The sequence below is a fragment of the Cellvibrio sp. BR genome (assembly GCF_000263355.1).
Lineage (GTDB): Bacteria > Pseudomonadota > Gammaproteobacteria > Pseudomonadales > Cellvibrionaceae > Cellvibrio.
In genome coordinates, this window is sequence record NZ_JH668201.1 from 57,672 (window position 1) to 414,141 (window position 356,470).

The following is a 356,470-nucleotide window of genomic DNA, read 5'->3' on the forward strand; positions in this document are numbered from 1 at the left end:
GATAATTGTGCGAGTCTGATTTGCGGGTGATGCGCTTGCTGGCGTAGTCGTAGTTGTATCAGCTGGTTTTTGTAGTTCGCCAGTAGCTTATGGATGTGATTTTTGAGGCGCAACTCCAGGTTGTCCAGCCGCTGCGCCTGCTGTTCCAAGCGTTCACGCGGGTGGCGCAAACGCTGACGCAGGTTGTGCAAATGCTTTTGCCATTGCTGCAAGCGGCGCAGCATCGCCTCCTCGAGCAGCACTTCAAAACCGATAAATTTATCCAGCCAATCATCGCCATCGGGCACTAACAGTTCTGCCGCTGCGGATGGTGTGGGTGCACGCAGGTCGGCGACAAAATCGGCGATAGTGAAATCCACTTCGTGGCCGACGCCGCAAACAATAGGCAGTTTGCTGTTGAAAATCGCACGCGCGACACTCTCTTCGTTAAATGACCAAAGATCCTCCATCGAGCCACCACCACGGGTTAGCAGTAGTACATCAAACAAGCCGCAGCGATTGGCTAGATCTATGGCTTTTACGATTTGCGGTGCGGATTCTTTGCCCTGTACCGCAACGGGAATCACGGTGACGGGAATGCCGGGAAAGCGGCGTTCAAGTACGCTGAGAACATCGCGAATTGCGGCGCCTGTCGGCGAAGTGATAACCCCAATGTGTTTGGGCAGCGGAGGCAGGGCTTTTTTGTGTGCCTCGTTAAACAGTCCCTCTTGCGACAGCTTGTGTTTTAGTTCATCAAACGCGCGTTGAAGGGCGCCGCTACCGGCTTCTTCCATGTGTTCGGCAATGATTTGGTAGTCGCCGCGGCCTTCATAAAGGCTGACGCGGGCGCGCAGTAGTACATGTTGCCCCTGCTGTGGTTTAAAGCGCACCAGCATATTGCGGTTGCGGAACATGCAGCAGCGCACTTGGGCTTGCTCGTCTTTCAGGGTGAAATACCAGTGGCCCGAGGAGGGGGTAGATACATTGGAGAGCTCGCCCTCCACCCAGAGCAGCGGTAAGTGGGTTTCCAGCAGTTGACGTGCCTGTCGGTTAAGCTGGCTAACGCTGAAAATCTCGCGTTCAGTGGTTGTTGGGTGCAGGGTATTAGTCATAGGGCGTCATTCTAGGGGAAGGCTTGCGGCGGGTATAGTCTCGATCGTCGCCTTTAAGCTGCCTTACAACACTAGATATTGTGGTTTTTGGTTTACCGGCGGCGCCCAAGTCGCTATACTTCCGCGCTTATTTTTTATCTGCTTGAGGTTGGTTGCTATGTTGCGAATTGCTGAAGAAGCCCTCACCTTTGATGACGTATTATTGGTGCCAGGTTATTCGGATGTCACTCCGAAAGATGTCTCCCTGAAGACTCAGTTGACTCGCAAGATTCAATTAAATATTCCCCTCATCTCCGCCGCCATGGATACCGTGACTGAATCCCGCTTGGCGATTGCCATGGCGCAGGAAGGTGGCATTGGTATTATCCACAAGAACATGTCCATTGAAGCTCAAGCGGCTGAAGTGCGCGCGGTGAAGAAATTCGAAGCCGGTGTGGTGAAAGATCCTATCACTATCGATTCCGCTGCCACTATCCGCGACTTGATCGCGCTGACTCGCAAAAACAATATTTCCGGTGTTCCCGTGCTGCATAACGGCGATTTGGTGGGCATAGTCACCGGTCGCGACGTGCGTTTTGAAACCAATTTGGATGCCAGCGTATCCAGCATCATGACGCCCAAAGAGCAATTGGTTACCGTTAAAGAAGGCTTTACCGCCGAAGAAGTGCGCAACCTGTTGCACAAACATCGCATCGAAAAAGTATTGGTCGTTAACGATAACTTTGAGCTGACTGGCTTGATTACCGTTAAAGACATGAACAAAGCCGAAAAATACCCTACCGCTTGCAAAGACCCTGAAGGTCGTTTGCGTGTTGGTGCGAGTGTAGGCACCAGCCGCGATACCGACGAGCGTGTTGCAGCGCTCGTAGAAGCAGGTGTGGACGTACTGGTGGTAGATACCGCCCACGGCCATTCCAAAAATGTATTGGATCGCGTGCGTTCAATCAAAAGCAAATACCCGGAAGTGCAAGTGATTGGCGGTAATATCGCCACTGGCGCAGCGGCATTGGCGTTGGTTGAAGCGGGTGCGGATGCAGTGAAAGTGGGTATCGGCCCAGGTTCGATTTGTACTACCCGTATCGTAAGCGGTGTTGGTGTGCCGCAAATTTCGGCCATCGCCAATGTAGTTGCCGCACTTGAAGGGACTGGCGTACCTGCCATTGCCGATGGTGGTATTCGCTACTCCGGCGACATTGCCAAAGCCGTGGTTGCCGGTGCCCATGCAGTAATGATGGGCTCCATGTTTGCCGGTACTGAAGAGGCGCCGGGCGAAGTGGAGTTGTTCCAAGGCCGTACTTACAAAGCTTACCGTGGTATGGGCTCCTTGGGAGCTATGGCGCAAACCCAAGGCTCCAGTGACCGCTACTTCCAGGATGCCAGTGCAGGTGCAGAAAAGTTGGTTCCCGAAGGTATTGAGGGTCGTGTGGCATACAAAGGGCCTTTGGCGGCAATCGTGCACCAGTTGATGGGCGGTTTGCGCTCAGCGATGGGTTACACCGGTTGTGCTGACTTGGGTACTATGCGTACCAAGCCCGAATTTGTGCGGGTGACTGCTGCCGGTATGGGCGAGAGCCACGTACACGACGTTCAAATTACTAAAGAAGCGCCTAATTATCCGATTAGCGGTCGTTAATTTACCTCGCTTCAGTGCTATCGCAAAAACTCGGGTTATGCCCGAGTTTTTCATTTAAGCCGAATTCTTTTTTGTTGTTATTTTTCTTATTGAGCAGGAATCAATATGTCTCACGATATCCACGCACAGCGAATTCTTATCCTCGATTTTGGTTCGCAATACACCCAGTTGATTGCACGCCGTGTGCGTGAAATTGGTGTCTTCTCTGAAATTCGTGCTTGGGATATGAGCGAAGAAGAAATTCGCGCTTATAACCCCAAGGGTATTATTTTGGCGGGCAGCCCTGAATCCACCACTGAAGCCGGCTCGCCGCGCGCGCCAGAAGTGGTATTTAATTTAGGTGTACCGGTATTTGGTATTTGTTATGGCATGCAAACCATGGCCATGCAAATGGGTGGTTTGGTTGAAGGTTCCAATATCCGTGAATTTGGCTATGCGCAAATTAAAGTGAATGGTGAATCTTCACTGCTGAAGGATATCAAAGACCATGTTGATCACGACGGCAGTGCACTGCTTGATGTATGGATGAGTCACGGCGACAAAGTTACCAAGATGCCGGAAGGCTTCAGCTTGATGGCATCCACGCCATCCTGCCCGATCGCTGGTATGTACAACGAAGCGAAAAAATTCTACGGCGTGCAGTTCCATCCGGAAGTGACTCATACCTTGCAAGGCAAGCGCATATTTGAACATTTTGTATTGCAAGCTTGCGCCTGCGAACCGCTGTGGACTCCAGCCAATATCGTTGAAGATGCGCTGAAAAAAGTGCGCGAACAAGTTGGCAGCGACAAAGTATTACTTGGCCTTTCCGGCGGTGTGGATTCATCTGTCGTAGCAGCGTTATTGCACAAAGCCATTGGTTCGCAATTAACCTGCGTTTTTGTGGACAACGGTTTGCTGCGCAAAAACGAAGGCGACCAAGTGATGGATATGTTCGCCAAAAATATGGGCGTAACGGTTATCCGTGCGGATGCCCAAGATCAATTTTTAAATAAATTGAAAGGCGAAAATGACCCTGAGAAAAAACGCAAAATTATCGGTGGCACTTTTATTGATGTGTTTGATGCCGAAGCCACCAAACTAAAAGATGTGAAGTGGCTGGCGCAAGGCACGATTTATCCCGATGTGATTGAATCGGCTGCGGCTAAAACGGGTAAAGCGCACGTGATTAAATCGCACCACAATGTGGGCGGTTTACCGGACGATATGGCTTTTAAATTAGTTGAGCCCCTGCGCGAATTATTCAAAGACGAAGTGCGTGCAATTGGTTTGGAATTGGGTTTGCCCTACGACATGGTCTACCGTCATCCATTCCCCGGCCCGGGTTTGGGTGTGCGCATCCTCGGTGAAGTGAAAAAAGAATATGCCGATATCCTGCGTGAAGCGGATGCGATCTTTTTGGAAGAGTTGCACGCCTCTGGTTGGTATCACAAAACCTCACAGGCGTTTGCGGTTTTCTTGCCGGTAAAATCGGTGGGGGTGGTGGGTGATGGTCGTCGTTACGAGTGGGTAATTTCACTGCGTGCGGTGGAAACCGTCGATTTTATGACAGCGCGCTGGGCGCACTTGCCTTACGACTTGTTGGAAAAAGTTTCCGGTCGCATTATCAATGAGATCTCCGGTGTGTCACGCGTTTGTTACGATGTATCGAGCAAACCGCCCGCGACTATTGAATGGGAATAACGATTGAAGGAGTTTTAAATCGCACAGGGACGTGCCTGTTTTTTTATGAATGATGAGGCGCCCGGTTATGCCACAAACACTGAAAGTAAAGCCCCGACATTTTTCACTATTTTGTTGTTCGGTGTTGATGGTTGTTGCCGCAATTCCACTGCAACTTGGTGCGCAAACTCCCGAAACAGTTGTGGCAGAGATTAATCCAGCCATTGCCACGCAACAAACTGACACTACAGAAGCAACAGTTCAAACGACAGCAGTTGAGCCGAGTGTTGCGCCATCCGTTGAGATTTCCACTGCGGTTGCTGGGCCTGCCACTCTTGCGGTAAACGTCGCTGAAAAAAAACAATCTGCATCATCGGTTGCTGAAGTATCTTCACTAAGTGCTGTCTCTTCCGCGCAATCGTCTACTGCTCCTCAGCCGAGTTCTGCAAGTGCTGTTGTCTCGTCGGTTGCATCGGAGACTGCATCTTCAATTGCCGTTGCTACTGCAAGTGCTGCTATGGTTCCCACTTCCGATCTTGCCACTGCAAATAATGAGGGTTCAGCTGCAATTGACCCGGCTGCAGAGGTTATCAATGAAGCCACTGCAGAACCCTTGTCTCTTTCCAAATTTATTTTGGGGCGCGAAGTAAAACCCAATAGTTCGGTGCGTTTGACTTGGAATTCAGAAACCGCTGTGGGTGGTTTCAGTGAGGAAACACCGATTCTGGTAGTGAACGGCGCTACGCCCGGCAAAACACTTTGCCTAACCGGCGCTGTGCATGGCGATGAATTAAATGGAATCGAAATGATTCGCCGGGTGATTTACAGCATAGAGCCAGCTAATTTAACCGGCACGATTATTGGTGTGCCTGTAGCTAACATTATGGGCTTTCGCCGCAACTCCCGCTATTTACCAGATCGCCGCGACTGGAACCGCTATTTTCCTGGCAATACTCATGGCAGCTCCGCATCGCGTTTAGCGCATTCTTTTTTTAGCAACATTATTATGCATTGCGATGCATTGGTAGATATTCACACCGGCTCATTCCATCGTACTAATTTGCCCCAATTGCGCGCTGATCTGGGTGATGAAAATGTTGCAAAGTTGGCGCAAAGTTTTGGTGCTATTGCAGTATTAAATGGTCGCGGCAATCCGAATTCATTGCGTGCTGCTGCGGTGCGCGCTGGCATTCCTGCGGTGACGTTAGAGGCTGGCGAGCCGATGGCCATTCAAAGCCGGGTGGTCGATGAAGGTGTGGCGGCAATTAATACTCTGCTCGCTAAAATGGGGATGTATGGCAAGCAAAAACGCTGGACGCGTATTGCCCCAGTTTATTATCGCTCCGCGTGGGTGCGTGCTAATCAAAGTGGAATTTTATTCAGCAAGGCGACACTCGGTCAGCGTGTGCGTGAAGACGATGTTTTAGGCACAGTTACCGATCCAATCACCAACGCACGTACCACGATCAAATCGCCTTACAACGGTAGAATTATTGGTATGGCGCTGGATCAGGTTGTACTGCCTGGTTTTGCCGCCTATCACATTGGTATTCAAACACCTGAAGCCATTCTTATTGAAGAGAGCCAGCTGAACGATGGATTGCTTGAGGATGAAGAAGATGGCGATGATGCCGGGCCCGATCCCGTTGATGAAATGGATGAGCCGGAAACCGGTGTGAGCAAAGCTCAGGATCGTATGGCGGATGAATAAAATAATTGTGTAGGTTGGAAAAGCGCAGCGCCTTCCGACAGAATAGATTCGCAATAATGTCGGAAGTCGCTGCGCTCTTCCAACCTATGTTATTTTAATAATGTGTGAATAAATTTCCATTCGTCGGCTGTGACCGGTTGCGTCGACAGTCGGCTCTGTTTTACCAACACCATATTTTCCAATGCGGACTGCGCTTTGATTTCTGCCAGTGTGATTAAACGTGGAAATATTTTGGTAAGTTGAATATCAACCGAAACCCAGCGTGGATTTTCTGCCGTAGATTTTGGATCGTAATAATCGCTTTCGGGATTAAATTGGGTGGGATCAGGGTAGGCGGTTTTTACAACTTTTGCGGTGCCGACTATGCCGACGTTTTTACAGCTGCTGTGATAAATAAACACTTCATCATTCAGCGCCACCTGGTCGCGTAAAAAGTTACGCGCCTGGTAGTTGCGAATACCATCCCAGCGGCCGATTTTTTCGGGCGCAGCCGCAAGATGATCAATGCCGTAAATATGCGGCTCCGCTTTGAATAACCAATATTTTTTTGCCATGACCAGATCGCTCTTATCCGGTTTCCGTTCCTGTGATTTATTACAGCCAAGCGCTTAAGCGTGAGGCAGTTTCTTCGCTGATTAATTCCAGATTGATTTTACGTTTATCGATATCAACACTGTGGATTAACACGTTCACTTTGTCGTCCAAACGGTAAGTATTGCCTTCAATGGTTAGACTTAAACGACGTGAATCAAATTGCGCTTTAATCTCGCCATCTTTGGGTGCCAGTAGGGCGTAACCATCCAGGCCCCAGTCATCCAGTTTAATACCTATACCGAACGAATTTACCAGTGCAATACTTCCGCTGTGCACGCTACCGACATGTTGGTTGGCGTATTGGCAGCCGAGCCAGCTTTCTACATAGCGGCAGGCTTGGCGTCCGTTGTTTAATTGATTTTGCAATTGTTCGGCAAACTGTTTTTTATCGTTTAATTCCAACGCCGGCAAGCCGCGCAAAATACGTTTAATCGCCAGATGATTGAATAAGTCGTTGTAGCGGCGAATCGGTGAAGTAACCATCGCATAAGCGTTAAAGCCCAAACCAAAATGCCCTACCGGTTCAAAGGTGAGTGAGCCAGCTTGCAGCATGCGTTGTAATAATGAGTGCAGGCGATTATTGACGGGATTGTTGTCAGCGTTCAGGCGCAATTCGCGAAATAATGTGGTGAAATTTTCCAGTTGCGTTAAATCACCCGGTATCAGATCGGGGCGGTCTTCTTGAATTAATGAAAGTGCATCGTTGAGGCGTTCAGGGCGAAAACCCACATGGCTGGAAAAAATGCCGCAGCCAGGGTGCTGCAAAAATAATTCCCCGGCACAGATGTTGGTAACCAACATGGCCTCTTCGATCATGCGGTGCGCAATATTGCGCTCGCGTTTTTCAATGTGATCGATTTTTTTCACATCGTTCAAAATGAATGCGTAATCGGGGCGATCTTCCATCACCAACGCATTGAGTTGGCGATATTGTGCGCGTGCTTGTGCAAACGCTTTAAGTTCGACCAGCATGTCGTGAATATGTGCTGGTGCGCCAAGGGTAGATACTTCAGCGGTGAGCGCATCATAAACACCTTGATAGCTCAATTTGGATTGTGAGCGGATGAGTGCTTCAGCAAATTCAAATTGTGTAATGCTGCCATCCTGTGCAATTTGCATACGGCAAATCAATGCAGGGCGTTTTTGTTCCGGCACCAGTGAGTAGGTATCGTGTGACAGATCGACCGGCAACATAGTTACGGTTTGGCCAAGCAAATAATGGGTGCTGGCGCGCGCGCGCGCCGCTAATTCCAGTGGGCTGCCGAAATCAATGTGTTTGCTTGGGTCGGCAATTGCCGTAATCAATTCCCAACCGCTGTCCACAGTGGTGATATATATTGCATCATCCATATCGCGGGTGTTTTCAGAATCGATAGTGACAAAGGGCAGGTGGCTTAAGTCCAGCTCGCCATTGTCAAAGGTCAAGGGAGACCAATTAATGCCGCCCGCCTGACTTTGCGCGGGTGCTTGCCATTCAAACGGCATATGGAATTTTGCGATGGTATAACGGCTCTCTACCCCCGGTTCATCGAGGGTGCCAATCCGATTCAGTATATGTACCTGGGTTTTGCCTTCGCTGTTGAACGGGTGGCGCGCAATGGTGCAGTGAATTAAATCGCCAACTTTGTAGCCCTTGCGCTCTTGCGGGGGAATAAACAACCAGCGATTAAAGTTAGGCACGTCAGGTTCGACAAAATCGGTAGAACCCTTGTTGACATACTTGCCTACAAACTCACCCAGTCCCGGTTTGATCAGTTGAGTGAGTTTTGCTTCAAATTGGCCTTTGCTGTTGGTGTTGATCTCTGCTTCGACCCGATCATCGGGCAGCACGCGCATCATCTGCTCGGGGTCGATAAAAGCCTCGCGTCCATCGTCTAGAATTAAAAAACCAAAACGCTTGGTGGTAGTGCGAACAATCCCTTGGGCAACGTCTTTGGCGGCGACAATCGTGGACTTTAATTGCGAGAGTTGTTGAAGAGCATCTTTATTGAGCATGAAGGACAACTTAATCAGTGAAAGTAATGGCGCGAATTATAGCTGCATTTTGGGGGGAGGGTTGCGCAAATATGAGGCATTAATCCAGTGTAAAAAACATGGGTATATCACTGGCCAATGCGCTTTCTTTTGACAGTATCTGGCATCGTCAGGTTACAATCGGTTTCACTTAGTGCTTGTTTTTATTGAATTTCCTGGAAAAGGGCTTGTTATTTGGACGCCATATCTATCAACAACATCTTGCTTATTGGTGCACTGCTCGTTGCGGCGAGTATTCTGCTGAGTTCTATCTCGACACGGGTTGGTGTACCAATTCTGGTGATTTTTCTGGCGGTGGGTATGGTGGCCGGTGTTGATGGCCCCGGCGGTATTGTGTTCAACGATTATTCAGTCGCCTATCTCGTGAGTAACCTGGCGTTGGCCATTATTTTACTGGATGGCGGTATGCGCACTCGCGCGGCGACTTTCCGCGTTGCGCTATGGCCGGCATTGTCTTTAGCGACGGTTGGGGTGGTTATTACTGCGGGGCTGACCGGGTTGGCGGCGGCCTGGTTATTTGATTTGTCGCTGTTAGAAGGTTTGTTAATTGGAGCCATCGTTGGCTCTACCGATGCCGCTGTCGTGTTTAATTTGTTAAACGGCAAGGGTTTGAATGAGCGGGTTGGTTCAACACTGGAAATTGAATCCGGTAGCAATGACCCTATGGCGATGTTTCTAACGGTTACCTTGATTGCAATGCTGGCGGCGGGAGAAACCAGCTTTAGTTGGTCGGTTCTGGTTAATTTAGTGCAGCAATTTGGGTTGGGTATTGTGCTTGGTGTGGCTGGAGGGTGGCTGTTGTTACAGTTGATCAACCGGTTGTCGATTGCCGGTGGTTTGTATCCACTGTTAGCCGTAAGTGGCGGCATTATGCTTTATGCAATCTCCAGCGCCTTGGGTGGCAGCGGGATTCTCACTGTCTATGTCTGCGGCCTGTTGTTGGGAAATCGCCCCATTCGCAATCGCCATGGCATTTTGCATATGTTTGATGGCCTGGCCTGGCTTAGTCAAATAGGCATGTTCCTGGTGCTCGGTTTATTGCTTACCCCCAGCGATTTATTACCTATTGCAGTGCCTGCCTTGTTGTTATCGCTGTGGATGATTTTGTTTGCGCGGCCCCTGTCCATTTTGATTGGCCTCTTGCCATTTCGCGGTTTCCAGTGGCGTGAGCGCACGTTTATTTCCTGGGTTGGTTTGCGCGGTGCGGTGCCGGTTATTTTGGCGGTTTTCCCCTTGATGGCCGGTTTGCCCAACGCACAATTATTTTTTAACGTTGCCTTCTTTATCGTTTTAGTTTCACTGCTAGTACAGGGAACAACACTGGGTTTTGCTGCGCGTAAAGCAAGGGTGGTGGTGCCTTCGGTGCCGTCACCTATGTCGCGTGCGGGGCTGGAAATTCATGTAACGAGTCAGTGGGAGTTGTTCATCTATAAATTAGGTGCAGAGAAGTGGTGTATTGGTGCCGCGTTGCGCGAATTGCATATGCCGGATAACACCCGCATTGCGGCCTTATTTCGCGATCATGAATTACTTCACCCCACCGGCAGCACTCGCTTAATGGCTGGCGATGTATTGTGTGTCATTGGCCACGACTCTGATTTGCCTGCACTGGGTAAATTATTTAGCCAAGCGCCCAAGCGCAATTTGGATTTAACCTTTTTTGGCGATTTTATTATTCAGGGCGATGCGGAGTTGCGCGATTTAGCCATGCTTTATGCGTTGGACATGAAAGGTTATGAGCAGCACAAAACTTTGAGCGAGCTGATTACTTTTTTGGTGGGCGATAAATTAGTGGTTGGCGATAACGCTGAGTGGAGCGGCATGCTCTGGACAGTTGCGGAAGTGGAGGGCAATCAGGCGCGCAAGATAGGCGTAAAACCCGCCGCTAAAAAACGCCCTAAATCCCAGGACAATACGGATAACTCATGATTCCTTTAATGCATCCGGCGCTAGTGCGAACCCAGGCATTTATTAATGGTGATTGGTACTCTGCCGTATCGCAAAAAACATTTGCCGTGAATAATCCGGCAACCGGTGAGTTGATTGCGCAAGTAGCGGACTTGAGTTCATTGGATGCGCAACATGCCATCGAGTCTGCGGCAATTGCCCAGCCAGTGTGGGCGCAAAAAACGGCGAAAGAACGCAGTATTTTATTGCGCCGCTGGTTTGATCTGGTGATGGAAAATCAAGCTGATCTTGCACAGATTCTTACTGCCGAACAAGGCAAGCCCATAGCGGAGTCCATGGCGGAAATTGCGTATGGTGCAAGTTATATTGAGTGGTTTGCCGAGCAGGCCAAACGTATTAATGGCGATATCATCCCACCATCCAGAAGCAACCAACGTATTTCAGTACTCAAGCAGCCTGTTGGTGTAGTGGCAACAATTACACCGTGGAATTTCCCTCACGCGATGCTCGCACGCAAACTTGCACCGGCATTGGCGGCGGGTTGTACGGTAGTGGCAAAACCCGCTGCAGAAACGCCGCTTTCCGCTTTGGCACTCGCGCAACTCGCGCAACAAGCGGGTATTCCTGCGGGCGTTATCAATATAGTGACTAGTAGTAATGCACCCGCTATTGGAGCTGAATTTACCGGGCATCCAGCGGTACGAAAAATTTCTTTTACCGGTTCAACCGCCGTGGGAAAGTTACTCATTCAGCAGTGTGCTGCTGATGTAAAACGCATTACTCTTGAATTGGGGGGCAACGCACCGTTTATTGTATTTGATGATGCAGATCTCGACGCCGCTGTCGCTGGCGCTATGGTCGCTAAATTTCGTAACGCTGGGCAAACCTGCGTATGCGCCAATCGTTTTTATGTGCAGCGCTCTATTTATAATGTGTTTAGTGCAAAATTAAGCGCGGCTATGCAGGAACTGTGTGTCGGCAATGGTGTTAATGCACAGGTATCTGTTGGACCATTGATTTCTGCAGCCGCAATCCAAAAAGTGCAGCAGTTAGTGGATGATGCTATCGCCAAGGGCGCTGTTGTTTCCTGTCAAATTCCGGTGAATATCGAAAAGGGGTATTTTTATCCGCCCACACTGTTAACAAATGTTTCTGTGGATAGCGACTTGCTAGAGGCAGAAATTTTTGGGCCTGTCGCCGCCCTGATTCCTTTTGATACTGAAGCAGGCGTGATAGCGCAAGCTAATTGTAGCGTTTATGGTCTTGCCGCTTATTGTTACACCCGCGATTACCAGCGTATCCAACGTTTAACTGAACAATTACAGACAGGAATGCTCGGTATTAATACCGGATTGATCTCGAATGAAATGGCTCCTTTTGGTGGTATCAAGCAGTCGGGCTGGGGGCGTGAGGGGTCAATATACGGTCTGGATGATTATTTAAACATCAAATACATCAATGAGAGTTTTTGATATACATAGATTGTTTAACAATAAAAATAATAAAACGCCAAACTAAACGACAAATCGCTCAAGTGTTACTAAACTTTAATGGTCTCGCTCCAGAGAAGTTGAAAAACAAGAGAGGTTTATCATGTTTGCTTGGTATCAGGGGTTCAGTCTCCGCTGGAAGATCAGACTTCCTTTACTGCTGTTGGTGATTCTGGTGGTTTACATGGGGCTTTATTCCATGGATACCAGTAAAGCACTGGGCTCGAATGCGGCGACGATTGCCAAAGTAAATCTTCCCGAAATTGAATTGCTTATTCAGGCGGATCGCGACTTGTATCAAGCATTGGTCGCTGAGCGCGCACTCTTCCAGCTTGATACCTCGGCTGAGGAATTGATTGCAGAGCAAAGTGAAAATGCGCAACAGGCTTATGATCGTATCCACAAATCACTCGATTTATCCAATACGGCAACTTCTCAAGAGCGCGAGGAATTTACGCGGCGCTACAATCGCTGGAAACAATTAGCTGATGAAGTTATTCGTGGTGCACGGGCAAGCGATGAGGCTGGTCGACTCGCGGCGCAACAACAATCATATGGTGCAGCATCCGAAGCTTTTGAGCATGTGCGCACCTATATTGATGAGCTGCAAGAAAAGCGTTTAGCTCATGTAGATCAATTTACGCAGAAAATTGATCAGGACCAAGAAAGCTCAACTCAACATTTATTGATGTCAGTGGTGTTTGGCACCTTGGTGAGTTTAGCCGCGGCATTTTTTTTACCGATAGTTGTTGCTAATCAAGTGACTCAGATCAGTCATCGCATTCAAAATATTGCCGAGGGTGATGGCGATTTAACTATTCGTGTACCCGTGGACACTAATGACGAGCTGGGTCAATTGGCCTCTCACGTAAATCACTTTATGGAAAAACTGCAGCGCATTATTGCCAGTGTATTAGCCAATGCGAGTGAGGTTTCCAAAACCGCGGAATCGCTCCTTGAAGTGTCCAGCAATAGCCAGCGTGCGGCCGATGATCAGTGTCATGCAATTACCATGGTGGTCACGGCAGTGAATGAGTTGACCATGGCGATTCAAGAAGTTGCACGCAATACCGGCAATACTGCGCAAAATACCCGCGAGGCAACAGCCATTACTGACAGCGGTCAGAACCGAATTCGTATAGCAGTCGAACGTGTACAGCAGTTGGCTGTGCGGATCAATGAAACCGCTGATTTTATGTCGCATCTGGAAGGCGAAGCTAAAAATGTGACTTCGGTGATTGATGTTATTCGCGGCGTTGCCGAGCAGACTAACTTACTGGCATTAAACGCAGCGATTGAAGCGGCGCGTGCCGGTGAGCAAGGGCGTGGTTTTGCAGTAGTAGCGGATGAGGTGCGTACTCTGGCGAGTCGTACACAGCAATCCACTGCAGACATTCAAGGTATGTTGGGGCAATTGCAACAGGGTGTTCAACGCGCGGTAGAAGCTATGAGCAGTAGCTCTGCAATGACAGCAGAAGCGGCAACCTCCGCCAATGAGGCAGGACAATCCTTAATGGGAATTGGTACTGCAGTAAAAGAAATTGCAGATATGACACTGCAAATTGCCACTGCTGCGGAAGAGCAAAGCTCAGTAACTGCCGAGATAGATAAAAATCTGGTACAAATTAATTCGTTGGCAATGAATACGCTTGAGGGCGCATCCAAAACTGCAGAAGAGAGTCAGCGGTTAAACGAATTGTCGATTCAATTGCGTCAACTGTTGGGACAATTTCGGGTTTAACTGTTCACTGCAAAAAACTGTGTTTGTGCGCAGTTTTTTGCAGTGTGTTTTTTCCAATGCCAGCGTCAAAAGTTGCTGAATCAAATAGGCAACTGGGTGGTGAACTTCACTTGTTTCAGTGCAAAGGCAGAATTAATAGAGCCGATATTGGGCAAGTGGATCAAGGTCTCTTTCATCAGCCGCTCATAGTGCTCAACACTTTCTACTACCACACGCAACACATAATCTTTCTCGCCACTGGTCGAATAACACTCGACCACTTCCGGAATTACCTGCACCGCTTGTTCAAACGCCTCGAGCGAATTGCCATCGTGGTTTTTGATGGTGATATAAGCATGTACCGTCACGCCTAAATTCAAAAGTTTTGGGTCGAGCAAGGTCACTTTGCCGCGAATGACTCCCTCGGTTTCAAGGCGTTTCAACCGGCGCCAGCAGGGAGTATGGGACAGTCCAATCATGGCGCCTAAATCTGCCATAGAGTAGTCAGCATTTTCCTGGAGGGCGCGCAAAATTTTGCGGTCATATTCATCTAGGTCGATTGAGGGAGGCATAAGGCTATCCTGAAGGCAAGGGCAATAAGCCATCATTCTAGGATGAAAGTCCATAAATAACAATAAAATGAGGATGTTCTTAATCGTGCAATGTCGATCATGGTGGTGGATGGTTAACCCTCGTCAGTCACCTTTTTGTCTCTGTGCCACGTACACAGAGTGCATATTGTGATTGCCGTCATGGGCGTGTATCGTAACGCCTCTTTTGTCGGGCACTTTTGTGCCGCTATTCGTGCACAGCGCTAAATAGCTGTCGCGATAAAAAATAATGCTGAGGAGCAATCCGAGATGAGAGTGATATTGTTGGGCGCGCCTGGTGCGGGTAAAGGTACTCAAGCGCAACTGATTATGGAGAAGTTTGGTATTCCCCAGATCTCCACAGGCGATATGCTGCGCGCAGCAGTAAAAGCGGGTACGCCTCTTGGCTTGCAAGCGAAAGATATTATGGCATCGGGCGGTTTGGTACCGGATGACCTGATTATTGCTCTGGTAAAAGAGCGTATTACGTCCAGCGATTGTGCGAATGGTTTCTTATTTGACGGTTTCCCGCGCACTATTCCACAGGCTGAAGCCATGTTGGATGCTGGCGTAGACATTGACCACGTCATTGAAATTCATGTTCCGGACGAAGAAATTGTGGCCCGTTTGAGCGGTCGCCGCGTACACGAAGCCTCTGGTCGCGTTTATCACGTTATTCACAATGCTCCCAAAGTAGAAGGTCATGATGATTTGACTGGCGAGCCGCTAATCCAACGCCCTGATGATACCGAAGAAACGGTACGCAAGCGTTTGGGCGTTTATCACGATCAAACCGAACCTCTGGTGGGTTTTTATCAAGACCTGGCTGCTTCGGGTAATACCAAAGTGCCCAAGTACACGCGTATTAGCGGTATCGGCAGTGTTGATTCCATTCGTCAGCAGTTGTTGACCGTATTGGGTTAATCGCCGTTTAGCGATCATAATAGGCTCTGCGGAGCCTATTTTTTTGTCCTGCGTTTCTGTTTCCCGCGTGTTTTTTGTTTTTTCAGAGTTGTGTTTGTATGGCTTTAATTCTTGCCCTGGATTCTTCTACCGATGCTTGTTCCGTAGCGCTTTATGCGGATGGTGAGCTGAGTGCCAGTTTTGAGCTGGCAGCCAAAAGCCATACTCAGCGATTGCTGCCTATGGTGGATGAGTTATTAACCGGTCGCGGAATTGGTTTGGCAGACCTGGATGCCATCGCCTTTGGGCGCGGCCCCGGTTCGTTTACGGGGTTACGGATTTGCATGGGCATAGTGCAGGGCTTGGCATTTGGTGCGAATTTGCCCGTTATTCCCGTATCGACCTTGGAGGCCATGGCGCTTGGTCATTACCGCGCCAATCCCACGAGTAGTGCTCCGGTATTGGTAGCGCTTGATGCGCGGATGAATGAAGTTTACTGGTGTGCTTATGCACCGACCGCTGAAGGTGTGATTGCGCTAGTAGAAGAGGCGGTTATCAAGCCGGAATTACTCGCGGAAGACAGCAATTTGCCGGTATCACACCACGCGTTTATGGGTGTCGGCCCCGGCTGGCATTATCCCGCGATGCTGTCTTTGGCTCCGCAGTCACTGCAGTTGGATGCTCATCCACGTGCAGAGGAAATGGCGTTGATTGCAGCGCGTTTGTGGGCAGAGGGCAAGGCCATTAATGTGCTGGAGGCTGAGCCGGTTTATTTGCGCGACACAGTTTCCTGGCAAAAACGTCAACGTATCCGTGCTGTTGACTAGTTTCCCCCGATGAGTCGTTATTGGTGATTTTATGAGTTCTGCTGTCCATACCCAATCCGCGTTTAATGCTGGTCTGCTCGATTTTTTGCGTGCATCGCCAACGCCTTTTCACGCTACACGCGCACTGGCCGAGCGTTTGCTCGCCGCTGGATTTGAGTTATTAAATGAGGGCGACAGCTGGTTGCTGGAGCCGGGCAAGCGCTACCTGATCACACGTAACGATTCCTCGCTCATCGCTTTTGTATATGGTCGTTCCAGCCTATTGGATACCGGTATTCGTATGCTGGGCGCGCATACTGATAGCCCTTGCTTGAAAGTAAAACCGCGCGCTGAACTGAATCGTCGGGGTTACTTTCAGCTGGGCGTGGAAGTTTATGGTGGCGCATTATTGGCGCCTTGGTATGACCGCGATTTATCGCTTGCTGGGCGGGTAACCTATCGCGATGAGCAGCAGCAAATCGCCAGTGCATTGGTGGATTTCCAGCGTCCGGTAGCGGTAGTACCGAGTCTTGCCATTCATTTGGATCGCGACGCCAATAACAACCGCTCCATCAACGCGCAGAAAGATATAGTGCCATTACTCTTACAGTTGCCCGTGGAAGAGGGCAGTCCGCCGGATTTTCGCAGTTTGCTGCACGCTGAATTGCAAGCCAGCCAACCTGAGCTGGCGGTAAGCCAGGTATTGGATTACGAGATCAGCCTTTATGATACCCAGCCGCCAGCGTTGGTCGGTCTGGAGCAAGATTTTATCGCCAGCGCCCGTTTGGATAATTTACTCAGCTGTTATATCGGCTTACAGGCGTTATTGGAGGCGGATGATCAGGTATCAAGTCTGCTGATTTGCACAGATCACGAAGAGGTGGGCAGTGCCTCCTGTTGTGGTGCCAAGGGCCCCATGCTGGAGCAATTTTTGATGCGCTTGTTGCCCGAAACAGAAACGCGCATTCGGGTGATTGAGCGCTCCATGATGATCTCCGCCGACAACGCCCACGGTATCCATCCCAACTTCATGGAAAAACATGACGAAAACCACGGCCCACTGTTGAATCGCGGCCCGGTAATCAAGGTTAACGCCAATCAGCGCTATGCCACGACCAGTGAAACCAGTGCTTTTTTCCGTATGCTCTGTGAAGTAGCTGAGGTGCCTGTACAAAGTTTTGTGGCGCGTACCGATATGGGTTGCGGTAGTACGATTGGCCCGGTGGTGGCTTCTGAAGTCGGTGTTAAAACGATTGATGTGGGCTGCCCGACTTTTGCCATGCACTCCATTCGCGAGCTGGCAGGTGTGCAGGATGGTTGGAACCTGTACCGTGCCAGTGTTGAGTTTTTCCGTTACACCAAGGCGCCTATGGCATTGGCCAGCGCACTTTAACGCGCAGCTGCTCGCAACCTTGCTGTGATCCAGTACAAAGACTAGGGACAAGTCTGCGCCAAGCCAACCGCCTATGCTTATAATCGCGCCGCTTGTCCCGATGAAATATGCTCCATCCCATCGGGTTTATCTTTTTCATTGCCAGTGTTTAGTGGAGTTTCCCAATGGCGATTAGCCTTGATGTATTAGCGTCTTTTGCGCCTTTTAACACCCTCAACCATGAATACCTGATTCAAGTTGCGGAAAAGGCTGCACTGCGTGATGTTCCGAAAGGCACCATTATTTTCAAGCGTGGCCGCCCCTTTCCCGAAAAGGTTTATTTAGTGGGCGGCACTGTTGATTTGATTGATTCTGCATTTCAGGTCAATACCATCAACCCCGCCAGTGAATCACGCCGCTCGCCGCTCAATATCACCCAACCTACCCAAGTCTCTGCGGTAGCAAAATCCGATGTAACACTCTTGGCCGTGGACAGTGATTTTCTGGATCTGGTACTCGCCTGGAGTGAATCCAGCGATGAAGAGGCGGATCTCTCCGGTGTCAGCTTGCACGATGACAATGATTGGATGTCATCACTATTGCAGTCACCCTTATTTAGCCGTTTACCACCTGCCAATATTCGCCAGTTATTCATTCGTTTTACTGCACAAAAAGTGCAAGCCGATGAAGTGGTTATTAAACAGGGTGAGCGCGGTGATTATTTTTATGTGCTGGAGTCAGGCAGTGCGACAGTGATAGACCCCGCCGGAAAAATTCTCGCGGCACTGCGCCCAGGCAACTATTTTGGTGAAGAAGCCTTGGTGGGCGACACTACCCGCAACGCCACCGTAAAAATGCTCACCCCTGGCAAGGTGATGCGCCTAAACAAAGAAGATTTCCGCGAGCTACTGCAAGAGCCGGTATTGCGTTACCTGAGCGCAGAAGAGTTGCGCAGCCGACCTGCCGATGCCGCACCTTACCAAATCATTGATGTACGGTTACCGCTAGAGCGACGCATGCAGGCGGTACCGGGTAGTCAAAATATCCCGCTCAATCAATTGCGTAATCATTTAAAGAATCTCGATTTCAATACGGTTTATCTGGTGACAGATGATTCCGGTCGCCGCTGCGATGTAGCCACACATTTGCTCAATCAGGCTGGTTTTGATTGCTACATTCTGCGTGATGCAGAATCCTGCTACGCCGGTCTTTAATTTCCCCATTTGTTTCTCTGCAGCTGCCGCGCGCCATAACAATCCGGTGCGCTGGCTGGCAGTTTCGCTAGCCTGTATGATGGCGCCCTGAACTTACCCCACGAATTAACTATTTCCGCTAATCACTATTTTCATAAATTAAGATAGGGCAGCATGAGCAAGCAACGTGTTTTAACCGGCATTACCACTACGGGCACTCCCCACCTTGGCAATTATGTTGGCGCTATTCGCCCGGCGATTCAGGCCAGTCAACGCGCGGATGTGCAATCATTTTATTTTCTGGCCGATTTTCATGCGTTGATTAAATGCCAGGAGCCGGATTTGGTTCATCAGTCCACCCGCGAAATTGCTGCCACCTGGTTGGCTTTGGGATTGGACGTGAATAATGCGATTTTTTATCGCCAATCCGATGTGCCAGAAATTCCAGAGCTCTGCTGGGTATTGACCTGCATGGCAGCCAAAGGGTTGATGAATCGCGCGCATGCCTACAAAGCATCGGTCGATGTGAATGTTGCTAACGGTGATGACCCGGATTTTGGCATCACTATGGGGTTGTATTCCTATCCCATTTTGATGGCCGCCGATATTTTGATGTTTAACGCTAACAAGGTGCCGGTAGGGCGCGACCAGATCCAGCACATTGAAATGGCACGCGATATAGCCGGGCGATTCAACCATCACTACGGCGAACATTTTGTGTTGCCAGAAGCCTTGGTTGAGGAAAGCTCTGCAATATTGCAGGGGCTGGATGGGCGCAAAATGAGCAAGAGTTATGGCAATACCATCCCGCTTTTTTTGCCGGAAAAACAATTAAAAAAATCCATTAATAAAATCCTGACTAACCTGCTTGAACCCGGTCAAGCAAAAGACCCGGATACTTCACCGGTATTTCAAATTTGGCAGGCGTTCGCCACGCCCGCGCAAACTGCGGATATGCGCCAACAATTTGCTGATGGCATAGGTTGGGGTGAAGCTAAACGGCAACTGTTTGAATTGGTGAATGGCCAGTTGGCCGAAGCGCGCGATAAATACGAAGCCTTACTGGCTAACCCCGCACATATTGAAGAAGTGTTGCAGCAGGGCGCTGAAAAAGCCCGCGCCTATAGCAAGCCCTTGTTAGAAAAAGTGCGCGAGGCCGTGGGTATTCGCAAAATAAAATAGTCTTATTGGCTGATATAAAATTCAGTTATGCAAACAAAAACGCCCGCAAAGATATTTGCGGGCGTTTTTGTTGGTGCTGTGAACTCTGGCTTTTTAATAGGTATTTAGCCCAGTAACTTATTCTGCGAGTGTTGCTACCACTTTTAAAACGGCTGACGTAAGGCGGCTCAGTTGCTCGGGAGTAATAATAAACGGCGGCATCAAATAAATAATATTGCCGAATGGGCGCACCCACACACCTTGCTCCACAAATAGCGGAACCAGCTTTGAGCTACTCACCGCTTCAGTTAATTCCACCACCCCGATTGCGCCCAGTGTGCGCACCTCTTTTACGTAGGAGAAATCCTTGCAGGGAGCAAGTTCAGCCTGCATTTGTTGGCCAATCGCGTTTACGCGCTCCTGCCAATTTGAATTAAGCAATAATTCTATACTGGCGTTGGCCACGGCACAGGCGAGTGGGTTACCCATGTAAGTGGGGCCGTGCATAAATGCGGGATTATCGCCGCTGGCAATGCCGTTGCTGACCTTATCGTTACAGAGGGTGGCGGCAAGGGTGATGTAGCCACCGCTCAGTGCTTTGCCCAAACACATAATATCGGGGCTGATGCCCGCGTGTTCAGAGGCAAATAATTTACCCGTGCGACCAAAGCCGGTAGCGATCTCATCCACAATTAATAAAATTTCATGTTTGTCGCACAGTTCGCGCACCCGTCGTAAATATTCCGGCGAATAAAAACGCATGCCACCGGCGCCTTGCACAATGGGTTCCACAATCACGGCGGCAATTTTTTGGCGATGTTGTTGAATCAATTGTGCAAATTTGGCGATGTGCGTTTCCTGAAACGGCTCATTAAAACCGCAGGTGGGTGCTTCGGCAAACAAGTGATGGGCGAGCGTGTGGTGAAACAAATGATGCATACCCGAATGTGGGTCGCATACGGCCATAGCCCCAAAAGTGTCGCCGTGATAACCGCGTTTGAGCGTCAGAAAGGTGGTGCGCTGCGCTTGGCCCTGCGAGTGCCAATATTGCAGTGCCATTTTCAATGCAATTTCAACCGCGACCGAACCTGAGTCGGAAAAAAATACTTTGTTTAAACCGGCAGGCGTGATGCGGGCCAGAGTCGCGGCCAGTTTTACGGCTGGCTCATGGGTAATGCCCGCAAACATCACATGCGCTATTTTGCCCAGCTGATCAATAACGGCTTGGTTCAGAACGGGGTGATTATAACCGTGCACGGCAGCCCACCAGGAGGACATGCCATCAATTAACACCCGGCCATCAGCCAAATGGAGTTCTACACCTTGCGCGTGACTGACAGGGGTAATTAAACCGGGGTTGGTGAAATCGGTATAGGGGTGCCAGACGTGATCGCGGTCTAGTCGCAGTAAATCCTGAGGGGCAATTTGTTGGTTGTATATCATGAGGGAGTCCAAAAGCGGCGCACTGGTGCGCTAAAAAACGTGACTCCACTTTAACGAAAAACAGGCTAAAAATCTGAATCTATTTCGCCAAAGTGGAGTGCAGCATTAATTAAATCGGACAATCAAATCCAGCTGTTTGTGTGACAGTTTATCCATCTCACTATTGAGTCCATCGGCGATGCTCACTTCCTGTTGGGTCTGGTCTGAAATGTGCGCAATCGTTTGGGTATTGCGTTCGATCTCCAGTGCCATGGAAGATTGTTCCTCGGCAGCAGTCGCAATTTGATGCGACATTTGGTCGATGGTGTTCACCGAATGTGAAATAGAATCCAGCGCCGCGCGCACGTTGTTCATTTCAAGCACACTGCGATCCGCCAGATTCAAACAGTTTTTCATATTCACGCTGGCATCTTCAGTCGCTTTGCCAAGGTTGCCGATAATCTGCTGAATATCGCCGGTGGATTCCTGGGTGCGCTGTGCCAGCGACCGCACTTCATCGGCCACTACCGCAAAACCGCGCCCCTGTTCACCGGCACGGGCCGCTTCAATGGCCGCATTCAGGGCGAGCAGGTTGGTCTGTTCGGCGATGCCGCGAATCACATCCACTACGCTGGCAATTTTGCTGCTGTCCTCACTTAGTTTGTTTAAGACATTGCCGAGATTGCCCACTGTTTTTGATAAATCATCAATCGCCAGGCGCGCACCCTCAATCACCTTATTGCCTTTTTCCACTTCACCAATGGCGGTGCCTGTGGCGATAGAAGTTTGGTTGGCGCCGCTCGCCACTTCCTGTACCGCTTGCGCCATCTGCTGCATGGCGGTGGCAACACCTGCCGTTTCACGTTGTTGCGCGGTCATGCCTTCATAGGTTTTGCTGGCGTGATGGTGCGCTGCTCCCGCTTTGTGTTGAAGCTCTTTCGCGGATTCCGCAAAGCGGCCAAGAGCCGTGCGCAGGCGCGATTTAATGGCGTGCTGTGCCAATTCAATTTCACCCATGGCATCGCAGCGGCCGGTGTAAATATAGGCGGCAAAAGGGTCGTTAATGGTAGCGCGCGCCTCTTGCAGTGCCTGGGCAATGCGCCCCTGTTGCATCACTTGCGCGGTTCCACCCACAACAGCGGCCACAATCAAGCTGACAATAGCGTTGGTGGTTGATAAGGAGCCCAGCAGGCCGCTGGTGATGAGTAACAGAATCCAGCTGACAAGAGTGATTGCCACGCTGTTGCCATAAAGACTCCAGTATTTTTCAGCAGCAGAGTAGGGGGCCTTGCCTTGATTGATACGTGCATAAACGGCTTCAGCGCGTTTGATCAAGTGGGGTTCGGCTTTGGCCCGCACCGACTCGTAACCATAAATTTGGCCATTTTGGCGCAGCGGGGTGATGTAGGCATCCACCCAATAGTGGTCGCCATTTTTACAGCGATTTTTCACTATGCCCATCCAGGGTTTGCCGGCTTTTAGCGTTTCCCAGAGCATGGCAAACGCGGCGGGTGGCATTTGTGGATGACGCAAAATATTATGGGGCTGATTGATAAGTTCGTCGTGGCTGTAGCCAGAAATACGACAGAAGGTGTCGTTACAAAATTCGATATCGCCGCGCAGGTTGGACGAGGAAACTATTTCATCCTTATTGGAAAGGTGTACTTCTCTGCCGGTGGTGTGGCCATTGTTGCGCATGTGTAGATCCTGAGTTACGCCGATGAAAATCCCGAAATGTGATTTAATTCAAATAAATACAATCGGTCATTCAAGCCTAGTTCAAAAATAACGAATCTCTAGTGCGAATATGTTTCGCATTCGTTGCTGTAGTTTTAAATGTTGTTATCAGGCGGCGTAGGCGCGTCCGTTGGCTCTACTGGTTTGCGGGCGATGCTGTTGTAGGGCGCCGAGTTCCAGGCTGGTATTGAATTGTTGCTCGCGCAGAAATCGCCCCAGCGCCGTGCGCTTGTCCTCCTCCAGGTCGATAAACTCAATGCTGATCTGGGTGTGGCGATAAGGGCTGCGGCCCATACGGAAAGCGCAAATCCGGGCACGGCAGCGAATTTGTAACTCTTCACTCAGGTTGACTTCACACAGCGGCATCACCGCCCCATGGCGCAGGTAAGGCAAGAGGTTGCCCGCTACCATCAGGCGCATACCACCCACGGAAATGTCTTGCAGGGTGCCAAAGCTGGGTTCCTGGCCGATTGGGCGAATTTTTACCGACAAAGGTGATTGATGGCCAATGGTGTAGCGCGGAAAGCGGCGGCGCGGTTGATAGTAGGCAAAATTGGGTAATTCGATAGCGATACCCGAGGTGCCATAGCTGGAGCCTAGCGCCACAATCGGCGCGCGAATCACCAGTTCTTCCGTGTTGCGATGGTGGCGAATACACAGCTCGTCGCCCGCATCCAATATCAGTTGTTGCGGAAACAGGTCATCCAGCCAGAGCAGGCCGCGCTCCAGGTCGATGGCCATAATCATGCTTTGGTAGCTGCGGCTAGTGCCGGTAATTTTTACTTCCAGCAACTGCCGTTGTTTTTTGAGTTCCCACAATGCTTGATATTCGTCCGGCACTGGCGTGCTGGTTGCGGCTTCACTCTGAACACTGTCGGCAGCGCCTTTGAGTTGACCTTTTTTAAATAATTTATCGAGAAACGACATTCGAAACCCCTCGCGGCAACAAGTCACCCCTGGTTTTGACAGCCGAGGGTGTTTATCTGCCTAGAGCAAGCGCTGTGCCACTCGCTTGGAGGCCAGTCGTGGCGCGGGGTGCTTTTATGGTTGACGACAAAATAATCAATTGATACCGGCAAAGCTTTGCCTCCGGGCGGTCATTGATTTCAACTTGCGGGTAAAATCCGTACAATGCGCGCCGCTGCCCGGCGCGAGCCGAGCCCTGTCTTAACGCCCTGTTTTTAATGCCCCATGAGTGCTGAGTCCATGAAAGAGTTACACGAACGCAAAGATCGTCTGGAATTTAACAAGCTGCAAAAGCGCCTGCGCCGTTTGACCGGCTCGGCCATTGTTGACTACAGCATGATTGAAGACGGCGATAAGGTGATGGTGTGCCTCTCCGGCGGTAAGGACTCTTACACCATGCTCGATATCTTATTGAGCCTGCAAAAAACCGCGCCCATTTCGTTTGAAATAGTGGCGGTGAATATGGACCAAAAGCAGCCCGGTTTCCCCGAGCATATCCTGCCGCAGTATTTGGCAGAGCTGGGTGTGCCTTATCACATCATCGAGCGCGACACCTACAGCATCGTAAAAGAAGTCGTGCCCGAAGGTAAAACCACCTGCGGTCTTTGCTCCCGTTTGCGCCGCGGTACGCTGTATGGTTTTGCCGATGAAATCGGTGCGACCAAAATCGCTTTGGGCCATCATCGCGACGATATTATCGAAACCCTGTTTTTGAATATGTTCTTTGGCGGCAAGTTAAAAGCCATGCCACCCAAGCTGCTTTCGGACGATAAGCGCAACATCGTCATTCGCCCCTTGGCCTATTGTTCGGAAGAGGATATTGCGCATTTTGCGGAGTTGAAGGGCTTCCCGATTATTCCCTGCAACCTCTGCGGGTCGCAGGAAAACCTGCAGCGTCAGGTGGTTAAAGACATGCTGGTGCAGTGGGAGCGTCAATTCCCCGGCCGCACCGAAACCATTTTTACCGCCATCCGCAATGTACAGCCCTCGCAGCTGGCTGATTTGAACCTGTTTGATTTCATCAATCTGGAAACCAACAAGCACACTGCCGAGGAAGATGACGACAGCTGCGCCATTAGCGCTCCTGGTCGCATAGAAGATGCAGTGCAATACGTGGATGTGTTGGATATTCGCTAGGTCAGCAGAATAAGGTCGTCTGGATTAGGCGACCTGACGGTGTAAATAAGGTGTGATCAACTTGTTATAGGACTGGATAAACCCGTCGGTATTTCTTACGGCACCGGTGCCATTATCAAAATGCGCAGCCCAAAGTTGGGCGAGGGTCGGCAGGTCGGGGAAGTTATTGCAGTCGATATGGGCGCGGCGGTAGATCATCCATGCTATGCCAGTGCTGTAACTCAGGTTGGTAACCAATTCGCGTTCGGGGTCGAGTAAAAACTGCTGCTGGCTTGCTAAACCGCGCTGGCGCGAGGCGAGGTCGGGAAACTGGATGAGATAGCGGTCCCACAACTCGCGGTGTTTATTTCTGGTTATTCGATAGAGCCCCAGCCCTTGATATTGCTCGCTGTAACAGTGCAGCCCCAGTTGTGATTCCTGAGCTGCCGTAGCCAGCAGTAACTGCTCGGCGAAGGGGGAATAATCGCCCAAGGCTTCCAGGCAGGGTTTGATAATCCATTGCTGTAAATCACTGGCACATATGCCCATAACTACCTCGTTACGCCCTATTTTGTCATCACTACGCGCGGCAAAACTGCGCTGATCACAACTTGGCGTCAAAAAACTACTACATTCTAATTGAAGCATAAGTCGAGCCACTTTGCCTGCTGCGCCCTTAGCTATACTCCCATTTATAAATACGGAGGTAGTTATGCAAATAGGTATACCCAAAGAGATTAAATCTGGCGAAAACCGTGTTGCGCTCACCCCCGCCGGAGTTGCTGAATTGGTACGCCGTGGTCATCGGCTAGTAGTCATGACAGGGGCAGGTGCCGCTGCCGGATTTAGTGATGAGCAGTATCGCGCGGCAGGTGCACTGATTGTGGGCACTCTCGCCGAGGTTTATGCCACAGCCACTCTTGTCGTCAAAGTCAAAGAACCGCAGCCAGAAGAGTACGCACTGCTGCGACCTGCCCATATCCTATTCACTTATTTACATTTGGCGGCGAGTCGGCCGCTGACCGAGGCTTTGCTCGCCTCGGGTGCCACCTGCCTCGCCTACGAAACATTGAGTGATCAACAGGGGCGTTTGCCGCTGCTTGCCCCTATGTCTGAAATCGCCGGACGGGTTGCAGTGCAAGCGGGCGCGCATCATTTACAAATGGCGCAGGGCGGCAAGGGGGTTTTACTCGGCGGTATTCCCGGCGTAGCGCCTGCCAATGTGTTGATTCTGGGAGGCGGGGTAGTCGGTGCAAATGCTGCCGCTATGGCGGTTGGGTTAGGCGCGCAGGTGCGTATTATGGACAAATCCATCGCCCGCTTGCGCCAGCTGGATGACTTATGGCGCGGCCGGGTAGTGTGTGAGTATGCAACCCAGGAGCGTATCGATGAGTGTGCGCTCAGTGCAGATCTGGTGATTGGCAGTGTATTGAATACCGGCGCCAGTGCACCGCGCTTGCTTACCCGCATGCAGATTGCGCGAATGGAAAAGGGCAGTGTGTTGGTGGATGTTGCTATCGATCAGGGCGGCTGTTTTGAAACCTCCCGCGCTACCACCCATCAACAGCCAACCTATGTAGAAGAGGGGGTGATTCACTACTGCGTCGCCAATATTCCCAGCGCGGTGGGGCGCACCGCAACTCTGGGTTTAACCAATGCAACGCTCAGCTACATTCTGCGTTTGGCCGATGCGGGCGTGGCGGCGTTAAAAGGCGATGTCGGTTTTACCGCAGCGCTCAACACCTATCGCGGCGAGTTGACCCAGCCAGCGGTGGCAACGAGTTTTTCCATGTTATGGCGCGACCCACAAACCATTCTCTAACGCTGGAAATATGGCGATTAGCTTATGAAAAATAAATTTATTGATTCAGGCGCCAGTGATTAGTTTGTTCTATACTCTCGCGAAGACAAGGATACATCCGGGGTGATGTCGGCGATTACGCCACGAGGTTGCGCTCCCGGATATAACGTAAAAGCCCTCCAGATAAAACAATTCAAATCCCGGAAGTCCAAGGTCAATGAGAGACAAAGCGCCTTCATTTTTTAATGGCATTTCTTTTCAGCTTGCCAAAATCGGTATTATTTTGGCGTTTGTGCTGAGTTTTTTACTGAGTTCCGTGCAGCTGTATCTGGATTTCCTGAATCAGGAAAAAGAACTTAAATCCCTTATTGACCGTGTTATTCAAGTTGCCACGCCACCGGCCGTACGCTCGGTGTCCACTTTGGATGACGAACTTTCCTACGAAGTGGTTAACGGCTTACTGCGTTACGGTTTCATTTACGAAGTAGTTATTTACGACGATACCGGCAACGTACTCGCCCAGGGCAGCAGCACCCGCCCGGAAGTCCCCACTCGCTGGCTCACCAGTAAAATTACCGAAAATACCCGCGAATACACCGCCAACCTGTTGCTGCCCGGTTATAGCGATGGCACTTCCGGCAGTATCCGTTTTTCAGTGGATATGGATCTGGCGCTGGAAGGTTTTTACAACCGCTCCAAAACGGCACTCATGACCGGCTTGCTGCGCAACATGTTTTTGGTACTGTTATTGTTTGTGGTTTTTTATTACACCCTCACCAAACCGCTGGTACGTTTATCCCGCGAGATTAACAACATCAACCCCGATCACCCCGGCGTAAATCGTCTCACACAATTGCCGCCGCAGCGCAAAGACGAACTCTCGCAACTTATTGCCAGTTCTAATCAATTGCTCGACGTAGTGGAATTGTCGCTCGCCAAACGCCGTGCGGTGGAATTGGCGCTGCGCAAAAGTGAAGAGCATTTGCGCCAAATTATCGATCACCTCCCGGTAATGATTGGCGCGCGCAATATTGCTGGCTATTACTTGTTTGCCAACAAAGCCCTCGCCACTGAACTGGGTTATACCCCTGAACAAATGCGCAATTTGCACGTGCGCCAGTTACTTAAAAATTCGGTATTCGATATAGATACCATGCTGCAAAACGATTACCGCGTGATTCGCGGCAACGAAGAATTGGATGTAATTGAAGAACGTTTTGTCACCGCCACGGGTAAACAATTATTTTTACAAACCCACATTATGCCGCTCGCGTTTTACGATGAAAAAGTTGCGCTCATCGTGTCGGTCGACATTACCGAGCGCAAAAACGCCCAAGCCAAAATGGAATTTATGGCGCACCACGATGCGCTCACCGGTCTGCCGAATCGTTTGCAATTGGTGGAGCGTTTGGAACACGAACTGCGCCGTGCCGAACGTCACGGTTATTATGGTGCGGTATTGTTTATCGACCTGGATCAATTCAAAACTATCAACGATTCTCTCGGTCATCCGGTGGGTGACCGCGTGCTTGAAGTAGTTGCCGAGCGTTTGCAGCAATCGGTGCGCGAGGAAGATTTAGTCGCGCGGTTGAGTGGCGATGAATTTGTTGTCGTGCTCACGGTGCTGGATCAGGACATAGAAACCGCTGCACTGCGCGCCGGTGAAATCAGTGAAAAAATTCGCGCCATCATTTCCCAGCCTTACCTCCACGACAATATGGAATTGCGCGTGACCTGCTCCGTGGGGGTGGTGGTGTATCCGGATAAAAATAATTCGGTGCACGAATTGCTGCGTTACGCCGATACTGCTATGTATCAGGTAAAAGAAAAAGGTCGCGACTCCATCGAATTTTTCAACGAGGAAATGGCTGATAAAGTCAGCCGCCAACTCACCATGGAAGGCGATTTACATCGCGCACTGGATGAAGCGCAATTCAAACTCTATTACCAGCCCAAAATTGATATTCAAACCGGTCATGTGGTTGGCGCTGAAGCACTGCTGCGTTGGAATCACCCGATTAAGGGCATGGTATCGCCAGTGGATTTTATTCCCGTACTGGAAACCTCCGGCATGATTATCGATGTTGGTCAGTGGGTATTGGAAGATGCGTGCAAAACCCTCGTCGCCTGGAAAGAATCCGGCCTGTGGCAAACCGGGATGAAACTCAGCATTAACATCAGCCCGCGCCAGTTCCGGCGCGATGCGTTTGTGGATGACGTGTTGGCAGCACTCGATAAATATGCCATTCCGGAAAATTCGCTGGATATGGAAATTACCGAAGGTATTGTTATCCAGCGGGTGGACGATGCGATTGTCACCATGACCACACTCAGTAATCGCGGCATTAGTTTCTCGCTCGACGATTTTGGCACCGGCTACTCGTCCATCAGTTATCTCAAACGTTTACCGGTGAGTACATTAAAAATTGATCAGGGTTTTGTGCGCGATATTATCGAAGACCGCAACGACCGCGTCTTGGTAGAAACCATTATTACCATGGGCCGTTTGTTGGATATGGAATTGGTGGCCGAAGGTGTGGAAGAGCAAGAGCAGTTGGAAATTTTAAAATCGTTTGGCTGTAATTATTATCAAGGTTATTTGTCCAGCCAAGCGGTGCCTATTGATCAGTTTGAAGTAATTCTCGCGCGCGCCAAATCAGAACAGTCGACCTAATAAATACGGCACGGCTGTTTCCACGCGCATAATGCGTTCACCCAAATGCACTGCTTCAAATCCGCATTTTTCCAGCAGTGCGATTTCATATTCAATAAAACCACCTTCCGGGCCAACTGCGAGCGTGAGTGCGTAATCAATTTGGCTGGGGCAGGTGGTTGCGGTGTAAGGGTGTGCTACCAGCGCGCGGCTACCAGCAATTAACCCGGGCAATTCATCCTCCACAAAAGGTTTAAAACGCTTGTGCAAATGCACCTCGGGCAAGCGCGTATCGCACCCCTGTTCCAAACCCAGCAATAATTGCTCGTGAATACTCGCCGCTTCCAAAAACGGTGTTTGCCAATAACTTTTTTCCACGCGGTAAGAATTAATCAGGTGTAATTTTTTTACTCCCAAGGTGGAAATGGTTTGCAAAATACGCCGCAACATTTTCGGGCGCGGCAATGCCAATACCAGTGTTAAATCCAGCGCAGGTGGCGGCGTTTGTGGCAAATCCAACTCCAGCCTAATTCCCCCATCCTCCAGCGCTATAACCTTGCCGGTACCCATATTCCCGCCCAACAACCCCACCTTGAGCGCATCACCCGCTACTGCACCATGGATATTTTTAATATGCGTCACCCGGCGCGCATCGCTAATAAATGCACTGTGGCTGGAGGTTAAATCATCGGGGGAGAGCAAAATTAAATTCATGGTTTTTGGTAGTCGGCTGAGGGAGAAGCGTTAAAACGCCGCGCGATTGTAACAAAAAAGTTCTAACGCGGCTTGTTGACTATCCAGTGGTTCGCTGGACTATACTGTATGTAAATACAGTATAGTGATCGGCATGAATGAAACTCCCCTTGAAACTCCCAGCACTGCTTCTCTTGAGCAATTATTGCTCCGGGATGATATGTGGATGGGGCACTCCCAGCGCTTCACCACGCGTGCGGCGGTGGAGACGGGGTATGAGCAGCTGAATGCGAGTTTGTTGAATCGCGGCTGGCCCTTGGGCAGTTTGGTGGAGGTGTGCCAGCAGGGCATGCAGGGGGAGTGGCAATTATTCACTCCGGCACTGCTTGCACTGCCGGGCTTGGTGGTTTTAGTGAACCCGCCAGCAGCACCCTTTAGTCAGGCATTTATTCAGGCGGGGATCGATCTTGAGCGCCTGGTTGTGGTGGCCGCAGCGGGTAAAAAACATTTTATATCCTGTTTTATTGAGCTCTGCCGGGCCAGTGTCGGGGCAGTGCTTGCTTGGCAACCTCAGGAGACAATGAGCTATACGGAGCTGCGTAAATGCCAGTTAGCCGCAGCGGAAGGTACGGGGTTGTCGGTGGTGTTCCGGCCCGTGGCGATGCAACAACAAAGTTCACCAGCGACTTTACGGCTGTACGCGCGCTTGGCATCAAGCGGTTTGGAAATCACGGTATTTAAACAAAAGGGACACCTGCAAACACAGCAGGCCAAACCCATAGTGTTGCCGCTGCCTGCGCAGTGGAAAGCCGCCACACCTCACGCTGCACTCATGCAGAAAACCGCAGGTGCTCAAACGGATTCCAAACCCCAGCCGCTTGCCAGTATTATTCCTTTGCGAGGTAAAACGTGAATGAATCCAACTCACGGTTGTGGCTGGCCATCCGCTTTTTTGATCTTCCCTTAACCGCGCTTTCTTTTACAGAGCAGTTTTTTACAGATCTGTCTTTAACCTCGCGGCCTTTAACTACATCTAACCTCGATGGTGCTACCGACAAGCCGCAAGTCGTTATCCAAAAAAAGCGCGTTATTTTTGCCAACAGTCTGGCGCAGCAAGCGGGGGTGCAACCGGGTATGGATATCACCACCGCGCAGCTGCTAAGTAGTTGTGAAGTATTACCGCGCGATGAAACAAAAGAGCAATCGGTGCTGCATGCGCTGTCGGAGCAGTGTTATCAATTTAGCCCTTACATTGAGCGCTACAGCAGTGAGGCTCTGGCGCAATCCGGATTGCTGCTGGAAATTTCTACCTGCCTGAAGTTATTCGGCGGCATCCACGCGCTGTGTGAAAAAATAATTACCCAGCTGGCCCAAACACCTTACGGGTTTAATTATGGGCTGGCCCATTCCGCACCCGCGGCTTGGTATCTCTCTTTTGCGGATTACGCTATTAGCGGCGCTGAAAGCAAAGCACTGTTTATCGCGCGATTAAATAAATTATCTATTGCGCTCTTGTGTGATTACCCCCGCGCGGTAGAGGCTCTGCGTAAAACTGGATTTAACACTTTGGGCGATATTGCCACCCAGATTAATGCCAAGTCGATCAGCAGTTTTAAAAAGCGTTTGGGGCCGGAATTCACTGATTTATTGTGCGAGATTTACGCCATTGATCAGAATTTTCAGCAGGCTGCGCTGTTTGAAGCACCGCGCAATAATTATCGCCCGGTAGAGTGGTTTGCGGCGGAAATACAATTTGAATATCCCGTCACGCTGGTTGCGCAATTAGAACCGGCCATTGAAAACCTGTTGCAGCAACTCAGCACTTATCTGCGCAAACGCCAGCAGCAATGTCAGTCCATTGAATGGCGTATTGCCGATATTTATCACCATCAGGAATTAATTCAGGTGCATAGCGATGAGCCGCAAAGCCATTGGCAATTGTTGTATGACTTGTCACTAATCCAGTTCAATAATAAAGCGTTGCCATTTGAAGTGGATACCCTCAAGTTGGTGTGTGAGCAGGCGATGCCGCTCCAGCAGCGCAGTCAGGTATTGGATTTTGAACAGCGTCGCCGCAAAAGTACCCTGCAGGATTTCACCGTCACTATTGCAAAATTAAAAGCGCGTTTGGGGGATGGTGCTGTGTACAAACTGGGCTATCGCGATAGCCGTGTACCAGAAATTACCAATGCAATTCTTGCGCTCGCGGAAAAATGCAATCAGCAACTGCCAGACGTGCATTTAAAAAGTTTGCGCCCCACATGGTTGTTAACAACGCCGGAATTAATAGAGCAGCGGCACGAGCGACTCTATTGGCATGGTTACTTGGTACCACTGGTTGGCCCTGAACGGGTGATTGGCGATTGGTGGCAAAAACCGGTGGCCAGAGATTATTTTTTGGCGCAGCGTCAGGACCATTTACCGGTATGGATTTTTTTTGATCTGTATAACAAGCAGTGGTACGTGCATGGAGTATTTGCCTGATGCGCTACGCCCAACTTCACACCACTACCAATTTCACTTTTCTCACCGGCGCCTCGCACCCCGCTGAGTTTGTGCAGCGCGCTGATGAATTAGGTTATGACGCGCTGGCGATTACCGATGAGTGTTCATTGGCCGGTGTCGTAAAAGCATTTGTTGCGGCAGAGGAGCTGGGGGTTAAATTAATCATTGGCAGCCGTTTTCGTTTATCCAACGGCATGGATTTAATTGCTATTGCGCCTTCGCGAATTGCCTACGCCGAACTTTCCGGTTTTATCACTCTGGCGCGGCGGCGTGCCGACAAAGGCACTTATGAAGCGCACTTTGACGATTTACGTTTTCGTTTGCGTCATTGCCTGATTATTTGGGTCGCAAAACTCAGCGACACCATTGTGGATGCAGTGGCAACTGAATTAACGAATGCGTTTAAAGACCGCTTATGGATTGGCATTAATCATCGGCTACAGGGGGGAGAGCAGCAGGATTTTTCGCGCTGGCATTTACTTGGTCGTGAAAAAAATATTCCACTGGTCGCCTGCGGTGAAGCCTTAATGCACAGTGCCGAGCGAAAACCCCTGCAGGATATTGTGACCGCTATTCGTCACAAAACACCCATTCAGGAAATGGGCACCAGACTGGAATTAAATGGTGAGGCTTACCTTAAATCCCTGCATCAGTTAGCGCGCCTCTATCCGCCGGAATTACTTGCTGAAACCGCGGTGATTGCCGACCTGTGCCACTTTTCCATGAGTGAATTGCGCTACCAATATCCGCGTGAGTTGGTGCCCGGTAATCTAACGCCTATTGCGCACCTGCGTTGTTTGGTTGATGCCGGTAAACAGCAGCGCTGGCCACAAGGTGTGCCTGCTGAGGTTGAAAGTTTGTTGGAAAAAGAACTCGCGTTAATTGAAGAGTTGGAATACGAATATTATTTTTTAACTGTGCACGACATTGCGCGCTTTGCGCGCGAGCAGGGAATTTTGTGCCAGGGGCGTGGTTCTGCTGCCAACTCGGTGGTGTGTTATTGCCTGTTTATCACTGAAATTGCACCGGGTTTAATTGGTGTTCTGTTTGAGCGGTTTATTTCCCGTGAGCGCGACGAGCCGCCGGATATTGATGTCGATTTTGAACACCAGCGTCGCGAAGAAGTGATTCAATATATTTATCAAAAATATGGGCGTGAGCGTGCGGCTATCGCGGCGGTGGTTATTACTTATCGGGGCAAAAGTGCGGTGCGCGATGTGGGTAAAGCCCTGGGCATGGACGAATCACTGCTCGATCATCTATCAAAAAATATGGCTTGGTGGGAGCGTGGGGCAGATCTGCCAACAACGCTTAGCGGGATCGGCGTAAAAATGGGCGGCGAGCTGCTCACACATTTTTTTAACCTGTTGCAATTAATACAGGGTTTTCCCCGTCACCTGAGCCAACACACCGGCGGCTTTGTTATTTCTGAAACCAGAATCAGTGACCTTGTGCCTTTGGAAAATGCGAGCATGGCCGAGCGCACTATTATTCAATGGGATAAAGAAGACCTTGAATCCATGCGTTTATTAAAAGTGGATGTACTGGCATTGGGCATGTTGTCGGCACTGCGGCGCGCGCTCGAATTAATCCACAGCTATGACTCGCGCATTCGTTCACTGCAAGATATTCCCCGGGAAGACAAAGACACCTATGCCATGTTGTGTCGCGGTGACAGTGTGGGGGTATTCCAAATTGAATCGCGCGCGCAAATGGCCATGCTGCCGCGCCTGCAACCGCGATGTTTTTACGATCTGGTGATTGAAATTGCCATTGTCCGGCCGGGGCCAATTCAAGGCGATATGGTGCACCCTTATCTTCGTCGTCGCGCCGGGTTGGAGCCAATCAGTTTTCCCAGCGATGCGATTAAAGATGTGCTCATGCCCACGCTGGGTGTGCCTATTTTTCAAGAACAGGTGATGAAGCTCAGTATGGTTGCCGCCGGGTTTACCGGTGGTGAGGCAGATGAATTGCGCCGCGCGATTACCAACTGGGGAAAAAATTCAAAACTGTTGTTATTTGAAGATAAATTCAAAAATGGGCTGCTTGCCAACGGTTACACCCAGGAGTTTGCCAATAATTTATTTGAACAAGTAAAAGGCTTTGGCGGCTATGGTTTTCCCGAGAGCCACTCCGCCAGTTTTGCGATTCTGTGTTATGTGTCCAGCTGGATTAAACGGCATCACCCCGCTGCGTTTTATTGCGCCTTGCTCAATAGTCAGCCAATGGGTTTCTACAGTCCATCACAATTAATTCAAGACGCGCGCCGCCACGGTGTGCAGGTTCTGCCGGTGGATATCAATCACAGCGATTATGAAAACACTCTCGTGCTGAGTGAAACCGGCGTGCGCGGAATTCGTCTGGGTTTTTTATTTGTGAATAAACTCAATACTCGCGATGCACAGCAAATTCCTATCGCGCGCGGAAATTCGCCTTTTACATCGCTAAAAGATCTTGCTCGGCGCACCTCGCTCAGCGATTCCGCCTTGGAAAGCCTGGCCTCCGCCGATGTATTGCGCACGCTAGCCGGTGATCGTTTTCACGCGCGCTGGCAAGCGTCGGCGTTAATGCCGCACTCGCCACTACTGGACGAGAGTGATCCAGCGGGTGATGAGTTGCTGATGCCGGGCCCCAGCCTTGAACAAAATGTGCTGGATGACTATGCCTCGGTCGGGCTGACCTTACGCACGCACCCCATGGCGATTTTGCGACAGGAATTTCCGTTTAATAAATGCAAACGGTTTGCGGATTTGGTGAGTTTACGCCACAAGGGTTTTGTGCGGATTGCGGGAATAGTGACCGGGCGGCAGCGGCCGGGCACGGCGAGTGGGGTTCTGTTTATGTCTCTGGAGGACGAAACCGGCACCAGTAATGTAGTGATCTGGAATTCAACCCAGCAGCGATTTCGCAGCGAAATACTCACCGGTAAATTGCTCATTGTAAAAGGCACGGTTGAAATTCTCACCGAGGGCGTGAATGTTCCTATTGTTCATGTGATCGCCGGGCACATTCAAAACGTAACTGATCGCCTACACAACCTCGCGTCAAGCTCGCGCGATTTTCATTAGTTTGTAAAAATATATGCTGAAATATTTTCCCATACCCTGTGCGATAGTGGATATAGAAACCACCGGTGGCAATGTGACCTATGATCGCATTATTGAAATCGGCATAGTGGAGGTCACGGAGCAGGGCGTTACGCACTGGTCTACATTAATTAACCCACGCACGACCATTCCCGAGGGTATTCAGCGGCTAACCGGAATCACTAACGAAATGGCTGCCGCCGCGCCGTACTTTGAGCAAGTCGCCAAAGAAATAATACTGCGCCTGCAAGGTAAGTTATTTGTCGCTCACAACGTGCGTTTTGATTATGGTTTTATTCGCAATGAATTTGCCCGCCTTGCGTATCCCTACAAATCCAAACTCTTATGTACAGTCAGGCTGTCCCGCTTTTTGTATGCGGATTGCGAAGGCCACAGCCTGGAAAAACTTATCATTCGCCACAATATTCGTGTAAGCCACCGCCACCGCGCGCTGGACGACGCCATCGCGGCCTATAAATTTATGGAGATTGCAGAACAGGAAAAAGGCGAGGCGAATATCAAGGCCGCTATTCAACATCAGTACCGCAAAGAGAGTATGCCCGCCGGGTTTGATGCAAGCATTATGGATGGCCTGCCTAACTCACCCGGCATTTATTATTTTTGGGGTGAGAATCAAGAGCTGCTCTATATCGGTAAAAGCATCAGTATTCGCAAACGTGTGCTCTCGCATTTTACTGCCGACCATAAATCCGCCAAAGAGATGAAAATTTGTCAGCAAACGCGCAACGTCACGTTTGAAAAAACCGCGGGCGAATTATCTGCGCTGATTTTGGAGTCCAAAAAAGTAAAAGCACTGCAGCCGCTGTACAACCGCAAACTTCGCCGGGTAAGTAGCTTTCACACCATTCAACTGGAGGAGGGTAGCGGTGGCATACTCACGCCACAAATAGTTCCTGTGTCCCACATGCCAACCAACGGCAAGAAAATCTACGGTCTTTTCCCTTCCAAAATAAAAGCCAAACAAACCCTTCAAACCCTCTGCGACGAACATCATCTTTGCTATCAAGTCTGCGGTATAGAAAATATCAGCAATAGGGCTTGTACCAGTCATCAACTCAAAAAATGCCAAGGTTATTGCGCAGGCAAACAACACGCCTTGCAACACAACGTCAAATTACTGGAAGGCTTGGCACTCCTGGCGTTAAAAACCTGGCCCTATAAAGGCACCGTCGCATTGGTAGAAAAAAACCAAAGCGACGGCATGGAGCAGCATCTACTAATAAACAATTGGTGCATTCTGGGGGTTGCAGAAACCGCCGCAGACTACGAAGCGATACTCGCCGACAATCCCTCGCTGGAAATCGATAAAGATATTTACCGTTATCTAGTAACCGCCATCTTCAAGAAACGGCAATCGCTGACATTGGTGCCCTTGCTCTCAGGAACATAAGAGCGTTTGGATTGTGGGTTGCAGCGTGGTGATTACTTCTTGTTCCACTCTGCCAAAAATGTCTTCCGTTCGCGATCTGCTTTTTTGCGGGCAATGCAATCGTCCACATGGTCATTGATCAACCCCATGGCCTGCATAAAGGCATACACAGTAGTGGGGCCGACAAATTTCCAGCCGCGTTTTTTTAAGGTTTTGGATAGCTCTACCGATTCCGGTGAAGTGGACTGCGATTGTGGTTTTACCTGCGCATTCGCAGGCAACGCATAACGCCACACAAAATTTGCTAGCGATCCCTCGGTGGCAACTAACTCTTGCGCGCAGCGGGCGTTATTAATGACCGCCTCAATTTTCCCCCGGTGCCGCACTATGCCTTCATCTTGCAACAGGCGCTCAACATCGGTTTGGGTAAAGCGGGCGATTTTATTGAAATCAAAATTCACAAATGCTTTACGAAAATTCTCCCGCTTCGCAAGAATGGTTCGCCAGCTCAAGCCGGACTGAAACCCTTCCAAACTGATTTTCTCAAACAGCCTGAAATCATCGGCAACGGGAAAGCTCCATTCGCTATCGTGGTACGCGAGGAATTCAGGCGCCGCACTGCACCAACGGCAACGCAATTTTCCATCCTCAAATAACATGGCATCGCTCATTACTTATCTCCTTTCAGTCATACCCGCGAACGCGGGTATCCATAATATTCGTAACGTGGATTTATTGTGGAGGCTAGTAATTCCTGTGCTCGCGGGCGAAATAAGCAGCGCAGCACTTCGTTATAGATTTTGTATTGTCATATTCCCGACATTCTTGTGTGGTGCTTTGGTTTTCTTGTTTGTATCGTCAATATGGTGGCAGGTTCATGGTTTGCAGAGTGCAAAAGCCAATAACCTGTTGATTATAAAAATAATTATTCCCCAATCAGTCGCCGTTTCCGCCTACTTACATCTAATGCGGTAATAAATGTAATGTGATGTTATTCACAAAACACTTTGCATCGCTTATGCTCCAGAAAAACCAATGGGACGACTTGCCAGCAAGGCTCACCCACGGGAACTATTTCATCGGATGATGTAGTTACTCTCTCCGCTGTTTTAATTTCCTCGCTTGTGTCTTTCTGCATTCAAATATTGCAGAGTTAGTGCTTTGTAATTTTTTACTGAAGTAGATTTAAATCGTGAAGAAAATCGAGGAAGGGCAGAAAGGTGCCCAAAGCGGAAGTTGTAATCTCAGATAAGAAAGTAACAAAAAATTGCAATTCTTTAAAAAAAGCTCGTCGTTTTAAAAAACGAAAAAAAGGTGTTAAAGCAACAGCTGTTGACGGGTAAGCGTAGGATGCAAGTTAATTGAATGGGGTTATGAAATGACTAAAATTCTTACCTTTTTAGAGGCACTTGATGACTCCGATCAATATTCAAAACGACACCTATTACTGGGGAACGGCTTTAGCATTTCATGCCAGCCTGATATATTTCACTATGGATCACTTTACGAACAAGCGGATTTTTCAAATATCCCTGGTGCCGAGAAAATTTTTCAAAAATTGGGGACACAAGATTTTGAGGTGGTCATTCAGTCACTGGAAAATGCAGCAACCTTGATTCCAGTTTATATGAAAGGCTCAACTGAGATAGCAGAGCTTATGTGTAGCCATGCCACAACCCTCAAAGATATTCTGGTTGGCACCATCGCCAAGAATCACCCAGACAGACCTCAGGATATTGACGCAACTCGCACTTGGGCATGTAAGGAGTTTTTATACAACTTTATCGGAGCGGACAATAATAAAAACGGGTATGTATTTACTCTCAACTATGATCTATTACTGTACTGGACTCTGATGAATAATGAAAACCCATTCGATAATGATGATTTAAATCTAAAGAAAAACGATAGTTTTGGAAATGACGAAAACAATCCATCGGCAGACTACGTTGTTTGGCAAGGTGAAACAGCAGCGCATTCAGCTAATATATTTTTCCTACATGGAGCATTGCATCTATTTGATGCAGGGTCGGAATTACAAAAATACACTTGGGTTAGGAGTGGTGATCGCTTAGTTGATCAAGCCAGAAATGCAATAAGCCAGAATAAATTCCCACTTTTTGTTGCGGAGGGAACTAGCCAGCAAAAGAAATCGAAAATTAGGCATAATGCATATTTATATCAAGGCTTTAAAGTCTTAACCTCTAATGCGGAAACTAAAAATCATTGTTTTTTTATATTTGGTCATTCTTTGGCAGAAAATGATGATCATATTTTGATTCGAATGGCTCGCGGAAAGTTCCAAAAGCTGTATATAAGCTTGTACGGAGACCCTGCGAGCGAGACCAATAAAAAAATAATCAGTCGCGCGCAGTGGATGCAAGCACAACGTCACGCAAAGCACCCATTAGAAATATCATTTTTTGATTCCGCCTCTGCTAATGTATGGGGAGACTAATAATACATCATTTTTTCATAATCGAAATTAATTGATTGCATACAATGAAAAAACAATAAGCGTGCATCAACATAACTGATTTTTAAAGTTTAGCTTGTAGCAATAGAAGGACTCCACATGGTAGATAAAAAAATTAGTATCGGAATATCGGATTCTGCAGGCTTTAATAGAAACTTTACAAGCCTTAAAGAGCTTCTTGTATTCTGTAAAGATGAGGCTGAATTCTGGAGATCGGAAGATTCTATAAATAGCAACCAATCAAAACGCTCTCATGGCTGTTTTTCGGCAAATAATATTTTTACCTCAATCATTTCCGGAATAGATGATTCTTCTACTTTGAGTGATGATCAACTATCAAATGCAATTAATCATATTCTTTCCTCACAAAGAGCATTTTTAAGCAACCATTGGATATGGAGTGCTCACGGTTTTACCAAGAGCTTTCTCGATGTGCTGGAGAAACATGGAGAGGAATCTGCAAATGCCTTTTTTTCATTAGTTGTTCACCGGTCAGTAAGATCAATAAACAATAGTGAAATCCTCATAGGGTTAATCTCCGGATATGAGTACATTACTCAGAATTCCGAAATATTCCAGCGTCGCAACAGCGAAAAGCAATCCATTAACCAATTGCGAGATCGCCTAGAGAAAGCACAGGAAAAGCTCTTCTCCGAAATTGCAGATTCTCAAGAGGACTTTAGCGAATGGGATGCAGGAAATCGCGAGGAAGCAAAGACCGTTATCCAAAATCATAAAGAAGCTAACGAACAGCAGGCAATAACTCAAGATAAGAATTTTGAGGAAAAGTTGAGAGAGTGGAACACCTCAATTACCGCTTTGGAGAACACTTACGAAGAAAAACTTCGCTTGGATAAGCCAGCACAATACTGGAATAAAGCTGCAGTTCGCTATAACAAACAAGGTTGGACATGGGTTACTGCAATCGTATTACTAGTGTTTTTTGCGCTTATAAATTTCCAAGACTTTTTTGTACATTGGCTCAACGGTAAAGAACTCGAATTAAAACTAAATAGTTTTCAAGGAGTTATTCTTTTCGGGTCAATTGTTGCCACTTATGCATTTGTTCTCCGAATTTTCTCACGACTAGCTTTTAGCTCTTTTCACTTAATGCGTGATGCACAAGAAAGGGAGCAGCTAACGTATCTCTATTTGTCCCTATCAAACGAAGCAGCTATAGACAAAGAATCTCGGGATATTGTGTTACAGGCACTATTCAGCCGAAGTGAAACTGGCTTGCTGGCTCAGGAGCATGGCCCGACCATGCCGGGAATAGATACCTTGAAAAATACCGTAACAAAATAACATCAAGTATTTAAAACCATGGAAAATAGGAAGGTTGATTAATGTCTAACATAGCTTTTGAACGCTGCTTTCAAGGTGAAAAAGGAAGAGATGAATTCCAGCGAGAACCCGTTGCAACCAAAGTCATTTCGTTACTAGTTTCTGATGCACATGTATCACCAATGGTTATTGATGGTGATTGGGGCACAGGGAAAACAGAGTTCTGCCATAAGTTAATTAATAAATTTAAAGCGGAACACGACAGGTACCGGATTGTTTATGTGGATGCTTTCAAGGCAGATCATGCTGATAATCCGTTGATGACTATTCTGGCTGAAGTACTAAAACTTTTACCTGAGGGTGAGCAACGCAAGGGGCTTATTCAAAAAGCATTGCCAGTTATACGCTATGGATTAAAGACAGCATTGAAGGTAGGCGTAGGTCATGTGCTAAGAAAAAATGCAGATGACATAGCTGATGAACTCGAAGACGTTTTTGAGGAAACGACGGAAAAAATTATTGACGCCTCAGTTGAGGCGCTTCTTAAAGAACATGAGAAAGCAGAAGAAAGCCTAAATGCGCTTCAAAAAATCTTGACCCGAATTGCTGAGGAATCACCAATAGTTATATTCATTGATGAGCTAGATCGTTGTCGCCCCGACTTCTCTTTAGAGATGATTGAAGTAATTAAGCACACATTTGATGTTGTGGGAGTTAAATTTGTACTCATAACCAACACCAAACAATTGACTGCAGCCATCAACCATCGATATGGCAGTGAGGTTGAATCGCAACGTTACTTGGACAAATTTTTGAGATTCCGGTTTTCATTACCGAACACCTTAACCCAAAGCAGGCATGATAGGACTCTCGCAACTGCAACACATTTTTACTGCCTTGTTAATCAAAGCTCAAGTTTGCAAAATACTAATCTTGCTCGCTCCGATTACAGAGTAAAAAAATTTATTGAATTGCTCATAGATATCAATGGGCTATCGCTTAGGGAGGTAGAAACTTTTGTACGATACTTAGAGATATATCAAGCACTTACATCAAACAATGGATTGGCTCCTAATTTAATAACTGGATTTCAATTTCTTAGAGTATTTGGCGTTTTTCTATTTTGCTTTGAACCAAAAATTACAGATAGCATCTTCCGAAACACAGTAACTGCGAAAGAGATTTTAAATCTTCTGAATGTCAAAGATCTACCAAAACTAATCCCTAATGAGCACAAATATCCTGAAGATCATGAGGTGATTGCAGTAATGCTTGCAAGGGAAAGCAAGGCTGTAGCTGATAGATTTGTCAATTTGAATGAAGACTGGCAAAGGCTTTTCGTCGATTTTTTTGACCGCAGGCATCATGGTCATGGCAAGTACATAAACATTGTTATTGAAACATTTAATATTCTCTCATTCAGGTTTTAAATTCTATTGATATCAAGTAGAAAATGTTTTTGCAGGAACGGACACCTCTGATTCAAGAATTATAAGAGATTACGCATGACACAACACACCTAAATTTCAGGATGAATACAGAGCAAAACTTCCCGAATTGGCATAGCTAACTTTTTGAATCAAGCGAAATAATTAATAACTGCCTGTTCTTGGTCGAAACATACCCTTGAGCAAATAGTATTTTCAACGGAAACCCATAAAAAATTACGGCATTAGGAAATAAATTCAAGGATTACATTATGTTTAATTTGAGGATCGCGATTTTATTTTGTTTGTGTGCAATGCTGCCGCTACGGGTTTTGGCTGCCGAGTTGAATTCCACAAAAAGTTTTGAGCTACCGCATACTCACAAGGTGGCAATAACGTCGCCATCGGGTATTGCGTATGAGTTAGTTATATCGCTTCCCGCCAGCTATAAAAACTCACCCAATAAACGCTACCCCATACTGTATTACACGGATGCTCAGTGGGACGCGCCATTGTTGAGTTCCATTTACCAGGATCTGGCCTTCGACAAAGCCGTACCGGAATTGGTGATGGTTGGTATTACCTATTCCGGTGTAAAGCCCAACTATACAGCGCTACGCACCAAGGATTTAACGCCAACAAAGGACGAGAATTTTGTTAGTGATTCGGGCGGTGGCGAAGCATTTTTGACATTTATTAAAGAAACGATTATCCCAAAAGTGGAAAGTGAATACCGGATTGATACCCGTCAGCGCACTATTGCAGGCTGGTCATTTGGCGGACTATTTGCACTTTATGCCATGTACAGCGAACCAGAGTTATTTACGCGATGCATTGCAGTTAGCCCTGCAATTCCTTGGGACAATCAATACATCAGTCAACTAGATGATGAATTCTTTAAAGCAAACAGCAAGTTCAGCGCTCGGCTTTTTATCTCCTATGGGTCGAATGAAGCACCAGCCTTTGTAGCATCTGTTTCTAAATTCCAGAATAAAATTAAAAATAGGAAAAGCACGAATCTGCAGCTAATGAACTACGGCGTAGAGAATATGGCTCATGCGGGTGCAAAGGCTTCAGCCTATGCTCAAGGTCTTGTTTGGGTTTGGAAAGATATTCAGCCTTAGAATGTAGTTGGGCATACTGACCAGCCTACATAAAGCGCTGATGTCCACTTCTGGCCGTTTTGAGTCCTTCAGCTTCCGCCCCTATAAATACCCAAGGGTCCCTTGGGTATTTTTTTGCGGTGATGTTTAGTTTTGGAGGAGGCGACGGCCTTTATAGTCTGAATTTTGCTAAATGAAAGTGGCTAATTAAATTTTCAAATACCCTGCGTCCATCATTACTGCTTACATTAAATTTATGAGGTGTTTCATCGGTGACTACGGATTCTGCGCCTCCATCTTTCAGTGCTTTATGCAGTGATTCCATTGGGATTTTTGGGTTTTTAATATTGCTGAATACATGAAAGTTTAAGATGCCTTGAACACCTAATAGCTTTGCTGCTTGAACAATTGCCTTGCAAACGCCTTCATAAAGCTTTTGATTGACGTTAACTATCGCGTCACGGCCAATTTGGTGTTCATTTTCGACATTGAGATTTTTTACATAAATATCGCTAATTAAATCCGATGCCTTAACGTTGTAGCAACGCATGCCGATTTTTACGGCTGCAAAAATATCATCAGGTTTTTGGGCGTCTACGCCAAAAACCCAATAATCCTTGTCTATTTTCGCTGCCCATTTTTGTGGCGATACACTTTTATCTTTGAAACCCGATATGGAAATGCCGTGTTTAGACTTCCATACACTTATATCGTCATAGCAAGTTCTTAATACAAAATCTTTTTTGTCTTTGCCGTTGTTGAAAATAATATCTGCATCAGTCTTGTAGGCTGGGGTTCCTTCAGCAATCGTTAGAGCTCCTTTCTCTTTAGTCATTTTGATTATCTCCCTCTGCGCCTTGCGCTAATGATTCAGACGTTCTGGCAAAAACATAACAGTCGCCTCCTTGCTCGCAAATTAGCCGGTTTGCATTGGTAATTTGTTTGCTTCTATTGGAACTGTCGTTAAATTTACTTTCTTCAAAGTGGCTAACATCAAAAATTTCAATTAATTCCATTTCCTCTTGTTGTAGAAAAGAATCGAATTTCTCTTGGGCTGTTTGGGCTGAGTCAGCAGCAACTAGATAAACCCCAAGAATCCAATCAGATCCATCAATATTCATTGGGGAATAAGCAGTTAATGAGGCTTTGTGGTCAATAACCCAGATTTTATTACCATTCATGGTGTGGTGATCCTTTGTTGTGATGTTTAAGAACGGCATGAATTCTACTATCCAACCCTTTAAAAAGAGTGAGGTGCTTCAAATTTTGTTTGTGCCTTGGAAATTTATCGCGGTTGGGTGTTTTTAAAAAAAAACAATAAAACCCCGTATTCCGCTAGGTTTCATACAGGCCACGTATAACCGAATAAATTAATTTTTAAGCTGTGTTGTTTGGGGTGAAGCAGAAGGGAAATACTACGAAGGAAAAAATGGCGTCCCCGGCGGGAATCGAACCCACATCATACGCTTAGGAGGCATACGTTCTATCCGATTAAACTACAGGGACGTGCGGGCGGGATTATATAAACAACCTCGGCAAAAACCTATAGTTAATATTCGTTACCTTTTATTCGTTCAATAATTGGCCAGTTGTGCCGGTGGAATAACGGGTTGGGTCTGCATCGACTTTGCGTGTGCTCAAGGTTAGTATTTGCGCTGGTTCACACACGCAAACGGAATGTACGATAACAAATGATCATTGTCCCTACTGAAAAGTCCCTCGATTGGCGCCATGCGCCCCTTGTACTGTGCACGTTGGTGTTTATCAATGTGATGGTGTTTTTCCTGTACCAAAGCAGCGATACCCCCAAAATTGTGGAGGCCATTAGCAGCTATCACGCGCAGGGCTTTATTCAGGATGAATGGCCGATTTTTGAGCAGTACCTGGAGGAGCAGGGCGATACGCAGTTGGAGGAGTATCGCCGCCAATATGCCAAGGCCGAGTACGACTACATCATCGCCGATTTGCTGATGCGCGAGGATTTTTACCACTACTTGCAAACCAACGTGCGCAGTTACCTCACGCCGGATCGTTTTGAACAGTGGGTTACGGAGCGGGCGCGCTTGCATGGGCTGATTCAGTCGCTCAGTTATGTCGCCAATGGTTTGCAGGCCAATAAATTATCCATCCCCAGTTTTTTAACCCACCAGTTTTTGCATGGCGACATTATGCATTTGCTGGGCAATATGTTTTTCCTGATTGTGTGCGGTTTTGCGGTAGAGGCGGCGATTGGGCATTGGCGGTTTTTGCTGTTTTATTTGCTGTCGGGTGTGGGCGCAGGTTTTGCGCAGGTGGCGACGGATTGGACGAGTAGCCAGCCGTTGATCGGTGCTTCCGGTGCTATCTCCGGGGTGATGGCCATGTACCTCGCGGTGTTTCGCTTTAAGAAAATCGAGTTCTTTTATTGGTTCTTCTTTTTGGTGGGTTACTTTCGCGCGCCCGCGTTGCTGATTTTGCCGTTTTATATCGGCAAGGAAATTTACCAATACCAAACCGATACCGATTCCAACGTCGCCTTTATGGCGCACGCCGGTGGGTTTATCGCGGGTGCAGTATTAATTGGTGCGGCGTGGCTGCTGAATCGCTCGCTGTTTAATGACGATTATATTAATAACGAGCAGGGTGTAGACCCAGCGCAAAAAACCATGGCCGAGATTTATGAAGCCATCGAAAAATTCCGCTTTGAACGCGCACTGCAATTAGTGGATGGGCTTATCGCCGCGCAAGGTAATCAATTTGAGTTGGTGATGATTCGCTACAACCTGCTGAAAATTGAACGCGGTGCGGCGTTAAACCCGGCGGTGATTACGCTGCTGACCTTGCCCTTACTCACACCGGAGCAGATTAAAAAATTGGAGCGGGTGTGGGTGGATAACCCTGACGTACATGAATCCTTAACGGAAAGTGCCGCACTAAAATTAGCCATGCAATTTGCGGCGCTGGAAAATCCGCGCGCGGCGGAGCAATTGTTTATCCAACTGACGCAAAAGGGTTGCACTAATCCCGCCATGAGCGTGCTGGCGACTAAATTGGCGGCAGCGTTTTTACGGCTGCGCGATATGCATAAACGCAATCACTACGAACAACTTGCCACACAATTCTCTACAACCACCGCACAGGGAGCCGAGCGTGTATTACTGTAAATATCATCCGCTGGACGGTGCGACTTATTATTGTGAGCAGTGCAAGGTGCACCAGTGCGATCACTGCGTAGACGACGAACCAGCACTCGCGCGTTGTTTTGTGTGCGGTCACAACCTGGAAAGCCTGGGCTCCGGTAATAAAGCGGAACCATTTTGGCGGCGTTTGCCTGAGGCGTTTAAATATCCACTCAATGCCTCATCCATGAGTTTGATTGTGATTACCTCCATCGCCTCGGTATTAGCCATGCTCATGCCGTTTTTATGGATTTTGTCGCTGCTGCTGTATTTATTCGCCGCCGGTGCGCTGCTCAAATACAGTTTGACCTGCCTTGAGCACACCGCGCTGGGCGAGATGAAAGCGCCGGATGTATTGGATGCTTATCAAGGTGGCATTAGCCTGCTGTTAAAGCTGTTGGTGATCACGGTAGTGTTGGTGTTATTGGTCGGCACGGCGGCGAATTACCTTGGCCCAGCCGTTGGCGGTTTGCTGGGTTTTATTGTGGTGATTTGTTTCCCGGCAATTCTGATTCGTTTTGCGCAAACGGAAAGTATGTTGGAGGCCATTAACCCTATGGCGGCGCTGGCGTTAATCGGCGCGATTGGTTTGCCCTATGGTTTGTTGATGGTGTTTATCCTGATCATGATGACCTCGGTTGGCCTGCTGCAGGAGTGGATCGGCCAATTATTTCCGGCGGTGTCCTACGTGTTTCAATCCATGGTCTCCAGCTATTACACGCTGGTGGTATTCCACTTGATGGGCTACATGTTGTTCCAGTATCAAGACCAACTGGGTTACAGCGCACGCAGCGATGACGATGAGGAACAACCCAAACGCGAAGCGGCAGATCGTTTAGCAGCGCAAATTCAAGTGCTGTTAAAAGAGGGCGATTACGAGCGGGTGGTGACACTTTATTATCAAGCCTTTAAACAATTCCCCAACGACGCGCGTTTTTTCGATCAATTTTTTGAGCTGTTGTACACCTGCAAAAAAACCGCGCTGATGGCGGATTTCGGCTCGACCTATTTGCATTTTCTCAATCGCAAAAAACGCACCGACAAACTCACGCCGGTGTTCAAACAAATACGTTTGATTGCGCCCGATTTTTTACCCGATAACCCCGCACTGCGCGTACAACTGGCAAGCGCGTTAAAACAGCAGGGCGATGTTGCACTGGCGGTGAAATTACTTAACGGCATGCACAAGCAATTCCCGGATTACGCCGAATTGCCCCAGGCGTATTACTTGTTATCCACCATTTTGGAACAGCTGCCCAACATGCAAGCGCAAGCCGACAAGTGCCGGCAAATGGCGCAGCAGTTGGAGAAAATCGCCGAGCGCAAAAAGCTGGCAGCCGCTATGGCGCAGGCAGAGCTTGCGACGAACAAACCGCCCTCGGTAAAAACACCGGGGCGCAGCCCATCCGCCATGGTGACTAAAAGCGGGTTGCACTTGGAATTGGTTCCAATTGAACCGGTGAACACTGTGGAGCAGGCCGATTAATCTTTACCTGGATACCTGCGTGCGCGGGTATGACGATTTAATAACCAGACTCAGGAGTGGCGATTTAATAACTTGGCGCTGTTGGTCGCCTTACCCGTTTTAGCACTGTTTTTTGGGGGTTATTATGCGCAATCAAAGTCGGCTTATTTTTCGCTCCATCTTCCGCGTTAAGGTGAGTAACCCCAAAAGCGGCGCGCTTATTGGTTATGTGGGCGATGTATCGGAATTTGGTTTCAAGCTCTTGAGCGACACGGCGATAGAGCCTGGCACGCACAGGGATTTACGCCTGCGCATGCGCCTCGCGGAAAATGAATTGCTGCAAATTGATTTGCAGGCAAGTTGTCGTTGGTCCGGCGTGAATGAAAAAACCGGTTATTTTGAAGCGGGTTTTATTCTGGAACAGCCCTCCGCAGAATTCACCGCCCTGGTGGAAAAGTTACGCATCATGCGTAACGCGTTTGATGAGGAGTAATGTTTCTGCATTAAGTCTTTCATTAATGGAGAGCAATATCGGTGTGTTTATGGTTGGAATCTTTAAATTAAGAGGAGTAAAAATTGATGAAATGGTGGGAAAAAACTGTTGAGTATCTTTTTGTTATTCAAAGTGCCTTAACTGGAAAACTTAATCTTTCGCCGCTTGATGGTACTCATGAGTTGGCTGGTGACTTAATAGCCTCAGAGAATTCAAAATTTATCTTGATTGAATTCAAATGTGACTATTCTTCTATTTCCACAGAGAAAGATAAGTTTGAGGATGGTACCTATGAAACAGCCAAACTCAAATTAGAAAGATGTGATGATCATCACTTTATAGTTTATGGGAAAGAAAGTAATGAGTTACCAGGGCAACTCATTCTATTTGTTCAAACTTATTTTTCTGGAAATGAAGTCTCTCTAAAAAATATTTATTCTTCAGGTAAGGAAATTGATAGTTTTCACATATATTTAAAAGAATACTTGCGGTTTAAAAAAATACCTGCAACTGCTTCTGGGGGAGGGAGATCGCTAAGCTTTGCGATGGTTGCTGCTGTAGACTCTGAGACAGGGCAGGCAAGTTCAATAAGTTTAGATGAATATTTTTTAAGCTTGTCATTGCGGCCAACCATAAATAAGTCAATGACATTATCAATGTAAAAATTAAATTATTTTTTAAAAAATATTTTTTTATTATGATTTTTTAGTTTTTCAATAGTATAAAAGGGTTAGTAAATGATAAACATAATAAAATACCAAGAAGAGCGAGAACAGCATTTAAACTTTTTTAATACTGTTGCAGGCGGGTTTTCATTTACAATTTCATTGGCCTGTTTGCAAATGTCTAATACTGAGGTGGCAGTTATGATTTGTGCTCCTTTTGTTTTTAGTTTGGTAATTATGGGGCTTAAAAAATATCCAAAATCTATGCAAGACCTTAGAAGGAAAGCCAAAAATGATAAAAAAGCCGAAGAGCTTAACAAACATATATATTCAACTGAGTATGGAAAAAAAGCTCTTTTATTGCATTACTTTCCCTACGTATACGGATATGGATTTTTTGTCCTCACATTTGCTTTTCCTGGATACATGAAAAATTTGGTAAATGGCTAAATTATATGACTACACATTACCACTATACTTCAGTCGAAGGAATTCGAAATATACTTTTAAATGGAACCTTAAGGGCTACGGATATCAGATTCTTAAATGATTATAGAGAGTTCGATGAGGGGTTGAAGCATGTTGAAAATCGGCTTATTGAGCTATCCAATAATTTTGGGCGATTGGGTTTGAGTAATAGAGAGGTGGATGCAGTAAAAAAATTCTACGAAACATTATCTATTTTTTTACCACTAAATGCGAGAAATCGCTATTCATATGTAACTTCTTTTACCGATAAGCGGGATAGACTGAGCCAATGGATGGCGTATGGAAAAAGTAATGCATCTTATTGCATTGGGTTTAAGTCGGATTTTTTTCAGTTTTTTAAAGAAAAATTTAGAGTTGAGGGACAAAAAGAGTTAATTTCTGATTTAAGTTATAATTTTAAAGAGGTTAGTTATGAAGGTATTGAATATGTAAATAGTATTATTGAGTCGAATGATATTTTTGAGGCAGTAAACAATGCCATTATGCTGAATCATACCGCCACACAACTTCTTGCACCACTTCATAAAATTTATAATGAGCTAATGTATGCAATATGCTCAATCAAGCCAAAAGAGTTTGCGGATGAATCTGAATTTCGTCTGATATTTCAAACAAGGAAAATAGGAACGATGCCTAATATTCTTCAATTTTATGATCGTTCCGGAATTGTTGTTCCATTTATTGATTATGCGTTTGATTACAAATGGATAGAAGAGATAATCATTGGTCCAAATATCCAGAAAGATTTAGCGAGAAAAGGATTGGAAACATTGCTTAGGGCCAAAGGAATTGATCCCGATATCATAAAACACACAGAGTGTACGTTAAGGCAATATTGATTCTAGCACTACAATATTCCAGTAGTTCGTTTGTATCGACACGGTAATTACCCTAAACTCCCCAAAATATTTACACCCACTTTCTCGGGTATTTCATTTTGCGATAACACATGCAGGCCGGGGCTGAATACCCGTGCATAACGCGCTAGCAGCGGGCGCAATTGTGGCATAACGGCCAGAATGGGCGGGTGGCCTTCACTGCGCAGTTTTTCTTTGACTACCGGCATAGACGTTTGCAATTGGTTGAGTAGGTTGGGCTCTACCGGAATATTATCCAAACTCACTGGCCCCGCTTGTTTGGCAATGCTAAGCGCGCTGAGCAGGGTGTTTTCCAGGGTGTTATCCAAGACAAATACCGATAACTCACTGCGATCACCCGCAATGCTGGACACAATATTGCGGCGCAGGGCAAAGCGTACATCGGAGGCGAGCAGTACCGGGTCTTTGGTGCTTTCGCTGCCTTCTACCAGCGCGGTGGCGACGCTGACAATATCTTTTAACGACACTTCCTCTTGCAGCAATTGGCGATACACCTTGTGCTGTTGGGTAAAGCTGAGTTGGGTTTTTAAGGCATCCGCTAATTTGGGGGCGAGCTGTGCCAAACGCTGCATTAAATGTTCTACATCGTCGTGTTTAAAAATTTCCGGCAAGTGTGCGCGAATCACTTTATTTAAATGGGTGGCAATCACACTGGCGCAATCAATCACTTGATAACCCAAATTTAACGCGCGGGTTTTTTCGCTCGGTAAAATCCATACCACTGGCATGCGGTAGGCGGGGTCGATACCTAAAATACCGTCGGCTTCGCCGTAAAGTTCGGGGGAGGGAATGGCCATCAGGCGATCGGCATGTAATTCGGCGCCGTCAATTTTTTCGCCGTTAATGTAAATATTGTATTGCGCCGCCTTGAGCCGCAGGCTGTCGCGGATTTGTACTTCGGGCAATAAAAATCCTAAATTTTCCGACAGGGTTTGCCGCACACCGCGCACACGTTGAGCCAGTGGTGCGCCTGCGGCTTGGTTCACTAATCCCACCAGTTTGTAACCGAGCGAAATAGACACAGACTCCACCGCAGGAATATCGTCCCATGCCAAATGTTGCGCTTGCTCCTGACCCATAGCTGCGGTGATAGCCTCGGCTTCATCGAGGCTGGCGTCAGCGGGGTTGGGGTTGAGTGACACGCGCCAACCAATAAAGGCAATCAGTGCGGCAAAAGTCATAAACGCCAGTTTGGGCATGCCGGGAATCAGTGCCAGTAAAAATAAAATCCCTGCCACGGTGTACAGCAGCGATGGTGTCGCCAGCATTTGGCGCTGGACTTGTTGGGTAATTTCGGAGGATTCATTAATACGCGTAACAATAATTGCCGCCGCGGTAGATAGCAGCAGTGCGGGAATTTGTGCGGCCAAACCATCGCCAATGGCGAGCAGTGCATATTGCTGGAAGGCTTCGCCCGCGCTCAGGTTGTGCATAAACACACCGATGGCAAAACCACCGAATAAATTGATCAGCAGAATTAAAATACCGGCAATCGCATCGCCGCGTACAAATTTGGATGCACCGTCCATTGCGCCGTAAAAATCCGCTTCTTTGGATACTTGTTGACGACGTTGTTTGGCATCTTCCTGGCTGATTAAACCGGCGTTCAAGTCGGCATCAATCGCCATTTGTTTACCGGGCAATGCATCCAGCGTAAAGCGCGCGGTCACTTCAGAAATACGTTCGCCGCCTTTGGTGATAACGATAAAGTTCACGATCATTAAAATCATGAACACCACCATACCCACAATAAAATTTCCGCCAATCACTACCTCACCAAAGGCTTCAATCACTTTACCGGCGGCTTCGGTGCCGGTGTGACCTTCGAGTAATACCACACGGGTAGAGGCCACGTTTAAACACAAACGCATCAAGGTGGTGACCAATATCACCGTGGGAAAAAGCGAGAAATCCAGCGGGCTTTTGGTGGATACACTGGTGAGCAATACCAGAATGGATACGGCGATATTGAAGGTAAATAAAATATCCAGCAGCAGCGGTGGCAGCGGCAAAATAATCATTGCCAGTATCGATAAAATCAGCAGCGGAATACCAATGCGGCCACTGCGGAGGTTCGGCATAAGTTGCTGGAGTAAATTCATGGTTAAGTCCTGTTGGCCATGCTGGCCGGAATATTAAGGTTGTTCGCCAATTGCGGTTTATTTCTGCGCCCCTGCCGGTAAGCCCGCAGTTGCAAGATGTAACTCAGCACATGCGCCACGGCGGTATAGAGCGGGGCGGGAATTTGCTGATTAATTTGGGTGGTGAAATAAATCGCGCGCGCCAGCGGTGGCACTTCCACAATTTCCAGTTGGTGTTTGGCGGCGAGTTTTTTAATGTAGAGCGCTATGTCATCCACACCTTTGGCGAGCACATAGGGCGCCTTGGCTTTTTTAAGGTCGTACTTGAGTGCGACGGCGTAATGCTGTGGGTTCACAATCACCACATCGGCATTTTTTATCACGCGATTAATTTGGCGCTGTAGCATTTGGCGTTGCAGTTGTTTGATGCGCGCCTTCACTTCCGGGCGGCCTTCCTGATTTTTGTGTTCTTCTTTGACATCCTGTTTGGTCATGCGCAATTTTTTCAGGAAAAAGAAGCGCTGCAAGGGAATATCAATTACCGAAAAAAGTACAAATACCGCCAGCAAAATCAGCGTGGTATTAAACAGCAGGTCAAACGCCTGGGTGATGGCGCTGGTTAAATCCATGCGTTGGAATTCCAGCAGGCGCGCACTGGCATCTATCACCAGCCACCAGGCGGCGAGCAGCAATACAGTAATTTTTAATAGGGATTTAAGCAGCTCGCTCCAGTTCTGTGCCGACACAATTTTTGCTAGGCCTTTTAATGGATTGAGCCGACTAAATTGCGGCATAAAATTTTTGCTCGCAAATACCCAGCCGCCGGGCACCAGCGACAGGCATATCACCAGCAGTGGTGTAATCAGCAGTGGCAATAACAGCATGCCGAACAATAATAAATTCTGGGTGAGTAGCAGTGGCAGATCGTTTAAATCCATTTCTGCTTGCTGAAAGTTGATGTAGGAAATACGAAAACTTTCATGCAGGGTATCGGCATAAAAACCAAAACTGTATTTGAGTACAAACAGGGTCACCAACAGCGAGATGGTGGTGGCTAAATCTTTCGAGCGGGCGACCTGACCTTCGTCGCGGCTCTTTTTAAGTTTCTGCGCGCTGGCCTCTTCGGTTTTTTCCTGGGAACTGTGTTCAGACACGGCTTCCCTCCTGCAAGATGCGCCCAATGGTATCGAGCAATTCGCGGGTTAAATGCAGGTAACTCTGCGGCATATTAGGCAGGGTTAAATAAATACACAGCAGGCCGACTAAAATCGTAATCGGGAAACCGAGCGAGAAAAGGTTCATGGCCGGTGAAATGCGGTTGAGCAAACCAAAACAAAATTGCACCAGTGCCATACAAAATACAATCGGCAAGCTAATCAGTACGGCAGCAGAGAACATCCAGGCCATGCCACGCAAAAATCCTTCAATACCTAAATAATGCAAACCGCCACCGACCGGCCAATAGAGAAAACTTTGGTAAATAACGCTTACCGTGAGCAGGTGACCATCGATAGAAAAAAAGATAAACACCAGCAAAATAAAATACAGCTGGTACACAATCGACGATGAAGAAACACCGTTGGTCGGGTCGTTATAGCGCGCCATGCTCATGCCCATTTGAGTGGAGATAACTTCGCCCACCAGCATGAAAATAATAAATACCAGTTGCAGCATTAGCCCGAGCAATACGCCAAATAAAATCTGTTCAATGCTGGTGAAAATACCTTTAAGCGAGAGCGGATTAATATCCGGCGGCACTGGCAAGGCATTGGTGAGTGCGGCGGTAATGCCCAGCGCCAGCAGTACACGAATACGAATGGATACCGCTTTGTGATTAAACAGCGGCGCCATGCTGAACAGTGCCAGCAGGCGACAAAACGGCCACCAGTAAGCCTGCATGTCATGCATGAGCTGGCTGGCGTCAAGCAGGGGCGTGGCCGTGACCATGGCGCTAGCCGACCAAACTGCCCGCGAGCTGGAATATTTCCACGAACAAATCGCTCAGGGTTTGCAGAATCCAGGTGCCCGCAAATATCAACATTGCGAGGGTGATTAACAGGCGTGGCAAAAAGCTCAACATCTGTTCGTTAATTTGGGTGGCGGCCTGAAAAATACTCACCAGCAAACCGCCAATCAAACTGGGCACAATGAGTACACACACCACCAAACCGGTGATGTAAATCGCATTGGCGATCAGCGTAGTAGCCGCTTCAGGGGTCATCATAAATGGCGATTCCGGGGATAAAGGTGGCGCTGTTGAGCGTCGCTAAAAGGGTTGGATGCTGGTAGTGAGTGTGCCGACCAGCAGCGTCCAGCCATCTACCAATACAAACACCATCAATTTGAATGGCAGTGAGATCATCATGGGCGAGAGCATCATCATGCCCATGGCCATGAGCACACTGGCGACAATCAGGTCGATCACCAAAAAGGGCACAAAAATCATAAAGCCGATTTGGAAGGCGGTTTTTAATTCGCTTAATACAAAGGCGGGCAGCAGTACAAAAAAGTCCAGCTCGGCCAGATCGTTCGGGCGCTCCTCCTCGGCGAGGGCGAGCATGGTGTCCAGTGAGCTGCTGCTGGTTTGCGCCAACATAAAGCGGCTCAGGGTATGTTTGGCTTCAGTTAAACCCTGTTGCAGGGTGATTTGATCGGCCTCAAAGGGCACGTAAGCCTTGGTGTAAATTTCTTGCCCGACCGGGCGCATCACCAACAGGGTGAGGCAGAGGGCAACGCCGATTAATACCGGGTTGGGCGGGCTTTGTTGCAAGCCGATCGCCTGGCGCAAAATCGCCAGCACGATAATAAAACGGGTAAAGCAGGTCATCATCATCAGCATGGCGGGCAAAAACCCGAGCAGTGACATCAGCACCAGAATTTGCAGCTTTACGCTCATTTCCTGGCCGCCGCCTGCGGTGTCGTTGAACTGCAGCAGCGGAATATCGCCACCCGCCGCCCATGCACCCAAGGGGCTGAGCAGTAAGCCGCATAAGAGTGTTACGCCCGTAAGCAGTCGGCGCCTGGCACTCATGCTGTCAACCCGTCCAGTTTGGTACCGCTTAATTCCACGATGCGCAAACCGTAGTTGCCGTTCATTACCACCACTTCCGCTTTGGCGAACAGGGTGCCGTTGACCTTCACGTCCAACGGTTCACCGGCGAGTTTGTCGAGCATGATCACGCTGCTGATATCCACTTCCATCAAGTCCTTGAGCGGGATTTCTGTAGAGGCCACTTCCAGGGTGACATTGACCGGAATCTTGCCGAAGAAACTTAAATCCTGTTGCGCTATGGCGGGTGCTTCGGGGGCGCTGGGTTCGCTGGTGAGCGGCGGCAGGCCCAGGTCGTTGGAACCCATCAAATTGTCAAAGTCACTGTCGCTAAAAGAATTGTTCATGATGTTTTCACGCTCTCCAGTGAAGTTAAAAAGAGGGCGCCATCGTCTTCAAAGAGGGCGCCACGAAAGAGTTTTTCCTGATTGATTTCCACATCGCAGCGGTCGCGCATACGCATCATCACGATGTCGCCGGTGTTGAGCGCCAGCACCTGGGCGAGCGGCATTTGCAGGGAGGCAATCACACAGTTGAGCCTGACCGGCAAGTGTTTGATTAGCTGGATGGGGCTGACGCCGGTCGTGGGCGGCGGTGGAGGTGCCATGCGGCTGGTCAATTCATCGACCAGTTGGGTATCCAGATAAATAAAGATGGATGCCTGTTTGTTGGTGATATGGCTGTGGTACTGGAACTCGGCGATGTACTCCCATTGGATCTCCTCGTAGGCGTTATCAAACGCCTTTAGATCGCCAAAGGTTTCACCGGCCAGCAGCGCCTGGGCAAAAATTTGTGCGACATCTATACCCAGGCGGCTGCGCATACGCTGCTCGGAAATACTCACCGGCGGCGCGTCCTGGTTGGGCAGGCAAATGCCGCCGTAATAGCACTCCAACACTTCGGTGAGCAGGGTACGGTCCATGGAAAACCCCACCTTGCCCAACGCCGAACGGTAAATACATTCAGCATCGGTAGCGCGCTGCTCATGCACCACCACATTGATCAGCTCCAGATTAATCCGGTAGTTGCGCAAAAAGTAATCGCTAATCACCCGTGGGTACTTGTTGGAAAGCTCCCGAATGTACATGGGAATCTTGTGATAGTGGCGCCCCAGCTTTTGCGGCTTTAACCGAATCAGCTGGTCGCTGGCTACCTTGTGCTGAACTTTCGCATTACCTGTCATGCGCATTTCCTGTACTGGATAGGTGTCGCTGAGATACGTGTGGCTGTGATGCATATCACGGGGAGACTGATAACAAAGTCAGCTCTCGTTGCGGGCGGAGTATAGGAGCGAGTGCGCGGCGAAATTAAATCAATAGATATCAAAAGCTGTTTGTGAGGGGTTTTTAGCTGTTTTGATTTTATTTGATGCCAAATGATTTAGCGCTTGGCGAGGGGCTTGTTATGGTTCGGCTGCGTGAAGTGGTTCACAGGTTAAGTGGCGTTGTATCACACAGTTGTTGTGATCTAACAAAGCGACCCGGTGGCGAAAAAACTTTAGCGCTGTGCAAAAAAAAACAGCTTCATACCCTGAACCTGAACCTGACCCGGCGTACCGGGTTAACCCAACAATCGGGATGCAACCCACAAAAGGTGATTGACGGTGATGTCTACAAGCCAATCAATAAACGTTGCTGCTGTGAGCAAGACCAGTGAAAGAGGCAATAGCCGCGCCAGTGACCGCCTGTTCGGCGAGTCGGTTGCGGCGCGCAAGGTCATTATTCTCGGTCACTCGCGCGACGATGGTTACAGCCTGCTTACCAGCGGGTTGGCGCATCGCAATTGCCAGATTATTCACTGCGCCCAGTTTTCCGAACTGAGCGCCAGCCTTATCGCCCAGGCCAGCCTGATATTTGTGTTTGTCAGCAGCTTCACTGGCGGCAGCCTGTTTGCGCGCATTGGCGCGATGATTGGCGATGCCCCTAATATCAGTGTGATTCCGGTGGTGGAATACGCCGATCAACAAAAAGCTGCCGCGCTGCTGGAGTTGGGTTGTGTGGACTATTTATTGGCGCCGTTTAGCGCGCCGCAACTTAACGCCTTGCTGCAACGGCAGGAGTCCGGTTTGGCCGCCGAGGAGAGTTTTGTCTCCTGTTCGCAAGCGGGTCGCCGGTTATTGGCTATGGCCCAGCGAGTGGCGCTGGCACGCGCGCCGATCCTGATTACCGGTGAAACCGGCACCGGCAAGGAGATGATGGCGCGTTATATCCACCGTTTTGCTGCCAGTGACAGCGCTCCTTTTATTGCCGTGAACTGCGCGGCTATTCCCGAGCAAATGCTCGAATCCCTATTGTTTGGCCATGAGCGCGGCGCTTTTACCGGTGCCACTGCCGCCCAGCCGGGCAAGTTTGAATTAGCCAATGGCGGCACCTTGTTGCTGGATGAAATCGGTGAATTACCGCTGGGCTTGCAAGCCAAGTTATTGCGCGTACTGCAAGAGCAGCGGGTAGAGCGCTTGGGCGGGCATAAAGAGATCCCGCTTGATGTACGCATTATCGCCGCCACTAACCGCGACTTGCAGCAGGAGGTGGCCGAAGGCCGTTTTCGCGCCGATTTGATGTTCCGTTTGGATGTATTGCCCCTGCATATTTGCCCGCTGCGCGAGCGCAAAGACGATGTGTTGCCGCTCGCCCGTCGCCTGATTCGCAAACATGCGCCCCATGAACAGCGCGATGACCTGCTTACTCCCGCCGCGTGTGACGCGCTCCTGGCGCACGATTGGCCGGGCAATGTGCGCGAACTGGAAAATATGCTGCAGCGTGCATTGGTGCTGCGCAATGGTCTGTTTATCCAGCCGCAGGACCTGGGCTTGAGCTTGCCGGCGGCCCATGCGGGCGCGCCCATGAAATCCCTTGCGGGCGATATGAGCGCCGACCTGAATGCGGAGATGTGTGGCAAAGCCGCCCTGCGCGCCAGTGGTAAATGGGCGGAATACCAGCACGTAATAGATACCATCCGCCGCTTTGGCGGCCACAAAACCAAGGCGGCCGAGAGTTTGGGCATGACCCCGCGCGCCTTGCGTTATCGCTTGACCGCCATGCGTGAGCAGGGTGTACAGATTACTTTTTAACCCTCGCGCTTATCGTTAATGCAGCACACAACAGTGGATAGAGAACAGTGGCTATGAATTCAATTACACAGGTACAGCAGGATTTGTTAGGGCGCATGGAGCAGATGAAACAAGGCGCCGAAGGCCCGGTGATCGAGGCATCGCCGCTGTTTGAAGCACCCCGGATGTTGGGTGACTCAGCTGGGCAAGACGGCTTTCGCGCAGCCTTTGGTGATGTTTTCAAAGCCATCGATAACCAGCAGCACAAAGCGAGCGCCTTGACTGCTGCGGTAGATTCCGGTGCCAGTGATGATTTGGTGGGCGCCATGGTTGAAAGCCAAAAGGCCAGCGTGTCGTTTTCGGCGCTGATGCAGGTGCGCAACAAAGTGACCAGCGCCTTTGAAGAGATTATGCGCACGCCGCTCTAATCCCCCTATTTCCTAACCCCTCCATACCAATGAGATATTCATATGGTGCAGTTTATTAAAGACAGGTTATCCAGCCGGGACGGTGGCGGTTTTAAGCTCGATCCGCGCATCGCGCTGATGATGATGGCCGTGGTCGCGGCCATCGCCGCCATCAGTGTGGTGGTGTATTTGTGGCGCGATCAGGGTTCCTTTCGCCCACTTTATGGGGCAGGTGAAGACTATCCCGCCGCCGAAGTGATGCGCGTATTGGATGCCGAAGCGATTGGCTACAACCTGCACCCGCAAAGCGGGCAAATACTGGTGCGCGAGGATCAGTTGGCGCGTGCGCGCATGTTGCTCACCGCCAAGGGCATTCAAGTGGCGATGCCTTCGGGTTATGAATTGTTTGATAAGGAGGAGCCGCTCGGCTCCAGCCAGTTTGTGCAGGACGTGCGTTTAAAACGCAGCTTGGAAGGTGAGCTGGCGCGCTCGATTATGACCATGAAAGGCGTGGACATGGCGCGTGTGCATTTGGCCTTGCAGGAGAGCACCTCGTTTGTGGTGAGCAAGCGTGACCCGGCCAAAGCCTCGGTGATGTTGCAGTTGGCGCCGGGCTACAAACTCAAGCCGGAGCAAGTCAGTGCCATTGTTAATCTGGTGGCGAGCAGCGTGCCGCAACTGGCCAGTGGCGATGTGAGTGTGGTCGATCAGCAGGGCGTGCTTTTATCGCGCGGCCTGAATGAAAGCGCGGGCCCCTCGCAAAGCTGGGAGCTGGTGGATGGCTATCAAGCCAAAGCGGTGAGCAATGTGGAGGAGGTGCTGGCGCCGATTTTGGGCGCAGGCAATTACCGCATCAGCGTGGCAGCGGACATCGACTTCAGCCAGCGCGAGGAAACCTTTCAAGCCTATGGCGATAACCCGCGCCTGCGCTCGGAAATTCTGCGCGATGAAAGTGTGCTGGATCAGCTCGCCCTGGGTGTGCCCGGTTCCCTGAGCAACCGCCCGGTACCGCCACCGGAAGAAGTTCCCCCTGCCGATACCGATGCTGCCCCTGCACCCGCTGAAGGTGAAGCCGTAGCCGAGAGCAGCGTGGAAAATAAAGCGGCGACCTCCCTGCGTAAAGAATCCAATCGCCAGTTGGAGTACGACCAATCCGTTACCCATATCAAACACGCACCCTTTGCCCTGCGGCGCCAGAGTGTGGCGGTAGTGTTGAACGCGAGCAGTGCCCCCGAGGGTGGCTGGACACCGGAAGCCCGCGCCGAGCTGGAAGCGATGGTGAAAAGCGCAGTCGGTTTTGATGAGAAGCGCGGCGACTTGCTGACACTGAGTGTGTTTCCGTTTACCAAACCGGTGGAAATAGTAGAGAACATCCCCTGGTGGGAGAGCGCCCGGGTGTATGAACTGGCCAAAATGGGCTTGTTTGGGCTGGTGAGTTTGCTGCTGTTATTCATGGTAGTACGCCCGGCCATGCGCAACCTTATCCGCTCCAACCAGCAGTTAATGCCGCCCATGGTGGAACCACCCTTGGCGCTGCGCACCGAGCAGAACCCGGCACGCGGCTACGGTAGCGAGGGTGCACCGCATATTCTGGGGGAATTTAATCCGCTCGCGGAAATTCGCCTGCCCGCACCCGGTTCGGGGCTGGAACTGCAAATCGAACATTTGCAGATGTTGGCTAAAAATGATCCTGAACGTGTGTCCGAAGTCATTAAACAATGGATAGGTCGAAATGAAAGAACCCTCAATCCAGCCAGCTGATGAGCGCAGCTCTGCCGCGCTGAAAGACGCTCCGGCGCGCGTGGCCTCACGTGCGCTCAGCCCCGTTGAACAAGCCGCCATTCTGCTCCTGAGCATGGGCGATTCCACCTCGGCAGGTGTATTGCGCCATTTCTCGCGCGAGGAGATTGTCAGCATCAGCCAGGCCATGGCGCGCTTGAGCAATGTGAAGCAGCCAATGGTGTCGGAAGTGATCAGCCGCTTTTTTGAAGACTATAAAGAGCAGAGCAGCATCAAGGGTGCGTCGCGTTCGTATCTGTCCGGCATGCTCGGCAAGGCGCTCGGTAGCGATATTACCCGCGGCTTGCTCGACAGCATCTACGGTGAAGAAATCCGCGCCAAGATGGCCAAAATGGAGTGGATCGACCCGCGCCAATTTGCCGCACTCATTGCCAAGGAACACGCGCAAATGCAAGCCGTTTTTCTCGCGTTCCTGCCTCCGGCTATGGCCAGTGAAGTGCTCGAATGTATGCCGGCGGCGAGTCAGGATGAAATGCTTTATCGCATCGCCAACCTGAGCGAAGTTAACAGCGATGTGATCGCGGAATTGGAAGAATTGATTGATCGCAGCTTGTCGGTATTGTCCACCCAGGGCTCGCGCGTGCGCGGTGTGAAGCAGGCGGCGGACATCATGAATCGCTTTAAGGGCGACCGTAACCAGATGTTCGAATTACTGCGCGCCCACAACAAAGATCTGGTGGGCAAGATTGAGGATGAAATGTACGACTTCTTTATCCTCTCGCGCCAAAGTCAGGAAGTATTACAAGCCCTGCTGGAGGCTATCCCGCTGGATGAGTGGGTGGTGGCGCTCAAGGGGGCTGAACCGGCGCTGGTCAAAGCGATTATGGCGGCCATGCCCAAGCGGCAGGCGCAGCAGATGGAATCCATCAATCGCCGTCAGGGGCCGGTGCCCTTGAGCCGCATTGAGCAAGTCCGCAAAGACATTATGGCAGTGGTGCGCGACATGGCCGCCAACGGCGAAGTGCAATTGCAGTTGTTCCGCGAACAGACCGTGGAATAAGGGGCAGATATGACGGTTAAAGTGCTTAAAGGGGCGGGTAAAGGGTGGCGGCCGTATCGTTTTCCGCCGCGCGCCAATGTTAATTCCAGCTTGCAGGCCAGCCAGTGGGGCAGTGACCCGGAGGCGATCCAGCGCGCCATTGCCGATGGTTTTCAGGAGGGCTCGGAAAAAGGCTATCAACAAGGCTTGATTCAAGGGCAGGAAGAAGGGCAGCGCGATGGTTTTACCCAAGGGCATATTGAAGGTGTGGCGCGCGGCCGCGAAGAGGGGCGGCAGCAAGGGCGCGAGGCGTTTGAAACCGCCAGCCAGCCTCTCGACCAGATTAGCCAGCAGTTGCAAGCCTTTATGGAGGACTTTGAGCGCAAGCGTCGCCGCGAGTTGTTGCAACTGGTGAAAAAAGTCGCTCAGCAAGTAATCCGCTGTGAGCTGACCTTGCACCCCACACAGTTATTGAATCTGGCAGAAGAGGCGCTCGCCGCCATGCCCACCGAGCAGAGCGATGTACATGTGCTGCTCAACCCTGAGGAATACAACCGCATCAAAGACCTGGCACCCGGTCGCGCTGCTGCCTGGCGGTTGGTGCCCGACGACAAATTGGTGCTGGGCGAATGCCGCATAGTCACCGCGCAAACCGAGGTGGATATTGGCTGCCAACAGCGGTTGGATGCCTGTGTGGATACCCTGGCTGAACATATGCATTTGGCCGAGGGCTAACCAGTGAGCAGCCCATCGCCGCTGGAGGATTTTAAGCTCGACGATGCCCTGCGCTCGCTGGATCGCGTACAGCTGGCCAAGGTCAGTGGCCGCTTGGTGCGCGTGTCGGGCATGTTGCTGGAAAGCCACGGTTGCCAGCGCATGACTGGCCAGCGCTGCTACGTGGAGCAGGGCGATGGCAGTATGCTGGAAGCGCAAGTCGTCGGTTTTAACCGCGATATCAGTTACCTCATGCCATTCAAAAAACCCATCGGTTTAACCGCCGGTTCCCGCGTATTTCCCGCTAAAGACGAAGCCCTGTTACAGATCGATGAATCCTGGCTCGGGCGGGTGCTCAATGGCTTGGGCGAACCGCTGGACGATTTGGGCAAGCTCAGTGGCCGCGATACCTTGCCCACCGAATTACCGCGGGTAAATCCACTTAAACGGCGCCCGGTATCGGCGCCCCTGGATGTAGGTGTGCGGGCGATCAATGCACTACTTACTCTCGGCAAAGGCCAGCGCGTCGGGCTGTTTGCGGGCAGTGGTGTCGGTAAAAGTGTGCTGCTGGGCATGATCACCCGCCAAACCGCGGCCGACGTGGTAGTGGTTGGTTTGATTGGCGAGCGCGGGCGCGAAGTGCAGGAATTTATCCTCCATTCACTCGGCGAAGAAGGCTTGCGCAAAGCCGTCGTGGTGGTCGCACCAGCCAATGAATCGCCTTTGATGCGCATGAAAGCCACGGAGTTGTGCCACACCATCGCCGCCTATTTTCGCGATCAGGGTAAAGACGTGTTGCTGTTGGTGGATTCGCTCACGCGCTATGCCATGGCGCAGCGTGAAATTGCCTTGGCATTGGGTGAGCCTCCGGCGACCAAAGGCTATCCGCCCTCGGTATTTGGCATGTTGCCGGAGCTGGTGGAAAGCGCCGGTAATGGCGAAAGCGAGCGCGGCAGTTTAAGCGCGCTCTACACCGTATTAGCCGAAGGTGATGACCAGCAAGACCCGATTGTGGATTGCGCCCGCGCCATTCTGGACGGTCACATAGTGTTGTCGCGACGCTTGGCCGATGTCGGGCACTACCCGGCGATTGATATTTCCGCCTCGGTCAGCCGTTGTATGACCCAAGTGACGGAACCGGCGCATCAGGGCGCAGCGCGGCAGTTAAAAGAGTTTTACAGCACTTACGAAAAAATCAAAGAACTGATCCCACTGGGCGGTTACACGCCGGGTATGGATCTCAAAACCGATCAGTCGGTGCAGTTAGCGCCCGCCATTGAGCGCTTTTTGCGGCAGGAAGTGGGCGCGGGCGCCGATCTGGAACAGAGCCTTGTCGGGCTCAAAACTATTATTCGTTAATGGCAGGGTTCATTAAGGTCAGCAGCAGCCATGAAAGAGCAATTAGCCGTTTTATCCCGTTTGGCGAGCTTGCGCGGCACCAAGGTGCAGCAAATGCTGGGGCGGGTGACCTATCAACAAAACCTCTGCCAGCGCTATCGCAATAACATTACCGGCCTTAACCGGCTGTGCAGTTTTACCGTGCCGATGACTACGCCGCTACAGCGCAATAACCAGCAGCAATACAAAGCCACCCTGCACAAAATGGTGGAGCTGCAACAGCGCGAGTTGACGCTGGCGGAAGAAAACCTGGCGCGTATCCAGGTGGAATTAATGGCGGCCATGCGCAGCGAGAAAATCGTCGCCCATGTGATCGACGCCAAGATGGCGCAGTGGCAAGTGCAGCTCAATCAGCAGGAGCAAAAAATACAGGACGGTCTGGCCGCACAATCCTGGTGGCGCGCGCAGGGTTAACCGGCAGGGGGAGTGTTTGTGACTGACGGTAAACCGGCGCATTAAAATTTTTTGCAATGCGATTTAAGTGATCGCCAAAATTGGTCGCTTAGTGTTGGTAACGACGCTAATGAAGCGCAACAATTGATAGTCACACTCTTATTTCAGGATCTCATCATGGAAATCAGCAGGCACATTAAATCTGGCTACAGTGCCCCCACTGAGGCCTCAGCCAGTGGCAAAACCGACGCTGTAGCTCAGGCAAAAGCGGCGGCATCTGCCCAGAGCAGTACGGCCGAACCGCGCCTGGAGGAGTTGCAGGAAGCCATGCGCGCACTGCCGGAAATCGATATGGACCAAGTCACCGCCATCAAACAAGCATTGGCTCGCGGCGAGTTAAGCAGCGATGTAAAAGTGCTCGCCCACAGCATTCTGGCGTATCACCGCAGCAGCGATCTATGACTGGCAGCGGACACATCAGTCGCGCCCAGCAATTAGTCCAGGTGGCGGCGCGCGATATAGAACAGGATTGCACTGACTACCAGTGTTTGCAGGGTTTGATGCAAAGCCTGTACGAACAGCTATTGCTGCGCAACTGCGAGCAAATTGAGCTGCTCAACCAACAGATTCTTGTACTCATTGACTTTATTTCCACCCGCGCCACGCGTCGCCGGAAAATATTGGCTGCCTTTGCTATTCCTGCGGCGGCAGGCAACCAGGGCATAATCAATTTATTGTGCACCTTGCCTGATTCGGCGCAGCTGTTAGCGCGCTGGTCGCAATTGGAAGGTTTTGTCAGCGAGACCAAAGCGCTCAACGAACGCAACGGAAAATTACTCGCCATGCACAATGAAATCATCCAGCAGATTTTAGGCGGGCAGCAAGCGGAGCAGGTTTATTCGCCGCAGTATTATTGATCTCCAGTAATCATCTTCGCCCGCTGTGCATTTGCGCAGCGGGCATTTTTTTATCTGCGTTTTGTCTGTTCTTGTGTATTTATTCCCGCCTGTTTATTCCTACGTGTTTATTTAAGCCCTGCAGTTTTTTTGTCGCCTGTGTAAAGCATTGGGCTCTGTGTGAGTGAATGCGGAAACGGGTTTTCCTCCTGTTCTTTCCGCTGGCCTAAGCGGAAGTAATTTTTCTGCATGTTTTTTCATTAATCCTATATAAAACAATAGGTTATGTGTTGGCATTGATATTGCTGAAACCCACGCGAGGAGAACTGCAATGGCGATAGATTCAGATTACGTTAAAAGCATGGCGACCCAGTTGGCGAATTACGAGGTGCAGTCCGCGCTGACGAAAGCGAATCGCAATGAGGCGAATTACAAAGCGAAGTTAACGGCGATTACCTCGCTGGAAACGGCGCTGAAAACCTTCAGTTCCAGTATCAAAAGTTTAAAGGGCACCAACAAAAGTGTGCTGACCAATAGCGCAACTTTCAGCAGTGAAGGTTATGCCAGCGCAACCGTCGGCACTGCGGCGATTGCCGGGAATTACCAGTTTTTTGTGAAGCAGCTTGCCAGCGCCCATCAGGTGTCGATTGAGGGGTTGAGCGATACCGATGTGGATACCAGTGGCACCTTGACCATCGGTCAGGGCAGCAGCAGTTTCAATATCGACCTGAGCAGCATCGACAGCGATGGCAACGGCAGTAACTCCCTTGCGGAAGTGGCGGCGGCAATTAATGGCGCGACCGACAACAGCGGCGTAAAAGCGACCCTGGTGCGCAGTAACGGTACGGTTTCGTTGGTGCTCGCCAGTGAAAAAACCGGTGTGGCTAATGCGATTAGTGTGTCTACCTCGGGCACCAGTGGCGGCGCGTTTGATGCGGCGCTGACCAGCCGACGCGAACTGAGTGCGGCCAAAGATGCAGAAGTTTTGCTCGGTGGTGAAACGGGCATGTTGCTGACCAATGCCACCAATAATTTCGACAATATTATCGATGGTGTAAGCCTGAACTTTACCAAGGCTCATAACACGGGTGAGCAGCCGCTGTCGGTTACGGTGGGGCGCGATGACAAAGCCACCAAAGACAATGTGCAGAGTTTTATTACTGCCATCAATACGTTGCTGGGCTCGTTTGATTCGCTGACCGCGAGCGGCGGCGAATCCAGTGAGCGCGGTGTATTGGCGGGCGATTCCAGTATCCGCTCGGTGGAGTCCACCTTGAACAAGCTGCTGCGCACCAGCTTTGGCGGCTCTAGTTTGATCGACTTTGGCATCTCCGCCGACCGTAGCGGCAATTTGACCATTGATGCCGCGCGCTTTGAAAAAGCGATTGCTGCCAACCCGGAAGGGCTGGACAAACTGTTTAACAGCAAAGATGCCTTGCTCGATAGCATCGACAAAAATCTCGCGGTTTACACCAGTGGTACCAACAACCTGATGAAGGCGCGCAAGGAGAGTTTGAACTCCATGCTCAGCCGGGTGGATGACCAGTTCGATGGCATCCAAAAACAATACGACAACTACTATGCCCGCTATCTGAAGCAGTACACCAGCATGATGCAGACGATGTCGGCCATGGAACAAACCTTCGGTATGTTTTGATGAACAATCCCTATCTCGCCAATGAAAGTTACGACAGTTATCGCTCTGTGGATTTGGAGGCGAAAGCCGCCACCGCATCGCCTTATGAACTGGTACTGGTGTTGTTTGACGGGCTGCTGGATGAGTTGGCGCGCACGCGCGGCCACATTGAAGCCAAACGCTATCAGGAGAAAGGGCGCTCGCTGGAGAAGTGCCTGAATATCCTCAACGGTCTGAACAGCGCACTGGATTACGACAATGGCGGCGAAGTGGTGCAGGGGCTATCGCGCTTGTACGACTACTGCATTTATCGCCTGTCCGATGTCAGCGTGAGCCTGTCGCTGGAAGGGTTGGAGGAGGTGGTTCATCTGCTCGGGGTAATCCGCGAAGGCTGGGACGGTGTCAATGCCCAACGCCGCTGATCGCTACCAGCAACTGCAACTGATTACCTTGGGTGAACAGCTAACGGAAGCCCTGCGCGCCAAGGACTGGGAGCGTGTGGGGCAGGTTGATTTGCAGGTTCGCCGCTGTCTGGCGGAGTTGGCGACGGTTGAATCGCCCAGCCCTGAATTGCAAAAACTTAAAACGCAATTGCACGAGTTGTATGCGCGGGTATTGCCTGCCTACGCCAATGCTTGTGAGCAGCTGCGCCAGCTGCTGATAAACCATATGGATTATGCCGAGGGCCGCTCGGCCTACTTGCGTACCGATTTGTTGCAAGGTGAGAGATAAATGTTGTCATCGCTGAGTTCTTCTACCGCCGCTGCAACTGTTAGCGACGCGCCACTCACGGCGTCGGATACCAGTGCAATTACTGCTGACACGCGCCAACTTACGGGTGACAACCCGGTATTTGCCGCGCTATTGGCTGGCGGCAGTGCTGAAGAGGGCGCCGAATCACTGCCGGACGCCACTTTGGGGGCAGCCACTGGCGACCCACAAGCTGCGCTGGAAATAGATGCGGAGCAGTGGTTACAACAGGCGCTTGAACAGCAGCAAGTACAACTGCAGGTGCGCGCTATGCCAAGCCCTCAGGGGGATACGCAGGCCACCGTTGCAGCAACTAATTCACCGGCTCTGGCACCACTGCCATTGGCGCCAGCGGAAGTTCTACCCCAGACATCGGGCGGTATAAGTGGGGCGATGGCAGCATCGCCGTCCAACATCAATTCCAGCGGCGCAACAATAGCCACCAACCCTGCCTTGTGGATGGCTCGAACGGCAACCGGGCCGGTGCCTGCCAGTTTGGCGGGAGCGGCTAGCCTGCAAGGTGCAGCAGCCCATTCAGTAGAGCAGGCGTTAGCGCCATCTGAGCAATCGTTGGGGCAAGCCCAGGTACAGCTGTCATTACAGCCGTCACAGCAACAGTCACAACAACAAGCGGCGCCACAATCGTTACAACAATCGTTACAACAATCGTTACAACAATCGCTACAACAATCGTTACAACAATCACTTCAACAACCAATACCGCCGTCGGTGCCGCACTTGGCGCAGCAGGGCGCTGAAGTACCGCTGGTGGATTCGCCGCTGTTGGCGAGCGCAACAGCAGAATTCTCTAGCCCGGTTGTTGATCGTCCAGCCAGCCCAGCGGGCAACAGTATTTTTACTCTGGGCGATAAAGCGGTGCAGGACAGCAGTATCCAGGCAAGCGCAAAACTGCCTACACCCGAGGCGAAATGGGGTGAGCAGTTGTTGCACACTCTGCGCGATCAGGTGCAGGTGCAAATCCAGCAGCGTATCCAGAATGCCACCATCCGGCTGGACCCGCCGGAGCTGGGCAGTTTGGAGATTTTCCTCAGTCATGAATCCGGTCGCCTCAATGTGCAGATCAACGCCAGTCAGGCCGATGTAGCGCGCCTGTTGCAGCAGACCAGCGACCGTTTGCGCCAGGAATTGGCGGGCGGGCAATTTACCCAGGTGAATGTGCAGACCTCTAGCGAGGGACAATCCGGTCAGCAGCAATCCCGTCACAGCGCATCACGTTTTGTGGCGGAGGAAATAATTCAGGTCAACGGCCAGCCAGCAACCGATAAAACACGCGGGCAAAGTGGCCAGGCTCGCGATGTATTGATTACGGTTTAACGCTTCGCGCTGGTGTTCATCAGCGCGGAATTTTTTAACAAATGCTTTTAGTCAATGGAAAAGGGCAGACGCGGTTATGTTGATGCAGCGAATTATTTTGGCGGTTTTGGTAGTGAATACTCTGGCAGTGGCAGCGACGGCCTATCTCAACTTCCGGTTATTGAATCAACCTGTCGCCAGCGCACCGGAGAGCACTCCGGCCACCGGCGCGTTGCCAGCGCCCAAGACCGGCAAAGCGGAGGAGTACAAGTTTTTTGCGATCCAGAAAATTATTGTGAGCCTGCCGGGGGATGGCCGCGAACACTACTTTGTGCTGGATTTGGTGCTGCAAGCCAATAGCGATACCGACGATAAAAAGTTGCAACAAATTGACCCCATGGTACGCAATTCAGTGGTGGCGCATTTGTCGGCCATGACATTTAACCAGCTGCGCGGCCTACCCATCACCGAGCTGCAGGCGAAGTTGGAAGAAGTCGTTCTGGCGGATTTTGCCAGCCGTCAGGTGGTGCAGCCCTTTGACCACGTACTGGTTAGCAAACTGGTTGTGCAATAGGACTTTGTATGAACGCCACTTGCGCCATCGATTTTGATTACCTCGCCGGTCAGAGCACGGCGCCCACGTTTGCTCCCGAGCTTGAGCAGCAGTTGCTGATTCAATACTTGCCGCTAGTGAAACGCATTGTGCGCCAGCTGTCGCTGCAGGCAAGTCAGGTGCTGGATCGCGACGACATGGAGCAAATCGGCTTGATGGGGTTGCTGGAAAGCCTGCGTCGCTACGGCACACCCGATGAAAACTTTGGCAGCTTTGCCAAGTTGCGTATTCGCGGCGCGATTCTGGATGAACTGCGCCGGCAGGATTGGCGCCCGCGCCAGGTGCGCCAACAGGCTCATAAAATCCGCGATGCCATTCGCCTGTTAGCGCGGCAATTAGGGCGCGCGCCGCAGGATGCGGAAATTATGAAATTTACTGGCCTGAGTGAAAAAGATTACCAAGCCTTTTTACAGGCCGATGCCTGTGAGGCCATCGAAAGTTTGGATGAGCTATTGCTTAACGGCCCGGAAATATTTGCCGATGGCAGTTCGGGGCTGGAGGAGCGGGAAATCACCGAGCGGCTGTTAGCGCAAGCGCTGGCGGAATTAAATGAGCGCGAGCGGCTGATTTTAATTTTGTATTACCAACAAGAACTGAGTTTGAAAGAAATCGCGCTGGTGTTGGATCTAACCGACGCGCGGGTCTGCCAATTGAGTAAACAAGCCATCACCAAAGCCAGCCGCTTTTTGCGGGAACGCAGCTAACGGGAAACAGAGAGAGGCCATTGTGCAAAAAGTTATAGGTGCATTCATTATTGTGGGCTGTGTGCTCGGCGGTTACTCCATGGCGCACGGCGAATTGGCCATGCTCTGGCAACCGGCTGAAGTGCTTATTATTTTGGGTGCGGGTATCGGCAGTTTGGTGGTCGGTAATCCCAAAGAAGTGCTGGTGGAAATGTGCGCACAAATTAAAGGTGTATTTGTGTTTGAGCGCCGCGGCGAAGAGTTCCAGCGCCAGTTACTTATGTGTCTTTACGAGTTATTGGAAATGGTGGACGTAGGTGGCCTTAAAGCACTGGATGCCCATATCGAGGAACCGGAAGCGAGTGAATTATTTGCCAAATACCCGCTGATTCTGCAAGAGCGCAACCTCATGGCATTTATTGCCGATAACTTCCGCTTGATGGCCATGGGCAAGATCAGTGCCCATGAACTGGAAGGTTTTTTGGAGCAGGAGTTGGATGCCATGGAGCATGCGTTGCTCCAGCCTTCGCGCTCGCTGCACAAAATCGGCGAAGCTATGCCCGGGTTCGGTATTCTCGCGGCGATCATGGGCATCATCATTACCATGGGCAATATTGGTGGTTCAGTGGCTGAAATTGGCGCTCATGTGGCGGCGGCGCTGGTGGGCACCTTTTTGGGGATTTTCATGTGCTACTGCGTGATGGAGCCCTTGAGTAACTCCATGAGCCAGCGCGTCAAAACCGAACTTTCCGCTCTGGAATGCGTGCGCACCACACTGGTCGCCCACTTGGCGGGCAAGCCAACCCTGCTGGCCGTGGATGCGGGCCGCAAACTGATCGAACAGGACGTTAAGCCCGCTTTCCGCCTGTTGGAAACCTGGGTTAACCGCTATGAGGATGAAAGGGACGCGGCATGAAAAAGCGTAGCGACAAAGATTCTGAAGTTATCGTCAAACGCCGCAAAAAAAGTAATCACGACGAAAGCCATAGTGGTGCCTGGAAGGTGGCCTTTGCCGATTTTACTATGGCGATGATGGCGCTATTTATGGTGCTCTGGGTTATCACTCCGCAGAACCTTGAGCAAAGCACGGCGGCGGAAGCACTCACCAATCCCTTGGTGGATGGTGGTGCCGGGGTATTTGATGGCAATAGTCGCACCCCGCTTGAGCTGGAAGGCATTCCGCTCCAGCCCAATAAGCCAGAGGTGCCGGATGCGACATCTCAAAATATAAATCACCAGCCGATCAAGGATCACCAGCAAATCACCGATCACCAGCAGGTACCTCATCACCAGCAAATAAAATACAGCAGCCCGGCTGAGCTGAAAGAATTGGCGGGTTTGATGCAATCCCTTGCCCTGCAATTGGACGCACAAGCCAATATTGAAATTCAGGTTGTACCCCAGGGTTTGCGCATTTTGATTAAAGACGATCAGCAGCGCTTTATGTTTGAGCGCGGGAGTGATCGTTTGAATCCGCATTTTGCCCTGCTGTTGCAGCGCCTTGCCGGAGTGTTGGCGCAGGTGGGTAATAAACTGATTATCAGTGGCCACACCGACTCCACGCCTTATAAACGCCTAAATGGCTATAACAACTGGAATCTTTCCGGTGACCGCGCCTTGAGCGCACGGCAGGTGATGGTGGAGTCGGGTTTGGCGCCCGGTGCTGTACTGCAAGTCGCGGCGCAGGCAGATGTTATGCCTCTGCACCCGCAGACACCGGAGGACGGTGCCAATCGGCGGATTGAAATATTGTTGTTAACCGCTAAAGCGGAGGGGCTATACCGCGAGATTTTTGGTGATCAGCAAACCCGCGTTGATTACTCAAGTCAGCAGGCGGAGTTGATTGTGCCCGCTAAGGCCGACACAGGCACAACGCAATCCCTCTAGTATCAAAGGCAAGGCGCGAGGTCGGCTTCCGTCAGTTGCGCCACTCCATCTACCGGTATGTGCAGGCTGCGCGCGCCGCTGTCGGTGTGTAGGCATACCAGCGTCAACACATCGTTGTGCAACCCCAGCACCAGCTGTAGTGGCTCATCGGTCAGTTGTTTTACCCGCGTGCCAAGTGTTTCCCCCAAAGGCACTAACTGGACCATCTGCCCCGGCTGCCCCGGCTGCTCCGGTGCGTAGGTCAGGTTCAAGTTGCCTGCAAGGTTGGTTGCTGGTGTTTGTTTTTGCACTAACAGCATGCCAAATAAACTCAAGACCCCAATTCCCGCCAGCAATGACAAACGCGAGCGCCAGAGGTTATTGCCAGTGTTTTGTTGTTCGTTAGCCAATGGATTTATGCTGGTGAGGCTAACGACAGCATTCGGCAGCGGGGGATTCAGGTCAGGACTGGCAGCCGCTACGGCGGCTTGATCAGCAATACCAATACTGGTGGTTGCCTCTATGTATTTGGGGTTCAACATATACCCGCGACGGGGAAGTGTTTGGATGATTTCCCGCTCTTTTTCATCCCCCAGAATTTGGCGCAGGGTGTAGATCTGCTGGTTCAGGCTACCTTGACCTACAACCCTGTCTGCCCATGCGTGGCTCATTAGCTCTTCGCGTGCAATCACTTCTCCTGGTGTTTGCAACAATCGCTCAAGCAAGCGGCTGCCGGAAAACCCCAGGTCAATTTTTTCTTCAGTGCCAGCCTTAAACAGGCTGAGCTGATAGAGGGAGGGGTAAAAGAACGCAAGGCAATCGGCGTTCCCCGTTTTGATAGTCACACGGGTCTGACGCTCGGGCGGTGTAGTTGCGCTGGTTTCGCCGCGCGCAGGAATGCTGGTCTCGCTAAGGGTCATTTCCATACAGATGTGAATTCAAAAAGTGGCAGACGGTTTTCTGGCGTCAATAAACGGATGCGCCAATCATAGCGCCGTTTTTACCACAATTTATTCCATTTAGTAGTTTCTACTCAGTAAAACTCGTTAATTTTTATAGGTTTAGCTATAAAAAAGAGCAACAGCAGAACAAATCGCACACATACGTTGATTTTGGTGACAAACAAAAACGCCCCGACAAGCGGGGCGTTTAAGCGGGAGTACCCAGCTCGCTATTAACCGAGCAGTGACATCACCATACCTGGCATTTGACCAGCTTGTTTCAGCATGGAGATACCGGATTGCATCAACATGGAGTTTTTGCTCATGTTGGCGCTTTCCTTGGCAAAGTCGGCATCCACAATACGACCTTTGGACATGTCGGTATTATCTTTCATGTTTGCCAGGTTGTTCGCGGTGTGGTTCAAGCGGTTGATGTTGGCACCAAACAAGGCGCGCAGTTCACCTACCGAGTTCAGCGCCGTCTCAACCAGAGTGATGTTGCCGTTGGCGTTGGTGTTCACTGCAGTGGTGGCTACCTGGGTAGTGGCCAATTCCACACCGGGAGTACCGGCAGTGGTGTAGGTGTCAGACACGGCTGCCAGTGCAGTACCCAGTGCAGTCAGTTTGGCACTCACGTTCAGGGTCAGTTTTTCTGCGGAGCTGGCACCAATCTGGAAGTCCATTGCCGCCGAGAATTTACCGCCAGCACCCGTTACCAGCGTGCCGTCACTGAACAGGTTGGCGCCAGCAAACTTGGTGTTTTTGATGATGTTGGCCATTTCTTTACCCAACTCATCGTATTCGCCTTGCAGGGCAATCAGATCTGCACCGCTGTTGGTGGCGTTCGATGCCTGGGTGCTAAGGTCTTTCATACGCTGCAATATGTCGGTCATTTCATTGAATGCACCTTCAGCGGTTTGCAGCAGGGAAACTGAGTCACCCGTGTTGCGCATAGCCACTTCCATACCGCGTGATTGGGCATTTAAACGCGTGGCAATTTGCAAACCAGCCGCGTCGTCAGCCGCTGAGTTAATGCGCAGGCCAGTGCCTAAACGCTGTTGGTTGGTACCAAGGCTGTTGTTGGTTTTACTCAGGTTGGTTTGGGTAATCAACGAGGAGTAGTTGGTATGAATTGACAGTGCCATGTGAATATTCCTGTGCTAAGAAAGCGTGAAAATAAAAATCGGTTTTGTTGCTGGTTTATTTGCCTGCTACACCATCAAGGCGACGAAATCGTCCATTAACTTAAGGTGACACACGCAAAATATTTCCAGCATTAGCGCTATTTCTATTGGTCTTTAGCCGAGCAGTGACATCACCATGCCGGGCATTTGGCCAGCTTGTTTCAACATGGAAATACCGGATTGCATCAACATGGAGTTTTTGCTCATGTTGGCGCTTTCTTTGGCAAAGTCGGCATCCAAAATACGGCCCTTGGACATCTCGGTGTTGTCTTTCATGTTGGCCAGGTTGTTGGATGTGTGGTTGAGGCGGTTGATGTTGGCACCGAACTGGGCGCGCATAGTGCCTACTGCATTAAGTGCGGTTTCCAACTCATCCATTGCGCTGCCGGAAGTGGTGGCATCGGTCAGTACTTCGGCTTTGATGGTGGTGATCGCATCAGTCACATCAGTCAGTTCGCCGCTGGCATCCAATGACAGGGTTTCCGCGCTGCTGGCACCAATTTGGAAGGTCATTGCAGCAGTGAATTTACCAGCGGCGGCAAACAGCGCTTCGCCAGCGTATTTGGTGTTGGTAATGATGTTGGTTAATTCATTACCCAACTCGTCGTATTCCGCTTGCAGTGCGGTGCGGTCATCCGTGCTGTTGGTATCGTTCGCTGCCTGGGTTGCCAGATCCTTCATGCGCTGCATGATATCGGTCATTTCATTGAACGCACCTTCCGCTGTTTGCAACAGTGAAACCGCGTCGCCAGTATTGCGCATAGCCACTTCCATGCCGCGCGATTGTGCGTTTAAACGGGTAGCAATTTGTAAACCTGCAGCATCGTCAGCAGCAGAGTTGATACGCAAGCCAGTACCCAGACGTTGCTGGTTAGTGCCAAGGGCATTGTTGGTCTTGCTCAGATTGGTCTGAGTGATCAACGACGAATAGTTGGTATGAATCGACAGAGCCATGGGAGTATTCCTGTGCTAAGTAAAACGTGAATGTAAAAACCTGTTTCGAAGCTGGCCATGTTTGCCTGCTGAAAGGTTAGGGCGACCGCCTCAACGCGGGACTTAAATCGAAGGGAAATTTTTTAGGAAGGGAGCAAGCAACCCGGTCGAATCACCGGTTCCTGCAGCGCCGTAATAGCCCGTAATTCAAACTGGCGCCAAACGTTGCGATAGTCTTTAATTGCACCCATCGCCAAGGCGAGTGGTTTAGAAGCAGACGCTTGTCATGGGCAAAATAATGTTTTGCGATGGGTGTTTTGGGAATGCGTTTTTTGGGGTGTTTAATAAATTGTTAAATTAAAAAAGCTAGAGTGAAAATTAACTATGATAATAATTGAAAATGGTCACCCCGTTGCAATTGAAGAGAGAAAGGAAGAAGTAAGAAAATTACTTCTAAATGCTGCAAGGAATAGATCAGATATCAAATACAGTGAAATGTATAACATATTCTCAAGAGAAAAAGAGCAGGATATTAGTTTCTTGACATGGAGACACTCTGTCTGGATGACCGTCGAAGATGTTTGCAGTGAGATATCAACGCCAGAGGGCGCTATTTACTACTCGCTATTGTCAAATAAAAACAATATCCCCGAAAATGAATTTATAGAAATAATCTTACGGTACAGAAAATCAGTATATCAAGAGAAGCTTGGTACTACTCTGCCTTCTTTTGGTGAATTTGATATCTTTGCGAAAAAACGCTTAATAGATTTTGAAAGAGGACGAGTGTATCGGCACGTACAAATTTATCATTAGAATTAAAGTTTAACAATTTCAGAATCTGCATGTTCTGCAATAATTGTTTGTATTTATGCCAGCTAATATGCGAGCCATGACAATCGATTTTGTCATTGAAAAGTTAGGTTGGTGTCGGTGCATTTTCATTTTGATGTGTAAAATGATGATTTGTTGTGAGGTGTAGCGGTTTTTAACCTAAATAAGGGTTCAGGTATGAGCAAAGTGAGTTGTGGTGCGTGGGTGGCGACCATTGTTTGGCTTGGTGTTATTGGTTGTGTGGTGTATGGCCGGCGCAGTGATTTTGCGGGAATGGAGCCAAACGCAATTGGTGACTTTCTTGCTGGGACTGTATCGCCTCTCGCGTTGATTTGGTTGGTGGCTGGTTATCTCCAGCAAGGTAAAGAGTTAAAGTTAAATACAGAAGCATTATTGCTGCAGCAAAAGGAATTGGCAAATCAAGTGGCGGAAACTAAAAAATTGGCTGAATGTTCTGAGCAGCAGGCGCAAGCTGCGATTAAAACTCTCAATATTTCAGTGGAGGATTATGAGAGAAGAAAGCATCATGCTTCAGAGGCTGCTACCCCGAATCTGACGTTTAATATTATTGAGCAGCCGGATGGAACGATTGAGTGTTGGATTTTTAACAATGGAGGACTTGCAGTCGATTTAAAATTCAATAATAGTAAAAATCAAGCATTAAAATTGAGTGTAAATAGTTTGTTTAATGGAGAATCGGCTAGTTTAGGTCTGGATGATGTTAATTTAGAGGATGATGTGATTTATTGCTTTTTTCGCAGCCTTTATGGATCAAGTGGTGGCTCTTCTTGCTCATATAAAGTGAAAGATAAAAGTATTATTCGATAAAAAAGGCGGCTTACAATTTAAGTAGGCCGCGGAAAGCAGGAGTGATACGTCATGGATTCAATTGTTATGCGTAGCATTTTAGTTTGGCTAAATGAAAGTTCGTTAATTGTTGTACGCTCCGAGTGCCTAAATTATTACCCACAGAGACTCGTGGTTTATGATCATCTGTGGCGGCCGAGCTTGCACCGCCAGTCTTTAGAGCTTCTATCAGGTCTGGCTGAGGTATTTTTGGGTTGTTGCTTTTACTGAAAACATAAAAATTAAGTTGATTAGAAATTCCTAATAGTTTTGCTGCATCCACCAAAGCCTTGCAAACATCACTATATAGAGCTTTGTTGGCGCGTATAAGAACTTCATTAGCCATGTCAGCTTCACGATCATCGTTTAAGTTTTTCGCGTAAATGTCACTCAAAATATCAGACGGTTTTGTATTGTAGTAACGCGATGCGAGTTTTACTGCGTTAACAATATCTTGTGATGAGGTGGCATTGATGCCAAAAACCCATATTTCTTTGTCGATAATCGAAGCTTCCTTGGTGACGCTCGAAGTTCGATCTTTAAATGGTGAAAGCCCAATGCCGGGATTGCGAGTTTTCCAAATAGATATACTGTAAGCGCTGGTTCTTAGTACGTGACTTCGCTCTACACGTTGATTTCCGAATATCAGATTTACATCGGTCTTAAATTCGTATTGGCCTTCGCCTAATGTCGTGGCGCCACTTTGATTTGTCATCTTTCTATTTCCTTATCTTTTAGATATTTTTTTCGTAGATGCTGTGTTGATATCTGTAAATGTCTTCAATTTCTTCTGACCTAAAACTGCTGAATTTTATATCGCCCGAATAAAGCGCGCTTGTTGCAAGTAAATGTGCTGATTTTTCCATGTCTGAATCAGAACCCCATTCACCTTCGTTGTAGCGCAAGCATTTCGATACATCTGTTAATACTAATTTTTCATCAAATAATAATTTTTTTACGCGATTTAAAATTGATTCAAATGATGTAACGCCAAATTCTTCACCATCAACGGGAACATAAGCCTCGGAAAAATAAAAATCGCATCCATCTACGTCAATACTACAGCCATCTAATGCTTCACTTTTTGTAAAGACAATCCATACCTGTTTTTTCACTTTTATCCACTCCATCTCTGATCATTGCTAAGTTTTATGTTTTTCACTCCATGGCCACACCTTGGTGAGGGTGGTCGTAATAAAATGACCGTTAGTATATAGAATGCTTTGTACCTGATATGTCGAAAAAGTCATTTTTTCGCGTTTTGAACTTAGATTGTGGATTTAACTATGAAGCAAGTATCTGAGTCATTCAGATAATTCTCCTTCAAAAAATACTCGTCACCACCCCAGGCGCGATAACTTTTGCGTCGATGGTTTTTCCGCTGGATAAATTTTTCACTCTAATCACTTCTCCCTCCGCCGCATTGCTAATCGCCTCACCACTCATGGATGCGCTAATGCCGTCCTGGGTTGCCACAATTTTTACTTTGTCGCCGCGTTTTACGGCGAGGGGGAGGGCTATTAAGCCCGGGCTTAGTACCTGATTGGCGCGAATGCGGCGTTTGGCTCCCATGCCAGCGACTTGTTTGGGGTGGTGATAAAACCCGCGTGGCGCTTTGCCTATATCGATTTCCTGCCTTTTTACATCTGCTGCGCTAATCACTTGGCCGCGATCAATAACCCGTGCTGCCACTAATACCGGTAGCCATACCTGCATCTCGGTAGCGACCTGCATGCGCCAACCGGGTTGGTCGGGGCAGGTGATGGTCAGGCGCTGGCGATAGCTGTCCGCCGCACCGCCGCTCACTGCGGGCGCTTGGCTGCAAGTGGCGAGGGTGCGTGTGCTGCCCAGCGGGGTGCTGGTGTGGGCGATGCGCATGCCTTGCCAGTTTTCGCGTTGCGCACTCGGGCGCATCAATGCACTCAGGTGCTGGTGAATGGCTTGGTCAACTTGTTGGTTGATTGTTGTGCTGGCCTTGCTGGTTGCCGGTAACGCCAGCAGGAATAAACAAAAGCCGATCAGCTGCAACCAATGGGGGGAAGTGGTGCTTCCGCCTGTATTTCCCCTTGGGCCTAAATGCGGAAGGTGTCGCGTAATTTGTGCGCCGTTCATTTTCATAAAGTCCAATAAAATCAATCTGATATAGGTTGTTTTCGCTCTGGGCATGGTTCCTGCTAAAGCTGTGCCATCTACACCCCTTTCGAAGTTTTTAGGTGATGAGCAGAGGTTTTGGACGATGAGTATACGGATTGATGAGGCCTTGGGCGTGCACGCCCGCGCATTGGATCTGCGCGTACAGCGCAGTGAAATCCTCGCCGCTAACCTGGCGAATGAGGATACCCCCGGTTTTCAGGCGCGGGATATCGACTTTGCCCGCGAGTTACAGCGCGCTGATTCCCCCTTCGATATTGGCGACATTTCACGGGCGGCGGATCAGCCTACGAGTCCTGCTTTGCAATACCGCATTCCCATGCAGGCGGCGCTGGATGGCAACACGGTGGACTTGAGCCTGGAGCAGACCGCTTTTTCCAAAAACTCCATGGATTTCCAAACCAGCCTGACCTTTCTCACCATGAAATTCAGCGGCCTTAAACAAGCGATTGAGGGGCGATAACCATGGCATTTGAATCGATTTACAAAATTGCCGGTTCTGCCATGGGCGCCCAAACCGTTCGCTTGAACACTATCGCCAGTAACCTGGCTAACGCCGATTCCGCCGCCACCCGCGCAGAAGATGTGTATCAGGCGCGCAAGCCGGTATTTGCGGCGATTTATGAAAACGACCAGCTCACCCGCGGTGTTGGTTTGGGCGGTGCCCATGTGCAGGTGTTGGATGTGATCAGCGCCGGGCGCGAACCCCAGCGTCGCTATGAACCCGATAACCCGCTCGCTGACCGCGATGGCTATGTGTTTTATGCCGACATCAACCAGATTGAAGAGATGACCGACATGATGTCGGCCACACGCAGTTTTGAAACCAGCGTGGAAGTGCTCAATCGCATCAAAGGCATGCAACAGGGCCTGCTCAAATTAGGAGAGTCGTAATGGCGACGGTTACTAACAACACGGTATCCAATCCGTACAGCATCGATCAGGTGACGGCGAACACGGTGAATGTCAGCGATGCCACCCAGATGGAGAACAACTTCATCAGTTTGATGGTGGCACAAATCCAGAATCAGGACCCGACCAAGCCGGTCGACAGCACCGAGTTTCTCAACCAGTTCTCCGCCATGAGTCAGGTGAAGAGCATGGAAAACATGACCGAGCTGAGCAAAAGCAATCTGGTATTGCTGGACAACCTGCAAACCCTGACTGCTTCCGGTTTGGTGGGGCAGGAGGTCAAGGTATCGGTAGATAGCCTTGAGGTGGGTTCGTCGCCTATTCGCGGCCAGCTCGATCTGGCGCATGCGGCAGGCGCAACCCTGATCACCCTGACCGATTCCAATGGGGTGAAAAAAGAGCTTCCGTTGGGCGCGCAAAGTGCCGGCTCGGTGCCGTTTGAAATAGACCCGACCGCGCTGGGTTTGGCTCCCGGCCAGTACAAGGTTGAAGCGACTACTGATTCCGGCGAATTCCCGCGTGTTGAAGTGTCGGGCTTGGTGACCCACGTGCGCGTGAGTGCCGATGGCCCGGTGTTGGATGTGGCCGGTGCGGGTGCCGTGCCGTTTTACCGGATCACTGAATTTGGCCAGACGCCTGTTGCCGGGCTGCTGTAGTTATTAATCGCGTGATTCATTGCGTTTCTAATCGCGCTCCTCATCACCTATTGGATAAAAGGTAACTGCTATGAGCTTTAATATCGCCCTGACTGGCCTGAGCGCCGTCACCGAACAAATGGATACCATCAGCAACAATATCGCCAACGTGGGGACTACGGGTTTTAAATCCTCGCGCACGGAATTCGGCAGCATTTATGCCGACAGTCAGGCGATGGGTGTAGAAGTGCTCGGCCTGACCCAAAGCATCAGCAAAGGCGGTTCGCTGGTGTCTACTGGCCGTGAATTGGATTTGGCGATTGCCGGTGGTGGTTTTTTTATGACCAAAGGCGCAACCGGTGATATGCAATACACCCGTGCCGGGGTATTCGGCACTGACAAAAATAACCTGATTGTGGATACCCTCGGCCAGAATCTGCAGGGTTATCCCGTGGATGCCAATAACAACCTGCAGGTAGGCACCATCAGCAATCTGGCTTTACAAAATGCCAACCTGCCTGCGCGCGCGACTGACTCGCTGGCGTTTGTGATGAACCTGGATGCCAACGAAACCGTGCCGGTGCTGGCGCCATTTGATCCCGCCAATGCGGACACCTTCAATTCTACTTACACCAGCAAGATGTTTGACTCACAGGGTAAAGAGCACACCCTGACGCAGTACTTTGTGAAAACCGCAGACAATAACTGGAACGCACACTATTACGCCGACGGTGTATCGCTGGGGGCACCCCAAGCGCTGGTATTTAACACCAGCGGTCAACTGACTACACCTGCCGCGGCGACGCCAGTGAATGTCAACTACGCCCCGCCCGGTGTAGAGCCTATGACCATTGCAATTGATTACACCCGCTCCAGCCAATCCGGCTCCAACTTTGTGGTAACCACCAACCGTCCTTCGGGTTATGCGTCGGGTGAGCAGATTGGTATTGCGGTCGAAAAAGACGGAAAAATCTACGCCAACTACAGCAATGGCGAGCGCCTGCTGCAAGGTCAGGTCGCCATGGCAACTTTCGCCAACATGGAAGGTTTGCAAAATGAAAGTGGTACGCGCTGGAGTGAAACCTCTGAATCTGGCTCGCCACTGATTGGTATCCCCGGTATCGGTGCTTTTGGTGAGCTACGTACTGGCTCGCTGGAAAACTCCAACGTGGATCTCACCCAGCAATTGGTGGGATTAATGGAAAGCCAACGCAACTACCAAGCCAATACCAAGGTGTTGTCGACCAATAAAGAACTGACGCAAGTGCTCTTCGGCGCTATTTAATCTGCCGTTTACCGGGCACCACTCCAGCCACAAAAGGTTTGAACTATGGATCGTTTGGGATACACCGCTATGACCGCCGCCAGTCGCACCCAGCTCTCGCTGCAAGTGCGCGCCAATAACCTCGCCAATGCTAGCACTACCGGTTTTCGCGCGGATCTGGAACAGGCCAAAGCAGTCAGTGTGGATGGCTATGGCTACGACAGCCGCCATATGGCGCTGGCGCAGAACAACGGTGTTGATCTGACGCCCGGCCCGCTGATCACCACCGGGCGCGATCTGGATTTCGCCGTGAAAGGGCAAGGTTTGATCGCCCTGGATGACGGTGGCGCTGAGGTTTACACGCGCAACGGCAATATGCAGGTGGATGCCGAGCTGCGTCTGACCATCAATGGTCGGCCAGTGATGGGCGAGGGCGGCCCTATTGTGCTGCCGGACTACGACAAGGTTCATATCGGTTCTGACGGTGTGGTTTCCGTGCTGCCCAGAGGCGAAACCCTGATGGCAGAAGTGGATCGCATCAAACGTGTGGATGTCGCCGCCGCTGACTTGATGAAAGACGCCAGCGGCATGCTGGTCACCAAAAACGGTGCACCGGCAGAGGTTAGCGATGCCGTGGTGCTGGTGTCTGGTCATCTGGAATCGAGCAACGTCTCAGCGATTGATCAATTGGTCGCGTCCATGAGCCTCAATCGCTTGTTTGAAACACAAGTGAAAATGATGAAAGCCGCGGAGGACATCTCCAACGCGGGCAACCGCATGATTCGCGGCAGCTAATGCCAGCACTTGGCGTTTAAAAAGAGCAAACAAGAGGAATAGTGCAATGAGTTCAGCATTGTGGGTAAGCAAAACCGGCCTGGCCGCGCAAGACAAGGCCATGGCCACTGTGGCCAACAATCTGGCCAACGTGAATACCACCGGTTTTAAAAGTGACCGCGTGGTGTTTGAGGATTTGTTCTACGCCATTGAATTACAGCCGGGCGCCCAGGCCGATCAGGTCAATACTGTGCCCTCCGGTATTCAGCTCGGTAGCGGTGTGCGCGTGGCGGGCACACAAAAAGTCTTTACCGAAGGCAATGTCCAAACCACTGGCCAGCCGATGGATTTGGCGATTATCGGCAGCGGTTTCTTTCAGGTGGAGTCGCCTTCTGGCGAAACCTTTTACACCGAGAGCGGCCAGTTGCAGTTGAATGCCGAAGGGGTAGTGGTGAATGCCCAGGGCTTGCCCTTGATTCCCGCGATTGAAGTGCCCACCGGCGCCAGCCGTTTCACCGTAGGTAGCGACGGCATAGTTACGGCGGTATTGCCGGGCGATACCAATCCGGTCGAACTAGGCCAAATCACCCTCGCTAACTTTGTAAACCCGGCTGGCCTTGAGGCGCTGGGGGGCAACCTCTACAAAGAAACCGTCGCCAGCGGTGAACCGGTAGAAGGTGTGCCGGGTGAAGAGGGTTTGGGTTTGATCAAGCAGGGTGTGTTGGAAGGTTCAAACGTGCAGGTGGTGGAGGCTATGGTATCCATGATCGCCATCCAGCGTGCCTATGAAGCCAACGCCAAGGTGCTGGACGCGTCATCCAGCATGCAGCAATTCCTCAACCAGACAGTGTGATTCTGACTATGCGTGGATATTCTGTCGCTGTGACACGGCTGCTGGTGCTGGCCTTTATGCTGTTTTCATTGGTTGGTTGCCAGCGTTTTAAAGCGGCGATGAATGATGACGATGGGGTGGATTACCAACCGCCCGCATTGGATTACAGCCAACCGGCAGCCACCAGCGGCGGGCTGTTTCGCACGGGGCACACAGGCTCCCTATTGCAGGACAAACGCGCCTTGCGTGTGGGCGATATTCTCACCATCGTGCTCGATGAATCGACCCAATCCAGCAAAAGCGCGGGCACCAGTTACGGTAAATCCTCCGATGTGAGCATGGGCGTGCCAACCGTATTCGGTTCAACAGTGCCGGATCTGGAATCCTCTTTATCCAGCTCGCGTGACTTCAGCGGTTCCGCCGCCAGTTCCCAGCAAAATACCCTGCGCGGCGCCATCGCGGTGACGGTGCATCAGGTTATGCCTAATGGCACTTTGTTGGTCAAAGGCGAGAAGGCATTGAAGTTAAATCAGGGCGATGAATATATCCGCCTGAGTGGTTTGGTGCGCTTGGAAGACATCAACAGCAACAATCAGATTTCATCGCAAAACGTCGCCAATGCGCGCATTTCCTACGCTGGTCGCGGCGCGTTGAACGACAGCAACTCGGCTGGTTGGTTGACCCGTTTCTTCACTCATCCTTTGTTCCCCCTGTAAGTGGAGACTCTGTTCATGCGCTTTTTTTCCTGGTCGTTCCTCATTCTTGTCGCACTGTTGTGTTTGCCTGTGAAGGCAGTGCCGCTGATGGATTTGGTGGACATTGAAGGTATTCGCCCCAACCAGCTAATCGGTTATGGCTTGGTGGTGGGCTTGGACGGTACTGGCGATAAAAATCAGGTCAAGTTCACCAGTCAGTCAGTGGTCAATATGGTCAAGCAGTTTGGCATCAACCTGCCGCCGAATATCGACCCAAAACTCAAGAATGCGGCGGCGGTAATGATCACGGCGTCAATTCCGCCGTCATATGGCCCCGGTCAAACGGTGGATGTCACTGTGTCCTCACTGGGTGATGCCAAAAGCCTGCGTGGCGGCCAATTACTCATGACCCCGCTGGTGGGGGTGGATGGCGAAACCTATGCGCTGGCACAGGGCGCTTTGGTGGTTGGCGGTTTGAATGCACAGGGCAATAGTGGCTCCAGTGTGGCGATTAACTCCGCCAACGCCGGGCGTATTCCCGGTGGTGCCACAGTAGAGCGCGCGATTCCAACAGATTTCGCCGAACGCAAAGAGATCACCCTCAACATCCGTGAGCCCAGTTTCCAAACCGCAACCAAAATCGTCGATGCCATTAACGCCAAATTTGGCACGGGTATCGCGACTGCGCTGAACGGCACGCGCATTGCCCTGCAGGCACCGAGTGCTGCGAATCAGCGCACCAGTTTTGTCGCCATGCTGGAAGGCCTGGAAGTCCAAACTGGCCGCACACGGCCCAAAGTGGTGTTCAACAGCCGCACCGGCACCGTGGTTGTCAGCGAAGGTGTGCGGGTGAAGGCGGCGGCGGTAAGCCACGGTACGCTTACTGTCACTATCAATGAAACAGCACAAATCAGCCAGCCGGGCGCCTTTTCCCGTGGGCAAACCGCGGTGGTGCCCAATTCCGATGTGAATGTCAGCCAGGAGGCCAATGCCATGTTCAAGTGGCCGGAAGGCGCCAGCCTGGACAGCATTATTAATACCGTCAACAGCCTTGGCGCCACACCCGATGACGTCATGAGCATTCTGCAAGCGCTGGAGCAGGCGGGTGCACTGAACGCCGAGCTGATAGTGATTTAAGGACCCGCCATGAGTATCGTCTCCCTCAACAACTCCGCGAATACTTCGGCAAGCAGCAATGCTATCGCTGCCTCGCCCTCCGCATTGGAAGCGGCCGCCGAGCAGTTCGAAGCTTTATTTTTACAACAAGTGCTCAAGCAAATGCGCAAAGCGGGCGATGTACTCGCCGCCGATAACCCTATGCGCAGCCGCGAGCTGGACACCATGCGCGATTTTTACGACGGCATGCTCGCCGATACCCTTGCCAGCAAGCGTCAAACCGGTATTGCCGATTTATTGGTGCAGCAACTCTCGGGCAAGGCCAATCAACTGGATACTCTTGATGAAGCCAGCGAAACCGCGCGCGCCGCTGCTTTACCCGAGCGCTCCAGTGCAAGCATGGATTCCCTGCGCAGTACCTGGCAGCGCAGTGTGGATAGCCTGGCCAATGTCTGGAATAAAGGTTCAACCGGCTTTAAGGCGCTGGTGGACAGTGTGATCAAACAGGAATCGGCCGGGCAGGTGGATGCAGTATCCCCCAAAGGTGCGTTGGGAATTATGCAGTTGATGCCCGATACCGCCCGCCAAATGGCGCAGGAATTAGGTGTAAATTTCAATCTGGGGCGCCTCACTCGCGACGCGGATTACAACAAACAATTGGGCAGCGCCTTTTTGTCGAAACTACTGGAACGTTATGACGGCGAACAAGCGCTGGCCGTAGCTGCTTACAACGCTGGCCCGGCGCGGGTAGATGAGTGGCTGGAGCGCCACGGCGATCCACGCATTGGCGACATCAGTGTTTCGGCTTGGGTCAGGCAGATTCCGTTTAAGGAAACCCGTGAGTACACCAGCAAAATTCTGGCGGATTTAGGGCAGTCAGCAAGCCTCAAGCAAGACCAGGCGGCAGCAAGTGTTTTACCCCTGATTCCGGGGCAGGAACGATTTAAGTCCGCCCCGATTCCGGTCGCCCTAACACAGAGAACTGACAAATAAAGTACAGAAGATTAGAAAGTTAAGAAGATTAGGAAAGTTAAGAAATTAGAAAGTACAGAAAATTTAAACGCCAATTCCACATCCCTGCGCAGGTTCACTAAACCAGCCCGGGAATAATGGCAGACAAGGTTAACGATATGAGTTTTCTCAACCAAATCGCCCTCAGTGGTGTGCGCGCCGCCCAGGTTGCCATAGCCACCACCGGGCAGAATATCGCCAACGTCAACACGCCTGGTTTCAGTCGTTTGAATACCGTTACCCAGTCCCTTGCCGGGCCCGGCGGGTTAAACGTTGGGGGCGGGGTAGAGGTAAGCAGTATTCGCCGTATGGCGAGCGAGTTCCAAAATCAACAGCTCTGGCGCGCCACTACCGAGCAAAATTACTACGCCAGTCGGCAGGAGTACCTGACTTCGCTGGAAGGTTTAATGTCTGGCACTGGCTCCAGTATCAGTGTGGGTTTGGATCAGTTTTTTGCCGCCCTGAGCGAGGCCAGCGCCACGCCCAACTCGATTGCGTTACGCCAGCAGGTCGTTGCTGAAGCGGGCAATATGAGCCAGCGTTTTAACGGTTTGAGCAGCAATATCGATGCTCAGGTGCAAGCCCTGCACGAACAGCGCACGGCCATGGTGACGACCATCAATGGTCTGACCGATAACATCGCCAAGCTCAATAAAAAAATCATTGAAGCGGAAGCCGTTAAAGGCGATACCACCGCGCTGCGCGACCATCGCGACAGCTTGGTACAAGACCTTAGTCAATATGCATCGCTGCGTGTCAATGAAGTGCCCGATGGCTCACTCAGCGTTACGCTCTCCAATGGCCAGCCGTTGGTGGCGGGTATCTCTGCAGGTCAATTGCAGGTGTCGCTGCTGGCGACGGGCGAACAGCAGGTATCCCTGTCCTTTTTAGGCACCAGTTTTCCGCTTAAACAGGATAATTTCGGCGGCTCGTTTGGCGGTTTGTACGACGCTGAATATGGCGAGCTGCGCCCGAATCAGGAGGCCCTGCATGAAATGGCCGCGCAGTTTGCGCAAAAAGTGAATGATATTTTGGTCACCGGTTTTGATTTGGCTGGTAACCCCGGTCAGCCACTGCTCAGCTATGACCCCACCAGTTCCACCCAGCTGCTCAAGGTTAATAATCTGACCCCGGAGCAACTGGCCTTTTCCTCGGTGGCGGGCGAGACCGGCAATAACGAAGTGCTACTGGATTTACTCGCTATCAAAAGTCAAAACATCACCTTAAATGGCAGTTCGGTGACTTTAAACGATGCCTACACCAGCTTACTGGGCACGGTTGCCAGCAATAGCCGCCAAAATCAGGCCGATTTGAAATCCACCACCACGGTGACCCAGCAGGCACAAGCCCAGCGCGACAGTGTCAGTGCCGTCAGTCTGGATGAAGAGGCGGTCAACCTCATGACCTACCAGCAGGCCTATCAGGCCAATATGAAAGTCATCAGCACTGCCAACCAATTATTTGATGACATGCTTGCTGCCTTTTAAGGCGCTGCACGCACTCACTATTTTCAGGATTCAAGGGGCATAACATGCGCATTACCAACGCACAAATCACCGCTACCATGCATAACTCAATGAATGGTAATTCGGCGCAGTTGGGCAAAATCATGCAGCAGTTGGCGACCAATAAGCGCTTGTTACTGCCGTCGGATGATCCCATCGCCAGCGTCAGGGTTATGCGTGTGCAACGCGAAGAGGCCAGCCTGGAGCAATATCGCAAAAACATCGATAACGTGTCCGGCAGCCTGTCGACCCAGGAGGCAAACCTCACCTCCATGTCCGATGCCATGCTCAATGTGCGCGATCGCCTGTTATGGGCTGCGAATGGTTCCAATACCAGTGAAGACTTGGCCGCTATCGCCGGTGAGTTGGAAAACCTGGAAAAAACCCTGTTCAGTGCCATCAATGTACGCGATGAAGAGGGACGCTACCTGTTCTCCGGTACGCTCAGCGATACCCCCGCCGCGACTTACGACACGGCGACCGAAACCTATAGCGTGACTGGCAATGACAAACATCGCCAAGCCGCTGTAGCCAATGGTGTACTGCTGGCCGAGAACGTCACAGCTCATTCAGTCTTTGGCGCGGGTCTGGATATGCTCAATGAACTGCATGGTTTGGTTGCGACACTCAAAGATCCACTGCTCGATGCTTCTGACCCAGCGGTGCGTGCGCAAATTGAAACCACTATCAACCAACTGGATACCACCCATAACCAGTTGCTGGCGACAGTCACTGAGTTGGGTGGTCGTCAAAATACCTTGACGCTGCTCAGCGACAGCAATGATGAGGTGTCATTGGTCAACAAGAAAATTGAAGGTGAGTTGTCCAATTTGGATTACGCCGGTGCAACAATTGATCTCAACAATTATCAATTGGCGCTGCAAGCAACACAGAAAACTTATCTGAAAATTAATCAGTTATCGCTCTTTAGTTTGCTGTAATCAGAGGAGCTATAGCGATGAAGATTGACAAGCAAAACCCTGTCGCCAATGCCTTAGACACGCGTGCGCAAGCGCGGCCGCAAGTTGCTCCTGCAGCGACGTCGCGTCAGGCTGCGCAGGAACCGCCAGCGCGCGAAGCCCGCATGCAGAAAAGTACCGATGGCAGCAAGGGTTTTAATCTTCAGCTTAACCAGCAGTTATCCTCCATGCAGGCAGCAGATCGCTATTTGGGCGATTTGTCGGAGCAATTATCGACGTTGAAACTGAGCATTAGCCGCCAGCTCAGCGCACCACAATCGGCTAGTGAGCGCGAGACTATTGCGCATCATTTGCAGCAGGCAAATAGTTTGCTGGCTGAACGCAGCAAACGTTCCGGCCAATCGCTGGACGCCAATTTCAAGTTGCGTCTCAACGAACCCTTGCGTAGCCGTTTTACGATTGACGGGTTGGAATCACTGGAAACCATTCGGCACGCGGGTAAAGAAACACTGTTATTCACTGCCGGTCGCGCGTTGCCGGAGCCGGTCGCGCTGGTGCTCGATGAAGGCATGAGTGAAGAGCAAATACTGCGTCGCTTGAACAGTAGTTTTGGCAGCGTGGGTATTCGCGCCGAGTTAGATCCGGATGGTGCGCTCAAGTTTTCCATGCCGGAAAATGATTGGCAGCTGTTCAAAGAACAGTTGAAAGTGAAAGGGGAGGGCAAACTGTTCCCCGCACTGGGTAACGGTATCGCCCCGACCACTGAAGATGGCTTTTTGAAGTTAAGCGCGGCCCTGACACAGGAGTCATTCCGTGAATTGCGTCAGCTGCTGGACTCGGTGGTTACCGCGCTGGATCGTATCAGCAGTCTGCGTCAACACATCAGCCTGCGGCAGGAGGATGTTCGCGAGTTTTTGGCCCAGCAAGAGAGTCAGGACGAAAAACAATGGGCGTTGAATTTTGCGGGTGCCGTATTTGATATTCAGGGACGTAAAGCGTCCAACTATGCTGTGGTTACACAAACTGTTGTCGCACAGGCGCAGCTCACGCGCTTCGCCGTGGTCAGCCTCTTGTCGTGATTTGTTAAACAGCTCCAAACACGCAAGTCTTCATTTCCCGCCTTGTAGTACGGGCACTTTTTTAGCTTATTGACCCTAAGAGGTTAGCGCTCATGAGCGGCTTTAATTCGCGCTCCCATGAAATTAACCCTGATACAGCCAAACCGCGTAGCAATCCGTCGTCCGGTACCGGCAACCGCAGAGGTATTCTTCGCTTGGGAAACCTTGTAACATCCTTGTTTATTCTTATAACAAAGCGATGGCGGGGAACAGCAATGGTTTATGTACAGCGCGATGCACAAGGCAAATTGCTCAGAGTTGAGCCAGCCCCCTTTGATGGCATGAGCGAACCTATTTCCGTAGAAAGTGAAGAGCTGCACAATTGGTTAAAAGTTAAAGAAGAAGTTAAGGCCCGTTTGGAAAGCCTTCATTCTTCCGACCTCGAACTGGTTCGTGTACTCGAAGATGTGGTCAACGTATTGGTGGATCGCGGCGTTATCCAATATACAGATCTCCCTGAGGCAGCAAGTACCAAGCTGGATCAGCGCGCTGTAGCTCGCGCCGACATTGAAGGCTTAACCAGTTTGCTAAAAGATTCCGGCGAGTAATACAGGTTACTCCTGTTTTTCATTCCAACCCCGCTATCTGCGGGGTTTGTTGTTTTTGGGGTTGTTGATTCTTGTGGAGTATTGAAATGACGACGTTGGTAAAAGAATTGGCGCAAAAACTCGGTGAGCAGTTGGCAGCTAAAGATTGGCGAATCGCCACCGCTGAATCCTGTACTGGCGGTGGTGTAGCGGCGGCAATTACTGCCATCGCCGGTAGCTCCGCGTGGTTTGAATACGGCGTGGTGAGTTATGCGAATGTCGCCAAACAAAAACTACTGGGTGTTAGCGCGCAAACGCTGGATATAGAAGGTGCAGTGAGCGAAGCCGTTGTTGTGGAAATGGTGCGCGGTGCATTGGCGCTTTCGGGGGCGGATCTCGCAGTGGCCATCAGTGGTATTGCTGGCCCTAGCGGTGCCACACCGGGTAAGCCGGTTGGTACTGTATGGTTTGCTTGGGCGACAGCGGCGGGTGATCTGAAAACGGATATGCAACTTATTGATGGAGATAGGGCGGCCGTCCAACATGGCGCGGTAATTTACGCTCTGGAAGGCGCTCTGGCGATGACCAAAAAAAATACTGTATAAATTACTAGTACTGTTTGCGCATACAGCTTTTTCATGTATGCTATGTTCATAGTCAGTTGCCTAGTGGCTGACCACAAAAAGATTCTATAACCAGTTTTCACTATTGTTACGTTGAGGTGTCAGATGGATGCGAATAAAGAGAAGGCCCTGCAGGCTGCATTAAGTCAAATCGAGCGTCAATTCGGTAAAGGTACCGTAATGCGTATGGGCGACAAAGAACAAGTCGCCATTCCTGCCATTTCAACTGGCTCCTTGGGGCTGGATGTCGCTCTCGGCATTGGCGGTTTACCCAAGGGCCGTATTATTGAAATTTATGGTCCTGAATCATCTGGTAAAACGACCCTGACTCTGCAAGTTATTGCTGAAGCTCAACGTATGGGTGGGACCTGCGCATTCATTGACGCCGAACATGCACTTGACCCTATCTATGCCTCCAAGCTCGGCGTCAATGTTGAAGATTTGATTATTTCCCAGCCAGACACCGGCGAACAAGCTCTGGAAGTGACCGATATGCTGGTACGTTCCGGTGCAGTGGATGTTCTGGTTGTTGACTCAGTTGCTGCATTGACACCACGCGCTGAAATTGAAGGCGAAATGGGTGACCATCACGTGGGTTTGCAAGCGCGTTTAATGTCGCAAGCGCTGCGTAAAATCACTGGTAATATTAAAAACGCTAACTGTCTGGTGATTTTCATCAACCAGATCCGGATGAAAATTGGCGTTATGTTCGGCAACCCCGAAACTACCACCGGTGGTAATGCACTCAAGTTTTATGCTTCAGTACGTTTGGATATTCGCCGTATTGGTGCAGTGAAAGAGGGTGAGGAAGTTGTGGGTTCTGAGACTCGCGTGAAGGTGGTGAAAAACAAAGTTGCACCGCCATTCAAACAAGCTGAATTCCAAATTCTCTATGGTTCTGGCATTAACCGTATGGGTGAAGTGGTCGATTACGGCGTTAAGTTGGGCATGATTGATAAAGCGGGTGCCTGGTATAGCTATCAAGGCAACAAGATTGGTCAGGGTAAAAACAACGTGATGAAATTTTTACAGGAAAATCCGATTATTGCGCAAGAGCTTGAGCAGCGCGTGCGCACCGAACTTCTTGCTACGCCCGCACTATCTCTGAGTGCCGGTGGTGCAGAAGTGACCGATGATGTAGAAATGTAATTTGTAATGATCTGTACAAAACCCCCATCAGCAGGAATGTTATGGGGGTTTTTGTTGTCTATAAGCTCGGTTATTGTGATTTCCCTAAAGCGCTGGCAGATAGCAATTCGTAGAATGTATCGCCAAGGTGTTTGGTTTCCATTAAGCTGCGTATTAGTAAATTGTTAGTGTGAATCTCACAATCGCGCTTGATAAGAGCAAGAGGTAATTTATGAAAATATCACATTGGGTTTTATTGGTAGGTGCCGTGTTTCTTGCCGGTTGCAGTTCCCAGCCTTATGTTGAAACTGATCATCAGGCCGGGTTTGATTTTGCATCATTGAAAACATTCAGTGTTGCAGAAACCAAGCAGGACTCTAAAGAAGATATCCTGATTTCACCTTTTACATTAAGCCATATACATGCGGCGCTTGAATCTGAACTGGGTAAGCGCTACCAGCAGGGTACTTCTGGTTCAAAGCCAGACTTTATTGTCAGTTATCATGTAGTGGTTGAGGAAAAAATAGATCCTCGCAGTTACAACGATATCTATGGTTTCGGTTATTACGGCGTAGGTTATCGCTATCCACGCCCTTACTTTTTGGGCACCAATACCGGCTTGCGTGTATATAATCAGGGCAGCTTGATTATTGATATCGTGGATGCCAAAACCGATAAGCCTATTTGGCGCGGTGTATCAGAGAAACGTCTGAGTCGCAGTATGGCGCCACAACAGCAGCGTGAAGTATTGAGCAACGCTGTAGTGGAGGTCTTGGCGCAGTTTCCTCCTGTGAATTAATTGTTGTCAGTTAGTCTAATGGCCGCTTTTTGCGGCCATTTTTATTAGGGCTTTTGTTGTTATGGAAGCAGAATCACCGAAACCATCGGATATACGTTTTGCCGCCATGAATTTTTTGGCAATGCGTGAACATTCCGCTAAAGAGTTAAAGGAGAAGCTCGGGCGCAAGTATTCGGCTTGGCCATGCTTACTTGACTCGGTTATTCAAGCATTGATTGAACAAAATCTTCAATCCGATGAGCGTTTTGCTACCGCGTTTATTGCCATGCGTCAGCGGCAGGGTAAAGGCAGCCAGTTGATTCGTCTTGAGTTGCGTGAGCGTGGTATCAGTGCAGAGCTTATTGCAGCTTGTCTGGATGAGTCGGATGCCGAATGGCAATCATTAGCTTGTGATGCCCGTCGCAAGCGTTTTGGCAATCAAGTCCCTCATGATCAGCGCGAGCGCGCACGGCAGATGCGTTTTTTGCAGACCAGAGGTTTTGCCAGTCGCCATATCCAACAGGTGTTTAATGCAGTCGATACGGATTATTGTTAGCGCCAATTTCTTGAATAAACAATAATCAGTTAGTGGCGAGTGCACGCTTGTTACCTGCAATGTATGTCATCCCATCCTTTTTTACTAACGTCGCTTCATACCCCAATCCCAGCTTTTCGTTGAGCCGAAAGGGGCTTTCTGTTACTCTGGCGCCCCGTCCTGAACGATAAATCCCCAAGCCTCGCAAAGAGTGCTGTTGTAGGCATTTATCTCCATATCCGCTCCGCATTTTCACAGTTAATCAGGTTTTACATGACGCGCTATATATTCGTAACAGGTGGTGTTGTTTCTTCATTGGGCAAAGGCATCGCCTCAGCTTCTCTGGCAGCTATTCTTGAGGCGCGTGGCCTTAAGGTAACTATCATGAAGCTGGACCCCTACATTAACGTAGATCCGGGCACCATGAGCCCTTTTCAGCATGGAGAGGTATTTGTCACTGAAGATGGTGCCGAAACCGATCTTGATCTGGGGCACTATGAGCGTTTTATTCGCACCAAGATGACACGCCGCAATAATTTCACCACCGGTCGCGTGTATGAGACTGTATTGCGCAAAGAGCGCCGTGGCGATTATTTGGGCGGAACTGTGCAGGTTATTCCGCATATCACCGATGAAATCAAGCGTCGCATTCTTGAAGGTGGTCGCGATGTCGATGTGGCTTTGGTTGAGATTGGTGGCACGGTAGGCGATATCGAATCGCAGCCCTTCCTGGAGGCTGTGCGTCAACTCAAAGTTGAAATGGGTACGCGCGCATTGCTAATGCACCTCACTTTGGTGCCTTATATCGCCACTGCTGGTGAAACCAAAACCAAGCCGACTCAGCACTCAGTAAAAGAATTACGTTCCATTGGTTTGCAGCCTGATATTCTGTTGTGTCGTTCCGAGCGTTTGGTGGATGAAGATTCGCGCCGCAAAATTTCGCTGTTCACTAATGTTGCCGAACGCGCCGTTGTACCGCTTCCCGATGCAGACACCATTTATTCGATCCCGCGCTTGCTACAAAGCTATGGTTTGGATCAGATCGTTGTTGAATTGCTTGGTTTGCAATGCCGCGAGGCCGATTTGAGTGAGTGGGACAAAGTTGTTGAAGGCAAACTTAATCCCGTCAATTCCATCACCATTTCCATGGTTGGTAAATATATGGAATTGCTGGATGCCTACAAGTCACTCATTGAAGCACTGACTCACGCCGGCATTCATACCCATACTAAAGTCAATATTAATTACATTGACGCCGAGCGTGTTGAAAATGAAGGCGTTGGCATTTTAAAAGATGCAGATGCTATTTTGGTTCCCGGTGGTTTTGGTGAGCGCGGCGTAGAAGGCAAACTCATGGCGGTGCAATACGCACGTGAAAACAAGGTTCCGTATCTTGGCATTTGCTTGGGTATGCAATCTGTTGTTATTGAATTTGCGCGCAATGTGTTGGGTCTGAAAGGGGCTAACTCCACTGAGTTCGATCGCAATTCTCCGCATCCGGTTATCGGTTTGATTACTGAATGGATCACCTCGGAAGGTGAAGTAGAAAAGCGCGATGAGTCATCTGACCTTGGCGGCACTATGCGGTTAGGTGCTCAGGAGTGTCGCTTGGTTAGCGGCTCTAAGGCACGCGATATTTATGGTGCAGATGTGATTGTTGAACGCCATCGTCATCGCTATGAAGTAAACAACAATTATGTTGATCAGTTGCAAAAAGCCGGTCTAAAAATTGGTGGTTGGTCAGCGGATGATACCTTGGTGGAAATGGTTGAAATTCCCGATCACCCTTGGTTTGTCGCCTGTCAATTCCACCCGGAATTTACGTCTACACCACGCGACGGGCATCCACTCTTTACTGCGTTTGTAAAGGCGGCACTGGCTAATAAGAAATAAGCGGTAAGGGCGCAATTTATTGCGCCCTTACTTTTATCTGCAAGAAATATCCTGCGTTAAAAAGGAATAGATGTGTCACAACAAATCGTAAAAATTGGCAATTTACAAGTTGGGAATTCACTCCCTTTTGTTTTGTTTGGCGGAATGAATGTACTTGAATCTCGCGATATGGCTATGCAGGTTGCCGAGGCATATGTAGAGGCAACTGGCAAGTTGGGTATTCCCTATGTATTTAAAGCCTCCTTTGACAAAGCTAACCGCTCTTCTATTCACTCGTACCGTGGTCCGGGTCTGGAAGAGGGCCTCAAAATATTTCAGGAAATCAAACAAACCTTTAATGTTCCGGTGATCACTGACGTTCATGAAATTGATCAGTGTCAGCCAGTGGCGGATGTCTGTGATGTAATTCAGCTGCCGGCCTTTCTCGCGCGTCAGACGGATTTAGTTGTCGCTATGGCGAAAACCGGCGCAGTTATTAATATTAAAAAGCCGCAGTTTTTAAGCCCGGGTCAAATGAAAAATATCGTCGAAAAATTTGGCGAATGTGGCAATGAGCAAATTATTTTGTGTGATCGCGGCACTAACTTCGGTTACGACAATTTGGTGGTTGATATGCTCGGTTTCCGCACCATGCGCGAGGTGAGCGGTAACGCACCGGTTATTTTTGATGTAACCCATTCCCTGCAGTGTCGCGATCCCATGGGCGCAGCCTCCAGTGGTCGTCGTCATCAAGTAGCTGAATTAGCGCGTGCCGGTATGGCGGTGGGGCTGGCAGGTTTGTTCCTTGAGGCGCACCCTGATCCTAACAACGCAAAATGTGACGGCCCTAGTGCGCTACCACTGGATAAACTCATTCCATTTTTGCAGCAAATGAAAGCAATTGACGATTTGGTGAAAAACTTTCCACCACTCGACATTAACTAAATTTTTTGGAAATCTACTCTGGAGAAGATGAATGACTAAAATTGTTGATATTAAAGCCTTTGAAATTTTGGATAGCCGTGGCAACCCCACTGTAATGGCAGAAGTAATTTTGGATGATGGCTCAATTGGTTCTGCAACTGCACCGTCTGGCGCGTCTACCGGTTCACGCGAAGCATTGGAATTGCGCGATGGTGACAAATCACGCTACTTGGGTAAAGGTGTTTTGAAGGCTGTTAACAACATCAATACCACTATTAAAAATCTGGTAGTGGGTATGGATTCATTGGATCAGCGCGCGCTAGATAATGCCATGATCAAAGCTGATGGCACCGACTTTAAAACTGTGTTGGGTGCAAACGCAATCTTGGCCGTGTCCTTGGCAAACGCCAAAGCAGCTGCAATCTCCAAAAAAGTTCCACTCTATGCACATATCGCTGACCTGAACGGTACTCCAGGTAAGTACTCTATGCCTGTGCCTATGATGAATATCATTAACGGCGGTGAGCATGCTGATAATAACGTGGACATTCAGGAATTCATGATTCAGCCCGTTGGTGCAAAAACCTTTGCTGAAGCATTGCGTATGGGCGCGGAAATTTTCCACACCCTGAAAAAAATCCTGCACGATCAAGGCTTGAGCACTTCTGTTGGTGACGAAGGTGGTTTTGCACCAAACCTGCCATCCAATGAAGATGCACTGAAAGTGATTTCTACCGCTGTTGAAAAAGCCGGTTACAAGTTGGGGGACAACGTTACTCTGGCATTGGATTGCGCATCAACTGAATTCTACAAAGACGGTAAGTATGATCTGGCTGGTGAAGGCCGTGTGTTCACTACCAACGAATTCTCTGATTACCTCGCTGATTTGGCCGCTAAATACCCAATCATCTCTATTGAAGATGGTAAAGACGAAAGTGATTGGGCAGGTTGGGCTGACTTGACACAAAAAATTGGTCACAAAATCCAATTGGTGGGTGATGATTTGTTTGTTACTAACACCAAAATTTTGAAAGAAGGTATTGATAAGAAAATCGCTAACTCCATCCTGATTAAGTTCAACCAAATTGGTTCGCTTTCAGAAACACTGGATGCGATCAAAATGGCACAGGACGCAGGATACACTGCGGTAATTTCTCACCGCTCTGGTGAAACTGAAGATACCACTATCGCTGATTTGGCGGTGGCAACTGCTGCTGGGCAGATCAAAACTGGTTCTCTCTGCCGTTCAGACCGCGTATCCAAGTACAACCGTTTGCTGCGTATTGAAGCCGAATTGGGCGCTGCTGCTCCTTACAAAGGCCGCGCAGAATTCAAGTCGTAATCTGTGTGAAAAAACAAAGGCCGAATCATCGGCCTTTGTTTTTAGTGTGTTGATGAATTATTTAATGTCTCAGGCAATATTTGATTGAACTTATGAAGTGGCTGCTGCTGGTGCTGATAATTTTGCTGAGCTATCTGCAATACAGATTGTGGATTGGTGACGGCAGTCTTGCGCATGCACATCGGCTGGAAAATGAGATTAAACTACAGCAAGCTGAAATTGATCGCATGCGTGAGCGCAATCGCATTCTTGATGTTGAAGTGGAAGAGCTAAAAACAGGCTTGGACACTATTGAAGAGCGCGCACGTAATGACATTGGTCTGATTAAAAAAGACGAAACTTTTTTTATTATCCTCGATGACGAAAAATAATTTTTTATCAACTTGGATAAAACCCTCTACACAGATTGCATTCAATGACAGTATCTAATCAGCAAGCCCCTGCTTATTGGGTGGTAGTGCCTGCCGCAGGCATTGGTGCGCGTATGGGTGCTGATTGTCCCAAGCAATATCTTCCGCTGTTAAATAAAACGGTTATAGAGCATACCTTGTCCCGGTTGTTGGCCGTTCATGGCGTTGCTGGTGTCTATGTGGCATTGAGTCCAGATGATACCTATTGGCGGCAGTTGCCTATTGCCGATCATCCCGCCATTTATGATGTTGCGGGTGCAGCAGAGCGTGCTGGTTCAGTCCTGAATGCATTGGTTGCGTTAACCTCTGTGGCGAAGCCATACGACTGGGTTTTGGTGCATGACGCCGCGCGTCCTTGTATTACACCGGTGGATATTGAATTGCTCATTCGCGGTGTGGCGGATCATCCTGTTGGCGGTATTCTTGGGGTACCCGTCAGCGATACCTTAAAAATGGTCAGCGATGGGAATATCCTGTATACAACGGATCGTCGTGCTTTATGGCAAGCGCAAACTCCGCAAATGTTCCGTTTGGGCTTATTGCATGATTGTTTGCATCGTGCATTAGTTGAAGGTAAAACTATTACTGATGAGGCATCCGCGCTTGAGGCATTTGGCTATAAGCCGTTGATGGTGAAAGGTCGCAGCAGCAATATAAAAATTACCTATCCTGATGATTTGGCAATTGCCAGTTTTTTATTGCAACAAAATACCTAGTGTTATGTAGTTGTTTTTAGCAGGAATTAAAATATGTCTATGCGTATTGGTCATGGTTACGATGTTCACGCGTTTGGCGATGGCGATAAAATTGTTATAGGTGGTGTTGTTATTCCTCATCAGCGGGGTCTGATCGCCCACTCTGATGGTGACGTGTTGTTGCACGCCTTGTGTGATGCCTTGTTGGGGGCGGCGGCCCTAGGCGATATTGGTAAGCATTTTCCTGACACTGATATGCAATACCGCAATATTGATAGCCGTGCACTGTTGCGTATGGTTTATGCAAAGCTCAATCAACTGGGCTGGAAGTTGGCCAATGCAGACATGACCATTGTTGCTCAAGCTCCACGCATGGCAACCTACATTCCCCACATGGTTGAAACCATTGCAGCTGATTTGCACGTGGATTTGTCGCAAATCAATGTCAAAGCCACCACCACCGAGCGTTTGGGTTTTACCGGGCGCGAAGAAGGTATTGCTTGTTATGCGGTTGTTCTGATCGAAAAGAACAATCACTAATCGAGCTATTGTTATAGCCTCACCTATTATTTACGGATTATGTTTTGACAGAATTTTCGTTGGATTTCCCGCGTGCATACGGCGAACTGAATGCATCGGCTATTTTTCGTGATCAACCGGAAGACTTTAAAGTGGATGAAGACTTGGGCTTCGAACCACTGGGGACGGGTGAACATGTTTTTCTGCAAATATTAAAGCGCGGTGAAAACACGGCGTGGGTTGCCGGAAAAATCGCCGAGCTGGCAAAGGTTAATATTAATGATGTTGGATATGCTGGCCGCAAGGATCGCCATGCAGTGACCACCCAATGGTTTAGTGTTTATCTGCCTAAAGGTATTGAGCCAGATTGGATCTTGCTTAACAGCGATACGATTTATGTGATTCGCGTTGCGCGCCATCAGCAGAAGCTGCGTCGAGGTGATCATCGCCAAAACTATTTTGTGATTCGTTTGCGCGATCTTCAAACAGATGATCGTCCTGTATTGGAACAAAAAATTCATCAGGTGCTAACCTTGGGCGTGCCCAATTATTTTGGTGAGCAGCGCTTTGGTTTTAATGGTAATAATTTGATAGAAGCCGATGCAATTTTGGTAGGCGGTAAACGTTACAAAGACAAACAAAAACGCGGGTTAATGTTATCTGCCGGACGCTCCTATTTGTTTAATCAGGTTCTCGCTGCACGAGTTGTTGCAGGTAATTGGTGTGATCTTGTATCGGGCGATCCCGAACCTCAATCATCCGGGCCCTTGTGGGGGCGCGGTCGCTCATTGGCAAGCGATGAGTTATTGGCGTTTGAACAAACAGTATTAGCTGATTGGCAACAATGGTGTGATGGGCTGGAGCATGCCGGATTGTCGCAAGAGCGACGGCCTTTGCGTTTGCTTCCTGCAAATGCCCAGTGGCGCTGGATAGAAAACGATTTGGAGCTTTCCTTTTCGTTGGCTGCCGGTGAGTTTGCCACTGCTGTTTTGCGTGAGTTAGCGCAGTTAACTAATCGCTCACAGGACTCACTTATCGAGTTGGAGTAGATGAGCGATCATTGAAACGCCGCTATGGTATAGTTGCCCGCTTTGTTTAAACGATTTTACATTGTGCCCAATGGGTTAGTTGTAGGTGATGGAGGGGATCTGGCGATGACAGACTTATTGATGCAAGGTGTAGGTATGACCTCGCTGCGCACCCGTGAGCGTCTCATTCAGCGTTTACGCGACCAAGGCGTAACGAATATGCGCGTCCTGGATGTAATGTTAAATACCCCGCGCCATATCTTTCTGGATGAAGCTTTGTCTCATCGTGCCTATGAGGATACAGCCTTGCCAATCGGGCACGGGCAAACCATATCCCAGCCTTACATTGTGGCGCGTATGACAGAAGTGTTACTGGGTGCTGCGGGCGGCAATTTACAGAAGGTACTTGAGGTGGGTACGGGGTCCGGTTATCAAACCAGCGTCTTGGCGCAACTTGTTCCACAGGTGTACAGCGTTGAGCGGATAAAACCACTGCAAGACAAAGCCCGCGACCGATTGCGTCAATTAGGTTTGCGCAATGTGCAAATGCGTCATGCCGATGGTGGGTTTGGCTGGCCGGAAGCTGGTCCTTACGATGGTATTATCAGTACTGCTGCGCCTCAGGCAATTCCGGATGAACTGTTAAAGCAATTGGCTCCGGGCGGTGTTCTCGTAATTCCGGTCGGGGGCAGGGAGCAGCAGCTTCATCTTGTTATTCACGATGCGGAATCCGGTAAATTTGTGACCCGGATTCTTGAACCGGTAAAGTTTGTCCCGTTTCTATCGGGGACTGCGCGGTAGTGGATTGCTGAATTGATTTATAAGGTATTCTAAGTGCGGTAGGTATCTTGGATCTTTTTTCGCAGGAAAAGCTTTGGATTTACGTGAACCTTCGCTCTTTTCTCCTGTGTATTTATAAAAATATTAGATAATTTTAAAATAAATTTAATTTATTAACTCCAAAATGGCATAAAAGAGATTGAAAAATAACCATGATTATTGAGTAATTCGATGCCAAAGCTTGCATTTTTTTCCTCAAGATTACTTATAAATTTGTTCGTTATATCGATCAAAATTTGCTTGCTAACTGGTTGCTTGAGCAATCATTCTGCACCTGTTGAAGATAAGTCACGTACCAATATCAAGCGCCCATTGGCGCATGTTGTGATTCCTGGTGACACACTGTTTTCTATCGCATGGCGTTATGGACTAAAATATGAAGCTCTCGCAAAGCACAATGGAATCAATGCTCCCTATCTAATTCGCCCATCTCAAGTCATTCGGTTAGACATTGCTGCCAAGGCGCAGAGCAACCAAGGCTCGCGCACCCATGCTACTAACTCTAGGCAAATATCACCTACAAAAAACACCCAGTTTGTTAGCACCCCCAGATCAACTAGTAAAATAAAACAAACAGTTATGGCAGGGTCCGATAAGCCAAATAGTCAGCTTACAGGTGCACCACAGTGGCGTTGGCCCACTCAAGGTGCAATTTTGTCATCCTTTCAAAGTAACAGTGGTTTAAATAAGGGTATTGATATTGGTGGCAAATTGGGAGAGCCTGTGCTTGCAGCAGCTTCAGGAAAGGTTGTTTATTCAGGAAGTGGGCTGCGCGGTTACGGCAAATTGCTCATTATCAAACACAATGAAACCTTCCTGAGCGCGTACGCACACAACAATGCTTTGCGAGTAAAAGAAGGTGATTTTGTTAAAGCTGGGCAAACAATTGCCGAAATGGGTTCTAGTGGTACCGATAGGGTAAAACTTCACTTTGAGATTCGCCGCGATGGAACGCCTGTTGATCCAATGAAGTTTTTACCGCGTCGTTAGAAAAATGTCATGTTCATGAGTTAAAACGGGAATTCATGAATGACTCTTTATCGTGGAGAAATCCTTAAGAGTTACAGCTAGGGCGAGCTGGGTGATTCATAAATACAAGCCAGCCGGTTAAATAAAAATTGATTAAGGGGCTGAAAATGACTTTACATAATAGTGATTCAACGACTTTAGATCGTGATGATACTTTCATAGCACAAGACATTGATATTGAAGATGCAGAGCTTTTGTTGGCGGAAGAAGATGATGTGCCCAAGCCTTCAATGTCCAGTGCTAGCGAACGAATTATTGATGACAAGTACAATAAAACCCTCGATGCCACCCAGATCTATTTAAATGAAATTGGATTCTCCCCTTTACTCAGTGCAGAAGAAGAGGTTTATTTTGCCCGCAAAGCGCTTAAAGGCGATGTCGCTGCGCGTAAACGGATGATAGAAAGTAACCTTCGGTTAGTTGTTAAAATTTCCCGTCGTTATGTTAATCGTGGACTTGCCTTGCTGGATTTAATTGAGGAAGGCAATCTTGGGCTTATCCGTGCCGTAGAGAAGTTTGATCCAGAGCGTGGTTTCCGCTTTTCGACTTATGCTACCTGGTGGATTCGCCAAACTATTGAGCGTGCAATCATGAATCAGACGCGCACAATTCGTTTACCCATACATGTTGTAAAAGAGTTAAATATTTATCTGCGCGCAGCGCGTGAGCTTTCTCAAAAGTTGGATCATGAGCCAACACCCGAGGAAATTGCCAATCTTCTGGAAAAGCCAGTGGCAGATGTCGAGCATATGCTAAGCCTTAATGAGCGGGTGACATCTATCGATGCCCCAATAGGGAATTCTTCTGATCGTGCAATTGTTGATACTATTGCAGATACCCACGTCTCTGATCCTGCCGCATTGCTACAAGATAGTGATTTGACTACCAGCTTGGATCATTGGTTAGATGAGCTTACAGAGAAGCAGCGCGAGGTGTTAGCACGCCGTTTCGGATTAAGAGGGTACGAGGTAAGCACCCTTGAGGAAGTGGGTCACGAAATTGGCTTGACTCGCGAGCGCGTACGTCAAATTCAGGTTGAGGCGCTTAAACGTTTGCGCGACATAATGGAGAAGCAAGGATTAGATAGTACGGCGCTTTTTAGTGTGTAAATTACTTCGATGAAGTGCTGTTTTATTTAAAAAAACAAAAAGCGGAACTGATAAGGTTCCGCTTTTTGTTTATGTGGTTCGTAATCTATTTTTTAAGTGCGTCAGTATTATTGATTAACCACGCTGCAGAACCAACCAAGGCGGCTTTATCATTAATAATTAGCTTTATGGATATGTCGCTAACGTAACCAGTCATTGGGCCTTTGTTTTTATAGCGCTCCAGAAAGTGCGATTCGGGCAGTAAGTCAACCAACTTGGGAGTAATGCCCCCGCCAATTACTACGCCGCCTTTGGCTCCCAGCGACAGCGCTTTATCACCTGCGACCTCTCCTAGTACATCACAAAAAGTCAACACCGCTTCGCGGCAGAGTGGATCTTGATTGGCGATGCCTTTCGAGCTCACTTCAGCGGGTGTATAGGGCATTGCATCGACCCCTTCGTTATGCGCAAGTGCTCTATATAGGGTAACAAGTCCGCCACCAGAAAGAATATTTTCAACTGATACGTGATTTTGCTCTTTCAGGAGGAAGGCTTTGATATCAAGCTCTTTCTCGTTGGTGGGGGCAAAACTGGCGTGCCCACCCTCTGTTGGGATAATTCGCCAGTTATTTTGGTCTGGAACAAGCGCTGCCATGCCAAAACCTGTGCCTGGCCCCATAACAACAATTGGAGCATCAGTATTGGATTTATGGGAATCGTATAGCGTGACCAGCTCGTTTTCTTCAAGGAACGGCACTGCATAGGCGAGAGAGGCAAAGTCGTTGATGACGTGCAATGTTTTCATTCCCAATTGATCCCGCAAGCCATCAATAGAGAACTTCCAATTAAGGTTGGTCATGGATGCTTGGCCATTTTCGATAGGACCTGCAATTGCAAGGCACCCATAAGCGGGAATCTCAACGCCAAACTCACTGCAGCAAGCCTTGATCATTGTGGCCATATCTGGATAGTTGGCGCATTTGAGAGTGATTTGGCGTTCTGCCGTATAATTGGTCTTGCCATTGATGCGATTTTTTTCAGCATCAAACTCGACCAGACCGAAACGACCGTTAGTGCCTCCGATATCAGCAACCAGTAACAGGCTCATGCGACTCCTCAGCTTCTTTAATATTAAGAAGACTAGATTGTTATAGATGGTGTGTTAGAACTGTAATATTTCTTGAGCGCGGGAGAATAACATTAAACTTAATTTGCGGAAATTCACTTTTAAATTGTGAGTCGAAAATGGATGTTATCGCGTTTTATTGAGTGGTTTTTTAAGCATATACAGCCCTACTTACATTGCTCTTTACACTATAAATATTACTTAGGCTGTTGTTTTTGGAGTTATAACTGTTGTTTTGTTGACAGCGCTGTCATTAATGGGTAGCGTTCTCATCGGTTTTTTATTACATATATGTTTTTCCGGAGGTTGTAGAAGTGCAGTGGCCAAGCATCACTAGCAAGGTAAAAAAAGATCCTGTTCTCGAAGCAAAAATTGATCACATTCTTGGTGATTTGAGTTTGGAAGAGAAAATAGGGCAAATGATCCAGCCGGAAATCAGGCATTTAACTCCTCAAGATGTGAGGGATTTTCATATCGGCTCAGTGTTGAATGGCGGCGGTTCGGTTCCCAATGGTAATCGCTATTCAAAAGCTGCAGATTGGCTGGCTATTGCTGACGCCTATTACCAGGCATCTATGGATGATAGTGATGGTTATATGGCTATTCCTATCATGTGGGGGACGGATGCAGTACATGGTGTTGGAAACATTGTTGGAGCAACGCTATTTCCTCACAACATTGCATTAGGTGCGACCAGAAATACGGAATTAATTAAAGAGATTGGCAATATTACCGCGACAGAAATCGCAGTAACCGGATTGGATTGGGATTTTTCCCCAACAGTGGCTGTCGCCCGTGATGATCGCTGGGGGCGTACTTATGAATCTTATTCGGAGCATCCGGAGCTGGTTCGTGATTATGCCGGAGTGATGGTTGAGGGGCTTCAAGGTGAAGCGAGCGGTCAGGGTTTTTTGTCTGCCTATAAAGTCATATCTACAGCCAAGCATTTTATCGCTGATGGAGGGACTCATAATGGAATAGATCGGGGCGATTGCCTGGCTGATGAGGAAACCCTGTTTCGGGTTCATGCTGCAGGTTACTACAGCGCTATAGAGGCTGGTGTTCAATCAGTGATGGCTTCCTTTAATAGTTGGCACGGCGTGCATATGCACGGTCATCAATATTTGTTGACGCGGGTGTTGAAAGAGCAGATGGGGTTTGATGGGCTTGTGGTTGGTGATTGGAACGGCCACGGATTTGTCGCCGGTGCGACAGTTTTAAATTGCCCGCAGGCAGTAAACGCTGGATTGGATATCTTTATGGTGCCGGATCCTGAGTGGAAGCAGCTTTATAAAAATACACTCGAGCAAGTCAAAACAGGCGTTATTCCATTGTCCCGTATTGATGATGCTGTGCGACGCATTTTGCGAGTGAAATTGCGTGCAGATCTTTGGCAGAGAGGGCTTCCATCCAAGCGCCCTTTGGCTGGTAAGGATGAATTACTCGGCGCCCCCGAACATCGTGCTGTAGCACGTCAGGCTGTCCGTGAGTCCCTGGTATTACTAAAGAATAAAAACAATATTTTACCGCTTTCCCCCCGCTTAAATGTGCTGGTTGCAGGTGATGGTGCGGATAACATCAGCAAACAAACGGGCGGTTGGTCCGTGAACTGGCAGGGCACCGGCAATACTATGGCTGATTTCCCTGGGGCGACTACGATCTGGATGGGCATCGACGCCGCAGTTTCTGCCGCAGGCGGTAAAGCAATATTGAGTGTGGATGGTGCTTATGATCAGAAGCCTGATGTTGCAATTATTGTTTTTGGTGAAGACCCCTATGCAGAAATGCAGGGCGATATTCAACACCAGTTATTAAAGGCTGGTGATACGCGCGATCTTGAATTACTTAAAAGGTTGCAGTCGCAAGGTATTCCCGTCGTATCCTTATTTGTTACCGGTCGTCCCATGTGGGTTAACCGGGAGTTAAACCTCTCTGATGCATTTATGGTTGTTTGGCAGCCGGGAACTGAGGGAGCTGGTGTAGCCGATGTTATTTTCACTGGTATTAACGGTGAGCTGAATCATCCAGTTAAAGGGAGATTATCGTTTTCGTGGCCCAAGCGTCCTGACCAGGGGCCACTCAACTGGGGTGATGAAAATTATGAACCATTGTTTGCTTATGGTTTCGGCTTGGCTTACGGCGAGCTGGATTTGTTAAAGGATAATTTACCCGAGGAGGGCATTGCTCTTGAGGAAAGTTCCAATGTATTGGAGCTGTTTAACCGGCGCCCTCTGGGTGCTTACCAAGTAATGCTTGAAGGGAAAAATAATGACCGTGTGCTTTTAAACGGGAATATTGCTAATGTTTCAACGCTCAGTGTTAGTTGTGTTGATCGCGATGTACAAGAAGACGCGCGCAGGGTTATTTGGAATGGGGAAGGTGAGGGCTTGGTTGCAATTTCTAACCAAAATCGCCAAGTGTTGAGTAGTTATTACGAGTCTAACTCATCGTTGCTGTTTGATGTGAAAGTTGATTCGGCTCCTGAAGATCAAGCATGGGTTCGGATTGGTTGTGGCCCATCCTGTTATTCTCAGGTTGAAATAACGAGGGAGTTGCGTGAAATTGTTGGTGGAGGTTGGAAAACGCTATCGGTTGATTTGATTTGTTACCCTGATGCAGGTACAGATTTTGGGTTAAAAAGAACGCCTGAAGAGTTGTTCGCACTTATTCTTGAACCTTTTGCATTGGTCGCCAATGGTGCTCTCGACTTGACTTTTTCCCATGTGAGAATAGAAAAGTCACGTGCACAAGGTGGTTGTGTTCGTTTAGTATAGGTTTGTAGTATCGCCTCTAAAAGCCGCGCATTTTTGCGCGGCTTTTTTTTGTAAAAAATAAAGTACTTGGTGAAAAAAATCATTCGTGCTTTGACTGTGTGCGTGCCTTAAAAACGTGGTGCATTATTTTGTTCCATATGGGGGCGTCAATTTTTGGTTTTTTGCTTGGAAATGGCGCCATTTAAAATTACTCGTCACCATTAAAGTGCGCGATAAAAAAGTAATTTCACGGGCATTATTTTTTTTAAAATTTCATATCTCTTTGATTAATAGCAATTTATTGATGCCATTTCATCTTTTTTCGGCTGTTGGCACAAGACTTGCGCTAGTGGATATCAGTCAACATTCCTGTTGGTGCATCAGGGTTTCACTGGAAACTTTTTAGTGCACAGCAATGTGTAAGTTGCATTGCTAATTTGCTGGGAATGCTACTCATGGCTAACACACATCTACTATGTCTTTGGAGAAGGCTCTATGAAAAAAAATACACTTCATCTTTTGGTTGCTGCGGTAAGTTCGTTGGTTTGCGGTGTTCCAAGTGTTTCGGCAAAAACATTTACAGAGTCAATGCAACAAGGCAGTGTAGTAAAAGTAAATTTTCGGACCCGCTTTGAGGATGTTAGTGAAGATGGGCTGAAAGATTCCGATGCGTTAACTACTCGCTCTCGTCTCTCTTATCAGTCTGGTGCATGGAATGGTTTCGGATTTTCTGCCGAATTTGATGATGTTACCGAGCTTACTAATGATGTTGATTATCGCACTGCTCCATCGGGTGATGCGAATAATCCGGGCACTGCAATTATTGCTGATCCAGAAGGGACAGAAGTGAATCAAGGATTTATCTCATACACCAATTTTAACAATCAAGTTAAGTATGGTCGTCAGCGCTTGATTTTAGATAATGCCCGTTTTGTCGGTAACGTGGGATGGCGTCAGAACGAGCAAACTTATGACGGTGTATCTTGGACAAATAAAACTATTCGTTATACGAATTTCACCTACGCCTATATCAAAAATGTGAATCGTGTATTCGGTGAGGATAATCTCCTTCAGGGCGATCACAATCACAACAGTCATGTGCTTAATCTGAGCTACACCGGCTTTGATGCGGGTAAATTAATTGCTTACGCATATTTGTTGGATGTGGAAAACCCAATTGCTGCAAAAGGTGCAAGTAGTGATACCTTTGGTTTGCGTTGGCAAAGTGCTACTCATGGTATGTTTCAATATAATCTAGAGTATGCAAAGCAATCTGATGCTGGTGCTCTTGGGCTATTCGATGCTGAATATTTACTTGCAGAGGGGACCTTGAGTGTATCTCGTTTTGCATTTACGGGAGGCTATGAATTATTGGGTTCCGATGATGGCTCGTACGGTTTCGCAACTCCCTTGGCAACCCTGCATGCATTTCAGGGGTGGGCAGATAAATTTCTTGCAACTCCTGCTGCAGGTTTGGAAGATAAATATTTGAAAGTTGGATTTACCGCAGTTGGGACCCAATTTTTACTGGGGTATCACAAATTTGATTCAGATACCGGCAGTCTGGATTATGGTGATGAGATTGATTTCAGTGTTAGTAAAAAAATTGGTTCAGTAGTTTGGACCGCAAAATATGCAGACTTTGCCATGGGTGATGTCGCTGCCTACAAGGACACTACAAAGTTTTGGCTAATGGCTGATTGGAATTTTTAATTTCACAGTGCAAATATCACCCAATAAAAAACCTGCTTTGAGCAGGTTTTTTTATTGGATTTGTAGAATGCAAAAAGCCGCATGGAGCGGCCTTTTGCATTTACAGCATAGCAATTACTTGGTTGGGTAATCGCGCTTTGGACTGCCGGTATATTGTTGGCGTGGGCGACCAATTTTATATGGTCCGCTTACCATTTCATTCCAGTGGGAGTACCAGCCTACTGCACGTCCCAGTGCAAAAATCACGGTGAACATTTCGGTTGGTATACCGATTGCCTTCATGATGATGCCTGAGTAGAAATCAACGTTGGGATAGAGTTTCTTGGAGATAAAGTAGGGGTCTTCCAATGCAATCTGCTCAAGGCGCTTGGCGATCGCTAGCAATGGGTCATTTTCCAATCCCAGCTCGGCCAGCACTTCATCGCAAGTTTGTTTCATTACTTTGGCGCGTGGGTCAAAGTTTTTGTAAACGCGATGGCCGAAACCCATCAGCCGGAAGCCGGAGGTTTTATCTTTGGCGCGCGCAACGCAGGCTTCAATATTGTCTACAGTGCCGATCTCTTCCAGCATCTCCAAAACGGCTTCGTTGGCGCCGCCATGAGCGGGTCCCCACAGCGTTGAAATACCTGCAGCTATGGCTGCGAACGGGTTTGTGCCAGAGGAACCTGAGAGGCGCACAGTAGAGGTCGATGCATTTTGCTCATGATCAGCATGTAATATAAAAATACGATCCATAGCTTTTGCAATAGTCTTACTTACATTCGGAGTTTTGCCTGCAGTGCCGAATGTCATGTTCAAGTAATTTTCGGCGTAGCTCAAGCTGTCATCCGGAGCAATAAACTCTTCACCCTTGCGGTGCTTGTAAACCATTGCGGAAAGGGTTGGCATTTGGCCAATCAGTCGGTAAGCGGTCAGCTTGCGGCTTTCAGCATCGGTAATGTTGATTTCATCGTTGTAGACCGCAGCCAGCGCAGCAACAGCACTGCACAAAATCGCCATGGGATGTGATTCGCGCTTAAAGCTTTTGATGATATTGGCTACAGACTCATCTACTGCTGAGTGTTTTTTGATTTGGGCGGTAAATTCTTCTTTTTGATTCGGGGTTGGCAGTTCGCCGTTCAGTAAGAGGTAGCAGGTTTCAAGATAATCAGAGGATACAGCGAGTTGTTCGATTGGGTAGCCGCGGTGAAGGAGCACGCCTTCATCACCATCAATAAATGTAATACTGGATTCGCATGAGGCGGTGGACATAAAGCCCGGGTCGAATGTGAAGAAGCCATTTTTGGTGATGCTGGTAACGTCAATAACGTCTGGTCCGATAGTACTGGCGTAGATGGGTAACTCAATCGTTTTATCAATGCCATCAATCGTGAGTTGTGCTTTCTTGTCAGTCATTACTGACTCCTGTGCTTACTGATTTGGACTAAAGGCTTGAGTGAAGCATGTTTCGCTTTACTCAACGAATAAAAACCGTAGGTGGCTTTGCTTTCTATATAGCTCTGCTTTTAACAGCTTTTTAGGCCGGCTACTTTTTATGGACTGGTCAGCTGCATCTATTATGAGCTGATGGTGCCGATTGCGAGCGGCATTATAGATGACTTAATTGTTAAGGCGAAAGTTTTTGGTGCGGCTCGGCGGTAAATTTAGCTTCTTTTTTGGGGTTAGCTGATGTTGTACATCTTTGTCTGGTGATTCTTCGTATGGCACTTCCGGGTGGGTTGCATTGTTATGATGCATTAATCATTTTAATGCTTTAAATGCGTGCGTTTTTTGAAAAATTATCTAGATAAATCATGGTGTTGTGTAAAAATTCCGTTAAAAGATTATCCGCTTTGTGAATGCTGTATTTGAGGGGCTTAATCGGTGGCTTTTTGTTTGTGTTTCCAGAGGTCAATCTCTATAATGCTGCGCGACTTGCAGGGCGCACTGCACTTTTTTATCTCTTAATAGATACAAGGTGCGATGCTTACTCTTAAACCTGCCCGCGATGGGCAATAAGGTGATCTAGACCGTGAAAAAGAAAAGACCTGTCAACCTACATATTACATTTGCTGCACTTCCTATCACTGCTTACGTTTCTATTCTTCATCGCGTCTCTGGCGTTTTCCTTTTTGCGGGTATTGCACTCCTGTTATGGATGCTCGACTCAAGTACTGGCTCACAAGAAGGTTTTAACGCAGTAGCGGCGCTCACTTCAAATCCTGTATTTAAAGCGATTTTATGGCTTGTTTTGGCTGGATTGGCTTATCACATGGTGCTTGGTATTCGCCATTTGATTATGGACTTTGGTGTGGGTGAGTCGCTCAAAGGCGGCAAGCTAGGGGCTAAAATTGCGCTGGCTATTGCCATCGTGTTGATCGTATTGGTGGGGGTATGGGTATGGTAACTTCAGTAACCAGTTTTGGGCGCAGCGGTCTTTACGATTGGTTGATCCAGCGTATTGGTGGTGCTGTTATGGCGGCCTACACCATTTTCATCGTTGCTTACTTGGCATTAAACCCTGATTTGACCTTTGAGCAGTGGCAATCCCTTTACAATCAGTTGTGGATGCGTGTTTTTACTCTTGTCACTCTTCTTTCTTTTATATCCCATGCCTGGATTGGTTTGTGGGCCGTACTGACTGATTATTTAACCACTCGCATGTTAGGCTCCAAAGCAACTTTCTTGCGTATATTTGCCCAGATGGTCCTGGGTGCTGTTGCAGTGACTTATCTCGTTTGGGGTATTCAAGTAATTTGGGGTATTAACTGATGGCTACTATGCGCACGATTTCGTTTGACGGTATTGTAATTGGCGGTGGCGGCGCTGGTATGCGTGCCGCACTGCAATTGGCTCAATCTGGCTATAAAACAGCTGTAATTACTAAAGTTTTTCCTACTCGCTCACACACTGTATCTGCCCAAGGCGGGATTACCTGTGCGATCGCAAGTGCTGACCCGAATGATGATTGGCGCTGGCACATGTACGACACTATCAAAGGTTCTGACTATATTGGCGATCAGGACGCAATTGAGTATATGTGTTCTGTGGGGCCAGAAGCGGTATTCGAATTAGAGCATATGGGATTGCCGTTCTCTCGTACCGAAGAGGGCCGAATCTATCAGCGTCCTTTCGGTGGTCAATCAAAGAATTTTGGTGAAGGAGGGCAGGCAGCGCGCACTTGTGCCGCAGCAGACCGCACCGGTCATGCTCTTCTGCACACCCTTTATCAAAACAATATCAAAAATCAGACTGTATTTTTAAATGAATGGTTTGCTGTTGATTTGGTAAAAAATCAGGATGGTGCAATCGTCGGTGTTATAGCAATTAATATCGAAGATGGCGAAACCGTTTATGTAAAAGCGAAGGCAACTGTATTGGCAACAGGTGGTGCAGGGCGTATTTATGCATCAACGACCAATGCACATATCAATACTGGTGATGGCGTAGGCATGGCATTGCGTGCTGGTGTCCCGGTACAAGATATTGAAATGTGGCAGTTCCACCCCACTGGTATCGCGGGTGCTGGCACATTGGTAACTGAAGGTTGTCGCGGTGAAGGTGGTTACTTAATTAATAAGCACGGTGAGCGTTTTATGGAGCGCTATGCGCCTAACGCCAAAGACTTGGCTGGCCGCGATGTGGTTGCACGATCAATGATCCTGGAAATCATTGCTGGTAATGGTTGTGGTCCCAATGGCGATCACGTGTTGCTGAAGCTTGATCATCTGGGTGAAGAGGTTCTGGAAAGCAAGTTGCCAGGCATCTGCGAACTCTCGCGCACTTTCGCCCACGTCGATCCGGTTTATGCCCCCATTCCTGTGGTGCCAACTTGCCACTATATGATGGGCGGTATCCCCACGAATGTTAATGGACAAGCGTTAACAGTTGATGCCAACGGTAATGATGTGGTTATTGATGGTTTGTTCGCTTGCGGTGAAGTGGCTTGTGTATCAGTGCACGGTGCTAACCGTTTGGGTGGTAACTCATTACTTGATTTGGTTGTATTTGGTCGTGCGGCTGGACTGTATATCGAGAAAGCATTACGCGAAGGTATCGAGCATCGCGATGCAAGCGAGGCCGATATTGAAAAAGCCATGGCGCGCCTAAACAAAATTAATACATCTACATCAGGCGAGAGTGCATCTGTATTACGTAAAGAATTGCAGACAATCATGCAAAACTACTTTGGCGTTTTCCGCAAAGGTGAGTTTATGCAGAAAGGTATTCAGCAATTGGCTGAGCTGCGTAAGCGTATTGAGAATGTTTCGATTACCGATAAAAGTAATGCATTTAACACGGCGCGTATTGAAGCCTTGGAATTGCAAAACTTGCTGGAAGTGGCTGAAGCGACTGCTATTGCCGCCGAAGAGCGCAAAGAATCCCGTGGTGCTCATGCCCGTGAAGACTTCGAAGATCGTGACGATGCCAATTGGTTGTGTCACTCAATGTATTTCCCCGGCGAAAAGCGGGTTGGCAAGCGTGCGGTGAATTTTAAACCGCGCACTATGGAAGCGTTCCAACCCAAAAAACGTACCTATTAATAACCGCATAGGGTAATCGGGAGAAGAGTTATGTTGAAAGTACAAGTATATCGTTACAACCCAGAGACTGATAACGCCCCTTACATGAAAACCTATGAGGTAGATACTCAGGGTAAAGACTTGATGGTGTTGGATGTTCTTGAATTACTTAAGGCGCAGGATCAGTCATTAGCATATCGCCGCTCATGCCGTGAAGGTGTCTGTGGATCCGATGGTATGAATATCAATGGTAAAAATGGTCTGGCCTGCATCAAACCAATTTCAGAGTGTGTCAAAAACAACACTTTGATCTTGCGTCCATTGCCTGGTTTGCCAGTGATTCGCGATCTGGTTGTGGACATGACCCAGTTCTACGATCAATACAAGAAAATAGAACCTTTCTTGCAAAATGATACACCTGCGCCCGCTATTGAGCGTTTGCAGTCACCTGAAGATCGCGCCAAGCTTGATGGTCTTTATGAGTGTATACTTTGCGCTTGTTGCTCTACCAGTTGTCCTTCATTCTGGTGGAACCCGGATAAGTTCATTGGTCCGGCGGGCTTGCTTCAGGCGTATCGTTTTCTGGCCGACAGTCGCGACTTGGCTACACAAAAACGCCTGTCAAACCTCGATGATCCGTTCAGTGTATTCCGTTGTCATGGCATTCAAAATTGTGTCGCAGTCTGCCCGAAAGGCCTGAACCCGACACGAGCTATCGGCCATATTCGCAATATGCTTTTACAGAGCGCTACCTAGGGTAGCGCTTTTCTGTATTTGAGCTGACCAAAATAGTCAGCGCAAAGCCAAAGTAAAACTGTTTGTTGTAATGGAGAGTTACAGCGACTTAAAAGCGGCGCTTTTAATCAAAAGTTGAGAGCGTTTGGTAGCTAACTGCTAGTTGTTATAGCAGGAGGTTTAAACCTCCGATAATTAAGGTGAGTGGAATGCAAGACAGCATTATGGAGCAATTTTGGAGCACGTCTCACATCTCTGGTGGGAATGCTGCCTACGTCGAAGAGCTCTACGACACGTATTTACATAACCCTAATGCCGTTCCAGAAGAATGGCGCAATTACTTCGATCAGTTACCCCGTGTAAATGGGGTGCTAACCCAAGATACTCCTCACTCGGTTATTCGTGCTCAGTTTGAACAGTTGGGTAAATCCCGTATCCGCACTGTAACTGCTGCAGGTAGTTCGGTCAGTGCAGAGCACGAACAAAAACAAATTAAAGTTTTACAACTCATTAGTTCCTACCGCTTCCGTGGCCATCAAAAAGCACAACTTGATCCGCTAAATTTGATGCAGCGCGAGCCAGTTGCAGATCTCGATTTAAATTTCCATGGTTTGACTAATGCCGATTTGGATACTGTTTTTAACAGTGGCACTTTGTTTATCGGCAAAGAACAGTCTACTTTGCGCGAAATTATTGAAGCGCTCGAAAAAACCTACTGCGGCCATATAGGCGCAGAAATCATGCATATTACTCCGCTAGCTGAAAAACAATGGCTGCAACAGCGCCTTGAAAGTGTTCGCTCCAACCCTGAATTTAGTAAAGAGCAACGCCTTGCTTTGCTGGAGCGTCTGACGGCGGCTGAGGGACTTGAACGTCACTTGGATAGCAAGTATCCCGGCACAAAACGTTTTGGTTTGGAAGGCGGCGAGAGTTTTATTCCGCTGGTTGATGCCTTGGTAAAGCGTGCTGGTACCTACGGCGCGAAAGAAATCGTACTGGGTATGGCCCACCGTGGTCGTTTAAATACACTGGTCAATGTATTTGGCAAAAGCCCCGCAGAATTATTTGCCGAATTTGATGGTAAACGTTCTCTGAAAACTTCCGGTGACGTTAAATATCACTCAGGTTTTTCATCCAATGTAATGACTCCTGGTGGTGAATTACATATGGCGATGGCGTTCAACCCGTCGCACCTGGAAATTGTATCGCCTGTAGTTGAAGGCTCGGTACGTGCACGTCAGGATCGTCGTAGCGATAAAACTGGCGCAAAAGTGGTGCCTATTGTTGTACATGGTGATGCCGCATTTGCTGGGCAGGGTGTAGTTATGGAGACATTCCAAATGTCCCAGACTCGCGCTTACGGCACTGGCGGTACACTGCATATTGTTATTAACAATCAGGTAGGTTTTACCACTAACAAACGTGAAGATGCGCGCTCAACCGAGTATTGCACTGATGTTGCCAAAATGATCGAGTGCCCGATTTTCCATGTGAATGGTGATGATCCTGAGGCGGTACTGTTTGTGGCGCAATTGGCCATGGATTACCGTTATGAATTTAAAAAGGATGTGGTCATCGATTTGGTTTGCTATCGCCGTCGCGGTCACAACGAAACCGATGAGCCATCCGCAACCCAGCCGTTGATGTATCAAATCATCCGCAGTTTGAAAACGACTCGCACTTTATATGCTGATCAGTTGGTTGCACAAAATATATTGACGCAGACCGCTGCCGATGAGATGACAACCAATTATCGAGCAGCACTGGATCGCGGCGAACACGTGGCCAGTGGTTTGGTAAGCGAGCCGGACAGTAGTTTGTTTGTGGACTGGTCGCCCTATATTGGTCACGACTGGGAAACACCAGCCAATACAGGCTGTGACTTAAAAACTTTGCAGGCTTCCGCTAATAAAATGTGCGAAATTCCTGATGGAATTGTGCTGCAAAAGCAAGTCGAAAAAATTTACGAAGACCGCCGCAAAATGGCTGCTGGTGCCTTGGCGCTTAACTGGGGCATGGCTGAAACTCTAGCTTATGCAACTTTAGTGGAGCAAGGTTATCAGGTACGTATGACTGGCCAAGATGTTGGTCGCGGTACTTTCTCCCATCGCCACGCGGTAATCCACAGCCAAAAAGATGGTTCTGCTTACGTTCCATTGGCAAATATGGCGCCTAACCAACCATCCTTTGAACTGTTTGATTCTTATTTGTCGGAAGAGGCAGTGCTTGCGTTTGAATACGGCTATTCAACTACCTCGCCAACCGGCTTGGTGATTTGGGAAGCACAATTTGGCGACTTCGCTAACGGCGCACAAGTAGTAATTGACCAGTTTATTACCAGTGGTGAACACAAGTGGGGGCGTTTGTGCGGCCTCACTATGTTGCTGCCACACGGTTATGAAGGTCAGGGCCCTGAGCACTCATCGGCGCGTCTTGAACGTTTTATGCAACTTTGTGCTGAGCACAATATTCAGGTGTGCGTACCTACCACGCCAGCGCAGGTATTCCACATGCTGCGTCGTCAGGCGATTCGCCCAATGCGTCGCCCGTTAGTAGTGATGAGCCCTAAATCGCTGTTGCGCCACAAACTGGCCACTTCAACGCTTGAAGAACTGGCAAATGGCAGCTTCCAAAACGTGATTACTGATAGCAGTGTTGATCCGACTAAAGTAGAGCGTGTTATTTTGTGTAGTGGCAAGGTGTATTACACCCTGCTGGAAGAGCGTACTGCACGTAAACAGGAAAATGTTGCGCTGATCCGCTTGGAGCAGTTGTATCCTTTCCCTGAAGAAGAATTGAAAGCGGCAATGGCGCCATTTAAAGCGATTAAAGATATCTTCTGGTGCCAGGAAGAGCCCATGAATCAGGGTGCTTGGTATAGCAGTCAACATCATATGCGCCATGTAGTACATGAGTTGTTTGGCAAGGCGATGTATCTGGATTATGTAGGCCGTGATCCTTCTGCGGCACCTGCAGGCGGTTATATGTCTGTGCATATTGAAGAAGAAAAACGTTTTGTGAATAAAGCGCTCACTGTGTGAGTGCTTTTACTAACTGATTAATTGATCAAATAATCCTAGCGCTACAGAGAGATGGAATAGCATGAGTATCGAAATCAAAGCCCCTACCTTCCCTGAATCCGTTGCCGATGGCACGGTAGCAACCTGGCACAAAAAACCAGGCGAAGCCGTCAAGCGCGATGAGTTGATCGTTGATATTGAAACCGACAAGGTTGTATTAGAAGTGGTTGCGCCCGCTGATGGTAGCATCGCTGAAATTATCAAAGGCGAAGGTGACACCGTACTGAGCAATGAAGTGATTGCTCGTTTTGTGGAAGGTGCTGTTGCCGCCGCCGCACCAGCTGCTGCTGCGCCAGTTGAAACAAAGCCTGCCGCCGCCGCAGAGAAATTGGTAAACCCCGCTGCACGTAAAATGGCAGAGGAAAACAACGTAAATACTGCCGCTGTTGCTGGTAGCGGTAAAGATGGTCGTGTTACCAAAGAAGATGTTGCCAACCATTTAAAATCTTCTCCAGCGGTTAGCGCAGCTGCTGCGCCTGCACCGGTTGTTGCAATCGAAGCGGTAGGCGATCGTGTTGAGAAGCGTGTACCTATGACACGTTTGCGCAAGCGTATTGCTGAGCGCCTGCTTGAAGCATCTAGCACTACTGCAATGCTCACTACGTTCAATGAAGTGAACATGGCTCCGGTAATGGCGCTGCGTGCAAAATACAAAGACCAATTTGAAAAAGCGCATAACGGTTCACGTTTGGGCTTTATGAGTTTCTTTGTAAAAGCCGCTGCTGAAGCGTTGCGTCGTTTCCCTGTGGTAAATGCTTCTATCGACAATAACGATGTTGTATACCACGGTTATCAGGATATTGGTGTTGCGGTATCGACTGAAAAAGGTTTGGTCGTTCCAGTGTTGCGTAACGCTGAGAACATGAGCTTGGCAACTATCGAAAATACTATCCGTGATTTCGGTTTGCGCGCACGTGATGGCAAACTTGGTATTGAAGAGATGTCGGGCGGCACTTTCACTATTACCAACGGTGGTGTGTTTGGTTCGCTGCTGTCTACTCCAATTTTGAATCTGCCTCAGTCTGCAATTTTGGGTATGCACAAAATTCAAGAGCGCCCAATGGCCGTTAATGGCAAGGTAGAAATTTTACCGATGATGTATTTGGCGTTGTCCTACGACCATCGTTTGCTGGATGGTAAAGAGGCTGTGCAATTCCTCGTGACCATTAAGGATTTGTTGGAAGATCCGGCGCGCATTTTGTTGGAAATCTAATCTGCTTTTTTGAAACGCTCTTGGCAACCTAAGAGCGTTTTTTTATGTGAAGGGTTACTGCTCACAAGGTTGTAGCCGACTGTTAATAATTTAGGAACATTGTTATGTCTGAAAAATTTGATGTGATAGTTATCGGTTCTGGCCCCGCGGGCTATGTTGCCGCCATCCGTGCCGCGCAATTGGGTTTGAAAACTGCGTGTGTTGAGAAGTGGAAAAACGAAGAAGGCAAGGGCGTTAACGGCGGTACTTGCTTGAACGTAGGTTGCATCCCCTCTAAAGCATTACTCGATAGCTCTTACAAATACCACGAAGCAAAAGAGGATTTAGGTCTTCATGGTATTACCACTTCAGGCGTAGAGCTGAATGTTTCTTCGATGATTGCACGTAAAAATCAAATCATCAAAAATCTGACCGGCGGTATCGCAGGACTGTTCAAGTCTAACGGTGTTACCAGCTTGTTCGGTACTGGTAAATTGCTTGCTGGCAAAAAAGTCGAAGTGACTGACTTTGATGGCAAAGTAACGGTATACGATGCTGAAAACGTGATTTTAGCCTCTGGTTCCAGTCCAATTAATATTCCCCCGGCACCTGTTGATAACGATGTGGTTGTTAACTCTACTGGCGCATTGGAATTTACTGAAGTGCCAAAGCGCTTGGGCGTAATCGGTGCTGGTGTAATTGGTTTGGAACTGGGATCTGTTTGGAATCGTTGTGGCTCCAAAGTTACCGTGCTGGAAGCATTGGACAGTTTCCTCGCAATTATGGATCAACAAATTGCCAAAGAAACTCAAAAGATCCTCACCAAACAAGGTTTGGATATCCGCACCAGCTCACGTGTTACCGGTTCAAAAGTGAACGGCAAAGAGGTGACCGTTACCTATTTGGACAAAGAAGGTAAAGAGCAGCAAGAAACGTTTGATAAGTTGATTGTGTGTGTTGGTCGTCGCCCGTTCACAGAAAATCTATTGGCTGCTGACAGCGGCGTTAATTTGGATGAGCGCGGTTTTATCTTTGTAAACGAACAATGCGAAACTAATGCGCCAGGTGTATGGGCAATTGGTGACGTAGTGCGTGGCCCGATGTTGGCACACAAAGGTTCGGAAGAAGGTGTGATGGTTGCCGAGCGCATCGCAGGCCAAAAATCACAAATCAATTACGATATTATTCCTAACGTAATTTATACCCATCCTGAAGTTGCCTCCGTTGGTAAAACGGAAGAGCAAGTTAAAGCGTCAGGCGAGCCATACAATGTAGGTACCTTCCCGTTCGCAGCCTCTGGCCGTGCTATGGCGGCTAATGAAACTCAAGGTTTGGTAAAGATTATTGCTCACGCTGAGACTGATCGTATCCTCGGTTGCCACATTGTTGGCCCAAGCGCTGCAGATTTGGTTCAGCAAGTGGCGATTGCAATGGAGTTCGGTTCCAGTGCGGAAGATTTGGGCATGATGGTGTTTGGTCACCCAACCCTGTCTGAAGCTATCCACGAAGCAGCATTGGCGGTGCATGGTCATGCCATCCACGTAGCCAACAAGAAGAAGCGTTAAGAGAACCATAGAGTCCTCGTTTTTTAGGCGGGGGCGAACTCATAAGGTTCGTCTCCATCGATAACCCAGTTGGCATGTTTATCGATAATTGCATGTCCAACCATCGTCAAATGGAACTACACCATGAATTTGCACGAGTATCAGGGTAAGCAACTGTTTGCCCAATATGGTCTGCCTGTTTCTAAAGGCATTGCTGCTGCGACTGTTGAAGAGGCTGTTGCCGCTGCGGATCAAATCGGCGGCGATATGTTCGTCGTTAAAGCTCAGGTTCACGCTGGCGGCCGCGGTAAAGCGGGCGGCGTAAAGCTGGTTAAGAGCAAAGAGGATATCCGCGCTTTCGCTGAAAAGTGGTTGGGCAAAAACCTGGTGACTTATCAAACTGATGAGAAAGGCCAGCCAGTAAGCCGCATTTTGGTTGAAACCTGTACCGACATCGCCAAAGAATTGTACTTGGGCGCTGTAGTTGACCGTTCAAGCCGTCGCATCGTGTTCATGGCCTCTACCGAAGGTGGTGTAGAGATCGAGAAAGTTGCACACGATACTCCAGAAAAAATCCTTAAAGTTGCTGTTGATCCACTGGTTGGCGCTCAGCCTTTCCAAGGTCGCGATTTGGCTTTCAAACTCGGTTTGGAAGGTAAGCAAATCAACCAATTCGTGAACATCTTCCTTGGCTTGGCCAAGTTGTTCAAAGAGAAAGACTTGGCATTATTGGAAGTGAACCCATTGGTTATCACTCCAGAAGGTAACTTGCACTGTCTGGATGCCAAGTTGGTAATCGACGGCAATGCTCTGTACCGCCATCCAGAATTGAAAGCAATGCAAGATCCAACTCAAGAAGATGCGCGTGAAGCTCATGCTGCTGCTTGGGAACTGAACTACGTTGCACTCGGTGGCGATATCGGTTGTATGGTAAACGGTGCTGGTTTGGCGATGGGTACCATGGACATCGTTAAATTGCACGGCGGCCAACCGGCTAACTTCCTTGACGTAGGCGGTGGTGCTACCAAAGAGCGCGTAGTTGAAGCGTTCAAAATCATTTTGTCTGATGACGCGGTAAAAGCCGTATTCATCAATATCTTTGGCGGTATCGTACGTTGCGACATGATCGCAGAAGGCGTAATCGGTGCGGTTAAAGAAGTAGGCGTAAAAGTACCTGTTGTTGTTCGTCTGCAAGGTAACAATGCTGAATTGGGTGCAAAAGTGTTGGGCGAAAGTGGCCTGAACATTATTGCCGATACCGACTTGACTGGCGCTGCCAAGAAAGTTGTTGCAGCTGCTGCGAATCAATAAGGGGCGAAGAACATGAGCGTTTTAATTAACAAAGACACCAAAGTAATCTGCCAGGGTTTCACTGGCGCGCAAGGTACTTTCCACTCCGAACAAGCGATTGCTTACGGCACCAAAATGGTTGGTGGTGTAACTCCAGGTAAGGGTGGTCAAACTCACCTCGGCCTGCCAGTGTTCAACACTGTTGCTGAAGCGGTAGATGCGACTGGCGCAACTGCATCGGTTATCTACGTTCCGGCTCCTTTCTGTAAAGACTCAATCCTTGAAGCGGCTAACGGTGGCATCAAGTTGATCGTGTGTATTACTGAAGGTATCCCAACCCTCGATATGCTTGACGCAAAAGTGAAGTGTGACGAGTTGGGCGTGCGTTTGATTGGCCCTAACTGCCCGGGTGTTATCACTCCAGGTGAGTGCAAAATCGGCATCATGCCAGGCCACATCCACAAGCCAGGTAAAGTAGGTATCGTATCGCGTTCAGGTACTTTGACTTATGAAGCGGTTAAGCAAACTACCGATTACGGTTTCGGCCAATCTACTTGCGTAGGTATTGGTGGTGACCCAATTCCAGGCTCCAACTTCATCGATATCCTGAAGTTGTTCCAAGCTGACCCACAAACCGAAGCGATCGTAATGATCGGTGAAATTGGTGGTTCTGCGGAAGAAGAAGCGGCTGCTTACATCAAAGCTAACGTGACCAAGCCTGTTGTGTCTTACATCGCTGGTGTAACTGCACCTGCTGGTAAGCGCATGGGTCACGCTGGTGCGATTATTTCTGGCGGTAAAGGTACTGCTGACGAGAAATTTGCTGCACTGGAAGATGCGGGAGTTAAAACCGTTAAGAGCTTGGCCGATATCGGTAAAGCACTGAAAGAAATCACTGGCTGGTAATTTTTCCACGCCAAGTTGTTTCAAAAAGGCGGTCTTCGGATCGCCTTTTTTATTGCCATTTTTTCGTCACTTTATTTTATCTATTTACTCAGATCCAATCGTCAAGATTTAACGTATGCACAAAATCTTTCTTATTTTGGTTTTTGCATGCTCGCGCTCTGGTGGATTAAACGCGATTTTCGCCTTGATGATAATGCTGCGTTACATGCGGCATTGACTGAATGTGGCCATGTTGTTCCAGTTTTCTTTCTCGAGCCGGCTGTTTATCTTGCACAAGACGCCTCTGCATTTCATTTGCAGTCGCAGTTGACGGCACTGGCCGATTTGCAATTCTCGCTGCGATCCATCGGCGCTGAGCTACTGATTATCAACACAGATTTACCTGCTGGTTTTGTGCAATTAAAAGAGAGATTGGGTTTTACTCATATCTACTCCCATGAAGAAACAGGTGCAGGTATTACTTATCAGCGCGATAAAGCAGTTGCGCGATGGTGTAAAAAAGAAAACGTTCTCTGGCAAGAACTGCCTCAATCTGGAGTTGTTCGTCGTTTAGGTTCACGCGATAAACGCACCAAAATTATTGCTGAACGTTTATTCGATTCAGAGCCCCTTGAATCACCCTCTACAATCCCTCAGCCAGCTCTTGAGCATTTAAATTTTTTTGCCATTCCTTCATTGCACGAACTTGCACCGCAGCTACTGGATAAACGTATCTCCTGGCCTAGTGTTCAGGTAGTGAGTGAGAGACGTGCGCAGCGTACGTTGGATAGTTTTTTGCGGGAGCGTTCGTTGAGCTATCGCGGTGGAATTTCCTCACCCAATAAAGCCTTTTTTTGTGGCTCACGCTTATCGCCTCACATTGCCTGGGGGACGCTCAGTTTGCGTCGTATTTTTTTCCGCCTTCATCAGCGGTTGTCAGAGTTAGATGAGCAGTTGGATGCAGGCGATGACAACAAACTTGCACTGCGCTGGCAAAAAAGTTTGGAAAGTTTTAGTTCGCGTTTGTTTTGGCGCGATCATTTTGTCCAGCGTTTGGAGTCAGCGAGTTATATGGAGTTTCGCGCATTAAATCCGGCATACGAGGTTTTGGAATACTCGCAGGATACAAGTAGATTGGCGGCCTGGCTTAATGGCGAAACAGGGTTTCCTTTGGTAGATGCTTGTATGCGTTGTTTACAGGCCACCGGTTTTTTGAATTTTCGCATGCGGGCGATGGTGGTCAATTTTGCCTGCTTTGGATTGCATATCCACTGGCGGGATTTGCAGTATCCGCTCGCGCGTTTATTCACGGATTACGAGCCGGGCATTCATTTTTCCCAAGTGCAAATGCAAGCGGCAATTGTTGGCATCAATACTATTCGCGTTTACAGTCCACTGAAGCAATTAATAGATCAAGACCCGGGATGCCAGTTTATCAAGCGTTGGATTCCTGAGTTACGCTGTTACAGCGCTGAGCAAATAGCCTGTCATGAGACTATGCCGCTGCCGGGCTACCCCCGCGCTATTGTGGATGCTGAGCAGAATATCCGCGTGATGAAAGATCGCATTAGCCGTATTCGTAAAAGCGATGAGGGCAGGGAAGCCTCGCAACAAGTGTTGGTAAAACATGGCTCTCGCCTGAAACAAAAAAATGCGAAAACGACACGCCATGCTGAATCCCACAGCGCCTGTGACAACCAAATTGACTTGTTTGGGCATTAGAGGTTGATGCAATTTAATGTTAAATTGACTATTAGTGCGTCCTAATTGCCTTATTATGGCTAAAAAGAATGTGATGGCAGCAAGCTCTTACATCATAAAAATTCTCTGAAACTATCGGCACAAATAGTTCGGTCGCTGTATCAATAACAATTAGAGAGAAACTATGCGACTAATCAACCCCGTTCCCGGGCGAACCCTGGTGTTCGCTATTTCATTTTTATGCATTTTATGGAGTGCATCCCTCTCGGCAAAGCCCAGTGTGACCGAGGTAAAGACCACCATGAAATTGGCCAGTCAGTTTATGCTCGACAAGGTCAGTTATCGCGGCGCGTTTGTGTGGTCTTATCTGCCTGATTTTTCGCGCCAGTGGGGTGAGTTGGAAGCGCGTCGCTCGATGATCTGGATGCAGCCTCCCGGCACCGCGACTGTTGGCCATTTATTTCTTGATGCCTATAACGCGACAGGTGATGAATACTATTACTCTGCCGCAGAGCGGGTAGCCGGTGCGATTATTTTTGCCCAGCACCCCAGTGGGGGCTGGAATTACCTGGCTGATTTTGCGGGCGAGGCGGCACTTAAGGACTGGTACGCGACTATCGGTAAACATGCATGGCGTCTTGAAGAATTCCAGCATTATTACGGTAACGCGACTTTCGATGATGCCGGTACGGCAGAGGCCGCGAAATTTTTACTGCGCTTATACAGTGCCAAACTGGATCCCAAATACCGACCAGCGCTGGATAAAGTTATCGACTTTGTGCTTAAAAGCCAGTACCCCGTGGGTGGGTGGCCCCAGCGTTTTCCGCTGATGCACGACCATCCCGGTAAAAATCAGCCTGACTACACCAGCTTTATCACCTTCAATGATGATGTGGCCGCCGAAAATATCGATTTCCTGCTCATGTGTTATCAGGTGCTGGGGGAGTCTCGAGTGCGCGAGCCGGTCATCCGCGCGATGAATGTATTCCTTACTACCCAGATGGGTGCGCCGCAGCCTGGGTGGTCGCTGCAATACACGCCGGAATTACAGCCAGCAGGCGCGCGCTCCTATGAGCCAAAGTCACTGCATGCGCCTACTACCGCGGATAATATCCGTATGTTGATTCAGTTCTATCGCATGACTGGTGAGACCAAATTTCTGGCGCGTATTCCCGAAGCAATTGAGTGGCTGGAAAGTTTAAAGTTACCGGTAAAGCCTGAATATGAGGGGCGCAGCCATGCATCATTTATCGAGTTAGGCACCAATCGCGCCTTATTTACCCATCGGCGCGGATCTAACATCACCAATGGTGAGTATTACGTGGATTATCAAGCCAAACATATGCTGGCTCACTACAAATCAGCCGCGCGGGTGGATACAGACCGTTTGCGCCGTGAGTACGCGCAAGCGCTTGCCCTAAGCCCCGAGCAAGCGGTGGTAGGCTCGCCCTTACATGCGATGGGTGAAATACGTCTGCCAGCCTTTTTTACGCTTGGTAAAGTGAGCGTATCGGATTTGAATTTTCGTGCGCAAAAGCCTGACCAATCTGCCGATATTAGCGCCCAAGCTCGTGCGTTGATTGAGGGGTTGAACCCACAGGGATATTGGCCAACACCGCTTTACTACACCACAAATCCCTATCGCGGCCCGGTTCCTGGTGAAAAGAAAAATATTCCACCAACAGAGGCGTTTGCTGCGACTATGGTGGGGGATGAGTGGGATACATCGCCTTACCCGGTAGAGACGCCGGTAATGGGCATCTCAACTGCTGCTTATATCAAAAATATGGGTGTGCTCATTCAGTATTTGCAACAGCAAGCATCGCAATAGAAATTGCTCCATTTATCTCGCATCCGCCCAATTCGGGCGGAGTGCTTTATTTTTCACGAAAAATGTGGACAATTGCGCGCCATTTTGCAGTTTTATGGCGCTGGTCGCTTTGAACCTGCACTCGAGAAGAAATTATTTCCATCCGGCGGGCTTGCCCGTTCCTTAGCAGGGTTGAATCATATTGAATACTTCTGAGCAAGCAGCAGTTTGGTCTTCACGTACTTCCGCCGAACTTTATGGCATAGATGAGTGGAGTAACGGTTATTTTGGCATTTCCCCGGAAGGGGAAGTTATTGTCCGCGCACCCAATGTTGATGGTGAGACTAGTGTTTCACTGATGAGTATTGTGGATGGTCTGCAGCAGCGTGGACTGCAAATGCCCGTATTGTTGCGTGTGGAAAATATCCTCGATTCACGCATCAGTATCCTTAACGATTCCTTTGCACAAGCTATTGAGGTGAGCGGCTACCAAGGCTGCTATCGCGGCGCGTTTCCTATTAAGGTGAATCAGCAAAGTAATGTGATTGCGGAAATCGCCCGTTTTGGTGAGCGCTACAATCATGGCCTTGAAGCGGGCAGTAAAGCTGAGTTAATGATTGCCCTTGCAACCTTGACGAATCGCGACAGTTTAATTATCTGCAACGGTTACAAAGACTCCGAATTTATTTCACTTGGTTTGCAAGCGCGCAAGCTTGGATTCAAATGTTTTTTTGTGCTGGAAACCTTGAGCGAATTACAATCAGTCATTGAATGCAGTCGTAGTCTTGATGTAGAACCACTGATTGGTGTGCGGTTAAAACTGTCTACCAAAGTCGAAGGGCATTGGAGCGAAGACAGTGGTGATCGCAGTTTATTTGGTCTCAATACCAATGAGCTGGTGAGCGTGATTGACACGCTACGCGATGCAAATTTGCTGCATTGTTTCCAATTATTGCATTTTCATTTGGGTTCACAAATTCCCAATATTCGCAGTATTCGGGCGGGTGTGTTGGAAGCCTGCCGCTATTATATTGAACTGGTAGGCGAGGGCGCGCCGCTGGGGTATTTGGATTTGGGCGGCGGTTTGGCAATTGATTACGATGGTACTTGCAGCACCAATGGTCACAGCCGTAATTATTCGGTACAAGAATATTGTATCGATGTGGTGGAAGCGATTCAGGAAAGTCTGGATCAACACCAAATCCCGCATCCAACGATTGTTACAGAATCCGGGCGTGCCACGGTCGCGCATACATCCGTATTATTATTTAATATTCTTGATGTAACGCATTTTGAACCTACGGCCATGCCTGAGTCATTGCCTGCGGGTTGTCATGAAATGATTGCCAACCTCTGGCATACACTCTCGGTTATTCGGGTTGCAAATTTACAAGAATCCTATAACGACGTTATTTATTATCGCGACAAAATTCGCGATTTATTTCACTCGGGCGACATCAGTTTGCGCCACCGGGTATTGGGTGAAAATATTTATCTCGCCGCGCTGCAAAAAATCGCGGCCTTATTACCGCAAATGAAGCGCATTCCTGCGGAGCTGGAAAGTTTGCCGCAATTGTTGGCCGATATTTATTACGGCAATTTTAGTGTGTTTCAATCTTTGCCAGACTCTTGGGCGATTGGTCAGATTTTTCCGGTGATGCCGATTCACCGGTTAAATGAGGAGCCAACACGTCAAGCGATCATCGCTGACCTCACGTGTGATTGTGATGGAAAGTTACAAAAGTTTGCGACCTCGGCAGGTGAGTCCACCACTTTACCGCTGCATGCCATTAATGCCGGCGACGAATATTACTTGGGTGTTTTTCTGGTGGGTGCTTATCAAGAAACCTTGGGTGATCTCCACAATTTATTTGGCGACACTAACGTGGCCAGTGTGCGTATCAATGCCGATAAGAGCATTGATTTCGTGCATGAATTACACGGCGACAGTATTGCCGATGTGCTGAGTTACGTGGAGTACAAACCCAATTCACTTTATGAACAATTTCGCCAAACTGCTGAGCAAGCTGTGCGCGACGGTGTAATCAGTATTGCTGACCGGCAACAAATGTTATCGGCTTATTCTGAAAGTTTGCGCGGTTATACCTATTTCGAAAAATAATCCTTACGACTCCTCGTGCTTAGTATGCGCTCTAGGCATGTCATTTTTTATTCTAATGGGAGGCCTTAGATGGCAAAAGTATTAATTATTGGTGCAGGTGGTGTTAGCGGAGTAGTAGTGCATAAATGTGCACAGCTGCCAGAGGTGTTTTCCGAGATTGTGCTTGCGAGCCGTACCGAATCAAAATGCAAGGCGATTGCCGCACAATTAACTCGTCCGATTAAAACCGCACAGGTGGACGCCGATAATGTACCGGAATTGGTGGCGCTAATTAATGCTGAAAAACCAGATTTAGTAATCAATGTGGCATTACCTTATCAAGACCTGACTATTATGGATGCCTGTTTGGAAACGGGTGTGGATTATCTGGATACCGCCAATTACGAACCGTTGGATACTGCCAAGTTTGAATATTCATGGCAGTGGGCCTATCAAGACAAATTTAAACATGCCGGTTTAACGGCGTTATTGGGTTCCGGTTTTGATCCGGGTGTAACCAATGTTTACACCGCCTATTTGAAAAAACATTATTTCGATGAAATTCATTACTTGGATATTATTGATTGTAATGCGGGTGACCATGGCTTGCCGTTTGCAACCAATTTCAATCCGGAAATTAATATTCGCGAAGTGACCGCCAATGGTCGCTATTGGGAAAATGGTACCTGGGTTGAAACGCCTCCATTGTCAGTCAATCAGGTGTTTGATTTTCCCGCCGAGATTGGTCCCAAAAAAATCTACATGATGTACCACGAAGAACTTGAGTCTCTGGTAAAACATTTTCCTGAAATTAAACGCGCGCGTTTTTGGATGACCTTCTCGGATAATTATTTAAAACATCTGGAAGTGCTCGGCAATGTGGGCATGACGGGAATTGAGCCGGTCATGTTTGAAGGTCGCGAAATAGTGCCCCTGCAATTTTTAAAAGCTCTGCTTCCAGATCCCGCAAGCCTTGGCCCGCTGACCAAAGGAAAAACTTGCATCGGTTGTTTTGCGCAAGGTTTGAAAGATGGTAAGCCGGTCGCCATGTTTGTATACAACGTGTGCGATCATCAGGAGTGCTACCGCGAGGTGAAATCCCAAGCAATTTCTTACACCACCGGTGTGCCTGCGATGATTGGTGCCAAAATGATTTTGGAAGGGAAATGGAAAAAACCGGGTGTATGGAATATGGAACAATACGATCCGGATCCGTTTATGGAAGACTTGAATAAATACGGTCTGCCCTGGCAAGTCGTCGAAGTTGACCCTAAAGCAATTGAAGGTTGATCGATGCAGAAACGCGAATATTTCACCCACTTTAATCCAGCTTTGGTTCCATCGCCTTGTTTTGTCATTGATAAAGCGGCGGTGGAAGATAATTTAAAAATCCTTAACCGTGTGCAGCGAGAAAGTGGGGCGAAAGTACTGGCTGCATTAAAAGCGTTTTCTTGCTGGCGCTTGGCGCCTTTGTTTCGCAAATATCTTTCCGGTAGCTGTGCGAGTGGTTTGCACGAGGCGCGTTTGGGGCGCGAAGAGTTTGGTGGTGAAGTCCATTGTTATTCGGCGGCTTACAAAGAGGCAGATTTAATCGAGATTTTACAAGTCGCTGATCATGTGCTGTTTAATTCATTTTCACAGTGGTCTCGATTTAAATCGCTTGCCTTGGCGGCGCAACAAGCTCGCCCCGAGTTGCAGTTTGGGATTCGTATTAACCCCGAGCATTCCGAAGGGGAGGTCGAGCTTTACGATCCGTGTGCGCCCTGTTCTAGGATGGGGGTTCCCATTGTGCAATTTGAGCAGGCCGTTGCAGATGATCCGTCATTATTGGATGGAATTAGTGGGCTGCATTTTCACACCCTTTGCCAACAGGATTTACCACCGCTGGTGCGCACCTTAACGGCGGTAGAGGAAAAGTTTGGAAAATATTTTTCGCGCATTCAATGGATTAATTTTGGTGGTGGTCATCATATCAGCCGCGAGAATTATCAAGTTGATGACTTAATCGCCGTGATTAAATCGTTTATGGCGAGTCATAAATTGCAGGTTTATTTGGAGCCTGGTGAGGCGGTCGCGATTCGCAGCGGGGTATTGGTCGCGGAAGTGTTGGATATTACCTGGAACACTATGGCGCAGGCAATTCTCGATACCTCCGCTACGTGCCATATGCCTGATGTATTGGAAATGCCTTACCGTGCCGATGTTATTGGGGCGGGTATGCCCAATGAGTTTGCACATAATTATCGCTTGGGTGGTATGACCTGTTTAGCGGGTGATGTGATTGGGGATTATTCATTTGCGCAGCCGCTGCAAGTCGGTCAGCGTTTAATGTTTGATGATATGGCACATTACACCATGGTAAAGACCACTACATTTAACGGTATTAATTTGCCGGCAATTGCCCTGTGGGATTCGCGCACCAATGAGCTAAATATGGTGCGTGAGTTTGACTATGTCGATTTTAAACACCGTCTCTCGTAATACATTTTTAAATAGAGTTCATCACCATGCAAACACCAACAGCCTTTATCGGCTTGGTTAACCCCAAAAGTCCGGCGAATGTCGGCATGATTATGCGCGCGGCTGGTTGTTATGAGGCAAGCGGTGTTTTTTACACCGGTGAACGTTTTGATCGCGCGCGTAAATTTTCTGCCGATACAAAAAATGCCGCCAGTAAAATTTGTTTGCAGCATGTAGATCAGCTTGAAGATGCTGCGCAAACAGGCGCGTTGGCTGAGGGGGCTGTTTTGGTTGCTATTGAATTGATTGAAGGGGCAACACCCTTAATGGATTTTATTCACCCGGAAAATGCCTATTATATTTTTGGCCCGGAAGATGGTTCACTTAAAAAAGATATTATCGAGCAGTGCCAGCATGTTGTTTATATTCCCACCATTGGCTGTATGAATTTAGCAGCAACCGTCAATGTGCTTCTTTATGATCGCATGGCAAAGTCGGGCAGGGCGGTGGTTGATCAGCGCCCCATCGCCGCTAATCGCGATGTCAATAATAAAATCAGGATTTAACGCTTATTACTTCTTCCTGAATCAAATATTTTTCATCAATTTTATTTGGCTCTTGATGTGGAGGCTGTGCTTCTTGTTGAATTGTGTTGGGGCATTTTCCCTGACTTTCCGCCCAATAAAGTGTATTCCCCACCAGTGCAATAGAGCCTGAGACAATCGCGCTGGTAGTAGTGATCAGCGCCGACGATACTGCTGCGCCCATCAATTCCATTTTGCAGCTATGGGTAATACAGTCCACATCGTTGAATATTTGTACTTGCTCTGTGGTGAGTTCAATTTTTTGGGTGGAAACCATGCATTTTGTATCAAAGCTCGCCACTTTTTTAGGTGTGACCACACACGCACTTACAGACGTTGCGAGTAGTGCTATCACAAGGCGGGTGGATAAGTTCATATCGCTCTTCATGTAAATAAATTTCCTTATGCCAAAGCCAAATGCGTTATGCAGCGAGTTGTTTGTACCAATATTGCCCTAACATGAGCAAACAAATACTAACAATGAGGATTCGTAAAACTTTTGGGTTCACTTTAAATAAGTAGTGTGACCCCATCCAGGCACCGAGTATTTGCCCGACAATCATCGTCAAACCTGCGAGCCACATAATTTGCCCGGCAAAAATAAATACAATTAACGAGGCGATGTTAGTGGCAAAGTTGAGTGGTTTTGCAATGGCGGTAGCGTTAATTAATTCCAGTCCGCGCAAACTCACACCTGCAACAGCTAAAAAAGAACCAGTGCCGGGGCCAAACATACCGTCGTAAACACCTATCGTAGGCACTACCGTTTTTTGATACAGGCTGGCAGTCATTCTTGGTTCAGACGATTCGAGTTTTAAGTAGGGCGCTGCAATAAAATAAATCGCGATAATAACCAGTACTAGCGGGATCATAAACCCCAATACTTTGGTATCGATAAATTGCACTATTACTGTTCCCAGCACCGAACCCATAAAGGCGGCGATCATCATAGGTCGCAATTCTTGCCAGTGTATTTTTTTGCGTTTGAATAAGAGAAAACTCGACGTTCCTGAGCCAAAACAACTCTGCAATTTATTCGTACCTAGCGCGGCCAATGGTGGTACGCCAGATACAACCAGCGCGGGAATCGTAATGAGCCCGCCACCACCTGCCAAGGTGTCCATAAAACCGGCGATTGCGGCGGCGATAAATAAAAACATCAATGTTTCTACTGCAAAATCCAAATGCTACTCCTTGGGTAAGTTGAATTAGAATGGTAGCAATTTTAGTCCGCTGATGATCCCGCTTTAATCTGCGCCTTTACTTTTTGCAGAATTTTCTCCGCATCGGCTATGGCTTCAGTATTGGGTGCCTCAGCTACTAAGCCTGCGCTGACCTTACGTGTTATGTCCAGGTGTTTTACAAAGCGACGGCAATTAGCACACATAAGCAAGTGCAAGCGTATTTGCCATTTTAATGGAGTATTGTTTTCGAGATAGTCGCTGGCCAAACTGGCGACTTGTTTACAACTCAACATGTACCGGTCTCCTGATAGCGATCAATAACTTGCATGAGAGTGAGGCGGGCGCGATGTACCAGTACCCGCGCGTTGGCAGCGCTTACATTGAGCAGGCTGCAAATATCTTCAAACGATTGCTGTTCTACATCGCGCAGAATAAACGCGGTTTTTTGTGCATGCGGCAGCAGCGTTAAGGTTTTGGCAATACAGCGCTGCAGTTGTTTTTCTTCCAGTAGTGCCTCGGGTGATTCATTATTCCAACGCGGTGTCGGTTGCGCCCAATGACCATTAGTTTGAAAGTGGCTGCCATCCAAATAACTGCCGGGTGTGTCGCCATCCAGTTGTTCCAGTGAAACCTGACGCGATTCTTTGCGCATACGCGCTTTGGCTTGATTGCTCACAATTGTCATGAGCCAGGTTTTTAAAGAGGAGCGACGCTCAAAGCTGGCGATATTTTTATACACGGAAACCCAGGCCTCCTGAACTACTTCATCCGCAAACGCATCGCCGATAATAGCGCGGGCAATATTGAGCATCAGCGAATGGTGTTGGGCGATAAGCTGGCGAAACGCACCGTCTTCACCTGCAATCAGTTGCTTGATGAGCAGGCCTTCATCCATGAGTTTGCGTTCCTGATTCTTGCTTGTGGCATTGCACCATGGTGGATTTTCCGTAGATAAAAGTCGGTTCAAGCTTATCATTCGCTTTTATCTGGGCGCAGTATTTGTTGCCATTTTTTTAAAAAATAACCCTTTTTTAAAGACCAGTGGTACAGCCAATAATCCAAGCTGTGGTATTTGCCACCACCCATCGCCACTAATGCCAACAACATAAGTAGATAAGTAGTGGCAAATTCAATGCCGTTATTCAGAATGACAAACTTACCACTGGCAGTGAGCCATTCGTAATTGCCATGGGTTTGCAGAATTTGTTGCGCACGTTCCAGTTTTTCTGTTGCAGCAACTACTTGCTCGTTGGCAAAGGGGGCTTGTGCATCGGCAATTGCTTGCCAGCCGTTGCCCCAGTGAACGGCAAAAATAGCAACCAACATAGTGGCTATGAGTGGAATGCTGATTAAGCGAGTAAATAAACCAAGCGTTAACAACGCGGCACCTGCCAGTTCTGTTGCGGTAGCGAGTGCCGCCATCAGCCAGGGTAAAGGAAGCCCAAGGCCCCAGTCGCTATTGCCAAACCAGGTGACGGTATCTTCAAATGCGCTGAGTTTATTCATGCCTGCCATCCAAAATACCGGGGCGAGATACAGGCGCAAACCGAGTGAAGCAAGACTACTGCTGCCCTGAATCACAGGGGTTAGTGCGTAGTCAAAACAAGAATGTATTTTACTGAGAGATAAAAACATACAAGCACCTATAACTAATCCTGCGTTATAGATGCTTTAGAGGGATATTTGTTACAGGCCTGGATTCATTTAATTGGTTGCTGGTTGTTGCGCATCGGGTATTTGTTGGTTGATGGCATCATTAATAGTGCTGTCTATTTTATTTTTTTGTTCTTGTTTTACATTATCAATAGTCGAATCTAGTTTTTTATCCAGCGCTTCCCCCATAGCCTCAGCAGGAGCGTTCAGGGTTTTTTGAATCTCCTGTGCTTTACTGTAGGCATTTTGCAATTCTTGCGGAAACACCGGCGTAATCGCTTCTTTAGCACCAGCGATCTGCTCAGAAAAAATTTCTGACTTGCCATCTTTTATCAGCATTACTGCCATCTGGTTAGTTTGCGAATTCCACACCAGGCCGGCCTTATCCGTGACAGCTTGTACTTGGGAGGGCGCATAGCGCGAAGCAACATAAAACAATGCGCCTTCCTGTTGGATCTCCTGCGCGGTGCGTAGCAATTTCATGGTGGGTTCGTATTTATCACCAAGAATGGCAGTCATGCGGTCCTTGATAATAGGCGCTTCAAAAAAGTTGACTTCATTCGGGTCAAAACCCACTAAGGGTTTTAGAAATGACCACATAAGCTTGCTTTGCAATTGATTACCTATAAGCAATGAAGACACACAGGCTGATAAGCACAAACTAATAAGCAGGGCGGCAATAATTTTGGAGATGCGCATTAAAGTACCTAAATGAAGTTCAAGGAAATAGATAGGGTGCCTGACGGGGGCGATATAAAAGGGTGGCTATTGTGCGCCCGCGTCTATTTTCGGGCAAGTCGTGCCGGTTATCAGCGGTGATAAAGCGGCATTAGCGGCGATTAACGCTAAACTTGGCAGAGGCTTTTCGCTACAATGGCGCCCCTGCGAAATTCCGCTTACTAGACCCGGATTTAACCGATTATGACGCTTGAGCAACTTGAAACCTGGGGCATGTACCTCTGTGGTGGTGGGCTAATCCTGTTTATGTTTTTTATTGTGTGGGATCTGGCCAAAAAATCCAAAGCCGGTAAGTTTGGTACCTTTGTACTCTTTGGGGTGTTGGGTTTTGCCATCATGGTTTTTGTGATTAAAGAAGTGTTTGTTCATATTCTTGGCTAGAGGGTGATTTTCGCTTACCGCCGGAATATCCCCCAGTTCACGCACACCCAGTTGGATACACTATGTTTCATTTTTTTGTTCCCGCCACCAAGGTTCAGAAAGACCGCGCCATCATGCGCGAGACCGATGCGCGGGTGGCCAAATACAGCCGCCGTGGGCTTATCCTTAATTTCATTGTGTTTGTGTTGTGCCTGGCGTTTGGCAACTTTCAAGAAAAAGAACACAACCTGGCGATAGTGCTGGTGACCGGTTTGCTACTGGTGACGCTGGTGCGCAGTTACTACTTGTTCCGCTTTGATAGCCTCTATGCTCGCGCACCCGCACGCTGGCGTAACCAATATTTTTTCGCCTCCTGTCTGGGTGCTGCCTGGTGGAGTTTTATTCTGGTCACCCTGACCTGGGTGCAGGGCATGCGCGGTGAAACATTGGTGATGTGGCTTTATTCAGTGGTGTTCTATTCCAGTGTTGCCAATGTGTTTGCGCCTTACACCCGCTTTTTGAGTATCTACCTCGCCATCGGCCAAGTGCCAGCCGCGATTACCGCGATTATGTTGGGAACGGCGGAAGGTGTGCTTTACGGCTGTATCATGCTGACGTTTTACATCATGTTGGCACATCAGGGGAAGGTTACATCCCTAGCTTACTGGGAGCGGCTTGAAGCGCACTTTTCATTACGTGAACGCGCCCAGGGCTTGGAAAACGAGAAGCGTAGCTCACAGGCGCAGATTGAATTAAAAAATGAATTTTTGGTAAATCTCGGGCAGGAAATTCGCTCCTCTATTAGCGATGTGATGAGTACCTTGTCTTTAATTGATGACAGCCAGTTATCCGAACATCATCGTGAGTTGTTGATGATGGCCAATAAGGCAACAGGGCGACAAATCGATCTAGTAAATAATGTCGTCGACTTTTCAAAAATCACCACTAAAACTCTGGTGCTCGATGAAGTTGAGTTTGATTTGCGCCGGGTGCTGGAAAAATTTGTGCAGGATTTCGCGCTGGATGCACACCAACAAGGCGTAGAACTCTATTACAGCTTTGACCCAGCCATGCCACTGCGAGTGCGCGGCGATGCCGCACGCTTGAATCAAATTCTGGCGACGCTACTTAATCACACACTCAAAGCCAGTCGCATTGAACATGTATTTATCGAAGCGCGTTTTCATCAGGATCAGGATGATCTGGGCGAATTACAAGTAGTGATTAGCGATAGCGAAAAGAATGTGAATGCAGATCAGGACGCTGAATCACGGGAAAGTAATTATCGCGGTATTGGTCTGTCCATTTGTAAGGGGCTGGCGGAGTGTATGGGCGGCAGTATTCACCTGCGCGAAAATAAAAATCGCGGCAATCGCATTTTTATTAATGTTGCGTTGCAAGTGGTATCCCATGAGGACCGTCGTTTTGGTTCCGAGCAAAAACTGCGTGGCAAACGCGCGCTACTGGTGGATTTGCCAGACCATAATGGCAATGTATTAGCCGATGAAATTAACGCGTGGGGCATGACGACAGCGATAGTCGCAGGTCAGGAGCAAGCAATTACCAAGTTGCGCGAGCAGGCTAATGCAGGAGCACCGTTTGATTTGGTGCTGATTTTTACCAAGCTCAATAATATGAATGGTTTGGCGCTCTCCCGTGAAATTACCCATCAACCGGATGTTGCGGGGGTTAAACAAATTATTGCAATGAGTATTTTGCAGAGCGATAGCCCGGAAATGAAACTCCATTTGCGTTCTAACCCGCAAGTGAGTGTGATTGAAAAACCCATTATGCGCCGTCGTTTACACGATGTTGCCGTGCAAAAACTATTGAACCCGGGCGGTGAAGATGAGCGGAAAACTTCTGCGCAAGAATCTGTTGGTTTAGCGGTAGTGCCTAGGGTATTGCTGGTGGAAGATCACCGCGTTGATCAAATGGTAATTAGTGCGATGCTAAAAAAATTAGGCTGCTATGTGCAAGTTGCCCAGAATGGCCTTGAGGCCGTTGAAATTGTTACCAAAGAGCGGTTCGATTTGATCCTTATGGATTACGACATGAAGGAACAGGACAGCATAACTGCCACCGAAAAGATTCGTCAGTATGAGCACAATACCCACAGCATGCATCATTTACCCATTGTGGCCGTAACCTCCACCCAGACTGAAACGGATCAAGAGGTGTATTTGTCGGCGGGTATGGATGATCACATCACCAAACCGATTCGTTACGACGAGTTGGAGGAGCGGTTACAGCGCTGGCTGGAGAAATCTTGAGTGATTCGCTAAGAAGCGTTTACAAGCGTAAACCCCTACGCAATACCTAAAAGTCACTGTTACAATAAGTGGCTTTTTTTTTGCTCCTCAACAACGACACACCCACAAAACAGCCCCGATAAAAACGTATTTCTATAAATAGGCAGGTCTATGATTCGTTTATTTTCATCTATAAAGCATTTTCCATTAGTTGTGGCGCTCGGTTTGGCGTCCGCACTTTTCCTACAAGCCTGTAGCGATCAATCTTCAGCGCCCAATTCTGCGCCCGACAAAAATACTGTGCAGCCACCTGCCGAGGTAACCAGCCTCACGGGCGCTCATGTGTTGGTGTTTAGCAAAACCAATGGCTGGCGCCACGATTCCATTCCCGCCGGCATTGAGGCATTAAAAAAACTGGCCAGTGAAAATAATTTCACTGTGCTTGCAACGGAAGATTCAGCATTGTTTAACGATGCGGAGCTGGCGAAGTTCAACGCGGTGGTATTTTTAAATACCACCAGCGATGTATTGAACGAGCAACAAGAGTTAGCCATGGAGCGCTACATTCAGGCGGGTGGCGGTTTCGTGGGAATCCATGCGGCGACCGATACTGAATCGGGTGGCGATTGGTTTTGGTATCGCAACCTGGTCGGCGCCGTGTTTAAAAATCACCCCAGCGTGCCGAGCAATGTGCAATTGGCGCGTGTTGATATCACCAATAAAAATCATGAATCCACCAAGGGATTACCTGATCACTTTGAGATAAATGACGAGTGGTACAACTTCCGCGACATGTACGAGTTTATTAATGTGCTCGCCAAGGTGGATGAATCTACTTATCAAGGCGGTGAGCATGGCCACGATCATCCCATTTCCTGGTATCACGAATATGACGGTGGTCGCTCGTTTTATACTGGCTTGGGGCATACCGCGGAAACTTTTTCTAATGCGCACTTTATACAGCATTTGTTAGGTGGCATTCGTTATTCGGTAGGGTTGAATTATCGTGAAGGCTCAGCACCGCAATTGGATTACAGCAAGTCGCGCCCGGAAAATAATCGCTTTGTTAAAAAGACCTTAATCGAAAATTTAAACGAGCCGGTCAAGTTTGATTTCTTCCCCAATGGCGATGCGCTGATCGCCTTGCGCCCCGGTATGTTTACCCGTGTTGATTATAAAACGGGTGCCGCACATGACGCGGGAACTATTGCGGTTGAGTACAACAAGATCCAGGAGTGGGGTTTAATCGGTGTAGCCATTGACCCGGATTTTTCGCGCACTAATTGGGTTTATGTCGCTTTTAATGTGAAAGACGAGCAAAACAATTTTTACCAAAAATTATCGCGTTTTGAGTGGCGCAATAATCAGGTAGATACCAGCACCGAAAAGGAAATTTTGCGCTACGGCATAGACAACAACTGCTGTCATACCGGTGGCGATTTGCAGTTTGGCAATAACGGCGAATTGTTTTTTTCTACCGGCGACAATACCAATCCCCATGATCAGGATGGTTATGCGCCGCTGGATTTTCGCCCGGACATGAAAAAGAACGATGGCTTACGCGCTCCCGGTAATACTCAGGATTTGCGCGGTAAAGTTTTGCGCATTAAGCCTAACGCAGACGGCACCTATGACATTCCCGCCGGTAATTTATTTTCAGACGCCAGCCAAGGTCGTCCGGAAATTTATGTGATGGGTGCGCGCAACCCCTACAGCATTACCTTCGATAAAAAAACCAACACCTTGTTTTACGGCGATGTAGGCCCTGATGCAAACGTTGATTCGGACGAAAAAGGTCCCCGTGGTTACGATGAAGTTAATCGTGTGACTGCGGCAGGAAATTTTGGCTGGCCGCTGGTGATTGGTCAAAATCGTCCTTACAAAATGTTTGATTACATCAATCAAAAAGGTGGTGAAACTGCTGATGTCAATGCGCCGATGAATGTGTCTGCACTCAATACCGGTGCAAAACAATTGCCACCGGCACAGCCTGCGTTTATTGCGTACCCCTATGCCGCTTCAGAAATATTTCCCGAGTTGGGTGTGGGCGGGCGCACCGCCTTGGTTGCTGATGTTTACCGTGCAAATGATTATCCGGAATCGATAAATCGTTATCCGGCTTACTACGACAACAAATTGTTTATTGCGGATTTTATGCGCGCCTGGGTAAAGGCAGTGACTTTTGATGAGCAGGGGCGTATTCAAAAAATTGAGCCTTTTGCTCCGCAAATTAGTTATGCCTTGCCGATTGATACCCGTTTTTCTCCAGACGGTACACTCTACGTATTGGAGTACGGCATGTCCTGGTTTACTGGCAATCCGGATGCACGCTTGGCGCGTATTGAATATGTCGGCGCGGGTAATCGCCCACCCTTAGCTGTGATTACTTTGAATAAAAACCAGGCTGGTTTACCCGCACACATTCAAGCATCCGCTGCTGAATCAACTGATTTGGATGGCGATGCAATTCGCTACCAGTGGACACTGACCTGTGCCAACGATGGTTGTGCGAGTAAGGATTTAGGTAATGCCCGTGACCTGGAGCTGCCGTTTTCCGAGGCGGGAACTTTTACGCTGAGTTTGCAGATCACTGATGTTCATGGTGCGACTGCAACCGCCAGCCAGCAATTGGAAATTGGTAATGAACCGGCCACTATCGAATTGGTTTCCGCGCAAAATAAATCCTTCTTCTGGGGCGACACCAGTAGTTTTGCTTATCAATTAGAGATTAATGACTTGGAAGATGGTGCTATAAAAACCATCACTAACAATAATCCTAATGTGCAACTCCGTTATAGCGCTGCACAACAAGCGGGTGCACAAGGGCATCAACTGGCTAGCATTAGCGATCAAGCAAAAAATTTACTCGATGCGAATAATTGTTTAAGTTGCCACAAACTGGATGAAAAAGTTGTAGGCCCGGCATTGCGTGAAGTTGCCAAAAAATATCAGGACGATCCCAATGCTATGGCCTATTTGGTGAAAAAAATTGGCAATGGCGGTAGCGGTGTATGGGGTGAGATGAACATGCCTGCGTTCTCTGGCTTGGGCGAAGCAGACCTGAAAGTCTTGGCGACTTATATATTGTCACTCAATAAAGAAGAGGCGGCTGTAGCATCCTTACCCTTGGCAGGAAAGTTGTCGCTCAATGCGCACCAGGCAACTCAGCAGCGCTTATTGGATAACACACCTTTTGTGGCCCAAGGTGAAGCCTATTCATTGGCGGTGAGTTATAGCGATAAACCGGTTAACGGAATGTCTGCTATTGCGGTGAATAAAATCTTTTCACTTATCCCGCATCGGGTTGACCTTGACAGTGTGTTTGATGGTGCGCGCGCGAGTAAAGATGTTAAACGCCATACCTTCCGTGAAATTAAAACAATTCAAATGCCTGCGACCACTGACTGGTCTGGTTTTGCATTGGGCAGTTTTGATTTAACGCAGATTAAGTCGCTACAAGTAGGCGCTTTTTTCTTTAAAGAAGCGGCTGCCTGGCAATTTGAATTGCGTCGTAATAACGCAGAGGGCGAGGTGATTGCTGCTGGTGTGCTGTCATCTGGCGCAGAACTCAAAACCTATCAGCGCAGCACTATTGCAGTAACGCCGACTTCGGGGTTTAGTGAATTGTATTTGCAACTCAAAGTGGAAAATAAAACCTCTGGCGAATTGTCGTTGCAGGATATTAGTTTTGAAAAATAATTCTTAACAAGAATTTATCACTACTCATTTTTTAAAGAGATCGCCCACGGAAGGGCTCCGTAATAGCCTCTGAGACACGCCGTAAACCCATCCATGGGGGCTTGTCGTCGACATCCTGTCTCCCACAGTCTCAGAGGCTATTACGAATCCCTTCCTTTGATTTAACCTTTCGATTACAACCCGCCACGCGTTAATTTTTCGGGGTTTAGCAATTGCTCTAATTGCTCCCGACTTAATCCACTCTGCTCCTGCGCAACATCAATAATCGCACGCCCTTCGGCATAAGCCTGTTTGGCGATAGCCGCTGCTTTCTCATAACCGATTAATGGATTTAAGGCCGTTACCAGAATCGGATTTTGTGCCAGCGCTTTTTCGATGCTAGTGTGATTAACCGTGAAAGTCGCAATCGTTTTATCGGCCAACTCATTGCAAGCGTTACTCAGCAATTCAATCGACTGCAATAGGTTGTAAGCAATCAGCGGCAACATCACATTCAATTGAAAGTTTCCCGATTGTCCGGCAATGCCAATACTCACGTCGTTGCCCATCACTTGTGCGCACACCATACACACGGCTTCAGGAATAACCGGGTTTACTTTGCCGGGCATAATCGATGAGCCAGGTTGCAGCGGTTTTAGATTAATTTCGCCAATGCCCGCGAGTGGGCCGGAGTTCATCCAACGTAAATCGTTGGCGATTTTCATCAGGCTCACGGCGAGGGTTTTTAACTGACCGGAAATTGCTACAGCGGTGTCTTGCGCGCTCATTAAGGCAAAAAAATTATCGCCGGGCATAAAAATTAAACCAGTCGCTTCGGATAAATACTCAGTCACTTTACTGGCAAATTCCGGGTGTGCATTAATGCCAGTACCTACTGCGGTGCCACCTTGTGCCAAGCGCAGCAACTGCGGCAGCGCCATTTGTAAACGCACATAATTGCTTTCAATTTGACTGGCCCAGCCTTCCAATTCCTGGCCAAAGGTCAGGGGCATGGCATCCATTAAATGGGTGCGGCCGGTTTTCACTACCTCGTGTAACGCTTCCGCTTTACCGAGCAGACTGGTGTGCAGTTCTTCCAGCGCAGGGAAAAGTTGCTGTTTAAGGGCGAGGGCGGCGCTGACGTGAATGGCGCTGGGAATCACATCATTACTGCTTTGGCTCATGTTTACCTGGTCATTGGCGTGCACCTTCTGCCCGGCCAAATCGCTGGCGATATGGGCAATCACTTCATTTACATTCATGTTGGTGCTGGTGCCAGAGCCGGTTTGGAATACATCTACCGGGAACTGGTCTACGTAATGCCCCGCAAGGATACTGTCGCACGCTGCCGCAATTGCCCAGGCAAGGTCGCTATCGAGCAACCCGAGCTCCTGATTGGCCAGTGCCGCCGCTTTTTTGATGTGCACCACGGCGTGAATAAAGCGCGGGGGCAGTGTGAGGCTACTAATAGCAAAATTATCCAGTGCGCGTTGGGTTTGGGCGCCATAGAGCGCGGTTTTAGGGACTTGAACCTCACCCATGCTGTCGTGCTCGGTGCGGAACTCGCTCATAGAAACCTCCTTCATTGGATTCATGACATAAATGAATCCTGATCCCGATCAGTTTTAGTTACAATCACTTTTTTAATTCATTATTGAGTTCTTATGTCCAAGCAATTTGTCGTTAATAGTGAATTCGCCCCCGCCGGGGATCAGCCCACCGCCATCGCCGGCTTGGTGCAGGGGATAGAGGCTGGGCTATCGCACCAGACCCTGCTGGGGGTTACCGGTTCCGGCAAAACCTTCACCATCGCCAATGTGATTGCGCAAGTGCAGCGCCCCACGCTGATTATGGCGCACAACAAAACCCTGGCCGCGCAGTTGTATGGGGAGTTCAAAGAATTCTTCCCAAACAATGCGGTGGAATATTTTGTTTCCTATTACGACTATTACCAACCCGAAGCCTATGTGCCGTCCTCCGATACCTTTATTGAAAAGGATTCAGCGGTAAACGAGCATATTGAGCAGATGCGCTTGTCAGCCACCAAGGCGCTGCTGGAGCGGAAGGACGCGATTATTATCGCCTCAGTATCAGCCATTTATGGTTTGGGCGACCCGGACGCTTACATGAAAATGTTGTTGCACGTGGTACGCGGTGACAAAATTGATCAGCGCCAAATTTTGCGCCGCCTTGCTGAATTGCAATACACCCGTAACGATATGGATTTTGCGCGTGCGACTTATCGTGTGCGCGGCGAAGTGATTGATATCTATCCTGCTGATTCTGATATTGAAGCCGTGCGCATTGAGTTATTTGATGATGAAGTCGAGCAAATTTCTATTTTTGATCCGCTCACCGGTGAGGTGCTGCAAAAAGTTCCGCGTTTTACTATTTATCCAAAATCCCACTACGTGACTCCGCGCGAGCAAATTCTGGAAGCGATTGAAAATATCAAAGAAGAATTGCGTACCCGTCTGGAATATCTGCGTGAAAATAATAAATTGGTAGAAGCGCAGCGCTTGGAGCAGCGCACCCGCTACGATTTGGAAATGATGCAAGAGTTAGGTTACTGCAACGGCATCGAAAACTATTCGCGCTACTTATCCGGCCGTAACTCCGGCGAAGCTCCACCCACTTTGTTTGATTATTTGCCGCAAGACGCATTGCTTGTTATCGATGAAAGCCATGTGACCATTCCGCAAATTGGCGCTATGTACAAGGGCGACCGCTCGCGTAAAGAAACACTGGTGGAATACGGTTTCCGTTTGCCCTCGGCACTGGATAACCGCCCCATGCGTTTTGATGAGTGGGAGCATATAGCCCCGCAAATGATTATGGTGTCGGCAACTCCCGGAAAATACGAAGAAGAGAAGCAAGGGCAGGTCGTTGAACAGGTGGTTCGCCCCACCGGTTTGATCGACCCGGAAATTGAAATTCGCCCGGCCACTGCCCAAGTGGATGATGTGCTCTCTGAAATTCGCCTGCGCGTGGAAAAAGGGGATCGTGTATTAATTACGGTACTCACCAAGCGCATGGCGGAAGATTTAACTGAATACCTCGCTGAACACGGCGTACGCATTCGCTATTTACACTCGGATATTGATACGGTGGAGCGCGTAGAAATTATTCGCGATTTACGTTTGGGGCAATTCGATGTGCTGGTGGGTATTAACCTGTTACGTGAAGGTTTGGACATGCCAGAGGTGTCACTGGTAGCGATTTTAGATGCAGATAAAGAAGGCTTTTTGCGGTCGGATCGCTCCCTCATCCAAACCATTGGCCGCGCTGCGCGTAACGTCAATGGTAAGGCGATTCTCTACGCCGACCGCATTACTGGCTCCATGCAACGCGCGATTGAAGAAACCGATCGCCGTCGCGAAAAACAAGTTGCGCACAACCTTAAACACGGTATCACTCCTAAAGGTATCAACAAAAGTATCGCCGATATTTTGGAAAGCTCAGTCGCCCCCGGTGCTGGCGGCCGCAGCGCGCGCAATAAAGCCATGGCAATTGCCGAGCGTAGCGGTAAATACACCGTTGATGTTAATCCAAAGGATATTTGGAAAACCATCGAGCTAATGGAAAAACAAATGTTCCAAGCCGCGAAAGATCTGGAGTTTGAAGTGGCCGCAAAACTGCGCGATGAGATTGAGAAGTTAAAACATAAAGCGGTTTGATTTTTTGTAATTATGCAGTATAGGGCGCAATTTATTGCGCCCTTTTCATTTGATTGTGTGACCTATAACAATCGAGATTCGGATGATAAAACTTTTATTCCCCATTCTTTTTCCCTCCTGGCGCTTCTTCAGCAGCATTGGCCCGTCGCCGCGTATTGATGTGGCATTTATCGCGGAAAAAAATGCTGAGCCACAAGCATGGTTGCCGTTTAGATCTTTACCTGAGCAAGTGGGGTTTGCTGCGGGCGTGCGGCGCTTATTGCACAACCCGATATGGAATGAACGCTTGTATATCAACACTTGTGCAGAGCATTTGTTTGAAGGCCCTTCTGATTTTTATGCGCAGGAAATTGGTGTACGTTTGGTTAATGCGGTATTTAATCGGGAAATGAATGTTGATGACGCCTCCCAATATCTGGTGTTTCGTATTCGCGCTATAGAATTTGACGCGGGGCAGGTGCGTGATGAGGTTGTATTTATCTCCCAACCTTTTTTGTTGCAAGCGGCAGGTGGTAAGTAATGACACTGGAATTAGCCGTTCGTTTGGCGGAGATTATCTTGGGCTTCGCAATTTTTCAGCAGAGTCTGGAATTTATGCGCGGTTTAGCAGCGGAAAAAACACTTGGGTTAATTCGCGCGTGTTTGGCAATCTTATTGATGTTGGGTTTGCAGCCGTTACTGGTTGAATCGGCATTGCTGGTGACTGCGTTACTATTTGTCACGCGCTACCAAGGGCCTTACAACGGTGGCAGCGATACCATGACTTTGTTGGTACTGCTGTGTTTATGGTTGTCACACCTGGCACCGACCCGTTATTGGCAAGAAATCGCACTGGGTTATTTAGCGTTGCAATTAATGCTTTCTTATTTTCAATCTGGTTGGGTCAAAGTTATTAATGCCCAGTGGCGTAGTGGGACTGCCTTGCAACAGGTATTTGCGCTGAGTGCTTATCCGGTGAGTGAACGAGTGCGATTGTGGGCGCAGAGGCCGCAAGTGTTATGGGTTATGTCCTGGGGGATAATTATTTTTGAGCTGATTTTTCCGCTGGCTTTGCTGAATCAAACGATATTAATTATTGCGCTGGTGATTGCCGCCTTATTTCATTTGGCTAATGCGTGTTTGTTTGGTTTGAATCGTTTTTTTTGGATCTGGTCTGCCGCTTATCCGGTCATTATTTGGTTTCAGGCGCGCGTAGCAGAGGTGTTTTGATTTCAACTGAAAACACACTCCCGCATTAATCACGGGAGTGTGCATTTCGCGTTATAGCACAATGCGTTTGGCTTCTTTTGCTGCTTTAAAAATCGCTTCTACGATAATTATATCTTTCATGCCTTCTTCGCCGGGAACCAATACGGGTGAGTTGTTGATAATGGCGAGCGCGTCGTTATCCATTTGGCGCGCTTGTTGATTCTCAGGTGCAGGCGGCAGGATGATGCCATCGCTGGTGCTGCCTTTTACGCCGCTGTAGGATTGAAACGGTTTTAATTCGTACCAACCCTTTGCGCATTCCGCTCGTAATTGATTCATGCTTTGTGCGTAGCTGGTGGCGCACACAGCGCGTGCACCGCTGGCAAATTCCAATTCAAAGCGCGTTGTTTCATCCACATTTTTATACACTTCGGTGGTGCTGCTCATAGTCGCGGAGGTAACGGCGATGGGTTCTTCACCGGCGGTGTAGCGTGCAGCATTGAGAGGGTATACACCCATGTCATACATGGCACCGCCACCCATTGCCGGGTCGGCGCGCCACGAATGGCTGGCACCTGTGCCGTTGTAACCCGCTTCCGCAATAATGGTTTTAATATCGCCGTAAGGTTTTTGTTTGGCGAGTTGAATAATGCGCTGCGTATTTGGCTCGTGTTGCATGCGATAGCCAATGGTCAACTGCACTTTATTTTTTTTGCAGACAGCAATCATGTCCTGGCATTCTTGTTCATTCATCGCCATGGGCTTTTCACACCACACGTGTTTGCCTGCATTTGCAGCGATTTCAGTAAATTTTTTGTGGGTGCCGGTAGGGGTTACAACGTAGACCACATCGATATCCGGGTTGTTGGCCAGTTGATGCATATTGTCGTAGTTGTAGACGTTGTAATCGGCAATACGATAATTTTTTTGCCACTGTGGAATTTTTCCCGGTGAGCCGGTCACTATGCCAGCGAGATAACAGTGTTTAGTCATTTGCAGGGCTGGTGCGAGTAAATCGCGGCTGTAGTAGCCCAGCCCTACCAGTGCAACACCTATGCGCTTGCGAGCAAGATTGTTGCCAAAAACGTTGGGGGCGCCGGCGATAAGGCCCATCGCACCCAGGCTTTTTAAGAGTTGGCGACGTGAAACCTGATTCATTCTAATTACCTCAATTTTTTACGCACCGGCTCTGGCAGATGAGCCGCTATTCATCATGTAGTTGTAATCGCCATTGCCGCAGGGTGCAAACCGATAAACAAAAAATTACCTGCATTTACTTTGCTGACGGTTTTCAGCGCAGCAACGCAAGGGCAGTGCAGTCAAAAAGCAGGCTAAATAGGACGTTGGCTGGTAGAATGGCGCTCTTTTTTCGATCTTTCCGATCCTGATCTTATCGCTGGCGCCCTTATGCAAAACCCTACTGAACACAACACCGTTTCCCCCCACAACTCCACCGTCACTGTGCAATACGAAGATTCTCGCCTGGTGCCGCTGTGGCGTGCATGGCTTGAAGTGGCGGGCACAATGCCGCTGGATAAGTGGATAAAAACGAGTGTGCGCCAGTTTGCCCACTCAGGCCCCACCTCAATGCCTGAGTACGATGAGATTAAAAAGCACAACAAATTTAAACCGACAAAAACCCAGGCTGACCATGCAAATGCAGAAGCAATTGATACGGCATCTTTAAGTTTGGCGATGTTTTCGGCGCTGCGTTTTCAACAATTGGCCTCGGGGTTGGAGTTTGCTTATCGTGCAAGTCTGCAAAACCCGGAACATGTGATGGATTGGAGCGAATGGGATGCTGGCTGGCAAGCCCGTGATTTACAGGGCATTGCCCCCGTCGCGTTCTGGTACTGGATTCAGTTGCGTGTAAATGGTGATCAACCGAAAAAAAATCAGGCGCAATTGCGCGATGCCGAAGCGCGCCGCAGTTTTTTCAAGAAGGTAATGGCCGAGGCAACATTTGCCAATTTGCCAGTATTGTTGCTCTGGCAGGGGCTGCGCCCGCAGTGGAGTGAGTTGCTCAAGGCGCGCCAACAGGCAAGTGGTTGGAGCGATAAAACGCTGGAGGATTTTATTGCCCAGCAGATAAGTACTCCACCGCTGTGGTTGCGTGTGCAAAAAAATGCTTCCGCCGAAGCGGTTTATAACAGCCTGCAACAACAAGGTGTGAAGGTGTCGCTAAGTGAGCAGGGCCTAGCCGCACAGGGTGGTGTGGGCATTCATACGACCGACGCCTACAAAAGCGGCTTGGTGGAAATTCAGGATTTAGCCAGTCAACAAATTGCTGCTACAGTTGCCGCCAAGCCGGGGCAAAAAGTATGGGATGCTTGTGCGGGCGCCGGAGGAAAAACCCTCGCGATTGCCGCGCAAATGAATAACAAAGGCGCAGTATTTGCGACCGATTTACATGCCTACAAATTGGATGAATTAAAACGTCGCGCCAAACGGGCGGATGTATTTAATGTGCGTGTTTTCACCTGGGAGGGCAGTGAGCCTTTGCGTTTGCCAAAAGAGGCGGCGCAGCAACAGGGTTTTGATTGGGTATTGATTGACGCACCCTGCAGCTCCGCCGGAACCTGGCGCCGCAACCCGGATGCCCGCTGGCGTTTTGATCCCGCCGATACCCGCGAGCTGGTGCATTTGCAGCAGCAATTGCTGACCAATGCGGCACCGGCGGTACGTGTGGGTGGGCGCTTGGTATATGCTACTTGCAGTTGGCAAGTGAGTGAAAATGAACAACAAGTAGAATGGTTTTTAGCGCAGCACCCGCAGTTTGCGCTGGAGTCGCAAAAAATACTGGGCGCACCAGCAATAGATTCCGACACTATGTTTGTGGCGGTATTGATTCGGCAGTCGTAGCCCGGTCTCATCGTTAGCACCACTATCGCTTGTGGCAGTTAAGCTTGAGTAAAAAAGCCCTTGGTGATTTATCACCAAGGGCTTTTTTGTGGAGAGATTTTTACGACGTTATTTTTTAACAGGGTTGGTGATTATTTATAAATCCATCACCACACGAAAGCCAAGGTGGGCATCAAAAATTTCTGCGTGATGATAATCGCGTTTGTGGTTGGCTAATTCATCGGCATTGTCTTTTGCCGAGCCGCCGCGTACTACCCGCGCATCGCAACTTTTTACCAGCAAGGCCTGACCGTTTTTCGGGTGCAGGTTGTAGTTATCCGCAAAACAATCTTCCACCCACTCAGCGACATTACCGGCGGTGTCGTAAATACCAAAACCGTTGGCGGGGTAGGTGCCGACCGGCGCCGTTTTGGCACCAAATAAACCGGAAAATTTACTGTTACAGCCGCGGCGACAGTTGGCACGACCAGCGGCGTCTTTCGCGTCGTCGCCCCACCAAAATAAGGTGTTGGTTTCGGCGCGGGCAACGTATTCCCATTCAGCTTCGGTGGGCAGGCGATATTTTTTACCCGTGGTTTCACTGAGCCAGCGTGCATAAGCGCGTGCGTCTTCAAAACTGACATTAATCACCGGGCGATTGCCGCGCCCCCAGCGATTGTCATTCGGCAGTGCGCGATTGGTGGTCTGCGCAAATATATCGTAATCATCAAAAGTGATTTCGTATTTGCTCATCGCAATATTTTTGCCGATGGTAACTTTATGTACTGGCATCGCCAGAATATCGTCTTTATGACCCATCAAAAAACTGCCCGTGGGGATGCGCACCATTTCCGGCCCCTGGCTTTTAATCGCGGCAACCAACTGGCTGCTCATGGCTTCGCCCGGTTTTAAACTTTCGCTGAGTGTATAGGCGGGCGATAAATCCTGATCGCTAATTTCAACCCAGTTGCGTTGCATGTCATAGCCGGGGTGGCTGACTTCAATGTGATAGGTGCCGGGCGGTAATGGCATGCCGGGTTCGTAACGCTCGGGAATATTCAGCACCCTGACTCGCGCTTGTGCGGGTACGGTTTTCACATGCAGTGCATAGGTGATGATCGGTGCACTGCTTGCCGCTTCACTGGTTGTCGCTGCATTCATATCGATAGCGGCCACCTGGCTGCCATCCGCAGTGTTTTCACTTACAACTACAGGTGCCGCGTTTGGCGTATTTACCACCGCGCTGTTAGCCGTGTTGTTAATAGGCAATACAGGATTTGTTGCTGCATCTTTTTGCAGCGTAAGCGTTTGTTCAGGGGCTTGTTCCTGCACGGTTTTATCGCCATCAGTAAACCAAAAGCCAAGACCGATAAGTGCAATTATCACCAGCACGATACCGGTGACTTTTTTGTAGGTTTGTTGCTTGCCATCGACAGCGGCATGAACACGGGTAACCACTTCCGTGCGCTGTGAATGTATTGGCGCGTGACCTTCGTTGAAAAAAATCTCGGTAATTTTAGTGGATGGGCGCACATAAAAACCGCGCTCCGGGTTCCAGCGCAAGGCACGCACTTTATTCCAGCGCCAGCGCAACGCATTAAGGGTTGCACTAAGCAACGCGCCAGCCAGCGCGATGACGGTAAGATCAGTAGGATGCACATTACTGGTAAGTGGTGCGTGATGATTTTTTTCCAGCTCTTCAATAGCTTGAATTAAATCGCGCCCGCGTTGAAAGCGCTGCTCCGGGTCTTTGGCGAGCAGCTTGTCCAGAATTTTTTGGTAAGCCAAATATTGCAGAGGTAATTTTGGAATTGGCGCGCTGATATGTTTGAGCGCGATGGTGACTGCCTCTTCGCCCTGATAGGGCAGGCTACCAGTGAGCATTTCGTAAAACACCACGCCGAGGCTGTATAAATCCGAGCGACCATCGACGCTGTTACCTTTGGTTTGTTCCGGGCTCATGTAGTGAGGTGTACCCACCACTGTACCAACATGAGTCATGCGTGAATTTACTGCAAGACCCCGTGCCACACCAAAGTCCGACAATACGGCGGAGTTGTCGGTACGGAATAAAATATTTTCCGGTTTTATATCGCGGTGGACATAACCTTTTTCGTGCGCGTGATCCAGCGCGCTGGCTACTTCGCGGATAATGCGCAGCACTTCCTCGCCATTAAGGCCGGTTGTCATGCGATCGTGTACCGAGCCGTTGGGCAGGTAATCCATGGCGATGTAATTTAAATCTTCATGGCGACCTATATCGTAGATTGCCACGATATTTGGGTGCGACAGCTGACCAACAATAGTGGCTTCGCGCTGAAAGCGCTCGCTGAAGGCTGGGTCGCTATTGAGTTGCGGATTCATCACTTTTAACGCAACAACACGCCCCACGCTGATTTGAATCGCGAGGTAAACGGTGGACATGCCACCCTGATTTATTTTTCTTACCACCCGGTAACCGGGAATTTGCAGCGCCATAACAACAGGTATCTATAGACAAAGGTTGGGTTATCAAACAGTTCAATGGTCGGAATTTCTCTCCGCCATTAAGTTAATACAACATAGACCAGTAGCCCCAAGAGTGAGACAAGTGACGCGCCAAAAATCCAGGCATCCCGTTTTAGGTTGCCGGTCAAATGGGGCACAAACTGCCACAGCCCATTGCCCTGGTCAGCGGGCCGCAAGGGCGATTCAATAATTTGCAGGGTGATATTATCGCGCCCGCCGTTGGTGAGTGCTGCGTGCATCAGCTGATCCACCGCAGCAACGCAATCGCTGGCGTCACAGAGAATTTGTGCGATGGTTTTGTCATTTACCTCGTCGGTCAATCCATCGCTGCACAGCAATACCCACTGGTTTTCCTGCCATTGATTTTCAAGGTGATCCACTTTCACCTGCGCTAATTCCTGCATGCCTAAACATTGGGTGATGATATTTTTTTCCGGGTGAAACTCTGCATCTTCGGCGCGAATTGCCCCGCTTTCTACCAGCATTTGCACATAGGAGTGGTCTGTACTTAATTGCTCCAGACGCCCGCCCTCGCGGCTTGGCGTCCAGAGGTAGGCACGGCTATCGCCAACCCAGGCGATTTGATAGCGCTGATCCTGGCTTTTCAGCGCCACTACGGTTGAACCCATGCCCGGCACACCTATGCCTTGTTTGGCCGAATTGATGATACTGAGATGGGCTTGTTGGATGGCATCGAGCAGGGAGAGGTGGGGATTATTGCGCGTGTTGCGCTCAATAGTGTCGCGCACCAGCGCGCTAGCAACTTCACCGGCTTCATGCCCTCCCATGCCATCGGCCACCAGCCATAGGCCCTGTTCCGGCTTGCTGAGAAAGCAGTCTTCGTTGTTGCTGCGCGTTAAGCCCGGGTGGGATGCGGCGCTGTAGTCAAGCGGCTTTATGGTCATAGGTTGGGGTCAGCGTCATGCCAGTTATTGTTCGAATTAGTGTCGACCAATACTAGATGAGTTTGTGCGCCAAGACTATCTGGCCGGGGCAAATCTATGCGCCCCGGCACACTTGGCTATTCCTCCTTGGGAGTGGTTGCCTTAACAGGTTTTGATGCTCAGCCCAAGCTGCTCAACCAGTTCTTTTTGCCCGGCATGAGTCACTACGGCGATACTGGCTTTTTGCGCTTGCAAGTAAATGGCGGCGACCCGTTTGAGGTCATCCGCGGTTACCGCCAGAACACGGTTGCGGAATTGCTCCCGTTTTTCGCGCGTGCGCCCAAACAACTCGGCTTGATAGGTGGATTTGGCTTCGCCAGCAGGTGAGCCGGGTTTATCAATACTGCCAATTACACCCAGAATCGCCTCTTCAACCGCTTGCCATTGGTGATCGGTGGTTTGCAGCCATTCCAGTGACGCATCGAAATCGGCCAGAGTTTCAGTTAAACGCGGGTCGCGATAGGAATAAAAACGGAACGCCGCGCTGTTGCTGTCCTGACTTGCACCACCGCCGTAAGCACCGCCTTGTTCGCGAATAGTGCGATGTAAAAAGCCGTTGCGTAAAAAGCCGCCCAACACAGTGAGTGCGGCTGCATCCGGGTGATCGCTCGGTACGGTGGGGTAGGCTTTGGCGCAGAAGTTCACCTGGGTATTGGTGATCCACGCCTCGCGAATCGTTTCCTGAACCGGTGGCAGGGTGAAATGTTTGAAATCCTTAACTTGGGGTTCTATTGGCCAACGCGCTTGCAGATTGTCGCGGTAACTATCCAAGTGCTCTTGCTCGCCCACAATCAAAAATTGCTTGGGTGCTTGTAATACCAGGTTATGGATAGCCTGTAACTGCGCGGCAAACGCGGCGAGGTTTTGTGCATCGTCCAGTGAATTATCCAGCGCTTTTACTGCGGCAATGCCCTCAAGCCCGCCGAGTTGATGTGACACTTTTGCCGCCGGGCTCATGCCCGCACAGGCGGCCGTCATGGCGAGGCTGTGGCCATTACCGGTAATGCTCTGTTCGCGGCGTGCGCGATTTTGGGCGATCAGTTCGCGAATGCGGCTGTGCTCGTCAAAACGCACGTTTAAAAGGGTGGATTGCATCAAGTCATTGAGCGCCGCGCTGTTGCGGCTCAAAGCTTTGGCAGAGAGTGTGAGGTAGGCATCGATCGCCTGAACATCATCACTTGCGCCGCGAATGCTGCTGAACGCGTGAATGGAACCTACGACTTCAGCTTGCCAGCGCTGGGTGGCAAGGTAGTCTTTATCGCCCGCGCCCAATTCGGTTAAACAAATGCAGTAGTAAGGCAGGACTTTAAGCTGTGCCTCGGACAGCACAGGCAACTTGCAGGTGATTTGTTGATACACCAAACCATTGGTTCCTGCGGCATAACGGCGCAGCGGGTAGTGATTCAACAACTCGTGGCTGCCGGCGGTGTAATGCAGGTTGGCGGGGATATCAGTCAAATCCACTTTAGGCAGGATGCTCTCGTCGTCCTGCTGTTGCTGACGTTCTTGCAGCGCATGCGCGCGCGCGATAATTTCCTGTTTCTGGGCATCGCTCAGCTGCGCTTTCATGGCGGCAAGGCGGGCAATTTCGGCGGCTTTAATGCGTTCGCCCATCTGTGCATCCGGGCGCAGGGTCAAGCGCACGCGGTGCGGGTTATCCAGTAACCATTTGCGCACGGCAGTTTGGATAAACACCGGGTCTTGGGTTTTGCGGCGCAAATTTTCCAATGCGACATCGACATCCAGCAGCGCGATAGGGTCGCCGCGATGGGTGGCTGAGGTTAAGCCGGTCAGAATTAATTGCAAACCATAAGGGTAGCCATCGCCACCCACTTCGCGCTGCGATAATTCCAACTGGTGCAGCGAAGCGGCGACTTGTTCTTGCGGAATTCCGGCTTCGGCTACTTTGCGCATGGTGTCCAGAATCATCGCTTCTACCTGCGGGGCATCTTCCAATTTGCAACCTTCAAGGCCGCACACAAACGCCATTTCGCGCGATGAATCGTCCAGCCCACACAGTGGCGAGGGTGCCTGCCCCAGCTCAGTCGTCTCTAACGCTTGTTGCAATGGTGAGGCGCTGTTGTCGAGCAAAATATTGGAAACCAATTGCGCTTCCAGTGACTCATCGAGATCCGTCGTTTTACCCAGTAACCAGGCGATAACGACGTGGTGTTTTTCATCCAGATTTTCCGCATCACTTTCATCAATTGGGTAGGCCTCTTCCACCGCAATCGGTGCGTGGTAGCGCTTTTCATCGCCTACAGCAATGACTTCGTCCAAGGCTTCAAATTGGCTCAGCGCGCGCGTTTCAAATTTCTCTTGATGAACAGCGGCAGGAATGTCGCCGTAGGTCATAAATACCGCGTTACTGGGGTGATAGTGGGTGCGATAAAAATCTTTCAACTGTTGGTAGGTGAGGTTGGGAATATCTTCCGGTTCTCCACCACTGTTGTAGTGATAGGTCGTGGTCGGATAAAGGTATTTACACAAGGTATGCCACAGCTGGGATGAGACCGAACTCATCGCACCTTTCATTTCATTAAATACCACGCCTTTAAACACCAAATCGGAATTGGGGTTGTCGGTTTCGGCAAACTCCACGCGGTGGCCTTCCTGCGCAAAATCCAGTTCATCCAACCGCGAGAAAAACACCGCATCCAAATACACATCGAGTAAGTTATTAAAATCTTTTTGGTTCTGGCTGGCGAAAGGGTAGGCGGTCCAGTCGGAGCTGGTGAAGGCATTCATAAAGGTATTGAGCGAGCGGCGCACCATCATAAAAAATGGATCGCGTACCGGGTATTTTTGGCTGCCGCAGAGAGCGGTGTGCTCCAGAATGTGGGCAACTCCTGTGGAGTTGTGCGGCACGGTGCGCAGGGCTACCAGAAATACGTTTTCGTTATTGTCAGCTGCTAAATGTATGTGCTGGGCGCCGGTGACTTTATGGCGATATTCTTCTACACGAATTTTCAAAGCATCAATGTTTTGGCTGCGCAATAATTCAAACGTCGGATAAGTCATAAGTCTGCAGTTCTCTTGGTTTTTAATTCTCGGTTTTTGATTCTTGTTTCTTGATGAAAGATAGAAAATATAAAACGATGGCTATTCAGATGCGCTCACAGCGGGAATTTAGGCCGGGCTGTTAATGCGTCGTTATTCAATCGGATTTAGGAATAAAAGCCGCCAGCTGTGCGACAAAATCGGCCATCGCCTGTAGCACGGGTTGATAGTTGACGCTGTGCTGTTCAAGTTGCTGTAGAGCGTAACAACTTGCCTCCAGTGTGGAAAGCTGATTTTCGCTATGTGCTTTGCGAATGCGGTAAATGGAGGCCGGTGTCTGGCTAAGGCTCAGCAGCGGTAACTGCTGCAATAGCGGGTTTAGGTAGAGCATTTTTCGGCTTTTACGCCAGGTGGCATCAATCACAATCAGGCGCAGTTGTTCGGCGGAATAATCGGCGAGCTCTGGTGTGGCGGGCGGAGGTGTAATGCCCAGTGAGTGGTAGTCGGCCAGCGGTGGGTAGAGCAGTAATGGTCGTCGCCCATTGGCATAAATGAGCTGCTGTAATTGCAATTCATCAAATCGTTCACCGGTATAAATCTGGCTGTTTTTTAAACTCAGTTGTAATAAAACTGCAGTATTTTTTGCATTGGGTGTTTCTTCTGGGTGCTGCAGTATTAATAACTCGACACGATTATTAACCTGATGAATAAACGCACAAAAACAGGTGCGCGTGGGGCGCTGGCAGTGGCTACAGTTTGCGCGTTGGTGTGACTCGTCATTCATGGGTTATCGGCGCTCGGGCTATGCGCGGCAAGGTGCTGCAGCTCGTATTTGGCGATTAACACTGAACACCTGGTGTGTTGTTGATGGATAAGGGTACGTTTGGCTTTAGCGCTGAGGGTTTTTAGCGCATGTTCACGTTTACTCGCACTGGAACGGTCGTGGCCATCCTCCAGAAAACACAGCTGCATGGGTTTGCGCCCGCGAAAATAGCGCGCACCGGCACGGCCGGATTCATGGGCCTGCCAGCGGCGGCGCATATCGGTGGTGATTCCGGTGTAAACTTGATCGTCGCTGGTGAGAATCATATAGACCAACCAGTTATTTGCGGGCGTTATGTCGTGCAAGAGTGCCGCACCAATAAGTGTAATGAGTGAACGGAAAGTATATGGCAAAAGAATCCAGCAGTCAGGATCGTAATTTTGATGATTTGGCCAAGCGTTTTAAAAAGAATATATACGGCGGGTTAAAGGGTGATATTCGCCTTGCGATATTAGAGCGCGATTTTAGTGATCATATTCCTGCTGTACCTTTTGGTGCAGACGCTGGCCCCTGGCGTGTGTTGGATGCGGGTGGAGGCCAAGGGCAATTCTCCTTACAAATGGCTAAAGCCGGGCATCAGGTGGTGATTTGCGATATCTCGGCCGAAATGCTGAAACTCGCTGAAGAGCAAGTCAGCGCGGCAGGCTTACAGAGCAATGTCACACTGATTCATTGCGCAATTCAGGATTTACCCGCGCAGCTGGGCGCGCAAGAGTCGCAATTTGACTTGGTGATTTGTCACGCAGTAATGGAGTGGATGCAAGAGCCGCGCGAGTTGTTACCTTATCTACTTCAGCACCTCAAACCACAGGGCTATTTATCCCTCACTTTTTACAACCTGCATTCATTGATCTATAAAAATTTACTGCGCACTAACTTTAAAAAAATTATCAATCAGGATTTTGGCGGCGCGAAAGGCAGTCTCACACCCATCAATCCCCTGGACCCGCACGTGGTTATGGGGTGGATTGATGAGTTACCGCTCAATGTGCTGGTGCACAGTGGTATCAGAGTATTTCACGATTATATTTTTAACGAGGAGCATCGTGCCCGTGAGCCTGAACAGCTACTGGAAATGGAGCTAAGGTTTTCGCGTGAGGAGCCATATCGTTTATTGGGCCGTTACATTCATGTACTGGCGAAGCATGTAAAACAATAATATGGCTCAGCTCTGCGCTTATTTTGCGCTGAGTTTATTGATCAGTAGGTCGCGTGCTTGATTAATTTTGGCTGCCAGGTAGTCGTTGCCACCGCGATCCGGATGAAGTTTCTGAATCAAACGGCGGTGTGCATCCTGTACCATTTCCTGTGTAATCTCGCCTTTATTCAGGTCTCCGGTTAGCCCCAGAATTTCCTGAGCTTCCACAAGGTTCATCGCACCGCTTGAGGGCGGTGGCGTTGTTTGCTCCTGGGGTTTTTCCTGTTTGTGTTTTAGCCAGAGCGGTAAGGCCTGCATTAACAGATTAAAACCAACACGCAAAAAGGGCAAAAGCGCGCCGATTGCCGCACCTATCCAATGCATGCGTCCGGTTACTACCAACACGATCAGTAAACCGAGAAATATTCCTGTACCCAAGCGCCAGAGGGATTTGCGCTGTTGTGCACTATCCATTTTCTTATAGCGAGCACTGATAATTACAATAGATGTCACTATCACCGCAAAAATCAGAATATTCAGCATAGGTTTTACAAGCTCAGGTTAATGGTTTCATCACGTCGTATGGCGTGAGTGGCGAATAATTCAGCATTATCTTGATTGTGGTGCTGTTGCGCTAGTGACTAAATCGCTTAATCAGGGTTTTTGATTATACTTGCTTAGGTTGATCTTAAACTTCATTTGCATTTATACCCAGGTCGCGAGGTAATACATGAGGGGGTTCTATGCGCATACCCTGTTTCATTTGGTCAGGCGCGGTACCGGGTTAGTTGCGTTGCTAACATTTACGTTGTTCGTCAGTGCTTGTGGGGGCGGCTCATCATCGAATCAATCTCGCTCCTCGTCGAGTGCCGCGGTCTCTTCCAGTGCCGCGCTAGTCGTTATATCTGGCAGCCTCACTTACGATTACGTCCCTCATTTCACTGAGCGCAACGGGTTAAATTATGCCGGGACTGTAGAGTTGCCCATCCGCGGCTTGGTAGTTGAGTTGCTGGATGCTGGCAATCAAGTGCTAATGACGGACATAAGTACGCAAACCGGCACCTATTCGTTCACGGTGACACGTGATCAGCCTGTGCGGGTTCGAGTGAAGGCGCAACTGTTGCGCGAACAAAATGACAATAGTGCACGCTGGAATTTTAAAGTAACCGACAACACTGACAACAATAGCCTTTATGCCATGGTGGGTTCATTGTTGGTAGCTAATGACGCTAATGCTGTACGCGATCTTCATGCTGCATCCGGTTGGACGGGAAATGCCTATACCCAGCCACGGGTTGCAGCACCTTTTGCGATACTTGATTCTATTTATACAGGTGTACAACGACTCGTAGCGGTAGATGGATCAGTACAATTACCTGCCTTGGAGTTTCGCTGGAGTCCAAATAACATTACTGCTGATGGTGAATTGGAACTCGGTGAAATTGCGACCAGTTTTTATCGCAACGATTTGAACGCGATATATTTGTTAGGGGGCGAAGATGATGACACTGACGAATACGATCGCCATGTTGTGCTACATGAATGGGGGCACTATTTAGAGGCAGAGCTTTCCCGTTCCGATAGTATCGGAGGTGATCACAGTGGCGATGATAAATTGGATTTTCGTGTCGCTATGTCCGAAGGTTTTGCGAATGCATTTTCTGCCATGATGCTGGATGATCCCATTTACCGCGATGCAAGCGGCACACAGCAGGCTGAGGGCTTTAAAATCGCTGTTAATAGTACTGAAAACCGTGAGCGCGGCTGGTACTCTGAGGCATCGGTACAGTCGGTTCTTTATAATTTTTATGTGAGTGAGAACAATAAAACTGCGCGCGATTTTGCCGATATATTTACTGTTATCACTCGCGATAATTACAGTACTAGTGATGCTTTCGTTTCCATTTATTTGTTTGCCGAACAGTTGCGCGAAGCATTGCCGGGTGTTACTGCAGGCTTTAATAGTTTGCTGTCTGGGCAAAATATTACAATTACAGATCGCTTTGGTGCTGGCGAGAGTAACTCGGGCGGCGCCACCATTAATTTACCTGTCTATAAAACGTTACCGCTGAATAACAGCGCTGTTAATGTATGCAGCTCAAACGCTAATGGCTCTTACAACAAACTCGGTGTATCACAATTTTTAGTATTGAATATCCTGTCTGCAGGTAATTACCGCATTACGGCGACTGAGTTTGGAACCACTTCTGATGACTCTGATCCTGATATGTATCTATATCAACGCGGTATTCAGCTACAAGAAGCGATAAGTCCAACAGTCGGTACAGAGACTCTCACTCGCTCGCTGTCAGTAGGAACTTATGTCCTTGAACTTGTCGATGATAGAGCGGTGAGGGACGATTTTAATGGCGATGTATTGGCGTGTTTTGATGTTCGCGCGCTGCCCAATTAGGTGACCACTATGATGAAAAAATTAATAGCCGTATCGTCCATCTGGGTAGTGGGCTGTATGGTTCTAGCACTTTTGCAAGCGTGTTATTCCGGTAGCTCAGCGCAAACTCCTGAAAATGCCTCCCAGCCCAAAGCCGTTACCGTCAAACCTGGTGCAAGTGTAAGTATTCGCAATACGCAGCCTATAAAACTTGAGACTGTGGGAGAGCAAAATATTGTTGTTGTTTTGCATTCGTCGAGTTTCCCCGGCGAAATGAGCGTTAGTGTTGCGGCGAGCAAGGGGGTAAGTATTCTGTCTACCCCTAATCCTTTGGTATATCCATTAACCGAAAGTGGGGAGTATCGCGTCCCTTTGCACCTAAATGTTGAACACGAAGGCCGTCATTATGTGCGCATGAACGTGAGTATTAGTAGTGGCGGGCTGAGTGAAAAACGGGTTGTTTCCGCCATACTGCAGGTGGGGGATGTTCGCGCCAAATCGCAGAAAGCCGTGCCTGCAGCTAGTTCGGATGCTGTCATTTCGCTTCCCGCGCAAGAGCGTGTATCGCCACGAGACTAATCGTTCATAGGTTGGCGCGGTTTGTTTATAATGGCCAGCAAATCTGGCCATTTTCTTTTGTAACGAGGTGTTTTTATGTCTACTCAACGATTGCCCGCAGAGTGGGAACCACATGATGCGGTCATGCTGACCTGGCCGCATAAAAATACCGGCTGGAACTGGATTTTGGAGGATGTCACCGAGCTTTATGAGGCTCTGGCAACGGTTATCGTAGATTATGCTGACGTAGTTATTGCAGTGCCTTCAGCCATGGTTGACGAGGTTTATACTCGCCTTGAAGCCATGGGCGCACCTATGGATTACATCTATTTGTATCCTTGTGAAAGTGACGACACATGGGCGCGCGATCATGGTCCACTTACAGTTGAAACTGCAGACGGATTTAAATTATTGGATTTCCAGTTCAATGGATGGGGAAATAAATTTCCTCACAAAAAAGATAATCAAATATCACAACAATTATTTTCTCAGAAAGCATTTCCCTACGCGACTATAGAGGTACAGGATTGGGTGCTTGAAGGCGGTTCAATAGAAACTGATGGTCAAGGTACTTTACTCACAACATCATCTTGTTTACTTAATAAAAATCGCAATCCTCATTTGACCAAAGAAGAGATTGAAACGCGTTTAAAAGCGGCGTTCGGGATTAGAAAAATTAATTGGCTCGATCATGGTTATCTTGCCGGCGACGACACCGATAGTCATATAGATACTTTGGCGCGCCTGTGCCCCAACAATACTATTGTTTACACGGCTTGCGATGATGACCAGGATGAACACTATATTGAATTGAAAAAAATGGAAGACCAGTTAAAAACGTTTACTAATGCAGATGGCGAGCCCTATCGTTTATTGCCGCTGCCTTGGTCTGGCCCTGTGTTGGGGCGCGATAGCGACGAGCGGCTACCCTCTACCTATGCTAATTTTCTCATAATCAATGAAGCAGTATTGGTCCCCATATATGATTTGCCAATGGACGAAGATGCACTGGAAGTAATATCACAAGCATTTCCCGGGTTTGAAATTATGGGGATTCCGTGCAATGCCTTGATAGAGCAGGGCGGTAGTCTTCATTGCATTACCATGCAAATTCCCGAAGGTGTTTTGGAGCCACTCTAATGCGCAATCAAAGCATTAAAAGAAAGTTAAATATTGGTGTTGTCCAACAATCATGCACCGCAGATATTGCTGCTAATTTTACTAAAACCTTAGAAAATATTCGCAAACTTGCCGCGCAAGGTGCGGAACTAGTAGTTTTGCAGGAGCTTCACCGTGGATTGTATTTTTGTCAGCAGGAAATCAGTGATCATTTTGATCAGGCCGAGACAATCCCTGGGCCTAGTACAGAAGCATTAGGTAATCTTGCGCGGGAATTAAATGTTGTTATCGTTGCGTCTTTATTTGAAAAGCGCGGTGTTGGTTTGCATCACAATACTGCGGTTGTCATTGAGCGCGACGGTTCTATTGCGGGAATGTATCGCAAGATGCATATCCCGGATGACCCGGGTTACTATGAAAAGTTTTATTTTACCCCCGGCGATTTGGGCTTTAACCCCATCCAAACATCAGTTGGAAAGCTAGGTATTTTAGTGTGTTGGGACCAATGGTTTCCTGAAGCAGCACGCCTAATGGCAATGGCGGGCGCTGATTTATTAATTTACCCAACAGCCATTGGTTGGACTCCAAGCGAAGACGAGGGCGAAAAAGATCGCCAACGCGAAGCGTGGATTACAGTCCAGCGCGCCCATGCAATTGCAAATGGTTTGCCCGTGGTTAGCGTTAATCGTGTAGGGCATGAACCTGACCCCGCTGGCGGTTGTGGCTTGGATTTTTGGGGCAGTAGTTTCGTTACTGGACCGCAAGGTGAATTTTTGTGGGTAGCCCCTGTAGATCAAGAAGTAAATTCAGTAGTTGAAATCGATTTACAACGCAGTGAAGCGGTTCGTCGGATGTGGCCTTATTTGCGCGATCGCCGCATTGATCACTATGGGGACTTGTTGAAAATTTATCGCGATTAATATTTCATATTGCGGTGATGATAATTTCAGCTGCTGGTAAGCGAATTCGTCTAGACTTTCTCGACGTTATTCATTGGGCAACTCTCAACTAGAAAGAGCATATGGACTCCTTATCTCAGTCAACAGGTGATTTGCCTTTATATTGCCCATCCTCAGGGCAGAGCTGTCAATTTAAGGATGAATTGCTAACCTTGCGTAACGAGGTTAATGACCTACGCCATCAGGTTCAAACAGACGCACTAACTGGTTTATACAATTTTCGTTTTTTTTCCAACATATTGCCCTTGGAAATGGAGCGAACCCGCCGTGCCACCCAGCCTTTATCATTGATTATTCTAGATATAGATCATTTTAAACAGTTTAATGATCGCTGGGGGCATGAGCTTGGCAACCAGGCGCTAATTCACGTTGCACAATTAATTGCTGTTGCAATTCGCAAGCTGGATTTTGCTTGTCGGTTCGGTGGGGAAGAATTTGCAATCGTGTTACCAAATACCGATTTGTATCAAGCGAATAATGTCGCTGAGCGCTTGCGCTTTTCAATTGCCAATAGTGTTCTTGAAGTTGGTAATAATTTAATTTATCTGACTGCAAGTTTGGGAGTTGATGAGTTTAAAGCCACTGATACAGACAGTCCCCAGGGATTTATTGAGCGAGTGGACGCCTGGTTGTATCAAGCAAAATATGCAGGTAGGAATTTAGTCAAGGGGCCAACTATTTTGCCTGTTGATACAACTACCAATGTTACTGCCGATGAAAAAGAAGCCTTGTTTGGTACTTTTCATGACTAAGAGAAATGATCCTCTGATCATTTAGTTGCGTATAAAATTTTATTTTTTTAATTTTTTTATCTAAGGTTTGTTTTTATGAGCTTCCCTAAAATCGGTAATTTAGCCCCGACGTTTTCATTGCAGAACCAAAATGGTGAAAAGGTTTCACTAAAAGACTTTAAAGGTAAAAAAAACATTGTTTTATATTTTTATCCTAAAGCATCAACACCTGGTTGTACTGTTCAAGCTTGTGGTATCAAGGAATCACGAAGTGAATTCGAAAAGCTAGATACTGTTGTGTTGGGGGTAAGCCCTGACTCTCCTGCGAAGCTGACCAAATTTATTGATAAATATGATTTGAATTTTGATTTACTGGCGGATGAAGATCACTCTGTTGCTGAAACTTACGGTGTTTGGGCACTCAAGAAGTTTATGGGCAAAGAGTTTATGGGGATTGTTCGTACCAGCTTTATTATCAACAAAGAAGGGCGCCTATCTCACGTGCTTGATAAGGTAAATACCAAGACTCATGATCAGGATGTACTCGCGATACTGCGAAATGGCATTTAAATTATCCTTTTATATTAAAATGTGATATAAAAAATATCTGTATGTGAAAATTGTACGCATTTCTCTTTGTTGTAAATGGATATAGACTATAATCGTCCATGTCGAGTGTGGCTTGATTGACAAAAGGATGATATCGATACTATTGGCTTTGGTTTGGCTGAGAAGTGACACTCCTTAATTCTATAACTGCCCTTAATTGGCAAAGGAGACGCCTGGATGATTCAATTACAGCGAATTTACCGAAACAACGAAGGTTCTTCAGAAAACTCCTTTATTGGATCTGATGTAAGATCCTACGAAGAGTACCTGTCTCTTGCCGAAATCCCTCGCTTTGAGGGGGTATCTGCCAGAGTTATTGACTCTTTGAAGCAGCGTGTTGGTCGAGAGGATCTATCAATTGACCGAATTGCAGAGGATTTAAAGTTATCAAAACGCACTTTGCAGCGGCGACTTCAAAACCAAAACGCTAACTTCGCTCAAATCAGAGACGCTTTGCGCTTTCATTATGCAATTAAGTATCTGATAGATGAGCATATGAGCGTTGACAATGTCTCAAAGGCGTTGGATTTTTCGGATAGAACTAGTTTTACCAATGCTTTTAAGCGTTGGACGGGTCTTTCTCCGAGCGTTTTCAGAAAGCTATTTCGCGATTACGCCTGATTCTTGCTTCATCCCTTCCTTTGCCTCTGATTTAAGGGGCGCTAATTGCCTGTATGTTTCAAAACAGGTAAAGTTAGCGCTCTTTATTCTTTGAGGTTAGTTTCATGAGTTTCTTTATAGCATCTGCGATGGCCCAAGCTGAAGCTGCTCCTGCCCCACAAGGTAATCCAATGATTACCTTGCTTATGTTCGGCGGCATGTTTTTATTTATGTATTTACTCATTATTCGCCCTCAGCGTAAGCGCCAAAAGGAGCACCAGAATCTCGTTGCTGCCTTGGCTAAAGGTGATGAGGTAATCATGACAAGTGGAATGTTGGGTAAAATTATCAAAGTAGATGAAAACTATGTTGTCCTTGAAACTGGCAATAATGTAGAGCTTAAGTTTCAGAAAGTTGCTGTGCATGCCGTGCTTCCAAAAGGTACCATCAAAACAATTGAGGCAGCGTAAATCCTGCGATTCTAAAAAGGGGCTTAGGCCCCTTTTTTTTATGCTTTTTCTGGGAGGTGATATTGATGGATTACATCCATAAGCTTGTGTCGGAATTAAACAATTTGGTCTGGGGTGTGCCCATGTTGGTACTTATTCTCGGAACCGGTTTGTTTTTGATGGTGATGTTGAGGGGAATGCCTATCCGTCGAATCGTCTTGGGATTTTGTTTGATGTGGCAAGGACGCTCAAAGGATGTTGGGGCACAGGGCCATGTTAGTTCTTTTCAGGCGCTCATGACCGGATTGTCTGCAACTGTAGGCACTGGAAATATTGCCGGTGTCGCAACGGCTATTTTTTTAGGGGGGCCGGGAGCCCTTTTCTGGATGTGGTGCACAGCTTTGGTTGGCATGGCAACCAAGTATTCGGAAATAGTGCTTGCGGTTCATTACCGAGATGTTGATTCAAAAGGAGAGTGTAGTGGTGGCCCAATGTACGCCATTAAAAATGGGTTAGGTAAAAAATGGCATTTGTTGGGTTTTGTGTTTGCTGTCTTTGGTGGATTGGCAGGTTTTGGGATTGGCAATATGGTGCAGTCAAATAGTATGGCTGAGGTAATAAAAGTCACCTTTGGGATAGAGACGTGGGTAACAGGTTTGGTAACAACAGTGGTGGTTGCACTGGTTATTTTGGGTGGAATTAAGCGCATTGCAAAAGTGGCGGCATCATTAGTTCCTTTTATGTGTATTGGTTACATAATTATGTCGTTGGCTGTACTTATTTTGTATGCCTCTCAGTTGCCTGCCGCGTTCTCTCTTATTTTTACACATGCTTTTACTCCTGTTGCTGCTACTGGCGGCTTTGCTGGCGCAGCAGTGCTGATGGCTATACAGTACGGCGTTGCCAGGGGTATTTTCTCTAATGAGGCTGGGTTGGGAACGGCTGGTATCGCACAGGCAGCGGCGGCAACTGATAGCCCTGTGCGCTCTGGCCTGATTGGTATGACCGGGACATTCATAGATACAATTGTCATCTGTACCATGACTGGCCTGGTAATCATTTGCACCGGTGTATGGGATGGCGGAGCGCGGGGCGCAAGTCTGTCTTCCTCTGCCTTCGAGTCTGCATTACCCGGTATTGGTGGTTACTTATTGGCTTTTGCGCTCATTATATTTACGTTCACTACTATTCTAGGTTGGAGTTATTACGGCGAGCGTTGCTGGATGTATTTGGCCGGGAAGAAAGCCATATTTCCTTTCAGGATATTGTGGGTTCTCGCAGTTTTTGCAGGTGCAGTATTTCATTTGGATTTCGTATGGTTACTTGCTGATACGCTCAATGCTCTGATGGCAATACCAAACTTGTTTTCTTTGCTTTTGCTGAGTCCGGTAGTAATTAAATTGACAGCAGATTACTTTGAGAGCAAAAAAGAATAATTTGTCTTTACAGGCAATTGGTTGGTCGAGGTAAGCCGGCAATTTTGCTTGCGATTTTTGCGGGGCTGGGCGGAAACAGACCAAGCAAATAAATGCTCTTGCCCTTGTCTATGCCCAGATTTTTTTCTGTATATTTTACAAGGGCTCTCATTGCGGGAGAGATTTGATACTCTTGATAAAAAGATTGCAGCAGAGTGATTATTTCCCAGTGTGCATCTGTGAGTGCAATTTTTTCTTGTAGTGCTAGCTGGATTGCAACAGCTGGAGTCCAGTCATTCAAACTGATTAGATAGCCATCTTTATCAAGCGCTATCTGGTTACCATCTACTGTTATGTGCATTGCTCAATACCAGCTCTGAACGCAGCGGTGTTCGATGGTTAGTTGAACAAAACTGTCGTAATCAATCAGTTCAACGGATGCCATCAGTTTTTCTGTTAATCCACGAGCTTTAACATCAGCGCTAATTGCAAATACGCGGACTCCCAAGAGAATTAACTCTTGTAATTGTACGGAGTCTGGTGCTGATTTAATTGCGCCAAATACCCCATCCTCTAACAATAAAATTGCATCAGATGTTGAGCATACCTTTATGCAAGATGATAGGGTGCTATTTGAATAAGGGGATTTATTGATTGTGTGCAGCGTACTCATGCTAAAAACTCAGTAGATGATCTTGTTGGTCTAATAGGTTTTTTACATCTTCGCTTGTCAAGATTTTGATGTCATCCCAAATAAGTTCATTGATTTTAAGATCTCGATCTTCTAATGAATCCTTATGTGCATAAATATTATCAACACCGTAAAGTGATAAGGCGGAAAGTGTGGCCGAAAGATTTTTTTGAGTGATTTCTTCCGGGTTTTGATTTTTAATAAGTTGAAATACTCCATCATCCATAAACAACATGCCAATATCTTGATCATAAACGGATGCGGCGAGGGTCACATCAAGTGCCTCACGGGCCAGACTGGTGCCATAGGGTGCGCGACGACTGATAACCAGTAATTTTTTTTTCATAGGGTTTTTACCCAAAAGTAATAACGCGATCAGATGTTATTGTGGCGTCTACCAGTTGTCCTAATCCGCTAATTGAATAACTATTGTTTATGTTGTGTGCTGGCTTGTTATAACGCAAAGCTTCTTCGCTATTCAATATTCCCCGTTTTAGGGCGGCAGCTATACAAATAACCAAGTCATATTGTTGGGCGAGGTTGTGCCATGCTTGGTATAGGTCAAATTCATCCTGAGGTGGTGTTCCTAATGAAGATGCATTGTGCACACCATCGTGATAAAAGAAAATTCTGTGCAGTGTGTGGCCTTTGTGGAGAAGTGCTTTTGCAAACTCGTAGGCTGTATGACTGGCCTGCGATGAGTAAGGTGGGGCGTATACAGCTAGGGAAAAAATCATAAATTATTCATGCCATCAAAAAAATAGGGCTCCATTAAGGAGCCCCTAGCGAAATAGTTGGAGGTTTACTCGTCGCTAGATATACCGAGAAGATGTAATAAGCTGGTAAATAAGTTAATGATCGACAAGTACAGACTGGTTGTGGCGAGAATATAGTTGCTCTCTCCGCCATGAATAATTTCGCTTGTTTGATAAAGGATTAATGCTGACATTAAAAGAACAATGCCTGCTGAGAATGCCAAGTGTAGACCTGAAAACTGGTAGCCAAAAAATGAGGCTCCAATCAGGAATAGCATAATAACTAACATCAATATCATGCCAACGGCAACAAATCCGCCGAGGAAATTAAAGTTTTTACGTGTGGTCAATACATAGCCTGAGAGGCTAACAAATACAACTGCTGTGCCTCCGAGAGCTTGCATTATGATTGTCGAACCGTTGGTCATACTTAGGTATTTATTTAATATTGGGCCGAGACCGGCGCCTATCAATCCAGTAAAAGCAAATACCACCAGAAGACCTGTTGAGGAATTGGCTGTTCTTGGTAATACGAACCAAATTAGCCCCATTGCTACAAGGCTCATGATAAGTCCTGCGCCATGCCCAAGTCCTGCTGCCATTGAGATTGCAGCAGTAACCGCGCTAAAAGCCAATGTCATGCCAAGAAGCATGTAAGTATTGCGCAACACTTTACTTGATTCTACTTGGCTTACCGAGTGACTTGCTTTGGTGCTATAAACTTCTTGCATGTTTATCTCCGTTTAAGTGCATCAATTTTCGTTTACCTGATTTTGATAATACAAACTACCGGCTATAAAGCCAAGTATTCAAGATTAATTATCGAGGTTATGGCTGAGGCTTCAGTGGTTCCTCTTTGACTGCCAGGATGGCGAATGGTTTCGATTGACGGGACATACAAAATAAAAAAGGCGCTAGATCTCTCTAGCGCCTTTTTCATGTATGGCGGAAGGGCAGGGATTTGAACCCTGGGTAGGCTCGCACCTACGCCGGTTTTCAAGACCGGTGCATTAAACCACTCTGCCACCCTTCCGAGTGGCGCAAATTATACCTAGGTTTTACTTTTGGGCAAGAGAAAACTTTAAAATTTTATGGCTTGATATTAAATGTAATTATTTTTAATTTTTTAGTTGATCATAAAAAAGCCGAATTGTTTCCAATTCGGCTTTTCAGTTTTTTGCGGCGAAAGTTATTGTTCCGAGTTGTTGCGTTTATTCAATCTTGGGTCATTTGAGGGTCTGTTTAGTGGTCGGGGATTATGATCCACGCTCGGGGGCAGGCTAGTGTCCAATGCACGTGAAATTGGTGCCTCAATTGTTTCGGTAATAATATTAACCTGAGCAACTGGTTTCGGTGCTTTTCTTGGGTCATTGCTTGCGCGAATTGGGGTTGCAGTATTTTCGGCTTGAGCTGCAGTCTGTGTCTCTGCTTCGTTGGCATTTGTTTCGCCTTCGGGAGCAGTTTTTTGTTTGATTGCTGCGTCGGGAGTTTCTCTGGTTTCTTCAATATCAAGAGGTGCGCTATCAATTGTTGCTTGAGGTTTCTCAATTGTAGCTACTTCTTGCTCCGCAGTTTTAAGTGGAGCTGCAATAGTTGCCTCCTGATGTGTTGATGCTGGCAATTCAATGTTTGCATCGTCATCAGTTGTAGCCGCTGTTTGCACTTCAGGCTCTTGGGGCTTCTGCTGTGCGTGTTCGGCGATAGCTGCGGATATCTGCTGTGCCAGTTGAGCTGATTCACTTAATACCTTCGGTTCGTTTGCTTGAGTTTGCTCTGCATCTGAACTGATTGGTGAGCTTTCGGTGTCATGGTTGCGTGAGCGCCGACGTTGCTGGGAGCGAGTTCGACGTCCAGCCGGACGCTTTGAGGGGCGCTGATCATCGCCTTCATCCAAGCCATCTTGAGTGTCTATAAGTACGGTCTCGCTTGCGGCTACAGCCTCCTCGCGAATCTGTGGGCGACGATTCTCCCGCTCCGGGCGCTGATTGCGGTTGCGTGGTTGGCGCTGCTCTTCATCACCAGCTTGTTGTTCACGTGCTGGATCGCGCTGTTGATCGCGATTATTGCGTGGGCGACGTTGTTCGCCATTTGGCTCCCGAGTAATACCCTCACGCTTATCGGTGTCTTTGTTGTTGTCGCGCTTATCTTGCTCGCGCGCTGGTTTTATTTCGCCTGCGTTGCGGTGTTCCAGATTGTCCAAGATCTCGCGGTCTTCTTTGCGGTCTTTATCGCGGCGGTTGTTACGGCCATCGCGACGATTGTTTCGGCTGGGGTTTCGACGGCCATCGCGCTTGTGCTCGCGCTTTCCTTTGCTTTCTTCATTTTTCTCGCCGCTAAAAATGTTGCCAATTGAGCTAAACAAACGTGACAAAAGGCCTGGTTTTTTGGCTGGCTCCGGTGCTGGCTGACTTGGGCTGCTCGGCTGTACTAAGGGTTTGGGCGCATTAATGGGTTTTGCCTTAAAGTCTTCTTCGTCGGCTTTTGCTTCGTCAGTGTGCGCAACTATTTTATAGCTGGTTTCCAAGGTTCCTTCGTCGTCGTCGCGCAGGCGTTGGACTTCAAAATGTGGTGTCATCAATTCAGCGCTTGGCACTATCACAACACGAGTATTGTTACGTGCTTCAATGCTGGAGATGGTTTTTCGTTTTTCATTCAATAGATATGTGGCAACTGATACAGGGCAGATAGCACGAATTTCTGCGCTACGTTCTTTTTGTGCTTCATCTTCCACTAAGCGAAGGATTGATAGCGCAAGTGAGCGGGTGCCGCGAATGCTGCCTACACCATCACAGCGAGGGCAAATTTTTGAGTGAGTTTCGCCGAGTGATGGGCGCAGGCGTTGTCGAGACATTTCCATCAGGCCAAAGCGTGAAATGCGACCAATTTGTACGCGTGCTCTATCCATCATCAGGGCATCGCGTACACGGTTTTCAACTTCGCGCTGATTACGCACGGGTTGCATATCGATGAAGTCGATAACAATCAGGCCGCCCATGTCGCGCAAGCGCAATTGGCGCGCGATTTCATCTGCTGCTTCCAGATTGGTTTGCAGTGCGGTTTCTTCGATGTCGCCGCCTTTGGTGGCGCGCGAGGAGTTGATGTCGATGGCAACCAGTGCTTCTGTTGCATCGATAACAATCGAGCCGCCAGATGGCAATTTAACTTCGCGTTGAAAGGCGGTCTCAATTTGAGATTCAATCTGGTAGCGATTGAATAGGGGGATGTCATCTTTGTACAGCTTTACTTTGCTGCGATAATTCGGCATTACCTGTTGAATGAATCCTGCGGCAAGGTCAAATGCTTCTTGATTGTCGACAATTACTTCACCGACGTCCTGACGTAAGTAATCGCGGATTGCGCGGATAATAACGTTACTTTCCTGAAACAAAAAAGCTGGGGCAGGGGAGGTTTTTGCGGCTGTTGCTATGGACTCCCACAATTGAAGCAGGTAATTGAGGTCCCACTGTAATTCTTCAGAGCTGCGGCCCACACCGGCGGTACGGATGATTACGCCCATGCCGTTAGGCACTTCTACTTCGCCAAGTGCATCTTTCAATTCGGCGCGATCTTCACCTTCAATGCGGCGTGAAATACCACCAGCTCTTGGGTTGTTGGGCATCAATACCAGATAGCGGCCGGCGAGGCTGATAAAGGTGGTGAGGGCGGCGCCTTTATTACCGCGCTCTTCTTTATCAATTTGCACAATAACTTCAGTGCCTTCTTTCAGTACATCTTTAATTTTGATGCGGCCGTCTGAGTCGCCGGGATTTTTGGTGAAATATTCGCGGGAGATTTCTTTTAGTGGCAGGAAACCATGGCGTTCCGCGCCGTAGTCAACAAAAGCTGCTTCGAGGCTTGGCTCTACGCGGGTGATGCGCCCTTTATAAATGTTGGATTTTTTTTGTTCGCGGTTGCGGTTTTCGATGTCCAGATCATAAAGCCATTGGCCATCTACCAGCGCTACGCGCAACTCTTCTGGTTGAGTTGCATTGATGAGCATTCTTTTCATGTGTTACCTAATTGTCTGTGAGCGTCTGACTGACGTGACAATCAAGGTCAACATAGGTGATGTTTTGCGCAACCTTGTGGACTAATGCGCTACCCGGTTGATAGGGCTCGCATTAGCGGTTGGTGGGTTTTACCTGTCGGCTTAAGCAGTGTTATCGCTTTGCAGCGACTGCAATAACAAGCCTTTACTAATCAGATGGCCCATTTGGCTCATTCATTCGCGCCGGGGGTTCCGGCGCTCCTACTTGTAGTGCTTATTGTGGTTGTCGGTCAGGTGAGTCCATCCTGGGGTGACCGGGTTGTTCATTTATAATCTGGCTTGATTGAGTGTCAGTCGTAAAGATAATTGATCATTACATTGGTCTCTCAATCATGCGGTTAGCTTTAACAATTAAGCCACAGGATTAAATTTGCAACCTGCAAAATAGCATCGGACAATGTTTTGCGACGCGTGCGACGCTGTTATCCGGATCTTACAAATAGAGCTTTCTTGAGTTCAACAAAACAAAAACTGTGTTAACAATGAGTGCAACATTGGTTGACGCAATTGTTAGGGTAGTTGGCAAGCATGGCTTACATTCTACCGTTGTCAGTGTCTTCAAGAGCGGGAGCTTTAGGCTTTAGTGTGCGCATAAGCAGGCGCTCTTGCTGTCAGCGGTATTTCCTAGTGATGCGCCTGTCTTTTGCGCGCGATCCGGAAACCAGCCTGTATCAGCTGTCTGAATATAGCAGTTCTACCTATATGCGGCAATGAAATCAGTGATTTACATAAGTTTTTAGCTTTGCCTAGGGGACGCTGGGTTCGGTTATCTGATGGTATCGAGTATTATGGCGACTATGAAAATATCCACTGAAAATACTGTTCAAGCTGTAGAAAACTCTTCCTTCGCTCAGGTGATGATCATTTCTATCGATGAAGATCAGGCGGGCCAGCGGCTCGATAACTTCTTGATTGCGCGCCTTAAGGGGGTGCCTAAATCGAAAATTTACAATGTGATTCGCAAGGGTGAGGTGCGAGTTAATAAAGGAAGGATAAAGCCTGAGTACAAATTAATGGCGGGTGACTCGATCAGGGTTCCTCCGATCAGGACTGCTGAAGCTGGGACAGAGGCGAAAGCTAGCCATCAAATGATGTCGCTGTTATCCAAGTCAATTTTGTTTGAGGATGATGGCTTATTGGTTATTAATAAGCCGCCCGGCTTGGCGGTGCACGGCGGTAGCGGTATTACGCTCGGTTTGATTGAAACTCTGCGTCAAATGCGCCCTGAGGCGCGTCATCTGGAGTTAGTGCATCGCCTTGATCGCGATACATCAGGTTGCATTATGGTGGCTAAAAAGCGCAGCTATTTGCGTCATTTGCAAGCTGCCTTGCGTGAAAAGTCTGCGGGTGCTGGCGGTATTACCAAGGTGTATCAGGCGTTGGTGATTGGTGATTGGCCCAAGCGTGTACATCAAGTTAATGCCCCTTTGTTAAAAACCGAAGTGGCGGGTGGTGAGCGGGTGGTGCGTGTTCACCCGGAGGGTAAGCCCAGCTTGACTGAGTTTAAGCTGTTGCAGCGTTTTGATGGTTTTAGTTTGATTGAGGCACGGCCGATTACTGGTCGGACTCATCAAATTCGGGTGCATGCACAGTATGTAGGCTGTGCGCTGGTGGGGGATGAAAAGTATGGTAATGATGAGGTCAACGAAGCAATGCGCGGGCAGGGTATAAAGCGCTTGTTTTTGCATGCTTCTTCGCTCTCATTTTATTTGCCTGAGTCTGACGTGATTACTCGCGTCGATGCTCCTTTGCCGCCTGATTTGGCCATCCCTTTGGGAAAATTGCCTGCTGCTAGCTAGCTTGTGTTGTGGAGAGAATAATTGCTGTTTATTTTTGATTGGGATGGCACCCTTAGTGATTCAAAAGCCAAAATTACCAAAGCTATGCAGCTTGCTGCGCAGGATATGGGGTGGGTGCCGCTAGCTGATCATCATATCCATAATATTATTGGGCTGGGATTGCCGGAAGCCATTCATCGCTTGTATCCCGAAGTTGATTTGCCCGGGCGTCAGCGTTTGCGCGATGCCTATGCGACCCATTTTTTATCACTTGATGAGGCTCGTCCATCCGATTTTTTCCCTGGGGTGATGGATACTCTGCGTCGTCTTAAGGCTGATGGACATACATTGACTATTGCCACGGGAAAAAGCCGTAAGGGATTGGATCGCATCTTTGGTGTTCTGGGTGTGGCTGATTTTTTTCATGCTACCCGCTGCGCCGACGAGACAGCCTCCAAGCCTGATCCTTTAATGCTGGAAGAGCTGCTGAATGAGTTTGGTGTGGCAGCGGGCGAGGCGGTGATGATAGGTGATACTGAGTACGATATGGAGATGGCACGCCGCATACATATGCCCCGTATTGCGGTCAGCTACGGTGCGCATCATATTGACCGCTTGCACAGCTATCAGCCTGAGCTGTGTTTAAATCGGTTTGATCAATTGCTTGCGTGGGAAAAACTGGTTGGCTGATTGAGTGGATCCACTCCTTCTTTGGCAAGCATTTGGGTGAGGGCAATCAGTGGCAGGCCTGTCAGTGTATTTGGGTCATCACCTGCAAGTTGTTCAAACAAGCAAATCCCCAATCCTTCCGATTTAAAACTGCCGGCGCAATCGTAGGGTTGCTCGCGCTGCAGGTAGTTTTCTATTTGCTCATCAGACAAGTTGCGAAACCGGACTTTATAGGTTTCAACACTAGTTTGGGTGCGGTTTGTTGTTGGGTTGAGTAGGCACAGGCCCGTCAAAAAGATGACTTCGCGTTGGCGAAAATTTCTGAGTTGGATAACTGCATTTGAGTGGGTATAGGGTTTGCCGAGGATGCGGTTGTCGATTGTTGCTACTTGATCCGATCCGATAATCAAGTGGTTTGGATAGGTGCTGGCAAGGTGGCGAGCTTTGGTTTCAGCGAGCCTGCACACTAGTTGCGCGGGGCTTTCTCCTGGTTGGTGGCTTTCATCTATATCCGGGCTTGCCCAGTCGAAGGTTAGCCTCAGTTTTTGTAATAACTGACGGCGATAGATGGAGCTTGATGCGAGCAGTATCTTTGGGTATGTCATGAAATGGCTGCACTTTAAGAGTGATGAAGCGCTAAATAAGGGTGCAATTCTACTCTCAAGCCACTAAATAGCGCTATTTAACCAGTTTTTCTTTGACACTGCAGGGCGATATCCCTATGATGGCGCGCTTATGATTAAGACCCCTCCTAATAAAGTTCTGCCACGGCAGGGTGATCCTCGGAAATTCGCTCAACATGGCGTTGTTCTAGAGGGTTGCATTGCTGTTTCTGACCTGCCTCGCGTTACTGAGGCTACAGAAAGCACAGGTGGAGAGATTCAGGTAAAACTTGAATTTAAAATTAGCGAGGAGAAGAAAAAGGTTGTTGTTGGAACTGCGCATGCTGATTTATCGTTAATCTGTCAGCGTTGCTTGGAACCAGTAACAGTTCCTGTTCAAAGCGACATCTCACTCGGAATTGTATGGGACGAAGAAGGGGCAAATAAACTGCCACCACACTTTGAGCCTTGGATTGCGGCTGAGGGAATGGCAGATCTCTACGAGATGATCGAAGAGGAACTGCTGTTAAGTTTACCTGCCGTTGCTTATCACGAAGAACCTTGCATCGATAGCAAGCTTTATTCAAGTGGCAAACCGGTAGAGGTAAAAAGAGAGAAAAACCCATTTCAGGTGTTGGAACAATTAAAGAGCTCGCCGAAACCCTGAGGCGCCTCGGTTCCAACGAGTAAGTAAATAGGAGCAAACCATGGCAGTTCAACAAAACAAAAAATCTCGTTCAAAGCGCGACATGCGTCGTTCACATGATGCCTTGACTGGCCCAACCTTGTCAGTTGACGCTACCAGCGGTGAGAAACACCTGCGTCACCACGTGACTGCTGACGGTTTCTATCGCGGCCGTAAAGTGATTGATAAAGGCAACGACGAGTAATTTTTTACTCAAGACGACTGCACCTTGTCGGCAAGAATTCGAATAGCGGTTGACGCTATGAGCGGGGACTTAGGTCCCCGCGTTGCTATTTCTGCAGCACAACTTTTTGTGGCTCAGTACCCCGATGTAGATTTGTTGCTTGTTGGTAATGAATCACTGCTCCTTCCTTCTGTTTCAAAACATAAAAGCTACAGTGCTCGCCTATCGGTGCTTCATGCTGCCGAAGTTGTTGCTATGAGCGATGATCCCTTGTTTGCATTGCGCCATAAGAAAGGCTCATCAATGTGGCTATCTTTAGAGCAGTTGCGTGGCGGTAAGGTTGATGCCTGCGTCAGCGCAGGCAACACCGGTGCATTGCTGGCGATGAGTAAGTTTCTGGTAAAAACATTTCCTGGGGTGGATCGTCCAGCAATTTGTAAGCCTATACCGGTTGATATGGGCTTAACCTATATGCTGGATCTCGGTGCCAATATTAATTGCACTGCGGGGCAGTTGCATCAGTTTGCGCAAATGGGAAATGTGTTATCCAAAGCGGGTGGCGTTGTGTCGCCACGTGTTGCATTGCTTAATATCGGTTCGGAAGAGCAGAAAGGTACTGAGGTATTGCAACTGGCGCGGCAGCTTATGATTAATGATTCGCGTATAAATTATTCAGGGTTTGTGGAGGCGAGTGCAATTTTTTCTGGTGTGGTCGATGTGATTGTTTGTGATGGCTTTCATGGCAATATCGCACTCAAAGCCAGTGAGGGAGTTGCGCGATTTGCCCAGGAAAAAATGTTTAAAATTGCACATAAAAATGCGCTGAATAAATTTTTATCGACTCTCGCGTGGCCGCTACTGCGCCAAATGCGACGAGAATTAGACCCCTCCTCATACAATGGTGCTAGTCTTTTGGGGTTGCAAAAGCCCGTAATAAAAAGTCACGGCAATGCAAATATAAATGCTTTTTTGCAGGCGTTAATTGTTGCTCGTGAACAGGTTGTCCGGCAAATTCCTCTATTAATTCAAAAAGAATTTCAACTCAATTAATTGTTAGTGATAAAAGAGAATCGTTAATTACTATGACTACTCAACATCTTGCTTTTGTTTTTCCTGGTCAAGGATCTCAAAAAATTGGCATGCTGGCTGAATTGGCTGCAGAGTTCCCAGTAGTGCAGAAAACGTTCGCTGAGGCTTCTGAGGTATTGGGATATGACTTGTGGGCATTGGTGCAAACTGGTGCACAAGAAGACATTAATTTAACTGAGCGTACGCAACCTTTATTGTTGGCAGCAAGTGTCGCTGTATATCGGGTGTGGCAACAAAAGAGCGGCGCTCAACCTGCATTTATGGCGGGACATAGTTTGGGTGAGTGGTCTGCACTGGTATGTGCCGGGGTAGTTGCATTTAAAGATGCGGTTAAGCTTGTGCAGCAGCGCGGTAAGTTTATGCAGGAAGCTGTTCCCGCGGGGCAAGGGGCTATGGCGGCCATTATCGGGCTGGATGATGCGCTCATTGTTGACGCTTGTAAAAAAGCAGAGCAGGGTGAAGTCGTTTCTGCGGTGAACTTTAACTCGCCGGGTCAGGTGGTTATTGCAGGCGCCGTTGCGGCTGTTGAGCGTGCGAGCATATTGTGTAAAGAGGCGGGTGCGAAGCGTGCTTTGCCTTTGCCTGTAAGTGCACCGTTTCATACGGAGTTGATGCGTCCTGCCGCGGAACGTTTGGCCGAACAAATTACTGCCACTAGTTTTACTATTCCAACTATTCCTGTTGTTCATAACGTTACAGCAGGGGTTGAAATGAATCCGGAAAAAATTAAAGCATTAATGATTGAGCAAATCTTTAGTCCTGTTCGTTGGGTGGAGTGCGTTAATACACTTGCATCCAAAGGGGTTTCGCTGACACTGGAGTGCGGTCCGGGCAAGGTATTATCTGGTCTAAATAAGCGTATCAATTCAGAGCTAAGCACGGTCTCCGTCGAAAAGCCTGAAGAATTGAGTGCCGCACTGGCGATGATTGAATAATTTTCACCGACAAATTGAACTGATTTTTTTCAGGAAGACATAATGATGAATCTAAATGATAAGGTTGCATTGGTGACTGGTGCCAGTCGCGGTATTGGAGCTGCTATTGCGGAGCAATTAGGCAAAGCGGGCGCTGTTGTGATTGGTACCGCGACAAGCGTTTCTGGCGCGGAAAAAATCACTGCGCGCTTTGCCGAATTGGGTGTTCGCGGTGCCGGTAAGGTATTGAACGTTACCGATGCGGACTCGGTTGCCGCATTGTTAAAAGAGGTGGGTGAGGAGTTCGGTGCACCAGCGATTTTGGTTAACAATGCAGGAATCACTAAAGACAATCTGTTGATGCGGATGAGTGATGAGGAATGGTTTGATGTTATCAATACCAATCTCAGCTCTATCTATCGCCTGAGTAAAGGCGTATTGCGTGGCATGATGAAAGCTCGCTGGGGTCGTATCATTAATATCAGTTCCGTAGTGGGAGCTATGGGTAACCCCGGGCAATCCAACTACGCAGCGACCAAAGCTGGTGTATCGGGTTTTGCACGCTCTCTGGCAGCTGAGGTAGGGTCGCGTAATATCACTGTTAATACTGTAGCGCCGGGTTTTATTGATACGGATATGACCAAAGTATTACCTGAAGAGCAAAAGCAGCAGTTGTTGTCGCGTATTCCTTTGGGGCGTCTTGGTGCGCCAGAGGAGATTGCTTCCGTGGTTGTTTTCCTGGCAAGTGATGCTGGTGGATACATCAGCGGAGAGACAATTCATGTCAATGGCGGCATGTATATGTCGTAATTTTTTATTATAACCTTTTGTTTTTTAAAGGTTATTTTCTAATTTTTAAAGAAATTTAGCACTTGGCATGACAACAATCTTAAAATCGATGTAAAATGCGCGACGATTTTGAGCGGAACGCCAGACTTGATAAGTTTGGTTTGAATTGTCAGGTGTTTCGAATACATAACCACTAGGAGTTACATAACATCATGAGTAGCATTGAAGAACGCGTAAAAAAGATCGTTGCTGAGCAACTGGGTGTGAAAGAAGACGAAGTTAAAAATGAAGCTTCTTTCGTCGAAGATCTGGGCGCTGATTCTTTGGATACCGTAGAGTTGGTAATGGCTCTCGAAGAAGAATTCGAAACTGAAATCCCTGATGAAGAAGCCGAGAAAATCACTACCGTTCAATTGGCTATTGATTACATCAATGCCAACCTGGCGTAATTTGCCGGCTCGGTTTAATTTGGCGATTAGCTGATTTCTGGTTTAGAAAAGCCGTATTATTGCAAAATAGTACGGCTTTTTCTTTTTGTTATTCCGTGTTCATTTGCGTGATATAGCAAATGAATAATTAAGATTACTGACGGCAGCAGAGCGCAAAATTACCCTAACGCTGGTAATCATTGAGCGATGAGTCATGTAGGAGAACCGCGAAGGTGTCACGTAAAAGAGTTGTAGTCACTGGCTTGGGTATGATTAGTTCCCTGGGTAACACCGTTGCGGATACTTGGCATGGCATTGTTAATGGTAAGAGTGGTGTGGCAACTATCTCTCATTTTGATGCATCTGCTTTTACCACGCAGTTTAGTGCGTCCGTAAAAAATTTGGTGGTGGATGATTATTTCCCCGGCAAAGAAGCGCGCAAGATGGATCCATTCATCCAATACGGTATGGTTGCTGGTATTCAGGCGATTCGTGATTCCGGTCTTGAAATTAATGAGGCTAATGCGGGGCGTATTGGTGTTTCAATCGGTTCGGGTATTGGTGGCATAGGTACTATCGAAGAGGGTTCTGCAACTCTGGAGCACAAAGGCCCGCGTCGTATTTCTCCATTCTTTGTGCCCAGCGCAATTATCAACATGATCTCCGGTAATTTATCGATTATGTATGGTTTGCGTGGGCCAAATATTGCCATTACTACCGCCTGTACCACAGGCACCCACAGTATTGGTTTTGCCGCACGTATGATTCAGTACGGTGATGCCGATGTGATGGTGGCTGGTGGTGCTGAAATGGCAACAACCCCATTAGGTTTGGGTGGTTTTGCTGCTGCACGTGCTTTGTCTACTCGCAATGATAATCCGCAGGCGGCCAGTCGTCCTTGGGATAAAGACCGTGATGGTTTTGTGTTGGGTGATGGCGCCGGGGTGTTGGTGCTCGAAGAGTATGAGCATGCAAAAAAACGCGGCGCAAAAATTTATGCTGAGTTGATTGGCTTTGGTATGAGCGGCGATGCTTATCACATGACTTCGCCACCGGAAGATGGCTCAGGCGCTGCAGCGTCTATGCGTAACGCGATTTTGGATGCAGGTATTTCCCCTGAGTTGATCAATTACATTAATGCGCACGGCACCTCTACGCCTGCTGGTGATAAGGCGGAATGTGCGGCGGTCAAGTCGGTGATGGGTGCAGCATCGGCGCAAGTGGCTGTTAGCTCCACCAAATCCATGATTGGTCATTTGTTGGGGGCTGCTGGCGCCGTTGAGGCGATATTCAGTGTGCTGGCGATTCGCGATCAGGTCGCGCCGCCAACCATCAACCTGGATAACCCGGAAGATTCCTGTGCGGATCTCAATCTGGTGCCACATACCGCACAAGAGCGCAAAATTGATGCAGTTCTGTCCAATTCCTTTGGTTTTGGCGGTACTAATGGTTCATTGATTTTCCGTAAGGTGTAAGTGCTTGGATTATTATCACTTGTGATGATGTAAAAAATGACGCCGGACTGGAGACAGTCCGGCGTTTTTGTATAGACTGCAACTATGTCACTAAAACTTCCCTTTGTTAGCGTTAACGGTGTCCTTGATGCGGCTATTTCGCCGCTGGACCGTGGTTTTGCCTATGGCGATGGTATTTTCGAAACCTGTCGTTATCACGCTGGTGAAATACCGCTCTGGTTTTTTCATCGTGATCGTCTAGTGAGTAGTGCGCAACGCTTGCAAATCCCCCTGAATGAATCTGTGTTGATGACACAGCTGACAAGTGTGCTTAATCTGCTGCACTCTGCTGCGATAATGGCTGCGGTTGTGAAAATTCAGGTTACCCGAGGGGCGGGTGGGCGAGGTTATCGAATTCCACTCGATCTGGAGCCGACCTATTGCATCAGCGTTTTTCCTGCTGAGCCCTTGCATTCCAGCAATTATCTGAATGGTGTGGATGTGCGAATCTGTGAGCGGCGCCTGTCGACCAACAAGTCTCTAGCAGGGATGAAACATCTGAATCGTTTGGAGCAGATACTCGCGCGTGCTGAGTGGCAGGATGAGTATGCCGAAGGTTTGGTGATGGACGATTCGGGTAATTTGATTGAGGCTACAGTCAGCAATTTATTTGCGGTAAAAAACAAGCAGCTATATACCCCTGATCTGACCTTCTGCGGTGTGGCAGGTATTATGCGCCGTACTATTTTAGAAAACTTGGCTCCCCAATTAGCGCTGAATGTTGAAGTGGGGGCGATGAGTCTGGATTTTGTGTGCAGCGCCGACGAATTATTCTTGTGCAATAGTGTTTATGGTATATGGCCGGTGAATCGGTTGGTTGATCAACGTACCGCGCCAGCAATTGTTGCCAATTTTGCACAACATTCCTTGACTCGCAAACTGCAAAATTCGGTCGAGCAATTCTTTTTTGCGTGTTGATTGATGACTATCTGAATATGATCAAAAAAATCCCTCTCTCTGTAAAATTATTGGGCTTTGCCGCATTTATTTATCTTGCAGGATTAATGTCTGCGACATTTGCCTGGATGTTTGTTCAAAAGTGGCTCGCTACACCGCTTGCAATTTCTGAGCAGGGGTATAGGTACGAATTAAAGCCCGGCCAGTCATTGGGGCATCTTGCATATGCCTTGGGAAATGATCAGGTCATTCAATATCCTCGTTTGCTGCGTCTTTATGCGCGAGCCACTGATTTGAATAAGGTTCATGCTGGCGAATACTTTTTTCCGCAGGGAACTACGCCGAAAACGTTACTAGAAAAATTGTCCAAAGGTGACGTGGTACTTTATCAAGTCACTTTTGTGGAGGGGTGGACGTATAAGCAAGCACTGAATGCCCTGGCAAAGATTGATGCAGTTAAGCAGCTTTTGCCTGGTAAATCTGAGCAAGAGCAGATTGAGTTATTAGATATCCCGGTAACCCAGTTAGAGGGATGGATTTTTCCCGACACTTACAGTTTTAGTCGCAATACCAGTGATGTTGAAATAGTGCAGGGTGCTTACCAAAAAATGTTGTCATTATTGAGTGCAGAGTGGGAGAAGCGCCCTCCTAATTTACCTTACAAATCGAGTTATGAAGCCTTAATTATGGCCTCCATTATTGAGCGTGAGACGGGGCATCATAGTGAGCGCGATCAGATTGCTGGTGTCTTTGTTCGCCGTTTACAACAGGGTATGAAATTGCAAACAGATCCTACGGTTATTTATGGCATGGGTGATCGCTACCAAGGGCGTATTCGGCGTGCAGATTTGCAGGAAGCGACTGATTACAATACCTATGTTATCCAAGGGCTTCCGCCAACACCTATAGCTCTACCCAGTGCTGCCTCTATACGTGCAGCGTTAAATCCGGCGGCGGGTAAGGCTTTGTATTTTGTAGCAAAAGGCGATGGTACCAGTGAGTTTTCTGAAACTCTGGCACAGCATAATGAGGCAGTAAGACGTTATCAGTTAAACCGGCGTAGTGATTATCGTGCTGCACCGCCTACGAAATAACCATTTTTTAGTGCTCCATCCAGCATTATAAGTGCGGTATGAAAAATACTGTTGAGCCAGTACAATGGGTTCAGCACTACATGCCGCCCGGTTTTCTCCGGCGGTGTGATTCCCAATTTTCATAATCCCTGATTCACGATACCACCCTAACGGATTTGTTATTCCATGAGCGAAAATCATTCAGCGGTCAATGTTAGTGACGCGAGCAATACCGAAATCAAAACCAAACCTTTACATTTTATCCAACAAATAATTCGCAAAGATTTGGAGCAGGGTGTACACAATAAAGTTGTTACTCGTTTTCCGCCGGAACCTAATGGTTATTTGCATATAGGCCATGCCAAATCTATCTGCCTGAATTTTGGGATGGCAGAGGAGTTTGGTGGTGCCTGCAATTTGCGTTTTGACGATACCAACCCTGAAAAAGAAAACGAAGAATTCGTTAATTCCATCAAGCAGGATGTAGAGTGGTTAGGTTTTAAATGGGATGGTGCTGTGCGCTACACATCGGATTATTTTGATCAGTTGCACGCATGGGCTATACATTTAATCAACAATGGTTTGGCATTTGTTTGTGACTTAAGTGCAGAGCAAATGCGTGAGTATCGCGGTACTTTGATTGAGCCGGGTAAGAACAGTCCATTCCGCGAGCGCAGTGTGGAAGAAAATCTCGCGCTGTTTGAAAAAATGCGCGCGGGTGCCTTTGAAGAAGGTGCCTGTTCGTTGCGGGCAAAAATCGATATGTCATCGCCTAATATCAATTTGCGCGATCCTATTATTTATCGCATTAAAAAAGCCCATCACCATCAAACCGGTGATAAGTGGTGCATTTATCCGTCTTATGATTTTGCCCATGGCCAAAGCGATGCAATTGAAGGAATTACCCACTCCATTTGCACCCTTGAATTTGAAGACCATAAACCTTTGTACGATTGGTTTATCCAACACTTGCCGGTGCCAGCGGTGCCGCGTCAATATGAATTTGCGCGCTTGAATATTAATTATTCGGTAACGAGTAAACGTAAACTCAAGCAATTGGTTGATGAAAACCATGTTGATGGTTGGAATGACCCGCGTATGCCGACTATATCCGGTATGCGTCGCCGTGGATTTACACCAGCTGCGTTGCGCGATTTTTGCGAGCGTATCGGCGTTACCCGTTCGGATGGTATTGTCGATGTTGGTGTACTGGAATTTTGTGTGCGCGATGATTTGGATAAAGGCGCCCCGCGCGCTATGTGTGTATTGAAACCTTTGAAAGTGACGCTCACCAATTATCCTGCGGAACAAGTCGAAACCTTGGTAGTGCACAATCACCCCAATCGCGATGACTTGGGCGATCGCACCATTCCATTTACGCAAACGGTATTTATTGAGCAAGAAGATTTCCGCGAAGAAGCCAATAAAAAATACAAGCGTTTGGTTACTGGCAAGCGTGTACGTTTGCGTGGGGCATATGTAATTGAAGCTGATGAGGCGATCAAAGATTCTGCTGGCAATATTGTTGAAGTACGTGCACGAATTATCGAAGGCACCCTGGGTAAAGATCCTGCGGATGGTGTAAAACCCAAGGGCGTTATTCACTGGGTTTCGGCAACCAACAATCTTGATTGCGAAGTGCGTTTGTATAACCGTTTGTTCACCGATGAGGCACCTGATGCCGGAGGGAAGAACTTCCTCGATTGCATCAATCCTGATAGCTTGGAGATTCTGCAGGGCTGTAAAGCGGAGATCAGTTTAGCGGGTGCAGTTGTCGGCAATAGCTATCAGTTTGAGCGCCAAGGTTATTTCTGTTTGGATAGCAAATACAGCACCGCAGAAAAGTCGGTATTTAACCGTACCATCAGTTTAAAAGACAGCTTCGGCAAAACAGAAGATCAGGAATAACATGCTGCAGATATACAACACACTCACGCGCCAAAAAGAAATTTTTAAACCGATATATCCGGGCAAGATTTCTATGTATGTCTGTGGTATCACCGTGTATGACTATTGCCATATTGGTCACGCGCGCGTGCTGGTCGCTTTTGATGTCATTACCAAATTCCTGCGCAGCCAGGGTTGGGATGTTAGCTATGTGCGTAACATTACCGATATCGACGATAAGATTATCAAGCGTGCCAATGAGAATGGTGAAGAGTTTTCAGCGCTGACCAAACGCTTTATCGATTATATGCATGAAGACGAAGCCCGCTTGGGGATTGCCCGCCCCGATATTGAACCGCGCGCAACTGCCTATATCGATCAAATTGTTGATATGAACAAAACGTTGATCGATAAAGGTTTTGCTTATGCCGCGATCAATGGTGATGTGTATTACCGCGTAACGCGTTTTGCTGATTACGGCAAGCTCACTAACAAAAATGTTGATGAGTTATTAGTTGGCGCGCGCATCGAAGTTGATGAAGTAAAAGAGGACCCCCGTGATTTTGTTTTGTGGAAAGCCGCGAAGGCAGGAGAACCTGCATGGAAATCCCCTTGGGGAAATGGCCGTCCCGGCTGGCATATTGAATGCTCAGCGATGAGCAAAAATTGCTGCGGTGAAACGTTTGATATTCACGGTGGTGGTCCCGACTTGCCATTTCCGCACCATGAAAATGAAATCGCCCAAAGTGAAGCGGCTAACGGTTGCAAGTATGTCAATTATTGGATGCATGCTGGTGCGGTGCGTGTTGATGGCGAAAAAATGTCGAAATCACTCGGCAATTTTTTCACTATTCGCGATGTGCTGGAAAAGTATCACCCGGAAGTCGTGCGCTTTTTATTGGTTAGCAGCCATTATCGCAGCCCGATTAATTATGCAGAAGATAATTTAATTGAGGCACGTACTGGACTTGAGCGTTTCTACGGCGCTTTACGTGATTATGCTGATGTTTTGCCAACATCTTTGACTGCAATGACAGCAAGCCCGTACTACACCGCATTCGTTGAAGCCATGAACGATGACTTTAATACGCGCGTTGCCTTGGCAGGTATGTTTGATTTGGTGCGTGATTTAAACAACGCTAAAAGTAATCCTGATTTGGCCTGTGATCTCGCTGGTCAGTTGAAGGCATTGGGATTGATTTTGGGCGTGTTGCAGGAAAATCCTGAAGTGTTTTTGCAGGCTGGTGGTTCAGATCAAATTGCAGCAGACAATGTCGAACGTTTGATTGCGGAACGTATCCAGGCCAAAAAAGATAAACAATATGCGCGCGCGGATGAAATTCGCAAAGAGTTGCTTGCAGCGGGTGTGGTACTGGAAGATGCTCGTGACGGTACTACGCAGTGGCGCCGTGAATCTACTTAATAGCTCGTTACTCTAAGGTTTTGTCCCTATGCAAGTTCAGCTTTTTAACGAATACGCCATTTTTTTTGCCTTGGGGTTTTTAGTAATTTATGTCTTGGCGCAGTTGCTTGTTTCAAAGCACCCTAGATTTCAAGCGCTTTCGGCAATACAAAAAAGTGTAACGGTTAAAGTCATTGCACTGTCAGGTTTTATTTTGGTGTATGTAATTTTGAATCTATTTGTTGAGTGATTTTAGACATTTTCTTCGTTGTGTTTTTTGTGTAAAACCGTTTTATTTGTTAATTACTTTGCAGGCTTTATATGGTCATTCGCAAACTACTTCGTAATCGCGGACTTGGCGTAAATCTTATAGCTGGTTTTAGTTTTATCTTGCTGGCAGTTTACGCTTGGGGTTTGAGTTGGGCGGAGTTGGGCGCTTATCTTCTGGTTATTTTAGTTTTTTTACTGGGCTTGATTATCGCGGCTGCATTATGCGGCTGGATTCTGCGCAAACTAATGACTAAAAGCGAGTGGAATCCTGTAGAGCCTGATCAAAATGTAAAAATCGAAAAAAGGCAATCTGCTGAAAAGCTTGGATCTTCATCTCGCGATGAATCGGGCACTAAACCCGATGCAAAATAATCTCCAGTACTAATTTACTGCCAAAGTAAGCAAGCATGAGGCAAACAAAACCTGCCAATGTCCAACGAATTGCGGTGTTCCCTCTCCAGCCTAACTGGTGGCGTCCCCAGAGCAGCAGAGCATAAATCAGCCATGCGACCAGTGCAAAAATGGTTTTGTGTGCAAGATGTTGCGCAAACATATCTTCTAAAAAATAAAACCCTGAGGCTATAGCGAGGGTTAGCAATATCTCTCCCACCCATAAAAATTCAAACAGTAGTGCCTCCATGGTTTGTAGTGGAGGCAATAAGCGTGAACTGGTAGTGAGTTGTTTATTTTTTAATGCGTGGTTTTGGTAGGCCAGTAATAGGGCCTGTAGACTGGCAATAGTAAGTAGGCTGTATGCAAGTACCGACAATACAACGTGGATCGCAATGTGGTAGCTCAACGATTGCTGCCAATCGCTGTTACTACTGATGATCGATGTCAGCACAGAAATAGCAGAGAGTGGAAATAACAATAAAAATAGATTGTGTAAGGCTTTCTTTATACTGCTAAAAAGAACAATCGCATTGATCACCCAAAAAATCAGTGAAGATGCAGAAAAAAGGCTTACATTCAGGTTGTCGCCTTTGACGCTTAGACCATAGACCCCGATCCCGTGCGCGATTAACGCCAAGCCTGCTGTACCGATCAGGTATTTGGGTTGCAATGCCTGTTGGCGTATAAATTGGCTACCAAAGTAGGCGGCAGCAGCACTGTAGATTAATAGTGCGATCAGGTTGGCGCTGAGTGTGATCATCTTGGTAAGGCTAATCCGTAAAGGGCGGAAACACTGAGTTAAGGGGCAAGTGTGTCATAAGGTTTTTGTAAAGAGAAGGGTAAATGAGAAACATCCTTATCCAATTTAACCGGCTGACCTGATTGTTGATTGCGCCTTTGCTTGCCCCTTTATGCTGGCTTTGAGGTTATAATCGCCTCCACTTTTTATGGGCCGACCTTGGGCTAATCCAAGAGGTTTGGCCCGCCGCAAATCAACTGATTGTTTGAGATAGGCTATGTTTGAGAATCTAACCGACCGTTTATCCCACACGCTGCGCAGCATCACCGGCAAGGCGCGTCTCAGCGAAGACAATATCAAAGATGCCCTGCGCGATGTGCGCAAAGCGCTGCTCGAAGCAGACGTCGCACTGCCGGTAGTAAAGGCATTTATCGATCAGGTTCGCAGTCGGGCACTTGGCCAACAAATTAGCAAGGCACTTAATCCTGGGCAGCAATTTATTAAGATTGTAGAGGCCGAGTTGATTGCCACCATGGGGCAGGCAAATGAATCCCTGAACCTTGCCCAGCAGCCACCCGCGGTCGTTTTGATGGCGGGTTTACAGGGGGCGGGTAAGACAACTTCAGTTGCCAAGCTGGCGCGTTTCCTGAAAGAGCGTGAAAAGAAAAAAGTATTAGTGGTGAGTGCTGACGTATATCGTCCCGCTGCTATCCAGCAGTTACAGACATTGGCTGCAGAAGTGGGTGTCGAGTGTTACCCATCGACTGGCGAACAAAAGCCATTGGATATTGCACGCAATGCAATCGACCACGCGAAAAAGCAATTTTTTGATGTGTTGATTGTCGACACAGCCGGTCGTTTGCATATCGATGAAGACTTGATGACTGAAATCAAAGATCTTCACGCGGCTATCAACCCTATTGAAACACTGTTTGTTATCGATGCCATGATTGGCCAGGATGCGGTTAATACGGCAAAAGCGTTTAACGATGCGCTGCCTTTGACGGGCGTAATCCTGACCAAAGCCGACGGTGATGCTCGCGGCGGCGCAGCACTCTCTGTGCGCCACATTACCGGTAAACCCATTAAGTTTTTGGGCATGGGCGAAAAAGTTGATGCACTCGAACCATTTCATCCTGACCGTATTGCCTCGCGTATTTTAGGCATGGGTGATGTGCTCTCGCTCATTGAGCAAGCTGAGCGCACTATCGATAAAGAAAAGGCCGAAAAATTAATTAAGAAAGTTACCAAGGGTCAGAAATTTGATTTGGAGGATTTGCGCGATCAATTGCAGCAAATGCAAAACATGGGTGGTTTGACCTCCATGTTGGACAAGTTGCCAGGCTTAGGGAACGTAGCGCAAATGGCGCAGACCGCAAACATGGGCAAACAATTTAAAACCATGGAAGCCATTATTAACTCGATGACGCCGGAGGAGCGCCGCAACCCGGATGATTTAAGTGGTTCGCGCAAACGTCGCATTACCATGGGCTCCGGTACACAAATTCAGGACTTGAACCGTTTGTTAAAACAATACAAACAAATGGCGAAAATGATGGGCAAAATGAAAGGTGGTGGCATGCAGAAAATGATGCGTGGCATTGGCGGTATGATGCCAGGCGGGATGCCACCAGGCGGCGGCTTACCGCCAGGAATGCGCAAGTAATACCTATTTCCTGCACACGATTAGTTTTGAAAAGACCGCCGGTGGGCGGTTTTTTTATGGCAGATTATTTAACGGGTTTCGCCGTGTAGTGTGAGTACCAGGTTGCGGTTGCCGCCATAATTGCGGTGCTCGCATAGGTAATACACCTAAGTGACAAAACACATGGCAAATGTAATTCATTGAATAGTAAGGTTATTTTTGTGAAACGTTTTGTCATGTAGATTCTCATAATTAGGCCTATTTTTTTGCTATATCACATGTCAGGTTTTAACGCTTTTACTTGAAAACCAAAATCGTGTGGACAATAGGAGCCGATAACATTGAACCATATTATAAAGTATTACTTTCAGAGTGAAGTATTCCAGCGAGACTTCTGGTTCAAACTCCGCTTACCATTCTAAAAGCCTGCCAGTATTTACAATCAAAAGCTAGTGACATAGAGGGTTCAAATTTCTTTATCACTGCAGCTATTAAACCTACCTTTGCAGGAAAAGATCCCCCCTCGTTGAACTTCCGTGCATCCAGTATTGGTAAATTTTTCGTCTGTTGTCTCCCTTGACAGTATTAATCTAATGATCTTATGGTGGGGGATTGTCATGTTTTATCAACGCTAAACGATGCTTTGCTATACCACTATAAAAAATGTGGTTAGAAAGGATAATTGTGTTTTTTCCATTCTACTCTAATCAAAAGGGGCTGCTAGATTCTTGCGTATAAAGCTGATGCAATTGCAGCAATTCTTTACGAAACCGACCAAATACGTTGATGGTGGTATCATAGGATTTTGCCAACATTGAAATGTGGATAGGTGGTAGATCATCTATATTGGTTTGCAACTCGCCTACAGGCATATTTTCAAAAGTAATTTCTGTTATGTCTTCAAATTGTTGCGGTTCTTGTAGTTTGATCGCTAATGGCTTTTCATCGTCACTATTTGGCATTGTTTCGCGTCGAATAGTTGCAGATTCCGGTATTTCTTCTGCCACACGATTCGCGTATTCCCCTAAATTGGGTTCGGCCGGTAAATACAAATAACTTTCACCGGGAACATCGCCCATACGTAAAACACGTCCCAATACTTGCCGAAGATGCAATTCTGTTTTGACTCGTGTCAGGTGGCAGCACACGCGCAGTCGTGGAATGTTAGTGCCTTCACTCACCATCCCTACGGAAATAATCCAAGGCTGGGTGCTGTTTCTAAAAGAATTTATAGTACCGTGGGCATCTTCATCCATGTAAGTAGCAACACAGGCTCGCTGGCCTAAGTGACGTTCCAGTAGTGTCGCAATCTTATAAGCATGATTTACTGATGCGGCGACGATAAGGCCGCCCGCATTCTCGTGCTGCTTGCGAATTTGCATTAACTTTTTTGAGGATTGTTTTAGTAGATACACAATCAGTGCATCGATACCAATCAGTTGTTGGTATGAGCAATCTGATAGTTTGAGTAACTCAGCGAAAGATGAATATTTCTCTGTTGTATCACCCCGTTTTACGACTATGCGATCATTGTCCACCAACGTGATGCTGGGAGCCCGACACACCTTTTCCTGAATAGCCTGCGCCATTCCATAAATAAAATCACAGCGGATTTTGTTGTGCTGACAGTAACTGGATAAAGCGATGGGGATTCGGTCAGAGCGCCAAGGTGTGCCGGTCAAGGCAATGGTATATGCCGCGCGCCCCTGAATATGCTGAATAATGGTTTGCCCCCACGCATTGGCGTTTTCAAAATTATCACCTGCGCAGTGATGTATCTCATCAAAAATTACTAGCACGTGATGGGTTTGAAACAATGCCCAAAATGCATCTCCCAAACTCAACATCGATTGATATGTTAAAGACTGTCCCCTTGATCCGAGGCGACCATCCATCCGAAAGCCGGTATGAACTTCCAGCGCTTGTTGAAAATCGGACGACACAATGATTGAGGGCGAAAAACACAATACCAAATCGACCATGCCCTGCTGTAAAAGCCGGTGCGCCAACGTTGCCGCCATGACGGTCTTGCCTGCGCCGGGGGTCGCGAGACACAGGAAGTGATTATCTTCATTCTTGAATTTCGACAGAGCCTGTTCAACACATCGGAATTGCCAGCGTCGTAACTTCATTGCGCCAAACCTGTTTGCCTCGCCAACAGGCTTTCAAGGGCTTTCACTCGCCCGAGCAATTTGGAGCACTTGTCACGGGATTGGTTGTACAGAGGTTGTATATCATCTTGCAGCTCGGGAATCTCGCTGCAAATTGCATCATATTCCTCGGTCTCGCCCATTGCGGACAACATTTCCAATTTGTGCCGATTTAGCCGCTCTTGCAGGCTCTGGCGAGGAATATCGTTTGTAACTGTAGCTCTTACCGGAGCCGCCGATGGTGCTGTAGTCACTATTGTGGTTGCGCACTCCTGCGTTTTAAACAGGGGTGTTAGTCGATATAAGGGCCAGCCGCTATCGACAACGACCTTAGTCAATTCCCCATTATCGATAAGGCGGAGCATGTTGCGATAAACAAACTGTCGAGCGGCTTTTTTGGAACTATGAAGGCATGCCGAATTGTTCAAATAAGCTTTTGTGAGATCGTGTACGGTGAATTCTCGGTTTACCAGTAATGAGAATGCCGAGAGTAGCCCGGACTTAACTGTGAGAGATTTCATGATAGAAATTGACGCCTCATGTCTCGAATTTCGCGCCATTCTATCCTGTCTCTATCATCGAGACAATGAAATCATCTCCTTACTCACCTCACTACGAAAAGTTACGGTTCTGGCTAAAAAAACAGCGGGAGGCCAGTGGTTTGACACTCCGTGAGGCCTCACTCGCCATGAGACGGCACCATTCTGTGCTAGGCAAGATGGAGCAGGATCGACGGAAAATTGAAGTGCTTGAATTTGTAAGGTACTGCCAGGTACTGGGTGTTGATCCCCATGACGGTTTGGAGATCGTCATTAACTCTCTCAAAGACGAGATTGATACATCGCAATAAAATTAGCCTCGTCCATCTCTACGACAAATGATTTACAGTCATCTGCTTTCCTGTTTCGAAAAGCAATCCTGAAAGCAAAAGTAGTTGGATTTCAATTAGATTCATTTGATCTTTTTCCAATTAATTGCTGCGAGTTTTCCTCGAATCTATTAGCAAAATTCCTGATTGAAAAAATTGGTTTATCATCTCTGGAAATAGTCATCGGCGAAAATCGCTATAAAAAATCACATCGACATGTTTGGTTGAGGCTTGATGAAACTGACATAGATATTACCGCCAATCGATTTTCATCGACAGATAGAGCGGTCTTTGTTGAGGTGTGTAGCCAGAGGCATTAACAATTAGAAATAATTAACGTTGAAAACCCCAATCCGAAGTTGACTCAGCTCAATAGAGGCGCAAGAGCTGTACTGTTATATGTTTATAAAAAGATCCTTAACTGCCTCTTGTGAGCATGTCCAATTTAAAAATTAGTCGGTAAATCCTGTACATAAGCGCAGGGAATTGTTACTGCGGCTAATCCATTTCTGAGTTGTGTTTTCAGGGTTGCGCTACCCAATTTCCGGGCAATTAGTCTAAGGGCGCTCATCTGCACGCGCTCAAAACAAGTTTGTTGTCGGGCATCTTGGGACTTTTTTGCGACACTCATCCTATCTTGGTGTAAAATGTTAACAATGCCAGCATGTGGTCAACACGCATATTCTTGTCCTCAGGTGTTAGTCCTAAAATAGGTTCGATATCTATGTCAAGGTCACCGCGTCGCCCTTTAATTGAAGCTCTGGAGCCAAGATTATTGTTCTCTGCCACCGCAGATATTGCTGTCTTCGATGATGGCAATTCTGATTGGCTGTCTTTAGCGCAGGCGGCACAGCAGGTCGATCTGGTTAGTATCTATATGCCAGATACCCCGCCGATGATGGAAAGCCAGGATTCTGGGCTTCAATCCGTTCCTGATACAGATCCTCAGGCCGATATTGCACCCAACACTCAATCTTCCGCTACTACGCTGGTATTTGTTGATACAGGGGTCGATGGTTACCAAATTTTGGTTGAAGATATCCGCAACCGTACATATGCCGACTCCACCGCCATCGTCTATCTCGATACCACCCAAGACGGCATTGCTCAAATCAGCAATTATCTTGCTAGTGCTAGCAGCATTTCAGTCATTCATGTGATTTCTCATGGTGTGACCGGTAATCTAATGCTCGGAAATCAAGTACTTAATGAAAATAATATTGACCAGTACGCCCAGCAATTTGTGGCTTGGAACATGGCGTTGAGCGATGAGGCCGATATTCTCTTGTATGGCTGTGATTTGGCGGCAAACCAAAGTGGTATCAACTTATTGCGCCAATTAAGTGATTTGACCGGCGCTGATGTAGCGGCAAGCAATGACCTTACCGGTAATAGTCGTGAAGGTGGGGATTGGGTATTGGAGATTAAGTATGGGCAGATAGATGCCCCCGAACTTTTTTCTGCCAAGTCATATCTTGAGTGGCAGGGGTTGTTGGCTGGTTCCAACCCTCCTACTGGTACCGATATATCTATTCCTATCTCTGCAGGAAGTGCCTACACCATCTATGCTGCTTCCTTTGGTTTTCATGAAACCGTTGATAGCCCTTGGGATGTTATGGCGGGAGTAAAAGTTACTACATTGCCTGCTGATGGCACCTTAACCCTTAGCGGCATTGCGATTACAGCTGGTCAAACGGTTACAAAAAGCGATATCGATTTTGGTTTTTTGAAATATACGCCGGATGCAGCCGCTGTAGCGGCTGGCGCTTCGAGCTATACCTTTCAAGTGCAAGATAATGGTGCGAGCAATACTCTCGACATGACCCCCAATACCATGAGTTTTACAATTTCAGGGGCCGTTAATCAGGCTCCAGTTGGGACAAATAACGTAATCGATACACAGGAGGATACGCCTAAAGTTTTAACAGCGGCTAATTTTGGTTTTAGTGATCCTGACGGCAATAGTTTTGCTGGTGTAAAAATTACTGCTATAAGTGGTGGTGGCACATTCTCGGTTACGGGAAGTGGCTCTGTAAGCGTAAATCAATTTGTTACTATTGCTGATATCAATGCGGGAAAGTTAATTTTTACCCCTGCAGCCGATGAAAATGCTACGAATTATGCGGTATTGACGTTTCAGGTTAGAGATGATGGCGGTACTGCGGGCGGTGGTGTGGATACCGACCAAAGTGCTAATAACCTTCAAATTGACGTGAGCTACGTGAATGACAATCCCGTTAATACAGTTCCGGCGGGGCCGATTACTACAGTAGAAGACACGACTGTTGCTATTTCGGGTGTTAGTATTAGCGATATCGACGACTACAATCTTTGGGATGTGGAAGTAACCTTAAGTGTTAGTCACGGTGTTTTATCTGTTAGTGGTGGCTCAGCCGCTATTTCAGGTAGTGGTACCGCCACCGTGGTATTAACCGGCACTATGGCGCAAATTAATGCAACACTTGCCGCTACGCTTAACTACACCCCAGCCAGTAATTTTTTTGGTGCCGATGTTTTCACCATAGTGACCAATGATAAAGGTGCAGGTCGTACCGGAGACTTTGATAAAACAGATACAGACACAGTAGTCATCAACGTTACTTCAGTTAATGATGCACCTATCGTTGCCAATGCAATTCCCGATCAATCAACCAATGAAGAGTCACTTTACAGTTATACATTTCCAGCCAATACCTTTAACGATGTTGATGGCAATACGCTGACCTATACCGCTACTTTATCGGATGGAAATCCACTTCCTGCGTGGCTCAATTTCAATGTGGGTACGCGTACGTTTAGTGGTGTCCCTGATGACGGCGATATTGGCACCATCAGTATTAGAGTTACCGCCAACGATGGATTTGGCGGAACAGTAAACGACACCTTTGATTTGACCGTAGTCAATATCAATGATTTGCCCTTTGTGAATATTCCGATTCCTAATCAAAGTGCGACTGAAGATGCAGTGTTCAGTTACAGTTTTCCAGCCAATACATTTGGCGACGGTGATGTAGGCACTAGTTTTACTTATACTGCGACCCTAGTTGATGGAAACCCATTGCCAGGTTGGTTGAGTTTTGACTCAGCCACGCGCACATTTTCAGGTACGCCAGCAAATGACGATGTAGGCACTCTCTCGGTAAGAGTCACCGCGAATGATGGTGCAGGGGCAACGGTTTCAGACAATTTTGATATCCTCATCGCGAACACCAATGATGCGCCGACGGTGGTAAATCAAATACCGAATCAGAACGCGACCGAAAATTCGCTGTATAACTACACTTTTCCAATCAATACGTTTAATGACCAAGATGTAGGTGACACGTTAACCTACAGCGCGCAAATTCCCGGTGGGGCGCCATTACCGGCGTGGCTTAGCTTCGATGCGGCAACCCGTACATTCAGTGGTATACCCTCCAATGGCGATGTTGGGAATGTCACCATCGAGGTAATTGCAAATGACGGCACCACCACTGTGTCGGATTTTTTTGATTTGCAGGTTCACAACGTTGGTGCCACCAATGTTAATTACGAATCTTCGGGTGCTGCGACAAACACTCAGTCTATTTCTGCGGGCGTGCCTCTTTTTCAATCGTTTGCACATGACAGCGTAGGCGCAACTTACACAATCGATTCAATTGTTTTGCAAGTCAGGAAGGATCCCTCCGCCAGTGTGCAAACTATTACCGTCTCATTAATATCATCGACTTATAATGGTACGGTGGTTGCCAGTGACACTAAGTCATCTGCTGGCTTGAATACTATGTTGAGCTGGGAAGCATTTAATTTTTCTGGCGTCGCGCTAAACGACAATCAAATTTATTTTATAAGGGTTGAAACCACCAGCAATGATGGCCTAGTAAGCGTGGGCATTCACAATACGAATGTTTACCCCAATGGTTCATTTCACTCCAGCACGGGCACACCCGATCCAGATCGTGATTTGGCGTTTCAGGTATCCAGTGGCGTAAACAATAATCCTCAGATCGCCAATCCAATTCCCAATCAAAACGCAGCGGAAGATGCCGCGTTTAATTTTCAATTTGCCGCGAATACGTTTAGTGATGCAGATGGCGATACGCTGACCTACAGCGCAACTATGGCCGATGGCAGCGCGCTGCCAGCATGGTTAAGTTTTAATGCCGCAACTCGCACATTCTCGGGTACTCCTGTTAATGCGGACGTAGGCACTATCTCGATTAAGGTGACCGCCGACGACGCCAGAGACGGTACGCCCGCGACGGATACCTTTGACTTAGTGATCGCGAATACTAACGATGCGCCTACGGTTGCCAATCCAATCCCCAATCAAAATGCGATTGAAGATGCTGCGTTTAATTTTCAGTTTGCCGCTAATACATTTGCAGATTCTGATGTTGGCGATACGCTCAGCTACAGCGCGCAACTTGCCGGTGGCGGGGCATTGCCCGCGTGGTTAAGTTTTGATGCAGCAACGCGCACCTTCAGTGGCACGCCAACGAATGCTTTTGTCGGAACTGTATCAATTGATGTAATCGCCAATGATGGCAATGGCGGAACAGTGACTGACACATTCGATATTGTCGTCGCCAACACTAACGATGCGCCTACGGTTGCTTTCCCAATTGCAGACCAGAGTGCAACTGAAAATACCGCTTTCAACTTCACCTTTGGCGCCAATGTATTTGCTGATCCCGATGTTGGCCACACACTGACTTACAGCGCGCAACTTGCTGGCGGCGCACCCTTGCCCACTTGGTTGAGTTTTAATCCTGCCACCCGTACTTTTAGCGGTACACCTGCGCTTGGTGATGTGGGCAGTATCAATATTGAAGTCACTGCGAATGATGGACAGGGCGGTTCAGTGAGCGATGTTTTTGTGCTCACTGTTACTGGTTTGCCGGTCAATGCCCCGCCGTTTGTGCAGTCGGCTATTGCCGATCAAGTAGCTGCTGAGAATCAACGCTTTGATTTCAGTTTTCCCGTGTCGACCTTTGTTGACCCGGAGGGTGATCCGTTAAGTTATTCCGTCCAATTGGTAGGCGGTGGGTCTTTGCCAGCCTGGTTAAGTTTTGATGCCGCGACGCGCAGTTTTAGCGGTACTCCGACGGCGGGCGATATCGGCAGCATCAATGTATTGGTGACGGCGAGTGATGCAAATGGCGGCTCTATTAGCGATAGCTTTGTTATTGTCGTGAACAACGTTAATGACGCACCGGTGCTGGCCAATCCTCCGGCCAACCAAACCGCGCTGGAAGATGTGCCGTTCAGTGTAACTTTCCCCGCGAGCATGTTTACTGATGCCGATGTGGGCACCACCTTAGTCTATAGCGCGCAATTAGCTGGCGGCGCGCCCTTGCCAAGCTGGTTGGTATTTGATGCCGCGACGCTGAGTTTTAGTGGCACACCTAGCCAGGCGGACGTTGGAAACCTAAGTATCCAAATTATCGCGAGTGATGGCATGGCCGCTGCGACAGCTCAATTTGAGTTGACCGTGGAAGAGGTCAATGATGTACCTGAAACCACTGGCAATGTCGTTATCAATAATATTGAAGATGCGGCTGGCGACCAGGTTGATTTATGGGCCTTGTTTAGCGATGAGGAAACTGCCACCCGCAATCTGGTGTTTTCTGTCGTTAGCAATAGCAACCCGGCCTTGGTGAGCAATGCGAGTATTGATCTTGCCTCCGGTAAATTGCAGTTGAACTATGGCGCCAATCAATTTGGCAGCAGCGATGTGGTGGTGCGTGCACAAGATGAGCAGGGCGCTTGGGTTGATGCATTGGTACGCATCAATATCGCCTCGGTAAACGATGTGCCTGTGTCAAGCGGTATGGCGGATATCAGCGTTAAGGCCGGTGCTGCACCCCAGCAAATGAATCTGCGCACTGTATTTAGCGATGTGGAAAATGGCACCACGCTCAGCTGGACACTGATGCAAAACAGCAATAATAGCGCGGTTCCCAGTATTCAAATCGACCCGGCTACTGGCCTTATGACGCTCTCGTTTGCCTCTCAAATCGGTGGCGAGTCAACCATTACTCTGCGCGCGCAAGACAATGATGGTGCTTGGGTAGAAACCTCGTTTAAAGTCACTGTAGCTGCGTTGGAAAAGCCACCCGTTACTGTGCCGCCGGTAGAGCCGCCAACCCCTCCAACAACGCCGCCTACCACACCTCCAACAACACCGCCTACCACAGATGGGCCAAAAGCCCCTGATGGTGCAGATACAGATCTGCCAGAGATTCCCGGTGAATTGCCAAATCAGGGTGGCAATAACAGCCTTGAGCCACTGCTTCCCGATGGCTTGGACGCCCAACGAATTATCGTGGAAACCGGCGATAGCAACCACACTGACACGGTGATTAACGATAAGTCCAGCCGCGATTATGAACGTGCTGAGGAGGTCAATAGCGATGGCAATGTTCCGCTTACCACCTTAACCGCCTCACCTAATCTGGCAGGCTTGATTGCGCCAGACGCCGGTTTTGCCCCTTGGGAAGAGGCAGATTTTGATAATGAAGTGCGCCGTTTGCGCGCCCAAATGGATGAGGCCATGGTGGAAGAGCAGGATCGCAGGACCGTGGTGGCTGGTCTGACTTTTTCTGTCACTACCGGTTTGCTGGTGTGGTCTTTGCGCGCGAGCAGTCTATTGTTAACCATGATGTCTATGCTGCCGCTCTGGCGCGGGCTTGATCCGCTGCCTATTCTGGAAGAAGTAAACAAAAAGAAAAAAGAATTGGAGCAGCAGCGTAAAGATAAAATTAAGGAAGACAGGGAAGCTCACGAAGTGGGTTATCTTTTTGATCAGGTTAACAAAAAAGAGTGAGATATTTCATTGATGAAAATAATGTTTATTATTGGTTCATTAATATTGAAAAATTGAATTGAGAGAGTGTCTTTATAAATTCGATGAACTGTCAAAAGACCAAATAGTTTTCAAACGTTTAATTTGAATCTTTTGTGAGTAAATCCGTCCTTGGACATAAATAAAAATTGAAAGTGTTTAGTGGACAGAGGGAACAATCTTTATATCATCAATAGTGGCGTCATACATTTTGCCATTACTGGATACAAATGAAGCACGCAGTTGGTAAAACTGGCCTGCGGGTAGCTCGGCACTAGGGATTAGATCTTCAAACGAAAAGGTCATGGTGGATTTTCCTGATTCGGTTTTTAAGGCGCTTGCATCTATTAGGACTCTGTCTTTCACTGGGACCCATTTGGATTGAAAATGGCGCAGCCAAAAGCGAATTCCCCCTTCATCTGACGCAATAACTCTATTACCTGATCCGGCGTGGTATTCGACGGTTAAAGTAATTTTATCGTTTTGAGTCCATACCTTATCGCGCAATTTTTTCTCATTCGTAAATTTTATAAAGGGTGCGATGGTCGGCGCCACGTGCAGTTTTATGGTGTCTTTGACAGTGGGTTGTTTTGCGGAAGCTACTTTGATAATCGCAGTGCCGGGTTGTAGTGCGGTGATTGTTCCCGCTGCATCTACCCGCACGACTTTTATATTGCTACTGCTCCAGATGAGTTCCGAGTTGTCGGCATGAGCTGGAAATAAAGTTGCAGTGAGTGTAAGGCTTTCACCCACCAATAATTTTGTCGGTGATGGTTCGAGTGTTAGCGATTTTGCGGGCACGGCAAACCAAGGCTCAATGGTAATGTTGCTCTGCGCATTTACTCCATTAGTGGGGCTGGTGGCCGTTATAGTCGCGCTTTGGCCATTGTTACCCAGCGCGGTGATTTGGCCTTGCTGATCTACAGCGATAATATTTTCATCGCTTGATGACCATTGCAGCCGGGTGTCACCATTGGCTGGTGTTAAGTGGGCGGAGAGGTTTAATTTTGTACCTTGGCGAAGATTTGTTTGTGCCTGTTCAAGCTGCAGACTTTTTACATCTGCTTTGTCGGTATCAAATAATTGATTGGCAGGTTTGTTGGTGAAATATTGTGTTTCACCATTGCGCCATCTAATACTAATGCGCTCAATTGTTTGCGCACTCCCTAAACCAAAATGCACAATGTTTAACAGGCTTTGGGAAAAAACGCCTCCCGCTGAACCTACCCGTTTGCGATAAACACCTTGCGCGGTGGTGATTTTAACCTCAGCGCCTATGGCATCCACATGAGCTTTAGGTGAATAACCCACTCGTACTAATGCGTAATTTCCGGTTTCATTTTTTTTGTTGCGATAAAGATACCACTCACCACCTTCACTGCCATTTAATAGGTCTAGGCCGCCATCCAAATCAAAATCAAAGGCTTGGCCCATATCACCATTGCCGGGGCCGCCAACATCATTGGCTCCGTGTTGTGTCAGCGTGTAGAAATGACCTTTGCCATCGTTTAATAGTATGTAATCAGAAATGCGCGCACCAATGTTCCCCCAGCGATAAAGAAATAAATCCTGATGACTGTCGTTATTAAAATCACCCGTGGTGACACCCAATGTATTGCCTCCGGGTTGAATCTGCCATTCGCGTGATACGTCAGTGAATTTTCCACCGTCATTGCGCAATAGAATGTCATTCATGTTGCGATTCTCTGGAATAAATTCGGTAGTGGTGCTAGTAACGCCAGAGAGACTAAATTTAAAATTCCAAAAAATATCCCCATTGCGAACTAATGCGGCTTTCCAGTGGCCTTTGCCCAAGTAACCAAAATAAACACCGTTTTCCGCAATATTATCCGGCCAGCCTTGCGCTTCGCTTGGGTCTATTTCCAGCACCTGCCCAGCAGAAATCACTTTCGATGTTTTTTTACTGCCCAGAAAAAAAGGATAATCTTTTCCTCTGAATTCACCCTGCGCGAGAAAATAATAATTGTGCAATTTGATTTTTCCTGCAGCGGTGAATTCGAATTTATCCACACCTTTAAAGCCGCGTGGTTTGATCGAAAACTCCTGCGTGATGGGGTCGTGATCGACTGCAGGTGCTTCGCCTTTGCCGTGTTCAACTTCTTTGCCGCGTGCGAGGTAAAGATCCTGATCGCCATCATTGTCGATATCCAAATCGGCGACTGCCATTATGTTGTGTAAGGCAATGACATCGGCGGGGAATTGCGCGGTAATATCGGTGAAAGTGAAATCGCCATTGCCCAGCCAGACAGAAAGTGGGCCAAATAAAATTACATCATCAATGTTGTCGTGGTTTAAATCCGTTATCAAAGAGCGCGATGGTTCCTGATCTTGCAAGTCTGCGATTGTGCGTTGCGTAAAAGTTCCATCACCTTTATTTTCGTAAAAAAAATGTTGCGGCTTTTCATGGGTAAGGCTGGATTCGTTAATGAGCATTAAATCCAAATCGCCATCCAAATCCATATCTGACCATTGTGCGGCGCGGCCACGGCCTCCTTTGTTGATACCTACATCACCTGTAGTGAGTATCATTGTGCCATTGTCATTGGTATAGAAATTGGCTTTGGAAGGATCTGTGCCATTGCCGCCACCTTGGGTGACAACCAAATCCAGATCGCCATCATTATCGTAATCACCAGCAGCGGTGCCGTGCAGATCGTGCATAAACCAGCGCGCCAGATTTTGACTGTGTTTGGTTACAGTACCATCGCCATTATTCCAATAAAGTTTGCTGCTCTCTTCATTGTGATTATTCACAATGAAATCGTAATCGCCGTCGTTATCTATATCGGCGATTGTGGGGCCCCCGTATTTAATTGAACTGACTTTATCTATACCAGCGCTAACGGAGATGTCTTCGAATTGAGGTACATGCTGATCGGGGATATCTATAAATTCAAGACGCTGAATGTTGAGTATTGCGTTGTTGGCTCTAAGGCTGAGCTTAAGTTTTCCCGGCGCAGGAAGTTTGATGAGCGCGGTTAATTGCTGCTGACCAGAGTGCGGAATATCAATATTGTCGAGCAGTAATTCATCGTTGGCGTAAAGACTAAAGTTGGCATAGTTTTTTGGGTTGTCGACGACTAACACCATTTTTTTTATTAAACTGCCTTGAACCTGATATTGAATTGTTTTCGGTGTTACAGGGTCGAGATCAATATCGCTGACAAGGGCGGCGGCCTGACTGTTGATTGCGCTTAGGAGCAAAACTGTGCAGAGAAACGATAGATATTGAAGGCAGGAATAGGGTACTTTTTTTATCATCATCTAACTCACCATAAAGTTATAACGGTAGGTATGGCGGCATCACGCAGCGCATTAATGTGCTACTTGATGCGGCCGAGCCTAAACTTTAACTCAGTGTTCGGATTGGCGATAGTTAAATGTTGACAAAATTTGATGAAGGGAGGGCGCGAGTTACAAATCCCCTAGCTGCTGCGCAATTTTATTTGCAGTGGTCACTACCCGTGTGTGCAGTTCTTCCTGTGCTATAGCGGTGCTCCAGTGCGACTTGAGCGGCGAAATAGCCAATGCCGCAATCACTTTACCCTCTGGTCTACCAATGAGCGCGGCAAAATCGGTGGCGCCTTCGATAAAAGGGCTTGGTGCCGCGAGGTAGCCATTTTGTTTTATCGGTTCCAATTCGTTGATCAGGGCAGTGCGTTTATTTTTACTGAGTTTGGCGTAGTCGGCGTCGCGCTCCAAAATCATATCGCGCACGGCTGGGTTGCTATTGGCAAGTAACACCTTGCCTGCCGTGGTTGTCATGGTGGGGAATAGGGAGCCTTCACTCATATTGAGCGAGATAGGACTGTGGCCGCGCGCGTGCACAATAATCATGGTCTGGCTTTGGTAGAGCATCGCCAAATAGCAGGATTGGCCAATGTTGACCGCCAGATCTTCCATATAGGGCAGCGCGCATTGGCGCATTTGATCGATAGGCGAAATACTGCGCGATAGGTTGTACAGCTTGAGCGACAGCCGATAGCGCCCCGATAGTTCATCTCTCACCAAATAACCCCGCGCCTCCAGGCCGACCAGCACCCGATAAATATCATTGGGGTTGCGCCCCAAACCTTGGGCGATCTCAGTTTGAGATTTGGGCAGCTCCTGAGTCACCAGGTATTCCAATATATCCAGCCCTTTATCCAGAGCGGGAACCGCGTATTTATTGCTGGCAGTAGTCAAAGTCGTTTGATCCTATTGTCTGGTGTCTAGCTCGATTTTTCAGGGTGAGGCAAGCCATGCATTCTTGTCCATCAACTGGCTCACCCGCAAATTAGTTCATTCACAAAAATACCCTATCCGCCGTCAAATAAACAGAAATTACCGGTTTTGAGTATAGGTTTTTTATTTTTATAGAAATAAAGTATTTATATATAAATAAAATGCTTGCCTTTTAATATCTGTTAAATGATGATTGTTAACAATGCGAGCATGCAGACATAACCCCTTGGAGACCAGATAATGAATGCAAGAAAACTGACTCAAGAACAGATTGATGCCTACCATCGCGATGGCTATGTGATTGTGCGTGGCTACTACACGCCAGAAGAAATCAAACGCTTACAGGATGCCGCCTTTAATGACGACTCTTTAAATGAGCGAGCCTGGCAGAAAAAAGATGGCACCGGAAAGGTGAGCAAGGTGTGCTTGTGGCAACAAACAGGCGATGATTTTTACAGTATGTTTTCCCGTGGTCGTCGTTTGGTGGATACCGCAGAAACCTTAATTGGTGAGCCGATTTATCACACCAGTACCAAAATTATGATGAAAGAACCCTTTGTGGGTGGTGCCTGGGAATGGCATCAGGATTTTGGTTACTGGCATCGCGATAACCTTATGCTGTATCCAAAATCCTTGAGTTGTATGGTGGCAATTAACCGTGCAACGGTAGAGAACGGCTGTCTACAAGTGTTGAGAGGATCGCATCATTTAGGGCGTTTGGATCACAGTAAAACCGGTGATCAAAAAGGTGCTGATATGTTGTTTGTGAACGAAGCAATGAAATATCACGAGCTGATCAATGTTGAATTGGAGCCGGGTGATACTTTGTTTTTCCATTGCAATTTGCTGCACAAATCTAATGAGAATCGGTCATCCGAACCGCGCTGGTCCATGATTTGTGCCTACAACGCCATCACCAATCAGGCGTTCCAGGAAAACGAAGCGATTTATTATCCTTTGTATCCCGTTGATGATGACGCCATTCTGAATTGGAAGGCTGCATAACTTTTTCAGTCGTGTTGTTGATTATTGCTCTGCCGGAGTAGTGCTCGGCAGAGCTTTTTTATTGTTTTATTCGGAGCTTGCCCGCCAATGATTAAGCAAAATATTCCCTTGCCCAAATCCAATATTGATCCACATGGTCTGATTGTAGGGCAGGGCGATTTTCAATATCGGGTTAATAGTCACTGGGGTTTGCTTGATGCGCAAAAAACACCGGTAGAAAATTGTCATGGCTTGGCGATGGATTCGCAGGGGCGCATAGTGATGGTGACCGATCATCCGCGCAATAACGTGATTGTGTATAACAAGGATGGCAAATTGCTCGATGCCTGGGGCACGCAATTTCCGGGAGCACATGCGCTGCGCATTGTTAATGAAAACGGTGAAGATGTTATTTATTTGGTGGATAGTGGTTGGGTGCTGAATCGCAATTGGGATGGCAAATCTACCGATGATTGGGCATCACCCTACAATAAAGTGATTGCGCAAAGTGGCTTCATCGCTAAGCTCACCTTGGATGGCCGTTTGATTTATACCATTGGTCATCCACAAACCATTGGGGTCTATCGCCCGGATCAACCTTTTCGCCCGACCGACATAGCCGTGGCGCCCAATGGCGATCTCTACATTACCGATGGCTACGGCTCGGATTATCTACTGCAGTACGACGCCAATGGGTGTTACATTCGTCACTGGGGTGGTGGCGATAACGCCAACCCTGCACACAATTTAAAAAACACCCACGGCATAGAAGTGGATTTACGCAATCCGCAAGATCCGCATTTGATGGTGAGCTCACGCGCAGAGCGAGCATTAAAATTATTTGAACTCAATGGCGATTATCGCGGAGCAATCGATGCGGCCGGAGCTTACATAGGTGGGCCGGTGTTTAGCGGCGATCATTTTTTTGCCCCGGTATGTTGGTCGCATATCGATGGAAAAAATGCCGACGATTCAGGTTTTATTAGTGTGTTCGATCGCGACAATCGTGTCGTCGCTAATCTTGGTGGTACTCAGCCTGAATATCGCAATGGTGTTTTGCAGCCTATGCGCAGCACTTGGGATGTATTCAACCACTGTCACGCACTCTGTGTGGATGAAGATGAAAACTTGTATGTGGGTCAGTGGCGAGCAAATCAAACCTATCCGTTTAAATTGGAGCGGTTGTAAGCGCTATTAGCTTCATTATTGGGTGTTATTCCATTTTATATATTTTACGAACTTGGAATGAACAATATAAAATTTCAATAAATTACTATTCAGGTATATTCTGTAAGGGTAAAAAGTTAATGTGTATTCATAAGAGTTATAGATGATCTAAATATCACAAAGGTCAATTGTTAGTGATGCGTAAAATTAAAATAATAAAGCATGCTTTAGTGGCTATTTTCTTATGTAACAGTTATATCTGCACTGCCTGCAGTGTAACCGCAACAATTCCATTAATTGAATCAGAGAAGGATCAGCTTATCTATGATCTTTTGGCTTTATCTTTATCAAAAACGGGGGTTAAGGTTTGTTTAAATCAGTTAGATCAAGTTATTACTGATGCGAGAAAGTCTCGCCGCGTAGAAAAGGGAACCTTAAGCCTAAAATGGTCATCTGCCTCTAATCCTTTGGAGAAAAATCTTCGTCCGATAAAAATTCCTATTTTTAAAGGGTTGCTGGGATATCGTATTTTTGTGATTCGTAAGGGCGATCAAAATCGATTTAACAATATAAAAGCACTTGAAGATTTGCGTAAGTTAACGGCGGGGCAGGGTTATTTTTGGGGCGATACAAAAATACTGCAAACCGCTGGAATTCCGGTTGTTACCGCAGCACAAGGGCGGAACCTATGGTCGATGTTGGCCAGTCACCGTTTTGATTATATGTCCTTGGCGGTGCATGAACCTTGGCTGGATCTTGAGCATCGCGCCGAGCTTCAGCTTGAAGTGGAAAAAACCCTGCTATTGGTTTACCCGTCGGCATTGTTTTTTTATGTGTCGCCAGATAATAAAGTGCTTTATGATTTGATTTTGTCCGGTATGGAAATTGCGATTAACGATGGCAGTTATGATCGCTTGTTCTATCAGTCCGGAATGATTCAGGCTGTAGTTGAGCACGCTAACCTTTCTGCGCGTAAGGTCATCTATATTAATAACCCTTTAATAAATAGGGATGTTCTTCCGGCCGATCCTAGATATTGGTTCTCTTTGCCATTACTGAATTTTATTCCTGCACAATAATATCGCCCTACGCCAGTGGGGTAATGAGATTGCTTTTCCAGGAAATCAATTTTTCTAAATGTGTGGCTGAGCTAAGTAATAAATAGCAAAGATTTAAATAGCCTTTTTTATGGCACTCTTCAAGTGCTGCACCACTGAGCTTTTGCAGGGCATTTTCGTCTATACCATAAAAACCTTCCAAGGCTGATTGTGCGCCGTTGTTGAGTGTTATATCCAACGTAATAGGCATTAATAGCTTATGTTGATGCAATCCTTGTAAGGCGATGCGCGATAATTGTGCGCCGCTCATAAGCTGTGTAATCATTTTTTGGATTCGCAGGAGGTAGGGGGATGGATTTCCATTATGGTCGAATATCGCTTCTGCTTTCTCATGGGCAATATTTTCCAGCAGTTCACTGGATTCATTAATGGCTATTTGGCCTGTGGCTTTTGGGTTGTTTTCAGAAAATATCACTTGAAATGGATGCCTTAATAGATCCATAGGTATAAAGCGTGCGTTCCATTGCCCATGTTGGAGATACAAATTTTCGCCAGTTTCAAAACCCAAAATGGCATTTAGTTGAAATTGCCCCGTAATACTATTTTTATTAATGAATATGGGATATTCGTGCACCAAATTTGAGAGTTCATTAATATTAATGTAAACACGATTAACTTGATGATGGGTGCTATTTAAGTTGGTGGTGTTTACACCTAGCTTATTGTGCTTAACGGGGTCTAGTAAAACAATGTTTCCAGTGTTCATGAAATTTTCCTCATAAAGCCTTAGATGCTGCTAAGGCCGTATAGATTAATTTTTTGTAGTAGTTTGCGCTGTGTCGGCAAAATATCTAGTAATTGTCTGGTAATCATTTTATTTTTCATCACCAATTCGGCCGCCATTTTTTGTATTTCCGCGGGGGTACTGAAAACGAGGTTGGTTTTAAATCCCATACCATATAAAACATATTGATAACTTAGTGCATGGAATATTTCACCGGTGCGGTCAAAGTCATAGTGTTGAGGCGAAGTGTTTTGCCAGAGTAAAAGGCGCTCACTTAAATCTAGTGGAGTGGTGCTTGGTTGGCGATTGTCTTGCCAAAAGGGCGAGTCATTTCGTTGGTTTAAAAGATAGTGCAGTTTGAGAAAATCTACTGCTCGCTCCCATCGATAACTAAATCGCTCATTAAACCGTTTGGCAATAATGGGTATAGCGGAAGTGGTCCTAGGTAGCTGTTCGGCAATCATTAATGCCGAGAGTTCAACCATTACCAATGCTGAGGCTTCCAAGGGTTCCAAAAAACCGGCAGAAAGGCCTACTGCCACACAATTATGTTTCCAGAATTCTTTGCGATAACCAGAGTTAAAATGAATTTCTCGTATGCTGATGTGCGAGCTATCACCGCCAGTTTCATCAATGTAGTTAATTAATTGTTGCGTGGCATGATCGATGGATTGATATTCCTTGGCAAATACATGCCCCACACCGCGACGAGTGGGTAGGCCTATATCCCAAATCCAGCCAGCTGTCTGCGCACTCGAAAGAGTGGCAGATGCTATAGGGCTATCCTCATAGGGGTAAGCAATTTGTGTGGCGAGTGCGCAGTTGGTAAATAAAATGTCGCTTATTGAAATTTTTTCAACGCCTAATGTTTCCCCCAATAACATTGCTGTAAAACCTGTGCAGTCAACAAATAAATCACCGGTAATTATGCCTGCACGGTCTGTTATTAATGATTGAATGTGTCCATTTTCTTGCTGCGTAATTTCTGTTACCTCGGCAAGAATATGGTCTACGTGAAGGTTGGTTAGGCAGTGCTTTCGTAAAAATTCTGCGAAGCGGCCAGCATTTAAATGGTAGCCATAATTAACGATGGCATCATATTCAGCCGTGGTAATCGTCTTGGGCGCCAAACTTGCTTCGCATATGGCTTCTTGCGGATGAAATGCGGTTGAGAATGACATAGGATCATTGGTATTCAACCAATGCTCTGCCAGATTAATGCTGGATTGACCTTGCGGGACGGAAAAAGGGTGATAGTAAAAATCTTTTTCTGAACCATCTTTCCAGCGTAAAAATTTTGACCCTTGCTTAAACGCAACATCGCACTCACGAATAAAGGCGGTTTCGGATACACCTATTTTTTTTAAGGTTGCGCGCATGGTAGGCCAAGTGCCTTCACCTACACCAATAATAGGTGTCGACGGTGATTCACAGAGCGTAATCTGGAGCTCACCTTGTTTGATTTTGTGTTGATGCTCAGCAGCAATTATTCCTGCCGTTAGCCAGCCAGCAGTACCGCCACCGACAATCACGACTGATTGGATGAGGTTGTTCGTCATTATTCATCCTTTTTGCGGGTTGCGCAGACAAGCATGTTGGTCTTCATAGAGCAGCCTTGGTAGCGCGCGAAAAGGTAGCGTGCGAAAAACAGGTTGGTAAAAATATGTGATTTATCGGTTTATTGTAGGTGCATATTCTATCTCAATGGTGTAAATTGTTAACAATAGGCAATTTCAGTAAATTGTAGCACGTCTACATGATGGCGCCAGTTAACACGATAATCAGCATTAGTTGGATGGGTATATGAAACCAGTGTTTGTATTGAGTGATCATCCACACCGTCGGTTTAATCCGCTGACGGGCGATTGGGTGTTGGTCTCACCTCATAGAGCCAAGCGCCCCTGGCAGGGTCAAATTGAAGAGCTGGCGGCGGATGATAAACCTGCCTATGACTCGTCTTGCTATTTATGCCCAGGCAATACCCGCATCAATGGTGCGGTGAATGACAATTATATCGGCGCTTATGTGTTTACCAATGACTTTGCGGCGTTGGAGCCGGAAGATAGGGATTATCAAAGCAGTAGCGATTTGTTTTGTGCCGAGAGTGAGCGCGGTACCAGCCGTGTGATTTGTTATTCCGAAAGCCACAATAAAACCCTGCCAGAAATGTCTCAGGCAGCGGTGACAGAGCTTATCGATACCTGGTGCGATTTATATCGCGAATTGGGTGAAAGTCATTCCTGGGTACAGATTTTTGAAAATAAAGGTGCGATCAACGGCTGCTCTAACCCTCATCCCCATGGACAAGTTTGGGCAACAGGTTCGGTGCCGACATTGCCGCAGCGGGAAGATGAAAAGCAGTTGGCTTATCAACATAAGCATCAACGCCCAATGCTGCTGGATTATGCGCAGCAAGAGCTGGCCTTTAAAGAACGTATTGTGGTGCAAAATCAGGATTGGTTGGTGGTAGTTCCTTATTGGGCTAGCTGGCCATTTGAAACGCTGCTGTTACCGCTGCGTCATGTGCCTGATATGTTGAGTCTTTCTTTATTGGAACGCGAATCACTGGCCGATATTCTGATTCAATTAACAACGCGTTACGACAATCTATTTAAAACCTCCTTTCCTTACAGCATGGGGTGGCATTGCGCACCTTTTACTGCAGAAGATCATAGCCATTGGCAGTTGCATGCCCATTTTTATCCGCCGTTGTTGCGCTCGGCATCCATCAAAAAATTCATGGTGGGTTACGAAATGCTGGGTGAAGTTCAACGCGATATTACTCCTGAACAAGCGGCGCAGTATCTGCGCGATCAATCCGCTATTCACTATAAAAATGCGGCATCTACAGATTAAAAGGTAATTGGTTATGAGTATGTTGGAAAATGTTACCCAGTGTTTTACCGAGCATTTTGATCAATTGCCGGATTTTGTTTCCAAAGCGCCGGGGCGGGTTAATTTGATTGGCGAGCACACAGACTATAACGATGGTTTTGTATTGCCAGCAGCGATTGATTTTTTCACGCTGGTTGCCACCTCTGCGCGACAAGATAACTTAATTAAAGTGATCGCGCTGGATTACGCCGGGCAGAGCGATGAGTTTGCACTGAACTCTCTCTATGAAGCTCATCCCATCCAGATGTGGAGTAATTATGTCCGTGCCGTTGTGCGCACATTGGTAGATCGTGGTTATCAGCTCAAGGGCTGTAATTTGGTAGTGTCAGGTAATGTCCCTCAAGGCGCTGGTTTAAGTTCTTCGGCATCTTTGGAGGTTGCCTTAGCGCAGGCGCTTTTAACCGTTGCTGGCATTCAAATTCCGGCCACCGAATTGGCTTTAATTGGCCAGGCAGCGGGAAACAATTATGTCGGCTGTGCCTGCGGCATTATGGATCAACTGGTATCGGCTGGCGGTCAACAAGGTCATGCACTATTGATCGATTGTCGCAGCTTGGAGACTACACCAATCCTTATGCCGTCTGAGTTGTCGATTGTTATTATCAATTCGGGTGTAAAAAGAGGCTTGGTCGACAGCGAATATAATTTGCGTCGCGAGCAGTGTGCAGAAGCTGCGAAATTTTTTAAACAATCGGTTTTGCGCGATGTAACCAAAGAACAATTTTTTGCTGCTGCCGATCAATTACCAGAGCTGGTGCGCAAGCGCGCGCAACATGTGATTGAAGAGAATGAGCGAACCTTGAAAGCAGCTGAGGCATTGGCAACCAATAATGCCGCACTGTTAAGTCAGTTGATGGCGGAGAGCCATGGGTCCATGCGCGATTTGTTTGAGATCACCACCCCTGAAATTGATTATCTGGTGGCAGCGCTGGATAAAGAATTGGGCAGTGATGGCGGTGTGCGTATGACCGGCGGCGGTTTTGGCGGTTGCATCGTCGCTTTAGTGCCACAACAAAAACTGTCCATAGTTGAGCCCATTCTGGCTGATTACCAATTAAAAACGGGTTTGATCGCCACGCCTTTTATCTGTACACCAGAGCAGGGCGCTAGTTTAGTAGCCTTGGAAAGTTAATATTCTCCTCGTGACTCTTTGTACCTGTTGAGGGCTATATCTTGGGTGAGATGATTGCCATTGATTGGGGCGGTACCAATTTTCGGCTACAGGTAGTGAATGCTGTAGGCGATATTGTTTATAACATTACCCGGCCAATTGGCATTAACCAATCATCGCGCGCCGAGCTTGAGCAATGTTTAATTGATGCGACTACACAATTGCCTGCGCAGTATGCGAGTGCACCGATTGTGATGAGCGGTGCAGTGGGTTCGAATATTGGATTGTATGAAACGCCTTATATTGAATGTCCGGTGAATCCTTATCAATTGGTCGAGCATTTAATTAATATTCAAGTGAGCGACATTAATGCTTTTATCGTGCCAGGAATTAAAACTCATGTGCGCGAAGGTTTGCCTGACGTCATGCGCGGTGAAGAAACCCAAATTCTGGGTTGGATGCAGCAGGCAAGTAGAGCGGAATTAAAAGAGGCACTCCTGTGTTTGCCCGGAACCCACTCTAAATGGGTGCTAGTTAAACGAGGAGAGATTGTTGATTTTTACACCGCATTCTCCGGTGAGCTTTTTGGCAGTTTATGTGCACAGAGTTTGTTGGTGAGCGGCACACAAATTCATGATGAAACCGCGTTTCTTCAGGGCGTTAAGATCAATACGAGAGATACTTTTTTATTGAATTTAATGTTCAGCGCCCGCTCCAGAGTGTTAGCAGGGCTACATGAAAAAAATGTGAGTGCTGCGTACCTATCGGGTGTATTGATAGGTGCCGAAGTAAAAGCAGCAATGAAACTGTACGGAAAGAAAAAAAATATACATCTGATTGGTGCAGATCTTTTAGTGAATAGTTACGCCACAGCGATACAAATTTACCAAGGGAAATCGATTAAACATCAAGGAGCATTGATGGCAGCAAAAGGGGCAAGGTTATTGGCTAATCGATTTTTAGTGAATCACTCGCTGGAGCGCCGCGCCTGACAAAAATCGTATCTACTAAACCGTATACCGAATAAACGCTGTTTCTGATAAAAATAGTTCAAGTCATCATGTTAAAAAGTGAGTGAGATATGGGTGATCTTCCAGAAAAAAAATTAAGCAAAGCCAGTCTTCGTGCAATTGAGCGCGGTTACGATCAAAAAAATGCCGACTGGGTATTTGAATTTGATGTAAAACCCCTGGGCGGCGATTTTGCCTATCAAGAAGGTGTGATTCGACGCGACCCCTCTGCGGTTATTTTTGTCGATGGTCTCTACCATGTTTGGTATACCAAGGGTGAAGGTGAAACTGTTGGTTTTGGCAGTGCTAATCCGGAAGATAAGGTATTCCCCTGGGATAAAACCGAAGTTTGGCATGCCACCTCTGCGGACGGTTGGGATTGGAAAGAGCAGGGTCCGGCAATCACTGCGGGCGTGCCCGGTAGTTATGACGATCGCGCGGTATTTACCCCTGAGGTGCTGGCTCATGAAGGTCGCTATTATTTGGTCTATCAAACGGTTCAAGCGCCCTATTTAAATCGCACTAAAGAATATATTGCCCTCGCCAGTGCAGATTCGCCCTATGGCCCCTGGGTTAAATCGCCTGCACCGATTTTAGCGCCGGCGGATAATGGTGTTTGGGATGGCGATGAAGACAACCGTTTTCATTGCAAGATTCGCGGCGATTTTGACAGTCACAAAGTACACGATCCCTGTTTGATGTTTTATCAAAATAAATTTTATCTTTATTACAAAGGTGAAATTATGGGGGAGCGGATGAACTTTGGTGGCCGTGAGATAAAACACGGGGTTGCCATTGCCGATAAAATTGAAGGGCCTTATGTGAAATCGGAATTTAATCCGATCACTAACAGCGGTCATGAAGTTGTTGTGTGGCATGTGAATGGCGGCATTGCCAGTTTGCTCACGACCGATGGCCCGGAAAAAAATACCTGCCAATGGTCACCGGATGGTATTAACTTTGACATCATGGCGCATATTAAAGGTGCACCAGAGGCGTTGGGTTTATATCGCGACCCCGCTGCGGACACTCAAGACCCTATGGCTGGATTGGCATGGGGGCTGTGCCATAAGTACGATCCCTCATGGAATTGGAATTATATTTGCCGCTTCAAAACTCGCCGCCAAATATTAGATCCTGGCACCTTTCAGAACGTCGCATCCTGATTAATCTTTTACCTTGCATCTCTCAAGCGCTGCGATAATAAATTTCGCAGCGCTTTTTCGTTTTCAGCTTATTCCCGCCTGTCTTTCTCCGTCTATAAGTTCGTATCAAGGCCCTTGGTTTACCTCAAAAACTTCCTGTTTACAGCATTGCAATCTGCCTGTATTGGCGCTAGCATTGTGTAAAATGTTAACAATTTGCAGGTGGCGTGTGTTACGCATAATAATTTTAAGTATTGCCTTGTTTGCGTTAAATGTATTTGCCGCAACCCCTACCGTTATCACTTTTGGTTCAGGGGAGATAGCGCCAAAAGAGGAAATCTACGAGTACCACCTATTGCGCCTGGCACTGGATGCTACCAAGGCGGAATACGGTGACTACGAAATTAGAGATTTGCCTAAAGGCGATGTGCCCACTTACTCACGTTTGCGAGTATTTGCTGAGGATAATCAATTCGAAAATTTTGTTTATAAAGATTCGGCGTCCAATGACATCATTGAAAAATTGTATGGCGTGGAGTTTCCCGTAGATTTGGGCGTTACTGGCTACCGTATTGGTTTTGTGTCGCCAGACTCCAAGCGTAAGTTGGAAAAAATTGAAACCTTGGAAGAATTGAAGAAACTGACGATCATTCAGGGGCGTGGTTGGTTAGATAGCGAAATACTCAAAAAAATTGGTTTTAAAGTTGTTGAGGGCGGTAATATCAAAGGTTTGTTTTATATGGCAGCCAATGATCGTGGTGATATTTTTTTGATTGGTGCAAATGAGCTGGAACGGGAGTGGAAGAAAAATCAGGATGTTGAATATTTAAATTATGACCAAAACGTATGTATTTATTATCCTTTGCCAAAATTCTTTTTCTTAAACAAAAAAAATATCAAACTGGCTGAGCGTATTGAAAAGGGGCTTCACATTGCTTATGAGTCGGGTGCTGTTAGGAAATTGTGGGATGAATATTACGGGGATGCTGTGAGATTTTCTGAGCTGAAAAAACGAAAAATATTCCGTTTTGATAATCCCTTGATTGATGCATTAGGTAAAGATTATGAGCGATTTGTTATAGATCCTGAATTGTTATAATTTTGGAGGTTATTCATGCGCTGGCAATCACTAAGTGTGAAAGATCCTATTGAGTCAGCTAAGCGTTACCAGCGTTTGTTTTCTGCTCATGTTATGGAGTTAAAAAATACGCTTGGCGAAAGTAGTTTTTATATGAATTTAGGGGGGGCGTGCCTAAAGCTGGCCGCTGCTCCTTGTGTCAATGCAGATTCACAGCAGCGAATTGAGTTGCGCATGAAGGAGAAGGATATATTTTCCATCGTTGATAGCTTGATTCAGGCGCGGGAGCTTTTTCAGATTGAATCCACAACTGGAAATTTGTTTTATACGGATGTTGATGGCAATATTTTCGAAATTGTTTGCATTAAGTAAGGTTTATATGAACTCCGTATTTGGGAAATGGTAATGAAATCGTATCTTAGGAAGGTTTTGGTAACCGGAGGTGCAGGTTACATAGGTAGTCATGTTTGCATCGAATTAATCAACAATGGTTACTTTCCGGTAGTGGTAGATAATCTATCAAATGGAAAATTAGAGTCGCTGGCCAGAGTTGAAAAAATTACCGGTGTTAAACCGGATTTTTTTCAGTTGGATATCAATGATAAAGCCGCGTTACATCAAGTTTTTTCTGATTATGCGATAGGTTGTGTAATGCATTTTGCGGGCTTGAAAGCGGTGGGAGAGTCTACCCAAATACCTATCAAGTATTACCGGAATAATGTGTCGGGTACTTTGTCTTTGCTAGAGGTCATGGAGGAGCACTCAGTTTTTAATTTTGTATTTAGTTCTTCGGCGACCGTTTATGGCGATCCCGTATCTGTACCCATTGACGAATCATTTCCTCTGTCAGCCACCAATCCCTATGGTCGCAGCAAGTTGATCGTAGAAGATATTCTGCGTGATATGGCCAAGGCGCCAGACAATCAGTGGAACTTTTCAATCCTGCGTTACTTTAATCCTGCGGGTGCTCACGAGTCAGGTTTAATCGGTGAGGACCCCAAGGGGATACCTAATAACTTGATCCCCTATATCGCCCAGGTCGCAGTGGGCAAGCGTGAGGCGCTTACCGTTTATGGCAATGATTATGCGACCCCTGATGGCACTGGCGTGCGCGATTACATACATGTCGTGGATTTGGCGCGAGGTCATGTGGCAGCACTCAATGGTTTGACGCAGCAGTCGCGAGGTTGTTCAACCTATAATCTGGGTACTGGCACTGGCTATTCCGTATTGGAGATGTTGAAAGCATTTGAGCTGGCGTGCGGCAAATCTATACCCTATGTGATCAGCGCACGCCGCCCCGGTGATATCGCCAGTTGTTATGCTGACGTCTCTCTGGCTAAGGAGCGTTTAGGTTGGGCTGCTGAATACAGTGTAGAGCGAATGATGGCAGATACTTGGCGCTGGCAGTCGCGCAATCCAAATGGTTTTGCTGAATAAGGTTTTTCTGTGCTTGCTGTTGTGTTCTTTGGGAGGCCTGTGCCTCCCTTTTTTTGTCTGCTTTTTGTCTTTATCGCTATAGTGGCGCATGCGCTATGGTTACCTTTTTTCACACTCCTTAAGCTTAAAGTGTAAATTGCTAACAATCTACAATTGATTATTGACAATGATAAATAGCTGAGTAGTATTGTAATTGGCGTTAAAACTTAGCTTTTGTGCTCGATCCATGGAAGTGGGCGGCATAAAATAAAAAAATAAATACCTTACATGGGGGCTTTACGATGTCAAACATTACTCACCGCCTTAGAATTACGGCGCTGTCAGCGGCAATCTGTGCGGTTAACAGCGGTGTTGTCTATGCGCAACAAGAAGCAGTTTCTGCACAGCAAGATCAAGATGTGGAAGAAGTTGTGGTTACTGGTATTCGCGGGTCTATCAAAAGATCTGTGGATGACAAGCGTGAGGCACGCAAAATTGTCGATACCATCAACGCTGAAGATATTGGTAAATCAACCGACCAAAATATCGCGGAAGCATTGAACCGCGTTTCAGGCGTTAGTATGAATACCTCTGATGGTGAGGGTAAGACTGTTTCTATTCGCGGTGCAAACGCGGATCAGACCGTCGTTACTATGAATGGTACAGCGTTGGGGTCTACCGGCTTTTCTCAGGGTGTTGATTTGTCTTCCTATTCAGCCGACATCCTTTCAAAAATTGAAGTTATCAAAACGCCATCAGCAGATGATGAAGAGGGTTCGCTTGGCGGCTTGGTGAATTTGACCACTCGCAAACCGTTGGATATTAAGGAAGATGTTCGTACCGTTTCCCTGCAGGGCCGTATGGATGATCAATCCGAGGAGTTTGATCATAAATTTGTAGGTACTTTTTCGCAGAAATTCGCCGATGACTCAATTGGTGTTCTTGTTACAGTGAATGATGAAGAAAATAAACTTCGTCGCGATCAATATCATGCGCAGGATTACAGTACTTTTGGTTCAAATGCTTATACAGATGGACGCACAGGGCAAGCCTATGCTAACTCAACTGCGATGGCTATCGATGCCGCATCAGCTGCGGCTGCAGGGCGTGCTCCTACATTTGCAGGTGCTCAGGCGGTAGATCCATACGCGATCCTCTATTTTGGACTCATGGTGGTGCTGAGCATAACCGCTCAATAGTTCAGGGCTTGGCGCCCAATCAGATGGGGTATCAATTATTTGAAAATGATTACAAGCGTCAAGGTGTTGACTTGTCGGTTCAATGGCAAGCCAGCGATACAACCGATCTCACCTTTTCTGCAAATTACAGTCAGGCAGATGTTAGTAACCGTATGGACGGTGTATTTGTAAACACCTCTCGTATGAGTAACTTTATTGACGGTGCTTCACAGCAAGGGTTGGGGTTGGGTTCTGAGTTTTGGGGCCGTACGAGTTTTTACGATAACAACCCAGTGGAATACGGTGGGACCGAGGGGGGAGCGCCAACTGACAATGATCAAATGCAGTGGACAGATCCTCAGCAGCAGTGGCATGTGTTGGATCCTAAAACACGTACTTGGACTACCCTGCTGAATCGCGAAAGCATTGGTTCTATTGAGGCTTCGGTAAATAATTACGAAACTGAAAACTCACTCTACGCGTTAGAGCTTAATCATGATTTCTCGGATCGTTTCCGTATGGTTGCGGGCGCATCTGTAAATGAATCAATCCAAACACCAAAAAATAATGTGTATTTGACGGCGAACACCAGCCGTGTAGTGGGTCCTTGGAACTTGCACCATGTACCTGCAAACTTGCTTAATCCTGCGGGTTACGATTGTTCCAGCGGTAACTGCCGCTTAAATGGTGGTTACACTGCGCCGGCCTCTTTGGGAAACAATGTTGATCTGGATCCTAGCTTAAATGATTTGTGGGATAACATAGGCACCTCAGGTTTTGACCCTGACGTTCTTGAAAACCACACACTAAGTTATATTCAGGCAACTATCACTGAGGTGAGTGATAAACAAGAAACGGCGTTTGTTGATTTTGATTTTGATCTGGACTCTTACGGAATTACAACTGTAGAGTTTGGCGCGAAGGTTACTCATCGCGAAAAATTTGTTAATAACCAATCCGGTACACCGCGCCCGAGTGATGAACGTGTGCAGAGCATTAGTCCGTTTACCGGTGAAACTCTGTCAATTGACGCCAGTAACATCAATTTGATTCAGGTAACCAATTTTGCGGATGGCAAAGTGGATGCAAACGGCTTCTTAAGTGGCTTGGGTTACGCTAAAGATAACATCACTGATGGCTGGCTGCGCTTCGATCCAATTGCTGCGATTAATGCTGTATCTCAAGGCGAGCGCGCCTTTACTTTGGATAATACTCAAACCCGTGGCGCTGAGTTTGACAATGTGTCAGCGTATATTAAGGCAAATTTTGAATTCATGGATGAGCGCATTCAGGGTGATGTTGGCTTCCGCCATGTTCGCACTGAGGTGGAAACCAACGGTTTCGCAGGTACCGTATTTGGCACTACCAGTTCAAATGGCGGCAGAGTTATAGACCCAATTCAGTTGATGAGAATGCGTGAAGTTGGGGCAGGTGGTGTCCAGTGCCCTTCATTGGCTGAAACACCAAGTCCATTGGATTACGGCACAAATTCCATTTTCTGGAATCCGCAGAATGGTAGTACAGATACTACGTTGGGTACTAACTACAGTCTGACGCAATTCTTTGAGCGTAATCGCTGGGCGCGTGTTGATGGCACTGGCTTCAATACTAATGGCACGCCGTTTGACTATAGTGATGATACTCCAATTGCCGCTACTAATAGTGGTCTTTGCTACGATCCAATCCTAGAACCTGGCGTTATTCCAAGCTCGTTCTTTGAGCGAAATTTGGTGCGATACGCCGATATCTCTACTGATCTGACCTATCCGTTTGATGCCAATGGTGTTCGCCAATTGACTGAGTCAGGCAATATCGTATCGAACGATCGCAGCCGCAACTCTGTTGCAGCAATTGATAATCATACCTACGACATTATTCTGCCAAGTTTGAACGTGAGTTTTGCCGCGAGAGAAGATTTGATTACTCGTTTTGCTGCGTCTAAAACCATGGCTCGCCCACCAATTGATGATTTACGTGCAGGTGCGCGCACCAATGAAGGGGATATTTTTGGTTCAGGCATAGCTTTGCGCCCGAGCTCCACCGTGCAATTGTTTACCGCGAAAATTGATCCGCTTGAATCCACCAATTTGGATTTTTCAGTTGAATGGTACTTCAATGACTCGGGCATGGTTTCGGCAAATATCTTTACCAAAGATATTAAAAACATGATCGAGGTGAAAGATTATTTGTCATATATTGGAGATCTGCGTAAGACAGCGGCTAACCCGGATGGTGCTAGCTACAGTAACGGAGTATTTAGTGTTGATGGTCAGGATATTCCTTTGCTGTTGTCAGCAGCTGATGTGAATACCTGTATGCCTCGTCGTTTGCAAGGTGAAGCAGCATTATCGGGTACTCCTGAATTAATTTATGGAAACAACCCCGATTATCTATGTAACCAGTACACAGTGACTCAGAACGTAAACGCGGCAAAGGCATCGGTAGAAGGTATTGAATTGAACTACGTTCAAAACTTTGACTTCTTACCGGGTATCTGGTCCGGTTTGGGCACCTCTATGAACTTTACCTATCAAGAAGGTACCTTTGATAAGTCTCGTGAAGTAATTCCTGGCGCGCCAAAAGAATCCTACAACGCGACAGTCTATTGGGCGCAAGATGGTCACCAAATTCGCCTTGCTTGGTCTGGTGCGAGTGATGTGTTAGAGCAAACAGCCTTTGCCGGTGGTTCGCGTTGGAGAGAAGGTCGTCAAACATTGGATCTGTCCAGCAGCTATGCATTAACTGACTCGATCAGCCTGCAATTTGACGTAGCCAACTTGACTAACGAAACTGTGCGCACTTACTTCACTAGTCGTACCTTGGTATTGCCTGATGCCAATGGTAATCCAATTACCTTTAATGAGGGCTCGGCTATTAACGGCAATGCACCTACCAACCGTACTCTTGATGAATACACTGTTGGCAGAACATTCCGTGTAGGTATTCGTGCGGAGTTCTAAGTGATGGAAGGGCTGACAAATCTTGATTTGTTAGTCTGATAAAAATGAAGCGCTTTGGGTTTACCTCAAGGCGCTTTTTTTTGGATAAATATTTTTAACTGAAAATGTTGCCTAGTGAGACTATTATCAATATTCGGGCGCATTGCGCAAAATCACGCAATTAAATATTTAACAGGTGTAGTGTTTTGTCATCGAAACGATTTGTCATAGTGGGCGGTGGAACGGCGGGTTGGATGACGGCAATGTTATTCCAACATGCGTTTCAGGATTGTACGATTACGCTTGTTGAATCTGCGGTTACCGGAATTATCGGTGTAGGTGAAGGCTCTACGCCGGCATTAAAAGCGTTTATGGATGCTTTAGGCATCAGTGAAAGCGAATGGATGTCAGTTTGTCAGGCAACCTATAAATCGGGTATATCATTTAGGGGTTGGTCAACAAGAAATGGGTTTGAAGAATATTTTCATCCATTTTTTTCTCATTTTGATCGCGACCATATTAAAGCGCTTATATTTAATTCCGAATTGCGACGTGCAGGTAAACGTGCGCATGCGCATCCTAATTTGTTTAGTTATGCAAGCTACTTGGCTGCGAATTCTCTGTGCCCGATTACCCCATACGCTTTTCCATTTGAAGTTCAATATGGCTATCATTTTAATGCAGCTATGTTAGGTTCTTTCTTAAAAGAAAAAGCCATTGAGCGGGGAGTGGTATGGAAAAGTGCGCATGTCGAAAACATTGCATTAAATGCAGAAGGTGATATTGCACACTTGGCGTTCGAGGGTGGGGCAATACTTGAGGGCGATTTTTTTGTCGATTGCACGGGCTTTGCTTCGCTTATTACCGGCAAAACACTCGGCACTCCTTTTATTCCCTATAGTGATGTTTTATTTAACGATCGTGCCGTGACCTTAGCCTCTCCAGTGGAGGAGGTTATTTCAACGCAAACTGTAGCTACTGCATTAAATAATGGTTGGGCTTGGAAAATTCCTCTGCAAAATCGTGTGGGAAATGGCTATGTGTATAGTTCAGCTTTTTGTAGCGAAGCTGAGGCAGAGGAAGAGCTGCGTGCTTATCTGAATATGAATAATGGCGAAGGCGAATCGCGCCATTTAAAAATGCGGGTTGGGCGAGCCAAAACTATGTGGAATAAAAATTCCCTGGCAGTTGGTTTGTCGCAAGGATTTTTAGAGCCATTAGAAGCAACGGCATTGGCGTTGGTGCAATTAACGCTTGTTAGGTTTGTTAAATTGTATAAAGCGGGTGCATATACCAATCAATACGCAGAGCAACTGAATTCAGAAATCGCAGAAGCGTTTGATAATGTGAAGGACTATATACATACACATTATTTAACGTCTGACCGTGAGGATACACCTTACTGGCGCGCCTGCCGCCACAATTCAGCAGCGGCATCGAATCGCCTTAAACTGGTGTTACAAACTTGGTTGAGTGGTGCGGATATTAGTGAGGCGCTGCAAAGCACGGGGCTTAATCGTCATTATAAAGTGAATTCCTGGGTGTACTTGTTGAGTGGTATGGGAATATTTCCTCCCGAGCATCAACTGGTGCAAGCCAGCCCGGATGATTTGGCTAAAGTACCGTTGGATTCAATTGTCGATTTTTTTGAGCGGTGCGCGTTAAATCATATGCCGCAAGCAGAAGCCTTAAATATTCTGCGCACTGGTGCGAGTCCATTTTCTGTAGAAGGTCGCAATAAAGCGAGTAAAGAGCAGGCTCTTGCGCGTTTGCTTGGCCTTAGCTTCGCCGTTTCATCCTAGGTATATTCACTGTTTGGTGCGGGTGAAACAGTGAATGCAGGGCGAGTTATATTTCTGCGCGCAGAGTCCCCAATATGCTTTGATGCGAATCAGGAATTTTATTCACCTCATTTTTAATGGCGTAGGATACATTCTGCAAAAATTGAATATAGTGGGGGGCTTTGTCGGCAGGCATAGAAAATTTTTCATAATTGAGGAAAAATTTTTGACCTATTAATACTTCTAGCCAGCTATCGGTGCCAAAAATGGACGCTTCCGGTGGTGATATCCAGCCAGTTTTAGAAAGCTCATCGAGTAACTGAGCAAGTGATTCCGGACGAGGCCCTGACTTTCGCTCTTGCCAGAACGAGTCCTCATCGCGTTGATTGCAGAGGTAATGCACCATTAAAAAATCGCGCACTCCCTCGGTCTCTGCGCGCCAGGACTGATTAAATTTATCTCTGCCCACCGCATTTAATTCGTTATTGTCGATACTATCGCGCAATTTTCTCGCATAGGCGCAAATTAAATGAATGCTGGTGGATTCTAACGGCTCTAAAAATCCTGCGGATAAACCTATAGCGACGCTGTTGAGCATCCAAGGCGATGACAATCGTCCGGTGGTGAATTCAATTTTGCGTGGTGTAGTTAACAGCTCGCCTTCAACACCCTCTAATAGATGTTGTTTCGCTGTATCGTAATCCATGTGTTTTGAGCAATAGACAATGCCGTTACCGGTGCGGTTCTGAAGCTGGATTTCCCAGCGCCATCCGGCTGCGTGGGCAATTGAGCGAGTGTACAAACGAGGCGTTTTATCCAATGTTGTTTGTACTGCAATTGCAGTATCACAAGGCAAGTATGCTTGCCAGTTATCAAAGTTTGCTTTTAATGCTTGTTTATTTAGGGCGCCATGCATTCCCGAGCAGTCTACATATAAATCGGCGCTGAGTGTTTCGCCATCCTCCGCAATAAGTGCGGATATACCGTTCTCATCTGTTTCGACTTTTACTATGTGCTTGGAAATGTGGGTTGCGCCATTGTGTAACGCTTTTTCTCGAAGTAATCGAGCCAGAAGAGATGCATCAAAATGGAGTGCGTAAAGTAGGTTGCTTAAAGGGTAGAGGAGGCCGTTTGTGTTTTCGGGCGCTTTTGAACCGCGAGAAAACTTATCTGAATAAGCCGCAACAGCGGAAGGGATAAAAGGTGTGAGGTCAGGATTTTTAAAATAGCGTGCCGTGCTTAACCAAATTTTAAAAAACTCAGCCTGTCCTAGGTTGTGCCCCATGTTGCCAAAACCATGCATATAGCGTTCGCCGGGACGGGACCAGTTTTCAAATTGAATGCCATACTTAAATGTTGCTTGGCAGTGCTTAACCAGATCCTGGTCGCTTATTTCTATATAATTTAAGAGATCGTAAATGGTGGGAATACTTGCTTCCCCAACGCCTATGGTTGGAATTTCTGCTGTATCAACTACTACAATCTGATAACCATGTGTTTCCCATTTTTTAGATAAAATAGCGCCCGTCACCCAACCAGCGGTTCCTCCGCCCAGAACAATGATTTTTTTGGAATGAGATTTGAGCATTTATAATTGCCTGTTGATAAATTTGGGTGGTGCAGTATGGTCAGCACTATAGTCGTTATTTGCCCATTATATTGGCGTTAGGATATCGGAGGAAAAAACAGCTATTTATTTTATTGATAAATGTTAACATTATACATATATTGATGTCGCATTTTCATTAATTCAGGAACTGTTTGAAATATGGTGAATGTGCCTAGAGTATGTGTTGTCTATATTAATCATTTAAAGGATAGATAAATGTTACATAAAAAATTAGTGTTTTTATTTTCTTCAATTTTGTTATTGCTTTCGGGCTCAAGTTTTGCTGATTTTGGCCCTTTCAATAACCCTCAAGCATCTGGAACGGTAAAGAGTGGCTTAGGTGCAGTGAGTGGTATGTATATTTCGAATGTTCCAATTTTTGTAATGGATACAAAAGCCGTTATCGACTCATATTGTGTGTCCAAGGGCTATGAGATAGCCACTAGAACAACTGTTTCCTATGGGTCGAATAGTGGTGCTGTATTTGTGGCTATTGGCGGTGCATCGCACACAAATGCTGTTGTATCTACATATCAGGCCGGAATGCCCATCATAACTCAGGTCTGGTGTGACTATTCTGCTCAACCTGCTGCAGTGGTTACTTATGGTCCTTTTGAGAATCCTGTGGGATCCGGTTATGTGAAATCCGGTGCTTACACAGGGCAGTATGTGACAGGTCGGTTGTTTAGTGGAGACACAATTTTGCTCAACTCTTGGTGTGTTTCTAAAGGTTATACCCGATACTTAAAACAAGAGCATGCATTTGGTTATGTCGGTTTCCTTGCCGGGAGCGGAACTGTTATGACTGATTTAAATATGTCATACAGTAATGGATCTACTCCATACACAGCAAAATTATGGTGCCAGTAATCTTGGTCTTATATTGATTTTAAATAATATCTATGGACACAACTTTTTTTAATATTTGTAGGTTGTTTTTCCGACCCTATATTAAATGTTTAGGGTCGTTTTTTCAGAAAAAGGCAGCAATAAAAAGTTTAATGGCTTTGTAACTTATTAAAGAATATAAATGATCGCTTGACATTGTTGTGCCAATAGTCCCACTCATGTTTACCGGGTAGCGTTTCAAGTTCAGCAATATTACCTATGCCTTGAATATTTTTATTGAAGTTTAAATTTCCTTGATATAGTTGATCATCTATACCGCAATCAAAGCGGATGGGCGGCAATGAATTCTTGTGGCGTTTAATCCAATAAAGTAATTCTGATTCTTGGGGATTTTCACAATCATAAATGCTTAATTCATCATTTACGAAAAGCGCCATTTCTCGAATATCTGTTATTGATGAGTGCGCCGATATACCTTTAAAAATTGTAGGGTATTTAGCCCCCAAACGCAGTGCGCCATAACCGCCCATAGATAGCCCAGCAATATATACATTGGAAGCAGGTGAGGCGGACGGGTTGCACTTTATAACCGCAGTAATCACATCTTCCACAATCCATTTTTCATAATTTTCACCGTTTGCCAGCGGCAAATAAGCTGAGCCGCCATAAAAGCCGCCGTCGGAAGGCATCACCAATATCATTTGGCTGAGGCCACCTTTGGCGTATTCATCGCTATAGGCCTTGTGTACGCCGCCCAAGCCAGACCATACCCAGTGATTGCCGTAAACACCGTGCAATAAAATGACAATCGGCAAGTCTTTGCCATCGGGATGAGCGTTAAAGACGCTGATATCGCAGCGTCGGTTTAAGTGTGAACTCTGAACGGTGAGTAATTGAAAATGTTCAGCTAGATATTCCGGGTTGGATTGTTCAATTCTAATAACAGCCATTTGAATTATTCCTCGTCATCAAAGACAACAACACCTTTGGCGATTCGGCCATGAATTAGATCGTCAAAACCCTGGGCCACATCTTCGATTCTATAGGTTTTAGTGACCAGCTCATCGAGTTTTAATTTTCCCGATGAATACAAATCCATAATGCGAGGAAAGTCCCGGTCTGGGTTGCACATGCCATAAAGCGGGTTGATATAAATTTTGTCCCATTCAAATAGTTCGCAATCAAAATCAATACGCTGTTCAATGCCGCTCACCTGCACAGCTGTACCTGCGCTGCGTATGAGTTTAAGTGGTGCTGAACCCAGTGCCGGTACTGCAGTGCATTCGAAGGCGTAGTCAGTACCTCGTCCACCATTGATATTTTTTACTTCTTCAGTCACGGCATTAAAGTCTTTGTCGTCCCGTGCCGCTATAACGCCGTGAGTGGCGCCAAATTTTTTGGCTTGTTCAAGGCGCTCACTGTTAATATCGATGGCAATAATTTTCGCCGCGCCAGACAATTTCGCCGCTTGAATGACGTTAAGGCCAACACCACCACAGCCGATAACGCAGACAGAAGACCCGACTTTTACATTGGCCGCATTCACCACCGAGCCCCATCCCGTCATCACCCCGCAGCCAATAATAGAGGCGCTAGGGTAGGGGATTTCGCCGCGCATTTTTACCACTGCCGATTCTTTTACAATGGTGTGTTCAGACATGGTACCCAAATGGAATGAACGCTCTACCGGAGTGCCTTGGTGCGTTGCGGCTTGCTCATGTGCGTGGCCACAGAGCCCAGTTCCGCATACAGGTGAGTTAACTTCACAAATATGAGCATTACCTTCGCGACATTGAAAGCAGTGACCGCAGGGAATTGCCCAGTTTAAAATCACCTTGTCACCAGCCTGTACTTTAGTTACACCTTCACCAACAGCGACGACAATGCCTGCACCCTCGTGACCAACAATAAAATGTTTGTTCCAATTGTTAATAGAATCTAAATCTGTATGGCAGATACCTGAGGCTTTTAATTTGACATGAACCTCGCCCTTAGCAGGTGCACCAATGGTAATGGTGGTTAAATGAAAATCGCCCTTGCCATTAGAAATAATTGCTTTAGAGTTGATCATTGTTGGTTTTGCTCCCGGTGTAATAGCTTGCGAAAATGGTTATCGATTTTTTACTGCTCAGTGTTATTGAAAAGGTGTAGACCAATTACACCGCCGTCTAAAGAAACCATCGTCGCATAATGAATAAAATAATCTTGGTTCCGACTATGTTAAAAAACGGAAAATTTGCATGAATAAAAATAACGTATACTGTGAGCCGTTTTGCATACAAAAGGGTTATGATTTTGAAATTCACCATGTGGTTTATTCGGAAGATTCGCCCTATTCGTGTTTTATGCATTTTCATGAAGTTCACGAGCTAATTGTGTTTGATTCTATTGATGGAACATTTTTCTACAGTCAGGGAAAGTCGACCCTAGAGGATCGAGACCTAGTGTTCACACCGGCATTGGAAACCCATGATTTTGAGTTGTCGTCCCGGATAAAGTCCTGGTACATCATTCAGTTTCTGCCCTCAGTGCTTTTAAGTGCGGGGTTGGCCCAAGCCGACGGTTTTTTTAAAAGCGGCATGCATTTGCGCCTTAGCCCAGAGGATTCCGCGGCTATTCAAACCTTGGCCCGCTGGTTACTCGAGAGCTATCAGTGTTCACCCTCCAGTGATCGCAGTGGCGCTTTACTGCGCACCATACTCAGCTGGGTGGCGGAGCGTGCAGAGCCGGTAAAGCCACCCCACTATGACGTTATTCTCAAGTCGTCTGGTTACCTAAAACTGGAGCCGGTCATTAATCTTTTTCGGCATAATCAATGCGTTAATTTGTCACTTGAGCAAGCCGCTGCCTTGTGTTGTTTATCACCCGCCTATTTTTCACGCTTGTTTAAGAGCGTGTTTCGCTGCAATTACTCAGATTACAATGTTAAACATAGGCTCTATAGTGCGGCTCGTCTGCTCAGCCAGAGTCAGTTCTCGATAACTGATATTAGCTACGAGCTCAACTTTTCTAGCCCGTCCCACTTTATTGCGCAATTCAAAAAACAATTTGGCGTCACACCAAAAAAATATAAAACCAGTGTTATTCAGGGTGTTGGTTAACTCTGCTCGCTGATTCGAACTAGGTGTTAGAGGGCATTTCACTATAGCAAAGCGGTTTTTTTTAACTATCAATTGCCATGCCAATAATGTCATTTATTTGACCTGGTGCGCCGACGCTGGCCGCTTCCCCTAAGAGCACTTTTTTGCGCCTTGATAATCTCCCCTTATGCTGTATATTGTTTATTGTTGACAAAGAGGTGTCAGAAGGGAGTTGATTGATATGCAGTTAGTTTGCACGCATAGATTTGCCCTTATCCATAACCCTTCATTATATAAACGAGAAAATACAGGTGGTTACGATGAATTCCAGCATCACGCTTGGTAGGTCTTTCAAATTATTAGTTCGAGGTGGGGCGCTCTGTGTTGCTTCTTTAGGCTTGCTGGCCTGTCAAGATAAAGTGCAAGAGCCGAAAGCAGACAGCCAGGTAATGGCGCCTGCAGCCAATACCGATGCAAAGTTGTTATTTGATTTTGAACAGCCCGAGCTGCCTGCGGAAATAAGCTTCTATAACGCTACTGGCACGCTGGTCAACAGTCAATCTGCGGCGGGAGCGGAGTCGTCCGCGTTAAAAGTGAAGTTCAATTCAGCAGCGCACGAATATACTAGTGTTTTGATAAAGCCCCAGGCACCTAGTTGGGACTGGAGTGATTTGGGTGAAATCAGTGTGGCTTTTGATATTACCAATCCTGGCGAGCACTCAGTACAGCTATTTTTGGATGCCCAAGATACCCATGGGACCAGTTTTACTCGCAGTGTGAGTGTACCCGTCGGAACCAGCCGTGTTTACTACGCTAAATTAAGTGGTCACGACATGGTCAGCGCTAATCCAGATTCCAAAGTGGAGTTGAATGCTGCATCGGGCTTGCGCGGCAACCCTCCCACCTGGGAGGGCGATGATGTGCAGTTTATTTGGATGTGGGGGGTAATGAATTTAGACGTAGCCTCAATCCAACAGATCTCCCTGAGCGTGCAATACGCACTGCATGACAAAGAAATTATTCTGGACAATATTCGGGTTATCAAAAACCCGCCCATGAATAAAAACTTTTTGACCAAAATAGTGGATAAATTTGGCCAGCCAGCTAAGGTCGACTTCCCCGGTAAAATTCACTCTGAAGCGGAATTGGCTCAAGTGACTGAACAAGAGTTAAAGGACCTAAAAAATGGCCAGCCACTGGCGGACAGATCTACCTTTGGCGGTTGGAAAAATGGTCCGAAACAACCTGCAACAGGCTATTTTTATCCTAAAAAAGTTGATGGAAAATGGTGGTTGGTTGATCCAGAAGGGTATCTTTATTTTGCGACAGGATTGGATATCATACGTTTAGCCAATGCATACACTATGACTGGCTATGATTACGATGCTTCAACTATTGAGCAGCGCAGTGCCGATGATTTGACTCCCGAAGACTCGAAAGGAAAAATCCTTATTTCAGAAGAGGCGCAAAAAACCCGTCATTTGGTTTCTAAAACTCGCGCCGACATGTTTGAGTGGTTGCCCAAGCACACTGACCCTTTGGGTAATCACTATGATTACAATCGTGATGCCCACTCAGGCCCACTGCTAAAAGGCGAAGCCTTTAGTTTCTATAGTGCCAATCTTGAGCGTAAATACGGTGAAACAGAACCTGATTCCTATTTGCGCCAATGGGAAAAAGTTACTGTGGATCGCATGTTGAATTGGGGTTTCACCTCGCTAGGAAACTGGACTGATCCAAAATTCTACAGCAATCAACGCATTCCTTATTTTGCCAATGGCTGGATTATTGGCAACTTCAAAACAGTTTCCAGTGGCAATGATTTTTGGGGCGGTTTGCCTGATCCATTTGATCCGGTATTTAAAGAGCGCGCACTTGCCACGGCCAAGGCTATTGCTGAAGAAACTAAAAATAGCCCTTGGTGTGTCGGCGTATTTATTGATAACGAAAAAAGCTGGGGGCGCTCAGAAAGCAAAGAGTCTGAATATGGCATAGTGTTAAATACACTGACTCGCGATGGCGCAGACTCGCCAACGAAAAATAAATTTACGCAGTTGATGAAAGAAAAGTATGTGGATATAGCAGCATTAAATACCGCATGGGGAACCTCAGTTGAATCCTGGGATGCATTTCAAAAAGGTGTAAAAACTGGCATTAACAACGATGTTCAATTGCAAGATTTCAGTCTGTTATTTACCCAGTATGCTGAAGAGTATTTCAAAATTGTTGAGGGCGCCTTAACACAATATATGCCTAATCACCTGTACTTGGGTGTGCGTTTTGCAGATTGGGGAATGCCAAAAGATGTAGTTAAAGCAGCGGCAAAATACGCCGATGTTGTTAGCTATAACTTCTATAAAGAAGGTTTAACCAAAAATAAATGGACGTTTTTAGCGGAGCTGGATAAACCCAGCATAATCGGTGAATTCCATGTAGGCACAACGGAGTCAGGTTTGTTCCACCCAGGCTTGGTGCATGCGGCCAATCAGGAAGATCGTGCAAAAATGTATAAAGAGTACATGGAAACGGTTGTCGATAATCCTTATTTTATTGGTGCACATTGGTTCCAGTATATGGATTCACCGGTAACTGGCCGCTCCTATGATGGTGAAAACTACAATGTAGGTTTTGTGTCGGTGACTGATACACCCTATGCACCTATGGTGAAAGCCGCCAAAGAGTTGCATGGCGAAATGTATACTCGCCGCGCGAAAAAATAATAGTGTTTATGATTGTTTCAGAACGAAGGAGCTAGTCAGTAATGGCTGGCTCTTTTTTTAACGATGAAATATGTAATCACTACATGCAATGCAGATTTCCAATTCCCATATTTGATAAATACCGGATGTTTTATGAATGATTTTTTTTCACGTCGCGATGCATTAAAGTTGGCAGTTGCAGGTCTGGCAACTAGTGCCATTGGCTGTTCTGTAAACACGAGCAATGATAAGCCAGTAACACAACAGCTGCTTGATTCATCGGTAGCTGATACCTGGAGTAATAGCCATGATCGCGTATGGATTGGCGGTGATTATTGGGCTAACCCCATGGAAGATTGGCGTATTGTTAATGGCGGTGCGGAGTGTTTGAGTACTGGTGGTAATCGCAGTATTCACTCTCTGACTCATCAGCTGACAAACGCTTCGGGAATTTTTTCTCTTTCAGTTCGCCTTAAGCGAGTTAGTCACGGTGAGCAAGATGGCGGGGCTGGTATTCGCGTTGGTGTGAATAGTGATATTAAAGAATATCGCAGTAACTGTTTTGTGCAGAAAGGCTTTGACGCTGGAATTATTCATAATCAACTTGCATTGGGCGATAAGCGCGTCGAATTACTGCAAGCTTTGGGCGATGCAGAAGTTGAATTGAAACTCTCTGGTGAGCCGCGTATTGGTGTCTACGCGTTAAAGTTTGAAGCAAGGTTAGTCGGCAGTGGAAAATTAATTGGCCAAATAGATGATTTGGTAGCAACCGATAACATCATGGGTAATGTCGCTGTGGTCAGCAATTTTGCTATTTCTTCTGAGATTGCCGCGAACCCGAAAGGCACCACCTATCGGTTTTCAAAGTGGACATTGCAAGGTGATGCATTTAACTATGTTCCAGAACAGAAGTTTGGTCCTATTTTATGGACTATGTACACACTTAACGATACACGTACAGATGAAGGCTTTGTATTGAAGTTAAGTGTATTAACTGGACCTATGGGTGTGAATGATAGCAACGAGGTTGAGTTACAAATTGAAAAGTCCGGTCATTGGAGAACCTTGGCAAACGCTACGCTTGATTCAGATGCCTGGTTGGCAACATTTCGTATTGCCCATTGGAATGAAAAGGATGATGTAAATTATCGTGTGGTTTATCGCGAGCAGCGTCGCGATGGAACTCAGGTGCCAGATTATTTTTCCGGCATTATTAAAGCCAACCCTGAGGGTAGGGATTTGCGTATGGCAGCACTGACTTGCCAAAATGATTATGCATTTCCCTATGCGCCGGTAGCAAACAATGTTGCCAAATTGAATCCGGATTTAGTGTTTTTTTCCGGTGATCAACTCTATGAAAATCACGGCGGTTTTGGTTTTATTCGCACGCCGGCGGAGCCGGCCATTTTAAATTATCTGCGCAAATTTTATCAGTTTGGTTGGGCGTTTAGAGATGTGATGCGCAATGCGCCAACTATTTGTTTGCCTGATGATCACGATATTTTGCAAGGTAATTTGTGGGGTGAGGGCGGTGCTGCTGCGCCAACAGATGCACCTATTGCTGGCAATGTAGATGCTTGGGGTGGTTATGTAACGCCAGTCCGTGTTGTTAATGTGGTACACAAAACCAATACGGCGCATCACCCGGAACCCTATGATGCAACCCCTACACCGAGTGGCATAAGTGTTTATTACACTGATTTAGTATACGGCAATGTAGGCTTTGCGATTCTTGCTGATCGTCAGTGGAAGAGCGGCCCGGAACGGTTAAATATTCAAGTGGGAGTAACTGGGGAGGGTGAGGCCCCAACCTATATCAATCCCCAATTTGATCGTGCCGATTTACACCTGTTAGGAACCAAACAAGAAGAGTTCTTGGCGCAATGGGCTAATGATTGGCGCAGTCATTCATTAAAAGCTGTGTTAAGCCAAACTGTTTTTGCTGGTATATCAACACATCAACCACTGCCTACCAAATATTTAAAATATGATTTTGACTCCAGCGGTTGGCCTGCCAGTGCACGCAATCGTGCAATTGAAATCATGCGCACATCAAAAGCGTTGCACATTTGTGGCGACACACATCTGGGTTCGTTGTGTCAATACGGCGTTAATGCTCAGCGCGATAGTAACTGGGCCTTTTGTACACCTGCTATTGCAGCCGGTTGGCCAAGATGGTGGCGCCCTGATGATATCAAAATTCCTTTTGCTCATCGTCCTGTCCATGGTCACGCGCAAACTGGCGAATATTTGGATAGCTTCGGAAATAAAATTTATGTTTATGCTGTTGGTAATCCAGAAGTGGGTAAATCGCCTAATCGTTATATTCAAGCGCATGAAAAGGGCAGTGGCTTTGGTTTTATTGTGTTTGATACTGTCGCAAAAACCTATACCACTCAAGCGTTTAAATTCTTAGTGGACGTTGCAAGCAACGGACCGGAAAATCAATTTTTGGGTTGGCCGGTGACTATTCATCAAGACGAAAATATCGGGGTGAATAGTTTGAGCTAATTGTTTAATTCCTATAGCTGATCATCCACATGTCTTTCCCTTCTTAAAGCTGCGGCCTTATGCCGCAGCTTTTTTTGTTTAGACGAAAAGGTTATTTTCCTGGCTATTGAATAATGTTAACAATTAACATATATTTGGTTTGTATTGATTAGACATAGATGTCGCCTGACTTATAAAAATAATAATTAACCTAGTTCAATTAACGTCATATCAACAAGCGTTTTTCCGTCCTGTATAAAAATAATTTCGTGGAGTTCTGTTATGAAAAAGCATATTTCATGCTGTATTGCATTAATGTTGACTTCAGTAGCTTCGTTGGCTGCAGATTGGGATGCATATCCTGTGCCCGCTAGTGCAGGTGCTGGGAAAGTTTGGCAGCTACAACCTCAATCCGATGAATTCAATTACAACTTCTCTGCAACCCCCTCTGCAGCCACCTTCGGCGGTAAATGGACTAACTTTTATCACAATAGTTGGGAAGGGCCTGGCCCAACTAAATGGCGGCGTGAGAATGTAGCTGTAAGTGGCGGTCAGTTGCAAATCAAGGCAACACGGCTAGCTGGTGAGACTAAAACATATGACGTTGATTTGAATTTGGATGGTGTCAACGAACAATTTACCTCACCTGCTACTCGTGCAGGATGCATTACTTCAACGACCAGGGTTAAGTATCCAGTATTTGTAGAGGCGCGAGTGAAAATCGCGAATGCTGTTATGGCTTCGGATGTGTGGTTGCTAAGCCCAGACGATACAGAAGAAATTGATATTCTCGAAGCATACGGAGGTAAAGCTGCGCGCAACGATTGGTTTGCCCGTCATTTGCATTTGAGCCATCACTTATTTATTCGTAATCCCTTCACGGATTATCAGCCGCGTGATGCTAGTACTTGGTATGCCGGTCAAGGTACTAACTACTGGACTGATAATTGGGTAAATATAGGTGTTTATTGGGCTAGTCCAACCCGTCTCGAATACTACGTGAATGGTCAGCTAGTTAAGGTGATGGATAAACTTAATACTGTGAATGGTATTGATGGAATCGATCCTTGGAATATAACTGGTGGCAAGGGCATTACCAAAGAGATGGATATTATCATTAACATGGAAGACCAAAATTGGAATGCTGCTCAAGGTCGTCAACCCACCGATGCAGAAATTACTAATGTAAATAATCACACTTTTAAAGTTGATTGGATTCGGGTCTACAAACCTGTTGCCTCAGCTACCAGCAGTGCTCCTGCGAGCAGTAGCAGTTCTAGCAGCGCCGCAAGCAACAATGCCCAGTTAATCGATTTTGCTAATTATTATGATACCGGTAAGTCTACAGCTCCAGTGGCTGGTGATAACTACATTGGTTTTAATAAATCGGGCGGCGGCAATATTAATTACAACACTGTGGGTGATTGGGGTGATTACCTGATAACACTACCAACTGATGGTAAATATAAGTTTGAAATTATTACAGCGTCTCCTATGGCTACCGATGGAATTGGTGCAAAGCTTAGTATTGATGGGATTTATGTAGGCACTATCAATGTTGGTTCGACTGGTGGCTGGGAGGTGTACAGTACATTTTCGCTTGCAAATAATCTTCCCATCGGCGCTGGCACTCATACGCTGCGTATTGAAAGCGTGGGAAGCAGCGCCTGGCAATGGAATGGCGATCAAATTCGTGTGACTCGAGTCGGAAACTTATAAAGATAAATACGAAGGTAAAATTATGAAAAAAGCAATTGGTTATTTCAGTGTATTCATATTGAGCTCGGTCGCTGCTACTGGTTTTGCGGCCGATTGGGATGGTGTGCCAATTCCGGCGCCTGCAGGCGCGGGTAAAACCTGGCAGTTACAGTCAATATCTGATGAGTTTAACTATGCCGCTAGCCCCACCTTTAAACCGACTGAGTTTAACTCGCGCTGGGTTCCTTCTTTTATCAATAGTTGGACTGGCCCAGGCGATAGTGAATTTAACGCTGGTCATTCCTATACTTCGGGAGGTTCTTTAGCCTTGCAATCAAGTGCAAAGGCGGGCACCAACAAAATCTACACCGGCATTATTTCGTCCAAGGAAACGTTTACTTATCCGTTGTATTTAGAGGCGCGGGTAAAACATACCGGCAACACTCTGGCTAATGCGGTGTGGATGTTAAGTGCGGATTCCACTCAAGAAATTGATGCCATGGAATCCTATGGTAGCGATCGTGCAGGGCAAGAGTGGTTTGATCAGCGTATGCATGTGAGCCACCATGTATTTATTCGCAGTCCGTTTCAAGACTATCAGCCAAAAGATGAGGGATCATGGGTTGTAAATCCGGCGGGTGGCACTTGGCGTGGCGCTATGCATGTTTACGGAGTGCACTGGAAAGACCCTTGGAATTTGGACTACTACATTGATGGCGTAAAAGTTCGTACAGTTTCCGGTCCTGCGATGATTGATCCATATAACTTTACCAATGGCACAGGCATCAATAAACCGCTGCACATTATTATTGATGTGGAGCATCAAGATTGGCGCGATGTACGACCAACAGCAGCAGAGTTGGCTGATACTAGTAAGAGCATAATGTTTGTGGATTGGATTCGCGTATACAAGCCGGTTACCAGCAGCGCGACTAGTTCCAGTAATAGTGTAAGTTCTTCAAGTAGTAGCCTGAGCAACTCAAGTAGCAGTAGTGCTACTACGGTTATTGATTTTGCAAATTATTTTGATACAGGTAAATCAACAGCAAGTGTAGCGGGTGATACCTATGTTGGTTTTAACAAGTCCGGTAGCGGCAATATTAATTACAATACTGCCGGTGATTGGGCTGACTATTTGGTTACTTTGCCGAGTGATGGGCAATACAATATTGAAGTTACCACTGCATCGCCAATGACTAGCGGTATAGGTGCAAAACTCAGTATTGACGGTATTTATGTTAGCACCACTAGCTTGGCTGCAACCGGTGGTTGGGAGTTATATAGTGCCTCCACGCTGGCAAATAATTTGTCGATTGGTGCAGGCACCCATACGGTTCGCATTGAAAGTACTGGTACTAGTGCATGGCAATGGAATGGTGATGAAATTCGCGTGACCAAAGTAGGCAGCGCAGCTGTCGGTTCGCCGACTACGCCAGCACCGGTGGCCATGATCATACAAGCGGAAAGTTTTTCAGCAACGGGCGGTGTTTACGATGGCTTTAAGACCTATAGCGTAAATGGAGTAAGTGCGATTAATTACAATCAGCGTGGCGACTGGGCAGATTACGCCATTAATGTAGCGGCCGACGGCAGCTACACCTTCAACGCTTATGTCAGTTCACCCATGTCGGGTGCTGCGCTGGAAGTCAGTGTTGATGGAGTAAAAGTATTAACTCAAGCCGTGCCCAATAATGGCAGTTGGGATAGTTTCCAAAAAGTCAGCTCTGTCAGCAAAATTGCCTTAACCAAAGGTGCGCATACCATTCGCGTCACTAGTGCTGGCGCCACCTCATCCACTTGGGAGTGGAATGCGGATAAGTTTGAATTGGTTCCTTAATTAATTATTTTCTAGTTTAAGAAAGCCTATTGTCTCTAAGTATTTTTCCTAGAGACATTAGGTTTTTTATTGGAGGTGGCTTGCCAGATTATTTTTTATTCCTGTATTAAGTGCAATTTTTTGGTATACAGCTGCGCTTCTTCTAACCGATTTTCTTTTTTCAAATAAGTAACGAGTAAACTCAAATTATCACGTCGTTGTTCAGGTGCATTGATCAATAAATTGATGGCATCGGGTCTGCGTCCTAGTTGCTCCAGCGTTAGGGCATGAGCTTGTAAGTAAGTAAGATTGGTGCTGTCTAATTCAGTAGCGCGGTGCAACGCTTTTTCAGCCGCAATGTAATTTTTTTGACGAATTAAACTTAATCCAAGGGCATAGTGCAAGGCAGCGTTAGTGGGATTTATGGCGATGCCTGTTTGCAAGCTTTTTTGGGCTGCCGCTTCTAGCCCTTGCATGCGGTAAAGATCGGCCAGGTTTAAATAGGCATTGGCAAACTGGGGCGATAATTTAATCGCAAGCTCATAGGCGGTTTTCGCTGCGGTGAGGTTTTGTTGCCGGGTGTAAAAAATTCCCAAATTCATTTGTGCTTCGGGGGTGTCTGCATTTACTTGTTGGGCTTGAATATATTCCGCAAATAACTTGCCCAGTTGCGCTTGAATATCTTTGTTTAAGTTTTGACTATTTATTTCTGCTAACAAGCGTGCCACCTCTAATCGCACGACTTTGGCTTTATCCTTGGCCAGTGGTAATAAATAATCTAGGCGTTGAGCGGCAGGCAGCGCTGCAAAAAAACTTACCGCCGCTTTGCGAATCAATGGTTCTTTAGCTGTTAATTTCTGCTGGGCACTGGCTAAACTTGCTGCTGTGGGTGGCAGTAAAGTCAGTGCAGTGGCTTGCACCAGTGCGGGTGCTGCAGCACTAGTGGGCGAATTAATTAGTTTTATGAGTGCTGGTTCGGCGCTGGCTTGTCTCTGTTGCGCAGCGTGAATGGTCTGGCCGTAGTGGGCGGGTAGGGATTTATCCTGTTGTGCTAACCAACCTTGTAGTGCTGTTGCAGCCCAGGGATTTGTTTTGTTTTGATGGCAATTAACGCAGGCATTAGGCGCACCTAATGCATCGCTCAAATCGGGACGCGGAATACGAATGCTGTGATCTCGGCGCCCATCGACCACCATGTAATTTGTGCTGGGCATATGGCAGTTAACACATTGTGCACCTGCACTCTTAGATGTGTGATGGTGATGCTTGGGGGTATCAAAATAGTCGGGCGCGTGGCACTGGGCGCAAACTTGATTTCCCGGTGCACGCAATTTGAGTGAATGAGGCTCGTGGCAATTGCTGCAGGTCACACCCTTATGAAACATTTTGCTTTGCACAAAAGAACCTATTTCAAATACTTCGTCGCGAATTTGGCCGTCTGGGTAATAGAGCGGTTCTTCCAAGAGTGATAAATCAAAAGCATTATGAAATTCAGTAGCGGGCGCGCCATAAGGCAGTGCTTCGCTAATTTGTGCGCGTCGCCCATGGCAGGAACCACACACATCTACTTGACTATCATCTCGCTCGCCAGTGTGAACCAGGGTTGGGTTTTCTTGGGTTTTTAACCAAGCGCCAACAGGGCTAAGGGATAGATCAAAACCACTGTGCGGATATTTTTTAGTCGCTCCTTCTTTTATTAGTTGTAAATGTTTTTTTCCTGGCCCATGGCAAGCTTCGCAACTCACATTAATTTCTGACCAGCGGGTATTGTAAGTATTGTTGGTTGCATTGTAATTGCGCTCAAGGTTGGTGGAGTGGCAGGCGGCGCAGCGACTATTCCAGTTAAAGTATGGACCAGTCCAGTGCAATACATCATTGTGTGGAATAGCTTCATTAGGGTAGAGGTGATACCAGCGTTGCCCGCCCTCAGCGTTAGGGCGCGAGTCCCAGGCAATATTCAATGCTTGATAACGACCATCGGGAAAACCGATCAAATATTGCTGTAACGGAAAAAAACCAAAGGTGTAGCTAATTTTAAAATTTTGCTGAGCTCCCTCAGCATTCTCGGTCTCTACCCAAAATTCGTTATTTTTGCGATAAAAACGCGATTTGCTGCCAAAGTGTTCAAACACTTGATTATTAAAATTCCCTAACACCGACTGTTCTGAGGCTTCGCGCATAGCCCAATCGTGATCGGAATTTTGCCACTGTTGGTATTCTTTAAGATGGCAGCCTTTGCAGGCCTCTGCACCGATAAAATTCTCGGCAGGGCGGGTAGGGCTTGCTGCACTGACATTCAGTACATAAGCCATTAACGAAAAAATACTCAAGGTGGTTGTAATAATACGAATCATAAGCGGTGTAGCATTTACAGAATGTTAAAATACAAAAGCAAGGCAGTTAGCGCCAGAAAAAAATTCGCTTGCTTTGGGTGTAGTGGAAGTTGATTGTTATCGCCCTGTTACTTGAATGTAGACTAAGCTTATGGGGTTATACTAGCGCGAATACCTGTTTACGTGTCGACCAATATTATGATTGATATTCCCATAGATACCATTCTTTTTGTTTTGTTACCGATATTATCGGCACAGTTGATCTTGGTGGTCCTGGTTTATTTTTCATTGGTGAGTCGGCGAGTTTTATCGGGTTATGGTTTTCATGTTTGTTATCTCGTTTGTTATGTTATTTATCTGTTGGGCAAAGCGCTGCAAAATTTTGCTGAGGCTGATTCACAATTAGGGATTTTATTTTTTCGCGTACTGGTGTTATTTGCGTTGGGCATACCTTCAATGGTGATTGCCACGGCGTTACAAACTGGAACGCATGTAACTAGGCGCTGCCAAGGGCTGCTGTATTCGTTGGGTTTGCTCGCGAGCGGTGGTTACATTGTCATAATGGATGCGACTACGGGGCAGCTGTTAGTGCCTGATGGGTTTAGCGCGCTGTTGCCGTTTACTCCGAGTGTTAAGCTCGGTGAATGGAGTTTAACGTTTTACCTCCTGCTCGCACTTATCGCGCCCTGTTGCTATTTGCTTTATCAGCAGCTCCAAGGGCGGCGCAGCCCCGTAGCACTCAGTTTTTTGGCAGGCAGTATTAGCTTCGGGCTGTTTCATGGTGCGACTACTTTGTTTCAGCAATCCTATTGGTTGCTTTACCTTGGTGCCATAGTGACTACTTGCTGTTGGTGCTGGGCGGTGTATCAAGACATTCGCTACACCAAAGGGCGAGCCGAGTTATTGCAAGAGGAGTTGCAGTTATTGATTGGTTCGGGAAAAAACGCCTCAAAGCAAGATATCGATATCTTATTGGGGCAGTTGGAGGCCAGCACTCGCGGCAATCTTGCGCTTTATAAACTTAAAGTGCGCGAAACTATCGATCGTCTAACGGGCTTAGGGATTGAGGCCGGTGGCAATCTCGATAATCTTCTGGCGCGCAATGTGGAGCGCAATCAGGCGCTTGAAAATAGTGGCGATTTGCTCGCAGTGCGCGCGATTATTGCGGATGAAGCCCTAGCGTTTTCCAAACTGATTACTCAGTTGCCCAAAGAGCAGGAACATTCAATTGCTGCGCGCGCACAAGCCTTTATCAGCCAACATTATCGCGATGAGATTGATGTGGCGAGTATCGCGCAAGAATTTAATGTCAGTCAGTCTTATCTTATGCGGGTGTTCAAAAAAAATACGGGGCAGACCTTGAATCAGTATTTAGTCAGTACTCGAATTAATGAGGCTAAAAAATTACTTTTGGTGCAATCAGTCACAACAACCGCTTTTGATGTCGGTTTTAACAGTGCAAATTATTTCAGCACTGTGTTCAAAAAAGAAACCGGGCAAGCACCGGTTGATTTTCAAAAGAACCATCAGTCACCTTAAGCAAATTAATTTGGCGCATAGAATGTTTCCCTAAGTAATTAATCGTTGTTAATCAATTGCTTAGATGCTTGTTCCGGATTCTGAAGGGCGTGGTTCAGGATTTTGAAGGGCGTGGTGCAGGATTCTGAAAGCCGAGTTTTGAACTAATCATTAAGCTATTAATAATGATTAGTCCTTTGCTGCGAGCCAAATACCATGCATAAAAATCAGCGCAATTCTATTCACAACTACCTCTCTTACCTTGGCTTAGCATTACTCATCTGTAGTGCTTGGGCCTGTTATGGCGCCGAACTGGCAAAACCCAATATCGTTTTTATTCTTTCTGATGATGCCGGTTATGCCGATTTTGGCTTTCAGGGCAGCACTGAAATTCCCACGCCCAATTTGGATCAATTAGCGCAAGAGGGCGTGGTATTTAAACAGGCTTATGTCAGCGCCTCGGTCTGTGGTCCCTCGCGCGCTGGATTACTCACCGGTAAATATCCGCAACGTTTTGGTTTTGAAGAAAACAATGTACCGGGTTATATGAGCAGCTCAGGCGCCACTGGCGATGATATGGGCATGCGTTTGGATCAGCTCACCATGGCTAATTATTTAGCTGAACGCGGTTACCGCACCAGTCTTATAGGTAAATGGCACCAAGGCAATGAGGATAGGTTTCATCCGCTCAAGCGGGGATTCGATGAATTTTTTGGTTTTCGCGGCGGTGCGCGCAGTTATTTTCCCTTTACCCAAGCACACCCCAGTTCGCGCCGGGAAGATTTTTTAGAGCGCAATTTTAATAATTACGGCGAAAGCCCACTCTACCTGACTGATGCGCTAGCGAATGAGACTATCGAGTTTATTAAGCGCAATAAACACCAACCTTTTTTTACTTTTCTATCGTTGTCTGCACCTCATTATCCGATGGAGGCAGAGAAGAGCGATCTCGACCAATTTCCTCATCTTACTGGGGAGCGAAAAATCTATGCTGCCATGATGTTAAACATGGATAGAGCTATAGGCCGAGTGTTGCAAACACTGCAACAGGAAGGTTTAAGTGAGAACACGCTGGTGATATTTACCAACGATAACGGTGGCCCCAGCGATCACAATGGCTCGATTAATCTCCCCTTGAGTGGCACCAAGGCCAATCTGCTAGAAGGCGGTATTCGGGTGCCAATGATTATGCGCTGGCCGGGTGTAACTAAGCCCGGTAGTAGTTATGACCCTATGGTTTCCACTCTGGATTTATTACCCACTTTTTATGCCGCCGCCGGAGGCGATGTGCGTCAGGTTACAGATTGGGATGGTGTTGACCTTAAACCCTTTTTACAGGGGAAAAATAGTCAGTCGCCACACAAAAATTTATTCTGGCGTGAGGGGCCAATTGCCGCTCTGCGGCAGGGCGATTGGAAATTACTGCGCTTTCCTGATCGCCCGGCAGAGTTATACAACATTGCTACAGATCCCTCCGAGTTAACTGATTTGGCGCTGCAAAATCCTGCTAAAGTTAGCCAACTTTATCGCCAGCTATTTGCATGGGAATTAACGCTGGATCGCCCCGCGTGGCAACTAAAACCCGAATTTTTAGGTGCGGTAATTAAACGTATGGATGATTACTGGCATAAACCCGAATAACAAGATTAATGTAAAACCCGTGACTGACAGGAGTATTAAAATGATGAAACTAAGCCAGCGGTTAATGCAGGCCGCATTTATGGTGGTGATTAGTTGCAGCGCACTGGGTGCGGATAAACGCCCGAATATTGTAGTGATATTGGCTGATGATTTGGGCTATAACGATGTTGGATTTACCAATGGCCAAACAGAAATTAAAACACCGCGTCTTGATGCACTTGCCAACGAGGGGGTGGTTTTTGAAAACGGCTACGTCACTCATCCCTATTGCGGGCCGTCCCGTGCGGGTCTAATTACTGGGCGCTATCAAGCGCGCTTTGGTATGGAAAATAATGTGACTTACTCCCCTGACGACAAATACATGGGCTTACCCTTAACGGAAAAAACCTTTCCGGCGCGGCTGCAAGAAGTCGGTTATAAAACCGCTATTTTTGGCAAATGGCATTTAGGTGGTGCGCCACACTTTCAGCCTAATGAACGCGGTTTTGATTATTTTTACGGATTCTTGGATGGCGGCCACAATTATATGCCCGGAGAGGTTCATTTGGGGGCTGGCGGCTATCTGCTACCCATTATGCGCAACAAAGGTGTTGCTGAATTTGATGAATACTTAACCACAGCCTTAAGCCGCGATGCAGCGCGTTATATTGAACGCACCAGCAAAGAACAGGCGCCATTTTTTATTTACATGAGTTACAACGCGCCCCACGCACCGCTCCAGGCGCCACAAAATTATCTTGAGAAATACGCGCATATTAAAGATGAAAAACGCCGCACCTATGCCGCTATGGTGGATGCCATGGATGAAGGTATTGGTATGCTGATCGACGCTTTGGATAAAAGCGGTGAGCTGGACAATACGCTCATTTTTTTCTTGAGCGATAACGGTGGGCTTTATCCTTACTCATGGTGGCCTGACTATACCTGGGCCGATAACAGCCCTTTCCGTTTCGGTAAAGTAGCGCTTACTGAAGGCGGAGTACATGTACCTTTTATTGCTCACTGGCCCAAAAAAATTACCAAAGGTAAACGTTTAAACGGATTGGTTTCCGCCTTGGATATTGCCGCCACTTCTTTAGCTCTGGCGGGCGCTAATACTAAAGATGCCAAACTTGATGGTGTAGATCTCACTGCTTACGTTACCGGTAAAAGTAAACAATCACCGCACAAAGCCTTATTTTGGCGTATGGAGGAGGCCGATAACCTATGGGCAGTGCGCACCCAAACCGAAAAATATTTAAACCAGCCGTTGCCAGATTTAGGTCTCGCTTTTTTTGATATGGTTAAAGATCCTATTGAACAGCACAATATTGCCGGACAAAGACCAAAGCAAGAACAACAGTTAGCCAAGCTTTGGAACGATTGGAATAAAAAGAATCAACGCAATGTGCTGTTGCAAAACGAGGCTTACGAAAAAAGACGGGATAGTTTTTATGAGGCGCTCTACCAAGAAAACCTGCAGGATGCGCAAAAACCGCAGTGGTACATTAAATAAAGATCAATATGGACGTTCTGTATTGCTACATTGAGCGGCCATATTGTATTGGTAGTGCAGAAGTTTATTGCAATCGATCTAACGTCAATTCACAGTTGCTATCTGCCAGCGCGGTTTTGTTGATCCGCATTTTGGCTTTGATTATTTTTGTACCCATTACATAAGCTTTGGCATTGTTGATCGCATCTACCGCCAGCAACTCATCACCGGAAAAATACCAAGTGGAAAACTTTTGTTCAGTGGTGTTTTCGTGTCGAATTATGACTTGGTCATAACCGGTTGAAAGTCCTACCATTTGTAATTTCACATCGTACTGATCGGACCAAAACCAGGGCAGGGTATTGTAATCTTGCCCTTTGCCGCAAATAGCTAAGGCGGCAATTTTGGCTTGATCGACAGCGTTTTGTACCGATTCCAAACGTATGTAGCGTTGATAGTGGGGGTTAAAGTGATAAGTGCAGTCGCCAATGGCATAGATGTTTTCATCGCTGGTGCGTGCCTGTGCATCAACACAAATACCATTTTCGATGGTTAAGCCCGCTTGTTCTGCGAGAGTTTTATTTACGCGCACCCCGACACCAACAATAATAATATCGGCTGGATATTCCGCGCCGTCACTGGTGATCACATTATTAACACCAGCGTCAGTGTTGATGGCACTGACATTTTTATCGGTAATAATGTTTACGCCATGAGATTCGTGCAATTGTAAAAAGAATGCCGACATTTCCGGTGCAGTAACACGGGCGAGAATACGATTTTCACGTTCTAGTACCACCACGGATGCGCCCAATTTTTTCAGCGAGGCCGCCGTTTCCAAGCCAATATAACCACCGCCAATAATCACGATACGTTTGTTTGAGCTGTTGTGAAGAGCCGCTTTGATGCCAAGGCTATCTTCCAGATTGCGCATAAAAAAAAGATTGTGCGCATCAGTCAAACCGCTAATCGCTGGCACTATAGGGCTTGCGCCGGTAGCGAGAATTAATTTGTCATAATAGAGTTCATCACCACTATGGGTAGAGATTTTTTTTGCCTTAGCATCCAGCTGGGTGACTGTAACCCCCAGCAATAATTCGATGTCATCTTGTGTGTAACTGGCTTCTGGCTTGAGCGCCAGTTTTTCGATGGGATCATCGCTGGTGATATAGGTTTTTGACAGTGGCGGGCGGTGATAGGGCAGCCTTGGGTCGCTATCGATAAGTACAATTTTTCCTGCCCAGCCCTCTTTGCGAAGTGCAAAGGCGGCGTTAACACCGGCGTGACTGGCGCCGACGATAATACAAGTTGCTGTTGTAAGCGGATGCTTAGTCATAGCCTTTAACCCACAAATAATTGTTTATGGTTGTTTGAATGTTGTTGGTTGGTTTGGATTGTTTAGCCAACAACTTCGAGTACCAAGCCATCTACATGGGGGGTTATTTCAATTTGGCAACACAAACGACTGAACTCATTTACATTGTCGTCCAGCTCCAGCATATCTTTTTCAATATCACTGGCAGCAGTTAATTTGCTGGCATGCTCTGCTGGAACATAAACATGGCAAGTTGCACAGGAGCAGACGCCACCACAGTCGCCGCCAATACCTGGAATGCCATTGTTAACCGCCAGCTCCATTGCACTGCCTGAAGTTGCTTCCAAAGTGATGCTGTCTTTGTTGGGGGTAATAAAAGTAATTTTTGCCATTTTGTATTCTCGCGTAAAAGTGTTGGGTTCAATCTTTGTTTGAACAAAACATTATTTGGATAATTGGATATGCAACTTGTGGTAGCCAACCTTGCGCTGGAAATCACCCCAATTTTCAATATTTTCTTGTGCATCGCCCAGGGTGATTTTATCGACTTGTTGGCACAGCTCATCCAACAGAATTTGCATGATTACCCGTGCGTGAGTTGCACCAAGGCAGTTGTGATGACTAAAACCAAAACCGACGTGCGGATTTAATTTTCGATCCAACACTACCTCGTTAGGGTTTTCAAAAACGCTTGCATCCCGATTGGCGGAGGCCCAGCAGAGTGATATCCGGGTATCGTTTTTGACTGCATGGCCACAGACCTCGCTGTCTTTAGTCGCAACTCTTCCCATATGGGTGAGGGGAGAGAAATAACGTATGAGTTCTTCAATCGCACGGTTATGAATTTCAGGTTCTTTGCGTAAACGCGTCAGGGATTCGGGATTTTCACCCAAATAAGCGAGAGTATTGGTGACCATATTGATCACTGTGTCGCGGCCGCCAGCAAAGGTGAGCACAATGATGCCTTTAATTTCATCGTGAGTTAATTTTCTGCCTTGCACTTCAGTGGCTAATAACACCGAAAAAATATCGTCGCTGGGCGATTTTTCTGCCTCGGCGATTTTTTTATCAATATAGTTATAAAGTACCTGGGCTTTGCTGCCATCTAATGGATTATCTTCACTGCGAAATACGTGGGTTCCCCAGCTGATAAATACCTCCGCTTCTGCATAAGGAATATTAAGCAGTAGGGTTAAGGCGCGAGATTGTAGCGGCAGCGCAAAATCGTAAATGGCTTCAATGGAATCCTGTTGTAGAGATTCTTGCACCAATGCCGAAATTTGTTGACGCAAACTCTGGCGATAATTTTCCGCAAGAGGGCGTTTAAACCAAGGCTCTAAAAAAGCACGGTAATCGCCGTGTAGGGGCGGGTCTACCTCAAAAGGAACTTGGCGAATATTGCGAATATTGACTTCGGATGGCACCACAATTCTACCGGGGGTGGCAGCAGAGCTAAAGGTTTTCCAGTCGTGCGCGCATTTGCGTAAATCTTTATGGCGCAGCACCATCATCACTGGATCATTTTGATCATCCACAAAACCAACACCTTGCTCAGTGCGAGCTTGCTCAAAAGGGTCGGGAATACCAGTGTGATTAAACGGGCACTTACTCATGGTGGGAGTCTCCAAGCGATCATTGATGGCTTTTATGATAGAGCGGAGAGCTTGTGGCTAATACACAGATAAGGTGAAGAAATATCAGAAATTTGACATCTGCTTGATTGAGCTGACTGAGTTAATACCAGCTTTTTATGCCCACTGAATAAAAATGACACATTCAGAAACTAGTTGAAAGTGTCATTAGTTTGTTTAGATTAGTTATTTAATCTTTAATTATTTCTTGGTTTCTAAAATAGAAATAGGAGCTTTGATCTAATATGTTTTTAAGGGCTTTAAAATATGTTCTAAAAAATAGTAAGCCTATCTTTATAGGCTTCATCAATATGTGAAATAGGAAAAACTAATTTTTGATTTTCCAAGTTCTAATCCAATCATAGCGAGTCGTACGCTCTTCTTTGCTGCCCGCTTTAACTAAGCCGCCATCTGATGGGACTGGATTCCAATCGTATGTCTCTATTGCCATTTGATAAAATGCGGGAACGTCCCAATCCACTGACGGCGTGATTGAATATTTATATTCTCCATCAAGGTAAAAGCGTATTTCTGTTGGTGATTTCCACCAAGCGGCATAGGTAAAATAACGAGAGTGATTTTTTTCTGTTAATGAGCTTTGCCCTTGAATTTGTACTTGAGTAGGGTTGTAGGTATTGGTGCGATGAATTGCGTTTGAATGGAATATTTTATCCCACCCATTTACCCAGTCGGCTGCAGTAGGGGAAACTTTACCAACGCACTCTTGAATATCAAGCTCAAGTTTTTTCTCGGACGTTTGATCTGTCTCTTTGGTCATTAGCCAGAAAGTTGACGACATTTCGGTTGCATTGGCTTTCATGCGAGCTTCATAATACCAACCGACTTGGCCGGGGTTAAGAGATCGAACAATCGCTCCTTTATATAAAAATGTTTTTCCATTTTTAATAATAGGTTGATTGAGTTCGCTCACCTCAACATTCAATGACCCTTGGCTAAGGGTTATGTTATCGGTAGTGAATAAACCCGGCGCTCGACCATCCCATACCCAACCATTTCCCTTAGGTTCAGCTTGCCATTTTGTACTATCCAATATGGTGTCATTGAACTCGTCAGACATGTTTTCAACTAGCTCCCAATTTACTGAAGCTAAATCTGAAGAGGTGCCAGATTTAATTTGAGGGGATGTTGGCTTACTTGATGCGGCAACATTGTTCGAAAGAAACTCGTTAAAAAATGCTTTGGAGTTGTTAAGTGTTAAGAATCCGAATATCCAAGCATTTTCAACACAGTCGGAAAAATCAAAACCACCGGCTTTAATTGAGGGGTTTTCGTATCCGCTGATATTGTTATTTGCATCCGCAACTCGTTGTGCCTCACTCCAGATATTGCCTACACCAACATCGGCTTTTGCTCTCTGCCAATCACTACCGTCTCTGGTGTTAAATCCCGGTGTGCCATTGCCCGTTGAATTGCCGTCTGCAATTTTGTTGTATTGCGCGGTATTTTTCACATAGGTTAAATCGGCGGGTGTTGTTTTATCTTCGTTCCAGTTGCTGTGTTGAACAACATGAAAGCGCGTTTTCAAATTAATGCTGGGATTAGCCTGCTGAATGGCTCTGAGTACATCAGCGGTAAAATTCGATTGGCCCGCTTCTTGTACCCAAATATCGCCGCCGGTATTCAATGTTGCCAAGGCTTTTTGCGTGACGCTATTAACGGCAGCATTCCAATCGGTAGAGGCGTTAGACCAATTATTTCCAAACGCTAAGTTAAAAAGTTGCGGAGCATCTATATAGCGGCCACCTTGAGTGCCGATAGTTCCAGCTACTGCATGGTATTTCACATTATTAAAGCGTGAGTCGCGCAACATGGTGGCAAGGGCAGCAACTGCGTGCACATCATCTAGATCAGGTTTTTGATCGAAGTGTGCAAGTAATAAATCCTTGGTTGTATTAAATTTTCCGAGAATGACATTATCCACTGGTGGATTGTTGGTATCTGGTTCTACCTTTTTAATGTCGATCCAATTGATGTTGAATCCACCTGTGAGCATATTTAAACGCAGCATTTTTTTGCCTGCGGTCAGGCTTTTTTTAGCCGAACTGATTGTTTGCCAGTTTTGCCATCCGCCTGTGTTTGGAATGGTCAGTGTGCTACCCAACAGAGCGCCATCAATATCAATACCGAGTGTGCCGGAAGTGTTGGGCGATGCAATGCGGAGTTGAAGTTGGTATTCGCCTGCACTAGTGATATTGATGGGGTATTCCAGCCATTCTCCGCTATTAATCCAGCCGACATTGAGGCCACCACCAGTGTCAGTTGTCGCTTGAATATCAACATTGCCTGTTTGCCCTTGTCCTCCTTGGTTGCCTGATGTTGTATCAAATGCGGTCAAATAATCTTCTGCCTGAATTTTGGCTGGGACATTGATGTAGCTGATAGTAGGTTGACCAAAATTGTCGCAGCGCAGTGTGCCGCACATGCAAATACTAAGGCTGGATTTGCTGTTGGCACAGTCTGTCGCAGAGCTACCATAAGTGTTTTTACACTCGCTTGTAGTGTTGCACTGATCCTGTGCCAATAATGTGCTTGAAAACAATAATGCAGAAATAGAAAAACAAAATTTTATTTTATTCATGTTTATCTCCTTTTAGCTAAAGCTGACAGTAGATGGGTCTGTTTGAATAGGTGTAGCGGAATCCGCTAACAGATTGAGTTTATGCTGATGGTAGAATTATTTTGTGTTGCTGTTCGCAAGGATTAGAATGAAAAAATTATGCGGATCTATAATTATTTATTTGTGATCTGCTTAGTAAAAGCTCCAGCGGAACTGGAGCTTGTTTGCTTGAGTGTGAGGTGAAAAAGTAGCGGTAAAAGGCGATTTTAATGAGCTGATTTGATGAGGTGGCGCATGAAGAGGTCGCGATTAAGAATGGCTCCTTTGTGTTGAATTACCAGTGCAGATATTTTTGCCGCAAACCGAATGGCGTTTTCTGGGCTTAACCCGCGTGCGCGTGCTGCCAGATAGCTGCCATTAAATGAATCGCCTGCTGCAGTTGTATCTATAACCTGAGTGACGGCTTCTATAGCGACTTCTAAATGTTCTTGGCCTGACTGATAAATAATAGGGGCAGGGCCATCTTTAATAATAATTTCATCAATATCATATGCACTTAAAAATTTGCTAACCGCGATTGCGGAGTCTAGCTGATAAAGATTGGTGAAATCCTCCAAGCTCGGTAAAACCAAATTGCTTGCATGAAAAGCGAGTTCGTATTGGGCTTTACAATCTTCAATAGAGTCCCATAATTTTGCGCGATAGTTAGGGTCAAAAATGACTTGTGTGCCCTGTTGTTTCAGGTGGTGAATAAAATCCCAAAAAAGGGTGCGGCTATCTTTTTCTAATATGGCCAGAGAAATGCCCGAAAAAAACACTTGATCGGGAGTTGTGAAAGTCGCAGCGGAAACTTGCGCCTGATGTAAATGCATGACCTGTTTTGCCGCTGAGTCATTGCGCCAATATTGAAAACTGCGCTCGCCACTGGGGGTATTGTTGATCATATAGAGCCCCAACGTTTTACTCGGGTGCTTATAGATCAAAGAGGTATCTATATCCTCTTGCTGCAGGCTGGAGATTAGTTTAGTGCTAGCGGCGTCTATCCCGACCGCACTCATAAACGATACTTGTATTGCTTCAGGGGCGCAGCGTTTTAAATATACCGCCAAACTGTGCACATCCCCCGCAAATGATTGTTGCCATAAATCTGGGCTAGCGGGGCTTAGTTCCAGCATACTTTCGCCAATAATCACAATTCGTTTCATCGCATATTCGCTTGTTTGGGGTAGGGTTAAAGGGTTGCTTTCTATTCTATAGAGCTATGCCTTTTATGTAAAATGTTGACAAATGTGGTATGAGGCATGTTGGTAGAATTACAGTATCCAAGCTATGCTTTTTCAGTTGATGAGCAATGATCTACTCTTCTCAAGGATGATATTGCTGGTTAACAGCGTATTCAGTGGGAGAAAAATTGTGTGTTTACATCTGCGCCGTATAATCGGGATTGTACTGTTGTCGGGAGTAGGGGCTTCTTGTAGCTGTTTGGGTATGCAAGTTGTCAATTATCGCATTCCCAGCACCCCTATCGATCAATACGAAAATTACACTATTGAGGTGCTGAGGCTGGCGCTCGAAAAAACTCGCGCTAGCTACGGTGACTATCAGCTCCGACCTTTGCCTGAAGGAGTTAATAGGCTTAGGGCTAAAAAAGCGCTTGCTAGTAATGAGTATTCTGATTTGGTTATTGAGGATAGTTATGATGGATCTGAAAGTGCTGATGTAAGTTATATAGAGTTTCCCATCGATTTAGGTGTTTTGAGTTATCGAGTATGTTTTGTGAATCCAGATGTGGCTCCAGTAGTGGCTGCGGCTAAAACCTTGGAGGAATTGAAGCGTTACCGTATTTTGCAGGGCATTCACTGGGCCGATACGAAAGTTCTGAATGCCAATGGATTTAAAACACTTGAGGTGTTTGCTTATAAAAGCTCCTTTCGCATGGTGGCGTCTGGTCGGGCGGATTTGTTTTGTTTGGGGGCCAGTCAAATTATGAATGAATACCTGAATAACAATACGGGCTTGCAGCTAAGTATTAATGATAGTTTCTACTTTTATTACAAATTGCCGCGCTTTTTTTTCCTTAGCTCCCGGAGCAAGGTATTAAAAAGGAGGATTGAACAGGGGTTGCTGCTTGCCTATCAGGATCAAAGCCTACAAGCACTATGGGATAAAAAATTTTTAACTAGTTTGAGGTTTATACAACTGGATAAGCGGAAAAAGTTTGCTCTCAATAATCCATTAAACAGTCATTTAAATCCAGCCTACGAACAATACTTTGCTCCGTTGCCAGAGATTACCCAGGCAATTGATACTTCCTCCAAAAAATAATCGCTAAAAATAAAAAAGCCATACTCGGGTGAGTATGGCAAACGGCACGACAAAGAATGTTTAGTGGGTAAAGTTTCGGCTGTAGTGAAATGCTCTTAATGCCGCTGAGCTTATGTGGCCGCCATCATCCGCAAAGGTCACCTCAATCTGATTGTTAGCTTTGAGGATTGAATAGGGCACAGGGATTTCAATTACACCAAAAAAGTTTTCCCGCCCTTTGCCTTGGTGGTATTGATCATAGCCGCGATAATCTTTTGGTACAGTTACTTCGGTGCCATTAATGGTCACTTTAGGCTGCAAGGATTTTCCGTGATCCCTACCTATGCCCAAGCGTAACGTAGCCTCTCCAAATGCTGCTGGAGTGATGCCGTTTATCGCAAAGTTAAGGGGACTATTGGTTTTAATTGCCTGCAAATAATTTGTTGCATATGTTTTCTGTTCAACTTTAGTTTGATCGATTACTACTGCACTTTCATAGTTCATGGTAATGATCATGGTGCCACTACCTCCAATGCTTAACGAATCTGGAAACTTGTCGCTAACCGTTTCGCTTAAGACCGGCGCGTTTTGGCTATCCAGATGTAAGTGTTTAATCGTCGCATTGGCAAAGGCAGGATTATTTAATGAATAATCATTCAGTGTGAATTCTTGCGCGTTAAATTCCAAATTGTTAATGATGAGATACACCCGCTTATTGTCGGCATAAGCATTGACGACCAGATCGGGATCGCTAGAGGTAATATCAATACGTGTTCCTTTTACGTCTGACCACAATTGATAAAACTTGATCATGTCAGTGAAAACCCATTCGTCACCAGTTTCGCCGGGTGCCTCTTTGCGTTGACGCATAAGGCGGTCATTGTAGGGTATGCCATTAACGCGGCCCCACTCGGCTTTTATCGGCAGAAACGGAATCGTTTTAGCAATATTGTTGGGGCGTTCAAGAAAACTCATCAATAGACCGTTAAATGCAATCAGGCGTAATCCGTCGCGCTGTGGGGTCCAGGGATCAGAAAACATGGAGTGAATGCTGGCGCCATATTCCGATATCACTAAGGGCTTGATCTTGCCAAATTTAATCGTGTCATATTGCTCGAGCAGATCGAGGGTTGCCTCGACGTTGCTGCCGCGACGATATTTCTCGCGATTATTGTGCGCCGGAAAGTCATAGAGATGGATTGAGTAAAAGTCCATATTGGCACCGGCCAGATCAATAAAAACTTTGTCGCGGTTTAGCCATTGTTGAAAGTCATTTTTATCGTAATCGGGAAAGGCCACTGTGTAGCCGCCAATTAAAACATCGCTATTGGTTTTGCGAATTTCTGCGGCCACCGTATTATGAAATTGAAACACCTTTTCTACTGGCACTGGTGATGCGCTAGCATCCACCAGGTCATAAAGAGGTTCATTCATCACTTCAACATAGAGTGGTTTGGGTTGGCCAAATAAATCGCCAGCGCCTTTACTAAAGTATTTTGCCAGATACTGCCCCATGTAGTGGCCAGTGGCAGTTCCAAAAGGTTCACTGGGGGTATCGGTCTGTGAGAGTGCCCAGCCTTTGCGGGTCAGTTTGCCATCTGGCCAGAAGGGGTGTTGCTGCGCCCCTATAATCATATCTGTTAGCCGGTTTTCAAACTGACGAATTTTGGCACTGTTGGCGTTGTTGCTATACACCCAGCGTGCGTCGCCACCTTTGGTTTGGGCGTGACTCTCGCTGACAAAACCCGGGCGAGCGGGGTCTTGATTGAGTTCCCCGAGTTGCCAGGTGATGCCGCCGGTATCGCGGCCGAAATACACGTCATAGCCGTCCATGACTTCGGTAATCAGGTCAGGTGAGGCGTTGGGGGCTCCCAAACTTTGGGCGTTTGAACCAAACCAGTCGGCTTCGGTGTTGGACGAGTGAATGGTGATGAATTTGCGCCGATCAAAACTGTGGATATCGCCAACAATATGTTTGATGTCTCTATTGAAACTGATTTTCGGCCTGCTGTCAGTTGAAGCGACTGAGCTGTTCGGTGTGCTCGACAGGCTAGTGCTGCTACTTGCGACTAAACTGCTAACGGAGGTGGACGATTGTGTGGGGCTGACACTGGCTTTGCTTGATGCTGGAGGAGTTGATGTTCCGCCACCGCCACAGCCGCCCAAAATAAGGGTATAGGTTGCGATGCTAATTAGTTGAGTGAGTTTCATATCACACCTGCAATGGTTATGTTTATTTGGCCAAATGATTGGCTGCAATGCGAAGGTTAACAGTAGATTTATAACATGTATATATTTAATTGTTAACAAAAGTGGCGCGTGTTACACTTGATTTAGAGTTTCGATTAAAGTGGTGTGTGTTCTGCAGATCTGCCCCTGATGCACCAGAGTAATTGCAGTAGGTTTGATTTTGTCGGTATTTATGGGCTGGGCGATCAGTTCAAATAATAACTATTGAGTGGTAATTAGATATGCAGAGAGCAAATAGAAACGCATTTTTCTTTTCCTTTATTGTGGCTCTAGGTGGATTTGTATTTGGCCTGGATATAGCACTGATTTCCGGCACCATTAAATACATTATTGCTGAATTTAGTTTAACGGCCTTTCAGGTGGGTGCCATTGTTGGTGGTTCTACGGGGCTTGGGTCAATTGTTGCGCTTCTTTGTGCGGGTTATTTTTGTGAGCGATTTGGGCGTAAAAATACCCTATTGTTCATTGCTGCATTGTATTTAATCTCTGCGTTGTGGTCGGCATTTGCTGTTAGTTTTGAGACGCTTTTTGCTGCGCGCTTTTTGGGTGGTTTAGCCTTTGCCTCTCTTACGCTTGCGTCAATGTACATTGGTGAGATTGCACCGCCAGACTTGCGCGGTAAGTTAGTGGGCCTGAATCAAATGAATATTGTGTTGGGGATTTTTATTGCGCAGCTATTAAATTTCTACATAGTGACAGTAATTAGCACGCAACCTGCTTGGGCAAATTGGATTGGTTTGACCGAGTTAACCAGTTGGCGTTGGATGTTGGGCTCGGAGATTTTGCCTGCGTTAATCTGGTTTTTACTGCTCTTTTTCATTCCGGAGAGCCCGCGCTGGCTGGTGATGAATGGTAAAAAGCATAAGGCGGAAGCGGTAATTGCCAAAATTGCACCTGCTGAGATTGTTGCCCAGCAGTTCAAACAAATTTGTGACAACTTAAAAGGTGCTGAGCATTCGCTGAGTGTGAGTGAGCAGCTGGGGTTGTTGTTTAAATCCAGGTTGCGTATCGCGCTATTCATTGGCGCTGGTGCGGCCATGTTGCAATCTTTGTGCGGTATGAATGCTGTTTTAGGTTATATGCCATTTATTTTTTCGCAGGTGGGCGGTGGCGATGCAAGCGCCTTTCAGCAAACCGTATGGGTTGGTGCTATAGGGTTGTTCTTTACATTTCTGGCGCTGGTGATGATTGATCGCATGGGGCGCCGTCCTATTTTGCTCTGGGGTTCGGTCTGGGCTGCTGTGAGCATGGGAGTGGTGACTTATTGTTTTGCGGGGGCGACTTATATGTTGAGCGCAGAATCCGTCGCAGCCTTCGCTGATCGGATTGATACGTCACTATTGGCCCCTATGTTTGGGGTTGAGTATGCCAGTGATCTGGAATTTAAAGGGGCATTGGTGACTCATTTAGGATCGGCAGCGCTGGGTTCACTTCAGGTTGATTTGCTGAATACGGCTGCGCATATGCAGGGTGTGCTGGTGTTTATTGGATTAATTAGTTTTGTGGCGGCATTTAACTTTTCCTTAGGCCCAGTCATGTGGATTTTGTTTTCCGAAATATTTCCTACGCGCATCAGGGGTGTTGCCATTCCTGCTTGTGCGCTGGTCTGTACACTCTTTGGTGGCGTATTGGTGCCTACATTGTTCCCGTGGCAGATAGAGGTTCAGGGTGTTGCGGTCACATTTTTGATCTATACCTGCTTTTGCGTGTTGGGTGCTATTTTTGTTCTAAAAATGGTGCCGGAAACCAAAGGGAAAAGTTTGGAGGAAATCGAGAGTCAACTTGTCGCCGTCAAATAAAACCCTGGTTATTGATCGCAGCTGTTTTTATCTCTTCTGTTTAGTCTCTTATCGCTCGCCAGATGTAGGCAAAAAGTGCCGCCATCTGGCCGTATTGGTAAGTATTACCTCGCGCTTTAGTGCTTTTCTATCGTTATTGCATTTCCGTATCCCACTTTTGAAATTATCAGACTTTTCTCCTTTACAAGTGTTTATCCTGAGTGTAGATTGTTAACAATAAACAAATGCATCGGGATAGGTCTATGCTAAATACAATTTCTTGCGTGAGTCACAACGAACTCTCTGCAACACATATCAAAGCCGTCAAAGTTGAATACTACCAAGTGCCACTGGCCGAGGTGTTATCCGATGCAAAACACGGCGATCACACCTGCTTTGAATTGCTGGTGTGCCGCATCTATTGTCAGGATGGCACCGAAGGTGTTGGTTACACTTATACCGGCGGCAAGGGCGGACGCGCCATTTACTCACTTTTGGATGACGAACTAAAGCCAATGCTGATTGGTCGTGATGCATCGGATATTCATGCAATTTGGGAGGATTTGGGTTGGCACCTGCACTATGTGGGTCGCGGCGGTTTGGTTAGTTTTGCAATTTCTGCGGTCGATATCGCCCTGTGGGATATTCGCTGTAAGCGCTTGAATTTGCCTTTGTGGAAATTGGCTGGCGCCGCCAGTAATAAAACCCGCTGCTATGCGGGTGGAATTGATTTGAATTTCAGCGAACAAAAACTATTGAAGAATATCGATAGTTATTTGGATCGCGGTTTTAACGCGGTAAAGATCAAAGTCGGTAAAGACAATTACAAAGAAGATGTTGCGCGCGTTGCTGCGGTTCGTGAACTAATTGGTAAGCAGACCACCTTTATGGTCGATGCCAATTATTCAATGACCGTTGAAAAAGCTATTCGTTTTGGCCGGGCGATAGAGCAGTACGATATCACCTGGTTTGAAGAGCCAACCATTCCCGATGACTATGAAGGTTATGGCCGGATTGCAGACAGCATTAACATCGCTTTGGCGATGGGTGAAAATCTGCACACCATCCATGAATTTACCTATGCCATCAGACAAGCCAAATTAGGTTTCTTGCAGCCAGATGCATCCAATATCGGTGGCATCACCGGCTGGTTAAAAGTCGCTGAGCTTGCTTACGCGCACAACTTGCCTGTTTGCAGTCACGGCATGCATGAGTTGCATGTATCGCTGATGTCTTCCCAGCCGCACGCGGGTTATCTAGAAGTTCACTCCTTTCCTATTGATGTTTACACCACGCGTCCAATTGTGATCGCCGATGGCCTTGCAATCGCTTCCGATGAGCCGGGAACCGGTGTGACATTTGATGAAAAATTATTACGTCCACATTTAATCAAACAATCCTGAGGGGATCGAAATTATGTTAGCTGCTCAATATGTTGGTAATAAAGGCTTTCAGGTTGTTGAAGGTCAAATGGTTGCTCCTGCTGCGGATGAAGTGCGTTTGCAAGTAGGGTTTGTAGGTATCTGTGGAACGGATATGCACATTTATCACGGTGTTATGGATCAGCGCGTTGCACCGCCGCAAATTATCGGCCATGAAATGTCGGGCACCATTGTTGAGATGGGAGCCAATGTAAAAGGTTTTGCCATTGGTGATCGCGTTGTTGTGCGCCCGCTCGATTATTGTGGCGAGTGTCCTGCGTGTACTGCAGGACACAGCCATGTGTGTCACAAATTAAAATTTATGGGTATCGATAGCCCAGGCGCTTTCCAAAATTCATGGACTGTAAAAGCGCGCACTTTGCACAAGTTGCCTGACAATATCGATCTAAAACAAGGCGCATTGATTGAGCCACTTTCTGTAGCAGTGCACGATATTTCCCGTGCGCGTTTAAAGGCTGGTGAAAAAGCGGTGGTTATTGGTGGCGGCCCCATTGGTCAGTTGGTTGCACTGGTGGCAAAAAGTGTTGGTGCTGAGGTCATGATTTCGGAAGTGAATCAGGTGCGCAATGAATTTGCCCAGAAAAATGGTATTAAAACCGTTAATCCGCTTGAGCAAGATTTAGATGCAGCTGTCAAAGAGTGGACCAACGGCAAGGGCGCAGATGTTGTGTTTGAAGTGTCTGGTGTGAAAGCGGCGATTGAAGCTATGACCAAGATTGCCTCTGTGCGCGGTCGTATTTGTATGGTGGCGATTCACTCGCAAAAGCCTGAAGTGGATCTGTTCCAATTCTTCTGGAAAGAGCTTGAGTTAGTTGGCGCGCGCGTTTACGAAGCGGCTGACTTTGATATGGCCATTGAATTGGTTGCATCCGGTAAAGTAAAGCTGGAGCCATTCATTAGTTCGGTATCTAGCTTGAACAACATTGGCAGCGCTTTTGCGAGCATGGATAACAATCCTGCTGGTATGAAAGCCCTTGTGTCTTGCGCGGAGTAATCACGATTATGTTGGAACAATTTAGCTTAAACGGTAAAGTCGCTTTGGTCACTGGCTGCAAACGCGGCATTGGTAAAGCAATGGCGGTGGCCTTGGCAGAAGCGGGTGCAGATATTATTGGTGTATCGGCATCATTGGAGTTGCAAGGCTCAGAGATTGAAAAAGCGGTAACGGCTACCGGAAAAAAATTCAGTGCTTATCAATGTGATTTTGCTAATCGCGACAGTCTTTATGCCTTTATTGAAAAAGTAAAAGCAGGGCATCCGGTGATTGATATTCTGGTCAATAACGCCGGTACAATTTTGCGTGCACCTGCGGCCGAACACAGCGATGAATACTGGGATCAGGTGATCAATGTAAACCTGAATTCACAATTTATTTTGAGCCGTGAAATTGGCAAAACCATGCTTGCGCGCAAAAGCGGAAAAATTATTTTCACCGCTTCATTGTTAACCTATCAAGGTGGCGTGACTGTGCCTGGCTATGCCGCAAGTAAAGGTGCTTTAGGCCAGTTGGTGATGGCGCTGTCGAATGAGTGGGCATCGCACGGGATTAATGTGAACGCCATTGCGCCCGGTTATATCTCTACCGATAACACTGAAGCCTTGCGCAATGACAAAGATCGTTCTGCGTCTATTCTTAGTCGTATTCCGCAGGGCCGCTGGGGCACGCCGGAAGACTTTAAAGGTCCGGTGGTGTTTTTGGCATCAAGCGCATCTAACTATATGAACGGCAGCACCGTGTTGGTTGACGGCGGCTGGATGGGGAGATAAACACGATGAAAAATGATCTCAATTTTATTAATGGCCAATATGTGTCATCAAAAGCCAATGGGCATATTGTTGTTTACAGCCCAAGCACGGGTGCTGAAATTGGCCGCATCCCCGAAGGTTGTAAAGAAGATGCACAGGATGCATTAGAAGCAGCACAGGCAGCACAAAAGCCTTGGGCTGCCCTTACGGCGCGTGCGCGTGCAACATTGCTGCGTAAATTCGCTCAGGCCATTCGCAATGAAACTGAATTGCTTGCCACTATGTTGGTGCAAGAGCAGGGCAAGTTGCTCGATGTGGCGCGCGGTGAAGTAACTGCAACGGCCACGTTTATCGAATACGCCTGCGACAATGCGCTCACGATAGAAGGCGATATTTTACCTTCCGATAAACCCAATGAAAAAATCTACATCCACAAAGTGCCGCGCGGTGTTGTGGTGGCGATTACTGCCTGGAATTTTCCACTGGCATTGGCAGGCCGAAAAATTGGCCCGGCACTGATCACTGGTAACACCATTGTGGTGAAGCCTACCCAAGAAACACCATTAACCACTATGGAATTAGGGCGTATCGCCAACGAAGTGGGTATTCCTGCTGGTGTATTAAATATTGTGAATGGCTCTGGTTCGGTAGTAGGGCAGCACCTATGTGAAAGCCCTATCACCCGTTTAATTACCATGACTGGTAGCACCCGGGCCGGACAAATCATTTACAAAGCCAGTGCGCAGCATTTAACCCCTGTGATGTTGGAGCTGGGTGGAAAAGCTCCCTTTATCGTGATGGAAGATGCCGATCTGGAATTGGCCGCTGAAGAGGCGCTCTGGGCGCGTTTTGCCAACTGCGGACAAGTCTGTACCTGTGCCGAGCGTCTCTATGTGCATGAAAAGGTGTACGACGCGTTTGTTGCCAAGTTTGTACCTAAGGTGAAGGCCTTGGTGGTAGGCGACCCAATGAATCCTGCAACACAAATGGGACCTAAAGTTAATCGCCGCGAAATTGAGCAGATTGATGGTCTCGTAAAACAAGGTTTGGCGCAGGGGGCTGAATTAGCCTGTGGCGGTAAACCTGCGGTAGTGCCCGGTTTTGAGCAGGGCAATTGGTATGAGCCTACGGTTCTGGTCAATGTGCAACAAGATAATGTTTTGGTTCACGAAGAGACCTTTGGCCCCATATTACCAATCGTGAAAATCAGCAGTATCGATGAGGCCATTGCTTACACCAATGACAGTGAATACGGTCTTTCTGCCTATTTATTCACCCAGAGCCTGAATTACATCCACCGCTCTATTGCGGAAATGGAAGTGGGGGAGGTCTATGTCAATCGTGGTATTGGCGAGCAGCATCAAGGCTTCCATAATGGTTGGAAGATGAGCGGCGCTGGCGGCGAAGATGGCAAGTATGGTTTGGAACAATATTTGGAAAAGAAAACAGTTTATTTAAGTGAGAAATACTAGTCGTTAACCTGCCGTATATAATGGCCGGGCTCAATGGGTAGATGTGCTTTTTGGAAACAAATGGTCATATCTACCCATTGTTATTTGCTCAGATTATTGTCTAATGTCTGCAAATAGCTTAGCCTTATAAAACTCTCCAATAAGGCTATTTTCGAGAAGGTCATCCAGATCATGAAAGAAACAAAAAAAATCATTCCAGTTCGGGATCAAATTGCTGATCAAATCAGATCTGACATTATTGCGGGCGATATGCCGCCCAATGCCAAATTAAATGAAGTCGCGCTAGCGGAGCGTTTTGGTGTCTCACGCGGCCCGGTTCGCGATGTATTGCTGCAACTCACTAAAGAAGGTTTATTGGTCGCTAAAAATAATTGTGGTGTTTCGGTGAATAGCGTGCTCTCACCAGAGCTGCAGGAGCTGATGATCGATATCCGTACCAAGATTGAGCTTCATGCGGTAAAAAGCTTGAAAGGTAAGTTGCAAGAGGCGGATTTTGCTGAGCTTGATGCAATACTGGATCGCCTGCAAAATGCTTTTGATAGTGAAGATTATACCGAAGTTACCAAAGCCGATATGGATTTCCATCGCTATCTGGTGATGAAAGCAGGCGGAGAAGAGTTGGTTAATTTGTGGCAACCCATTATTTTGCGTATGCGCATGAACTACAAACGTATCACCAAACCAGTGGATTGCGTCAATGAGCATAGAGCAATTAGCGATGCACTGCGCCAAGACAATATTCGCGAAGCCACTGCCGCGCTCAAAGCGAATATTCGGTAAGTTAAATTACAGTCATTTCCCTAATTAAATTACAAATTGCCTGAGCGTAAATTGCGACATAACCTGGTAATGCGGGTGGCAATTTACGTTCAGGATTTTTTATTGTGTAAGCGTTTGTTTAAATATTGCCGATGTTTACAGTTCATAAAAAACGCCAGACCGACAACTTGCTCAAGTTCAATGATTGAGTCAGTCGTAGGTCTGACGCTTTTATTGCCGCAATGATTTTCGGTAATTATTGTATGGGCGCTATTTTACTGCGACGTTTATAGAGTGATTTATTCACCCGCTTGGCAGCATCCACCATGGGTTGATAGGGAATATCGGTATTACTTACCCAGCCTACGTTGTAATTTTCGCCATCATATGCGCGGCCGGTGACTGGGTCATCAATATATTGGAACCAATGCGCGCCCACCATATAAGGGTTGTCGATTACGCTATTCATGTAGTTTTCATACATTTTTGCGCGGTCAGTTTGGTCGGCAGCAATCACTAATCCTGGATGATAAAAATCTGTATCCGATGTTGAGCCTATGTGGTATTCACCGATGATGGTGGGAAAATCTAAATCTTTTAAAAATTCCCAAGTGTCAGGGTGCATGCCTTCACGATAATTATTAAAGCTCAATACATCGCTGTATTTTTTTGCAGCGGCGACCACTTCAACAGGCATACCCCATTCGGCGGCAATTCTCACACCCATATACATATGGTTGGGTAGGGCGCGTTTAATTTCGCTGCTGACAATACGGAAATAAGTTTCTGCATAGTCGGCGTAGAGCATAGAAAAGTCTGCGCGTGAGGCATCGTTTAGTTCATCCATAGTGATGCCTGCGGCAAAGCTTGACCATGACTCGATCTGTGTGCCCCAAGCGTTGTTTAGCGCTGTTATATCGCTGTATTTTTTAGTGAGCAATTGTGTAAATTGTTTTTTCGCAGGGCTTTCATCAACGGTTCTGCTTAATGCGTAATACACAGCGCCAAAATGAGCGCGGTCATTTTTCATCGAGCCCCAACCTTTTTCATTGTCCACAAATACACCGACACACCAGGGTGTGTTTTTTACTTCGCGACCAATTTGTTTGATGGTCAAATGTGCGCGACGTTTAAATTCCGGATCATAAACATCGGGCAGTGGCGACCAATAATCCTGCCCGGAATAAATCACTTTGAAGTCGCCGATAATCCAACCGTTGGCAAAAAATGGCATGCGCTGGTTGTCGTAAAACATCGGATCAATCCAATTACCAAATGAGGTGAAGCCCCAATCCACCATGCGATCCAGAGTCACATCGCGCCAGGTTTTTATGTAGGAATTGGGTGAGCTTTGGCCGTAGCGGCGCTCCAGATTGGCTTTGTAAAAGCTGTACACTTCACCGTGTTCGATCACACCTTGGTGCACTGTGCGCCGGTAACCATAGTGTTCACCGAGTGCGTGATCGTAGGGGGGCAACCATTCAAACATTTCACGGCGCAGTGGCGATGCGAGAAAACGAGAGTTCAATGATTTTTTACCGACCGGGATAATATCGCGCGAATCTTCCGGGGTTAATTCTTCCGGATCTATTTTGCGCACGCTGGCATCGTTGAAATCATAACCAGTGATGGTTTCTAAATTAGCCATACGCACATTGGCGATAGCGCTGGAAAAAAACAAATAGCCTTCTGGGTCTACCATCCACCAGCGGCCATCTACTTTTGCGGTGCGGAAATAACCTGTGCCTTTCAATTTAGGGCCTTTGCTCCAGCCACCAAAACGTGATCTGTCTTCCGGTTGTTTGGCATTGGCCAAGCTGGCTAACTCGGCATCTGCCGCTGCTTTTAATTGTTTCTCTGAATGAATTTTAGTGGGGTAATTTTTTTTGGCGGCTTGACCAAATTTATCGACTATTCCTACCAGATATTCAGGATCCTGGGCTGGATTAACACGCAGCTCAAGGTTGTCCACAATCAAGGTGTTGGTTTCAAACTGGGCGTAAGCTTTGAAAATAATTTTAGTGACTTTAGTGAAATCAAAATCGCGGTCGCCTGAGCGCCATGCCAATTTCTCTTCGCTAGTTTGCCACGCCGGTGGAGTTTCACGCATGCCGGTTTGCGCATTGGCAACACGCCCGGTTAAGAGTGCATAAAAACGGGCAGATTGCCCCGCATCAATCACTGCGCTGCGCTCTTGTTTGCGGCCGTTTGCATCCATTAATGTCAGCCAAAATTGAAATGATTGACTGCCTGGATTGCTCACGTCCAGTGCCAGATTTAAATCACCTGTGTAATCCCAATTCCAATAACCTTGCGCGGGAGTAGGTAGCTCAATTGTAGATTCCTCGCGCGGTTCGAATACCAGTTTTAATGCCTTGCCATATTTTTTCTCTTGCCCCTCTATCAAGCTTGCCTTGACGTTATTTTCCATAGCTTTATTCAGTGAAAAACTATCAAAGTTTTCAACGCTGCCTAGTGGCGAATTTTGGCTGGCGGCGCAGCTGAGGGATAGCCCTGCCAAAGTGCCAGCAAGCATCTGTTTGATTAATCGTAGTTGATTTGTTTTCATTGGTTTTCCTCTCTTGCGGTTAAAAATTTTTAAATCTGTGAAATATATTCGTTTCCAAGGCGAATAATTATTTTAATGACAGGCTCATTAACGTGTCGTGGGCGGTAATAAATAGGGTTTTTTCATCGCTGGAAAGCGTGCAATTGGCGGTGAGTTTTTCGGTGTGAATTTTAGCGAGCACTTCACCCGCCGGAGAAAATACCCATACGCCGCCGGGGCCTGTCGCAAATAAAACACCGGATGAGTGTGTCTCCATGCCATCGGGTACACCTTGGTGTTTGGCATTATTTTTGAGTACACTCGCATCATAAAACACACGTTTATTTCGCGTGTTTCCCTGCTCATCCAGATCGTAGGCTAACCAATGGGGATGCTCTGGATCTGATACGCCTATATATAAAGTTTTCTGATCTGTTGAGAGACCAATACCGTTGGGAAATTTCACTTGATCATCCAGTAGTGCCAGTTCTCCCGAAGCGGTAACTTTATAAATTCCTTGAAATTCTAGAGTTTTACGTTGGTCGGTCATGCCGCCTGCCAAGCCGTAGGGCGGGTCAGTAAAGTATAAAATTCCGCTGCGGCTGAATACGGCATCGTTAGGGCTGTTGAGCCGTTTTCCTTGAAATTCACTGGCAATACTTTTGTACTTTGGGGCAGGGTGATTTAATGGAGTAGCCATAAGTGCGACGCGTCGGTCGCCTTGTTGCAATAGAATTAATTCATTTTTGTTATTGAGCAGCAATCCGTTGGAGCCACCATTGTCATCGCCAGAGAAGAGTGCAGTTGCACCAGCGGGTTCTAAATAAAGGCGAGTTCCTAGACCGGGTTGATATTGCATAATGCGATTGTTGGGAATATCTGAGAATAGCAATGCTTGCAATTCATCAACCCACAGTGGCCCTTCAGTCCAGCGAAATCCATCGGCGCGGATAAAAAGCTTTTGTGCTGGATCGATCAAATGCAAGGCGCGGCCATCGATAATTTCAATTGATCCTATCGCTTGATTTAGTTCTGGAGCGGAGTACTCTTCGGGTTTTGCCAATTTTTTTGTAGTGCAGGCGGTAATGGTGAAAGTCATAATAAAAAGCGTTGTAATTAGGTTAAGCCGATTCATTTTTTATTGCCTTGTAAACGATTGTTCTTGAAATCGATAAGTCGCTGGAATTGTTTTAGCGAATGGATAATGAACTGTATTGGTGCTAAAAAATGTTGCTGGTTTAGTTGGTTGGTTTCATTTTTACTTAAGTCATTCAATCTATCGGTGTTGATGGTATAGATACCTTCGTAACTAAAATTTGAGCCATCGTTAAACGCGATATTAATGCGCGCTGCTTCCAGCAATTGATGGTTTAGTAGTTGGGTAATAAATACTTTTGTCATGGTTTCACTGAGTGTTAATTGACTCAGTAATTCATTGATGGAATTTAAGTAAGCGCTCGGTGTTCCGTCGCTATTAAAGAGCGGCTCTCCCTGGGTGTGGCTAATACGTTTGCTCTGAGTGTTGATGCTAATAAAACCATCGCTACGTTCTTTGCTAAATTGTGCAGTATTTTCAGTTGTGTGATGGTGCCCAACCATAAATGGCTGGCGTTGGATATGCAGCGGAATGTAATTGGCGTTCCATTGGTCTTGATCTAAATAAAGATTTTCTTCAGGTTCAAAGCCTAATAGTGCATACAAATTAAATTGACCTGTGTCTGGGTCTTTCATAAAACATAGCGGATACTCAAGAGCCAAGTGTTTTAATTCATGGATCAAAACGGGAATGTTATTAATATTTTCACCGTATTCAGCACCATGCCCGGTAATGACTTTCAGTTGAGCGTGTGCCGCGTAACTCAATATTTCAATCATGTTGCTCATAATTGCTCGCTGTTTTAATGAAGAGCAGCCGAATTAAACGGGCTGTAAACCATAGTCTTTTATTTTGTTGATGAGTTCTCTGTTGCTGGGTAGTTGATTTTTTAGTTGTTGCGCTAGAGTTGTATTTTTGTTGAATAATTCTTGCGCCAGTTGTCGGTTGCGTGACGACATTCCCTGTGGGCTTGCCGCTGTTGTGTGACCCATGCCGTAGAGCAAATATTGATAACTGGCTGCTGGAAATACTTCTACTGCGCGATCAAAGTCCATATGCCAAGGTGATTGGTAGCGCCACAAGGTCATCAACTCTTGCAAGCTTTCTGGAATACTATTTGGGTGTTTATTTTCTCGCCAAAAATCGCTGTCATCGCGTTTGCTAAGGGTGTAATGCAATTTCAAAAAATCAATGATGCGTTGCCAGCGATATAAAAAAGTTTCATTAAATCGTTTTGCGATGATGTCCATCGCTATGCGTGTTGCTGGTAATTGATCGGCAATCATTGCGGCCGATATTTCGATCAATACCAATGCCGATGCTTCTAGCGGCTCAAGAAAACCCGCCGACAAGCCCACAGCGACACAATTTTTTTCCCAAAATTTTGCTCGGTGCCCGGGTGTTATGGGAATTTTCCGCACTGAAAGTTGATCTGTCTTAGATGAGTGCTGCTTGAGATACTGATGCAACTTTTCTTCAGCTTGCTCGGTACTGGTGTGCGCACTGGAAAATACGTGGCCTATGCCGCGTCTGGTTGGCAGGCCTATATCCCAAATCCAACCGGAATCCTGTGCGGTAGAAATGGTATGCGATGCGATAGGGCTATTGTCATTTTCATAGGGCAGGTGGACTGCCAAGGCTGTGTCGATAAAAAGAACATCTTTACAAGATACAAACGGCACTTCGTAGTGTTTGCCAAGCAGCAGTGAAATAAATCCACTGCAGTCAATAAATAAATCGCCTGCGATATCGCCTTGGGTGTCGGTAGTGATTGAGGCTATATCGCCGTTGTCGGCAGCATTGACGTTAATAACATCGGCCAATAAATGGGTGACACCGAGTTTAGTTGTGCAGTGTTTTTTCAAGAATTCCGCAAATGCGCCAGCATCCAAATGGTAGGCGTAGTTTGCAACGGCGGCATATTCCGGTGTGGTAATTAGTTTCGGTGCCAAGCCTTCTTCACACAGCGTTTCCTGTACGCAGACTGCGTTTGAAAAAGATTGGTTGTTTGAGTCGGCCAACCAGTGGGGCGCAAGATTAATCTCGGAAAACCCCAGGGGTAAAACCAGTGGGTGATAGTAAAAATCATTTTTCTGGCCTGTACACCAATGTACAAATTTTGCACCTTGTTTAAAAGAAGCGTTACATTCACGAATAAAATCTGTTTCGCGTACGCCCATTTTTTTTAAAGTGTTGCGCATGGTGGGCCATGTTCCTTCACCTACACCAATAATGGGTGTTTTGGGTGATTCCACTAAACAGATATTGATACCTTCGCTGTAGTGCTTGCGTATTTTTGCGGCAAGCGTGCCTGCCGTAATCCAACCGGCAGTACCACCACCAACAATAACAATGGATTTTATGGTTGTTGTCATATTTGCACCGTCATTTTTATTATTTATTGGTTTGTTTTGGTTTTAAAAAAAGGTCGCCAAGAGTAGGCGACCTTTTTTTTGCGCATTCACAATTGAGTGTTAAACACTAACAATTAGAATTTTGCACGTACACCTAGGTTATAACGGGGGCCATATTGCTCATAGTCAATGATTTGATTAGTCCAGCGACCATAGCGATGGGTAGCTTCATCGGTGACGTTCAAACCTTCGATAAACACAGACAGATTGTCGTTGATGTCATAACTCGCATTGATATCAATTTGATCATAGGCTGCGGTGAAAGTTGGTTCAGTTCCAGACCCAAGGAGGAACTTGTCACGCCAGTTGTAAGCGATACGAATTTGGAAACCGTCCATCTCATAGAAACCGACAACGTTTGCAGAGTCACTCAAGCCTTCCAGTGCCAAGTCGTTTTCCAGACTATAAACGTCGTAGCTATCATCGCTATCAACCATGGTGTAGTTAAGGATGGCACCAAAGCCTGAATCACCGAACATGTGTTGAACGTTGAACTCCAATCCATCTACCAATGAATCATCCAAATTTTGTGGGGTAGATACTTCCCACATGATTGCTGGATCACCTGGTTGTGAAGTACATGCAGGAATTGGATTGGTGACAGTACCACCCGGGCAACCAGGGCGTGGATTTGCTGCAGGGTTGGTTAATGGATTGCCGGCAACTTCGATTACACGATCTTCTTGACCCAACGAGATAAAGTTATCGACTTTCTTGCGGAAGTAACCTGCAGATACATAACTGCCTTCTGCGTAGTACCACTCCAGCGATAAATCCAGATTTTCGGATTCGTAGGGGAGCAGGTTAGGGTTGCCCTGATTGGCTTTGAATGGGCCGGTAGATAAGTGAGTGACTAAATCTGTTCCAGGGAACATTGCATCAAAATTACTGCGTGCAATTGTTTTACTGAATGAGAAGCGTGTTATTAAATCTTCACGCAATTCCAAACTGAAATCAAAGTTAGGCAAGAAATTATCGTAACTGCCATCGAGTTCATCGGGTTGCTCGGTGTCAGAATAAATCTTGGACATTTCCAGCGGCGATACCCAGTTAAACCCAATGACAGGATTTGTAATGGTGTAAGAGGTAACGTCTGTCTCTTCGTAGCGAATACCCACATTCGCTTTCACCGGCATTTGATTAAATTCAGAATCAAAATCAAATGACAAATACAGCGCATTAACTTCTTCTTCTACACCGTTAGTGCCCGAGGTCATTGGTGTATTCAGGTTCTGCGCATAAACCAAATCAATAAACTGATCGGCGCTAAACACGGGAACTTGCTCATACCCTATATCACCGGGCTCAAAGGTCAGATCAAGGTTACTAAGATCCATGCCTGTCAGAGCAAAATTGGCACTGTAAATATCTTTTACATCAACCGTATTTTTGGTTTGTGCGAGGCCAAAATTAATTGCACTTAATGCACCAGAATCGGTATTTTTCCAAACACCATGCAGTTGAATCTGTTGAATATTATTTTCTAATTCATGGCCGCGCTCTTGATAAAGGTCGCCCACAATATTGGCTTTGTTGTAAGCACCGCCATCCAGACGTGAGTCGTCGTAGGAAACCTGAGGTAATTTCCCGGAAAAATCAGCCGCGATATCAACTTGTCCAAATGGATTTTTTGTATTGGCAATTCTTTCGGCAGGTTGTGCACCTGGGTTTGCGTGAGAGGTTGAATCATGCGCGTCTAATGTGAACGACAATTGGTCATTTACATCCCACTCAACGTTAACCCCGTAAGAATCGTTTTCAGTCGTGAAGCCATATTCCCACGCCCAAAAATTCAACTCATCATTTTGGCGAGCAGGATTAATGATGGTGCCATTTTCATCCGCTTTACCGGTTTGCACATCATCAAACCAAAAGCTCATGCGATTCATCGCACCGTCTTCTTCAAGGCGCGACATGGTGTAATCAACTGACGCTGTCAGATTGTCGGTTGGCGCAAATTGCAATACCAACTGGCCATTTTGGCGGGTGCGTTCATAGTTCGCATTGTCTAAATCGACAGTCGGAACTCGCCATGTTGTTTGGGTTGGATTGCGCTCGGTATTGATGGCACTGGTGTCAGGATTTTGTTGACCAGGATACCCTTGGCTCCAACCATTTTGTGTGCCGATGCGATCAACATGAAAGTTGCGCTCTGCGTAGGAGTAAGATGCGAGCACACCAAATTTGCCATCGGCAAAGGTGTTGCTGATCATGCCTGAAACTTCTGGCGTCACTTCATCGCCTGTCTCTACCGTTGGTTCAATCACACCTTTCACGCTTGCATGAACAACCAGATCATCAAAATCCAGCGGCTTGGCGGTTTTCAGGTTAATGGTCGCGCCCAAGCCGCCAGAAGCGATATTGGCTTTTCCTGTTTTATAAACCTCAACACCGGAAACACTTTCTGCTGCGATTTCACGGAAGTTGAAGCTGCGAGAGATGGGTGTGCCATCCAGTGCCGAGGAGTTTGGCATTTGACGGCCATTCAACGTCACCAAGTTGAAGCTGGGGCCGAAACCCCGCACGGTGACTTGATTCCCTTCGTTATTGGTACGGTCAATGGATACACCGGTAATACGCTGTAAAGATTCAGCGAGATTGGTATCGGGGAATTTGCCTATGTCTTCTGCGCTAATGGCTTCTACTACACCACTTGCCTGGCGTTTGGTGTCCATCGCACCAATGAGTGAGCCTCTAATTCCGGTTACTACGACCTCTTCAATTGTGCCGGTATCTTGCGCGTAAATATTGAAGCTGGATGCAGCTATTACTGCGGCTGAAAGCACCTTTAGCTTAAAGCGGTCTTGCATAAACATCGCCATACAACGCTCTCCTAATAGTTGTTCATTTTTATAGTCTTTATCGACTTGTTGTTCTGTCCATGTGAGGCCAGAACCGGTCTTATGTTGAGCTGAAAGTAAGGGGGAGCTCGCGATCACGTGAAATACGAGAGGCTTGCTTCTTACCTTGCTCAAGTATAATCGGCGCACTTGTTTTTAATGTCAAATATTAATTGTTAACAAAAGTAATGAGAGGGTGAGCTCTATAAAGAAGGCATATATAGCGCTAATACGCTGTTATCGCTTGCCGATATTCTTTATTGAGATGCCATGTTTAGCTTATTTGAATATATTTAACTGTAAAATGTTAACAAAGTAGCATTAAAGCGAATTTTATAAAGGTAAGATCGTGTTTCTGCTGTAGTTTCATTTGCAGGGGCTGGGTCATCGTTATCGATTTATCTTGGCCAGTTACTAATAACAATAATACGTATTTTCGCAGTTCATCTTTTTCCAATAACGATAATTATCATTTCATCAAAGAGGCAATTATGTTTAAACAACATAAACTTCGCCTTGCAATTGCCGCTATTACTACTGGGGTTTTAAGTAGCATGGCGTCTTTAGCATTGGCGCAAAACGTTAAAGTCGATATCAACCTGAATATCAAACACTCGGTCAATGGCGTTTCTGATTTTGGACGCGAGCGGCGCATTACCATTCATGCCAGCCCAATGGAAAATGATTTCCTGGGTGAAAAAGAAAAGCTCGATTACCTGATGGATTTAGGTGTGACCTTTGGTCGCGATAACGGTTTGTCTATGTACTATTTCAGTCAAACCGGTGGTGATAAGGCGCGCTCTACCGATTCACCCAGCCCATTTCCGTTTGGCTATGCCAACAAACCTAATCTGGCACAGTTGAGTGCTCTCTCCTCGCAATACAAAGAAAATTTGGATACCAAATACGCCGATGCGCAGGAATATTTTGGGCGCACTTCTTCATTGATTATGGGCTCGCAACCCAGACCTGCTTACCCTAACTGGAGCTCCTACTCCTGGTTTGGTGGTGGCTTGACCAGTGAAACACCTTGGCGACCACGCACTGCACAGGATGCAGCAGAATGGTATGCGGAATTTTTAAATAAATTTTTTGTGCAATACGAAAATGATCCCACTGCGATCCCTATGCCTAAGTATTGGGAGGTGGTTAACGAACCCGATATGTTGATGAATGTGCCTAGTCACGAGGGGCATGTATCTACCTGGGAAGAACTGTTTGAATTTCACAATGTGGTTGCCGATACCGTACGCGCCAAGCTGGGCAATAAGGCGCCCAAAATCGGCGGTATGACTTGGGGTCTACACGATTTGGAAAAGGGCGATGCGACTGCAACAGGTTCGCCGCGCAATCGTGGCGATGTATTATTAAATATGTTTTATGGCTCAGATGCAGGCAGTGAAGCGATCAAAAATGCTATCCGTGTAAACAGTTTTAATAAATCGCCCACGATGTCGCTCAATGGCCCAAGCCCAAGTTCGGATTGGTATCAATGGGATGTAATCTGGAAAGGCTTTATGGATGCCGCCGGTAAAAATATGGATTTCTATTCAGTCCATTTGTATGACTGGGCTTCTTGGGACGGAGCATCTACTCGCACCGGCGCTTTGCGTACGGGTTTCCAATCTGAAGGGGTTTTGGATTTGCTCGAATGGTACGACATGAAAATGCTCGGCCAGCGTAAAGAAGTGGTCATGTCGGAATACGGCAATATTACCGGTACCGACATCACTAAATTGGATCGTCAGCGCATGCGCTGGGAAGTATTAAAGCCCTTCTCGCAAATGATGATGCAATTCATGGAGCGCCCTGATTACGTCACCTTGTCTATGCCGTTCATCGTGGTTAAGGGTGAGTGGGGCGATGAAGACAAAACCCATCCTTATGGTCAGAGCCTGTTGGATCGTGACTACTCAACTTGTACCGAAACACCTACGGCTTATACCAACTGTACCTGGAACTTTAACCCTTCCATTAAATGGTATGAATTGTGGCGTGACGTTGACGGCACCCGTGTAGATACCTATGCCAGTGACCGCGACATTCAAGTGGATGCCTATGTGAAGGGCAAACACATGTATGTCATTTTGAATAGCTTGGAAGCCCAGGCGACCACTGTTGATATGAACTTTGCGGGCATTACCGGCAATGCGATCAAGAGCATCAAAATGCGCCACTTGTATCTGGATGAGGCCATTGATGACGATAGCAATCCAGCCAACGGCGTAGGTAAGCCGATTCTGGCAGATGCCACTCTGACCAGCCTGCCTAAAAACATCACCATTGGTGCAGATGCAACGGTGATTTTGGATATTGAGTACACCAATGACCCAACGCCAACACTCAATAGCAAAGAGCAGAAATACCCGGCTGAACCACTGACCGCCAACGCCCCTTATCGCGTATCGGCAGCCAGTGTGAATGCGCAGGTGAACGGTGTGCCCAAACCGGCTAAAGGTGAAGCGCAACTGCGTGTGACTGGCGCCTTCTTTATGAATAACGGCATAGCGACGGGTTCGTCCGACAGTCGCGTATCGCTCACCATTAACGGCAATACAGTACCGGTGAAAACCGATTGGCGCGGTGATGAGTCGAGAAGAAACGGGCGTTCCATGGCAACTTTGGAGATTCCGTTTGATGTGAGTTATTTAAGTGCAAGCGGCAATAACAACATTCAGTTAACGACGATTGCCCAGGGTGAGGTCGCGGCGGTGAGTGTGCAGGTGTGGGATATGGATACTCAAGTTACCCGTAGTATTCCCGCTGCTTGCAGCCCATGCACGGCCGTTACTGGCTTGAGCCTGAGCCAAACCAGCATCAGCAATCTGTTGGTAACTCAATCGGTAGCGCTTCAACCAAGTGTTAGCCCGGCTAATGCCTCCAACCAAAACGTCACTTGGGTTTCATCTAACCCCAGTGTGGCCAGTGTTGATCAAAATGGTTTGGTGACCGGTAACAAGCCAGGTTCTGCCACTATCACCGCAAAAACAGTGGACGGTGCGTTAACTGCTACGGCTTCGGTATCTGTCAGCCAGTTGGTGCCTGCTGCAGTTTCTGTGGTGGGTTTGCCTAACCCTCTTTATATAGGCGCGAGCAAACAGCTAAGTGCGGCAGTTACGCCAATTCATGCGCCTAACCGTAAAGTGACCTGGAGCAGCTCTAATCCGACCATTGCAACGGTGGATGCCCAAGGGGTAGTCACTGGCCTTAAGGCAGGCAATGTCACCATTACCGCAAAAACAGTCGCTAATAACATAGTGGGCACGGCAAACATTCAGGTGAAAGCCAAGTTGTTGACCGGGATGGCCATATCGCCCGCGAGCACCTTGATCCCACAAAATGACAGCCTGCAAATCCAGACCAGTTTCACTCCGGCTGATGCCAGCGATAAGTCGGTCACTTGGACCTCCAGCAATACCGCAGTCGCGACTGTGAGCAGTACCGGATTGGTGAAAGGTGTTGGGTTGGGTGTGGCCGAGATTACCGGGCGCAGTAACGATGGTGGCTTTACCGGTAAAACCCAGGTGGAAGTTGTTGCCTCCAATACCACGTTGACCTACATCGAAGCCGAAGCTTTTAATCGCACCGGCGGAGCCTATGGCGGTTTTGTGAAAAGCACTACCGGTGCCGGCAATATCAATGACAACCAAACCGGTGACTGGGTGGAATTTGATATTAACTTTGCGCAGGCGGGTATTTACCAGTTGGTGCTGGCAACCGGTACACCTTTGGATGGCGCTGGTGTGGAGTTCCTGGTGGATGGTGTTTCCAATGGCCGCTCATCTTTGCCCAACAATGGCAATTGGGATCAGCACGTGACAACGGTAGTGACCAATGGTCTGCAGGTTAATTCTGCGGGTACTCATACGCTGCGTTTACTTAGTGTGGGTGCTGGCGGTGCCTATCAGTGGAATCTGGATAAGATTGGTTATCGTATTTTGAAAGCGACGACTGGTGGGGCATCGTCAATTGCTTCATCGACACCGGCATCTTCTTCACCTTCATCAATGCCGTTGTCATCTTCATCGCGTTCATCGACACCACTGTCTTCTTCCGTCTCATTGAGTTCATCATCGCGCTCATCCATACCTGTATCCTCAAGCTCGTCAGTTGCATCCAGTGTGGCATCCAGTGTTGCAACAGGTGGTTCGAAGTTGGTGTTGCAAGCTGAGGCATATACCGCGACGGGTGGTACTTACCAAGGCTTCCAAAAATACTCAACGGCAGCTGGAGTAGGGGCTATCAACTACAACCAACGTGGCGATTGGGCCGATTACACCCTGAATGTCACCAGTGCGGGTACCTATAGTATTGATGCCTTCCTCGGCACCACACAAGACGGTGGTGCTATAGAGGTGTTGATTGACGGTGTATCTGTAGCGAAAAAGACCGTTGCCAATAACAACAATTGGGATGTGTTTGCCAAGTTGGCAGTAGCGACTGGTGTGCAATTAACTGCAGGTGCACACAGCGTGCGCATTATCTCGGCCGGTACTACCGCATCGACATGGGAGTGGAATGCGGATCGTATTGAGTTCACTCAAGTGGCGGTCGCTGCTCCTTCCTCTTCATCGCGCGCTTCAAGTTCGGCGGCAGTGGCAACACCGGTGGTAATGCAGGCGGAGTCTTATGCTACGACTAGCGGCAGCTATCAAGGCTTCCAAAAGTACACCACCGCGGCGGGTGTAGGCGCTATTAACTACAACCAAACCGGTGACTGGGCGGACTACAGCATCAATGTGACTGCAACCGCTAACTATCGTATCAATGCTTATCTCGGCACCACTCAAACTGGCGGTGCTATAGAAGTGTTGGTGGATGGTGTGTCGGTAGCGAAAAAGACCGTGCCCAACAATAACAATTGGGATGTGTTTGCTTTGCTGGAAGTAAGCAGCAGTGTTCAGCTCAGTCAGGGTGCTCACACAGTGCGGATCATTTCTGCCGGTTCTACCAGTTCAACCTGGGAGTGGAATGCAGATCGCATTGAGTTTATCCCAGTAAATTAATCGTTTAAAAATCCCCTCGCTCGTTTGGCTCACACTGTAATTAGTGTGGGCCTTTTTTATGGTGCAGAGATTCTTACGATTTTAGTAAGCGCATTCATTTATCAAATGATTCTATTTTGGTGCCTGCACAACTGTTGTAGCGGCGCTCGTCGGGCAGACTGGCGAGAATTATGGCGGAAAGACTGCGCGCCGCGCCTGCCATCTCTCGCCTGGTTACGCGCGATAAAAGCTCACCGCGAGTTGTAACGCATCTAATTCTTCAGGCGATAGATGCAATGGCGGTAGCTCTAAGCCCGGTTGTAGACGGTACCCAAGACCCGGCTCCGCATAGACAGGAACTCCTGTAACCGAAAGGTCGTTGATATAACGGTATATCGAGCGCACAGACACCTGTAGCTGTTCGGCGAGTTTGGCTGCAGAGACGGGTTGCTGGCGACGAATTAAATTCACCAGCTGAAATAGACGATTAGCTTTACGCAACGAAAGCTCTTTTTGAAAAGTGCACCATCTATTGATGGTGCCTGGCCAATATTGTGGTCGAGATGGTCTCTTTCCGTAAATGATCCCAGCGGTGATTGGTTCTCTTTCGGTGGTTCAGGTCGTCGTAGCATTTCATATAATGATAAGCATTAAGGGCATCAGATACACGCGGGATTTAAAAGCTGCCTGAAGTACTAAAGAGAGGCGTAGGCGATGCAGAAGTGGTTTGATGCATGGTTCGAGTGGGGCTTGATGTCTGCGATTTGGCGCTTCTATTGTCACCCTGCTAGTGAGTATTAGAACCGAATTAACGGTAATACAACTTTTGATGCTTTAAGTCAGCTTTCGCAGCCTGAATAATATCCCATTACACGCCAATTGATGATCCGGCTGCGGGCAATTACACTGACGTGATTCACGGAGATCTATTATGGCTACAAACAGTAAAATTGAATGGACCGAACAAACATGGAATCCGGTTACGGGCTGCACTAAGATTTCTCCCGGATGTAAATATTGCTACGCGGAGGTAATGGCAAAGCGATTGAAGGCAATGGGAGCTCCGGGTTACGAACTTGGCTTTGACACCATTACGCTGATGTATGAACGATTGGATCAGCCTCTACATCGCAGGAAGCCGACCATCTATTTTGTAAACTCCATGAGCGATTTATTTCATGAGGCGGTGCCTTATGATTTTATTGATCGCATATTTGACACTATCCGTGCGACACCACAGCATGCCTATCAAATTCTGACCAAACGCGCGGAAAGAATGAATGATTATTTCCAGACTAGACAGGTACCTGATAATGCTTGGCTGGGTGTTTCTGTCGAGGATAAAAAGTACGGAATTCCTCGGATCGGCTATTTGCAAGCCATCAAAGCCAAAACCCGGTTTCTGTCTATTGAGCCGTTATTAGAGGATTTGGGGCGCTTTTCTCTCAAGGGTATCCACTGGGTTATTGTTGGCGGTGAATCGGGCGTTAAAGCCAGGCCGATGGAAGAATCTTGGGTACTAAAATTGCGAGATCAATGTCAGCGCAATGAAATTGATTTCTTCTTCAAACAGTGGGGCTCCTGGGGGCAAGATGGCGTCAAGCGTAATAAAAGTGCAAATGGCCGACAATTACAAGGCCAAGTGTGGGATATGATTCCAGTCGTTGCCATTTAAAATAATAGGAAAAGGAAACTCCGTGTGAGCCATAAAAATAAAAAATATGATTGGGAAATTGGATCAGAACTTCCGCAACTTGACGAACATAGCGAAACTAAACATCTCATCATAGCCGATTATTTAAAGCGCTATGTTGAAGTGTATATGGCAAATGCTACGATTGAGCGATTGCCACTCACCGTTGTAGATGGCTTTGCTGGTGGAGGAAAATACCGCGCATTCAATCGCGAAGAGACAACCGATGGTTCTCCTTTTCTGATCTTGAAATCAATCCAAGAGGCGGAAGCACTACTCAATATCGGTAGACGGAAGCCTCGTTCTATTGATGCTGAGTATCATTTCATTGAAAAAGATGCTCCCCATCTCGACTTCCTGCGGCAAGAACTACATTTGTCGGAATTTGCGCATTTACTTGGTTCAAAAATACATCTGTATAACAAAAAATTTGATCAAGTAGCTACTGATGTGATCAAGCGAATTCAACAGCGCAATAAGGGTATGCGTGCTATTTTTATTCTTGATCAATATGCCTATAAAGATGTTCCGTTCAGCATTATTAGAAATATTTTTTCTAGTACCGCCAGCGAGGTTATTTTGACCTTTAATTTCGACACTCTGCAAAGTTTTCTGGCAGAGAATTCGACTAATAAAAAAGCACTCGAAAATATCAATCTTTCACAATATATCGACTGGAATCGGCTGGCGCTTTTTAAGGAGGCAGGTATGTGGCAACACGCTATTCAAGAGCAGTTGGCAAATGCCATTCTAAAAGGATCTGGCGCAAACCACATGACTTTGTTTTTTATAAAGCCTAAAAAAGGATGGTGCTATTGGTTGGTGCATTTATCGCAAAAATTTATTGCTCGGGATGTCATGATGGGCCTTCATTGGAAACATTCTAATACCAGTGCAGGGTTTGAGCATCATTTGGGTGAAGGTATATTTACACTGGGCTACCAAGCTACTCAAACAGCAGGCCAAATCACGCTTGATTTTGGAGAAGTATTCGATTTTGGATCAAAAGCAAAAGAGCGCTGTATTGAGTGCCTGTCAGAATCCATTCCCCGTCTATTGGACAATTGCAATATACAAATGCCATTTTCACAGCTGACCGACAATATCGGCAGCCTGACGCCCGCCTCAACAATAGAAATCAAAGCTGCACTTCAGTCTTCTATAGACAATAAAGAATTAATGATTGTGACAAAAGATGGGGGAACTCGCCGAAGTGCTAACCAGATTGGGCCTTCTGATATTCTCAGATACAATCAAAAACAACTGTTTTTTTAATTACATAAGGAGATAATTAGTGCTTTTGCCCCAGGAATATATTGGTAGACCCCAAGCCTTTTTAAAGCACACCATATTGAAAACGTATCTTGAGCGTCTTTTCATGATTATTGGCCAGTCTGAAATTGTTATTAACTATGTGGATTGTTTTGCTGGTCCTTGGTCAGACGAAAATGAAGCGTTAACAGATACATCTATTGGTATATCCATCGCGCAAATGAGGAAAAGTGTAGCCATTTTCAAAAAAACGTTCAAAAGAGATGTTAAATTCAGAGCGCTTTATATAGAAAAAGACAATGAGGCATTTTCACGTCTGCAGGCATTTTTAGATAAACATCGAGATCCTGCTATTACAGTTGCTTGTATGCATGGTGATTACACCAAACTAATACCCCATATAGTCGAATGGACACAAGATCATTTCACCTTCTTTTTTGTTGACCCTAAAGGCTGGAAAAATATTATTGGTGCAACGACAATGAGGTTGTTATTAGAGCGACCCAAAACAGAATTTCTTATCAACCTAATGTACGACTTTGCCAACAGAGCTACTGGAATCGAAAAACATGATCCGGACATGATTGAACTGTTGGGTACAAAACCTAATTATAATGGCTGTGAAACAGTTTTTGATCGCCAGCGGGCATTTCTTTCCCAGTATCAAAAGAATATAAACTCGATTTATCTCGGTAGGTCTACGTATATTCCCATCAATCGACCCGGCACCAATAAATTACTTTACTTTCTTGTTTACCTGACGCGACATCCGAAAGGTATCATTGTCTTTAAGGAAGCGGCGGAGAAAATGATCTCTGTGCAGCGTATAACGCATAACGAAACTTTGCTGCTAAAACAGTTTGACGCTGCTCCTATTACTGACTTATTTGCGGCTGAGGATGACGTAACACAGTGTATTCCTGTAACTGACAATCGCCTTTCCGCAAAAGTATTTTTGCTAACAAAACTAACACGCACCCCCTTATTAATTGATAACGAACGTTTCGCTAGATTTTTGGAAGAGAGTGACCTTTATCCAACTGACTTTCAGCAGGCAATGAAGGAGTTGCTTAATAGTAAGGCGGTATTAAACGTCGATGCTGATGTTAGTAAGCGCAGAAAAAAATTCATACAGCCTGACTGGCCGCAAAAGAGCGAACGATGGCAACTATCAGACGAGTAAACGATTTTCCATAACCAAGCATAACTAAATTTGTTTGCTGTGGATCATATGAGACAGAGTTACTTCGCCTCAAAATGGAGTTCGCTCTAAAAATCAACGGCAGGATTCACAGTGAATACTTTCCCAGCATTAATTGTATTTGATCTCTATGGGACATTGGTTCAGTTTGGGATTAAGCATCATCCTTTCCGAAAGATTCTACTTTGGGCTAGGGAGCAGGGGCGCAGCCCAAAACCAGATGACGCACGAAAATTGATGACGGTAGACAAGGATTGCGGTGAGTTGCTGGCAACACTTGGGATTTTTCCTCCTGCCAATATGCTCACACAATTACATCAAGAAATTCAGGAAGAGTTAGCCGGCCTGACTCTCTTTGATGATGTGCTACCAACCCTAGATTTCTTGACCAGCCGAGGAGTTCCTCTGGCCATTTGCTCTAATTTGGCAAAACCCTACGGCGCGGTGATTGACCAGCTATTGCCGCAATTTAACTTCACCCGGCACCTCAGCTATGAAATTGGTGCAATAAAACCTGACATAGAAATGTACGAGTCGATTCTAACGGATACTGGATTAATACCAGAGCAAATCCTCTTCATTGGTGATACATCACTGGCCGACTACGAGGGACCTACTAAATTTGGTTTCCGTGCTAAACATCTGGTCAGAGGCCAATCTTCAGGGATGAATAGCATTGCCTTATTAACAGAAGTTTTGCAGTTGCTGGCGCTAGATAGTTAACTGATGACACGGTATTCGAGCGGTTTCTCAGATCCTCATTATTAAATTGCCAGTAGAAGCCTGATAGATGGGCACGTTTTAAATCATGCCAAGCTCATCAATTGAATATTTCAGCCCGAAATTATGGCGTATAGCGAGTTACTTTGCCTTCTTTCAACATCTCGTTCTCTAGTACCAGTTCTTCGTTAAGGGTGATTAGTGTATTTACGATATTCAAAAGCTTTTCGTTCTGACTCTGAAGTCGCTGTATGCGTTTTGAATCCGATTGTCTTGATTTCTTGGGTTTGCCCTTTTCGGTAGAGGTCGAATGAATCTCCGAGTACGCAGTAATCTCTCTATGTAAATCTGGGTATCGATCCATTCGTAGACTTACTGGCAGCATGCCAGCCTCTTTCGCCACGTTGGTTAATGACACGCGGGTGCCTTTAGGTAGGTTTTTTGGTTCATCGAGCTTAAGTCGCTCAAATGCGGCACGCATTTCTGCTTCAACACTTTTGGGACGTGGCATGAAAGTAGACCTCAATAGCTTCGTTCTCGGCTTTGAGTTTTGAGTGCCGAGGGGTGTTCTTTATAAGATTTGTTAACTCAATGGCGTTGGCGTCGTATAACGCTTTAAGTCCCTTTTCATTTCGCTTGGAAAACACCGCATCTTTGCATGGACCTTTTCCATCCACTCCGGCGCAATGCACTGCCGATTCAACCCCGCCGTACTCACAAGATTGAGTCATGCAAAAACCAAGTAGGGTGCGTCGGCAAGATGCTTCGCCGCTCTTTGCGAGTTCCTCCAGCTTTTTGTAATCGCGATCTTCAATAAGTTTGAGCGTGTTCACTGCGATTAGATTTTTTCCTGTGGCGTGAACGCTGTCACCAATACTGTTTTCAGCTATCTCAATTAACTCCCGTACTGCTGACCTATTGGCCTCGACAGTAACTGCATCACTAGCGTTGGCATTCGTTATAAGGCGCGTGTAATTACGTCCATAGTAATAACTTTGATAAACGGTTTTATGTTTCATCATCCACTGTATAATTTCATCTGGTACGTTTGAGGCAAACAGATTTACGGCCAAGGTCCGTCTTAGTTGATGGGCGTTAAACGACCAGCTGCCATCGACCTTGAACCATAATTTCTCCGTTAGCGTCGGTGTAAGCTGGTATGCGATGTTGTAGTCGTCTTTAGTAATTATAAATTCCTTTTCAGGGAATGCTAACGGATTGAGTTCTACGAACTTACCTAAGTCCCATTGGTATACTTTGATAGAGCTCGTGCCCGAACCCCAATGTTCTATCTTGCCTGTCATTAGATATGGATTTATTTGAACATCTTGAGGGACGACTTTGAACGTAGTGTCTAACCGCAAGCGTGAGAAGAAATTAAGAATTTTGACCGCGCGTTCGACTGAAGTTGGTACGACCCAGCGCGCATCACTATCAGGATCAGTTTTTGTTGTTTCACCCGCCAGCAACGCTACCTTACCGAGAGTTGGGTCATCGTCCTCGATAAAACAATCCGAACGCATGGAAAGCCCTTCACCGAGCCTCTGTATACTGTGTGCCAATATAAACGTGAATGCACAATCCCTTACGAGGTTTGCATAGACAGAGAGCGCTTGTAATTCGTATTTCTGAGTAGGTATATAGCCTACCCATCGGTTTAAGAGATCAGCTATTCCATAGTCTTCAAAAAATACTGTTGCTCCTCCTCGATAAATCCGTCTTTTGGCTCGTGATGGTTTCATTTGACCCTTGACGCTAGTGTCCCGCCCTGCATTTACGAATGGGCTCTTTTGAGAGTGACCATTTTCAATGTTGTGTCGATACGCGTCATGCACCCATGTCCAAGCCTTTGCAAAAGCGGCTTGCTTCATTTCAAATGCGTCCATCACGAGTTCGGTTGATCGAATGAGCGACATCCAAATACGTGGGGGTATATAAGCGTTTTGGACTGGTATATGAGAGATTTGGAGTTGAACTAATTTTTCGATGAATGCAACATCAGCAATTTTCCAACCCAAAACATTTTCCGCTCTCAATAAGGCATTAAGAATCCCAAGCACTCTTCTGTGCTGTGGTGGTGAAAGAAAATCTATAAGATCGCTTGCCAAGCGCGGAAATCGGTAAATTTGATTAATGGTGATGTTGTGTAAGTCTGCAAATTTGCAAAGCTTACTCAACAATTTGAATGTTGATTGAATTGATTTTACCGTTCCTGGAAACAAAGGCATGTGGTACAGATATAGAAATGTAACCTGCTTGAGAAGATCCTTGTTTTTTGGGGTAAGCTTCTGAATATTGAAATTAAAGGAAGAACGGCTATAGGCATGAAAATCCCACCGTTCATCACAATATTTGGAAAGTGGTTTGCCGTCAGAGTCAACAGAAACATAAAAATCATCTGGTGGCGGGTAAGTTATTGGCTGGTAGTTGCAAAGCTCTGAAGCTATTAATGATATATGGGTGTCGCAAAATCGAAGAGTTGAGGCGTTCATCTGGACTCCCAGAATTGAATGATGTTTTTCCATGTTGGGTGATAGACACCTTCTTCAATGCGAATAAGAGACTCAATTACCCATTGTTGTGATCGCGTATTGCGTTCTCTGAAGGCGTCCAGCTTTTCCGACAGTCGCTTAATAACCAGGTCTGCAGGTATCGCACGTTTTACTGGTTGAGCAGCTTCAATAATTTTTAGGTATCTAAAAGTTGTAAGCGACCACACATAATCCTCGGAATCGATGTCGCGATGGCTTTTGCACCACAGGCAACCAGATTCATTGATGCAGTTGGGGTTAATTACTCCTGATGGTCTGTCGTGTGTGGATTCAGGTTGCGCGTTACAACCGCTGTTTATCAAACTAACTGGTTTTTTATTCCAAAATTTCGTCAGTGCAGTCATAGCGCGTTGCTGTGACGGCCTTTCATACGCCTGCTTAAATACTTCTCGTGTGTGCTGGCTCATCTCAGCACTCAGATTTGGGTCACCACTCATGCGATCTAAAAAGTTTGCACGAGTATTGCGAGTTACCCTCGGTGGAATCCATGGGATCCCATCCTGTTTTGCTTGTGCCTTGAGCACTCCGTAGTTCACGCTGCCATTATTGGTGCTCTTATAGAGGACAGGGAAAAGTTTAGAATCTTCAGGATAAAAAAAATCGACAAACTTTATTAAATTCTTAAATCGCTCTCGATACTCTTTATAAATCGTAAATTTGACGGGCCCCTTTTTTCTCCCCTTGTAGCATGTCACAAGCCAATCATTGTTTCCCTGTAGCTTATAGGTAAATCCTTTTCGTTCAATCTGGGTAGCCTGTGACATACTCATGCCAGTTTGATATACGAAGATCACAATCTCAGCAAGCAGCCGAATTCTTATCAAGCTCCCTCTGAACATATCTATCGTTGTGGTTGGTTTACAAAGCGTTACAGCCTTTCGCGATATGACGTTGTTTTGATGGTTGAGCAGTCCCGTTAGTCCAGATGGCATTCTAATTGAATGTCTTGAACCATCAGGTTTCAGTATGTCTAGGGCTATTGGTAGTTGGCCATGAATCGACTCAACAGTAATGGCGTTAGAAATATCGACGCAGTAATGTCCAAGTATTCTTGCGTCCCCTAAGCTCTGCTTCTCTGCCGCACGACTGATAAGTGTCTTACGAGGAGCCTTATAGGATTTGATCGTCTTAGATTGATATTTCAGTAGCAGGTGAGGGGGTCTTTCCAATATGTCGGATATATATTGGCTCAAATCGAGAACGTTTTTATAGGCCGTTATACCTTTGATATCCTTTTTGACGTATGCCTGAGAATAGTTGTACTCATCGTATGCCAGGAACACTGTTTCTAACGCCTTATCTTCCACCGATAGCTGAATATCATTTACATCGATCCATTTTATAAATTTATTGATAATGTGATAGTAGGTGTAGATTGATGCGTGTGATGTGCCCCGCGTAATTTCGAGGTTTAAAAGATCCTTAATTGCTTCTACGAACGGTAAGCGATCTTTAATAATGCCATGCCAAGCTTCAGCTGTTGCATCGCGATAAAACCATCGGGATTCTGTCGCTGCTCCTCCTTTAATGAGCCAGCGACTGAGGTCGGTCCATGCACCTTCAATTTCTTTGATTTTTAGATGCTCCGGCTTCTTCAAGTTCGTTTCACTCCACTAAAAAAAGTTTGGGCCTAAGAACTGATTGGTAAACTCTTTGTTCACCTTTCTTGCTGTTTTGGATGTTTTTAAAAACTTTACGTATTTCCAAGTTGTGCTTGCATTTTTATGCATCAACCAATCTCTAACATGCTCAATTGCATTTGCGTCACTTACGCTCATATATAAACGCGCAAGCTCGGTTCCACAGGTTGCCCTGGATTGGTGAAATTTAAGGTCATGAAACTGCGTCAAGTTGTCTCGAACTAAAGCCTTTCTTAAATCGGAAAGAGCTGTGTTGATGCTTGCTTCGCTGTAGGGATTTCCATCTTTTGTCAGAAACACCAAAGACTTGTTTGCCTTTGATGCTTTGGCTTGACGTTTAAGCCTAGTGACATTTGTTTCAGCATACTCAAGTATGAATTCGTGTACTGGTTTCAGAAAGCGGAGGTAACCTCGGACATCGAATTTTGTATCGATCCCTGTGCCCGGTCCGGCAGCAATTAGTAGTATGAAACTATCTGGGTGCTCACCGATTGAGATGGAAGTCGGATCTACTATAGCGCTTTTAAGATTTTCAATCCGAAGTGTCCTTATTGATCCGATGCGCGCTCCTGTGAAGAACCCCAGAGTAAACATGGCGTGTAAAATTATGTTTTGTTCACTGGAATTTTGCTTCAAATACCTCAACAGGGTATCCCTATCTTCGGTAGAGAGTGGCATTAAGCCGTCTTCGACACTAGTGATGTTTGCCTTTCGGTGTGGAATTCTTAGGTCGGTTGTCCACACACTTAACGTGCGATTGAAGCCTGTCTGGTCGAAATATGTAGCTGCAATCTGCTGGTCAGCCCACATCTCAAGCTGTTTATCTATTAATCCTCTCGCCTTGACCCATTTGTAGAAGTTGACGACTGCATTTATTCGTCGCGAAGCTAATGAGCTTGTCTTAGTTGAGGTATTTATAAGATGCCCGCGGAATCGTTCCAAGCAGCGATCCTCGCGTTTAATGGGAAAGTGGAGCCAGTGAAGATTGTTTTCCTCCAACCAATCTGCATAGGCCTTTAAATCGTAAGCATTGCTACGAATCGTTGGAGACTTTACTCGCTTTTCTGCCAAGTAACGATGAGCCTCCATCCACAGCGAGCCATCAGACCAGAAAATGGTGTACTTGGTCTTAGGTTTACTGGATTCGCGCGGAGCCCAGTCTCCGTCGATGCGGATGTAAGGTAGAGCTGCGTAGGATTCGAGGTGTGCCAAAGTGGGTGACCCGACAGATTGAGGTATTGTCAGGTGATAATCAAACTTATGTGTAGTAATGTCAATATGGCAACTAATGTGTAAGGTAAACTCCCTGCCAAATTCCCATATTCAAGCGGCCATTAGTGATGGGAATATTCAAGCTCGCCCCGAGCAAGCTGGCTTTGAGGTGAGCGGGCATATCATCGCCACCCTCATCCCGGTGCAGATAATAGGGCTCATCTTCCGCTACTGCGCGATTAAAGAAGCTTTCGAAATCCTTGCGCACCGTGGGGTCGGCATTTTCGTTAATGGTGAGCGATGCCGAAGTGTGTTTAATAAGAATATTCAACAGTCCAACCTTAACTTGTTTAAGCTCGGGTAACTGTTGAATGATTTCTTCCGTAATAAGATGAAATCCGCGCGCTCTCGCCTTGAGTTGATATTCTTTTTGCACCCACATGAGCTGATTTTTCTCTAATAAATTACGGGTTTGTTACTGGTTTGCATTCATCTGCGATGTAGCCTATGACAGCGGCATCTGCGCAGGCACTACAACCATTGCTGTAGGTTTTTTGTTCGCTTGAAGGGCAGGGTGTAGTAACACAGCGCACGCCGGTATCGCGAGTGGCACAAACTGGTCGATAGTCCATGGTGCATATCTGCGGACGTTGGTCGGGGCACTGAGTCAGTGTGTTGTGCGCTTCTGGTTTGGGCGTAGGTTGTTGGGAGCTGCAGGCGAAAAGTAAGCAGATGGCAATTAATACTGTGGCATTTTTCATCGTGCAGTCCTCGGTTTTATTTTGCGCTCAGCGCGGCCCCATCGAATTGAATACCTGACCACCCGGTTTGCATAAAATTACGGATATTCTGGTGGTCTGTCGCCTCGGGGTGTTGCAGTACATCTTTGCGATAGTAATCACCAAAACAGGCGAGTGTTTGGTTTTCTGAAAAATTGTGCATTTGGGCAAACGAGAAGATTTTACAAGAGCCTGAATTTTGACCCGCTTCATTCACCAGTTTGCCGTTGTTAAAACGCGTAGGTGTGAAGTGATAATGAGCGTCAATCGCAGCAATGGTTTCGCTAAACTCAATCGAATCCGGTGTGTTTTTAAGTGTTGCTAAAAATTGATCGAGGTTCATAACAATCTCTTATTTAACTAAGTTACTGGCGTAGTGAGGCCCGTATTCTACGCTGGCCTTCACCAAAATAATAATTGTTTGCCCCAGCTGGTTCTGGGGAATCAATTGCGCTATGGTTTGAAATATCTTTTCATAGGTTTTTGTGACTCTCATGACCAAGAAACGTCCTATTTATATTCCCTTTGCTGGCCCGGCTTTATTGGAAGCACCTTTGCTCAATAAAGGTAGTGCATTTACAGAACGTGAGCGTCAGCAATTCAATCTTGAAGGCTTGTTGCCTTATAACATCGAGACAATTGAGGAGCAGGAGGCGCGTGTTTATCAGCAGCTCTGCTCATTTGAGTCGCCTATCGATAAGCATATTTATTTGCGCAATATTCAGGACACCAATGAAACGGCTTATTTCCGTTTGGTGACCGATCATCTGACCGAAATAATGCCACTTATTTATACCCCGACGGTAGGCTTGGCCTGCCAGCAGTTTTCAAAAATTTATCGCCGGAAGCGCGGATTGTTTATTTCGTACCCTGATCGCGCCCGTATTGATGACATGTTGCAAAACGCTACCAAGCAGAATGTAAAAGTGATCGTAGTGACTGATGGTGAGCGTATCTTGGGGCTAGGTGATCAGGGCATAGGTGGGATGGGTATTCCTATTGGTAAACTCGCCCTTTATACCGCCTGTGGCGGCATTAGTCCTGCTTATACATTACCTGTTACTTTGGATATTGGTACTAATAATGAAGCTCTGTTGAGCGACCCCATGTACATGGGGTGGCGCCATAAGCGCATCACGGGTGATGAGTATTACGAATTTGTTGATGAGTTTATTCAGGCCGTCAAAGTGCGTTGGCCAAATGTGCTACTGCAATTTGAGGATTTCGCGCAAGACCACGCCACACCCTTACTTAACCGTTATCGCGATCAACTCTGCTGCTTCAATGATGATATCCAAGGTACGGCTGCAGTTGCAGTTGGTACCTTGATGGCAGCTTGTCTGGCGAAAGGTGAACAGTTAAAAGATCAGCGAATTGTATTTGCGGGTGCTGGCTCCGCAGGTTGTGGTATCGCCGATCAAATAGTGAAACAAATGATGGCGGAAGGGGCAACTCATGCAGAAGCCCGGAGTCGCATCTTCTTAATGAGTCGTGATGGGCTGTTGCAAACGAATTCACCGGATTTGTTTGAATTCCAGCGCCCGTTCTGTACTCCTGATGAGGTAGTTGCTTCATGGCGTTCTGTGTCGTTAGGAGCAGATGGGCGCTTAAGTTTGCTGGATGTTGTTACTAATGCGCGCCCGACAGTACTGATTGGTGTCTCAGGGCAGGCCGGTTTATTCACTAAAGCTATTGTGGAAGCAATGCAGGCTCACTGCGAGTATCCACTGATTTTGCCATTGTCTAATCCTACCTCCCAGGCGGAGGCACAACCGGTAGATTTACTGCGTTGGAGTGCGGGCAAGGCAATGGTTGCTACCGGTAGTCCTTTTGCTCCAGTTGACATGGGCGATAGGGTGATAGATATAGCCCAATGTAATAACAGCTATATATTCCCGGGTGTTGGTCTTGGAGTGATTGTCGCCAAAGCCACGCGAGTGACCGATAACATGATGATGGCGGCGAGTAGGGCGCTAGCCAGCGCATCGCCACTGGCGAGCACTGGCACAGGTGCGCTACTACCTCTGCTGGATGATATTCGTGCCGTAAGTAAGTTAATTGCAAAGGCTGTGATTGTTCAGGCAATTGCTGATGGTGTAGCACTACCTATCCCGAGCGATTTAATTGATGAAAAAATCAATAAAAATTTCTGGGAGCCTGAGTATCGAGAGTATCGACGCACTTCATTCTAATGCGGCATTATGGTGCATTAGAGTTTTTTTCGAAGATCTGTTTCAACCGCTTTTCGTATGAATAGCCTGATTTATTACATCTAATGGCAGAAGGACGCTAAAAAATGTTGAATTATGCGCCATATCGACTATCGTTTATTGAGCGCCTGATGCAAAATAGCCACAGGTGAAGGAGCGAGCCCTGATTTGGAGTGGTAATTGAAGTGTGATGTGCTTCACTTGTCTATAATCAACCTTAGTTGGGTGTGCGGATTTCTATGAAACCGCGCTTTGAATGTAACCGATGTAGGCGCAGGGCAGTATATATGAGCAGTCGCAAATGGCCGTGAGGCATCGAGTGCTCCTTAACCCAATTTATAGCTTTTAAATCGACCTGAGTTGTTCGATAAAGGACTAAAACATGGATTTTCTTTCTGCACAGAAGTATCTTTTAAACAAACACCAAGCCAAGGAAATGTTTCCCTCTGGCCCGGATATGGCCGTATATAAAGTCTGCCATAAAATGTTTGCGACCCTGACTGCTGAAGGTGGTGTACCACGTGTTAGTTTGAAGTGTGATCCCGATCTCGCCTTGCAACTGCGTGAGCAGTACCCTGCGGTTCGGCCCGGCTTCCAAATGAACAAAAAACATTGGAATACGGTGATTCTTGATGGCTCAGTACCGTCGGATCAAATCCAACGCATGATTGACCACTCTTATCAGTTAATTGTTGATAACCTACCTACACTTGAAAGAGAGCAACTGCTTGCTTCTAAAAAGTAGGTATCTAACGTGCGCCGGTTACTGACCGGTGCGCTAACTTGAGTTGCTTGACCTCTTTTTGCCTCTGCATCCCCTATTAGGACGAGTAGCCTGCTGTGAGCACTGATAGAAGTATTCCATCAGACGATTTTCAGGCATCACCCGATACGGGAGTGCGACTTAAATTATTGCGCGAGTTGGCTGGTATTTCGCAGCGCGAACTTGCCAAACGTGCGGGTATGACTAATAGCAGCATATCCACTATTGAGCAGGGACAGGTTAGCCCCAGTGTGCAGTCATTGGCTCGTATTCTGTCTGCTATCCCCATTACCCTTTCCGACTTTTTTTCCTTTTCGCACGAAAGTATCGCCTCTGGAACCTCCGGTACACAGATGCCTCGTGTTAAGCAACAAACCCTGGTATTACCCGCTCAGTCCAGTAGCGCCTTTTTGGTAGCTCCTGCAGAACTCTCCGGCGTTGTATTGAATGGTTCTCTCATGCTTATCTTGCCCCAAGGTAAACAAACCTTAATGCAGGGGCAGTCATTCTGTATTCCCGCCGGGCAACTCTTTCGTTTCAGCAATTTAACCCCAGAGGAACTGCGGTTCTATATCTGTTCGTTTTTTGAACTGTCAATTTAAAAAGATCTTCTTTTGTGCGTTTGTTGTCAGCCTTTTGCGCTGCTCTAGGGCAAGTCCCGTTCATGCTGCTACACTCAAACTCAGATTTTCCCTCCCTAGATAAAAGAGAGATTCATTATGTTTCAAGGAAAAGCCCTCAAGGTTTCCCTTTTGCCCGATGGCATTGCGGAATTGACCTTTGATCTGCAAGGCGAGTCAGTCAATAAATTTAATTTGCTCGCCGTTGCTGAACTTCAACAAGTGCTAGATCTGCTGGAAAAGGCCGTTGATGTTAAAGGCCTGCTGGTAACTAGTGCCAAAGATGTCTTTATTGTTGGTGCGGATATCACCGAATTTGGCGCTGTGTTTGCGTCGGGGCCTGATCAGGTTATCGGTCATCTTGCAGCAAATAATCGCAATTTTTGCCGTTTGGAGGATTTACCCTTCCCAAGTGTTGTCGCCATCAATGGTTTTGCATTGGGGGGCGGGTTGGAGTTTTGTTTATCCTGTGATTACCGCATTGCCAATACCGCTGCCAAAGTAGGCTTGCCGGAAACCAAGCTGGGCATTATCCCTGGTTGGGGCGGCACGGTGCGTTTGCCACGTGTTGCAGGGTTGGATACTGCGGTTGAGTGGATCGCCGCGGGTAAAGAAAATGATGCGGCAACGGCCTTAACAGTAAGGGTAGTTGATGCTGTGGTCGAGCCAGAAAAGTTGCGCGATGCGGCGCTCAATTGTCTGCAGCAATGCATGGCCGGTGTATTTGATTACAAAGCGCGCCGTACCCAGAAAAAGTCACCACTGCAATTGAATTTTATTGAATCAATGATGGCTTTCGAGACCTCAAAAGCATTTGTTGGTGCACAAGCCGGGCGCAACTATCCTGCGCCGGTCACCGCGATTAAATGTATGCAAAAAGCCGCCGATAAAGGCCGTGATGAGGCGCTGCAAATCGAGGCTGAAGGGTTTGCCAAAATGGCTTTAACCCCTGTGGCCCAATCCTTGGTGGGCATTTTTATCAATGAGCAGCTGCTCAGTAAGAAGGCCAAAAGCTGGGAGAAAAAAGCGGATAAAAAAATCGGCCGTGCAGCGGTTCTGGGGGCTGGAATTATGGGCGGTGGTATTGCCTACCAATCAGCGCTGAAAGGTGTGCCCATTAAAATGAAGGACATCGCCCAAAAGGGTATTGATCTTGGTTTGTCGGAGGCGAATAAATTACTGAGCAAGCGTGTGGAGCGTAAAAAGCTCACTGCTGCTGAAATGGGCGATGTGTTAAACCGCATTGAACCTGCATTGACCTATGACGGGTTTGATCAAATTGATATTGTGGTAGAGGCCGTTGTAGAAAACCCGAAAGTGAAAAAAGCAGTGTTAGCCGAAGCGGAAAGTAAAGTAGGGGTCGACACCGTCATTGCTTCTAATACCTCGACCATTTCCATTACCTACCTTGCTGAAGGTTTGGTGCGGCCGGAAAATTTCTGCGGCATGCATTTTTTTAACCCTGTGCACATGATGCCGCTGGTTGAAGTTATTCGCGGCGCGAAAACCTCCGACAACGCTATCGCACGCACGGTTGCCTATGCCAATGCCATGGGTAAAAAGCCCATTGTGGTTAAGGATTGCCCCGGCTTTTTAGTGAATCGCGTGTTGTTTCCTTATCTGGCTGGTTTTGCCATGTTGGTGCGGGATGGTGTGGATTTTCAGCGCATCGACAAATTGATGGAAACCTGGGGTTGGCCGATGGGCCCGGCGTATTTGCTCGACGTTGTTGGAATAGATACTGCTGTTCACGCCGAAAAGGTAATGGCTGATGGTTTTCCTGACCGTATGCAGCGTGATTTTACCTCTTGCATTGATGCACTATTTGCGGCTGGTCGCCTCGGTCAAAAATCAGAAAAGGGTTTTTATAACTACGCGCTCGACAAAAAAGGTAAGCCAGCGAAAGTAGCTGCACCTGAAGTGTTGGATATTCTGAAGTCAGGTATTCAAAGTTCTATGGAGATTAGTGACGAAGATATTATCGCGCGCATGATGATTCCGATGGCAACTGAGCTTACCCGCTGCTTGGATGAAGGCATTGTGGAAACGGCGGCTGAGGCCGATATGGCGTTGGTTTATGGCACAGGTTTCCCGCCTTTCCGCGGTGGCGTATTCCGTTGGATCGATTCCATTGGCGCCCAGACATTCTGTGATATGGCGGCAAAATTCAGTGCGCTCGGTGCGCTTTATCAAGCACCGGATAGCCTTAAAGCCAAAGCGGCCAACAACCAAAAATTTTACGGCTAAGGAGTCAGAATAATGAGCTTACAACCACGCGATGCCGTTATCGTCGATTACGCACGTAGCGCTATGGGGCGCTCCAAAAATGGCTGCTTCCGCAATGTGCGCGCTGACGATATTTCCGCGGCAATCATTAAAGGGTTGCTTGCGCGCAACCCACAGCTGGACCCCAATACTATTGATGATTTGCTTTGGGGTTGTGTTATGCAGCGCGAAGAGCAAGCATTTAACGTAGCCCGCAATATTTTGTTATTGGCCGGATTGCCGCACACAATTCCAGCACAAACTATCAATCGCTTGTGCGGTTCTTCTATGTCAGCGTTGCACACCGCCACAGTCAATATCCGTGCTGGCCAAGGTGATGTGTATTTAATCGGTGGTGTTGAACACATGGGGCATTTGCCCATGTATGAATCGGTCAGTATTAACCCCTTATTGGGTTTGTCGGTTGCGAAAGCGGCGGGCAATATGGGGATGACAGCGGAATACCTGGCGTTGTTGCACGGCATCAACCGTCAGCAAATGGACGAATTTGGTGTGCGTTCCCATCTGTTGGCTGCTAAGGCCCGTGACCAGGGTAAATTTGATCGCGAGATTATTGCGGTTAACGGTCACAATGCCGATGGTTTTTTGATGGCGGTGAATCAGGATGAAACCATTCGCCCTGACACTACTTATGAAGCGCTAGCCAAATTGCCGCCGGTTTTTGACCCTAAAAATGGTCAGGTCACAGCAGGTACATCTTCACAAATGAGTGATGGTGCATCAGTCATGCTGGTCATGTCTGCCGAGCGCGCCAAATCGCTTGGGCTCAAGCCTATCGCTAAAGTTGTCTCTATGGGGCTTGCCGGGGTTGATCCGTCAATTATGGGTTACGGCCCTGTACCATCCACAGAGAAGGCATTGAAAGCGGTCAATCTGACCATCGATGATATTGATGCCGTAGAGTTGAACGAGGCTTTTGCTGCCCAGGCATTACCGGTGTTGAAGGATCTCAAGTTACTCGACGCTATGAACGACAAGGTAAATTTACACGGTGGCGCGATTGCTTTGGGGCACCCCTTTGGTTGCTCCGGTACTCGTATCACTGGGTCATTGCTGACGGTAATGCAAGATCGCGATTTAACCATGGGTGTTTCAACCATGTGTATTGGTTTGGGACAGGGCATTACTACCGTGTTGGAACGACTCAACTAATCACAGGGTCTGTATTCAGGTTGCTTTGGTGCCAAGGCAATCTTGATATCCAAAGGTCGGCTTAATGCCGGCCTTTTTTATATGTACACAAATGTAATCCCTATTGTTTTGCCAGCAAGAAATTACACTGCTCTGATAAACTAGATTCTATTTTTCGGTTAACCCATCAAAGAGACAGGTTTGATTCTTCTTACTCTGGATAAAAATACAACACCGGACAGGTGTTTGGCCCAGCGCATAAAGTCGTGGCAGGACCCTGCAGATAAAACCAGCGTTGATATATTTGCTGTGCGTTTTGTCCATGATGCAAATTACCTTGCCGGGCAACCGCAACAGGATTTGCTCGCGTTGATTTCGATCTCGTTGTCAAATCACCAGTCGGTTATTCCCGACGTCAGTATCAGTATCTTTCCTTGCTCCAGTGATCGTCTTCATGAAGTGGAATTGGTGCCTGCCAATGTTGAGTCAATGGTTCGTTATTGTCGCGAGCAGGGTTTCCCGCTAGTTCGGATCTCGTCCCCCCTATTATTGGAGCCGGTTTATATCCCCAAGCCTTGGGGGCAAGAAATTTGGTATACCGGTATTGAAACGCGCGGGCAGGCCCGAGTGATAGGGGATGGGGGGAGCTTACCTTTACCCTGGGTGATGGAGTTCTTGCGCGATCAACTGGCAATGACCGTTGCCGAGCAACTGATTCTTCTCAAAGTCCTCGATCCACTTGCGGATGAACGCTATGGCGATCTGTATTTTGAGTTGCACGAGCAGAAGCAGGAAGTTTACGTCGTCACTCATGTTGATAAGTGTGCATGGCCAGATGGGCGTGGTTCCATTCAGCTTGGCTTTGATCCCGCCATGCGAGCGCAGTATCTGACATGGAATGCATTTAAAGACGCATATCGTAAAGCGGTGAAGGACTACGAAAAAACACGGCGAGCAATTGATGCGGTACTCGATCAAAAAAAGCAGGAGCTGGGTATCCCATTGGATCAACCAGTTGCTGTAGATCAATTAAAGTTATGGGTTAAGCAGCTCTCGCAAGATATTGAATATAAAGATTTAGTAGTTCGTGAGCAGGATTTGAAAGATGCGATGGATCGTTTTATTGCACATCTACCGCTCTCGATTGGCGATGTGGTTGCTGTACCAAGATTGGTACCGCATGCACTTCAGCACGGTGTGCGGGTCGTAGAATTCCAGACGCCGGTTTATGAGCGAAAGATTCTTAGTTTCGGCCAAAAGGTTCTTACTCAGCAGCATTGGGACACGGATGAGGCCTTGAGCCTGGTCGATATCAATGCTGAGCATTTGCTTCCACCGGTCATAGTTTATGAGAGCGACGATATTCAGATTCAGCGCATCGTTAACTTCGATGAATTTGAAGTACGCCGGATTGCCTTGAATGGTATTCATCACTTTGATGTTGAGCGCTATTGCTTGTTAATGGTGTTGGAAGGAGACGTAATTATTGGTGATGATGCCGCTGCTGCCACATTGGCTAGCGGTGATGTGGCACTAATTCCTGCTAACACCCATGCTGGCCACAGGCTTAAAAGTTCTGCCGGTTGCTTGTTATTGCAGGCAATCCCTCGCGTGGGTTGATATTTTTCAAGTACAACGCCTGATAAATGGCTGGTAAATAGGCTTCCATAACATTGGGTGTTAGAATGCGCGCCCTTTTCTTGCGTCAATAACGGGAACCCTATGTCTTCCTTTTATGAAATTGTTGAGCTGACGAATGGCGATGTTGCCTTGCAACGCGCAGATAGCGAGACTAATGAGCCCTTGGTAACAATTCGTTTTTCGCAGGAATCTCTGGCATTTCTGGGAGAGGAAAAGTTCATGGTCGCCAAAGCGATGATTGAAGCGGGAATGGATGTAGCAGGGGAAATTGCAGATCAGCAGGCAGAAGCCCAATTGGATGATAATTTTAGTGAATTATCCGAGCTGGAAAAAATGATGCTGCATTGATTAAGCGAGGTTGTTATCGTCCTTGATCTCCATTATTCAACTTGAATTTATCTAACACGTAGCAGCAACCCCTGACATTGACCTTTTGCTGCTGCCGTCTCCAGCTGTGACAGCTCCTTATCACTTAATTTCCCAGGACTGGATATAACCGTGTGGCTGTTGCCAGCAGACAGTGCCTCCCAGGTTATCCACAACAGAGCCTGTGGATCTTGCGCATGAATAACGCGGATAAAGCGAGTATTTACGCCGTAGGATTCAAGCAAATCCCTACTGATATTGTGCGGTGCGATCCAGGTAATCCAGCGGTCACTGGCGCTATTGCTTAAAAATGCAATCATGGGCAATAGCAGGGCGAGCTGTTCTGGCGAGTCGCTGGTTAATACCAGCTCGGTGACACCGCTGGCAGTTTTCTGGTTGGGGGTATGTTGGGGTATAACACGAGCGATATTAGTCACGGCGAATTACTCCTACGCTTAAACCTTCAATACTGAATTCCTGGTCGCGGGTATCAACCAGAATGACATCGAAATCGGGGTTCTCTGGCCATAACTCAACTTGTGCGCGGTTACCTGCACGCTTGAATCGTTTTACTGTGACTTCTTCACCAATACGGGCGACAACGATTTGGCCATTGCGTGCCTGATCAGTTTTATGTACTGCGAGTAAGTCACCATCAAGAATGCCGGCATCTTTCATGCTCATGCCATGCACTCGCAGAAAGAAGTCAGCGCTGGGCGAAAAGAAGCTGGTGGGAATGTTGCAGTAATCTTCAATATGTTCTTGTGCAAGGATCGGGTTGCCTGCAGCAACTCGTCCGATAATAGGAATGCCCGCTTGCAATTCAGGTAATTTAATACCGCGCGATGCGCCGGGGATAATTTCGATTGCCCCTTTGCGAGCAAGCGCTTTGATATGTTCTTCGGCAGCATTTGCTGACTTAAAACCTAAGATACGTGCGATTTCGGCGCGGGTAGGTGGATAACCGGTTTCATCCGCATAACTGCGGATCAATTGCAGTACCTGTTCCTGTCGGGGCGTTAAGTCAAACATAGTGCACTCCTGGGTCTGTTTATCTGTACAGTGTCTGTGATTATATACAGTAAATCAGCTTGTGCAATAGTTTTTCAAACTGCTGTTATTTCACCCTGTTGCCATAGCGAATGTTGCGCAATTCGCCCTGAGTAAAATACAGATGGGTCATAAATTTGCCTTTGCCTGGGTTGTAGGTCCAGATCTCGACTTCCGTGCAGGTTTGAATGGCGACATTGTTTTGAATGTTGTTGTTGCCGTTTTGAACACCTTGTGGAGTGGTGATTGCGGCGGAGGGCTCGCAGTAGCTATCGGTCATCAGTGGCTCACCACACAGTTCGATAATATCCGCTTTTGTATCGCCCGCACTGGCGAGTTGACCATTGCAGCGAAGGGAATCGGCATTCGCGGTGGTTGCTAGTAAAGCGGTGCATAAAATGAATGGAGCGGTATATTTGGCCATCGTTTTTCCCCCGTTATAGATATTGTTAATTTAATTCTCATGACTGAATCGAAAATGAATTAACCGCCTATTTTGAGCAGAAGTTTATCCAGCAAACGATTAGGCAGAATTCGCTTCATTACACCAACGAGGTAAGTGGGGAAGGTGACGTAATAACGTGCTTGTGGACGAGGTGACTCGAGGGCATGTTTAAGCCGTTTAATAACAGCCGCTGGTTCCAGGGTGAAGGGGGTGTTGGTTTCTGCTTTGCCCAGGCGATTGATTGCCTTTGCGTAAATATCCCGGTGGCGGCTTTGTTCGGTGTCGATGTTTTCCAGTAGTGCAGTGAGAGCATTTTTACGAAATTCGCTGCGTATCGGTCCCGGTTCAATCAGTGAAACAAATACCCCGGTGCCGGCTAATTCAAGGCGCAATGTATCGCTAATACCTTCAATTGCATATTTGCTCGCGTTATATGCCCCGCGTAACGGCATGGCGGAAATGCCCAGAATCGATGAGTTCTGAATGATTCGTCCATAACCCTGCTTGATCATGACCGGCAGTATTAAACGCGTTAACTCACACCAACCAAAAAAGTTGGTATCAAATTGTTTGCGTAATGCATCAATAGGTAAGTCCTCTATCGCTCCCGGCTGCCCATAGGCGCCGTTGTTAAAGAGTGCATAAATTTCTCCGTCGGTAAGTGCGATTAATTCTTTAAAGGCTGTTTGGATTGAACCTGAATCGCTCAAGTCCAACTGCAGGCATTCAAAGCCTTCAGCGGTGAGCCGTGCTACATCGGTAATTTTGCGGCAGCTGGCGATAACCCGGTAGCCCGCAATTCGTAGCGCCTGGGCGGCTTCATAACCTATACCCGTTGAGGCACCGGTGATCAGAATAGTTTTTTGCATGAGCGTCACTTTTTGTTAAAGGTTTTTGCGATATAGCCGCTAGCTTATAAGACCAGCGAATGTTCTGGTCGCGACTGTTCAGGCGCTGTTTAGGGCCGCAGCATTCCGCTCCTTGTTGAGCCGCAACAATCAATGGTGATGTATGAATTCCTATTCTGCCGTAAATAGCTATGCCAGCGTTAAAGTTCATTCCGGTGTTGAATCTGCTTCTCCCCATCGTCTCATCCAGATGTTATTTGAAGGTGCTCTGGAGCGTATTGCGCAAGCAAAAGGTGCTATTGCGCAAAAACAATTTGCGCGCAAAGGTGAGTTAATCAGCAAAGCGGCGGCAATAGTAGGGGGCTTGCAGGGCAGTTTGAATGACAATGAAGGCGGCGCATTAGCGGCAAATTTAGATAGCCTTTACGATTACATTATCCGTCGGTTAACCCAGGCTAATTACGAAAACAGCATTGATCAACTGGACGAATGTGCGCGCTTGCTCGGGGAGATTAAATCTGCCTGGGATGCAATTGGCAAAGACGTTTAAGGAGTCTGCGATGACGCTACGATTAGTACCTGAGCCAGATTACACCGGTGAGGCCGGGATAATGGCCATGCGCTCACTGCAGCAGGCGTTAACTGTCGCCTTGCAGCAAGAAGATTGGGAGCGCATTCGTCATTTGGATCGTGTTTGCGTTGTATTAATAGACAGGGTGATTGCCGCTAATCGTAATGACAAATCAACATTGATTCGCGCCCTGAGTGAATTGAAAGGCGTTTATGCTGGTTTGATCGCTCAATGTCGGCAGGAAGTAACCTTGCTGCATGCAACTTGATCACAAAGTCACGCAAACATTGCCCCAGATAGCCACAAGTTCGCCGGAAATTAACACCGCAACCTGCTTTTTATGCGCAATACTCGCCAAAAGCAGCCGACCCTGCTAGCCTAGGTTAATTCTATGGCTATCAGGTATATGCTGTGTCTAATTACAATCCGCAAGAAGCACTCAAACAATATCAGAAGCTCGGTATTGAATCCGAAGTCAGTCATGCATCGCCCCATCGTTTAATTCAACTGTTATTTGAAGGCGCGTTGGGGCGTTTGGCGGCAGCGCAAGGTGCGATGGAGCGGGGCGATATTGCCGTTAAAGGTGAAATGCTTGGTAAAGCGATTGGCATTGTCGGTGGTTTGCGTAGCTCGTTAGATATGGATGCCGGCGAAATATCCGAGCGTCTGGATCAGCTTTATGAATACATTAATCTTCGCCTGTTGGAAGCCTCTGCACAAAACGATATAGATAAAGTAGTTGAGGTCATTCAGCTGCTAAAAACAGTCAAGTCTGGTTGGGATGAAATTGGCCCGCAAGCCGCCAAGGCTCCCTGATCATTCCGATTGTTACAGTAAAAATTAAACCCGCACCTGACAAAAATAATAGTGACTTTTTCATTCTGATTTTTGTCAGGCATTTTTTTGGCGAATAAATATTCAAATTGTTGTCTTTCTGATAAAGCGCCAATAAAAATTCGTCATTAATTTGACTAACCTCACAGTCTCTACTAATACTTACTCCCATAAATCTTCTCGCCGTGTGTAGTTGTCAGCTAATTGGCAGCCATAAGTCATTGGCATGAAATGAAAAAGGTCTTGGGGTATGTGGCGCAACAACAAAGTTTTGGTTATTGACGATAATCCGTCACGTCGACACGATCTAAATGTGTTATTGGAATTTCTCAGTGAGCCTGCATTGGTCAGTGCCAGCGATAATTGGTTATCGGCGGTGGCTGATCAGAATCATGGCGAAGATTATGTCGCCGTTTTTATTGGTGATTATCGCGCCAGCAAACAAAATCTTACCCAACTGCTCAAAGATGTGCGCAACTGGAATGATGAATTAGCAATTGTGCTGGTGGGTGATGAAAATCAAAACGCTGATGCCAGTTTGGAGGATGCACTGCGTTTTATGGTGATTGCCAATCTCTCGGTTCCTCCTACCTACAGCAAGCTGGTTGATACCTTGCACCGCGCACAGTTGTATTGCGAAGCTCAATCCAGTTCCAAACGCCAACCGCAACGTCGCCCTGTACATTTATTCCGCAGTTTGGTGGGAACCAGCCGCGAAATTCAAAATGTGCGCGAAATGATGGCGCAAGTTGCTGATAAAGATGTGTCGGTATTGATTACCGGTGAATCGGGTACCGGCAAAGAAGTGGTTGCGCGCAATTTGCATTACAACTCCCCCCGTCGTGATAAACCTTTTGTACCGGTTAACTGCGGTGCCATTCCTGCAGAGCTGTTGGAAAGTGAATTGTTTGGTCATGAAAAAGGTGCATTTACCGGTGCAATCAATTCTCGCGCCGGGCGTTTTGAAATGGCCGAAGGTGGCACCTTATTTTTAGATGAAATTGGCGATATGCCACTTAACATGCAGGTAAAAATTCTGCGGGTATTGCAAGAGCGTTGTTTTGAGCGTGTAGGCAGCAATAAAACACAGCCGGTTGATGTTCGCATTATTGCGGCGACCCATCGCAACCTTGAACAAATGATTACCGACAATACTTTCCGTGAGGATTTGTTTTATCGCCTGAATGTTTTCCCTATTGAACTACCTTCACTAAAAGAGCGGGCAGAAGATATCCCTCTGCTGATTAATGAGTTGGTGTCGCGTATGGAAAGTGAGCAGCGCGGTTCAATTCGTTTTAATTCCGCCGCGATTATGTCGCTCTGCCAACATGAGTGGAGCGGTAATGTGCGCGAACTGGCGAATTTGGTTGAACGCATGGCGATCACTCACCCTTTTGGTGTTATTGGTGTACAGGATTTGCCTGCAAAATACCGTCACATTGACGTAGTTGAAGAAGATTTTGTGCAATCCTCCCAGCGTGTGGTTAGTGAAAACTCAGCGGGTGCTGGTTATGTGAGCATGAACGATACACCGCTGTTACCGGAGCAGGGAATTGATTTGCGTGAATACATTACCAATCTGGAAATGAGTTTGATTCAACAAGCGCTTAACGACTGCGGTGGTGTTGTTGCGCGCGCCGCCGATAAATTATGTGTGCGCCGTACGACACTGGTTGAAAAAATGCGCAAATATGATATGCAGCGCTAGTGAATTTAATTCTTTCAAAGGCGGCGCAAGCCGCTTTTTTTATGCATCAAATTTGTGACTATTGGCCCTTATTAATTTAATAAGCAAACGAATAAGTGGAGGGAGCTTAAATATGGCAAATACTTGGGTGGTGTGTATTGATGGTACCTGGAATAGCCCCGGTCAAACCGATACAGATCCTGTCGATCATCAAGAATCTGTTACTAAAACCAATGTGCAAATTTCATGGGAGGCGCTCACCCAGTGCGACTTAAATAGTGCCAGCCCTTATGGTGCTATTGAGCCACTGGCCGGGCAGGCCGGAGCAGCGATTTATTTAAATGGAGTAGGCAGTAGCGGCAGTGAAAAATGGCGCAATTTTGAAGGCTCCACCGGCACCGGCACTTCCGAGCGCATTATTGATGCGTACCAATTTTTAGCGCAACGCTGGCAGCCGGGCGATGCAATTTTTGGTTTCGGTTTTAGCCGGGGTGCCTTTGCGGTGCGCAGTTTGATGGGGTTTATTCATTGTGTTGGTTTGCCTGAACATAGGCGCATTTTAGGCTCCACTGAATTGCTGTCGCTCTACGAGAGCTATCGCAAAAATAAAGTTCCCGCAAATGCCCCAGGCATGCAGCCAGCGGCCATCCATTTTCTTGGCGTGTGGGACACGGTGGGGGCGTTGGCATTTGGCGATGGTTTTAACGATTACCATCAATTGAGCCCTGGAAATATTCAAATCTGTTGTCAGGCGCTGGCGCTGGATGAGCAACGCAAACAATTTTTGCCGGAATATTTTAAGGCGAGCAATGCCACCCAGCAGATTAATCAAGTCTGGTTTGCTGGTGTGCACTCGAATATTGGTGGTGGTTATGTCGATACAAATTTATCGGATATCACTTTATGTTGGCTGCTTAATAGCGCCAAGCAAGCGGGGCTGAAGCTGGATGTGAGCCAATTGCCTGGTTTTTATGCGCAGAGCCCTGAGGGGGAAATTCGCCAGAGTTATCAGGAGTTTTGGAACACAATGCCGGATATAGGTAAGTGGGTAGAAAAATTTGGTTGGTTAAAAGTAGCACGCACTATTGAACCGGGCCAAAAAATTCACTGCAGTGTTATTCAGGCCATGCAACAGGGTTATAAACCTGCGGCAAAAACAGCAGAGGGGATTACGTTTAGTAGCCTTGAGTTGGAGCCTTGGGGATTTAACGATGTGTGAGCCATAAAAAAGCCCCGCATTCTATAAGCAATACGGGGCTTTTTTAGCATGCTTTTAGTCTGCAAATTTATCGCACAGACAAACTAAACATTTATTTGTGGAAACATCAATTTGCTGCTTGTGGGCGACGTGCACGCTGTGCAGGTTTTCCAGCGCTGTTGCCACTGCGATTTCCCGCGTGTTGCTGGCCTTGCGGTTTACGCTGCGCGCCATCTTTTGGCTGGGATTTACCATTACCATTTTTCGGTTTTTGGCCCAGTGCCGGTTTTTTCGCCGCTGAGCGGCCATTGCCATTACCTGCGCCAATGGTCATACGGCGACCCAGTACAATCGGTTCGGCTTTGGCGTTCGGGTCTGGTTCAAAACCGCTGATAATTTCTTTATCAATGTTGCGTTTGATCAGCTTTTCAATATCGCGCAAGAATTTATCTTCATCGATACAGACCAGTGATACCGCAATACCTTCTGCATCGGCGCGACCGGTACGACCAATACGGTGTACGTAATCTTCCGGTACGTTGGGCAATTCAAAATTCACTACGTGCGGCAGTTGGTCGATATCAATACCGCGCGCAGCGATATCGGTGGCAACCAGTGCGCGAATCGCACCGCGTTTAAAATCTTCCAGTGCTTTGGTGCGTGCGCCTTGGCTTTTGTTGCCATGAATCGCTGCTGCACTAATACCGTCGTCTTGCAATTGCTCGGTCAATTTATTCGCGCCGTGTTTGGTGCGGGTAAAAATCAACACTTGTTGCCACTCACCTTTGTTAATCAGATGTGACAGCAATTCACGTTTGCGATTGCGATCAACGGGGTAAACAACTTGCGTTACCCGCTCAGAGGCGGTGTTGCGGCGCGCGACTTCAATCAGCGTGGGCTGATTCAATAGTTTGTCGGCCAGCGCTTTGATTTCATCGGAAAAAGTTGCCGAGAACAGCAGGTTCTGGCGCTGTTTTGGCAGTAATGCCAATACTTTTTTGATGTCGTGAATAAAGCCCATATCGAGCATACGGTCGGCTTCGTCCAGTACCAAAACTTCAACCTGACGCAGGCTGACGGCATTTTGGTTGACTAAATCCAGCAAGCGGCCGGGAGTGGCAACCAGAATATCTACGCCACCGCGCAGTTTCATCATCTGCGGGTTAATGCTCACGCCACCAAACACTACGGTAGAGCGCAATGGCAGATATTTACCGTAATCGCGCACGCTTTCAAACACTTGCGCAGCGAGTTCGCGCGTAGGAGTCAAAATCAATGCGCGCACCGGGCGACGGCCAGCGGCTTGTTCGGCTGGAGCTTGACTCAGTTTTTCCAACAGCGGCAGGGTAAAACCCGCGGTTTTACCGGTACCGGTTTGTGCGCCTGCAAGGATATCGCCACCTTTTAATACGGCGGGGATCGCTTGCAACTGAATAGGAGTAGGAGTGCTGTAGCCCTGATCGGCAATAGCACGCAGAATATCGGCCCGCAGACCGAGAGTATCAAACGACATAAAGTTTTCCTGTTGCTCGGCCTCCCGCGTGGCGGGCAAGGTCTGGCGAGCTGAGATGTGGCAAACACACGAGGGTGTTTGGCAACAGAGGAGGGTGACACTGACCTTAAGGGTGTCGGCGCGCATGGTACGCAGTTGATGAATAATATGCCAGATACTTTTACGCTGGCCGATGAGCGGTTGTTTTTTGGGCGATTGGATGTTTGTGTGTTTTCAGTAATTGATGGGGATCATCATTGCTACATATCACACAACCGCTGCCCCGCGATGGGCACAAAGGTTTGCGAGGATTTGCTGGCGATAAATTTGAAGGGAACTGCGGTCATTTTCAGGCCGGTATTGCGGTGGATCACAAAATGCAGGTGCGGGCCGCTGGAGTAGCCGGAGCTGCCCGAGCGGGCGAGGGTGGTGCCGGCGGTGACTTTGTCCCCCTCACGGACGATGGCAGTGCCGAGCAGTATGTGGCCGTAAAGGGCGAAAGTGCCGTCTTGGTGGAGGATGCGTACGTAGTTGGCTTTATCCAGAAAAAACTTATCCACGCCGCCCATGTGGTAATCGTCTTTAACGGCGATGACGACGCCATCCCTCGCCGCTTTAATGGCGGTACCCACCGGGAGGGCGATGTCCACTGCATAGCGACTGCTGTCGCCATGGTGGGAGAATTTACCGTTGAATCCCTGGGTAATACGATGACAGCCCAGCGCATCGGCGGGTAGCTGATATTCCTGCGGGCCCGGTGTAAGTTTGGGGTCGCCGAGTTGCCATTTATAGGTGAAGGGCTCGATGGTGCCTGCCGCGCTGAGCAGCGTTTTTTTACCCAATGCAGGAATTATTTTGGACTGGCGCTGCTTGGCTTGTGGGGAGCGCAGCTCTACTTGAATGGGGGCGTGAAAAGGGTTTTGCACCACTAAATAATTTTTGCGTTTAGCCTCGTTTTTATCCACATAAAACACCGGTTCAACTTTTTGTTTTTCCGCGCTTTTCAGGGTAAGTGTTTCGGCGGTCGGTTCCTTGGGCTTTTTATCGGTGAAGCGCCATTTGCCGCTAGCATCCTGGTATTTGTAAATCTCGGCGGCCTGCAAGGGCATTACCGCAAGTAATAAAGCCAGTGTGAAGGTCTGCTGTAATTGGCGGCGCATAATAATCCCTGAGTCCTATTCGTATCCAATTTGATCGGGTATCCGGTTTGAGATGACGTCAAACTGTCGCAATTTATACGCTAATCCGCGTGAATTTTATATCGTCGGTTGTGTCGATTTGCATCACCCTCATTGCGATAGGCGATGTTCCGAGCGAGCCAATAGTTTGACTTGATCTAGTAGCTGATACTCGTAACTCATTGATAATAATAGCTAAATAATGTTGGCATCGCGCTTGCAAATACCTTGGTATAGCAGCTTCACCGGCGCCTAATCCGTTAACTTATTGACGGTTTTCAGGAGGCGGTGAAGTGAAATTGGCGATCAGGGGTTTTTATGACACAAGCGCTTTTGAATACCGTGGACAAGGCAGGGTTAACCTTGGTGCCCTCGGGTGATGTGGCCAAGGTTCCTGCGGGTGCATTGCTTGCCAAGCCACTTATCAACGAAAAAGTGCTCACGGAAAAGCGTCAGGGTTCAAAAACGGTGTTTACCTCCCTCGATCAACTCTCTGATCAATTAGCCGACTCCTACTATCTGCTGGAAAACCGCGTTGCTGAATTAAATGAAGAGCTAAGCAGCCTGAGCGATCGCCGGTTACAGGAATTAGCGGAAAAAGAAAAACTCGCTAATCGTTTGGAAAGCTTGCTCAATTTTTTACCCGGTGGAGTGGTGGTACTGGACTCCTCTGGTCGTGTGTCCGAATGCAATCCGGCCGCGTTGGATTTGTTGGGTGAGCCTCTGCAAGGTGAACTATGGCGTGAGGTGATTAAACGCAGTTTTGCACCGCGTCAGGACGATGGTCACGAAGTCTCCTTGCACGATGGCCGTCGTATTAGTATTCAAACCCGCAATTTGGGTGAAGACGGGCAAATTATTTTGCTCACCGATCAAACCGAAACCCGCCGTTTGCAAAGTGAATTAAGTCGCCATGAGCGCTTGTCCGCACTGGGCAAAATGATGGGTGCGTTAGCACATCAAATCCGCACGCCGTTGTCCTCTGCCATGTTGTATGCCGGTCATTTATGCAATGGCAAATTGGATGACGAACGTCGCCAACAATTCTCCGAAAAAATTCTTGGGCGTTTGAATAATATCGAGCGTCAAATTCAAGACATGCTGTTTTACGTGAAAGGCGAGTTGCCGTTGAACGATGTAATCAGTGTGGCGCAATTGCAAACAGAATTGGCCGAAGCGATGGAAGTACCGCTCATGACCAGTGAATCCAGTTGCGAATGGGTGATGAATTGCCGCGAAGAATATATTCAATGTAACCGCGATGCCTTGGTGGGCGCGGTATTGAATCTGGTCAACAACGCTATTCAAGCCGTGGAGCGCAAAGCGCATTTGCGCATTGAATTTAATAGTTATCCCAAAGCACTGAATACCGCAGTGCAACACAATTCTGCGTTGGATCAGGAAACGCCGCGCTTATGGATTCGGGTGTGCGATAAAGGCCCTGGCATGTCGCCGGAGTTGCTTAATTCTGTTGGCGATTTATTTGTAACTACCAAAGCCCAGGGTACGGGTTTGGGCTTGAGTGTTGTGCAGGCTGTTGCACGCGCGCATCACGGAAAATTTTTATTGCAATCGACGGTTGGTAAAGGCACTTGCGCAAGCTTGTTAATTCCTTTTGCAACCTTTCAAACCCAGGGGAACTAATCATGGCCTTAGCATTGCAACAAGCTGGCTTTGAAAATGCGATTAATGTATTGGTCGTGGAAGATGACAATAATCTGCGCGAGGCCTTAACCGATACGCTGCAGTTGGCGGATTACGCCGTGATTGCGGTGAACAGTGCGGAAGAGGCGCTGAAACAACTCGCGCTCTACAGCGATATTCGCATGATTGTCTCCGACGTAAATATGGGTGGCATGAGCGGCCACGATTTACTGCGTTGCGTGAAGCAGGATTATCCGCAAATTCCCATGATGTTAATTACCGCATACGCCAGCATCAGCGAATCGGTTGAGGCGATGAAACAAGGTGCGGTGGATTATTTAGTAAAACCCTTTGCGCCACAAACGCTGGTGGAAACGGTGGCGCGGCATTTGGGTGTTGCGCAAATTTCTGGCGATGAACCGGTGGCTATGGCACCGTCCAGTCAGCAGTTATTACGTTTGGCGCAGCGTGTAGCGCAGTCGGATTCTACGGTATTGGTAGTGGGTGAGTCGGGTACGGGTAAAGAAGTGTTGGCGCGTTATATTCACGATCATTCTCCGCGTCGCCATCAACCCTTTATTGCAATTAATTGCGCCGCGATCCCGGAAAATATGCTGGAAGCCATGTTGTTTGGCCATGAAAAAGGTGCTTATACCGGCGCACACACCAGCAGCCCTGGTAAATTTGAGCAGGCCAATGGCGGCACTTTGTTGCTGGATGAAATTTCGGAAATGGATATAGGCTTGCAAGCAAAATTGCTGCGCGTATTGCAAGAGCGCGAAGTGGAGCGCTTGGGTGGCCGCAAAACAATTAAGTTGGATGTGCGCGTTATCGCCACCTCTAACCGCGATATGCGTAATGAAGTCGTCGCCGGAAAATTTCGCGAAGACTTGTATTACCGTTTAAGTGTATTGCCTTTGCAGTGGGCGCCGTTGCGCGATCGTATGGAAGATATTATTCCGTTGGCGGAAAAACTGTTGCAAAAACACGCACACAAACAAAATCGTCGCGGTGTTAATTTGTCGCCTTCCGCGCAGCAAATGTTGCTGGCTTACCCTTGGCCGGGCAATGTGCGTGAGTTGGATAACATTATGCAGCGCGCATTAATTTTGCAGCCGGGTAAAACTATTCAAGCGGAAGATTTAGGCTTGGGCGGTGAGGGCACTTATTCACAAAGCCCCACCAACTACAGCCAGAAACCGAATTTACTGCAAGCGGCGCAGGCGGTTAACCCAGTTATGGATGACGGCGGAGACAGGCAGCCATCTTTTGCTGCGCAGGCTTTTGCCAATGCCAGCTTCCGCGCCAGTCAATTTTCTGTCGGTGCGGTGAATAGCGAACACTTGGCGTTGGTAAGTAATCAACCGGTGCAGCATTCGTCATTAAATAATCCCGCCTTGGGTAATGACCTTAAACAGCGCGAATACGAAATTATTATGAATACCCTGCGCAACGAGCGCGGCAGTCGCAAAAATACTGCCGAACGTTTAGGTATTAGTGCGCGTACCCTGCGTTATAAAATTGCGCGTTTGCGCGAAGAGGGTTACGAAATTACCGAATGATATTGTTTGCCTTGATCTACTAAAAACGCCCGCCGGTAATTAAACCAGCGGGCGTTTTTTGTTTGAGCTTGTTTCGATGTGTATTTGGCTAGTGCATATATTCAAATTCGTATTCACTGGTTTCCCTGCGCAGTTTCCGCTCTTCCCATTTCTCTTCCAGTTTGCGGCGACATTCCATGTTGCGGCGTATTTTTTGTTTCTTGCTTTTTGATACCACAACATCGGCAATAAAATTTGCCATGGCCTCATCAATCATTTCCAATTCGTTGTGCATAGTGAGCAGATTCATGCCTATCTCCTGTTAATGCGAATGGTCGAGTCCAGCACGGGCAAGCTTAGTGATGCTCAATGACAAAGCGATGAACAAAACGCGACAAATTGATTAATCCATACCCAATATTGGCGCGCAACAGGCAAGCGGTTGCCGAGCGGCAAATGTTGGCCTGCTTTGTGCAAAATCCCCTGCAGAGATGAAATTTACGGGTGAACTGCCAATTTATTGTCGCCCGGCATAAATAGAGCAACAGGGGATTTACATCATGACTGATCGCGTTGATATCAGCAGGCTATTGGGTGATATGCGTGCCATGAAAGCGCAAACCCAGGCATTCCAACGCCCGCAAGGGGTTGGTGATGTACCGAATGGAATGCGCAGCTTGGGCGCTTTGCCAGTAGAGGGAACCACCAAGGTTCCCAGCTTTGGCGATTTAATGACGCAAGCAGTCAATAAAGTTAACGATGTGCAAAAAACCTCTAGCGCTATGGCAGAAGCTTATGAGCGCGGTGTGGCAGGGGTGGACATTACCGATGTGATGATTGCCTCGCAGAAATCCTCGGTGGCGTTTCAAGCGACGGTGCAAGTGCGCAATAAGCTGATCGACGCCTACCGCGATGTCATGAATATGCCTATTTAATTGATCACTTTTATTGCGCATTTTTTATTGGTTAAGGTTTTACAGAATTACCGCAAGCACATTATCGATAAGGTATAAAAATTATGGCTACTCCCGCCACCACAGGTACAGAAAAATCTCCCGCCCAACCACGTTTGGGTGGCGATTTTTTAGAAGGCCTCAGTAATCTGAATTTGCTGCGCCAGATCGGATTGATGGTGACACTGGCGGCCAGCGTTGCCATTGGTTTTGCGATTGTGATGTGGATGCAGGGTGATGATTACCGCCCGCTATACGGCCGCATGGATAATTTGGATGCCGCTAACGTGGTGGATGTGCTTGAACAAAATCAAATTAACTTCAAGGTGGATCAAAGCAGCGGCGCAATTCTGGTAGCAGCGGAAGATGTGCACATGGCGCGCCTTAAACTCGCTGAATTTGGTTTGCCTTCCAGCCCGACCCAGGGCTTTGAGTTGATGGATAAAGAGCAGCCCCTCGGCACCAGTCAATTTGTTGAAAATACTCGTTACCAGCGCAGTATTGAAGGCGAGTTGGCGCGCACCATTACCAGTATCAACAGTATTCGCAGTGCGCGCGTGCATTTGGCAATTCCGAAAAAAACCGTATTTGTGCGCGATACTGCCAACCCAACCGCATCGGTTTTTGTGGAGGTGTTTGCGGGCAGGTCAGTGGACGCTGCGCAAGTGAAGGCCATTATGAATTTGGTGGCATCCTCAGTGCCCGGCATGAATATGGCCGATGTGACAGTGGTAGATCAGCACGGTAATTTATTATCGACTGGTGAGGAAAGCGCGGATTTATTACTGGCGGCCAAACAGCATCAATACTCCAAAGAAGTTGAGACCAGTATCATCCGTCGCATCAATGGCATTTTGGAGCCTGTTGTTGGTGGTGGAAAATTCCGTGCAGAAGTTAGTGCGGATGTGGATTTCACGGCAGTAGAGCAGGCAGCAGAAACCTTTAACCCCGACTTGCCTGCTATTCGCTCCGAACAGGTGTTAAATGAAACGCGCCGTGCGGGTGATGTGGCCGCCGGTATTCCCGGCGCTTTAACCAATCAACCACCGGGAACTGCTGAGGCGCCCGAACAAATTGACCCGGCTACTGGGCAACCTGTTCCGCCAGCCACCCCCACCAATAATCGTGAACAAGCTACGCGCAATTACGAGTTGGATCGCACCGTTAGCTACACAAAACACCAGCAGGGCACACTCAAACGCCTGACGGTAGCAGTGGTGGTGGACGATAAAATTGTTAAAAACGCCGAGGGTGTAGAAAGCGCGGTACCATGGACAGAGGCTGAACTCGAACGTTTGTCTATACTGGTACGCGATGCCGTTGGTTTTAGCGCGGTACGCGGTGACAGTGTGAATGTATTGAATTCCCCCTTTGCCAACCGTGTACTTGATCCTGGCGCGAGCATGGAGCAAGTGCCTTGGTGGCAGGAATGGATTATTCCGAATATGAAATACATCGCCAGTGTGTTGGTGATTTTATTGATCGTATTTGGTTTGTTGCGCCCTATGTTCAAAAGCCTTGCCAAACAAGGTGGCGCAATTGCCGAAGAGGAAGAGGCGCGCCAATTGGCCGCGCTGGAAGCGGCGGGTGCGGCAGGTTTGGATGGCATGTCGGATGAAACAGTAACCCTGACTGGCGGCCATGCGCTGATGTTGCCCGGGCCAGAACAGGGCTACGAAGAACAACTCAATGCAATTAAAGGCTTGATTGCCGACGACCCGGGTCGTGTTGCCCAGGTGGTTAAACAGTGGATAAATCGCGATGACTGATGCCAACGATAAGGCGGTCGCTAAACCCAAACTCAATATGCGCTATGTCGACCAAGCTGCCATTTTATTGATGTCGCTTGGCGAAGCCGATGCCGCCGAGATTCTCAAGCACATGGGGCCAAAAGAAGTGCAGCGCATTGGCGGTGCCATGACCCAGCTGCAGAATGTGCAGCAATCCCAGGTGCAGTTAGTGCTGGGGAATTTTCTGGATGAAGTGCGCACCCTGACCGGCCTTGGTGTGGGGGCGGATAACTACATCCGCAAGATGTTGGTGACGGCGCTGGGCGAGGACAAAGCCAATAGCTTGATCGACCGTATTTTAATCGGCGGCAATACCACCGGTTTGGATACCCTCAAGTGGATGGATGCGCGTTCGGTGTCCGATATGATCCGCAACGAACACCCCCAAATCCAGGCGATTGTAATCGCCTACCTTGAAGCGGATCAGTCCGCTGAAATCCTGACGTATTTCCCCGAGAAAGTGCGCCTGGACATTATGATGCGCGTCGCCTCGCTCGATACAGTACAGCCGAGCGCGCTGCAGGAATTGAACGATATTCTGGAAAAACAATTCTCCGGCAACGCAGCATCGCAAACCAAAGCCATGGGCGGTTACAAAGTGGCGGCGGAAATTATGAACAACCTCGACGGTTCTATCGAAGCCGAATTGATGGAAGGCATCAAGGAAATCGACGAGGACATGGGCAACCAGATCCAAGACCTTATGTTCGTGTTCGACAATCTCAAAGATGTGGACGATCGCGGCATTCAGTCGCTGTTGCGCGAAGTGTCATCCGATGTGTTGGTGGTGGCGCTCAAAGGCGCCGACGACGAACTCAAGGAAAAAATCTTCAAAAATATGTCCAAACGCGCGGCCGAACTCTTGCGGGACGATCTGGAAACCAAACCGCCAATGCGCTTGGCAGACGTGGAAGCAGCGCAGAAAGAAATTCTTATTACCGCGCGCCGTATGGCCGATGCGGGCGAAATTATGCTGGGCGGTGGTGGCGATCAAATGGTGTAAACCATGAACATCTTGTTGTCATAACTGTTGTTGTCATAAATATTGTTGTCATACCCGGGAGCGCGGGTATCTATTCAGCGTTAATGAGAGTCATCCATGTCGGAAAACAGCTTGCCCAATCGCATCGCCGCAGAGGATGCAGATAACGTTACTGCCTGGGTGCTGCCACCGGTGTCGGATAATGGGCGGGTGTTATCCTCCGCCGAAAAAGAAGCCCGTGAGCGCCGTGAGCGGTTATTGCGTCGCGAACAGGAAACGATTGAGACAGTAGAAATTCCGCAAGAAGCGCCACCGCAAGTGGGTATGACCGCCGAAGAAATGCAGGCAATTTTTGATAGCGCCGAAAAAGACGGTTTTGAGCAAGGCCACAAAGAAGGTTTTGCCAAAGGCAACAGCGAAGGTTTTGAAGCGGGGCGCCAGCAGGGCTTGATGGAAATGCGTGCGCAGTTAGTGGCGGAGCAACAGCGTTTCCAAAAGTTGGCCAACGCCTTACTGGAGCCACTTTCAGCACAGGATGACGACGTAGAAAACCTGTTGCTGGATGTGATTTGTACCCTGACCCAAAGTGTGGTGCAGCGCGAGCTTTTAACCGACTCCTCCCATATCACTGCACTGGTAAAAAGTGCGGTGAATGCCTTACCCATCGGCAGTAAAAATATTCGTGTCTGCCTGAATCCCGATGACCTGGCGGCAGTGGAAACCTATGCCGCCGAACAACAACTCGACTGGCAATTTTTTGGCGATGGCGAATTACTGCCCGGTGGCTGCCGTATAGAAACGCCTGAGAGCCGGGTGGATTTTTCTGTGTCCACTCGCTTGCAAACCCTGCTGGAGCAGTTTGTGAGTAAACAATTGGCATCGGGTGACGATGCAGATGAAGATGACGATTATCTTGATGCGCATTCCGCCGCTGAGCCGGCAGGTTCTTCGATAAAAGGTTCGGCACTTCCTGAACCGGGCAATGAGGCCTGATCGCCATGGCTGAACGTTCGTCAATCAGTTCGCGCCTGCGCGGATATGCGCCGCGCAAAGTCACGCCTATAGAGCCACAGGCCGAAGGCCGGATTACGCGCTCGGTGGGTTTGACCCTGGAGGCGGTGGGGTTGAACGTATCCGTCGGTCGCCAATGTGAAATTATCAATAGCGATAACCGCCGTATCGAAGCCGAAGTGGTGGGCTTCGCGGGCGATAAAGTGTTTTTAATGCCCATCAAACGGGTGGAAGGTTTACAGCCGGGCGCACGGGTAGTACCTGTCGCCACCCAAATGGGTATGCGCATTGGTCCGCAATTGTTAGGGCGTGTGGTGAACGGTATAGGCCAGCCACTCGACGGCAAAGGCCCTTTGATTGGCGATGAGTTCCTCGATTTTAATCCCCGCGAAATAAACCCCTTACAGCGTCACCCGATCAGCGAACCGCTGGATGTGGGTGTGCGTGCGATCAATGCGCTTATTACCGTCGGGCGCGGACAGCGCTTGGGGCTGATGGCTGGTTCAGGCGTGGGTAAAAGTGTACTTATGGGCATGATGACCCGCTTTACCACCGCCGACGTGGTAGTGGTTGGGTTGATCGGGGAACGTGGTCGCGAGGTGAAAGAGTTTATCGACCATATCCTGGGCGAAGAGGGGTTGCGCCGTGCGGTAGTGGTGGCATCCCCCGCCGATGATGCGCCCCTAATGCGCCTGCGTGCGTCGCAGTTGTCCAGTCGTATCGCCGAGTATTACCGCGATCAAGGTTTGAATGTGTTGTTGCTAATGGACTCACTCACCCGTTTTGCCCAGGCGCAGCGTGAAATTGCACTGGCGATTGGCGAACCACCGGCCACGAAAGGTTATCCGCCTTCGGTGTTTGCCAAAATTCCCCAATTGGTTGAGCGCGCCGGTAATGCCGCGCAGGGCGAGGGTTCTATCACCGCGTTTTACACCGTATTGACTGAAGGCGATGACTTGCAAGACCCCATTGCCGACTCGGCGCGGGCGATTCTTGACGGTCACGTAGTGCTGTCACGGCGTTTGGCGGAGGAGGGGGTTTATCCTGCAATTGATGTAGAGGCCTCTATCAGCCGGGCGATGCAAAATATTGTGGACGATGAGCATTTAAAAATGATGCAGCGCTTCAAGCAGTTGTTGTCGCGCTATCAACAAAATCGCGATTTGATTGCCATTGGTGCCTATACACCGGGTGCTGACCCGGAAACCGACATGGCGATTGAGCGTTTCCCGCACTTGCGCGCCTTTATCCAGCAGGGGATTCGCCAGGGGGTTCATATGCCTGAGTCAATCGCCAACCTGAAAGCGCTGCTCAAACCGCCTGCCAACTCCAAGGGTGCCAGCCCACTGGCGGCCCAGCATCGCAATAAATAGTGCCTCCTTTCCGGGCTGATAATCCAAGCGAATAACCTATGGCTGAATCACGCGCAAAACGCATGCAGGTGGTGTTGTCCCTTGCCAAAAAACAAGAGGATGAAGCCGCCAACAAACTGAGCCAGTATCGTGAGCAGTTGGTGCTGGAGCAGCGGCAACTGGTTGAGCTGCGCGACTATGCCGCCCAATACCTAAATGCCCAAGGCGCGCTGCGCGAGGGAATTCTCGCCCATGAATTAATCAACTACAGCAGTTTTATCTATCGCTTGAATGAGGCCTGCACTGAGCAGGAAGCCAAGGTAGCGCGTATGACCAGGCTGTTGGAATCGCTACAGCAGCAGTGGCGCGTAAAGCATCAAAAGCGCAAGTCGATTGAAGAACTTATTGTTCGGTTGCAGCATGAGGACAACCTGATTGCCGACAAGCTGTTACAAAAAGAGCTGGATGACCTCAGCGCGCAACAGTTGCAGCGCCAGCGGGACAGCACCTGAAGGCAATAGCCTCTGAATAGGTTATGAATTGGACAAAGAATAGGCGCGCACAGGAATAAAAATGAATTTGGCCTTGGTGCGTGGTTTTATAGTCTATCCTTAGCAAATACAGCTCCCCTGGCTCCGTAACAACCGTCAAAAAGAGCTGTTGAATTGGAAATGTCCGGACGTTTTTTGAAGAGGTAAGACATGGCGATCACGTCAACAGTATCCCCTGATGGCAATCAAGTCACGATATACATCCAAGGTCGCTTCGACTTCAGTTCCCATCAGGAATTTCGCAGCGCGTATGAAAAATTAACCCAAACCCCCATTCACTACCGTGTTGACCTGCAGGGTACTTCCTACCTGGATAGTTCAGCGCTGGGCATGTTGTTGCTGTTACGCGACTACGCTGGTGGAGAGCAGTCCAATATACAAATTGTGAATTGCGCTCCCGATGTGAAAAAGATTTTATTAATTTCTAACTTTGAACAACTGTTTGATATCCAGTAAAGGTTTTTTGCCTCTCTTGATCTGCGGTTTATGTGCTGTATGGATGCGATCCTATGAATGAAGTGCGCCGTCTTAAAATTCTGGTTGCTGACGATACAGATACAGACCGCCTGATTCTTGAAAGCATTGTGCGTAAGGAAGGGCATAGTGTGGTTTCTGCACGCAACGGTATTGAAGCTATCGCTGTTTACGCCGATGAAAAGCCCGACATAGTGTTATTGGACGCGCTGATGCCGGAGCTGGATGGCTTTGGTGCAGCGCGTAAAATCAAAGAGTTGGCGGGCGATGAATTAGTCCCGATTATTTTTCTCACCTCCCTGTCTGATACTGAATCGCTGGTGCAGTGCCTGGATGCCGGCGGCGACGATTTTCTCTCCAAACCCTACAATCGCGTCATTCTGCAAGCCAAGATCAAATCCTTTAACCGCATGCGCGAAATGCATAGCACTATGCTCACCCAGCGCGACCAAATTGTGCAGTACAACAATCGCTTGCTGCAGGAGCAAACGGTTGCCAAGCACGTGTTTGACAATGTCGCCCACAGTGGATGTTTGAATGCGGGCAACGTGCGTTACTTTTTGTCGTCGCTCGCGGTATTTAATGGTGATGTATTAGTGGCAGCCATGCGCCCCTCGGGCAGCATGATGGTTTTGCTCGGCGATTTCACCGGTCACGGATTGCCTGCTGCGATAGGCGCTATGCCCTTGGCGTCTACCTTTTACGGGATGGTGCCCAAAGGTTTTTCCATGACGGATATTTTGCGCGAGATAAACGCCAAGCTAAAAAATATCCTGCCCGTTGGCATATTCTGCTGCGCGACAATCATGGATATTAATTTCCGCAAAAAACACTTGAAAATTTGGAATGGCGGCTTGCCGGATTGTTTTATTTATCACCATAAAGACCGCCGGGTGAGTGTAGTTAAATCCACCCACTTGCCTTTGGGGGTGTTGTCTAACCGGGCGTTTAAAGATAACTGTGAATACTTTGATCTTGAAAAAGAGGATCGCATTTTTGCCTGGTCGGACGGCATTCACGAAGCGCGTAATACTGCGGGTGAAATGTTTGGTGAGGAGCGCTTACAAGCTGTGTTCACCAACAATCGCCAGCCGGAAAATTTGTTTAACGACATTATCGAAAGCGTGCAGCAATTTGTGGGCAGCAATGAAAAGGACGACGATCTTTCGCTGTTGGAAATCCGCATGGATGAGCCAGCGCGGGTAAATAGCTTTGCGCAGGAAGCGAGCGATAAATTTGGCAATTCGGAAATTGAATGGGCGATGGGTTTTGAAGTAAAACCCACCAGCTTTAAAGTATTTGACCCTCTGCCTATGTTGTTGAATGTATTGATGGAGGTGCCCAGCCTGCGAGCGTTTAGCAGCACGCTCTACACCATTCTCGCCGAGCTTTATACCAATGCTCTGGATCACGGGGTGTTAAAGCTGGACTCCAGCTTGAAATCCACCGCGGAAGGCTTTGCCGATTACTATCGCTTGCGCGAAGAGCGGATTAACACAGTGGCTGATGGTTTTGTGCGTATTCACATCACCCACAAAACCAACGAGAACGGTGGTTTGTTAAAGGTTCGTATTGAGGATAGTGGTGAAGGTTTTGATTACCGTGAGCGTGCTGTGAACACCTTATCAACCTTTGGCTACAGTGGCCGGGGTATCGCACTGGTGGAGAAACTTTGTGGTAGGGTTACTTATCTTGGCTCTGGCAACATTGTCGAGGTCGATTTTTCCTGGGTAAGTGATGATTAACCAATAAGTGCGAGCGGCCGAACCATGGAACATTTGGACTACGAAACCCTGAATACCCTGCGCCAAGTTATGGAAGACGATTTTGGCTTGTTGATCGACACCTTCATTCAGGATTCCAACGACCGCATTTTAATATTGCGTGAAGTGGTGAGCGGCACAGAGGCGGACCCTATACGCCGTGCCGCGCACAGTTTTAAAGGCAGTAGCAGCAACATTGGCGCGCTGCGCTTAATGACCCTGTGTTTGAGCCTTGAAAAGAAAGCCATGGCCAATAACTTTGAACAGCTTGAGTGGGATCTTGTAGAGATCGAACAAGAGTTCGCTCATGTGCAGGAGCTGTTACGCGCTCTTGATTAGCCAGTTTGGCACCTACCTTGCAATTCACCTCCTGAACCGAACTATTTAGTTGATCTTGCGGCAAACCCTTGCCGCGATCAGGTCAGGAGTAATTGATGAATAACGGCAACCTCTTGGATAGTCTGCTGGCTACAAGCAACGCCAGCACAGCACCCAAAAAAACGGCCAAGCCCCAACGCCAAACCTCATCCGCTGAGGGCTTTCAAAATACCCTGGAGCAGCTGCGGCCAAAAGTTGCCGCCCGCAAGCCTGAACCAACGGCAGCCCGTGCCGAACCTCATGCGCGCACCGATTCACATCGCCCTGATGTGCAAGAACCAAAGCCTGATATTCCTGCGCAAGCCCGCGCCCGTAGCGATAACCACCAGGAGCGTCCCGCAGCAACAACACCTGCCTTCGACAGCTCTCATTCAACCAGTAACGACCATCAGTCCCCTAACGCGAAAGTGTCTGCTATAGAGGGTGAGCAACTCACTGAAGAGGTATTAGTTGAGGAGGGGTTAGCATCTGGACTATCGACAGATACAGAAGCCGCGCTCCTAACGGAATTGGTTGATGACCAGCTAATCGTCACAAATACCGATGCTACCAGCCTGCCGCTGGAAGAAAATATAGAGGGTTTTCTGCTGAGCCTGGAACAACCGGGAATTTCGCTTGCTGAAACTACGCCGGAATTGGTGTCTGAGCTTCAGCTTGCGGGGGTGTTAAACCCGGCAGCTGATACTGAGGTGATATTGCCTCCAGCATTTGCTAATCAGTTGGCAGCTATGTCTGGTACGCCCCTCAGTGGTACTGCAGCGTCACCCCTAACACCGCTGGCTAATAATAGCGTATCTACAAACTTGCTAACCCCTGAGTTGATGGCGGAAGGGGAAACCTTGGCGCTTTCACAAGAGGGTGATTCGGAATTGTTAGTGGCTGATGGGGAGGTGTCAGATAACCCCGATTTGCTGTTACTGAACGCCAAAACCATTATGAACAAGCTGGCTGAAGCCAGTGCCAGCTCGCTGGATAAAGGCTCACCGGCAGGGGATTTGCCCAAGGCATTAACTGCTGCGGCTCCTGCCGTGGAGGCGCTCAGTCGCTTGAATGAAGCCCCGTCACCGGCGGCACGAAGTTTTGTGGTGCAAACCGGTGTGCCGGTCGCTCTTGGGCAACCGCAATGGGGTCAGGCGGTAGGTGAGCGGGTGTTATGGCTGGCGGCGCAAAATGTCAGTGCAGCAGAAATTCGCCTCGACCCACCCGAGCTGGGGCCGATGCAGGTGAGAGTCAGCGTTAATCAGGAGCAGGTAAACGTCAGCTTCACCAGTCCTCACCCTGCGGTGCGCGAAGTATTGGATCAACAATTAAACCGCTTGCGCGAGATGTTTTCGGAACAGGGGTTAAATCTGGTGGATGTTGATGTCTCGGATAAATCGTTTGCCCAGCAAGATCAGGAGCGGGGTGAATCGAGAAAAAATGGAACATCAGCTGCAGAGGATGAGGAGCTTGCGCCATTAACCAGTTCGATACTTGTCTCTAATAGATTGGTGGATCATTACGCCTGATCCAAACTTTCTTTCTTAAACACTCAATCCTCCCTTGCATAAGCATTCTGGCGTGTGCCCCTGATTCAGGGCGCACGCTAGCGCATTGTTTTTTCTCGCTTTTATAGGCTATTTCCCGCGCTAAACTTCGCAAAGCCCGGTTCCACTGCTAAGCTTTCTAGGGCGATACTGGCATAAGTATTGCTCGACCTCTTTTAAGTCCGCTATTAGCCCAAGAAAGTGACGGAGTTTTGACATGGCTCAGGCCCCCAAAAAAGCAAACGATGCCGGCGCTGATGCCGATGCAACCAAGAAAAAGAAAAAACTCCTATTGATGATTGGTGTGGCTGTGGCACTGGTTACGCTTTCTGTGGGGGGGACTGTGATTGCGCTTAAAATGTTGTCACCACCCGCCGCCGAAACTCCAGCCGCTGATGAAGCACCTGCACCTACCTTAGCTCCGGCTATTTATTTTGAAATGACCCCCAATTTCACCATTAACTTTACCGTTAACGGTCGTCAGCGTTATCTACAGGCAGCGATTACACTTTTATACCGCGACCCGGCATTGGAAAGTTTATTAACCCTGCACATGCCCGCTATTCGCAACGGCTTGGTGATGTTGTTAAGCAGTAAAAATTTTGATGAGTTGCAAACACCGGAAGGTAAAGAGCAACTTAAAGCCGACTCCTTGGTAGTTATTCAAACACTGCTAAAAAAAGAACAGGATGCACTGGCTGCCAGCGACCCCGAGAAAGAAGTCCCGCTCGCGACGGTTGAGCAAGTTCTGTTCACCAATTTTGTAATGCAATAAGGAAACCGCCGTGCAAGATTTACTCTCGCAAGACGAAATTGACGCGCTCCTTCATGGTGTCGATGACGGCGATATAGATACCGACTCGGACATAGAACCGGGTACGGTCAAAACCTATGACCTGACCAGTCAGGATCGTATTGTGCGTGGGCGTATGCCTACGCTGGAAATGATCAACGAACGTTTTGCGCGTTACACTCGCATCAGTATGTTCAACCTGTTGCGTCGCACCGCCGATGTCTCGGTTGGCGGCGTGCAAATTCAAAAATTTGGCGAATACGTGCACACACTTTATGTGCCTACCAGTTTAAATATGGTGAAATTTCGCCCGCTGCGCGGTACGGCATTAATTATTCTGGATGCGCGTTTGGTATTTAAATTAGTGGACAATTTTTTTGGTGGCGATGGCCGTCACGCAAAAATTGAAGGACGCGAATTTACGCCAACGGAATTGCGGGTGGTGCAAATGGTATTGAATCAGGCGTTTGTGGATTTAACCGAAGCCTGGAAAGCCGTTTTCCCCATCAATTTTGAATACGTGCACTCGGAAGTAAACCCATCACTCGCCAATATTGTTAGCCCGAGTGAAGTGGTGGTGGTCAGTACTTTCCATATCGAACTGGATGGGGGTGGGGGTGAAATGCACATTACTGTGCCTTACTCCATGATTGAACCCATTCGCGAAGTGTTGGATGCCGGTTTACAAAGCGATAGCGATGAACATGATGAACGCTGGGAAAAAGCGCTGCGCGAAGATGTGCTCTCCGCCAAAGTAGATTTGGAATGCGACATAGTGCGCCGCGATATTACCTTGCGCGATATTGTGGATTTAAAAGAAGGCGACATTATTCCCGTAGAGTTCCCGGATTATCACGTACTCACGGCGAATGGTGTGCCCATGTTCAGAACGCAATTGGGGCAGTCCAACGGTTTTCTCTCGTTGAAAATTCGTGAATTTATTGATCGTAGTAGTGCTTACAATATTACGGGCACTAAGGCAGAACAAATCGCAACTATGAAAGGCGAAAGCCACGCGGCTTCTAAGGGTGAAAAAAATGGCAAGTGATGATATCGATCAGGATTCAATGGCGGACGATTGGGCTGCGGCGATGGCTGAACAGGCCGATGTGGATGAGGCCATGGCTAATGCGGTTACTTTTGACGAATTAAAAAACGAACCGCTCAAGCAAGCAGCGGGTAGCCCTGATCTGGATGTGATTTTGGATATTCCTGTTTCTATTTCCATGGAAGTAGGGCGCACCTCAATTACCATCCGCAATTTATTACAGCTCAATCAAGGTTCGGTGATTGAATTGGATCGCCTTGCTGGTGAGCCGTTAGATGTACTGGTCAACGGCACTTTGATCGCGCACGGTGAAGTAGTTGTGGTCAATGAAAAATTCGGTATTCGTATGACCGATGTGATTAGCCCCGCAGAGCGCATTAAAAAATTGCGTTAGGAAATACCATGAGCCCCGCATTGTTTATGAACTTAAAACGGTTGCTGTGTGCGGGGCTATGTTGCATAGCGCTGTACTCTTACGCCGATCCCGGAAGCGATGCACCCGTCGCTGCAACTGCATCACCCATACAATCAAACGCAACATCCCCTACAACAACATCCGCTACAACATCAATCGCAACAACACCGGTTGCAACAAGCCCGGCGGCGATTAACGCTACACCTATTGGCGGTGGCCGCCATTTGGTAAGTGTGGTTATGGCGCTGTTTGGCATTATTGTGTTGATCTTTGCCATCTCCTGGTTTGTAAAACGTTTTGGTCAGGGCGGCTTTACCCAGAATCAACACATTAAAATTATCGCAACAATGCCTTTGGGGACTCGCGAGCGCATAGTGTTAATTGAAGCTGGCGGGCAACAGTTGCTCTTGGGCATAACTGCCGCGGCAATTAATACCTTGCATGTGTTTAATGAACCCGTAGTGTTGCCGGAAAGGGAGCCAGGTACTTCAGATTTTAGTCGTAAATTAATGACAATTTTGCAGCAAAAATCTTCTGGTGCGACCGGCGGAAAAAATAATAACAGCGACGATTCGGCAACAAGGTAGTCTTATGAATGCTCAGTGGCACAATCAATTCCGGCACTTGTTAAATACAATCGCCATATTATTTCTACTGTTGTTGGCGGGCACTGCATTGGCGCAAACCAATACGCCCAATGTGGCAGATCCAACAGCGGGTGGTTTACCCTTAACACAAGTATCGCCGAGTAATGTTGGCAGCCTACCTGCTATTCCAGGTTTGCCTGCACTGACGGTAAAAACCAATCCGAATGGCACGCAAGAGTACACAGTAACGCTGCAAATTCTCGCCATCATGACGGCGCTGACATTTTTGCCGGCATTATTGATGATGATGACTTCATTTACGCGGATTATTATCGTGTTTTCTATTTTGCGTCAGGCGCTGGGTTTGCAGCAGTCGCCGTCAAACCAAATTTTGATTGGTCTCGCGCTATTCTTAACCTTGTTTATCATGCAGCCGGTATTAAACAAAGTGAATCAGGATGCGCTCCAGCCCTACATCAATCAGCAAATTGGTGCACAGGAAGCGCTGGCAAAAACGGCCGCACCGTTTCACGCGTTTATGATTGCGCAAACCCGCGAGTCGGATATTTCGCTGTTTATGGGCATTGCTAAACACCCGCCTATCGCCACACCAGAGGAAACACCGTTTAGCATTTTGGTGCCGGCATTTATCATCAGCGAATTAAAAACTGCGTTTCAAATTGGTTTTATTATTTTCATTCCTTTTTTGGTGATCGACATAGTGGTGGCCAGTGTATTGATGGCCATGGGCATGATGATGTTGTCACCGCTGATTATTTCCCTGCCGTTTAAAATTATGCTGTTTGTGTTGGTGGATGGCTGGGCGATGATTGTGGGTACACTTGCTGCCAGTTACGGCGTGTGACGGAGGATTTATGTTAACGCCCGAAGTCGTCATGGATTTATTTGCCGAAGCCTTTTATCTCACTATTTTGATGTTATTAGTGATTATCGGCCCCGGTTTGATTGTGGGGTTGGTGGTGAGCATGTTTCAGGCGGCAACCCAAATTAACGAGCAGACACTGAGTTTTTTGCCGCGCTTGATCGTCACTATTATTACCCTGATGATTGCTGGTCCTTGGTTGCTTAATAAATTTATGGATTTATTTAACCGTTTGTTTTCCAGCGTGCCCAGCCTTATCGGTTAGCGCAAAACCACCTTCCATAGCGATTTGCCCATATGCAAGAACTGATTATCAGCGAAGAACAACTTATGCAATTTATCGGTCAGTATATCTGGCCGTTACTGCGCATTAGTGCGTTTTACTTTGCGGTACCAGTTATTGGCGCACGTACAGTACCTGCGCGGGTGCGTATTATTTTGTCGCTGTTCACGGTAATCATTCTGGTGCCCGTATTGCCACCAGCGCCTGTCGTGTCTTTTTTATCGGCACAGGGTTTTATGATGGTGATTCAAGAGGTGTTAATTGGCCTCGCCCTCGGGTTTTGTATGCAGGTGGTAATGCACGTATTTGTATTGGCCGGGCAGTTTATTGCAATGAAAATGGGTTTGGGTTTTGCGGCTATGAATGATCCCTCCAGTGGCGTGAGCGTGACTATTTTGTCGCAGTTTTATTTGCTCTTGTCCACGTTGCTATTTCTCAGTGTTAATGGCCATTTAGTCGTTTTGCAATTAATGGTGGATAGTTTTACTACGTTTCCTATCGGTGGTGCGGGTATAAATAGCGCGCACTTTGCGACCATTGTGGGTATGGGTTCCTGGTTATTCAGTGCGGCTCTGTTAATTACCTTGCCACTGTTTACATCGCTATTAATTGTAAATATGTCATTTGGTGTGATGAGCCGCTCAGCACCACAGATGAACGTATTTACGGTGGGTTTTCCCATCACGCTTATTCTCGGTTTTATTTTAATGTGGTTTACCTTCGCCAACTTCCTGCCAGTGTATTTTGACATTATGGAAGAGGGCATAGGTGTGCTGCGTACTTTGGCACTAACTCCTTAGGGGCTGCCCCTTAGGGTTTTATAGGAGCAACCTATGGCCGAAGATGACGACAGCAGCCAGGAAAAAACGGAAGAGGCCAGTGCCCGAAAACTTGAGAAGGCGCGCGAAGAGGGGCAGGTTCCCCGTTCACGCGACCTTACTACTACGGCAGTGTTAATGGTGGCGGCCATAGGCCTGTATGTTTTTGCAGAATTTATGGGCAACAAACTGATTGGGATCAGCCGTGAAAGTTTTACCCTCACGCGCGCGGCTATTTACGACCCCAATGCCATGATCGCCCACCTTGCGGCGGCTATTTACGACGGCCTGTTTAGTATTGCGCCCTTAATGGTTTTATTACTTGTTGCGTCCATTGTTGGCCCTATCGCATTGGGTGGGTGGAATTACAGCACCAAAGCCATGGAGCCAAAACTCAACCGCATGGACCCTATCGCGGGTATCAAGCGGATGTTCTCGGTGAAATCCCTCATTGAATTATTAAAAGCGCTTGCCAAAGTACTGGTTATTTTGGGCGGCACTATTTTTATCCTGAAGTTTTTTGCGCAAGACATGTTTCGCTTGGTGGATGAAAGCACCAATGTCGCCATCATTCATTCATTGGAAATATCTATCCTCGCCACTATTGCACTCTGCGCGACTACCATCGCGATTGCGGCGATTGATGTGCCGATTCAGATTTTTGAATACAACAAAAAATTAAAAATGTCGCGGCAGGATCAAAAAGACGAATCCAAAGATACGGATGGTAAACCTGAAGTCAAAGGCCGTATTCGCCAATTGCAGCGCGAAATGGCGCAGCGCCGCATGATGTCCAATGTACCGCAAGCCGATGTGATCATCACCAACCCGGAACACTTTTCGGTCGCGTTAAAATACGACCCCGAAACCATGGAAACGCCACTGATGATTGCCAAAGGTGGCGATCACACCGCGCTAAAAATTCGCGAAATCGCTAAAGCGCACAATATTGAAATTATTCAGTCGCCGGTATTGGCGCGCGCGATTTTCTACACCACCGAAGTGGATCAGGAAATTCCCTCCGGCCTGTACCTCGCAGTTGCCCAGGTATTGGCATACGTATTCCAGCTGCGCAATTACCGCAAAGGCAAGGGTGACAGGCCCGCTTATCCCCGCAATATCAACGTCCCGCGCGACTTGCGTTACAACGCCTCGGGTGAGGTGGATTAATCGCTGCACTTTTTATCGCTGTACTTTTTATTTATCGCCGTACTTTTTTAAGCGATTGCTATGAATCGGTACACTTCTTGCGATAAGCACAGGTAAATGATTTCACCGTCAAGAATCCGTGCTTATGGCCTTACCATCGTTTAACCAACTGAATAACTTCAACGGCAGAGCCGCGCTGGGTTCATTGCGCGGTATGGGGCGTGGCAATTTGGGAATTCCCATTTTGCTAATGATGCTGTTGGCGATGATTATTTTGCCGATTCCGCCGCTGCTATTGGATATGTTTTTTACCTTCAATATTGCCCTGGCGCTCGTTGTGTTGCTGGTGTCTGTGTATGCCATGCGCCCGCTGGATTTTGCCGCATTCCCCGCGATTCTTCTTATTGCCACCCTGTTGCGCCTCGGCTTGAACGTTGCCTCCACTCGCGTAGTTTTACTTGAAGGTCATAACGGAGGCGATGCAGCGGGGAAAGTAATTGAAGCTTTTGGTCATGTGGTTATTGGCGGAAATTTGGCGGTGGGTATTGTGGTGTTCATCATTTTGATGATCATCAACTTCGTGGTGGTAACCAAGGGTGCGGGCCGTATTTCCGAAGTGAGTGCGCGTTTTACCCTGGATGCAATGCCCGGCAAACAAATGGCGATTGATGCGGATTTAAACGCGGGTTTGATCGATCAGGATCAGGCGCGTACCCGTCGTCAGGAAGTCTCTTCCGAAGCGGATTTTTACGGCGCGATGGACGGTGCGAGCAAGTTTGTTCGCGGTGATGCGGTTGCAGGCATCATGATTATGTTTATCAATATTTTTGGTGGCTTGGCGATTGGTATGGCCCAGCATGATTTGCCATTTGGCGAAGCCTTTGAAAAATACACCATCCTCACTATTGGCGATGGTCTGGTTGCACAAATTCCCGGACTGTTGCTGTCGGTAGCCTCGGCGATTTTGGTGACTCGCGTTAACAGTGCCCATGAAATGGGGGCGCAGGTAGTCAGTCAGATGTTTGCGGCCCCTAAAGCTTTAGCTGTTTCGGGAATCATGCTGATCGTGATGGGGTTGATTCCCGGTATGCCGCACGTTGCCTTTTTGGGTTTGGGTTCTATTTGTGTCGGCCTTGCTTATTACATCCACTGGCGTAAACAGCAGCCTGCAGCCGTTGAGGACAATTCTTTTATTCCCGCAGGTACTCGCTTGGCTGGTGATGCACCAGGCGGTGGGCAGGGTGGTGCGACCATTGCGCCGCAGCGTATGACGCCCGCATTGCCAGCCGGTACTCCCGAGGCGCCCGAGTTGGGGTGGGACGATGTACAGCCTGTCGATGTGATCGGTTTGGAGGTTGGCTATCGCTTGATTCCGATGGTGGATAAAAACCAGGGTGGCGAATTACTGGGTCGCATCAAAGGTGTTCGCAAAAAGCTGTCGCAGGAAATGGGTTTCCTTATTCCCTCGGTGCACATTCGCGACAATCTTGACCTTAACCCCACGGGTTATCGCATTAGCTTGATGGGTGTGTCCATGGCTGAGGCTGATATCTACCCGGATCGTGAATTGGCGATTAATCCCGGGCAGGTTTTTGGTTCGCTGGAGGGGTTAAAAACCAAAGATCCCGCCTTTGGTTTGGATGCCATCTGGATCAACCCTAACCAACGCGAGCAGGCGCAAACTCTGGGTTATACCGTGGTTGACCCGAGTACGGTGGTGGCGACGCATCTCAATCAAATTCTGCAGCAGCATACCTTTGAGTTGCTCGGCCACGAGGACGTGCAAAAGCTGTTGGATATGCTGGCTAAATCATCGCCCAAATTGGTGGAGGAGTTGGTGCCCAACACGCTGAGCATCAACGCGCTGCTCAAGGTGTTGCAAAACCTGCTGCGCGAGCGGGTGCCGATTCGCGATATTCGTTCCATCGCCGAAGCCTTGGCGGGCAGTGGGATAAAGAGTCAAGATCCCGCCGCTTTGACGGCCATGGCAAGGTTGGCGCTGTGCCGTCAAATCGTCCAAAACATCATTGGCAACGAGCGCAACCTGCCTGTAATCACGCTTGAGCCTAGTTTGGAACAGTTATTGCTAAATACCGTTCAACAGGCACAAAAAGCTGGCGCTGATGACAGTGCGTTTATTGAGCCGGGCTTGGCAGACAGGTTGCAACAGTCGTTGATTAATGCAGCCCAGAAGCAGGAAATGGCAGGTAAACCGCTGGTTCTTTTGGTTGCCGCACCCTTGCGCTCCATGCTGTCCCGCTTTGTTCGCCACAGCGTTCCGGATATGCGGGTATTGGCTTATACCGAAGTGCCTGACAACAAACAGATCAGTATCGAGGCCAGTGTTGGCGCCGACAAAAACAACTGATGTGTTAAGTCAATTTAATCGTTAACCAGGTGGCCCACCCCGGGCGGGAGTTGAGTATGCAAGTCAAACGTTTCGTAGCGGCTGATATGCGTCGTGCGTTGGAATTGGTTCGCCAGGAATTAGGGCCAGATGCCATCATTCTCTCCAGCAACCGTATCCCGGAGGGGGTTGAGTTGCTCACCACCATGGGCTCTGACTACGAGCTAAAACAACTGCAAACGCGCCCCTTTGCCGAGTCGACCTTTGCGTCGAGCGAGCCGCTATTGAGTGATGGCGATATATCTCCCCGGATACTGGAGCGTCAACCGACTCGCAAAGTTGCCCCGGTGATCACCCAGATTCCTGATCACCCGAACGTCGGCAAAACCGGCGCCCAATTAGCGGACGACATAGAGCGTGCCCGTCTGCGTATGATTGCCGCGCGCAAAGCAGAAGAATCCGCCAAAGAGTTTATGGTGGGTAAGAATACGGTAGTGAACGCCGGTATTCCCCGTCATGCAACTGCGCCAGCAAGCCCCCCTAAAAAAGGCATGAGCGCCGCCGAGCGCTATCCGCTGGTTGATCCTGTGCCCGCAGTCAAAGAGCGTAATTTAACTCCCGAGGCAGCGTCATTTCGCGAAGCACTGCTCAGCAATACTCGCAATGCCCAGGATGCAAAAATCGATGCTTTGCTGACCAAAGAGAAAGCAGCACCTGTATCAATTACCCCAAATATTGATACCTTCGACCAAAATACCCAGCTTAATGACCTGCAGGCAGAAATTGCCGATATGCGTTTGTTGCTGGAACAGCAATTGGATCGCCTTAGTGGTAAACAAACCATTGCGAGCGATTCCCCGATTTTGGCCAGCATTGCCCGTCGCCTGGAGCGTTTGAGCTTGCCCAAAGACGTAGTTGCCAAGGTGATTAATGCCTGTACGAAAACCAAAACCCTGAGCGAAGCCTGGCCCGATGCCTTGGCAAACCTCGCACATCAGCTACCCATCAATGGCCGCGACATTGTTGATCAAGGCGGGATCTTTGCGTTTGTAGGCCCCACCGGTTCGGGTAAAACCACCACCATTGGCAAACTGGCTGCACGTTATGTCATGCAGCATGGTTCAGACAAAGTGGCGATTATCACTACCGACACTTACCGTATTGCCGCGCACGACCAGCTGCGCTCACTGGCGCGTATTCTGCGCGTACCCGTGCGTGTTGTGGATGAAGCTAATCCGCTGGATACGGTATTGCGCAGCCTGCGTCACTGTTCCTTGGTGTTGATCGATACCGCTGGTTTCCGCCACGGCGACCCACATTTAAAAGCCCAGCTCAATGCTTTGGCCGACCAACCACAGGTAAAAACCTATTTGGTGATGTCGTCCAATAGTCAGGCGCAAATGCTCAAAGCCTCGGTTCACGCCTATGGCGCGGCGCGCTTGCAGGGCTGTGTTCTCACCAAGTTGGACGAAACCGCCAGTATCGGTGAGGCTCTGGGTGTGGTGATGCAAAGCCGTTTGCCCGTTGCCTACACCACCGATGGCCAGGACATTCCTAAAAATTTGGAGGTGGCACGGGCGCATCAGTTGGTTGCCAGAGCGGTGGCATTGCTGAAAACCAGTTCAGAAACGGCGGTTTCTTAGCCAAAGAAAAGCTATAACCCTATGATTTTTACAGTGAAACTGAAATTAATCGGATCTTTTTCTAATCCCTATCTATACTCAGTTCACCATTAGAGTGCCAACAAACCGTACCGCCAGTTTTCTGGCGCCAACCCCGGCACACTTAAGAAGAATATGTTTGGAGTTACGTGTAGATGAGCCAAGTGCGACCAGTACAAGTTATCGCTGTGTCCGGCGGTAAAGGCGGAGTAGGTAAGAGCAATATTTCCGTCAACCTGAGTATTGCCCTGGCTGAATTGCGCCGTCGAGTTGTACTGCTCGATGCTGATTTAGGCCTCGCCAATGTGGATGTATTGCTCGGCATTCGCGCCACCCATACCCTTGCGGATGTTCTCGCCGGCACTCATTCGCTCAGCGATGTGTTGGTCACTGGCCCCGCCGGTGTAAAAATTGTTCCAGCATCCTCGGGTGTACAGCGTATGGCGGAGTTGAGCAGCGCCGAGCATGTGGGGCTTATCAATGCCTTCAATGAACTTTCCGATCAAGTGGATATTTTGGTGATAGACACGGCCGCGGGTATCTCGGATACCGTGGTTAGTTTTGTGCGCGCCGCCAACGAAGTCATTATTGTCGTGTGCGATGAACCTTCTTCCATCACCGATTCCTACGCCCTTATCAAATTATTAAACAAAGAATATGGAATGCAGCGCTTCCGTGTGGTCGCCAATATGACGCGCACCCAACAGGAAGGCATGAATATGTTCAACAAACTCAATACCGTTTGTGAGCGCTTTCTGGATGTCACACTCCAGTTTGTAGGCCAAATTCCCTTTGACGAAAATGTGCGTAAAGCCGTGCAAAAACAAAAAGCCTTGTTGGAGTTTGCCCCTGCCTCCAAGGCGGCAGTGGCAATACGTGCGTTGGCCCAAGCAGTCGATAAATGGCCGCTGCCATATTCTCCCACCGGGCGCCTGGAGTTTTTTGTCGAGCGCTTGTTGCAGGCCGCGAATGCGCGTTAGCAATATCCGCATACGCAGTTGCATAGACATTGGTGTGTGACTAGCGTTATGAATCGCTACTCACGAGAAAGTGAGGCAGGGTTGCCAATAATCACGGCAGTTTTTGCTAAACAAAAGGTGTTCGATGGCCGCAGTCAATGGTTTAGCCATGTACGATAAAAAGACCTTGCTCGATGCGCAAATCAATGTTGAAGACTTTGCTCCGCTGGTAAAGCGCATTGCTTACCACATGATGATGCGTATGCCTGCGTCTGTGCAGGTAGATGATCTGATTCAAGCGGGCATGATTGGCTTGATCGAAGCATCACAAAAATACGATGCATCCCGCGGTGCCAGTTTTGAAACCTATGCCGGTATTCGCATTCGCGGAGCAATTGTTGATGAAATGCGTCGTGGCGATTGGGTGCCCCGCTCAGTGCACCGCAATGCGCGCCGTGTTGCGCGTGCCGTTGCCGCCGTCGAGGCGCGTACCGGGCGCGATGCGACCGACGCCGAGGTCGCTGCTGAACTAGAGGTATCGCTGGAAGAATATTTTGAAATGCTGCAAGACTCCAACGGTAGCCGATTATTCAGTTACGAAGAGACCTTCGGCGAAGAAGACAGCAATATCGACGCGTCCGAACACAGCAGTGCTTTTGTTAGCCCGTTTGAAGGGGTTCAGCGGGATGGGTTAAAAAAAGCCTTGGCCGAGGCGATTGCCTTGCTTCCCGAACGTGAGCGCATGGTGCTCGCCCTCTATTACGATCAGGAATTAAATCTCAAAGAAATTGGCTTGGTGCTTGGTGTTAGTGAATCCCGGGTTAGTCAGATTCACAGCCAGGCAGCCGCGCGTTTGCGCCACCGCCTTGGTGGTTGGCAGCCCGCGTAAACTGGGTGAAAAACAGCTAAGGGCAGTGTGGTTTGCTCGCCGTTGCCAGCAGAATCGCAAATTAGTCTGTAAATACAACAATTTGCGCTATGATTTGCAGTAAAAGTTGAAGATTTACGCGCCGCCACTGGCCGAAGCTTTAACTCCTACTAGACTATGAATTAATAAAATTCCCTTCTGGGTAATTGGAGGTTGCGTTGGATAAGAACATGAAAATCCTGATTGTTGATGACTTTTCAACAATGCGGCGGATCATCAAAAACTTGCTGCGGGATTTGGGGTTTTCCAATACCCACGAAGCAGACGATGGCGTAACGGCATTGCCGATGCTCAAAAATGGCGATTTCCAGTTCCTGGTCACTGACTGGAATATGCCGGGCATGACCGGTATCGATCTGCTCAAAGCGGTACGTGCAGACGAAAAGTTGCGCACCTTGCCAGTATTAATGGTGACCGCAGAAGCTAAGCGCGATCAGATTATTGAGGCAGCTCAAGCTGGCGTAAACGGCTATGTCGTTAAGCCATTTACAGCGCAGGCGCTGAAGGAAAAAATTGAAAAGATCTTTGATCGGGTCGGTTAATCACCGTCGATTAAATAATAAATAAGGCTCTGCCATGGCATCTGAAACCCAAACATCGTTCAACAGTGAGTTTGTTGTCGAATTGAGAGAGTGCGCCAAATTGCTTGCGGAAAAACTGCACGGCAATGAGATTGAAGAAGCATCGCTCTTGATACAAACCATTACCCAATCGCGTGATCGCCATATTTTTCAATCGGTAGGGCGCCTGACACGCGGTTTGCACAATGCAATTGTCAATTTCAATGTGGATGCCGACCTAACCAAAGAGCCACCCAAGATTGCCAAGTCTGATATTCATGATGCGTCCAATCGGCTCAATTATGTGATTGAACTAACGCAAAAAGCGGCCGAAAAAACCATGGACGTTGTCGATGAGGCTGCGCCTATCGCCATGAATTTGGGGCAAGAGGCAAATAGTTTACGCAGTGAATGGGCGCGGTTAAAACGCCGTGAAATGAATGCCGATGAATTTCGCCAGTTGTACGAGCGCATGGATATTTTCCTCGGGCAAATGGTCACCGGTACTGAACAACTCAGTAAGAATTTGCAAGATATTGTGTTGGAGCAAGGCTTTCAGGATCTAACCGGTCAAGTATTAAAACGTGTTATCGGTTTGATCAATGATGTTGAAAAAGACCTTGTCAGCTTGGTGCGCATTGCTGGGCAGGTCGAAGAAATTGCCGGGCTTGCAGATGATCGCGAAGTTGTCGCACACGATATGGAAATTATGCACAAGCGTAAAACTGAAGCCGAAGGGCCACAAATTAACAAAGAGCGCGCAGATGTAGTATCCGGGCAAGATGACGTTGATGATTTGTTATCAAGTCTTGGTTTCTAAGCTGTAGGTCACTCGAGGAACGTTGAATGAGTTTTGGTGATGACGAGGATATCCTCCAGGATTTTCTGGTAGAGGCGGGTGAAATTCTCGAACGCCTCAGCCAGCAATTGGTTGACCTGGAGCAGCGCCCTGAAGATAAAGATCTGCTCAATGCAATCTTTCGCGGGTTCCACACTGTAAAAGGGGGTGCCGGTTTTCTGGCGCTCACTCCTATGGTGGAATGCTGCCATCTCACCGAAAACCTGTTTGATATTTTGCGCAACGGCAAACGTGCGGTTACCTCTGAATTAATGGACGTGGTGCTTGAAGCACTCGACATGGTTAATCAGCAATTTGAATTGGTATCCCAGCGCGAAGAACTACCACCGGTGGATCCTGCGTTAATTGCCTCGCTTGAGCGTTTGGTTTCTTGCGAAGACCTCAACGAAAGTGCAGCAGGAGCAGCACCTGCGGAAACAGCGGTTGCTAATCCGGAGACTACGGCAGTTGCCTCTGGGGACATTACGGACGCTGAATTTGAACAATTGCTGGATGCCATCGCCGGGGTTCCTGCCGCGACTGAGGCCTCTGCGCCTTTGGCTGAACCTGTCGCCACTGTATCCGGTGGCGGCGATGATATTTCTGAAGATGAATTTGAAGCGCTGCTCGATCAATTGCATGGCAGAGGCAAGGGGCCAGGTGTTCAGGCTGCTGCCCCGACACCAGCCCCGGCTCCTATAGCATCCACAGCGGTCGGTGGTGGTGAAGAAATCTCAGAAGACGAGTTTGAAGCGCTGCTCGATCAACTGCATGGCAAAGGTAAAGGGCCGGGCGTTGTTGTCGAGGCTCCAGCGCCAGCTGCTGCTGTTGCGCCCGAGCCTGCAAAAAGTTCGGGTGATTTGATCAGCGATGATGAGTTTGATGCACTACTGGATCAGCTGCACGGCAAGGGTAAAGGCCCTGGCACAGGAGCATCCACTGCGGCAACTCCCGCACCTGTCGCAACAAAGCCAGCGCCTGCTCCTGAGGTTAAACCAGAGGCTGCTAAACCTGTTTCGCCAGCACCTGCAGTCAAGAAGGTAGAGCCGCCAAAACCAGCCGCAGCGACTGCTCCCGCTATGCCGGCAGCAGATAAAGAAGCGCCGCAAGTTGAAACTACCGTTCGTGTGGATACCCAGCGCCTTGATGACATTATGAATATGGTGGGTGAGCTGGTGTTGGTTCGCAATCGCTTGGTGCGGTTGGGTAACGGCTCTACCAATGAAGCCCTGGTAAAAGCAGTAGCAAATTTGGATGTAGTTACCGCCGATTTGCAGACCTCGGTCATGAAAACCCGCATGCAGCCAATCAAAAAAGTATTTGGCCGCTTTCCCCGTGTGGTGCGCGATTTGGCGCGTAGTTTGCGCAAAGAAATTAATTTGGAATTAGTCGGTGAAGAAACCGATCTGGACAAAAATCTGGTAGAGGCATTAGCCGATCCGCTGGTTCACTTGGTGCGCAACTCGGTTGATCACGGCATTGAATTCCCTGATGTGCGCGAAGCGAATGGCAAGTCCCGCATTGGACAAGTTGTGCTTTCTGCAGAGCAGGAAGGCGATCATATTCTATTGTCGATTAGCGATGATGGTGCCGGCATGGACCCGGTTAAATTGCGTCGTATCGCGGTAGAAAAAGGGATGTTTGATGAAGATACCGCCAATCGTTTGTCTGACACTGAAGCCTACAATTTAATATTTGCACCAGGGTTTTCTACCAAAAAAGAAATTTCAGATGTGTCCGGTCGCGGTGTGGGAATGGATGTGGTGAAAACCAAAATCACCCAGCTTAACGGCACCGTCGAAATTAAATCCGAGTTGGGTAAAGGCACGCGCTTTATTATTAAAGTACCGCTGACGCTGGCGATTATGCCAACCCTCATGTTTATGCTCGGCCAACAAACTTTCGCTTTTCCGCTGGTGAGTGTGAATGAGATTTTCCACATGGATCTCACCAAGAGCCATATAGTGGATGGGCAGGATTGCGTCGCTATTCGTGATCAGGCAATTCCATTGTTTTATATGAAAGATTGGCTGGTTAAAAATGCGTTTGGTCATCGTCCTGACAACGCTCACGTGGTGATAGTTACCGTTGGTTCGCGCCGTGTTGGTTTCGTGGTGGATCAATTGATTGGTCAGGAAGAGGTGGTGATTAAACCTTTGGGCAAAATGTTGCAAGGTACCCCAGGCATGGCTGGGGCCACTATTACCGGCGACGGCACTATCGCGTTAATTTTGGATATTCCCAGCCTTTTGCGTCGCTACGCCAAGGGTTCCACCAGCTGGGGACACAGTTAATCTTCAGCGTGACCCTGCTGCGGTGAACGCTACACATGCCAGCAAAATGTCTGTTAAATATTTTTCCCTTGCGGAGTGTGATAGATGCCTTTCCGGGTATTAGTGGTTGATGATTCAAATTTCTTTCAGCATCGTTTGAAAGATATTATTAATGAGCACCCGGAATTAAAAGTTGTTGGTATCGCAAGCAATGGACGCGAGGCTATTGATAAAGCAGCTGAGTTAAAGCCTGACATTATCACTATGGATTTTGAAATGCCGGTGATGGATGGTGTGACTGCTATCAAGCACATCATGTCCAACCGTCGCGTCCCCATCTTGATGTTTTCATCGCTCACCTATGAAGGTGCCAAAATTACGCTGGATGCCTTGGCAGCCGGCGCACTCGATTTTATTCCCAAAGATTTTGCCGAGGTCTCGCGAAACTCCGAGGTGCTCAAGAAAAAATTACATGAGCGATTGATTACCCTCGCTGGCTCCGGCAATCGCTCAGTCCCACCGCCAGTTGCTACTACAGCGTCACCCGCGCCTGTGCCCGCGTCAGCGAGCAGCTCGTCATCTTTCAGACCTATTGCCGCACCGGCGCCTGCCGCTCGCCCTGTGTCGCCAGTCCAAGATGAGCCGGCAAGGCCATCTGGATCTGATAATTACCGTCTCAAAAATAAACCCAAACTTTTGGTCATTGGCGCGTCCACCGGCGGGCCAGTTGCTCTGGCCGAAGTGTTAATGGCGTTGCCCGCCAATTTTCCTTTGCCTATTGTGCTGGTGCAGCATATGCCGGAAAACTTCACTAAAGCATTTGCCGAGCGGCTCAACAAACAGTGCCATATCCGCGTGCGTGAGGCGGTGGATGGCGATCAATTGCAACCCGGTTTGGCGTTACTTGCACCGGGCGGAAAACAATTAATGCTCGATAAGCGCAACGGCGGTTCGGTGCGGATATTGCCGGATGATGAGCGCGTCAATTACAAACCTTCGTTGGATATCACTTTTGGTTCTGCTGCCAATAACTATGCCGATAAAGTACTGGGCGTGGTATTAACCGGTATGGGGTCGGATGGTTGTAATGGTGCGCGTTTATTAAAGGATGCAGGCTCGTCACTTTGGTCACAAGATGAAGCGAGTTGTGTAATTTATGGTATGCCAATGGCGGTTGCACGCGCCGGGTTAACCGATAAAGTGCTAAGCCTGAAGGATATTGGGCCGCGTTTGGTGAGAGAGGTTATGTAATGGATCTCCTGAGTATTATCGGCGTCATTATCGCGTTTGCGGCAATTATCGGCGGTAACTTTTTGGAAGGCGGTGGCATTGGCACTTTGTTGAATGGGCCTGCCGCATTTATTGTGCTTGGCGGTACCTTGGGTGCAGCCATGTTGCAAACGTCAAAAATAAATTTGCGCCGTGCCCTAAGAATTGTGGTGTGGGTTTTTAAACCGCCCTATGTTCCCTTTAAACAAGGTATTGCCAATATTGTGCGCTGGGCCGCAGCGGCGCGCAAAGACGGCCTGCTTGGGCTGGAAGAAATTTCCGAGCGTGAAAAAGATAAATTTGCGAAAAAAGGCTTGCAGCTATTGGTTGATGGCAATGAGCCAGAAGTTATTCGCCGTATTTTGGAAACGGATTTAATCGTAAACGAACAGCGCGATTTTGATGCAATTAAATTTTACGAATCTATGGGCGGCTATGCACCGACAATCGGCATCATCGGCGCGGTAATGGGCTTGATTCATGTGATGAATAATCTGGCCGATCCTGCGACCTTGGGGCCTGGTATTGCGATTGCATTTGTGGCGACCATTTACGGCGTCGCCTTGGCAAATCTGGTATTTATTCCTATCTCTAATAAATTGCGTATGTGTGTGAATGAAAATTCCCAATATCGTGAATTGATTATTGAGGGCATTATTGCGATTGCCGATGGTGAGAATCCCCGCTCAATTGAAATGAAATTAAACGGCTATTTGCATCCGCTTAACTGAGAAGCGCTCTTATGGTTCGCCGCAGAAGAGAAGATATTCACGTAAATCACGAGCGCTGGCTGATTTCTTACGCTGATTTCATTACGCTGCTGTTTGCATTTTTTGTGGTTATGTATTCCATCTCCCAAGTAAATGACAGCAAGTATCGCGTCTTGTCCGACACTTTCATTGAGGCCTTCCATAAACCAACGGATGCCCAATCCAATACTGAGCCAGCAGATCAGTCTGCGCCGGCAAATGATTTAATATCTCCCATCAATATGGATAACTCCGTGCGCGATGCGGAGCAGGTTGACGAGCAAGTGCCGACAATTGTGGATAACTCTCAAGGCGCCGCGAATGAAGTTGCTGAACAGCCTGATACTAAAATAAAAACCAGTGATGAATTAACGCAAATTTCTGATTTGGTATCTGAAAAATTTGCCCCCTTGATTACTGAGCAGCTTATTCAGGTGTCCAGCAATGAGTTGTGGTTGCAAATCGAATTAAAAGACAGCATTTTATTTTCGTCCGGCAGTGCGGATACCAGTGAACAGGCGCGCAAAATATTTGATGAAATTGCAGCGATCCTGGCGGGTTATTCTAACCCGGTGCAGGTTGAAGGCTTCACCGATAATATTCCTATTAATAGCGCCAAGTATCCCACCAACTGGGAGTTGTCTACCGCGCGGGCCAGCGCCATTGTTAAGCATTTGGCTGCAAATGGTGTTGCACCAGAGCGTTTGTCAGCAGTTGGTTATGGCGAGTATCAGCCCATTGCTCCCAATAGCTCTGAACAGGGTAGGGCGCAAAATCGCCGCGTTGCTATCATGATTGCCAAGCGCAAAATGGATCGTCCTAAAGTACAAGTCGAACCAGCAGCTACCTCGTCTAGCGCCTCTTCTCTAAATTAAACCCCATAAACAACCTGCTTTCGTCGTTATTCCCCCTATTGCGTTGAAAAAAGCTGCCGCTATAGAGATGGCGGAGTCATTACTTCTACTTGAAGTTGTCGTCTACTGGGCAATACTTAACATCCACTGCTTGAAAATTGATCGTCCCATGGAGTGATTGCTGGTCGATGATTGGCATAAGTGTTGATAAAGGCGACAATGTTCTTTCTGAATTTGTGACTGCAGTCGAGAAACTTATTGCGATGGGCACAAACTTTGCTTTTGTCGCTGTAATAGACGATGTGACTGGCGTTTGACGCTGGCGAGGGTTGAATTGTGCGAGTTATAGCAATAGCGAACCAGAAAGGTGGTGTGGGCAAAACCACCACAACGGTATCCCTTGGTGGGCTTATTGCGGCCACTGGGAAGCGGGTGCTATTGCTGGATATAGATCCCCACGGCTCACTCTCTAGTTATTTCCGTCAGGATCCTGACACCCAGGTGCTAAGTAGCTATACCCTGTTTCAGGAGCGCAAAAGCTTAACCCGTGAATCGGTTAACCGTTTGATTCTGCCAACGGATTACCCCAACGTGAATTTGATCCCCTCGACCACCGCGCTGGCGACACTGGAGCGGCAGGCGATTGGTCAGGATGGCATGGGGCTGGTACTGAGCCGGGCGCTTGCATTAATCACCGATGATTACGATTACGTACTGATAGACACACCGCCCTTGCTGGGTGTGTTGATGGTGAATGCGCTTGCGGCTTGCCAATATTTGGTCATTCCGGTGCAAACCGAATTTCTTGCGCTCAAAGGCTTGGAGCGTATGGTGAATACACTGAGCATGATGTCACGCTCGCGCAAAAAAGCATTGGATTACACCATAGTGCCAGTGATGTTTGACCGCCGTACTCAAGCCTCGGTGACCAGTTTGCGCACTATTCGCAATACTTATCCCGCTCAGGCTTGGCCCGGGCATGTGCCGGTTGATACCCGTTTTCGGGATGCCAGCAAAGCCGGTGTTCCACCGCATTTGTTCGACCCAACAAGCCGTGGCGTGGAAGCTTACACTGCGCTCTGGCATTGGCTCGATAAAAAAATACGTGCCGATGAAGTGCAGGCTCAGTCAGCACCTATGGCAGTTATCAATAAGGCTGGTGTGGTCTCGTGAGCAATCGCAAAACGCCTGAGGGCGATATAGAGTCACCTGATGTGAGTTTGGGTCATTACTTTGATGACCTGCTCGGCATTGGTGATGCTATTGATGACGCATTTGCTGCGCTTGAATCCCGTCCCATGTCTGTTGCCGCCAATTCCGGCTTGGCGCGTGTCGTCAGCTTACCGACTAAAAAGCACCACCCTGAAAAGCCTAAAAAAGTATCGGCTAACCTGCATACCAAACCCCGTTCATTAACCAAAGCCGATAGCAAGCCCGCTGAGCTTGCCAGCCCTGAATTGTTGCAAACGCCGGAACAAAAACGACAGCTGGAGAAGTTGTTGCAGTCGGCCAGTGCGCAATTATTGATTGAGTCCCCGGTAGTTGAGGTTGTAGCGGTTGATGTGGCCGCAGAGCAGATTGCCCAGCCTAAAACCCGGTTTGTCGCCGATACTGATGAAATTCAAGAGTGGGATATTGGTACTCCAGCAGAAATCGTTGCGACCCCGCTTGTGGTGTCACCTGTCGAAGTTCAGTCGACCGATGTTGAGGTGGTTGACGCGGAAGCCCAGTCCAGTCAGTTCAAAATGGAAGGTCTGGATTGGTTGGAAAATGGTCGTCCGCAATGGGCGCAATCGCGTTTTGATGTGTTGCTGTTCAAAGTGGCCGGATTAACCCTGGCAGTACCCTTAATTTCCCTGGGGCAGATTCAACCGCTAACGGACGAGCTCACTCCTTTATTCGGTCAGGCAGATTGGTTTATGGGGTTGCAACCCACACCCGCAGGTAAGATTCGCACGGTGAATACCGCGAAGTTTGTGATGCCAGAGCGATACGATGAGTCCTTTTTACAGACGGCCAAATATGTGATGTCAATTAACGGTGTGCCTTGGGGGTTGGCGGTGGATTCAGTAAATCAGCCCATCACCTTGCAACCGGACGATGTAAAGTGGCGTGGTGACAGAGGCAAGCGGCCTTGGCTGGCCGGCACAGTCAAGGATCATATGTGCGCACTTCTGGATATCCCGCGTATTGGTCAAATGTTGGTTGATGCCGATAAGAATTTTGTTCCGGCTCGCGCCTGATACCTACAGATTATTGATTGGAATCGGCTAGAACGTGCTTTTGTGGTTGCGACAAACAAAAGTGGCACAGGAAAAGTCATCGACTATAGTTATAGCGACATTTACACGATTTACTGCCTGACACTGGCAGCTCAGAGGAAAATTTAAGATGGCAACTGATGCAGCAAAAAATAAAAGCACTGATGATCCCGTATTGCAGTGGGTAACTTTTCGTCTGGACGGTGAAACCTACGGCATTAATGTAATGCAGGTACAGGAAGTGCTGCGCTATTCGGAGATCGCCCCGGTTCCCGGTGCACCTTCTTACGTACTGGGAATTATCAACCTGCGCGGCAATGTGGTAACAGTTATCGACACTCGTCATCGCTTTAATTTGTCCAGCGGCGAGATTACCGATAATACCCGTATAGTAATTATCGAGACCGACCGCCATGTAATTGGTATTTTGGTTGATAGCGTTGCCGAAGTGGTTTATTTGCGCCAATCGGAAATTGAAATGGCACCTAATGTTGGCAATGAAGAGAGCGCAAAATTCATTCAGGGTGTGTGCCACAAAAACAACGAGCTATTGATTTTGATTGATTTGAATAAGCTGCTAACCAGTGAGGAATGGTCGGAACTCGAAGATGTTTGAGTGATTGATCAACTAAGGTGTTGCAAGTGATGGATTCGAGCGCAGAGAAATAGTCATGACGGTTTTGGAAATAGGTTTATCGGCGTCTGCGCTTGTCAGCGTGATTGCATTGCTGGTTGCATTAATCAGCTTGAAGCAGGTGCGCCGCCAGGCGGATGCCAATGAAAAACTGATTCAAAAATTAATGCGTGAGGTGGCTGCATCCAGCAGTGGTTCTGTAGGTATGGGGCAGCGGCTTCTGGCGATGGAAAAACGGTTGCAGTCTGAAGCTAAAAAGCCTGAAAAAATTGATTATTACAACGATGATGAATTCCAACCTTATTCACAAGCCGCACAAATGTTCAAAATGGGAATGGATTGTGATGAGGTGGCGCGACGTTGTGGTTTATCGCGCGCTGAAGCATCGCTGCTGGAAATGATGCAAAAATCGAGTCGGTAAAACACAGTTAGTGTGAAAAATGAAAAAAGGCGATCAGATGATCGCCTTTTTTTGTTGCCGAAGCTCCTCCCGTTATGCTTTACCCTGCCAGAGTTGATATTGAAACGAGTTGCCGCTAACGCCAACTGAGTCGTCGCTTAGCAAATAAACATAGGCAGGCATAAGTGCTTCGGGGGTTTTTACTGTTTCTGGATTTTCGGCGGGATAAGCGGATGCGCGCATATCAGTGCGGGTTGCGCCAGGGTTAATACTATTGGTACGAATGCGTGTAGCACCTTCCAATTCATCGTGCAGTGTTTGCATCAGGTTTTCTGCTGCGGCTTTTGAGGCTGCGTAAGCGCCCCAAAATGCACGACCTTTAAATGCCACACTGGAGCTAGTAAATAAGATGCTCGCGTTTTCTGCCCGTTCCAATAAGGGTAATAGCGCCTGCGTCATTGCAAATGGTGCATTCACATTTACTTGCATGCAGCGCTGCCAAGCACTAACGGAATAGTTGCTGATGGGTGTGCGTTCACCTAAGTCGGCCGCGTTGTGTAATAAACCATCCAAACGTCCAAAGGTGTCTTCCAGCGCGTTACACATATCGTCGTAATCTTTCTCTACGGCGCTTTCAAGGTTAATTGGGTAAATGGCTGGCTGCGGGTGACCGGCTGCTTCAATTTCGTCATAAACTGCTTCTAGCTTACTCATAGTTCTGCCGCACAGCACAACGGTGGCACCACAAGCGGCAAAGGTTTTTGCGGCGCATTTTCCTATACCGGCACCTGCGCCAGTAACCAAAATAATTTTTCCCTGCAGAGCATTGGGTTTGATGGTGTAATCAGATGGGATTTGCATAAAAAATTTCTTCGCTAGTAAGCAAAACAAGTCCGTATCGACGGCTGTTTACAAGTACTTTTCAATAATAGGCCAAATTTCATCGGCGTGGTTTACGCAGTAGTCGGCGTTCCAGTTGGCAGGGCTATCCCCTTCATCCAAATAACCATAAGCCGCTGCGATAGTGATGCTCCCTGCGCCTTTACCGCAATCAATATCGCGCTTGTGATCGCCGATATAAATAATTTCTTGCGGGCTGCAACCCAGTTGCTTGCTGGCAAGAAATAGCGATTCAGGGTCAGGTTTACTTCGTGCGACATGGTCGGGGCAGATGACACTGACAGGAGCGGGCTGTATATCCAATGCCGTCATTAAGGGCAGGGTATAAGCAGCCGGTTTGTTAGTGGCGATTCCCCACGCGATATGTTTATCCGCGAGCTTGTCCAGTAGTGATGAGATGCCAGGGAAAGGTTTGGTGTACACCGCAATATGCGCAAGATAAAGCTGCAGTAAACGCTGACGCAAATGTTCAAATTGCGGATCGCTTTCTTCTATATCAAAGGCCAATTTGATCAATGCTTTGGATCCGTTGGATACCCCGGCGCGAATAGTTTCCGGCGCTAATTCTTGACGGCCCTCTTCAAGGAGTAACTGGTTGACGACCACAATAAAATCTGGCGCTGTATCCAGCAGTGTGCCATCCAAATCAAACATCACCGCGCGAATTTTTTGACTCATTATTCGCTCACCTTTTTGGCATGCATTAAATAATTCACGCTGACGTCGTTCGGGTTGAGTTTGTAATGTTTGGTGATGGGGTTGTAGGTCATTCCGGTCATGGATTGCAATTCAAGTCCTGCTGCGCGCAACCATTGTGCAAGCTCGGAAGGGCGAATAAATTTGCTGTATTCATGAGTGCCTTTGGGCAGTAGTTTTAAAATATATTCAGCACCGACAATTGCAAAAGCATAGGATTTTGGATTGCGATTGATGGTTGAGAAATAAACATCACCACCTGCCTTAACGAGCTGCGCGCAAGCGCGCACAACCGACGCGGGATCAGGTACATGCTCTAACATTTCCATGCAGGTAACTAAATCAAATGCGCCGGGCATTTGTGTGGCTTTATCTTCAGCGGTAATTTGTTCGTAAGTTAGTTCCACGCCGCTTTCCAATGCGTGCAACCGCGCAACCGCGAGTGGTGCTTCGCCCATATCGATACCTGTTACCTGCGCGCCTCGTTGGGCAAGTGATTCAGCCAAAATGCCGCCGCCGCAACCCACATCAATCACTGTGCGCTGTGCGACAGGCGAGCGCTCATCAATAAAGTTGGCTCGCAGCGGGTTTATATCGTGCAGCGGCTTGAACTCACTGTTTTTATCCCACCAGCGGCTGGCAAGTGCTTCAAATTTTGCAATTTCAGCAGTATCGACGTTGGCCATAATCTATTCCGTCTGTTCAGTAGTGATAAGAAAGGGGGCGTATGTTTGGCAATAAGGTTTGCTTAGTGCGAGGTGATTTGTTTGCGCCACCAATTGGCTTTTCCCAGAATTTCGCGCTCGTTTAATGTTTGCAAAAGGCGATTGGCTAGCAGGCTTTTACCTTCCACCCATACGTGTGTGACAGCTTGCCCTGCATGGGTATAGACCAATTGTGATGCCGGGTTGTAAATAGGTTGCATGCCCAGATCGCCCAAGTCGACTGCGGTTATATCTGCGGCTTTTCCAACCTCAATACTGCCGATAACGTCTTCCATGCCCAGCGCCTTGGCGCCGTTTAAGGTTGCCATGCGCAGTGCGGTATGAGCGTCCAGGGCGGCGGCATTACCAGAAACCGCTTTTGCCAATAGTGCTGCGGTTTTTAGCTCGCTAAACAGGTTTAGGTCATTGTTACTGGCCGCGCCATCGGTGCCTAGTGCCACATTAATATTGGCGTTAAGGAGTTTATCAACCGGACAAAAACCACTGGCCAGTTTTAAGTTGGATTCAGGGCAGTGGATCACATGGGCGCCACTGTTTTGCAGCAATTTGATGTCGCTTTCATCAATTTGGGTCATGTGCACACATTGTGTAAGTGGCGATAGCAATCCCAAATCCATCATGCGCTGGCTTGGGCGGCGTCCATATTGCGCTATTGAGTCTTTTACTTCCTGCGCTGTTTCATGCAGGTGGATATGGATTGGCATGTCCATTTCCTGTGCAAGTACAGCGATTTTTTGCAGAGGGGCATCAGATACGGTGTAGGGTGCGTGAGGGCCAAAAGCAATATTGATCAGGTGATTGCCGCGAAAGTTGTCATGCAGGCTCAACCCTTTATTGAGGTAGTCATCCGGCCCCATGCCCCACGCGGTAGGGAAATCCAACACGGGAAAGGCGAGTTGGCAGCGTACTTGGGCATCCAGGCAGGCTTGTGCGGCCTGTTCAGGGTAAAAATACATATCCGCAAAACAGGTGGTCCCGCTTTTTATCATCTCTGCTAAGGCAAGCTCAGTACCGTCGCGCACAAAATCTTCGCTGACCCAGCGGCTTTCTGCCGGCCAGATATGGTCGTTCAGCCAGGTATGGAGTGGTTGGTCATCGGCATAACCACGCAGCAGGCTCATGGCTGCATGCCCATGTGCGTTTACCAGGCCGGGAATCAATACATGGCTGCCAAGGTGCACCGTTTCTTTAGCGCTATAGCGACGATCAGCTTCTTCATGAGGGACAATGGCGATGATTTGGCCCTTATCAATGGCAATGGCGCAGTTCTCCAAAACCCGGTTGGCCGGTACCACGGGGATAATCCAGCGAGCTTTGATAATCAGATCGATGTTGTTGAGATTCACGGCAGAGGTCGACATAAAGAGTGTTTGGCTAGGTAATTACGACAAAAAAGGGGGCTCAGTATACTGCAAAGGCCGGTTGCATCTATGGCTCATTTAGGTGATCGCCTGCGCGCTGACTGATTTGGATGCAACAGAGAAAAACTCGTGGAATTTCATAGGGAAAGGAAATGGCCAGAGTGCCTATCTGTTGGATTTTATGCTACCATCGCGCCCCTGAAATAAGCGTTAGGCGCATTTTTAGCCAGCCCGCTACTAGGGTAGCTGTTTTTGCTTTTAACCGATTTAGCGCCGTAATAGAACCCATACGTCGAATTACCCGCTACCAGCAATCACCATAACCAAAGCTTTAATAAAAAGGAAAGCTGTCATCCCATGGTCGAATTCGCCAAAGAAATATCACCAGTAAGTATCGAAGACGAACTCAAACAGTCCTACCTTGATTACGCCATGAGTGTAATCGTAGGCCGCGCCTTGCCCGATGTGCGCGATGGTTTGAAGCCCGTGCATCGTCGCGTGCTGTTTGCGATGAGCGAACTTAACAATGATTGGAATAAGCCTTACAAAAAATCTGCCCGTGTGGTGGGTGACGTAATCGGTAAATACCATCCACATGGTGATACCGCTGTATACGACACCATCGTCCGTATGGCTCAGCCGTTTTCGTTGCGTTATATGCTGGTTGATGGTCAGGGTAACTTCGGCTCGGTCGATGGCGACCGCGCAGCGGCCATGCGTTACACCGAAATCCGTATGGCAAAAATTGCCCACGATCTGTTAGCGGATTTGGATAAAGAAACTGTCGATTTCGTGCCTAACTATGACGGCACCGAGCAAATCCCGGCAGTTATGCCGACCCGTATTCCCAACCTGTTGGTTAATGGCTCCTCGGGTATCGCTGTAGGTATGGCGACCAATATCCCGCCGCACAATTTAAAAGAAGTTGTGCAGGGCTGCCTCGAACTGATCAATAACCCGGATATCACCATCGATGAACTGATGGAATTTATCCCGGGGCCAGATTTTCCAACGGGCGCCATCATCAATGGCCGTGCAGGCATTGTGCAGGCTTATCGCACTGGCCGCGGCAGTATTATCGTGCGCGCCAAAGCAGAAATTGAGCGCGATGAAAAAACCGGCCGCGAAACGATTCTGATCCATGAGATTCCCTACCAATTAAACAAGGCGCGCCTGATTGAGCGTATCGCCGAGTTAGTAAAAGAAAAGAAAATCGAAGGTATTAGCGAGCTGCGCGATGAGTCTGACAAAGACGGTATGCGTATCGTTATCGAGGTGAAGAAAAGCGAAGCAGCTGATGTGTTGCTCAACAACCTTTATTCACAAACCCAGTTGCAAACCACCTTCGGTGTCAACATTGTTGCGCTGGATGATGGCCAGCCAAAAATCCTTAACCTCAAGCAACTACTTGAGGCGTTTGTTAAGCATCGCCGCGAAGTGGTTACTCGTCGCACGGTGTACTTGCTGCGTAAAGCGCGCGAGCGCGGCCATATCCTGGAAGGTTTGGCGGTTGCCATTTCCAATATTGATGAAGTCATTGCGCTGATTAAAAACTCAGCGTCGCCTGCTGAAGCAAAAGACAGTTTGATGGGGCGTGGCTGGAATGCCGCTGAGATGGCTCCTTACCTTGAGCGCGCCGGTGAAGATGCTTGCCGTCCGGAAGATTTGGGTGCTGAGTTCGGCATGCGCGATGGACATTATTATTTGTCAGCCGCACAAGCGCAGGCGATTCTCGAATTGCGCCTACATCGTTTGACCGGTATGGAGCACGACAAGCTGCTTGCTGAATATGACGAAAAATTAATCCAGATTGCAGAGTTCCTCGAAATCCTTGGCAATGCCTTGCGTTTAATGGAAGTTATCCGTGAAGAATTAACGCAAGTTATTAATGACTATGGCGATAAGCGTCGTACCGAAATTGTTGCTTCAACGCTCGATTTAACCACTGAAGATCTGATCAATGTTGAAGATCGCGTGGTGACAATTTCTCATGGTGGTTATGCGAAGAGCCAGCCGCTTGATGATTATCAGGCGCAGCGTCGCGGCGGTATGGGTAAATCTGCAACTGCGGTAAAAGATGAAGATTATGTGCAGCACTTATTGATCGCCAGCACTCACGATACCGTGCTGTTGTTTACTAACGCCGGTAAAGTGTATTGGCTGAAGGTTTACATGATTCCTGTCGCTGGTCGCCAGTCACGTGGCCGTCCAGTTATCAATTTGTTGCCATCATTGGAAGAGGGCGAGCACATTACCTCGATCTTGCCGGTGAAATCTTACGATGACGACAAGTTTATTTTCATGACCACGGCTAATGGTACCGTGAAGAAAACCGCGCTCACTCAATTCTCGCGTCAGCGCAGCGTCGGTTTGCGTGCGATTGAATTGGATGAAGGCGATACGTTGGTTGGCACTGCTATCACCAACGGTTCATGCGATGTAATCCTGTTCTCCAGTTCTGGTAAGGCGGCACGCTTCCGCGAATCGCAAGTGCGTGCGATGGGGCGCACCTCGCGTGGCGTACGCGGTATTCGTTTAGCCGAAGGTCAGCGCGTAGTGGGTATGGTTATCCCGATGGAAAATGGCCAAGTATTAACCGTGAGTGAAAACGGTTATGGCAAACGCACTGAAGTGGGCGAGTTCCCGGCCAAAGGTCGCGGCTCGCAAGGTGTTATCGGTATGCAAACTACTGAGCGTAACGGCCAGTTGGTTGGTGCAGTGCAGGTGTTTGATGGCGAGGAAATTATGTTGATTTCCGACCAGGGCACCATGGTTCGCACCCGTGTTGATGAAGTCTCTGTGCTGAGCCGTAATACCCAAGGTGTGCGCCTGATTAAATTGAAAGAAGGCGAGCGCATGCAAGGCTTGGAGCGCATCGAAGAAAGTGCTGATGAAAATGCCAAGCGCGAGCTTGCCCGTGCAGAAGGTGACGATACCGAAGTATTGGCTGATGACGGCGTTGCTGATGAGGTGATTGATGACACCTCCACCGATGAATCAGCTGATGAATAATTGGCGAATTTAACTATGTCAATCGAACAAACCGAAGCTGAAAAATTATCCGCGTTGCGCATCAAGATTGATGCCATCGATGAAGAAATAGGTCGCCTTATTTCTGCGCGCGCAGAGTGCGCGCAGGAAGTTGCTGATGTTAAAAAGGCCAGTCTTCCTGCAGATGCGGATATTCTTTTTTATCGCCCGGAGCGTGAAGCACAGGTGTTACGCAAGGCAATGGAGCGCAATAACGGGCCGCTAAGTAATGAAGAAATGGCTCGTTTGTTCCGTGAAATTATGTCTGCCTGTTTGGCACTGGAAAACCCAATCAAAGTTGCATATTTGGGGCCTGAGGGCACATTCACCCAGCAGGCAGCGTTAAAACATTTTGGCCATTCAGCAGTGGCGATGCCTTTTTCCGCGATTGATGAAGTATTTCGTGAAGTGGAAGCAGGTGCAGTCAACTATGGTGTTGTGCCTGTAGAGAATTCGACCGAAGGCGTAGTTAATCACACCCTTGATAATTTTATGGGTTCTAACCTGAAAATTTGTGGTGAGGTAGAGTTGCGTATTCATCACAACTTAATGGTGTCTGACGTTACCAATACCAATAGTATTTCCAGGATCTATTCCCATTCACAATCATTAGCGCAATGCCGCAAGTGGTTGGATGCACACTATCCAAAAGCGGAACGTATTGCCGTTAATAGTAATGCCGAGGCCGCAAAACGCCTGAAGGGTGAATGGAACGCTGCTGCTATTGCTGGTTCTATGGCGGCTGAGTTATATGGCCTGAAAATGATTGCGGAAAAAATTGAGGATCAGCCCGATAACTCGACGCGTTTCCTTATTATCGGCAAGCAATCTGTACCGCAGAGTGGTGTAGATAAAACTTCCATTGTGGTTGCTATGCGCAATGAGCCTGGCGCACTGCATAACTTGTTGGAGCCATTTCACCGTCACAACATCGATCTGACTCGCGTAGAGACCCGGCCATCGCGTACTGGCGCATGGACTTATGTCTTTTTTATTGATTTTGTAGGTCATGTTGATGAACCGCTTATTAGCGATGTGATGAAAGAGGTTGCCAGCCGCTGCGCTGATTTGAAGTTGCTTGGCTCATATCCTAAAGCGGTTTTGTAATTCGTTATGTCACAGCCTCTGATCAATAAATTTGTTGTTGTTGGTATCGGTTTAATTGGCGGTAGTCTTGCAGCCGGTTTAAAACAACGCGGTGCTTGTACTGAAGTTATTGGTATCGCCCGCAAGGCTGACACTTGTAGTCAAGCAGTTGCATGCGGTGTGGTTGATCGAGCCTATATGTCATTGGGTGATATCGCCGGTGAGTTGGGGGCAGGCGATATTATTTTTATCTCGGTACCTACTTTATCCGTTACTACAGTGTTGCAAGAGATCAAGGAATTTATATCACCTGAGGTAACCATTACCGATGGTGCCAGTGTCAAAGGAAGTGTCCAGCGCGCAGCTGAGCAAGTCTTTGGCTTCATGCCTTCCCAGTTTGTTCTGGGGCATCCCATTGCAGGCTCTGAAAAAAGTGGTGTTACCGCCGCAAACCCTAATCTTTATGAGAATCACCGAGTTATTCTCACGCCGTTTGCAAATACCAATGCTCAGGATTTGGCCTTGGTATCTGCTATGTGGCAAGCCGTGGGGGCAGAAGTATTAACCATGTCGGTGGAAGAGCATGATGAGGTTTTGGGCGCGACTAGTCATCTCCCTCATGTAATCGCTTACTCATTGGTTGACACCTTGGCACAGGATATTCATAACCCCAATATCTTTCGTTATGCCGCAGGCGGTTTTCGCGACTTCACCCGGATTGCCTCCAGTGATCCGATTATGTGGCACGATATTATGCGCGCGAATAAAACGGCGATTTTGCAATCAATGGATTTGTTTATCGACAACCTCTCTCGGTTGCGCAGTAGTATTGAGCATGAAGATAGTGATTATTTACTGAAAGTATTCAGTCGCGCCAAAGAGGCTCGTGATGAATTTACTTTGATGCTTGCTCAGCGTCAGGCGCCAACTAAAAAGGACTAGTTTGCTGCTCCCAAACTATCAGGAATAACCTTAGAAACAATTAGTCATTAAATCTTGCGTTTCGGCTCTATATAATCGCTGCTGTTTTTCAAACACTCGTTTGATTGCCAACGCTGAACTCACTCTGGTAACTATTGAATGTCAAACTACAACTTGACTCACCTCAAGCAGCTTGAAGCTGAAAGTATTCATATCATCCGCGAAGTGGCTGCTGAATTTGATAAGCCGGTTATGCTGTATTCCGTGGGTAAAGATTCCGCGGTGATGATGCACCTAACGATGAAGGCATTCTTCCCTGGCAAGCCTCCATTCCCCATGCTACATGTGGATACCACTTGGAAATTCCGCGAAATGATTGAGTTTCGCGATCAGCGCATCAAGGAGTTGGGCTGGGATTTGATTGTCCACATCAATCAAGAAGGTGTTGATATGGGAGTTGGGCCCTTTACTCACGGTAGCGCCAAGCATACTGATGTGATGAAAACCCAAGGCTTAAAACAAGCGCTAAACAAATACGGTTTTGACGCCGCTTTTGGTGGTGCCAGGCGCGATGAAGAAAAATCTCGCGCTAAAGAGCGCGTGTATTCGTTCCGCGATAAAAATCATCGCTGGGATCCCAAAAATCAGCGCCCAGAGTTGTGGAATATTTATAACGGCCGTGTAGATAAAGGTGAAAGTATCCGTGTGTTCCCTTTATCAAATTGGACTGAATTGGATATTTGGCAATACATTCATTTGGAGAATATCCCGATTGTGCCTTTGTACTTTGCCGCAAAGCGCCCAGTAGTTGAGCGCGATGGTACATTGATCATGGTTGATGACGACCGTATGCCGATTGGTCCGGATGATAAGGTTGAGGAAAAGATGGTACGTTTCCGCACATTGGGTTGCTACCCCTTAACAGGTGCTGTTGAGTCAGAGGCAACCACCTTGCCGGAAATTATTCAAGAGATGCTGTTAACAACAACCTCTGAGCGTCAGGGGCGAGTAATTGATCACGATAGTTCGGGGTCGATGGAAAAGAAAAAGCAGGAAGGTTATTTTTAATCTGCGTGTCATCCATATCGCATGAAAACTTTCTGAATTACTGAATTTTACTGATACGAAAGAGATTCCTATGAGTCATCAGTCTGACCTGATTGCACAAGATATTAATGCTTATCTTGCTCAACATGAACAAAAAGAATTACTGCGCTTTCTTACGTGCGGTAGCGTTGATGATGGTAAAAGTACACTGATTGGTCGCTTGCTCCACGACTCAAAAATGATTTACGAAGATCAACTAGAAGCTATACGCTCTGATAGTGTGAAGCATGGAACCACTGGCGAAAAAATCGACTTGGCGTTACTAGTTGATGGTTTGCAAGCCGAGCGCGAGCAGGGCATTACTATTGATGTGGCTTATCGCTATTTTTCCACCGCCAAACGTAAATTTATCATTGCCGATACGCCTGGTCATGAACAATACACGCGCAACATGGCAACGGGGGCGTCCACTTGTGATCTTGCTATTATTTTGATTGATGCACGTTATGGAGTGGTTACGCAAACTCGTCGTCACAGTTACATCGCTTCATTACTTGGCATTAAGCACATTGTTGTTGCCGTTAACAAAATGGATTTAATGAATTTTGATCAGGCTGTGTTTGAAAAAATTAAGCAGGATTATTTTGATTTCTCAGCCAAGTTGGGTATGAGCAATGTCATGTTTGTGCCTATCTCTGCATTGGATGGCGATAACGTAGTTAATCGCTCCGAAAGAGCCCCTTGGTACCAAGGGCAGACATTGATGGAAATTTTTGAAACGGTACCGATTGCCGGTGATAAAAATTATTCAGATTTCCGTTTTCCTGTACAGTATGTTAACCGCCCCAATCTGGATTTCCGCGGCTTTTGTGGCAATGTTGCCTCTGGTGTTGTCAAAGTTGGCGATGAAATTCGTGTGTTGCCCTCAGGCAAAACAAGCTATGTAAAATCTATTGTGACCTATGATGGTGAGTTACAGGAAGCATTTACTGGTCAGGCGGTAACATTGACACTCACGACTGAGGTTGATGTAAGTCGGGGTGATATGTTGGTGTTGGCTAAGGATTTGGTACCTCAGTCAAACCATCTTAAAGCACATATTGTTTGGATGGCAGAAAAAACTGCGCAGGCAAACTCAGAATACCTGTTTAAATTTGCGAGCAAAATCGTGAGTGGTGTTATTGAGTCCATCGATTATCGAATTGATGTGAATACGCAGGAGCATTCACATATTGAGCAGTTGCAGCTCAATGATATTGCAGTTGTTGATCTGGTGCTAACCCAGCCTGTTGTTGCCGATAAATACAGCAATAACCGAGCGACAGGTGCTTTTATTGTTATTGATCGCTTAACAAATATCACTGTTGGGGCAGGTATGGTTGTTGAGCAGTTGACTGCTACAGCGCAGGCCACAGAATCCTACAGTGAATTTGAAATCGAATTGAATGCATTAATTCGCAAACACTTCCCTCATTGGGGGGCGGCGGATTTAAAATCATTAATCGGTAGATAATGTTTTAAGTGGAATCTGATCGCGGTCGATGAAAAGCCCCACTTGTTGGGGCTTTTTTTGCGATTAAGTTCCGCTTTTATAATTTTGTCGGCAATGTCTCACATCATTCTTGGTTGATATCTGCTGTTCAGTAAGTTTTTAATTATTTATCTTAGCTGCACGCATCAGTTGTGATGTGGTATGACAATTAACGTTAAAAGGAGTTTTCATGAAATACATTGTGTCTTTTCTGTCGGTTTTGATCTTGGGGTTGGCTTCCACATTTGCAGTTGCTGCCGAGTCTGTATCTACTCCTTCACCAACTGCCAAAGCTGAAGTTGTTGCTAAGCAAGGTGCTATTAATATCAATACCGCTGATGTGCTTGAACTGACCAAGCTGAAGGGTATAGGTGTTAAAAAAGCAGAGGCTATTGTGGCTTGGCGTACAGCGAATGGCGATTTTAAAAGTGTTGACCAGTTATTAGAGGTAAAAGGTATAGGTGAAGCAACCTTGATGCAAAATCGTGAAAATATCCGTATATAAACTCAGCTTGTTCCCTGTATTACGGGGTAACCGATGAAGTTTGCGGTATTTTTTGTTTTAATAGGAGCCCAGCTTTCATGCTGGGCTTTTTATTGTCGACGAGGTTTATAAATGTCCGTTTTCGGTCCAAGAATTGTAGTTGCGATGGATTTTGATAATGCCGAACAGTGCATTGCTATGGCTAAGCGACTATCGCCAGGGGATTGCCGTTTAAAGGTTGGCAAGGAGCTATTCACAGCTTGTGGCCCTCGCATCATTGAGCAGTTAATGTCGCTTGGATTTGAGGTGTTTCTTGATCTTAAATTTCACGATATCCCCAATACGACTGCAAAAGCAGTGAAGGCTGCGGCTGGATTGGGTGTGTGGATGGTGAATGTTCATGCCTCAGGTGGCGAGCGAATGATGATGGCGGCGCGTGAAATTCTGGAGCAGGGTCCGGGTAAGCGTCCTTTACTGATTGCTGTGACTGTTTTGACCAGCATGGACGCCAGTGACTTGACCGGAATTGGAATCAACAGCTCACCAGAAGAGCATGTAATGAGGCTTGCAAAGCTGACTCATCGTTGTGGTCTTGATGGTGTGGTTTGCTCCGCACAGGAATCCAGCCTAATGCGTGCCAATTTTGGTTCAGATTTTTGCTTGGTAACTCCCGGTATTCGTTTGGAATCTTCACCTGCTGATGATCAGCGCAGAACCTTAACTCCCTCAGCAGCTATCGCTTCCGGAAGCAGCTATTTGGTTATTGGTCGGCCTATTACCCAGTCCGTCGATCCGGTTGCCACCTGTCGATCAATCATTCAAACACTACATAATACTTAATTGTTCGTATTCACTATTACAGGCTTTCTAATGAGTGCATCTTTACCGGTTGTAATTACTATTGATGGTCCGAGCGGTGCGGGAAAAGGGACCCTGAGTCAAATGTTGGCTGCGCATACCGGCTACCACCTGTTGGACAGCGGTGCTCTTTATCGGCTCGTTGCTCTTGCTGCGCTGAATAGTGATGCTGATTTAAATGATGAGCAACAAATCGTACAAATAGCCTCAACGCTTGATGTTGTATTTCAAGTTGATAGTCATGGCACTCGTATTTTGTTAGCAGGTTTAGATGTTACCGCTGCGATTCGCCAAGAATCTGTAAGCATGTGCGCCTCCCAAATTGCTGCATATCCTGCCGTGCGTTCTGCATTACTTGAGCGCCAGCGGGAGTTTGCAACTCTTCCCGGGTTGATAGCTGATGGCAGAGATATGGGAACAACGGTCTTTCCTAAGGCACAAGCAAAGATTTTTCTCACTGCTAGTGCGGAGGCTAGGGCAGAGCGCCGCTACCAGCAGTTGATTGCCAAAGGGGAATCTGTCGATATGGGCTCGTTGATCAAAGATATCAAAGAGCGTGACGAGCGCGATTCCAATCGCACCGTGTCACCACTTCGACCTGCTGTTGATGCTGTTGTGATTGACAGTACATCAATGACTATTGATCAGGTTTTCGTCAAGATGCTGGCAGTTATTGGGCGGGACCTTTAATTGGTTGATCTTGTGTCAACAAACAGTAAGAATGTGCTATTAAATTAATGACAGCTCCTTGAAGAGTGAGTTTGTATAAAAATATTTTCAAAACACAAGCAGTGGGCTCCTGAAATATTCTATTTAAGTGAGATTCAGAATGCCCCTAACTTGTTTCAAAGCTTATGATATCCGCGGAAAACTGGGTGATGAGCTCAATGAAGACATCGCCTATCGCATAGGTCGTGCTTACGCACAGTTTTTAAAGCCGCGCTCGGTGGTTGTTGGTGGTGATGTTAGGCTTACCAGCTCTGCATTGAAAGTTGCATTGAGTAATGGTTTACGCGACGAAGGTGTGGATGTTATCGACCTGGGTATAACGGGGACAGAAGAGGTCTATTTCGCGACTAGTCATTTACAGGTTGATGGCGGAATAGAAGTTACCGCTAGCCATAATCCCATTGATTACAACGGGATGAAGTTGGTTCGAGAAAACTCAATACCTATCAGTGGGGATACTGGTCTCAATAAGATCCAGCGTCTAGCGGAAGAAAATAGTTTTGCGTCTTCTGATTCTGTTGTGCGTGGTACTTTGTGTCACGCCAGTGTTTTGGATGATTACGTGCGACATCTTCTTGGGTATGTTGATGTTTCGCAATTAAAGCCCCTGCGTTTGGTGGTGAATGCAGGTAACGGTGTTGCTGGGCATGTGATTGATGCTTTGGAAGAATTCCTACCTTTCGAATTCATTAAAATTAATCACGAAGCAGACGGAACGTTTCCGAATGGAATTCCTAATCCGTTGCTGGTGGAGAATCGAGCCTCTACCGCTGAGGCTGTAATTGCTCATAAGGCGGATATGGGTATTGCGTGGGATGGCGATTTTGATCGTTGTTTTTTATTTGATGAAAAGGGGGTGTTTACTGAGGGGTACTATATCGTCGGGCTGCTTGCAGAGGCTTTTTTAACTAAGCATCCGGGTGCCAAGATTATCCATGATCCTCGCTTAACCTGGAACACTCAAGATATTGCGAAACAAAATTCAGGGTGTGCTATTCAATCAAAAACGGGGCACGCGTTTATCAAAGAGCGCATGCGCTCAGAAGATGCCATTTATGGTGGCGAAATGAGTGCGCACCATTATTTCAAAGATTTTTTCTATTGCGATAGTGGGATTATTCCTTGGTTGTTGGTTTGTGAGCTTATATCACGCAAGGAGCAACCTTTATCTCATATGCTTAGGGCTAGAATTGAAAAATTTCCGGCACCGGGCGAAATAAATTGCAGCGTGAAAAACCCTCAAAAAGCAATTGAAAATGTTTATGAGCATTATAAGGAAGAGGTCCGTCATGTTGATAGGACAGATGGTATTAGTCTTGAGTTTGATAACTGGCGATTTAATTTACGCATGTCAAATACTGAGCCGGTAGTGCGCCTGAATCTGGAAAGCCGCTCCGATAAAAGTCTGCTCCAGAAAAAAACAACAGAAATACTTAATTTACTCAACAGTTAAAAATACACTTTTCAAGGATAATTCTATGCAAGTAAAAAAAGCGGTTATTCCTGTTGCGGGTCTTGGTACGCGAATGCTGCCTGCAACCAAGGCAATTCCCAAGGAAATGTTGCCGGTGGTAGACAAGCCCCTCATACAGTATGTAATCGAAGAGGCTGCCGCTGCAGGGATTAAAGAAATTGTACTGGTAACGCATGCAAGTAAAAATGCAATTGAAAACCATTTTGACACCAGCTTTGAGTTGGAGGCTCAGCTGGAAGCGCGCCTTAAACGCTCATTGTTGGCCGAGGTTCGTTCTATAACACCACCAGGATTAACGGTTATTTCTGTTCGCCAGGCAGAAGCTAAAGGCTTGGGGCATGCAATACTTTGTGCTAAATCCGTGGTTGGTGATGAGCCGTTTGCTGTGCTTTTACCTGACGTACTTGTTGATAACGCAGAGTGCAACCTAAAACAAGATAACCTTGCCGGCATGACCCGTCGTTTTCAGGAGACTGGATTTAGTCAGATTTTGGTTGAGCAGGTTCCTCATGATCAGGTAGATAAATACGGCGTGGTTGATTGTTCTGGTGTGGATATTCCTGCAGGAAAGACGGCTGCAATACGTGCAATGGTTGAAAAGCCCCCCGTTGATGATGCTCCCTCGAATATGGCAATTGTTGGTCGCTATGTGCTTTCTCGAACCGTATGGGATTTGTTGGCTAAGACTATGCCGGGTGCAGGCGGAGAAATTCAACTTACCGATGCACTGGATACCTTGCTGGAGCTTGAAACAGTTGAGGCTTATCAATTGATTGGCCGCAGCCATGATTGTGGAACCAAGCTGGGTTATTTAGCAGCAAATGTTATCTACGGTGAGCGCCATATTGAAGTTGGCACTAAATTCAAAGCTTTCTTGTCTGATCGTTATAAAAAATAATTACCTCGATGTGTTTTTTTGCATGCAGCAGAGGCATAACTTAGCCTACTGCTGCATTGCAAACTATTTGCCAGTTCCCTCGTTTATTCCGTGCCAACAACCTTTTGCTGGCTCTGTCCTTCCTAAGCTGTTGATATATAAAGCGCATTCTGCTAGGCTCTTGCACCTGCTAAATTTACGCTTTGTTGATTTTGATCATCCATAGTTTTTCTTAGCAGCAGTGAAGGTTGTCAAGCCCAGCCTGAGGGGACTTTCACTTTACTTTAACTGACCCGCGTGACTGGCCGTGCGGAAAAGGTAGGGCGTGTTGTTAACGTCTGTACCTCTAAATCCATAGGTAATACGATGAGTATGAACGAAAGTTTTGCTGAATTATTTGAAGAGAGTTTAAAGACAGTTGATATGGTGCCAGGCACCATCGTTACCGGTGTAGTAATCGATATCGACAAAGATTGGGTTACCGTACACGCAGGCTTGAAGTCTGAAGGTGTTATCCCCGCAGAACAATTCCGTAACGAGCTGGGTGAGTTGAATCTCCAGATCGGTGACGAAGTACAAGTAGCGCTGGAAAGTGTTGAAGATGGTTTCGGTGAAACCAAGCTTTCACGCGAAAAAGCTAAACGCGCTGAAGCGTGGAAAATTCTTGAAGCGGCTCATGTTGCTGAAGAAGTTATTAAAGGTGTTATCAACGGTAAGGTTAAGGGTGGTTTCACTGTTGATGTTGCCGGTATTCGTGCCTTCCTTCCCGGTTCATTGGTGGATGTTCGCCCTGTACGCGAAACTACTCATCTCGAAGGCAAAGAGCTGGAATTCAAAGTTATCAAGCTCGATCAAAAGCGCAACAACGTAGTTGTTTCTCGCCGTGCGGTGTTGGAGCAAGCTAATTCTGTTGAGCGTGACGAGCTGCTTGCTACCTTGCAAGAAGGTCAAGCTGTTAAAGGTATCGTTAAAAACCTTACCGACTACGGCGCATTCGTTGACTTGGGCGGTGTTGATGGTCTGTTGCACATCACTGACATGGCGTGGAAGCGTATCAAGCATCCAGGTGAGATCGTAAACGTTGGTGATGAAATAGACGTTAAGGTATTGAAGTTTGATCGTGAGCGTAACCGTGTATCGCTCGGCCTGAAGCAATTGGGTGAAGATCCCTGGATACAAATCACCAAGCGTTATCCGGAAGGCGCTCGTGTGAAAGCAAAAGTAACCAATTTGACTGATTACGGTTGCTTCGCAGAGTTGGAAGAGGGTGTTGAAGGTTTGATCCACGTTTCAGAAATGGACTGGACTAACAAGAACATTCATCCTTCAAAAGTTGTTCAATTGGGCGACGAAATCGAAGTTATGGTATTGGATATCGACGAAGAGCGTCGTCGTATCTCTCTCGGTCTGAAACAATGCCAAGAGAATCCATGGGATGCATTTGCTCGTACTTGTGCCAAAGGTGACAAGATCAGCGGCAAGATCAAGTCAATCACTGACTTCGGTATCTTCATCGGTTTGGATGGTGGTATTGATGGTTTGGTTCACTTGTCAGACATCTCCTGGCATGAAGCTGGTGAAGAAGCTGTTCGCAAGTACAAGAAAGGCGATGAGTTGGAAACTGTGGTATTGGCCATCGATCCAGAGCGCGAGCGCATTTCTTTGGGTATCAAACAACTTGAAACTGACCCATTCTCAGAATATGTTTCTGTAAATGATAAGGGTGCTGTTGTTAAAGGTATCGTTAAAGAAGTTGAAGCCAAAGCTGCAGTAATCACCTTGGCAGATGACGTTGAAGCTGTTCTTAAGGCCTCTGAATTGAGTCGCGAGAAAGTGGAAGACGCGCGTAACTTGCTCAAAGTGGGTGACGAAGTTGAAGCCAAGATTATTGCTGTAGATCGCAAAAATCGTAGCATCAGCTTGTCGGTGAAGTCTAAAGATGTTGAAGAAGAAAAGACTGCTATGAAAGAGCTTTCAAGCAAGCAATCTGATCAAGCTTCTCCAACTACCTTGGGTGATCTGATTAAAGCGCAAATGCAAAGCAAAGAGTAATTTTTGCTTGTGAATAATGGCCAGCATTGCTGGCCATTATTTTTTGTTGGTGGTTTACATGAGCTCAGGCTCAGCTATGATTGGTTGTGTTGCTTGAACGTTGGCCAATAACAGAGAGCAGGTTATGACAAAGTCAGAATTAATTGAATACATTACCGAAAAGCAAAATCAGTTGACCATCAAAGATGTTGAAATGTCGGTAAAGTTATTGCTTGATTACATGTCAGATATTCTGGCATCGGGCGAGCGCATCGAAATCCGTGGTTTTGGCAGTTTTTCGCTCCATTATCGAGCCCCTAGAACAGGTCGTAATCCTAAAACTGGTGAGACTGTTGTGCTTGAGGGGAAGTATGTCCCTCATTTCAAGCCTGGCAAAGAAATGCGTGATCGCGTTAACGAGAGTATTAATAGATAGTTTTTCGTCGAATTTGGGTTTGGTTTAATTAATCTTTTATCTTGACGGAAGATTGCGATAATCTCCTGCTTCCTGCTTCCTGCTTCCTGCTTCCTGCTTCCTGCTTCCTGCTTCCTGCTTCCTGCTTCCTGCTTCCTGCTTCCTGCTTCCTGCTTCCTGCTT

The 356,470-nt window shown here is 47.5% G+C and carries 308 protein-coding genes and 2 tRNA genes (1 of these 310 running past the window's edge); 219 read left to right on the forward strand and 91 right to left on the reverse strand.

The window, feature by feature from the left end; genetic code table 11:
* A protein-coding gene (gene xseA / locus O59_RS05495) for an exodeoxyribonuclease VII large subunit (RefSeq protein WP_007640396.1) crosses the window boundary here: on the reverse strand, nt 1-1,091 show its 5' portion. Its footprint begins 265 nt before the window's first position; 1,091 of the gene's 1,356 nt are visible here — the first part of the coding sequence; its start codon is at nt 1,089-1,091; the stop codon falls past the left edge of the window.
* Nucleotides 1,092-1,248: 157 nt separating this feature from the next.
* Between xseA and guaB the strand changes: the two genes are divergently transcribed.
* The 3 genes from guaB (at nt 1,249) to O59_RS05510 (ending at nt 6,097) form a co-directional block, all read left to right on the forward strand.
* Entirely contained in the window at nt 1,249-2,724 is a 1,476-nt protein-coding gene (guaB, locus tag O59_RS05500) for an IMP dehydrogenase (RefSeq protein WP_007640397.1), read from the forward strand.
* A gap of 105 nt (nt 2,725-2,829) precedes the next feature.
* Nucleotides 2,830-4,407 carry a glutamine-hydrolyzing GMP synthase gene (guaA, locus tag O59_RS05505; protein WP_007640399.1) on the forward strand — a complete coding sequence of 526 codons (1,578 nt, stop codon included), beginning with the start codon at nt 2,830-2,832 and terminating at the stop codon, nt 4,405-4,407.
* Between the two features lie 67 nt (nt 4,408-4,474).
* On the forward strand, nt 4,475-6,097 hold the full coding sequence (locus O59_RS05510) for a succinylglutamate desuccinylase/aspartoacylase family protein (RefSeq protein ID WP_007640401.1): 1,623 nt from the start codon (nt 4,475-4,477) through the stop codon (nt 6,095-6,097).
* Between the two features lie 89 nt (nt 6,098-6,186).
* On the opposite strand, the gene O59_RS05515 is transcribed toward O59_RS05510, so the two are convergent.
* Together O59_RS05515 and O59_RS05520 are read right to left on the reverse strand one after the other, a co-directional pair.
* A complete protein-coding gene (locus tag O59_RS05515) occupies nt 6,187-6,651 on the reverse strand; it encodes an EVE domain-containing protein (protein WP_007640403.1) in 465 nt (154 codons plus the stop codon).
* A 40-nt stretch (nt 6,652-6,691) separates the two neighbouring features.
* The gene (locus O59_RS05520; RefSeq protein WP_007640405.1) at nt 6,692-8,686 is read right to left on the reverse strand and encodes a VacB/RNase II family 3'-5' exoribonuclease; all 1,995 of its coding nucleotides are present in this window, start codon (nt 8,684-8,686) and stop codon (nt 6,692-6,694) included.
* 213 nt (nt 8,687-8,899) lie between these two features.
* On the opposite strand from O59_RS05520, the gene O59_RS05525 reads away from it, so the two are divergent.
* The 3 genes from O59_RS05525 (at nt 8,900) to O59_RS05535 (ending at nt 13,864) form a co-directional block, all read left to right on the forward strand.
* A complete protein-coding gene (locus tag O59_RS05525; RefSeq protein WP_040391582.1) occupies nt 8,900-10,654 on the forward strand; it encodes a potassium/proton antiporter in 1,755 nt (584 codons plus the stop codon).
* Entirely contained in the window at nt 10,651-12,105 is a 1,455-nt protein-coding gene (locus tag O59_RS05530; protein WP_007640408.1) for an NAD-dependent succinate-semialdehyde dehydrogenase, read from the forward strand. Before O59_RS05525 ends, O59_RS05530 begins: the two co-directional genes overlap by 4 nt.
* A 121-nt stretch (nt 12,106-12,226) precedes the next feature.
* Nucleotides 12,227-13,864, forward strand: coding sequence for a methyl-accepting chemotaxis protein (locus tag O59_RS05535; protein ID WP_007640410.1), 1,638 nt, complete (start codon nt 12,227-12,229; stop codon nt 13,862-13,864).
* Between the two features lie 80 nt (nt 13,865-13,944).
* Here O59_RS05535 and O59_RS05540 read toward each other — a convergent pair whose 3' ends face one another.
* Nucleotides 13,945-14,415: an Lrp/AsnC family transcriptional regulator gene (locus O59_RS05540; RefSeq protein ID WP_007640411.1), complete on the reverse strand. Its 471-nt coding sequence runs from the start codon at nt 14,413-14,415 to the stop codon at nt 13,945-13,947.
* Between the two features lie 288 nt (nt 14,416-14,703).
* Between O59_RS05540 and adk the strand changes: the two genes are divergently transcribed.
* From adk to O59_RS05565, 5 genes are all read left to right on the forward strand, one after another.
* Nucleotides 14,704-15,357, forward strand: a complete 654-nt coding sequence (gene adk / locus O59_RS05545) for an adenylate kinase (protein WP_040391583.1) — start codon at nt 14,704-14,706, stop codon at nt 15,355-15,357.
* A 98-nt stretch (nt 15,358-15,455) separates the two neighbouring features.
* Nucleotides 15,456-16,163 carry a tRNA (adenosine(37)-N6)-threonylcarbamoyltransferase complex dimerization subunit type 1 TsaB gene (gene tsaB, locus O59_RS05550; RefSeq protein ID WP_007640414.1) on the forward strand — a complete coding sequence of 236 codons (708 nt, stop codon included), beginning with the start codon at nt 15,456-15,458 and terminating at the stop codon, nt 16,161-16,163.
* Between the two features lie 31 nt (nt 16,164-16,194).
* Nucleotides 16,195-17,535 carry a M18 family aminopeptidase gene (locus O59_RS05555; protein WP_007640416.1) on the forward strand — a complete coding sequence of 447 codons (1,341 nt, stop codon included), beginning with the start codon at nt 16,195-16,197 and terminating at the stop codon, nt 17,533-17,535.
* Between the two features lie 164 nt (nt 17,536-17,699).
* The gene (locus tag O59_RS05560) at nt 17,700-18,728 is read left to right on the forward strand and encodes a cyclic nucleotide-binding domain-containing protein (protein WP_007640417.1); all 1,029 of its coding nucleotides are present in this window, start codon (nt 17,700-17,702) and stop codon (nt 18,726-18,728) included.
* A 153-nt stretch (nt 18,729-18,881) separates the two neighbouring features.
* The gene (locus O59_RS05565) at nt 18,882-19,889 is read left to right on the forward strand and encodes a tryptophan--tRNA ligase (RefSeq protein WP_007640419.1); all 1,008 of its coding nucleotides are present in this window, start codon (nt 18,882-18,884) and stop codon (nt 19,887-19,889) included.
* A 117-nt stretch (nt 19,890-20,006) separates the two neighbouring features.
* On the opposite strand, the gene bioA is transcribed toward O59_RS05565, so the two are convergent.
* From bioA to O59_RS05580, 3 genes are all read right to left on the reverse strand, one after another.
* Nucleotides 20,007-21,311 (reverse strand): adenosylmethionine--8-amino-7-oxononanoate transaminase, encoded by a 1,305-nt coding sequence (bioA, locus tag O59_RS05570; protein ID WP_007640420.1) that lies wholly within the window; start codon nt 21,309-21,311, stop codon nt 20,007-20,009.
* A 105-nt stretch (nt 21,312-21,416) separates the two neighbouring features.
* Nucleotides 21,417-22,988: a PAS domain-containing methyl-accepting chemotaxis protein gene (locus tag O59_RS05575; protein ID WP_007640424.1), complete on the reverse strand. Its 1,572-nt coding sequence runs from the start codon at nt 22,986-22,988 to the stop codon at nt 21,417-21,419.
* A gap of 147 nt (nt 22,989-23,135) precedes the next feature.
* Entirely contained in the window at nt 23,136-23,954 is an 819-nt protein-coding gene (locus O59_RS05580; RefSeq protein WP_007640425.1) for a flagellar brake protein, read from the reverse strand.
* 279 nt (nt 23,955-24,233) lie between these two features.
* Here O59_RS05580 and ttcA point away from each other — a divergent pair, with 279 nt between their 5' ends.
* Nucleotides 24,234-25,130 carry a tRNA 2-thiocytidine(32) synthetase TtcA gene (gene ttcA, locus O59_RS05585; protein WP_040391586.1) on the forward strand — a complete coding sequence of 299 codons (897 nt, stop codon included), beginning with the start codon at nt 24,234-24,236 and terminating at the stop codon, nt 25,128-25,130.
* A gap of 24 nt (nt 25,131-25,154) precedes the next feature.
* Here the strand turns inward: ttcA and O59_RS21810 are convergent, their stop codons facing one another.
* Complete coding sequence (locus O59_RS21810) at nt 25,155-25,757, reverse strand: hypothetical protein (RefSeq protein ID WP_198284765.1); 603 nt, start codon at nt 25,755-25,757, stop codon at nt 25,155-25,157.
* A 64-nt stretch (nt 25,758-25,821) separates the two neighbouring features.
* Here O59_RS21810 and ald point away from each other — a divergent pair, with 64 nt between their 5' ends.
* Both ald and O59_RS05600 read left to right on the forward strand, forming a co-directional pair.
* Complete coding sequence (gene ald / locus O59_RS05595) at nt 25,822-26,931, forward strand: alanine dehydrogenase (RefSeq protein WP_007640431.1); 1,110 nt, start codon at nt 25,822-25,824, stop codon at nt 26,929-26,931.
* Nucleotides 26,932-27,127: 196 nt separating this feature from the next.
* Nucleotides 27,128-29,584, forward strand: coding sequence for a bifunctional diguanylate cyclase/phosphodiesterase (locus O59_RS05600; RefSeq protein ID WP_007640432.1), 2,457 nt, complete (start codon nt 27,128-27,130; stop codon nt 29,582-29,584).
* On the opposite strand, the gene O59_RS05605 is transcribed toward O59_RS05600, so the two are convergent.
* The gene (locus O59_RS05605; protein WP_007640433.1) at nt 29,567-30,277 is read right to left on the reverse strand and encodes a 16S rRNA (uracil(1498)-N(3))-methyltransferase; all 711 of its coding nucleotides are present in this window, start codon (nt 30,275-30,277) and stop codon (nt 29,567-29,569) included. The two genes, O59_RS05600 and O59_RS05605, sit on opposite strands and share 18 nt — an antisense overlap.
* 133 nt (nt 30,278-30,410) lie before the next feature.
* Here O59_RS05605 and O59_RS05610 point away from each other — a divergent pair, with 133 nt between their 5' ends.
* The 4 genes from O59_RS05610 to O59_RS05625 are packed head-to-tail and all read left to right on the forward strand — an operon-like array spanning nt 30,411 to nt 37,258.
* Nucleotides 30,411-31,169 (forward strand): hypothetical protein, encoded by a 759-nt coding sequence (locus O59_RS05610; RefSeq protein ID WP_050976977.1) that lies wholly within the window; start codon nt 30,411-30,413, stop codon nt 31,167-31,169.
* Nucleotides 31,166-32,740, forward strand: a complete 1,575-nt coding sequence (locus tag O59_RS05615) for a DNA polymerase Y family protein (protein WP_007640436.1) — start codon at nt 31,166-31,168, stop codon at nt 32,738-32,740. The genes O59_RS05610 and O59_RS05615 overlap by 4 nt, the downstream gene beginning before the upstream one ends.
* On the forward strand, nt 32,740-35,829 hold the full coding sequence (locus O59_RS05620; protein WP_007640438.1) for an error-prone DNA polymerase: 3,090 nt from the start codon (nt 32,740-32,742) through the stop codon (nt 35,827-35,829). Before O59_RS05615 ends, O59_RS05620 begins: the two co-directional genes overlap by 1 nt.
* 13 nt (nt 35,830-35,842) lie before the next feature.
* A complete protein-coding gene (locus O59_RS05625; protein WP_007640440.1) occupies nt 35,843-37,258 on the forward strand; it encodes an exonuclease domain-containing protein in 1,416 nt (471 codons plus the stop codon).
* Between the two features lie 32 nt (nt 37,259-37,290).
* On the opposite strand, the gene O59_RS05630 is transcribed toward O59_RS05625, so the two are convergent.
* Complete coding sequence (locus tag O59_RS05630) at nt 37,291-37,908, reverse strand: DNA-3-methyladenine glycosylase I (protein ID WP_007640442.1); 618 nt, start codon at nt 37,906-37,908, stop codon at nt 37,291-37,293.
* Nucleotides 37,909-38,457: 549 nt separating this feature from the next.
* Here O59_RS05630 and O59_RS22180 point away from each other — a divergent pair.
* The 5 genes from O59_RS22180 to O59_RS20910 all read left to right on the forward strand — a co-directional run bounded on the left by O59_RS22180 (nt 38,458) and on the right by O59_RS20910 (nt 43,548).
* On the forward strand, nt 38,458-38,580 hold the full coding sequence (locus O59_RS22180; protein ID WP_255321698.1) for a hypothetical protein: 123 nt from the start codon (nt 38,458-38,460) through the stop codon (nt 38,578-38,580).
* 35 nt (nt 38,581-38,615) lie between these two features.
* Nucleotides 38,616-39,695, forward strand: a complete 1,080-nt coding sequence (locus tag O59_RS05635; RefSeq protein ID WP_007640443.1) for a DUF4917 family protein — start codon at nt 38,616-38,618, stop codon at nt 39,693-39,695.
* A gap of 117 nt (nt 39,696-39,812) precedes the next feature.
* Nucleotides 39,813-41,018 (forward strand): DUF6161 domain-containing protein, encoded by a 1,206-nt coding sequence (locus O59_RS05640; protein ID WP_007640444.1) that lies wholly within the window; start codon nt 39,813-39,815, stop codon nt 41,016-41,018.
* A gap of 41 nt (nt 41,019-41,059) precedes the next feature.
* Nucleotides 41,060-42,427 carry a KAP family NTPase gene (locus O59_RS05645; RefSeq protein ID WP_007640446.1) on the forward strand — a complete coding sequence of 456 codons (1,368 nt, stop codon included), beginning with the start codon at nt 41,060-41,062 and terminating at the stop codon, nt 42,425-42,427.
* A 269-nt stretch (nt 42,428-42,696) separates the two neighbouring features.
* Nucleotides 42,697-43,548 (forward strand): alpha/beta hydrolase, encoded by an 852-nt coding sequence (locus O59_RS20910; RefSeq protein WP_007640448.1) that lies wholly within the window; start codon nt 42,697-42,699, stop codon nt 43,546-43,548.
* 151 nt (nt 43,549-43,699) lie between these two features.
* Here O59_RS20910 and O59_RS05655 read toward each other — a convergent pair whose 3' ends face one another.
* The 3 genes from O59_RS05655 to O59_RS05665 all read right to left on the reverse strand — a co-directional run bounded on the left by O59_RS05655 (nt 43,700) and on the right by O59_RS05665 (nt 45,033).
* Entirely contained in the window at nt 43,700-44,362 is a 663-nt protein-coding gene (locus O59_RS05655) for a hypothetical protein (protein WP_007640449.1), read from the reverse strand.
* A complete protein-coding gene (locus tag O59_RS05660) occupies nt 44,355-44,708 on the reverse strand; it encodes a hypothetical protein (protein WP_007640450.1) in 354 nt (117 codons plus the stop codon). Before O59_RS05660 ends, O59_RS05655 begins: the two co-directional genes overlap by 8 nt.
* Nucleotides 44,709-44,957: 249 nt before the next feature.
* Nucleotides 44,958-45,033, reverse strand: a tRNA-Arg gene (locus tag O59_RS05665).
* Between the two features lie 185 nt (nt 45,034-45,218).
* On the opposite strand from O59_RS05665, the gene O59_RS20915 reads away from it, so the two are divergent.
* From O59_RS20915 to O59_RS05695, 6 genes are all read left to right on the forward strand, one after another.
* A complete protein-coding gene (locus O59_RS20915) occupies nt 45,219-46,670 on the forward strand; it encodes a rhomboid family intramembrane serine protease (protein WP_050976978.1) in 1,452 nt (483 codons plus the stop codon).
* Nucleotides 46,657-48,171 carry a hypothetical protein gene (locus O59_RS05675; RefSeq protein WP_007640452.1) on the forward strand — a complete coding sequence of 505 codons (1,515 nt, stop codon included), beginning with the start codon at nt 46,657-46,659 and terminating at the stop codon, nt 48,169-48,171. The genes O59_RS20915 and O59_RS05675 overlap by 14 nt, the downstream gene beginning before the upstream one ends.
* 124 nt (nt 48,172-48,295) lie before the next feature.
* Entirely contained in the window at nt 48,296-48,643 is a 348-nt protein-coding gene (locus O59_RS05680; RefSeq protein WP_007640453.1) for a hypothetical protein, read from the forward strand.
* A gap of 86 nt (nt 48,644-48,729) precedes the next feature.
* Nucleotides 48,730-49,305 carry a hypothetical protein gene (locus tag O59_RS05685; protein ID WP_040391587.1) on the forward strand — a complete coding sequence of 192 codons (576 nt, stop codon included), beginning with the start codon at nt 48,730-48,732 and terminating at the stop codon, nt 49,303-49,305.
* 75 nt (nt 49,306-49,380) lie between these two features.
* Complete coding sequence (locus tag O59_RS05690) at nt 49,381-49,758, forward strand: hypothetical protein (protein ID WP_040391589.1); 378 nt, start codon at nt 49,381-49,383, stop codon at nt 49,756-49,758.
* A gap of 5 nt (nt 49,759-49,763) precedes the next feature.
* Complete coding sequence (locus O59_RS05695; protein WP_007640459.1) at nt 49,764-50,636, forward strand: DUF2971 domain-containing protein; 873 nt, start codon at nt 49,764-49,766, stop codon at nt 50,634-50,636.
* Between the two features lie 47 nt (nt 50,637-50,683).
* On the opposite strand, the gene O59_RS05700 is transcribed toward O59_RS05695, so the two are convergent.
* From O59_RS05700 to O59_RS05730, 7 genes are read right to left on the reverse strand one after another with little or no spacing between them, the layout of a single operon-like run.
* Complete coding sequence (locus O59_RS05700; protein WP_007640461.1) at nt 50,684-52,777, reverse strand: flagellar biosynthesis protein FlhA; 2,094 nt, start codon at nt 52,775-52,777, stop codon at nt 50,684-50,686.
* Between the two features lie 2 nt (nt 52,778-52,779).
* A complete protein-coding gene (gene flhB, locus O59_RS05705; RefSeq protein WP_007640463.1) occupies nt 52,780-53,910 on the reverse strand; it encodes a flagellar biosynthesis protein FlhB in 1,131 nt (376 codons plus the stop codon).
* The gene (gene fliR / locus O59_RS05710; protein WP_007640466.1) at nt 53,903-54,703 is read right to left on the reverse strand and encodes a flagellar biosynthetic protein FliR; all 801 of its coding nucleotides are present in this window, start codon (nt 54,701-54,703) and stop codon (nt 53,903-53,905) included. The genes flhB (O59_RS05705) and fliR (O59_RS05710) overlap by 8 nt, the downstream gene beginning before the upstream one ends.
* A 4-nt stretch (nt 54,704-54,707) precedes the next feature.
* Nucleotides 54,708-54,980 carry a flagellar biosynthetic protein FliQ gene (locus O59_RS05715; protein WP_040391591.1) on the reverse strand — a complete coding sequence of 91 codons (273 nt, stop codon included), beginning with the start codon at nt 54,978-54,980 and terminating at the stop codon, nt 54,708-54,710.
* 42 nt (nt 54,981-55,022) lie between these two features.
* Nucleotides 55,023-55,787, reverse strand: coding sequence for a flagellar type III secretion system pore protein FliP (gene fliP, locus O59_RS05720; RefSeq protein ID WP_007640470.1), 765 nt, complete (start codon nt 55,785-55,787; stop codon nt 55,023-55,025).
* Nucleotides 55,784-56,152, reverse strand: a complete 369-nt coding sequence (gene fliN, locus O59_RS05725) for a flagellar motor switch protein FliN (RefSeq protein ID WP_007640472.1) — start codon at nt 56,150-56,152, stop codon at nt 55,784-55,786. The genes fliP (O59_RS05720) and fliN (O59_RS05725) overlap by 4 nt, the downstream gene beginning before the upstream one ends.
* Nucleotides 56,149-56,988, reverse strand: coding sequence for a FliM/FliN family flagellar motor C-terminal domain-containing protein (locus O59_RS05730; protein WP_040391593.1), 840 nt, complete (start codon nt 56,986-56,988; stop codon nt 56,149-56,151). Before O59_RS05730 ends, fliN (O59_RS05725) begins: the two co-directional genes overlap by 4 nt.
* A gap of 423 nt (nt 56,989-57,411) precedes the next feature.
* Here O59_RS05730 and O59_RS05735 point away from each other — a divergent pair, with 423 nt between their 5' ends.
* The 17 genes from O59_RS05735 to O59_RS05815 all read left to right on the forward strand — a co-directional run bounded on the left by O59_RS05735 (nt 57,412) and on the right by O59_RS05815 (nt 72,324).
* Nucleotides 57,412-58,875, forward strand: a complete 1,464-nt coding sequence (locus O59_RS05735) for a sigma-54-dependent Fis family transcriptional regulator (RefSeq protein ID WP_007640476.1) — start codon at nt 57,412-57,414, stop codon at nt 58,873-58,875.
* A gap of 53 nt (nt 58,876-58,928) precedes the next feature.
* Nucleotides 58,929-59,282, forward strand: a complete 354-nt coding sequence (locus tag O59_RS05740) for a flagellar hook-basal body complex protein FliE (RefSeq protein ID WP_007640478.1) — start codon at nt 58,929-58,931, stop codon at nt 59,280-59,282.
* Between the two features lie 42 nt (nt 59,283-59,324).
* Entirely contained in the window at nt 59,325-61,022 is a 1,698-nt protein-coding gene (gene fliF / locus O59_RS05745) for a flagellar basal-body MS-ring/collar protein FliF (protein WP_007640480.1), read from the forward strand.
* Nucleotides 60,994-62,061, forward strand: a complete 1,068-nt coding sequence (locus tag O59_RS05750) for a FliG C-terminal domain-containing protein (protein ID WP_007640482.1) — start codon at nt 60,994-60,996, stop codon at nt 62,059-62,061. The genes fliF (O59_RS05745) and O59_RS05750 overlap by 29 nt, the downstream gene beginning before the upstream one ends.
* A 9-nt stretch (nt 62,062-62,070) precedes the next feature.
* Nucleotides 62,071-62,775 carry a flagellar assembly protein FliH gene (gene fliH, locus O59_RS05755; RefSeq protein ID WP_007640484.1) on the forward strand — a complete coding sequence of 235 codons (705 nt, stop codon included), beginning with the start codon at nt 62,071-62,073 and terminating at the stop codon, nt 62,773-62,775.
* Nucleotides 62,776-62,778: 3 nt separating this feature from the next.
* Nucleotides 62,779-64,113, forward strand: coding sequence for a flagellar protein export ATPase FliI (fliI, locus tag O59_RS05760; protein WP_007640486.1), 1,335 nt, complete (start codon nt 62,779-62,781; stop codon nt 64,111-64,113).
* Between the two features lie 30 nt (nt 64,114-64,143).
* Nucleotides 64,144-64,566, forward strand: coding sequence for a flagellar FliJ family protein (locus O59_RS05765; protein WP_007640488.1), 423 nt, complete (start codon nt 64,144-64,146; stop codon nt 64,564-64,566).
* Between the two features lie 156 nt (nt 64,567-64,722).
* Entirely contained in the window at nt 64,723-65,007 is a 285-nt protein-coding gene (gene flgM, locus O59_RS05770) for a flagellar biosynthesis anti-sigma factor FlgM (RefSeq protein WP_040391595.1), read from the forward strand.
* Nucleotides 65,004-65,462, forward strand: coding sequence for a flagellar export chaperone FlgN (gene flgN, locus O59_RS05775; protein WP_007640493.1), 459 nt, complete (start codon nt 65,004-65,006; stop codon nt 65,460-65,462). Before flgM ends, flgN begins: the two co-directional genes overlap by 4 nt.
* Nucleotides 65,463-65,772: 310 nt before the next feature.
* The gene (fliD, locus tag O59_RS05780) at nt 65,773-67,098 is read left to right on the forward strand and encodes a flagellar filament capping protein FliD (protein WP_007640495.1); all 1,326 of its coding nucleotides are present in this window, start codon (nt 65,773-65,775) and stop codon (nt 67,096-67,098) included.
* Nucleotides 67,098-67,499 carry a flagellar export chaperone FliS gene (gene fliS, locus O59_RS05785; protein WP_007640497.1) on the forward strand — a complete coding sequence of 134 codons (402 nt, stop codon included), beginning with the start codon at nt 67,098-67,100 and terminating at the stop codon, nt 67,497-67,499. The genes fliD and fliS (O59_RS05785) overlap by 1 nt, the downstream gene beginning before the upstream one ends.
* Entirely contained in the window at nt 67,477-67,809 is a 333-nt protein-coding gene (locus tag O59_RS05790) for a hypothetical protein (RefSeq protein WP_157152494.1), read from the forward strand. The genes fliS (O59_RS05785) and O59_RS05790 overlap by 23 nt, the downstream gene beginning before the upstream one ends.
* Nucleotides 67,810-69,162: a flagellar hook-length control protein FliK gene (locus O59_RS21815; protein WP_007640504.1), complete on the forward strand. Its 1,353-nt coding sequence runs from the start codon at nt 67,810-67,812 to the stop codon at nt 69,160-69,162.
* 82 nt (nt 69,163-69,244) lie between these two features.
* Nucleotides 69,245-69,715, forward strand: a complete 471-nt coding sequence (locus O59_RS05800; RefSeq protein ID WP_198284766.1) for a flagellar basal body-associated FliL family protein — start codon at nt 69,245-69,247, stop codon at nt 69,713-69,715.
* 8 nt (nt 69,716-69,723) lie between these two features.
* Nucleotides 69,724-70,458: a FliA/WhiG family RNA polymerase sigma factor gene (locus O59_RS05805; RefSeq protein WP_007640506.1), complete on the forward strand. Its 735-nt coding sequence runs from the start codon at nt 69,724-69,726 to the stop codon at nt 70,456-70,458.
* 22 nt (nt 70,459-70,480) lie between these two features.
* Nucleotides 70,481-71,353 carry a flagellar motor stator protein MotA gene (gene motA, locus O59_RS05810; protein WP_007640507.1) on the forward strand — a complete coding sequence of 291 codons (873 nt, stop codon included), beginning with the start codon at nt 70,481-70,483 and terminating at the stop codon, nt 71,351-71,353.
* The gene (locus O59_RS05815; protein WP_007640508.1) at nt 71,350-72,324 is read left to right on the forward strand and encodes an OmpA family protein; all 975 of its coding nucleotides are present in this window, start codon (nt 71,350-71,352) and stop codon (nt 72,322-72,324) included. The genes motA and O59_RS05815 overlap by 4 nt, the downstream gene beginning before the upstream one ends.
* A 2-nt stretch (nt 72,325-72,326) precedes the next feature.
* On the opposite strand, the gene O59_RS21335 is transcribed toward O59_RS05815, so the two are convergent.
* The 3 genes from O59_RS21335 to lafA (O59_RS05830) form a co-directional block, all read right to left on the reverse strand.
* The gene (locus O59_RS21335; protein WP_007640510.1) at nt 72,327-73,229 is read right to left on the reverse strand and encodes a transcriptional regulator; all 903 of its coding nucleotides are present in this window, start codon (nt 73,227-73,229) and stop codon (nt 72,327-72,329) included.
* A gap of 248 nt (nt 73,230-73,477) precedes the next feature.
* The gene (gene lafA / locus O59_RS05825) at nt 73,478-74,389 is read right to left on the reverse strand and encodes a lateral flagellin LafA (protein ID WP_007640512.1); all 912 of its coding nucleotides are present in this window, start codon (nt 74,387-74,389) and stop codon (nt 73,478-73,480) included.
* Between the two features lie 153 nt (nt 74,390-74,542).
* Entirely contained in the window at nt 74,543-75,382 is an 840-nt protein-coding gene (gene lafA / locus O59_RS05830; protein WP_040391600.1) for a lateral flagellin LafA, read from the reverse strand.
* Between the two features lie 363 nt (nt 75,383-75,745).
* Here lafA (O59_RS05830) and O59_RS05835 point away from each other — a divergent pair, with 363 nt between their 5' ends.
* Both O59_RS05835 and O59_RS20930 read left to right on the forward strand, forming a co-directional pair.
* Nucleotides 75,746-76,177 carry a hypothetical protein gene (locus tag O59_RS05835; RefSeq protein ID WP_040391602.1) on the forward strand — a complete coding sequence of 144 codons (432 nt, stop codon included), beginning with the start codon at nt 75,746-75,748 and terminating at the stop codon, nt 76,175-76,177.
* A gap of 195 nt (nt 76,178-76,372) precedes the next feature.
* Nucleotides 76,373-77,023: a hypothetical protein gene (locus O59_RS20930; protein WP_007640516.1), complete on the forward strand. Its 651-nt coding sequence runs from the start codon at nt 76,373-76,375 to the stop codon at nt 77,021-77,023.
* Nucleotides 77,024-77,087: 64 nt separating this feature from the next.
* Here the strand turns inward: O59_RS20930 and O59_RS05845 are convergent, their stop codons facing one another.
* From O59_RS05845 to flgA, 3 genes are all read right to left on the reverse strand, one after another.
* Nucleotides 77,088-77,756, reverse strand: a complete 669-nt coding sequence (locus O59_RS05845; RefSeq protein WP_007640518.1) for a hypothetical protein — start codon at nt 77,754-77,756, stop codon at nt 77,088-77,090.
* A gap of 19 nt (nt 77,757-77,775) precedes the next feature.
* Nucleotides 77,776-78,156 (reverse strand): hypothetical protein, encoded by a 381-nt coding sequence (locus O59_RS05850; protein ID WP_157152495.1) that lies wholly within the window; start codon nt 78,154-78,156, stop codon nt 77,776-77,778.
* Between the two features lie 208 nt (nt 78,157-78,364).
* Complete coding sequence (flgA, locus tag O59_RS05855; protein ID WP_050976979.1) at nt 78,365-79,207, reverse strand: flagellar basal body P-ring formation chaperone FlgA; 843 nt, start codon at nt 79,205-79,207, stop codon at nt 78,365-78,367.
* 70 nt (nt 79,208-79,277) lie between these two features.
* Here flgA and flgB point away from each other — a divergent pair, with 70 nt between their 5' ends.
* The 27 genes from flgB (at nt 79,278) to rpoS (ending at nt 103,333) form a co-directional block, all read left to right on the forward strand.
* Nucleotides 79,278-79,655, forward strand: coding sequence for a flagellar basal body rod protein FlgB (gene flgB, locus O59_RS05860; protein ID WP_040391603.1), 378 nt, complete (start codon nt 79,278-79,280; stop codon nt 79,653-79,655).
* Nucleotides 79,656-79,657: 2 nt separating this feature from the next.
* Nucleotides 79,658-80,086 carry a flagellar basal body rod protein FlgC gene (gene flgC, locus O59_RS05865; RefSeq protein WP_007640524.1) on the forward strand — a complete coding sequence of 143 codons (429 nt, stop codon included), beginning with the start codon at nt 79,658-79,660 and terminating at the stop codon, nt 80,084-80,086.
* Nucleotides 80,086-80,760, forward strand: a complete 675-nt coding sequence (flgD, locus tag O59_RS05870) for a flagellar hook assembly protein FlgD (RefSeq protein WP_007640525.1) — start codon at nt 80,086-80,088, stop codon at nt 80,758-80,760. The genes flgC and flgD overlap by 1 nt, the downstream gene beginning before the upstream one ends.
* A gap of 70 nt (nt 80,761-80,830) precedes the next feature.
* Nucleotides 80,831-82,024, forward strand: coding sequence for a flagellar hook protein FlgE (gene flgE / locus O59_RS05875; protein ID WP_007640526.1), 1,194 nt, complete (start codon nt 80,831-80,833; stop codon nt 82,022-82,024).
* A gap of 45 nt (nt 82,025-82,069) precedes the next feature.
* Nucleotides 82,070-82,798 carry a flagellar basal body rod protein FlgF gene (locus O59_RS05880; protein ID WP_007640527.1) on the forward strand — a complete coding sequence of 243 codons (729 nt, stop codon included), beginning with the start codon at nt 82,070-82,072 and terminating at the stop codon, nt 82,796-82,798.
* 46 nt (nt 82,799-82,844) lie between these two features.
* Entirely contained in the window at nt 82,845-83,630 is a 786-nt protein-coding gene (gene flgG, locus O59_RS05885) for a flagellar basal-body rod protein FlgG (protein ID WP_007640529.1), read from the forward strand.
* 8 nt (nt 83,631-83,638) lie between these two features.
* On the forward strand, nt 83,639-84,325 hold the full coding sequence (gene flgH / locus O59_RS05890) for a flagellar basal body L-ring protein FlgH (RefSeq protein ID WP_007640530.1): 687 nt from the start codon (nt 83,639-83,641) through the stop codon (nt 84,323-84,325).
* 15 nt (nt 84,326-84,340) lie between these two features.
* Nucleotides 84,341-85,441 (forward strand): flagellar basal body P-ring protein FlgI, encoded by a 1,101-nt coding sequence (locus O59_RS05895; protein WP_007640532.1) that lies wholly within the window; start codon nt 84,341-84,343, stop codon nt 85,439-85,441.
* Between the two features lie 9 nt (nt 85,442-85,450).
* Nucleotides 85,451-86,413, forward strand: coding sequence for a transglycosylase SLT domain-containing protein (locus O59_RS05900; RefSeq protein ID WP_007640534.1), 963 nt, complete (start codon nt 85,451-85,453; stop codon nt 86,411-86,413).
* 137 nt (nt 86,414-86,550) lie between these two features.
* Entirely contained in the window at nt 86,551-87,918 is a 1,368-nt protein-coding gene (gene flgK / locus O59_RS05905) for a flagellar hook-associated protein FlgK (RefSeq protein WP_040391604.1), read from the forward strand.
* Nucleotides 87,919-87,962: 44 nt separating this feature from the next.
* Entirely contained in the window at nt 87,963-88,877 is a 915-nt protein-coding gene (flgL, locus tag O59_RS05910; protein WP_007640536.1) for a flagellar hook-associated protein FlgL, read from the forward strand.
* Between the two features lie 17 nt (nt 88,878-88,894).
* Nucleotides 88,895-89,935: a hypothetical protein gene (locus O59_RS05915; protein WP_007640537.1), complete on the forward strand. Its 1,041-nt coding sequence runs from the start codon at nt 88,895-88,897 to the stop codon at nt 89,933-89,935.
* 254 nt (nt 89,936-90,189) lie between these two features.
* Nucleotides 90,190-90,522, forward strand: coding sequence for a hypothetical protein (locus O59_RS05920; protein ID WP_007640547.1), 333 nt, complete (start codon nt 90,190-90,192; stop codon nt 90,520-90,522).
* An 86-nt stretch (nt 90,523-90,608) separates the two neighbouring features.
* The gene (locus O59_RS05925) at nt 90,609-91,106 is read left to right on the forward strand and encodes a CinA family protein (protein ID WP_007640548.1); all 498 of its coding nucleotides are present in this window, start codon (nt 90,609-90,611) and stop codon (nt 91,104-91,106) included.
* Nucleotides 91,107-91,229: 123 nt separating this feature from the next.
* A complete protein-coding gene (recA, locus tag O59_RS05930; RefSeq protein WP_007640549.1) occupies nt 91,230-92,273 on the forward strand; it encodes a recombinase RecA in 1,044 nt (347 codons plus the stop codon).
* A 211-nt stretch (nt 92,274-92,484) separates the two neighbouring features.
* Nucleotides 92,485-93,051 (forward strand): DUF4136 domain-containing protein, encoded by a 567-nt coding sequence (locus O59_RS05935; protein ID WP_007640550.1) that lies wholly within the window; start codon nt 92,485-92,487, stop codon nt 93,049-93,051.
* Nucleotides 93,052-93,112: 61 nt separating this feature from the next.
* Complete coding sequence (locus O59_RS05940; protein WP_007640551.1) at nt 93,113-93,586, forward strand: regulatory protein RecX; 474 nt, start codon at nt 93,113-93,115, stop codon at nt 93,584-93,586.
* A 252-nt stretch (nt 93,587-93,838) separates the two neighbouring features.
* The gene (locus tag O59_RS05945) at nt 93,839-95,458 is read left to right on the forward strand and encodes a CTP synthase (RefSeq protein WP_040391605.1); all 1,620 of its coding nucleotides are present in this window, start codon (nt 93,839-93,841) and stop codon (nt 95,456-95,458) included.
* A 72-nt stretch (nt 95,459-95,530) separates the two neighbouring features.
* Complete coding sequence (gene kdsA / locus O59_RS05950; protein WP_007640560.1) at nt 95,531-96,382, forward strand: 3-deoxy-8-phosphooctulonate synthase; 852 nt, start codon at nt 95,531-95,533, stop codon at nt 96,380-96,382.
* A 31-nt stretch (nt 96,383-96,413) separates the two neighbouring features.
* Entirely contained in the window at nt 96,414-97,703 is a 1,290-nt protein-coding gene (eno, locus tag O59_RS05955) for a phosphopyruvate hydratase (RefSeq protein WP_007640562.1), read from the forward strand.
* Nucleotides 97,704-97,795: 92 nt separating this feature from the next.
* Nucleotides 97,796-98,074 (forward strand): septum formation initiator family protein, encoded by a 279-nt coding sequence (locus O59_RS05960; protein WP_007640566.1) that lies wholly within the window; start codon nt 97,796-97,798, stop codon nt 98,072-98,074.
* 44 nt (nt 98,075-98,118) lie between these two features.
* Entirely contained in the window at nt 98,119-98,829 is a 711-nt protein-coding gene (ispD, locus tag O59_RS05965) for a 2-C-methyl-D-erythritol 4-phosphate cytidylyltransferase (RefSeq protein ID WP_007640568.1), read from the forward strand.
* 39 nt (nt 98,830-98,868) lie between these two features.
* Nucleotides 98,869-99,348 carry a 2-C-methyl-D-erythritol 2,4-cyclodiphosphate synthase gene (ispF, locus tag O59_RS05970; RefSeq protein ID WP_007640570.1) on the forward strand — a complete coding sequence of 160 codons (480 nt, stop codon included), beginning with the start codon at nt 98,869-98,871 and terminating at the stop codon, nt 99,346-99,348.
* A 44-nt stretch (nt 99,349-99,392) separates the two neighbouring features.
* On the forward strand, nt 99,393-100,376 hold the full coding sequence (truD, locus tag O59_RS05975; protein ID WP_007640571.1) for a tRNA pseudouridine(13) synthase TruD: 984 nt from the start codon (nt 99,393-99,395) through the stop codon (nt 100,374-100,376).
* A gap of 105 nt (nt 100,377-100,481) precedes the next feature.
* Nucleotides 100,482-101,156, forward strand: coding sequence for a protein-L-isoaspartate(D-aspartate) O-methyltransferase (locus O59_RS05980; protein WP_198284768.1), 675 nt, complete (start codon nt 100,482-100,484; stop codon nt 101,154-101,156).
* Between the two features lie 210 nt (nt 101,157-101,366).
* Nucleotides 101,367-102,185: a peptidoglycan DD-metalloendopeptidase family protein gene (locus O59_RS05985; RefSeq protein ID WP_007640573.1), complete on the forward strand. Its 819-nt coding sequence runs from the start codon at nt 101,367-101,369 to the stop codon at nt 102,183-102,185.
* 146 nt (nt 102,186-102,331) lie between these two features.
* Nucleotides 102,332-103,333 carry an RNA polymerase sigma factor RpoS gene (rpoS, locus tag O59_RS05990; protein ID WP_007640574.1) on the forward strand — a complete coding sequence of 334 codons (1,002 nt, stop codon included), beginning with the start codon at nt 102,332-102,334 and terminating at the stop codon, nt 103,331-103,333.
* 85 nt (nt 103,334-103,418) lie between these two features.
* Here the strand turns inward: rpoS and glk are convergent, their stop codons facing one another.
* Nucleotides 103,419-104,420 carry a glucokinase gene (gene glk / locus O59_RS05995; RefSeq protein ID WP_007640575.1) on the reverse strand — a complete coding sequence of 334 codons (1,002 nt, stop codon included), beginning with the start codon at nt 104,418-104,420 and terminating at the stop codon, nt 103,419-103,421.
* Nucleotides 104,421-104,752: 332 nt separating this feature from the next.
* Between glk and O59_RS06000 the strand changes: the two genes are divergently transcribed.
* Together O59_RS06000 and O59_RS06010 are read left to right on the forward strand one after the other, a co-directional pair.
* The gene (locus O59_RS06000) at nt 104,753-107,212 is read left to right on the forward strand and encodes an exo 1,3/1,4-beta-D-glucan glucohydrolase (RefSeq protein WP_007640576.1); all 2,460 of its coding nucleotides are present in this window, start codon (nt 104,753-104,755) and stop codon (nt 107,210-107,212) included.
* Nucleotides 107,213-107,686: 474 nt separating this feature from the next.
* Nucleotides 107,687-108,904, forward strand: coding sequence for an alginate export family protein (locus tag O59_RS06010; RefSeq protein ID WP_007640578.1), 1,218 nt, complete (start codon nt 107,687-107,689; stop codon nt 108,902-108,904).
* Between the two features lie 114 nt (nt 108,905-109,018).
* On the opposite strand, the gene O59_RS06015 is transcribed toward O59_RS06010, so the two are convergent.
* Nucleotides 109,019-110,299, reverse strand: coding sequence for a citrate synthase (locus O59_RS06015; RefSeq protein WP_007640579.1), 1,281 nt, complete (start codon nt 110,297-110,299; stop codon nt 109,019-109,021).
* 616 nt (nt 110,300-110,915) lie between these two features.
* On the opposite strand from O59_RS06015, the gene sdhC reads away from it, so the two are divergent.
* The 15 genes from sdhC to O59_RS06090 all read left to right on the forward strand — a co-directional run bounded on the left by sdhC (nt 110,916) and on the right by O59_RS06090 (nt 130,770).
* Nucleotides 110,916-111,290, forward strand: a complete 375-nt coding sequence (gene sdhC, locus O59_RS06020; protein WP_040391608.1) for a succinate dehydrogenase, cytochrome b556 subunit — start codon at nt 110,916-110,918, stop codon at nt 111,288-111,290.
* Nucleotides 111,284-111,655, forward strand: a complete 372-nt coding sequence (gene sdhD / locus O59_RS06025) for a succinate dehydrogenase, hydrophobic membrane anchor protein (protein WP_007640585.1) — start codon at nt 111,284-111,286, stop codon at nt 111,653-111,655. Before sdhC ends, sdhD begins: the two co-directional genes overlap by 7 nt.
* Nucleotides 111,655-113,427 carry a succinate dehydrogenase flavoprotein subunit gene (sdhA, locus tag O59_RS06030; RefSeq protein WP_040391610.1) on the forward strand — a complete coding sequence of 591 codons (1,773 nt, stop codon included), beginning with the start codon at nt 111,655-111,657 and terminating at the stop codon, nt 113,425-113,427. Before sdhD ends, sdhA begins: the two co-directional genes overlap by 1 nt.
* Nucleotides 113,428-113,457: 30 nt before the next feature.
* A complete protein-coding gene (locus O59_RS06035; protein ID WP_007640587.1) occupies nt 113,458-114,162 on the forward strand; it encodes a succinate dehydrogenase iron-sulfur subunit in 705 nt (234 codons plus the stop codon).
* 188 nt (nt 114,163-114,350) lie between these two features.
* Nucleotides 114,351-117,182, forward strand: coding sequence for a 2-oxoglutarate dehydrogenase E1 component (locus tag O59_RS06040; protein ID WP_007640588.1), 2,832 nt, complete (start codon nt 114,351-114,353; stop codon nt 117,180-117,182).
* A 61-nt stretch (nt 117,183-117,243) separates the two neighbouring features.
* Nucleotides 117,244-118,434, forward strand: coding sequence for a 2-oxoglutarate dehydrogenase complex dihydrolipoyllysine-residue succinyltransferase (gene odhB, locus O59_RS06045; RefSeq protein WP_007640589.1), 1,191 nt, complete (start codon nt 117,244-117,246; stop codon nt 118,432-118,434).
* 104 nt (nt 118,435-118,538) lie between these two features.
* Entirely contained in the window at nt 118,539-119,978 is a 1,440-nt protein-coding gene (gene lpdA, locus O59_RS06050) for a dihydrolipoyl dehydrogenase (RefSeq protein WP_007640590.1), read from the forward strand.
* Nucleotides 119,979-120,101: 123 nt separating this feature from the next.
* On the forward strand, nt 120,102-121,268 hold the full coding sequence (sucC, locus tag O59_RS06055; protein ID WP_007640591.1) for an ADP-forming succinate--CoA ligase subunit beta: 1,167 nt from the start codon (nt 120,102-120,104) through the stop codon (nt 121,266-121,268).
* A 12-nt stretch (nt 121,269-121,280) separates the two neighbouring features.
* Nucleotides 121,281-122,153, forward strand: a complete 873-nt coding sequence (gene sucD / locus O59_RS06060) for a succinate--CoA ligase subunit alpha (protein ID WP_007640592.1) — start codon at nt 121,281-121,283, stop codon at nt 122,151-122,153.
* Nucleotides 122,154-122,300: 147 nt separating this feature from the next.
* Nucleotides 122,301-123,854: an FAD-binding domain-containing protein gene (locus O59_RS06065; protein ID WP_157152496.1), complete on the forward strand. Its 1,554-nt coding sequence runs from the start codon at nt 122,301-122,303 to the stop codon at nt 123,852-123,854.
* Between the two features lie 163 nt (nt 123,855-124,017).
* Nucleotides 124,018-125,664, forward strand: a complete 1,647-nt coding sequence (locus O59_RS06070) for a pectate lyase (protein WP_007640594.1) — start codon at nt 124,018-124,020, stop codon at nt 125,662-125,664.
* Between the two features lie 181 nt (nt 125,665-125,845).
* Nucleotides 125,846-127,765, forward strand: a complete 1,920-nt coding sequence (speA, locus tag O59_RS06075) for a biosynthetic arginine decarboxylase (RefSeq protein WP_007640596.1) — start codon at nt 125,846-125,848, stop codon at nt 127,763-127,765.
* A 69-nt stretch (nt 127,766-127,834) separates the two neighbouring features.
* A complete protein-coding gene (locus O59_RS06080; protein WP_007640597.1) occupies nt 127,835-129,034 on the forward strand; it encodes a saccharopine dehydrogenase family protein in 1,200 nt (399 codons plus the stop codon).
* 3 nt (nt 129,035-129,037) lie between these two features.
* The gene (nspC, locus tag O59_RS06085) at nt 129,038-130,225 is read left to right on the forward strand and encodes a carboxynorspermidine decarboxylase (protein ID WP_007640599.1); all 1,188 of its coding nucleotides are present in this window, start codon (nt 129,038-129,040) and stop codon (nt 130,223-130,225) included.
* 26 nt (nt 130,226-130,251) lie between these two features.
* Complete coding sequence (locus O59_RS06090) at nt 130,252-130,770, forward strand: RNA methyltransferase (protein WP_007640601.1); 519 nt, start codon at nt 130,252-130,254, stop codon at nt 130,768-130,770.
* Here O59_RS06090 and O59_RS06095 read toward each other — a convergent pair.
* From O59_RS06095 to O59_RS06120, 6 genes are all read right to left on the reverse strand, one after another.
* Nucleotides 130,760-131,164, reverse strand: coding sequence for a hypothetical protein (locus O59_RS06095; protein WP_157152497.1), 405 nt, complete (start codon nt 131,162-131,164; stop codon nt 130,760-130,762). The two genes, O59_RS06090 and O59_RS06095, sit on opposite strands and share 11 nt — an antisense overlap.
* A 46-nt stretch (nt 131,165-131,210) precedes the next feature.
* Complete coding sequence (locus tag O59_RS06100) at nt 131,211-131,972, reverse strand: TSUP family transporter (protein ID WP_007640605.1); 762 nt, start codon at nt 131,970-131,972, stop codon at nt 131,211-131,213.
* 41 nt (nt 131,973-132,013) lie between these two features.
* Entirely contained in the window at nt 132,014-132,265 is a 252-nt protein-coding gene (locus tag O59_RS21820; protein ID WP_007640607.1) for a zf-HC2 domain-containing protein, read from the reverse strand.
* Nucleotides 132,259-132,867, reverse strand: coding sequence for an RNA polymerase sigma factor (locus O59_RS06110; protein WP_007640609.1), 609 nt, complete (start codon nt 132,865-132,867; stop codon nt 132,259-132,261). Before O59_RS06110 ends, O59_RS21820 begins: the two co-directional genes overlap by 7 nt.
* 77 nt (nt 132,868-132,944) lie before the next feature.
* Nucleotides 132,945-133,607 (reverse strand): DoxX family protein, encoded by a 663-nt coding sequence (locus O59_RS06115; RefSeq protein ID WP_050976981.1) that lies wholly within the window; start codon nt 133,605-133,607, stop codon nt 132,945-132,947.
* 69 nt (nt 133,608-133,676) lie between these two features.
* Nucleotides 133,677-134,225 (reverse strand): hypothetical protein, encoded by a 549-nt coding sequence (locus tag O59_RS06120; RefSeq protein ID WP_151057435.1) that lies wholly within the window; start codon nt 134,223-134,225, stop codon nt 133,677-133,679.
* A 321-nt stretch (nt 134,226-134,546) separates the two neighbouring features.
* Between O59_RS06120 and O59_RS06125 the strand changes: the two genes are divergently transcribed.
* The 3 genes from O59_RS06125 to O59_RS06135 all read left to right on the forward strand — a co-directional run bounded on the left by O59_RS06125 (nt 134,547) and on the right by O59_RS06135 (nt 140,674).
* Entirely contained in the window at nt 134,547-134,744 is a 198-nt protein-coding gene (locus O59_RS06125) for a DUF2788 domain-containing protein (protein WP_007640614.1), read from the forward strand.
* Between the two features lie 62 nt (nt 134,745-134,806).
* Nucleotides 134,807-136,996 carry a response regulator gene (locus O59_RS06130; protein ID WP_007640615.1) on the forward strand — a complete coding sequence of 730 codons (2,190 nt, stop codon included), beginning with the start codon at nt 134,807-134,809 and terminating at the stop codon, nt 136,994-136,996.
* Between the two features lie 150 nt (nt 136,997-137,146).
* The gene (locus O59_RS06135) at nt 137,147-140,674 is read left to right on the forward strand and encodes a ThuA domain-containing protein (RefSeq protein WP_007640616.1); all 3,528 of its coding nucleotides are present in this window, start codon (nt 137,147-137,149) and stop codon (nt 140,672-140,674) included.
* A gap of 173 nt (nt 140,675-140,847) precedes the next feature.
* Here the strand turns inward: O59_RS06135 and O59_RS06140 are convergent, their stop codons facing one another.
* Entirely contained in the window at nt 140,848-142,224 is a 1,377-nt protein-coding gene (locus O59_RS06140) for an aspartate ammonia-lyase (protein WP_157152498.1), read from the reverse strand.
* A gap of 93 nt (nt 142,225-142,317) precedes the next feature.
* Here O59_RS06140 and uvrB point away from each other — a divergent pair, with 93 nt between their 5' ends.
* The 3 genes from uvrB to O59_RS06155 all read left to right on the forward strand — a co-directional run bounded on the left by uvrB (nt 142,318) and on the right by O59_RS06155 (nt 145,539).
* On the forward strand, nt 142,318-144,330 hold the full coding sequence (gene uvrB / locus O59_RS06145; protein ID WP_007640618.1) for an excinuclease ABC subunit UvrB: 2,013 nt from the start codon (nt 142,318-142,320) through the stop codon (nt 144,328-144,330).
* An 82-nt stretch (nt 144,331-144,412) separates the two neighbouring features.
* A complete protein-coding gene (locus tag O59_RS20935) occupies nt 144,413-144,850 on the forward strand; it encodes a hypothetical protein (protein WP_007640619.1) in 438 nt (145 codons plus the stop codon).
* Entirely contained in the window at nt 144,850-145,539 is a 690-nt protein-coding gene (locus O59_RS06155) for an HTTM domain-containing protein (RefSeq protein WP_007640620.1), read from the forward strand. The genes O59_RS20935 and O59_RS06155 overlap by 1 nt, the downstream gene beginning before the upstream one ends.
* 51 nt (nt 145,540-145,590) lie before the next feature.
* On the opposite strand, the gene O59_RS06160 is transcribed toward O59_RS06155, so the two are convergent.
* Nucleotides 145,591-146,676, reverse strand: a complete 1,086-nt coding sequence (locus O59_RS06160; protein ID WP_007640621.1) for a Gfo/Idh/MocA family protein — start codon at nt 146,674-146,676, stop codon at nt 145,591-145,593.
* 249 nt (nt 146,677-146,925) lie between these two features.
* Here O59_RS06160 and O59_RS06165 point away from each other — a divergent pair, with 249 nt between their 5' ends.
* Nucleotides 146,926-148,380, forward strand: coding sequence for an RsmB/NOP family class I SAM-dependent RNA methyltransferase (locus O59_RS06165; RefSeq protein ID WP_007640622.1), 1,455 nt, complete (start codon nt 146,926-146,928; stop codon nt 148,378-148,380).
* A gap of 135 nt (nt 148,381-148,515) precedes the next feature.
* Here the strand turns inward: O59_RS06165 and O59_RS06170 are convergent, their stop codons facing one another.
* The 5 genes from O59_RS06170 to O59_RS06190 form a co-directional block, all read right to left on the reverse strand.
* Complete coding sequence (locus O59_RS06170; RefSeq protein ID WP_007640623.1) at nt 148,516-150,837, reverse strand: bifunctional serine/threonine-protein kinase/formylglycine-generating enzyme family protein; 2,322 nt, start codon at nt 150,835-150,837, stop codon at nt 148,516-148,518.
* A 68-nt stretch (nt 150,838-150,905) separates the two neighbouring features.
* Nucleotides 150,906-151,772 carry a PP2C family serine/threonine-protein phosphatase gene (locus O59_RS06175; RefSeq protein ID WP_007640624.1) on the reverse strand — a complete coding sequence of 289 codons (867 nt, stop codon included), beginning with the start codon at nt 151,770-151,772 and terminating at the stop codon, nt 150,906-150,908.
* A 141-nt stretch (nt 151,773-151,913) separates the two neighbouring features.
* Complete coding sequence (locus tag O59_RS06180; protein ID WP_007640625.1) at nt 151,914-154,832, reverse strand: insulinase family protein; 2,919 nt, start codon at nt 154,830-154,832, stop codon at nt 151,914-151,916.
* 136 nt (nt 154,833-154,968) lie between these two features.
* The gene (locus O59_RS06185) at nt 154,969-155,595 is read right to left on the reverse strand and encodes a tRNA-uridine aminocarboxypropyltransferase (RefSeq protein WP_007640626.1); all 627 of its coding nucleotides are present in this window, start codon (nt 155,593-155,595) and stop codon (nt 154,969-154,971) included.
* Nucleotides 155,592-155,987 carry a GIY-YIG nuclease family protein gene (locus tag O59_RS06190; protein ID WP_232283046.1) on the reverse strand — a complete coding sequence of 132 codons (396 nt, stop codon included), beginning with the start codon at nt 155,985-155,987 and terminating at the stop codon, nt 155,592-155,594. Before O59_RS06190 ends, O59_RS06185 begins: the two co-directional genes overlap by 4 nt.
* On the opposite strand from O59_RS06190, the gene O59_RS06195 reads away from it, so the two are divergent.
* Nucleotides 155,981-156,793 (forward strand): methyltransferase domain-containing protein, encoded by an 813-nt coding sequence (locus O59_RS06195; RefSeq protein WP_007640628.1) that lies wholly within the window; start codon nt 155,981-155,983, stop codon nt 156,791-156,793. The two genes, O59_RS06190 and O59_RS06195, sit on opposite strands and share 7 nt — an antisense overlap.
* An 18-nt stretch (nt 156,794-156,811) precedes the next feature.
* Here O59_RS06195 and O59_RS06200 read toward each other — a convergent pair whose 3' ends face one another.
* Nucleotides 156,812-157,315: a hypothetical protein gene (locus O59_RS06200; RefSeq protein ID WP_007640629.1), complete on the reverse strand. Its 504-nt coding sequence runs from the start codon at nt 157,313-157,315 to the stop codon at nt 156,812-156,814.
* A 187-nt stretch (nt 157,316-157,502) separates the two neighbouring features.
* Here O59_RS06200 and O59_RS06205 point away from each other — a divergent pair, with 187 nt between their 5' ends.
* The 9 genes from O59_RS06205 to O59_RS06245 all read left to right on the forward strand — a co-directional run bounded on the left by O59_RS06205 (nt 157,503) and on the right by O59_RS06245 (nt 165,625).
* Nucleotides 157,503-159,185, forward strand: coding sequence for a hypothetical protein (locus O59_RS06205; protein ID WP_157152499.1), 1,683 nt, complete (start codon nt 157,503-157,505; stop codon nt 159,183-159,185).
* Nucleotides 159,186-159,194: 9 nt separating this feature from the next.
* Complete coding sequence (locus tag O59_RS06210; protein ID WP_007640634.1) at nt 159,195-159,743, forward strand: hypothetical protein; 549 nt, start codon at nt 159,195-159,197, stop codon at nt 159,741-159,743.
* 75 nt (nt 159,744-159,818) lie between these two features.
* Nucleotides 159,819-160,862, forward strand: coding sequence for an agmatine deiminase family protein (locus tag O59_RS06215; RefSeq protein ID WP_040391616.1), 1,044 nt, complete (start codon nt 159,819-159,821; stop codon nt 160,860-160,862).
* The gene (locus O59_RS06220) at nt 160,862-161,761 is read left to right on the forward strand and encodes a carbon-nitrogen hydrolase (RefSeq protein ID WP_007640636.1); all 900 of its coding nucleotides are present in this window, start codon (nt 160,862-160,864) and stop codon (nt 161,759-161,761) included. The genes O59_RS06215 and O59_RS06220 overlap by 1 nt, the downstream gene beginning before the upstream one ends.
* A gap of 101 nt (nt 161,762-161,862) precedes the next feature.
* Nucleotides 161,863-162,552 (forward strand): GGDEF domain-containing protein, encoded by a 690-nt coding sequence (locus tag O59_RS06225; RefSeq protein WP_040391618.1) that lies wholly within the window; start codon nt 161,863-161,865, stop codon nt 162,550-162,552.
* A 75-nt stretch (nt 162,553-162,627) separates the two neighbouring features.
* The gene (gene bcp, locus O59_RS06230; protein WP_007640638.1) at nt 162,628-163,101 is read left to right on the forward strand and encodes a thioredoxin-dependent thiol peroxidase; all 474 of its coding nucleotides are present in this window, start codon (nt 162,628-162,630) and stop codon (nt 163,099-163,101) included.
* A gap of 216 nt (nt 163,102-163,317) precedes the next feature.
* On the forward strand, nt 163,318-163,761 hold the full coding sequence (locus tag O59_RS06235; RefSeq protein ID WP_040391620.1) for an AraC family transcriptional regulator: 444 nt from the start codon (nt 163,318-163,320) through the stop codon (nt 163,759-163,761).
* A 104-nt stretch (nt 163,762-163,865) separates the two neighbouring features.
* Complete coding sequence (gene yajC / locus O59_RS06240; RefSeq protein WP_040391622.1) at nt 163,866-164,210, forward strand: preprotein translocase subunit YajC; 345 nt, start codon at nt 163,866-163,868, stop codon at nt 164,208-164,210.
* 65 nt (nt 164,211-164,275) lie between these two features.
* Nucleotides 164,276-165,625 (forward strand): sodium:alanine symporter family protein, encoded by a 1,350-nt coding sequence (locus O59_RS06245; RefSeq protein ID WP_007640645.1) that lies wholly within the window; start codon nt 164,276-164,278, stop codon nt 165,623-165,625.
* A gap of 7 nt (nt 165,626-165,632) precedes the next feature.
* Here O59_RS06245 and O59_RS06250 read toward each other — a convergent pair whose 3' ends face one another.
* The 7 genes from O59_RS06250 to rne all read right to left on the reverse strand — a co-directional run bounded on the left by O59_RS06250 (nt 165,633) and on the right by rne (nt 171,059).
* Entirely contained in the window at nt 165,633-165,965 is a 333-nt protein-coding gene (locus tag O59_RS06250) for a TusE/DsrC/DsvC family sulfur relay protein (protein ID WP_007640647.1), read from the reverse strand.
* A 3-nt stretch (nt 165,966-165,968) separates the two neighbouring features.
* A complete protein-coding gene (gene tusB, locus O59_RS06255; protein WP_040391624.1) occupies nt 165,969-166,277 on the reverse strand; it encodes a sulfurtransferase complex subunit TusB in 309 nt (102 codons plus the stop codon).
* Between the two features lies 1 nt (nt 166,278).
* Nucleotides 166,279-166,641, reverse strand: a complete 363-nt coding sequence (gene tusC / locus O59_RS06260) for a sulfurtransferase complex subunit TusC (RefSeq protein ID WP_040391625.1) — start codon at nt 166,639-166,641, stop codon at nt 166,279-166,281.
* A 7-nt stretch (nt 166,642-166,648) separates the two neighbouring features.
* Nucleotides 166,649-167,032, reverse strand: a complete 384-nt coding sequence (gene tusD / locus O59_RS06265; RefSeq protein WP_040391627.1) for a sulfurtransferase complex subunit TusD — start codon at nt 167,030-167,032, stop codon at nt 166,649-166,651.
* 65 nt (nt 167,033-167,097) lie between these two features.
* Nucleotides 167,098-167,781, reverse strand: coding sequence for a Bax inhibitor-1/YccA family protein (locus O59_RS06270; RefSeq protein ID WP_007640659.1), 684 nt, complete (start codon nt 167,779-167,781; stop codon nt 167,098-167,100).
* Nucleotides 167,782-167,993: 212 nt separating this feature from the next.
* A tRNA-Ser gene (locus O59_RS06275) sits at nt 167,994-168,083 on the reverse strand.
* Between the two features lie 156 nt (nt 168,084-168,239).
* Nucleotides 168,240-171,059, reverse strand: a complete 2,820-nt coding sequence (gene rne, locus O59_RS06280; RefSeq protein ID WP_007640661.1) for a ribonuclease E — start codon at nt 171,057-171,059, stop codon at nt 168,240-168,242.
* Nucleotides 171,060-171,895: 836 nt separating this feature from the next.
* Between rne and rluC the strand changes: the two genes are divergently transcribed.
* Nucleotides 171,896-172,897 (forward strand): 23S rRNA pseudouridine(955/2504/2580) synthase RluC, encoded by a 1,002-nt coding sequence (gene rluC, locus O59_RS06285; RefSeq protein WP_050977017.1) that lies wholly within the window; start codon nt 171,896-171,898, stop codon nt 172,895-172,897.
* A gap of 21 nt (nt 172,898-172,918) precedes the next feature.
* Nucleotides 172,919-173,566 (forward strand): HAD-IA family hydrolase, encoded by a 648-nt coding sequence (locus O59_RS06290; RefSeq protein WP_007640665.1) that lies wholly within the window; start codon nt 172,919-172,921, stop codon nt 173,564-173,566.
* Here the strand turns inward: O59_RS06290 and O59_RS06295 are convergent.
* A complete protein-coding gene (locus O59_RS06295) occupies nt 173,533-174,150 on the reverse strand; it encodes a nucleoside triphosphate pyrophosphatase (protein WP_007640667.1) in 618 nt (205 codons plus the stop codon). The two genes, O59_RS06290 and O59_RS06295, sit on opposite strands and share 34 nt — an antisense overlap.
* 130 nt (nt 174,151-174,280) lie before the next feature.
* Between O59_RS06295 and O59_RS06300 the strand changes: the two genes are divergently transcribed.
* The 13 genes from O59_RS06300 (at nt 174,281) to O59_RS06360 (ending at nt 185,651) form a co-directional block, all read left to right on the forward strand.
* Complete coding sequence (locus O59_RS06300) at nt 174,281-174,814, forward strand: YceD family protein (protein WP_040391628.1); 534 nt, start codon at nt 174,281-174,283, stop codon at nt 174,812-174,814.
* A 40-nt stretch (nt 174,815-174,854) separates the two neighbouring features.
* The gene (gene rpmF, locus O59_RS06305; RefSeq protein ID WP_040391629.1) at nt 174,855-175,037 is read left to right on the forward strand and encodes a 50S ribosomal protein L32; all 183 of its coding nucleotides are present in this window, start codon (nt 174,855-174,857) and stop codon (nt 175,035-175,037) included.
* Between the two features lie 24 nt (nt 175,038-175,061).
* Complete coding sequence (gene plsX, locus O59_RS06310) at nt 175,062-176,066, forward strand: phosphate acyltransferase PlsX (protein ID WP_081489657.1); 1,005 nt, start codon at nt 175,062-175,064, stop codon at nt 176,064-176,066.
* A gap of 32 nt (nt 176,067-176,098) precedes the next feature.
* Nucleotides 176,099-177,040 carry an ACP S-malonyltransferase gene (gene fabD / locus O59_RS06315; protein WP_040391632.1) on the forward strand — a complete coding sequence of 314 codons (942 nt, stop codon included), beginning with the start codon at nt 176,099-176,101 and terminating at the stop codon, nt 177,038-177,040.
* Nucleotides 177,041-177,085: 45 nt separating this feature from the next.
* On the forward strand, nt 177,086-177,829 hold the full coding sequence (gene fabG / locus O59_RS06320; protein WP_040391896.1) for a 3-oxoacyl-ACP reductase FabG: 744 nt from the start codon (nt 177,086-177,088) through the stop codon (nt 177,827-177,829).
* A gap of 191 nt (nt 177,830-178,020) precedes the next feature.
* On the forward strand, nt 178,021-178,257 hold the full coding sequence (acpP, locus tag O59_RS06325; protein ID WP_007640684.1) for an acyl carrier protein: 237 nt from the start codon (nt 178,021-178,023) through the stop codon (nt 178,255-178,257).
* A 212-nt stretch (nt 178,258-178,469) separates the two neighbouring features.
* Complete coding sequence (gene fabF / locus O59_RS06330; protein WP_007640686.1) at nt 178,470-179,711, forward strand: beta-ketoacyl-ACP synthase II; 1,242 nt, start codon at nt 178,470-178,472, stop codon at nt 179,709-179,711.
* An 84-nt stretch (nt 179,712-179,795) separates the two neighbouring features.
* On the forward strand, nt 179,796-180,668 hold the full coding sequence (gene pabC / locus O59_RS06335) for an aminodeoxychorismate lyase (protein ID WP_007640688.1): 873 nt from the start codon (nt 179,796-179,798) through the stop codon (nt 180,666-180,668).
* Nucleotides 180,662-181,741 carry an endolytic transglycosylase MltG gene (gene mltG, locus O59_RS06340; protein ID WP_007640690.1) on the forward strand — a complete coding sequence of 360 codons (1,080 nt, stop codon included), beginning with the start codon at nt 180,662-180,664 and terminating at the stop codon, nt 181,739-181,741. The genes pabC and mltG overlap by 7 nt, the downstream gene beginning before the upstream one ends.
* Nucleotides 181,742-181,906: 165 nt before the next feature.
* Nucleotides 181,907-183,628, forward strand: coding sequence for a glutamine--tRNA ligase/YqeY domain fusion protein (locus tag O59_RS06345; protein WP_007640695.1), 1,722 nt, complete (start codon nt 181,907-181,909; stop codon nt 183,626-183,628).
* A 1-nt stretch (nt 183,629) separates the two neighbouring features.
* Nucleotides 183,630-185,030 carry a cysteine--tRNA ligase gene (cysS, locus tag O59_RS06350; RefSeq protein ID WP_007640697.1) on the forward strand — a complete coding sequence of 467 codons (1,401 nt, stop codon included), beginning with the start codon at nt 183,630-183,632 and terminating at the stop codon, nt 185,028-185,030.
* Nucleotides 185,031-185,058: 28 nt separating this feature from the next.
* Nucleotides 185,059-185,259 carry a hypothetical protein gene (locus tag O59_RS06355; RefSeq protein WP_007640698.1) on the forward strand — a complete coding sequence of 67 codons (201 nt, stop codon included), beginning with the start codon at nt 185,059-185,061 and terminating at the stop codon, nt 185,257-185,259.
* Between the two features lie 71 nt (nt 185,260-185,330).
* Entirely contained in the window at nt 185,331-185,651 is a 321-nt protein-coding gene (locus tag O59_RS06360; RefSeq protein ID WP_007640700.1) for a hypothetical protein, read from the forward strand.
* On the opposite strand, the gene O59_RS06365 is transcribed toward O59_RS06360, so the two are convergent.
* A complete protein-coding gene (locus O59_RS06365; RefSeq protein ID WP_007640702.1) occupies nt 185,632-186,432 on the reverse strand; it encodes an inner membrane protein YpjD in 801 nt (266 codons plus the stop codon). The two genes, O59_RS06360 and O59_RS06365, sit on opposite strands and share 20 nt — an antisense overlap.
* Nucleotides 186,433-186,688: 256 nt before the next feature.
* On the opposite strand from O59_RS06365, the gene ffh reads away from it, so the two are divergent.
* A complete protein-coding gene (ffh, locus tag O59_RS06370) occupies nt 186,689-188,077 on the forward strand; it encodes a signal recognition particle protein (protein WP_007640704.1) in 1,389 nt (462 codons plus the stop codon).
* 686 nt (nt 188,078-188,763) lie between these two features.
* Here ffh and O59_RS06375 read toward each other — a convergent pair.
* Both O59_RS06375 and O59_RS06380 read right to left on the reverse strand, forming a co-directional pair.
* Entirely contained in the window at nt 188,764-190,188 is a 1,425-nt protein-coding gene (locus tag O59_RS06375) for a DEAD/DEAH box helicase (protein WP_040391637.1), read from the reverse strand.
* The gene (locus O59_RS06380; protein ID WP_040391639.1) at nt 190,185-190,727 is read right to left on the reverse strand and encodes a hypothetical protein; all 543 of its coding nucleotides are present in this window, start codon (nt 190,725-190,727) and stop codon (nt 190,185-190,187) included. Before O59_RS06380 ends, O59_RS06375 begins: the two co-directional genes overlap by 4 nt.
* Before the next feature lie 65 nt (nt 190,728-190,792).
* Between O59_RS06380 and O59_RS22185 the strand changes: the two genes are divergently transcribed.
* Together O59_RS22185 and O59_RS06390 are read left to right on the forward strand one after the other, a co-directional pair.
* Nucleotides 190,793-191,056 carry a helix-turn-helix transcriptional regulator gene (locus tag O59_RS22185; protein ID WP_225318874.1) on the forward strand — a complete coding sequence of 88 codons (264 nt, stop codon included), beginning with the start codon at nt 190,793-190,795 and terminating at the stop codon, nt 191,054-191,056.
* Between the two features lie 742 nt (nt 191,057-191,798).
* Nucleotides 191,799-197,882 carry a putative Ig domain-containing protein gene (locus O59_RS06390; protein WP_007640715.1) on the forward strand — a complete coding sequence of 2,028 codons (6,084 nt, stop codon included), beginning with the start codon at nt 191,799-191,801 and terminating at the stop codon, nt 197,880-197,882.
* Between the two features lie 177 nt (nt 197,883-198,059).
* On the opposite strand, the gene O59_RS06395 is transcribed toward O59_RS06390, so the two are convergent.
* Entirely contained in the window at nt 198,060-201,185 is a 3,126-nt protein-coding gene (locus tag O59_RS06395; RefSeq protein ID WP_081489659.1) for an FG-GAP-like repeat-containing protein, read from the reverse strand.
* Between the two features lie 150 nt (nt 201,186-201,335).
* Nucleotides 201,336-202,106, reverse strand: a complete 771-nt coding sequence (locus tag O59_RS06400; RefSeq protein WP_007640718.1) for an IclR family transcriptional regulator — start codon at nt 202,104-202,106, stop codon at nt 201,336-201,338.
* Between the two features lie 279 nt (nt 202,107-202,385).
* On the opposite strand from O59_RS06400, the gene O59_RS06405 reads away from it, so the two are divergent.
* From O59_RS06405 to O59_RS06415, 3 genes are all read left to right on the forward strand, one after another.
* Complete coding sequence (locus O59_RS06405; protein WP_007640721.1) at nt 202,386-203,150, forward strand: phytanoyl-CoA dioxygenase family protein; 765 nt, start codon at nt 202,386-202,388, stop codon at nt 203,148-203,150.
* A gap of 87 nt (nt 203,151-203,237) precedes the next feature.
* Nucleotides 203,238-204,317, forward strand: coding sequence for a hypothetical protein (locus tag O59_RS06410; protein ID WP_007640722.1), 1,080 nt, complete (start codon nt 203,238-203,240; stop codon nt 204,315-204,317).
* Nucleotides 204,318-204,490: 173 nt separating this feature from the next.
* Complete coding sequence (locus tag O59_RS06415; RefSeq protein WP_157152500.1) at nt 204,491-205,375, forward strand: diguanylate cyclase; 885 nt, start codon at nt 204,491-204,493, stop codon at nt 205,373-205,375.
* A gap of 7 nt (nt 205,376-205,382) precedes the next feature.
* On the opposite strand, the gene O59_RS06420 is transcribed toward O59_RS06415, so the two are convergent.
* Nucleotides 205,383-206,120 carry a SapC family protein gene (locus O59_RS06420; RefSeq protein ID WP_007640728.1) on the reverse strand — a complete coding sequence of 246 codons (738 nt, stop codon included), beginning with the start codon at nt 206,118-206,120 and terminating at the stop codon, nt 205,383-205,385.
* Between the two features lie 20 nt (nt 206,121-206,140).
* A complete protein-coding gene (locus tag O59_RS06425) occupies nt 206,141-207,697 on the reverse strand; it encodes a tryptophan halogenase family protein (RefSeq protein WP_007640731.1) in 1,557 nt (518 codons plus the stop codon).
* 244 nt (nt 207,698-207,941) lie between these two features.
* Here O59_RS06425 and O59_RS06430 point away from each other — a divergent pair, with 244 nt between their 5' ends.
* The 10 genes from O59_RS06430 (at nt 207,942) to O59_RS06475 (ending at nt 220,715) form a co-directional block, all read left to right on the forward strand.
* Nucleotides 207,942-208,994, forward strand: coding sequence for a UDP-glucose--hexose-1-phosphate uridylyltransferase (locus O59_RS06430; protein WP_007640733.1), 1,053 nt, complete (start codon nt 207,942-207,944; stop codon nt 208,992-208,994).
* A gap of 13 nt (nt 208,995-209,007) precedes the next feature.
* Nucleotides 209,008-210,165 (forward strand): galactokinase, encoded by a 1,158-nt coding sequence (gene galK, locus O59_RS06435; RefSeq protein ID WP_040391644.1) that lies wholly within the window; start codon nt 209,008-209,010, stop codon nt 210,163-210,165.
* Nucleotides 210,166-210,215: 50 nt separating this feature from the next.
* Nucleotides 210,216-211,136 (forward strand): 2-dehydro-3-deoxygalactonokinase, encoded by a 921-nt coding sequence (locus O59_RS06440; protein ID WP_007640737.1) that lies wholly within the window; start codon nt 210,216-210,218, stop codon nt 211,134-211,136.
* An 89-nt stretch (nt 211,137-211,225) separates the two neighbouring features.
* Entirely contained in the window at nt 211,226-212,320 is a 1,095-nt protein-coding gene (locus tag O59_RS06445) for a family 43 glycosylhydrolase (RefSeq protein ID WP_007640738.1), read from the forward strand.
* Between the two features lie 208 nt (nt 212,321-212,528).
* Nucleotides 212,529-213,398 carry a hypothetical protein gene (locus tag O59_RS06450; RefSeq protein ID WP_007640740.1) on the forward strand — a complete coding sequence of 290 codons (870 nt, stop codon included), beginning with the start codon at nt 212,529-212,531 and terminating at the stop codon, nt 213,396-213,398.
* A gap of 15 nt (nt 213,399-213,413) precedes the next feature.
* Nucleotides 213,414-213,749 carry a hypothetical protein gene (locus O59_RS06455; RefSeq protein WP_007640742.1) on the forward strand — a complete coding sequence of 112 codons (336 nt, stop codon included), beginning with the start codon at nt 213,414-213,416 and terminating at the stop codon, nt 213,747-213,749.
* Between the two features lie 33 nt (nt 213,750-213,782).
* Nucleotides 213,783-214,817, forward strand: coding sequence for a UDP-glucose 4-epimerase GalE (gene galE / locus O59_RS06460; protein WP_040391646.1), 1,035 nt, complete (start codon nt 213,783-213,785; stop codon nt 214,815-214,817).
* A gap of 281 nt (nt 214,818-215,098) precedes the next feature.
* A complete protein-coding gene (locus tag O59_RS06465; RefSeq protein ID WP_007640744.1) occupies nt 215,099-215,995 on the forward strand; it encodes a TonB-dependent receptor plug domain-containing protein in 897 nt (298 codons plus the stop codon).
* Between the two features lie 23 nt (nt 215,996-216,018).
* The gene (locus O59_RS06470) at nt 216,019-218,934 is read left to right on the forward strand and encodes a TonB-dependent receptor domain-containing protein (RefSeq protein ID WP_157152501.1); all 2,916 of its coding nucleotides are present in this window, start codon (nt 216,019-216,021) and stop codon (nt 218,932-218,934) included.
* A gap of 209 nt (nt 218,935-219,143) precedes the next feature.
* Nucleotides 219,144-220,715, forward strand: coding sequence for a tryptophan halogenase family protein (locus tag O59_RS06475; protein WP_007640746.1), 1,572 nt, complete (start codon nt 219,144-219,146; stop codon nt 220,713-220,715).
* A gap of 46 nt (nt 220,716-220,761) precedes the next feature.
* Here O59_RS06475 and O59_RS06480 read toward each other — a convergent pair whose 3' ends face one another.
* Entirely contained in the window at nt 220,762-222,282 is a 1,521-nt protein-coding gene (locus O59_RS06480; RefSeq protein ID WP_007640747.1) for a tryptophan halogenase family protein, read from the reverse strand.
* Nucleotides 222,283-222,519: 237 nt separating this feature from the next.
* Here O59_RS06480 and O59_RS06485 point away from each other — a divergent pair, with 237 nt between their 5' ends.
* Nucleotides 222,520-223,173, forward strand: coding sequence for a hypothetical protein (locus O59_RS06485; RefSeq protein ID WP_040391648.1), 654 nt, complete (start codon nt 222,520-222,522; stop codon nt 223,171-223,173).
* Between the two features lie 128 nt (nt 223,174-223,301).
* Here the strand turns inward: O59_RS06485 and O59_RS06490 are convergent, their stop codons facing one another.
* Together O59_RS06490 and O59_RS06495 are read right to left on the reverse strand one after the other, a co-directional pair.
* The gene (locus O59_RS06490) at nt 223,302-224,102 is read right to left on the reverse strand and encodes an alpha/beta hydrolase family protein (RefSeq protein ID WP_007640748.1); all 801 of its coding nucleotides are present in this window, start codon (nt 224,100-224,102) and stop codon (nt 223,302-223,304) included.
* A 5-nt stretch (nt 224,103-224,107) separates the two neighbouring features.
* Nucleotides 224,108-225,223, reverse strand: a complete 1,116-nt coding sequence (locus O59_RS06495; protein WP_007640749.1) for a Zn-dependent alcohol dehydrogenase — start codon at nt 225,221-225,223, stop codon at nt 224,108-224,110.
* A gap of 169 nt (nt 225,224-225,392) precedes the next feature.
* Between O59_RS06495 and O59_RS06500 the strand changes: the two genes are divergently transcribed.
* The 5 genes from O59_RS06500 (at nt 225,393) to O59_RS06520 (ending at nt 234,956) form a co-directional block, all read left to right on the forward strand.
* On the forward strand, nt 225,393-226,253 hold the full coding sequence (locus O59_RS06500; RefSeq protein WP_007640755.1) for an AraC family transcriptional regulator: 861 nt from the start codon (nt 225,393-225,395) through the stop codon (nt 226,251-226,253).
* Nucleotides 226,254-226,552: 299 nt separating this feature from the next.
* Nucleotides 226,553-228,952 (forward strand): beta-galactosidase, encoded by a 2,400-nt coding sequence (locus O59_RS06505; protein WP_232283048.1) that lies wholly within the window; start codon nt 226,553-226,555, stop codon nt 228,950-228,952.
* A gap of 132 nt (nt 228,953-229,084) precedes the next feature.
* On the forward strand, nt 229,085-231,442 hold the full coding sequence (locus O59_RS06510) for an alkaline phosphatase D family protein (RefSeq protein ID WP_007640758.1): 2,358 nt from the start codon (nt 229,085-229,087) through the stop codon (nt 231,440-231,442).
* Between the two features lie 261 nt (nt 231,443-231,703).
* Complete coding sequence (locus O59_RS06515; protein ID WP_007640760.1) at nt 231,704-233,140, forward strand: carbohydrate-binding protein; 1,437 nt, start codon at nt 231,704-231,706, stop codon at nt 233,138-233,140.
* 22 nt (nt 233,141-233,162) lie between these two features.
* Nucleotides 233,163-234,956: a carbohydrate-binding protein gene (locus tag O59_RS06520; RefSeq protein ID WP_007640762.1), complete on the forward strand. Its 1,794-nt coding sequence runs from the start codon at nt 233,163-233,165 to the stop codon at nt 234,954-234,956.
* Nucleotides 234,957-235,051: 95 nt separating this feature from the next.
* On the opposite strand, the gene O59_RS06525 is transcribed toward O59_RS06520, so the two are convergent.
* On the reverse strand, nt 235,052-237,289 hold the full coding sequence (locus O59_RS06525; protein ID WP_007640764.1) for a tetratricopeptide repeat protein: 2,238 nt from the start codon (nt 237,287-237,289) through the stop codon (nt 235,052-235,054).
* Nucleotides 237,290-237,451: 162 nt separating this feature from the next.
* Between O59_RS06525 and O59_RS20940 the strand changes: the two genes are divergently transcribed.
* The 3 genes from O59_RS20940 (at nt 237,452) to O59_RS06540 (ending at nt 241,922) form a co-directional block, all read left to right on the forward strand.
* A complete protein-coding gene (locus O59_RS20940; RefSeq protein WP_157152502.1) occupies nt 237,452-238,807 on the forward strand; it encodes an AraC family transcriptional regulator in 1,356 nt (451 codons plus the stop codon).
* A 195-nt stretch (nt 238,808-239,002) separates the two neighbouring features.
* On the forward strand, nt 239,003-240,427 hold the full coding sequence (locus tag O59_RS06535; RefSeq protein ID WP_007640768.1) for a sulfatase-like hydrolase/transferase: 1,425 nt from the start codon (nt 239,003-239,005) through the stop codon (nt 240,425-240,427).
* A 40-nt stretch (nt 240,428-240,467) separates the two neighbouring features.
* Nucleotides 240,468-241,922: a sulfatase gene (locus O59_RS06540; protein WP_007640770.1), complete on the forward strand. Its 1,455-nt coding sequence runs from the start codon at nt 240,468-240,470 to the stop codon at nt 241,920-241,922.
* A gap of 64 nt (nt 241,923-241,986) precedes the next feature.
* Here O59_RS06540 and O59_RS06545 read toward each other — a convergent pair whose 3' ends face one another.
* The 5 genes from O59_RS06545 to O59_RS06570 all read right to left on the reverse strand — a co-directional run bounded on the left by O59_RS06545 (nt 241,987) and on the right by O59_RS06570 (nt 248,618).
* On the reverse strand, nt 241,987-243,237 hold the full coding sequence (locus O59_RS06545) for an NAD(P)/FAD-dependent oxidoreductase (RefSeq protein ID WP_007640772.1): 1,251 nt from the start codon (nt 243,235-243,237) through the stop codon (nt 241,987-241,989).
* Between the two features lie 62 nt (nt 243,238-243,299).
* Nucleotides 243,300-243,608, reverse strand: coding sequence for a 2Fe-2S iron-sulfur cluster-binding protein (locus O59_RS06550; protein WP_007640774.1), 309 nt, complete (start codon nt 243,606-243,608; stop codon nt 243,300-243,302).
* A gap of 51 nt (nt 243,609-243,659) precedes the next feature.
* Complete coding sequence (locus O59_RS06555; RefSeq protein WP_007640776.1) at nt 243,660-244,829, reverse strand: cytochrome P450; 1,170 nt, start codon at nt 244,827-244,829, stop codon at nt 243,660-243,662.
* Nucleotides 244,830-245,175: 346 nt separating this feature from the next.
* Complete coding sequence (locus O59_RS21825; protein ID WP_007640778.1) at nt 245,176-247,446, reverse strand: carbohydrate-binding domain-containing protein; 2,271 nt, start codon at nt 247,444-247,446, stop codon at nt 245,176-245,178.
* A gap of 245 nt (nt 247,447-247,691) precedes the next feature.
* Entirely contained in the window at nt 247,692-248,618 is a 927-nt protein-coding gene (locus tag O59_RS06570; protein ID WP_157152503.1) for a sugar kinase, read from the reverse strand.
* 295 nt (nt 248,619-248,913) lie between these two features.
* On the opposite strand from O59_RS06570, the gene O59_RS06575 reads away from it, so the two are divergent.
* Nucleotides 248,914-249,750: a hypothetical protein gene (locus tag O59_RS06575; protein ID WP_050976984.1), complete on the forward strand. Its 837-nt coding sequence runs from the start codon at nt 248,914-248,916 to the stop codon at nt 249,748-249,750.
* A 60-nt stretch (nt 249,751-249,810) separates the two neighbouring features.
* Here the strand turns inward: O59_RS06575 and O59_RS06580 are convergent, their stop codons facing one another.
* Nucleotides 249,811-251,940: a hypothetical protein gene (locus O59_RS06580; RefSeq protein ID WP_007640782.1), complete on the reverse strand. Its 2,130-nt coding sequence runs from the start codon at nt 251,938-251,940 to the stop codon at nt 249,811-249,813.
* Between the two features lie 260 nt (nt 251,941-252,200).
* Between O59_RS06580 and O59_RS06585 the strand changes: the two genes are divergently transcribed.
* The 6 genes from O59_RS06585 (at nt 252,201) to O59_RS06610 (ending at nt 259,197) form a co-directional block, all read left to right on the forward strand.
* A complete protein-coding gene (locus O59_RS06585) occupies nt 252,201-253,778 on the forward strand; it encodes an MFS transporter (RefSeq protein ID WP_007640783.1) in 1,578 nt (525 codons plus the stop codon).
* A 242-nt stretch (nt 253,779-254,020) separates the two neighbouring features.
* Complete coding sequence (locus tag O59_RS06590; protein ID WP_040391650.1) at nt 254,021-255,160, forward strand: mandelate racemase/muconate lactonizing enzyme family protein; 1,140 nt, start codon at nt 254,021-254,023, stop codon at nt 255,158-255,160.
* A 13-nt stretch (nt 255,161-255,173) separates the two neighbouring features.
* The gene (locus O59_RS06595; RefSeq protein ID WP_007640786.1) at nt 255,174-256,193 is read left to right on the forward strand and encodes a zinc-binding dehydrogenase; all 1,020 of its coding nucleotides are present in this window, start codon (nt 255,174-255,176) and stop codon (nt 256,191-256,193) included.
* A gap of 8 nt (nt 256,194-256,201) precedes the next feature.
* Nucleotides 256,202-256,966, forward strand: a complete 765-nt coding sequence (locus O59_RS06600) for an SDR family oxidoreductase (protein WP_007640788.1) — start codon at nt 256,202-256,204, stop codon at nt 256,964-256,966.
* Between the two features lie 5 nt (nt 256,967-256,971).
* Nucleotides 256,972-258,417 (forward strand): aldehyde dehydrogenase, encoded by a 1,446-nt coding sequence (gene aldA, locus O59_RS06605; protein WP_007640790.1) that lies wholly within the window; start codon nt 256,972-256,974, stop codon nt 258,415-258,417.
* A gap of 171 nt (nt 258,418-258,588) precedes the next feature.
* On the forward strand, nt 258,589-259,197 hold the full coding sequence (locus tag O59_RS06610; protein ID WP_007640793.1) for a GntR family transcriptional regulator: 609 nt from the start codon (nt 258,589-258,591) through the stop codon (nt 259,195-259,197).
* Nucleotides 259,198-259,432: 235 nt separating this feature from the next.
* On the opposite strand, the gene O59_RS06615 is transcribed toward O59_RS06610, so the two are convergent.
* The 5 genes from O59_RS06615 to O59_RS06635 all read right to left on the reverse strand — a co-directional run bounded on the left by O59_RS06615 (nt 259,433) and on the right by O59_RS06635 (nt 268,056).
* A complete protein-coding gene (locus tag O59_RS06615; RefSeq protein ID WP_007640794.1) occupies nt 259,433-261,745 on the reverse strand; it encodes a beta-galactosidase in 2,313 nt (770 codons plus the stop codon).
* A 67-nt stretch (nt 261,746-261,812) separates the two neighbouring features.
* A complete protein-coding gene (locus O59_RS06620; protein WP_007640796.1) occupies nt 261,813-262,823 on the reverse strand; it encodes an SMP-30/gluconolactonase/LRE family protein in 1,011 nt (336 codons plus the stop codon).
* A 32-nt stretch (nt 262,824-262,855) separates the two neighbouring features.
* The gene (locus O59_RS06625; RefSeq protein WP_007640798.1) at nt 262,856-263,608 is read right to left on the reverse strand and encodes a SapC family protein; all 753 of its coding nucleotides are present in this window, start codon (nt 263,606-263,608) and stop codon (nt 262,856-262,858) included.
* Nucleotides 263,609-263,641: 33 nt separating this feature from the next.
* Entirely contained in the window at nt 263,642-265,195 is a 1,554-nt protein-coding gene (locus O59_RS06630) for a tryptophan halogenase family protein (RefSeq protein ID WP_007640800.1), read from the reverse strand.
* Between the two features lie 113 nt (nt 265,196-265,308).
* Complete coding sequence (locus O59_RS06635) at nt 265,309-268,056, reverse strand: TonB-dependent receptor (RefSeq protein WP_007640805.1); 2,748 nt, start codon at nt 268,054-268,056, stop codon at nt 265,309-265,311.
* A gap of 509 nt (nt 268,057-268,565) precedes the next feature.
* On the opposite strand from O59_RS06635, the gene O59_RS20945 reads away from it, so the two are divergent.
* Nucleotides 268,566-273,080 (forward strand): Ig-like domain-containing protein, encoded by a 4,515-nt coding sequence (locus O59_RS20945; protein ID WP_007640807.1) that lies wholly within the window; start codon nt 268,566-268,568, stop codon nt 273,078-273,080.
* Nucleotides 273,081-273,293: 213 nt separating this feature from the next.
* Here the strand turns inward: O59_RS20945 and O59_RS21345 are convergent, their stop codons facing one another.
* On the reverse strand, nt 273,294-273,560 hold the full coding sequence (locus O59_RS21345) for a YafY family protein (RefSeq protein WP_007640809.1): 267 nt from the start codon (nt 273,558-273,560) through the stop codon (nt 273,294-273,296).
* 430 nt (nt 273,561-273,990) lie between these two features.
* On the opposite strand from O59_RS21345, the gene O59_RS06645 reads away from it, so the two are divergent.
* The 4 genes from O59_RS06645 (at nt 273,991) to O59_RS06660 (ending at nt 277,948) form a co-directional block, all read left to right on the forward strand.
* Nucleotides 273,991-274,734 carry a phage Gp37/Gp68 family protein gene (locus O59_RS06645; protein ID WP_040391652.1) on the forward strand — a complete coding sequence of 248 codons (744 nt, stop codon included), beginning with the start codon at nt 273,991-273,993 and terminating at the stop codon, nt 274,732-274,734.
* Between the two features lie 24 nt (nt 274,735-274,758).
* Nucleotides 274,759-276,027, forward strand: a complete 1,269-nt coding sequence (locus O59_RS06650; protein WP_007640813.1) for a three-Cys-motif partner protein TcmP — start codon at nt 274,759-274,761, stop codon at nt 276,025-276,027.
* A gap of 19 nt (nt 276,028-276,046) precedes the next feature.
* Nucleotides 276,047-277,207, forward strand: coding sequence for a three-Cys-motif partner protein TcmP (tcmP, locus tag O59_RS06655; protein ID WP_007640815.1), 1,161 nt, complete (start codon nt 276,047-276,049; stop codon nt 277,205-277,207).
* Between the two features lie 111 nt (nt 277,208-277,318).
* On the forward strand, nt 277,319-277,948 hold the full coding sequence (locus O59_RS06660; protein WP_040391654.1) for an HAD family hydrolase: 630 nt from the start codon (nt 277,319-277,321) through the stop codon (nt 277,946-277,948).
* Between the two features lie 121 nt (nt 277,949-278,069).
* On the opposite strand, the gene O59_RS20950 is transcribed toward O59_RS06660, so the two are convergent.
* The 7 genes from O59_RS20950 to O59_RS06690 all read right to left on the reverse strand — a co-directional run bounded on the left by O59_RS20950 (nt 278,070) and on the right by O59_RS06690 (nt 284,471).
* Nucleotides 278,070-278,456, reverse strand: a complete 387-nt coding sequence (locus O59_RS20950) for a hypothetical protein (RefSeq protein ID WP_050976986.1) — start codon at nt 278,454-278,456, stop codon at nt 278,070-278,072.
* Nucleotides 278,434-280,437, reverse strand: coding sequence for a hypothetical protein (locus tag O59_RS06670; RefSeq protein ID WP_151030862.1), 2,004 nt, complete (start codon nt 280,435-280,437; stop codon nt 278,434-278,436). Before O59_RS06670 ends, O59_RS20950 begins: the two co-directional genes overlap by 23 nt.
* The gene (locus O59_RS06675; protein WP_007640822.1) at nt 280,434-282,095 is read right to left on the reverse strand and encodes a hypothetical protein; all 1,662 of its coding nucleotides are present in this window, start codon (nt 282,093-282,095) and stop codon (nt 280,434-280,436) included. Before O59_RS06675 ends, O59_RS06670 begins: the two co-directional genes overlap by 4 nt.
* A gap of 15 nt (nt 282,096-282,110) precedes the next feature.
* Complete coding sequence (locus O59_RS06680) at nt 282,111-283,349, reverse strand: site-specific integrase (RefSeq protein ID WP_007640824.1); 1,239 nt, start codon at nt 283,347-283,349, stop codon at nt 282,111-282,113.
* A gap of 73 nt (nt 283,350-283,422) precedes the next feature.
* A complete protein-coding gene (locus tag O59_RS06685; protein WP_007640827.1) occupies nt 283,423-283,791 on the reverse strand; it encodes a secondary thiamine-phosphate synthase enzyme YjbQ in 369 nt (122 codons plus the stop codon).
* A 22-nt stretch (nt 283,792-283,813) separates the two neighbouring features.
* Nucleotides 283,814-284,110 carry a hypothetical protein gene (locus tag O59_RS21350; protein WP_081489661.1) on the reverse strand — a complete coding sequence of 99 codons (297 nt, stop codon included), beginning with the start codon at nt 284,108-284,110 and terminating at the stop codon, nt 283,814-283,816.
* A 16-nt stretch (nt 284,111-284,126) separates the two neighbouring features.
* The gene (locus tag O59_RS06690) at nt 284,127-284,471 is read right to left on the reverse strand and encodes a HopJ type III effector protein (RefSeq protein ID WP_007640829.1); all 345 of its coding nucleotides are present in this window, start codon (nt 284,469-284,471) and stop codon (nt 284,127-284,129) included.
* 151 nt (nt 284,472-284,622) lie between these two features.
* On the opposite strand from O59_RS06690, the gene O59_RS06695 reads away from it, so the two are divergent.
* The 7 genes from O59_RS06695 to O59_RS06725 all read left to right on the forward strand — a co-directional run bounded on the left by O59_RS06695 (nt 284,623) and on the right by O59_RS06725 (nt 293,127).
* A complete protein-coding gene (locus O59_RS06695) occupies nt 284,623-286,320 on the forward strand; it encodes an NAD-dependent malic enzyme (protein WP_007640831.1) in 1,698 nt (565 codons plus the stop codon).
* A gap of 400 nt (nt 286,321-286,720) precedes the next feature.
* Complete coding sequence (locus O59_RS06700) at nt 286,721-287,083, forward strand: MmcQ/YjbR family DNA-binding protein (protein ID WP_007640832.1); 363 nt, start codon at nt 286,721-286,723, stop codon at nt 287,081-287,083.
* Nucleotides 287,084-287,178: 95 nt separating this feature from the next.
* Complete coding sequence (locus tag O59_RS22285) at nt 287,179-287,703, forward strand: helix-turn-helix domain-containing protein (protein WP_007640833.1); 525 nt, start codon at nt 287,179-287,181, stop codon at nt 287,701-287,703.
* 114 nt (nt 287,704-287,817) lie between these two features.
* Nucleotides 287,818-289,968: a fatty acid oxidation complex subunit alpha FadB gene (gene fadB, locus O59_RS06710; protein ID WP_040391656.1), complete on the forward strand. Its 2,151-nt coding sequence runs from the start codon at nt 287,818-287,820 to the stop codon at nt 289,966-289,968.
* Between the two features lie 12 nt (nt 289,969-289,980).
* Nucleotides 289,981-291,159 carry an acetyl-CoA C-acyltransferase FadA gene (fadA, locus tag O59_RS06715; protein WP_007640835.1) on the forward strand — a complete coding sequence of 393 codons (1,179 nt, stop codon included), beginning with the start codon at nt 289,981-289,983 and terminating at the stop codon, nt 291,157-291,159.
* A 180-nt stretch (nt 291,160-291,339) separates the two neighbouring features.
* Nucleotides 291,340-292,758 (forward strand): hypothetical protein, encoded by a 1,419-nt coding sequence (locus O59_RS06720; RefSeq protein ID WP_007640836.1) that lies wholly within the window; start codon nt 291,340-291,342, stop codon nt 292,756-292,758.
* Nucleotides 292,759-292,860: 102 nt separating this feature from the next.
* Complete coding sequence (locus O59_RS06725; RefSeq protein WP_007640837.1) at nt 292,861-293,127, forward strand: hypothetical protein; 267 nt, start codon at nt 292,861-292,863, stop codon at nt 293,125-293,127.
* 47 nt (nt 293,128-293,174) lie between these two features.
* Here the strand turns inward: O59_RS06725 and O59_RS06730 are convergent, their stop codons facing one another.
* From O59_RS06730 to O59_RS06745, 4 genes are all read right to left on the reverse strand, one after another.
* Nucleotides 293,175-293,582, reverse strand: coding sequence for a cell division inhibitor SulA (locus O59_RS06730; protein WP_007640838.1), 408 nt, complete (start codon nt 293,580-293,582; stop codon nt 293,175-293,177).
* On the reverse strand, nt 293,575-294,177 hold the full coding sequence (gene lexA, locus O59_RS06735; protein ID WP_007640839.1) for a transcriptional repressor LexA: 603 nt from the start codon (nt 294,175-294,177) through the stop codon (nt 293,575-293,577). The genes O59_RS06730 and lexA overlap by 8 nt, the downstream gene beginning before the upstream one ends.
* A gap of 85 nt (nt 294,178-294,262) precedes the next feature.
* On the reverse strand, nt 294,263-294,619 hold the full coding sequence (locus tag O59_RS06740) for a DUF2845 domain-containing protein (RefSeq protein ID WP_007640840.1): 357 nt from the start codon (nt 294,617-294,619) through the stop codon (nt 294,263-294,265).
* A gap of 59 nt (nt 294,620-294,678) precedes the next feature.
* Entirely contained in the window at nt 294,679-295,509 is an 831-nt protein-coding gene (locus O59_RS06745) for an SDR family oxidoreductase (protein ID WP_007640842.1), read from the reverse strand.
* 142 nt (nt 295,510-295,651) lie between these two features.
* Between O59_RS06745 and fliS (O59_RS06750) the strand changes: the two genes are divergently transcribed.
* The 5 genes from fliS (O59_RS06750) to O59_RS06770 all read left to right on the forward strand — a co-directional run bounded on the left by fliS (O59_RS06750) (nt 295,652) and on the right by O59_RS06770 (nt 299,799).
* A complete protein-coding gene (gene fliS, locus O59_RS06750; protein WP_040391661.1) occupies nt 295,652-296,038 on the forward strand; it encodes a flagellar export chaperone FliS in 387 nt (128 codons plus the stop codon).
* 10 nt (nt 296,039-296,048) lie between these two features.
* On the forward strand, nt 296,049-296,327 hold the full coding sequence (locus O59_RS06755) for a hypothetical protein (protein WP_040391663.1): 279 nt from the start codon (nt 296,049-296,051) through the stop codon (nt 296,325-296,327).
* A 143-nt stretch (nt 296,328-296,470) separates the two neighbouring features.
* The gene (gene fliS / locus O59_RS06760; RefSeq protein ID WP_007640846.1) at nt 296,471-296,875 is read left to right on the forward strand and encodes a flagellar export chaperone FliS; all 405 of its coding nucleotides are present in this window, start codon (nt 296,471-296,473) and stop codon (nt 296,873-296,875) included.
* A gap of 268 nt (nt 296,876-297,143) precedes the next feature.
* A complete protein-coding gene (locus tag O59_RS06765; protein WP_007640847.1) occupies nt 297,144-298,601 on the forward strand; it encodes a sigma-54 dependent transcriptional regulator in 1,458 nt (485 codons plus the stop codon).
* A 112-nt stretch (nt 298,602-298,713) separates the two neighbouring features.
* On the forward strand, nt 298,714-299,799 hold the full coding sequence (locus O59_RS06770; RefSeq protein WP_007640848.1) for a DUF2235 domain-containing protein: 1,086 nt from the start codon (nt 298,714-298,716) through the stop codon (nt 299,797-299,799).
* Between the two features lie 106 nt (nt 299,800-299,905).
* Here the strand turns inward: O59_RS06770 and rhlE are convergent, their stop codons facing one another.
* Entirely contained in the window at nt 299,906-301,291 is a 1,386-nt protein-coding gene (gene rhlE / locus O59_RS06775) for an ATP-dependent RNA helicase RhlE (protein ID WP_040391665.1), read from the reverse strand.
* Between the two features lie 239 nt (nt 301,292-301,530).
* On the reverse strand, nt 301,531-302,430 hold the full coding sequence (locus O59_RS06780) for a peptidoglycan DD-metalloendopeptidase family protein (protein WP_007640853.1): 900 nt from the start codon (nt 302,428-302,430) through the stop codon (nt 301,531-301,533).
* A gap of 336 nt (nt 302,431-302,766) precedes the next feature.
* Here O59_RS06780 and O59_RS06785 point away from each other — a divergent pair, with 336 nt between their 5' ends.
* Nucleotides 302,767-304,092, forward strand: coding sequence for a PAS domain-containing sensor histidine kinase (locus tag O59_RS06785; protein WP_007640856.1), 1,326 nt, complete (start codon nt 302,767-302,769; stop codon nt 304,090-304,092).
* A gap of 2 nt (nt 304,093-304,094) precedes the next feature.
* On the forward strand, nt 304,095-305,654 hold the full coding sequence (locus O59_RS06790) for a sigma-54 dependent transcriptional regulator (RefSeq protein WP_007640857.1): 1,560 nt from the start codon (nt 304,095-304,097) through the stop codon (nt 305,652-305,654).
* Nucleotides 305,655-305,742: 88 nt separating this feature from the next.
* Here O59_RS06790 and O59_RS06795 read toward each other — a convergent pair whose 3' ends face one another.
* On the reverse strand, nt 305,743-305,943 hold the full coding sequence (locus tag O59_RS06795; RefSeq protein ID WP_007640858.1) for a PA3496 family putative envelope integrity protein: 201 nt from the start codon (nt 305,941-305,943) through the stop codon (nt 305,743-305,745).
* Nucleotides 305,944-306,193: 250 nt separating this feature from the next.
* Here O59_RS06795 and fliE point away from each other — a divergent pair, with 250 nt between their 5' ends.
* The 32 genes from fliE to O59_RS06955 all read left to right on the forward strand — a co-directional run bounded on the left by fliE (nt 306,194) and on the right by O59_RS06955 (nt 338,143).
* Nucleotides 306,194-306,568: a flagellar hook-basal body complex protein FliE gene (fliE, locus tag O59_RS06800; protein WP_007640861.1), complete on the forward strand. Its 375-nt coding sequence runs from the start codon at nt 306,194-306,196 to the stop codon at nt 306,566-306,568.
* Nucleotides 306,569-306,651: 83 nt separating this feature from the next.
* Complete coding sequence (fliF, locus tag O59_RS06805) at nt 306,652-308,355, forward strand: flagellar basal-body MS-ring/collar protein FliF (RefSeq protein WP_007640863.1); 1,704 nt, start codon at nt 306,652-306,654, stop codon at nt 308,353-308,355.
* A 37-nt stretch (nt 308,356-308,392) separates the two neighbouring features.
* Complete coding sequence (fliG, locus tag O59_RS06810) at nt 308,393-309,379, forward strand: flagellar motor switch protein FliG (protein ID WP_369728428.1); 987 nt, start codon at nt 308,393-308,395, stop codon at nt 309,377-309,379.
* A gap of 96 nt (nt 309,380-309,475) precedes the next feature.
* Entirely contained in the window at nt 309,476-310,351 is an 876-nt protein-coding gene (locus O59_RS06815) for a flagellar assembly protein FliH (protein WP_007640867.1), read from the forward strand.
* Between the two features lie 5 nt (nt 310,352-310,356).
* Entirely contained in the window at nt 310,357-311,742 is a 1,386-nt protein-coding gene (fliI, locus tag O59_RS06820) for a flagellar protein export ATPase FliI (protein ID WP_007640869.1), read from the forward strand.
* Between the two features lie 38 nt (nt 311,743-311,780).
* Nucleotides 311,781-312,233, forward strand: coding sequence for a flagellar export protein FliJ (gene fliJ, locus O59_RS06825; RefSeq protein WP_007640870.1), 453 nt, complete (start codon nt 311,781-311,783; stop codon nt 312,231-312,233).
* A 189-nt stretch (nt 312,234-312,422) separates the two neighbouring features.
* Nucleotides 312,423-312,728 carry an STAS domain-containing protein gene (locus O59_RS06830; RefSeq protein WP_007640872.1) on the forward strand — a complete coding sequence of 102 codons (306 nt, stop codon included), beginning with the start codon at nt 312,423-312,425 and terminating at the stop codon, nt 312,726-312,728.
* Between the two features lie 53 nt (nt 312,729-312,781).
* Nucleotides 312,782-314,491: a fused response regulator/phosphatase gene (locus tag O59_RS06835; protein WP_007640874.1), complete on the forward strand. Its 1,710-nt coding sequence runs from the start codon at nt 312,782-312,784 to the stop codon at nt 314,489-314,491.
* 24 nt (nt 314,492-314,515) lie between these two features.
* A complete protein-coding gene (locus O59_RS06840) occupies nt 314,516-314,848 on the forward strand; it encodes an Hpt domain-containing protein (protein WP_007640876.1) in 333 nt (110 codons plus the stop codon).
* 95 nt (nt 314,849-314,943) lie between these two features.
* Nucleotides 314,944-316,395, forward strand: a complete 1,452-nt coding sequence (locus O59_RS20960) for a flagellar hook-length control protein FliK (protein WP_007640878.1) — start codon at nt 314,944-314,946, stop codon at nt 316,393-316,395.
* Between the two features lie 235 nt (nt 316,396-316,630).
* Nucleotides 316,631-317,188: a flagellar basal body-associated FliL family protein gene (locus tag O59_RS06850; protein ID WP_007640887.1), complete on the forward strand. Its 558-nt coding sequence runs from the start codon at nt 316,631-316,633 to the stop codon at nt 317,186-317,188.
* A 10-nt stretch (nt 317,189-317,198) separates the two neighbouring features.
* Nucleotides 317,199-318,254 carry a flagellar motor switch protein FliM gene (gene fliM / locus O59_RS06855; RefSeq protein WP_007640893.1) on the forward strand — a complete coding sequence of 352 codons (1,056 nt, stop codon included), beginning with the start codon at nt 317,199-317,201 and terminating at the stop codon, nt 318,252-318,254.
* A complete protein-coding gene (gene fliN, locus O59_RS06860) occupies nt 318,244-318,648 on the forward strand; it encodes a flagellar motor switch protein FliN (RefSeq protein ID WP_007640894.1) in 405 nt (134 codons plus the stop codon). Before fliM ends, fliN (O59_RS06860) begins: the two co-directional genes overlap by 11 nt.
* Nucleotides 318,649-318,656: 8 nt before the next feature.
* Nucleotides 318,657-319,256, forward strand: coding sequence for a flagellar biosynthetic protein FliO (fliO, locus tag O59_RS21355; protein WP_081489662.1), 600 nt, complete (start codon nt 318,657-318,659; stop codon nt 319,254-319,256).
* Nucleotides 319,257-319,260: 4 nt separating this feature from the next.
* On the forward strand, nt 319,261-320,121 hold the full coding sequence (gene fliP / locus O59_RS06870; protein WP_007640900.1) for a flagellar type III secretion system pore protein FliP: 861 nt from the start codon (nt 319,261-319,263) through the stop codon (nt 320,119-320,121).
* Nucleotides 320,122-320,131: 10 nt separating this feature from the next.
* Entirely contained in the window at nt 320,132-320,404 is a 273-nt protein-coding gene (fliQ, locus tag O59_RS06875; RefSeq protein WP_040391667.1) for a flagellar biosynthesis protein FliQ, read from the forward strand.
* A 32-nt stretch (nt 320,405-320,436) separates the two neighbouring features.
* Complete coding sequence (fliR, locus tag O59_RS06880; RefSeq protein WP_007640904.1) at nt 320,437-321,222, forward strand: flagellar biosynthetic protein FliR; 786 nt, start codon at nt 320,437-320,439, stop codon at nt 321,220-321,222.
* 33 nt (nt 321,223-321,255) lie between these two features.
* Nucleotides 321,256-322,410: a flagellar biosynthesis protein FlhB gene (gene flhB / locus O59_RS06885; RefSeq protein ID WP_007640905.1), complete on the forward strand. Its 1,155-nt coding sequence runs from the start codon at nt 321,256-321,258 to the stop codon at nt 322,408-322,410.
* A gap of 124 nt (nt 322,411-322,534) precedes the next feature.
* Nucleotides 322,535-324,757: a flagellar biosynthesis protein FlhA gene (gene flhA / locus O59_RS06890; RefSeq protein ID WP_007640907.1), complete on the forward strand. Its 2,223-nt coding sequence runs from the start codon at nt 322,535-322,537 to the stop codon at nt 324,755-324,757.
* A gap of 56 nt (nt 324,758-324,813) precedes the next feature.
* Nucleotides 324,814-326,379 (forward strand): flagellar biosynthesis protein FlhF, encoded by a 1,566-nt coding sequence (gene flhF, locus O59_RS06895; RefSeq protein WP_040391669.1) that lies wholly within the window; start codon nt 324,814-324,816, stop codon nt 326,377-326,379.
* Between the two features lie 173 nt (nt 326,380-326,552).
* Complete coding sequence (locus O59_RS06900) at nt 326,553-327,377, forward strand: MinD/ParA family protein (RefSeq protein WP_007640909.1); 825 nt, start codon at nt 326,553-326,555, stop codon at nt 327,375-327,377.
* Nucleotides 327,378-327,501: 124 nt separating this feature from the next.
* Nucleotides 327,502-328,245: an RNA polymerase sigma factor FliA gene (locus O59_RS06905; RefSeq protein WP_007640910.1), complete on the forward strand. Its 744-nt coding sequence runs from the start codon at nt 327,502-327,504 to the stop codon at nt 328,243-328,245.
* Nucleotides 328,246-328,442: 197 nt separating this feature from the next.
* Nucleotides 328,443-328,826 (forward strand): chemotaxis response regulator CheY, encoded by a 384-nt coding sequence (cheY, locus tag O59_RS06910; protein ID WP_040391671.1) that lies wholly within the window; start codon nt 328,443-328,445, stop codon nt 328,824-328,826.
* A 34-nt stretch (nt 328,827-328,860) separates the two neighbouring features.
* A complete protein-coding gene (locus O59_RS06915; protein ID WP_007640918.1) occupies nt 328,861-329,664 on the forward strand; it encodes a protein phosphatase CheZ in 804 nt (267 codons plus the stop codon).
* A 26-nt stretch (nt 329,665-329,690) separates the two neighbouring features.
* The gene (locus O59_RS06920) at nt 329,691-331,976 is read left to right on the forward strand and encodes a chemotaxis protein CheA (RefSeq protein ID WP_007640921.1); all 2,286 of its coding nucleotides are present in this window, start codon (nt 329,691-329,693) and stop codon (nt 331,974-331,976) included.
* Between the two features lie 84 nt (nt 331,977-332,060).
* The gene (locus O59_RS06925; RefSeq protein ID WP_007640923.1) at nt 332,061-333,206 is read left to right on the forward strand and encodes a chemotaxis response regulator protein-glutamate methylesterase; all 1,146 of its coding nucleotides are present in this window, start codon (nt 332,061-332,063) and stop codon (nt 333,204-333,206) included.
* Complete coding sequence (locus O59_RS06930) at nt 333,206-333,955, forward strand: flagellar motor protein (protein WP_007640924.1); 750 nt, start codon at nt 333,206-333,208, stop codon at nt 333,953-333,955. Before O59_RS06925 ends, O59_RS06930 begins: the two co-directional genes overlap by 1 nt.
* Nucleotides 333,956-333,966: 11 nt before the next feature.
* A complete protein-coding gene (motD, locus tag O59_RS06935) occupies nt 333,967-334,848 on the forward strand; it encodes a flagellar motor protein MotD (RefSeq protein ID WP_007640926.1) in 882 nt (293 codons plus the stop codon).
* A gap of 315 nt (nt 334,849-335,163) precedes the next feature.
* Nucleotides 335,164-336,000, forward strand: coding sequence for a ParA family protein (locus tag O59_RS06940; protein ID WP_040391673.1), 837 nt, complete (start codon nt 335,164-335,166; stop codon nt 335,998-336,000).
* The gene (locus O59_RS06945; protein WP_007640932.1) at nt 335,997-337,070 is read left to right on the forward strand and encodes a chemotaxis protein CheW; all 1,074 of its coding nucleotides are present in this window, start codon (nt 335,997-335,999) and stop codon (nt 337,068-337,070) included. Before O59_RS06940 ends, O59_RS06945 begins: the two co-directional genes overlap by 4 nt.
* Nucleotides 337,071-337,218: 148 nt before the next feature.
* On the forward strand, nt 337,219-337,704 hold the full coding sequence (locus O59_RS06950) for a chemotaxis protein CheW (RefSeq protein WP_007640933.1): 486 nt from the start codon (nt 337,219-337,221) through the stop codon (nt 337,702-337,704).
* Between the two features lie 55 nt (nt 337,705-337,759).
* Nucleotides 337,760-338,143 (forward strand): DUF2802 domain-containing protein, encoded by a 384-nt coding sequence (locus O59_RS06955; protein ID WP_007640934.1) that lies wholly within the window; start codon nt 337,760-337,762, stop codon nt 338,141-338,143.
* 72 nt (nt 338,144-338,215) lie between these two features.
* Here the strand turns inward: O59_RS06955 and O59_RS06960 are convergent, their stop codons facing one another.
* The 4 genes from O59_RS06960 to O59_RS06975 all read right to left on the reverse strand — a co-directional run bounded on the left by O59_RS06960 (nt 338,216) and on the right by O59_RS06975 (nt 341,804).
* On the reverse strand, nt 338,216-338,983 hold the full coding sequence (locus tag O59_RS06960) for a YciK family oxidoreductase (protein ID WP_007640937.1): 768 nt from the start codon (nt 338,981-338,983) through the stop codon (nt 338,216-338,218).
* A 48-nt stretch (nt 338,984-339,031) separates the two neighbouring features.
* Nucleotides 339,032-339,700 (reverse strand): HAD family hydrolase, encoded by a 669-nt coding sequence (locus tag O59_RS06965; protein ID WP_007640940.1) that lies wholly within the window; start codon nt 339,698-339,700, stop codon nt 339,032-339,034.
* Nucleotides 339,700-340,404 (reverse strand): bifunctional 2-polyprenyl-6-hydroxyphenol methylase/3-demethylubiquinol 3-O-methyltransferase UbiG, encoded by a 705-nt coding sequence (ubiG, locus tag O59_RS06970; protein WP_007640942.1) that lies wholly within the window; start codon nt 340,402-340,404, stop codon nt 339,700-339,702. The genes O59_RS06965 and ubiG overlap by 1 nt, the downstream gene beginning before the upstream one ends.
* 62 nt (nt 340,405-340,466) lie before the next feature.
* The gene (locus tag O59_RS06975) at nt 340,467-341,804 is read right to left on the reverse strand and encodes a TRZ/ATZ family hydrolase (protein WP_007640944.1); all 1,338 of its coding nucleotides are present in this window, start codon (nt 341,802-341,804) and stop codon (nt 340,467-340,469) included.
* Nucleotides 341,805-342,161: 357 nt separating this feature from the next.
* On the opposite strand from O59_RS06975, the gene gyrA reads away from it, so the two are divergent.
* The 12 genes from gyrA to ihfB all read left to right on the forward strand — a co-directional run bounded on the left by gyrA (nt 342,162) and on the right by ihfB (nt 356,308).
* Complete coding sequence (gyrA, locus tag O59_RS06980) at nt 342,162-344,816, forward strand: DNA gyrase subunit A (RefSeq protein WP_007640948.1); 2,655 nt, start codon at nt 342,162-342,164, stop codon at nt 344,814-344,816.
* A 15-nt stretch (nt 344,817-344,831) separates the two neighbouring features.
* Nucleotides 344,832-345,941: a prephenate dehydratase gene (gene pheA / locus O59_RS06985; protein WP_007640950.1), complete on the forward strand. Its 1,110-nt coding sequence runs from the start codon at nt 344,832-344,834 to the stop codon at nt 345,939-345,941.
* Between the two features lie 6 nt (nt 345,942-345,947).
* Nucleotides 345,948-346,862, forward strand: a complete 915-nt coding sequence (locus O59_RS06990; RefSeq protein WP_007640952.1) for a prephenate dehydrogenase/arogenate dehydrogenase family protein — start codon at nt 345,948-345,950, stop codon at nt 346,860-346,862.
* A 138-nt stretch (nt 346,863-347,000) separates the two neighbouring features.
* Nucleotides 347,001-347,909, forward strand: a complete 909-nt coding sequence (gene cysD / locus O59_RS06995; protein WP_007640954.1) for a sulfate adenylyltransferase subunit CysD — start codon at nt 347,001-347,003, stop codon at nt 347,907-347,909.
* Between the two features lie 70 nt (nt 347,910-347,979).
* Nucleotides 347,980-349,401, forward strand: coding sequence for a sulfate adenylyltransferase subunit CysN (gene cysN, locus O59_RS07000; protein ID WP_007640956.1), 1,422 nt, complete (start codon nt 347,980-347,982; stop codon nt 349,399-349,401).
* A 208-nt stretch (nt 349,402-349,609) separates the two neighbouring features.
* Nucleotides 349,610-349,924 (forward strand): ComEA family DNA-binding protein, encoded by a 315-nt coding sequence (locus O59_RS22190; protein ID WP_007640957.1) that lies wholly within the window; start codon nt 349,610-349,612, stop codon nt 349,922-349,924.
* 111 nt (nt 349,925-350,035) lie between these two features.
* The gene (gene pyrF / locus O59_RS07010; RefSeq protein ID WP_007640958.1) at nt 350,036-350,743 is read left to right on the forward strand and encodes an orotidine-5'-phosphate decarboxylase; all 708 of its coding nucleotides are present in this window, start codon (nt 350,036-350,038) and stop codon (nt 350,741-350,743) included.
* A gap of 30 nt (nt 350,744-350,773) precedes the next feature.
* On the forward strand, nt 350,774-351,451 hold the full coding sequence (gene cmk, locus O59_RS07015; RefSeq protein WP_040391675.1) for a (d)CMP kinase: 678 nt from the start codon (nt 350,774-350,776) through the stop codon (nt 351,449-351,451).
* A gap of 139 nt (nt 351,452-351,590) precedes the next feature.
* Entirely contained in the window at nt 351,591-352,943 is a 1,353-nt protein-coding gene (locus O59_RS07020; protein WP_007640964.1) for a phosphomannomutase/phosphoglucomutase, read from the forward strand.
* A 25-nt stretch (nt 352,944-352,968) separates the two neighbouring features.
* Complete coding sequence (galU, locus tag O59_RS07025) at nt 352,969-353,862, forward strand: UTP--glucose-1-phosphate uridylyltransferase GalU (protein ID WP_007640965.1); 894 nt, start codon at nt 352,969-352,971, stop codon at nt 353,860-353,862.
* Nucleotides 353,863-354,213: 351 nt separating this feature from the next.
* The gene (gene rpsA / locus O59_RS07030) at nt 354,214-355,893 is read left to right on the forward strand and encodes a 30S ribosomal protein S1 (RefSeq protein WP_007640966.1); all 1,680 of its coding nucleotides are present in this window, start codon (nt 354,214-354,216) and stop codon (nt 355,891-355,893) included.
* A gap of 124 nt (nt 355,894-356,017) precedes the next feature.
* A complete protein-coding gene (gene ihfB / locus O59_RS07035; RefSeq protein WP_007640967.1) occupies nt 356,018-356,308 on the forward strand; it encodes an integration host factor subunit beta in 291 nt (96 codons plus the stop codon).
* Nucleotides 356,309-356,470: the final 162 nt, after the last annotated feature.

Excerpts from the sequence above, each read along its gene's own strand:
- guaB (WP_007640397.1), top strand. The coding sequence starts at position 1,249 with ATGTTGCGAATTGCTGAAGAAGCCCTCACCTTTGATGACGTATTATTG.
- guaA (WP_007640399.1), top strand. The coding sequence starts at position 2,830 with ATGTCTCACGATATCCACGCACAGCGAATTCTTATCCTCGATTTTGGT.
- O59_RS05510 (WP_007640401.1), top strand. The coding sequence starts at position 4,475 with ATGCCACAAACACTGAAAGTAAAGCCCCGACATTTTTCACTATTTTGT.
- O59_RS05515 (WP_007640403.1), bottom strand. The coding sequence starts at position 6,651 with ATGGCAAAAAAATATTGGTTATTCAAAGCGGAGCCGCATATTTACGGC.
- O59_RS05520 (WP_007640405.1), bottom strand. The coding sequence starts at position 8,686 with ATGCTCAATAAAGATGCTCTTCAACAACTCTCGCAATTAAAGTCCACG.
- O59_RS05530 (WP_007640408.1), top strand. The coding sequence starts at position 10,651 with ATGATTCCTTTAATGCATCCGGCGCTAGTGCGAACCCAGGCATTTATT.
- O59_RS05535 (WP_007640410.1), top strand. The coding sequence starts at position 12,227 with ATGTTTGCTTGGTATCAGGGGTTCAGTCTCCGCTGGAAGATCAGACTT.
- O59_RS05540 (WP_007640411.1), bottom strand. The coding sequence starts at position 14,415 with ATGCCTCCCTCAATCGACCTAGATGAATATGACCGCAAAATTTTGCGC.
- adk (WP_040391583.1), top strand. The coding sequence starts at position 14,704 with ATGAGAGTGATATTGTTGGGCGCGCCTGGTGCGGGTAAAGGTACTCAA.
- tsaB (WP_007640414.1), top strand. The coding sequence starts at position 15,456 with ATGGCTTTAATTCTTGCCCTGGATTCTTCTACCGATGCTTGTTCCGTA.
- O59_RS05555 (WP_007640416.1), top strand. The coding sequence starts at position 16,195 with ATGAGTTCTGCTGTCCATACCCAATCCGCGTTTAATGCTGGTCTGCTC.
- O59_RS05560 (WP_007640417.1), top strand. The coding sequence starts at position 17,700 with ATGGCGATTAGCCTTGATGTATTAGCGTCTTTTGCGCCTTTTAACACC.
- O59_RS05565 (WP_007640419.1), top strand. The coding sequence starts at position 18,882 with ATGAGCAAGCAACGTGTTTTAACCGGCATTACCACTACGGGCACTCCC.
- bioA (WP_007640420.1), bottom strand. The coding sequence starts at position 21,311 with ATGATATACAACCAACAAATTGCCCCTCAGGATTTACTGCGACTAGAC.
- O59_RS05575 (WP_007640424.1), bottom strand. The coding sequence starts at position 22,988 with ATGCGCAACAATGGCCACACCACCGGCAGAGAAGTACACCTTTCCAAT.
- O59_RS05580 (WP_007640425.1), bottom strand. The coding sequence starts at position 23,954 with ATGTCGTTTCTCGATAAATTATTTAAAAAAGGTCAACTCAAAGGCGCT.
- ttcA (WP_040391586.1), top strand. The coding sequence starts at position 24,234 with ATGAAAGAGTTACACGAACGCAAAGATCGTCTGGAATTTAACAAGCTG.
- O59_RS21810 (WP_198284765.1), bottom strand. The coding sequence starts at position 25,757 with ATGCTTCAATTAGAATGTAGTAGTTTTTTGACGCCAAGTTGTGATCAG.
- ald (WP_007640431.1), top strand. The coding sequence starts at position 25,822 with ATGCAAATAGGTATACCCAAAGAGATTAAATCTGGCGAAAACCGTGTT.
- O59_RS05600 (WP_007640432.1), top strand. The coding sequence starts at position 27,128 with ATGAGAGACAAAGCGCCTTCATTTTTTAATGGCATTTCTTTTCAGCTT.
- O59_RS05605 (WP_007640433.1), bottom strand. The coding sequence starts at position 30,277 with ATGAATTTAATTTTGCTCTCCCCCGATGATTTAACCTCCAGCCACAGT.
- O59_RS05610 (WP_050976977.1), top strand. The coding sequence starts at position 30,411 with ATGAATGAAACTCCCCTTGAAACTCCCAGCACTGCTTCTCTTGAGCAA.
- O59_RS05620 (WP_007640438.1), top strand. The coding sequence starts at position 32,740 with ATGCGCTACGCCCAACTTCACACCACTACCAATTTCACTTTTCTCACC.
- O59_RS05625 (WP_007640440.1), top strand. The coding sequence starts at position 35,843 with ATGCTGAAATATTTTCCCATACCCTGTGCGATAGTGGATATAGAAACC.
- O59_RS05630 (WP_007640442.1), bottom strand. The coding sequence starts at position 37,908 with ATGAGCGATGCCATGTTATTTGAGGATGGAAAATTGCGTTGCCGTTGG.
- O59_RS05635 (WP_007640443.1), top strand. The coding sequence starts at position 38,616 with ATGACTAAAATTCTTACCTTTTTAGAGGCACTTGATGACTCCGATCAA.
- O59_RS05640 (WP_007640444.1), top strand. The coding sequence starts at position 39,813 with ATGGTAGATAAAAAAATTAGTATCGGAATATCGGATTCTGCAGGCTTT.
- O59_RS05645 (WP_007640446.1), top strand. The coding sequence starts at position 41,060 with ATGTCTAACATAGCTTTTGAACGCTGCTTTCAAGGTGAAAAAGGAAGA.
- O59_RS20910 (WP_007640448.1), top strand. The coding sequence starts at position 42,697 with ATGTTTAATTTGAGGATCGCGATTTTATTTTGTTTGTGTGCAATGCTG.
- O59_RS05655 (WP_007640449.1), bottom strand. The coding sequence starts at position 44,362 with ATGACTAAAGAGAAAGGAGCTCTAACGATTGCTGAAGGAACCCCAGCC.
- O59_RS05660 (WP_007640450.1), bottom strand. The coding sequence starts at position 44,708 with ATGAATGGTAATAAAATCTGGGTTATTGACCACAAAGCCTCATTAACT.
- O59_RS20915 (WP_050976978.1), top strand. The coding sequence starts at position 45,219 with ATGATCATTGTCCCTACTGAAAAGTCCCTCGATTGGCGCCATGCGCCC.
- O59_RS05680 (WP_007640453.1), top strand. The coding sequence starts at position 48,296 with ATGCGCAATCAAAGTCGGCTTATTTTTCGCTCCATCTTCCGCGTTAAG.
- O59_RS05685 (WP_040391587.1), top strand. The coding sequence starts at position 48,730 with ATGAAATGGTGGGAAAAAACTGTTGAGTATCTTTTTGTTATTCAAAGT.
- O59_RS05690 (WP_040391589.1), top strand. The coding sequence starts at position 49,381 with ATGATAAACATAATAAAATACCAAGAAGAGCGAGAACAGCATTTAAAC.
- O59_RS05695 (WP_007640459.1), top strand. The coding sequence starts at position 49,764 with ATGACTACACATTACCACTATACTTCAGTCGAAGGAATTCGAAATATA.
- O59_RS05700 (WP_007640461.1), bottom strand. The coding sequence starts at position 52,777 with ATGAATTTACTCCAGCAACTTATGCCGAACCTCCGCAGTGGCCGCATT.
- fliR (WP_007640466.1), bottom strand. The coding sequence starts at position 54,703 with ATGGTCACGGCCACGCCCCTGCTTGACGCCAGCCAGCTCATGCATGAC.
- O59_RS05715 (WP_040391591.1), bottom strand. The coding sequence starts at position 54,980 with ATGATGACCCCTGAAGCGGCTACTACGCTGATCGCCAATGCGATTTAC.
- fliP (WP_007640470.1), bottom strand. The coding sequence starts at position 55,787 with ATGAGTGCCAGGCGCCGACTGCTTACGGGCGTAACACTCTTATGCGGC.
- fliN (WP_007640472.1), bottom strand. The coding sequence starts at position 56,152 with ATGAACAATTCTTTTAGCGACAGTGACTTTGACAATTTGATGGGTTCC.
- O59_RS05730 (WP_040391593.1), bottom strand. The coding sequence starts at position 56,988 with ATGACAGGTAATGCGAAAGTTCAGCACAAGGTAGCCAGCGACCAGCTG.
- O59_RS05735 (WP_007640476.1), top strand. The coding sequence starts at position 57,412 with ATGTCTACAAGCCAATCAATAAACGTTGCTGCTGTGAGCAAGACCAGT.
- O59_RS05740 (WP_007640478.1), top strand. The coding sequence starts at position 58,929 with ATGAATTCAATTACACAGGTACAGCAGGATTTGTTAGGGCGCATGGAG.
- fliF (WP_007640480.1), top strand. The coding sequence starts at position 59,325 with ATGGTGCAGTTTATTAAAGACAGGTTATCCAGCCGGGACGGTGGCGGT.
- O59_RS05750 (WP_007640482.1), top strand. The coding sequence starts at position 60,994 with ATGAAAGAACCCTCAATCCAGCCAGCTGATGAGCGCAGCTCTGCCGCG.
- fliH (WP_007640484.1), top strand. The coding sequence starts at position 62,071 with ATGACGGTTAAAGTGCTTAAAGGGGCGGGTAAAGGGTGGCGGCCGTAT.
- O59_RS05765 (WP_007640488.1), top strand. The coding sequence starts at position 64,144 with ATGAAAGAGCAATTAGCCGTTTTATCCCGTTTGGCGAGCTTGCGCGGC.
- flgM (WP_040391595.1), top strand. The coding sequence starts at position 64,723 with ATGGAAATCAGCAGGCACATTAAATCTGGCTACAGTGCCCCCACTGAG.
- flgN (WP_007640493.1), top strand. The coding sequence starts at position 65,004 with ATGACTGGCAGCGGACACATCAGTCGCGCCCAGCAATTAGTCCAGGTG.
- fliD (WP_007640495.1), top strand. The coding sequence starts at position 65,773 with ATGGCGATAGATTCAGATTACGTTAAAAGCATGGCGACCCAGTTGGCG.
- fliS (WP_007640497.1), top strand. The coding sequence starts at position 67,098 with ATGAACAATCCCTATCTCGCCAATGAAAGTTACGACAGTTATCGCTCT.
- O59_RS21815 (WP_007640504.1), top strand. The coding sequence starts at position 67,810 with ATGTTGTCATCGCTGAGTTCTTCTACCGCCGCTGCAACTGTTAGCGAC.
- O59_RS05800 (WP_198284766.1), top strand. The coding sequence starts at position 69,245 with ATGCAGCGAATTATTTTGGCGGTTTTGGTAGTGAATACTCTGGCAGTG.
- O59_RS05805 (WP_007640506.1), top strand. The coding sequence starts at position 69,724 with ATGAACGCCACTTGCGCCATCGATTTTGATTACCTCGCCGGTCAGAGC.
- O59_RS05815 (WP_007640508.1), top strand. The coding sequence starts at position 71,350 with ATGAAAAAGCGTAGCGACAAAGATTCTGAAGTTATCGTCAAACGCCGC.
- O59_RS21335 (WP_007640510.1), bottom strand. The coding sequence starts at position 73,229 with ATGGAAATGACCCTTAGCGAGACCAGCATTCCTGCGCGCGGCGAAACC.
- lafA (WP_007640512.1), bottom strand. The coding sequence starts at position 74,389 with ATGGCACTGTCAATTCATACCAACTACTCCTCGTTGATTACCCAAACC.
- lafA (WP_040391600.1), bottom strand. The coding sequence starts at position 75,382 with ATGGCTCTGTCGATTCATACCAACTATTCGTCGTTGATCACTCAGACC.
- O59_RS05835 (WP_040391602.1), top strand. The coding sequence starts at position 75,746 with ATGATAATAATTGAAAATGGTCACCCCGTTGCAATTGAAGAGAGAAAG.
- O59_RS20930 (WP_007640516.1), top strand. The coding sequence starts at position 76,373 with ATGAGCAAAGTGAGTTGTGGTGCGTGGGTGGCGACCATTGTTTGGCTT.
- O59_RS05845 (WP_007640518.1), bottom strand. The coding sequence starts at position 77,756 with ATGACAAATCAAAGTGGCGCCACGACATTAGGCGAAGGCCAATACGAA.
- flgA (WP_050976979.1), bottom strand. The coding sequence starts at position 79,207 with ATGCCCAGAGCGAAAACAACCTATATCAGATTGATTTTATTGGACTTT.
- flgB (WP_040391603.1), top strand. The coding sequence starts at position 79,278 with ATGAGTATACGGATTGATGAGGCCTTGGGCGTGCACGCCCGCGCATTG.
- flgC (WP_007640524.1), top strand. The coding sequence starts at position 79,658 with ATGGCATTTGAATCGATTTACAAAATTGCCGGTTCTGCCATGGGCGCC.
- flgD (WP_007640525.1), top strand. The coding sequence starts at position 80,086 with ATGGCGACGGTTACTAACAACACGGTATCCAATCCGTACAGCATCGAT.
- flgE (WP_007640526.1), top strand. The coding sequence starts at position 80,831 with ATGAGCTTTAATATCGCCCTGACTGGCCTGAGCGCCGTCACCGAACAA.
- O59_RS05880 (WP_007640527.1), top strand. The coding sequence starts at position 82,070 with ATGGATCGTTTGGGATACACCGCTATGACCGCCGCCAGTCGCACCCAG.
- flgG (WP_007640529.1), top strand. The coding sequence starts at position 82,845 with ATGAGTTCAGCATTGTGGGTAAGCAAAACCGGCCTGGCCGCGCAAGAC.
- flgH (WP_007640530.1), top strand. The coding sequence starts at position 83,639 with ATGCGTGGATATTCTGTCGCTGTGACACGGCTGCTGGTGCTGGCCTTT.
- O59_RS05895 (WP_007640532.1), top strand. The coding sequence starts at position 84,341 with ATGCGCTTTTTTTCCTGGTCGTTCCTCATTCTTGTCGCACTGTTGTGT.
- O59_RS05900 (WP_007640534.1), top strand. The coding sequence starts at position 85,451 with ATGAGTATCGTCTCCCTCAACAACTCCGCGAATACTTCGGCAAGCAGC.
- flgK (WP_040391604.1), top strand. The coding sequence starts at position 86,551 with ATGAGTTTTCTCAACCAAATCGCCCTCAGTGGTGTGCGCGCCGCCCAG.
- flgL (WP_007640536.1), top strand. The coding sequence starts at position 87,963 with ATGCGCATTACCAACGCACAAATCACCGCTACCATGCATAACTCAATG.
- O59_RS05915 (WP_007640537.1), top strand. The coding sequence starts at position 88,895 with ATGAAGATTGACAAGCAAAACCCTGTCGCCAATGCCTTAGACACGCGT.
- O59_RS05920 (WP_007640547.1), top strand. The coding sequence starts at position 90,190 with ATGGTTTATGTACAGCGCGATGCACAAGGCAAATTGCTCAGAGTTGAG.
- O59_RS05925 (WP_007640548.1), top strand. The coding sequence starts at position 90,609 with ATGACGACGTTGGTAAAAGAATTGGCGCAAAAACTCGGTGAGCAGTTG.
- recA (WP_007640549.1), top strand. The coding sequence starts at position 91,230 with ATGGATGCGAATAAAGAGAAGGCCCTGCAGGCTGCATTAAGTCAAATC.
- O59_RS05935 (WP_007640550.1), top strand. The coding sequence starts at position 92,485 with ATGAAAATATCACATTGGGTTTTATTGGTAGGTGCCGTGTTTCTTGCC.
- O59_RS05940 (WP_007640551.1), top strand. The coding sequence starts at position 93,113 with ATGGAAGCAGAATCACCGAAACCATCGGATATACGTTTTGCCGCCATG.
- O59_RS05945 (WP_040391605.1), top strand. The coding sequence starts at position 93,839 with ATGACGCGCTATATATTCGTAACAGGTGGTGTTGTTTCTTCATTGGGC.
- eno (WP_007640562.1), top strand. The coding sequence starts at position 96,414 with ATGACTAAAATTGTTGATATTAAAGCCTTTGAAATTTTGGATAGCCGT.
- O59_RS05960 (WP_007640566.1), top strand. The coding sequence starts at position 97,796 with ATGAAGTGGCTGCTGCTGGTGCTGATAATTTTGCTGAGCTATCTGCAA.
- ispD (WP_007640568.1), top strand. The coding sequence starts at position 98,119 with ATGACAGTATCTAATCAGCAAGCCCCTGCTTATTGGGTGGTAGTGCCT.
- ispF (WP_007640570.1), top strand. The coding sequence starts at position 98,869 with ATGCGTATTGGTCATGGTTACGATGTTCACGCGTTTGGCGATGGCGAT.
- O59_RS05980 (WP_198284768.1), top strand. The coding sequence starts at position 100,482 with ATGACAGACTTATTGATGCAAGGTGTAGGTATGACCTCGCTGCGCACC.
- O59_RS05985 (WP_007640573.1), top strand. The coding sequence starts at position 101,367 with ATGCCAAAGCTTGCATTTTTTTCCTCAAGATTACTTATAAATTTGTTC.
- rpoS (WP_007640574.1), top strand. The coding sequence starts at position 102,332 with ATGACTTTACATAATAGTGATTCAACGACTTTAGATCGTGATGATACT.
- glk (WP_007640575.1), bottom strand. The coding sequence starts at position 104,420 with ATGAGCCTGTTACTGGTTGCTGATATCGGAGGCACTAACGGTCGTTTC.
- O59_RS06010 (WP_007640578.1), top strand. The coding sequence starts at position 107,687 with ATGAAAAAAAATACACTTCATCTTTTGGTTGCTGCGGTAAGTTCGTTG.
- O59_RS06015 (WP_007640579.1), bottom strand. The coding sequence starts at position 110,299 with ATGACTGACAAGAAAGCACAACTCACGATTGATGGCATTGATAAAACG.
- sdhD (WP_007640585.1), top strand. The coding sequence starts at position 111,284 with ATGGTAACTTCAGTAACCAGTTTTGGGCGCAGCGGTCTTTACGATTGG.
- sdhA (WP_040391610.1), top strand. The coding sequence starts at position 111,655 with ATGGCTACTATGCGCACGATTTCGTTTGACGGTATTGTAATTGGCGGT.
- O59_RS06035 (WP_007640587.1), top strand. The coding sequence starts at position 113,458 with ATGTTGAAAGTACAAGTATATCGTTACAACCCAGAGACTGATAACGCC.
- O59_RS06040 (WP_007640588.1), top strand. The coding sequence starts at position 114,351 with ATGCAAGACAGCATTATGGAGCAATTTTGGAGCACGTCTCACATCTCT.
- odhB (WP_007640589.1), top strand. The coding sequence starts at position 117,244 with ATGAGTATCGAAATCAAAGCCCCTACCTTCCCTGAATCCGTTGCCGAT.
- lpdA (WP_007640590.1), top strand. The coding sequence starts at position 118,539 with ATGTCTGAAAAATTTGATGTGATAGTTATCGGTTCTGGCCCCGCGGGC.
- sucC (WP_007640591.1), top strand. The coding sequence starts at position 120,102 with ATGAATTTGCACGAGTATCAGGGTAAGCAACTGTTTGCCCAATATGGT.
- sucD (WP_007640592.1), top strand. The coding sequence starts at position 121,281 with ATGAGCGTTTTAATTAACAAAGACACCAAAGTAATCTGCCAGGGTTTC.
- O59_RS06065 (WP_157152496.1), top strand. The coding sequence starts at position 122,301 with ATGCTCGCGCTCTGGTGGATTAAACGCGATTTTCGCCTTGATGATAAT.
- O59_RS06070 (WP_007640594.1), top strand. The coding sequence starts at position 124,018 with ATGCGACTAATCAACCCCGTTCCCGGGCGAACCCTGGTGTTCGCTATT.
- O59_RS06080 (WP_007640597.1), top strand. The coding sequence starts at position 127,835 with ATGGCAAAAGTATTAATTATTGGTGCAGGTGGTGTTAGCGGAGTAGTA.
- nspC (WP_007640599.1), top strand. The coding sequence starts at position 129,038 with ATGCAGAAACGCGAATATTTCACCCACTTTAATCCAGCTTTGGTTCCA.
- O59_RS06090 (WP_007640601.1), top strand. The coding sequence starts at position 130,252 with ATGCAAACACCAACAGCCTTTATCGGCTTGGTTAACCCCAAAAGTCCG.
- O59_RS06095 (WP_157152497.1), bottom strand. The coding sequence starts at position 131,164 with ATGAACTTATCCACCCGCCTTGTGATAGCACTACTCGCAACGTCTGTA.
- O59_RS21820 (WP_007640607.1), bottom strand. The coding sequence starts at position 132,265 with ATGTTGAGTTGTAAACAAGTCGCCAGTTTGGCCAGCGACTATCTCGAA.
- O59_RS06110 (WP_007640609.1), bottom strand. The coding sequence starts at position 132,867 with ATGGATGAAGGCCTGCTCATCAAGCAACTGATTGCAGGTGAAGACGGT.
- O59_RS06115 (WP_050976981.1), bottom strand. The coding sequence starts at position 133,607 with ATGTTTTTATCTCTCAGTAAAATACATTCTTGTTTTGACTACGCACTA.
- O59_RS06120 (WP_151057435.1), bottom strand. The coding sequence starts at position 134,225 with ATGTGGTCATTTCTAAAACCCTTAGTGGGTTTTGACCCGAATGAAGTC.
- O59_RS06125 (WP_007640614.1), top strand. The coding sequence starts at position 134,547 with ATGACGCTTGAGCAACTTGAAACCTGGGGCATGTACCTCTGTGGTGGT.
- O59_RS06130 (WP_007640615.1), top strand. The coding sequence starts at position 134,807 with ATGTTTCATTTTTTTGTTCCCGCCACCAAGGTTCAGAAAGACCGCGCC.
- O59_RS06135 (WP_007640616.1), top strand. The coding sequence starts at position 137,147 with ATGATTCGTTTATTTTCATCTATAAAGCATTTTCCATTAGTTGTGGCG.
- O59_RS06140 (WP_157152498.1), bottom strand. The coding sequence starts at position 142,224 with ATGAGCGAGTTCCGCACCGAGCACGACAGCATGGGTGAGGTTCAAGTC.
- uvrB (WP_007640618.1), top strand. The coding sequence starts at position 142,318 with ATGTCCAAGCAATTTGTCGTTAATAGTGAATTCGCCCCCGCCGGGGAT.
- O59_RS20935 (WP_007640619.1), top strand. The coding sequence starts at position 144,413 with ATGATAAAACTTTTATTCCCCATTCTTTTTCCCTCCTGGCGCTTCTTC.
- O59_RS06155 (WP_007640620.1), top strand. The coding sequence starts at position 144,850 with ATGACACTGGAATTAGCCGTTCGTTTGGCGGAGATTATCTTGGGCTTC.
- O59_RS06160 (WP_007640621.1), bottom strand. The coding sequence starts at position 146,676 with ATGAATCAGGTTTCACGTCGCCAACTCTTAAAAAGCCTGGGTGCGATG.
- O59_RS06165 (WP_007640622.1), top strand. The coding sequence starts at position 146,926 with ATGCAAAACCCTACTGAACACAACACCGTTTCCCCCCACAACTCCACC.
- O59_RS06170 (WP_007640623.1), bottom strand. The coding sequence starts at position 150,837 with ATGGCGCTGCAAATTCCCGGTTACCGGGTGGTAAGAAAAATAAATCAG.
- O59_RS06175 (WP_007640624.1), bottom strand. The coding sequence starts at position 151,772 with ATGACCATAAAGCCGCTTGACTACAGCGCCGCATCCCACCCGGGCTTA.
- O59_RS06180 (WP_007640625.1), bottom strand. The coding sequence starts at position 154,832 with ATGACTTATCCGACGTTTGAATTATTGCGCAGCCAAAACATTGATGCT.
- O59_RS06185 (WP_007640626.1), bottom strand. The coding sequence starts at position 155,595 with ATGAATGACGAGTCACACCAACGCGCAAACTGTAGCCACTGCCAGCGC.
- O59_RS06195 (WP_007640628.1), top strand. The coding sequence starts at position 155,981 with ATGGCAAAAGAATCCAGCAGTCAGGATCGTAATTTTGATGATTTGGCC.
- O59_RS06200 (WP_007640629.1), bottom strand. The coding sequence starts at position 157,315 with ATGCTGAATATTCTGATTTTTGCGGTGATAGTGACATCTATTGTAATT.
- O59_RS06205 (WP_157152499.1), top strand. The coding sequence starts at position 157,503 with ATGAGGGGGTTCTATGCGCATACCCTGTTTCATTTGGTCAGGCGCGGT.
- O59_RS06210 (WP_007640634.1), top strand. The coding sequence starts at position 159,195 with ATGATGAAAAAATTAATAGCCGTATCGTCCATCTGGGTAGTGGGCTGT.
- O59_RS06215 (WP_040391616.1), top strand. The coding sequence starts at position 159,819 with ATGTCTACTCAACGATTGCCCGCAGAGTGGGAACCACATGATGCGGTC.
- O59_RS06220 (WP_007640636.1), top strand. The coding sequence starts at position 160,862 with ATGCGCAATCAAAGCATTAAAAGAAAGTTAAATATTGGTGTTGTCCAA.
- O59_RS06225 (WP_040391618.1), top strand. The coding sequence starts at position 161,863 with ATGGACTCCTTATCTCAGTCAACAGGTGATTTGCCTTTATATTGCCCA.
- bcp (WP_007640638.1), top strand. The coding sequence starts at position 162,628 with ATGAGCTTCCCTAAAATCGGTAATTTAGCCCCGACGTTTTCATTGCAG.
- O59_RS06235 (WP_040391620.1), top strand. The coding sequence starts at position 163,318 with ATGATTCAATTACAGCGAATTTACCGAAACAACGAAGGTTCTTCAGAA.
- yajC (WP_040391622.1), top strand. The coding sequence starts at position 163,866 with ATGAGTTTCTTTATAGCATCTGCGATGGCCCAAGCTGAAGCTGCTCCT.
- O59_RS06245 (WP_007640645.1), top strand. The coding sequence starts at position 164,276 with ATGGATTACATCCATAAGCTTGTGTCGGAATTAAACAATTTGGTCTGG.
- O59_RS06250 (WP_007640647.1), bottom strand. The coding sequence starts at position 165,965 with ATGCACATAACAGTAGATGGTAACCAGATAGCGCTTGATAAAGATGGC.
- tusB (WP_040391624.1), bottom strand. The coding sequence starts at position 166,277 with ATGAGTACGCTGCACACAATCAATAAATCCCCTTATTCAAATAGCACC.
- tusC (WP_040391625.1), bottom strand. The coding sequence starts at position 166,641 with ATGAAAAAAAAATTACTGGTTATCAGTCGTCGCGCACCCTATGGCACC.
- tusD (WP_040391627.1), bottom strand. The coding sequence starts at position 167,032 with ATGATTTTTTCCCTAGCTGTATACGCCCCACCTTACTCATCGCAGGCC.
- O59_RS06270 (WP_007640659.1), bottom strand. The coding sequence starts at position 167,781 with ATGCAAGAAGTTTATAGCACCAAAGCAAGTCACTCGGTAAGCCAAGTA.
- rne (WP_007640661.1), bottom strand. The coding sequence starts at position 171,059 with ATGAAAAGAATGCTCATCAATGCAACTCAACCAGAAGAGTTGCGCGTA.
- rluC (WP_050977017.1), top strand. The coding sequence starts at position 171,896 with ATGAAAATATCCACTGAAAATACTGTTCAAGCTGTAGAAAACTCTTCC.
- O59_RS06295 (WP_007640667.1), bottom strand. The coding sequence starts at position 174,150 with ATGACATACCCAAAGATACTGCTCGCATCAAGCTCCATCTATCGCCGT.
- O59_RS06300 (WP_040391628.1), top strand. The coding sequence starts at position 174,281 with ATGATTAAGACCCCTCCTAATAAAGTTCTGCCACGGCAGGGTGATCCT.
- rpmF (WP_040391629.1), top strand. The coding sequence starts at position 174,855 with ATGGCAGTTCAACAAAACAAAAAATCTCGTTCAAAGCGCGACATGCGT.
- fabD (WP_040391632.1), top strand. The coding sequence starts at position 176,099 with ATGACTACTCAACATCTTGCTTTTGTTTTTCCTGGTCAAGGATCTCAA.
- fabG (WP_040391896.1), top strand. The coding sequence starts at position 177,086 with ATGAATCTAAATGATAAGGTTGCATTGGTGACTGGTGCCAGTCGCGGT.
- acpP (WP_007640684.1), top strand. The coding sequence starts at position 178,021 with ATGAGTAGCATTGAAGAACGCGTAAAAAAGATCGTTGCTGAGCAACTG.
- pabC (WP_007640688.1), top strand. The coding sequence starts at position 179,796 with ATGTCACTAAAACTTCCCTTTGTTAGCGTTAACGGTGTCCTTGATGCG.
- O59_RS06345 (WP_007640695.1), top strand. The coding sequence starts at position 181,907 with ATGAGCGAAAATCATTCAGCGGTCAATGTTAGTGACGCGAGCAATACC.
- cysS (WP_007640697.1), top strand. The coding sequence starts at position 183,630 with ATGCTGCAGATATACAACACACTCACGCGCCAAAAAGAAATTTTTAAA.
- O59_RS06355 (WP_007640698.1), top strand. The coding sequence starts at position 185,059 with ATGCAAGTTCAGCTTTTTAACGAATACGCCATTTTTTTTGCCTTGGGG.
- O59_RS06360 (WP_007640700.1), top strand. The coding sequence starts at position 185,331 with ATGGTCATTCGCAAACTACTTCGTAATCGCGGACTTGGCGTAAATCTT.
- O59_RS06365 (WP_007640702.1), bottom strand. The coding sequence starts at position 186,432 with ATGATCACACTCAGCGCCAACCTGATCGCACTATTAATCTACAGTGCT.
- ffh (WP_007640704.1), top strand. The coding sequence starts at position 186,689 with ATGTTTGAGAATCTAACCGACCGTTTATCCCACACGCTGCGCAGCATC.
- O59_RS06375 (WP_040391637.1), bottom strand. The coding sequence starts at position 190,188 with ATGAAGTTACGACGCTGGCAATTCCGATGTGTTGAACAGGCTCTGTCG.
- O59_RS06380 (WP_040391639.1), bottom strand. The coding sequence starts at position 190,727 with ATGAAATCTCTCACAGTTAAGTCCGGGCTACTCTCGGCATTCTCATTA.
- O59_RS22185 (WP_225318874.1), top strand. The coding sequence starts at position 190,793 with ATGAAATCATCTCCTTACTCACCTCACTACGAAAAGTTACGGTTCTGG.
- O59_RS06390 (WP_007640715.1), top strand. The coding sequence starts at position 191,799 with ATGTCAAGGTCACCGCGTCGCCCTTTAATTGAAGCTCTGGAGCCAAGA.
- O59_RS06395 (WP_081489659.1), bottom strand. The coding sequence starts at position 201,185 with ATGATGATAAAAAAAGTACCCTATTCCTGCCTTCAATATCTATCGTTT.
- O59_RS06405 (WP_007640721.1), top strand. The coding sequence starts at position 202,386 with ATGAATGCAAGAAAACTGACTCAAGAACAGATTGATGCCTACCATCGC.
- O59_RS06410 (WP_007640722.1), top strand. The coding sequence starts at position 203,238 with ATGATTAAGCAAAATATTCCCTTGCCCAAATCCAATATTGATCCACAT.
- O59_RS06420 (WP_007640728.1), bottom strand. The coding sequence starts at position 206,120 with ATGAACACTGGAAACATTGTTTTACTAGACCCCGTTAAGCACAATAAG.
- O59_RS06425 (WP_007640731.1), bottom strand. The coding sequence starts at position 207,697 with ATGACGAACAACCTCATCCAATCAGTCGTGATTGTCGGTGGCGGTACT.
- O59_RS06430 (WP_007640733.1), top strand. The coding sequence starts at position 207,942 with ATGAAACCAGTGTTTGTATTGAGTGATCATCCACACCGTCGGTTTAAT.
- galK (WP_040391644.1), top strand. The coding sequence starts at position 209,008 with ATGAGTATGTTGGAAAATGTTACCCAGTGTTTTACCGAGCATTTTGAT.
- O59_RS06440 (WP_007640737.1), top strand. The coding sequence starts at position 210,216 with ATGATTGCCATTGATTGGGGCGGTACCAATTTTCGGCTACAGGTAGTG.
- O59_RS06445 (WP_007640738.1), top strand. The coding sequence starts at position 211,226 with ATGGGTGATCTTCCAGAAAAAAAATTAAGCAAAGCCAGTCTTCGTGCA.
- O59_RS06455 (WP_007640742.1), top strand. The coding sequence starts at position 213,414 with ATGCGCTGGCAATCACTAAGTGTGAAAGATCCTATTGAGTCAGCTAAG.
- galE (WP_040391646.1), top strand. The coding sequence starts at position 213,783 with ATGAAATCGTATCTTAGGAAGGTTTTGGTAACCGGAGGTGCAGGTTAC.
- O59_RS06465 (WP_007640744.1), top strand. The coding sequence starts at position 215,099 with ATGTCAAACATTACTCACCGCCTTAGAATTACGGCGCTGTCAGCGGCA.
- O59_RS06470 (WP_157152501.1), top strand. The coding sequence starts at position 216,019 with ATGGGGTATCAATTATTTGAAAATGATTACAAGCGTCAAGGTGTTGAC.
- O59_RS06480 (WP_007640747.1), bottom strand. The coding sequence starts at position 222,282 with ATGCTCAAATCTCATTCCAAAAAAATCATTGTTCTGGGCGGAGGAACC.
- O59_RS06485 (WP_040391648.1), top strand. The coding sequence starts at position 222,520 with ATGTTACATAAAAAATTAGTGTTTTTATTTTCTTCAATTTTGTTATTG.
- O59_RS06490 (WP_007640748.1), bottom strand. The coding sequence starts at position 224,102 with ATGGCTGTTATTAGAATTGAACAATCCAACCCGGAATATCTAGCTGAA.
- O59_RS06495 (WP_007640749.1), bottom strand. The coding sequence starts at position 225,223 with ATGATCAACTCTAAAGCAATTATTTCTAATGGCAAGGGCGATTTTCAT.
- O59_RS06500 (WP_007640755.1), top strand. The coding sequence starts at position 225,393 with ATGAATAAAAATAACGTATACTGTGAGCCGTTTTGCATACAAAAGGGT.
- O59_RS06505 (WP_232283048.1), top strand. The coding sequence starts at position 226,553 with ATGAATTCCAGCATCACGCTTGGTAGGTCTTTCAAATTATTAGTTCGA.
- O59_RS06510 (WP_007640758.1), top strand. The coding sequence starts at position 229,085 with ATGAATGATTTTTTTTCACGTCGCGATGCATTAAAGTTGGCAGTTGCA.
- O59_RS06515 (WP_007640760.1), top strand. The coding sequence starts at position 231,704 with ATGAAAAAGCATATTTCATGCTGTATTGCATTAATGTTGACTTCAGTA.
- O59_RS06520 (WP_007640762.1), top strand. The coding sequence starts at position 233,163 with ATGAAAAAAGCAATTGGTTATTTCAGTGTATTCATATTGAGCTCGGTC.
- O59_RS06525 (WP_007640764.1), bottom strand. The coding sequence starts at position 237,289 with ATGATTCGTATTATTACAACCACCTTGAGTATTTTTTCGTTAATGGCT.
- O59_RS06535 (WP_007640768.1), top strand. The coding sequence starts at position 239,003 with ATGCATAAAAATCAGCGCAATTCTATTCACAACTACCTCTCTTACCTT.
- O59_RS06540 (WP_007640770.1), top strand. The coding sequence starts at position 240,468 with ATGATGAAACTAAGCCAGCGGTTAATGCAGGCCGCATTTATGGTGGTG.
- O59_RS06545 (WP_007640772.1), bottom strand. The coding sequence starts at position 243,237 with ATGACTAAGCATCCGCTTACAACAGCAACTTGTATTATCGTCGGCGCC.
- O59_RS06550 (WP_007640774.1), bottom strand. The coding sequence starts at position 243,608 with ATGGCAAAAATTACTTTTATTACCCCCAACAAAGACAGCATCACTTTG.
- O59_RS06555 (WP_007640776.1), bottom strand. The coding sequence starts at position 244,829 with ATGAGTAAGTGCCCGTTTAATCACACTGGTATTCCCGACCCTTTTGAG.
- O59_RS21825 (WP_007640778.1), bottom strand. The coding sequence starts at position 247,446 with ATGAATAAAATAAAATTTTGTTTTTCTATTTCTGCATTATTGTTTTCA.
- O59_RS06575 (WP_050976984.1), top strand. The coding sequence starts at position 248,914 with ATGCAAGTTGTCAATTATCGCATTCCCAGCACCCCTATCGATCAATAC.
- O59_RS06580 (WP_007640782.1), bottom strand. The coding sequence starts at position 251,940 with ATGAAACTCACTCAACTAATTAGCATCGCAACCTATACCCTTATTTTG.
- O59_RS06585 (WP_007640783.1), top strand. The coding sequence starts at position 252,201 with ATGCAGAGAGCAAATAGAAACGCATTTTTCTTTTCCTTTATTGTGGCT.
- O59_RS06590 (WP_040391650.1), top strand. The coding sequence starts at position 254,021 with ATGCTAAATACAATTTCTTGCGTGAGTCACAACGAACTCTCTGCAACA.
- O59_RS06595 (WP_007640786.1), top strand. The coding sequence starts at position 255,174 with ATGTTAGCTGCTCAATATGTTGGTAATAAAGGCTTTCAGGTTGTTGAA.
- O59_RS06600 (WP_007640788.1), top strand. The coding sequence starts at position 256,202 with ATGTTGGAACAATTTAGCTTAAACGGTAAAGTCGCTTTGGTCACTGGC.
- aldA (WP_007640790.1), top strand. The coding sequence starts at position 256,972 with ATGAAAAATGATCTCAATTTTATTAATGGCCAATATGTGTCATCAAAA.
- O59_RS06610 (WP_007640793.1), top strand. The coding sequence starts at position 258,589 with ATGAAAGAAACAAAAAAAATCATTCCAGTTCGGGATCAAATTGCTGAT.
- O59_RS06615 (WP_007640794.1), bottom strand. The coding sequence starts at position 261,745 with ATGAAAACAAATCAACTACGATTAATCAAACAGATGCTTGCTGGCACT.
- O59_RS06620 (WP_007640796.1), bottom strand. The coding sequence starts at position 262,823 with ATGACTTTCACCATTACCGCCTGCACTACAAAAAAATTGGCAAAACCC.
- O59_RS06625 (WP_007640798.1), bottom strand. The coding sequence starts at position 263,608 with ATGAGCAACATGATTGAAATATTGAGTTACGCGGCACACGCTCAACTG.
- O59_RS06630 (WP_007640800.1), bottom strand. The coding sequence starts at position 265,195 with ATGACAACAACCATAAAATCCATTGTTATTGTTGGTGGTGGTACTGCC.
- O59_RS06635 (WP_007640805.1), bottom strand. The coding sequence starts at position 268,056 with ATGGCGATGTTTATGCAAGACCGCTTTAAGCTAAAGGTGCTTTCAGCC.
- O59_RS20945 (WP_007640807.1), top strand. The coding sequence starts at position 268,566 with ATGTTTAAACAACATAAACTTCGCCTTGCAATTGCCGCTATTACTACT.
- O59_RS06645 (WP_040391652.1), top strand. The coding sequence starts at position 273,991 with ATGGCTACAAACAGTAAAATTGAATGGACCGAACAAACATGGAATCCG.
- O59_RS20950 (WP_050976986.1), bottom strand. The coding sequence starts at position 278,456 with ATGCCACGTCCCAAAAGTGTTGAAGCAGAAATGCGTGCCGCATTTGAG.
- O59_RS06670 (WP_151030862.1), bottom strand. The coding sequence starts at position 280,437 with ATGAACGCCTCAACTCTTCGATTTTGCGACACCCATATATCATTAATA.
- O59_RS06685 (WP_007640827.1), bottom strand. The coding sequence starts at position 283,791 with ATGTGGGTGCAAAAAGAATATCAACTCAAGGCGAGAGCGCGCGGATTT.
- O59_RS21350 (WP_081489661.1), bottom strand. The coding sequence starts at position 284,110 with ATGAAAAATGCCACAGTATTAATTGCCATCTGCTTACTTTTCGCCTGC.
- O59_RS06690 (WP_007640829.1), bottom strand. The coding sequence starts at position 284,471 with ATGAACCTCGATCAATTTTTAGCAACACTTAAAAACACACCGGATTCG.
- O59_RS06695 (WP_007640831.1), top strand. The coding sequence starts at position 284,623 with ATGACCAAGAAACGTCCTATTTATATTCCCTTTGCTGGCCCGGCTTTA.
- O59_RS06700 (WP_007640832.1), top strand. The coding sequence starts at position 286,721 with ATGGATTTTCTTTCTGCACAGAAGTATCTTTTAAACAAACACCAAGCC.
- fadA (WP_007640835.1), top strand. The coding sequence starts at position 289,981 with ATGAGCTTACAACCACGCGATGCCGTTATCGTCGATTACGCACGTAGC.
- O59_RS06725 (WP_007640837.1), top strand. The coding sequence starts at position 292,861 with ATGTCTTCCTTTTATGAAATTGTTGAGCTGACGAATGGCGATGTTGCC.
- lexA (WP_007640839.1), bottom strand. The coding sequence starts at position 294,177 with ATGTTTGACTTAACGCCCCGACAGGAACAGGTACTGCAATTGATCCGC.
- O59_RS06740 (WP_007640840.1), bottom strand. The coding sequence starts at position 294,619 with ATGGCCAAATATACCGCTCCATTCATTTTATGCACCGCTTTACTAGCA.
- O59_RS06745 (WP_007640842.1), bottom strand. The coding sequence starts at position 295,509 with ATGCAAAAAACTATTCTGATCACCGGTGCCTCAACGGGTATAGGTTAT.
- fliS (WP_040391661.1), top strand. The coding sequence starts at position 295,652 with ATGAATTCCTATTCTGCCGTAAATAGCTATGCCAGCGTTAAAGTTCAT.
- O59_RS06755 (WP_040391663.1), top strand. The coding sequence starts at position 296,049 with ATGACGCTACGATTAGTACCTGAGCCAGATTACACCGGTGAGGCCGGG.
- O59_RS06765 (WP_007640847.1), top strand. The coding sequence starts at position 297,144 with ATGTGGCGCAACAACAAAGTTTTGGTTATTGACGATAATCCGTCACGT.
- O59_RS06770 (WP_007640848.1), top strand. The coding sequence starts at position 298,714 with ATGGCAAATACTTGGGTGGTGTGTATTGATGGTACCTGGAATAGCCCC.
- rhlE (WP_040391665.1), bottom strand. The coding sequence starts at position 301,291 with ATGTCGTTTGATACTCTCGGTCTGCGGGCCGATATTCTGCGTGCTATT.
- O59_RS06780 (WP_007640853.1), bottom strand. The coding sequence starts at position 302,430 with ATGCGCCGCCAATTACAGCAGACCTTCACACTGGCTTTATTACTTGCG.
- O59_RS06785 (WP_007640856.1), top strand. The coding sequence starts at position 302,767 with ATGACACAAGCGCTTTTGAATACCGTGGACAAGGCAGGGTTAACCTTG.
- O59_RS06790 (WP_007640857.1), top strand. The coding sequence starts at position 304,095 with ATGGCCTTAGCATTGCAACAAGCTGGCTTTGAAAATGCGATTAATGTA.
- O59_RS06795 (WP_007640858.1), bottom strand. The coding sequence starts at position 305,943 with ATGAATCTGCTCACTATGCACAACGAATTGGAAATGATTGATGAGGCC.
- fliE (WP_007640861.1), top strand. The coding sequence starts at position 306,194 with ATGACTGATCGCGTTGATATCAGCAGGCTATTGGGTGATATGCGTGCC.
- fliF (WP_007640863.1), top strand. The coding sequence starts at position 306,652 with ATGGCTACTCCCGCCACCACAGGTACAGAAAAATCTCCCGCCCAACCA.
- fliG (WP_369728428.1), top strand. The coding sequence starts at position 308,393 with ATGCGCTATGTCGACCAAGCTGCCATTTTATTGATGTCGCTTGGCGAA.
- O59_RS06815 (WP_007640867.1), top strand. The coding sequence starts at position 309,476 with ATGTCGGAAAACAGCTTGCCCAATCGCATCGCCGCAGAGGATGCAGAT.
- fliI (WP_007640869.1), top strand. The coding sequence starts at position 310,357 with ATGGCTGAACGTTCGTCAATCAGTTCGCGCCTGCGCGGATATGCGCCG.
- fliJ (WP_007640870.1), top strand. The coding sequence starts at position 311,781 with ATGGCTGAATCACGCGCAAAACGCATGCAGGTGGTGTTGTCCCTTGCC.
- O59_RS06830 (WP_007640872.1), top strand. The coding sequence starts at position 312,423 with ATGGCGATCACGTCAACAGTATCCCCTGATGGCAATCAAGTCACGATA.
- O59_RS06835 (WP_007640874.1), top strand. The coding sequence starts at position 312,782 with ATGAATGAAGTGCGCCGTCTTAAAATTCTGGTTGCTGACGATACAGAT.
- O59_RS06840 (WP_007640876.1), top strand. The coding sequence starts at position 314,516 with ATGGAACATTTGGACTACGAAACCCTGAATACCCTGCGCCAAGTTATG.
- O59_RS20960 (WP_007640878.1), top strand. The coding sequence starts at position 314,944 with ATGAATAACGGCAACCTCTTGGATAGTCTGCTGGCTACAAGCAACGCC.
- O59_RS06850 (WP_007640887.1), top strand. The coding sequence starts at position 316,631 with ATGGCTCAGGCCCCCAAAAAAGCAAACGATGCCGGCGCTGATGCCGAT.
- fliN (WP_007640894.1), top strand. The coding sequence starts at position 318,244 with ATGGCAAGTGATGATATCGATCAGGATTCAATGGCGGACGATTGGGCT.
- fliO (WP_081489662.1), top strand. The coding sequence starts at position 318,657 with ATGAGCCCCGCATTGTTTATGAACTTAAAACGGTTGCTGTGTGCGGGG.
- fliP (WP_007640900.1), top strand. The coding sequence starts at position 319,261 with ATGAATGCTCAGTGGCACAATCAATTCCGGCACTTGTTAAATACAATC.
- fliQ (WP_040391667.1), top strand. The coding sequence starts at position 320,132 with ATGTTAACGCCCGAAGTCGTCATGGATTTATTTGCCGAAGCCTTTTAT.
- fliR (WP_007640904.1), top strand. The coding sequence starts at position 320,437 with ATGCAAGAACTGATTATCAGCGAAGAACAACTTATGCAATTTATCGGT.
- flhB (WP_007640905.1), top strand. The coding sequence starts at position 321,256 with ATGGCCGAAGATGACGACAGCAGCCAGGAAAAAACGGAAGAGGCCAGT.
- flhA (WP_007640907.1), top strand. The coding sequence starts at position 322,535 with ATGGCCTTACCATCGTTTAACCAACTGAATAACTTCAACGGCAGAGCC.
- flhF (WP_040391669.1), top strand. The coding sequence starts at position 324,814 with ATGCAAGTCAAACGTTTCGTAGCGGCTGATATGCGTCGTGCGTTGGAA.
- O59_RS06900 (WP_007640909.1), top strand. The coding sequence starts at position 326,553 with ATGAGCCAAGTGCGACCAGTACAAGTTATCGCTGTGTCCGGCGGTAAA.
- O59_RS06905 (WP_007640910.1), top strand. The coding sequence starts at position 327,502 with ATGGCCGCAGTCAATGGTTTAGCCATGTACGATAAAAAGACCTTGCTC.
- O59_RS06915 (WP_007640918.1), top strand. The coding sequence starts at position 328,861 with ATGGCATCTGAAACCCAAACATCGTTCAACAGTGAGTTTGTTGTCGAA.
- O59_RS06920 (WP_007640921.1), top strand. The coding sequence starts at position 329,691 with ATGAGTTTTGGTGATGACGAGGATATCCTCCAGGATTTTCTGGTAGAG.
- O59_RS06925 (WP_007640923.1), top strand. The coding sequence starts at position 332,061 with ATGCCTTTCCGGGTATTAGTGGTTGATGATTCAAATTTCTTTCAGCAT.
- O59_RS06930 (WP_007640924.1), top strand. The coding sequence starts at position 333,206 with ATGGATCTCCTGAGTATTATCGGCGTCATTATCGCGTTTGCGGCAATT.
- motD (WP_007640926.1), top strand. The coding sequence starts at position 333,967 with ATGGTTCGCCGCAGAAGAGAAGATATTCACGTAAATCACGAGCGCTGG.
- O59_RS06950 (WP_007640933.1), top strand. The coding sequence starts at position 337,219 with ATGGCAACTGATGCAGCAAAAAATAAAAGCACTGATGATCCCGTATTG.
- O59_RS06955 (WP_007640934.1), top strand. The coding sequence starts at position 337,760 with ATGACGGTTTTGGAAATAGGTTTATCGGCGTCTGCGCTTGTCAGCGTG.
- O59_RS06960 (WP_007640937.1), bottom strand. The coding sequence starts at position 338,983 with ATGCAAATCCCATCTGATTACACCATCAAACCCAATGCTCTGCAGGGA.
- O59_RS06965 (WP_007640940.1), bottom strand. The coding sequence starts at position 339,700 with ATGAGTCAAAAAATTCGCGCGGTGATGTTTGATTTGGATGGCACACTG.
- ubiG (WP_007640942.1), bottom strand. The coding sequence starts at position 340,404 with ATGGCCAACGTCGATACTGCTGAAATTGCAAAATTTGAAGCACTTGCC.
- O59_RS06975 (WP_007640944.1), bottom strand. The coding sequence starts at position 341,804 with ATGTCGACCTCTGCCGTGAATCTCAACAACATCGATCTGATTATCAAA.
- gyrA (WP_007640948.1), top strand. The coding sequence starts at position 342,162 with ATGGTCGAATTCGCCAAAGAAATATCACCAGTAAGTATCGAAGACGAA.
- pheA (WP_007640950.1), top strand. The coding sequence starts at position 344,832 with ATGTCAATCGAACAAACCGAAGCTGAAAAATTATCCGCGTTGCGCATC.
- O59_RS06990 (WP_007640952.1), top strand. The coding sequence starts at position 345,948 with ATGTCACAGCCTCTGATCAATAAATTTGTTGTTGTTGGTATCGGTTTA.
- cysD (WP_007640954.1), top strand. The coding sequence starts at position 347,001 with ATGTCAAACTACAACTTGACTCACCTCAAGCAGCTTGAAGCTGAAAGT.
- cysN (WP_007640956.1), top strand. The coding sequence starts at position 347,980 with ATGAGTCATCAGTCTGACCTGATTGCACAAGATATTAATGCTTATCTT.
- O59_RS22190 (WP_007640957.1), top strand. The coding sequence starts at position 349,610 with ATGAAATACATTGTGTCTTTTCTGTCGGTTTTGATCTTGGGGTTGGCT.
- pyrF (WP_007640958.1), top strand. The coding sequence starts at position 350,036 with ATGTCCGTTTTCGGTCCAAGAATTGTAGTTGCGATGGATTTTGATAAT.
- cmk (WP_040391675.1), top strand. The coding sequence starts at position 350,774 with ATGAGTGCATCTTTACCGGTTGTAATTACTATTGATGGTCCGAGCGGT.
- O59_RS07020 (WP_007640964.1), top strand. The coding sequence starts at position 351,591 with ATGCCCCTAACTTGTTTCAAAGCTTATGATATCCGCGGAAAACTGGGT.
- galU (WP_007640965.1), top strand. The coding sequence starts at position 352,969 with ATGCAAGTAAAAAAAGCGGTTATTCCTGTTGCGGGTCTTGGTACGCGA.
- rpsA (WP_007640966.1), top strand. The coding sequence starts at position 354,214 with ATGAACGAAAGTTTTGCTGAATTATTTGAAGAGAGTTTAAAGACAGTT.
- ihfB (WP_007640967.1), top strand. The coding sequence starts at position 356,018 with ATGACAAAGTCAGAATTAATTGAATACATTACCGAAAAGCAAAATCAG.